The 443,389-nt window shown below is 65.8% G+C and carries 413 protein-coding genes and 11 pseudogenes (2 of these 424 only partly in view); 247 read left to right on the top strand and 177 right to left on the bottom strand.

Annotation, left to right across the window (positions count from 1 at the left end; genetic code table 11):
• The 14 genes from VAR608DRAFT_RS05855 to VAR608DRAFT_RS05790 all read left to right on the top strand — a co-directional run.
• Positions 1-412: the 3' portion of a WD40/YVTN/BNR-like repeat-containing protein gene (locus VAR608DRAFT_RS05855; RefSeq protein WP_197700481.1), read on the top strand. The gene continues 698 nt to the left of window position 1, outside the view; the window shows 412 of its 1,110 coding nt (coding positions 699-1,110); its start codon lies beyond the left edge, outside the window; its stop codon occupies positions 410-412.
• Entirely contained in the window at positions 409-2,811 is a 2,403-nt protein-coding gene (locus tag VAR608DRAFT_RS05850) for an efflux RND transporter permease subunit (protein ID WP_231973270.1), read from the top strand. The genes VAR608DRAFT_RS05855 and VAR608DRAFT_RS05850 overlap by 4 nt, the downstream gene beginning before the upstream one ends.
• A gap of 10 nt (positions 2,812-2,821) precedes the next feature.
• Positions 2,822-3,286, top strand: coding sequence for a VOC family protein (locus tag VAR608DRAFT_RS05845; protein ID WP_197700480.1), 465 nt, complete (start codon positions 2,822-2,824; stop codon positions 3,284-3,286).
• A gap of 38 nt (positions 3,287-3,324) precedes the next feature.
• The gene (gene hisD, locus VAR608DRAFT_RS05840) at positions 3,325-4,608 is read left to right on the top strand and encodes a histidinol dehydrogenase (protein WP_088953197.1); all 1,284 of its coding nucleotides are present in this window, start codon (positions 3,325-3,327) and stop codon (positions 4,606-4,608) included.
• 14 nt (positions 4,609-4,622) lie between these two features.
• The gene (locus VAR608DRAFT_RS05835) at positions 4,623-6,497 is read left to right on the top strand and encodes a phytoene desaturase family protein (protein ID WP_231973269.1); all 1,875 of its coding nucleotides are present in this window, start codon (positions 4,623-4,625) and stop codon (positions 6,495-6,497) included.
• On the top strand, positions 6,494-7,450 hold the full coding sequence (locus VAR608DRAFT_RS05830) for an NAD-dependent epimerase/dehydratase family protein (RefSeq protein WP_088953195.1): 957 nt from the start codon (positions 6,494-6,496) through the stop codon (positions 7,448-7,450). The genes VAR608DRAFT_RS05835 and VAR608DRAFT_RS05830 overlap by 4 nt, the downstream gene beginning before the upstream one ends.
• Before the next feature lie 29 nt (positions 7,451-7,479).
• Positions 7,480-8,406: a VOC family protein gene (locus tag VAR608DRAFT_RS05825; protein ID WP_088953194.1), complete on the top strand. Its 927-nt coding sequence runs from the start codon at positions 7,480-7,482 to the stop codon at positions 8,404-8,406.
• Positions 8,388-8,762, top strand: a complete 375-nt coding sequence (locus VAR608DRAFT_RS05820; protein ID WP_197700479.1) for a Rieske (2Fe-2S) protein — start codon at positions 8,388-8,390, stop codon at positions 8,760-8,762. The genes VAR608DRAFT_RS05825 and VAR608DRAFT_RS05820 overlap by 19 nt, the downstream gene beginning before the upstream one ends.
• Before the next feature lie 14 nt (positions 8,763-8,776).
• A complete protein-coding gene (locus tag VAR608DRAFT_RS05815) occupies positions 8,777-9,934 on the top strand; it encodes an alpha/beta hydrolase family protein (RefSeq protein ID WP_088953193.1) in 1,158 nt (385 codons plus the stop codon).
• A 13-nt stretch (positions 9,935-9,947) separates the two neighbouring features.
• The gene (locus VAR608DRAFT_RS05810) at positions 9,948-11,081 is read left to right on the top strand and encodes an FAD-dependent oxidoreductase (protein ID WP_088953192.1); all 1,134 of its coding nucleotides are present in this window, start codon (positions 9,948-9,950) and stop codon (positions 11,079-11,081) included.
• Between the two features lie 22 nt (positions 11,082-11,103).
• The gene (locus tag VAR608DRAFT_RS05805; protein ID WP_231973268.1) at positions 11,104-11,850 is read left to right on the top strand and encodes an SDR family NAD(P)-dependent oxidoreductase; all 747 of its coding nucleotides are present in this window, start codon (positions 11,104-11,106) and stop codon (positions 11,848-11,850) included.
• A gap of 20 nt (positions 11,851-11,870) precedes the next feature.
• Positions 11,871-12,887 (top strand): SMP-30/gluconolactonase/LRE family protein, encoded by a 1,017-nt coding sequence (locus VAR608DRAFT_RS05800; RefSeq protein WP_088953190.1) that lies wholly within the window; start codon positions 11,871-11,873, stop codon positions 12,885-12,887.
• A 156-nt stretch (positions 12,888-13,043) separates the two neighbouring features.
• Positions 13,044-14,288 carry an MFS transporter gene (locus tag VAR608DRAFT_RS05795; protein ID WP_088953189.1) on the top strand — a complete coding sequence of 415 codons (1,245 nt, stop codon included), beginning with the start codon at positions 13,044-13,046 and terminating at the stop codon, positions 14,286-14,288.
• A 3-nt stretch (positions 14,289-14,291) separates the two neighbouring features.
• The gene (locus tag VAR608DRAFT_RS05790) at positions 14,292-15,110 is read left to right on the top strand and encodes an SDR family NAD(P)-dependent oxidoreductase (RefSeq protein ID WP_231973267.1); all 819 of its coding nucleotides are present in this window, start codon (positions 14,292-14,294) and stop codon (positions 15,108-15,110) included.
• 39 nt (positions 15,111-15,149) lie between these two features.
• Here VAR608DRAFT_RS05790 and VAR608DRAFT_RS05785 read toward each other — a convergent pair whose 3' ends face one another.
• Positions 15,150-16,514, bottom strand: coding sequence for a M20/M25/M40 family metallo-hydrolase (locus tag VAR608DRAFT_RS05785; RefSeq protein WP_088958632.1), 1,365 nt, complete (start codon positions 16,512-16,514; stop codon positions 15,150-15,152).
• Between the two features lie 81 nt (positions 16,515-16,595).
• Here VAR608DRAFT_RS05785 and VAR608DRAFT_RS05780 point away from each other — a divergent pair, with 81 nt between their 5' ends.
• The 6 genes from VAR608DRAFT_RS05780 to VAR608DRAFT_RS05755 all read left to right on the top strand — a co-directional run bounded on the left by VAR608DRAFT_RS05780 (position 16,596) and on the right by VAR608DRAFT_RS05755 (position 25,671).
• Positions 16,596-17,543: a LysR substrate-binding domain-containing protein gene (locus tag VAR608DRAFT_RS05780; RefSeq protein ID WP_088953188.1), complete on the top strand. Its 948-nt coding sequence runs from the start codon at positions 16,596-16,598 to the stop codon at positions 17,541-17,543.
• A gap of 296 nt (positions 17,544-17,839) precedes the next feature.
• A complete protein-coding gene (locus VAR608DRAFT_RS05775) occupies positions 17,840-18,634 on the top strand; it encodes an alpha/beta fold hydrolase (protein WP_088953187.1) in 795 nt (264 codons plus the stop codon).
• Positions 18,635-18,672: 38 nt separating this feature from the next.
• Complete coding sequence (locus tag VAR608DRAFT_RS05770; protein WP_088953186.1) at positions 18,673-20,982, top strand: NADP-dependent malic enzyme; 2,310 nt, start codon at positions 18,673-18,675, stop codon at positions 20,980-20,982.
• Positions 20,983-21,002: 20 nt separating this feature from the next.
• Complete coding sequence (locus VAR608DRAFT_RS05765; protein WP_088953185.1) at positions 21,003-22,346, top strand: dicarboxylate/amino acid:cation symporter; 1,344 nt, start codon at positions 21,003-21,005, stop codon at positions 22,344-22,346.
• A gap of 30 nt (positions 22,347-22,376) precedes the next feature.
• Entirely contained in the window at positions 22,377-24,296 is a 1,920-nt protein-coding gene (locus tag VAR608DRAFT_RS05760; protein WP_231973266.1) for a sensor histidine kinase, read from the top strand.
• Positions 24,297-24,303: 7 nt separating this feature from the next.
• Positions 24,304-25,671, top strand: coding sequence for a sigma-54-dependent transcriptional regulator (locus VAR608DRAFT_RS05755; protein WP_088953184.1), 1,368 nt, complete (start codon positions 24,304-24,306; stop codon positions 25,669-25,671).
• 225 nt (positions 25,672-25,896) lie between these two features.
• Here the strand turns inward: VAR608DRAFT_RS05755 and VAR608DRAFT_RS05750 are convergent, their stop codons facing one another.
• A complete protein-coding gene (locus VAR608DRAFT_RS05750) occupies positions 25,897-26,361 on the bottom strand; it encodes an SRPBCC family protein (RefSeq protein WP_088953183.1) in 465 nt (154 codons plus the stop codon).
• Between the two features lie 107 nt (positions 26,362-26,468).
• Positions 26,469-27,296: a methyltransferase, TIGR04325 family gene (locus tag VAR608DRAFT_RS05745; RefSeq protein ID WP_088953182.1), complete on the bottom strand. Its 828-nt coding sequence runs from the start codon at positions 27,294-27,296 to the stop codon at positions 26,469-26,471.
• 84 nt (positions 27,297-27,380) lie between these two features.
• On the opposite strand from VAR608DRAFT_RS05745, the gene VAR608DRAFT_RS05740 reads away from it, so the two are divergent.
• A complete protein-coding gene (locus tag VAR608DRAFT_RS05740) occupies positions 27,381-28,097 on the top strand; it encodes a nitroreductase (protein WP_088953181.1) in 717 nt (238 codons plus the stop codon).
• Positions 28,098-28,112: 15 nt separating this feature from the next.
• Here VAR608DRAFT_RS05740 and VAR608DRAFT_RS05735 read toward each other — a convergent pair whose 3' ends face one another.
• From VAR608DRAFT_RS05735 to VAR608DRAFT_RS05700, 8 genes are all read right to left on the bottom strand, one after another.
• A complete protein-coding gene (locus tag VAR608DRAFT_RS05735; RefSeq protein WP_088958630.1) occupies positions 28,113-29,285 on the bottom strand; it encodes a thiolase family protein in 1,173 nt (390 codons plus the stop codon).
• A 2-nt stretch (positions 29,286-29,287) separates the two neighbouring features.
• A complete protein-coding gene (locus VAR608DRAFT_RS05730; protein ID WP_231973265.1) occupies positions 29,288-30,748 on the bottom strand; it encodes an AMP-binding protein in 1,461 nt (486 codons plus the stop codon).
• Positions 30,749-30,758: 10 nt separating this feature from the next.
• Positions 30,759-31,334, bottom strand: coding sequence for a biotin transporter BioY (locus VAR608DRAFT_RS05725; protein WP_088953180.1), 576 nt, complete (start codon positions 31,332-31,334; stop codon positions 30,759-30,761).
• Positions 31,335-31,363: 29 nt separating this feature from the next.
• A complete protein-coding gene (locus VAR608DRAFT_RS05720; protein WP_231973264.1) occupies positions 31,364-31,933 on the bottom strand; it encodes an energy-coupling factor transporter transmembrane component T family protein in 570 nt (189 codons plus the stop codon).
• Positions 31,934-31,950: 17 nt separating this feature from the next.
• Positions 31,951-32,715, bottom strand: coding sequence for an energy-coupling factor ABC transporter ATP-binding protein (locus VAR608DRAFT_RS05715; RefSeq protein WP_088953178.1), 765 nt, complete (start codon positions 32,713-32,715; stop codon positions 31,951-31,953).
• 5 nt (positions 32,716-32,720) lie between these two features.
• Positions 32,721-34,475: a chorismate-binding protein gene (locus VAR608DRAFT_RS05710; RefSeq protein WP_231973263.1), complete on the bottom strand. Its 1,755-nt coding sequence runs from the start codon at positions 34,473-34,475 to the stop codon at positions 32,721-32,723.
• Positions 34,476-34,699: 224 nt separating this feature from the next.
• Entirely contained in the window at positions 34,700-35,980 is a 1,281-nt protein-coding gene (locus tag VAR608DRAFT_RS05705; RefSeq protein ID WP_088953177.1) for a DUF3422 family protein, read from the bottom strand.
• Between the two features lie 92 nt (positions 35,981-36,072).
• Positions 36,073-36,390 carry a hypothetical protein gene (locus tag VAR608DRAFT_RS05700; RefSeq protein ID WP_157730666.1) on the bottom strand — a complete coding sequence of 106 codons (318 nt, stop codon included), beginning with the start codon at positions 36,388-36,390 and terminating at the stop codon, positions 36,073-36,075.
• Between the two features lie 272 nt (positions 36,391-36,662).
• On the opposite strand from VAR608DRAFT_RS05700, the gene VAR608DRAFT_RS05695 reads away from it, so the two are divergent.
• Positions 36,663-38,270: a methyl-accepting chemotaxis protein gene (locus VAR608DRAFT_RS05695; protein WP_088953175.1), complete on the top strand. Its 1,608-nt coding sequence runs from the start codon at positions 36,663-36,665 to the stop codon at positions 38,268-38,270.
• A gap of 45 nt (positions 38,271-38,315) precedes the next feature.
• Here VAR608DRAFT_RS05695 and VAR608DRAFT_RS05690 read toward each other — a convergent pair whose 3' ends face one another.
• Both VAR608DRAFT_RS05690 and VAR608DRAFT_RS05685 read right to left on the bottom strand, forming a co-directional pair.
• Positions 38,316-39,242, bottom strand: coding sequence for an amidohydrolase family protein (locus tag VAR608DRAFT_RS05690; protein WP_088953174.1), 927 nt, complete (start codon positions 39,240-39,242; stop codon positions 38,316-38,318).
• 44 nt (positions 39,243-39,286) lie between these two features.
• Entirely contained in the window at positions 39,287-40,264 is a 978-nt protein-coding gene (locus VAR608DRAFT_RS05685; protein WP_088953173.1) for a Bug family tripartite tricarboxylate transporter substrate binding protein, read from the bottom strand.
• Positions 40,265-40,356: 92 nt separating this feature from the next.
• On the opposite strand from VAR608DRAFT_RS05685, the gene VAR608DRAFT_RS05680 reads away from it, so the two are divergent.
• Positions 40,357-41,289, top strand: coding sequence for a LysR family transcriptional regulator (locus VAR608DRAFT_RS05680; protein ID WP_088953172.1), 933 nt, complete (start codon positions 40,357-40,359; stop codon positions 41,287-41,289).
• Positions 41,290-41,415: 126 nt separating this feature from the next.
• On the opposite strand, the gene prpF is transcribed toward VAR608DRAFT_RS05680, so the two are convergent.
• Positions 41,416-42,612 carry a 2-methylaconitate cis-trans isomerase PrpF gene (gene prpF / locus VAR608DRAFT_RS05675; RefSeq protein WP_088953171.1) on the bottom strand — a complete coding sequence of 399 codons (1,197 nt, stop codon included), beginning with the start codon at positions 42,610-42,612 and terminating at the stop codon, positions 41,416-41,418.
• Positions 42,609-43,676 carry a lactonase family protein gene (locus tag VAR608DRAFT_RS05670; RefSeq protein WP_157730664.1) on the bottom strand — a complete coding sequence of 356 codons (1,068 nt, stop codon included), beginning with the start codon at positions 43,674-43,676 and terminating at the stop codon, positions 42,609-42,611. The genes prpF and VAR608DRAFT_RS05670 overlap by 4 nt, the downstream gene beginning before the upstream one ends.
• A 108-nt stretch (positions 43,677-43,784) precedes the next feature.
• Between VAR608DRAFT_RS05670 and VAR608DRAFT_RS05665 the strand changes: the two genes are divergently transcribed.
• The 4 genes from VAR608DRAFT_RS05665 (at position 43,785) to acnA (ending at position 49,808) form a co-directional block, all read left to right on the top strand.
• Positions 43,785-44,768 (top strand): Bug family tripartite tricarboxylate transporter substrate binding protein, encoded by a 984-nt coding sequence (locus tag VAR608DRAFT_RS05665; RefSeq protein WP_088953169.1) that lies wholly within the window; start codon positions 43,785-43,787, stop codon positions 44,766-44,768.
• 47 nt (positions 44,769-44,815) lie between these two features.
• Positions 44,816-45,733, top strand: a complete 918-nt coding sequence (locus VAR608DRAFT_RS05660) for a GntR family transcriptional regulator (protein ID WP_231973262.1) — start codon at positions 44,816-44,818, stop codon at positions 45,731-45,733.
• 209 nt (positions 45,734-45,942) lie between these two features.
• A complete protein-coding gene (locus tag VAR608DRAFT_RS05655) occupies positions 45,943-46,941 on the top strand; it encodes a tripartite tricarboxylate transporter substrate binding protein (protein ID WP_088953167.1) in 999 nt (332 codons plus the stop codon).
• An 83-nt stretch (positions 46,942-47,024) separates the two neighbouring features.
• Complete coding sequence (acnA, locus tag VAR608DRAFT_RS05650) at positions 47,025-49,808, top strand: aconitate hydratase AcnA (protein WP_088953166.1); 2,784 nt, start codon at positions 47,025-47,027, stop codon at positions 49,806-49,808.
• A gap of 4 nt (positions 49,809-49,812) precedes the next feature.
• On the opposite strand, the gene VAR608DRAFT_RS05645 is transcribed toward acnA, so the two are convergent.
• Together VAR608DRAFT_RS05645 and ilvB are read right to left on the bottom strand one after the other, a co-directional pair.
• Entirely contained in the window at positions 49,813-51,612 is a 1,800-nt protein-coding gene (locus VAR608DRAFT_RS05645) for a sulfatase-like hydrolase/transferase (protein ID WP_197700478.1), read from the bottom strand.
• Positions 51,613-51,772: 160 nt separating this feature from the next.
• The gene (ilvB, locus tag VAR608DRAFT_RS05640; protein ID WP_088953165.1) at positions 51,773-53,554 is read right to left on the bottom strand and encodes a biosynthetic-type acetolactate synthase large subunit; all 1,782 of its coding nucleotides are present in this window, start codon (positions 53,552-53,554) and stop codon (positions 51,773-51,775) included.
• A gap of 121 nt (positions 53,555-53,675) precedes the next feature.
• On the opposite strand from ilvB, the gene VAR608DRAFT_RS05635 reads away from it, so the two are divergent.
• The 5 genes from VAR608DRAFT_RS05635 to VAR608DRAFT_RS05615 are packed head-to-tail and all read left to right on the top strand — an operon-like array spanning position 53,676 to position 60,505.
• The gene (locus tag VAR608DRAFT_RS05635; protein ID WP_088958625.1) at positions 53,676-54,113 is read left to right on the top strand and encodes an Lrp/AsnC family transcriptional regulator; all 438 of its coding nucleotides are present in this window, start codon (positions 53,676-53,678) and stop codon (positions 54,111-54,113) included.
• A gap of 38 nt (positions 54,114-54,151) precedes the next feature.
• Positions 54,152-54,790: a 2Fe-2S iron-sulfur cluster-binding protein gene (locus VAR608DRAFT_RS05630; RefSeq protein WP_088958626.1), complete on the top strand. Its 639-nt coding sequence runs from the start codon at positions 54,152-54,154 to the stop codon at positions 54,788-54,790.
• Positions 54,791-54,807: 17 nt separating this feature from the next.
• Positions 54,808-56,469 carry an FAD-binding protein gene (locus VAR608DRAFT_RS05625; protein ID WP_088953164.1) on the top strand — a complete coding sequence of 554 codons (1,662 nt, stop codon included), beginning with the start codon at positions 54,808-54,810 and terminating at the stop codon, positions 56,467-56,469.
• 19 nt (positions 56,470-56,488) lie between these two features.
• The gene (locus VAR608DRAFT_RS05620; protein WP_088953163.1) at positions 56,489-57,733 is read left to right on the top strand and encodes a complex I 51 kDa subunit family protein; all 1,245 of its coding nucleotides are present in this window, start codon (positions 56,489-56,491) and stop codon (positions 57,731-57,733) included.
• A gap of 39 nt (positions 57,734-57,772) precedes the next feature.
• Complete coding sequence (locus VAR608DRAFT_RS05615; RefSeq protein ID WP_088953162.1) at positions 57,773-60,505, top strand: HAD-IC family P-type ATPase; 2,733 nt, start codon at positions 57,773-57,775, stop codon at positions 60,503-60,505.
• 29 nt (positions 60,506-60,534) lie between these two features.
• Here VAR608DRAFT_RS05615 and VAR608DRAFT_RS05610 read toward each other — a convergent pair whose 3' ends face one another.
• The 3 genes from VAR608DRAFT_RS05610 to VAR608DRAFT_RS05600 form a co-directional block, all read right to left on the bottom strand.
• Positions 60,535-60,903 carry a nuclear transport factor 2 family protein gene (locus tag VAR608DRAFT_RS05610; protein WP_088953161.1) on the bottom strand — a complete coding sequence of 123 codons (369 nt, stop codon included), beginning with the start codon at positions 60,901-60,903 and terminating at the stop codon, positions 60,535-60,537.
• A 98-nt stretch (positions 60,904-61,001) separates the two neighbouring features.
• Positions 61,002-62,102, bottom strand: coding sequence for a GTPase (locus VAR608DRAFT_RS05605; RefSeq protein ID WP_231973261.1), 1,101 nt, complete (start codon positions 62,100-62,102; stop codon positions 61,002-61,004).
• Positions 62,083-64,845 (bottom strand): UPF0182 family membrane protein, encoded by a 2,763-nt coding sequence (locus tag VAR608DRAFT_RS05600; RefSeq protein WP_443082917.1) that lies wholly within the window; start codon positions 64,843-64,845, stop codon positions 62,083-62,085. Before VAR608DRAFT_RS05600 ends, VAR608DRAFT_RS05605 begins: the two co-directional genes overlap by 20 nt.
• Before the next feature lie 424 nt (positions 64,846-65,269).
• Here VAR608DRAFT_RS05600 and VAR608DRAFT_RS38460 point away from each other — a divergent pair, with 424 nt between their 5' ends.
• The gene (locus tag VAR608DRAFT_RS38460) at positions 65,270-65,587 is read left to right on the top strand and encodes an FmdB family zinc ribbon protein (protein WP_443082916.1); all 318 of its coding nucleotides are present in this window, start codon (positions 65,270-65,272) and stop codon (positions 65,585-65,587) included.
• Between the two features lie 83 nt (positions 65,588-65,670).
• Here VAR608DRAFT_RS38460 and VAR608DRAFT_RS05590 read toward each other — a convergent pair whose 3' ends face one another.
• Genes VAR608DRAFT_RS05590 through VAR608DRAFT_RS05565 form a run of 6 tightly spaced genes read right to left on the bottom strand, consistent with a single transcriptional unit; the run spans position 65,671 to position 70,417 of the window.
• Entirely contained in the window at positions 65,671-66,456 is a 786-nt protein-coding gene (locus tag VAR608DRAFT_RS05590; protein WP_088953157.1) for an enoyl-CoA hydratase/isomerase family protein, read from the bottom strand.
• A gap of 20 nt (positions 66,457-66,476) precedes the next feature.
• A complete protein-coding gene (locus VAR608DRAFT_RS05585; protein WP_088953156.1) occupies positions 66,477-67,520 on the bottom strand; it encodes a CaiB/BaiF CoA transferase family protein in 1,044 nt (347 codons plus the stop codon).
• Positions 67,517-68,668, bottom strand: coding sequence for an acyl-CoA dehydrogenase family protein (locus VAR608DRAFT_RS05580; protein ID WP_088958624.1), 1,152 nt, complete (start codon positions 68,666-68,668; stop codon positions 67,517-67,519). Before VAR608DRAFT_RS05580 ends, VAR608DRAFT_RS05585 begins: the two co-directional genes overlap by 4 nt.
• Before the next feature lie 15 nt (positions 68,669-68,683).
• Positions 68,684-69,514, bottom strand: a complete 831-nt coding sequence (locus VAR608DRAFT_RS05575) for an SDR family NAD(P)-dependent oxidoreductase (protein ID WP_088953155.1) — start codon at positions 69,512-69,514, stop codon at positions 68,684-68,686.
• Between the two features lie 35 nt (positions 69,515-69,549).
• The gene (locus tag VAR608DRAFT_RS05570; RefSeq protein WP_088953154.1) at positions 69,550-69,969 is read right to left on the bottom strand and encodes a MaoC family dehydratase; all 420 of its coding nucleotides are present in this window, start codon (positions 69,967-69,969) and stop codon (positions 69,550-69,552) included.
• Between the two features lie 7 nt (positions 69,970-69,976).
• Positions 69,977-70,417: a MaoC family dehydratase N-terminal domain-containing protein gene (locus VAR608DRAFT_RS05565; protein ID WP_088953153.1), complete on the bottom strand. Its 441-nt coding sequence runs from the start codon at positions 70,415-70,417 to the stop codon at positions 69,977-69,979.
• 402 nt (positions 70,418-70,819) lie between these two features.
• Between VAR608DRAFT_RS05565 and ltrA the strand changes: the two genes are divergently transcribed.
• A complete protein-coding gene (ltrA, locus tag VAR608DRAFT_RS05560; protein WP_231972940.1) occupies positions 70,820-72,328 on the top strand; it encodes a group II intron reverse transcriptase/maturase in 1,509 nt (502 codons plus the stop codon).
• Positions 72,329-72,388: 60 nt separating this feature from the next.
• Here the strand turns inward: ltrA and VAR608DRAFT_RS05555 are convergent, their stop codons facing one another.
• Together VAR608DRAFT_RS05555 and VAR608DRAFT_RS05550 are read right to left on the bottom strand one after the other, a co-directional pair.
• On the bottom strand, positions 72,389-73,573 hold the full coding sequence (locus VAR608DRAFT_RS05555; protein ID WP_088953152.1) for a lipid-transfer protein: 1,185 nt from the start codon (positions 73,571-73,573) through the stop codon (positions 72,389-72,391).
• 23 nt (positions 73,574-73,596) lie between these two features.
• Complete coding sequence (locus VAR608DRAFT_RS05550; RefSeq protein ID WP_088953151.1) at positions 73,597-75,156, bottom strand: long-chain-fatty-acid--CoA ligase; 1,560 nt, start codon at positions 75,154-75,156, stop codon at positions 73,597-73,599.
• 128 nt (positions 75,157-75,284) lie between these two features.
• Between VAR608DRAFT_RS05550 and VAR608DRAFT_RS05545 the strand changes: the two genes are divergently transcribed.
• Together VAR608DRAFT_RS05545 and VAR608DRAFT_RS05540 are read left to right on the top strand one after the other, a co-directional pair.
• On the top strand, positions 75,285-76,313 hold the full coding sequence (locus tag VAR608DRAFT_RS05545) for an AraC family transcriptional regulator (RefSeq protein ID WP_231973260.1): 1,029 nt from the start codon (positions 75,285-75,287) through the stop codon (positions 76,311-76,313).
• Between the two features lie 128 nt (positions 76,314-76,441).
• Positions 76,442-77,374 carry a nucleoside hydrolase gene (locus tag VAR608DRAFT_RS05540; RefSeq protein ID WP_088953150.1) on the top strand — a complete coding sequence of 311 codons (933 nt, stop codon included), beginning with the start codon at positions 76,442-76,444 and terminating at the stop codon, positions 77,372-77,374.
• An 18-nt stretch (positions 77,375-77,392) separates the two neighbouring features.
• Here the strand turns inward: VAR608DRAFT_RS05540 and VAR608DRAFT_RS05535 are convergent, their stop codons facing one another.
• A complete protein-coding gene (locus tag VAR608DRAFT_RS05535) occupies positions 77,393-78,328 on the bottom strand; it encodes a LysR family transcriptional regulator (protein WP_088953149.1) in 936 nt (311 codons plus the stop codon).
• Positions 78,329-78,452: 124 nt separating this feature from the next.
• Between VAR608DRAFT_RS05535 and VAR608DRAFT_RS05530 the strand changes: the two genes are divergently transcribed.
• The 8 genes from VAR608DRAFT_RS05530 to VAR608DRAFT_RS05495 all read left to right on the top strand — a co-directional run bounded on the left by VAR608DRAFT_RS05530 (position 78,453) and on the right by VAR608DRAFT_RS05495 (position 87,420).
• Entirely contained in the window at positions 78,453-79,403 is a 951-nt protein-coding gene (locus VAR608DRAFT_RS05530) for a Bug family tripartite tricarboxylate transporter substrate binding protein (protein ID WP_231973652.1), read from the top strand.
• Between the two features lie 4 nt (positions 79,404-79,407).
• Complete coding sequence (locus VAR608DRAFT_RS05525; RefSeq protein WP_088958622.1) at positions 79,408-80,454, top strand: 4-hydroxythreonine-4-phosphate dehydrogenase PdxA; 1,047 nt, start codon at positions 79,408-79,410, stop codon at positions 80,452-80,454.
• Between the two features lie 25 nt (positions 80,455-80,479).
• The gene (locus tag VAR608DRAFT_RS05520; protein ID WP_088953147.1) at positions 80,480-81,652 is read left to right on the top strand and encodes an L-rhamnonate dehydratase; all 1,173 of its coding nucleotides are present in this window, start codon (positions 80,480-80,482) and stop codon (positions 81,650-81,652) included.
• 43 nt (positions 81,653-81,695) lie between these two features.
• Complete coding sequence (locus VAR608DRAFT_RS05515; protein WP_088953146.1) at positions 81,696-82,625, top strand: dihydrodipicolinate synthase family protein; 930 nt, start codon at positions 81,696-81,698, stop codon at positions 82,623-82,625.
• Positions 82,626-82,648: 23 nt separating this feature from the next.
• On the top strand, positions 82,649-83,581 hold the full coding sequence (locus tag VAR608DRAFT_RS05510; protein ID WP_088953145.1) for a YncE family protein: 933 nt from the start codon (positions 82,649-82,651) through the stop codon (positions 83,579-83,581).
• Positions 83,582-83,646: 65 nt separating this feature from the next.
• Positions 83,647-84,939 carry an MFS transporter gene (locus VAR608DRAFT_RS05505; RefSeq protein ID WP_088953144.1) on the top strand — a complete coding sequence of 431 codons (1,293 nt, stop codon included), beginning with the start codon at positions 83,647-83,649 and terminating at the stop codon, positions 84,937-84,939.
• Between the two features lie 20 nt (positions 84,940-84,959).
• Positions 84,960-85,925, top strand: a complete 966-nt coding sequence (locus VAR608DRAFT_RS05500; protein WP_088958621.1) for an amidohydrolase family protein — start codon at positions 84,960-84,962, stop codon at positions 85,923-85,925.
• Positions 85,926-85,983: 58 nt separating this feature from the next.
• Positions 85,984-87,420 (top strand): aldehyde dehydrogenase family protein, encoded by a 1,437-nt coding sequence (locus VAR608DRAFT_RS05495; protein ID WP_088953143.1) that lies wholly within the window; start codon positions 85,984-85,986, stop codon positions 87,418-87,420.
• A gap of 65 nt (positions 87,421-87,485) precedes the next feature.
• Here the strand turns inward: VAR608DRAFT_RS05495 and VAR608DRAFT_RS05490 are convergent, their stop codons facing one another.
• The 12 genes from VAR608DRAFT_RS05490 to VAR608DRAFT_RS05435 all read right to left on the bottom strand — a co-directional run bounded on the left by VAR608DRAFT_RS05490 (position 87,486) and on the right by VAR608DRAFT_RS05435 (position 98,657).
• Positions 87,486-88,790: an FAD-dependent oxidoreductase gene (locus VAR608DRAFT_RS05490; protein ID WP_443082915.1), complete on the bottom strand. Its 1,305-nt coding sequence runs from the start codon at positions 88,788-88,790 to the stop codon at positions 87,486-87,488.
• Between the two features lie 11 nt (positions 88,791-88,801).
• The gene (locus VAR608DRAFT_RS05485) at positions 88,802-89,116 is read right to left on the bottom strand and encodes a (2Fe-2S)-binding protein (RefSeq protein ID WP_088953141.1); all 315 of its coding nucleotides are present in this window, start codon (positions 89,114-89,116) and stop codon (positions 88,802-88,804) included.
• 4 nt (positions 89,117-89,120) lie between these two features.
• On the bottom strand, positions 89,121-90,248 hold the full coding sequence (locus tag VAR608DRAFT_RS05480; protein ID WP_088953140.1) for an NAD(P)/FAD-dependent oxidoreductase: 1,128 nt from the start codon (positions 90,246-90,248) through the stop codon (positions 89,121-89,123).
• A 42-nt stretch (positions 90,249-90,290) separates the two neighbouring features.
• Positions 90,291-91,328 carry a proline racemase family protein gene (locus tag VAR608DRAFT_RS05475; protein ID WP_088958620.1) on the bottom strand — a complete coding sequence of 346 codons (1,038 nt, stop codon included), beginning with the start codon at positions 91,326-91,328 and terminating at the stop codon, positions 90,291-90,293.
• Positions 91,329-91,381: 53 nt separating this feature from the next.
• Complete coding sequence (locus VAR608DRAFT_RS05470) at positions 91,382-92,428, bottom strand: Ldh family oxidoreductase (protein WP_269458535.1); 1,047 nt, start codon at positions 92,426-92,428, stop codon at positions 91,382-91,384.
• Complete coding sequence (locus VAR608DRAFT_RS05465; protein WP_088953139.1) at positions 92,425-93,369, bottom strand: 4-hydroxyproline epimerase; 945 nt, start codon at positions 93,367-93,369, stop codon at positions 92,425-92,427. The genes VAR608DRAFT_RS05470 and VAR608DRAFT_RS05465 overlap by 4 nt, the downstream gene beginning before the upstream one ends.
• 11 nt (positions 93,370-93,380) lie before the next feature.
• On the bottom strand, positions 93,381-94,103 hold the full coding sequence (locus VAR608DRAFT_RS05460; protein WP_088953138.1) for an amino acid ABC transporter ATP-binding protein: 723 nt from the start codon (positions 94,101-94,103) through the stop codon (positions 93,381-93,383).
• Positions 94,096-94,743: an amino acid ABC transporter permease gene (locus VAR608DRAFT_RS05455; RefSeq protein WP_088953137.1), complete on the bottom strand. Its 648-nt coding sequence runs from the start codon at positions 94,741-94,743 to the stop codon at positions 94,096-94,098. Before VAR608DRAFT_RS05455 ends, VAR608DRAFT_RS05460 begins: the two co-directional genes overlap by 8 nt.
• A 7-nt stretch (positions 94,744-94,750) precedes the next feature.
• Positions 94,751-95,422 carry an amino acid ABC transporter permease gene (locus VAR608DRAFT_RS05450; RefSeq protein ID WP_088953136.1) on the bottom strand — a complete coding sequence of 224 codons (672 nt, stop codon included), beginning with the start codon at positions 95,420-95,422 and terminating at the stop codon, positions 94,751-94,753.
• A gap of 108 nt (positions 95,423-95,530) precedes the next feature.
• Positions 95,531-96,346 carry an ABC transporter substrate-binding protein gene (locus VAR608DRAFT_RS05445; protein ID WP_088953135.1) on the bottom strand — a complete coding sequence of 272 codons (816 nt, stop codon included), beginning with the start codon at positions 96,344-96,346 and terminating at the stop codon, positions 95,531-95,533.
• Between the two features lie 90 nt (positions 96,347-96,436).
• Entirely contained in the window at positions 96,437-97,351 is a 915-nt protein-coding gene (locus tag VAR608DRAFT_RS05440) for a dihydrodipicolinate synthase family protein (protein WP_088953134.1), read from the bottom strand.
• Between the two features lie 358 nt (positions 97,352-97,709).
• Positions 97,710-98,657, bottom strand: coding sequence for a LysR family transcriptional regulator (locus VAR608DRAFT_RS05435; protein ID WP_088953133.1), 948 nt, complete (start codon positions 98,655-98,657; stop codon positions 97,710-97,712).
• Positions 98,658-98,814: 157 nt separating this feature from the next.
• Between VAR608DRAFT_RS05435 and VAR608DRAFT_RS05430 the strand changes: the two genes are divergently transcribed.
• The 4 genes from VAR608DRAFT_RS05430 to VAR608DRAFT_RS05415 are packed head-to-tail and all read left to right on the top strand — an operon-like array spanning position 98,815 to position 102,164.
• Positions 98,815-99,813 carry an NAD(P)-dependent oxidoreductase gene (locus VAR608DRAFT_RS05430; protein WP_331713023.1) on the top strand — a complete coding sequence of 333 codons (999 nt, stop codon included), beginning with the start codon at positions 98,815-98,817 and terminating at the stop codon, positions 99,811-99,813.
• Positions 99,810-100,730 carry a VOC family protein gene (locus VAR608DRAFT_RS05425; RefSeq protein ID WP_088953131.1) on the top strand — a complete coding sequence of 307 codons (921 nt, stop codon included), beginning with the start codon at positions 99,810-99,812 and terminating at the stop codon, positions 100,728-100,730. The genes VAR608DRAFT_RS05430 and VAR608DRAFT_RS05425 overlap by 4 nt, the downstream gene beginning before the upstream one ends.
• 58 nt (positions 100,731-100,788) lie before the next feature.
• The gene (locus VAR608DRAFT_RS05420; protein WP_172843807.1) at positions 100,789-101,163 is read left to right on the top strand and encodes a YciI family protein; all 375 of its coding nucleotides are present in this window, start codon (positions 100,789-100,791) and stop codon (positions 101,161-101,163) included.
• A 38-nt stretch (positions 101,164-101,201) separates the two neighbouring features.
• Positions 101,202-102,164, top strand: coding sequence for a fumarylacetoacetate hydrolase family protein (locus VAR608DRAFT_RS05415; RefSeq protein ID WP_197700476.1), 963 nt, complete (start codon positions 101,202-101,204; stop codon positions 102,162-102,164).
• 31 nt (positions 102,165-102,195) lie between these two features.
• Here the strand turns inward: VAR608DRAFT_RS05415 and VAR608DRAFT_RS05410 are convergent, their stop codons facing one another.
• From VAR608DRAFT_RS05410 to VAR608DRAFT_RS05395, 4 genes are read right to left on the bottom strand one after another with little or no spacing between them, the layout of a single operon-like run.
• Positions 102,196-103,305 (bottom strand): substrate-binding domain-containing protein, encoded by a 1,110-nt coding sequence (locus VAR608DRAFT_RS05410; RefSeq protein ID WP_231973258.1) that lies wholly within the window; start codon positions 103,303-103,305, stop codon positions 102,196-102,198.
• Positions 103,306-103,337: 32 nt separating this feature from the next.
• Positions 103,338-104,444: an ABC transporter permease gene (locus VAR608DRAFT_RS05405; RefSeq protein ID WP_088953129.1), complete on the bottom strand. Its 1,107-nt coding sequence runs from the start codon at positions 104,442-104,444 to the stop codon at positions 103,338-103,340.
• Entirely contained in the window at positions 104,441-105,970 is a 1,530-nt protein-coding gene (locus VAR608DRAFT_RS05400) for a sugar ABC transporter ATP-binding protein (protein WP_088953128.1), read from the bottom strand. The genes VAR608DRAFT_RS05405 and VAR608DRAFT_RS05400 overlap by 4 nt, the downstream gene beginning before the upstream one ends.
• Positions 105,967-106,890: an SMP-30/gluconolactonase/LRE family protein gene (locus VAR608DRAFT_RS05395; protein ID WP_088953127.1), complete on the bottom strand. Its 924-nt coding sequence runs from the start codon at positions 106,888-106,890 to the stop codon at positions 105,967-105,969. Before VAR608DRAFT_RS05395 ends, VAR608DRAFT_RS05400 begins: the two co-directional genes overlap by 4 nt.
• A gap of 172 nt (positions 106,891-107,062) precedes the next feature.
• Here VAR608DRAFT_RS05395 and VAR608DRAFT_RS05390 point away from each other — a divergent pair, with 172 nt between their 5' ends.
• Complete coding sequence (locus VAR608DRAFT_RS05390; RefSeq protein WP_231973257.1) at positions 107,063-108,166, top strand: LacI family DNA-binding transcriptional regulator; 1,104 nt, start codon at positions 107,063-107,065, stop codon at positions 108,164-108,166.
• A gap of 38 nt (positions 108,167-108,204) precedes the next feature.
• Here the strand turns inward: VAR608DRAFT_RS05390 and VAR608DRAFT_RS05385 are convergent, their stop codons facing one another.
• The 3 genes from VAR608DRAFT_RS05385 to VAR608DRAFT_RS38220 form a co-directional block, all read right to left on the bottom strand.
• Positions 108,205-109,185, bottom strand: a complete 981-nt coding sequence (locus VAR608DRAFT_RS05385) for a Bug family tripartite tricarboxylate transporter substrate binding protein (RefSeq protein WP_088953125.1) — start codon at positions 109,183-109,185, stop codon at positions 108,205-108,207.
• A 40-nt stretch (positions 109,186-109,225) separates the two neighbouring features.
• Positions 109,226-110,275: an L-idonate 5-dehydrogenase gene (locus VAR608DRAFT_RS05380; protein ID WP_088958616.1), complete on the bottom strand. Its 1,050-nt coding sequence runs from the start codon at positions 110,273-110,275 to the stop codon at positions 109,226-109,228.
• A 75-nt stretch (positions 110,276-110,350) separates the two neighbouring features.
• The gene (locus VAR608DRAFT_RS38220) at positions 110,351-110,485 is read right to left on the bottom strand and encodes a hypothetical protein (RefSeq protein ID WP_269458534.1); all 135 of its coding nucleotides are present in this window, start codon (positions 110,483-110,485) and stop codon (positions 110,351-110,353) included.
• Positions 110,486-110,709: 224 nt separating this feature from the next.
• Here VAR608DRAFT_RS38220 and VAR608DRAFT_RS05375 point away from each other — a divergent pair.
• The 4 genes and pseudogenes from VAR608DRAFT_RS05375 to VAR608DRAFT_RS05365 form a co-directional block, all read left to right on the top strand.
• Positions 110,710-110,826 (top strand): annotated as a pseudogene (locus VAR608DRAFT_RS05375) (SDR family oxidoreductase); the annotation flags it as partial.
• Positions 110,780-111,010, top strand: a pseudogene (locus VAR608DRAFT_RS38355) (NAD(P)-binding domain-containing protein); the annotation flags it as partial. The pseudogenes VAR608DRAFT_RS05375 and VAR608DRAFT_RS38355, both read left to right, overlap by 47 nt.
• Before the next feature lie 74 nt (positions 111,011-111,084).
• Positions 111,085-111,345, top strand: a pseudogene (locus VAR608DRAFT_RS37820) (NAD-binding protein); the annotation flags it as partial.
• Positions 111,346-111,436: 91 nt separating this feature from the next.
• Entirely contained in the window at positions 111,437-111,772 is a 336-nt protein-coding gene (locus VAR608DRAFT_RS05365; RefSeq protein ID WP_088953124.1) for a hypothetical protein, read from the top strand.
• A 159-nt stretch (positions 111,773-111,931) separates the two neighbouring features.
• Here the strand turns inward: VAR608DRAFT_RS05365 and VAR608DRAFT_RS05360 are convergent, their stop codons facing one another.
• Both VAR608DRAFT_RS05360 and VAR608DRAFT_RS05355 read right to left on the bottom strand, forming a co-directional pair.
• Positions 111,932-112,504, bottom strand: a complete 573-nt coding sequence (locus VAR608DRAFT_RS05360; RefSeq protein ID WP_088953123.1) for a hypothetical protein — start codon at positions 112,502-112,504, stop codon at positions 111,932-111,934.
• On the bottom strand, positions 112,501-113,100 hold the full coding sequence (locus VAR608DRAFT_RS05355; RefSeq protein ID WP_157730662.1) for an RNA polymerase sigma factor: 600 nt from the start codon (positions 113,098-113,100) through the stop codon (positions 112,501-112,503). The genes VAR608DRAFT_RS05360 and VAR608DRAFT_RS05355 overlap by 4 nt, the downstream gene beginning before the upstream one ends.
• Before the next feature lie 108 nt (positions 113,101-113,208).
• On the opposite strand from VAR608DRAFT_RS05355, the gene VAR608DRAFT_RS05350 reads away from it, so the two are divergent.
• Entirely contained in the window at positions 113,209-113,937 is a 729-nt protein-coding gene (locus VAR608DRAFT_RS05350) for an MBL fold metallo-hydrolase (RefSeq protein WP_088953121.1), read from the top strand.
• Between the two features lie 15 nt (positions 113,938-113,952).
• On the opposite strand, the gene VAR608DRAFT_RS05345 is transcribed toward VAR608DRAFT_RS05350, so the two are convergent.
• The 3 genes from VAR608DRAFT_RS05345 to VAR608DRAFT_RS05335 all read right to left on the bottom strand — a co-directional run bounded on the left by VAR608DRAFT_RS05345 (position 113,953) and on the right by VAR608DRAFT_RS05335 (position 117,247).
• Complete coding sequence (locus tag VAR608DRAFT_RS05345) at positions 113,953-114,909, bottom strand: Bug family tripartite tricarboxylate transporter substrate binding protein (RefSeq protein ID WP_088953120.1); 957 nt, start codon at positions 114,907-114,909, stop codon at positions 113,953-113,955.
• Between the two features lie 126 nt (positions 114,910-115,035).
• On the bottom strand, positions 115,036-116,262 hold the full coding sequence (locus VAR608DRAFT_RS05340) for a CaiB/BaiF CoA transferase family protein (protein WP_088953119.1): 1,227 nt from the start codon (positions 116,260-116,262) through the stop codon (positions 115,036-115,038).
• A 73-nt stretch (positions 116,263-116,335) separates the two neighbouring features.
• Complete coding sequence (locus tag VAR608DRAFT_RS05335) at positions 116,336-117,247, bottom strand: LysR family transcriptional regulator (protein ID WP_088953118.1); 912 nt, start codon at positions 117,245-117,247, stop codon at positions 116,336-116,338.
• A gap of 161 nt (positions 117,248-117,408) precedes the next feature.
• On the opposite strand from VAR608DRAFT_RS05335, the gene VAR608DRAFT_RS05330 reads away from it, so the two are divergent.
• On the top strand, positions 117,409-118,563 hold the full coding sequence (locus VAR608DRAFT_RS05330; protein WP_088958615.1) for an acyl-CoA dehydrogenase family protein: 1,155 nt from the start codon (positions 117,409-117,411) through the stop codon (positions 118,561-118,563).
• Positions 118,564-118,571: 8 nt separating this feature from the next.
• Here the strand turns inward: VAR608DRAFT_RS05330 and VAR608DRAFT_RS05325 are convergent, their stop codons facing one another.
• Entirely contained in the window at positions 118,572-118,976 is a 405-nt protein-coding gene (locus VAR608DRAFT_RS05325; protein ID WP_088953117.1) for a VOC family protein, read from the bottom strand.
• Between the two features lie 141 nt (positions 118,977-119,117).
• On the opposite strand from VAR608DRAFT_RS05325, the gene VAR608DRAFT_RS05320 reads away from it, so the two are divergent.
• Positions 119,118-119,681, top strand: a complete 564-nt coding sequence (locus VAR608DRAFT_RS05320) for a BPSL1445 family SYLF domain-containing lipoprotein (RefSeq protein WP_088953116.1) — start codon at positions 119,118-119,120, stop codon at positions 119,679-119,681.
• A 56-nt stretch (positions 119,682-119,737) separates the two neighbouring features.
• Here VAR608DRAFT_RS05320 and bamE read toward each other — a convergent pair whose 3' ends face one another.
• The 5 genes from bamE to acpA all read right to left on the bottom strand — a co-directional run bounded on the left by bamE (position 119,738) and on the right by acpA (position 123,717).
• Complete coding sequence (gene bamE, locus VAR608DRAFT_RS05315; protein WP_088958614.1) at positions 119,738-120,334, bottom strand: outer membrane protein assembly factor BamE domain-containing protein; 597 nt, start codon at positions 120,332-120,334, stop codon at positions 119,738-119,740.
• A 56-nt stretch (positions 120,335-120,390) separates the two neighbouring features.
• Positions 120,391-120,816, bottom strand: a complete 426-nt coding sequence (locus tag VAR608DRAFT_RS05310; protein ID WP_231973256.1) for a TA system VapC family ribonuclease toxin — start codon at positions 120,814-120,816, stop codon at positions 120,391-120,393.
• Between the two features lie 8 nt (positions 120,817-120,824).
• Positions 120,825-121,058, bottom strand: a complete 234-nt coding sequence (locus tag VAR608DRAFT_RS05305) for a DUF6364 family protein (RefSeq protein ID WP_088953114.1) — start codon at positions 121,056-121,058, stop codon at positions 120,825-120,827.
• Positions 121,059-121,164: 106 nt separating this feature from the next.
• Positions 121,165-121,395: a hypothetical protein gene (locus VAR608DRAFT_RS05300; protein WP_088953113.1), complete on the bottom strand. Its 231-nt coding sequence runs from the start codon at positions 121,393-121,395 to the stop codon at positions 121,165-121,167.
• A 120-nt stretch (positions 121,396-121,515) separates the two neighbouring features.
• Positions 121,516-123,717 carry an acid phosphatase gene (gene acpA / locus VAR608DRAFT_RS05295; RefSeq protein ID WP_088953112.1) on the bottom strand — a complete coding sequence of 734 codons (2,202 nt, stop codon included), beginning with the start codon at positions 123,715-123,717 and terminating at the stop codon, positions 121,516-121,518.
• A 143-nt stretch (positions 123,718-123,860) separates the two neighbouring features.
• Between acpA and VAR608DRAFT_RS05290 the strand changes: the two genes are divergently transcribed.
• The gene (locus VAR608DRAFT_RS05290) at positions 123,861-125,168 is read left to right on the top strand and encodes a cytochrome-c peroxidase (protein WP_088953111.1); all 1,308 of its coding nucleotides are present in this window, start codon (positions 123,861-123,863) and stop codon (positions 125,166-125,168) included.
• Here the strand turns inward: VAR608DRAFT_RS05290 and VAR608DRAFT_RS05285 are convergent.
• Positions 125,138-125,932 (bottom strand): GntR family transcriptional regulator, encoded by a 795-nt coding sequence (locus tag VAR608DRAFT_RS05285; protein ID WP_088953110.1) that lies wholly within the window; start codon positions 125,930-125,932, stop codon positions 125,138-125,140. The two genes, VAR608DRAFT_RS05290 and VAR608DRAFT_RS05285, sit on opposite strands and share 31 nt — an antisense overlap.
• Before the next feature lie 216 nt (positions 125,933-126,148).
• On the opposite strand from VAR608DRAFT_RS05285, the gene dgoD reads away from it, so the two are divergent.
• The 8 genes from dgoD (at position 126,149) to VAR608DRAFT_RS05245 (ending at position 135,577) form a co-directional block, all read left to right on the top strand.
• Positions 126,149-127,297, top strand: coding sequence for a galactonate dehydratase (gene dgoD, locus VAR608DRAFT_RS05280; protein ID WP_088953109.1), 1,149 nt, complete (start codon positions 126,149-126,151; stop codon positions 127,295-127,297).
• 25 nt (positions 127,298-127,322) lie between these two features.
• On the top strand, positions 127,323-129,236 hold the full coding sequence (locus tag VAR608DRAFT_RS05275) for a TRAP transporter large permease (RefSeq protein WP_088953108.1): 1,914 nt from the start codon (positions 127,323-127,325) through the stop codon (positions 129,234-129,236).
• Between the two features lie 60 nt (positions 129,237-129,296).
• Positions 129,297-130,280, top strand: coding sequence for a TRAP transporter substrate-binding protein (locus VAR608DRAFT_RS05270; protein ID WP_088953107.1), 984 nt, complete (start codon positions 129,297-129,299; stop codon positions 130,278-130,280).
• A 20-nt stretch (positions 130,281-130,300) separates the two neighbouring features.
• Positions 130,301-131,338, top strand: a complete 1,038-nt coding sequence (locus tag VAR608DRAFT_RS05265) for an L-idonate 5-dehydrogenase (protein ID WP_088958613.1) — start codon at positions 130,301-130,303, stop codon at positions 131,336-131,338.
• Positions 131,339-131,350: 12 nt separating this feature from the next.
• A complete protein-coding gene (locus tag VAR608DRAFT_RS05260) occupies positions 131,351-132,598 on the top strand; it encodes an enolase C-terminal domain-like protein (RefSeq protein ID WP_088953106.1) in 1,248 nt (415 codons plus the stop codon).
• A 13-nt stretch (positions 132,599-132,611) separates the two neighbouring features.
• On the top strand, positions 132,612-133,379 hold the full coding sequence (locus tag VAR608DRAFT_RS05255; RefSeq protein ID WP_088953105.1) for an SDR family oxidoreductase: 768 nt from the start codon (positions 132,612-132,614) through the stop codon (positions 133,377-133,379).
• Between the two features lie 23 nt (positions 133,380-133,402).
• On the top strand, positions 133,403-134,371 hold the full coding sequence (locus tag VAR608DRAFT_RS05250; RefSeq protein WP_088953104.1) for a Bug family tripartite tricarboxylate transporter substrate binding protein: 969 nt from the start codon (positions 133,403-133,405) through the stop codon (positions 134,369-134,371).
• A gap of 171 nt (positions 134,372-134,542) precedes the next feature.
• Positions 134,543-135,577, top strand: coding sequence for a VWA domain-containing protein (locus tag VAR608DRAFT_RS05245; RefSeq protein WP_088953103.1), 1,035 nt, complete (start codon positions 134,543-134,545; stop codon positions 135,575-135,577).
• Positions 135,578-135,606: 29 nt separating this feature from the next.
• On the opposite strand, the gene VAR608DRAFT_RS05240 is transcribed toward VAR608DRAFT_RS05245, so the two are convergent.
• The gene (locus tag VAR608DRAFT_RS05240) at positions 135,607-136,257 is read right to left on the bottom strand and encodes a LysE/ArgO family amino acid transporter (protein WP_088953102.1); all 651 of its coding nucleotides are present in this window, start codon (positions 136,255-136,257) and stop codon (positions 135,607-135,609) included.
• A 74-nt stretch (positions 136,258-136,331) separates the two neighbouring features.
• On the opposite strand from VAR608DRAFT_RS05240, the gene VAR608DRAFT_RS05235 reads away from it, so the two are divergent.
• Positions 136,332-137,228: a LysR family transcriptional regulator ArgP gene (locus VAR608DRAFT_RS05235; protein WP_088953101.1), complete on the top strand. Its 897-nt coding sequence runs from the start codon at positions 136,332-136,334 to the stop codon at positions 137,226-137,228.
• 15 nt (positions 137,229-137,243) lie between these two features.
• On the opposite strand, the gene VAR608DRAFT_RS05230 is transcribed toward VAR608DRAFT_RS05235, so the two are convergent.
• Positions 137,244-138,167, bottom strand: coding sequence for a LysR family transcriptional regulator (locus tag VAR608DRAFT_RS05230; RefSeq protein ID WP_088953100.1), 924 nt, complete (start codon positions 138,165-138,167; stop codon positions 137,244-137,246).
• Between the two features lie 79 nt (positions 138,168-138,246).
• On the opposite strand from VAR608DRAFT_RS05230, the gene VAR608DRAFT_RS05225 reads away from it, so the two are divergent.
• Positions 138,247-139,299, top strand: a complete 1,053-nt coding sequence (locus VAR608DRAFT_RS05225; protein WP_088958612.1) for a Gfo/Idh/MocA family protein — start codon at positions 138,247-138,249, stop codon at positions 139,297-139,299.
• On the opposite strand, the gene VAR608DRAFT_RS05220 is transcribed toward VAR608DRAFT_RS05225, so the two are convergent.
• On the bottom strand, positions 139,280-140,677 hold the full coding sequence (locus VAR608DRAFT_RS05220; protein WP_088953099.1) for a hypothetical protein: 1,398 nt from the start codon (positions 140,675-140,677) through the stop codon (positions 139,280-139,282). The two genes, VAR608DRAFT_RS05225 and VAR608DRAFT_RS05220, sit on opposite strands and share 20 nt — an antisense overlap.
• A 53-nt stretch (positions 140,678-140,730) precedes the next feature.
• Between VAR608DRAFT_RS05220 and VAR608DRAFT_RS36775 the strand changes: the two genes are divergently transcribed.
• Positions 140,731-140,925: a hypothetical protein gene (locus tag VAR608DRAFT_RS36775; protein ID WP_157730660.1), complete on the top strand. Its 195-nt coding sequence runs from the start codon at positions 140,731-140,733 to the stop codon at positions 140,923-140,925.
• A gap of 12 nt (positions 140,926-140,937) precedes the next feature.
• Here VAR608DRAFT_RS36775 and VAR608DRAFT_RS05215 read toward each other — a convergent pair whose 3' ends face one another.
• Positions 140,938-141,420, bottom strand: coding sequence for an Lrp/AsnC family transcriptional regulator (locus VAR608DRAFT_RS05215; RefSeq protein WP_443082972.1), 483 nt, complete (start codon positions 141,418-141,420; stop codon positions 140,938-140,940).
• Between the two features lie 153 nt (positions 141,421-141,573).
• Between VAR608DRAFT_RS05215 and VAR608DRAFT_RS05210 the strand changes: the two genes are divergently transcribed.
• Both VAR608DRAFT_RS05210 and VAR608DRAFT_RS38455 read left to right on the top strand, forming a co-directional pair.
• Entirely contained in the window at positions 141,574-142,752 is a 1,179-nt protein-coding gene (locus VAR608DRAFT_RS05210) for a M20 aminoacylase family protein (RefSeq protein ID WP_088953097.1), read from the top strand.
• 1 nt (position 142,753) lies between these two features.
• On the top strand, positions 142,754-145,189 hold the full coding sequence (locus VAR608DRAFT_RS38455; protein WP_088953096.1) for a diaminopropionate ammonia-lyase: 2,436 nt from the start codon (positions 142,754-142,756) through the stop codon (positions 145,187-145,189).
• A 15-nt stretch (positions 145,190-145,204) separates the two neighbouring features.
• Here the strand turns inward: VAR608DRAFT_RS38455 and VAR608DRAFT_RS05200 are convergent, their stop codons facing one another.
• The 4 genes from VAR608DRAFT_RS05200 to VAR608DRAFT_RS05185 all read right to left on the bottom strand — a co-directional run bounded on the left by VAR608DRAFT_RS05200 (position 145,205) and on the right by VAR608DRAFT_RS05185 (position 148,757).
• The gene (locus VAR608DRAFT_RS05200) at positions 145,205-146,125 is read right to left on the bottom strand and encodes a DUF3883 domain-containing protein (protein WP_088953095.1); all 921 of its coding nucleotides are present in this window, start codon (positions 146,123-146,125) and stop codon (positions 145,205-145,207) included.
• Positions 146,126-146,186: 61 nt separating this feature from the next.
• A complete protein-coding gene (locus tag VAR608DRAFT_RS05195; RefSeq protein ID WP_088953094.1) occupies positions 146,187-146,963 on the bottom strand; it encodes an alpha/beta hydrolase family protein in 777 nt (258 codons plus the stop codon).
• Positions 146,947-148,083: a DUF3182 family protein gene (locus tag VAR608DRAFT_RS36770; protein WP_231973253.1), complete on the bottom strand. Its 1,137-nt coding sequence runs from the start codon at positions 148,081-148,083 to the stop codon at positions 146,947-146,949. The genes VAR608DRAFT_RS05195 and VAR608DRAFT_RS36770 overlap by 17 nt, the downstream gene beginning before the upstream one ends.
• A 329-nt stretch (positions 148,084-148,412) precedes the next feature.
• On the bottom strand, positions 148,413-148,757 hold the full coding sequence (locus VAR608DRAFT_RS05185; RefSeq protein ID WP_157730656.1) for a hypothetical protein: 345 nt from the start codon (positions 148,755-148,757) through the stop codon (positions 148,413-148,415).
• 182 nt (positions 148,758-148,939) lie between these two features.
• On the opposite strand from VAR608DRAFT_RS05185, the gene VAR608DRAFT_RS05180 reads away from it, so the two are divergent.
• From VAR608DRAFT_RS05180 to VAR608DRAFT_RS05170, 3 genes are all read left to right on the top strand, one after another.
• Positions 148,940-149,623 (top strand): redoxin domain-containing protein, encoded by a 684-nt coding sequence (locus VAR608DRAFT_RS05180; RefSeq protein ID WP_157730654.1) that lies wholly within the window; start codon positions 148,940-148,942, stop codon positions 149,621-149,623.
• A gap of 24 nt (positions 149,624-149,647) precedes the next feature.
• Positions 149,648-150,928, top strand: coding sequence for a chloride channel protein (locus VAR608DRAFT_RS05175; RefSeq protein WP_231973251.1), 1,281 nt, complete (start codon positions 149,648-149,650; stop codon positions 150,926-150,928).
• Positions 150,929-151,108: 180 nt separating this feature from the next.
• Entirely contained in the window at positions 151,109-152,794 is a 1,686-nt protein-coding gene (locus tag VAR608DRAFT_RS05170; protein WP_088953090.1) for a RecQ family ATP-dependent DNA helicase, read from the top strand.
• Between the two features lie 4 nt (positions 152,795-152,798).
• On the opposite strand, the gene VAR608DRAFT_RS05165 is transcribed toward VAR608DRAFT_RS05170, so the two are convergent.
• From VAR608DRAFT_RS05165 to VAR608DRAFT_RS05155, 3 genes are all read right to left on the bottom strand, one after another.
• Positions 152,799-154,223, bottom strand: coding sequence for a M20/M25/M40 family metallo-hydrolase (locus VAR608DRAFT_RS05165; RefSeq protein WP_088953089.1), 1,425 nt, complete (start codon positions 154,221-154,223; stop codon positions 152,799-152,801).
• An 87-nt stretch (positions 154,224-154,310) separates the two neighbouring features.
• Positions 154,311-154,841, bottom strand: coding sequence for a protein-tyrosine phosphatase family protein (locus VAR608DRAFT_RS05160; protein ID WP_088953088.1), 531 nt, complete (start codon positions 154,839-154,841; stop codon positions 154,311-154,313).
• Between the two features lie 79 nt (positions 154,842-154,920).
• Positions 154,921-155,454 carry a TraR/DksA family transcriptional regulator gene (locus VAR608DRAFT_RS05155; RefSeq protein WP_231973249.1) on the bottom strand — a complete coding sequence of 178 codons (534 nt, stop codon included), beginning with the start codon at positions 155,452-155,454 and terminating at the stop codon, positions 154,921-154,923.
• Between VAR608DRAFT_RS05155 and VAR608DRAFT_RS05150 the strand changes: the two genes are divergently transcribed.
• Positions 155,453-157,546, top strand: coding sequence for an NAD(+) synthase (locus VAR608DRAFT_RS05150; protein ID WP_088953086.1), 2,094 nt, complete (start codon positions 155,453-155,455; stop codon positions 157,544-157,546). The two genes, VAR608DRAFT_RS05155 and VAR608DRAFT_RS05150, sit on opposite strands and share 2 nt — an antisense overlap.
• A 20-nt stretch (positions 157,547-157,566) precedes the next feature.
• On the opposite strand, the gene VAR608DRAFT_RS05145 is transcribed toward VAR608DRAFT_RS05150, so the two are convergent.
• Positions 157,567-157,788: a hypothetical protein gene (locus VAR608DRAFT_RS05145; RefSeq protein ID WP_157730652.1), complete on the bottom strand. Its 222-nt coding sequence runs from the start codon at positions 157,786-157,788 to the stop codon at positions 157,567-157,569.
• A 188-nt stretch (positions 157,789-157,976) separates the two neighbouring features.
• Between VAR608DRAFT_RS05145 and VAR608DRAFT_RS05140 the strand changes: the two genes are divergently transcribed.
• Positions 157,977-159,047, top strand: coding sequence for a flavodoxin family protein (locus VAR608DRAFT_RS05140; RefSeq protein WP_088953084.1), 1,071 nt, complete (start codon positions 157,977-157,979; stop codon positions 159,045-159,047).
• Positions 159,048-159,416: 369 nt separating this feature from the next.
• Here VAR608DRAFT_RS05140 and VAR608DRAFT_RS05130 read toward each other — a convergent pair whose 3' ends face one another.
• Entirely contained in the window at positions 159,417-160,334 is a 918-nt protein-coding gene (locus VAR608DRAFT_RS05130) for a sodium/glutamate symporter (RefSeq protein WP_231973247.1), read from the bottom strand.
• Between the two features lie 173 nt (positions 160,335-160,507).
• Here VAR608DRAFT_RS05130 and VAR608DRAFT_RS05125 point away from each other — a divergent pair, with 173 nt between their 5' ends.
• Positions 160,508-160,744 (top strand): hypothetical protein, encoded by a 237-nt coding sequence (locus VAR608DRAFT_RS05125; protein WP_088953081.1) that lies wholly within the window; start codon positions 160,508-160,510, stop codon positions 160,742-160,744.
• A gap of 26 nt (positions 160,745-160,770) precedes the next feature.
• Here VAR608DRAFT_RS05125 and VAR608DRAFT_RS05120 read toward each other — a convergent pair whose 3' ends face one another.
• Positions 160,771-161,193: an ACT domain-containing protein gene (locus VAR608DRAFT_RS05120; RefSeq protein WP_088953080.1), complete on the bottom strand. Its 423-nt coding sequence runs from the start codon at positions 161,191-161,193 to the stop codon at positions 160,771-160,773.
• A gap of 257 nt (positions 161,194-161,450) precedes the next feature.
• Between VAR608DRAFT_RS05120 and acs the strand changes: the two genes are divergently transcribed.
• The gene (gene acs / locus VAR608DRAFT_RS05115; RefSeq protein ID WP_088953079.1) at positions 161,451-163,493 is read left to right on the top strand and encodes an acetate--CoA ligase; all 2,043 of its coding nucleotides are present in this window, start codon (positions 161,451-161,453) and stop codon (positions 163,491-163,493) included.
• Positions 163,494-163,529: 36 nt separating this feature from the next.
• Positions 163,530-163,922, top strand: coding sequence for a hypothetical protein (locus tag VAR608DRAFT_RS05110; protein ID WP_157730650.1), 393 nt, complete (start codon positions 163,530-163,532; stop codon positions 163,920-163,922).
• A 30-nt stretch (positions 163,923-163,952) separates the two neighbouring features.
• Here VAR608DRAFT_RS05110 and VAR608DRAFT_RS05105 read toward each other — a convergent pair whose 3' ends face one another.
• Positions 163,953-164,519, bottom strand: coding sequence for a dihydrofolate reductase family protein (locus tag VAR608DRAFT_RS05105; RefSeq protein ID WP_088953077.1), 567 nt, complete (start codon positions 164,517-164,519; stop codon positions 163,953-163,955).
• Between the two features lie 2,061 nt (positions 164,520-166,580).
• Between VAR608DRAFT_RS05105 and VAR608DRAFT_RS37565 the strand changes: the two genes are divergently transcribed.
• The 3 genes from VAR608DRAFT_RS37565 (at position 166,581) to cax (ending at position 169,352) form a co-directional block, all read left to right on the top strand.
• Positions 166,581-167,054, top strand: a complete 474-nt coding sequence (locus tag VAR608DRAFT_RS37565) for a hypothetical protein (protein WP_197700475.1) — start codon at positions 166,581-166,583, stop codon at positions 167,052-167,054.
• A gap of 55 nt (positions 167,055-167,109) precedes the next feature.
• Positions 167,110-167,850, top strand: coding sequence for a YSC84-related protein (locus VAR608DRAFT_RS05095; RefSeq protein WP_157730648.1), 741 nt, complete (start codon positions 167,110-167,112; stop codon positions 167,848-167,850).
• A 221-nt stretch (positions 167,851-168,071) separates the two neighbouring features.
• Positions 168,072-169,352, top strand: a complete 1,281-nt coding sequence (cax, locus tag VAR608DRAFT_RS05090) for a calcium/proton exchanger (protein WP_231973244.1) — start codon at positions 168,072-168,074, stop codon at positions 169,350-169,352.
• Between the two features lie 22 nt (positions 169,353-169,374).
• Here cax and VAR608DRAFT_RS05085 read toward each other — a convergent pair.
• Positions 169,375-169,584: pseudogene (locus tag VAR608DRAFT_RS05085) on the bottom strand (pyridoxal-phosphate dependent enzyme); the annotation flags it as partial.
• Positions 169,585-169,818: 234 nt separating this feature from the next.
• On the opposite strand from VAR608DRAFT_RS05085, the gene VAR608DRAFT_RS38450 reads away from it, so the two are divergent.
• Entirely contained in the window at positions 169,819-170,211 is a 393-nt protein-coding gene (locus tag VAR608DRAFT_RS38450; RefSeq protein WP_088953074.1) for a cupin domain-containing protein, read from the top strand.
• Positions 170,212-170,593: 382 nt separating this feature from the next.
• Here VAR608DRAFT_RS38450 and VAR608DRAFT_RS05075 read toward each other — a convergent pair whose 3' ends face one another.
• Both VAR608DRAFT_RS05075 and VAR608DRAFT_RS05070 read right to left on the bottom strand, forming a co-directional pair.
• A complete protein-coding gene (locus tag VAR608DRAFT_RS05075) occupies positions 170,594-171,478 on the bottom strand; it encodes a class I SAM-dependent methyltransferase (RefSeq protein WP_088953073.1) in 885 nt (294 codons plus the stop codon).
• 166 nt (positions 171,479-171,644) lie between these two features.
• On the bottom strand, positions 171,645-173,384 hold the full coding sequence (locus VAR608DRAFT_RS05070) for an IS1634 family transposase (protein WP_088953072.1): 1,740 nt from the start codon (positions 173,382-173,384) through the stop codon (positions 171,645-171,647).
• On the opposite strand from VAR608DRAFT_RS05070, the gene VAR608DRAFT_RS36760 reads away from it, so the two are divergent.
• Positions 173,377-173,580 (top strand): hypothetical protein, encoded by a 204-nt coding sequence (locus VAR608DRAFT_RS36760; protein WP_157730644.1) that lies wholly within the window; start codon positions 173,377-173,379, stop codon positions 173,578-173,580. The two genes, VAR608DRAFT_RS05070 and VAR608DRAFT_RS36760, sit on opposite strands and share 8 nt — an antisense overlap.
• Before the next feature lie 296 nt (positions 173,581-173,876).
• Here VAR608DRAFT_RS36760 and VAR608DRAFT_RS05065 read toward each other — a convergent pair whose 3' ends face one another.
• Together VAR608DRAFT_RS05065 and VAR608DRAFT_RS05060 are read right to left on the bottom strand one after the other, a co-directional pair.
• The gene (locus tag VAR608DRAFT_RS05065; protein ID WP_088953071.1) at positions 173,877-175,478 is read right to left on the bottom strand and encodes an AMP-binding protein; all 1,602 of its coding nucleotides are present in this window, start codon (positions 175,476-175,478) and stop codon (positions 173,877-173,879) included.
• 65 nt (positions 175,479-175,543) lie between these two features.
• Positions 175,544-175,747: an acyl-CoA dehydrogenase family protein gene (locus VAR608DRAFT_RS05060; RefSeq protein WP_088953070.1), complete on the bottom strand. Its 204-nt coding sequence runs from the start codon at positions 175,745-175,747 to the stop codon at positions 175,544-175,546.
• A gap of 141 nt (positions 175,748-175,888) precedes the next feature.
• Here VAR608DRAFT_RS05060 and VAR608DRAFT_RS05055 point away from each other — a divergent pair, with 141 nt between their 5' ends.
• Complete coding sequence (locus tag VAR608DRAFT_RS05055; RefSeq protein ID WP_088953069.1) at positions 175,889-176,689, top strand: alpha/beta fold hydrolase; 801 nt, start codon at positions 175,889-175,891, stop codon at positions 176,687-176,689.
• Between the two features lie 41 nt (positions 176,690-176,730).
• On the top strand, positions 176,731-178,338 hold the full coding sequence (locus VAR608DRAFT_RS05050) for a tannase/feruloyl esterase family alpha/beta hydrolase (RefSeq protein ID WP_088953068.1): 1,608 nt from the start codon (positions 176,731-176,733) through the stop codon (positions 178,336-178,338).
• Between the two features lie 22 nt (positions 178,339-178,360).
• Here the strand turns inward: VAR608DRAFT_RS05050 and VAR608DRAFT_RS05045 are convergent, their stop codons facing one another.
• The gene (locus tag VAR608DRAFT_RS05045; RefSeq protein WP_088953067.1) at positions 178,361-178,759 is read right to left on the bottom strand and encodes a hypothetical protein; all 399 of its coding nucleotides are present in this window, start codon (positions 178,757-178,759) and stop codon (positions 178,361-178,363) included.
• A gap of 60 nt (positions 178,760-178,819) precedes the next feature.
• Here VAR608DRAFT_RS05045 and VAR608DRAFT_RS05040 point away from each other — a divergent pair, with 60 nt between their 5' ends.
• Positions 178,820-179,818 carry a Bug family tripartite tricarboxylate transporter substrate binding protein gene (locus VAR608DRAFT_RS05040; protein ID WP_088953066.1) on the top strand — a complete coding sequence of 333 codons (999 nt, stop codon included), beginning with the start codon at positions 178,820-178,822 and terminating at the stop codon, positions 179,816-179,818.
• Between the two features lie 10 nt (positions 179,819-179,828).
• Here VAR608DRAFT_RS05040 and VAR608DRAFT_RS05035 read toward each other — a convergent pair whose 3' ends face one another.
• Positions 179,829-180,725 (bottom strand): LysR substrate-binding domain-containing protein, encoded by an 897-nt coding sequence (locus VAR608DRAFT_RS05035; protein WP_088953065.1) that lies wholly within the window; start codon positions 180,723-180,725, stop codon positions 179,829-179,831.
• 183 nt (positions 180,726-180,908) lie between these two features.
• Here VAR608DRAFT_RS05035 and VAR608DRAFT_RS05030 point away from each other — a divergent pair, with 183 nt between their 5' ends.
• The 9 genes from VAR608DRAFT_RS05030 (at position 180,909) to VAR608DRAFT_RS04990 (ending at position 189,284) form a co-directional block, all read left to right on the top strand.
• Positions 180,909-181,601, top strand: a complete 693-nt coding sequence (locus tag VAR608DRAFT_RS05030) for a substrate-binding domain-containing protein (protein ID WP_088953064.1) — start codon at positions 180,909-180,911, stop codon at positions 181,599-181,601.
• A 44-nt stretch (positions 181,602-181,645) separates the two neighbouring features.
• The gene (locus VAR608DRAFT_RS05025) at positions 181,646-183,022 is read left to right on the top strand and encodes an MFS transporter (RefSeq protein ID WP_088953063.1); all 1,377 of its coding nucleotides are present in this window, start codon (positions 181,646-181,648) and stop codon (positions 183,020-183,022) included.
• Between the two features lie 46 nt (positions 183,023-183,068).
• Positions 183,069-184,097, top strand: a complete 1,029-nt coding sequence (locus VAR608DRAFT_RS05020) for an amidohydrolase family protein (RefSeq protein ID WP_088953062.1) — start codon at positions 183,069-183,071, stop codon at positions 184,095-184,097.
• Positions 184,098-184,120: 23 nt separating this feature from the next.
• Positions 184,121-184,804, top strand: a complete 684-nt coding sequence (gene ligK, locus VAR608DRAFT_RS05015) for a 4-carboxy-4-hydroxy-2-oxoadipate aldolase/oxaloacetate decarboxylase (RefSeq protein WP_088953061.1) — start codon at positions 184,121-184,123, stop codon at positions 184,802-184,804.
• An 11-nt stretch (positions 184,805-184,815) separates the two neighbouring features.
• Complete coding sequence (locus VAR608DRAFT_RS05010) at positions 184,816-185,748, top strand: amidohydrolase family protein (RefSeq protein WP_088953060.1); 933 nt, start codon at positions 184,816-184,818, stop codon at positions 185,746-185,748.
• Positions 185,749-185,916: 168 nt separating this feature from the next.
• Positions 185,917-186,360 (top strand): protocatechuate 4,5-dioxygenase subunit alpha, encoded by a 444-nt coding sequence (gene ligA, locus VAR608DRAFT_RS05005; RefSeq protein WP_088953059.1) that lies wholly within the window; start codon positions 185,917-185,919, stop codon positions 186,358-186,360.
• An 89-nt stretch (positions 186,361-186,449) separates the two neighbouring features.
• A complete protein-coding gene (locus tag VAR608DRAFT_RS05000) occupies positions 186,450-187,316 on the top strand; it encodes a class III extradiol dioxygenase subunit beta (protein ID WP_088953058.1) in 867 nt (288 codons plus the stop codon).
• A gap of 1 nt (position 187,317) precedes the next feature.
• Entirely contained in the window at positions 187,318-188,277 is a 960-nt protein-coding gene (locus VAR608DRAFT_RS04995; protein WP_088953057.1) for a Gfo/Idh/MocA family oxidoreductase, read from the top strand.
• A gap of 5 nt (positions 188,278-188,282) precedes the next feature.
• Positions 188,283-189,284, top strand: a complete 1,002-nt coding sequence (locus VAR608DRAFT_RS04990; protein WP_088953056.1) for an aldo/keto reductase — start codon at positions 188,283-188,285, stop codon at positions 189,282-189,284.
• Positions 189,285-189,314: 30 nt separating this feature from the next.
• Here the strand turns inward: VAR608DRAFT_RS04990 and VAR608DRAFT_RS04985 are convergent, their stop codons facing one another.
• Positions 189,315-190,163: a class III extradiol dioxygenase family protein gene (locus VAR608DRAFT_RS04985; RefSeq protein WP_088953055.1), complete on the bottom strand. Its 849-nt coding sequence runs from the start codon at positions 190,161-190,163 to the stop codon at positions 189,315-189,317.
• Positions 190,164-190,186: 23 nt separating this feature from the next.
• Complete coding sequence (locus VAR608DRAFT_RS04980) at positions 190,187-190,528, bottom strand: protocatechuate 4,5-dioxygenase subunit alpha (protein WP_088953054.1); 342 nt, start codon at positions 190,526-190,528, stop codon at positions 190,187-190,189.
• Between the two features lie 70 nt (positions 190,529-190,598).
• Here VAR608DRAFT_RS04980 and VAR608DRAFT_RS04975 point away from each other — a divergent pair, with 70 nt between their 5' ends.
• Positions 190,599-191,519, top strand: coding sequence for a LysR family transcriptional regulator (locus tag VAR608DRAFT_RS04975; RefSeq protein ID WP_331713022.1), 921 nt, complete (start codon positions 190,599-190,601; stop codon positions 191,517-191,519).
• Between the two features lie 9 nt (positions 191,520-191,528).
• On the opposite strand, the gene VAR608DRAFT_RS04970 is transcribed toward VAR608DRAFT_RS04975, so the two are convergent.
• From VAR608DRAFT_RS04970 to VAR608DRAFT_RS04935, 8 genes are read right to left on the bottom strand one after another with little or no spacing between them, the layout of a single operon-like run.
• Positions 191,529-192,443 (bottom strand): LysR family transcriptional regulator, encoded by a 915-nt coding sequence (locus VAR608DRAFT_RS04970; protein ID WP_088953052.1) that lies wholly within the window; start codon positions 192,441-192,443, stop codon positions 191,529-191,531.
• A gap of 33 nt (positions 192,444-192,476) precedes the next feature.
• On the bottom strand, positions 192,477-192,815 hold the full coding sequence (locus VAR608DRAFT_RS04965; RefSeq protein ID WP_088953051.1) for a 4Fe-4S dicluster domain-containing protein: 339 nt from the start codon (positions 192,813-192,815) through the stop codon (positions 192,477-192,479).
• Between the two features lie 21 nt (positions 192,816-192,836).
• Positions 192,837-193,613 carry an enoyl-CoA hydratase-related protein gene (locus tag VAR608DRAFT_RS04960; protein ID WP_088953050.1) on the bottom strand — a complete coding sequence of 259 codons (777 nt, stop codon included), beginning with the start codon at positions 193,611-193,613 and terminating at the stop codon, positions 192,837-192,839.
• Positions 193,610-194,776 carry a CaiB/BaiF CoA transferase family protein gene (locus VAR608DRAFT_RS04955; RefSeq protein ID WP_088953049.1) on the bottom strand — a complete coding sequence of 389 codons (1,167 nt, stop codon included), beginning with the start codon at positions 194,774-194,776 and terminating at the stop codon, positions 193,610-193,612. The genes VAR608DRAFT_RS04960 and VAR608DRAFT_RS04955 overlap by 4 nt, the downstream gene beginning before the upstream one ends.
• On the bottom strand, positions 194,773-196,152 hold the full coding sequence (locus VAR608DRAFT_RS04950) for an FAD-dependent oxidoreductase (protein WP_088953048.1): 1,380 nt from the start codon (positions 196,150-196,152) through the stop codon (positions 194,773-194,775). The genes VAR608DRAFT_RS04955 and VAR608DRAFT_RS04950 overlap by 4 nt, the downstream gene beginning before the upstream one ends.
• Positions 196,153-196,212: 60 nt before the next feature.
• On the bottom strand, positions 196,213-197,061 hold the full coding sequence (locus VAR608DRAFT_RS04945) for an ABC transporter permease (protein WP_231973242.1): 849 nt from the start codon (positions 197,059-197,061) through the stop codon (positions 196,213-196,215).
• A gap of 10 nt (positions 197,062-197,071) precedes the next feature.
• The gene (locus VAR608DRAFT_RS04940) at positions 197,072-197,854 is read right to left on the bottom strand and encodes an ABC transporter ATP-binding protein (protein ID WP_088953047.1); all 783 of its coding nucleotides are present in this window, start codon (positions 197,852-197,854) and stop codon (positions 197,072-197,074) included.
• Positions 197,855-197,857: 3 nt separating this feature from the next.
• Positions 197,858-198,886 carry an ABC transporter substrate-binding protein gene (locus VAR608DRAFT_RS04935; protein ID WP_088953046.1) on the bottom strand — a complete coding sequence of 343 codons (1,029 nt, stop codon included), beginning with the start codon at positions 198,884-198,886 and terminating at the stop codon, positions 197,858-197,860.
• Positions 198,887-199,443: 557 nt separating this feature from the next.
• On the opposite strand from VAR608DRAFT_RS04935, the gene VAR608DRAFT_RS04930 reads away from it, so the two are divergent.
• The 8 genes from VAR608DRAFT_RS04930 to VAR608DRAFT_RS04900 all read left to right on the top strand — a co-directional run bounded on the left by VAR608DRAFT_RS04930 (position 199,444) and on the right by VAR608DRAFT_RS04900 (position 206,266).
• Positions 199,444-200,046, top strand: a complete 603-nt coding sequence (locus VAR608DRAFT_RS04930; RefSeq protein WP_088958608.1) for an FMN-dependent NADH-azoreductase — start codon at positions 199,444-199,446, stop codon at positions 200,044-200,046.
• Between the two features lie 105 nt (positions 200,047-200,151).
• Entirely contained in the window at positions 200,152-200,760 is a 609-nt protein-coding gene (locus VAR608DRAFT_RS04925) for an NADPH-dependent F420 reductase (RefSeq protein ID WP_088953045.1), read from the top strand.
• Between the two features lie 45 nt (positions 200,761-200,805).
• Complete coding sequence (locus tag VAR608DRAFT_RS04920; RefSeq protein WP_088953044.1) at positions 200,806-201,210, top strand: ester cyclase; 405 nt, start codon at positions 200,806-200,808, stop codon at positions 201,208-201,210.
• A gap of 100 nt (positions 201,211-201,310) precedes the next feature.
• Positions 201,311-202,039 carry a pirin family protein gene (locus tag VAR608DRAFT_RS04915; protein WP_088953043.1) on the top strand — a complete coding sequence of 243 codons (729 nt, stop codon included), beginning with the start codon at positions 201,311-201,313 and terminating at the stop codon, positions 202,037-202,039.
• Between the two features lie 90 nt (positions 202,040-202,129).
• Positions 202,130-202,264 (top strand): hypothetical protein, encoded by a 135-nt coding sequence (locus VAR608DRAFT_RS36755; protein ID WP_443082914.1) that lies wholly within the window; start codon positions 202,130-202,132, stop codon positions 202,262-202,264.
• A 90-nt stretch (positions 202,265-202,354) separates the two neighbouring features.
• Positions 202,355-203,095, top strand: a complete 741-nt coding sequence (locus VAR608DRAFT_RS04910) for an acetoacetate decarboxylase (protein ID WP_088953042.1) — start codon at positions 202,355-202,357, stop codon at positions 203,093-203,095.
• A gap of 49 nt (positions 203,096-203,144) precedes the next feature.
• Positions 203,145-203,930 carry a 3-hydroxybutyrate dehydrogenase gene (locus tag VAR608DRAFT_RS04905; protein ID WP_088953041.1) on the top strand — a complete coding sequence of 262 codons (786 nt, stop codon included), beginning with the start codon at positions 203,145-203,147 and terminating at the stop codon, positions 203,928-203,930.
• Positions 203,931-203,986: 56 nt separating this feature from the next.
• On the top strand, positions 203,987-206,266 hold the full coding sequence (locus VAR608DRAFT_RS04900; protein WP_088953040.1) for an FAD-dependent oxidoreductase: 2,280 nt from the start codon (positions 203,987-203,989) through the stop codon (positions 206,264-206,266).
• Here the strand turns inward: VAR608DRAFT_RS04900 and VAR608DRAFT_RS36750 are convergent.
• Both VAR608DRAFT_RS36750 and VAR608DRAFT_RS04895 read right to left on the bottom strand, forming a co-directional pair.
• Positions 206,266-206,343, bottom strand: a pseudogene (locus VAR608DRAFT_RS36750) (IS66 family transposase); the annotation flags it as partial. The gene VAR608DRAFT_RS04900 and the pseudogene VAR608DRAFT_RS36750 sit on opposite strands and share 1 nt — an antisense overlap.
• A 138-nt stretch (positions 206,344-206,481) precedes the next feature.
• A complete protein-coding gene (locus VAR608DRAFT_RS04895; RefSeq protein ID WP_088953034.1) occupies positions 206,482-207,156 on the bottom strand; it encodes a GntR family transcriptional regulator in 675 nt (224 codons plus the stop codon).
• A gap of 686 nt (positions 207,157-207,842) precedes the next feature.
• Here VAR608DRAFT_RS04895 and VAR608DRAFT_RS37800 point away from each other — a divergent pair.
• The 6 genes from VAR608DRAFT_RS37800 to VAR608DRAFT_RS04870 all read left to right on the top strand — a co-directional run bounded on the left by VAR608DRAFT_RS37800 (position 207,843) and on the right by VAR608DRAFT_RS04870 (position 214,032).
• Positions 207,843-208,055 carry a hypothetical protein gene (locus VAR608DRAFT_RS37800; RefSeq protein WP_157730642.1) on the top strand — a complete coding sequence of 71 codons (213 nt, stop codon included), beginning with the start codon at positions 207,843-207,845 and terminating at the stop codon, positions 208,053-208,055.
• Between the two features lie 16 nt (positions 208,056-208,071).
• On the top strand, positions 208,072-209,097 hold the full coding sequence (locus VAR608DRAFT_RS04890) for a Bug family tripartite tricarboxylate transporter substrate binding protein (RefSeq protein ID WP_231973238.1): 1,026 nt from the start codon (positions 208,072-208,074) through the stop codon (positions 209,095-209,097).
• Positions 209,094-210,494, top strand: coding sequence for an FAD-binding oxidoreductase (locus VAR608DRAFT_RS04885; RefSeq protein WP_088953039.1), 1,401 nt, complete (start codon positions 209,094-209,096; stop codon positions 210,492-210,494). Before VAR608DRAFT_RS04890 ends, VAR608DRAFT_RS04885 begins: the two co-directional genes overlap by 4 nt.
• Positions 210,495-210,537: 43 nt before the next feature.
• Entirely contained in the window at positions 210,538-211,626 is a 1,089-nt protein-coding gene (gene hppD / locus VAR608DRAFT_RS04880; RefSeq protein WP_088953038.1) for a 4-hydroxyphenylpyruvate dioxygenase, read from the top strand.
• A 180-nt stretch (positions 211,627-211,806) separates the two neighbouring features.
• Positions 211,807-213,276, top strand: a complete 1,470-nt coding sequence (locus tag VAR608DRAFT_RS04875) for an NCS1 family nucleobase:cation symporter-1 (RefSeq protein ID WP_088953037.1) — start codon at positions 211,807-211,809, stop codon at positions 213,274-213,276.
• Positions 213,277-213,333: 57 nt separating this feature from the next.
• Positions 213,334-214,032 carry a GntR family transcriptional regulator gene (locus VAR608DRAFT_RS04870; RefSeq protein WP_088953036.1) on the top strand — a complete coding sequence of 233 codons (699 nt, stop codon included), beginning with the start codon at positions 213,334-213,336 and terminating at the stop codon, positions 214,030-214,032.
• A 107-nt stretch (positions 214,033-214,139) separates the two neighbouring features.
• Here VAR608DRAFT_RS04870 and VAR608DRAFT_RS04865 read toward each other — a convergent pair whose 3' ends face one another.
• Both VAR608DRAFT_RS04865 and VAR608DRAFT_RS04860 read right to left on the bottom strand, forming a co-directional pair.
• Positions 214,140-215,066 (bottom strand): VOC family protein, encoded by a 927-nt coding sequence (locus VAR608DRAFT_RS04865; protein WP_088953035.1) that lies wholly within the window; start codon positions 215,064-215,066, stop codon positions 214,140-214,142.
• A gap of 467 nt (positions 215,067-215,533) precedes the next feature.
• Positions 215,534-216,208 carry a GntR family transcriptional regulator gene (locus tag VAR608DRAFT_RS04860; RefSeq protein ID WP_088953034.1) on the bottom strand — a complete coding sequence of 225 codons (675 nt, stop codon included), beginning with the start codon at positions 216,206-216,208 and terminating at the stop codon, positions 215,534-215,536.
• A gap of 172 nt (positions 216,209-216,380) precedes the next feature.
• Here VAR608DRAFT_RS04860 and VAR608DRAFT_RS04855 point away from each other — a divergent pair, with 172 nt between their 5' ends.
• The 5 genes and pseudogenes from VAR608DRAFT_RS04855 (at position 216,381) to VAR608DRAFT_RS04835 (ending at position 221,204) form a co-directional block, all read left to right on the top strand.
• Positions 216,381-217,250, top strand: coding sequence for a fumarylacetoacetate hydrolase family protein (locus tag VAR608DRAFT_RS04855; protein ID WP_088953033.1), 870 nt, complete (start codon positions 216,381-216,383; stop codon positions 217,248-217,250).
• 47 nt (positions 217,251-217,297) lie between these two features.
• Positions 217,298-217,468 (top strand): annotated as a pseudogene (locus VAR608DRAFT_RS04850) (3-keto-5-aminohexanoate cleavage protein); the annotation flags it as partial.
• A 31-nt stretch (positions 217,469-217,499) separates the two neighbouring features.
• Positions 217,500-218,294, top strand: coding sequence for an enoyl-CoA hydratase/isomerase family protein (locus VAR608DRAFT_RS04845; protein ID WP_088953031.1), 795 nt, complete (start codon positions 217,500-217,502; stop codon positions 218,292-218,294).
• A 49-nt stretch (positions 218,295-218,343) separates the two neighbouring features.
• Entirely contained in the window at positions 218,344-219,528 is a 1,185-nt protein-coding gene (locus VAR608DRAFT_RS04840) for an acetyl-CoA C-acyltransferase family protein (RefSeq protein ID WP_088953030.1), read from the top strand.
• 53 nt (positions 219,529-219,581) lie between these two features.
• On the top strand, positions 219,582-221,204 hold the full coding sequence (locus VAR608DRAFT_RS04835) for an FAD-dependent monooxygenase (protein ID WP_088958606.1): 1,623 nt from the start codon (positions 219,582-219,584) through the stop codon (positions 221,202-221,204).
• A gap of 108 nt (positions 221,205-221,312) precedes the next feature.
• Here the strand turns inward: VAR608DRAFT_RS04835 and VAR608DRAFT_RS04830 are convergent, their stop codons facing one another.
• The 9 genes from VAR608DRAFT_RS04830 to VAR608DRAFT_RS04790 all read right to left on the bottom strand — a co-directional run bounded on the left by VAR608DRAFT_RS04830 (position 221,313) and on the right by VAR608DRAFT_RS04790 (position 232,898).
• Positions 221,313-222,362 carry a Gfo/Idh/MocA family protein gene (locus VAR608DRAFT_RS04830; RefSeq protein ID WP_088953029.1) on the bottom strand — a complete coding sequence of 350 codons (1,050 nt, stop codon included), beginning with the start codon at positions 222,360-222,362 and terminating at the stop codon, positions 221,313-221,315.
• Between the two features lie 59 nt (positions 222,363-222,421).
• A complete protein-coding gene (locus VAR608DRAFT_RS04825) occupies positions 222,422-224,206 on the bottom strand; it encodes an IlvD/Edd family dehydratase (protein WP_088953028.1) in 1,785 nt (594 codons plus the stop codon).
• Complete coding sequence (locus VAR608DRAFT_RS04820) at positions 224,203-224,970, bottom strand: SDR family NAD(P)-dependent oxidoreductase (protein ID WP_088953027.1); 768 nt, start codon at positions 224,968-224,970, stop codon at positions 224,203-224,205. Before VAR608DRAFT_RS04820 ends, VAR608DRAFT_RS04825 begins: the two co-directional genes overlap by 4 nt.
• A 61-nt stretch (positions 224,971-225,031) precedes the next feature.
• A complete protein-coding gene (locus tag VAR608DRAFT_RS04815) occupies positions 225,032-226,240 on the bottom strand; it encodes a fumarylacetoacetate hydrolase family protein (RefSeq protein WP_088953026.1) in 1,209 nt (402 codons plus the stop codon).
• A 69-nt stretch (positions 226,241-226,309) separates the two neighbouring features.
• Positions 226,310-228,694 (bottom strand): beta-glucosidase family protein, encoded by a 2,385-nt coding sequence (locus tag VAR608DRAFT_RS04810; RefSeq protein WP_088953025.1) that lies wholly within the window; start codon positions 228,692-228,694, stop codon positions 226,310-226,312.
• A 28-nt stretch (positions 228,695-228,722) separates the two neighbouring features.
• Positions 228,723-229,850, bottom strand: coding sequence for an ABC transporter ATP-binding protein (locus VAR608DRAFT_RS04805; protein WP_088953024.1), 1,128 nt, complete (start codon positions 229,848-229,850; stop codon positions 228,723-228,725).
• Between the two features lie 5 nt (positions 229,851-229,855).
• Complete coding sequence (locus VAR608DRAFT_RS04800; protein WP_088953023.1) at positions 229,856-230,701, bottom strand: carbohydrate ABC transporter permease; 846 nt, start codon at positions 230,699-230,701, stop codon at positions 229,856-229,858.
• Between the two features lies 1 nt (position 230,702).
• Entirely contained in the window at positions 230,703-231,563 is an 861-nt protein-coding gene (locus tag VAR608DRAFT_RS04795; RefSeq protein WP_231973236.1) for a carbohydrate ABC transporter permease, read from the bottom strand.
• A 69-nt stretch (positions 231,564-231,632) separates the two neighbouring features.
• Positions 231,633-232,898 carry an extracellular solute-binding protein gene (locus tag VAR608DRAFT_RS04790; RefSeq protein WP_231973234.1) on the bottom strand — a complete coding sequence of 422 codons (1,266 nt, stop codon included), beginning with the start codon at positions 232,896-232,898 and terminating at the stop codon, positions 231,633-231,635.
• A gap of 188 nt (positions 232,899-233,086) precedes the next feature.
• Between VAR608DRAFT_RS04790 and VAR608DRAFT_RS04785 the strand changes: the two genes are divergently transcribed.
• From VAR608DRAFT_RS04785 to VAR608DRAFT_RS04770, 4 genes are all read left to right on the top strand, one after another.
• On the top strand, positions 233,087-234,376 hold the full coding sequence (locus VAR608DRAFT_RS04785) for a substrate-binding domain-containing protein (RefSeq protein WP_088953021.1): 1,290 nt from the start codon (positions 233,087-233,089) through the stop codon (positions 234,374-234,376).
• 357 nt (positions 234,377-234,733) lie between these two features.
• A complete protein-coding gene (locus VAR608DRAFT_RS04780; RefSeq protein WP_088953020.1) occupies positions 234,734-235,603 on the top strand; it encodes an SDR family NAD(P)-dependent oxidoreductase in 870 nt (289 codons plus the stop codon).
• A 100-nt stretch (positions 235,604-235,703) separates the two neighbouring features.
• Positions 235,704-236,927 (top strand): alpha-hydroxy-acid oxidizing protein, encoded by a 1,224-nt coding sequence (locus VAR608DRAFT_RS04775; protein ID WP_231973232.1) that lies wholly within the window; start codon positions 235,704-235,706, stop codon positions 236,925-236,927.
• Positions 236,928-237,117: 190 nt separating this feature from the next.
• The gene (locus tag VAR608DRAFT_RS04770; protein ID WP_088953019.1) at positions 237,118-238,014 is read left to right on the top strand and encodes a LysR family transcriptional regulator; all 897 of its coding nucleotides are present in this window, start codon (positions 237,118-237,120) and stop codon (positions 238,012-238,014) included.
• A 71-nt stretch (positions 238,015-238,085) separates the two neighbouring features.
• Here VAR608DRAFT_RS04770 and VAR608DRAFT_RS04765 read toward each other — a convergent pair whose 3' ends face one another.
• Positions 238,086-238,970 (bottom strand): LysR family transcriptional regulator, encoded by an 885-nt coding sequence (locus VAR608DRAFT_RS04765; RefSeq protein WP_088953018.1) that lies wholly within the window; start codon positions 238,968-238,970, stop codon positions 238,086-238,088.
• 162 nt (positions 238,971-239,132) lie between these two features.
• Here VAR608DRAFT_RS04765 and VAR608DRAFT_RS04760 point away from each other — a divergent pair, with 162 nt between their 5' ends.
• Complete coding sequence (locus tag VAR608DRAFT_RS04760) at positions 239,133-240,467, top strand: M20 metallopeptidase family protein (protein WP_088953017.1); 1,335 nt, start codon at positions 239,133-239,135, stop codon at positions 240,465-240,467.
• A 344-nt stretch (positions 240,468-240,811) separates the two neighbouring features.
• On the opposite strand, the gene VAR608DRAFT_RS37795 is transcribed toward VAR608DRAFT_RS04760, so the two are convergent.
• Together VAR608DRAFT_RS37795 and VAR608DRAFT_RS04750 are read right to left on the bottom strand one after the other, a co-directional pair.
• On the bottom strand, positions 240,812-241,435 hold the full coding sequence (locus tag VAR608DRAFT_RS37795) for an IS630 family transposase (protein ID WP_231973569.1): 624 nt from the start codon (positions 241,433-241,435) through the stop codon (positions 240,812-240,814).
• The gene (locus VAR608DRAFT_RS04750) at positions 241,353-241,877 is read right to left on the bottom strand and encodes a winged helix-turn-helix domain-containing protein (RefSeq protein WP_088953016.1); all 525 of its coding nucleotides are present in this window, start codon (positions 241,875-241,877) and stop codon (positions 241,353-241,355) included. The genes VAR608DRAFT_RS37795 and VAR608DRAFT_RS04750 overlap by 83 nt, the downstream gene beginning before the upstream one ends.
• An 88-nt stretch (positions 241,878-241,965) precedes the next feature.
• Between VAR608DRAFT_RS04750 and VAR608DRAFT_RS36740 the strand changes: the two genes are divergently transcribed.
• Positions 241,966-242,109, top strand: a complete 144-nt coding sequence (locus VAR608DRAFT_RS36740; protein ID WP_157730640.1) for a hypothetical protein — start codon at positions 241,966-241,968, stop codon at positions 242,107-242,109.
• Here the strand turns inward: VAR608DRAFT_RS36740 and VAR608DRAFT_RS04745 are convergent.
• Positions 242,096-242,806 (bottom strand): TetR/AcrR family transcriptional regulator, encoded by a 711-nt coding sequence (locus VAR608DRAFT_RS04745; RefSeq protein WP_088953015.1) that lies wholly within the window; start codon positions 242,804-242,806, stop codon positions 242,096-242,098. The two genes, VAR608DRAFT_RS36740 and VAR608DRAFT_RS04745, sit on opposite strands and share 14 nt — an antisense overlap.
• 407 nt (positions 242,807-243,213) lie before the next feature.
• Here VAR608DRAFT_RS04745 and VAR608DRAFT_RS38215 point away from each other — a divergent pair, with 407 nt between their 5' ends.
• Entirely contained in the window at positions 243,214-243,378 is a 165-nt protein-coding gene (locus VAR608DRAFT_RS38215; protein WP_157730636.1) for an FAD-dependent oxidoreductase, read from the top strand.
• A gap of 568 nt (positions 243,379-243,946) precedes the next feature.
• On the opposite strand, the gene VAR608DRAFT_RS04730 is transcribed toward VAR608DRAFT_RS38215, so the two are convergent.
• Both VAR608DRAFT_RS04730 and VAR608DRAFT_RS04725 read right to left on the bottom strand, forming a co-directional pair.
• Entirely contained in the window at positions 243,947-244,180 is a 234-nt protein-coding gene (locus VAR608DRAFT_RS04730; protein WP_088953012.1) for a hypothetical protein, read from the bottom strand.
• A 108-nt stretch (positions 244,181-244,288) separates the two neighbouring features.
• Positions 244,289-244,981 (bottom strand): isochorismatase family protein, encoded by a 693-nt coding sequence (locus VAR608DRAFT_RS04725; RefSeq protein ID WP_088953011.1) that lies wholly within the window; start codon positions 244,979-244,981, stop codon positions 244,289-244,291.
• Between the two features lie 306 nt (positions 244,982-245,287).
• Here VAR608DRAFT_RS04725 and VAR608DRAFT_RS04720 point away from each other — a divergent pair, with 306 nt between their 5' ends.
• The 10 genes and pseudogenes from VAR608DRAFT_RS04720 to VAR608DRAFT_RS04680 all read left to right on the top strand — a co-directional run bounded on the left by VAR608DRAFT_RS04720 (position 245,288) and on the right by VAR608DRAFT_RS04680 (position 253,569).
• Positions 245,288-246,106 (top strand): SDR family oxidoreductase, encoded by an 819-nt coding sequence (locus VAR608DRAFT_RS04720; protein WP_088953010.1) that lies wholly within the window; start codon positions 245,288-245,290, stop codon positions 246,104-246,106.
• 12 nt (positions 246,107-246,118) lie between these two features.
• Positions 246,119-246,766 (top strand): annotated as a pseudogene (locus tag VAR608DRAFT_RS04715) (AMP-binding protein); the annotation flags it as partial.
• A 157-nt stretch (positions 246,767-246,923) separates the two neighbouring features.
• Positions 246,924-247,421: pseudogene (locus VAR608DRAFT_RS38350) on the top strand (AMP-binding enzyme); the annotation flags it as partial.
• A 111-nt stretch (positions 247,422-247,532) separates the two neighbouring features.
• Positions 247,533-247,889 (top strand): DoxX family protein, encoded by a 357-nt coding sequence (locus tag VAR608DRAFT_RS04710; RefSeq protein WP_157730634.1) that lies wholly within the window; start codon positions 247,533-247,535, stop codon positions 247,887-247,889.
• Positions 247,886-248,746 (top strand): SDR family NAD(P)-dependent oxidoreductase, encoded by an 861-nt coding sequence (locus VAR608DRAFT_RS04705; protein ID WP_088953008.1) that lies wholly within the window; start codon positions 247,886-247,888, stop codon positions 248,744-248,746. The genes VAR608DRAFT_RS04710 and VAR608DRAFT_RS04705 overlap by 4 nt, the downstream gene beginning before the upstream one ends.
• A gap of 23 nt (positions 248,747-248,769) precedes the next feature.
• A complete protein-coding gene (locus tag VAR608DRAFT_RS04700; RefSeq protein WP_088958602.1) occupies positions 248,770-250,062 on the top strand; it encodes an aromatic ring-hydroxylating oxygenase subunit alpha in 1,293 nt (430 codons plus the stop codon).
• A 13-nt stretch (positions 250,063-250,075) separates the two neighbouring features.
• On the top strand, positions 250,076-250,606 hold the full coding sequence (locus tag VAR608DRAFT_RS04695) for an aromatic-ring-hydroxylating dioxygenase subunit beta (protein ID WP_088953007.1): 531 nt from the start codon (positions 250,076-250,078) through the stop codon (positions 250,604-250,606).
• Positions 250,539-251,546 (top strand): VOC family protein, encoded by a 1,008-nt coding sequence (locus VAR608DRAFT_RS04690; RefSeq protein ID WP_231973230.1) that lies wholly within the window; start codon positions 250,539-250,541, stop codon positions 251,544-251,546. The genes VAR608DRAFT_RS04695 and VAR608DRAFT_RS04690 overlap by 68 nt, the downstream gene beginning before the upstream one ends.
• A 13-nt stretch (positions 251,547-251,559) precedes the next feature.
• On the top strand, positions 251,560-252,522 hold the full coding sequence (locus VAR608DRAFT_RS04685; RefSeq protein WP_088953005.1) for a PDR/VanB family oxidoreductase: 963 nt from the start codon (positions 251,560-251,562) through the stop codon (positions 252,520-252,522).
• A gap of 18 nt (positions 252,523-252,540) precedes the next feature.
• A complete protein-coding gene (locus VAR608DRAFT_RS04680) occupies positions 252,541-253,569 on the top strand; it encodes an amidohydrolase family protein (protein WP_088953004.1) in 1,029 nt (342 codons plus the stop codon).
• A 44-nt stretch (positions 253,570-253,613) separates the two neighbouring features.
• On the opposite strand, the gene VAR608DRAFT_RS04675 is transcribed toward VAR608DRAFT_RS04680, so the two are convergent.
• The gene (locus tag VAR608DRAFT_RS04675) at positions 253,614-254,525 is read right to left on the bottom strand and encodes a LysR family transcriptional regulator (protein ID WP_088953003.1); all 912 of its coding nucleotides are present in this window, start codon (positions 254,523-254,525) and stop codon (positions 253,614-253,616) included.
• Positions 254,526-255,189: 664 nt separating this feature from the next.
• Here VAR608DRAFT_RS04675 and VAR608DRAFT_RS04670 point away from each other — a divergent pair.
• From VAR608DRAFT_RS04670 to VAR608DRAFT_RS04605, 14 genes are all read left to right on the top strand, one after another.
• On the top strand, positions 255,190-255,972 hold the full coding sequence (locus tag VAR608DRAFT_RS04670) for an alpha/beta fold hydrolase (RefSeq protein ID WP_088953002.1): 783 nt from the start codon (positions 255,190-255,192) through the stop codon (positions 255,970-255,972).
• Positions 255,972-257,114 carry an LLM class flavin-dependent oxidoreductase gene (locus VAR608DRAFT_RS04665; protein ID WP_088953001.1) on the top strand — a complete coding sequence of 381 codons (1,143 nt, stop codon included), beginning with the start codon at positions 255,972-255,974 and terminating at the stop codon, positions 257,112-257,114. The genes VAR608DRAFT_RS04670 and VAR608DRAFT_RS04665 overlap by 1 nt, the downstream gene beginning before the upstream one ends.
• Positions 257,115-257,122: 8 nt before the next feature.
• Entirely contained in the window at positions 257,123-258,382 is a 1,260-nt protein-coding gene (locus tag VAR608DRAFT_RS04660) for an MFS transporter (RefSeq protein ID WP_088953000.1), read from the top strand.
• Positions 258,383-258,673: 291 nt separating this feature from the next.
• Complete coding sequence (locus VAR608DRAFT_RS04655) at positions 258,674-259,618, top strand: fumarylacetoacetate hydrolase family protein (RefSeq protein WP_088952999.1); 945 nt, start codon at positions 258,674-258,676, stop codon at positions 259,616-259,618.
• 25 nt (positions 259,619-259,643) lie between these two features.
• Positions 259,644-260,150, top strand: coding sequence for a VOC family protein (locus tag VAR608DRAFT_RS04650; RefSeq protein ID WP_231973227.1), 507 nt, complete (start codon positions 259,644-259,646; stop codon positions 260,148-260,150).
• A 20-nt stretch (positions 260,151-260,170) separates the two neighbouring features.
• Positions 260,171-261,241 carry a CDP-6-deoxy-delta-3,4-glucoseen reductase gene (locus VAR608DRAFT_RS04645; protein ID WP_088952998.1) on the top strand — a complete coding sequence of 357 codons (1,071 nt, stop codon included), beginning with the start codon at positions 260,171-260,173 and terminating at the stop codon, positions 261,239-261,241.
• Positions 261,241-261,984 carry an SDR family NAD(P)-dependent oxidoreductase gene (locus tag VAR608DRAFT_RS04640; protein ID WP_088958600.1) on the top strand — a complete coding sequence of 248 codons (744 nt, stop codon included), beginning with the start codon at positions 261,241-261,243 and terminating at the stop codon, positions 261,982-261,984. Before VAR608DRAFT_RS04645 ends, VAR608DRAFT_RS04640 begins: the two co-directional genes overlap by 1 nt.
• A gap of 212 nt (positions 261,985-262,196) precedes the next feature.
• Positions 262,197-263,252, top strand: a complete 1,056-nt coding sequence (locus VAR608DRAFT_RS04635) for a WD40/YVTN/BNR-like repeat-containing protein (protein WP_231973225.1) — start codon at positions 262,197-262,199, stop codon at positions 263,250-263,252.
• A complete protein-coding gene (locus VAR608DRAFT_RS04630) occupies positions 263,249-265,657 on the top strand; it encodes an efflux RND transporter permease subunit (RefSeq protein ID WP_088952997.1) in 2,409 nt (802 codons plus the stop codon). Before VAR608DRAFT_RS04635 ends, VAR608DRAFT_RS04630 begins: the two co-directional genes overlap by 4 nt.
• Positions 265,658-265,688: 31 nt before the next feature.
• Entirely contained in the window at positions 265,689-266,144 is a 456-nt protein-coding gene (locus VAR608DRAFT_RS04625; RefSeq protein ID WP_088952996.1) for an SRPBCC family protein, read from the top strand.
• Between the two features lie 137 nt (positions 266,145-266,281).
• Complete coding sequence (locus VAR608DRAFT_RS04620; RefSeq protein ID WP_088952995.1) at positions 266,282-266,722, top strand: nuclear transport factor 2 family protein; 441 nt, start codon at positions 266,282-266,284, stop codon at positions 266,720-266,722.
• 85 nt (positions 266,723-266,807) lie between these two features.
• Positions 266,808-268,430 (top strand): DUF1302 domain-containing protein, encoded by a 1,623-nt coding sequence (locus VAR608DRAFT_RS04615; protein WP_331713040.1) that lies wholly within the window; start codon positions 266,808-266,810, stop codon positions 268,428-268,430.
• Positions 268,431-268,446: 16 nt separating this feature from the next.
• Positions 268,447-269,805, top strand: coding sequence for a DUF1329 domain-containing protein (locus tag VAR608DRAFT_RS04610; protein ID WP_088952994.1), 1,359 nt, complete (start codon positions 268,447-268,449; stop codon positions 269,803-269,805).
• 56 nt (positions 269,806-269,861) lie between these two features.
• Positions 269,862-270,620, top strand: coding sequence for an SDR family NAD(P)-dependent oxidoreductase (locus tag VAR608DRAFT_RS04605; protein WP_157730632.1), 759 nt, complete (start codon positions 269,862-269,864; stop codon positions 270,618-270,620).
• Positions 270,621-270,840: 220 nt separating this feature from the next.
• Here VAR608DRAFT_RS04605 and VAR608DRAFT_RS04600 read toward each other — a convergent pair whose 3' ends face one another.
• Entirely contained in the window at positions 270,841-271,512 is a 672-nt protein-coding gene (locus VAR608DRAFT_RS04600; protein ID WP_157730630.1) for a TetR/AcrR family transcriptional regulator, read from the bottom strand.
• A 163-nt stretch (positions 271,513-271,675) separates the two neighbouring features.
• Here VAR608DRAFT_RS04600 and VAR608DRAFT_RS04595 point away from each other — a divergent pair, with 163 nt between their 5' ends.
• Positions 271,676-272,272: an NADPH-dependent FMN reductase gene (locus VAR608DRAFT_RS04595; protein ID WP_088952991.1), complete on the top strand. Its 597-nt coding sequence runs from the start codon at positions 271,676-271,678 to the stop codon at positions 272,270-272,272.
• Positions 272,273-272,301: 29 nt separating this feature from the next.
• On the top strand, positions 272,302-273,084 hold the full coding sequence (locus VAR608DRAFT_RS04590; protein WP_088952990.1) for a cytochrome P450: 783 nt from the start codon (positions 272,302-272,304) through the stop codon (positions 273,082-273,084).
• Between the two features lie 11 nt (positions 273,085-273,095).
• On the opposite strand, the gene VAR608DRAFT_RS04585 is transcribed toward VAR608DRAFT_RS04590, so the two are convergent.
• Entirely contained in the window at positions 273,096-274,853 is a 1,758-nt protein-coding gene (locus VAR608DRAFT_RS04585; protein ID WP_157730628.1) for a hypothetical protein, read from the bottom strand.
• Between the two features lie 283 nt (positions 274,854-275,136).
• On the opposite strand from VAR608DRAFT_RS04585, the gene VAR608DRAFT_RS04580 reads away from it, so the two are divergent.
• The 10 genes from VAR608DRAFT_RS04580 (at position 275,137) to VAR608DRAFT_RS04530 (ending at position 283,921) form a co-directional block, all read left to right on the top strand.
• Positions 275,137-275,649 (top strand): cytochrome P450, encoded by a 513-nt coding sequence (locus VAR608DRAFT_RS04580; RefSeq protein WP_088952988.1) that lies wholly within the window; start codon positions 275,137-275,139, stop codon positions 275,647-275,649.
• A gap of 381 nt (positions 275,650-276,030) precedes the next feature.
• The gene (locus VAR608DRAFT_RS04570) at positions 276,031-276,354 is read left to right on the top strand and encodes a 2Fe-2S iron-sulfur cluster-binding protein (protein WP_088952986.1); all 324 of its coding nucleotides are present in this window, start codon (positions 276,031-276,033) and stop codon (positions 276,352-276,354) included.
• 5 nt (positions 276,355-276,359) lie between these two features.
• On the top strand, positions 276,360-277,235 hold the full coding sequence (locus VAR608DRAFT_RS04565; RefSeq protein WP_088952985.1) for an NAD(P)/FAD-dependent oxidoreductase: 876 nt from the start codon (positions 276,360-276,362) through the stop codon (positions 277,233-277,235).
• A 113-nt stretch (positions 277,236-277,348) separates the two neighbouring features.
• Positions 277,349-278,512: an ABC transporter substrate-binding protein gene (locus tag VAR608DRAFT_RS04560; RefSeq protein ID WP_088952984.1), complete on the top strand. Its 1,164-nt coding sequence runs from the start codon at positions 277,349-277,351 to the stop codon at positions 278,510-278,512.
• A 19-nt stretch (positions 278,513-278,531) separates the two neighbouring features.
• Positions 278,532-279,422, top strand: a complete 891-nt coding sequence (locus VAR608DRAFT_RS04555) for a branched-chain amino acid ABC transporter permease (protein ID WP_231973219.1) — start codon at positions 278,532-278,534, stop codon at positions 279,420-279,422.
• Positions 279,415-280,446, top strand: coding sequence for a branched-chain amino acid ABC transporter permease (locus tag VAR608DRAFT_RS04550; RefSeq protein WP_197700472.1), 1,032 nt, complete (start codon positions 279,415-279,417; stop codon positions 280,444-280,446). Before VAR608DRAFT_RS04555 ends, VAR608DRAFT_RS04550 begins: the two co-directional genes overlap by 8 nt.
• The gene (locus VAR608DRAFT_RS04545) at positions 280,443-281,186 is read left to right on the top strand and encodes an ABC transporter ATP-binding protein (RefSeq protein ID WP_088952982.1); all 744 of its coding nucleotides are present in this window, start codon (positions 280,443-280,445) and stop codon (positions 281,184-281,186) included. The genes VAR608DRAFT_RS04550 and VAR608DRAFT_RS04545 overlap by 4 nt, the downstream gene beginning before the upstream one ends.
• 1 nt (position 281,187) lies before the next feature.
• Positions 281,188-281,889, top strand: coding sequence for an ABC transporter ATP-binding protein (locus VAR608DRAFT_RS04540; RefSeq protein WP_088952981.1), 702 nt, complete (start codon positions 281,188-281,190; stop codon positions 281,887-281,889).
• 31 nt (positions 281,890-281,920) lie between these two features.
• Positions 281,921-282,688 carry an SDR family NAD(P)-dependent oxidoreductase gene (locus VAR608DRAFT_RS04535; protein WP_088952980.1) on the top strand — a complete coding sequence of 256 codons (768 nt, stop codon included), beginning with the start codon at positions 281,921-281,923 and terminating at the stop codon, positions 282,686-282,688.
• A 147-nt stretch (positions 282,689-282,835) separates the two neighbouring features.
• A complete protein-coding gene (locus VAR608DRAFT_RS04530; RefSeq protein ID WP_197700471.1) occupies positions 282,836-283,921 on the top strand; it encodes a cytochrome P450 in 1,086 nt (361 codons plus the stop codon).
• 84 nt (positions 283,922-284,005) lie between these two features.
• On the opposite strand, the gene VAR608DRAFT_RS04525 is transcribed toward VAR608DRAFT_RS04530, so the two are convergent.
• The gene (locus VAR608DRAFT_RS04525) at positions 284,006-284,872 is read right to left on the bottom strand and encodes a LysR family transcriptional regulator (RefSeq protein ID WP_088952978.1); all 867 of its coding nucleotides are present in this window, start codon (positions 284,870-284,872) and stop codon (positions 284,006-284,008) included.
• A gap of 320 nt (positions 284,873-285,192) precedes the next feature.
• Here VAR608DRAFT_RS04525 and VAR608DRAFT_RS04520 point away from each other — a divergent pair, with 320 nt between their 5' ends.
• From VAR608DRAFT_RS04520 to VAR608DRAFT_RS04510, 3 genes are all read left to right on the top strand, one after another.
• Positions 285,193-285,753, top strand: coding sequence for an SRPBCC family protein (locus VAR608DRAFT_RS04520; protein WP_088952977.1), 561 nt, complete (start codon positions 285,193-285,195; stop codon positions 285,751-285,753).
• A 285-nt stretch (positions 285,754-286,038) separates the two neighbouring features.
• Positions 286,039-286,695 carry an alpha/beta hydrolase family protein gene (locus VAR608DRAFT_RS04515; RefSeq protein WP_157730623.1) on the top strand — a complete coding sequence of 219 codons (657 nt, stop codon included), beginning with the start codon at positions 286,039-286,041 and terminating at the stop codon, positions 286,693-286,695.
• The gene (locus VAR608DRAFT_RS04510; RefSeq protein ID WP_088952976.1) at positions 286,692-287,666 is read left to right on the top strand and encodes a tripartite tricarboxylate transporter substrate binding protein; all 975 of its coding nucleotides are present in this window, start codon (positions 286,692-286,694) and stop codon (positions 287,664-287,666) included. The genes VAR608DRAFT_RS04515 and VAR608DRAFT_RS04510 overlap by 4 nt, the downstream gene beginning before the upstream one ends.
• Before the next feature lie 27 nt (positions 287,667-287,693).
• On the opposite strand, the gene VAR608DRAFT_RS04505 is transcribed toward VAR608DRAFT_RS04510, so the two are convergent.
• Positions 287,694-288,590 carry a LysR family transcriptional regulator gene (locus tag VAR608DRAFT_RS04505; protein WP_088952975.1) on the bottom strand — a complete coding sequence of 299 codons (897 nt, stop codon included), beginning with the start codon at positions 288,588-288,590 and terminating at the stop codon, positions 287,694-287,696.
• A 109-nt stretch (positions 288,591-288,699) separates the two neighbouring features.
• Here VAR608DRAFT_RS04505 and VAR608DRAFT_RS04500 point away from each other — a divergent pair, with 109 nt between their 5' ends.
• The 16 genes from VAR608DRAFT_RS04500 (at position 288,700) to VAR608DRAFT_RS04425 (ending at position 306,952) form a co-directional block, all read left to right on the top strand.
• Positions 288,700-289,089: a DoxX family protein gene (locus VAR608DRAFT_RS04500; RefSeq protein ID WP_088952974.1), complete on the top strand. Its 390-nt coding sequence runs from the start codon at positions 288,700-288,702 to the stop codon at positions 289,087-289,089.
• Positions 289,090-289,107: 18 nt separating this feature from the next.
• The gene (locus VAR608DRAFT_RS04495) at positions 289,108-289,713 is read left to right on the top strand and encodes an FMN-dependent NADH-azoreductase (RefSeq protein WP_088952973.1); all 606 of its coding nucleotides are present in this window, start codon (positions 289,108-289,110) and stop codon (positions 289,711-289,713) included.
• Positions 289,710-290,606: a pirin family protein gene (locus tag VAR608DRAFT_RS04490; RefSeq protein ID WP_088952972.1), complete on the top strand. Its 897-nt coding sequence runs from the start codon at positions 289,710-289,712 to the stop codon at positions 290,604-290,606. The genes VAR608DRAFT_RS04495 and VAR608DRAFT_RS04490 overlap by 4 nt, the downstream gene beginning before the upstream one ends.
• Positions 290,554-292,176, top strand: a complete 1,623-nt coding sequence (locus VAR608DRAFT_RS04485) for a fatty acyl-CoA synthetase (RefSeq protein ID WP_088952971.1) — start codon at positions 290,554-290,556, stop codon at positions 292,174-292,176. The genes VAR608DRAFT_RS04490 and VAR608DRAFT_RS04485 overlap by 53 nt, the downstream gene beginning before the upstream one ends.
• Positions 292,177-292,322: 146 nt before the next feature.
• Positions 292,323-293,180, top strand: a complete 858-nt coding sequence (locus VAR608DRAFT_RS04480; protein WP_331713020.1) for an SDR family NAD(P)-dependent oxidoreductase — start codon at positions 292,323-292,325, stop codon at positions 293,178-293,180.
• Positions 293,181-293,487: 307 nt separating this feature from the next.
• Positions 293,488-295,095 (top strand): FAD-dependent monooxygenase, encoded by a 1,608-nt coding sequence (locus VAR608DRAFT_RS04475; RefSeq protein WP_197700469.1) that lies wholly within the window; start codon positions 293,488-293,490, stop codon positions 295,093-295,095.
• A 14-nt stretch (positions 295,096-295,109) separates the two neighbouring features.
• Positions 295,110-296,189, top strand: coding sequence for a glyoxalase (locus VAR608DRAFT_RS04470; protein WP_088952915.1), 1,080 nt, complete (start codon positions 295,110-295,112; stop codon positions 296,187-296,189).
• Positions 296,190-296,207: 18 nt separating this feature from the next.
• The gene (locus tag VAR608DRAFT_RS04465; RefSeq protein WP_088952914.1) at positions 296,208-297,197 is read left to right on the top strand and encodes a fumarylacetoacetate hydrolase family protein; all 990 of its coding nucleotides are present in this window, start codon (positions 296,208-296,210) and stop codon (positions 297,195-297,197) included.
• Positions 297,198-297,219: 22 nt separating this feature from the next.
• The gene (locus VAR608DRAFT_RS04460) at positions 297,220-298,164 is read left to right on the top strand and encodes a LysR family transcriptional regulator (RefSeq protein WP_088952969.1); all 945 of its coding nucleotides are present in this window, start codon (positions 297,220-297,222) and stop codon (positions 298,162-298,164) included.
• A 123-nt stretch (positions 298,165-298,287) separates the two neighbouring features.
• The gene (locus VAR608DRAFT_RS04455; protein ID WP_088952968.1) at positions 298,288-298,995 is read left to right on the top strand and encodes a TetR/AcrR family transcriptional regulator; all 708 of its coding nucleotides are present in this window, start codon (positions 298,288-298,290) and stop codon (positions 298,993-298,995) included.
• A 37-nt stretch (positions 298,996-299,032) separates the two neighbouring features.
• Entirely contained in the window at positions 299,033-299,461 is a 429-nt protein-coding gene (locus VAR608DRAFT_RS04450) for a nuclear transport factor 2 family protein (protein ID WP_157730621.1), read from the top strand.
• A gap of 102 nt (positions 299,462-299,563) precedes the next feature.
• The gene (locus tag VAR608DRAFT_RS04445; protein WP_443082971.1) at positions 299,564-301,186 is read left to right on the top strand and encodes a DUF1302 domain-containing protein; all 1,623 of its coding nucleotides are present in this window, start codon (positions 299,564-299,566) and stop codon (positions 301,184-301,186) included.
• Between the two features lie 16 nt (positions 301,187-301,202).
• A complete protein-coding gene (locus VAR608DRAFT_RS04440) occupies positions 301,203-302,567 on the top strand; it encodes a DUF1329 domain-containing protein (protein WP_088952966.1) in 1,365 nt (454 codons plus the stop codon).
• A gap of 13 nt (positions 302,568-302,580) precedes the next feature.
• Positions 302,581-303,654, top strand: coding sequence for a WD40/YVTN/BNR-like repeat-containing protein (locus tag VAR608DRAFT_RS04435; protein WP_157730619.1), 1,074 nt, complete (start codon positions 302,581-302,583; stop codon positions 303,652-303,654).
• Positions 303,651-306,053 (top strand): efflux RND transporter permease subunit, encoded by a 2,403-nt coding sequence (locus VAR608DRAFT_RS04430; protein WP_088952964.1) that lies wholly within the window; start codon positions 303,651-303,653, stop codon positions 306,051-306,053. The genes VAR608DRAFT_RS04435 and VAR608DRAFT_RS04430 overlap by 4 nt, the downstream gene beginning before the upstream one ends.
• Positions 306,054-306,067: 14 nt before the next feature.
• On the top strand, positions 306,068-306,952 hold the full coding sequence (locus VAR608DRAFT_RS04425; RefSeq protein ID WP_088952963.1) for a 3-keto-5-aminohexanoate cleavage protein: 885 nt from the start codon (positions 306,068-306,070) through the stop codon (positions 306,950-306,952).
• Between the two features lie 186 nt (positions 306,953-307,138).
• Here the strand turns inward: VAR608DRAFT_RS04425 and VAR608DRAFT_RS04420 are convergent, their stop codons facing one another.
• Together VAR608DRAFT_RS04420 and VAR608DRAFT_RS36735 are read right to left on the bottom strand one after the other, a co-directional pair.
• Positions 307,139-308,122 (bottom strand): Bug family tripartite tricarboxylate transporter substrate binding protein, encoded by a 984-nt coding sequence (locus VAR608DRAFT_RS04420; protein WP_088952962.1) that lies wholly within the window; start codon positions 308,120-308,122, stop codon positions 307,139-307,141.
• A 46-nt stretch (positions 308,123-308,168) separates the two neighbouring features.
• Complete coding sequence (locus VAR608DRAFT_RS36735; protein WP_157730617.1) at positions 308,169-309,257, bottom strand: glyoxalase; 1,089 nt, start codon at positions 309,255-309,257, stop codon at positions 308,169-308,171.
• Between the two features lie 423 nt (positions 309,258-309,680).
• On the opposite strand from VAR608DRAFT_RS36735, the gene VAR608DRAFT_RS04405 reads away from it, so the two are divergent.
• The 4 genes from VAR608DRAFT_RS04405 to VAR608DRAFT_RS04390 are packed head-to-tail and all read left to right on the top strand — an operon-like array spanning position 309,681 to position 314,132.
• Positions 309,681-310,673, top strand: a complete 993-nt coding sequence (locus tag VAR608DRAFT_RS04405; protein ID WP_157730615.1) for a fumarylacetoacetate hydrolase family protein — start codon at positions 309,681-309,683, stop codon at positions 310,671-310,673.
• Between the two features lie 21 nt (positions 310,674-310,694).
• The gene (locus tag VAR608DRAFT_RS04400; protein ID WP_088952958.1) at positions 310,695-312,518 is read left to right on the top strand and encodes a feruloyl-CoA synthase; all 1,824 of its coding nucleotides are present in this window, start codon (positions 310,695-310,697) and stop codon (positions 312,516-312,518) included.
• The gene (locus VAR608DRAFT_RS04395; RefSeq protein ID WP_088952957.1) at positions 312,515-313,684 is read left to right on the top strand and encodes a thiolase domain-containing protein; all 1,170 of its coding nucleotides are present in this window, start codon (positions 312,515-312,517) and stop codon (positions 313,682-313,684) included. Before VAR608DRAFT_RS04400 ends, VAR608DRAFT_RS04395 begins: the two co-directional genes overlap by 4 nt.
• Before the next feature lie 4 nt (positions 313,685-313,688).
• Complete coding sequence (locus tag VAR608DRAFT_RS04390) at positions 313,689-314,132, top strand: Zn-ribbon domain-containing OB-fold protein (RefSeq protein WP_088952956.1); 444 nt, start codon at positions 313,689-313,691, stop codon at positions 314,130-314,132.
• 6 nt (positions 314,133-314,138) lie between these two features.
• On the opposite strand, the gene VAR608DRAFT_RS04385 is transcribed toward VAR608DRAFT_RS04390, so the two are convergent.
• Together VAR608DRAFT_RS04385 and pcaD are read right to left on the bottom strand one after the other, a co-directional pair.
• Complete coding sequence (locus VAR608DRAFT_RS04385; RefSeq protein ID WP_088952955.1) at positions 314,139-314,348, bottom strand: hypothetical protein; 210 nt, start codon at positions 314,346-314,348, stop codon at positions 314,139-314,141.
• A 71-nt stretch (positions 314,349-314,419) separates the two neighbouring features.
• Positions 314,420-315,271, bottom strand: coding sequence for a 3-oxoadipate enol-lactonase (gene pcaD, locus VAR608DRAFT_RS04380; protein ID WP_088952954.1), 852 nt, complete (start codon positions 315,269-315,271; stop codon positions 314,420-314,422).
• A 55-nt stretch (positions 315,272-315,326) separates the two neighbouring features.
• Here pcaD and VAR608DRAFT_RS04375 point away from each other — a divergent pair, with 55 nt between their 5' ends.
• The 4 genes from VAR608DRAFT_RS04375 (at position 315,327) to VAR608DRAFT_RS04360 (ending at position 320,433) form a co-directional block, all read left to right on the top strand.
• The gene (locus VAR608DRAFT_RS04375) at positions 315,327-316,535 is read left to right on the top strand and encodes an alpha/beta hydrolase family protein (RefSeq protein ID WP_157730613.1); all 1,209 of its coding nucleotides are present in this window, start codon (positions 315,327-315,329) and stop codon (positions 316,533-316,535) included.
• A gap of 40 nt (positions 316,536-316,575) precedes the next feature.
• Positions 316,576-317,673 (top strand): aromatic ring-hydroxylating dioxygenase subunit alpha, encoded by a 1,098-nt coding sequence (locus VAR608DRAFT_RS04370; RefSeq protein WP_088952952.1) that lies wholly within the window; start codon positions 316,576-316,578, stop codon positions 317,671-317,673.
• 103 nt (positions 317,674-317,776) lie between these two features.
• Complete coding sequence (locus VAR608DRAFT_RS04365; protein WP_088952951.1) at positions 317,777-318,709, top strand: LysR family transcriptional regulator; 933 nt, start codon at positions 317,777-317,779, stop codon at positions 318,707-318,709.
• 122 nt (positions 318,710-318,831) lie between these two features.
• Entirely contained in the window at positions 318,832-320,433 is a 1,602-nt protein-coding gene (locus VAR608DRAFT_RS04360) for a methyl-accepting chemotaxis protein (protein WP_088952950.1), read from the top strand.
• 96 nt (positions 320,434-320,529) lie between these two features.
• Here the strand turns inward: VAR608DRAFT_RS04360 and VAR608DRAFT_RS04355 are convergent, their stop codons facing one another.
• The 8 genes from VAR608DRAFT_RS04355 to VAR608DRAFT_RS04320 all read right to left on the bottom strand — a co-directional run bounded on the left by VAR608DRAFT_RS04355 (position 320,530) and on the right by VAR608DRAFT_RS04320 (position 329,063).
• Positions 320,530-321,546: a Bug family tripartite tricarboxylate transporter substrate binding protein gene (locus VAR608DRAFT_RS04355; RefSeq protein WP_088952949.1), complete on the bottom strand. Its 1,017-nt coding sequence runs from the start codon at positions 321,544-321,546 to the stop codon at positions 320,530-320,532.
• Positions 321,547-321,570: 24 nt separating this feature from the next.
• Complete coding sequence (locus VAR608DRAFT_RS04350; RefSeq protein ID WP_088952948.1) at positions 321,571-322,275, bottom strand: SRPBCC family protein; 705 nt, start codon at positions 322,273-322,275, stop codon at positions 321,571-321,573.
• A 7-nt stretch (positions 322,276-322,282) separates the two neighbouring features.
• Positions 322,283-323,017: an enoyl-CoA hydratase/isomerase family protein gene (locus VAR608DRAFT_RS04345; RefSeq protein WP_088952947.1), complete on the bottom strand. Its 735-nt coding sequence runs from the start codon at positions 323,015-323,017 to the stop codon at positions 322,283-322,285.
• A 29-nt stretch (positions 323,018-323,046) separates the two neighbouring features.
• Positions 323,047-323,871 (bottom strand): alpha/beta fold hydrolase, encoded by an 825-nt coding sequence (locus VAR608DRAFT_RS04340; protein ID WP_157730611.1) that lies wholly within the window; start codon positions 323,869-323,871, stop codon positions 323,047-323,049.
• On the bottom strand, positions 323,868-326,285 hold the full coding sequence (locus VAR608DRAFT_RS04335) for a xanthine dehydrogenase family protein molybdopterin-binding subunit (protein WP_088952945.1): 2,418 nt from the start codon (positions 326,283-326,285) through the stop codon (positions 323,868-323,870). Before VAR608DRAFT_RS04335 ends, VAR608DRAFT_RS04340 begins: the two co-directional genes overlap by 4 nt.
• Positions 326,278-326,802, bottom strand: coding sequence for a (2Fe-2S)-binding protein (locus tag VAR608DRAFT_RS04330; RefSeq protein WP_088952944.1), 525 nt, complete (start codon positions 326,800-326,802; stop codon positions 326,278-326,280). The genes VAR608DRAFT_RS04335 and VAR608DRAFT_RS04330 overlap by 8 nt, the downstream gene beginning before the upstream one ends.
• 20 nt (positions 326,803-326,822) lie before the next feature.
• Positions 326,823-327,776 (bottom strand): FAD binding domain-containing protein, encoded by a 954-nt coding sequence (locus VAR608DRAFT_RS04325; protein ID WP_172843805.1) that lies wholly within the window; start codon positions 327,774-327,776, stop codon positions 326,823-326,825.
• A 330-nt stretch (positions 327,777-328,106) separates the two neighbouring features.
• Complete coding sequence (locus tag VAR608DRAFT_RS04320) at positions 328,107-329,063, bottom strand: D-2-hydroxyacid dehydrogenase (RefSeq protein WP_088958594.1); 957 nt, start codon at positions 329,061-329,063, stop codon at positions 328,107-328,109.
• Positions 329,064-329,205: 142 nt separating this feature from the next.
• Here VAR608DRAFT_RS04320 and VAR608DRAFT_RS04315 point away from each other — a divergent pair, with 142 nt between their 5' ends.
• Complete coding sequence (locus VAR608DRAFT_RS04315; RefSeq protein ID WP_088952942.1) at positions 329,206-330,018, top strand: SDR family NAD(P)-dependent oxidoreductase; 813 nt, start codon at positions 329,206-329,208, stop codon at positions 330,016-330,018.
• A gap of 104 nt (positions 330,019-330,122) precedes the next feature.
• Here the strand turns inward: VAR608DRAFT_RS04315 and glcF are convergent, their stop codons facing one another.
• The 10 genes from glcF to VAR608DRAFT_RS04265 form a co-directional block, all read right to left on the bottom strand.
• Entirely contained in the window at positions 330,123-331,427 is a 1,305-nt protein-coding gene (gene glcF, locus VAR608DRAFT_RS04310; protein ID WP_088952941.1) for a glycolate oxidase subunit GlcF, read from the bottom strand.
• Entirely contained in the window at positions 331,427-332,569 is a 1,143-nt protein-coding gene (locus tag VAR608DRAFT_RS04305) for an FAD-binding protein (RefSeq protein ID WP_088952940.1), read from the bottom strand. Before VAR608DRAFT_RS04305 ends, glcF begins: the two co-directional genes overlap by 1 nt.
• A 4-nt stretch (positions 332,570-332,573) precedes the next feature.
• Entirely contained in the window at positions 332,574-334,055 is a 1,482-nt protein-coding gene (locus VAR608DRAFT_RS04300; protein WP_231973215.1) for an FAD-linked oxidase C-terminal domain-containing protein, read from the bottom strand.
• A gap of 18 nt (positions 334,056-334,073) precedes the next feature.
• Positions 334,074-334,616, bottom strand: coding sequence for a VOC family protein (locus VAR608DRAFT_RS04295; protein ID WP_088952938.1), 543 nt, complete (start codon positions 334,614-334,616; stop codon positions 334,074-334,076).
• The gene (locus VAR608DRAFT_RS04290; protein ID WP_088952937.1) at positions 334,613-335,560 is read right to left on the bottom strand and encodes a PDR/VanB family oxidoreductase; all 948 of its coding nucleotides are present in this window, start codon (positions 335,558-335,560) and stop codon (positions 334,613-334,615) included. Before VAR608DRAFT_RS04290 ends, VAR608DRAFT_RS04295 begins: the two co-directional genes overlap by 4 nt.
• A 10-nt stretch (positions 335,561-335,570) precedes the next feature.
• Positions 335,571-336,338 carry a CoxG family protein gene (locus VAR608DRAFT_RS04285; protein WP_088952936.1) on the bottom strand — a complete coding sequence of 256 codons (768 nt, stop codon included), beginning with the start codon at positions 336,336-336,338 and terminating at the stop codon, positions 335,571-335,573.
• Positions 336,339-336,388: 50 nt separating this feature from the next.
• Complete coding sequence (locus tag VAR608DRAFT_RS04280; RefSeq protein WP_088952935.1) at positions 336,389-337,438, bottom strand: alpha/beta hydrolase family protein; 1,050 nt, start codon at positions 337,436-337,438, stop codon at positions 336,389-336,391.
• Between the two features lie 97 nt (positions 337,439-337,535).
• Positions 337,536-338,678: an acyl-CoA dehydrogenase family protein gene (locus tag VAR608DRAFT_RS04275; RefSeq protein ID WP_088952934.1), complete on the bottom strand. Its 1,143-nt coding sequence runs from the start codon at positions 338,676-338,678 to the stop codon at positions 337,536-337,538.
• A 117-nt stretch (positions 338,679-338,795) separates the two neighbouring features.
• Positions 338,796-339,785: a tripartite tricarboxylate transporter substrate binding protein gene (locus tag VAR608DRAFT_RS04270; RefSeq protein WP_157730609.1), complete on the bottom strand. Its 990-nt coding sequence runs from the start codon at positions 339,783-339,785 to the stop codon at positions 338,796-338,798.
• Positions 339,786-339,792: 7 nt separating this feature from the next.
• Positions 339,793-340,614 (bottom strand): alpha/beta fold hydrolase, encoded by an 822-nt coding sequence (locus VAR608DRAFT_RS04265; RefSeq protein WP_157730607.1) that lies wholly within the window; start codon positions 340,612-340,614, stop codon positions 339,793-339,795.
• A gap of 328 nt (positions 340,615-340,942) precedes the next feature.
• Here VAR608DRAFT_RS04265 and VAR608DRAFT_RS04260 point away from each other — a divergent pair, with 328 nt between their 5' ends.
• From VAR608DRAFT_RS04260 to VAR608DRAFT_RS04225, 8 genes are all read left to right on the top strand, one after another.
• Positions 340,943-342,148 (top strand): cytochrome P450, encoded by a 1,206-nt coding sequence (locus VAR608DRAFT_RS04260; RefSeq protein WP_157730605.1) that lies wholly within the window; start codon positions 340,943-340,945, stop codon positions 342,146-342,148.
• A gap of 159 nt (positions 342,149-342,307) precedes the next feature.
• On the top strand, positions 342,308-344,653 hold the full coding sequence (locus VAR608DRAFT_RS04255; protein WP_088952930.1) for a xanthine dehydrogenase family protein molybdopterin-binding subunit: 2,346 nt from the start codon (positions 342,308-342,310) through the stop codon (positions 344,651-344,653).
• A complete protein-coding gene (locus VAR608DRAFT_RS04250) occupies positions 344,650-345,201 on the top strand; it encodes a (2Fe-2S)-binding protein (RefSeq protein WP_088952929.1) in 552 nt (183 codons plus the stop codon). Before VAR608DRAFT_RS04255 ends, VAR608DRAFT_RS04250 begins: the two co-directional genes overlap by 4 nt.
• Positions 345,202-345,209: 8 nt before the next feature.
• Positions 345,210-346,094, top strand: coding sequence for an FAD binding domain-containing protein (locus VAR608DRAFT_RS04245; protein WP_088952928.1), 885 nt, complete (start codon positions 345,210-345,212; stop codon positions 346,092-346,094).
• Positions 346,091-346,933, top strand: coding sequence for an SDR family oxidoreductase (locus VAR608DRAFT_RS04240; RefSeq protein ID WP_088952927.1), 843 nt, complete (start codon positions 346,091-346,093; stop codon positions 346,931-346,933). The genes VAR608DRAFT_RS04245 and VAR608DRAFT_RS04240 overlap by 4 nt, the downstream gene beginning before the upstream one ends.
• A 39-nt stretch (positions 346,934-346,972) precedes the next feature.
• A complete protein-coding gene (locus tag VAR608DRAFT_RS04235; protein WP_088952926.1) occupies positions 346,973-347,950 on the top strand; it encodes a Bug family tripartite tricarboxylate transporter substrate binding protein in 978 nt (325 codons plus the stop codon).
• A gap of 281 nt (positions 347,951-348,231) precedes the next feature.
• A complete protein-coding gene (locus VAR608DRAFT_RS04230) occupies positions 348,232-349,209 on the top strand; it encodes a Bug family tripartite tricarboxylate transporter substrate binding protein (protein WP_088952925.1) in 978 nt (325 codons plus the stop codon).
• 68 nt (positions 349,210-349,277) lie between these two features.
• Positions 349,278-350,744 carry an NAD-dependent succinate-semialdehyde dehydrogenase gene (locus tag VAR608DRAFT_RS04225; RefSeq protein ID WP_088952924.1) on the top strand — a complete coding sequence of 489 codons (1,467 nt, stop codon included), beginning with the start codon at positions 349,278-349,280 and terminating at the stop codon, positions 350,742-350,744.
• 6 nt (positions 350,745-350,750) lie between these two features.
• Here VAR608DRAFT_RS04225 and VAR608DRAFT_RS04220 read toward each other — a convergent pair whose 3' ends face one another.
• A complete protein-coding gene (locus VAR608DRAFT_RS04220) occupies positions 350,751-351,680 on the bottom strand; it encodes a LysR substrate-binding domain-containing protein (RefSeq protein WP_269458531.1) in 930 nt (309 codons plus the stop codon).
• 343 nt (positions 351,681-352,023) lie between these two features.
• On the opposite strand from VAR608DRAFT_RS04220, the gene VAR608DRAFT_RS04215 reads away from it, so the two are divergent.
• From VAR608DRAFT_RS04215 to VAR608DRAFT_RS04160, 12 genes are all read left to right on the top strand, one after another.
• Positions 352,024-354,342 (top strand): xanthine dehydrogenase family protein molybdopterin-binding subunit, encoded by a 2,319-nt coding sequence (locus tag VAR608DRAFT_RS04215; RefSeq protein WP_088952922.1) that lies wholly within the window; start codon positions 352,024-352,026, stop codon positions 354,340-354,342.
• Complete coding sequence (locus VAR608DRAFT_RS04210; RefSeq protein ID WP_172843802.1) at positions 354,339-354,854, top strand: (2Fe-2S)-binding protein; 516 nt, start codon at positions 354,339-354,341, stop codon at positions 354,852-354,854. Before VAR608DRAFT_RS04215 ends, VAR608DRAFT_RS04210 begins: the two co-directional genes overlap by 4 nt.
• A gap of 12 nt (positions 354,855-354,866) precedes the next feature.
• Positions 354,867-355,763, top strand: coding sequence for an FAD binding domain-containing protein (locus VAR608DRAFT_RS04205; protein WP_088952920.1), 897 nt, complete (start codon positions 354,867-354,869; stop codon positions 355,761-355,763).
• A complete protein-coding gene (locus VAR608DRAFT_RS04200; protein WP_157730601.1) occupies positions 355,763-356,749 on the top strand; it encodes a Bug family tripartite tricarboxylate transporter substrate binding protein in 987 nt (328 codons plus the stop codon). Before VAR608DRAFT_RS04205 ends, VAR608DRAFT_RS04200 begins: the two co-directional genes overlap by 1 nt.
• Before the next feature lie 8 nt (positions 356,750-356,757).
• Entirely contained in the window at positions 356,758-357,483 is a 726-nt protein-coding gene (locus VAR608DRAFT_RS04195) for an SDR family NAD(P)-dependent oxidoreductase (RefSeq protein WP_197700470.1), read from the top strand.
• A 115-nt stretch (positions 357,484-357,598) separates the two neighbouring features.
• Positions 357,599-358,681, top strand: a complete 1,083-nt coding sequence (locus VAR608DRAFT_RS04190; protein ID WP_088952917.1) for an alpha/beta hydrolase family protein — start codon at positions 357,599-357,601, stop codon at positions 358,679-358,681.
• Between the two features lie 53 nt (positions 358,682-358,734).
• On the top strand, positions 358,735-359,532 hold the full coding sequence (locus VAR608DRAFT_RS04185; RefSeq protein ID WP_088958593.1) for an alpha/beta fold hydrolase: 798 nt from the start codon (positions 358,735-358,737) through the stop codon (positions 359,530-359,532).
• Between the two features lie 22 nt (positions 359,533-359,554).
• Positions 359,555-360,241, top strand: a complete 687-nt coding sequence (locus VAR608DRAFT_RS04180; RefSeq protein ID WP_157730600.1) for a TetR/AcrR family transcriptional regulator — start codon at positions 359,555-359,557, stop codon at positions 360,239-360,241.
• A gap of 172 nt (positions 360,242-360,413) precedes the next feature.
• Positions 360,414-362,021 carry an FAD-dependent monooxygenase gene (locus VAR608DRAFT_RS04175; protein WP_197700469.1) on the top strand — a complete coding sequence of 536 codons (1,608 nt, stop codon included), beginning with the start codon at positions 360,414-360,416 and terminating at the stop codon, positions 362,019-362,021.
• A gap of 14 nt (positions 362,022-362,035) precedes the next feature.
• Entirely contained in the window at positions 362,036-363,115 is a 1,080-nt protein-coding gene (locus VAR608DRAFT_RS04170) for a glyoxalase (protein WP_088952915.1), read from the top strand.
• An 18-nt stretch (positions 363,116-363,133) separates the two neighbouring features.
• Entirely contained in the window at positions 363,134-364,123 is a 990-nt protein-coding gene (locus VAR608DRAFT_RS04165) for a fumarylacetoacetate hydrolase family protein (protein ID WP_088952914.1), read from the top strand.
• A gap of 107 nt (positions 364,124-364,230) precedes the next feature.
• A complete protein-coding gene (locus VAR608DRAFT_RS04160; protein WP_088952913.1) occupies positions 364,231-365,829 on the top strand; it encodes a phospholipase D-like domain-containing protein in 1,599 nt (532 codons plus the stop codon).
• A 6-nt stretch (positions 365,830-365,835) separates the two neighbouring features.
• Here the strand turns inward: VAR608DRAFT_RS04160 and VAR608DRAFT_RS36730 are convergent.
• The 6 genes and pseudogenes from VAR608DRAFT_RS36730 to VAR608DRAFT_RS04135 form a co-directional block, all read right to left on the bottom strand.
• A pseudogene (locus VAR608DRAFT_RS36730) lies at positions 365,836-365,955 on the bottom strand (acetyl-CoA C-acyltransferase); the annotation flags it as partial.
• A gap of 45 nt (positions 365,956-366,000) precedes the next feature.
• A complete protein-coding gene (locus VAR608DRAFT_RS04155; RefSeq protein WP_088952912.1) occupies positions 366,001-366,759 on the bottom strand; it encodes a 3-hydroxyacyl-CoA dehydrogenase in 759 nt (252 codons plus the stop codon).
• A 220-nt stretch (positions 366,760-366,979) separates the two neighbouring features.
• A complete protein-coding gene (locus VAR608DRAFT_RS04150; RefSeq protein ID WP_088952911.1) occupies positions 366,980-367,759 on the bottom strand; it encodes an enoyl-CoA hydratase in 780 nt (259 codons plus the stop codon).
• 279 nt (positions 367,760-368,038) lie between these two features.
• Positions 368,039-368,962: a hypothetical protein gene (locus VAR608DRAFT_RS04145; RefSeq protein WP_157730599.1), complete on the bottom strand. Its 924-nt coding sequence runs from the start codon at positions 368,960-368,962 to the stop codon at positions 368,039-368,041.
• 61 nt (positions 368,963-369,023) lie between these two features.
• Positions 369,024-370,445 carry an FAD-binding oxidoreductase gene (locus VAR608DRAFT_RS04140; RefSeq protein WP_088952909.1) on the bottom strand — a complete coding sequence of 474 codons (1,422 nt, stop codon included), beginning with the start codon at positions 370,443-370,445 and terminating at the stop codon, positions 369,024-369,026.
• Between the two features lie 93 nt (positions 370,446-370,538).
• Positions 370,539-371,966 (bottom strand): MBL fold metallo-hydrolase, encoded by a 1,428-nt coding sequence (locus tag VAR608DRAFT_RS04135; RefSeq protein WP_088952908.1) that lies wholly within the window; start codon positions 371,964-371,966, stop codon positions 370,539-370,541.
• A 147-nt stretch (positions 371,967-372,113) separates the two neighbouring features.
• Here VAR608DRAFT_RS04135 and VAR608DRAFT_RS04130 point away from each other — a divergent pair, with 147 nt between their 5' ends.
• The gene (locus VAR608DRAFT_RS04130; protein ID WP_088958591.1) at positions 372,114-373,052 is read left to right on the top strand and encodes a LysR family transcriptional regulator; all 939 of its coding nucleotides are present in this window, start codon (positions 372,114-372,116) and stop codon (positions 373,050-373,052) included.
• Positions 373,053-373,068: 16 nt separating this feature from the next.
• Here VAR608DRAFT_RS04130 and VAR608DRAFT_RS37390 read toward each other — a convergent pair whose 3' ends face one another.
• Positions 373,069-373,335: a hypothetical protein gene (locus tag VAR608DRAFT_RS37390; RefSeq protein ID WP_172843800.1), complete on the bottom strand. Its 267-nt coding sequence runs from the start codon at positions 373,333-373,335 to the stop codon at positions 373,069-373,071.
• Between the two features lie 118 nt (positions 373,336-373,453).
• Between VAR608DRAFT_RS37390 and VAR608DRAFT_RS04125 the strand changes: the two genes are divergently transcribed.
• Positions 373,454-374,074 (top strand): isochorismatase family protein, encoded by a 621-nt coding sequence (locus VAR608DRAFT_RS04125; RefSeq protein ID WP_157730598.1) that lies wholly within the window; start codon positions 373,454-373,456, stop codon positions 374,072-374,074.
• Positions 374,075-374,257: 183 nt separating this feature from the next.
• The gene (locus tag VAR608DRAFT_RS04120) at positions 374,258-374,716 is read left to right on the top strand and encodes a nuclear transport factor 2 family protein (RefSeq protein ID WP_088952906.1); all 459 of its coding nucleotides are present in this window, start codon (positions 374,258-374,260) and stop codon (positions 374,714-374,716) included.
• A 209-nt stretch (positions 374,717-374,925) separates the two neighbouring features.
• Here VAR608DRAFT_RS04120 and maiA read toward each other — a convergent pair whose 3' ends face one another.
• Genes maiA through VAR608DRAFT_RS04105 form a run of 3 tightly spaced genes read right to left on the bottom strand, consistent with a single transcriptional unit; the run spans position 374,926 to position 377,471 of the window.
• Positions 374,926-375,567 carry a maleylacetoacetate isomerase gene (gene maiA / locus VAR608DRAFT_RS04115; RefSeq protein ID WP_088952905.1) on the bottom strand — a complete coding sequence of 214 codons (642 nt, stop codon included), beginning with the start codon at positions 375,565-375,567 and terminating at the stop codon, positions 374,926-374,928.
• Positions 375,568-375,584: 17 nt separating this feature from the next.
• Complete coding sequence (locus tag VAR608DRAFT_RS04110; RefSeq protein WP_088952904.1) at positions 375,585-376,292, bottom strand: fumarylacetoacetate hydrolase family protein; 708 nt, start codon at positions 376,290-376,292, stop codon at positions 375,585-375,587.
• A 48-nt stretch (positions 376,293-376,340) separates the two neighbouring features.
• Entirely contained in the window at positions 376,341-377,471 is a 1,131-nt protein-coding gene (locus VAR608DRAFT_RS04105; protein ID WP_088952903.1) for a cupin domain-containing protein, read from the bottom strand.
• A gap of 366 nt (positions 377,472-377,837) precedes the next feature.
• Between VAR608DRAFT_RS04105 and VAR608DRAFT_RS04100 the strand changes: the two genes are divergently transcribed.
• A complete protein-coding gene (locus VAR608DRAFT_RS04100) occupies positions 377,838-378,314 on the top strand; it encodes a MarR family winged helix-turn-helix transcriptional regulator (protein WP_088952902.1) in 477 nt (158 codons plus the stop codon).
• A gap of 289 nt (positions 378,315-378,603) precedes the next feature.
• Here VAR608DRAFT_RS04100 and VAR608DRAFT_RS04095 read toward each other — a convergent pair whose 3' ends face one another.
• From VAR608DRAFT_RS04095 to VAR608DRAFT_RS04080, 4 genes are all read right to left on the bottom strand, one after another.
• The gene (locus VAR608DRAFT_RS04095; protein ID WP_088952901.1) at positions 378,604-378,837 is read right to left on the bottom strand and encodes a hypothetical protein; all 234 of its coding nucleotides are present in this window, start codon (positions 378,835-378,837) and stop codon (positions 378,604-378,606) included.
• 109 nt (positions 378,838-378,946) lie between these two features.
• Entirely contained in the window at positions 378,947-380,557 is a 1,611-nt protein-coding gene (locus VAR608DRAFT_RS04090) for a sulfatase-like hydrolase/transferase (protein ID WP_088952900.1), read from the bottom strand.
• A gap of 131 nt (positions 380,558-380,688) precedes the next feature.
• Complete coding sequence (locus tag VAR608DRAFT_RS04085; RefSeq protein ID WP_088952899.1) at positions 380,689-381,747, bottom strand: 3-keto-5-aminohexanoate cleavage protein; 1,059 nt, start codon at positions 381,745-381,747, stop codon at positions 380,689-380,691.
• 27 nt (positions 381,748-381,774) lie between these two features.
• Complete coding sequence (locus tag VAR608DRAFT_RS04080) at positions 381,775-382,686, bottom strand: TauD/TfdA dioxygenase family protein (RefSeq protein WP_231973209.1); 912 nt, start codon at positions 382,684-382,686, stop codon at positions 381,775-381,777.
• A gap of 698 nt (positions 382,687-383,384) precedes the next feature.
• Between VAR608DRAFT_RS04080 and VAR608DRAFT_RS04075 the strand changes: the two genes are divergently transcribed.
• Entirely contained in the window at positions 383,385-383,630 is a 246-nt protein-coding gene (locus VAR608DRAFT_RS04075; RefSeq protein ID WP_088952898.1) for a hypothetical protein, read from the top strand.
• A 24-nt stretch (positions 383,631-383,654) separates the two neighbouring features.
• Complete coding sequence (locus VAR608DRAFT_RS36725) at positions 383,655-383,936, top strand: hypothetical protein (RefSeq protein WP_157730597.1); 282 nt, start codon at positions 383,655-383,657, stop codon at positions 383,934-383,936.
• Positions 383,937-383,982: 46 nt separating this feature from the next.
• Here the strand turns inward: VAR608DRAFT_RS36725 and VAR608DRAFT_RS04070 are convergent, their stop codons facing one another.
• Positions 383,983-384,243 (bottom strand): hypothetical protein, encoded by a 261-nt coding sequence (locus VAR608DRAFT_RS04070; protein ID WP_088952897.1) that lies wholly within the window; start codon positions 384,241-384,243, stop codon positions 383,983-383,985.
• Positions 384,244-384,473: 230 nt separating this feature from the next.
• Between VAR608DRAFT_RS04070 and VAR608DRAFT_RS04065 the strand changes: the two genes are divergently transcribed.
• The 4 genes from VAR608DRAFT_RS04065 to VAR608DRAFT_RS04050 all read left to right on the top strand — a co-directional run bounded on the left by VAR608DRAFT_RS04065 (position 384,474) and on the right by VAR608DRAFT_RS04050 (position 388,550).
• Positions 384,474-384,731 (top strand): helix-turn-helix domain-containing protein, encoded by a 258-nt coding sequence (locus VAR608DRAFT_RS04065; protein ID WP_088952896.1) that lies wholly within the window; start codon positions 384,474-384,476, stop codon positions 384,729-384,731.
• Positions 384,732-384,812: 81 nt separating this feature from the next.
• Positions 384,813-386,051 carry a M16 family metallopeptidase gene (locus VAR608DRAFT_RS04060; RefSeq protein ID WP_231973645.1) on the top strand — a complete coding sequence of 413 codons (1,239 nt, stop codon included), beginning with the start codon at positions 384,813-384,815 and terminating at the stop codon, positions 386,049-386,051.
• A gap of 90 nt (positions 386,052-386,141) precedes the next feature.
• Complete coding sequence (locus VAR608DRAFT_RS04055) at positions 386,142-386,864, top strand: DUF6781 family protein (protein ID WP_157730596.1); 723 nt, start codon at positions 386,142-386,144, stop codon at positions 386,862-386,864.
• Between the two features lie 3 nt (positions 386,865-386,867).
• Positions 386,868-388,550 carry an ABC1 kinase family protein gene (locus VAR608DRAFT_RS04050; protein ID WP_197700468.1) on the top strand — a complete coding sequence of 561 codons (1,683 nt, stop codon included), beginning with the start codon at positions 386,868-386,870 and terminating at the stop codon, positions 388,548-388,550.
• A 124-nt stretch (positions 388,551-388,674) separates the two neighbouring features.
• Here the strand turns inward: VAR608DRAFT_RS04050 and VAR608DRAFT_RS04045 are convergent, their stop codons facing one another.
• The 4 genes from VAR608DRAFT_RS04045 to VAR608DRAFT_RS04030 all read right to left on the bottom strand — a co-directional run bounded on the left by VAR608DRAFT_RS04045 (position 388,675) and on the right by VAR608DRAFT_RS04030 (position 391,026).
• Positions 388,675-389,328 carry an enoyl-CoA hydratase-related protein gene (locus tag VAR608DRAFT_RS04045; protein ID WP_088952894.1) on the bottom strand — a complete coding sequence of 218 codons (654 nt, stop codon included), beginning with the start codon at positions 389,326-389,328 and terminating at the stop codon, positions 388,675-388,677.
• A gap of 31 nt (positions 389,329-389,359) precedes the next feature.
• On the bottom strand, positions 389,360-389,587 hold the full coding sequence (locus VAR608DRAFT_RS04040; RefSeq protein WP_088958587.1) for a hypothetical protein: 228 nt from the start codon (positions 389,585-389,587) through the stop codon (positions 389,360-389,362).
• Between the two features lie 57 nt (positions 389,588-389,644).
• Positions 389,645-390,016 carry a response regulator transcription factor gene (locus VAR608DRAFT_RS04035; protein ID WP_197700467.1) on the bottom strand — a complete coding sequence of 124 codons (372 nt, stop codon included), beginning with the start codon at positions 390,014-390,016 and terminating at the stop codon, positions 389,645-389,647.
• Positions 390,017-390,123: 107 nt separating this feature from the next.
• Complete coding sequence (locus VAR608DRAFT_RS04030) at positions 390,124-391,026, bottom strand: helix-turn-helix transcriptional regulator (RefSeq protein WP_088952893.1); 903 nt, start codon at positions 391,024-391,026, stop codon at positions 390,124-390,126.
• Positions 391,027-391,135: 109 nt separating this feature from the next.
• On the opposite strand from VAR608DRAFT_RS04030, the gene VAR608DRAFT_RS04025 reads away from it, so the two are divergent.
• Positions 391,136-392,041: an SDR family oxidoreductase gene (locus VAR608DRAFT_RS04025; protein ID WP_088952892.1), complete on the top strand. Its 906-nt coding sequence runs from the start codon at positions 391,136-391,138 to the stop codon at positions 392,039-392,041.
• On the opposite strand, the gene VAR608DRAFT_RS04020 is transcribed toward VAR608DRAFT_RS04025, so the two are convergent.
• The 4 genes from VAR608DRAFT_RS04020 to VAR608DRAFT_RS04005 form a co-directional block, all read right to left on the bottom strand.
• Positions 392,010-392,687, bottom strand: coding sequence for a methyltransferase family protein (locus VAR608DRAFT_RS04020; RefSeq protein ID WP_088952891.1), 678 nt, complete (start codon positions 392,685-392,687; stop codon positions 392,010-392,012). The genes VAR608DRAFT_RS04025 and VAR608DRAFT_RS04020 overlap by 32 nt on opposite strands.
• 32 nt (positions 392,688-392,719) lie before the next feature.
• Positions 392,720-392,932 (bottom strand): hypothetical protein, encoded by a 213-nt coding sequence (locus VAR608DRAFT_RS04015; protein WP_157730595.1) that lies wholly within the window; start codon positions 392,930-392,932, stop codon positions 392,720-392,722.
• A 108-nt stretch (positions 392,933-393,040) separates the two neighbouring features.
• Positions 393,041-393,427 (bottom strand): DUF2493 domain-containing protein, encoded by a 387-nt coding sequence (locus tag VAR608DRAFT_RS04010; RefSeq protein WP_088952889.1) that lies wholly within the window; start codon positions 393,425-393,427, stop codon positions 393,041-393,043.
• A gap of 174 nt (positions 393,428-393,601) precedes the next feature.
• A complete protein-coding gene (locus tag VAR608DRAFT_RS04005; protein WP_088952888.1) occupies positions 393,602-396,613 on the bottom strand; it encodes a transglycosylase domain-containing protein in 3,012 nt (1,003 codons plus the stop codon).
• 215 nt (positions 396,614-396,828) lie between these two features.
• Here VAR608DRAFT_RS04005 and VAR608DRAFT_RS04000 point away from each other — a divergent pair, with 215 nt between their 5' ends.
• The 5 genes and pseudogenes from VAR608DRAFT_RS04000 (at position 396,829) to VAR608DRAFT_RS03980 (ending at position 402,219) form a co-directional block, all read left to right on the top strand.
• The gene (locus tag VAR608DRAFT_RS04000; RefSeq protein ID WP_088952887.1) at positions 396,829-398,202 is read left to right on the top strand and encodes an ABC transporter substrate-binding protein; all 1,374 of its coding nucleotides are present in this window, start codon (positions 396,829-396,831) and stop codon (positions 398,200-398,202) included.
• Positions 398,203-398,215: 13 nt separating this feature from the next.
• Entirely contained in the window at positions 398,216-399,235 is a 1,020-nt protein-coding gene (locus VAR608DRAFT_RS03995; RefSeq protein WP_088952886.1) for an ABC transporter ATP-binding protein, read from the top strand.
• Position 399,236: 1 nt separating this feature from the next.
• Entirely contained in the window at positions 399,237-400,175 is a 939-nt protein-coding gene (locus VAR608DRAFT_RS03990; RefSeq protein WP_088952885.1) for a carbohydrate ABC transporter permease, read from the top strand.
• A 1-nt stretch (position 400,176) separates the two neighbouring features.
• Positions 400,177-401,031, top strand: coding sequence for a carbohydrate ABC transporter permease (locus tag VAR608DRAFT_RS03985; protein ID WP_088952884.1), 855 nt, complete (start codon positions 400,177-400,179; stop codon positions 401,029-401,031).
• Positions 401,032-401,577: 546 nt separating this feature from the next.
• Positions 401,578-402,219 (top strand): annotated as a pseudogene (locus tag VAR608DRAFT_RS03980) (glutathione S-transferase family protein).
• A gap of 51 nt (positions 402,220-402,270) precedes the next feature.
• Here the strand turns inward: VAR608DRAFT_RS03980 and VAR608DRAFT_RS03975 are convergent.
• The 3 genes from VAR608DRAFT_RS03975 to VAR608DRAFT_RS03965 are packed head-to-tail and all read right to left on the bottom strand — an operon-like array spanning position 402,271 to position 404,467.
• Positions 402,271-402,456, bottom strand: a complete 186-nt coding sequence (locus tag VAR608DRAFT_RS03975; protein ID WP_088952883.1) for a DUF2970 domain-containing protein — start codon at positions 402,454-402,456, stop codon at positions 402,271-402,273.
• Positions 402,457-402,491: 35 nt separating this feature from the next.
• A complete protein-coding gene (locus tag VAR608DRAFT_RS03970) occupies positions 402,492-403,766 on the bottom strand; it encodes a c-type cytochrome (protein WP_088952882.1) in 1,275 nt (424 codons plus the stop codon).
• The gene (locus VAR608DRAFT_RS03965; protein WP_231973207.1) at positions 403,763-404,467 is read right to left on the bottom strand and encodes a c-type cytochrome; all 705 of its coding nucleotides are present in this window, start codon (positions 404,465-404,467) and stop codon (positions 403,763-403,765) included. Before VAR608DRAFT_RS03965 ends, VAR608DRAFT_RS03970 begins: the two co-directional genes overlap by 4 nt.
• 245 nt (positions 404,468-404,712) lie before the next feature.
• On the opposite strand from VAR608DRAFT_RS03965, the gene VAR608DRAFT_RS03960 reads away from it, so the two are divergent.
• Genes VAR608DRAFT_RS03960 through cydX form a run of 3 tightly spaced genes read left to right on the top strand, consistent with a single transcriptional unit; the run spans position 404,713 to position 407,604 of the window.
• Positions 404,713-406,305: a cytochrome ubiquinol oxidase subunit I gene (locus tag VAR608DRAFT_RS03960; protein ID WP_088952880.1), complete on the top strand. Its 1,593-nt coding sequence runs from the start codon at positions 404,713-404,715 to the stop codon at positions 406,303-406,305.
• A 13-nt stretch (positions 406,306-406,318) separates the two neighbouring features.
• Positions 406,319-407,473 (top strand): cytochrome d ubiquinol oxidase subunit II, encoded by a 1,155-nt coding sequence (gene cydB, locus VAR608DRAFT_RS03955; RefSeq protein ID WP_088952879.1) that lies wholly within the window; start codon positions 406,319-406,321, stop codon positions 407,471-407,473.
• A 23-nt stretch (positions 407,474-407,496) separates the two neighbouring features.
• On the top strand, positions 407,497-407,604 hold the full coding sequence (cydX, locus tag VAR608DRAFT_RS03950) for a cytochrome bd-I oxidase subunit CydX (protein ID WP_088952878.1): 108 nt from the start codon (positions 407,497-407,499) through the stop codon (positions 407,602-407,604).
• Here the strand turns inward: cydX and VAR608DRAFT_RS03945 are convergent.
• A complete protein-coding gene (locus VAR608DRAFT_RS03945) occupies positions 407,601-409,028 on the bottom strand; it encodes an aminotransferase-like domain-containing protein (RefSeq protein WP_088952877.1) in 1,428 nt (475 codons plus the stop codon). The genes cydX and VAR608DRAFT_RS03945 overlap by 4 nt on opposite strands.
• 66 nt (positions 409,029-409,094) lie before the next feature.
• Here VAR608DRAFT_RS03945 and VAR608DRAFT_RS03940 point away from each other — a divergent pair, with 66 nt between their 5' ends.
• Positions 409,095-409,832 (top strand): acyl-CoA/acyl-ACP dehydrogenase, encoded by a 738-nt coding sequence (locus VAR608DRAFT_RS03940; RefSeq protein WP_088952876.1) that lies wholly within the window; start codon positions 409,095-409,097, stop codon positions 409,830-409,832.
• On the opposite strand, the gene VAR608DRAFT_RS03935 is transcribed toward VAR608DRAFT_RS03940, so the two are convergent.
• A complete protein-coding gene (locus VAR608DRAFT_RS03935) occupies positions 409,795-410,289 on the bottom strand; it encodes an Lrp/AsnC family transcriptional regulator (protein ID WP_088952875.1) in 495 nt (164 codons plus the stop codon). The genes VAR608DRAFT_RS03940 and VAR608DRAFT_RS03935 overlap by 38 nt on opposite strands.
• A gap of 150 nt (positions 410,290-410,439) precedes the next feature.
• On the opposite strand from VAR608DRAFT_RS03935, the gene VAR608DRAFT_RS03930 reads away from it, so the two are divergent.
• The 4 genes from VAR608DRAFT_RS03930 (at position 410,440) to VAR608DRAFT_RS03915 (ending at position 413,963) form a co-directional block, all read left to right on the top strand.
• Entirely contained in the window at positions 410,440-411,456 is a 1,017-nt protein-coding gene (locus tag VAR608DRAFT_RS03930) for a 1-aminocyclopropane-1-carboxylate deaminase (RefSeq protein ID WP_088952874.1), read from the top strand.
• An 81-nt stretch (positions 411,457-411,537) separates the two neighbouring features.
• Positions 411,538-412,527, top strand: a complete 990-nt coding sequence (locus tag VAR608DRAFT_RS03925) for a Bug family tripartite tricarboxylate transporter substrate binding protein (RefSeq protein WP_088952873.1) — start codon at positions 411,538-411,540, stop codon at positions 412,525-412,527.
• A gap of 115 nt (positions 412,528-412,642) precedes the next feature.
• Positions 412,643-412,984, top strand: a complete 342-nt coding sequence (locus VAR608DRAFT_RS03920; protein WP_157730594.1) for a c-type cytochrome — start codon at positions 412,643-412,645, stop codon at positions 412,982-412,984.
• A 58-nt stretch (positions 412,985-413,042) separates the two neighbouring features.
• Positions 413,043-413,963 (top strand): metallophosphoesterase, encoded by a 921-nt coding sequence (locus tag VAR608DRAFT_RS03915; RefSeq protein WP_231973205.1) that lies wholly within the window; start codon positions 413,043-413,045, stop codon positions 413,961-413,963.
• Between the two features lie 31 nt (positions 413,964-413,994).
• Here the strand turns inward: VAR608DRAFT_RS03915 and VAR608DRAFT_RS03910 are convergent, their stop codons facing one another.
• On the bottom strand, positions 413,995-414,483 hold the full coding sequence (locus tag VAR608DRAFT_RS03910) for an HPF/RaiA family ribosome-associated protein (RefSeq protein ID WP_157730593.1): 489 nt from the start codon (positions 414,481-414,483) through the stop codon (positions 413,995-413,997).
• Positions 414,484-414,543: 60 nt separating this feature from the next.
• Here VAR608DRAFT_RS03910 and VAR608DRAFT_RS03905 point away from each other — a divergent pair, with 60 nt between their 5' ends.
• The 7 genes from VAR608DRAFT_RS03905 (at position 414,544) to VAR608DRAFT_RS03875 (ending at position 421,379) form a co-directional block, all read left to right on the top strand.
• A complete protein-coding gene (locus VAR608DRAFT_RS03905) occupies positions 414,544-415,056 on the top strand; it encodes a universal stress protein (protein WP_088958584.1) in 513 nt (170 codons plus the stop codon).
• A gap of 215 nt (positions 415,057-415,271) precedes the next feature.
• Positions 415,272-416,597, top strand: a complete 1,326-nt coding sequence (locus VAR608DRAFT_RS03900) for an MFS transporter (protein WP_443082913.1) — start codon at positions 415,272-415,274, stop codon at positions 416,595-416,597.
• A gap of 22 nt (positions 416,598-416,619) precedes the next feature.
• Positions 416,620-417,402, top strand: a complete 783-nt coding sequence (locus tag VAR608DRAFT_RS03895) for a maleate cis-trans isomerase family protein (RefSeq protein WP_088952870.1) — start codon at positions 416,620-416,622, stop codon at positions 417,400-417,402.
• A complete protein-coding gene (hydA, locus tag VAR608DRAFT_RS03890; protein ID WP_088952869.1) occupies positions 417,399-418,838 on the top strand; it encodes a dihydropyrimidinase in 1,440 nt (479 codons plus the stop codon). Before VAR608DRAFT_RS03895 ends, hydA begins: the two co-directional genes overlap by 4 nt.
• Positions 418,835-419,590 carry an aspartate/glutamate racemase family protein gene (locus VAR608DRAFT_RS03885; protein ID WP_088952868.1) on the top strand — a complete coding sequence of 252 codons (756 nt, stop codon included), beginning with the start codon at positions 418,835-418,837 and terminating at the stop codon, positions 419,588-419,590. Before hydA ends, VAR608DRAFT_RS03885 begins: the two co-directional genes overlap by 4 nt.
• Positions 419,591-419,646: 56 nt before the next feature.
• Entirely contained in the window at positions 419,647-420,357 is a 711-nt protein-coding gene (locus VAR608DRAFT_RS03880; RefSeq protein ID WP_088952867.1) for a GntR family transcriptional regulator, read from the top strand.
• Between the two features lie 98 nt (positions 420,358-420,455).
• Positions 420,456-421,379, top strand: coding sequence for an alpha/beta fold hydrolase (locus VAR608DRAFT_RS03875; protein WP_197700466.1), 924 nt, complete (start codon positions 420,456-420,458; stop codon positions 421,377-421,379).
• Positions 421,380-421,498: 119 nt separating this feature from the next.
• On the opposite strand, the gene VAR608DRAFT_RS03870 is transcribed toward VAR608DRAFT_RS03875, so the two are convergent.
• From VAR608DRAFT_RS03870 to VAR608DRAFT_RS03845, 6 genes are all read right to left on the bottom strand, one after another.
• Positions 421,499-422,668: a PrsW family intramembrane metalloprotease gene (locus VAR608DRAFT_RS03870; RefSeq protein WP_088952866.1), complete on the bottom strand. Its 1,170-nt coding sequence runs from the start codon at positions 422,666-422,668 to the stop codon at positions 421,499-421,501.
• The gene (locus VAR608DRAFT_RS03865) at positions 422,665-423,231 is read right to left on the bottom strand and encodes a hypothetical protein (RefSeq protein ID WP_088952865.1); all 567 of its coding nucleotides are present in this window, start codon (positions 423,229-423,231) and stop codon (positions 422,665-422,667) included. Before VAR608DRAFT_RS03865 ends, VAR608DRAFT_RS03870 begins: the two co-directional genes overlap by 4 nt.
• A gap of 4 nt (positions 423,232-423,235) precedes the next feature.
• Positions 423,236-423,775 (bottom strand): hypothetical protein, encoded by a 540-nt coding sequence (locus VAR608DRAFT_RS03860; protein WP_088952864.1) that lies wholly within the window; start codon positions 423,773-423,775, stop codon positions 423,236-423,238.
• A 162-nt stretch (positions 423,776-423,937) separates the two neighbouring features.
• Complete coding sequence (locus tag VAR608DRAFT_RS03855; RefSeq protein ID WP_088952863.1) at positions 423,938-425,263, bottom strand: aspartate aminotransferase family protein; 1,326 nt, start codon at positions 425,261-425,263, stop codon at positions 423,938-423,940.
• Between the two features lie 22 nt (positions 425,264-425,285).
• Entirely contained in the window at positions 425,286-426,830 is a 1,545-nt protein-coding gene (locus VAR608DRAFT_RS03850; RefSeq protein WP_088952862.1) for an amidase, read from the bottom strand.
• Positions 426,831-426,835: 5 nt separating this feature from the next.
• Positions 426,836-427,825: a Bug family tripartite tricarboxylate transporter substrate binding protein gene (locus VAR608DRAFT_RS03845; RefSeq protein ID WP_088952861.1), complete on the bottom strand. Its 990-nt coding sequence runs from the start codon at positions 427,823-427,825 to the stop codon at positions 426,836-426,838.
• 122 nt (positions 427,826-427,947) lie between these two features.
• Here VAR608DRAFT_RS03845 and VAR608DRAFT_RS03840 point away from each other — a divergent pair, with 122 nt between their 5' ends.
• From VAR608DRAFT_RS03840 to VAR608DRAFT_RS03830, 3 genes are all read left to right on the top strand, one after another.
• The gene (locus VAR608DRAFT_RS03840; RefSeq protein WP_231973202.1) at positions 427,948-428,871 is read left to right on the top strand and encodes a LysR family transcriptional regulator; all 924 of its coding nucleotides are present in this window, start codon (positions 427,948-427,950) and stop codon (positions 428,869-428,871) included.
• Positions 428,872-428,978: 107 nt separating this feature from the next.
• Complete coding sequence (locus VAR608DRAFT_RS03835) at positions 428,979-429,332, top strand: RidA family protein (RefSeq protein ID WP_088952859.1); 354 nt, start codon at positions 428,979-428,981, stop codon at positions 429,330-429,332.
• 18 nt (positions 429,333-429,350) lie between these two features.
• Positions 429,351-430,586, top strand: coding sequence for an NAD(P)/FAD-dependent oxidoreductase (locus VAR608DRAFT_RS03830; RefSeq protein ID WP_088952858.1), 1,236 nt, complete (start codon positions 429,351-429,353; stop codon positions 430,584-430,586).
• A 51-nt stretch (positions 430,587-430,637) separates the two neighbouring features.
• On the opposite strand, the gene VAR608DRAFT_RS03825 is transcribed toward VAR608DRAFT_RS03830, so the two are convergent.
• Together VAR608DRAFT_RS03825 and VAR608DRAFT_RS03820 are read right to left on the bottom strand one after the other, a co-directional pair.
• Positions 430,638-431,603, bottom strand: coding sequence for an ABC transporter substrate-binding protein (locus tag VAR608DRAFT_RS03825; RefSeq protein ID WP_088952857.1), 966 nt, complete (start codon positions 431,601-431,603; stop codon positions 430,638-430,640).
• A 14-nt stretch (positions 431,604-431,617) separates the two neighbouring features.
• On the bottom strand, positions 431,618-432,721 hold the full coding sequence (locus VAR608DRAFT_RS03820) for an LLM class flavin-dependent oxidoreductase (RefSeq protein ID WP_088952856.1): 1,104 nt from the start codon (positions 432,719-432,721) through the stop codon (positions 431,618-431,620).
• Between the two features lie 186 nt (positions 432,722-432,907).
• Between VAR608DRAFT_RS03820 and VAR608DRAFT_RS03815 the strand changes: the two genes are divergently transcribed.
• The 6 genes and pseudogenes from VAR608DRAFT_RS03815 to VAR608DRAFT_RS03790 all read left to right on the top strand — a co-directional run bounded on the left by VAR608DRAFT_RS03815 (position 432,908) and on the right by VAR608DRAFT_RS03790 (position 441,706).
• Positions 432,908-433,504 carry a cysteine dioxygenase gene (locus VAR608DRAFT_RS03815; protein WP_088952855.1) on the top strand — a complete coding sequence of 199 codons (597 nt, stop codon included), beginning with the start codon at positions 432,908-432,910 and terminating at the stop codon, positions 433,502-433,504.
• Entirely contained in the window at positions 433,501-435,111 is a 1,611-nt protein-coding gene (locus VAR608DRAFT_RS03810; protein ID WP_088952854.1) for a rhodanese-related sulfurtransferase, read from the top strand. Before VAR608DRAFT_RS03815 ends, VAR608DRAFT_RS03810 begins: the two co-directional genes overlap by 4 nt.
• Positions 435,112-435,266: 155 nt before the next feature.
• Positions 435,267-436,728: pseudogene (locus VAR608DRAFT_RS03805) on the top strand (efflux transporter outer membrane subunit).
• Positions 436,729-436,747: 19 nt separating this feature from the next.
• Positions 436,748-437,821 (top strand): HlyD family secretion protein, encoded by a 1,074-nt coding sequence (locus VAR608DRAFT_RS03800; protein WP_088952853.1) that lies wholly within the window; start codon positions 436,748-436,750, stop codon positions 437,819-437,821.
• The gene (gene rbbA, locus VAR608DRAFT_RS03795; protein ID WP_088952852.1) at positions 437,818-440,568 is read left to right on the top strand and encodes a ribosome-associated ATPase/putative transporter RbbA; all 2,751 of its coding nucleotides are present in this window, start codon (positions 437,818-437,820) and stop codon (positions 440,566-440,568) included. Before VAR608DRAFT_RS03800 ends, rbbA begins: the two co-directional genes overlap by 4 nt.
• 10 nt (positions 440,569-440,578) lie before the next feature.
• Positions 440,579-441,706, top strand: coding sequence for an ABC transporter permease (locus VAR608DRAFT_RS03790; RefSeq protein ID WP_088952851.1), 1,128 nt, complete (start codon positions 440,579-440,581; stop codon positions 441,704-441,706).
• Between the two features lie 23 nt (positions 441,707-441,729).
• Here the strand turns inward: VAR608DRAFT_RS03790 and VAR608DRAFT_RS03785 are convergent, their stop codons facing one another.
• Entirely contained in the window at positions 441,730-442,305 is a 576-nt protein-coding gene (locus VAR608DRAFT_RS03785) for an NADPH-dependent FMN reductase (protein ID WP_088952850.1), read from the bottom strand.
• 170 nt (positions 442,306-442,475) lie between these two features.
• Here VAR608DRAFT_RS03785 and VAR608DRAFT_RS03780 point away from each other — a divergent pair, with 170 nt between their 5' ends.
• A protein-coding gene (locus VAR608DRAFT_RS03780; RefSeq protein ID WP_088952849.1) for a sigma-54-dependent Fis family transcriptional regulator crosses the window boundary here: on the top strand, positions 442,476-443,389 show its 5' portion. 742 nt of this gene lie beyond the right edge of the window; the window shows 914 of its 1,656 coding nt (coding positions 1-914); its start codon is at positions 442,476-442,478; its stop codon lies beyond the right edge, outside the window.

Raw genomic sequence — 443,389 nt, 5'->3', positions numbered from 1 at the left:
TCACTCCGCCGACGCCGGCGCCAGCTTCAGGCGTCTCGCGCTGCCCTACAGCGGCAGTTTCTTCACCGCCACGCTGGTGCCCGACGGCGGCGGCGCGGCCATCGTCGTCGCCGGCCTGCGTGGCAACGCATGGCGCAGCGCCGACCAGGGCGAGAGCTGGCAGCGCATTGCGGTGCCGATGCCGGTATCGCTGACCGCCGCCACGCTCGATGCCAAGGGCGCGCTGTATCTGGCCGACCAGGCCGGCCAGGTGATGGTCAGCCGGGATGCCGGCCGCACCCTGGCGCCGTTCGGCGAGTCACCGACACCGCAGGTGGGCGCGCTGCTCGCGCTCGACGGCGGAAGCCTGCTGGTGGCCGGTTGGCGCGGCGTCGGCCTGGCCGCGCCGAGCAAGAAAGGATTGGCATCGTGACCCCCGATTTGTCAGCTGGCCCGCAGGACGCCGGGCGTGGGTTCGACCCGCGATCGGGATCGCTGGTCGAACGCCTGCTGTTCAACCACCGCGGCATGGTGCTGATGGCTTGCGCATTGATCACGCTCCTGCTCGGATGGCAGGCCTCGCACCTGAGGTTCAACGCCAGCTACGAAAAGACCATCCCCGCGCACCACGCCTTCATCGCCAACTACCTGGCGCACCGCAGCGACCTGAAGGGACTGGGCAATGCGGTGCGCATCACGGTCGAGAATGCAGGCGGCACCCTGTACGAGCAGAAGTACCTCGACACCTTGCGTCGGCTGAACGACGCCGTGTTCCTGCTGCCCGGGGTCGACCGCGCCGGCATGAAGTCGCTCTGGACACCCAATACGCGTTGGGTCGGCGTCACCGAAGAAGGACTGGAGGGCGGCCCGGTCATTCCCGATACCTACGACGGCAAGGCCGAGAGCCTGCGCCAGCTCGAGGCCAACGTGCAGCGCTCGGGCGAGATCGGCCAGCTGGTCGCGCAGGACGGCCGCTCCAGCGTGATCTACGTGCCGCTGCTCGCCACCGATGCCACGGGCCAGCCGCTCGACTACGCGCGCTTCTCGGCCGCGCTGGAGGACCTGCGCAGTCAATACGAGCGCGAAGGCGTGCGACTGCACATCACCGGCTTCGCCAAGATCGTCGGTGACCTGATCGAAGGCCTGAACAAGGTCCTGCTGTTCTTCGCGGTGGCCATCGCGATCGCGGCGGCCATGGTCTTCGCCTACACGCGCTGCGTGCGCTCGACCTTGCTGGTGGTGGCGAGTTCGCTGGTGGCGGTGGTCTGGCAGCTCGGCGCGCTGCCGGCACTGGGCTACGCGCTGGACCCTTATTCGATGCTGGTGCCCTTCCTGGTGTTCGCCATCGGCATGAGCCATGGCGCGCAGAAGATGAACGGCATCATGCAGGACATCGGCCGTGGCGTGCCCAAGTGGGTCGCGGCCCGCTACACCTTCAGGCGTCTTTTCCTGGCCGGCCTGACGGCGCTCCTGGCCGATGCGGTGGGGTTCGCGGTCCTGCTGGCGATCGACATCCGCGTCATCCAGGAGCTGGCGGTGGCAGCCAGCATCGGCGTTGCGGCGCTGATCTTCACCAACCTGATCATGCTGCCGATCCTGCTGTCATTCACCGGCGTCAGCGCCACGGCCGCGGCGCGCAGCGTGCGCGGTGACGGAGCAGAGGGCGGCACCGCCCTGTGGCGGACGCTGCAGCGGTTCACCGAAAGGCGCTGGGCGATTCCCACCGTTGCGGTGGCGGTGCTGCTGGCCGGCCTGGGGGCGGTGATGAGCCAGCGGCTGGCCATCGGCGATCTCGACCCCGGCGCGCCGGAACTGCGCCCCCTGTCGCGCTACAACCGCGACGTGGCCTTCGTCAACGCCAGCTACGGGGCCAGCAGCGACGTGTTCGCGGTGATGGTGAAGACGCCCGATGGCGACTGCTCGGCCTATCGCACGCTGATGCGCGTCGATGCGCTGGAATGGCAATTGCGCCAGATCGAGGGCGTGGAGGCCACGCAGACGCTGGCCCAGCTCAATCGCTTCGTGCTGGCGGGACTGAACGAAGGCCAGCCCAGGTGGTTCGACCTGATCAAGAACCAGGGCATGCTCAACACGGTGACCGCCAACGCGCCGCGCGGGCTCTACAACGACACCTGCAATCTGCTCACCGTCTACGCCTTCCTGGGCGACCACAAGGCCGCCACGCTGACGCGCGTGGTCGATGCGGTCGCGGCCTTCGCGCGCGACAACGACGGCGACGGCGTCCAGTTCCAGCTCGCGGCCGGCAGCGCCGGCATCGAGGCGGCCACCAACATCGTGGTCAAGGAAGCCTGGACGCGCATGCTGTTGCTGGTCTACGCGGCGGTGGCGGTACTGGCCTTCATCACCTTCCGCTCGTGGCGCGCGGTGCTGGTTGCGGTGCTGCCGCTGATGCTGACCTCGGTGCTGGCCGAAGCCTTGATGGTGGCGCTGGGCATGGGCGTCAAGGTGGCCACGCTGCCGGTGATCGCACTCGGCGTCGGCATCGGCGTCGACTATGCGCTCTACATCGTCAGCGTCATGCTGGGCGCGCTGCGGCAAGGCGCGAGCGTGGGCGAGGCCTACCGCCGCGCACTGCAGTTCACCGGCCGGGTGGTGCTGCTGACCGGCCTGACGCTCGGCGTGGGCGTGGCCACCTGGGTCTTCTCGCCGATCAAGTTCCAGGCCGACATGGGACTGCTGCTGGCCTTCATGTTCCTGTGGAACATGCTGGGCGCGCTGGTGTTGTTGCCGGCGCTGGCCCACTGGCTGCTGCGCCCGCAAATCGCCACCACGCCCGAGTCGTCACCCGCCGTCGCGCCAGCACTGCCCTGAACCGTTCGCAATGACAGATCTTTTCAACCATCCCGGCGCCATCGGATCGCTGCGCCCGCATCACTTCGGCATCAGCGTGCCCGATCTGGACGCGGCCGTGGCCTGGTATGCGCGCATGCTTGGCTTCGAGCTCGAAGAGCAGCTGTTCATCGCCAAGATTCCGGCGCGCATCGCCTTCCTCAAGCGCGGTGACTTCCGCGTCGAGATCTTCGAGGTCGAGGGCGCCGCCGCGCTGCCCGAAGACCGGCGCGTGCCGAACCTGGATTTGAAGACGCATGGCAACAAGCACATGTGCTTCGAGGTGCCCGACGTGCCGGCGGCGGTGGCCGCGCTGCGCGCCGCGGGCGCCGACATCGCATTCGAACTCACGGTCGACGGCAATCCCACGGCGTTCGTGCGCGATTGCGCCGGCAACCTGATCGAGTTCCTGCAGCCTTTCGAATCGCGTCCGGCGCGCCCGGCGCGTCCGGCCTGAACGCGACGATCCCTTCTCATCCGAACCCAGAGCACCCCATGATCCACCACCTCAAGAAAGGCCAGGCCGCTTCGGTCAAGGCCGACATCAACACCCAGGTGCGCAGCACCGTCGAAGGCATCCTGGCCGACATCGAAGCCCGCGGCGACGCGGCGGTGCGCGAGTGGAGCACCCGGTTCGACAACTGGTCGCCCGCATCCTTCCGCCTGGGCCAGGCCGACATCGACGCCTGCATCGCCGCGCTGTCGCCGCAGGCGCTGGCCGACATCAAGTTCGCGCAAGCGCAGATCCGCCGCTTCGCGCAGATCCAGAAGAGCTCGATGCACGACGTCGAGATCGAGACCCTGCCGGGCGTGGTGCTGGGCCACCGCAACATTCCGGTGAACTCGGTCGGTTGCTACATCCCCGGCGGCAAGTACCCGCTGATCGCCTCGGCCCACATGAGCGTGCTGACCGCCAAGGTGGCCGGCGTGAAGCGCGTGATCGCCTGCGCGCCTCCGTTCGAGGGCAAGCCCTGCCCGGAAATCGTCGCCGCCATGCACCTGGCCGGCGCCGACGAGATCTACTGCGTGGGCGGTGTGCAGGCGGTGGCCGCGATGGCCATCGGCACCGAGAGCATCGCTGCCGTCGACATGATCGTCGGCCCCGGCAATGCCTATGTGGCCGAGGCCAAACGGCAGCTCTTCGGCCGCGTCGGCATCGACCTGTTCGCCGGGCCGACCGAAACCATGGTGATCTGCGACGACACGGTCGACGCCGAACTGGTGGCGGTCGACCTGCTGGGCCAGGCCGAGCACGGACCGACATCGCCGGCCTACTGCATCACCACCAGCAAGAAGATTGCGGCCGAATTGCCGGCTGCGATCGAGAACGTTCTCAGCCGACTGGACACGGCCCCGGTGGCCAGCGTGGCCTGGCGCGACTGGGGTGAACTGATCCTCTGCGACACCGACGAGGAAGCGTTGCAGGAAGCCGAGCGGCTGTGCTCGGAGCACGTGCAGGTGATGACGCGCGACCCCGACTGGTATCTGCAGCGCATGACCCGCTACGGCGCGTTGTTCCTGGGCCACCGCACGAACGTCTCGTACGGCGACAAGGTGATCGGCACCAACCACACGCTGCCCACGCAGGGCGCGGGCCGCTACACCGGCGGGCTGTGGGTCGGCAAGTTCATCAAGACCCACACCTACCAGCGCGTGCTGAGCGACGAGGCCAGCGTGATGGTCGGCGAGGTCTGCTCGCGCCTGTGCGCGCTGGAGCACCTGGCGGGCCACAAGGAACAGGCCGACATCCGGGTACGCCGGCTCGCAGCGACGGCCTGAGCGGAGGGGAGCGCATGTCTGCAATGAATGGCAACAGCTACGACATCGTCGCAATGGGTGCCGGCCACAACGGCCTGGTCGCCGCCGCTTACCTGGCCAAGGCCGGCAAGAAGGTGCTGGTGCTGGAGCGCAAGTCCTACCCGGGCGGCGGCGTGTCGACGCGCCAGCTCAACACGCCCGGCTACTGGCACGACGAGCACAGCAGCGTGCACATCATGATCCAGGGCAACCCGATGCTGCGCCAGGACGAGCTCGGCCTGATCGGTCAGCACGGGCTGAAGTACCACTACTCGCCGGTGCCGCACGCGACGATCTTCCCGGATCAGTCGGCGCTCTTCACCTACAAGGACATCGACAAGACCTGCGAGTGTTTCGCCAAGGTCTCGGCCAAGGACGCCGAGACCTATCGCGGCTTCGTCAAGACGAGCCAGCAGGTCCTGCAGATGTTCATGCCGGGCCTGTATGCGCCGCCGCCGCCGCTGGGCGAGCTCGTCGCGATGCTCGATCGCAGCGACGAAGGCCGGTTGATGCTGGACTACATGAACCGCGACTGCCTGGACCTGGTCAACCAGCTCTACGAGAGCGACAGGATCAAGATCCACCTGCTGCGCCTGGTGAGCGAGAACCTGCAGGCGCCGAGCGAGCTCGGCACCGGCATGGGCGTGCTGCTGATGCCCGGCATCATCCACACCTATGGCGTGTCGCAGCCCATCGGCGGCAGCGGCAAGCTCACGGAATCGCTGGTGCGCTGCATCGAGAGCCATGGCGGCGAGGTGCGCTGCAATGCCGAGGTCGCCAGGATTCTCACCCGCGGTGGCCGCGCCACGGGCGTCCAGCTTGCCGATGGCGAGCAGATCATGGCGCGCGACGCGGTCATCGGCGCGCTCCACCCGCATGTCATCCGCAAGTTCGTCGAGGGCGTGCCCGAGCCGGTGTTGGCGCGCGCCGAACGCGCCACGCTGGCGCCGTTTTCCATCATGGTCAGCCACTACGACCTGAAGGAGAACGTCAGGTACCACGCCGGCGAGGAGGTCGGCTACGCGACGATGCTCGAGTTCATGGCGACCGACCGCCTGGACGAGATGCTGGCCGACTTCGACGGCCTCAAGCGCGGCCTGATCACCGAACGGCGCCTGTGCGCGGGCGGCGACGAGAGCATCGGCGACAAGACCCGCGTGCCGGCGGGCGCCGGCATGTTCCACGGCATCACCTTCGCGCCCTACAGCGTCAAGGACGAGCGCTGGGCCGGCAGGCACTGGGACGAGTTCAAGGAAGAGATCGGCGACCTCTCGCTGGCGCACTACCGCAAGTTCGTTTCCAACCTCACTGATGACAACATCATCGCCCGCAGCATCGTCAGCCCGGTGGACCTGGAGCGGTCCAGCCCCAACAGCATGATGCGCGGCGACGTGCACGGCGTGGCGCCGTACTTCTATCAAAGCGCCGGGCACCGGCCGACACCCGATCTGGGCCAGTTCACCGTGCCCGGGGTCGAGCGCCTGTATCTCGCGGGCCCGTTCCAGCACCCGGGCGGCGGCGTCTACGGCGCCGGTCGCGCGACCGCGATCAGGATGTTCGAGCAGCTCGGCATGGATTTCGCAGCCGTGAGCGGTGGCGCGCGGCAGGACCTGGGCGTGCCGGCCACGGTGTCCGCGGCCCGGGCCAGCGGTGGCATGGTCTTGCGCGGCGCGGCCGATGAAGAGCTGATGAACGTCGAGTCGCTCACGCGCGTCGGCAACGAGCTGGTCGTCAAGGGCAAGAGCTTCGGCACCCTGCCGATGGAGGCGCGCCTGGATGCGGCTTCGGCGCGCGCCGGTCTGAAGATGCTGGGGCTGAAGCAGGCGGCTTTCCTGGCGACGCTGCCGTTCCGCAAGGGGGACCGGAAGTGAGCCATGTCGTCGTCACCGGATCCCAGGGCTTCGTCGGCCGGGCGCTGGTCGAGCGCCTGCTGCGGGACGGCCTGAACGGCACGCCGGTCACCCGGCTGTCGCTGGTCGACATCGCCTTCGACGCGGCGCATGCCGATGCGCGCGTGCGGCAGGTGGGCGGCAGCATCGCCGATGCAGGCGTGCGCGCGCGGCTTTATGCGACGCCGGTGGATGCCGTGTTCCATCTCGCCAGCATTCCCGGCGGTGCGGCCGAGAAGAACTATGCGCAGGGCCGCGCGATCAATCTCGACGCCACGCTCGGGCTGCTCGAAGATCTGCGCGGCCAGGCCGTCGCGGGCCGGCCGGCGCCGCGTTTCGTGTTCGCCAGCACGGTGGCCGTCCATGGCGAGCAGCTGCCGCCGCAGGTCGACGAACACACGCTGCCGGCCCCGGCCCTGAGCTACGGTGCGCACAAGCTGATGGGCGAGTACCTGGTGGCCGACGCTTCGCGCCTGGGCTGGGTAGAGGGCTGTTCGCTGCGCCTGCCCGGCGTGGTGGCGCGCCCCGGCGACGGCGCCGGCCTGATGTCGGCCTTCATGAGCCAGTTGTTCTGGAAGCTCGCTGCCGGCCAGCCGCTCACGGTGCCGGTCTCGCCCGGGGGCGTGGCCTGGTGGATCTCGGTCGGCGCCTGCGTGGACAACCTGCTGCATGCGGCCTGTGTCGACCCGCAGCGTTTCAATGCCCGCCGCAGCTACCAGATGCCCGTGCTGCGGCTGACGATCCAGCAAGTGGTGGACGCGCTCGCCGAGCGCTTCGGCGCCGACCGGCGTGCGCTGGTCAGCTACGCCCCCGACGCCTTCATCGAACGCCTGTTCGCCGCCTATCCACCCCTGTCGACGCCGCAGGCCGAAGCGCTCGGCCTGGCCCACGACGGCACGGTCCAGCAACTCATCACCCGGGCCATGGCCGACTGAGCGCCTGACCCACTGAAAGGAAACCAACCATGAACATCGTCGGACTCGACGCACTCGTCTTCGGTGTCGAAGACATGGCCGCCGGCAGGCAGTACCTGCTCGACTACGGCCTGAAGGAAACCGAGGCCTCGGCCGCGGGCGGCAACTACGAGGCGCTGGACGGCACGGCCGTGGTGCTGCGCCACGCCAGCGATCCCGGCCTCCCCAAGGCCAATGCGCCGTCGCCCAACCTGCGCGAGACGATCTACGGCGTGGCCGACGCCGCGACCCTGGCCGCGATCGCCGACAACCTGGGGCAGGACCGCGCGCTCGCGACCGACGCCGAAGGCACGATCCATACCGTCGACGACGGCGGCTATGCGATTGCGTTCCGCGTCACGCGCCGGCGCGCGATCGTCGCACCGCACATCGGCATCAACGTGCCGGGCCAGATGCCGGGCCGCGCACCCAACGTCTGCGCCGCCGACAAGGACGAAGTGATGCTGCCGCGTTCGCTGTCGCACGTCGTCTACTTCGTGCCCGACGTCGCCAAGGCTCAGGCCTTCTACGAGCAACGGCTCGGCTTTCGGGTGACCGACCGCTTCATCGGCCTCGGGCCCTTCATGCGCCCGGCCGGCACGCTGGATCACCACACCTTGTTCATGATCCAGAGCTTCAACGACCACATGGTCGGCATGAACCATTTCACCTTCCACCTCGGTTCGGCGCACGAGGTGCTGCATGCCGGCTGGCGCTTCGCGCAGAAGGGCTACAAGAGCTTCTGGGGCCCGGGCCGCCACGTCATGGGCAGCAACTACTTCTGGTACTTCAACAGCCCCTTCGGCGGCACCATGGAGTTCGACGCCGACATGGACCTGCACGACGACAGCTGGACGCCGCGCGCCATGCCGCCGGGCGCCGACAACTCGCAGATCTTCCTGTTCGAGCACCGCCCGAAATGGGCGCCTGGCGAGTGATGACGAAGATGCTGTGCCGCATTTCCGACCTGCCCGATGGCGGCGCGCGCGGCCTGCTGCGACAGGGCAACGACGACCAGGTGTTCGCCGTGCGGCAGGGCGACGAGGTCTTCGTCTGGCGCAACGACTGCCCGCACGACCACCGGCCGCTCGAGTACCGGCAGGACCAGTTCCTGTCGGGCGACGGACGGCACATCGTCTGCTACGCCCATTCGGCGCATTTCGATATCCGCAGCGGCCATTGCTTTGCCGGCCCCTGCGAGGGGAAGGCGCTGATCCCGGTGCCGACCCGCATCGACAACCTTGGCGTGGTGTGGATCGGCGACGCGCTGCCCACACCCTTCGATTCGATCTAGAGGCTGAGCTCACCATGTTCCAGTACTTTCCCTCCAACTACGTTTGGAGCCTGTCCACGATGATCGCCCTGACCCATGGCGGCAACATCGGCGAGGTGGACGCGATGTGCGCGCCCCTCCTCGAAGCGGCGCGCGCGGGCGACGACCCCGGCACGCTGGCCTTCTACGAGGCCTGGAAGGGCGGCGGCGACAAGTTGATCGCGCTCGCCGAGGCTGACCTCGCCAAGGGCCACAGGCTGTCGGCAGGCGAGAAGCTCGGCCGCGCCGCACTGTATTGCGGCATTGCCGAACGCATGCAGGCGCATGGTTTCGAGCAGCGCCTGGCGATGTACCAGCGCTCGCTGGTGCTGTTTGCCCAGGCTCGCGAGTTGGCGCGCGAGAACTGCGAGCGCGTCGAGATCCCGTACGGCGACGCACACCTGAGCGCCCTGTACGTGCGCGCCGAAAACGTGAGCGGCCCGGCCCCCATCGTCGTCGTGATGAACGGTCTCGACAGCACCAAGGAGATGCTGCAGAAAAGCGTCATGGGCACGATGCTCGCCCGCCGCGGCCTGTCGGCGCTCTTCGTGGACCAGCCCGGCACCGGCGAGGCCTTGCGCCTGCACGAGTTGCCGGCCGTGCCCGAGTCCGAGGTCTGGGCCTCCAGGGTCGTCGACTGGCTGGTCCAGCGGCCCGATGTCGATGCCATGCGCATCGGCGCCCTGGGCGTCTCGCTGGGCGGTTACTACTGCCCGCGCGCCGTCGCCTTCGAGCCGCGCTTCGCCTGCGGCGCCGTCTGGGGCGCCAACCACGACTGGCGCGAGGTTCAACGAGCGCGCCTGAAGCGCGAAGGCGAGAACCCGGTGCCGCACTACTGGAAGCACGTGCAATGGGTCTTCGGCGCCAGGGACATCGACGACTTCCTGGCCAAGGCCGAGGCCATGCATCTGAACGGCGTGCTGGATCGCATCCGGGTTCCCTTCCTCGTGACCCATGGCGAGAACGACCGGCAGATCCCGCTCAAGTACGCGCACCAGACCTACGAGCAACTGGTCAACAGCCCGCGGCGCGATCTGATGATCTTCACCGCCCGTGAAGGCGGCGTCGAACACAGCTCGCTGGACAACCCCCACAACGCCGGCAATCAGATCGCGGATTGGCTGGCCGAACAACTCGGCGGCAACGTCGCCTAAGGAAATTTGCGTCATGACACTGGTCAACAAGGTTCTGATCGTCGGCGGCGGCATTGGCGGCATGTGCGCCGCCATTCAACTGCGCAAGCACGGCGTCGCCGTCGATCTGGTCGAGCTCAATCCGGAATGGACGGTCTACGGCGCGGGCATCACCGTCAGCGGCCCGACCCTGCGTGCGCTGCGCACGGTGGGCGTGGTGGACGAGGTGCTCGCGCGCGGCGGCCACTGGTCCGCGATCGACATCTGCGCCGCCGATGGGACGGTGACGGCCACCGTGCCCGTTGCGCCTGCGGTGGGCGCAGAGGATCTGCCGCCGGCCGGCGGCATCATGCGGCCGGTGCTGGCCGACATCCTGAGCCGCGCCACGCGCCAGGCCGGCACGACCGTCCGCCTCGGCCTCACGTTCGAGTCGATTGCGCAGGACGAGCACGGCGTGGACGTCGTCTTCAGCGACGGCACGCGCGGCCGCTATGACCTGGTGATCGGCGCCGATGGCGTCAATTCGAAGGTCCGTGAAGCCGTGTTCCCGGGTGCCCCGATCCCGAAGTTCACCGGCCAGGGCTCCTGGCGCGCCGTGGTGCCGCGCACGCGGCAGAACTCCACCATCTACATGGGCCGGTCCACCAAGGCGGGCCTGAATCCGGTGAGCGAGACCGAGAGCTACCTGTTCGTGCTCGACCCGCGCGACGGCCTCGAGTTTCTTCCGGTTGATCGATGGCCCAGCCTGCTGGCCGAGTTGTTGTCCGAGTTCGGCGGTGCCATCGGCGAGATTCGCAGCGGCCTGCTCGACGGCAGCCTGCCGCAGCACCGCATCGTCTATCGCCCGCTGGCCGGCCTGATGTTGTCGGCGCCGTGGCATCGCGGCCGCGTCGTCCTGCTCGGTGACGCGGTCCATGCGACCACGCCGCACCTGGCCTCCGGCGCGGGCATCGCGGTCGAAGGCGCGGTGGTGCTGGCGGATGAGCTGGCGCGCTGCCACTTCCTCGAGGGAGCGCTGACTGCCTATGCGGGCCGCCGTTACGACCGGGCGCGACTGGTGGTCGGTAGCTCGATGCGAATGGGTGAGATCGAGCAGTCCGGCGGCTCGAAGGAAGAACACACCGAGGTCATGGTGCATGCGATGCGTGCACTGACCGCATCCATTTGACCCGCGACCAGGAATCATCGACATGAACCATTCAACGTCCGCGCGCGTGGCCTTGGTGACCGGCGCCGCCGGTGGCTTGGGCCAGGCCTTTGCATTGCGCTTGGCCGAGGCCGGTCACCGGCTGGTGTTGACCGACCGGCTGTCGTGTGCCGATATCGCGGGCAGGATCTGCGCGCAAGGCGGAGAGGCCATCGAGCTGGCCTGCGACCTGGCGGACCTGGCCGACGTGCAACGCTTTGCCGCCGCGGCGCCGGCGCAGGCCGGCCGGATCGACGTGCTGGTCAACAACGCGGCCTTCATGCCGATGCGTGCGCTGGCCGAGATCACGCCCGCGCTGTGGCGCCAGATCATGACGGTCAACGTCGATGCGCCGCTGTTCCTGGCACAGGCGCTGGCGCCGCAGATGGCCGCGCGCGGCTGGGGTCGCATCATCAACCTGGCGTCCAGCACCGTCTGGGGCCCGCCCCCGGGCATGTCGGCCTATGCCACCAGCAAGATGGCCGTGGTCGGCCTCACGCGCGCGCTGGCCTCGGAACTGGGCGGGCAGGGCATCACCGTGAACGCCATCTCGCCCGGACTCACTCGCCACGCCGGCAGTGCCGCGAACATTCCGGCCGAAGCCTTCGAGGGTGTGCGCGCGCGCCAGTTCATTCCGCGCACCGAACTGCCCGACGACCTGACCGGCGCGCTGGCCTTCCTCGCCAGCGACGCCGCCGGCTTCATCACCGGCCAGGTCCTGAACGTGGATGGCGGCGGCTTCGGATTCTGAACTCAAAGGAAACAAGTGAGATGAGCAAAGACAGCAACCCTCTCAAAGGTTGGCGGGTCGACCGATCGGCGATCCGCCACCTGGGTGTCGGCCTGCAGCGTCCCGAATGCATCCTGGCCGAGCGCGACGGCACGATCTGGACGGCCGACGCGCGCGGCGTGATGCGCATCGACGCCGATGGCGCACAGACCTTGGTCCGGCAGCGGGGCGTCGCGGACCGGTCGCTCACGGCCGAATCGGCCGTGCTGGGCGGCAGCCTGCCCAACGGCATCGCCTTCGACCGCGACGGCAACATCGTCATCGCCAACTTCGGCACCGACGCGATCGAGCTGATGACACGCGATGGCCAGTTGCGCACGCTCTATGACAGCGTCGACGGCCAGCCGCTGGGCAAGACCAACTTCGTGCTGTGCGACCGGCGCGGCCGGATCTGGTTCACCGTGACCACGCGCGAAGTGCCGTGGACGAAGTCGATCAACGCCAGGACCGCCGACGGCTATGTCGGCGTGATCGACGAGCGCGGCATCCGCATCGTGGCCGACGGCTTCGTCGGTACCAACGAGATCCGCTTCGACGCGAGCGAAGAATGGCTGTATGTCGTCGAAACCAATGCACGGCGGATATCGCGCTTGCGCGTGGACGACGATGCACGGGTGAGCGCGCGGGAAGTCTTCGGCCCGAGCGATCTCGGCGGCTTCCCGGACGGCTTCGCCTTCGACGCCTTCGGCAACCTGTGGATCACCCTGGTGCTCACGGAGCGCCTGGTCGCGCTCACGCCCGACGGCGAATTGCTGACCCTGCTCGACGACGGAAACCCGGCTGCGCTGGCCAGCTACGAGCAGCACTACGCCGACGGCACGGTGACGCCCGAACTGATGGGCGCCTGCCGGGGCACGCTGGCACCCATGATGGCCAGCCTGACCTTTGGCGGGCCGGATCTGCAAACGGTCTACCTGGGCAGCCTGATGGGTACCACGCTGCCCAGTTTCCGCTCGCCGGTGGCCGGACTGGCGATGTCACACTGGCGGCCTGGATGACCCCCACGTTTCCCCACTTCGTGTGGGTCACTGCCTCCCGAAGGGGGCCGCAGGCCGCCCCGTCCGTGCGAAGCGCGGACTTCGCCGCGCTGGCGGCCCGGCGCCGGCCCTAGCGGCACGCCTCGCAATACAAAACAACCAGACAAAGAGACAAACATGTTCGACTCTCCCGTTCCTTCCGATCCGGCCGCGACCCCAGCGAGCCGACCGGCGCCGCGCCCGATCCAGGCCTTCATCCTGCTGATCACCAGTGGCCTCACGGTGCTCGTCACGGCCATCCTCGGGCCGAGCCTGCCGGCCATGCAGGCGCACTTCGCCGATGTGCCCAGCGCCGACTTCCTGGTCCCGCTCACGATGACCGCGCCGATGCTCATGATGGCCGGCCTGAGCGTGTTCGCCGGCGAGTTGGCCGACCGCTTCGGCCGCAAGCGATTGCTGGTGGTCGCCACGCTGCTGTACGCGTTGGTGGGCACCGCGCCGCTCTACCTGCAGTCGCTGGGCGCGATCATCGCCAGTCGCTTCGCCCTGGGCATCATGGAAGCCGTGCTGATGACGGTCAGCACCACGATGATCGGCGACTACTACAGCGGCGCGAAGCGCGAGCGCTTCATGTCGCTGCAGACCACCGTGTCGGCATCGTCGGCGTTCCTGCTGAACATGGTGGGCGGCGTGGTCGCCGAGCACGGCTGGCGTGCGCCCTACGCGGTGTTCGCGCTGAGCCTGCTGCTGGCGCCGCTGATGGCGATCTACCTGTGGGAACCGCAAAGCCGCGCCAGCATGACCGCCGAGCAGGTCGCCGAAGACAGCCGTGGTTTTCGCCCGGGCCTGCTCGTCTTCACCTGCGTGCTGTCCTTCCTGAACGGCATCATGTTCCTGACCGTGCCGGTGCATTTCGGCTACCTGCATGGCGCCATCGGGGTGCAGTCTCCTTCTGCGATCGGCTTCGCCTATGGACTCAACAGCCTCGGGGTGATCGCAGGCACCCTGTTGTTCGGCTGGGTGCTGGCAGGGCGGCTGCGCGTGGCATTCCAGCTCGCGACTGGCGCGCTGGTGGCCGGCATCGGCTTCGTGCTGATGCAGTCCGCCGACAGCTACGCAGCCCTGACGGTCGCCGGCATGGTCAACGGCCTGGGTGCCGGCATCACGCTGCCGGCCCTGGTGACCTGGAACATGCGAGGACTGCCGGTCTCGCGCCGCGGCATGGGCACCGGTGCGTTCCAGTCGGGTTTCTTTCTCGGCCTGTTCGTCAACCCGATCGTGATCGTGGCGCTCGAAAAGGGCCTGGTCGTCCCGCGTGCCCAGGCCGTCGGCCTGGTCGGCTTCGTGCTGGTCGCGCTGGCCATCGTTGCGGCCATGGCGGGTGCGGCGCGGCGTCGACCGGCGCCACAATTCGGAGCTTGATCGATGACGATGCACGTGAACCCCTCCCCCAAGCCCGCACTGCCGGGCAGTCGCGGAACCCGGCTGGCCGGCAAGGTCGCCGTGGTCACCGGCATCGGCGCCGGCATCGGGCGCGGCTGTGCCCTTCTGTTCGCCCAGCAAGGGGCCCAGGTGATCGGCTGCGACATCGATGCGGCGGCCGCGCAGGCCACGCTGGACACTGCCGCGTCGCAGGGCCTGACGATGCACAGCCTACACCCGCTGGACCTGACGCAGCCCGAGCAGGTTCGCCGGTTGATGGCGCATGCGGCCAAGCTTTGCGGCGGCATCGACATCGTCGTCAACGCCGCCGCCTTCGGTGCTTTCCAGTGGCTGGAGCAAATGGATTACGAGAGCCAGTGGCGCAAGACGCTGACCGGCGAAGTCGACATCGTGTTCCTGGCGGCCCAGGCTGCCTGGCCGTATCTGAAAGCGCGCGGCGGCGGCTCGATGATCAACTTCGCGTCGGCCAACGCGCGCATGGCGTTGCCGCTGTCGCCGGCGCTCGCGCATTGCGCCGGCAAGGGAGCGGTGCTGGCCATGTCGCGCCAACTGGCCATGGAAGGCGGGGCGCACGGCATCCGCGTCAATACGATCTCGCCGGCGCTGGTCGAAACGGCGGCGACCCGCGAGCCGCTCGACAACATACCCGGCTTTCGCGAGCAGGCGCTGCAAAAGTTCATGCTCAAGCGGCTGGGCCAACCGGAAGACGTTGCCTGGTGCGCCGTCTTTCTGGCCTCCGACGAGTCGAGCTGGGTCACCGCGGCCGACTTCGCGATCGATGCCGGCGCCACCGCCTGGTAGACACCCGGTCGAAGACTGCGCGCCCGCTCGACGCCGCTGCTACATTGCCGCGGCGCGCGGCGGACGCTTTTGCAGCAGGGGCTCGCTCACGCCCTGCACGCCGACCAGTCCCAGCACCGTCAGCAGAGAGTTCTGCGCGCCTTTCCAGCCATCCGTCACGTCGATCCATTCGCCGAGCGCATGGAAACCGCCGGTCTTGCCGCCGCCGCCGATGATGATGGCCGGGATGCCGAGCGCCATCGGCACGTTGGCGTCCGTGCTCGCGCCGGAGAGCAGCGTCTTGTGGCCGAACACGCTGTTGGCGCGGACGGCGGCTTCCACGATCACCGAATCGGCCGCGGTTCGGCCACCGGGGCGATCGCCGATGAGCTTGTTCGTGACAGCCAGCGTGTTCACGTTCCAGCGCTTGTTCTCCTCGATCACGGCCTCGTCCACTGCGGCCAGGATCTTCTTCTCGGTTTCGAGCAGCGGCTCCATGGCATCCGAGCGGATGTCCACGGCCATGCGCGCATCCGGCGCGATGGTGTTGACCGAGGTGCCGCCCCCCACCGTGCCGACGGTGAAGGTCGTCTTGGGGAAGGTCGGCGTCTTGATGTCGGCGATCTTGGCGATCGCGCGGCCCATGCCGTGGATTGCACTCGGCACCTGGCCGAACGCCACGTAGCTGTGGCCGCCCGGGCTCTTGAAGGTGAATTCGTAGCGGCGGCTGCCGGTGCCCAGGATCAGCACGCTGCCGTCGGGTGCCGGCTCGAGCCCGACCATGCCGTCGATGTCGCGGTGCTCGGCAAAAATCTGCTTCATGCCTCGCAGATTGCCCAGCTCTTCTTCGCCGACGTTGCCCACGAAGAGCAGGTCGCCGACCGTCTGGACCTTGTTGTCGTTGAGCACCTTGAGCCACGAGAGCAGCACCGACAGGCCGCGCACATCGTCCGAGATGCCGGGTGCGTAGAGCTTGCCGTCGCGCTCCTTGACTTTGACATCGGTGCCGGCCGGAAACACGGTATCGAGGTGTGCCGAGATCAACAGCTTGGGTCCGTTGCCCGTGCCCTTGCGCAGGCCGACCACATTGCCTTCCGCGTCGATGTGCGCATCTGCGAGTCCGAGCGCCTTCATGCGCGCGAGGTAGGCCTCGGCGCGCTTCTGCTCCTTGAATGGCGGCGCCTCGATCTCCGTCAGCATCTTCAGGTCTTCCACCGAGCGCTCGTGGTCGGCCTTGACCGCGTCGAGCAGTTTCGCGATGGCAGGCGATCCCGTGAGCTGCGTGTAGGCCTGGTCGACCGCCGGCTTGACCTGCACCGGCGTCGGCGCCACCGCGTTGAAGCTCTGGGCCTGTGCGGCGCTGGCGGCCAGCAGCGCGACGGCCGAGGCGAGGTGGGCGAGTCGAGTACCGAGGATGCGGGACATGGTGCGATCAGTGAGTGTGGACGGCAGGTCGACATTCTTTCGCTTTGCGGCCTGCACCGCTCTCCTTTAATCTAGCGTGCTGTGAGCTTCTCTAACAGCGGCCGCCGCCACATCCCTACCACCCGCGCGCTGGTGGTGTTCGATGCCGTGGCGCGCCATCACGGCCTGAGCAAGGCGGCCGAGGCGCTGAGCCTCACGCACGGCGCCGTCAGCCAACAGTTGCGCCTGCTCGAAGACCAGCTCGGCGTGCAACTGGTGCAGCGCACTTCGCGCGGCTCCCGGCTCACCGAAGCCGGCCGGCGCTACCACGCCCAGATTTCGGGTGATCTGTTGCGGCTGGAGAACCACACCCTCGAAGCGATGGCACAGCGGCCCGACGGCGTGAGCCTGCTGGTGGGCGCGGTGCCGGTGCTGGCCGAGCGCTGGCTGATCCCGCGGCTGCCCGCATTCGCGCAGCGCGAGCCGAGCTGCAGCCTGCACCTGCAGGTGTTCCCGACGCAGATCTACATGCCCGAACCGGCCTTCGACGTCGCGGTGCAATACGACGATGCCGTGTGGCCTGGCGCCCTGGTGCTGCCCCTCATGCAGGAGCAATGCGTGGCCGTGTGCGCGCCGCAGGCCAGCGGCCGGCGCGCCATGGCACGCGGCGACTTCCGCGGCGCCACGCTGCTGCAACTGACCTCGCGACTCGGCGGGTGGGAAGAATGGTTCGCGCAGGCCGGCGTCGACCGTGTCCCGGTGAACACGGCGGCAGGGCACCGCTTCGACCTGTTCTCGATGCTGGTCGAGGCGGTGCGGGCCGATCTCGGTGTCGGGCTCGTACCGCGCTATTTCGCCTGGCGCGAGTTGCAGGCAGGCGACCTGGTGCTGGCCCATCCGCACGTGGGACACGGTCAGCGGGGCTACAGCGTCTTCGTGGCGCCGCACCGGGCGCAAGACCCGCTGGCGGCGGCGTTCACGGCTTGGCTCGCCGAGACGGCGGCGGCCGAGTCTTTTCCGGATGGTGGTGTTCCACGATCCAGGCCTTGAGCGCTGTCTCGAGCAAGGCCGTCTGCGCGTGACATCAGGGTTTTACCGAATCACCGGTCCGGGGATTCGGACGGGATTTGCGTTCCGAATCCGGATCATCGGCAGGCCCTGCCCGTCATCCTCATTTCATTCCTCGTGAAATCAATGACTTAGCGCGCTCCGGGCGCCTTGCGCCGCGTGGCACATCGATTGCTCAGCACCAGAGGCCCGGCTGCGTCGCCCGACGCGGATCTGGCCCAGGACACAGGAGACAAATCGATGAGCACCATGGGTGAGCTTGACCCCGCGCCGCACGCATGCCGCTAGAACTCGCTTTCGAGGTCGTGGGATCGGGGCCTCCGGTGGTGATCCTGCATGGCCTCTTCGGTGCCGGACGCAACTGGACCCACGTCGCGCAGTCGCTGGCTGCGAACTACCGCATCTACCTGCCCGACGCGCGCAACCACGGCGCCTCGCCGTGGGCCCCATCGATGTCGTACGCCGAGATGGCGCAGGACGCGCTGGCGCTCATCGAGCGGGAGCAACTGCAGCGGCCCTTCGTCGTCGGCCACAGCATGGGCGGCAAGACGGCGATGACGCTGGCGCTCTCGCACCCGCAAGCCGTCGGCGGCGTGGCCGTGATCGACATCGCCCCTGAAAGCTATGCGGGCCAGTTCTCCTCGTACATGTCGGCCATGCGCAACCTCGACATGGCCGGCGCGGCCGGCCGCCACGAGATCCGCCGGGCACTGGCCGAAAGCCTCTGCGCCGATGCGCCGGTGGACTTCCTGATGCAGAACCTGCGCCGGGAGCGCGACCGCTTCGACTGGCGGCTCAATCTGCTGGCGACGGGCCTGTGCATGCGCGATCTCTGCGACTTTCCAGCGTCGCTGCGCAATGCCCGCTACGACGGGCCGGCGCTCTTCATTGCCGGCGCGGAGTCCGACTACCTGCAGCCCGCATCCAAGCCCGGCATCCGGGCGTTGTTTCCCGGCGCCGAGTTCCAGCGCATTGCGGATGCCGGCCACTGGGTGCACGCGGACCAGCCGGACGCCCTCCTGGGCGGACTCAACGACTGGCTGTGCGCCGTCTGCGCGCTGGCCCAGAACTGATCGTGGCCATACCTCTACAGACATACGGAGATCGCATCGTGTCCGACAACCTGAGCGAAGCCGCTCTCGACTACCACCGCTTTCCCACGCCCGGCAAGATCTCGGTGAACCCGACCAAACCGATGGCCACGCAGCGCGATCTCGCGCTCGCCTATTCGCCCGGCGTGGCCGATGCCTGCATGGAGATCGCGCGCGACCCCGCCGAGGCCATGAACCTCACCTCGCGCGCCAACCTGGTGGCGGTCATCACCAACGGCACGGCCGTGCTGGGCCTGGGCAACATCGGCGCGCTGGCCGGCAAGCCGGTGATGGAAGGCAAGGGCTGCCTGTTCAAGAAGTTCGCCGGTATCGACGTGTTCGACATCGAGCTCGACGAGACCGACCCCGACGCGCTCATCGACACCATCGCGCGCATGGAGCCCACCTTCGGCGGCATCAACCTCGAGGACATCAAGGCGCCCGAGTGCTTCTACATCGAGAAGAAGCTGCGCGAGCGCATGAAGATCCCGGTCTTCCATGACGACCAGCACGGCACCGCCATCGTCGCTGCCGCCGCCATCCTCAACGCGCTGCAGCACGTGAAGAAGGACATCCGCGAAGTCAAGCTGGTGGCCTCGGGCGCCGGCGCGGCGGCACTGGCCTGCCTCGACCTGATCGTGAGCCTCGGCCTGCCGATGCACAACATCTACGTCGCGGACAGCGCGGGCGTGGTCTACACCGGCCGCAAGGAGCAGATGGACCCGAACAAGGCCCGCTATGCGCAGGAGACTTCGGCGCGCAAGCTGGCTGACGTGATCGGCGGCGCCGACATCTTCCTCGGCCTCTCGGCCGGCGGCGTGCTCAAGCCCGAGATGGTCAGGGAGATGGCGCGCGATCCGATCATTCTCGCGATGGCCAACCCGACGCCGGAGATCCTGCCGGAAGACGCGCTGGCCGCGCGCCCCGACGCCATCCTCGGCACCGGCCGTTCGGACTATCCGAACCAGGTCAACAACGTCCTGTGTTTCCCGTTCATCTTCCGCGGCGCGCTCGACGTCGGCGCCACCACCATCAACGAAGAGATGAAGCTCGCCGCCGTGCGCGCCATCGCGCAGCTCGCGCACGCCGAGATTCCCGACGTGGTGGCGCAAGCCTATGGCGCTCTCGGCCTGCGCTTCGGCCGCGACTACCTGATTCCCAAGCCCTTCGATCCGCGCCTGATCGAAGCCGTCGCGCCCGCGGTGGCCCAGGCGGCGGTCGACAGCGGCGTCGCGACGCGGCCGATCGCCGACATGAAGGCCTACCGCCAGCGGCTGTCGCAGTTCGTCTACCAGTCGGGCAGCAGCATGCAGCCGCTGTTCGCGGCCGCCAAGCAGTCGCCCAAGCGCGTGGTCTACGCCGAGGGCGAGGACGAGCGCGTGCTGCGCGCCGCGCAGGTGGTGGTGGACGAGTGCCTCGCGCGGCCGCTGCTGCTGGGCCGCCCCGAGGTGATCGCCGAGCGCATCTCGCAGTACGGCCTGCGCCTCGAGCTGGGCCGCGACTGCGAAACCGTCGACCCGCTCGACCCCGCCGTGCACGGCGACGCGGCCGAGGCCTACTACCAGCTCAAGCGCCGCGATGGCGTCTCCCGCGTGGTGGCGCAGACCGAGATGCGCAGCCGCGGCACGCTGCTGGCGGCGATGCTGGTGCGCCAGGGGCGCGCCGACGCCATGCTGTGCGGCACGCTCGGCGGCTACGGCGACCACCTGCGCCACGTGCGCGACGTGATCGGCCTGCGTCCCGGCACCAAGACCCTGGCCGCCATGCAGATGCTGATGCTGCCGGGCCGCCAGCTCTTCATCTGCGACACGCACGTCAACCGCGATCCCGATGCGGCGCAGGTCGCCGAGATCGCGCTGCTCGCCGCCGAAGAGGTGCGCCGCTTCGGCGTGACGCCGAGCGTCGCGCTGCTGTCGCACTCGAACTTCGGCGGCTCGGATGCGGCCTCGGCCGTGAAGATGCGCGAGGCGCTCGCGCTCATCAAGGCGCGCGATCCGCAGCTCGCGGTGGAAGGCGAGATGCGCGGCGACGCGGCGCTGTCCAAGTCGATCCTCGACCGCGAGTTCCCGGATTCGGCGCTGGAGGCCGAGGCCAACGTGCTCATCATGCCCAACGTCGACGCCGCCAACATCTCCTACAACCTGCTGCGCATGGCGGCCGGCAGCGGCATCACGGTGGGCGGCATCCTGCTGGGCGCGGCGCGCTCGGTGCACATCCTCACGCCCTCGTCCACCGTGCGGCGCATCGTCAACATGACGGCGCTGGCGGTGGTCGACGCCAACTCGCAGCGCGGCGCGGCCCTCGCGAGCCGCCACGCCGCCGGCGTCTGAAACCTTCCAGGAGTTCACCCATGGACCACCAACCCGTACCCAAGCCCTTCTACAAGTCCCTGTACTTCCAGGTCGTCACCGCGATCGTCATCGGCGTTCTGCTGGGTCACTTCTATCCACAGACCGGTGCGGCGATGAAGCCGCTGGGCGACGGCTTCATCAAGCTGATCAAGATGCTGATCGCACCGATCATCTTCTGCACCGTGGTGGTCGGCATCGCCGGCATGGAGGACATGAAGAAGGTCGGCAAGACCGGCGGCCTGGCGCTGCTGTACTTCGAGATCGTCAGCACCGTTGCGCTGATCGTGGGGCTGGTCATCATCAACATCGTGCGGCCGGGCGCCGGCATGAACGTCGACGTGAGCCAGCTCGACACCAAGGCGATCGCCGCCTACACGGCGCCGGGGCAGATGCAGGGCACGGTCGAGTTCCTGACGAACATCATCCCGAACACCGTGGTCGATGCCTTCGCCAAGGGCGAGATCCTGCAGGTGCTGCTCTTCGCCGTGCTGTTCGGCTTCGCGCTGCACAAGTTCGGCGGCCGCGGCACGCTGGTGTTCGACTTCATCGAGAAGTTCTCCCACGTGCTGTTCGTCATCGTCGGCTACATCATGAAGGTGGCACCGATCGGCGCTTTCGGGGCGATGGCCTTCACCATCGGCAAGTACGGCGTCGGCTCGCTGCTGCAGCTCGGCCAGCTGATGGCGACCTTCTACGCCACCTGCCTGGTCTTCATCTTCGTCGTCCTCGGCGGCATCGCACGGGCGCATGGCTTCAGCATCTGGAAGTTCATCAAGTACATCAAGGAGGAGCTCTTGATCGTGCTGGGCACCTCCTCGAGCGAATCGGTGCTGCCGCGCATGATGGCCAAGCTGGAGAACCTGGGCGCCAGGAAGTCGGTGGTCGGACTGGTCATCCCGACCGGCTATTCGTTCAACCTCGACGGCACCTCGATCTACCTGACGATGGCGGCCGTGTTCATCGCGCAGGCCACCAACACCAACATGACCCTGATGCAGCAGATCACCTTGCTGCTGGTGCTGCTGCTGACCTCCAAGGGCGCGGCCGGCGTGACCGGCAGCGGCTTCATCGTGCTCGCCGCCACCCTGTCGGCCGTCGGGCACGTGCCGGTGGCCGGCCTGGCGCTGATCCTGGGCATCGACCGCTTCATGTCGGAAGCCCGCGCGCTGACCAACCTGATCGGCAACGGCGTCGCCACCGTCGTGGTGGCCAAGTGGACCAGGGAGCTGGACGCCGAGCGCATGAAGCGCGTCCTGGACAACGAGACGCCCGCTCCGGCCGAAGCGCCCGAGGCGGTGCTGGGACAGGTCGAGACCCCCATGCCCGTGGCCCAGGCGCGCTGAACGTCGCTGTGCGTCGCCGGCGGCATGGGCGTGGCGCTGGCCAGTGGCGGGCCCGAGCGACCCGAGTCCGACACGCGCGCCACCGGGCAGTCACCGATGCGGCCCCACCCGACCTTGTGCAATAACGCGCTCATGATTTCATGGGAGCCGGCCCGGCGCTTCGATCTGCCTTTCGAGACTCGGAAAAAGCGCTGGCGCGGCCTGCCGCGCTGGTGCGGCGCGCTGGCGCTGGTGGCGCTGGCCGCCGTCGCCGGCCACCATCTGGCCATGCAGAGCGGCCTGGCCCGGCTGCGCGAGGCGGCCGAGCACCGGCTCGACATGCTCGCGACCGGGCTCGATGCCGACCTGGCCCGCTTCGAGTACCTGCCGGCGCTGCTGGAGATGACGCCCATCGTCCCGGCGCTGCTCGGCGCGCCTTCGGATCCGGGCTTGCGCGATGCGGTCAACCGCTACCTCGATGGCGTCAACGCCGCCGCGGGCTCGGAGATGCTATACGTGCTCGACGCCAGCGGCACTTCGCTGGCCGCCTCCGACTGGGACCGGCCCGGCACCACCATCGGCCAGGATCTGTCGTTCCGGCCTTACGTCATCGATGCGCTGCGGCAAGGCTGGGGCCGTTTCTACGGCATCGGCATCACCAGCGGCAAACCCGGCTACTACCTGTCGTACGCGCTGCGCCGCGACCAGCCGGCGCGCGGCGTGGTGGCCGTCAAGGTGAATCTCGAGGAGTCCGAGCGCGCCTGGCGCCTGCTGCCGGGCGACGTGGCGCTGTTCGACCAGCGCGGCGTGGTGATCCTGGCCACCCGCGAGGACCTGAAGTTCCGTCCGCTGCGGCCGCTGGAAGCATTGCAGCGCGCCGAGGTGCAGCGCTCGCGTCCCTATGGCGAGGCCGGCCTCGAGCCCTTGCAGTGGGCGCAGAAAGAGGCGCTGGCGCGCGACGTGCGGGTCGTCGTGCTCGACGGCGTGGATCAGCTCGCCTCGACGCGCACGCTGCGCGGGGCGCCCTGGCAGCTGGTGGTGCTCGACGACCTGGCGCCCGTGCGCCTGGGCGCGCGTTACGCGGCCATCACCGCGAGCCTGGCGATGGCGGTGCTGCTGCTGATCGCCGTCACGCTGTGGCAGCGCCGCCGCGCCGTGCGGCAGAAACTGGCCAACCAGGCCGCGCTGCAGGCGGCGCACGACAGCCTCGAATCGACGGTGGTCGCGCGCACCGCGCAGCTGCGTGCGGCCCAGGGCGAGCTGGTGCATGCCGGCAAGATGGCCGCGCTGGGCCAGATCTCGGCCGGCGTGGTGCACGAGCTGAACCAGCCGCTGACGGCCATGCGCGCGCTCTCGGAGAGCGCCACCATCCTGCTCGACCAGAGCCGCTTCGACGACGTGCGCGGCAACCTGCACCGCATCCGCGGCATGGTCGACCGCCTGGCGCGCCTGACCTCGCAGCTCAAGACCTTCGCCCACAAGAGCGAGCTGCAGCTCGCGCCGGTGGCGCTGGCGCAGGCCGCGGCCGATGCACGGCTCATCGTCGCCGAGGCCGCGAAGAAGAACGACATCGTGATCGAGGTCGACGTGCAGCCCGCCACCCTGAGCGTCATGGCCGAGGAGGCCGCGCTGGGCAGCGTGCTCGTCAACCTGATGCGCAACGCGATCGACGCCATGCAGGCCGCGCCCCGGCGCACGCTGCGGCTCGAGGCGATGCCGCGGGAGGGCGGCCGCGTGATCCTGCGCGTGAGCGACACCGGGCCCGGCATCCCGCCCGACATCCTGGCGCGCCTGTTCGAGCCCTTCGTCACCAGCAAGCCGGCGGGCACCGGGCTGGGCCTGGGCCTCGTGATCTCGGCACAATTGGTGCGGGCCATGGACGGCACGCTGCGTGCCGCCAACCTGCCGGACGGCGGCGCCTGCTTCGTCGTCGATCTGCCGGCCGCCATTCGAAACACCCCACAGGAGTGATCAACAAGTGAGCGAAGTCCCCGCCATCCGGGTGCTGCTGGTCGAGGACGACGAAGACGTCCGCCTCAGCACCACCCAGGTGCTGACCCTGGCCGGTTTCGAGGTCGAAGCCTTCGCGAGCGCGGAGCGTGCGCGCGCGCAGATCGGCTACAACGTGCCGGCCATCGTGATCAGCGACGTGCGTCTGCCGGGCCTGAGCGGCACCGAATGGCTGCGCGAACTGCGCGAGGCCGATGCGGAGCTGCCGGTCATCCTGGTGACCGGCCACGGCCACATCGCCATGGCGGTGCAGGCCATGCGCGAGGGCGCCTACGACTTCATCGAGAAGCCTTTCAGCTCCGAGCGGCTGGTGGCCATCGTGCGCCACGCGATCGAGCGCCGGCAGCTCACGCTGCAGGTGCGCGCGCTGCGCGATGCGCTGGAGAACTGGAACGGCATCCAGGCGGTGCTGATCGGCCGTTCGGCGCAGATGCAGCAGGTGCGCCGCGACGTGATGACTCTGGCCGAGACCTCGGCCGACGTGCTGATCTATGGCGAGACCGGTACCGGCAAGGAGCTCGTCGCCCGCTGCCTGCACGAGCACAGCGACCGTCGCCGCCGGCATTTCGTGCCGCTCAACTGCGGCGGCCTGCCCGAGGCGCTGGCCGAGAGCGAGCTGTTCGGCCACGAGGCCGGCGCCTTCACCAGCGCCAACCGCGTGCGCGTGGGCAAGTTCGAATACGCCGACGGCGGCACGCTTTTTCTCGACGAGATCGAGAGCATGCCGATGGCAGTGCAGATCAAGCTGCTGCGTGCACTGCAGGAGCGTTCGATCGAGCGCATCGGCTCCAACCGGGCCATTCCCTTCGACTGCCGCGTCGTGGCCGCGAGCAAGGAAGACCTCAAGGAGATGAGCGACCGGCAGAAGTTCAGGGCCGACCTGTACTACCGGCTCGGCGTCGCCTTCATCGAGCTGCCGCCGCTGCGCGAGCGGCGCGAAGACATCCCCTTGCTGTTCGAGCATTTCACGCTGCTGGCGGCCGTGCGCTACGGGCGCGTCGCGCCGATCCCGAGCGGCGCGCAGGTCGCCGACCTGATGGCCTACGCCTGGCCGGGCAACGTGCGCGAGCTGCGCAACGTGGCCGACCGCTTCGTGCTCGGCCTCTTGGGCGAGCGCCTGACGCAGGCGCGCGGCAACGCCGAAGGGGAGCCGGCCTTGCCGCGCGGACTGCCGCAGCAGGTCGAGTCCTTCGAGCGGGCGGTGATCGTCGAGACCCTGCGCAAGCACCGGGGGGACCAGCCGGCCACGGCCAGCGCACTGTCGATCGCGCGGCAGACCCTGCATGACAAGCTGCGCAAGCTGGGCATCACGGCGGACGAATTCAAGTCCCAGTGAGCGCTCAGGTGCTCACGCGGACGGCCGCGAAGACGAGCGATCCCAGCACCACGACGACCGCGGTGGCTACGGCCAGCCGGTTGGCGAACAGGCGACGCATCGCGACCTCCTAGCTTCTCGATCAATGCTTGAACGGGGCGGTTGTACCGCAGGCGCGGCCTGCTGAACAGACGGACGTTTTTTGTCGGCACCGCGAGCTTCGAGGGCGTATCGAGGCCAATGGGCTCAGGCCGCCTTCGGCTTGGCAAAGACGTCGAGGCCCTGTCCCGTTTCCAGCAGCGACTTCAGGCTGGAAAGAACCATCGGCCAGCCGTGCTGGATGCCCTTGTCCATCTCGCTGCCTGCCTCGAGTTCGTCGTGGGTGACCGTCAGCCGAACCATGTCTTCGTACGGCACGACCTCGAAGCTCACGCGGGTGTAGCTGTCCGGGTCGGCGGCCTGCGAGGGGCTCGTCCACGTGAAGACCAGGCGCGTCGGCGGCGAGACCTCCACCACCTTGCCGACCAGGTCGACCGTGCGCTCCTGGTTGGCGCGCACGTGCTCCCAGGTCGACCCGGGCTTCCAGTCGGAGACGTTCTCGTGGCCCCAGTAGCGCCGCGTGACCTCCGGTTTCATGATGGCCTCGAATACCTTTTCCGAGGTTGACCGGATGTAGGTCACGTAGACGAAGCGGGTCTGCTCTTTGCTCATGGTTGCTCTCCTTCGAGTTCCTTCTTCAGGTCTCCAGGATTTCGATCCTGGCTTGCGTCAGCGATCCGCTTGAGCACTTGAAGGATGCGGACCTGGGCAGAAGGGAATCACGACTCATCGGCAACGAAATAGAGGCCCGTGAAGCAAGGGAAGCTGCGCTCCGGATAGCCAGGCAGATAAAAGCTCCGCTCGTACACGGCCCACTGGTCCTTGAGAACATAGCCCTCGGCCAGGATGGATTCGACGAAGCGCACCCGATTGAAGATGTGCACGGGCGAGAAGCAGGATTCGCCAAGGTTCTGCGCACTCACGAAGTCGTCGCCATCGAAGAGCGGCAGCTTGTTGAGGAGGATGTGCCCCGGATGCCTGCTGCACGTGTGGAGCAGAACCGACAAGGAGGGAGGCGCCAGATATTGGAGGGCTCCCGCGGATATCCAGATGCTCGCGCCAGTACGAGAGACTGCCTCCAACAGGTCTGTGCAGAAGTCCAATGAAGTGGCTTCTCGTTCTGCCGCCAGGCGTCTTCCCACCCGTTCGACGGCGGGAACTTCCACGATGGTCCACCTGAGCTCCGGCGGATACCGAAGCCAGGGCCGGTATGCGTAGAAGTGAACGCCGACGGAGCCGCCTATATCCAGAATGCTCTTGGCGCCCGATCCGAAAGCCGAAGAGAGCCACCACAGCATGGGGTAGTCGTAAGCGAAGATCCTGTTGGTGCGGATGGTGACGTGTTCCTCGGTCAATGCCTCCTCGTCGAACCCCGGCGAGGGCGGCAGGTACTGTCGAGCCTCCTCGAATGAGGAATATGCGCCGAAGTAACACCCGAAACCAGCAGATGACAGGAATTGCTTTCGACGCCATCGCATCAGCAACCAGCGCGTGAGCGGGCCTTCGAGAAAGCTGCGAACAAGCTGCGTCATGGTCGAGTAGGACATGGGTGCCCTCTCATCGGAACGGGACCGATAGAGCTCTAGAACTCCGAGTTCAGGACCGCGAGGGAATTCCTGGAAAATCCGCGGATGACCACGAAGGACATGCACAGCTTGCGCGCCGACACCCCCGTCGCAGTGCAAGGCTGGTCGTCACTGGCCGATGGCCGCTGTTCGACCCGCCGCTTCACGGACCGGCCCGTGCCGGATGAGTGGATCCCGCAGATGCTGAAGGAGGCGCGGCGCGCGCCCAGCGGTGCGAACCTGCAACCGGGCGAGTTCATCCGCATCGAGGGGGCAGCGCGCCAGAGGCTCTCGGACCGGCTGGTGGAGACGTACCGGGGCGGTGCGCCTCAGAACGAGGACTACAGCTACTTTCCTGTTCCCATGCCGATGACGCTGCGCAGGCGCCAGGTGGCGGCAGCGCAGGCGCTCTATGGCGCCCTGGGTGCGGAGCGCGACGACCAGGAAGCGCGCCGCGCGCAGTTCGAACGCAACTTCCGCTTCTTCGATGCGCCGGTCGCGCTCGTGATCACCATCGACGCCCGCATGGGCAGCGGCTGCTACATGGACCTGGGCATGTGCCTCTACGGCTTCATGCTCGCGGCGGCGGCGCGTGGCTTGGGGAGTTGCGCCATCGGTGCACTCGCTTCCTACCCCCATGTCGTGCGCGACGTGCTGGGGCTCGATATAGGCCAGTCGATCGTCTGCGGTCTCTCGATCGGCTATGCCGACCCATCGGCCCCCGAGAACAAGGTGCGCACGGTGCGGCGCGACGTGTCGGAGTTCCTGCGCGTGGTGCGATAGCCAAGCTGGCCGCGGCTACGGTTTCTCGACCAACGCTGCTGAGCCGAGGCCGCCCGCAGCAGCAATGCATGCGAGACCGAGAGCGCCGGAATGGGCCTCGAGCGCCATGTCGGCGAGCAGCCGCACCAGGCTGACCGCGCCCGAGGCGCCGATGGGATGGCCACGCGCCAGGCCGCCGCCTCCACGGTTCAGCTGCTCGGGCGCGATGCCCAACTCATCTGCGAATGCGAGTGCCTGCACGGCAAAGGCCTCGTGCAGCTCCACGCCCCATAGCGCGGATGCCGCGAGCCTCTGACGGGCGAGCAAACCCTTTGCCGCACGCGCCGCAGCCAGCATCGGCATCTCCGGCGCGATGCCGACCGCGAGTGCGCCCCGCCAGCGCAGCAGGGCAGGCAAGCCAAGCGCAGTGGCTGCCTGGGGCGAGGCCATCAGGACAAACGCCGCGCCATCGGCCTGCGGTGCAATCGCGAGCCGGCTGACCGCCGTGGCACGCGGATCGACGTCCGAGGAGGCGCACTGATCCGAGACCGCCTCGACGGGCGTGCGCGCCGCGCGCTCATCGGTGAGCGCACGCGCATAGCTGTCATGCACGGCCGCGCCGATGGGAACGATTTCCGAGGCCATGCGCTCGCGCCAGGCCAGCGCCTTGGCATGACTGCGCACGGCGTACGCATCCTGCGCCGTTCGCGCGATGCACGCCTGCCCGGCGTAACGGGCCGCAGCCAGGAGCAGATCGGGGTCGCGCGCGGGGTCGGGCGCGAAGGCCGGCCGTTCATAGGGCAGCGCTGCCTCGTCGGGCGTGAGCGGGCGATGCTGCCGGATCGGCGAGCGGCTCCAGGCCTCGACCCCGCCGGCCACGACCACCTGCGCCTGCCCGGCGGCGATCAATCCGGCAGCCATCGAAACGGCATCGAGCCCGGAGCAGCACTGCGTGTCGACCGAGAAGGCCGCCGTGCACTCGGGCAATCCGGCGGCGAGCGCGACCATCCGCGCCGGATTGCCACCCGCGCCGAGCGCGTTGCCGCAGACCATCGCATCAACGGCCCGCGCATCGACGCCGCTGCGCGCCAGCAGCGCCTTCGCGACCGGTGCCGCGATCTCGTGCGCAGCCAGCTGCGCGAGCGCGCCGCCCCGGGGCACGACCGCGCTGCGGGCCCAACCCAGCAACACGGGCGCATCCGATGTCATGGTCATGAGAGCTGCCACGGCAGGACTTGCCAGTCCGCGGGCCCCTCCGGATGGGCAGCCAGCAGCCGTGCCAGTGCCGCATGGTCGGTCTTGCCGCTGGTCGTGCGCGGCCACTGGGCGCAAACGTAGACGCGGCGTGGCGTCTTGTACGGTTCCAGGCGTGCCTGGCACCACGAAGCCAGGGTGGCACGATCGACGGCCTCGGCCAACTCAACGACCGCGACCGCGCGCATGCCGCGCACGACGTCGGGCACGGCCTGGACCGAGGCCGCCACCACCGATGGATGGTCGGTCAGGATCTGCTCCACTTCTTCGGGGAACAGGTTCTTGCCCTGCACGACGAACATGCGCTGTCGACGCCCCGCCAGATGGAGGATGCCGTCGGCATCGAGGTGGCCCATGTCGCCCACCGAGAGCCAATCGCCGTCGCGCAGGATCGCGGGGGCCTCGGCCGATGCGGGCGTCACGTAGTCCGTGAAGAGCATCGGACTGCGCACATGGATCAGACCCGGGCGTGCACCGGATGCGGTCGAGTCCTCGCGCGCGGTGGCGAGCTGTTCGATGCGCAACTCCACGTTCGAAAACGGTCGCCCGACGGCCGTGGCCGGCAGGTCGGCCCGGCTGTCGGTCCAGGCAATGAAGCTGGTTTCGGAGGCGCCATAGAACTCGACGATGCGCGCGTTGGGAAACAGCGCCTGCAACTGCGGCGTACGCGCGCGAGGCCAGGGCGCGCCGCCGATCATCACCCCTTGCGTCTCCTCGATGGCGCGCGGGCCGTGACGATGGGCCTGCTCGAGCATCAGGATGAGCTGGCTGGGCACCGCGATGAGGCTCCTTGCATTGCCCTGCATCAGGCTGTCCAGTGCGGCGCCCGCGGAAAAGCGCGTCTGCAGGCGCACGCCGGCACCGGTCCACAAGCCCAGCAGCGCGCCGAACAGGAACAGCGAGTGCGAAAGCCGTCCCGGGGCGAGCAGGGTGGTGCGCGCCGCGGGGCCGAAGGCTTCGAGACAGGCTTCGAAGCTGCTCGTCCAGGAGCGATGGCTGCGCACGAAGCCCTTGGGCAGGCCGGTGCTGCCGGAGGTGAAGCCGACATAGAACGAGCCCGCAGCAAGCGTCGCGTCGCGCGCCGGCCCGGCGGTCGATGCCGTGCCCAGCAGCGCCATCACCTGGCGCCGCAGCGCCGGGGACCAGTCGGGATCTCCGACCGCGGCGGCATGGCCGGCAGCGAGGATCCCCAGGAAGCTGACCAGCTGCGCGCCCGGGGTGCCTGTGTCGTCGACCCACAGCGGCGCCGGTACGGATGAAGATGTAGATGCACCGCGCAGTGTTCTCGCCTGGGCGTCGACCTGGTCGGCCAGCGCCTCGAAGCTCAGGCTCAGCGAGCCGTCGTCGATGGCCGTTTCATTCGGTGTGCGCGCCGCCCAGTAGGCGATCGGCGCGTGCACCGTGTCGAACTTCGTCACCCGCCCGGCCTTACTCGGCCAGGCGCCAATGCGGCAGTCCGCGCACGACGGTCTGCACCACGGCAGCGCAGATCGCGCATTTGACGAGGTCGCCCGGGATGAACACCGCGCTGGCCAGCGCCGCTTGCTGGACGGAGAGCTTGGCGACCAGCGCCAGGCCGGCGATGCCGAAGGCATAGACGACGCCGATACCGCCGACGAGCGCCGCAACGAAGGCGCCCGCCAGCAGCGCGCGGCCCCGCAGGTGCGACAGGCGGCGCATCACGAAGCCGCAGACCGCGGCACCGAACGGCCATCCGATCAGGAACCCGGCGGACGGCGCAACGAACACGCCGAGGCCGCCACGACCCCCCGCAAGCAGCGGAAGGCCCAGCGCCACCATGAGCAGGAAGAGGCCCACGGCGAGAAAGCCGCGCCGGGCGCCGAGCAGGCAGCCGGCCATCATGACGCCCAGCGTCTGCAGGGTGATCGGAACCCCGAAAGGCAGATCGATCTTGGGGATCAGCCCCATCACCGCGATCAGCGCCGCGAAGAGCGCGACGTGGGCGAGCGAACGGGAGGAAGTGGTGGAAGGCGTTGGGTTCATGGTTGTCATTGGATGAATTGAAGTGGGTCTCAGTGGCCCAGCCGGGCGGCCAGTGCATCGGCGACGTGCTCGGCCGACTGCAGCGCACGCACCGTCAGGGGGGCGAGCAGCCGCAGCCCACCGGAGCGACCCGTACGGGCGCGATGCGCATCGTCAAGGCGTTGCCATCGGCCGTGGAAGACATCGACGAAACGCAGCACCAGGGCCAGTGCCAGCGCCAGGCGCCCGGTCGGCACACCGAGCAGCTGCAAGGGGCGAAGCAGGGCTTCGAGCACGTCGAGCAGGTCATCGAATCGGGTGGTGAGCGTCAGCATCGTCGCGAGCAGAATCGCGGTCATGAGGCGCAGGGCACTGGCGATACCGAGGCCGGGCGATCCGGCCCAGGCATGGAAGCCCGCGATCAGCGCCGCAGCGATCACCACGCCGCGCAGTCGGCCCGCGTGGCGCCAGGCGAGCGAGCCCAGCGACGCATAGCCCGCGATGGTCAGCGCGCAAGCGCCTGCGAGCCAGCGCAAGTCGGTCACGAGCAGCAGCGTGGTCCCGCAGAGGCACACCGCCAGCAACTTCAGGCTGGCTGGAACGCGATGCAGCCAGGTCATCTTTGCGCCGTACAGGCTCAGCACAACGACGGCTCCATTTCCGGTGTGCACGCGTCGGCGCGGCGCATCACGTCGGCACGGTAGGCCTCGCAGACTTCGCGGCCCGCTCCGTCAGCGCGCACCTGTCCGCGGTCGAGCCAGATCACCCGCTCGAAGTCGCGCACCTGCTCGAGCACGTGCGTCGAGAAGACCAGTTGCTGCGTGCTGGCCATGATCTGCCGCGAGAGCCGATGTTGGCTCGGCAGGTCGAGGCTGGCGAACGGCTCGTCGAGCAGCAGCGTGAGCGGGCGGCCGATCTGCAGCGCGAGCAGGCACACCTGTTGACGCTGTCCCTGGCTCAGCTCGGCGATGGCGCGGGTGCCCCAGTGCGCCAGCCCACGGTCCGCGAGGAAGGCGCGCGCTTCCTTGCGTGCCTCCTTGCGCGAAAGGTTCCGGGCGCTCAGGGTGAAGGCCAGCTCTTCCTCGACCGTGGGACAGATGACCTGGTCATCGGGGTTCTGGAACATCAGGCCGATCTTGCGCGGCAGTGCGGAGCGATCGGACCTCGCATCGTGGCCGTGCACCTTCACATGGCCGCGCTGAGGTTGGTCCAGGCCGGCGATCAAGCGCAGCAGGCTGCTCTTGCCGGCCCCGTTGTCGCCGATGATGCCGATGCGCGGCTCATCCAGGCTCAGCGTGAGGCCGTCGAACACGCGCTGGCCGCCGCGCTCGAGCACGACGGATTCGATCTGGATGCCCGTGGCGGAGGGCGTCCATGGTTCGGTAGATGAAGAGAAGAACATGTTGCCTAATTGAGCTCGAACTTCACGACGATCCAGCCGCGCAGGCTGTTGAGGAAAGCAATTTCCTCGGCGTGCGCCAGATCGTCGATGCGGATGATTTGCTCCTTCATTGTTCCGGCGGCGAGCGCCTGTGCGCGGCCGACGCCGGGCAGCAGGCCGCTGGCAAGCGGCGGCGTGATCCAGTGGCCCGCGATTTTCACGGCCACATTGCCGCGCGTGAATTCCGTGACCTCTCCGGCCTCGTTCCAGAGGAGCGTGTCGAACACACCTTCAGTAGGAGCGAAGGCATCATAGTGCGCGCGCCGCGTGGTCTTGTGGCGAACGAACTCGCCACCGGCCTCGCGCATGGGTTGGGGCGCCATGCGCACGAGTGCCGGTCCCGTGTGGTCGAGCATCGGGGCAGCCTCGGTCTCGAGACGACCATCGGCGTGCAGCAGCAGGCGCGCGCGGCGAACACCCCGCGGATGCTTCGACGACAGACCTTCGAGCGCACCGGCAACTTTCCCCAGCTCACAGGGATAACCGAAGTGCCAGGCACTGGCTGCGAGGCGCGTCAGATGAAACTCGGCATTGCGGGCCGCGCCGTCCTCGATCCGCAGTGTTTCCAGCAATGCGAACGGCTCGCTCGCTCGCCGGACGAAGGCTGCCTTGTGGCCCCACTCGGCCCATTCCCCATCAAAAGTCGCATCGATGGTGACGCCGCTGCCGATGCCGCAGCACACCTCGGTCCCGCCATCGAATTCGAGCGTTCGGATCGCCACATTGAACGTTGCCGCGCCCCCCGGACGCACGACGCCGACCGCGCCGCAATACACGCCACGCGCGTCGGGCTCCAGCTCGCGGATCGTGCGCATGGCCTGCACCTTGGGCGCCCCGGTGACCGAACCGCAGGGAAAGAGGGCGGCGAACACTTCGGCCAAGGTCGTGCCGGAGCGGGTCTTGGCAGTGACGTCGCTGGTCATGGACCACACCGTTGGCAGTGCCTCGACGTGGAACAGGCGCGGAACGGCAACGCTGTGCAGTTCGGCGATGCGTGAGAGGTCGTTGCGGATCAGGTCCACGATCATGACGTTCTCCGCACGTTCCTTGAGACTCGCGCGAAGCGCGGCCACGTTCGCCGCGTCTTCGTGCGCGCTGGCGCCGCGGGCGGCCGTGCCCTTCATGGGTCGCGAAAGGATGTTGCCGTCCGCACGCCAATCAAAAAAAAGCTCGGGCGAGACCGAGAGCACCTGCTCGGCACCGGTGTCGATGCAGGCCGCATAGGTGCCGGGCTGGAAGCGCTGCAGCGCCGCGAACAGGTCGTGCGGCGAGCCCGCGCGCAGCGTGCCGCGCATGCGGGCCGTGTGGTTGACTTGGTAGACCTCGCCCGCGGCGATGCGGCTGTGGATGCTGGCAATGGCCGCACGCGCTTCCTCGGCCTGCAATGGTGTGTGCCAGTCGAGCGAAACGGGACTCGAGTCCTGGACTGGCCATGGACGGGGCTCATCGAAGACGCCGAACCACGCAAGCGGGCCAGGACGTGGCGGGTGTGTCGCGAGCGCAGCATCGAACGCCGGCGCGGCCTCGTAGCGCACGAAGCCTGCGCACCAGCGGCCAGCTTTCGCATGCGCCTGGACCGCGTCGAGCACGCCGCGCACCTCATGAAGCGAATGGGCTGCGAGGACTTCAAGGGGTTGCGCGAATGCGGCGCGCAACGCGGGTGTGCCGGGGCCGGGCGAAACGAAGTCGATCGAGACGTGGACAGGCGACGGATGGGTCACGATTCGCTCACGACGATCCAGAGGTTGTGAGCCATCCTGGAATGAACAGAAAGATGATTTCGAATGGATCGCACCGCCATGCTCACGACGGCGCGCCGGAACAAAAGGCGCGATTCTGGCGGTGCAGCAGGTGAGGAAAAACGGCGGCCCCGTCACTTATGTGCCCGGCGTTTCCATGACGGGGCCACGTTCAAACTGGCGCCCAGCGCCCGCGCCCGATGGCCTCAATGCGAGAACATGCTCCGATGCAGCCGGCGCAGTGACCACCAGACCGATCCCGCAACCAGCGGAATCGCCAGGGCGGCCGTCGATTCCGCCGAGAGCGGCCAGCCGAGCTTCTGTCCGCCCTTGGCGAGATAGCTCACCAGCCCCACGATGTAATAGGTGATTGCCGCGACCGAGAGGCCTTCCACCGTGGCCTGCAGCTTCAACTGAAGGTCCTGCCGCCGATTGAGCGCCTCCAGCAATGCCTGGCTGTTCTGCTGCTGCTCGATTTCCACGCGCGTGCGCAGCAGGCTGCTCACGCGCGAGATGCGCCTGGACAGGGCGTCCTGCCGCCTCGTCGCCCACTCGCAGGTCTTTCGCGCAGGCGTCAGCCTGCGATCGATGAATTCGCCGATCGTCTGAAGGCCTTCAAGACGTGCTTCGCCGATCTGCACGATGCGCTGATCGAGCAGTTCGAAATACGCGCTGCTGGCCGAGAAGCGCGAGTGGGTCGCGGCGTACTGGCTCTCCACCTGGGCGGCCAGGCGTGTGAGCCGATCCAGCAATTGAGCCTCTTCCTGCCGTTCTGCGCGCTGGATGGCGTGGGCAAGCTCCGCGAGTTCGCTCTCGGCGCTTGCAAGCGCGACCCCCGTCTCTCGCGCGGTGGGAAGGCCCAGCATCGCCGCCATCCGGTAGGTCTCGATCTCCAGCAATCGCTGTACCAGCCGGCCGAGCCGCCGGTGGGGCAATTCGCCGGCGTAGAGCAGGAAGCGGGACGAGCCGTTCGGGTGGATCGCGAAATCCGTGAAGACCTGCGCCTGCTCACCGGCGACCGCCGAACCCACCAGCAACTCATCGTGGAGGGCGCGTTGCCGAAGCCGGTCGTCGCCGTTGCGCAGCCCCGGAAGCACCCAGAGGTCGAGGCTGCCGATGCACTGACCGGGCAGGCCGGCGAGCCATTCCCGGGGGGCGGCGTCCAGCGCACTGGCGAGATCCGCGGCGGCGAGTTGATCGCCCCGGATCCGCAGGGCGAAGGTCCAGGTAACGAATTCGGTGTGCATTTCCCACCGCAGTCGAAATGCGCCCAGGTCCGTGCGAACGTGCGTCACCTGCTCGTCGGGCGGAGCCACGTGGTGGTCGCGCAGCAGCTTGGCGAGGTGATGTCGGCTTGCTGCCCGCTGCGACGGGTCTGCAAGCATCACGATATGCGCAATCGCCAGCGGTGCCGCCATGGCTTCGGGCGGCCGGGCGTGGATCTCGTTGTGTAGGGCGATGCGGTCCGGGTGTTGGGGCGAATGCATTCTGCGGGTGTTGGTTCGGGCAGGCCATTATTGCCAAGGAACCCTCACTCGCTGATGACACTGCGGGCTCGCTGCACCGCGTGGCAGCCTGACTACGCAGGGTCGAAAGCGTCCTGATGCCGTTCGCGGAAGCGCTCGCGCAGGAGGGCGGTCGACCACCACAGTATCGCGAGATTGGCGCACAGGCCGAGGAAGACGACCAGGGCCGCGCGATCTGCGAAGCCTGCGCTCAGATCCAGGAGGAGCAGCGCGAGCGACCAGGGCAGGGCACACAGTATCGCCACGACCAAGAGGACGCTCTGCTCCGAGGGCTTCAATGCCGCAGCGACGAGTGGCACCGCGATGGCGGTGCCGGCGGCCGGAAGCCACCATGCATGGCGATACCAGAAGGGTGGCCGATTCGCGTTCATGCAGACCATTGTGCGAGGCACCGAGCGCTGTTGCATGTGGAATCCGACACGCAGACGAAAGAGATTGCTGACGCGTTGCGCGGCGCAGACGCAAGGCGGGCGCAGGGGCCTTGCCGCTCAGGCCATTCGGTCACCGGATCATTCGATCGATCGGGGTTTCCCCTAAATCCTCCCCGAAATCAGCCGATAGCCAGATAGCTCCGACCTGAATGCGCTTCAGGCGCACGAGGCGGGGCTGCTTCAAGCTTCGTTCAAGAAAAAGGAACAAGAAAATGAATCTCTCGAGTATGAAAATTGGCGCCCGATTGGGCGTGGGCTTCGGGCTGGTACTGTCGCTGATGGTGGCCCTGATCGTCGTCGGACTCGTTCGCTTCGCGAACATCGACGACATCAACGACAAGATCATCAGCCAGGACTGGGTCAAGGCGGAGGCTGCGCAGACCATCAATGCCAGGACCCGCGCCAATGCGCGGCGGACCATGGAACTGTTCGTCACGAGCGACAAGGATCAGGTGAACAGGATCCATCGACAGATCGACGCCAACAAGAAGGCCATCGACGGCGCGCTCGAAACACTCGACAAGCTGGTTGCCTCGCCGGAAGCGAGGGCCTTGCTTGCGAAGATCAAGGAATCCAGAGCGGCCTACGTGGCCTCCTTCAGCAAGGTCTCGCAGTTGCTCGGAGAGGAAAAACGCGATGAGGCCACCAGGATGGTGAATGGCGAAACGCTTCCAGCCCTGGATGTGCTCCAGCAACACATCGAGGCTCTTGCAGAGCATCAGAAAAAGCGGGTCGAGGCAAGTGGCGAGCTGGCAAAGCAAGACATCGAGTCGGCCCGCAATCTGATGATCGGGCTGGGTCTGGCGGCCGTATTGATCGGCATCGGCTTTGCATATGGCATCACGCGTTCGATCACGCGCCCCTTGCGTGAAGCGGTGCAAGTCGCACAGACGGTCGCCGCCGGCGACCTGAGCTCGCGAATCGATGTCGGGCGCGCCGACGAAACCGGCCAACTGCTGCAGGCCCTCAAGGTCATGAATGAAAGCCTGGCGAAGATCGTCGGCGAAGTGCGTGGCGGCACCGACACCATCGCCTCGGCGTCGAGCCAGATCGCCAGCGGCAACCAGGACCTGTCGTCGAGAACGGAAGAGCAGGCGAGCTCGCTGGAGCAGACCGCGGCGTCGATGGAAGAGCTGACTTCGACGGTCAAGCAGAACGCCGACAACGCCCGCCAGGCCAATCAGCTGGCGCAGTCCGCGTCCGAAGTGGCGCTCAGGGGCGGCGAGGTGGTCAGCCAGGTGGTGGACACCATGGCCTCGATCAATGCCTCGTCCAGGAAGATCGTCGACATCATCGGCGTCATCGACGGCATCGCGTTCCAGACCAACATCCTGGCGCTGAACGCCGCCGTCGAAGCCGCGAGAGCTGGAGAGCAGGGCCGCGGCTTCGCGGTGGTTGCCTCCGAAGTGCGCAGCCTCGCGCAGCGCTCGGCTGCCGCGGCGAAGGAAATCAAGACGCTGATCGATGACTCGGTGAGCAAGGTCGAAGCGGGTAGCGCGCTGGTGGGCGAAGCCGGCCAGACCATGGACGAGATCGTGGGCAGCGTCAAGCGCGTGACCGACATCATGGGCGAGATCACGGCGGCAAGCCAGGAGCAGACCTCGGGCATCGAGCAGATCAACCAGGCGATCACGCAGATGGATCAGGTGACACAGCAGAACGCCGCGCTGGTGGAAGAGGCGGCAGCGGCCGCCTCGTCGCTGCGGCAGCAGGCGGACGGCCTGGCGCAGGCGGTTGGCGTCTTCAAGCTGGACCGGCACGGCGAGGCGATGCGTGTCATCGATCGGGGACACATCAGCTCGATTACCGCTACCTCGTGAAGATCTCTGTTCCGCAGGCCACCTGGGGCGCGCGCGGGTTGGGCTTCAGACCGCCAAGCGACGGAAAACACGCTCGGCATTGCCTCGTTCGATCGCCATCCGAAGATCGGGGCCAAGCTCGAACTTGTCCAGCAGTCCGGCAAAGTGCAAGGAGCGCTCCTTGGGCGCATAGGGCCAATCGCTGCCGAAGAAGACGTGGCTCGGATCCGCGAACGCCAGCAAGGATGGCAGTGCATAGGGACTGCTGGCCAGGGCGGTGTCGAAGTAGAAGCGGCGCAGGTTCTCGATGCCCCGCGCCGAGTCGCCGTCCGGCGAACACATGCGCGCGATCCTTTCGGCTGCATAGGGAATGAAGCCGCCCCCATGCGACAGGATGATCTTCACGTTGGGATAGCGCTCCAGCCAAGCTCGCCTGGCCATGTTGATTCCGGCGCGAGTCGTGTCGAGCAGGAAGTCGGCGGCAAAGGGCGGTATGCCGGGTACCGCCGGCGCAGGCAGTTCGGAGGGATGAACAAAGACGACCGCCTTCCTTCGTTCCAGCTCCTCCATCAGCGGTTCGATCGATGCGTCTCCCAGGTAGACGCCCCGGACGTTCGTGAGAAGCACCACTCCATCCGCACCCAGTACATCCAAGGCATGGGCGGCTTCCGCCAAGGCGCCATCGACGTCGGGCAGCGTCAGGGTCGCAAAAAAGCCGAATCTGCCCGGATGCTGCCGAACAGCATCCGCCGCGAACTCGTTGACCAGGCGCGCCATGCTTCGGGCCGCTCCATCGTCGCCGAGATGCACGCCGGGCGTGGACACGGACAGGATGCCCGTCTCGATCCTTGCGCTTTCCATGAGATCCAGCGCACCCTCTGCGCTCCACTTCGGAATGGGAAGGCCGCCGGCGGTGACGCCCTGCTGGTCGAGCCAGGCGGCATAGGCTGGGGGAACGATGTGCTGGTGGGTGTCAATGCGACCTTTGGTCATGTTCGAGATCCTTACTAAGTGAGGTGGAGCGCTTCGCAATGGAGTCACTCCGGCGTCAAGCCGGCTTGCCTGACCGCGCGGGCCAGCTTGGCCTTTTCGGACTGGAGAAACTCACGAGCCTCCGTGGGCGAACCGCCGACCGGGTAGTTGGCGGTGTTCTGCAGCTTCTTGATCATGTCGGGCGACTTCAGCGCAGCGTTGACGGCCGCATTGATCTCCTGGATTCGCGCCTCTGGCGCGCCCTTGTTGGCGAACAGCATGAACCAGCCCGTCAGTTCCAGCCCCGGAACGGTGTCCCTGGCCAAGGGAAGTCCCTCCAGGCCTGGCAATGTTCTGTTGGCGGTGACGGCCAATGCGCGGATGCGGCCCGCCTTGACCATTGGCAACAAGGGTGCAATGCCGTCGACCGACATCGCCGTGTCGCCGGCAATGACCGACTGCAGGGCCTGACCGCTGGCATTCATGGCAACGTTGTTGAACTGGGTTCCCGTCATTTGTCCGAGCAGGACGCCCGCCAGATGAGGAATCGAGCCGCGGGCCGTGCTACCCAGTGCGACGCTGTCCGGTGCCGCCTTGGCCTGGGCGATGGCGTCGGCCAGCGACCTGGGGCCCTTGGCCGGGTTGGCGACAAACATCATCGGCGTGTCGGCAACGATGGCGATGGGTTCGAAGTCGGTGGCCAGGTCGAACTTCGCCGCGCGGTAGGTCAAGGGCGTCACCGTCGCGATCGCCGCGTGAACGAACAGGAGGGTGTTCGCACGAGCAGCGGGCGCGGACCTGGCTGCCATGACGGCGATGATGCCGCCCGCGCCGGGTTTGTTCTCGACGATGAAGGGCTGCCCGAGCCGCTGCTGCAGTTCGTCACTGAGCAATCGAGCCACGATGTCCGGCGCACTTCCGGCGGCGGCTGGCACGACCATGATCATGGGCGTGCCCGAGGCCGGGGCCTGGGCATGCCCCGCGCCGTGGAATGTCATCACGATGGCCGCGAGTGCCGCGGCCCGACCCATCAGCCTGAACATGGGCGTGTCTCCGTCTTGTAGATCTGGAGCGAAGCGTAGGCTGGAGGGGAGTTCCTGAATAGCGCAAATCGCGCAACTCTAAAATCCATGCCATGGATATCAGGGCGGTCGATCTGAACCTGCTCCCGGTGCTGGATGCGCTGCTGAGGCATCGCAGCGTGACCCTGGCTGCGCGCGAGCTGAACATGAGCCAGTCAGCGCTGAGTACGGCGTTGCGGCGGCTGCGCGAACTCCTGGGCGATGAACTGTTCGTCCGCACTGGACGGGGACTTCATCCCACGTCGCGAGCCAGCGCGTTGAGCGAGCCCGTGGCGGAGATCCTGGAGCGTGTGCGCGACCGCATCCTGCAAAGCTCGACCTTCGATCCGCAAACGGCGAGGAGCGAGTTTCGGATCGCGCATTCGGACGTCGGGGCCTACGTGCTGTGGCCCCGGGTCGTTCGCGCCGTCCGCACCACGGCTCCCGGTGTCCGGCTCGTACTGAAGACGCTGAAGCAGTCGGAAATCGGGCCCGCTCTGGCGGAGGGGCAGGTGGACCTGGCCATCGGCAGCTACCCGGACCTTCCCGATTCCCTGTTTCAGCAGCGTCTCTTCGATCGTGACTATGTTGCGCTGGTGGCCGGCGGTCATCCGCTGGCGCACAAGACGCTGACGCTGCGCAGCTTTGCCGCGACGCCGCAGATCGTCGTGCGGGCAGCGTCCGGCGTGCAGGATCGAATCGAAGCCTGTCTGGCCAGCCACGGGCTTGTCCGCGCCGAATGTGTCGAGCTCCCCTCGTACCTGATGATCCCGCCGCTGCTGGAGGCGGGCGACTTCCTGGCCGTCGTGCCGGGCCAGTTGGCGGACGCCTTCTCGCGGCATGGCAGTTTGGTGACGCTGGCGCTGCCGATCCCCGTGCCCGCGTCCGTGATCCGCATGCATTGGCACCGGCGTTTCAGCGAAGATGCCGGCAACAAGTGGCTGCGCGACCTGATCGCGCAGGAATTCGGTGCCAGGCCGGTCCAGCGGCGACGGAGCCCGCGTTAGAGCAGTCGGTCGACGTGCTGATGCGTGTGAAACGAGGAACCTTCGCGCACCAGGTAGCAGCCTTCCATGGGGACATAGGGCGCGGTGAACTGGATTGCCTGGGAACGCAAGGGGTCGATGGCAATCTCACTTCTCTGTGTTCCAGCGCGCCGGAACGAAGACCTGCCCCTCCATGAGGCGCCTCGCGCTGCGGCTCATGAGAGCCTTGGTGACCGCCCACGTGCCATCCTGCTCGCAAGCGTGTGCACCAACCCGCAGCGTGCCGGAGGGATGGCCGAAGCGGATTTCGTCGTGGCGGCCGCCACCGAGTACGCGCGAGACGAGCGTTCCCGGAATGGCCGCAGCCACCGCAATGGCGACGGCGCCTGTGCCGGTCATGGCATGGTGCAACTTGCCCATCGAGAAGATGCGCGCGCACAGGTCCATGTCTTCGGGACGGACCGCCTTGCCGCTTGACGCCGTATAGCCAATGGGCGCAGCCACAAATGCCAGCTTCGGCGTGTGGGGGCGCTTCTCGGTCGCTTCCGCGGCGCTGGATGCGAGGCCCATTGCCACGGTTGCGTTGGCGCGGATGGCTTCGGCCTTCATCAGGAGCTCGGCATCCATGTTGACTTCGGGCTGCAATTCCGAGCCGCCGAGGCCAAGCGTTGCCGCATCCACGAAGATGGTCGGATTGCCGGCATTGATGAGGGTGGCCTCGATGACGCCCACACCCGGCACGTCGACCTTGTCGATCATGTTGCCCGTTGGGAACATGGCGCCGCCCTCGCCATCTTCATCAGCGCCTGGGTCCAGGAATTCCAGCTTGATTTCAGCCGCAGGGAAGGTCACGCCGTCGAGCTCGAAATCGCCAGTCTCCTGGACCTGTCCATCTTGCATGGGGACATGAGCGACGATTCTTTTCTGGATATTGGCTTGCCAGATGCGAACGACGGCGACACCGTTCCCAGGCGCAGAGACGAGCCCGCGCTCGATGGCGAAGGGCCCGACCGCCGAGGTGAGATTGCCGCAGTTGCCGCTCCAGTCGACCACCGGAGATTCGATGGCGACAGCGCCGAAGAGATAGTCGACGTCGCAGTCCTCACGGGTGCTCGGGCCAACGATGACCACCTTGCTGGTACTCGAGGTTGCGCCACCCATGCCGTCGATTTGCTTCCCGTACGCGTCCGGGCTCCCGGTGACGCGCAGCATGAGGGCATCGCGTGCCGCACCAGGTTGGCGGGCGGCTTCCGGAAGGTCATCCGGCGTGAAGAAGACGCCCTTGCTGGTGCCGCCGCGCATATAGGTCGCGCGAATGCCAGTCTGGGAAGCTTGCTTGCTCATGGGTTTCCTTTCGATGGATGGGCGAACGCGACGCACACGGGGCTGCCGGTGGTGGCCAGCGGTTCGACAAGGGAGGGGCCCGTCACGCAGACGATGGAGTCGGCATCTTCGTTCGCGACGCAGAGGGCGTCGCTGTGGGGCAGGGCAGAGATGAATCGGGGGACGGCGCCCTGAACCCGGGTCCAGGTCGGAGACGACAGCGCACCGCCGGTGGGACTGACGTCATAGCGCACGATGCTGCCGTGGCCGCGATTGCTCACCAGCAGGTGGCGTTCGTCACGGGACAGGGTGATGCCTGCGCCCGTGTTCTCGCCGGTGAAGCAATCGGGGACCGTCGTTGTGCGAGCAAGAGGCTCCAGGCGACCGGTTGCCGCGTCGAATCGTGCCCGCAGGACCTGGCTGGAAAGTTCCAGAACCACCCAGGCAATGACGCCGTCTGCGCGGAAAGCCAGGTGGCGGGGGCCGCTCCCCGGTGCCACTTCGAGCGTCGTCGCCAACCGCAATTCTCCGGTCGACTCGTTGATTGCGACGGTATGGAGGGCGTCGGCGCCCTTGTCTGGTACCAGGAGCCATTGACCCGAAGGGTCCAGGACGACCTGGTGAGGATGGGCGCCGCGCTGTTGGGTCCTGTGAGGGCCTGCTTTGGCCGGGAGTTCGAGGAGATGCGCCTTCGGCCCCAGGGAGCCATCCTCTCGAATCGGCAGGCTCACGACGCTGCCCGAAGCATAGTTGGCGACCACGACCCAGTGCCTCCCCGCGCTCATCGCCAGGTGCACGGGATTGGTTCCGCCAGTCGATTGCGTCCCCAGCCGAACAGGGCGGCCATCGACGTCGATCTTGAAGCTGCTGACTTCAGCACCGTCGCCATGAACGCAGTGCAACGAACTGCGCTCTTCGTCGAGCAGCAGATAGGACGGGTTCTCGCCGGCGGGAACCGTCCGCCTGTGGATCCATCGGCCGGCGCTCGACACATCGAAAACCTCCAGCCCGCGCCCCCGCGCGCTTCGGAGTGCGGTGGTCCTGCAGCCGACGTATGCGCGGTACGCGACGTCGGGATGGTCCAAATGCGGGATTGTCTCCATGGTTTGACCTGTCGTTGATTTGAATTATATGATTAGATTAGACAATCTGTTCTTCGACGCCGCCCCTTCGATTTCCCAGGAGACAACTTCATGAGCCACATCTCTCGTCGCGCGCTGCTGTGGGCAGGCGCCTCTGTCCTGCCCCTTGGCTTTGCCGGTCGCAGCTTTTCCCAAGAGAAATTCCCAACCAAGCCGGTCACACTCGTCGTTCCCCAGCCCGCTGGAGGCGACGCCGACGTGGTGTGTCGCAGCATCCAGACCAGGATGCAGGAGGTGCTGGGTCAGGCGGTCATCATCGACAACCGCGCTGGCGCAGGCGGCAACATCGGTACGACCCTCGGCGCCAAGGCGGCTCCTGACGGTTACACCGTGACTTTCGTGAATCAAGGGACCATGTCCCTGAACCCGTGGCTTTATCCGAACCCCGGCTACAAGGTTGAGAGCTTCGCCCCCGTGACCTGGCTGACCTCCATCGACCTGGTCATCGTGGCGCACCCTTCCGTGCCGGCGAAAAATTTGAAGGAGTTCCTGGAGTTGGCCAAGAAGGAACCGGGGAAGTTCACATACGGGACGGCGGGCAATGGCAGCGCCAATCACATCGCCGGGGAAATGCTCAAGTCGATGGCCAAGGTGGACATCACCCACGTGCCTTACAAAGGTGGTGCGCCGGCCATCGTCGCGCTGCTGGGCGGCGAAATCAGCACCGTCGTGGCATTTCCGCTTGCCGCACTACCTCATATCAAGGCGGGCAAACTCAAGGCCCTCGCCGTCACCGGCAGGAAGCGCGCGAAGGCGCTGCCGAACGTGCCGACGGTGGACGAAAGCGGGGTCAGCGGCTATGAATTCGCGTCCTGGATGGGGCTGACGGTCCCGAAGGGCACCCCCGACGCGGTAGTTCAGAAAATCCATGCCGCGGCCTCTGCCGCTCTGAAGGAGAAGGATGTCGCCGAGAAGCTGTCTGCCGGCATGACCGAGCCCGTTGGTTCGGGACCCAAGGAGTTCGCAGAGCTCATTCGGCGCGAAAACGAGCGCTGGTCGAAGCTCATCAAGCAGTACGGGATGAAGATTGACTGACCCGCACTCGTTCGAACCGGTGGCCTAGACTACGAGGGATGTCTTCTGTGAATGAAGTGGCCTCCGCCCCGGAACTGACCTCCCTGCAGCAACGCGTTGCCCGGGAAATCGTCGCTTTGGCGCGCCGGGACAACCGTGTCGCAGGGGACCATCTCCCGGAGATTCAGCTCGCGCAGCATATCGGCACGTCCCGCTCGCCGATTCAGGTGGCCCTCAGGCACCTGGCGCATCTCGGCGTCCTGCAGCAGGACGCCAATCGCGGATTCTTTCTGAGCGTCGATGCCAAGGACTGGGACGTTTCGGTGTCCAGCCTCTTGGCCACGGACGACCCCCTGTACCTTCGGATCGCGGAGGACCGTCAGTCGGAAAACCTGCCCGACGAGGTCACGGAAGCCGAATTGATGCGTCGGTATGGGGTGGCGCGCAGCACCCTGCGGAAGGTTCTGTCCCGGATCTCCGAGGAGGGCTGGATCGAGCAAAGCATGGGGCACGGGTGGCGCTTCCTGTCCATGATCGATTCCCCGGACGCCTATGAGGAGAGCTACCTCTTCCGGCAGTCCATCGAGCCGGGAGCCATCCTGGGCCCGTCCTTCAATTTCGTGCCGGCCGAGCTCAAGCAGCTCCGGCGCGAGCAGCAGCGAATCGTGGACGGGGGATTCCAGACGATGACCCCCATCGAGCTCTTCGAGGCAAACAGCCACTTCCACGAGACGATTGCCGAGTGGGGGCACAACCGTTTCGTCCTGCAGTCGGTGCGGCGAATCAATCAACTGCGCCGGCTGGTGGAATACCGCCAGGCCACCAAGCGAGGCCCCCGACTTACCCAGGCGGCAGAGCACCTGGCCATCCTGGACGCCATCGAGCGGCAGGACTTCATGCAAGCCGCCAACTTGATGCGGGCCCATTTGAACGGCGCGCGCCGCGGCAAGCTGCTCGACCCCTCCGTCTTCTCTCAAGCGGCCTGAGCGGGCCGCACCCCCTGAACCTTTGACCGCGCGGGCTTCATTGCCCGCCGGACGTCTGCACGCGCGAGCGTCGCGAGCAACTCGTTACGTGCGATCAGGGCTTACCCTCGATTATGATTGCCTAATCTAATCAGAAAATACAGTTTAGGCGCTGACGGGGATTCCGCTGTTTCGCGCCGCCCCTGGACAAGCAGTGAAGGAAAACATTCATGCGAATCAACGAGACGAAGAAGCAGTCTTTCGGTGCGGTGCGACGCGCACTGCTCGCCGCCACGGTGGCCGGTGCGGCCTGCGCCCCGGCATGGGCCGAGGCGCCGTATCCGAATCGTCCCATCAAGCTGGTCGTCGCCTTCGCGCCGGGCGGTGGCTCTGACTTCATCGCGCGCCTGGTCTCGCTGAGGCTTGGTGAAAAGCTGGGCCAGCCGGTCATCGTCGAAAACCGCCCGGGTGCGGGAGGCAACCTGGGCGCAAGCACGGCACTCAAGTCGCCGGCGGACGGCTACACGCTGTTCCTGGCTGCCGCCAGCTACACCGTGAACCCCGCGCTCTACAAGCTCACGTTCGACCCCATCAAGGACATCACTCCCATCGCGCAGTTGGCTCGCGGTCCGTTCCTCATCGCGGTGAATCCGGAAGTGCCGGCCAAGAACCTCAAGGACTTGGTGGCCCTGGCCAAGAAAGAGCCGAACAAGCTGAGCTATGCATCGGCTGGTACCGGGAGCATCGTGCACATTGCGACCGAGTACTTTCTCGATGCAACGGGTGCACAAATCATGCATGTACCTTACAAGGGCACGGCCCCTGCATTGACCGACACCATTGCAGGGCAGACCCAGGTGGTCTTCGGCACGGTCGCTTCCACGCTGCCATTTGCCAAGGCCGACAAACTCCGGGTACTGGCGGTGACGACTCCCAGCCGCCTGGCTGCATTGCCGGACGTACCTACGACCGCAGAGGCTGGATTCCCCAACTATTCGGTGACGAACTGGCACGGAATCATCGGTCCCAAGGGCATCCCGCAGGACATCGTCGCCAAGCTCAACAAGGCCATCAACGAGTCGCTTCACGCTCCAGAGATGGCCAAGGGCATGTCGTCGGACGGCCTCACGCCCGCAGGTGGCACCCCGGCCGAGTTCGGCAAGTTGCTCGCGGACGAGACAGCGCGTTGGCAGGCGCTCGTCACCAAGCGGAGCATCAAGGTCGACTAGGAAACTGCTCAGGGCGCGCTCGGGGCCTTGCGAGCGCGCCACAACTGAACCGCTCAGCACCGTCTCCCCCTTTAAGAAATCAGATGAAAACCGAACCCCAGATCAAGCAGCTTCCCGTGGCCAACCGGACGGTGCGCTATGTCCCCATCGCTGACGTGAGCGGCGTGGACCAGCTTCCCTTCTCCCTGCGCATCCTGCTGGAGAACCTTCTGCGCCAAGCGGCGACTCGTGGCGTGGACACCCAGGCAGAAGTCGATGCGCTTCTCGGCCGCAAGGTCGGCGCAGGCCTGAGCTTCTACCCGACACGCGTGTACGGCCAGGACATCCTTGGACAGGTCATGCTGGTGGACATGGCCGGCATGCGCGACGCCGTGGCAGAAGCCGGGGGCGATGCGTCGAAGGTCGGACCGAAGGTCCCGGTCGACGTCATCATCGACCACTCGCTTCAGGTCGACAGCTGGGCGTCCCCGATTGCTCGCAAGGTCAACCTGCAACGTGAATACGAACGCAATGGCGAGCGCTTTGCATTCCTGCGGTGGTGCAGCAGCAGCTTCGAGGGTGTGCGGATCGTCCCCCCGGGCAAGGGCATCATGCACCAGATTCACCTCGAGTACATCGGCAAGGTCGTCTGGATCGACAAGGACGCACAAGGCGAACTCGCGATTCCTGATACCTGCGTTGGCACCGACAGCCACACGCCGATGATCAACGGCCTGGGTGTTCTGGGTTGGGGCGTCGGCGGCATCGAAGCCGAGGCCGTGATGGTTGGCAAGCCCGTTGCGCTCGCCCTGCCCGAGGTGGTCGGCATCGAAGTCAAGGGCCAGCTGCGCGAAGGCGTGCTCCCTACCGACCTGGTTCTGGCCATCACGCAGCGCATGCGCGCGCAGGGCGTGGTCGGCAAGTTCGTCGAGTTCTTCGGTAATGGCCTGGAAGCCCTGCCTCCAGGCGACCGCGGGATGATTGCCAACATGGCGCCGGAATACGGGGCCACGGCCGTCTACTTCCCGATTGACGAGCGCACGATGGACTATCTGCGCATGACGGGCCGCGATGAAGCTCAGGTCGAGCTCGTCGAGGCCTACGCCAAGGCGCAAAAGCTCTGGCGCAGCGCGGAGACGCCGGCACCGGTCTTCGACACCGTCGTGGCCATCGACCTCGATGAAATCCGCCCGTGCCTGGCTGGCCCCCGCAACCCCGAGGACCATCTGCCCCTGGAAACAGTGCCCAGCGCGTTCGTGAAGCACTACCAGGAGATTGCCGGTCGGCCTCTCGACGCCAAGCATGTCGCTCCCGTGAAGGGCGAGCAGTTCTCCCTGCATGACGGCGACGTGCTCATCGCAGCTATCACCAGTTGCACGAACACCGCCAACCCCGTGAACATGATGGCCGCCGGCCTGGTCGCGAAGAAGGCGGTCGCCCTGGGTTTGAAGACCAAGCCGTGGGTGAAGACCTCCCTGGTGCCGGGCAGCCATGTGACGGCTGCGGTTCTGGAGAAGGCTGGCCTCCAGCAGTCACTGGATGCGCTCGGCTTCCACGTCGCCGGCTTTGGCTGCACGACCTGCAACGGCGGCTCAGGCCCGTTGCCGGAGCCCGTGGTCGACGCCATCGAAGCCGAGAAGCTTGTCGGCACCGCAGTGCTCTCCGGCAACCGCAACTTCGAAGGCCGCATCCATCCCAACGTTCGCGCCGCCTACCTCGGGTCGCCGGCGCTGGTCGTGGTCTATGCGCTCACCGGAACGTTGTCGGTCGATGTGACCCAAGAGCCCATCGGAACGGGCAGCAATGGCCAGCCCGTGTACCTGCGCGACATCTGGCCGACTTCGGTCGAAATCGCCAAGGCGGTCGACGGTGCCTACGAGCCGGAAATCTTCCGCCAGAAGTACGCGGACCTGTTCGAAGGCGGCGAGCCTTGGGACGCCCTGGCTGGAGAGCGCAGCGAGCGCTTCCCGTGGAATGACGCCAGCACCTATGTGCGCCGTCCTCCGTACTTCGAGGCCCTCTCGCGCGAGGCTGCGCCGGTCCAGGACATCACTGGCATGCGGCCCCTGGTCATCCTCGGCGATTCCGTGACGACCGACCACATCTCTCCGTCGGGCGCCATCAGCCTCGGGACGCCCGCCGCAGACTTCCTCCTCGAGAAGGGCATCGAGCGGCGCGACTTCAACAACTACACGACCCGGCGCGGCAACCACGATGTGGCGGTCCGTGCGACCTTCGCCAACATCCGGTTGCGCAACCGCATCGTGCCTGGCGTCGAGGGAGGCGAGACGAAGCTGATGCCCGAAGGCAGGCAGATGCGCGTATTCGAGGCTGCGCAGGAATACCTTCGCCGCCAGGTGCCGCTCGCGGTCATCGCCGGCAGGAACTACGGCTGCGGATCCTCGCGCGATTGGGCTGCCAAGGGCATTGCGTTGCTCGGCGTCAAGGCCGTGATTGCCGAGAGCTTCGAGCGCATCCATCGAACCAACCTGGTCGGCATGGGCGTGCTACCGCTGCAATTCGAAGCAGGTACGACGGCGGAATCGCTGGGCCTGGATGGCAGCGAAACCATTGACGTCAGGGCGCTGGCCCGGCAGCTGAAGGTTTCCGGTCGCATCGAAGCCATCGTGCGACGCGCCGACGGTTCCGTGACGGCCGTTCCTCTCATCATCCGTCTCGACACCGAAGAGGACGTGGACTACTGGCGTCACGGCGGCATCCTGCCGCTGGTGTGGCGCGACTACGTCTGCGGAAAGTCGCAAGAGCATGTTTCGCATTCGGCGCAGCGCATGCAGCCGGAAGCGGGTGGCGGCCCTCTGCACGAACTGCCTGATGCCATGCCCGGCAGCGAAGTGCCGAGCGCCAGCCAGGGCGTCTCCCTGGGCTAACTCATCAGACGTCCTTGCTCGCGTCGGTCGCGACCCATCCTCCGTCCACGTTGGGCGGCAGCATCTGGCCGATGTCTTCGCCGACCTCGGCATCGATGAGCCGGTTGAGCTTGTCGTTCATCTTCGCCAGGAGCTCGGCGTTCTTGGCGCGGTCCAGCGCAAGGTTGTGCAGCTCGTGGCGATCGTGCTCGAGGTCGTACAGCTCCACGTCGTTGAGTGCGAACAGGGCGTCCAGCGTCTCGGGACGGTTGTGCTGCTTGGGCGAGAAGTAGCGGCTGAACTGGTAGCGGCCGTCGAAGACCGCGCGGATGGCGCCGCGCTTGCCCAGGTCCGCCTTGAGTGCGCCGTCCTTGACTGCGGCCTTGACCTTGTCCTTGCCCTCGGGCTGCATCATGAGGGCCACGGCCTTCTGCATGAAGTCGCCGTCGAGGTAGGCGAACATGTTGTAGCAATAGAGGGCACCGTCGCGCACCGCGCCCTGGGATGCGGTTTCGGGCCGCGCCAGCAGCGGCGAGAAATCCTTGCCCGGCAGGCTCCGCGTGATCTCCCCTTTCTTGTCGGCGCCTGCGTTCGTCAGATTCACGAGCGTCGGCGCGATGTCCACGTGCGAGGTGACCGCCTGGCATCGCTTGCCGCCCGCATGGGCCGGGTGCACGACGATCAGCGGCACGTTGTTCTGCTCCCGATAGGCCGTCGCCCCTTTGCCGTGCAGCCGGTGCGCGCCGTCGAGGTCGCCGTGATCGGCGGTGAAGACCACCACCGTGTTGGAGGCCAGGCCCAGCGCGTCGAGTTCGTCGAGCAGCGCCACGATGTTGCGGTCCACGTCGCGCAGGCAGTTGAGGTAGTAGTTGTGACGCCGCCGCCAGCGCCATTCCTCGTCGGCGATGTGACCCACGAGACCGTCGTGCGACTTGATGTAGTCGGCGTGCGCGCGCGGCCGCCCGGGGGCATCGAGCGCCTGCCCATGGCTCGCCGGCAGGTCGAAGCGCCATTGCTTCTCGTACAGCGGGTCCGCGGGTTCGGGCCGGATGTGGCCGATCATGTTGCTGGCCTGCACCTTCTCGCCGGGGCGATCGGTGTCGAGGAACATGATGTCGTGCGGATTCACCAGGTTCACGGCGAGGAACCACGGCTTGCCCTGTGCGCCCAGTTCCCGGCCCTTGCCGCGCAGCCAGCTCACGCCCATGGCGGAAATGATGCCGTCGTGCAGGTAGCCGCCCTGGTCGTGCGCAATGATGTCGCCGACGCCGAAGTAGTCGCTGAAGCCGTAGGCCTCCATTTCCTGCGTGAAGATCTTGGTCGGTGAGCCGAGCTCGTTGACCGTCTCGAACTCCTTGGTCAGGTGCCACTTGCCCTTGTAGGCGGTGTAGTAGCCCGCGTCGCGCAGCATGTGGCCGACGGTGCGGATGTCGGGCGAGAGACTGCCGATCCAGGGGAAGTTGGTGTTGTCGAACATCTTCGTCTGCTGGATGTGCCGCCCGGTGTAGAGCACCGAACGCGAAGACGTGCAGACGCAGGAGTTGATGCGGTGGTTCTCGAACAGCGTGCCCTTGCCCAGCAGGCGCTCATGGCCCGGAAGACGGTAGCCGCGCGGCAGTTCGCCGGGGCGGAAGAGGCGCTCCTGGTCGGTCAGGATGAAGAGGATGTTGTACGGCCCCGAAGGCTCGCTCGCCGCCCTGGAAGGCGCTCCCTTGGGGGAGGCCGCCTCGGCTGCACCCGCGGCCAGGAGCGACGACGCGGCGGCACCGAGGCCGACGGACTTGAGCAGGTCGCGACGGCTGATGTCGGTAGGTCCCATCTTCATGTCTCCTCATCCCGGGCGCCGTAGCGCGTTCGCTTCGAATGTTCGAAGTCGAACACGACTGTTGAATCCAGTCAACGGCTACTTGTCCGCGCGCGCGTGAGCTCGCGGCGACCAAGGGTTTGGAGAGGCAAATGTGAATCGGACCATGCCGCTCGCCTTTTCACGACTCCTTCTCTTCATGCCAGCGGTCCTTGGCCAGCATCACTTCGTGATGGCCGGCGCCCGCGGGAATCATCGGAAAGCAGTTCTCCTCCGGCGCGACCTGCACGTCGAGGAAGAAGGGTCCGTCGAAGGCCAGGCATTCGGCCAGTGCGTCGTCCAGCTCGCGCGGGTCCGCGACGCGGCGCGCACCCCAGCCGAAGGCCTTCGCCAGCGCCACGAAGTCGGGCAGCGCGGCGTTCCAGCTGTGCGAGAGCCGGTTGCCGTGGTTCAGTTCCTGCCACTGGCGCACCATGCCCATGTAGCCGTTGTTGCTGAGCACCAGCTTGACCGGCGCCCGGTGCTGCACGGCGGTCGAGAGCTCCTGGATGTTCATCAGTACCGAGGCGTCGCCGCTCACGCACACCACGAGCGCATCGGGATGCGCCACCTGCGCGCCGATCGCCGCGGGAAGGCCGTAGCCCATGGTGCCCGCGCCGCCCGAGGTCAGCCAGCGCCGCGGCCGTTCGAATCGAAGATGCTGGGCCGCCCACATCTGATGCTGGCCGACATCGGTGGAGACGATCGCGTCGCGCCCGTCGAGCCGCGACTGCAGCGCGGCCATGAGCTGCTGCGGCACGATCTGGTCCGGTCGTGTGGCGAAGTCCAGGCAGCGCTCGCCGCGCCAGCGCGCGATGCGCTGCCACCACGGCGCGAGCCGGTCGGGCGCGAGGCCTTGCAGCTCGGGAAAATCCAGCAGGCCGTCCAGTACCTGGCCGCAGTCGCCCACGATCGGCACATCGACGCGCACCGTCTTGTGGATGCTGCCGGGATCGATGTCGATGTGGATCTTGCGCGCGTGCGGGCAGAACTCATCGAGCTTGCCGGTGACCCGGTCGTCGAAGCGCGCGCCGACGTTGACGACGAGGTCCGCCTCATGCATCGCGAGATTCGCTTCGAGCGTGCCGTGCATGCCGAGCATGCCAAGCCACTGCGGATCGGAAGCAGGGAAAGCGCCGAGCCCCATCAGGGTGAGCGTGCAAGGCGCGCCCGTCGCGCGCACCAGTCGCGTGAAGGCGGCGCACGCGTCGGGGCCCGAGTTCACCAGTCCGCCGCCGCCGTAGAACACCGGGCGCCGGGCGGTCGAGATCAGGTCGGCAGCGCGTTGCAGGCTGCCTCGTGGCACGGCCGGCTGCGCTGGCTTGACACGTGCACGCTTCGCATCAGCGGTCGGCATTCCGTCGGCCTGGGCCAGCTGAACGTCCTTGGGCACGTCGAGGAGCACCGGACCGGGCCGCCCGCTCTTTGCGATGGCGAGCGCCTGGCGCACCGCCTGCGGGATCTGCCCGGGCTTTCGCGCCTGAAAGCTCCACTTGGTCACGGGACGCGACATGCCCAGCGCGTCGCTTTCCTGGAAGGCGTTGGTCCCGATCACGCTGGTTGCGACCTGCCCGCTGATGACCAGCACCGGCACCGAATCGCTCATGGCATCGAGCAGGCCGGTGATGGTGTTGCCGACGCCGGGACCGGAGGTCACGAGCACCACGCCGACCTTGCCCGTCGTGCGTGCATAGCCCTCGGCGGCATGCACGGCGGCCTGCTCGTGGCGAACCAGGATGTGGGTGAGGCGCGGTTCTCCATGCAGCGCGTCGTACAGCGGCAGTGCCGCGCCGCCGGGGTAGCCGAAGAGCGTGTCGACGCCGCATTCGACCAGCGTGTCCAGCAGCCGCTCGGCGCCGTTGCGCAGGACCGCGGGGGCTTCCTCATGGCCGGGCGAAGCCGGCGTTCTCGTGGCGATTTCCATGCCACGATTCTTCTGGGATTGCCGCAGAATGTGCTTCGGAAATTCGGCAAAAAAGGAGTATTCCTTGAAGATTCAAAGGAAGAATCAAAAATCTGGCGAAGAATTTTTCGACAAGATCGACATGGCCATCCTGCGCATCCTGCTGCAGGATTCGCGGCGCTCGCTGCAGGACATCGGCGCCGAGGTCGGGCTGTCGGCCACCAGCTGCTGGAGCCGCATCAAGCGCCTGGAAAGCGAGGGCGTGATCCGGCGCTACACGATCGACGTCGACCCTGCGAGCATCGGCTACCGGGATTCGGTGATCGTGCAACTCACGCTCGAGAGCCACACCGACGAGACGCTCTACGAGTTCGGGCGCGTGCTGGCCACCATCCCCGAGATCCTGGAGGCCTACCTGGTGTCGGGCGACTACGACTACTACATCCGCATCGCGGTGCGCGACACGCGCGACTACGAGCGCCTGCTGCGCGAGAAGCTCTACAAGATCCCGGGCATCCGCCACAGCAAGTCGCACTTCGTGCTGCGGGTGCTGAAGGAGGCCAGCGTACCGATCGACTGAGCCGCTTGCGCAGGCTTCGCTGTACCATCGACCGCCAGATGGTAAGCCTCGTCGTCGAAGGCCGGGCGATCTCGGCACCGGCCACCAGTTCGATCCTGCAGGCCTTCGTGCAGGCCGGGGAGACGCTCGTCGAGGGCGTCGGATGCATGGGCCAGGGGGTGTGCGGCTCGTGCCGCGTGATGGTCCGGCGCGTCGGCCAAGAGGAAGTGAAGACCGAGCTGGCCTGCGAGACGGTGGTCGAAGATGGCATGCAAGTCGCGTTCCTCGATTACCTCACGCCTTCCACCCGCCACGTCTACCGCATCGAAGACATCGTCGACAGCTGGCAGGCGCCGCGCAAGTTGTTCGAACTCTTCCCCGAGGCGCCGCACTGCCGCCACTGCGGCGGCTGCGACCGCGCATGCCCCAAGGGGCTGGAGGTGCAACGCGGCGTGAACCTCGCGGTGGCGGGCGAACTGGGCGCTTCCGGCCAGGTCTTCGATGAGTGCTTCATGTGCAACCTCTGCACCGTGGCGTGTCCCGAGCACATCCGACCGAACCACCTGGGCTTGTTCGTGCGGCGCATGATCGCCAGTCTCTCGCTGCGGCCTGCCGACCTCATGCGGCGGCTCGAGCAGATCGAGCGCGGCGAGATGGCGATCGACTTCGACGCGCCGGGCGCGCGGCCGCCACGCTGACCGGGGCGCGGCGGACCATGACGGCCTCGATACCCTACGAAGAAGCGCGCCAGCGTTATCGGTCGGTCATGTCGTCGGGCATGGCGCCCACGCTTCGCAGCGACGGGGCACCGATCGAACAACTGCTCGAGAACTGGCACCCCGACCATGGAACGAACGCGCGCGTGGCATTGACCGTCGGCGTCAACCGGGGCGATCCGTGCCAGCCCGAACTCGCGCGGCAGCTCGAGGCCAATTCGCTCGTCGATGACATCGACCTCGCCGGCGCACAACTGGTGATGACCGACGTGCTGGTGATCGGTGGTGGCGGCGGCGGTTGTGCCGCGGCGCTGACCGCCGCGAAGCAGGGTGCGAAGGTCATCCTCGCCACCAAGCTGCGCCTGGGCGACAGCAACACGGTCATGGCCGAGGGCGGCATCCAGGCCGCGGTGGGCGCGGACGACAGCCCGCAGCTTCACTTCGAGGACACCTTGCGCGCCGGCCACTTCTGCGCCGATCCCGAGCTGGTGGCGCAGATGGTGATGGATGGCCCGGACGTGATCCGCTGGCTCATCCAGCTCGGCATGTCGTTCGACCTCGAGGAGGGAGGCCCCTTCGGCGGCCGGTTGCTGCGCAGGAAGCCGGGTGGTGCGTCGGCGGCGCGCATCCACTCGTACCGCGACTACACCGGGCTCGAGATGATGCGGGTGTTGCGCGAGGCGGTGGACCTCGATCCCGGGATCGAGGTGTGGAACCGTTGCCCGACGGTGGAGCTGCTGTCCGACGAACACGGACGATGCGCCGGCGCGGTGATCTACAACCTCGAGTGGCGCAGCTTCGTCATGGTGCGGGCGCGGTCGGTGATCCTCGCGACGGGCGGGGCGGGCCGCTTGCACCTCAACCGCTTCCCGACTTCTAACCACTATGGGGCCACCGCCGACGGACTGGTGCTCGCCTACCGCATGGGTGCCCGGCTGCGCGAGCTCGATTCGTTCCAGTACCACCCGACCGGCATCGCCTATCCTCCGCACCTTGCGGGCGGACTGATCTCCGAAGCCGCGCGCTCCGCGGGGGCGAAGCTGATCAACGGAGAGGGGGAGCGCTTCATCGACGAACTCCAGGCCCGCGACGTGGTCGCCTCCGCCATCCTGCGTGAATGCGGCGAGGGCCGGGGCATCGAACGCGACGGCCAGGTCGGCGTCTTCCTCGACACGCCGACGCTCGAGCGGGAGAACCCGGGCATCCTGCAGCAGCGCCTCGTGACGCTGCGGCATCTCGCCCGCAAGTGCGGTCACGATCCGGCCGAGGAGCCCTTCCTCGTCTACCCGACGCTGCACTATCAGAACGGCGGCGTCGCGATCGACAGGCACGGCGCCACCGGCGTCGCGGGCCTCTACTGCGTGGGCGAGCTGAGCGGAGGCATCCACGGCCGCAACCGGCTGATGGGCAATGCGCTGCGCGACATCCTGAGCATGGGAAGGCGTGCCGGTGCGAAGGCGGCGGAGTCGGCGGGCAGCGTGATCACCGGGCGGGCCGGCATCGCACACGTCCATGCCTGGCAGCGCGAGCTGACCTTGGCGGGATTGCCGCTTCATGCCAGGTCGCCGCAACTCTTTCCCGACTATGCGCATTTCGACCTTCGCGCGGACGCGAGCATGCGGCCGAACGAGCGCGGACGCATGGTGGCTGGAGTCCGGTGAGCTGCCGAGGACGAAAGCGATGCACGAGCCGAACCAGGTGCTGCTGAGGGAAGACATCCTCGTCGGCGCCGACCTGCCTGCGTGGCTCGCGCGCGGCGGCGGCGAAGGCCTGGCCAAGGCCCTGCGCGAGCCCGCTGCGGTGATCCCGGAGATCGAGCAGGCCGACCTGCGGGGAATGGGCGGCGCGGGCTTTGCGACGCATCGCAAATGGTCGCCCGTGGCGGCTGCGGCAGACGGCGACAAGTACGTCGTCTGCAACGGAAACGAGGACGAGCCCGGCACCTTCAAGGACCGCTTCCTGCTCGAGCACACGCCGCACCAGGTCATCGAGGGTGCGCTGATCGCCGCGGTCGCCACGCGCGCCAACCACGTTGTCCTCTACGTGAATCCGCATCAGCCGCGCGCCCTTGCCGTGACGCGCGAAGCCGTGAGCCAGTGGCGCGGGCACGAGCACTTCGCGGCCATCGAGGCGTACCTCGGCAGGCCGCTGTCGCTCTCGGTGGTCCCGAGTTCGGGGCTCTACATCGGCGGCGAGGAAACGGCCGTGATCGCCACGGTCGAAGGGGGCTTTCCGTTCCCGCGCCGCAAGCCGCCCTTCCCGGCCCAAGCGGGCGTGCATGGGGCGCCCACCATCGTCAACAACACCGAGACGCTGGCGCACCTGCCGGGCATCCTGCGCCATGGCGCGTCCTGGTATCGAGGCCTGGGGCTCGGCGAGGCGTCGGGCACCAAGCTCTATTCGCTCTCGGGCGACGTGCTGCGGCCCGGGCTGTACGAATTGCCGATGGGAACCAGCCTTCACGAACTGGTCTTCGATCATGGCGCGGGCATGCTGCAGGGCAAGGAGTTCAAGGCGGTATTCACCGGCGGACCTTCGAACACGCTGCTCACGAGGCGCGATCTGGACGTGGCGCTCGATTTCGACTCGGTGCGCCAGAGGCGCTCGCGCCTTGGGACCGGCGCGATGATCGTGGTGTCCGAAGGCACGAGCATCGTGCGCAAGGTCGCGGAGTACGTGAACTTCTTCGCCCAGGGGTCATGCGGCCAGTGCCCGCCTTGCAAGGGCGGCACCTTTCAACTGGCCCGCGTGCTCAACCGCATCGACACCGGGCGCGGCGTTCGCAGCGACCTGGAGTCACTGGCGAACCTGTGCCGCCTGCTTCCCGGCAGCGGCCGTTGCGGGCTGATCGATGGCGCGGTCACGGTGGTGGAGAGTTCGCTGCATCACTTCATGGATGAATACGAGGCGCTGCTGATGGCTTAGCGTGGCGGCATCGGCGCAACGCAACCAGGAGGAACGACGATGGGTTCGACTGAGATTGCAGGCTCGGGAACCGCCCCTGTCTCGTGGCACGCGATGTCGGCCGAGGAGATCGGACCCCGTTTCGAGGTCGATCCGGCGCGAGGCCTCGACGCGGCGGAAGCCAGCCGGCGCCTCGGCACCTACGGGCCCAACCGGCTGCCTCGAGGCAAGAAGAAGGGTCCGCTGGCGCGCTTCCTGGCGCAGTTGAACAACGTCCTCATCTACGTCCTGCTCGGAGCCGGCTTCGTCAAGCTGATGCTGAGTTTCTGGCTCGATGCGTCCATCATCTTCGCGGTCGTCCTCCTGAACACGCTGCTGGGCTTCCTGCAGGAGGGACGCGCCGAGAAGGCGCTCGACTCGATCCGCAACATGCTCTCCGCGGAGGCGCGCGTGCTGCGCGAGGGGGCGGTCCGCCTCGTCCCTGCCGAAGAGCTCGTGCCCGGCGACATCGTCCTCCTGGAGTCGGGTGACAAGGTCCCGGCCGACCTGCGCCTCGTCGAGGTCAAGAACCTGCGCACCGAAGAAGCGGCGCTGACCGGCGAGTCCGTGCCGACCGAGAAGACCGTCGCGACCGTCGCCGCCAACGCAACGGTCGGCGACCGCGAGAACATGGCGTTCTCCGGCACGATGGTGGTCTCGGGCCGCGCCAGCGGCGTCGTGGTGGCCACCGGTGACAAGACGGAACTGGGGCGCATCAACCAGATGCTGGCCGAGGTCAGCACGCTCGAGACACCGCTGCTGCGCCAGATCAAGAAATTCGGCTACACGATCACGGCGTGCATCGGCGTCCTGAGCGTGCTTCTCTTTTCCTGGGGCCACTGGCTGGGGCACATGAGCTTCGTGCAGCTGTTCCAGGCCATCGTCGGCATCGCGGTCTCGCTCATCCCCGAAGGGCTGCCAGCACTCATCACCATCACGCTGGCCATCGGCGTCACGCGGATGGCGAGGCGCAACGCCATCATCCGGCGCCTGCCGGCGGTGGAGACGCTGGGATCGGTCTCGCGCATCTGCTCGGACAAGACCGGCACGCTGACCCTCATGGAGATGATGGTGACCTCCATCGTGACCGCGGATGGGCCTTATGTCGTGACGGGCAATGGCTACGCACCGGAAGGGCAGGTCATGCTGGAAGGTCAGCCCGTCGAGGCGCCGGCGGAAGTGCTCGGGCCGATGGGCCGGGTCTGCGTGCTGTGCAACGACGCGGAACTGGTCCAGGAGGACGGGAAATGGAAAGTGGAGGGCGATCCGACCGAAGGCGCACTCTTTCCGCTGGCCGCCAAGCTGGGGCTGGACCGGGCCGGCGAGAGCGCATCCGCACCGCGGGTCGACATGATTCCGTTCGAGTCGGAGCACAAGTTCATGGCGACGCTGAACCGCCGGGCGGACGGCGACATGCTGCTGGTCAAGGGCGCACCGGAAGTCATCCTCGAGCACTGCGACCGCCAGCAGACGAAGGCCGGTCCCGCGCCGCTCGATCGCGATCTCTTTGCGCGGGAGGGCGACCGGCTCGCCGCGCAGGGCGAGCGTCTGCTGGCGCTGGCCTGGCTGCCGGACCCGGGCCTCGCCGAGGGCCGCCTCGAAGCCAGCAACCTGCCCAGGAACCTCGTGCTGCTCGGCCTCGTGGGCCTGATGGACCCGCCGCGCGTGGAGGCCATCGACGCGGTGCGCGAATGCCACGCGGGCGGCATCCGCGTGACGATGATCACGGGGGACCACAAGATCACCGCGGCGGCCATCGCGGGCATGCTCGGCATCGGCGATGGCCGGACCGCCGTGACGGGCACCGAGATCGAGGCGATGAACGACGCCGCGCTGCAGGACTGCGTGCGCGACGTCGACGTCTTCGCCAGAGCCAGCCCGGAGCACAAGCTCAGGCTCGTGAAGGCCATCCAGGCCAATCGGCAGATCGTCGCCATGACGGGCGACGGGGTCAACGACGCGCCGGCGCTCAAGAAGGCCGACATCGGCATCGCGATGGGAATCAAGGGCACCGAGGTGACGAAGGAGGCGGCCGAGATGGTCCTGGCCGACGACAACTTCGCTTCCATCACGGCCGCCGTGAAGGAAGGACGCACGGTCTACAACAACATCGAGAAGGCCATGCTCTTCGCGTTGCCGACGAACGTCGCACAGGGGGCCGTGATCGCCATTGCGATCATCCTCGGCTTCACGCTGCCGATCACCGCGCCGCAGGTGCTGTGGGTCAACATGGTCACCTCGGTCGCGCTCGGGCTGACGATCTCCTTCGAACCCCACGAGGCCGATGTCATGGGCCGGCCGCCTCGGGCCGTGGAACGGCCCATCGTGACGCGCTTCGGCATCTGGCGCATCCTCTTCGTCGGCGCCGCACTGGTGCTCTACACGCTCTGGGCCTTCTTCTGGGTGAAGTCGCAGGGCGCCTCGGATCCGATGGCGCGCACGGCCGCGGTCAACGCGATCACGCTGGGCCAGGTGTTCTATCTGTTCAACAGCCGCTACCTGCTGGACTCGTCGCTGTCCCTGCGCGCGCACATGGACAACCCCTATGTCTGGTGGGGCGTGGCGGGCGTCGTGGTGCTGCAGCTCCTCCTGACCTATGCGCCGCCGCTGCAGGCCGTCTTCGATACCGAGGGCCTGCCCCTTCCGGTCTGGATCGGGCTGATCGGCGGCGCGATCCTGTTCTTCCTAGTCGTCGAGGCCGAGAAGCTCGTGGTTCGACGCAGGTTCGTCAAAGTTGCGGGACTTCTCGCCTGAGGATGAGCCCATGTCGCAGGTGTTCCGCCTCACCCGCGGATCTTCTTCTCGCCTCTCACCAACGTCAGCCGGGCAATCTTGTTGTCGACGACCTCATAAATCGCGATGGCCTCGTCCGTCCCGGCCTGACCCTGCAGGGTCAGTCGTCGTTGCTCGTGGTCGACCACGGTATTGCCCATCACGATTCGCCGAGCGACCGTGGCGTGCAAGCGCTCATCTGCAAAGACGTTTGAGTAAAGAGCTCGCATCTCCGAATGCCCTTTGGCAAGCAGCGTGCCCATCGCATGGTCGCGGACTTCAGCGTCTATCGAATACGTGGCCAGGAAAGCGTCCATGTCGCGGGCGTTGTACGTCTCCAACTGAACATCCACCAACTGCCCAGGGTCAGTCGCCGCCATCGTGTCCACCTTCCGTGTGCGCCAATGCGAGGCGCTGACCGCGATGATGTCAGAAGGGCCCGGACCTTGCCAGAGCAGGGGCCGAGCGCTGACACCGCTCACGCGTGCAGCTCGACGATATCGCCATCCGCGACGCAGTGGTCGTGCCCGACTTGCTGACCTTCGAACCCGGACTGGCCCCAGACGCGCGCGTAGCGCAGCGAGCGCGCCAGATCCTGATGGACCAGCCGCGCGACGTCGCCGACAGTGTCCCCGCGGCGAAGCGTAAAGGGCCGGTGCTTGTCGACGGGATGCCCCGGAGCCTTGGTGTAGACGCGCACGATGCCGAGGTTCTGGAACAGCCACGGGCCGATGTGCCCCAGGCCGTGACCCGTGATCGCCGAAACGGCGAACGCCGGCAAGCGCAAGCCCGACAGCTCGCGAAGCGCGAGGAGTTCCGCATCGAGGTCGGCCGTGCCCTCCGCCTTGTTTGCGAGCATCAAGGTCGGCAGCCGCAACGCGAAGGGGTCCTCGTCTGCGCTCGCCTCCTGACGCCCGGTCAGTGTCACGCGCTGCTGCCCCAGCACCGACTGGACGGCTTGCAGCTGCTCGAGGCACGAGGGCTCGCCGAGGTCCACGACCAGCAGCGCCGCGTCGGCTGTCTGCAAGGTGCTGACCAGCCATGGCACAGGATGCTCCGGGGCGATCGGCGGCAGGTCGATCAGCTGGAAGTGCACATCCTCGTGCGGCATCATCCCGGCTTCCGGGTATTGGGTCGTGAACGGATACGGGCCGACGTTCGCCGCCGAGCCGGTCAGCCGCGCGTGCAGCGCGGACTTGCCTGAGTTCGGCGGCCCGATCAGCGCGATCTGCGCCGCGCCTTCGGGACGGATCACCAGCGCCGGGCCGCCGTGCCCGCCGCCCTTCCTTGCACCTTCCAGCTGCTCGGCGAGTTCCTTGATGCGGGTCTTGATGTCTGCCTGCAGGTGTTCGGTGCCCTTGTGCTTGGGAATCGTGCGCAGCATCTCGCGCAGCCACTCCAGGCGCTCGCGCGGGTCGCGGCTCGTGCGGAATGCGGCTTCGGCCGCCTTGTAGTCGGGCGAAAGATTCGCGGGCACGATATGACCGTCCTTGCCTCTATTCTGTTCCTCGTGCAGCCCAACCCGGCGACAGGCGTTGCGCGTATTGCTGGCGGTCTCGCTATTTCCGTTCTTCGGCACGCGCAGTGCCGAGCGCCTCGAGGAGCGGCCGCAGTGCATCGAGTTCGACGCCGAAGCCGCTCCAGTCGCCCGCCTTCAGGCGCTCGATGGCGCGGTCATAGTGGGCCAGTGCCTCGCGGGCGCGGGCGTCCGCCGTGCCCTGGGGCTGCGCTGCCACCGGCGCAGCTTCCTTGAAGAGGGCACCCAGCGCCGCGCCCAAGGTCTCCTCCATCACCACGTGGTCGCCATAGGCCGCGATCACCCGTTTCAACTCGGGCAATTGGCCGGACTTCGCACGCAGGTAAAGCGGAGAGACATAGAGAACCGAGCTTTCGATGGGCACGACCTGGAGGTGGCCGCGGATGACGCGCGAACCCATCTGGTTCCACAGCGAGATCTGCTGGGAGATCTCTGTGTTCTGCTGGATGCGCGCCTCGATCTGGAACGGCCCGTAGACCAGCTTGTCCTTCGGGAAAGCGTAGACGACGAGTTTGCCGTAGTCCGGTGGATCGCAACGCGCCGCCAACCACGCGACCATGTTCTCGCGCCGGCTGGGCACCATCGGCAGCATGAGGACAAATTCGGCGTGCGGCTCGGCGGGCAGCCGTACGATCATGTAGTAGGGCGTCATCGGCATGCCGGGGGCGCTCCCCGCCTCGATGTCGGCCTGAATGCTCGGGAACTGCCAGAGATCCTCGCGGTTATAGAAGACCTCCGGCGCTTCCATGTGGTAGGCGCGATAGACCTTCGCCTGGACCAGGAACAGATCCTCAGGGTAGCGGATATGCTGCTGCAGGTCCTGCGGCATCGCGCCCAGCGGCCTGAACAGGCCCGGGAATATGCGCTGGTACGTCCGCGCGATGGGGTCTGCAGGATCGCTCAAATAGAAGTCGGCAGTCCCGTTGTACGCGTCGATCACCACCTTGACTGCGTTGCGGATGTAGTTGTCGCCCTCTTCGGTGCCCGGCTGTGAATATGGGTACCACCGGCTGGTGGTGTAGGCATCCTGGATCCAGTAGAGCCTTCCGCCGCTCGCGACGATGTAGGGGGCGTGGTCCAGGTTGAGGAACGGGGCGATTGTGCGAACGCGGTCCTGGATGTTGCGATGGAGGAGAACGCGGCTTGCGGGCGTGATGTAGCCGGTCACCAGGATGTTGGGATCGTCGAATTGCCATGCAAACAGGGCCCGTAGCGCCATGCTGCCGATGGCGACACCGTCGCGTCCGCGGTAGGTCGAATAGGCGTTCTGGTCGCCCTTGGGGTAGTCGAATTCGGGCACGCTGCCATTGACGATCACGTACCCCTTGCCGCCTTGGCCGAAATACAGGCGCGGCTCTTGGACGATCGGCCCCCGGTTGGAGACAGGCGGAATATCCTTCAGGTAAAGGGTCGGCAAGCCTTCAGCGGATTTTTCCGTGACTGGCGACATCACGATGCCATTGCCGTGCGTGAACAGGAGATGCAGGTTCACCCAGGTCTGGGCATTTGCCGGAAGCAAGGACGGCTCCAGTTCCCGAGCCGAAAGCATCACCTGCTGATAACCGGAATTGAGCCTGTAGCGGTCGATGTCCGTCGCGAGGAATTTGTAATAGGTCCTGATCTCCTGCAACTGCGCATAGGTATCCCGCAACGGCTGCAGATCCCACAGGCGGATGTTGTCGATGGTCGGGCGATTCGCCTGGAGCGTGGCGAGAGTCAGGTTTTGCTCGGCCGGGAACGGCTTGACCGCGATCTGCGTCAGGCCATAGGCGTCCCGCGTCATCGCAATGTTGTGGGCGATATACGGCGTCTCAAACAGCAGCTCGTTCGGTTTGACATAGAAGCGATGGAATAGCGCCGGGTAGATCAGGACGAGCACGAATGCGCTGCCGAACACGATCAGCGCCGAGGCCGCCGGAATTCGCCAGTCCCGCGAGCGCATGTTGGCGAACGACGCGACCGCCGCGGCGGCGGCAAGTCCAATGAGCGGCCACAGGACCGGCAGCCCCACGTGGACATCGGTATAGCTTGCGCCGACCACGACGCCGTTGTCACCGTAGAGCAACAGGAATCGGTCGAGCCAATAAGACCAGGCCAGCAGCAGGAAAAGCAAGCCGAGCAGCGCCGAACCGTGGGCGGCGGCCGCCGGAGAAAGCGCGCGCGGCGTCAGCTTGAACGTGATGTCGCCGCGCATCCCGTAAACCACGGCGGCGACGGCTGCGCTGCAGGCCAGGAGCAGCAGCAGCCAGTTCCGGAGCGCGAGATAGGCCGGCAGCGAGAAGAGGTAGAAGCCGATGTCCTTGCCAAAGATCGGATCGGTCTTGCCGAAGGGCACCTGCTCGAAGTAGCGAAGCGCGATGTCCCAGCTCGCTGACGCGCCGACGGCGATGAACAAGCCGAGCAGGACGGCCACACCGGCAATGGTTGCGCGCCAGGGAACATGCGCCCCGACTTCCCCGACCAGTTCGCTCAACACCTCCTGCCCGCCAGCCGGAAATGCCGGCACCACCTTCCAGGCGCTGGGCTGGCTCGCATAGCGGTGCGCCAGCCATCCTGATGCCCCTATCGCGCCCGCCGAAATAGCGAAGACTGCGACGAACACAAGCACCCGGGCGCTGAAGATCGTCCAGAAAACGCCGACATAGCCGAGCGAGGAAAACCACAGCCAGTCAATCAGTACGCCGGTGGCTCGGCCGACGACGAATAGAGCCACGATGACGGCCGCGACCGTGACCGAAATGCCTCTCAGGCGCGTGCCGGATCTCCTGGCGACCGCATCCATCATGCTCCTTTGCCGCGTCAACCACAGCCTGCTTTGGCTCGACCACGCTGCACTGCCGACCTGGCTGAAACCTGGCCGAACGGCTTGCCGGGCGACCCGCGATGGCCGCCCCGCCAGCAGCGCAAAGGTTCGTTGAATCCGCCCCGCAAAATAATTGTAGGAGGGGAATCAACAGGCAGCACGCCCGGCGCCGTACGACCAGGCAGACGGTACTGTCGCCGCATCGGCCGCATTAGGGCTTCGTCATAGCCGGCATCGCGCCGGCCAACCAGACTCGCTGCCTGCTCGGCGAGTGCCAGTGGACGATGACAGCACGATTCTTGTCCGTGCCTAAGTCGTGGCAACAATACTAGGACTGAAACGGGCCAAGACCCGACCTCCCGTTCGAGCTCAGAATTGAGCGTGGGTTGAGCAACCAGCAAGTCTGATGACGGCGGAATCCGGCCATTGGTTGGCCTTCCACCACGCTCCAAAAATAGGATTCCGGGGGTGGCGCCATCGTCGTACTATGAGACGTTCGGAGGGGCGCTTGCCTCGTAGGTGGAACCTCCGCATCCCGCTCGTAAAGTGGAGAAATGCCATGCCCACGTACCAGTATCGTTGCTCAAAGTGCGGCGAGGTTTTCGAGCGCAAAGAACACGTCGCTGAGCATGAGACTGCTCGCTTGCGTTGCCCGAAGTGCGCCAGTGAGGCCGTGCAGCATCGCCCGACGCAGTTCTTCGCGAAGACCTCTAAGAAGAGTTAGGTCAGCGGTGCGCGACGCTCGGCTGGTTTGCCGGTTGCCGCGCTGCAAGCTGATGGGCAGATTTGGGGGCCAGAAGCGGCCGCTCAGCTGAACTGCGCCGCCCTGCGTTCCGTGAACGCAAGCACACCTTCCCGCGCATTGGCGCCTTGGGCGCAGGCACGAAGCAACTCGTGCTCCAGTTCCAGATGCTCCGCCAGAGGCGCTCCCTGTGCTCCTTCACAAAGCCGCTTGATGCTGGCCAGCGAATCGGGCGAACCTCGGGCGAGCCTGTGCACCAGCGACTCGGCCGCGCGCTCCAGTTCATCCTGCGGATGCAGCGCGTCGACCGCGCCGCATGCCAGGCATTGCTGCGCGTCGATGGCCTCGCTGAGCATCAGCCACTGCCGTGCCCGCACCACGCCGACGCGGCGCGCCAGGAAGAAGGAGCTGCCCAGATCGGGCGACAGGCCGATGGCCGCATAGCCGGTACGCAGCTTGAGCGACGGCGTGGCCAGCACGAAGTCCGCGCACAGCGCAAGACCGACGCCTGCTCCGCCGATCGGCCCACCGACCGCAGCCACCACTGGCGCCGGGCCCGTCGCCAGGCGATGCAGCGCGGGATGCAGCGGCCCCAGGACCTCATCCACCAGCCCGGCGAGCCCGCTGCCGGCCTGGACGAACTCCTCGATGTCGCCGCCGGCGCAGAAAACGCGACCCTCGGCCGCCAGCAGGACGGCGCGCGGCTTGGCGTCGAGCACATCGCCGATGGCCCGGACCAGGGCCCGGCTGGCCGCACGCGAGATCGCATTGGCCCGCTCGGGCCGGCACAGGACGATGCGGCCGATGCGATCGGCAACGCTCCAGGAAATGCCATCCGACTGCTGTTGCATACAGCCTCCTTCTTTCGGTATCAGGTTTCGGACAAGGGAAGGAAACGCGGGGCAACTGCAACGTTGCAGTTGCCCGCCTCTGCCTCGCGGTAGATGCCGCGCGCCACGTTATGGGGGTGCCTGGCCGCCTCGGCCAAGCTCAGCACGGGCGCGAAGCACACGTCGCTGCCTTCGAGCAGGTCGCACCAGTACTTGCGAGGCTGGCTGGCGATCAGGGCGGCGATGCGCGCCTTCAAGGCGGGCCAGTGCCTGGTGTCGTACTGCGCGCCCGGGTCCACATCCTGCAGGCCGAGCTTGCGCAGGAGCAGCCCATAGAACTGCGGCTCCAGCGCACCCAGGGTGATGTATCCGCCATCCGCGCAGGCGTAGGTGTCGTAGAAGGGCGAATCGTGGAAGGGGCTCGGCCGCGGGCTGTCGATCTGCCCGGCCGAGCGTATCCACTGCACGAGCGAGCCCAGCATGGCCAGCACGTCGACGATGGCGCCGTCCACCACGCGGCCACGGCCGCTGCCGCGTGCGTCGACAAGCGCGCAGGCGATGCCGAAGGCGAGGCCCAGGGCGCCACTGGCGTCACCCACCACCGTCGGCGGAACAACAGGTGCCTGGCCGGGCCGCGCGGCCAGCGACAGGAGGCCGGTCAGCGCCACGTAGTTCAGGTCGTGTCCCGCCGCCTGCGCCAGCGGGCCGCTCTGGCCCCAGCCAGTCATGCGCCCGTAGACCAGCCGCGGGTTGCGCGCGGCGCAATCGGCCGGGCCCAGGCCCAGCCTCTCCATCACGCCGGGGCGGTTGCCTTCGATCAGCGCGTCGGCCTTCTCGATCAGGTCCAAGGCCCGGGCCACGTCGTCAGGCTGCTTGAGGTCCAGCGACAGCGGGGTCTTGCCGCGGCGCAAGGGGTTGCCGCCCGCGCCGCCCAGGCGCTCGCTCACCGCGCCCTTCTGCGGCCGGGTGACCACCGTCACCTGCGCGCCCATGTCGGCCAGCATCCGGCCGGCCAGCGGGCCGGGTCCGATGCCCTCGAACTCGACGATGCGGATTCCGGAGAGCGGGGCGTTGATCGTCGTCATGCGGCCAGCTTCCGCGCGATGAGTTCCTTCATGATCTCGTTCGCGCCGCCGTAGATGCGCTGCACGCGCGAATCGGCGTACAGGCGCGCGATCGGGTACTCGGTCATGTAGCCGTAGCCGCCAAAGAGCTGCAGGCACTCGTCCACGACCTTGCATTGCTGCTCGGTGCACCACCACTTCGCCATGTAGGCCGAGGTGTCGTCCAGGCTGCCGTCCAGCAGGCGCTGAACGCAATCGTTCACGAAGCTGCGCACCACATGGGCCACGGTGGCGCACTCGGCCAGCTTGAAGCGGGTGTTCTGGAAGTCGTAGAGGCTTTGGCCAAAGGCCTTGCGCTCTTGCGTGTATTCCAGCGTAAGTTCCACCGCGCGCTCGATCACCGCCGCTGCGGGTACGGCCAGCAGCATGCGCTCGTAGGGCAGCTGACCCATCAGCTGTGCGAAGCCGCGGCCTTCCTCGCCACCCAGCAGGTTCTCCGCCGGGATGCACACGTTCTCGAAGAAGAGCTCGGCCGTGTCGGAAGCATGCTGGCCCAGCTTCTCCAGCCGCCGGCCCACCCGGAAGCCGGCGAGCTTCCCGGTCTCCAGCACCACCAGCGAGACGCCGCGGCTGCCGGCCTCGCCGGTGCGCACCGCCACCACCAGCAGGTTGGCGGTGAAGCCGTTGGTGATGAAGGTCTTGCCGCCGTCGATCACGTAGCTATCGCCCTCGCGCCGGGCCCGGGTGCGCATGGCCTGCAGGTCCGAGCCGCAGCCCGGCTCGGTCATGGCGATGCCCGCCAGCAGCTCGCCGCTGGCGAGCCGGGGCAACCAGCGCTGCTTCTGCGCCTCGGTGCCGTAGTCGAGGATGTAGTGCGAGGCGATGGTGTGCACGGCAGTATTGGCCGGCACCTCGGCCTTGGCCAGCTCGTCCTGCACAACGCACTGGTAGGCCAGTGAAGCGCCCGCGCCGCCGTAGGCTTCATCGAGCTCGGGCAACAGGAAGCCCAACGCGCCGAACGGCCGCCAGACCTCGCGCGGGATGTAGCCCTGCCGGCGCCAGCCATCGAGCTGCGGCGCCATCTCGCCGGCGACGTAGCGCCGCACCTGCTCGCGGAAGGCTTCGATGTCATCGTCCATCCAGCGATGGCGGTAAAGGGGCGGAAGCATCGGCATGTCTCCCTCTCAGATGCCGGTCAGGCCGCCCGAGCACATCAGCGTCTGGCCGCTCACGTAGTCGGACTCGGGCAGGCACAGCAGGAACACTGCACCGGCGGCCTCCTCTGGCGTGCCGCCGCGGCCCAGGGGGATGCCCCGTTCCATCGCCGCCAGCAGGTCGGGATTCACGCCCACCTTGATCTCGCGGCCGTCGATGTTCGCCGTGCCTCCCTCGGCGGCGTTGCCCGTGAGGCGCGTCTTGATGAAGCCGTAGGCCACCGCGTTCACGGTGACGCCCAGGCGTCCCCATTCCTTGGCCAGCGTCTGCGTCATGCCCAGGATGCCAGCCTTGGCGGTCGAGTAGTTCACCTGGCCTGCGTTGCCGAAGAGGCCCGCCACCGAGGAGATGTTGACCACCTTGCGCACCGCGCGGCGGCCCGCCGCCTGGTCGGCCTTGGACAGGTCGCGGATCACCGGGTAGGCCGCGCGAAGAATGCGGAACGGCGCCGTGAGGTGGCAGTCGATCATGGCGTACCACTGCTCGTCGGTCATCTTCTGGATCACGTTGTCCCAGGTGTAGCCGGCGTTGTTGACGACGATGTCCAGGCCCTTGTATTCGCTCGCGGCCGTGCCGATGAAGCGCTCGGCGAAGTCCGGCGCCGACACGCTGCCGGCGCAGGCCACCGCTTGCCCGCCGGCCGCGCGGATCTCGGCGACGACCTCGTCCGCGGGGCCGGCGTCCAGGTCGTTGACGACCACGCGTGCGCCCTCGGATGCGAACTTGAGCGCGATGGAGCGGCCGATGCCGCGGCCCGAGCCGGTGACCAGGGCTACCTTGCCGTCGAGTCTTGGGGTCATGAAAGAAGTCTCCTCAGGTTTGACAATGAATGGACTCAGGGCAGCGCGACGATGGCCTCGCCGGCGATCTTGGTCTGCCCGTACTGGTTGGTGCTGCGGACTTCCACGCGCACGCGGCGCTCGCCGTCGGCTTCGAACTTCTCGATCACCCGGCCTTCGCAGCGCATCGCATTGCCGAGATGGGTGATGCCCTGAAAGCGCGCGTCGAAGCGGCGCAGGCGCGACTGCGGCGCCCAGCCGGTGATCAGGCGGCCCAGCCAGGCCATGCCCAGCATGCCTTGCGCGAACACGTCGGGCATGCCGGCGCGGCGGGCGAAGTCGGTGTCGATGTGGATCGGGTTGTGGTCGCCCGAGGCGCCGCCGAAAAGGGCCAGCGTGGCGCGGTCCACGGGGGGCAGTTCAAGCGCCGGCAGTGCATCGCCGGCCTGCACGAAATCGAAGGTGGGTGCGGTCATGGTGTTGTCAGTTCCTGCAGACGAGCACGGTGCGCATCTCGGCCACGAGTTCGCCGCGCTGGTTGGTGGCGCGCGAGCTCTTCACCACGAACTCGAGCGCGCCGTTCTTCTTGTCGTAGATGTCCTCGATGCGCGAGCGCACGGTGACCGTGTCGCCCACGCAGGCCGGGCGGTGGTAGGTGAAGCCCTGCTCGCCGTGCAGCAGCCGGGCCAGCGGGATCTTCAGCTCGTCCAGCATGCGGTCGGTGACGCCCGCATCCAGCTCGGCGGCGAAGAGGAAGGTAGGCGGCGCCGGCAGGTCCGGGTAGCCGGCATCGCGCGCCGCGGCCTCGTCGGTGTAGATGGGATCGGTCTCGCCGATGGCCTTGGCGAAGAAGCGCAGCCGGCTGCGCTCGATGGGCAACTCGCAGGCCGGCAGCTGGTGGCCGATCCATTTCTTGTCGATCATGTCCGTCTCCTGTGCGCCGGTCAAAACCGGCAAAGTGTTGTGAATGAAAGTTTCATACGTTGAAGGCTTAGCCAGCTACGGCGGCCCCGAGTCATGCGTGCACATCCGCGAGGGTGTGGGCGAAGCGTTGATAGGGGGACGAGCGGGCCGGGTATCGAGCCGCGTAATACATGCCCCGTGGCGACAGCTGCGGGTGGTCCGGGGTGCCGAGGCAGTAGGAGAATGCCGAAGGTCACACCGTCGCTGCCGCATTGGCGAGGCAGAGGCGGACCCCGCGCGGTCAAAGACCCCGAGCACGCACGCAAGCACTTTGTTCGGGAACCGGGAGATCCCGCGTCCTTCTGCGCAGCGCTGGGAAGCGCTGGCTGCAGAGCGCATCGTGAAGCCCAAGGGCGTACGACGATGAGCCACAGGCGCGGGAAGTCGGACTGCTGCGTAGTACCGAAGAAGCTGCCGAACAAGGCTGCGGGGGAAGCTCCTGCGGCGGCGGAGGTGGTGGAGGGAAGGCGGCAGGCCAAGGGAAATGCCATCGCGGCGCGCATGTCCCGCAGATCGGTGCGGGTCTATGACATGGGAACCGCGCTCGATGGCATACGACAGACGGCAAAGGGCCGTCGTGATGCGAGGTTCACGGGACTGCTGCATCACATCTACGCGGTCGAACGCCTGCGGGCGGCTTACCTCGCGCTCAAGCGCGACGCGGCCGCCGGGGTGGACGGCCAGACCTGGCAGACGTACGGACAGGACCTGGAGGGCAATCTCCTGGAGTTGTCCGAGCGGCTGGCCCGAGGGGGCTACCGGCCCCAGCCTGTGAAGAGGGTGTACATCGACAAGGCCGACGGCAGCAAGCGCCCGCTGGGCGTGCCGGCGCTGGAGGACAAGCTCGTCCAGCGTGCCACGGTCGAAGTGTTGAACGCCATCTACGAGCAGGACTTCCTCGGGTTCAGCTACGGCTTCAGGCCCGGGCGCAGCGCGCACAACGCGCTGGATGCCGTGGCGGTGGGTGTGGGCGCAAGGAAGGTGAACTGGATACTCGATGCGGACATCGCCAAGTTCTTCGACACGATCGAAAGGGACTGGCTGGTGAAGTTCATCGAACATCGCGTGGCTGACACGCGCGTGGTGCGGCTGATCAAGAAATGGCTGCACGCGGGCGTGCTGGAGGACGGCAGGCTCACGCAAGGTGAGTTGGGGACGGTTCAGGGCGGGAGCATCAGTCCGCTGCTGGCCAACATCTACCTGCACTATGCGTTGGACCTGTGGGTGAAGCAGTGGAGGGGGCGCCATGCCCGGGGTGACGTGATCGTCGTGCGCTACGCCGACGATTGGGTTGCGGGGTTCCAGTTCCGTGATGACGCCGAGCGCTTCCAGCGCGCGGTGGCCGAGCGGCTGGGCCAGTTCGGGTTGAAGCTGCATCCCGAGAAGACGCGGCTGATCGAGTTCGGGCGCTTCGCCCACGAGAACCGACGCCGCAAGGGACAAGGCAAGCCGCAGACCTTCGACTTCCTGGGGTTCACGCATTGCTGCGGGACGACCCGAAAGGGCAAGTTCATGGTCCTGCGACTCACCAGTGCCAAACGCCTGCGAGCCAAGCTGCAGGTGATCAAGCTCGAACTCAGAAGGCGCATGCACCAACCCATCCCGGAGCAGGGCCAGTACCTGCGGGCGGTGGTGACTGGGCATGCGCGCTACTTCGGCGTGCCGTGCAACGGCGCGCGGCTGAGGACATTCCGCCATCAGGTCGTCGGGCTGTGGCATCGCACGCTGTGCCGCCGCAGCCAGAGCCACGACCTGCCTTGGCGACGCATGTATCGCTTGATGGCGCACTGGCTGCCTGTCCCGAACATCTGCCACCCCTACCCGCACCAGCGTCTGATCGTCATGACCCAAGGCAGGAGCCGTATGCGGTAGCTCCGCACGTACGGATCTGTGGAGGGGGTGTTGGGTGACTGACATTCCTACTCTGACTTTTCAGACGCGCTCGTAGAGCGTCACCACGCAGGCGCCGCCCAGGCCCAGGTTGTGCTGCAGCGCAAGACGCGCACCCTGCACCTGCCGCGCCTGCGCCGTCCCGCGCAGCTGCTGGACCAGTTCGGTGCATTGCGCGAGGCCCGTGGCCCCCAGGGGATGGCCTTTGGACAGCAGGCCGCCCGAAGGGTTGGTGACCACCGCGCCGCCGTAGGTGTTGTCGCCGTCGAGCACGAACTTCTCGGCCCCGCCTTCCGGGCACAGGCCCAGCGATTCGTAGCTGATGAGTTCGTTGTGGGCGAAGCAGTCATGCAGCTCCACCACGTCGATGTCCTGCGGCCCGACGCCGGCCGACTCATAGACGCGGCGCGCGGCCTCCTTGGCCATGCTGAAGCCCACCACCTCGCGCATGTCGCGCGCCGCGAAGGTGGCCGGGCCGTCGGTGGTCATGGCTTGCGCCTTCACGCGCACGCTGCGGTCGAGGTTGTGCCTTTGCGCAAAGTCTTCCGAGCACACGATGGCGGCGGCCGCGCCGCAGGTGGGCGGACAGGCCATCAGGCGCGTCATGACGCCCGGCCACATCACCGGCGCGGCCATCACTTCGTCCTCGGTGATGATGCTGCGGAACAGCGCAACAGGGTTGTTGGCCGCATGCCGGCTGGCCTTGGCGCGGATGTTCGCGAAGGTGGACAGCTTCGTGCCGTACTGCTGCATGTGCGCCAGGCCGGCGCCGCCGAAATAGCGCAAGGCCAGCGGGATCTCGCCGTGGCCCACCAGTTCCTCCGTGGCCTGGTCGAAGCGGTCGAAGGGGCTGGGGCGATCGGCGAAGACCGCGCCCAGTGCGCCCGGGTTCATGTGTTCGAAGCCCAGGGCCAGCGCGCAGTCGACCGCGCCGCTTTGCACCGCCTGGCGCGCCAGGAAGAGCGCGCTCGAGCCGGTGGAGCAGTTGTTGTTGACGTTGACGATCGGGATGCCGCTCATGCCGACCTCGTACAGGGCACGCTGCCCCGCGGTGGAGTCGCCGTAGACATAGCCCACGTAGGCCTGCTGCACCCGCTCGTAGCCCAGGCCGGCATCGGCCAGGGCGATGCGCGCGGCCTGCGCGCCCATCTCGTTGTAGGGGGCGTGCTTGCCCGGCTTGGCGAAAGGGATCATCCCCACGCCGCTGATGTAGACGTTGCTGCTCATGTCGTTTCCTTGGTTGAATCGATTCAGTTCACCTGCCGGGACTGGCCTTCCCAGAAGGGCTTGCGCAGCTCGGTCTTGAGCACCTTGCCGGCGCCCGAAAGGGGAAGCGCGTCGCGGAACTCCACGCTGCGCGGGCACTTGTAGCTGGCGATGAGCGCCTTGCAGTGCAGGATGAGTTCCTCGGGCGTGGCGCACGCGCCGGGCTTGGCGACAACCACCGCATGCACCGCCTCGCCCCACTCCGTGCTCGGGATGCCGATCACCGCGCTGGCCGCCACCGCGGCGTGCTGGGCGAGCGCGTTCTCGACCTCGGCCGAGAAGACGTTCTCACCGCCGCTGATGATCATGTCCTTCATGCGGTCGACGATGAAGACGAAGCCGTCGTCGTCCATATACGCGCCGTCGCCGGTGTGCATCCAGCCATTGCGGATCGCCGCGGCCGTCTGCTCGGGCTTGTTCCAGTAGCCCTGCATCACGTTGGGCCCGCGCACCGCCACTTCGCCCACCGTGCCGCGCGGCACTTCGCGGTCCTCGGCATCGACGATGCGCACCTCGCAGCAGTAGCCGGCCCGGCCGGCGGCGCGCAGCTTGCCCTTGCTGCGGCCTTCGGGCGTGTGGGTCCAGGCCGGGTTGACGGTGGCCAGGGGCGACAGCTCGGTCATGCCGTAGGCCTGCACGAACTCGACGCCCGGCAGCGCGGCCATCGCGCGCTCCAGCACCGACTCGGAAATGGGCGAGGCGCCGTATACGATGGTCCTGAGCGAACCCAGGTCGCGCGGCTTCTTCATGGCCGGATGGTCCACCAGCATCTGGATCATGGTGGGCACCAGCAGCATGTGGGTGATGCGGTCGCGCTCGATGACGTCGAGCACGGCCTCCGGTGCGAAGGCCGGGATCACCGAGTGCGTATTGCCCTCCATCCAGTGCGGCAGCGCCAGGCCCATGTCGGCCAGGTGGAACATGGGGGCGGCATGCAGGTAGCTGCCGCCGTCGCTCGCCAGCCCTTCGGAATGCAGCGCCAGGCCGGAGCTGCACAGATTGGTGTGGCTGAGCATCACGCCCTTCGGAAAGCCGGTGGTGCCGCCGGTGTAGAAGATGCCCGCCAGGTCATCGCCGCGCCGCGCCGCGTCCGGCACCGGCTGCGCCGTGTCCAGCAGCGCCTCGTAGTTCAGCATGCCGGCAGGCGTCTCGCGTTCGCCGCAGTAGATCAGCTCGCGCAGCGTGGCGGCGTCCTTGCGGATGGCTTCGACCAGCGGACGGAAGGTGTCGTCCACCAGCAGGATGGTGGAGCCCGAGTCGTTCAGGGAGTACAGGATCTCCGGCCCCGACCAGCGGATGTTGCAGGGATTGAGCACGCCGCCGCCCCAGGGCACGGCCATCTGGTACTCGAGGTAGCGGTCGGAGTTGAGCGCCAGCATGGCGACGCGGTCGCCTTCCTTCATTCCGAGCTTCTGCAGCGCGCCCGCCAGGCGCGCGACGCGCTCGGCGAACTCGCGGAAGCTGCGGCTGCGGCTGCCGAAGCGCACCGCGATGCGATCGGGTTTCTGCTGAACTGCGCGGTGCAGCGCCTGGGTAAGGTACATGGTTGTCTCCGTTGTTCCCGCGACCATCGCGTGGCTGCTGTTGTCGAATGACGTCGATGCTAAGAACGCAGACGCACGACAACAATTGCACAACGCATCGATCGCATGGCAAATCACATCAATCGAACGTGCGCTCCAACCTGACGAAGAAGGCACCCATCACCATCCCCGCGGCGATGGTCCGCGGCATGCTCGCCGGCATCGAGGCGCGCGGCGAATCCGTCGAGTCCTACCTGCAGGCCGCCGGCATCCCGATGGAGCTGCTGGACCATCCCGGTGCGCGTGTGACGGCCGACCAGTACGTGCTGCTCTTTCGCCTGCTCATCGACCGGCGCCGCGACGAGTGCCTGGGCTTTCTGCTGCGGCCGCTCAAGCCCGGAAGCTTCGCGCTGATGGCGCACTCGGCGCTCGGGTCGCGAAATGTCGAGCAGGCGATCCGCCGCGTCGCCCGCACCTTCTCGCTGCTGCGCGACGACGCGACCCTGGAGCTGCGGATCGAGGGCGACTGCGCCGGCATGCTGCTGGGCTTCGACGAGGCCTCGGTGGTGCACCACGTGTTCCTGCACGAGCTGATGCTGCGCGTCTTCTGGCGCCTGGTTGCGTGGCTGGCCGGCGGGCGACTGCCGGCGCGGCACTTCGACTTCGCGTTCGCAGCGCCACCTCACGTGGACAGCTACAGCCAGGCCTTTCCGGCGCGCCTGGAGTTCGGCCGGGCGCATACCGCCATCTGGTTCGATTCGCGCTGGCTGCAGGTGGCGGTGCGCCGCGACGAGGACGCCCTGCGCGCCTTCCTGGCCGAAGCGCAGGCCAACATCATCATGCCGCGCCGCAACGACGAGCTGACCAGTTCGCGCGTGCGCGACCACCTGCGCCGCATGCAGCCCGGATGGCCCGACCTCTCGGCCGCGGCCGCGGCACTGCACATGTCGACGGCCACGCTGCAGCGCAAGCTGGCGCTGGAAGCCACCTCCTTCCAGGCGCTCAAGGACGAGTTGCGCCGCGACATCGCCATCGTCCGGCTCAACACCAGCGGCGTGCCGCTGGCCGAGCTTGCGCAGGAGCTGGGCTTCACCGACAGCGCGGCCTTCCAGCGCGCGTTCAAGGGCTGGACGGGCAGCGCGCCCGGTGCCTATCGCCAGGGCAAGAGGACGCTGTAGCGCGCTCCGAGCGTGCTGCAGGCTACCAGCCGTCGAGGCGGATCAAGTCCGCGGCTTTCTCGCCGGACGCTGCGGGACAATAGAGCACCCATCTTCCCAACTCCGCGCCTGAACGGAAACCCCAAGCCATGAAGCACGTCTGGATCGACACCGACATGGGCTTCGACGATCTTGCCGCCGTGCTCACGGTCATGCAGACGCCGCCCTGGCGCGTCGACGGCATGTCGCTCGTCGCCGGCAATGCGCCGCTCGACGTGGTGATCGACAACGCGCTGCGTTCCGCCGCGTTCTTCGGATGGGACTTCCCCGTCCACGCAGGCAGTGCGAAGCCGATCGCCAGCGAACTGGTCACGGCGCAGAACATCCTCGGCGCGGACGCCATGGTCTCGGCAGGTCGCAGCCTCCCGAAGACGCGCGCGGCGCTGGCGTCCAGCGATGCGGTGGCTGCGCTCGGCGGCTATCTGGCTTCCGCGCCGGAGCCGGCCACGCTGCTCGCGCTGGGCCCGCTCACCAATCTCGCGCTCGTGCTGCGCCAGCGCCCCGAGCTGGCCGCACGGATCGGTCGGCTCCTGTGGATGGGCGGCAGTGCCGGGCCGGGCAATCACACGGCGGCGGCGGAGTTCAATGCCGCGGTGGACCCGGAAGCGATCAACGTCGTGCTCGAGGCCGGCGTCTCGCTGCACATGGTCGGTCTCGATGCATGCCGGCAGGTGCGCGTGCATGCCAGCGATGCCGAGGCGCTGCGGGCGCTCGGCACCGACAAGGCGGAGGTGCTGGCCGACCTGCTGCTCGGCTACGTGCGCATCGCGAGCCCCGCGGGCGCGCTGCCGATGTCGCTCTATGACCCGACGGCCGCAGCGGTGCTGGTGGCGCCCGAGGGGATGAGTTTCAGGCCGGCGCATGTGGTGGCCGAATGCAAGGGCGAGCACACCCGCGGCATGACGGTGGTCGAGTGGCGGGTGCCGAAGCGCGCCCAGGCCAATGCAGAGGTGGCCAGCGTGGCCGACGAGCCCCTGCTGCGGCGCGTGGTGCTGGATGCGCTCGCGCGCGCGGCGGGTTAGGGGCACCAGCGGCCGAACCTATCGTTTTCTATGCAGCAGTTCCAGGAACTGTTCCGCCGGAACGCTGAGCGGCCGATCGCTGCGCACGATGCTGCCGTAGGTCGAGAGCTTGTGCCGGATCGGATAGTTCACGATGCTCAGCACGCCATGCTCGGCATCACGCTTGGCAACCGTCGCGGGAATCACGCCAATCATCCGCGACTTGCGGATGAGATTGATTGTCGTGAGGATCGAGCCGGTCTCGATCAGGCCGCGCGGCATCACTGCGTGATGCATCTGGAACTCATGCTCCATGACGTCGCGCATCGGACTGGGAGCCGGCTGCAGGATCCACGGGAAATCCAGCAGTTCTGCGAAGGCCACGCGTGGCTGCGCTGCCAGCGGGTGCTCGTTGCCGACAACCACGGCCAAGGATTCGTCGGCGATCGCCCGGAAGGTGCAGCTTGCCGCCTCTGGGCCGACGGGGCGGCCCACCACCACCTCGAGCACGCCTTCGTGCAACTGGGCCAGCAGCTTGTCGCTGGTGTCCACCGCGATTTCGATGGCCAGCAGCGGGTGGGCCGCCTTGAGTTCGGTGAGCGCATCCGTCAGCCGGCCCGGCGAGGCGGCCATGATGCTGCCGAGCGAGAACTTGCCGACGCTGCCGAGCTGGAAGTCGTGCAGCTCGCGGTTGAGCGCCTCCATGCTGCCGCGGATTCCCTTGAAGTAACCCATCACCCGTTCGCCGGCGGCGTTGAGCCGCAGACCGCGTCCGACGCGCTCGAACAGCGGCTGCCCCAGCGCGCTCTCGAGCTCATGGAGCATCTTGGTGGCAGCCGGCTGTGTCAGTCCGAGCTGGTCGGCGGCGGCGCGAAGGGTGCGCCGCTCCTCGACCGCGAGCATCAGCGCGACCTGCCGCATCCGGATGCGGTTGAGCAGCTGGGGGGTCGAGTCCTGCCTGTCGATGGAGCCCATGAATGATTACCTCAGGATATTGATCGATCAATAGCTTTCAGTTTACGGGTATCAATCGCCTGCCTACGATCCGTCTCACTGTGCACCTCACACAAGCACTGGAGACAAAGCGATGAAGAAGTTCATGACGGTCATGGCCGCGGGCGTGCTGGTGCTCGCCGCGAGCGCCGTGCAGGCCCAGACGTGGCCCACGCGCCCCCTCAGGATGTTGGTCGGCTCGGCGCCGGGCGGCGGCACCGACGCCATGGCCCGCGTGGTTGCCGATCGGCTCGGACCCTTGCTCAAGCAACCCGTCGTGGTGGAGAACCGGCCCGGCGTGTCGAACACGCTGGCGGCGGATGCCACGGCCAAGTCCACCGACGGCCACACGATGGTGATGGGCGTGGTCACGGCGCACGCGATCGCGCCGCATTTGCTCAAGCTCAACTACGACAACAACCGTGACCTGGTCCCGGTGGCCTTCGTCGGCGCGGTACCCAATGTGCTGGTGGTCAGCAACGGCGTGCCCGCCGACTCGGTGCAGGCGCTGGTCAAGCTGGCCAAGCGAGAGCCCGGCAAGCTGAACTACGCAACCAGCGGCGCCGGCAGCACGCAGCACATCGCGGCCGAGATGTTCAAGGAAGCGGCGGGCGTGGACATCGCGCACGTGCCCTACAAGGGAAGCGGACCGGCGCTGGTCGACCTGGTGGGGGGGCAGGTGCAGCTGAGCTTCGACACGCTGCCCGCGGTGATCGGCCAGATCAGGAGCGGCAAGCTGCGCGCGCTCGCCGTCACCTCCGCGCAGCGCAATCCGCAGCTGCCCGAGGTGCCGACGCTCGCCGAGGCTGGCGTACCCGGCGTCGAGATGAGCGCCTGGTACGGCATCTACATGCCCTCCGCGACGCCCAGGGCGGTGCAGGACAGGGTGCACGAGGCCGTGAACCAGGTGCTTGCGATGCCGGAAACCAGGACCCGCCTCGCAGCCATCGGCGCCGAGATCACGCCGATGACCCAGACGCAGTTCGTGCAATTCCAGGCCGCTGAATACAAGCGCTTTGGCGAAGTCATTCGCAAGAACCACATCCACATTGATTGACATGATGAACACACCTTCCTTGCCTGTTGTTGCGCTCACCCTCGGTGACCCCGCCGGCATCGGCGCCGAGCTGATCGCCAAGCTACTGACCAAGCCGGAAGCCAGCGCACTGGCCAACATCGTCCTGGTCGGCGACCGCTGGCTGTGGGACGAAGGACAGCGTCTCGCGAGCACGACTGTCGCGACCGATGAGGTTCAGTCGCTGGCCGAAGTGCGTGGACGCAGCGGCACCACTCGCCCCGCCTTCCTCGCTGTGCAGAGCATCGACCCGGCGCAGGTGCAGCGCGGCCAGGCCGCCGCGCCGGGCGGCCGGTCGGTGCTGCAGGTGCTGGACCAGTGCATGGATGCCACGCTGGCGGGCGAGGTCGACGCGATCTGCTTCGCGCCCCTCAACAAGCAAGCCATGAAGCTCGGCGGCATGGAGCACGAGGACGAGCTGCATCATTTCGCCCGGCACCTGGGCGTGACCGGCTACTTCTGCGAGTTCAACACGCTCGGCGAGCTCTGGACCTCGCGCATCTCCTCGCACGTGCCGCTGAAGGACGTGGCCAGCTACCTGAGCGTGGAGCGCATCGAGCAGGCGGCCGAGTTGATCTACCGCTCGCTGCTGGCCAACGGCGTGGCGCGGCCCAGGATTGCGGTCGCGGCATTCAATCCGCATGGAGGCGACGGCGGCCTGTGCGGGCGCGAGGAGGTCGACATCATCATCCCGGCCGTGCAGCGCCTGCAGGCGCGCGACTGGCCGACCGAGTCGCCATTTCACGGCCCGTTCCCGGCCGACACGATCTTCCTGAAGGCGCAGGCCGGCGACTACCAGGCGATCGTGACCATGTACCACGACCAGGGCCAGATCGCCATCAAGCTGCTGGGCTTCAGCCGCGGCGTCACGGTGCAGGGCGGGCTGCCGATCCCGATCACCACGCCGGCCCACGGCACGGCCTACGACATCGCGGGCCAGGGCAAGGCCAATGTCGACGCGACCTGGCAGGCCTTCCGCATCGCGAGCCGCATGGGCGCCGCGCACCGCCTCGCCACCCACGCACCCGCGTGAACCTCTCTCAACACCAAGGCAAACCATGAAGATCAAATCCGTCCGCGCCCGCGTTTTCCAGTGGAAGGGCAAGACCGTTCCGCCGCAGGGCAACTTCTGCTCCAACGCCATGGACCTGCTGTACGCCCCGCAGGAAACCATGAGCACCTTCCGCTTCCATTCGTGGACCGTGGTCGAGATCGAGACCGATGACGGCATCGTCGGCCTGGGCAACGTGGCGCTCGCGCCGGCCATCGCCAAGGCCATCATCGACCAGTACCTCGCACCGCTGGTGATCGGCCAGGACCCGTGGGACTACGAGTACCTGTGGCAGCGCATGTACCGCGCCACGCACGCCTGGGGCCGCAAGGGGGTGACCATGGCGGCGATCTCGGCGGTCGACCTCGCGATCTGGGACATCCTGGGCAAGTCGGTGAACAAGCCGGTGTTCAAGCTGCTCGGCGGCCGCACCAAGGAGAAGATTCCCTGCTACTACTCCAAGCTCTACCGCACCGACCTGAAGGAAATGCAGGCCGAGGCGCAGAAGTTCCTCGACCAGGGCTTCACCGCCTTCAAGATGCGCTTCGGCTATGGGCCGGCGCATCTGCAGAAGGGTGTTGCGGAGAACCTGAAGTCGGTCGAGGCGGTGCGCGAGGTCATCGGCTATGACAACGACCTCATGCTCGAGTGCTACATGGGATGGAACCTCGAGTACGCCAAGCGCATGCTGCCCAAGCTCGAGAAGTTCCAGCCGCGCTGGCTCGAGGAGCCGGTGATCGCCGACGACATCGACGGCTATGCCGAGCTGAACCAGCTGACCAGCATTCCGATCTCGGGCGGCGAGCACGAGTTCTCGCTCTATGGCTTCAAGCAGCTGCTGGACCGCAAGGCGGTGTCGGTCGTGCAGTACGACACCAACCGCGTCGGCGGGATCACGGCCGCGCACAAGATCAACGCGCTGTGCGAGGCCCACAGCGTTCCCGTGATTCCGCACGCGGGCCAGATGCACAACTACCACCTGACCATGAGCACGCTGGCCTCGCCGATGAGCGAGTACTTCCCGATGCACGACGTGGAAGTGGGCAACGAGCTCTTCTACTACATCTTCGACGGCGAGCCGGTGGCCGAGAACGGCTTCCTGCAGCTCGACGACAACAAGCCGGGTCTGGGCCTCAGCCTGAAGACCGAGTACCTCAAGGATTTCAACATCGTCGAATGACGAGTGGCCACGTCACCTGACGCGCCACCCTTTTCACACCACCATGACCACCACCCGCACGCCGCGCTTGCGCGGCATCTTCCCCGTGGCGCCCACCACCTTCAAGGAAACGGGCGAGCTCGACCTGGAGAGCCAGAAGCGCTGCATCGACTTCATGATCGACTCGGGCGTGGACGGCATCTGCATCCTCGCCAACTTCTCGGAGCAGTTCCTGATCGCCGACGACGAGCGCGAACTGCTCACGCGCACCGTGCTCGAGCATGTGGCCGGCCGCGTACCCGTCATCGTCACCACGACGCACACGAGCACCAAGGTCTGTGCCGAGCGCAGCCAACGCGCGCAGGCCATGGGCGCCGCGATGCTGATGGTGATGCCGCCCTACCACGGCGCGACCTTCCGCGTCGGCGCGAACCAGATCTACGAGTTCTTTGCGCGGCTGTCGGATGCGGTCGACATCCCGATCATGATCCAGGACGCGCCGGCGAGCGGCACCGTGCTCTCGGCTCCCTTCCTCGCGCGCATGGCCAAGGAGATCGAGCAGGTCTCCTACTTCAAGATCGAGACTCCCGGCGCCGCAAGCAAGCTGCGGGAGCTGATCCGCCTCGGCGGCGACGCGATCGAAGGGCCCTGGGACGGCGAGGAGGCCATCACCTTGCTCGCCGATCTCGATGCCGGCGCCACCGGCTCGATGACCGGCGGTGGTTTTGCCGATGGCATCCGACCCATCATCGAAGCGCACCGTGCGGGCGATCGCGACAAGGCCTTCGCGCTCTACCAGCGCTGGCTGCCGCTGATCAACCACGAGAACCGGCAGGCAGGCTTCCTCGCCGCCAAGGCGCTGATGAAGGAAGGCGGCGTGATCGCCTGCGATGCGCCGCGCCATCCGTGGCCGCCTTTGCATCCCGCAGTGCGCGAGGGACTGATCGACATCGCGCGCCGGCTCGATCCGCTGGTACTGCGCTGGGGCCGCTAGGCATCCACACATTGGAAAAGCACATGACATCCCCTCTCACGGCCGTACTCGTCGAGAAATTCGGCAACAGCTTCAGCGGCTACCACCTGGAGACCGGCGAACTGGCATTCCGGGCCCAGTTGCCGGCCTACCCCCACGAATTCGTCGTCGACCCGCGCGGCGCGCTCGCCTATGTCGGGCACTACGGCGTGCAAACCTTCGCCCACGAGGGCGCGGGCGGGCACGAGGTCTTCGTGGTTGACATCGCCCGCGGCGAGCACGTCGCCTCGCTCGACTGCGCGCCGCATGGCCGCATCCACGGCGTCCAGGTCGATCAGCACGGCCGCGTCTACGCGCTGAGCGAGCGCGACAACGTGCTGCTCGTGTTCGACAACCCGGCCAAGCGCCGCACGGCCACGGGCGTCGTGCCGTCAGGAGGCGTCAAGAGCCACTTGTTCGTGGTGAGCCGCGACGGCGAGAACGCCTACATCACCCACCTGAAATCACACACCGTCACGCGCGTGCGCCCGCACGAATCCGGGCAGCGTCCGCTGGCATCCAGCGTCGGTGGGCGCCCGGAGGGATGCTGCCTGAGCCGCGACGAGTCGATCCTGTATGTGGCCAGCCGCGACGATGCGACGCTTTCCATGCTGGATGCCCGGACGATGGAGGTGCTGAAGACCGTGCCGACCGGCGAGGATCCGACGCGCATCTACCTGTCGCGCGACAACCGGCTGTTCGTGACGAACTACGGTGAGCGCAGCATCGGCATCTACGACGCGCAGACCCTGCAGGAACTGCGTCGCGTGCCGACCGTGCACAAGCCGATCGCGCTCGCGTTCCATCCCTCGGCACCGCTCGCCTACATCCCTCTCAACGACGACAGCGTGGCCAAACTCGATCTGGAAACCCTGGCGCTGTCGCACGCCTTCGCTACCGGCAAGGAGCCGGACGGGCTCACGGTGCTGCCCGGCTGACACCCCAGAACCTCAAAGAACATCAACGCGCCGCTGGCAATCCGCGCGCGCTTCCTGGAGACATCATGACAACCTTCGAAACGGTCGGCACGGCCAGTGCCGCCCATGACATCGCCATTCCCCAGAAACGCTGGCTGCGCGTCATTCCGCCCATCCTGCTCGCCTGCATCATCTCCTACATGGACCGGGTGAACATCGCCTTCGGAATGCCGGGCGGCATGAGCGCAGATCTCGCCCTCAGCGCCAGCACGGTCGGCCTCGCCGGCGGCATCTTCTTCATCGGCTACCTGTTCCTGCAGATTCCCGGCGGCCGTCTGGCCGCGCTCGGCAGCGGCAAGCGCTTCATCGCCTGGTCGCTGGTCGCCTGGGCCGTGATTTCCATCCTGACCGGCCTGGTGACACAGACCTGGGAGCTGCTGACGCTGCGCTTCCTGCTCGGCGTTGCCGAAGGCGGCATGCTACCGGTCGTCCTGACGATGGTGGGCAACTGGTTCCCCGACAAGGAGCGCGGACGGGCCAACGCCATGGTCATCATGTTCGTGCCGCTCGCGGGCATGATCACCGCCCCCCTGTCCGGCCTGATCCTCGCGTCGCTCAGCTGGCACTGGCTCTTCTTCACGACCGGGGCGCTGTCGGCGCTGTTCCTGCTGATCTGGATTCCGTTCGCCAGTGACAGCCCGGAGACCGCCACCTGGCTGTCGGCCGAGGAGAAGAACTACATCCTCGCCGGCCTGCGCGCCGAACGCGCGGCGGCGCTTGGCAAGGAGGTCGTGTCCACGTCGTTCCACGCGGTCCTGCGCGACCCGCTCATCTGGCGCCTCATCGCGCTCAATTTCTTCTATCAGGCCGGTATTTATGGCTACACGCTCTGGCTGCCCACCATCCTGAAGAACCTCACGCATGGCGGCATGGGACAGGTCGGCATGCTCGCCATCCTGCCGTACATCGGCACGATGGCGGGCATGTGGTCGGTCTCGTATCTGTCGGACCGGACCGGCAAGCGTCGCTTGTTCGTTGTCGCGCCGCTGCTCGGGTTCGCGCTGAGCCTGTTCCTGTCCGTCCATTTCCAGGCGGATATCTGGGTGTCCTATGCGTTTCTGATCTGCAGCGGCTTTTTCCTGCAGGCTGCCGCAGGGGTGTTCTGGACCATTCCGCCCAAGCTGTGCAACCCTGAAGCGGCGGGCAGCGCCCGGGGCCTGATCAACGCGCTCGGCAACCTGGGCGGCTTCTGCGGCCCCTACGCGGTGGGCGTGCTGATTCAGCAGTACAGCGCCAACGTCGGGATCTACTGCCTGGCCGTTGCGCTTGCGATGGCGGCCGCGATCGCGGCGACGCTGCCGGCCCGCTGCGAGCGTTGATCCGCCGGGAGAGCGTCGGCATGCTGGATCGAGACGAAGAAGGTGTCGACATCGTCGATGCGCATCATCACCTTTGGGACCTGTCGCAAGGTCGCTTTCCGTGGCTGCAGGAAGACTACGATCCCCGGGCGTTCTTCCTCGGCGACTACCGCTCGATCTGCCGCGACTTCCTGCCCGGCGACTACCGGGCTGCCGCGCGGGGTTGCCGCGTCGTGGCGACGATCCACGTGGAAGCCGAGCGCGCCCGCGACGAGCAGGTCGCGGAGACAGCGTGGCTGCAGTCGATCCACGCGAAGCATGGTTTTCCGAATGCGATCGTCGCGCACGCGTGGTTCGACCGCCCGGATACCGAGGAGCGCCTGCTGCAGCACCTCGAATACCCGCTGCTGCGGGGCATCCGCAGCAAGCCGGTCACAGCGCCGGCGCCTACGCAGAGCGTGCGCGGCCAACCGGGCACGATGCAGGACGACGCTTGGCTGCGCGGCTTCTCCCTGCTCGCCCGGCACGGCCTGAGCTGGGATTTGCGGGTTCCCGCCTGGCACCTGCCGGAAGCCGCGGAAGTGGCGCGCATGTTCCCCGGCGTGCCCATCGTTCTCAACCACCACGGCTTCGCCTGGGATCGCAGCGACGAGGGCCTCGGACGCTGGCGCGGCTGGATGGAAATACTGGCGCGCGAACCCAACGTCCACGTCAAGCTCTCGGAGTTCGGGCTGCGCGATCAGACCTGGGACTGGAATGCGAATGCACGCATCGTGCGCGACACGCTCGCGATCTTCGGCTGGGAGCGCTGCATGTTCGCGAGCAACTTCCCCGTCGCGGGCCTGCGCATCGCCTATCCCGAACTGGTCAACGGAATGCTGCAGACCCTTTCCGCCGACCTCTCGCCGTCCCAGCGCCAGGCCGTCATGAGCGGCAACGCGCTGCGCTTCTACCGCATCGATCTCCCGCCGGGCATCGCGAACCTCGCGGGCGGCGATGAAGCCTGACCCGACCTCGGGCGCCGCTCTCCTGCACGGTCGGGCCCACTGAAACAAAGGACACACCATGCAACGACACGACAACCTCATCAACGGCGAATGGACCGCCGGCGCCAGCTACAGCGCGAACACCAACCCGAGCAAGCTCGCGGACGTGCTGGGCGAGTACGCCCAGGGCGATGCCGGCCAGGTCGATGCCGCGGTGGCGGCCGCGACGGCCGCGTTCCCGGCCTGGTCTACCGGCAGCGTGCAGGCGCGCTCGGAAGCGCTGGACAAGATCGGCAACGAAATCCTCGCGCGCAAGGAAGAGCTCGGCACGCTGCTCGCACGCGAAGAGGGCAAGACCAAGGCCGAAGGCATCGGCGAGGCCACGCGCGCCGGCCAGATCTTCAAGTTCTTCGCCGGCGAATGCCTGCGCCTTGCGGGCGAGGTGATTCCGTCGGTGCGCCCCGGCATCGGCATCGAGATCACGCGCGAGCCGGTCGGCGTCGTGGGCCTGATCACGCCGTGGAACTTCCCCATTGCGATCCCCGCCTGGAAGGTGGCCCCCGCGCTCGCCTTCGGCAACTGCGTGGTGCTCAAGCCCGCCGACCTCGTGCCGGGCTGCGCCTGGGCGCTGGCCGAGATCATCAGCCGCTCGGGCATTCCGGCCGGCGTCTTCAATCTCGTGATGGGCCGCGGCAGCGTGATCGGCAATGCGCTGGTCAAGCACCCGGGCATCCATGCGATCAGCTTCACCGGCTCGGTCGGCGTGGGCCGCGACATCGCGGTGCAGTGCGCGACCCTTGGCAAGAAGGTGCAGCTCGAGATGGGCGGCAAGAACCCGCAGGTGGTGCTCGACGACGCGGACCTGAACCAGGCCGTGGAGCTCAGCGTGCAAAGCGCCTTCTACTCGACCGGCCAGCGCTGCACCGCATCGAGCCGGCTGATCGTGACCGAAGGCATCTACCCGAAGTTCATCGAGGCGATGAAGGCGCGCATGGCCAGGATCAAGGTCGGCGATGCGCTCGCGCAGGGCACCGACATCGGCCCGGTCTCCAGCGGCAGCCAGCTGCAGCAGGACCTGGAATACGTCGAGATCGGCAAGAAGGAAGGCGCGACCCTGGCCGCGGGCGGCGAGCGGCTCAAGCTCGATACCGACGGCTTCTACATGTCGCCGGCGCTGTTCAGCGAATCGGTGGCCGCCATGCGCATCAACAAGGAAGAGATCTTCGGCCCGGTGGCCAGCGTCATCAAGGTGAAGAACTACGAGGAGGCGCTAGTGACCGCGAACGACACCGAGTTCGGCCTCTCGGCCGGCATCGCGACCACGAGCCTGAAGTACGCGACGCACTTCAAGCGCCACAGCCAGGCCGGCATGGTGATGGTGAACCTGCCCACGGCCGGCGTGGACTACCACGTGCCCTTCGGCGGCCGCAAGGGGTCGAGCTACGGTCCGCGCGAGCAGGGCCGCTATGCGCAGGAGTTCTTCACCATCGTGAAGACTGCCTACACGCTGGCCTGAGGTGTAGAAGGCAAAACGGCCATCGCGAATGCGATGGCCGTTTCCGTTTTGGCGCCGTTCCCGGGTCATCTGGGGGAACCCTCGCAGGCCGGACTGGGCCCATGTCCGCCAGATGCCGCCACAAGGGTCGAAATCCTGGTGGGAAGCAGTGGATAGTGCGAGGCCGACGGAACCCATCCAAAAAGGAATTCAGCGGCTGGACCGCAGACGCGGCCCTGGCAGGGGCCCATGCCACAGCGGCTCGAAAGCTTGGCGCTTCGCCAGTCAACGCAGTCAGCCACGCATGCGAGCGGTACGCGTTCGCAGCGGCAGAGGATCGTGTCCTTGGCAGGTACCGACCTCAACTCGGGGCGTAGCGCGAACGCCCGATTGATTTGGGAGGCGAATTCGTCCCAACCACGACGTCTCGCGGTCAGTTTGCTCGCCGCTGCGGCCTCGCCAACCGCAGCATGCCCGGCAATTGCGCCTTGCACCAAGGCACGCTCGCTGCCGCCAAAGCCCGTGCATTCCCCGGCGACGTAGATTCCCGGCTGGCTAGATTCCTGTTGCGCGTCGTGCAGAAGCGCCCTGCGGCCGGATCGATCCGTCGTCAGCGCGCACCCCAGCATTTGGCCGAGCTCGACATTCGGAACGAGGCCGAAACCGCAGGCAACCAGGTCGCACTCGAACTCCTCGGACCTCGGGCCCCGCTGGATCCGAACCCGCTTCACTGAGTGATCCCCATCGACTTCAACGATGTACGAATTGGTCCGATAGGTGGGCTCGAACAGCGCGACCGCCTGGATTGCCTTTGCTGGCCATCGGGCCAACGCCAGGCCAAACGAGGCGACAGACGATGCGCTCGCCTGCTCAGCGACCCGAAGTACTTTTGCGCCGGCGTCTCTTGCGCAGCGTGCGGCTGCCAGCAGAAGTGGGCCGCTGCCAGCGATCACTACACGTTTGCCTGACACGGGCAGTCCTTGCTTGATCAGCGCCTGTAGGCCGCCTGCGCCCGTCACACCGGGAAGTGTCCAGCCGGGAAAAGGAACGAACTGCTCTTTGGCTCCCGTGCAGAGGATCAGCTTCTTAAAGCGCACCTTGCGGATGTCTTCTGCTCCCTCCAGGAGTAGCACCCCCGGCTCAACTTCACCAACGACCCGCATGCCGACCAGAACCTGCACATTGATGTGGTGCAGCAGCGACTCGCGCAACGCTTGTGCCTGAGAGGTCAGGGCGGCGCCCGGTCCACTACGCCAAATCTGGCCCCCGATGGCGACGTTCTCATCGAGCAAGACAATCTTCGCGCCAGACGGTGCGGCAGCCAGTGCGGCGGCCATGCCCGCAGGACCAGCGCCGACAATCAGGACGTCGACCAGATAGTTCGCCAGCACTCCAGGACCTGTCATTCGAGATTCCCTTTCGGCGTCTCGACGGTCATCCCGTCCGTGCACGTCACTTGGCATGCGAGAAGCCGCTGGCCATCGATGGTGACGCGGCATTCCTGACAAATACCCATCCCGCAGAACGGCGCCCGCCGCTCGCGCTCCTCGGCTCCGCTGCCTTCGTGAATTCGATGAATCAACAATGCGGCCGCAACCGATGACCCGGCCGGCAGTTGCACCTGACGGCCATTGAGGGTGAGATGTACGGGCGGCACTGCCAACGCGGATGCAGGAATCTCTTTTGCCTTGGGCCAGAACAGGGACAGTGGCAACATAGCGTCAGTGCTCCACGTTTTCGGGCGCGAGTGCTACGGCCTGGCTGAACCGTTGCAGCCCGTATGCACGTTCGTCGAAGGGCCTGGGCTCCCCGAGCATCTGGGCGCGAAGAAGCCGTGCGGTAGCAGGAGCAGTGGTTACCCCCAACCCTTCATGTCCGACAGCGAGCCACGTCTTGGACTGCCCGGGATGTTTCCCAATGATCGGCAGGTTGTCAGGCGTCGTCGCCCTGAAGCCGGTCCAGGTCCGAACCACGTTCATTGCGCCGAGACCAGGCATGTAGCCAACGGCGTGACTGAGCATCCGCGCGACCATTTCAGGCTCGACTGCAGGATCCGTCGTGTCGAATTGACGTGATGACCCGATCAGCAGCTGTCCCGTCGGGCGGGGTTGAACGTTGAAGGCGACGGACGATCCAGAACTCAAATGTGCATTGGTGACGTAACCCAGTTCGATCAGCTGGTGCCTCACCGTGCCCGGATAACGGTCGGTTATCGCCAAGTGGCCCTTCTTGGGCCTGATCGGCAGGTCCGGGCAGAGTTGGGACGCCTGCAAACCGCCCGCCACGACGATCGCCTGAGCACTGAACCGCCTGCCGTCCGACGTAGTGACCGTGTCCCCGTCTATCGAAGTGACCTGGGCCACCGCGGCATGTATCGGCGGCCCGGCATCGCGCATCAGCCAGCGCACGACTGCGGGTGCGTATACGACGCTGTCGGAGCTCACCAGGAGGCCTCCAGCAAGTCCGCCGCGCAGGGCGGGCTCCTCCTTTGCCATGGCGCCCGGGGTCAGGAGCTCACACTCGATGCCGTTGGCTCTGAGTCGCCGCCCTTTCTCTTGTGCCGCGTCCAGTTCCGCAGCACTGGCGGCGACCCACAGCGTGCCGACCCGCGCATATGCGCAGGATGAATCCATGGCCGCCGCCCACTCGCGCCAGATGCGAGCCGACTCCCGACAAAGGACAAACTCCGCCGGGTTGTCGTCCATCGCAACGACATGGCCCATGCCGGCCCCGGTGGCGTTGGGAAAGCCGGCGTCCAGGACGGCGACCCGAAGCCCGGCATTTGCCATTTCGCGGGCGCACGAGGCGCCTACGATGCCCGAACCAATGATGATTACATCGCTATGCACAGTTCGCCATCCATCGGTGAGGTGCGACGAGGTCTCGAATGCTCAGGTCGTTGGGCTGAACCACGTATCGTTCAGCCGGTAGCCCTCGGGGAACGGATCCTCAGGATCTGCGCCGTAGTACGACAGCCCCGTCAACCAGGCACGGCCACTGATCATCGGAATGATGGCCGGGATGTTGCCGACATCGTCGGCACGTTCGAACTTGCAATGGAACTCGGTGTCCAGAATCGACTTGTGAACAAACGGTTCGCCCGCTTGAAGTTCCCCGCGGGCGTGCATGAGGGCCATCCGGGCTGAGCTGCCGGTGCCGCACGGGCTCCGATCCAGGCGTCCCGGCGAAACTACGACGGCATTCTTCGCGGTCTTTCCCTGGGCTGCAGTACTCAACGGCCCTGCAAACAGGGTCTGGTTGATGGTGTGGATCCTCGTATTCACTGGATGCACCGAAGGCAACTGCTCAGCGGCGGCCGCCTTGATGCGCTCACCGACTTCCACCAACTCACGCGCCTCGCTCCGGTCAAGGGAGAATCCTACGGAAGCTGCGTCGACGATCGCGTAGATCATGCCGCCGTAGGCGACGTCCAGCGTCAAGGTGCCCAGCCCCCCGACCTCGACCGGCCGGCTGCGATGCATGACGAATGACGGTACGTTCTTGAACGACACACGACGGCACTTGCCGCCCTCGCACTCGGCGCGCACATAGACCAGTCCTGCCGGTGTATCGACGCAGAGCTTGGTGATTGGCGCTTGCATGGCGACCATTCCCGTCTCGAGCACGGCGGTCACAGTGCAGATGAGATTCGAGCCCGACATCGGAGGGTAGTAGTCGGACTCGATCACGATCATGCCGAAGTCAGCTTCCGGCGAGATCGGCGGAGTGACCATGTTCACGGCCGCATTCACGCTGCCCCGGGGGTCTGATAGCAGCAGTCCGCGTACCCAGTCATGCCTTGCCTGGAAGGCCTCGAGACACTCGTACATGGAAGGTGCAGGCGGTGCGATCACACCTCCGGTGATGACTCGGCCAACCTCGCCTTCCGCGTGCGCACCGACAACCGTGATTGCGTTCTTGAGTTGCATGGCAATGGGTATGGAATTGATATGAAGTTCTGTCGATCTGCTGTCGCCGGCGATCACAACAGCGCCAGAAGGTCTCGATAGAGAGCAGCTGGAATCCGGATGCCTTCCACAAGGCTGCGTTCGCGGGCCGCGTAGCGGCGCTCGGAGGGGAGCCGCGCCCCTTGGTCAGTAATGGCGGAGAACAGGCGCTCCGCGCTCAAGTCATCCCGCGCTCCGCCCAGCACCTGCGGATCGAAAGCAAGAATGAGTTCGCCATGGAGCGGGGTCACGCCAGCTCCCCCATCGAACTCACGCGACTCGAGGCTGGTGAGATCGCCGATCAACGGCCCGGCGAGAAGCTCGATCATGGTCGCGAGGGCCGATCCTTTATGCCCTCCGAACGCGAGCATGACGCCGCCATCCAGCACCTCGTCCGCGCTTGTCGTCGCCTCTCCCGATGCATTGATTCCCCAACCGGCTGGTATGGGATCGCCCCGCCGGCGATGCAGTTCGATGTCGCCACGAGCAACCACGCTGGTGGCGAAGTCGAAGACATACGGCTGCTGCCCACCGCGGGGAAAGGCAAATGCGATCGGGTTTGTGCCGAACACGGGTGCACGGCCCCCTGCCGGTGCCACGCAGGAGTGGCTGGGCGTCATGGCCAGCGCAGCAACCCCATGCGCCGCCAGCGCTTCCACCTCCGGCCACAGCGCCGAGAAGTGGTAGCAGTTGTTGATGATGAGCGCTGCAACGCCGGTCTTGGCGACCTTCTCGATCAAATGAGGCGCGCCCATCTCGAAGGCCAGGGGAGAGAAGCCGCGATGCGCATCAACCACGACTACGGCCGCAGATCGTTGCTCGATCGTCGGAACTGCGCCGGGCGACACCTTCCCGTGCCGCATCGACTGTACGCAGGAGAGCAGGCGGTACATGCCGTGCGAGGCACACGCATCTCGCTGCCCCGCTACGATGACCCGCGTGACAGAGGCCGCATGCAATGCCGACAAACCGTTTTGGCTCAGCACGCGCAATGAGAGCGCTTCAGCTTCCGCCAATGTCAAGTTGACGTCTGCCTCTCCCACGGTCGCTTCGGCGGTCTTCTCGTTTGCGCGGGAGTTCACAGACGGATCCCCCAAGCGAAGGGATCGTCGCCTTCGATAAGCAGCGTCGACTCGGCGCTCAGATGGGCACGTCCGCGGATTGTCGGGACGATAGAGTCGCCATGAGGTGTGTAGCTCGCGACGAACCTGCTGCCGATGATGCTGGCTTGCGTCCAATCCTCGCCGGGTGCAAGCTTGCCGTCCGCGGCCAGGCAGGCGATCTTGGCGCTGGTTCCGGTGCCGCAGGGAGACCGGTCGTATGCACTGCCCGGGCACAAGACAAAGTTTCGGCTGTCAGCTCCGGCAGAGTCCGATGCGAACAGTTCGATGTGATCGATGGGTTGTCCATCGGAACCGGTCACGCCCTGCGCTGCCAGCGCATCGCGGACGCTGCAGCTGTACGTCGTCAGCGCCTTGAGGTTGTCGCTATCGACGCGCTGACCATGATCCGCCACGAGGAAGAACCAGTTGCCGCCCCAGGCGACATCGCCATGAATCACGCCGTGGCCCGGGACGCTGACACGCACCCGGTGCAGGTAGCGATAGGAGGGAACGTTCTGAACGCTGACCGAGCCGTCTTCGTGCAATGTGGCCGTCACGACACCGACGGTGGTCTCGATGCGATGGACGCCGGGCTTGATTCGACCAAGGTGCGCGAGCGAGGCAATCAGCCCGATCGTCCCATGGCCGCACATTCCCAAATAGCCCACATTGTTGAAGAAGATCACGCCGGCCGTGTTGGCAGGATCGACTGGCTCACGGAGCAGCGCCCCGACGATGACGTCACTGCCGCGTGGTTCCAGCAAAGCGGCGGCGCGCCAGTCGTCGAAGTCTCTCGCGAGCACTGCACATTGGTCCGCCATGGTGCCCTCGCCGAGATGGGGAAACCCACTGAGGACCAGACGCGTCGGTTCCCCGCCCGTGTGTGAGTCAAGCACGTCAATACGATGAACAACTGCCATGTCCGTTCCTTCTAGTGCGTCGACTTCAGGAAGTCGATCGTCTCCGGCTTCTGGGGATTGACGATCACCTGTTCGGGCGTGCCGATTTCGTGGATGACTCCGTTGCGGAAGAAGGCAACGCGATCCGAGACATCGCGCGCAAAGCGGATCTCGTGCGTCACGAGAATCATGGTCATGCCTTCTTCCGAGAGCATGCGCATGGTGTCCAGGACCTCGCCGACGAGTTGCGGATCGAGGGCCGAGGTCACCTCATCAAACAGCATGTATTGCGGTGACATCGCGAGCGCGCGCGCGATGGCCATTCGTTGCTGCTGGCCTCCGGAAAGCTTGGCCGGAAAGACGTTCATCTTCTCGCGCAGCCCGACGTGCGTGAGTTGCTTGACGGCGAGCTCCTCTGCTGCGCGCTTGTCTTTGCCCAGGACCTTGCGGGGGGCGAGCATCACGTTCTCCAATACGGTGAGGTGTGGGAACGCGTTCCACTGCTGAAAGACAATGCCGATTCGTTGACGCAGCTTGTTGAGGTCCGTGCCCTTGGCGTGCGTATCGACGCCGTCGACCCGGATGCTGCCCTTCTGGATGGGCTCCAGGCCGTTGATGCACATCAACAACGTCGACTTTCCCGAGCCCGAGCCGCCGATGATCGAAACCACCTCGCCTTTGTTCACGGTCATGCTGACGCCCTTGATGACCTCGAGTTGGCCGAAGGACTTATGGACGTTCTCGATCTCAATCATTTTCTTTCCACCTTTTCTCGACGGCCGCGCCGATTCTGGCGAAGCCCAAGCTCATGACGTAGTAGATGAGGCCGGTGATACAGAGGACGAGCAACGGCTCCTGGATCCGTGTCACGATCGTTTGCGACGCACGCAGGAGTTCGATGATCCCGATCCACAGCACCAGCGACGTGTCCTTCATGACGCCCAGCGTCAGGTTCACCCACCCTGGAAATGCCACACGAGTGGCGATCGGGAGCACGACAAACTGCGTCGCCTGGCGGTAAGTCAGGCCAAGCGATCGCGCAGCGCGGATGACGTTGCCAGGCACCGCGAGAACGCCGCTGCGGACGACTTCCGTGCAGTAGGCCGCGCAGTAGATCCCCAGCACGATGCACCCGACCGCGAATGCAGTCCACTCGAGGCCAACGATGCTCTTCAACGCGTTGAAGATCACGAACTGGATCAGGAGTGGGACGCTTCGGAACACGTCAAGTACCCAACTCAGGGGATAGGTCGCTCGCGGGAACGCGGCTCGCAGGAACCCGAGGAGGATGCCGGTGACTGTTCCGATGAACGTGGCCCACAAGGTCAGCTGCAGGGTGACCCAGGCACCTTGGAGCATGAAGAGCAGGTCGCCGATAGTGAAGCTGGTAGACATGGCGACCTCAGTACCTGAACAGTTTCCAGGCGAGCAGCCTGGTGACGAAGACGATCCCCTTTGCGATGAGGTAGTAGATCGCTGCGGCCACGGCAAAGAACTCGAAGGTGCGGAACGTCCTGACGTTCAAATCCTGGGTCACGCCGGTCAGGTCGTCGTTCAGACCGACGATCACGCCCAGCGAAGTCATCAACACCGCCCACACCATCTGATTGGTCATCGGGTAGAAGACGATGCGCAGTAGCTGAGGCACGACAACGAGCCTGTAGGCTTTGAACGCGCTCATGCCAAGGGAACGCGCGGCGCGGACTTGAGTGTGTGGCACGGCCTTCAGCCCGCCACGGAAGTTTTCTGCGAGATAGCCTGCGTTGTTGAATGTGATACCAGCGAGGAGTGCGGTCCACGAGCTGATCTGCAGATCGAACGAACCGAGGCCGAAATACAGCATGTAGATCTGAAACAGCGCCGGCGTGTTTCGGGCAACGGACACCCAAGCACCGGACACGCTTCGGAGCACGACATTCCGCGCGTCCCGCATCGCGGTCAGGGCAAGGGCAATCAGGACACCGAAGATCATCGAAAGAGCTGCGGTCTCGATCGTGACCCATGCTCCCGAGAGCATTGCTGGCAGTGCTTCGATGGCAACCCGCCATTGAAAGGTATAGTCAAAGTCAAGCATTCGCTCTCCCGTTGGCTGATTCGGACCATGGTGTCGTAGTCATTCCATGAATCCGATCCAGGCTATGGTGTGCGCGCAATCCCATGGAGGCTCGCGCGAATCCGTCATTCAGCGGTACACGCCAGGCACGGTCAGGTCAATCGGCTTGCCACCGACCCACTTTTGGTAGAGCTCCGCGTAGCGACCCGTGCGGACCTGTTGGTTGACGAATAGATTGAGGTAGTTCAGAAGTCCGTACTCGTTGCGCTTTGCAGCCAATGAGACATAGTCGATGACATACGGAGCGTTGCCGGCGATGCGAAGCCCCTTGAATTTGCCCGACTTGATGCTCGCCGACGCGACGGTCGAGGTCACGACCGTCGCATCGATGTGACCTTGGCTCACGGCGAGCAGCGTGTCCGCTTGGTTCTGATAGGCGCGGAATGTTCCCTTCGGCTGGTTCCAGGCTTTCACATCCTTTTCGAGAGCCAATGCTTCGAAGGTGCTCGACGTATTCCCTACCGGCCGACCTTTGAGGTCTTCGTAGGTCTTGATGTCGGTGTTGTCACGCGTCAGAACCACCATCTGGAAGGCAAAGTACGGGACTGTCATTCCTACGGTTTTCGCCCTCTCGAGGGTGTCCGAGGTCGAGCCGACGATCACATCCGCTCGATTCGACATCAATGCAGGAATCCGATCGGCGAAGGGTGTTTCGACAAATTCGGCTTTGACGCCAAGCGCTTTGGCCAAATCGGTGCAGTAGTCGACGTCGAAGCCGACCGGATTGTTGCTGGCGTCGCGTGATCCCATTGGCGGAAAGTCGAGAACCACTGCGCAACGCAGCTTGCCTGATTCGATGATGGAGTCGAGTTTGTCGGCATGTGCCTGCGATGCAAGAAGGCACAGGGCGCCGAGGAGGCTCAACGCATGGATCTTCAGTTTCATTTGGAACTCCTGATGACGAACGAACGGACAAAAGACTGGACGGGAAGGATCTTGAGGCGCCGCCTCCTGAACAAGGAGCGGCGGCGGGGTTTAGGCGATCGACTGATACTTCGTCGGGCGCGTCTCAAGGGCCTTCTTGACGATGCCCTCGACGTACGCACGCTCTTCGCCGATCAGCGGCAGGCGAGGGCGACGCATGTGCTCGGTGCCCACGCCCACGAGCTTGTCGATCAGCTTGAGGTTCTGGACCAGCTTGGTTGATACGTCCAGGTGCAGCATCGGCGTCATCCACTGATATAGCTTCAGAGCTTCGTTGAAGTTGCCGGCCTTCATCAGCTCGTAAAGAGCGACGGTTTCGCGAGGGAAGGCGCACCCCACGCCGGCCAGCAAGCCATCGCATCCGAGCGCCAGCCCTTCGTAGGCCAGATCGTCCACGCCCAGGAAGAGTTGATACCGATCGCCCAAGGCATTGCGCAGGTCCGTGATGCGGCGGATGTCGTCGGTGCTTTCCTTGATCGCAACGACCCATTCGCAGTCCGCCAGTTCTTCGAACTGCTGGACCATCAGGTCGACGCGGTATGCCACAGGGTTGTTGTAGACCATGATGGGTTTCTGTGCCGCTTCGGCCATCGCCCGAACGTTGAGCATTGCTTCACGAGCGTCAGCGACGTAAATGACGGACGGCATCACCATGAAGCCATCGACGCCAATCTTGTTGGCGCCTGCTATGTAGCGCAGCGCTTCGCGTGTGCTGGTTTCCGAGACGTTGGCAAGTACCGGAATACGGCCAGCGCTGGCGTCGATTGCGATCTTGGCAACTTCGAGTTTTTCCTCGAGGGTCAGGGTGCTGGCCTCCCCGAGCGAACCGCAGGTCACGAGGCCGTGGATGCCGTTGCGAATCTGGAAGTCGATGTGCCGGGCGGTGCCCTCGGCATCGATGCTCTCGTCCTCGTGGAACTTGGTCGTGATGGCCGGGAAGATGCCCTGCCAACGGGGGTTGTTCATGCAAATACTCCTTAGGGGTCAGTGAAGGTGAACTGGACTAGCGCGGTTTTAAATATATTAGGAACATATGAACAATATCTTGATAGGGTAAACCATAGGTTGTGGGCTAGCGCCTTTTCGGTCAGAGGACGGGTGAATGCGGCGGCTCGCTCAGCTCGCACGGTGTTGGTGCGCGCAGGAGGCTCGAGCGGTTGGTACGCTCAAGACAAGGAGTCAGTCGTGCTCCACGAGGTCCCGGACCCCCGGCTCACCGCCGAGAAGGCGCTCGCCGCCGTCATCCAGGAGAGGCAATGTGGGACTCCCCGAGAGAGGCCCGTTTAGCCAGAACGGGATTTCGGCAGCGCCGGCCGGAGGAACTTCAAACCGAGGCGGGCGGTCGCGGCGGGGTCAGCGCTGGAGCACTTCGCTTTCCAATCGAGGAGGCGCAGGTGTCGGCAATGAGCTCACGAAGCCACTTGTTCGCGGGGTCGCGGTGATAGCGATCGTGCCAGTAGAGCGCGACTTCGAACTCGGGGAGGGGGAGAGGATGGGGCTTGATCACCAGCGGGAAGTGAAGCGCGAGCCTCTCCGCGAGGATGGCGGGAACGGACCAAAGGAGGTCCGAGTCGATGATGAAATGCGGTGCCGAAAGGTACTGGGGTATGCGCAGCTTGATGCGTTGGCGCAGGCCCGCATCGATCAGGGCGCGTTCAAGACTCAGATGGCCGCTGCCGGAGTACTCGACGAGGAGGTGGTCGCTGCGACTGAAGAGGTCCTGGGTCAACTCTCCTTCGGCCAGCGGGTGGCCTACCCGCATGGCACAGACATAGTTCTGCATGAACAGGACGCGTCGATGAATTCCCGTTTCCAGTGACGGCAGGAAGCCCAGTGCCAGATCCACCTGGCCGTTGGCCATGCCGCTGAGCGTATCGGCGATGGGCCGGAACACCGTCCGAAGGTGGATGCCGGGCGCGATTCGTTCGAGCGCGGAGGACACCTGAGGCAGGCACACCACTTCGCCGATGTCGCGGGTGCGGATCGTGAACACCCGCCTGGCGCTCGCGGGATCGAACTTGACTCGCGCCTCGCGCGTCTTGCGAACCACGGCAAGGGCGTCGAGCAACTGGGGCGACAGCTCGCTGGCCAGCGGCGTCGGCTCCATCTTGCGACCGACCAGGGTGAACAGCGGGTCGTCGTATTCGGCGCGCAAGCGCTTGAGCGCACTGCTCACCGCTGCCTGCGTCAGCCCGAGCCGCTCTGCCGCAACGGTGACGGAGCGATCCCGCCAAAGCGCCTCAAACGCATAAAGGAGATTGAGGTCTTTCACTCGGGTGCCGATTTGGTTGCGCAGTCTGTGCCTGAATCGATTCAGTTTATAGAAGGCTCGCCTTCGATCATTCTGGATTACCCCAGGGCCCGGGGTCGGCGAACGTCGTGCAGGTCGAGGTCTCTCGCACGCACGAACATAAACGGCGTCTATATCCATGAATCACCGAATCGGTATGGATCAGGTGACGCCGGCCTCGCAGAATCGCCGCAAGATCAAGGAGACAAGCGTGGCCCAGGCTTCCCATGTCATCGGCATGATCGGCATCGGCCAGCTCGGGCTGCCGGTCGCCATCAACCTCATGCGCGCGGGTTTTCGCGTGGTGGGCTTTCGTCGCAACGACCGCGAGGCCTTCGTGGGCGCGGGCGGCGTCGCGCTGGACTCGCCGGCGGAGGTGGCCCGCCAGGCCGACGTGCTGCTCATGTGCCTGCCCGGCGAGAAGGCCCAGGCGGAGGCCCTGGAGGGGCCGCTCGGTGTGCTGGCAGCACTCTCGCCGGGCAAGGTCGTGATCGAGCTGGGCAGCTATCCGAGGGAGCACAAGGTGGCCCAGGCCCGGCGCATCGAATCGGCGGGGGCGCAGATGCTGGAGGCCGAGGTGAGCGGCTCGCCGCCGATGGTCGTCGAGCGCCGCGCTGCGCTCTATATCGGTGGCGACGAGGAGCTGTTCGAGCGCTGCAAGCCCGTCCTGGAGGCCATCACGGCCCATCACTTCCACCTGGGCGATATCGGCAGTGCCGTCGCCATGAAGCTCATTGCGAATGCGCTGGTGGCCATCCACACATTGGCCGCGGCCGAGGCGATGAACCTCGGTGCCAAGGCGGGCTTCAATCCGCACCGGGTCGCGGAAGTGATCCGGCAGGGCGCGGGCAATTCAGCCATGTTCACTGTCCGGGCGCCGATGATGGCAGCGCGCAGCTTTTCGCCGGCGCCGGGGCCGTTCTGCACGCTGGAGAAGTACCTGCGGATGGGGACGGATTTCGCCCGCGGGATGGGCTGCGCGACGCCGCTCTTCTCGGTCGCGGCACCGTACTTTCTTCGCGCCCTCGAAGGGGGCATGGGCGAGGAGGACATTTCGGCCGTGATCAAGCTGATCGAAGCCGATTCCATGCCGCAACAACCTCCCATGACGAACCGAGAACCAGGAGCAGGTCCATGATCCGCACTCTGCTGCACGTGGGCATGACAGTGCCCGACCTCGAGGTGGGCCGCGCCTTCTACGAGCTTTTCGGGCTGGAAACGCGTGCGGTCGCCAGCGATCTGGTGTTCCGCTGCGAAGGCCGCGCGCAGGACCAGCTGCGGCTGATGGAGGGCCGGCGCAAGAAGCTGTCCTACGTGTCGTTCGGCACGAACGAGGAGGGGATGAAGGCGCTGCCGGGCAGCCTGGAGCGCGCTGGTGTGCGCGTCGCGCACAGCCCGTTCGGCGACATCGACGGCCTGTGGTTCCAGGATCCGCACGGCGACTGGGTCAACGTGCAGTTGGCCGAGCCGGCCCCGTCGCTGGCGGGGCCAGCTGTGGAGATCAACGCGCCGGGCAACTACCGGCGCATCGGTCGGCGTGCCTGCGACCTGGCGTCCCTGCGCAAGCGGGCCAGGCCTCGGCGGCTGGGCCATCTCATCAAGTTCACGCCGGACGTGAACCGCTCGGTGGATTTCTACGGCCGGGTGCTGGGCATGAAGCTGTCCGATCGCGCCGGCGACGTCCTTGCATTCATGCGAGGCTGTGCCGGCGGCGACCACCATATGCTGGCCTTCGCCAAGAGCACGCACACGGGGCTGCATCACCTGAGCTTCGAGGTCGGCGACATCGACGAGATCGAGCTCGGCGCCCAGACCCTGCTGCGCGCCGGCTACAAGGATGGCTTCGGTCTTGGCCGGCACGTGGGCGGCTCCAACTACTTCCACTACATCCGCGACCCCTGGAACAGCCTGGCCGAGTACTTCTGGGACATCGACATCATCCCGGAAGACGACAGTGGCTGGACGCCGCTGGACGCGGCGCCGGAGGAGCTGACCGCAGTCTGGGCAGCCACCCCGCCGCCGCCCGATTTCGTCGTCAACTTCGAGGCGCCATGAGCTTCCGCCCGGCCGTTCCGACGGGGGCTCGCGCCGCGGTGCGGAGCACGTTTATCCAATGAGCACCGAGGCAGCGAGCGAGCTCTTGGCGGACATGCTGAACAAGCGCCTCTACGTGGCATTGCGCACGCCGCGCGACGCAGCGCGCATGGGCGAGCTGCTGGAGTCGCACCTGCGCTGGGCGGTCGCGGCCGAGCGGCGAGGTGAGCTGTTCGCCTCGGGCCCCTTCGTGGGCGAGGGCGCTGCACCGGGCTCGCTCGGAGGCTTGTCCGTCCTGCGCGCCGCGTCCGAAGAGGAAGCGCGGGCGATCCTCGCCGCCGACCCCTTTGTCGCAGAGGGCGCGGTTTCGATCGAGGTCCGCTGCTGGCTGCTGATGGAGGGCGGCTTCACCCTCAACGTCCACCTGTCCGATCAATCGTGCCGACTGCTTTGAAACCTGCTGCCCCACAACCTGCCATGAGGAATGAACCGATGCGTCGCGTGAAATACCAGCTCTTCACTTACCAGCAGGACGCCGTGGCTCGCACCGGAATCGCAGTAGGCGACCGCTGGTTCGACCTGGAGACGGCGGCGCGCCGTGCGCAGCAGTCCTCGATCGCCGAGGCTTCCATCGACGAGCTGCTGCAACACTGGGACGATTCGTGCCTCGTGCTGGCCCGGCTGGCGCTGCAACTCGCCGACGATCCGCAGCCCTTTGGACGGTGCGAGCTCAAACCTGCGGACCTGCAGCTGCTGGCGCCGCTCGCGCGGCCCGGGGCCATCTACGGCGCCGGCGCGAACTACCGCGATCACGTGGAGGCGATGGCCCGCGTGTCGGGTGCGAAGCTCGCGCTCGACCCCAAGAAGGAGGGCATTCCCCCGTGGCATTTCCTGAAGGCGGGTCGATCCACGCTGTCGGGTCATCGCGCCGACGTGCCGATCCCGGCGCGCACCGAGCGGCTGGATTGGGAAGCGGAACTGGCCGTGGTGATCGGTCGCCGGGCATCGGCCGTCAGCGTGGAGAACGCGCTCGATCATGTGGCGGGCTACATGTGCGCCAACGACCTCTCGGCGCGCGACTACCTGGTGCGCGCCGGCGTTGACGCCTCGTCGCCGTTTCGCTTCGACTGGATCGGCCACAAGTGCTTCAACGGATCATGCCCGCTGGGTCCCGTCTTCACCCCGGCCGAGTTCGTGGCCTCGCCGGAGAACCTGGCCATCAAGCTGTGGCTCAACGGCGAACTGCGCCAGGACTCCGACACCAGCAATCACCTCTACGGGGTGGCCGACCAGATCGCCTACCTGAGCGAACGCGTGGCGCTCGAGCCGGGTGACGTGATCCTGACCGGCACGCCGGCGGGCGTGGGCATGGAGAGCGGCACCTTCCTCAAGCGCGGCGACGTGATGCAGGTCTGGATCGAGGGCCTCGGCGAGCTCGAGACCCGAATCGTCTGAACACGCCATCAACAACACTGCACCCCGGGGATCACTTGCCCCAGATCCGCTTGTATTGGTCGCGGTAGCCGTTGCCCGGGTCGAAGATGTTCTTGTCGCCGCCGTCGGTTGCGACGTTGGCCGCGGTCACGACATGCGCCAGCGGCACGTACCCCGACCACGTTGCCTTCGCGAAAGCGCGGTTCATCTCGTCGATGACCTGCCAGCCTTGCATGTTCAGCGGCCCGGGCACGGTGGCGCTCTGGTAGTTCTTTGCGCGGATGCGCTGATAGGCAGCCTCGCTGCCGTCACCGGCCGAGACCGCACGGGGCATGTCGTCACCCTTCTTGCCCGCGGCTTTGAGCGAACTGCCCCAGAAGTCGAAGTACAGGTCGTTGATCGCCAGCGAATGCGTCCACTTCGAACCGAAGCGTTGCAACAGCGAGGTGGTCAGGCCCGGCATGCGGGTGGCGCTGTCGGCGATCGGGCTGTCCTCGAAGCTCAGCACCGTGCAGCCGCCGCACCGCTTGATCACCGCCTCCATGGCCTTGGCCTTGTAGATCGCGATCGAATACTGGCTGTCGGTGAAGATCACCACGCCGGCCTTGCCGTCGGAATCGGCAATCGCCCACAGCGCGGCCGCCTCGGAGATGTCGTCGGCGGTGACGGTGACGTTGGCGAACAGGCCGGCGGCCGCATCGGGACCGGGCTTCGGACCGGCGTTCCAGCCGACCAACGGAGTGCCCGCCTTGGCGGCATTGCCGAAGGCCACCTTCTGCTCGGTGGTGTCGAAGCCGCCGACGACGATGCCGTCGGGCTTGAGCGCCAGCGCCTGATTGAGCGCAGCGGTCCGGCCGCTGACGCTGCCCCGGCCATCGATCACGCGCACGTTCCAGCCGATGGCCTTGCCGGCTTCCTCCACGCCTTTGCTGACGCCCACGATGCCGCCGTTGTTCATGTCGGCGGCGACGAACACCACGGTCTTGTTGGCGGTGGCCTTCGGGCCTGTTGTGGGGCCGTCCCAGGCGCTCTTGGCGCCGGCCAGCTTTGCCACCTTGGCCTTTGCTTCGTCGACGAAGGCGTCAGCGGCAGCCGGGGCTGCGAAGACGACAAGACAAGCCGCGGCGAGCGCGGCCGGTGCGAACTTCAGGGGTCTGAACATCGAGGTCTCCTTCATGGGTGGCCTGGCACGGCCTAGTTGACATGTGATGGCGAAGGCGCAGGAGCCGCCGCAGACGGCGCGCCTTCGCCGAGCTGCCTCTGCGAGATGCGGCGGCGAATGGATGCGTTGCGGCGCTGTTGCGCATAACCGGCGATGCCGATCGAGATCAGCAGCGTCAGCCCGTTGAACAGCGGCTCCACGAAGAACGCGCCGCCGAACTGCTGGATGCCCGAGATGCCGATGGCCAGCACGGCCACGCCCACCAGCGTGCCCCAGACGTTGACCCGTCCTGGGCGGATCGTTGTGCTGCCCAGGAAGGCGCCGACAAGTGCCGGCAGCAGGAATTCCAGCCCCACGCTGGCCTGACCGATCTGCAGCCGCGAGGCCAGCAGCACTCCCGCAAATCCGCTGATCAGCCCGGAGGCAACGAAGGCGCCCATGACGTGCCGGCGCACCGAAAGGCCGTTGAGTTCGGCGGCCTTGGGATTGGCACCGATCACGTACAGCGCGCGCCCCAGCGGCATGAACTCGGTGACCGCCCACAACGCCAAGGCCACCGCCAACACGTAGAAGGCCGGCACCGGCAGGCCCAACAGGTCGGCCCCGGCCATCCCGACAAAGCCCGCTGGCAGCTCTCCTACCACCTGGCGGCCGCCGCTGTGCCACATCGCGACGGCGTACAGCACGGTGCCTGTGCCCAAGGTCGCGATGAAGCTGTCGATCTGGGCCAGTTCCACCAGCAGGCCGTTCAACATGCCGAACAGTGCCGCGCAGGCCAGCACGATCAGCACCGCCGCCGGCCAGGGCAAGCCAAAGCGGGTCTGCAGGCTGATCGCCAGGATGTGCCACAGCACGATGCCGTAGCCCACGGTCAGGTCGATCTTGCCGGTGATCATCGGGATCATCGCGGCCAGCGCGAGCAGCGCGATGATCGACTTGTCCGACAGGATCGCGCGCAGGTTGAACAGCGTTGGAAACGTGTCGGGCAACAGCACCGAGAACAGCAGCGCCAGCGCCACGGTCAGCACGACCAGGCCATAGCTGGGTATCGCACGCCCCAAGCGCTGGCCGAGGGTGGTGGCCGCGCCGTCGAGGCTGGCGTCCGGCTCAAGCGCGGTGGACTTGATGGATGAACTCATGCGGCTTCCCTTTCGTCGCCGGCCGATCCGGCGGACAGCGCCAGCAGGCGCGCGATGGTGATGTCTGCACCGTGCAACTCGGCGGCGATGCGGCCAGCGCGGAACACGAGGACGCGGGTGCACACCGTCGCTACTTCTTCATAGTCGGTGGACACGACCACCAGCCCGGCGCCCTCGGCCGCGCGTCGGCGCAGCAAGGCATAGATCTGTCGTTTGGCGCCCACGTCGACGCCGGCAGTGGGCTCCTCGAGCACCTGCACCGGCAGGGCCAGCGCCTCCCAGCGCGCCAGCACCACCTTCTGCTGGTTTCCACCCGAGAGCTGCTGGACGATCGCCTGGGGCGCCCGCGGGTTGATGTCGAAGCGTTCGGCCAGCGCCTCGGCCCGCTTCAGCTCGCGGCGGCGGCGACTGGCGTCCAGACCGCGCTCGCCATGCAGGCGCGGATTGGGAAACAGGTTCTCCTGCACGCTCATCGAGCCGGCCAGGTTCTGCTCCAGCCGCTCGCCGGCGGTGTAGCCGATGCCTGCGGCGATCGCCTGCGCAGGATTCTTCAGCTCGCATCGGCGACCGGCCGCCTCGAGCGTGCCGGTCACGAGCGGTTCGCAGCCGAAGAGCGCGCGGCCGATTGCGTCCTGACCGGCACCGCGCAGGCCCACCAGGCCGAGGATCTCGCCCGGGTGCAGCGCCAAGTCAACCGGCCCGGCGTTGCCGGCCACGGCGCCTTGCAACGCGAGCAGCGGCCTGGCGTCACCGCGTGGGATGGGCGCCGCAGCGCGCTCGTCGTCGGCCAGCGCCTGGCCGACGATCAGCTCGACCAGCCCAGCCTCGCTGGACTCGGCGGTGCGGCGCACGCCGACCAGCTTGCCGTCGCGCATCACCGCCGCGCGGTCGGACAACTGCATCACCTCGTCCAGACGGTGCGAGACGTAGATCATCCCTACGCCCTGGCGGCGCAAATCGCGCAGGACGTCAAACAGGCGGTTCACATCGGTCGCGGGCAGGCTCGCGCTGGGCTCGTCGAGCACCAGCAGACGGGCCTTCACTTCCAGCGCGCGGCCGATCGCCAGCAGCGACTTCTCGGCTCGGGTGAGCGAAAAGACCCGCCGGCCGGGGTCGATGTCGCATCCCACCCGCTCGAGCACGCGGCGCGCGATCGCATCGGCCGCACGCCAATCGACCAGACCATGCTTCCAGCCGAACAGGCGCGGATAGCCCATGCCGATGGCCACGTTCTCGGCGACCGTCATCCATTCCACCAGGCCCAGGTCCTGATGGATGAAAGCCACCGGCTGGCGCAGCGGATCACGGCTGCGCCAGTCCTCCTCAGGCTTTCCATCGACCAGCATCCTGCCTGCGTCGGCAGGGTAGATGCCAGCCAGCAGCTTGATCAAGGTGCTCTTGCCGGCGCCGTTCTCGCCCAGGAGCGCGAGCACTTCGCCGGCCTGGACTTCCAGCGTCACGTCGTCGACGGCCTGCGTGCCGCCGAAGCGCTTGCTGACTCCCTCGAAGCAGAGCAGCGGCGTCATGCGGTGGCTCCCCGGGTGTTGAGCACGACGCGGTATAGCGAAGTGCTGGCGCAGATGAACAGCTCGTTGCCACGCTCGCCGCCGAACACGAGGTTGCCCACCTTCTCGGGCACCGCGATGCGGCCGATGCGGGTGCCGTCGGGGTGGTAGACCTGGACGCTGTCGGCGCTGCTCGTGTAGACGAAGCCGTGGACGTCGACACGGAAGCCGTCTGCCAGGCCGGGCTCGACCAGAGCGAACACGCGCGGGTTGGCCAGGTCCTGCCCGTTGACGACGTCGAACGCCACGATGTGGTGGTGGCCCGAACCGTCGTCGCGCAGTGCCGCCGAGCTGTCGCTCACGTACAGCACCGATTCGTCGGGCGAGAAGGCCAGGCCGTTCGGCTCCTCCACAAAATCGCTCGCGATGCGCAGCGCGCCACTGGCCGGGTCGAAGCGGAAGACGTAGCAGCCGCCCAGCTCGCTGTCGGCCTTGTGACCTTCGCGATCGGAATGGATGCCGTACGGCGGATCCGAGAACCAGATCGAGCCGTCACGCTTGACGATGACGTCGTTGGGTGAGTTCAGGCGCCGGCCCTGGTACCTGTCCACCACCACCTCGTCGCCCACAGGGTGCCCGTGCGCATCGAAGCGCGTGCGTACCACGGCGCGCTGCCCGTGCGAACAGTGCAGCAGGCTACCGTCGGCCTCGCGGACATGGCCGTTGGTGAACTCCACCGCCTCGCGCCACACGCGCATGCCGCGGTCCGCGTGCCAGCACAACATGCGGTTGTTCGGAATGTCGCTCCACAGCAGCTCCGCCGTCTCGGACATCCACACCGGACCTTCGCTCCAGACGGCGCCCGTGCAGAGGCGTTGCAGTTGAGATGCGCCGCCGGCCACCGCGGAAAAACGCTCATCGAGGACAGCGACGGATGACATCGCAGCATTCTTGCGGTACATGCGTTACCGGTAACTAGTAAATACCCGCGGGCGTCTGCGCTCCCCGGGCTCTACTATCATTGCCGTCATCGATGCGATCAGCACCGCGCGATCCGGACCCGCGTCGAAACCGGTATCACTTCTTAGGCCAGCTCACGCTGGAGCGATCACGTTGACCGCACGCCAGAATTCCAAAAAGCCCGCCACGGTTCGCCTACCTGCCCGTGCAGTCGAACCGTCTCGCACGCCGGCCACCCAGGTCACGATGGCCGACGTAGCGGCTCGCCTGGGCGTCTCGAAGATGACGATCTCACGCGCCCTCAATCGTGAGGGCAGTAGCCGGCGCAGCACCAGCGAGGCGCTGAGGCAACGCATCCTGCGCACCTGCCAGGAGATGGGCTATGTGATCGACCATACCGCGCGGACTTTTTCGTCCAAGCGTTCGGGCGTCGTCGTGGCCCTGATACCGGCGCTGAACAACTCCAACTTCTCCGATACGGCGCATGGCCTGACCGCCGCGCTCGAGGGGAGCGGCCTTCAGGTGCTGCTCGGCTACACCGACTATGACAGCGCAACCGAGGAGCGACTGCTGCGTGCGATGCTCGGCCGCCGCCCCGAGGGCGTGGTGGTCACCGGCGGCACACATACGCCGGCGGCGCGAAAGCTGCTGGAGGCCGCCGGCATTCCGGTCGTTGAAACCTGGGACCTGCCGGCGCAGCCAATGGAGCATTGCGTGGGCTTCTCCAACGCCGAGGCGGAGGCGCAGCTGGTGCGCCAGCTGCACGCGCAGGGCTACCGGCGCATCGCCTTCCTCGGGGGCTTGCCGGCGAGCGATGCCCGCGGCGCTGACCGCCGCCGCGGCTTCGAGACAGCGATGCGCGATCTGGGGCTGGACGCGACGCGCCAGATCAGCGTCGGCGAGGCTCCGGTGGCGATGGAGCACGGGGCACAGGGCGTGGTGCAGTTGCTGGCGCGCTGGCCCGATACGGAATTGCTGGTGTGCGTGTCCGATCACCCGGCGTTCGGTGCGATGGCGGAATGTCAGCGCCGCGGCATCGATGTGCCGGGCAAGCTCGCCATTGCCGGCTTCGGCGGTTTCGAGGTGGGTGCGAGCTGCCACCCGCGACTGAGCACCGTGGCGATCGACTGCGCCGCCATTGGCAGCGCCGCCGGCGAACTGCTGTTGCGCGCCATCGCCGCCGCGCGGGACGGCCAGCGCCTCGCGCCGGAGACAATTCTGATCCCGTTCCGCGTCGAGCTGCGCGGCAGCACCTGAGCGCCGGCGCGCCGGAGTCGCCGGCCCTTGGCCTGGCTTCAGGACTTGCCGGTCAAGTTCAGCTTTGCGGCCAGCGCCTTGAAACTCTGGCTGTCGTTTTCCATGGTGGCGCGAAAGGCGGCGGCGTCGCCGTACGCCTCGCCCAGATTCAGCTTGTCCAGGGTCTGGCGATAGGCGGTTTCCTGCACTGCCTTCGCCACGGCCTGAGACAACTGCTGCAGCACTTCGGACGGGGTACCCCTGGGCGCGCACAGACCTCGCCAGGCACCCAGGCTCAGGTCGATGTTGCGCTCCTTCAGCGTCGGCACGTTCTCGAAGCCCTTGACGCGCTCGTCGGCCATCACTGCCAGCATCTTCAATTTGCCCGATTGCACCTGGGTGCTGACCTCCGCCGGGCTGACCGATACGGCGTCGATATGGCCCCCGCCCAATGCCAGCACGGCCGGCGCAGCGCCCTGAAAAGGAATGAGGTTGAACGAGGTGTTGGTGCGTGATTCCAGGGCCACCGACGCCATGTGCCAGATGGCACCGGGGCCGGAATTGCCGACGCGTACTTCGCCCGGGTGCTTGCGGGCATGGTCCAGGAATTCCTCCACTGTGTTCCACGGCGCATCGGCGCGCACGGTGACGGCGGCGGGATCAAAGTTCAAGCGCGCGATCGGCGCGAAGTTCTCGTAGGTGACCTTGCCGATGCCGATGTGCGGCAGGATCATCACATCCACCGTCAGCATGATCAGCTTGTAGCCATTTGGCGTAGCCGCGGCCACGTCCGCCATGCCGATGGAGCCACTCGCGCCTGCCCGGTTGACCACGGTCACGGGCTGAGCCAGGTACTTGCGCACCGACTCGGCCAGCGCGCGCGCCAGAACATCGGTCCCGCCGCCGGGGCCATAGGGCACGACCAGTTCGATCGGGCGGGTCGGCCAGGCCTCGGCGGCCCTTGCCGCGCCCAGCGGCAAAGCCGCGAATGCCGCCAGGGTCTTCAGCCCTGTGGCCAATAAGGTTCTGCGATCGGTCATGGGGGGCCTCCAATAGGACAGGGTAAAGATCAGGTTGGTGTCAAGCGCAAAAATCCAGCAGCACCTTCATCGCGCGCTTGCGGTCGCTGGCCAATTCGAAGGCTTCGCGCGCACGCGTGAGCGGGTAGGCGCCCGTGATCATCGGGCGCATGTCGATGCGGCCCTCGTTGATCAGGCGCACGGCAAGCGCGAACTCGGCATGGAAGCGAAAGCTGCCGAGCAGCGCCAGCTCCTTGGCGACGATCAGGTTCTGCGGCACCGAGATTTCACCGCCCAGACCCAGCTGCACCACGGTGCCGCGCGGACGCGTCGCCTCCAGGCCGGCGCGCAGCGCGCGCTCGTTGCCGCTGCATTCGAACATCACGTCGAAGCTGCCCTTGTCGGTGCTGAAGCGCTGTGTCCACTGCGGATCCTGCGCGACGTTGATCGTGGCGTGCGCACCCATCGCGCGGGCCACGGCCAGCGTCTCGTCCGTGAGGTCAACTGCCGTCACCTCTGCGGCGCCATGAATGCGCGCCGCCGCCACGGCCAGCGTGCCGATGGGCCCGCAGCCCGACACCAGCACGCGCTTGCCCAGCAGCGGCCCGGCACGCTGCACGCCATGCAGCGCCACCGAGAACGGTTCGGCCAGCGCGGCGTGCTGCAGCGGTACATGCGCGGCGACGGGCTCGCACTGCACGGCATCGCAGACCAGGAGGTTGCGGAAAGCGCCCTCGACATGCGGATCGCGCATCGCGCTGCCATAGAAGCGCATTTCCAGGCACTGGTTGGGCAGGCCCTCGAGGCAGTACTTGCAGGCGCCGCAGGGTCGGCTGGGATTCACCGCCACCTTGTCGCCGGCCTTCACGCGCGTGACGCCGGGCGCCACGGCGACCACGGTGCCGGCCACCTCGTGGCCCAGGATCATCGGGCGCTTGATGCGCACCGTGCCGAAGCCGCCGGCGTGGAAGTAGTGCAGGTCCGAGCCGCAGATGCCGCCGAATCCCACCTGCACCACCACCTGTCCGGGCCCCGGCTCGCCGGCATCCTGCTCGACCACGCGCAGGTCGTCGGGCGCGTTGATCACCAGGCAGGTGCAGCGCAGCCGCATCGCAACGCCTTCGTCCGAAGCTTCGACATTCATCAAGCTCATGCGCGTCTCCAATCGAGATTCAGAGGCGCCCGATCACCCGGCATCTGCGCCAAGTTCTCCGCGGGTGGCAATGGCGCGCACCTTCGGTGCGCAAGCCTCGAGCAGCGCCTCGCGATCCTTGGCCTCCCACAGCCTGTGCAGCGCATAGCTCGCCTCCAGCGGTTCCATGTCCCATGCTGGATAGGGGTCCACACATCAGGACGAGGGGCAGGGTGTCGGAGGACGAGGACATGGGGCGCGGCTCCTGTAAAGTGTGACCGGTAACTCTAACGAGAAACAAGAATTCGAATTCTGGGGTAAACGCTAGTGGGGCGAATGCGGCAATCAAATAAGCTACCGGTAACTATTTAGCCGCAGTCGCGCACCTGTGACAGTCAGCGGGACAGGCCGGCCGCTGGGGGGAGGTACATGAACTGGCCGGCGCCGTGATCTTCCTGGCCAGTGAAGCGTCGAGCTTCGTGAATGGCCACATCCTCTACGTCGACGGCGGCATCACGGCCGGGCTCTGATGTGGCACGTACCGCCCACGGAGCCTCGCCCATGAATGCATCGAATGACTCGTCCTCTTCCACGCGATCCTCTTTCCGCGTTGCGGTGGTCGGAGTGGGCATCATGGGCAACGCCATCGCGCGTCGTCTGCTAGCGTGTGCTCACGATGTGGCCATCTTCGATCTCGATCGCAGCAAGGTTGAGCCGCTGGCGGCGCTCGGCGCCCGGGCCGCGGCCAGCGCAGCAGAAGCTGCGCAAGGCGTTGCGTTCGGCAAGCCCTCAGCGGCGGGCGCGCCGACAGCCAGATCCTCGCCGAGTTCGGCCCCAAGATGGCGGCTCGCGACTTCACTCCCACCGGTCGCATCGACAACATGCTCAAGGACCTGGAGGCCGTGCAGGCCTTTTCCCAAGGCCAGCGATTGCCGCTTCCCTTGACCGCGCATGTGTCCGAACTGCACCGCGTCTTCGTTGCCGCGGGCATCGGCGCCGAAGACACGGTCGCCCTGATGAAGCAATTCGACGGCTACCGCACCGAGTGACACCCGTCCGCCCCCGCACTTTCCCTCTCGGCGCCTGGAGTCCACCGTCTTAAACACCTTAAACGCACCGCAGAGAGCTAAAGGAGAAACCATGATCACACGCTTTGCACTGTTCGAAGGACACGTCAACGAGGGTCAGACCGAGGCGTTTCGCGCCGCCGTTCTGGCCGAAATCCTGCCCAAGTGGAAAGCATTCCCCGGGGCCCTTGCCGTCCGGGTGTGTTTCGCGAACGAGCGCGACGAAGGTGCACCCGAGTTGCCGATGATTCTCGCGATCAGCTACCCGGACCGAGCATCCGTCGACAGGGCGCTTGCCAGCCCGGCACGAGCGGAGGCGAAGGCTGCGACGGAAGCGGTTCTGTCGCGCTTCTTCACCGGTCGCATTCACCATCACATCACGGAAGCGAATGACCATGTGCTCCGATGACGCTGATGCGCGCAATCAATCACCGACTACTTCGGTGGGCTCGCTGTTGCCGCACTCGTCTTCCTGGCCGTCGTCCTCGTCGAGCGCATGACGCGCGCCTGAGGCCGGTGGCCTGGCGGCCGGTGAACTGCACGAAGGCGAAAGCTTTCGGCGGTTCCGTCAGGCGCCGGCCCACGGACTGTGATTCAGCCGGTACTCGCCCAGCGTCCGCAGTTCGCCTTTCGCATGCGCGATCAGGCGCACCGTGAGCACATGCGCGGGCAGGCCGCGCACGATCGCGATCTTCGGCACCATCAGGACCTCGCCGGATGCGGGATCGAAGGGGATGTCGTCCGCGCGGTATTCGGCATCGTCCGCGAACGACAGGTGCAGCACCGCATCGATCCGTTCGACGTCCGCCAGCGGCGCCTCGAAGCGTGCGACCAGCACCTCGTCCTGCGGCGCGGCGCTGCAGTTGACGCTGCCGTTGTGCGCCAGGCGGTACTCGCGCATGTGCCGGCCCTCGTCGACGAGACGCTGCACAAAGGGCCCGCTCACGAAGGCATGCACCAGCCCGAGGTCGAAGGCCCGCCGCACCGCATCGCCGAGCGCGACGAGTTCGTCGAGCGTGCGGCCGCAGCGATCGCAGCCGAGCAGGTGCAGGTCGATCGCGTCTGTCTGCATCTCGTCCGTGTCGCCGAACCAGTAGGCGAGCAGGGTCTGCTCATCGAGGTGCGGGGCTTTCGCGCTCATGCCGAAGCCTCCCGGCCGCCCTCCACGCAGTGGCGCAACTGCGCGATGCCCCGGTGGCGGATCACCCGCACATTGCCGGCGGTAAGGCCCAGCTCGCCCGCCACCACCTCGGCGGGCTTCTCGTCGTAGAAGCTCATCAGAAGAACGCTGCGTTCGCGCTCGCGCAGCGAGTCGAGGCAGCGGGCGACGCGCTCATGATCGTGGCGCGGCGCGATCGAGATGTCCGCCAAGGCCAGCACCTCGCCGTGGCGCGCGAGCAGGCTTTCGCGGCGCGATTCCTTGCGCTGCATCGCGAGCACCAGCGTGCGGCAGCTTCCGAAGACGAAGGACACCACGCGCTCGGGCTCTCGCACGCGGCCGGTGCGCAGTTGATCGAGCGCGAGCAGCATCACTTGCTGCATCAGGTCGTCCGCCGCCGAGGCATCGCGCAGGTGGCGCAGGCCGTAGCGGCGCACGCGCGGGGCGAGCTGGCGGTAGAGGGCGGCTTCGGCCTCGATGTCGCGTGCCGCGCCCGCGCCGGCGATGCGCAGCGCGAGGATCACCTCGGCGTCGGAATCCCCGGACTCCGAGGCAATCGTTTGGGCGGCGTGTGGCATGGGGTTGAGCTTAGCGACGCGCCGACGGAATTTCCAGATGGCTGTAACGTCCGGCCGAGTCGCGACACAACCTGCCGTCATCCACTCACGCACCCAAGGAGCCCCCGCATGATCACCAACGCCGCCGCCGGCACCAATGTTCAGGAAATCGCCAACGGCATCTTTCGCATCAACACGCCGGTGCCGCTGCCCGGTGGCCAGCTCTTCAGCTTCAACCAGTACCTGGTGGTGGATGAGGAGCCGCTGCTCTTTCACACCGGGCCGCGCCAGCTCTTCCCGCTGGTGAGCGAGGCGATCGCGCGCGTGATGCCGATCGAGCGGCTGCGCTACATCGGCCTGTCGCATGTGGAAGCCGACGAGTGCGGTGCGATGAACCTGCTGCTGGCGGTCGCGCCGCAGGCGGTGCCGCTCTGCGGCCAGGTCGCGGCCATGGTCTCGATGACCGATCTGGCCGACCGTCCGCCGCGCGCGATGGCCGATGGCGAGGAACTCGACCTGGGCAGCCACACCATCCGCTGGTTCGACATGCCCCACGTGCCGCACGGCTGGGAATGCGGGCTGATGATGGACACCCGCACGGGCACGCTGTTCTGCGGCGACCTGTTCACGCAGGGCGGGCCGAGCGAGAAGGCGCTGACCGAGGCCGACATCTTCGGCCCGAGCGAGGCCTTCCGCCTGCAGATGGACTACTTCGCGCACGCGCCGCAGACGGCGGACCGGCTGGCCGCCTTGGCCGCGCAGTCACCGCGCGTGATGGCGGTGATGCACGGAAGCGCCTGGGAGGGCGATGGCGCCGCGCTGCTGCGGAATCTGTCGGAGGCCGTCTCGCCGCATTGACGGCAGCCGACGGGCTCAGTGCTGCTTGGGCAGGTTCAGGCTCTGCAGCACCGGCAGCCAGCGGTCGGATTCGGCCTTGACGAACTTCGCCAGTTCCTCCGGCGAGCTGCCGCGCGGCTCCATGCCGATCGTGCGGGCGCGGGCCACGAATTCAGGGTCGGCGATCACCTGGTTCACCGCCTTGTTGAGGCGGTCGATCGCTTCCCTGGGCGTGGCGGCCGGCACCGAGAACGAATACCAGAGCGTCGCCTCGAGGTCGTAGCCCTGTTCCTTGAAGGTCGGCGCGTCAGGCACCTGCGGCAGGCGCTTGGAGTCCATCACGCCGAGCACGCGCAGCTTGCCGGACTTGATGTAGGGCAGCGAGCCGGTGATGGAGGTGCCGTGGATGTCGATCTGCTCGCCCAGCAGCGCCTGCAGCGCGGGTGCGTCGCCGTTGAACGGAATGTGCGTGGCCGTGATGCCGACGTTCTTCTCGAACACCATCGGCGCGAGGTTGGTCAGGATGGCCGCGCCCGGAGAGCCGCGGTTGATCTTGCCCGGGTTCTTCTTCGCGTACTCGACCATCTCCTTGATGTTCTTGTACGGCAGGTCGCTGCGGCCCACGATGATGGCCGGCTGGTAGGCGATCTGCGTGACCGGCGCGAAGTCCTTCTGCGGGTCGTAGGGCAGCTTGTCGTAGAGCACGCTGTTGTTGGCCAGCGTGCCGAGCGACGAGACCAGCACGGTCTGGCCGTCCGGCTTGGAGCGGGCCACGTAGTCGGCGGCGATGATGCCGCTCGCGCCGGGCTTGTTGTCGATGATGACGTTCATGCCGTGCTTGTTGAGTTCCTGGGCCAGGATGCGGCAGTACTGGTCGGTGCCGCCGCCCGCGGCGAAGGGCACGACGATTCGGGTCACCGGCTGCTGGGCCAGCGCCGGGCCGATGGCGCAGGCCCCGACGGCGAGGCCCATGACGAATTTCCGCAAGCTCACTGTGTCTCCTTGTCTCTCTGGTCCGGTTCTCGGACTCGCTGAATCCAGTCTAGTTCGCGCGCCGGCGGTGAAATCTGCAAGGAGTGAAAAGATGCTTTCCGCCTCCTGCATATCCTGCACAAGGCTTCAGGCCGGAACCGGGCCCGTCGGGGCGCGCATGACCACGCCGGCCTCCTGCAGGGCGTCGATCTCGGCGTCGCCGTAGCCCGCCTCGCGCAGCACCTGCGCCGTGTGCGCCCCGAGCGCCGGGGCCGCGAGCGTCGCGCGGCGCGGGGTGTCGCACAGCTCGTAGGGCAGCCCGAAGCTGGTGTAGCCCGGCACGCTGCCGTTGGCCGCCACGTCCATGACCATGCCGCTGGCGCGGAAATCCTCGCTCGCGAGCGCGTCGGCATAGCTGCGCACCACGGCGACGACGATGCCGTTGCGGCTCAGCAGCTCCACGCATTCGGCGGTGTCGAGCCGGGCCAGCTTCTCGCCCACGGCGGCCTTCATCGCGGGCCGGTTGGCCACGCGCAGCTCGTTGCTTGCAAAGCGCGGATCGCTCGCCAGCGCCGGCGCCCCGATCGCGCCGCACAGCCGCACCCAGTGCGCCTGCACGTAGGCCGAGACCACGACCATGCCGTCCCGCGTGCGGAAGATGTCCGCGGCGGGCGCGGCCATCGGCTGGCCGTCGCCGCTGCGCTTCGGCTCGACGCCGCGCACGAAGTAGTCGCTCCAGTTGGGCATCTGCAGGTTGAGCGCCACTTCGAGCAGCGAGACGCGGATGGTCTCGCCGGCGCCGGTGCGCACGCGGCGGAAGAGGGCGGCGAGCACCGCCTGCGCCGCCACCTGCGTGCTCGCCACGTCGATGATGGTCGCGCCCACCTTCTGCGGCAGGCCGTCGGCTTCGCCGGTGACGGACATCAGGCCGCTCTCGGCCTGCGCCGCGATGTCGTAGCCGGGCCGGTCGCGCGACGGCGAGGCGGCCGGAAAGCCGGCGATCGACACATGGACGAGGCCCGGGTGCGCGGCCCGCAAGGCCTCCGCGCCCAGGCCCAGGGACTCGGCGGCGCCGGGCCGCAGGTTCTGCACCAGCACGTCGGCCCGCGCGACCAGGCGGCGCGCGATCTCCGCGCCGCGCGGCTGCCGCAGGTCGAGCGCGATCGATTTCTTGCTGCGGTTGTAGGCCCGCAGCATCGCCATGCCGAAAGGGCCGGTGGTGCGCGCCGCGTCGCCGTCGAGCGACTCGATCTTCACGACCTCGGCGCCCAGGTCGGCAAGCGCCATCGCGGTGCCGGGCCCGGCGATGTAGTTGCCGAGCTCGACGACGCGGATGCCCGCGAGGGGTGGGGGGAGTGCGGTGGGTTGGTCCATGGCCGGCACTCTAGGAGGCGTGCTCCCAGGCCGGGCGGCGGGAGCTGCAAAGCAGCTTTGCGGTCCGCGAGCGCTAGGCCGCCGTTTCGTCCCGCAGCGCCTCGGCCACGAAATCCACGAAGGCCCGCACCTTCAGCGGCAGTGCCGTGCTCTGCCGGAACACCGCGAAGATGCCATTGGAAAAGCCGCGCACCGCAAAGCGATAGTCCGGCAGCAGCCGCACCAGCGTTCCGTCCTGCAGGTTGCTGCGCACCGTCGGCTCCGACAGCAGCGCGATCCCCATGCCGCCGAGCGCGGCCAGCCGCAGCAGCTCGCCGTTGTTGGCGCTCAGCACGCCCTGGATGGGCAGTTCCTGCTGCTCGCCGTTCTCGTCGACGTATTTCCAGCTCGTCGCCTCGTGCTCGCGCCGGTAGGTGAGGCAGCGCACGTCCGGCAGGTCCTTCGGGTGCTTGATGCGCGAATAGGTCTTCACGAACGCCGGGCTGGCGACCAGCACCTCGTCGCTCGACAGCAGCCGCTTGATGACGAAGCCCGAGTCGTTCGATTCGCCGGTGCGGATGTCGACGTCGAAGTCGTGCTCGACGAGGTTGACCGGGTGCTCCGACAGCTCGATCTCCACCCGGATGTCCGGATAGCGCTGCGCGAAGCGCGGCAGGAGCGGCGCGACCACGCGCAGGCCGATGTGGGTGCGCGAATGCACCCGCAGCCGGCCTTCGGGTCGCTGGCGGGAATTGCGGGCCGCCTGTTCGGCCTCGGCCATGGCTTCGAGCACGCCTTCGGCCCGCTCCAGGAAGGCCTGCCCGGCCTCGGTCATCTTGAGGTTGCGGCTGGTGCGGTCGACCAGTTGCACGCCCAGCTCTTCTTCCAGCGCGCTGATGCGGCGCGAGATGGTGGCCGGCGACAGGCTGAGACTGCGGGCCGCGGCCGAGAGGCTGCCCTTCCTTTGCGTGGTCACGAAGATCCGAAGCGAATCGAGGGCCTTCATTTCGAAAGATGCAAAGAAGCTGTGCGCACGTTGATGATCCGCGGAGACCGCCGCTCTTACGATCGATCGAACTCAACCCCATTCGATCGGAAGCAACGGCAATGGATTTCGGAATCCTACCGGCTGCCGGCGAAGTGCGCGAAGGAAGGAAGCCGGGAAGCATGATCCGAGATGAGCAGAAATTCGATGCCTTGCTGGCGCAAGTGCGTGCCTTCGTGCGTGACGAGTGCCAGCCGCTCGAAGAGGAGATCGATCGCAGCGACGAGATCCCCGAACCGCTGGTGCAGCGCATGCGGCAGCTCGGCCTGTTCGGCCACAGCATCCCCGAAGCCTATGGCGGCGCGGGCCTCACGACCGAGGAACTGGCACGGGTGAACATCGAGGTGTCGCAGGCGGCGACCACCTTCCGCGCGCGCTTCGGCGGCAACACCGGCATCGCGTCGGAATCGCTGGTCGTCGACGGCACCCCCGACCATAAGGATCGCTACCTGCCGCGCATGGCGAGCGGCGAACTCACCGGCTGCTTCGCGCTCACCGAACCCGAGGCGGGGTCCGATGCCACCGCGCTGAAGACGCTTGCCGTGCGCGATGGCGACGACTACCTGATCAGCGGCAGGAAGTGCTTCATCACCAACGCGCCGATCGCGAACCTGTTCACCGTGTTCGCGCGCACCGATGCTGAGGGCAAGGGCGCGAACGGCATCACGGCGTTCCTGGTCGAGCGCGGAGCGCCGGGGCTTTCGACTTCCGATCCCTATCGCAAGATGGGCCAGCATGGATCGCCGGTCGGCGAGGTGCTGCTCGAAGGCGTGCGGATTCCGGCGTCATGCATCGTCGGCGGCGTGGAAGGGCAGGGCTTCCGCACCGCGATGAAGACGCTCAACAAGCAGCGCATCAATCTGGCCGCACTCTGCGTGGGACCGGCGATCCGCCTGGTGGACGAGATGGTGCGCCATGCACGCACGCGGCAGCAGTTCGGCCAGCCGATCGGCGAGTTCCAGCTCGTGCAGCAGTTCATCGCGGAGAGCAACACCGAAGTGCATGCGGCGCGTGCGCTGGTGCTCGAAACCGCGCGCAAGCGCGACGAGGGCGCGGACGTCACCATGGAAGCCTCCATGTGCAAGCTCTTCGCCTCCGAGATGTGCGGCCGCGTCGCCGACCGGGCGGTGCAGGTGTTCGGCGGCAGCGGCTACATCGCGGGCAACATCGCCGAGCGCTTCTTCCGCGATGTGCGCCTCTTCAGGCTCTACGAGGGCACGAGCCAGATCCACCTCGTCAACATCGCGAAGCGGACGATCGCGCAGGCGGCGCGCTGAGGCAGCGTCTACGCGCTGCCGCTGCTGCCGCTGCTGCCACTGCCATAGGGCCGCGTGAGCAGTTCCAGCACATGGCCGTCGGGGTCGTCCCAGTAGACGCCGCGGCCGCCGTCGTTGTGGTTGATGCGGCCCGCTTGCGCGTGGCGCGGATCGGCCCAGTACGAGAGGCTGCGCGCGCGGATGCGCCCGAAGATCAGGTCGAACTCCTCCTCGCTCACGAGGAAGGCGAAGTGCTGCACCGGGAACTCGCCGTCGTCGCGGATGTAGTCCAGCGTGACGCCGTTGTCGACGGTCACGCCCTGGAAGGGGCCGAAGGGCACCGGCGCGGCGCAGCCGAGGATCTCCGACAGGAAGGTGGCGGAGGCCAGCGGATCGCGGGCCGAAACGATGGTGTGGTTGAGCTGGATGGCCATGGCGCTCTCTGGATCGACCTCGCTGCGACAGCGTGATCGATGCATTGTGAACCGCCTGCGCCCGCATGGTGCGGCACGGCTTGAGTGATGCCCACCCGGCGCGCAAAATGGCCGTCCCGGTAACTCAAAGGAGAGAGAGTCATGAAGAAGCGTTCTTTCCTCGCGGGCGGCCTTCTGGCCGTGCTCACGACCGCGTGCACCACCTCCGGCACTTCGGGCGGTGACCCGGCGGCGCGGCGCAGCAGCATCGATTCCTCGGTGGACGCCGCACTGTCCAAGCTGTATGGGCAGGTGCAAGGCTCGCGTGAGTTGACCGGCAAGGCCAAGGGGGTGCTGGTGTTCCCGTCGGTGGTGTCGGCGGGGCTGGGCGTGGGCGGCTCGTACGGCCAGGGTGCGCTGCGCGTAGGCGGCCGGTCGGTCGGCTACTACAGCACCACGGCGGCATCGGTCGGCCTCTTGGCCGGCGCCGATTCCAAGGCGGTCTTCGTGCTCTTCATGACGCAGGAATCGCTCGACAAATTCCGCGCGAGCAGCGGCTGGACCGCCGGCGCCGATGCCTCGGTCACGATGCTGAAGGTCGGCGCCAACGCGGCCATCGATACTCAGACCGCGCAGCAGCCCATCATCGGCTTCGCCCTGAGCAATGCCGGGTTGATGGCGAACCTGAGCCTCGACGGCACCAAGATCAGCCGGCTCGAGCTCTGAGCTCTTCGCGGCTGTCCGTGCCCGGAAGCCGCAGGGCTTCCGGCGCGGCGCCACGTTCAACGCGGCAGGTACAGCACCTGCTCCATCACCGCCGGCGCGCCGGTCACCGACTTCACCTTGCCGGCGTCGTCGAACGCCACCTGGTACTCCGACCAGGAATCCGTCCAGTAGCGCCACACCTTGGCGTCCAGGCGCGGGTTCTCGCTGGTCATGGGCCAGCCCACGGCCATGGTCACCTGTTCGCGGGTCATGCCCTCGGCGATCTTCGCGTCGCGGATGGCTTCGCGGATCGCGGGCTCGAAGCTCGCGATGCGGACCTTGGGGTCTTCCTGGACGATGTAGCGCTCGGCGAACGGCGCCATCGGGATGTCGCGGCTGTAGTCGTTCTTCAGGCGCTGCACCTTGCCGCCGACCAGCGTGTAGACGAAGCGCATCTCGTAGCCCGTGACCTGCGCCGGCGTGCCGACCGGCACGAGGCTGGTGCCGGCTTCGCGGTAGTTGCCATCGCCCATCTGCGTGCCGTAGGTGTACATGTTGCAGCACAGGTAGCCCGCGATGAGGGGGCCCTGCGGCGGTTGGGGGCGTTGCGCATGCGCGAGGGAAAGAGGAAGCGCAAGCGCGCAAGCGGCGGCCAGGGCCAGACGACGGTGCATCGGGAACATTCTCCTTTGGTTGATCGAGCCGCCGAAGCGGGCGCGGCAGTTTAGGTCTAGGTGGCCTTCAGCAGGGTGAACTGGCTGCGGGCCAGCAAGCGTCTGAAATCCCGATCAAAGGTCACGAGGTGCTCGCCCTGCTGAATCACGGCGGCGGCCAGCCAGGCGTCGGGCAGGTCGTTTGCGGCCAGCGCGTTGTCGATGCAAAGCTTCCTGAGGATCGGCCACTCGTCTCCGAGCGTCGGCACGCTGACGCCCGGCATGCCCAGCAGCGCCTCGACGAACCCCACGGCTTCGGCCGTCGGGGTCGGATTCACAAAGATCTTCGGATGCGTGACCAGGCGCAGGAAGCTCGCAGCGGCCATGGGCTGCAGCGTGAGCGGAGCAGCCACGGGCGCCATCTCCACGGCCCTTACGAGCCAGCTGTGTGCCACCGCGTGGTGCGGGTGGTCGCTGCGCGAGGCGGCGACGAGCACGTTCACATCGGGTGTCATTCATCGGCGGCGTCGAGCATGGCCTTGTTGCTCAGCCCCGTGAGACCTGTGACCAGTCCTCCCTTGCCGCGATAGACGGGAACAGTGCGGGGCGCCACAGCACGTGGGCTCGCCTTCAGGCGCAATTGCAGGCCTTCCTCGATCAGCCGGGTCAGGCTGGTGTGCTGCTGCGCCGCCAAGGTCTTGGCCCGAGTCAGCAGTGCATCGTTGAGGTTGAGCGTCGTCTTCACGGAAAGATGATACAGATTTCTGTATGGAAGTTGTTGCGGACGATCGATTCTGGGAGTGCGACTGTAACGGCCGCGCAACCCCGGGGTAGGTATCCCCCACCGAAGCCTAGATCAACCCTCGCAACCGGCGCTGCGCGCGATCGAGCCCGACGACCAGGCGGTTCTCGATGCTTTCGGCTTCGGTGATCCGTTCGTCGAACCACTCGGCCTCGGTGCTTCCGACCTGCGACATCCTCTGCAGCATGGCGGCGATGAGCGCGTTGTGGTCCTTGATCAGCCCGTCCCAGAGTTCGATGTCCGCCTGGGCGCCTTGTATTTCCACGTAGCTGGCTGTCATCTCTGTCTCCTGTGCACGTGTGCATGGGAGCGTAGCACCGGGGGACCGCCTGCCCAAAGAAAAACGCCGGGGAGCGGCAAGGCCCCCCGGCGTTTTTTCTTGCGGACCGGCGCCCGCGGCTTACCTGGCGCTGAAGTCCAGTGCGGCCGTGAGGTCGCCCATCGGCTTGTTGCCGTTCTTGAGCAGCGCGGCGTCACGTTCCACGAGCCCCGGCAGCGGGGCCAGCGACCAGCGGTGCGTGATGAAGCGCAGCGTCGAGGCGGTGTCGTACTGGGTCTTGTCCACGAAGCCCTTCTTCGCATACGGCGAGATGATGATCGCCGGGATGCGGGTGCCGGGACCCCAGCGGTCGCCCTTCGGCACCGTCGCGTGGTCATAGAAGCCGCCGTTCTCGTCGTAGGTCACGACGATCAGCATGTTCTTCCACTGCGGGCTGGCCTGCAGCTTGGCGATCACGTCGGCGATGTGCGCATCGCCGTCGTTCACGTTGGCGTAGCCGGGGTGCTGGTTCAGGTTGCCCTGGGGCTTGTAGAAGCTCACCGCGGGCAGGGTGCCCGCCGCGGCGTCCTTGAGGAAATCGGCGTCGAAATCCTTCAGGTGTGCCGCGCGCGCCTCGGGATGCGCGACCGGGTCGAACTCCGCGTAGTAGTTGAACGGATGATGGTGGGCCTGGAAGTTCGGCACCTTGTTGTTGTAGACGACGCTGCGGTCGCTGCTGGCGGTGTTCCACGCGCCCGCGTACCAGGCCCAGCTCAGGCCCTTGGCATCGAGCCGGTCGCCGATCGTGTCGGCCGTCTGCGCCGGCAGCGTGGTGGCCTTGGCCGGGTCGGCGAACTTGGCCGTCGTGTCGCTGGCTGCCGGCGCGTTGCCGCTCGGCTGGTAGGGCGGCTGCATCGTGTTCACCGCGTGGAACACGCCCTGCGCGTCCTTGGGCGTGAGCGTGCTGTCGGTCTTGTAGACCGGTGCGCCGCTCAGCACCGAGGCCGGTGAGGTCGGCGCCGGCGTGAGGCGCACGAAGTTGCCGTCGGCATCGGTGTCGATGGCCGAGATCGAGGCCTTCGCGGGCGAGGTGTCGGCGTCCGCGTTCGGATAGGTCGGCGCACAGGCGCACACCAGGTACTGGTGGTTGAGGAACGAGCCGCCGAACGCGCCCATGAAGAAGTTGTCGGCCAGCGTGTACTGCTGGGCGATCTTCCACATCGTCATCTGGCTGCCGTCGTAGTAGCCCATGCTCAGGCCGCCGGCATCGGAGTAGGCCGCGAACTTGTCGTTCTTGCCGCCGTTGATCTGCATCTGGTTGTTGTAGAAGCGGTGCACCAGATCGCGCGTGATGACCGACTGGCCGATGACCGTGCCGGTGTTGTAGAAGCCCGCCGGATCGTCGATGCGGAACATCTTGTTGGGCATGCCCGTGGCCTGCGCCTGCGTCACGGTGACCGTCTGGCCGGCGGCCGTCACGCCCGACCACACTGGCGGCAGCACCGGCAGTGTGGAGCCGTCGAAGTCCTTCTGCGGCTCGGGGTTCGTGGTGCTCGACGACGGGTTCACGCCCGGGATGCCGTTGGCGCCGGGGTACAGGCCGTAGAGGTTGTCGAAGCCGCGGTTCTCGGCGTAGATGACGACCACGTTCTGGATCTTCTCGAGCACGAAGCGGTTGCGCAGCGCATCGATCACGCTGCCGCCGTCGCGTGCTTCGGCGACGGCCTCGGCGATGCGCTCGATGGCCTCGTCGATCTCGGTCTGCAGCGCGGTCTTGATGGCGGCATCGTCGATCTTGTTGTGATCGGCGAGCAGTTGCGCCTCGGTCACGCCCAGGCGCCTGGCCAGGGCGGCGCGCGCGGCGGCGAGGTCGCCGCCGTTGTCGTCCATCAGTGCGGCGAGCTCGGTCGTGATCGCACTGACCACGCCGTTCGCACCGGCCGGTGCGCGGAACACCAGCGGCTGCGTGACTGGGGTTTCGGTCTTGGAGTCCGGGTCGTAGCGCCTGGCGGAGGTGCCGATCTCGGCCACCACGGGACCCTGGCCGTTCAGTTTGAAGGCGCCGTTGTCGTCGGTGGTGCTGCTGACTTCGCCGCTGTCGCAGCGGCCGTTGTTGTTGGCGTCGATGCAGACCTTGGCATTGCGGTAGTAGCTGCCGGTCACCACGCCGGAGGTGGTGGGCGTGCTGCTGCTGGCCACCGAAAGCGATGAGCCCGAGCTGCCGCCGCCACAGGCGGCGACGATCGCCGTGGTGGCGATGGTGGCGATGGCGGCAGGCCACGGCCAGAGCCGGGCCAGCGGATGCAGCGCGTGGGGCGCGCGCGAGGAAGTCGAGGAGGTCATCGCAGGTGGAGTTGTTGGATGTTGATGAACGGGCCGGGAGGCCGGCGGCGCGATGTTCCCGTCTCTGCGTGACAGGGGCATTTCAGGTCACGTCACCGTTCTGTCATGCGCCGCGCCTAGCATCTGCGCCCTGATCGCCTTCGATGCCCCGCTTTCATCCGTCCTGGTTCTGCCGGCTCGCCTTCATGCTGCTGGCGGTGTTCGCGCTCGCGGCCTGCGAGCGGCCCGCGCCTGAAGCGGCAGCGCCGCGCCCGCCGGCCTATGTCGGCGCGACCTATGCGCCGGTCGCCGGCAGGCCGCAACCCAGTGCGGCGCAGCTGACGGCGCTGGGGCGGCGGATCTTCTTCGACCCCACGCTGTCCGCTTCGGGCACCCAGTCGTGCGCGAGCTGCCACGATCCGGGCCATGCCTACGGGCCGCCGAACGGACTCTCGGTGCAGCTGGGCGGCATCGACGGCGGCACGCAAGGGCCGCGCGCCGCGCCGTCGCTGCGCTACCTCGAAACGCTCACCGCCTTCTCCGAGCATCACCACGACAACGACGGCGACGACAGCATCGACGCCGGGCCGACGGGCGGCCGCATGTGGGACGGCCGCGCGGGCTCCGCGCACGAGCAGGCCGGCATGCCGCTCCTGTCGCCGGCCGAGATGGCGAACGCCTCGGAGGAGGACGTTGCGCGCAAGCTCGAACGTGCCGCGTACGCCGGCGAGATGCGCAGCGCCTTCGGCGACGACGTGTTCCGCGACCCCGCGGCCGCCTTCCGCGCGGCGGGCCTCGCGTTAGAGGTGTTCCAGCAGTCGCCCGCCGACTTCTATCCGTTCACGAGCAAGTACGACGCCATCCTGCGCGGCGAGCAGAAGTTCAGCCCCGCGGAGGAGCGCGGCTTGCGCCTCTTCCGCGCGGCGGACAAGGGCAACTGCGCCTCATGCCATATCGCCGACCGCACGCAGGACGGTGCGTTCCCGCTCTTCAGCGACTTCGGCATGATCGCCCTCGGCGTGCCGCGCCATCGCGGCCTGGCGGCGAATGCCGATCCGGCGTACCACGACCTCGGCCTGTGCGGCCCGATCCGCACCGACCTGAGGGATCGCCCCGAGTACTGCGGCCTGTTCCGCACTCCGAGCCTGCGCAACGTCGCGGTGCGCAAGGCCTTCTTCCACAACGGTGTGTTCCATTCGCTGGAGGAGGTGGTGCGCTTCTACGCACAGCGCGACACCGCGCCCGGGCGCTGGTACGGGCGCGACGCGAAGGGCAAGGTGCGGCCTTACGACGACCTGCCGGCGCGCTACCACGGGAACATCAACACCGATCCGCCCTTCGGCCAGGCGCGGGGCGGCAAGCCCGCGCTGACCGAGGCCGAGATCCGCGACGTGGTCGCCTTCCTGAAGACGCTGACGGATGCGGACCAGTCAACGGCGGTTCAAGGGCGGTCCAATGACAGCGCCAAGTAGCTTTCGTCGGTGTCCAGGCTGCAATCCAAGAGGCTCGGCGCCACGTCGCGCTCCAGGGTGTCGAACATCGTGTCGACGAAATCCATGAGGTGATCCGAGGCGGCGATGGCGTCGTCGACCTTGCCGTCCGCCACGGCGTCGATGACCGCGATGTGACCTTGCACCGTGCCTTGCAGGTCGGTGTGGCCCGGCGTGCGCATGTGGTAGATCCAGCCGATGCGCCGGAAGATCGTGTGCAGGGGACGCAGCGTGCCCTCGACGAAGGGCTCCTGTGCCGCCGCCAGGAACAGCTGGTCGATGTGCCGGTCGATCACGTTGAACTGTTCCACCGTCATGCTGGCGCCGTGCTCGACCAGCTGGCGCTTGATGTGCTGCATGCGGTTGCGCTGTGACGCGCCGGAGCGTTCGGTGGCCAGCCGGATCACGAAGCGCTCCATGTCGCGCCGCAGGCGCAGCAGCAGGCGGTCGCGAGTGAGGTCGATCGGCGTGATGCGCAGGCCGTGGCGCGGCGTGATCTGCACCAGGGTGTCGGCGGCCAGCCGGCTCACGGCCTGGTGCACGGGCGTGCGGCCGTAGCCGACCATGGCTTGCAACTCGTGCATGGCCAGGAAGCGGCCGGGCGCGAGCTGGCAAGTCACCAGCAGTTCCTCGATGCGCTCATAGGCCAACTGGGAAAGGTTCGCCTCGCTGCGGCGCGGCGCGGCCGGCGCGGCTGCGTCGACAGGGACGAGTTTCGGCCGGGGAGGCGAGGAGCGGCTTGCCATGGGATTCCTACGGATGCGTCACTGATATACCAACGAATATCGCTCGTATTGTCCATCTTTCATTTGGAGATTTGATGCAGGGAGAGCGACTCGACCGCTAGGGTATCCACTTATGAATATCGTGAAATATCACGATATTCTTTCGCCGTGGTTCAAGGTCGGCGTCGTGAAGAGGGCGCCCGGAGCCAACTCCTCCAACAACCAGAGACACCCTCGATGAAAGTCACCCGCCTGACCACCTACAGGCTCGCGCCGCGATGGATGTTCCTCAAGATCGATACCGACGAAGGCGTGTCCGGCTGGGGCGAGCCGGTCATCGAAGGGCGTGCACGCAGCGTGGAGGCTGCGGTGCACGAGCTGTCCGATTGCATCGTCGGGCAAGACCCGGCGCGCATCAACGACCTGTGGCAGACGATGTACCGCGGCGGCTTCTACCGCGGCGGGCCGATCCTCATGAGCGCCATCGCCGGCATCGACCAGGCCCTGTGGGACATCAAGGGCAAGGTGCTCGGCGTGCCGGTCTACCAACTGCTGGGCGGGCTGGTGCGCGACCGCATGAAGATGTACAGCTGGGTCGGCGGCGACCGTCCGGCGAACGTCGTCGCCGGCATCCGAAAGCTGCAGGAAGCCGGATTCGACACCTTCAAGCTCAACGGCTGCGAGAAGATGGGGCTCGTCGACAGCAGCAAGGCGGTGGACGCCGCCGTCAAGGTGGTTGCCGAGATCCGCGAGACCTTCGGCAACAGCATCGAGTTCGGGCTCGACTTCCACGGCCGCGTCGCGGCGCCGATGGCCGCGGTGCTCATCAAGGAACTGGAGCCGTTTCGCCCGCTCTTCATCGAGGAGCCGGTCCTGGCCGAACAGGCCGAGCAGTATCCGCGGCTTGCCGCGAAGACCTCCATCCCCCTCGCGGCGGGCGAGCGCATGTTCTCGCGTTTCGAGTTCAAGCGCGTGTTCGCCGCGGGCGGCATCTCCATCGCGCAGCCCGACTTGTCGCATGCGGGCGGCATCACCGAGTGCCACAAGATCGCCTCGATGGCGGAGGCACACGACATCGGCCTCGCGCCGCATTGTCCGCTCGGGCCCCTCGCGCTCGCATCCAGCCTGCATGTGGACTTCGTCTCGCGCAATGCCGTCCTGCAGGAGCAGAGCATGGGCATTCACTACAACGAGGGCGCCGAGCTCCTCGACTATGTGCTCAACAAGGAAGACTTCAGCTTCCATGACGGCCACATGCTGCCGCCGACCAAGCCGGGACTGGGTGTCGTGGTGAACGAAGAACTCGTCATCGAGCGCAGCAAGAGCGCGCCCGACTGGCGCAACCCGATCTGGCGCCACGAGGACGGCGCCATCGCCGAATGGTGAACACGGCCGAACGGAGACAAGGATCATGAGCATTCCCATCCAGGCCGGCATCCCGGCCGAAGACCTGCTCGGCGAAGGGCATACGCATCCTCCAGCGAGGAAGCAGCATGTCCTCGTGCAGTGGGTCGACAAGGGCCTGGAGGCCTTCGTCGGCATGGCGGTTCTCAGCGAGCTGATCATCCTTTTCGCGAACGTGCTCACTCGCAGCTTCTTCGACTTCACCATCCTCTGGGCCAACGAATTCGGCCACCTGGTGCTGGGCGTCGTTGCCTTCATCGGCGGTGCGCTCGCCTACAACCGCGACGAGCACATCGCGGTGCATGCGGTGATCGAGCGGCTGCCCAAGGCATGGCGTCCCGCGCTCGATTCCTTCATCGACTGGATGGTGGCCATCGGGTCGCTCTATATCGCCTACGTGTCGATCGAGGTCGTGCGCTCGCGCTCGGAAGAGCTCTCGACGGTGATGGAAATCTCGATGCGCTGGTTCGTGCTGCCGCTGACCGCCGGGCTGGTGCTGATGTCGTTCTTCGCGCTCTACCGCCTGACGCAACGCGCCAAGGCGTCGGTGCTCGCCGCGGGCATCGTGTTCGTCGTCGGGCTCGGTGCGCTGATCGGCATGAACGCCGTCTGGGGGCCGTTCGAGGAATCCTCCTTCGTCACCTGGCTCACGATCGCCTTCTTTGCGGTCTTCATGGCGCTCGGGCTGCCGGTGGGTTTCGTGCTGGCGACGGTCGCGACGATGTTCACCTTCTTCTCGGGTGGCGAATCGATGATCGCGATCCCCTCGACGATGCAGGCGGGCGTCTCGAACTTCGTGCTGCTGGCCATCCCGTTCTTCATGATGGCGGGCTACGTGATGACCGAGGGCGGGCTGAGCAGCCGCCTGTCGGACTTCGTCGTCTCGGTGGTCGGCCGGGTCCGTGGAGGACTGTTCCAGGTCATCGTGGTCAGCATGTACATCTTCTCCGGCATCTCCGGCTCGAAGGCCGCCGACGTGGCCGCGGTGGGCACCTCGCTCAAGAAGATGATCCGCGACAACGGCTACGACGAGCCCGAGTTCGCGGCCATCCTGTCGGCGGGCGCGGTGATGGGCGAGACCATCCCGCCCAGCCTGCCGATGCTGGTGCTCGGCTCGATCACCACCATCTCGATGGGCGCGCTGTTCATGGCCGGGCTGCTGCCGGCGCTGGTGCTGGCCTCGTGCCTGATGGCTGCGATCTACCTGAAGGCGCGCATCGGCAACAAGTACCCCGGCATCAAGACGCCGATGGCGGTCGTGCGCAGGAACACCCTGTTGGCCGCCCCGGCCCTGCTGGTGCCGGTGCTGCTGGTAGTGGGGATCGTGACCGGCCTGGCGACGCCCACCGAGATCTCGTCGGTGGCGGTGGTCTACGGGCTGGTGCTGTCGGTGGTGCTGTACCGCGAGCTGACGGTGCGCAAGTTCTGGCGCACGGTATCCGATACGGCGGTCAAGGGCGGGATGATCCTGTTCATCACCAGCACCGCGAGCTCCTTCGCCTACACGCTGACGGCCGCGGGCATCCCGACCGAGATCGCGGACCTCATGATCAAGGTGGCCGGGCACACGGGCTGGCTCTTCATGCTGGCCAGCCTGCTGATCCTGATCGTGATGGGCGCGCTGCTCGAGGGGCTGCCGGCGCTGCTCGTCTTCGCGCCGATCCTGATGCCGCTGGCGCCCAAGTTCGGCGTCTCGCCGGTGCAGTACGGGATCGTGCTGCTGATCGCCATGGGCATCGGCTGCTTCGCGCCGCTGATCGGCGTGGGCATGTACATCTCCTGCTCGGTCACGGGCACCAAGGTCGAGGCGGCCTCGCGCGCCATGGTGCCGTACGCGATCCTGCTGTTCATCGGGCTGCTGCTGGTCGCGTTCGTGCCCTGGTTCAGTCTTGTCCTGCCGCGTCTTTTCGGCATGGCCTGAGAACGGCCATTCCATACCTCACCCCACCCGTCAGAACTCTCCCATCCACAAGGATCTCCCATGAAAAAGCTGACCTCCGCACTCGTCTCGGTGGCCGTTGCCGCGCTCTTTTCCGGCAGCGCCGTCGCCGCCGACCAGAAATTCACCTTCAAGCTCAGCCACCAGATGGCGCCGGACCACACGCTCCAACTGGTCGCGCTCAAGTTCGCCGAACTGGTGAAGGAGAAGACGGGCGGCAACGTGACGGTGAAGGTGTTTCCCTCCGGCGCGCTCGGCGCCGAGAAGGACAACGCGGCCGGCCTGAAGTCGGGCCTGCTCGACATCGGCATCGTGGCCGTCGAGCAATACCCGTCCTTCGTGCCCGAGTCGGCCGTGCTGGTGCTGCCCTACCTCTACACCGACTACGAGCATGTCGATCGCGTGCTCAACAGCGACGTCGCCAAGGACGTGGCCACCATGATCCGCGAGAAGACCAACATCCGCGTGCTGACCTTCCTGCCGCTCGCCTTCCGCCAGATGTTCACCGTGGACAAGGAGGTCAAGACGGCCGCCGACCTCAAGGGCTTGAAGATGCGGGTGCCGGAGTCGCCGATCTACGTCGCCGCGTTCAAGCAGTTCGGCGCGGTGCCGACGCCGCTCGCATGGGGTGAGGTCTACGCGGCCTTGCAGACCGGCGTGGCCAAGGGCGTGGAGAACACGCCCGAGGCGATCCAGACCGCCTCGCTGCAAGAGGTCACCAAGTACATGAACGTGACCAACCACCTCGAGGGTCCGACCACGCTGTCGATGTCCGACCAGGCCTTCAGGAAGCTGCCGCCCGAGTACCAGAACGCGCTGGTGGCCGCCGCGGCCGAAGCAGAGAAATACGACCTGCAGCTCACCATCGCACGCGACAAGGAGGCACGCGAGAAGCTCAAGACCAAGCTGACCGTGGTGCAGCCCGACATCGCTTCGTTCAAGAACGCGATCAAGTACGACCAGATCGACCTGGTGAGCAGCGACAAGGGCAAGGAGCTGGTCAAGCGCGTCCTGGCCATCAAGTGAAGAACAGGAAGAACAAGGACATGGAAGCCCTCGTCATCCACGCTCCCGGCGACCTGCGCGTCGAGACCTATCCCACGGCCGAAGTCGGCGCCGGGCAGTTGCGCGTGCGCGTGCGCTGCGGCGGCATCTGCGGCTCGGACCTGCACTACTACCAGCACGGCGGCTTCGGCACCGTCCGGATCAACGAGCCGATGGTGCTGGGCCACGAGGTGGCCGGCGTGATCGACGAGGTCGGGCCCGGCGTCACGGCGTACAAGGCCGGTGACCGCGTGGCCATCAGCCCGAGCCGCCCCTGCGGCCTGTGCCGCTTCTGCCAGGAAGGCCTGCAGAACCACTGCCTGGAGATGCGCTACTACGGCAGCGCGATGCGCAACCCGCATGTGCAGGGCGCGTTCCGCCAGGAGATCGTGATCGAGGAATACCAGGCGCATCGCCTCGCGGATTCGCTCAGCGACGCCGAGGGTGCGATGGCCGAGCCCTTCTCGGTGGCGCTGCATGGCGTGCGAAGGGCAGGGGACCTGCTGGGCAAGAAGGTGCTGGTGACCGGCTGCGGGCCGATCGGCGCGCTGGCCGTCATCGCGGCGCGCCGCGCGGGCGCCGCGCACATCGTTGCCACCGACATCGGCGCGCATCCCCTGGGCAAGGCGCTCAAGGTGGGCGCGGACGAGGTCGTCAACGTGGCGGAGGACCCCAAGGGCCTCGCGCGCTTCGCCGTCGACAAGGGCCAGTTCGACGTGCTGTTCGAAGCCAGCGGCAATGCGGCTGCCTTGCGCAGCGCCTTCGATGTGCTGCGCCCGCGCGGCATCATCGTGCAGCTGGGCCTCGGCGGCGGCGAGATGACGCTGCCGATCAACACCATCGTCGCCAAGGAGTTCGATCTGCGCGGCGTGTTCCGCTTCCACCAGGAATTCGCGGTCGCGGTCGAACTGCTCAACAAGGGGCTGGTGGACGTCAAGCCATTGATCTCGGCCACGCTTTCCTACCGCGACTCGGCCCGCGCCTTCGCGCTGGCGGCGGATCGCTCGCAGGCCATGAAGGTCCTGCTGAACTTCGACTGAAAGCGCGACGACATGGCCACCCTCATCACCGACGTCAAGGTCATCCTTACCGCACCCGAGGGCATCAACCTCGTGGTCGTCAAGGTGGAGACCAACCAGCCGGGCCTGCATGGCCTCGGCTGCGCCACCTTTTCCTACCGCCATCTGGTCGTGCAATGCCTCGTCGAGGAATACCTCAAGCCCCTCCTGGTCGGCCGCGATGTCGGCGTCATCGAGGAGCTGTGGCAGCTGATGCACCAGAACGCCTACTGGCGCCACGGCCCGATCGAGAACAGCGCGATCTCCGGCGTCGACATGGCGCTGTGGGACATCAAGGGCAAGATGGCCGGCATGCCGCTCTACCAGCTCTTTGGCGGCAAGGTGCGCGAAGGCGTGCCGGTGTACCGCCATGCCGACGGACGCGACCTGGCGGAGCTCTGCGACAACATCCAGAAGTACCAGGCCCAGGGCATCACGCACATCCGCTGCCAGAACGGCGGCTACGGCGGCGGTGGCTTCGGCCCGGCGCCGAAGACGGCACCGCGGGGCGCGCCCGACGGCATCTACCTCGACAGCCGCGCCTACATGCGCAACACGCTCGAGCTCTTCGAAGGCATCCGCGCCAAGGTGGGCTTCGGCATCCAGCTGTGCCACGACGTGCACGAGCGGCTGAGTCCGGTCGATGCGATCCGCTTTGCCTGCGAGATGGAGAAGTTCGATCTGTTCTTTCTCGAGGACGCGATTCCGCTGGAGGAGGGCAAGTGGCTGCGCCAGCTGCGCGAGAAAACGCGCATCCCGCTGGCGCAGGGCGAGCTCTTCACCAACCCCTACGAGTGGAAGACGCTCATTGCCGAGCAGCTCATCGACTTCATCCGTGTCCACCTGAGCCAGATCGGCGGCGTCACGCCGGGGCGCAAGCTGCAACTGTTCGCGGAGCAGTACGGGGTGCGCACCGCGTGGCACGGGCCAGGCGACATGTCGCCGCTGGGCCATGCGGCCAACATCCACGTCGACCTCGCCGCACGCAATTTCGGCGTGCAGGAATGGTCCGGCATCGAGCCGCCGAATTTCGTGATCCAGGAACTCAAGGGGCCGCACGGCGCGCTGCTCGACGTGTTCCCGGGGCTGCCCGAGTTCCGCGCAGGCTACGTCTATGCCAACGACAGGCCCGGCCTCGGCGTCGACATCGACGAAGCCGAGGCGCGCAAGTACCCCTGCGAGAAGACCGTGACCACCTGGACGCAGACGCGCCTCGCGGACGGATCGCTGCAAACCCCCTGAACGGAACGACGACATGTCCACATCGCTCTTCAGCCTCGCGGGCAAGACCGCGCTGGTCACCGGCTCCTCGCGCGGGCTCGGCTTTTCCATCGCAGAGGGCTTGGCCGCCGCCGGCGCGCGGCTGCTGCTCAACGGCGTCGATGAAACGCGCCTGCAGGCCGCGGCCACCAAGCTGCGCGAGCGCGGCTATCAGGCCGACGCCTTTGCCTTCGACGTCTGCGACGAGGCGGCAGTCGTGTCTGCCTTCGAAAGCTTCGATGCTGAGGGCATCGAGGTCGACATCCTGGTCAACAACGCGGGGATCCAGTTCCGCAAGCCGATGATCGAACTCGCCACCGAGGACTGGCGCCGCGTGATCGAGACCAACCTGACGAGCGCCTTCGTGGTCGGCCGCGAAGCCGCCAAGCGCATGATCCCGCGCAAGCGCGGCAAGGTCATCAACATCGGATCGCTCACGAGCGAACTGGCGCGCGCGACGGTTGCGCCCTATACCGTGGCCAAGGGCGGCATCCGCATGCTGACGCGCGCGATGACGGCCGAATGGGCCGTGCACAACATCCAGGCCAACGCCATCGGCCCCGGCTACATGCTGACCGACATGAACCAGGCGTTGATCGACAACCCCGCTTTCGATGCGTGGGTCAAGGGCCGCACGCCGGCCGGGCGCTGGGGCAAGCCCGACGAACTCGTCGGCACGGCCATCTTCCTCGCATCCGATGCATCCAACTACGTGAGCGGCCAGATCATCTATGTCGATGGCGGCATGGCCTCGGTGCTCTGACATCCCCACTCAGGAGACATGACATGAAGAACCTTCGGACGCTTTGCATGGCCGCTGCATCGATGGCGGCGCAACTCCTGACGCCCGTCGCATCCCATGCGGCCGACTATCCGACGCGCCCGATCGAAATCATCGTGCCGTCCTCCGCTGGCGGCGGAACCGACATGATGGCGCGCGTGTTCGCCGAGAGCGCCAAGAAATACGTTCCGCAGCCCTTCATCGTGACCAACAAGGCAGGTGCCGGCGGCGGCATCGGCATGACGGAGGCGCAGCGTGCGACGCCCGACGGCTACAAGATCGGGGTGCTGATCTCCGAGCTTGCGATCATTCCCCACCTGAACATGACCAAGGTGACGACGGCCGACTTCATCCCGATCGCGCGGCTCAACGGCGACCCGGGCCTGATCGCGGTACGCGCCGACTCGCCCTACCAGAGCATCGACGACCTGCTGGCCGCGGCGCGCAAGCAGGAGGGCGGCGTGTCGATGGGCAATGCCGGTAGCGGCACGATCTGGCACCTGGCCGCTGCGGCGGTCGAGCAGAAGACGGGCGTCAAGTTCAATCACGTCCCGTTCCAGGGCGCGGCACCGAGCGTGCTGGCGCTTGTCGGCGGCCATGTGGATGCGATCACGGTCAGCCCGGCCGAGATCGGCCCCCACGTTGCCGGCGGCAAGGTGCGTGTGCTGGTCGCCATGGCCGACAAGCGCCTGCCGCCGCCCTACGACAAGGTCGTCACGTTCAGGGAAAAGGGTGTCGACCTCGTGCTCGGCACCTGGCGCGGCCTGGGTGTGCCGCTCAACACGCCGCCGGAGATCGTGAAGTACCTGCGCGACGCCACGCGCAAGACCGCGCAGGACCCGGCCTTCAGCGATGGCCTGGTGAAGGCCAACCTGCAGCCGGCCTACATGGAGGGCGACCAGTTCCAGGCCTTCATGAACAGCCAGGCAGCGTACTTCAAGACGCTGCTGGAGAGCGTCGATCTCAAGAAGTAGCCTCCGACCGCACGTCAGTAAGTCCGTGCTATCGCACTCGGCTCCCTGATTTGCCCCTCGTCCGGCGGTTGCGAATCGCGGGCTTCAGGGGCACGATATCGCGGCACTGCCGGAAGGGTCGACATCCCTGTCGTCGTCTGCGGCTCAGTGCGAAACCGCACGACGACGCCGATGTTCTTCCTCTGGCCTGACGTCCTCTGGGTGCTTGTGGTGCTTGCGCTGCTGCCGGCGGCCTACGTCTGGTTGCTGGGGCGCCGCAGCAGGGCGGCGCTGCAATACAGCAGCCTGAGCGTCGTCCGTGGCGCGGCGGGGCAGGCGTGGCGGCGGCATCTGCCACCGGCGCTGTTCCTGCTGGCGCTTGCGGGCTTGGTCTTCGCGGCGGCGCGTCCGGTTGCGCGCGTGCCGCTGCCGTGGATGCGGTCATCGATCATCCTGGCCATCGATGTGTCGCTCAGCATGCGCGTCAGCGACGTCAAGCCCACCCGCCTCGCGGCGGCGCAGGAGGCCGCGAAGTCGTTCCTGCGCGAGTTGCCGAAGAACATCGAAGTCGGCCTCGTGACCTTCGCCGGCAGCAGCCAGGTCGCGCAGCGCATGACGCTCGACCGCGAGGTGCTCATCGCGAGCATCGACGGTTTCCAGATGCAGATGGGCACCGCGATCGGAAACGCGATCGTGCTGTGCCTGGCCGAGTTGTTCCCGGAGCAGGGCATCGAGCTCGACGACCTCGACACGCCGAGCACGCGCTACGGACGCAGCCTGGACAAGAAGGAGAAGAAGGCGGTCAAGGAATTCACACCGGTGCCCCCGGGCTCGTACGGCTCCGCCGCGATCATCCTGCTGAGCGACGGCCGCCGCACCACCGGCGTCGATACGCTGGAAGCCGCGAAGATGGCCGCCGATCGCGGCGTGCGGATCTACGTGGTGGGGCTGGGGACGGCCGACGGCGACGTCGCCACGCCCGACGGCCTGGCGATCTACATGCAGCTCGACGAGACCACGTTGCGCGAAGTGGCGCGCATGACCGGCGGCGAATACCAGCACGCGGGCACCGCGGAGACGCTGCGCACCGTCTACCAGAACCTCGGCACGCGCGTGCAGGTGCTGACGCGCGAGACCGAGCTGTCCGGCGTGGTGACGCTGATCTCGGCCGTGCTGGCGATCGCGGCGGGCATGCTGTCGTTCATGTGGTTCGGGCGCGCCGGGTGAAGGCCGCTTAGGGCAGGGCGCGTTCCCCGTCAAACGCCGGTGAAGGCGCGACGCGCCAGCAGCGCGGCGAGCACGGTCATGGTCAGGCCCACGAGCCCGTCGAGCATCTGCCAGGCCCTCGGCCGCGCGAACCAGGGCGCCAGCCAGCGGGCGCCCCAGCCGAGCAGTCCGAACCAGCACAGGCTCGCCATGCTGGCGCCGGCCACGAACCAGGCGCGCAGCGCCACCGGCTGCTGGGCGCCGATGCTGCCCACCAGCAGCACGGTGTCGAGGTACACATGCGGGTTGAGCAGCGTGAAGGCGGCCGCTTGGGCGAGGACGGCGCCGCGTCCGAGGCCCGTCGGCCCCTCGGCGGCCCGCAGGCTGTGCGAGCGGCGCGCGCGCCGCAGCGCCTGCACGCCGTAGGCCGCGAGAAAGAGCGCGCCGGCCAGCGCGAGCGCGCGCGCCAGGCCGGGGCGGTCGCCGAGCGCCCGGGCCATGCCGAGCACACCCGCCGCGATCAGCACGCCATCCGCCAGCGCGCAGAACGACACGACGCTGCCCACGTGCTCGCGGCGAAGGCCCTGGCGCAGCACGAAGGCGTTCTGCGCGCCGATCGCGACGATGAGCCCGAGCGAGAGGGCGAGCCCCTGAATGAAGGCGGGGACGGCGAGGGAAGCATGGGCCAGCAGGGTCGACATGCGCCGAGCTTGCCTGCGCGATACGGTGAAGACAAACTATCTTTGCTAATCTGGCTTTAGGGAAACTAATTCGAATGCTCGACTATTCGGCGCTCTCCGCCCTGGCTGCCGTGATCCGCGAAGGCAGCTTCGAGCGTGCGGCACGCACGCTGCACGTCACGCCATCGGCGATCTCGCAACGCATCCGCCTGCTCGAGGAGCGTGTCGGCTGCGCGCTGGTCGTGCGCGGGCAGCCTTGCACGGCAACCGAGGCCGGGCGGCGCCTGTGCCGGCACGTGGACCGGGTCCGGCTGCTCGAACAGGAACTGGAGGGCGCGCTGCCGGCGCTCGCGCCCGAGGGCATCGCGCGGGTGCCGCTGCCCGTCGCGGTGAATGCCGACAGCCTCGCGACCTGGTTCGCACCGGCGGTGGCGGCGTTCGCGGCCGAGGCGCCGGTGCTGATGGAGATCGCGGTGGACGACCAGGACCACACCGCCGAGTGGCTGCGCAGCGGCGCGGTGCTCGCCGCCGTGACCGGCACCGCCCGACCGGCCGCGGGCTGCAGCAGCCGGCCGCTCGGCGTCATGCGCTATGTGGCGGCTGCCAGCCCGGCCTTCGTGGATCGCCATTTCGCGCGGGGTGTCGGGGCCCGCAGCCTGGCGCTCGCGCCGAGCCTGGTGTTCAACCGCAAGGACGAGCTGCAGGCCCGCTGGGCGCGGCGACTTTGCCATCGGCATGTCGAGCTGCCGCGGCACACGCTGCCGTCTTCCCACGCCTTCATCGCCGCGTCGCTGGCCGGCATGGGCTGGGGCCTGCATCCGCAGGCGCTGATCGCGCCCCAGCTTCGGGACGGCGCGCTCGTCGAGCTGGTGCAGGGCACGCCGCTGGACGTGCCCCTGCACTGGCAGCAGGCGCGCGCGGCGTCGGGCCTGCTCGACGGGCTGACCCGCCGGCTCGTGGCCGCCGCCCGGAAGGCGCTGCTGCCCGCCTGACGGGATGCCGGCCTATTACGGCAGTCTCGTGTCCAGCGCGAACTTGCCCTTGCTGAGGTGGCGCTTCATGAACTCGACGCAAACGCGGACCTTGGCCGAGTCCCGCGACCGGCTGCTGGTCATGGCCCACACGTCCGCAGGTTCGCGATAGTCCGGCAGCACCCGCACCAGCGTGCCGTCCTTCAGGTGCGCGGCAATGTCCCAGACCGACAGCAGCAGGATGCCGTTGCCGTCGATGCCCCAGTTGAGCACGACGTCGCTGTGGTTCGATCCGAAACGGCCGGTCACCTTCACGGTGTCCATGCCGCCCGGGCCTTGCAGGCGCCACACGCCGAAAGCCTGTTCGCGATCGCGGAAGACAAGGCACTCGTGCTGCGCCAGTTCCGCCAATGACCGGGGTTGACCGCAGCGCTCGATGTAGCTCGGCGCCGCGCAGAGGATGCGGCTGCCCAGGGCGATGCGGTGCGCGATCAGTTGCGGCTGAGTGGGCTCTCCGATGCGGATGTCGATGTCGTATCCCTCTTCGACCAGGTCGACGCGGCGGTCCAGCAGCTCGAGCCAGATGTCGAGCTTGGGGTAGCGCCGCTGCAGCAGCGACAGCACATGCGATACGTGATTGCGGCCGAGGCGCAAGCTGGTGCTGATCCGCAGTTGTCCGCTCGGCTCGCCCTTGGCGCTGCTGGCCAATTCCGACATGCTGCCGACGTCTTCCAGGACCTTGCGGGCCGCCGCATAGATGAGCTCGCCGTCTTCGCTGATGCGTACGCGCCGCGTGGTGCGGTGGAACAGGCGCACGCCGAGTTGCTTTTCAAGGACGCCGATGCGCTTGCTCACGAACGCCTGGGAGACGCCGAGTTCGGTCGCCGTTGCCACGAAGCTCGCGCGCTGCGCCACGGTGCAGAACACATGCAGGTCGTCGAGGTTCGGAAGATTGTGCACGTTGCGTGATTTATGAAACCATGATTGGTTTGATTATAAAAATCGGTGGAATAAGTAATCTTGCGCCATGCCTACACACATCCCAAGAGTCCGCATCGCCGTGGCCGGCGCCGGGTACATCGGCCAGGCGCACATGGGCGTCGCACTGCGCAGCGCAAGCTGCGCGCTCTCCGCCATCGTCGATCCGGCGCCGGCCGCCCAAGCCATCGCCAGTCGGGCGGGGGTGCCGCTCTACAGGTCGCTCGACGAACTCTTCGAAAGGGACCGCCCGGACGGCGTGATCCTCGCGACACCGAATCAATTGCATGTCGAACACGCGATGTGCTGCATTGCCGCAGGCATGCCGGCGTTGCTGGAAAAGCCGATCGCGCCCACCGTCAAGGAAGCGAAGGCGCTGGTTCGCGCCGTGGACGAGGCCCGGGCCAAGGTGCTGATCGGCCACCACCGCGCGCACAGTCCGATCATGGCGCGCGCCAGGCAGGTGATCGACGAAGGCCGCCTCGGGGCGCTGGTCGCCGTCGTGGGGAGCGCGTTGTTCTTCAAGCCCGACCAGTACTTCGCCGATGCACCATGGCGTCGCGAGCCGGGCGGCGGCCCGATCCTGCTGAACATGATCCACGAGGTGCACAACCTGCGCATGCTGTGCGGCGACATCGTTGCCGTGCAGGCGTTCTCGTCGAATGCGACGCGCCGCTTTCCGGTGGAAGACACGGTTGCCGTCAACCTGCGCTTCGCCAGCGGCGCGCTCGCAACCTTCATGCTCTCCGACACCGCCGCAAGCGCACGCAGCTGGGAGCAGACCTCACAGGAGAACAAGGCCTATGCGGCCTATCCGGACGAGGACTGCTACCTCATTGCCGGCACCTTCGGCTCGCTGTCGATTCCGACGATGCGGCTGAAGACCTACGGCGAGGCGGGCGAGCGCTCCTGGTGGAAGCCCTTCGACGTCAGCGTGTTCGAGATCGAGCGCGACGATCCGCTGGCGCGCCAGATCGAGCATTTCGTCCAGGTCATCCGCGGGGAAGCCATGCCGCTCGTCAGTGCCCGTGACGGACTTCAGAACCTGCTCGTCACCGAAGCCATCGTGGAGGCCGCGCGCAGCGGCTCGATCGTCAGAACTGCGCTCGCCTGATGAGTTCGACGGCGGCCCGCAGATCGCCCGTGTAGAGCATCGCATCGCGCGCGCGGCGGGCCGTGTCGTATTGATTCAGCGTCGCGCGCAGGCGTGTCTCGTGCGGCAGGGCGTCCCACACGGGCCGAAGGCCGGCGTGCGGCGGCGCGGCGCCGTCGGCGAGCGCGCAGGCGAAGACGAGACTGGCGGGCTCCGAGAGCAGCACGGCCTTGGCCGCCGCGCCGAGCAGCGTGGGGCGCGATTCGGTCGGCGCCGAGCAGAGGTAGATCACCGGCTCGGGCAGCGAGCGGCCGGGCGGATCGAGTGCCCGCAGCGAGCTTCCGCGCAGCCGTACCGCGCCATCGACCGAGGCGAAGGTGAAGGCCGCGCCGGCGTCGGCCTGCGCGAGGCGGGCGAGCCCGCGCAGCAGCCGCGGCATGTCGGACGTGACGGCGGCGGGCGCGGCCTTGACCTCGGCCAGCAGGACCACATCGCCGGGCCCGTCATCGGCGCTTCGCACGATGGCCACATCCCACTCCTCCTTGGAGCGGTCGCCACCGCCCGACAGTTCGCGCGGCGTGAGCAGGGTGCGCAGCACGCGGTACGAGCCGCGTGCTGAGCCGCCTTCCAGGTCGTTCAGGAAGGCGGTCACCTGTCTCAGCGCCTCCGCCGCCGCGTGCTCGGCCTGTGCGCCCTCGCGCGCCGCGGCGCGGCCCTGGTCCAGTGCGACCTCGCTGCCCGCCGGAGGCACGCGGCGCGCACGCAGCGCGCGGTAGCGCCGGACCGGTTCCAGCGCGCTCATCGCTTGCGCCCGGATTCGCCTGCGCAACGCGGGATGCACGGCGAGATCGTGCAGGCCGCTCTCGAGCCGCGACTCGTCGTCGCCGAGCGTCGCCAGAAGGGATTCGGCCCCGGCGGCCAGCGCGCGCCATTCGCCGCCCGCGGCCAGCGCATGCAGGCTCGACAAGGCATCACGCCGCGCGCCTTCCGGCCTGTCGCGCAGCTTGCCCGGATGCGCGAAGGCATCGACTGCGGCGCGCACCGTGCGCGCGTCGGCCGCCGCCACGCTCTCGATCTGCACCCAGTCGCGAACCTGCGCGTCGCGCGACTGCAGCACCTGCGCCTGGAAGACCGGGTCGCCGCCGTCCGGCGTCATGGCGCGCCGGATCAGCGCGGCCAGCGCGGCGGTGAAGGCATCGCCGAGCGCTGCCGGCGCGGGGACGCCCCGCTCCTCGGCGACGCGCGCGGCTTCGATGGCGAATGCGAGCGTAGCCTCGCTCCCTGCGGCAACGGCCGCTTCGAGACTCTCCGGCAGCGGCGGCGCCCGGTAGCGCCGCGGCACCGCGCGCAGCAGATCACGCAGCGCGGCCTGCGGTCCAGCGTTCGATGCCGGGAACATTTGCACGGAAGCCTCCTTCTCGGCAGCGCACGGGCCGCCGGAGTCGTCGAATTGTGCGCCGCGTACCATCCGCCGGACCCAGGAGTGCGGATGGCGGCCTCTACGGCGTGCTGTGCGGATTCAGCCTCGAGGCGCGCGACCATCTCGGCGCCCGCGACGTCAAGCGGATGGAAATGGCCGCCAATGCGGCGGCGCGGCTGATCGCCCAGGCCCGCGGCCTCGACGTCGAGCTGCCCGTGCCAGCCTGAACCAGGGCGCGTTCAGGCCGGCTCACCCGCAGGTGGCGGCAGCGGCACGCGGGTCTCGAACTTCGAGCAGTTCATCGCGAACATGCTCTTGAAGTTGCGCACGTTGTTGTTCGACGAGAAGGCCTCGCGCGTGAACGCGTGGTACTGCGCCATCGACTCCGCGTTGACGATGATGAGGAAGTCGAACTCGCCCGAGACCTCGTAGCAGGCCATCACGTCTTCCTCGGCGGCCATGCGTTTCTCGAACTGAGTGAGCAGGGCGGCATTCTGCTTGTCGAGCTCGACGGAAACGAACACGGTGAGCGGCCGCCCGACGAGCTGGCGATCCACGATCGCCACCTGCTTTCGCAGCACGCCCGATTCGCGCATCTGGGCGATGCGGCGCTGGCAGGTGGCGGGCGAACTCCCCACCTGGTCGGCCAGCGTGCGCACCGGCAGCGAGGCGTCGCGCTGCAGGAGGTCGAGCAGGGCGGTGTCGAGCGCATCGAGCGCCACCGGCTGACCGCTTTTGCCGATTCTTCGAGACATTCGATGCTCCTTGGGGCGACTGATGAGACAAAAAAATCACCAATGTGCCGAGAGGTGGTGAATTTCCTCGCGATGATGCCCCAAGAATCCTGTCCATCGCAAAGGCAGGAGCAGGCCATCATGGAAACCACGAACCACACCGCGCCCGAAGCCGACTGGGTACGCTGGCGCCATGACTTCCACCGCTTTCCGGAAACCGGCTTCGACGAGCAGCGCACCGCGGGCCGCGTCGCGCAGATCCTCGAGATGCTGGGGCTGGAAGTGCATCGTGGCATCGGCGGCACCGGCGTCGTCGCGAACCTGAAGGTCGGCACCGGCGCCGGCGTCATCGGCCTGCGCGCCGACATGGATGCCCTCGCGATGCACGAGACCGCGCAGGACCGTGCCTACGCCTCGGCGAACGCGGGCCGCATGCACGCCTGCGGCCACGACGGCCACATGGCGATGCTGCTCGGCGCCGCGCAGTTGCTGGCAGCCGGCCGCGACTTCGACGGCACCGTGCGCTTCATCTTCCAGCCGGCCGAGGAGCACGGCAAGGGCGCCGCCGCGATGCTGGCCGACGGCCTGCTCGCGCGCTTCCCGATGGACGAGATCTACGGCGCGCACAACATCCCCGGCATGCCGACCGGGCACTTCGCGACCCGCGTGGGCGGCATCATGGCGAGCGAGGACAACTTCGTGATCCGCATCACCGGCCGCGGCGGGCATGCGGCGCGGCCGCACATGGCGGTCGATCCGCTGGTCATTGGTGCGGAGATCGTTCTGGCGCTGCAGACCATCGTCGCGCGCTCGGTGGACCCGGGCCATCCGGCGGTGGTCTCGTGCACCGAGTTCATCACCGACGGCATCCGCAACGCGATCCCGACCGAGGTCGTGATCAAGGGCGACACGCGCAGCTATGCGCCGCAGGTGCATGCGCTGCTCGAGAAGCGCATGCGTGCCTTGTGCGAAGGCATCTGCCACGCGCATGGCGCCAGCTGTGTCGTCGACTACACGCACGAGTTCGCGCCCACGGTGAACTGGCCGCAGTGCGTCCCGGTCGCGGTCGAGGCCGCGCGCGCCGTCGCCGGCGCCGGGCGCGTCGACGGCAACGTGGCGCCGATGATGATTTCCGAGGACTTCGGCCGCTTCCTGCAAGACATCCCCGGCGCCTTCGTGTTCATCGGCAACGGCGACGGCGACAGCCCCGGCGCCGTGCCGCTGCACAACGCGCGCTACGACTTCAACGATTCGATCCTTCCCATCGGTGCGCGCTACTTCGCCGAGCTGGCGCGCATCCGGCTGCCACGTTCCGCCTGACATGTTCCTCTTCAATTCCCACGCCACCCGCCGTCCATACGAAACCGATCTGCAGGCTGTCCTGAATCTCGCCGAGGGGCATGCCAGCCGGCAGCGGCTCTCGACCTGGGACCGGCTCTCGCCCCATCCGACCCCCGCGTGGTCGCTGCCCGGCCTCGCGGCATCGCTTCGCATCGGCGGATTGACGCTCAAGGATGAATCGAAGCGCTCCAGCCTCGGCAGCTTCAAGGCGCTCGGTGCACCCAATGCCCTCATCCGGCTGGTGCTGCGCCGCTGGCCCGACCGTGCATGGCAAGCGGAGGACCTCTTTCGCGGAACGCACGCCGCGAAGCTGCGCGATTTCGTCGTCATCAGCGCCACCGACGGCAATCACGGCCGTGCCCTTGCGGCCGCCGCGCAGAGCATCGGCTGCCGCTGCGTGATCGTGCTGCACGCGCAGGTGAGCCGGGAGCGCGAGGACGCCATCGCCGCGTTCGGCGCCGAGATCGTCCGCATCACCGGCAACTACGACGAGTCGGTGGAAGAGGCCGCACGCCTCGCGCGCGTCAACGGATGGGAGGTGGTCTCCGACACCTCGTACGAAGGCTATGAGGAAGTGCCTCGCGACGTGATGCAAGGCTATGGCGTCGTCGCCGAAGAACTGCTCGAGACGGCGCCTTCCGACGCCTGCCCCTGGACGCACGTGATCCTGCAAGGCGGCGTGGGCGGACTGGCCGCCGGCATCGTGAGCCACTTCTGGGAACGTTATGGCGAACGACGCCCGCGCTTCATCGTCGCGGAGCCCGAGCAGGCGGACTGCCTGTATCAAAGCGCGCTGCAAGGCCGTCCGGCACGCGCGACCGGCAGCGTGGATTCGGTGATGGCCGGTCTCGCGTGCGGCGAGACATCGCCGCTCGCATGGCGCTTCCTGCAGCCCGCCGTCGATGTCTTCATGACGGTGTCGGACGCGCAGGCCGTGCAGGCGATGCGCGTGCTGGCTGGCGGATCGCACGGCGATGTGCCGGTGGTCGCCGGAGAGTCCGGCGTCGCCGGCCTGGCGGCGCTCCAACGCATCGCGCGTGACGAGGCCTGGCGCCAGCAGGCGGGCCTCACGGCGGATGCCCGCGTGCTCGTGATCAACACCGAAGGCGCCACCGCGCCGGCGGTGTATGAAAGCCTCGCCGGACGGTCGCACCACGAGGTGCTCGAAGCGCAGCAGCAGTGGCTGCGGCAACGCTCGATCGGCGAAGCGGCGCTCCTCTCGCGCATCGAGGCGCACGCGGCCATCGGCGCGATCGAAGGCGGCGGCGTCTGCCGCGTCGCGCTGACGGACGCCGATCGCCAGGGCCGCGACCAGCTCGCCCTGTGGATGCGTGAGCTGGGCCTCGACGTCTCCATCGACCGCATCGGCAACATCTTCGGCCTGCGGCGCGGCAAGACCGACCTGCCGCCGGTGATGACCGGCTCGCACATCGACACCGTCGCGACCGGCGGGCGCTACGACGGCAACTATGGCGTGATGGCGGGCCTCGAAGTGGTGCGCTGGCTCAACGAGCGCGGCATCGTCACGCAGCGCCCGCTCGTGGTCGCGGCCTTCACCAACGAGGAGGGCGTGCGCTTCCAGCCCGACATGATGGGCTCGCTGGTGCACGCCGGCGGCCTTGCGCTGCAGCAGGCGCTCGACACCCTCGGCACCGATGGCGCGCGGCTGGGCGACGAACTGGCGCGCATCGGCTACGCGGGCGACATGCCGTGCGGATCGATCGTGCCGCATGCCTTCGTGGAGCTGCACATCGAGCAGGGGCCGGTCATGGAAGCCGAAGGCGTGCAGATCGGCGCGGTCGAGAACCTGCAGGGCATCTCGTGGCAGGAATTCGCCATCACTGGCCAGTCCAACCATGCGGGCACGACGCCGATGCGGCTGCGGCGCGACGCCGGCTATTGCGCGGCCGCGATCTCGGTGTTCGTGCGCGAACTCGCGCTGCGCTTGGGCGCAAGCCAGGTCGCGACCGTGGGGGCGATCGACCTGCATCCGAACCTCATCAACGTGATCCCGGCGCGGGCGACGGCCAGCGTCGATCTGAGGAACACCGACGAGGCCACGCTGCAACGCGCCGAGCGGGAACTGGCGGTGTTCGTCGACAGGCTCGCCGACGAGCAGTCGGTGCGCATCGAGACGCGTCGCCTCGTGCGCTTCGAACCGGTGGCCTTCGACGAACGGCTGGTGCGGATCATCGAGCGGGCGTCGCAGACACGCGGCCATGCGACGCGGCGCATGACCTCCGGCGCCGGGCACGACGCGCAGATGATGGCCCGCGTGTGTCCCTCGGCGATGATCTTCGTGCCCAGCGCCGAGGGCATCAGCCACAACCCGCGCGAACACACCGCGCCGTCAGACCTGCTGCGGGGCGCGGATGTGTTGCTCGATGTGTTGCTGGCGCTGGCGGAAGAGGGCTGAGCCGCGCTACGACGGCTACGACGGCAGCAGCCCGGGCGCGCTGTCGACCTCGGAGCCCCGGTAGAGCTTGTGCTGCGCCGCCGGGCCGGGCGCGTCGCTGACCACCGCGAGGCGCCACGGATCGCCCGCCTTGGCGCAGGCGCGTTCCGCGCTCGTGAGCTGGAAGGCGGGCATGCCCGACTTCGTGCCCTTGACCGCGATCTTCAGCAGCGTCTTGCCCTTCTTGTCCGAGACCTCGATGTCCCAGCCCAGCCCCTGGGCCGTGACGTTCTCGGCCTTGTAGCCGTAGCCTGCGAAGTGCTTGGTCAAATGCTCCATCGCGGCCGCGTGCAGTTCTTCGGGCGATGCGGGGCCGGCGAGTGCGTCCGCTTCGGGCGCCGGCTCGGGCATGGCGGCGCGGGCGCGCGCGGCCTGCAGGTCGGCGTCGCCCGGCATCCAGCCGCGTGCGCCGCGCACCAGCAGCGCGATCTGCCGGTCTGCATCCCACTCGGCGATGTGCCATTCCTCGTCGTCCGGCACGCGGACCGACACCCGGGCCGACTTGTCGGACTCCATCTCGAGCACCGGCACCCGGTTGGTCTGCAGCACGACGCGCACGCCCCGGTCCGCGTCATGCGCGCGCTTGAGCAGGCCGAGCCGGTCCTTGGCGCGCTGCGCCTGCTGGGCGCTGCGGGCGCCGCCGCCGATGCGGACCTGCGGGTTCAGCGATTCGAGATAGAACCAGCGCCCGCCGGCGCCGACGTTCACGAGTTCCGCCCAGAGCGTGGCGATGACGTTGAGGTTGTCGCCGGTGGCCAGCCAGGCGAGGTCGGCGGCCTTTTCGCGCGCATCGAACACGCCCATCCTGGCGATGATTTCGACCGGCGTGCGCTTTTCGCCCATGAGGCGCTTTTCATTGATGACCCCGAGCACGGCGGGATCGACTTCCTTGTCCATTCGGCTTGATCTGACGAGTTGTGTTTGCGTCGAGTATGCCTCTTGCCGCACCGTGCCGGCACTAGGCCGGCACGCGCGGCACCGGCCGGATCTTGCCGCTCGCGGCCTTGGCGCCGAGCACCATCTCGGTCATCCAGCTCACGAGCTGGATGCCGTAGGCGTGCCGCATCTCGTCGGTGGACAGCGCATGGTCGGCGTCGGCGAGCACGCGGTAGGTGATGGAACGCACGTGCTTGAAGGCGTGGACGTAGTTCTCGATCACCTCGTGCGGCACCGTCTTGTCGACCTCGGACTCCACCACCAGCACGTCGCCGTGGAATTCCGCGCAGGCCCGCAGCGCGCGGTTGTCCTCGGAGCGGATCGCGGTGCGGCGGTAGGCGTTCAGGTCCTCGCGGTCGAGCTTGCCCTTGGGGACGTCCCAGTTCTCGTCGCGGTAGATCGCGGGGGCGCGCAGCGCGAGCCAGCGGATCGGCCGCAGCGTGCACGCGAGCGCCGCGAGATAGCCGCCGTAGCTGCTGCCGACGATCGCGATCGAGCTGTCGTCCACGGTCGGGTGGGCGGCGAGCGCGTCGTAGGCGGCGAGCACGTCCTGCAGGTTGTCCTCGCGCGTCACCGCGAGGCGCTGCGACTGGTGGCGCGCATGGCCGCGCAGGTCGATCGCGAGGCACACGCAGCCCAGGGCGGCGAGCTCGTGCGCGCGTGCGATGTATTGCGCCTGGCTGCCGTCCCACCCGTGCACCAGCAGCACGCCGGGGATGACGGGAGTGGGCGCGACCAGCGTGCCGTCGATGTGCTGGTCGGCCACGGGAATCTCGATGGTTCTAGTCAGGGTCGGCATCGGGGTGGATGAAGGCGTACTTGGCAATCGGTCCGATCTCCGGATCGTGACCATGGAAATAGACCGTCGCGCCCGGCGGTGGTGCCGTGCCGCCGTAGGCCTCGACGCACGAGGCGCGGACCACGAGGCGGTCCTTGCGCAGGCGGAAGGCCTCGAGCGCCGCGATCTCGGCGCCGGTCGCGCCGCCGATGCGCCAGGACTGCTCGAGCACGCCGCTGCACGGCTTGCCGCGCCGGTTCTCGCCCTGTGCCACGTCGTAGTTGATGCGCGAGGCGAAGAAGCCGGGGTAGCAATCGATCACCGCGGCGTGATAGAGCGACGCCTGCTCGACCGCGCGTCGCACGCCCGGGGCGAGCGGCTGCCGCAGCAGCGCGTCGAAGTCGCCGCGCACCATGTGCAGGTCCGTGCCGCCGTAGATGACGTGGTTGCGGTTGCTGCGCGTCGCGCGCTGCACGCCGTGGTAGCTGGCCACGAGGCTGTCGACCTGCACCTGGCCCACGCTGTGGATCACGGGGTCGATCAGGTTCTCCTCCAGCACCACGCCGTGGGTGCGCAGTTGCTCCGCGTCCAGGGCATCGACCCGGTGCGCGAGCGCGGCCGCATCGGCAATCACGCACTGGTCCTTGCCGCCGGCCGAGCGCGCGGGTTTCAGGCGCACTTCGCCGTCGGCGAGCAGCAGGCCCCCGGCCTGCAGCGCATCGGCGCGCGAGAAGGCGGAAAAGCCTTTCAGCGTGGCCCCCGCGACCGCCTCGCCGAAGCGCGCCACCCAGCCTTGCGGCCGCACGGCCTGCGGATGCACCAGCGGATGCGTGATGACCTTGGACGCGACGAACGGGTGCGGCACGACGCCGCCGAAGAGATCGTCCGGCCCGCGGATGCCGAGCGCGGCCGCCGTGTCGACGTGCAGCGTGTCGCTCGGTACGAAGTAGAACGCGCCGGCATGGCCGCCGCCGTGCAAAAGGGCGGCGTCGTATTCGCCCGCGAAATCGAAGCGCTTGAGCGCCGCGAGGCGCCGCGAGACCTCGGCGCGCGTGGCCCGTTCATGTTCGGTGCCGAACTGTCGGCCCTCGACGGTAAAGGAGAACACCCGGCCCCTGACCGCACTCGCGCGTTCGGCCATGGCCGGATCCTGGCGTCCTGCCGGGCGCGTGTCAGGCGGGGTGGCCCGGTGGGCGCGCCGAGGTAGTCGCGCACATCGCAGGGCCGGGTCCCGGCGTCGGCGACGGCGCGGCGCAGCGCTTCCTCCGTCACGCCGAGCTCATCCATCCAGTAGCGGACCTCGTCGTCCTCGGTCACCGTCACTTCCTCGTGAAGCCGCGTGGCAGCCTGTTTGTCTGGCATCTGAAACTCTCCTGGGGTGCGCGCAGGAAGCTACCGGGGCCAGCGCTCCGCGAATGTAGGAAGCGGCCCCGGGTGAAGTGTCGCGCTGTCCGGCGACTCAGCGGCGACTCAGGCGTCGCGCTCCTCGAGCCAGTGCGTCGCGAGGCCGAACAGGCGCTGTCCTTCGGCGACGGCCGACAGCAGCAGCAGCCGGTTGTATTCGGTGTCCGGATGCCAGAGGCCGCCGCTGCACGGCGTGCCGTCGTTGTTCGCGAGCAGGCCCTCGGCCCAGGCGACGCGAATCTCGCGCGCATGGAGGTAGGGCCGCACGGTCCAGTTCGGCGGATCGGCGGGCGGGAACATCCCGCCAGCCGTTCCCCGGCGGTCGTTGGGGCGGGCTTCGCAGGTCGTGGCTGACGATTTCATCGCGGTCAGCGCGCGCTCGAGCAGGGTCCGCGAATCTCTACGGGTCATCAGGCAGCTCCCTGTGACGTGAGGCTCGGTGGTGGGGTGGCGAAGTCGCAAAAGGTGAACGTTGCGGCGGCGGGCCGCGTGGCGACGTAGGAATCTTTCGCATGCCGGTGCGCGGGATCGTGCTATCTTTTCCCGCTCGTCACCGATCCGTCGAATGGCCTCAACTGCCTCGGAGGATTCTCATGGCTTTCCAACCCCTGGGGCCCGGCGACCCGGCGCCCGACTTCATCCTGCCGGCAGTCAACCGCGAAGGCGATGTCTCGCTCGCCGACTACCGTGGCAACGGGCCCGTGCTGGTGGCGCTGTTCCGCGGCCTGCATTGCCCCTTCTGCCGCCGCCAGATCGTCCACTTGTCCGCCACGCACGAGTCGCTCGCCGGCGAGGGTGTGGACACCCTCGCCATCGTCAACACGCCGCTCGAGCGTGCGCGCCAGTACTTCCAGTACCGGCCGACGCGAATCGTGCTTGCCGCCGACCCGGACGTGCGCACGCACCATGCCTTCGGACTGTTCGAGGCGCGGGTGCTTCCCGACGACGCCGATCCGGACGACGTCCATTGGCCGGAGACGACCACGATCGCCCGCTTCACCGAATTGACGACCTTGTCCCGACCGGAGGTGCCGCAGGTGATGAACGCCTTTGCCGCCATGGAGACCTTGAACCGGGAGGACGGCTTCGTGGCGACGGAAGTCGATCAACGCATCGCCCAGGCGCACGGCTTTCAGGGCTCGGGGCACTTCCTCATCGACGCCGGGGGGATCATTCGCTGGGCGTTCATCGAGGCCGCCCATCGGGAGGCAGACGTCTGCCAGTTCTTCAAGGATGACGAACTGATCGCCGCGGCCCACGCACTGCGTCGCCACTGACCGTTGCGACCGCGACCCCCGTACGTGCTCAGCCCAACGATTCAAACGATCAGGCTCTGGATCTGGGCGGGCATCGCGGGCGCACTGGGGGCCGCATCGACGATCGGGTTTCGCTGGCTGACGCAGCAGGTCGAGTGGCTCGCGACCGGGCACACCGGCGGGCTCGTCGAGACGGCCATGTCGCTGCCGGCCTGGCACCGGGCGCTGGTGTGCGCCGTCGGCGGGCTGCTGGCGGGGCTCGTGCTGCAGTGGGGTGGAAGATGGGCCGCGAAGGGCCCGCGCGGCGATCGCAACCTCGACTACATCGAGGCCGCACGCGCCGGCCGCGTGGACCTGAACGATCGCACGACCTTCACCCGCACGCTGTCGGCGTTGTTCTCGATCGGAACGGGCGCGTCGATCGGGCGGGAAGGCCCGATGGTCCAGCTCGCGGCCTGGGTGAGTTCATGGCTGGCGCGCTGGGTGGCCATCTCGCCCGAGCAGCGCAACACCATCATGGTCTGCGGCATCGCCTCGGGCATCGGGTCTGCCTACCATGCGCCGGTTGCCGGGGTGGTGTTCGTGCTCGAACTGGCGATCGGATTCTTCGCGCGCAGCACGGTCGCGCCGGTCCTGATCGCGTCCGCGACGGCCAGTTCGCTCATCTACTGGCTGATCGAGCCCACGCCCCTGTACGTCATGTCGGGCAAGGCCGTGGCGCCGACAGGCTTGGCCGTTGCGTTGTTGTCCGGCATCGTCTTCGGCGGCATTGGATGGGTCTGGCTCGGCCTGCTCGACAAGGCGCGCGATCTCTTTTCCCGGATCGGGTCGTTGCCGGTCCGCCTCGGCGTCGGCGGCGTGCTGGTGGGCCTGATCTCGGCGGCCGTTCCCCAGGTCTGGGGCAACGGCTACAGCGTGGTCTCGCAGGTGCTTCAGGGCGAGCACCTGTGGCAGTGGCTGGCGGTGGTCCTGGCGGCCAAGGTGGCGGCGACCGCGCTGAGTTCGGGCAGCGGTGCCATCGGCGGCGTGTTCACGCCTTCGCTGTTCGTCGGTGCGACCGCCGGCAGCGTGCTGGCGCAGATCGCGGCGACGTGGATGCCCGTCGCATGGGTCGGCGATCCGCGCGCGCTGGCGGTGGTGGGCATGGCCGCAGTGCTGGCCGCGGTGACCCATGCGCCCTTGATGGCCATCGTCATGGTGCTGGAGATGACGGACCAGTTCCAGCTCACGGTGCCGGTCATGCTCGCATGCGGGGTCGCGCACGCGATCAGCACGCAGTTCGGCGCCAAGCCGATCTACGGCAATCCCATCGAAGCCCGCCATTGACCCCGCCATCGGTCTGAAAGATGCGCTCTGCCGGATGGCGCGGAGTGTGTCGATCGTCCTACTAGGCGCCGCGCCGGACCGTCGTCAAATGGTCCATCCGCGTCCGCTCGGAGGCGCAAGCGAAAGGACGACGATGGCACAAGGCAGCGAACCGATTCCAAAGAGGAAGAAGGCATCCGAATGTCGCTCGAAGGCCGTCTGAAGCGCACGCTGCGGGATGCTTTCGGGCTCGAGACGCTGCGACCCGGGCAGCAGCAGGCGATCGAGCGCGTGCTCGGGGGCCGCGCCGTGCTCGCGGTCATGCCGACGGGCGCGGGAAAGTCGCTGTGCTATCAGCTTCCGGCGCTGATGCTGCCGGGTCGCACGGTGGTGATCTCGCCGCTCATCGCGCTCATGAAGGACCAGCAGGAAAAGCTCAGCGCCATCGGCGTGCACGCGGTGCAGTTCAACAGCCACGTGCCGGCCGACGAGATTCGTGCGGGCGAGGCGGCGCTCTGCGACGGCAGCGCGCGCATCGTCTTCACGACGCCGGAGCGGCTGGCGGATCCGGCATTCCTCGGGCTGCTGACGCAGCGGCGGACCTCGCTGCTGGTGGTCGACGAGGCGCACTGCATCTCGCAGTGGGGCCACGATTTCCGTCCCGCGTTCCTCGACATCGAGATGGCGCTGGAGAAGCTCGGCCGCCCGCCGGTGCTCGCGCTCACCGCGACCGCCAGCGAGGAGGTTGCCGCGGACATCATGAAGCGGCTCGGCATCCCGCAGGGCGGCTGGATCGACACCGGCACCTACCGGGCCAACCTGCACTACGCGGTGGAGCAGCTCGCGGACGAGGACGAGAAGCTGCGACGTGCGCTCGCGCTCGTGCGCAGCAGCCAAGGCAGCGGCATCGTCTACGCCGCGACCGTGAGGGCTGCCGAGGCGGTGCATGACGCGCTGCGCGACGCGGGCCAATCGGTGGGCCTCTATCACGGTCGTCGGGCGGCGGCGGACCGCCGGCAGGCGCAGGACGCCTTCATGGCCGGCGAAGTTCGCGTGATGGTGGCGACCAACGCCTTCGGCATGGGCATCGACAAGCCCGACATCCGCTTCGTGCTGCACTACCAGATGCCGCCCGCGCTGGATGCCTACTACCAGGAGTCCGGCCGCGCCGGCCGCGACGGTGCGCCGTCATCCTGCACGCTGCTCTACCTGCGGCGCGACAAGGCGGTGCAGCAGTTCTTTCTCGGCGGGCGCTATCCGGCGCAGGAGGAGTTCGAGGCCGTGTACCGCGCGCTGCAGGCGCGGCCTGGCGATGACGCGGGAATCACGCTCGCGCAGTTGCGCCAGGAGCTGCCGATCCCGCGCAACAAGCTGCGCGTCGCGCTGAGCCTGCTGCGCGGCAGCCGCATCCTGGCCACCCTGCCGGACGGAAGCATCCACCTGCAGCGCCGTGACATGACGTCCGAGGCGCTGCGTGCGCTCGCCACCGGCTACCGCGACAGGCGCGTGCAGGACCGCGAAGCGCTGGACCGCATGGTGTTCTACGCGGAGACGGGCCAGTGCCGCTGGCAGGTGCTGCTGGCCTACCTCGAAGGCGAGGCGCCGGCCGAGCGATGCGGCACCTGCGACAACTGCCGCCGCATCGCGCGCCACGAGGCGGCGCTCGCCGCCGCATCCGCGGCCCGCATCGAGCGCGCGCCGCTGCGACGCCCCGCGACGCGCCGCATGCGTGCCCCGGCCTTCGCGTTGCGCCAGCCGGTCAAGGTGAGGCGATACGGCGAAGGCCAGGTGGTGAGCGCCGATGCGGCGTCGATCACCGTCGAGTTTGCGGACGGAAGCCGGCGCTGCTTCTTGCCGGCCTACGTCGAGGCGCTCCGCCGCGCGTGAAGCGCTACTGCGCGAACTGCTTGACCATGCGGTACATGAACTCGCGGCCGTCATAAAGCCGCGGGATCGCCACGCGCTCGTCGAGGCCGTGCGCGCGCGCATCGCTGGGCTCCGAGAAGATGCCCGAGACGCCGTACATCGGGATGCCGATATTGCGCATGAAGCGGCTGTCGGTCGCGCCGGTACTCATCGTCGGCACCACCGGGATGCCGGGCCACATCTGCTGCGTGATCGAGTCCACCACCTGCATCACCTCGGGGCGCAGCGGGGAGGGGGGGCTCTTCAGCGGCGGATTGGTCTGCTCGACCTTCATGCGCGGCGTTTCGAGCAGCTTGCGCAGCGCGGCATCGACCTCGGCGGGATCGTCGTGCGGCAGGATGCGGCAGTTGACCGTGGCCTTCGCCGATTGCGGCAGCGCGTTCTCGGCATGGCCGGCCGTGACCTGCGTCGCCACGCAGGTGGTGCGCAGCGTCGCGTTGTAGAGCGCCGATTTCGACAGGCGGTCGGTGGCCGCTTCGTCGGGCTTGCCGGCGGCGACCGCGCGCATGTCCTCGGCCATCTGCCCGGTCTCGAACTGCGCGCTGCGCTCGAAGTACTTCTGCGTGACATCGGCGAGCTTCACCGGGAAGCGGTACTTGCCCAGGCGCTCCAGCGCGGTGCCGAGTTCGTAGACCGGATTGCCCGGCGTCGGCAGCGAGCTGTGGCCGCCGACGTCGCGCACCTCGAGCTTGTAGGTGGTGTACATCTTCTCGGCCACCTGCACGCGGTGCAGCACCGGCTTGCCGTTGTTGAGCTGGCCGCCGCCGCCTTCGTTGATGCCGAACTCGGCATCGAGCAGCGCGCGCTGGTTGTTCACCAGCCAGAAGGCGCCGTTGGTGGGCACGTCGCCGAGTTCCTCGTCGGCCGTGAGCGCGAGCACGATGTCGCGGTTCGGCTTGAAGCCCTCGCGCTTGAGCTGCGACAGGATCGAGACGAACGAGGCGGCCATCGCCTTGTCGTCGGACGAGCCGCGCGCGGTGAAGTAGCCGTCGTCTTCCTTGAGCTTGAAGGGGTCGGTCTTCCAGTCGGAGCGGCGCGCCTCGACCACGTCGATGTGGGCCAGCAGCAGCAGCGGCTTCTTCGCGCCCGTGCCCTTGTAGCGGACGACGAGGTTGCCCTTGTTCGGGTACGGCTCGAAGAGCTGGATCTCGTCGGCCTTGAAGCCTGCATCCAGCAGGTGCTTGCGCATCGCCTGCGCGGCCTCGGTGTTGTTGCCGCTCAGGTGCGTGGTGTTGATCTCGACCAGCTCCTTGTAGATGTCATGGAATCGCTGCTGCTCGGGCGTGAGCGGCGGCAGCGGCGCGGGTGCTGCCGCTGCGGTTTGGGCACCGGCCCAGGAAGCGGCGCAGAGCAGGGCGGCGGCGGCGCCAAGTCGTACCTTGTTGTTCATCTGTCTGAAGTCTCCTTGTTGATCGCTGAACACGGCCTTGCACCGTCCTGTCGGCACAGGCGCGGGGCAGTATAGGGTCGGTGGCGATCAGCCCCGCCGCGGCCGGGCGTAGGCGAGCGCGGTGAATTCGTCGAAGCTCGGCAGCGGCCAGTCGACGTCGCGCGTGAAGCGATAGCTGTCCAGCCACGCGCGCCAGCATTCGAACTGCGGCGGCGAAGGCGCCACCTGCGGGCGCTGCTTCTTCAAGAGCGCCAGCGCCTCGAGCGGCGGCAGGCCGCGATGCACGAGCAGGCACAGCGCGAGCGTGGCCGAGCGCCCGATGCCGTACTCGCAATGGACCAGCACGCGCCGGCCCGCGTCGAGGAACTCGTTGGCAAAGCGGATGCCGTATTCGAGGTCCGGCGTTTCCACCGCGCACATGTCCGCCGTCGGAAGATGCAGCAGCGTGATCCCGTGGCGGCGCATCACCACGGGATCGGGCACCGCCTCGCCGCGCAGGTCGATCACGGCGGCGACGCGATGCTCGCGCGCGAGCGCGTCCGCGCGTTCGAGCGGAAAACTGCCGCCGACCGCGAGTTGGTCCGTGATCCAGCTGAGGTTCGGCTGCCAGACGCTCATCTAGAAAACTCTATGCCGATTCGCCTCGGCCACGCGGCCGGCGTGGACAAACGCTGCCTGCATGCGGCGGCATTCGGGCTCAGGCATTTCCCGGCCGGTGATGCGCCTCGTAGAGGCGCTGGCAGGGCACGCAGCGCTCGCTGGAGGGCTGCACCTCCAGCCGCTCGCGAGGGATCTGCACGCCGCAGTCGATACACCGCCCGTAACTTCCGTTACGCATCCGCTCCCTGGCATCGGCGATCCGGCGCAGTTCGAGCGCATCGCGCAGCGCCTCGCCGTCACGCACGGCTTCGAGGGTCCGGGCTTCGGCCTGGTCGGCGGTGTCGCCGGCTTCCAGCGGCGGCAGGCGCACCGCTTCCTCCATCGCCTCGCTGTTGATGGATGCGAGTTCGGCCGCCAGCTCCGCCTCTCGCCGGTCGAGCTTCTTGCGCAACGAAGCCAGTTGCTTTTCGCTGAGCCCGGTCATGTCCTTCTCCTTGAGTTCGAATGCGCCATCTGGCCCGAAGCACGCGGGCGCCGCCTTCGGCGTGGTTCCCGTGCGGGGGTCAGTCCGCGCCGACAGAAAGTCCCGGATTCCGCCGACTCCTGCGCGTGCCTGCAAAATCCGGTCCATGACGACCCCGCTCGACTTCCATAACCCGTACCGCCACGGCTTCGCCCGCGTGGCGGTCGCGGTGCCGCGCAATCGCGTCGCCGATCCCGTGTTCAACGCCGCCGAGACGGTCCGGATGTACCGCGAAGCCGCGGCCAAGGGCGCGGTTCTGGTGGCGTTCCCGGAACTGGGGCTCTCGGCTTACACCTGTGACGATCTGTTCCACCAGGCGGCCTTGCTCGATGCCTGCGAGTTGGCGCTGCAGACGGTGGTCGAGGCCTCGCGCGACGCGAACGCGGTTGCGGTGGTGGGGCTGCCGCTGCGGCTCGATCACCGGCTCTTCAACTGCGCGGCCGCGGTGGCCGGCGGACGCGTGCTCGGGGTGTTCCCGAAGACCTATCTGCCGAACTACGGCGAGTTCTACGAGGCACGCCAGTTCGCTGCCGCCGATTCCGCGCTCGCGACCGAGATCGAGCTGTTCGGCCAGCGCGTGCCCTTCGGCACCGACCTGATGCTGCGGGTGCGCCAGTTGCCCCTCTTGAAGCTGCACGTCGAGATCTGCGAGGACGTGTGGGTGCCGATCCCGCCGTCGAGCCATGCGGCGCTCGCCGGGGCGACGGTGCTGGTCAACCTGTCGGCCTCGAACATCACGATCGGCAAGTCGGCCTACCGGCACCAGCTCGTGAGCCTGCATTCGGCGCGCTGCCTGGCGGCCTATCTCTATTCGTCGGCGGGCATCGGCGAATCGACCACCGATCTCGCCTGGGACGGGCAGGCGCTGATCTACGAGAGCGGCGAGATGCTGGCCGAGAGCGAGCGCTTCAGCAACGAGTCGCACATGATCTGCGCCGACGTGGACCTCGAGCACCTGTCGCGCGAGCGCATGCGGCAGAACTCCTTCGGCGTCTCGGCGCAGAAGCACCGTGCGGTGCTGCAGGCATGGCGCACCGTGGATTTCGATCTGGAGATCCCCCAGCCTGCGTCGCACGGGCTGCTGCGCAAGGTCGAGCGCTTTCCGTACGTGCCGGCCGACGCCGCGCATCGCGACGAGCGCTGCCATGAGGTGTTCAACATCCAGGTGCAGTCGCTGGTGCAGCGCATGGAGGCGGCGGGCATCAGGAAGCTCGTCATCGGCGTCTCGGGCGGGCTGGATTCGACGCATGCGCTGCTGGTGTGCGCGAAGGCGGTGGATCGCCTTCGCATCCCGCGCGCGAACATCCTCGGCTACACGATGCCGGGCTTCGCGACCAGCGAGCGCACGCTGGGGCAGGCGCATGCGCTGATGCGCGCGGTCGGCTGCACCGCGCAGGAGATCGACATCCGCCCGAGCTGCACGCAGATGCTGATCGACCTCGGCCATCCCTTCAAGGACGGCTTGCCGCAGTACGACATCACCTTCGAGAACGTGCAGGCGGGCGAGCGCACCAGCCATCTCTTCCGGCTCGCAAACCATCACGGCGGCATCGTGGTCGGCACCGGCGACCTCAGCGAGCTCGCACTCGGCTGGTGCACCTACGGCGTGGGCGACCACATGTCGCACTACAACGTGAATGCGAGCGTGCCCAAGACGCTCATCAAGCACCTGGTGCGCTGGGTGGCCGAGAAGAACGAGATCGGCGCGGAAGGCAGCCGCGTGCTCGAAGCCATCGTCGACACCGAAGTGAGCCCCGAACTGGTGCCGGCGACCGCCCCGGCAGGCTCGAAAACGCAGGCGCAGCCGGGCCAGCGCACCGAGGACACCATCGGCCCCTACGAGCTGCAGGACTTCCATCTCTACTACACGCTGCGCTTCGGCTTCAGGCCGACGAAGGTGGCCTACCTGGCCTACCAGGCCTGGCACGACCGCACGCTGGGCGCATGGCCCGACGCGCTGCAGGCCGAGCGCAACGCCTACGGGCTGGCCGAGATCCGGCGCCATCTCGGCACCTTCCTCTATCGCTTCTTCAAGACCAGCCAGTTCAAGCGCTCGTGCGTGCCGAACGCGCCGAAGGTCGGCTCCGGCGGCTCGCTCTCGCCGCGCGGCGACTGGCGCGCGCCGAGCGATTCGGAAGCGGCGGTGTGGATGGCCGATCTGGACGGCATCCCGCTCGAAGCGCCCCCGGCCAAGGGCTGACCGGCCGATCGCGTCCGGCCTCAGCTCGCAGGAAACTGCTCCGGCATCGGCTCGCCCTCGGCGGGCCGGGGCGGCGCCTGCTCGGCCTGCCTGCGCCGCCGCTCCTGGCCGAGCTCATCGATCATCCGTTCGCCTTCGGGATCGGGACCGTCCAGCGGCACCGACTCCTCGAAGGTCAGCTCCGGCTCTTCGTTGAGCTCGTCGGGGTTCAGCGGGGGCGGGCGGGTGTTGGTGGTGTTCATCGTGGTCTCCATCGAAAAGCCCGACGCTTGCATGCTGCCGCCTGCCGCAGGCAGGGTCAATGTCCGGAGCGGCTGTCGGCGGAATCCTGCGCCCGTCCGGGGAGCCCGGTGCATCGGGATGTTGGCCTACGCCGAATCGTGCCTTGTGGCCTGCGCGCATCGCGCCGAAGGCCGGCTAGCTTGGCGGCATGACCAGCGTGCGAAAGGGCCAGGCGCCCGACCGGATGTCGCGTGAAGCGTTTCATGTGCGCTTCGCGCAGCCGTTCTTCGATCCGGCCTTCGCCGCGGAGCGCGAGGCGCTCGACCGGCTCGAGGACATCGCATGGACGGCCTACAAGGAGGAGCGCAAGTCGCCCGTGACCCGCAAGGCCGGCGAAGGCTTCGCGGACCCCGAATACGAGCTGTCCGCTGAATGGCTCGACACCCGGGCGCGGCTGCGCAAGGCGCAGGACGCGTGGAGCGACGCGGCCACGCCATCGCGCGTGCTGCTCATCAATGCGTCGCCGCGCAACGACGGGACCTGCCCCGGCGAGATGTCGAAGACCTGGCGCATGCTGCAGCTCGCGAAGTCGCAGCTCGATGCGCCGGGCCTCGAGTGCGATGTGCTGGACCTGAGCCTGCTCGCCTCGGACTACGCGCGCAAGATCCACCCCTGCAAGGGCTGCGTCTCGACCGCGATGCCGCTGTGCCACTGGCCGTGCAACTGCTACCCCAACCATGCGCTGAACCAGACCGGCGACTGGATGAACGAGATCTACGAGCGCTGGGTCGCCGCGCACGGGATCATCCTGTTCACGCCCACGCACTGGTACCAGGCCGCGAGTCCGCTCAAGCTCATGATGGACCGGCTGGTCTGCGCCGACGGCGGCAACCCCGATCCGACCACCACCCATGGCAAGAACGCCGAGGAAGCCAAGGCGCTCGAAATGAGGGGATGGGACTATCCCAAGCATCTCGCGGGCCGCGTCTACGGGCTCGTGGTGCATGGAGACGTGGCCGGTGTCGAGGACCTGCGGCGCAACCTCGGCGACTGGCTGGACTGGATGGGTCTGGTCGATGCCGGCGTGCGCGCCAGGCTGGACCGCTACGTGGGCTACTACGCGCCGTACGCCACCAGCCACGAGGCGCTCGACGCCGACGCGCCGATGCAGGAGGAAGTACGCAATGTCGCGCGCGCGGTCGCGGATTCGGTGGCGCTGCTGCGCGCCGGAAAGCTCGAGACGCCGGGCCAGAAGCTCAGGCAGCCGCGGCCCAAGTGAAGCGAATTGCTTCAGTTGGTGTGCGCGCCATCTTCGCGTCACCGGCCCGGCGTAGACTGTCCGCATGCTCCTACGCAGCGTCGAGGCCTTTCGGGATGTCTTGCGAAGCGCCGGTGTCGAAGAGGCGCTCGCCTGGCTCAACTCGGGCGTGCCGCACCGGTTCAGTGCGATCTACCGCTTCGAGGGGGCGCTCCTGCGCAACGAGTTCCTCTTCGACAAGAAGGGCGCGGCGCCGCCCGCCTACCTGCTCGCCGTGCCGTTCGAAGTGAGCTTCTGCCAATTCGCGCTGCGCGACGGTTCGTTCCGCACCGACAACTCGGCCGTGGACGAGAGGCTGCGCGAGCATCCCTACCGGGGCGTCGTCGTGTCCTACCACAGCGTCCCCCTGATGACGCCGGACGGCGATGTGTGGGGCACGATCTCGCACTTCGACACCGAGGCGATCCACCTGGTCGATGAAGAGTTCGAGCTGCTCAAGGCGGCGGCACTGGAGCTCCCGGCGTTTCTCTGACGGTTCAGCGGATTCAGCGGGCCATGAGCCCGATCACGAAGGCGTTCACCAGGTCGATGAAGAAGCCGCAAACCAGCGGCACCATGATGAACGCCCGCGGCGCGGCGCAGCGCCATCAGCACGCTGTTGTAGTCGAGGCGGGCGCGCTCCTCGTCCTCGTAGTGCCCGCCGGGTGGGAGCACTGCCTCGGCCGACGACACGAGGCGGTAGCGGCGCAGCAGGAAGGCCGCGATGGGGCCGCCGACCGCGCAGGCCGCGATCAGCCCCGCCATGTTGCTGGCGAGGCCGAGGGTCTCGGCGTTGGCGATGCCGAGCTCGCGCGCGAAATGCGGCGCCCATGCGAGCGTGGTGCCCACGCCGCCGGTCAGCGCGATCGAGCCGGTCAGCAGGCCGGCGCGGTGATCGAGCCCGAACGCGCTCGCCATCGCCATGCCGACGAGGTTCTGCAGCACGATGAATCCGCTCGAAAGCGCCACCAGCACCACGAGCGGCCGGCCGCCCTGGCGCAGGGTCCGTACATCGGAGCCCAGGCCGATCGCCGCGAAGAAATACAGCAGCAGGTCGTCGCGCACGCCGAGCTGGAAATCGACCTTCAGCCCGATGCCGAGATACAGCGCGCTGACCACGGCGATGCAGACCAGCCCGCCCATGACCGCCTCCGGGATGCTGTAGCGCCGCAACAGTTCGAAGCCCCGGGTGCATGCCTTGCCGACGAAGAGCAGCAGGATCGCGATCGTGAAGCTGACGTAGCCGTCGAGGTGGAGATCGTGTTGCAAGGCGGTGTTCCGTTCGATGCGGGGACGAATGCCGCAGGAGCATAGCGGGGCGCCCGTGGAGCGGGACCTCGTCCTGCGCATCCATGGCATTTCGTCACGGAGGAAGCTCTTGGCCGCGCGGTCGTGTAGATTCTGGTCAATTGCTCCGAAAATTCCCGCTACTGGTCGAGCCCATGTCTGCCGTCCCCTCCCATGAAGAACTCGCGAGCCTCGGCGAAGAGGAACTGATTGCCTATGCCCAAGGCTGGCGCGCGCGTGCCTCGCGCGGCGACAAGTCGGCCTACGGCGTGGCGCACGCGCTGGAAGTCGAACTGCGCAGGCGACAGAGGACCAGCCAGCTCCAGGAACTCGCGATGAAGCCGCCGGAGCCGCCACGCCCCTGGTGGAAGCGCTGGGTCACCGGAAGCTGACGGTCCGCTGGTTCGGCGGGCCGGGATCAGGGCTGCTGGAGGATTTCCATTGCCTTGTTGGCATCGGCCAATGAGTCCAGTCCCACATAGGCAACGAACTGCTTGCCGATGACGGAGGCCGAGAACCCGCTGAGATTGATGCCACCATCTGCCAGCTTCTGCGTCAACGCCGCGGCAACTCCAGGCCGATCGGCGCCTATCAGCCGCACGCAGTGCAGACGCCGGGTGACATTGAAACCCACCAAGGCGGCGGCCCTGATCTCGGCGTCGCCCTGCAGTGGTGTAACGAACACGACCCCCTTGCCGGGCTCCTCCGGAGCTCTGCGCGCGATGATGAATTGCAGGTCCGCCCCGGCCTCGCGCAGGACCGTCAGCACCTGAGCCACGCCGCCGGGCTGGTCCGGAACGGATGCAGCCCAGACGTCCACGGATTCGACGAGAAGATCCATGGCAGATCTCCTTTCGGCAACACGAATACCCGGATGAGAATATAGATCGCGAGCGGTTCGCGAGCAAACGCGGACAGCCCCCTGCATTGGCCTGTGGGAGGATTTCGGACGCCCTGGTCTGGCAATGCACAGGGCCGAGGCCTAATATCCTTTGGCGAGCCATTCATCGAGGCGGTGCTTGCGCCGTTTCGGCCGCGGGAGACCTGGGTTCGGAGTTGCCCGCGGCGAAGTCTCGCGGCAACTGAGGAGTACGGGCTATGTCGAAAGACCCTTTGTCACCCCCAGCAGCAGACGTCTCGGAGGCCCAGATCGCCGTTCATTGGCGGGAAGAGGCACTGATCCCGCCGCCGAACCGCTTCATCGCGCAGGCCAATTTGACCGATGGGGCGATCTTCGAGCGCTTTGCCCCCGACCGCTTTCCCGAGTGCTACAAGGAGTTCGCGGACCTGCTTGACTGGTTCAAATACTGGGAGACGACACTCGATACCAGCCATCCCCCGTTCTGGCGCTGGTTCGTCGGGGGCCGGATCAACGCCTGTCACAACTGCCTGGACCGCCACCTCGTCCAGCACAAGAACAAGACAGCGATCCACTTCGTGCCCGAGCCGGAGAGCGAAGCGATTCAACACATCACGTACCAGGAGCTCTTCGTTCGCGTCAACGAACTGGCGGCCCTGTTGCGCGACTTCTGCGGCCTGAAGGCGGGCGACCGCGTGACCCTGCACATGCCGATGGTGGCGGAGCTGCCGATCACGATGCTCGCCTGCGCCCGGCTCGGTGTGATCCACTCCCAGGTGTTCAGCGGGTTCAGCGGCAAGGCCTGCGGCAGCCGCATCTCGGATTCCGAGAGCCGCGTGCTGATCACGATGGACGCGTATTACCGGGTCGGCCAGCTGCTCGATCACAAGGAGAAGGCCGATGTGGCGGTTCTCGCTGCAGAGCAGGACAAGCACCAGCTGGAAAAGGTGCTGATCTGGCAGCGTCATCCGGGCCGGTATTCGAGTCCCACGAAGCTCATCGGGGGGCGCGACTTCATCGTCAATGACCTGCTGCCGAAGTTCCGCGGCCAACGCGTCGACCCCGTGCCAATGCCGGCGGAGGCGCCGCTCTTCCTCATGTACACGAGCGGCACCACGGGGCGGCCCAAGGGCTGCCAACATTCCATCGGCGGCTACCTGGCCTATGTCACCTGGACCTCGAAGTACATCCAGGACATCCATCCCGAAGACGTGTACTGGTGCATGGCGGACATCGGCTGGATCACGGGTCACTCCTACATCGTCTACGGCCCGTTGGCCCTCGCCGCTTCGACCGTCGTGTACGAAGGGGTCCCTACCCATCCGGACGCCGGGCGTCCCTGGCGCATAGCCGAGACCCTCGACGTCAATATCTTCCACACCTCACCGACGGCCATACGCGCGCTGCGGCGCAGCGGGCCCGACGAGCCCGCGAAGTACCACTACCACTTCAAGCACATGACCACCGTGGGCGAGCCGATCGAACCCGAGGTCTGGAAGTGGTACCACGGTGTCGTCGGCAGGGGCGAAGCGGTGATCGTGGACACCTGGTGGCAAACCGAGAACGGCGGATTTCTTTGCAGCACCGTGCCCGGGATCCACCCGATGAAGCCTGGCAGCACCGGACCCGCCATCCCCGGCATTCATCCGGTGATCTACGACGACCAAGGCAATGAGCTGGCCAGCGGCTCGGGCAAGGCGGGCAACATCTGCATCCGCAACCCCTGGCCCGGCGCTTTTCAGACCATCTGGAAGGACCCGGAGCGCTATGTACGCCAGTATTACTCGCGCTTTTGCAGGGATCCCCAGAGCAAGGACTGGCGCGATTGGCCCTATATGGCCGGCGACGGCGCCGTACAGGCGGCGGACGGCTACTACCGCATCCTCGGGCGGATCGACGATGTGATCAATGTGGCCGGGCACCGGCTCGGCACGAAGGAACTTGAGTCGGCCGCGCTGCTGGTGCCCGAAGTGGTCGAGGCCGCAGTCGTTCCGGTCACCGACCAGGTCAAGGGCAAGGTGCCCGATCTCTATGTTTCACTGAAACCCGGCCTGGCGGCATCCGATGAGATCGCGAGCAAGGTGGTGGCGTCGGTGGTGTCCGAAATCGGCGCCATCGCGCGGCCGCGCCACGTCATCATGGTCCCGGACATGCCCAAGACGCGTTCAGGGAAGATCATGCGTCGTGTGCTTGCCGCGATCTCGAATGGCCAGGACGCTGGTGATGTCTCCACGCTTGCCAATCCGGAGGTCGTGGACACGATCAAGGGGCTGGTCAAGTAGGCCTGCTACGCCCGTGCGGGGCAATCGGGGCCTGATATGAATCAAAACGAGGCGCTCTTGGCCATGGCTGCGCTCGCGTTCTCCACGAACGAGGTCGCAGTTTCCGATGCCGAAGTCCAACGGCAGTTGGAAGGCATTGCCCGCGAACTGAGCCTCAGGTTGCCCCTGGGAAACGCAAGCGCGCTGATTGTCTCGGTCACCGCTGGACCCGGGCGGCGGCTTACCTACGGGGTGGCGTCGCACTTGCTCGCCAAGGAATGGACCGAGGAGCAGAAGGCCCACCATCGGGAGGTCAAGCGAAACCTCTATTGCTTCGACCGGGACATGAAGTTTTTCCGGGAACGAGGGGTGACTGTTGTCTTCTCCGTGGCTGACGAAGATGGAATCTGGATCGACGACGCCGCCACAGGGCCAAGCGATTGCAGATAGTGCGTGGCCGCGCATAGGGGCAGCTTCTGGCTACGAGGCCTTCTGGACATAGCGCAACACCACTGCCCCCGAGCCGAACTCCTGCCGACTCACCAGCTTCAGATCGACGAACTTCGACAGTCCCGCGAACAGTGTCGGCCCGTGGCCCACGAGCCTCGGGTGCACGATGAACTCGTATTCGTCGATCAGTCCAAGCTCTGCCAACGCCAGCGGGAGCTTCACGCCTCCCACGAACAGCCCTTTGCCCGGCTGCTGCTTGAGTTGCCGGACGGTACTCTCCAGATGTTCCCCGCGCACGAGCTCGGCGTTCCAGTCCACCTGCTCCAAGGTGCTTGAAACGACATACTTCCTGGCCGCGTCGATCGTCCGGGCGAACGGCTCCATCCAATCGGCCATCCAGTCGGGCCTTGCATGCGCTTGCGCCACCGGCCGCCACGCGGCCTCCATCATTTCGTAGGTGACCTTGCCAAATAGGATGGCATCGGCCCGCGAGAGGTTCTCGGCCGCGTGACGATGCAACTCCTCATCCGCGATCACGACACGATGATCGCAACATCCGTCCAATGTGACGTTGATGGAATACCGAAGGGCCCGCATTCGATGAGCGTGCCACGATCGAGGTTGGATTGGAAGTGGCGGGGCTCAATCGTCCGCTTCGGAATTCCCGCCTCTATGGACGGCTAGGGCAGACTTGGTCCGCTGGAATGATCAGGTATTGGGACGCGCCACCATAGCGACAGACCATCATCTGCTTCTTCTGAGTATTTCCAGTGGGTGCGTAAGTGCCGCCCCCGCTGGGGACGAGCGCAGGCCGGGCTTGATAGGTGTTTGCCTTTTGCTGGTAGGACTGCTGGCCACTCTGGATCGCGTTCTGTATCGCAGCGTCTTGAGGCGCGGCCTTTTGTGGGCTCACGGGGGCGCACCCTGCGAGCGCTGTCAAACAGAGCAATGCGAGGACTTTCATGATGACCCTCCTCCGAAACCCCGAGACTATTTTCAAGCGCTGGTACTGGGCCGACAACGACTTCGCACCATGTCCCAAGCAAAATAGGCCAAAAGTATCACTGACGCTCAGATTGGTAAATAAGTCGAACGCTCAATTTATTTCTCTTCGTTGTTCACATATGGTCACGCAGCCTGGTTGAGCGGCACTACGCCCCTGCACGTAGCGACACTCCGCCGGTTCAGCAGCCGGTCTTGGAGATAACTGGAAGAAGGAGCGGCCTGCGCACCCCGTTCGTACAGCGCCTCACCGAGCTGCACGCCTCGTACAAGCATATGAACAAGGGGAATCAAAGTGACCGACGTACTTGTCTCCACCGATCTCGAAGAGCTTCACCGCGCGAACCTGGGTTTTGATCGGCGCCCTCGCCGAGTGGTTTTGATGTAGCGCATCCCGCCGGTTGGATGTCGTCAGCAAAGGGGCCGGCCGACCACATAGCTCTCGCTGACTACATCCAGGAAAGCGGTCCGATCAGACCGCTGACTCATTCCTGGTACTCCACCCGCTCGCTGCCACGCTCATTGCCATGACGAAAATCTGCGAGACGTGCCACACCGCAAACCGGGACGGGGCCAAGTACTGCCGAGGGTGCGCAGCGCGCTTCAGCGGCATTCGAAACCCAGCCATCTCCTCGGATGGGCGCCTGCTCGAGGGAAAGGCGCCAAAAGCTGCAAGAACGCCGATACCCGAAGTCGAACTGCCTGCGCACGTGATCCCACCTGTGCGAGTGCGGGCGGTGACGACGAGCGAGTATTTCGTCGCACCGCACACAACCAGAAGGGGGAAGTTGACTGCGCGACTGGCTCTTCCTGCCGGACTCGATGTGAGCGTCGTACTGCTCCTGATCGGCGTTGTCCTGCTGAACGCGACGTTCGTGGGCTGGTACTGGCACCACAAGGCCAACAGGAGCTTGGCTGCGCCGCGCGAGGTACTACAGATCCGGCCTCTGCAGGCTCCGCTTTCGGCACCGGCAGAGAGCTCGCTGCTGACGTCAGCGCCGGCTGCAGGCGTTGCGACCACCGATCAGAATGTCGCGCCGACACCATCGCAGCAAGAGGCCGCGCTTGCAACGCAGGCCGATGCGTCTGCACTGGCTCAGCCGCAAGCGGCGGCATTCGAGGAACACCCGTCCGACACGCATGGTCCTTCAGATACCGAAGGAACGGCCGAGCCAAAGAGTTCCGACGCGCAGGTTTCCGGTGCTCGCACAGCACAAGCACTGGCGTCAGTGCGGGAGCGTCGCGCAAGCGCTATGCCCCACGACAGGAATCTGGCCTCGGCCGCGTCGGGCACAACCAGCCGAGGTCGTCAAGCGTCGGCCATGCCAGGCGTCGCATTGATCCGGCCGGCCATACAGCCGGAGCAGTCCGCTGTCGGCACGACCGCGACGGCAGCGAAGCAGACTGCACCGACGGAACGGGGCGCGGCAGCGGCTGCCAGCAACGGGGCACGCTGCGATCCGTACAACCCCTTTGGCGAAGCCATTTGCGTGAGCCCTCCTGTGCTGGGCACGCAAACGCCGAGTTCTCATGGCACCGTCGCACCGACCGGTCAATCCGCCGGTGGGATAGCCGTGTCCAACGGTACAACCACGTCAGGGGGTCTCGTAGTGGCGAACAGCCCAGCTGATCCGGGCGGCGGCGGATCTGGCGGAGGTGGTGGGGCCGGAGGTGGCGGGGCCGGAGGTGGCGGGGCCGGAGGTGGCGGGGCCGGAGGTGGCGGGGCCGGAGGTGGCGGGGCCGGCGGAGGTGGGGCCGGCGGAGGTGGGGCCGGCGGAGGTGGGGCCGGTGGAGGCGGGGCCGGTGCAGGTGGGGCCGGTGCAGGTGGGGCCGGTGCAGGTGGGTCCGGTGCAGGTGGGTCCGGTGCAGGTGGGTCCGGTGCAGGCGGGTCCGGTGCAGGCGGGGCTGCTGGAGGCGGGTCCGGTGCAGGCGGGGCTGCTGGAGGCGGGTCCGGTGCAGGTGGGTCCGGTGCAGGCGGGGCTGGTGGCGCCGGTGGTGGCGGAGCCGGCGCCGGATCTGGCGGCGGAGCGGGTGGCGGTGGACCTGGTGGCGGAGCGGGTGGCGTTGGGGGCGCACCTGGTGGAAACGGCCGATGAGGCAGCCAAGTCTTTTGTTTGTTGCCAGTGTTAGTCGCCGCCGCAATAAGCGACCACGACAGGAGCACCGCGTTTGCGCACGGGCCCAAGTGGACGATCGGTGCAACGCGATCGGCGAAGCCCGCGCTCAGGTCCAGTCGAACATGCAGGTGGATAGCAAAGATCACCGGATCGTGACAACATTCGGGAGCCTAATGGGTGGTGCCGATGCGCAAACAAAGCGGACGCCCTCGCACCTGGTCCTCAAGACACCAAAAAAGGAGAATGCTGTGGAACGTCGCAAGATTTTCATCATCGCTGCAGCGCTTACCTCGTTGCTGGCCAGCGGCGCGTACGCGAAGGACAAGGCCGCGGAGCGGACCGAGATCAAGGCAAAGGCCACGCAGGCGCTCCAGGACTTCTACAAGGCCGACGCCAAGATCAAGGACGCGGTGCACAAGGCCCCCGGCTACGCTGTGTTCACTACCTACGGCTTGAGCTTCGGCCTTGGCGGGGCTGGCGGAAAGGGCGTGGCGCACGACAGCAAGTCCAAGAAGGACACCTATATGAACATTGCGCAGGCAAGCGCAGGCCTGCAGGTCGGGGCATCCGATACACGCTATCTCTTCATCTTCAAGGACGCCAAGTCGCTCGCCGACTTCATCGACAAGGGATGGGATGCCTCTGCGGGGGCTGGCGCGGGCGCAGGCACCGGCAAGGATGAAGCGAACGTCAAGGCAGGCGCCGTCGCTTTCACGGGCGGCGAGGCCTATGTGCTGACGAAGGCAGGACTTCAGGCGGGAGTCGCCCTTGGAGGTTCGAAGGTCTGGAAGGACAAGGATCTGAACTAGGGCAAGAGGCGCGATCGTAGGTGGCGCGCCAAGCGCCGCCCTTGATGGATGCGTTTGATGTCGGGCATTCCGGATTGGACGTCCGGAACCGAGTGCACTTCGGTCTTCTGATGCCGTGCCTCCCAAAGACCGCTTTCGCAGCAACCCGCGACTCAGTTCGGCCACATTCTGTGCTGCGCGGGTCTGCGCGCGCAGCCGGCCTGTTCAAGCATCTGCGATTCTTGCGCGACCATCACCGGCGCATCGCGCGGGTGGCGCTCGCCGCCGACAGCCGGCTGGCCGAAATTGCGCCTCGACGGGCGGCTCACTTCGTGGCCGCCGACGTGCGCAAATTTGACTACGACGAACTCGCCCCGACCCACGCTGCGTTGGAACCCAAGAGACAGGAGTGCGGCATGTTCAACTGGCTCATGATCTTCGTTCCCATCTCCATCGCCATGGAGCATTTCTATCCGCATCAGCACTTGTTCGTGTTTCTGACGGCCTCCTTCGCCATCCTCCCGCTGGCCGGCTGGATGAGCCGCGCTACCGAACATCTGGCGGAGCGAATTGGTGAGGGCATCGGCGGCCTGCTCAACGCCACGTTTGGCAACGCGGCCGAACTGATCATCGCATTTGCCGCACTGCGGGCGGGCCTGCACGATGTCGTCAAGGCCTCCATTGCCGGCTCGATCATCGGCAACATCCTGCTGGTGCTGGGCGCGGCCATGTTTGCCGGCGGCCTGGGCCATTCGGAGCAGACCTACAACGCCGCAGGCACGCGCTCGCAGGCCACGCTGCTGACGCTGTCCGCCATCGCGCTGGTGCTGCCCGCCGCCTACAGCGCCGCGGTGGGCAGGGGCATCACGCAAGGGATGCCGGGGCTGTCCGCCGGCTTGGCGCACAACGTGGTGCTGTTGAGCGTGTCCATCGCCGTGGTGCTGCTCGCGGTCTACGGGCTGTTCCTGGTGTTCTCGTTGATTACGCACAAGGCGCTGTTCGTCGGCTCGGTCGCGCATGTAGCCGCGGGCGACACCCCGCCGCCGTGGTCGGTGCAGAAATCGCTGCTCATCCTGGCGGCGGCTACGGCCGCCATCGCCTGGGTCAGCGAAATACTCGTCGGCGCGATCGAGCCGACCGCGCACGAATTCGGCTTGAGCCGTGTCTTCGTCGGCGTTTTCGTCGTGGCCATTCTCGGCAACGCCGCCGAGCACGCCAGCGCCATCACCGCGGCGATGAAAAACCGAATGGACCTGTCGCTCGCCATTGCCATCGGTTCGAGCGTGCAGGTCGCGCTGTTCGTCGCTCCCGTGCTGGTGCTCGCGAGCCTGTGGGTGGGACCGGGGCCGATGGATCTGGTGTTTCCCAGCGGTCTGGTGGCGACGGTGTTGCTGTCGGTTCTCATTACTGGACAGGTCGCCGGCGATGGCCGCTCCGACTGGCTGCGCGGCGTGCTGCTGCTCGCCGTGTATCTGATTTTTGGTCTGGCGTTCTTCTTCGTGCCTGGCGTGCCCGGGCATTGAGCGTTGCCGCTCATTGCCGACACACCACGGTCGCCGGCGTGCCGAGCATGCGGCCCGCGTAGGCGACCGCGTAGCCGGCGTTTCCGCCAGATGATGAAACGAAGCGCCGTGCACCACGGGCTTTGTACATCTCACAGGCATGGCCAATGCCACGGGTCTTGAACGAGCCGCTGGGCTGCAGCAGTAGCTTTGTTCGGATGTTCCCGCTGTCGCGAAGTCCGGCGTCGGCCATCGCATGGTCAGCGTTGCTCGCAGGCGCGCCCATTGAGTGGCCGGCCAAGGCGACCAGGCACCCTCACCAAGACGGGCGCGATCGGGGTGTAGCGCCAAGGTGTCCCAGGGATGGTGTTGCGCCGCGGCTGGTGATCCGCAATCATTGCATGATGATCGCACCCGGTGCACTCGCCAGGCCGTTGCGAATGGAGCCGAGGCGCCATCACGATCTCTACTACTCGAGACACTAAAAATGAGCACTCCCGAGACTCGCGACTCTCAACTAGGCGGTGCATACACGTCCCCGAAGCACGAGGTGAGTTCGGTTCGGCTGCTGACCAGTGGACCGAAGGTTCAAGCACGCGAGTTCGTAGTCGAAGCCGGCCAGAGGATCAAGTGGCACTCTCACTCGAAGATCACTGATTGGTGTTTCTGCCTTGAAGGTGTAGTCGTTTTTGAGGCGGCGGACACGGAAAGCGGAACTTGTCGCGAGCAGTCGCTTCAAGCTGGTGAACACTGCGTGATCAAACCCGGCATCGTCCATCGCCTGCGTGCTGGGTCGACCGCCCTTTGCCGGTACCTACTGGTTCAGGCCGGGGACAAGTACGACTTCAACGAAGCCACGGACGCTTGGCTGCCGTCCTGACAACGACGTAGCGGCCGATCGCACCGCCGGCACACCGGTGTCGGTCATGACCGTGAACCGGCTCCTGTCACGAGTCGTGAAGCGGCACACTGTCCACCTGCGGCTGCCGAATTAGGGTTTCGATTCAAGGTCCGCAAGCGTCTCGATCTCTCTATCAAAGAACACGCCCTCCAGGGTTGGCGTTGTGTGTCGGCTTCCAGCCTGCGAGTCGCCCATCTTCGAAGACCACCTCTCCAACTTCCATCGTCGCGGGCCAGTACCACCAGTCCCTCGCAACGCTGTCCGCGAGCCCAGCAAATAGGTGCATCGAGCGCATCCTGGATTGAGTCCGAGATCACGGAGCTTCAGCCTGGCTACCCCAAAGGGAGCGACCGCTGCAACGTCAGGGCTTGACGAACTTGAGTACGAACTCATCCTTGGGTTGCGGCGGCTCCGGCGTGTTGCGGTCGCGCGGGTCAGACGGATTGCGCAGGAAGTAGCCTTCGGAGGCGAGCTTGAATCCAGCCTGCTCGACTTCCGCGCGCAGGAACGCTTCCTCGATTCGGTGAAGTGTTCCTGATTCGGAGATGCCCGTGCCGGGCCGCCCCGAATGGTCCGCGATCACATACATGCCGCCCGGCTTCAGTGCAGCGAACACCGCACGGTTCACCGCGGCGCGGTCGATCCCCAGGTGGCCGAAGTCGTGGTAGTTGAACATCAGCGTGACGAGGTCGAAGCAGTTCGATGCGCATCCTGGCGGCGCAGGATCCGCGAAGGGGCGCACGACGGCGACGATGTTCCCCGCGTTCGGATTCTTTGCGCGCTCCGCCAGCGCGACGGGCGACGGCCGCGGTCCACCGCCGGCGCGGGTCGGAGCACCCGCGAGCATGGCCATCGGCGGCGCGGCGCCTTCGGGCTGCGTCGGCCGGCTTTCCGGTGGACGCGGTGGGCTTTGTCCGTAAACGCGGCCGGTCGGGCCGACGGCGCGTGCGATCAACTCGGTGGTGTAGCCGCCGGCAGCGCTCAGGTCGAGGGCCGTCATGCCTGGACGCACGCCGATGAACATCAACATCTCATGCGGCTTGCGCCGCGCGTCGTTCACGCGGTCGGCATCGCTGCGGTCCGGGCTCGCGACGATCTCGGCAATGCGATCCGGCGACAGCACGGCCGCTTCGGGCGCATGTCGCCCCGGGGCCGTGCATGCGGCGAGCGCCAGCGTGACGCAGGCCGCGATGACCGCGCGGCCCAGTGATCGACGGGCTGCAATGATTTGGCAGCTAATGGGCATGTCTGGGCCTCGTTTTCTTTCATGGGTTGTGACTGGCGCGCTGCGTCGCATGGCGCGCTCGGAAGAGATGGTGGCTCTTCACGGCGCCGTTGTCTAATCCGAGCTTTGAAGACAGCCGCACGCAAGTCCATGATTCATCGAGACATTCTTGAAATGTGTGGGTGTGCTACTGGGAACAGACGGGGTTCACGCCGAGCAGCTTGAAGGCCTTGGCCTGGACTGGCGTGGGGCGCGTGGTGATGACGATCTTGGCGTTGGGGTTGAGGCTGGTGGAGGTGATGTTGTAGGCCACGGTGGCCAGGTCCTGCAGCAGCGTTCGAAAGCTGTGCAGGGGCGAGCCGTCGTCGCCTCGCTTGGTGGCGTCCTTGGCCTTGGCGTGTTCGCTGCGCAGCGCCTTGTTCACGGGTGAGGCGCGAGCGGCCTGGGCCTGCTCGATGAACTCGTCATCGAATAGCATGGGCTTGAGGCACTCGCGCATGTGCCACTCCACGTAGTAGGCCAGCATGCATAGCAAGACGTGGGCGCGCACGCGCTCGGTGTTGTAGTGAAAGACCGGGCGCACATGCAGGTCGATGGTCTTCATGCAGCGGAAGGCCCGCTCGACATGGGCCAGGCTCTTGTAGGCGGCGACTGCGGCGGGGCCATCGAGTTGTGTGGCGGCCAAGCTCGTGCGGATCACGTACAGGCCGTCCAGCGCGGCCTCGGCGGCAATGGCGTCGGTCTTGCGCGTCCACCTCAGCGCGGTGTCGGTGATGGTCAGCTCCAAGTGCTTGGCCATGTGGAAGCGCTCGATGACGCGCCCCACGCGCAGGGCGATGGCCTGTTCGCCGCGCAACGGGTTGCGCGCCCGTTGCGTGGCCGCGGCAATCTTGCCGAGATCGGCCTCGGTGGCGGCAAGCAACTCGCCGCGCTTGCGCGCACGCTCCTCGGCCAGTGCGGGGTTGCGACACACGATCAGCCGCTCGCCGGGGAAGTGCTCGCTCGTGAGCTCGATGAGGTTGCGCTGGTCGAACAGGGATGGCTGGAAGGGGCCCTGCTCGGCGGCCAGCAGCGCGATCTGCGGCGCGCGCAGGCTGCTGACCCAGTCCATGTCCTGGGGCTTGAGCACCTGCTCGATGCGTGCGCTGGTGAGCATGCCGCGATCGCCCACCCAGGCCAGGCGCTGGATGCCGAAGCGCTCCTTGAGCTTGGCCACCTGTGAGGCCACCGTGGCCGGGTCAGCCGTGTTGCCCTTGAACACCTCCACCGCGATCGGGCAGCCTTCGCTCGTGCACACCAGCCCGAAGACGATCTGCGGATCGTCACGCTTGCCGTCGCGTGAATGGCCCCGGGCGGCCAGCTCGCAGCAGTGTCCCGTCAGCCAGGTCGAGGTGAGGTCGTACAGCACCAGCGTGCTGCCCACCAGGTGCTTGCGCGCCAAGGCCCGCTCCAGGGTGGGCTGCGCCTCGTGCAGCCAGTCCAGGGCGCGGTACAGGTCATCGGCCTGGCATTGACCCACGCCCAGCACGCGGCCCAGCGAGCTGGTGGCGGTGTCGTCGTGCAGCATGCGATGCGTGGCGAGCTTGGAAGCGGGTCCCAGCACGCGTGCGCACAGCATGGCCAGCAGCACCGATCGCAACTGCTCGGGCGCGCTGGCAAACCACTTCTCGGCCCCACAGGCGCGCGCCGCGCCGAGCACGGCGGCCACATGGCCGTGGGGCAAGCTGCGCTCGATGGTCATGACCGCGTCGAGCGACTCGACGGCCACGCCGCCCTTGAGCAGGAGGCGAAAGTGCTCGACCAGTTGCGCATCCCAGTGCGACAGGTTGGCCAGGGTGCGCTTGACGATCTTGCCGCCTTCGCGATAGCCCTCGCGCAGCAGCACGGCGGGCGGGGAGTTGCGGTTGGGGACGGTCTCGATGTACATGCGTTACATGGTATTCAATGAAGCCGTATTTACAAGGAAAACATACACCATTTACATGGGAACACAATCGGCCCAAAAAAAGGCGCGAACCCGCGCCAATGCTCGCTCTGCCGAGCTTCAGTCTTCAAAGCTCGGTCTAATCCCGCGTGACGGCGGTGGCCTGCACGCCGAATTGAAGCTGACAAACCGCGGCTGACCTGGCGTTAGTACAAATGGAGTGCGATGGGCCACTCGTTGAGCGGACCGGTATTTGCGCTGGGCAAATGGACCAGGGTTGCCGACACTCGGGCATGCTCGGCGCATCGCATCGGAGTGTCCTGACTCGCGGCAAGCCTCGTCTGGAGCATGGCGGCGCCACGTTCACCATCTCGACCGTTCCGCACGGGCATCAGCTGCGTTCGCGGTAGTTGAGTGACAACTGCGGCTTCGCTCACCGTCGACTGTCGGCTTCCGCTCGAAGTAACTTTCCTGAGGCACTCGGCGCAACACGGGTCAAGGTTTCTCGGATGCATAGTGCGCTGTGTGCATGCGACGCAGAACGGCTTTCTGGATCTTGCCCGTGGCAGTCTTGGGCAGGCTGTCCACCACGATGAAAGATTTGGGGCACTTGAACGGACTCAACCTCGTTCGCAGGCGTTCCGACAGCGCCGCCTCGTCGATGGATCTGCCCTGGCGAGGCAAGACGACGGCAGTCACGGCTTCTGTCCAGCGCGCATGCGGCAGCCCGATCACCACGACTTCGGCGATGTCCGGATCGCATTCGTACAAGGCCTTTTCGACTTCGATCGAGGCGATGTTCTCGCCGCCGCTCTTGATCACGTCCTTGAATCGATCCTTGAACCAGAGAATCCCGTCCGGGTCGAAACAGCCTGCGTCGCCTGAATGAAACCAGCCATGGCGATATGCGGCGTCTGAGGCGTCCTGGTCACGGAGGTAGCCTGACAGGGCTTGCGGGCTGCGGTAGACGATTTCTCCCGACTCCCCGGGCGGCAGCAATCGGCCTTCCTCGTCCATGATGCCGACCTGAACGTTTGCGCCCGGTGTGCCCACGGCGCCGGGATGGCTGAGTTGATGCTCAGGTCGGAAGAAGGTGGCGACCGGACTCATTTCTGTCTGCCCGAACATCAGCGAGAAGCCGCAGTCGAAGGTCTCGATGGCGGCGCGCAGTTCATGGTCCGGCATGGGCGCCATCGCATAGACAGCCAGACGCAAACTGCTGGCGTCTCGCGGCCGCGCACGCTGCGCCTCGACCAGTGTTCGGTACATCATGGGCAGCCCAAAAAGTACTGTCAGTCGCTCGCGCTCGATCAGATCGAGCAAGCGATCGGCCTCGAACCCGGGCAGGATCACCAGCGCGCCTCCGGCGGCGATAGCCGGGGTGCAAATCGCATTGAGCTGCGCCGTATGGAACATCGGCATCATGGCCAGCACGCGGTCCTTGGCCGTCATCCCGGTGTCGATGGCGGTGCCCAGAGACTCCAGGTAGATCGCCAGATGACTGCCGACCACGCCTTTGGGAGCGGAGGTCGTGCCGCTCGTATACAGATACGACAGTGGTGCGCGATCTTCGATGGTCAGCATCGGCACGTGCGATGGCTGACCCTCGGCCAGCTGATCGAATGCCGTCCGGGGCAAATCAACCGGCCAACGCGGCACCTCCTGTTGCCCACCGATGGTGAACACCTCCCGCAGGGCTTGCTTGCGGTCCAGACCGGTCGCGAACTGGTCCAGCAGCGCACCAGCCACCACAGCCCCGCGTACACGGGCATGGTCGAGCACGTACGCCAGTTCGAGGTGCTTCCAGAAAAGGTTGATGGGCACACAGACCACGCCAATCTTGGCGCACGCGAAATAGGTCGCCAGGAATTCCGCACTGTTGCCCGACATCAGCGCCAGCGCATCACCGGGCACGAATCCGCGCGCGAGCAGGCCGTGCGCAATCTGGTTGGACCACGCCTCGAACGAGGCATAGTCGAAGCGCCTTTCACCATCGACAACGGCATCCTGGTGAGGCGTCCGGGCTGCGCTGCGCGTCAGCAAATCCCCCACATTCACGCGCCTCGCGAAGTCGGCGCCTGCACTGCTTTGCGTCATGTCTGTCTCCGACTTCGAACATTTTCCTGGCTTAGGGTTGAACGCAACTGGCCTTCCTTGACAAATCAACGCTTGAGCAGTTCGTCGCTGATGATGATCTTGCGAACCTCGGTCGTGCCGGCGCCGATCTCCAGCAGCTTGATGGCGCGATAGAGCCGGTTGACTTCGGACTCCCAGATGTAGCCCGCGCCGCCGTGGATCTGCACGGCCTCGTTCAGCACCTTGTTCATCGTCTCCGCGGCATACATGACCGACGCGGCGGTGATCATGTGGATGTCGCCGCGTCCGCCGCCGCCGATCTCCAGGTCGTTCGCCGCAGCAGTACGCGCAGATGGTGCGCGCCGACACCGAGCGCTGGGGCAACCTGGTGCGAAGCCTCAACCTCAAAGCCAACTGATCCGGTTCAAGCCATGCCATTTGCCGATTCGCGGGGGCGCCGCATCTACTACGAACGCCACGGCCAGGGACCGGCCGTGCTCTTCCTGCACGGGGCCGGCTCGAACGCCGCCACCTGGTGGCAGCAATTGCCGGTGTTCAGTCCGGAACACACCTGCCTGACGATGGACATCCGCTGCTTCGGCCGGTCGGTGGCGCCGCTCCATGAGTTCTCGCTGGAGAACTTCGCCGCCGACGCGATCGCGGTCCTCGACCAGGAGCGCATCGATCAGGTGCGCATCGTGGGCCAGTCGCTCGGCGGCATGATCGGGCTGAAGACGGCGCTCACGCATCCGCAACGTGTGACCGCATTCGTGGCTTGCGACAGTTCGCTCGCCATCGATCATCCGGTGCTGCTGGGCATCCTGGAGAAGCGCCAGATCAGCCAGCGCGCGGCCTCCATCGAGCAGCGTTCTCTGGGCCGCTGGTTCCTCGAGACACACCCGGACAAGGCGGCGCTCTATGCGCAGATCAATCACTTCAACCCGAGCACGCATTCGGTGGCCGCGGCGGATTGGGGCGCCACGCTGGCCTCGTTGATGCAGCCCGGGCGCGTCATTCCGATGGCGGCGTTGCAGGACGTTCGCTGCCCGACGCTTCTGCTGGTCGGCAGCGAGGACCCCATCGTTCCGGTGGCGGTCGTGAACGAATTGACCGGCTGGATCCTGGGCAGCGAAGTCGCGGTGGTCGCCGATGCCGGGCACTCGACCTACTTCGAGAAGCCGGTCGAGTTCAACCAGCACGTGCTGGATTTCCTGCGCCGTCGTGTCAAATAGACTTTCCCTGCCCTGAAAAATCACGAGAAGGAGACAAGACGATGATCAAGCGGAAGACTCTGACGGCGGCGCTGTGCCTGGCGTCAACAGGTCTCGCGGCGCATGCACAGAACGTCGGCAGCTTTCGGGACGCCGCAAAGGCCGCGGTGAACTACAGCAACCCGGTCGCCGCGTCGACGGGCGATTGCGCGCAGCTCGGACAACAGGTGGTGTCGGTCGAAGGAACGCGGCTCACGGTCCTGGCTTCGGAAGTCGTTGCGGCGGCCCAGGGCGTTCCCGACTTCTGCCGGATCGTCGCGATCCTCGATCCCGAGGTCCTGGTCGAAGTCGCGCTGCCCGTGCGCTGGAACGGCCGCCTGTACGTGCGTGGGAACGGCGGCTATGCGGGCGAGCGGATCGACGCACCCAACCGCGTGGCCTTGCGCGACGAGGCGCTCAAGCGCGGCTTCGTGGCCGCGCAGACCAATACCGGCCACGACGCCGTCGCCCAGCCGCTCGGCAGCTTCGCGCAGAACAATCTAGCGAAGCTGGTCGACTACAGCCACCGCGCGATCCACCTGACCGCCCAGGCGTCCAAGGACCTGGCAGCCGCGTTCTATGGACGCAAGCCCGCCAGGTCGTATTTCGACGGCTGCTCGACCGGCGGACGCCAGGGGCTGATTTCCGCACAGCGCTATCCCGCCGATTTCGACGGCATTGCCGCGGGTGCACCGGTGCTCAACTTCACCGGGACGATGTACGACTACGTGTCCTACGCGCCGCTGGTGAGCAAGGCGGGCTTCACATCCGCCCAGCTCGCGGAGATCGGCCGCGCCATCGTCGCCAAGTGCGATGCGGCGGACGGCCTGAAGGACGGCCTGATCACCGATCCACGCCAGTGCAGGATCAACCCCCGAACCGACCTGCAGGGTCTGAGCGAAGCGCAGATCGTGGCGCTGGAGACGGTGCACGCCGATATGCAGCACAAGGGAAGCACGGTGTTCCCGGCCTGGCCCTGGGGTTCCGAGGCACCGGATGCGAACGGCGTCAGCGGCTGGGCCGAATGGTTCGTCGCGATTCCGCCGCCGCCCCCGCCGCCGGGTTCGCGCCTCGCATCGGTCGGGCAGGCCCTGCCGCCCGGCGAAACCCGGCAGAGCGCCTATGCGCAGACCTTCCTGCGCTACTTCGCCGATCAGCCCGCGAGCCGCCCGGATGCGGACTGGCGCACCTTCAACCTCGACGAGGGCTATCGGGCGACGGGCTTCATCAGCCAGATGCTCGATGCGCGCAACCCGGACCTCAGCGCCTTCAAGGCGCGCGGCGGCAAGATGATCACCTACCACGGCTGGGCCGATCCCGCCCTCAATCCGATGATGAGCATCGGCTACTACGAGGCGGCCGGCCGTGCCACCGCGAAGCTCGACGACAGCTATCGCCTGTTCATGGCGCCCGGCATGCAGCACTGCGGCAACGGGAACGCACCCAACGTGCTCGACGCCGTGACCGCGGTCATCGATTGGGTCGAGGCGGGCCGGGCGCCGGGCCAGCTTCTGGCCGTTCAACAGGGCCCCGAGGGGTCGGAGCGAAGCCGGCCGCTGTGCCCCTATCCGCAGGTCGCGCAGTATGTCGGGGGCGACCCGAACCAGGCGGCGAGCTTCGCCTGCAAATGACGGAGCAGGTGCTGCGCCCTGCTCACTTAGGGCGCGCGTCCGGCACCACGATCAGATCTGCCATCAGCGGGCGGATGCGCTCGTCCTGGTAGTAGCCGCCGTACTCGGTGTAGCGCAGGAAGGCCGCGTCGCAGTCCTTGCAGCGCCACAGCGAACACTGGTTGTAAGGGTGCCAGCCGAGCGCAATGGGCGCCTCGGGGGACCAGAGGTGGGTCCCGTGCGGATGATGTTCGTCGAGCCGATCGGCCGTCTCCTCGGAGCGCAGTGACCCGACGCTGGACAGGTGGCCGGTCTGCGTGGCGCCCGAGACCGACTCCCATGCGGGCCGCCAGAGGGGAGCGCATGCGCTGCAGCGCTCGCGACGGGCCGCGCGGGCGGCAAAATCGCGCACTTCCGCTTCGGTGAGTGATTGCGAAGTCATGGGGCGGATTATTCGCCAGCCATCTTCCGATACGCTCCCACCATGAGACATCACCCATTCATGCCAATCGATCCTCTTCGCCGCCGCCTGCTCCAGGGTGCCGCCGCGGGCGCCTTGGGCGCCGTGGCCTTCGACATGCCTGCCTGGGCCGAGGCGGCCTTCCCCTCTCGCCCGTTGCGGCTGGTGGTGCCCAACGGGCCCGGCGGTGCGGCCGACCTGACGGCGCGCGCGGTCGGCCAGAAGCTGGCCGCTGCGCTGGGCAAGCCCGTGGTCATCGACAACCGCCCGAGCGCCGGCGGCGTGGTGGCCGGCGAAACGGTCGCGCGCGCCGCGCCGGATGGCCATACCCTGCTGCTGATCTCCAGCGGCACGGCGGTCAGCGCGGCCCTGTTCAAGCGCCTGCCGTTCGACACCCTCAAGGACTTCGCCCCGGTCTCTCAGATGGCGCGTTTCGACCTCGGCATCGCCGTCGCGCAGAACAGCCGTTTCAAGTCCCTGGCCGATCTGCTGGCCCATGCCCGTGCCAACCCCGGCAAGCTGAACATCGGCACGCCGCAGATCGGCACCACCCAGAACCTGGCGGCCGAGCTGTTCAAGCTCACGGCCGGCATCCAGGCACAGGTCGTTCCTTTCAATGGCACGCCGCCCGCGGTCACGGCCGTGATGGGTGGCGAAATCGACGCGGTGGTCGACATCCTGGGGCCGCTCTTGCCCCACCTGCAAGGCAAGGCGCTGCGGGCGCTCGCGGTGCTGGGCCGGGAGCGCGCTCCGGAGCTGCCGGAGGTGCCCGCCGTGCGCGAAAGCGGCGGTCCGCTGGCCGATTTCAACGTGACTTCCTGGAATGGACTGGCGGTGCCCGCAGGGACGCCGCCCGCGATCGTCGAGCGCCTGAGCCGCGAGGTGCAGGCCGCCGTGGCGCAGCCGGACGTGAAGAAGCAGTTGCAGGCCCTGAACCTGAGCGCGCAGGGCAGCAGTCCGGCACAGCTTCGTGCCCTGCTCGATGCCGACATCCAGCGTTGGAGCGAGGTCATCGCGAAGGCGGGGCTGCCCAAGCTCTGAGTGCGCGCCCTCAGCCTGCGCTCACCAGTTCCTTGAGCAGTTCGATCACGGCCTGCTGGGTCCGCGTGACGGGGCGGTTGGCGCTGGTGGCCAGCCAGGAGCGCACGCGCAGGGGAGGATCGCCGATGGACCGCACGGCGTAGGCCGAGGGCCGCACCGAGCTGGCCACCGCATGGCGCGTCAGGACGGCACTGCCCAGTCCCTCGGCCACCAGCTCCAGGATGGCCGGCACGCCATCGATTTCCAGCGCCACCCGCGGCAGGCGCCCGATGGTTGCCAGTTCCGACTCCACCTGCATTCGAATGGCGTTGGGCCGGCTCGGAATGACGAGCGGCAAATCGGCCAGCTGCGTCAGAAACACCGGAAGCGGCGGGTCCTCGGCCAGCCCGAGCGGACGCTGCTGCACCAGCACCAGTTCCTCCTCCATCAGCGGGCGCAGGTCCAGGCCGGCGGTGGGCTGTGCGTTGTAGATGACCGCGATATCGAGCCGGCCGGAGGCCAGCGACTCCTGCATGGCGATGCTCAGCGCCTCGGTGATCGACAGTTGCGCCTGCGGCAGCCGCTGGCGGAACGTGCGCATGAGCGGCACCGCGTAGGCGCGGGCGACGCTCGGCGGCAGGCCCAGCGCCACCCGGCCGGCCAGGCCGCCGCGCTCGACGGCCAGTTCCTCCTTGGCGCGCGCAAGTTGATGCAGGATGCCCCGCCCGTGCTCCAGCAGGAGGTTCCCGGCGTCGGTCAGCGTGACGCCGCGGCCGTTGCGCACCAGGAGGTTCTGGCGCAGTTCCACCTCCAGCGATCGGACCTGGCGAGAGAGGGCCGGTTGCGCCACGTCGAGCACCTGCGAGGCCCGCGTGAAGCTGCCGAGTTCGGCCACCCGCACGAAATATTCAAGCTGCTTGAGATCCACGACCGTTGCATTGATCCGTGACAAGAGATATCGCGAAAGCAGGAATCTTATCCAAAGATATGCCGATTTGCTCTAACTGATAGCGAGAGAAGCGGCTATTCAGAAGGCATTGCGCTTCCGACAATCCGGCTCATCTTTCCGCCGCTCACGGCCCGAGCGCGGCACCCATCAGGAGACAAGCAAATGGCCACTCCCTTGCGAGGCATCTCGTCCATGGCGACGCGCCAGCTTCTCGCCGAACTGGTCCAGGGTTGGCAGGCGCGCGGCGGCGAACCGGTCGCCATCGAATCGGTCGGCGGCGTCGACGCTGCCCGCCGCGTGCGGGGCGGCGAAGAATCTTTCGACGTCGTCTTCCTGGCCTCCGACGCCATCGACAAGCTGCTGGCCGCGGGTCGGGTCGTTGCGGGCAGCAAGCTCGACCTCGTGCATTCCGGCGTTGCGGTGGCGGTTCGCACCGGCACGCCGCATCCTGACCTGAGCTCCGAAGACGCGGTCCGGCAGGCCGTGCTGGCCGCGCCCACGATCGGCTATTCGACCGGTCCCAGCGGCGTCGCATTGCAGAAGCTCTTCGAGCGCTGGGGCATCGCGGAGCAGGTGCGCGAGCGCACGGTGCAGGCCCCGCCCGGCGTCCCGGTCGGCTCGCTGGTGGCCCAGGGCCAAGTCGCGCTCGGCTTCCAGCAGTTGAGCGAACTGATCAGCCTGCAAGGCATCGACGTGGTCGGCCCGTTGCCGGCGTCCATCCAGATCATCACCACCTTCTCGGGTGGCGTCGTGGCCGGCTCTTCGAATGCCGACGCCGTGCGCCGCCTGCTGACCTTCATGGCCTCGCCCGAAGCGGCCGAGGCCAAGCGGCGCCAGGGCATGGATCCGGCCTGAGCGCAGTTCTTCTTCGATGGATCCGACAACCAAAGGGAGACTCCATGACTGATCGTGTATCGCGGGCGAACGTCCAGACCCTGCTCAATGAAACCCCGTTCACCCCCTATCAATGGATGGTGTTCGGGCTGTGCTTCCTCATCGTGCTGCTCGACGGCTTCGATACGGCGGCCATCGGCTTCATCGCGCCGTCGCTGATCAGCGAGTGGGGCATCGACAAGAGCGCCCTCGGACCGGTCTTGAGCGCCGCCCTGTTCGGGCTGGCATTCGGCGCGTTGAGCGCGGGCCCGCTGGCCGACCGCTTCGGCCGCAAGAGCGTCCTCACCGTCGCGGTCGTGATCATGGGCGCGGCCTCCCTCGTGTCGGCCAGTTCCGGCTCGTTGACCTCGCTGACGTTCTGGCGTTTCATCACCGGTCTCGGCCTGGGCGCGGCAATGCCCAATGCGGTGACGCTGATGAACGAGTACTGCCCCGACAGCAAGCGCTCCTTCATCACCAACTGCATGTTCTGCGGCTTTCCGGTGGGCTCGGCCTTCGGCGGCTTCTTCGCGGCCTGGCTGATTCCCCATTTCGGCTGGCGCAGCCTGCTGATCCTCGGCGGCATCGTGCCCCTGCTGCTGGCGGTGCTGATGCTGGTGGCGCTGCCCGAGTCGGTGCGCTTCATGGTCGCTCGCCACTATCCGGCCGATCGCATCCGCAAGATCCTGTCGCGCATCACGCCGCGTGCCGCCGCCGCCGACAGCTTCACGCTGCACGAATTGCACGAGCCGGCACACGCAGCAGGCCAGGAAGGCCCCCAGGGCCTGCGGCTGATCTTCACCCCCAAGTTCATCGTCGGCACGCTGATGCTCTGGATCGCCTACTTCATGGGCCTCGTGATCGTCTACGGGCTGGTGAACTGGATGCCGGTGCTGTTCAAGGAAGCCGGTGTTCCGCCCGCCCAGGCGTCGGTGGTTGCGGCGCTGTTCCAGCTCGGCGGCGTGGGCGCCATCTTCTTCGGCCTGCTGATGGACCGCTGGAATGCCAACCTCATCATCGCGACGGGCTACTTCGTGACCTGCCTGGCCGTGGCGATGATCGGCCAGGTGCTCGGCGCCGGCGTGCCGACGCTCGTGGTGGCCGTGTTCCTGGCCGGCCTGGTGATGAATGCCGCGCAGTCGTCGATGCAGGCCCTGGCCGCCGAGTTCTATCCCACGTCGGGACGCGCCAGCGGCGTATCCTGGATGCTCGGCATCGGCCGCTTCGGTGGCATCGCCGGCTCCTTCCTGGTCGCGGAACTCTCGCGCCGTCACCTGGAGTTGCCGCAGGTCTTCCTGATCGTCGGCATCCCCGGCCTGATCGCGGCGGCGGCGCTGGTGATCAAGAACCGCGTGACCGGTCCGGCGGGCGGTGCTGCGATGCAGCGGGTCGTCGCCCACTGAGCGGCCAGACGAGGAACATTCACTCAAAGCAAACTGGAGTAGAAGCATGATCATCGACTGCCACGGCCACTACACGACGGCGCCGAAGGCGCTGGAGAACTGGCGCAACGCCCAGATCGCCGGCATCAAGGACCCGTCGGCCAAGCCCAATCCTGCCGACCTGAAGATCAGCGACGACGAGCTGCGCGAGTCGATCGAGCTGAACCAGCTGCGCCTGATGAAGGAGCGCGGCTCCGACCTGACCATCTTCAGCCCGCGCGCCAGCTTCATGGCGCACCACATCGGCGACTTCGAGGTCTCCAGCACCTGGGCCGCGATCTGCAACGAGCTGTGCTATCGCGTGAGCCAGCTGTTCCCGGACAACTTCATCGGCGCGGCCATGCTGCCGCAATCGCCGGGGGTCGATCCGAAGACCTGCATTCCCGAGCTGGAGAAATGCGTCAAGGAATACGGCTTCGTCGGTATCAATCTCAACCCGGACCCCTCGGGCGGCCACTGGAACAGCCCGCCGCTGACCGATCGCCACTGGTACCCGATCTACGAGAAGATGGTCGAGTACGACATCCCGGCCATGATCCACGTCAGCACGAGCTGCAACGCCTGCTTCCACACGACCGGCGCGCACTACCTGAACGCCGACACCACCGCGGTCATGCAGTGCATCCAGGGTGACCTGTTCAAGGATTTCCCGACGCTCAAGTTCGTCATTCCGCATGGCGGCGGCGCGGTGCCCTACCACTGGGGCCGTTTCCGCGGCCTGGCGCAGGAAATGAAGAAGCCGCTGCTCTCGGAGCACATCCTGAAGAACATCTTCTTCGACACCTGCGTCTACCACCAGCCCGGCATCGATCTGCTGACCAAGGTGATTCCGGTCGAGAACATCCTGTTCGCGAGCGAGATGATCGGCGCGGTGCGCGGCATCGATCCCGAAACCGGCCACTACTACGACGACACCAAGCGCTACGTTGCCGCCACCGCCAACCTCACGGACGAGCAGCGCTACATGGTGTTCGAGGGCAATGCGCGGCGCGTCTTCCCGCGTCTCGATGCTGCCCTGAAAGCCCAGGGCAAGTAATCCAGCAATCCAGGAGAACGAACATGTACGAACTCGGCGTCGTTTACCGCAACATCCAGCGCACCGACCGCGAAACGGCCGACGCGCTGGCCGCGCTCGGCTCGGCCACCGTGCACGAGGCCATGGGCCGGGTCGGCCTGCTCAAGCCCTACATGCGCCCGATCTACGCCGGCGCGCAGGTCTCGGGCACGGCCGTCACGGTCCTGCTGCATCCGGGCGACAACTGGATGATGCATGTGGTGGCCGAGCAGATCCAGCCGGGCGACATCGTCGTCGCCGCCATCACGGCCGAGTGCACCGACGGCTATTTCGGCGACCTGCTGGCCACGAGCTTCAAGGCACGCGGCGCACGGGCGCTGGTGATCGATGCCGGCGTGCGCGACGTCAAGACGCTCACCGAGATGCAGTTCCCGGTATGGAGCAAGGCGATCAGCAGCAAGGGCACCATCAAGGCCACCATCGGCTCGGTCAACATCCCCGTGGTGTGCGCCGGCATGCTCGTGACGCCGGGCGACGTGATCGTGGCCGACGACGACGGCGTGGTCTGCGTGCCGCGTGCCATGGCGGCCAAGACCCTGGAAGCCGCCCGCAAGCGCGAGGCCAACGAAGGCGAGAAGCGCGACAAGCTGGCCAGCGGCGTGCTGGGCCTCGACATGTACAAGATGCGCGAACCGCTGGCGGCCGCCGGCCTGAAATACATCGACTGAAGGACATCGACATGAGCAAGCCCACCACAGGCCCGTTCGAGAAGACCGCCGGCTGGCTGGACTGGTACGCCGGCCCGAGCAAGCCGAAGTTCCAGGTTCCGGCCGGCAGCGTCGATGCGCACTGCCACGTGTTCGGCCCGGGGGCCGAGTTCCCCTATGCCCCCGAGCGCAAGTACACACCCTGCGATGCCAGCAAGGCGCAGTTGTTCGCGCTGCGCGATCACCTGGGCTTCGCCCGCAACGTGATCGTGCAGGCCACCTGCCACGGTGCCGACAACCGGGCGCTGGTCGATGCGCTGCAGTCCTCCGACGGCAAGGCGCGCGGCGTCGCGACGGTCAAGCGCAGCGTCACGGACGACGAACTCCAGGCACTGCACGCCGCCGGCGTGCGCGGCGTGCGCTTCAACTTCGTCAAGCGCCTGGTGGACTTCACGCCCAAGGACGAACTGATGGAGATCGCCGGCCGCATCGCCAAGCTGGGCTGGCACGTGGTGATCTACTTCGAGGCGGTGGACCTGCCCGAGCTGTGGGACTTCTTCACCAGCCTGCCCACCACTGTGGTGGTGGACCACATGGGCCGCCCCGACGTGAGCAAGCCCATCGACGGCCCGGAGTTCGAGCTGTTCCTGAAGTTCATGCGCGAGCATCCGAACGTGTGGAGCAAGGTGAGCTGCCCCGAGCGGCTCTCGGTGTCCGGCCCGCCCGCACTCGATGGCGAGCAGGCGGCCTACCGCGACGTGGTGCCCTTCGCCCGCAAGGTGGTCGAGACCTTCCCCGACCGCGTGCTCTGGGGCACCGACTGGCCGCACCCGAACCTCAAGGGCCACATGCCGGACGACGGCCTGCTGGTGGACTTCATCCCGCACATCGCGCCGACGGCCGAGCTGCAGAAGAAGCTTTTGGTCGACAACCCGATGCGCCTGTACTGGCCCGAGGAAAAGTGAACACCCCCGACTCTCGCCCACTTCGTGTGGCTCGGATCCCCCCTCAAGGGGGCGCACCCGGCGGCCCGGCAAAGCCGGTTCCGCGGGTGCCCTGGACCGGGCTGCGCCGGTTTCAGGGACTGCGTGCGGCGTGTGGCGTGATGGATAACTGAGAAAGGAGAATTCTCCATGTCGCTCGACAAACCCTATCTCGACGTGCCCGGCACGATCATTTTCGACGCCGAACAGAGCCGCAAGGGCTACTGGCTCAACCAGTTCTGCATGAGCCTGATGAAGGCGGGGAACCGCGAGCGCTTCAAGACCGACGAACGCGCCTACCTCGACGAGTGGCCGATGACCGAGGAGCAGAAGCAGGCGGTGCTGGCGCGCGATCTCAACTGGTGCATGCGCACCGGCGGCAACATCTACTTCCTGGCGAAGATCGGCGCCACCGACGGCAAGAGCTTCCAGCAGATGGCCGGCAGCATGACCGGCATGACCGAGCAGGAATACCGCGACATGATGATCCACGGCGGTCGCTCGGTCGAAGGCAACCGCTACCTGGGCGAGAACGGCGATGCACAGCCGCAGAACCAGCCGCAAGGCGCCGCCCACCGCAAGAAGGAGGCTTGAACATGAGCCCCCACGCTCATCACTTCGTGTATTCGCTGCCCCCCGAGGGGGCGCAAGCCCCCTTCGAGGCGGCTCATCAGGAGGCTTGAATGGCCCGCATCACCGCATCCGTCTACACCTCGCACGTCCCCGCCATCGGCGCGGCCATGGACCTCCACAAGACGCAGGAGGACTACTGGAAGCCGCTGTTCGCCGGCTACGACTTCTCCAAGCAGTGGATGAAGGACAACAAGCCGGACGTCATCTTCCTGGTCTACAACGACCATGCGACCGCGTTCAGCCTGGACCTCATCCCGACCTTCGCGATCGGCACCGCCGCCGAGTACCAGCCGGCGGACGAAGGCTGGGGGCCGCGTCCCGTGCCCAAGGTCGTCGGCCACCCCGAGCTGGCCAGCCACATCGCGCAAAGCGTGATCCAGCAGGACTTCGACCTCACCATCGTGAACAAGATGGACGTGGACCACGGCCTGACGGTGCCGCTGTCGCTGATGTGCGGCGAGCAGGACCCCAAGGAAGGCGCCTGGCCCTGCCCGGTGATCCCCTTCGCGGTCAACGTGGTGCAGTACCCGGTCCCTTCGGGCCAGCGCTGCTTCAACCTCGGACAGGCGATCCGCAAGGCCGTCGAGAGCTATGACGACGACCTCAACGTCCACATCTGGGGCACCGGCGGCATGAGCCACCAGCTGCAGGGCGCGCGCGCCGGCCTCATCAACGCGGACTGGGACAACAGGTTCCTCGACCGCTTGATCGCCGAGCCGGCCGAGCTCGCCAAGGTGCCGCACATCGAATACGTGCGCGAAGCCGGCAGCGAGGGCATCGAGCTCGTGATGTGGCTCATCGCGCGCGGCGCCATGGCCGACGTGGCCGGCGGCAAGCCGCCGAAGGTCGCGCACCGCTTCTTCCACGTCCCGGCGTCCAACACGGCCGTCGGCCACCTCATCCTGGAGAACAACTGAAATGACCATCAAAGTAGCCCTGGCCGGTGCCGGCGCATTCGGCATCAAGCACCTCGACGGCATCAAGAACATTCCTGACGTCGAAGTCGTCTCGCTGATCAGCCGCGAACTGGAGAAGACCCGGGAGGTCGCCAACCAGTACGGCATCAAGCACGTCACGACCGAGCTGTCGGACAGCCTGGCGCTGAAGGAAGTCGACGCCGTCATCCTCTGCACGCCGACGCAGATGCATGCCGCGCAGGCCAAGGCCTGCCTGGAGGCCGGCAAGCACGTGCAGGTGGAGATCCCGCTGTGCGACGTGCTCAGGCAGGGCGAAGAAATCCTCGCGCTGCAGAAGAAGACCGGCAAGGTGGCGATGGTGGGGCACACCCGCCGCTTCAACCCCAGCCACCAGTACGTGCACAAGAAGATCCAGGCGGGCGAGTTCAACATCCAGCAGATGGATGTGCAGACCTACTTCTTCCGCCGCACCAACATGAACGCGCTGGGCCAGCCGCGCAGCTGGACCGACCACCTGCTGTGGCACCACGCCGCGCACACGGTGGACCTGTTCGCCTACCAGTGCGGCAGCCCGATCGTGAAGGCCAACGCGGTGCAGGGGCCGATCCATCCGGATCTCAAGATCGCGATGGACATGAGCATCCAGCTGCAGGCCGCCAACGGCGCGATCTGCACGCTGAGCCTCTCGTTCAACAACGACGGCCCGCTCGGCACCTTCTTCCGCTACATCGGCGACACCGCCACCTACATCGCGCGTTACGACGACCTGGTGCAATCGCACAGCAAGGGTGCCGAGACGCCGGTGGACGTGAGCCGTGTCGACGTCTCGATGAACGGCATCGAACTGCAGGACCGCGAGTTCTTCGCCGCCATCCGTGAAGGACGCGAACCCAACTCCAGCGTGGCCCAGGTGCTGCCCTGCTACCAGGTGCTGCACCAGCTGGAACAGCAGCTGAAATAAGCAGCATGCACACGCGAAGAATCGGGCCCTTCGAGGTCAGCGCGATCGGGCTGGGGTGCATGAACCTCAGCCACGCCTACGGTGCGCCCCCCTCGCCCGAGGAAGGCGAGCGCGTGCTGCTGGCCGCGCTGGATGCGGGGGAGACCTTGTTCGACACCGCCGCGCTGTACGGCTTCGGTGCCAATGAAGAGCTGGTCGGGCGGGTGCTCAAGCCGCACCGTGATCGCATCACGCTGTGCAGCAAAGGCGGCATGGCCGGTGTGAAGGGCGAAGACGGCGTCGTGCGCCGCGTGATCGATGGCCGCCCGGAAACCCTGCGCCGCAACTGCGAGGACAGCCTGCGCCGCCTGGGCACGGACGTGATCGATCTCTACTACCTGCACCGCTGGGACAAGAAGGTGCCCATCGAAGATTCGGTGGGCGCGCTGTCGAGGCTGGTGGAGGAGGGGAAGGTCCGTGCGCTCGGTCTTTCGGAAGTGTCGGCCGCGACCGTGCGTCGCGCCCATGCGGTCCATCCCGTCGCCGCCGTGCAGACGGAGTATTCGCTTTGGACGCGCAACGCCGAGATCGCGGTGCTGGCGGCATGCCGCGAGATCGGCGCCGCCTTCGTCGCGTTCAGCCCGCTGGCGCGGGCCTTCCTCACGGGCACGCTCACGGAGGTGGGCTCGCTGGACGCCAAGGACATCCGGCGCCCCATGCCGCGCTTCTCGCCGGAGAACTATGCGCGCAACCTGCAGCTGCTGCCTGCCTTCGAAGCCCTGGCGCGTGAAGCCGGCTGCACGCCGGGCCAGCTGGCCCTGGCCTGGCTGCTCCACCAGGGGTCGGACATCGTGCCCATTCCGGGCACCACCAGCGTCGCGCACCTGCTGGAGAACCTCGCGGCAGCCGACCTGGCCCTGGAGGCCTCGGTGCTCGCTCGCGCTGGAGCGCTGATCAACCAGGAGACCGTGACCGGCGAACGCTACGCGGCGCAGTCGTCGCAGGAAGTGGATACCGAGGTGTTCTGAATCGCCGCTGACCGGCGGCGCGGCGCGCCCTCAGACCTCGAGTGCCATCACGGCGGTGGCCGTGTTCGAAATCGGGATGTGGTAGTTGCTATGGACCTTGCGCACGGTGGGACCGGCCGCCGTGAGCGAGGCGCGCATCGCCAGCCACATCAGGAGCTCGACGCCCTGGGTGCCGGTCTTCTCCACCAGTTCGTGGATCGAGAACTGCGTCGCCCATTCCGGGTTGGTCAGCAGGCTGTCCATGAACTGCAGGTCGAAGCCCTTGTTGATGTGGCCCGCGCGGGTGCCGTCGAGCTGGTGCGACAGGCCGCCCGAGGCGAGCATCAGCACCCGTTGGTCCGACCCCCAGGCCGCCACCGCCTCGCCGACGGCCTTGCCCAGCGCATAGACGCGGCTCGCCTTGGGCAGCGGGAATTGCACGGTGTTGATGCACACGGGCACGATGCGCACCGGCCATCCGCCGCCGGCCTCGGGCCACAGCAGCTTCAGGGGCAGGGTGCAGGCATGGTCGATCAGCATCTCCTGGCAGCTCACGATGTCGAACTCGCGCTCCACCAGCGTGTTGATCAGCTGCCACGACAGGTCCGGGCAACCCTCCACCGCGGGCTGGGTGGGAATGCCCCATCCTTCGTCGGCCGAGACGTACTGGGCCGCGGCGCCCACGGCGAAGGTGGGCATCTTGTCGAGGAAGAAGTTCAGGCCGTGGTCGTTGTAGAACATCACCACCACGTCCGGCCGCGCCGTGGCCAGCCAGTCGTGGATGGGCGGAAATCCGCCGAAGAAGGGCTTCCAGTAGGGTTCGTTCTGCAGCCCCTTGTGAATCGCGCCGCCGATGGCGGGAATGTGCGAGGTGCCGATGCCGCCGATGATCCTGGCCATGATGTGTCTCCGGTGTTGGGGTGTTACTGCTGGGCCGCTGCGTTCAGCTTGGCCTGGAAGGCTTCCTTGCTCATGCCGGTCTGCTGCGCGCCGATGTCCTGCATGTCCAGCTTGAAGATGCCGGCGAACTTCGCCAGGTAGTAGGCGTTGCCGCCGGCCTCGATCAGCTGGAGCACGTTGCGCGCGCGGATCGCGGCGGCCTGCTGCTCGTTCAGGCCGAAGCGGCGCATGTACGCTTCCTCGTCGGCCAGGAAAGCCTTGCGATTGGCTTCCTCGTTGAATGAAAAGCACATCTTGTTGAGTGCGTAGCCCTTCTTCGCCTGGTTGCCGTCGAAGAGCGTGGTGCCGGGAATCGGTGCGTCCATGTCTGTCTCCTGATCGCTGAATGGCTCCAGTGTCGGACTTCGATTGCCACGGATAAATAGATCGTTCATCATGAAACGCATGAACAAGATCGATGAATACAACCTCGACGCCCGGCTGCTGCGCCTCTTGGTCGCGGTGGTGGAGGCGGGCTCGATCACGGGGGCCGCGGCGCAGCTCGGCGTCACGCAATCGGCGGTGAGCCATCTGCTCGGACGCCTGCGTTCCATCGCGGGCGATCCGCTGTTCGTGAAGTCGGGGCGCGGCATCGTGGCGACCGCGCGCGCCGCCGAGCTGGCGGCCCAGGCGCGCGGGCTGCTGGCCGGCATGGAGGTGTTCGCGCGCGGCGACCGCTTCGAGCCCGGCGAGTGGCGATGCACCTTCACCATCGCCGCCAACGACTTCCAGCGCGACGTGCTGCTGCCGCCGCTGGCCGCCCGGCTGCGCGCCCTGGCGCCCGGTGTCGCGCTGCGCATCATTCCCTCCGACGTGCCGACGCTGGAGATGTTGCGCGGTGGCGGCTGCGATCTCGTGGTCAGTCCCCGGCCGCCCGAAGGTGGCGACGTGATGCAAAAGCGCCTGTTCGAGGATCGATGGCGCGTCTACTACGACGCCACTGCGCGCGAGGCGCCGCAGGGCCGGCGCGACTACCTGGCGGCCGATCACGTGACCGTGGTCTACGAGCCGCGCCGCATGCTCGCGGTGGACGAGGCGCTGGCCGAGGCGGGCGTGCAGAGGCGCTTCGCGGTGACGGTGCCCGGCTTCGCCGGCCTGCCTGCGTTCCTGCGTGGCGGCCCCCTGCTGGCGACGGCGCCGGCCCGGCTGGGGCAGGGGCAGGGGCTGTTGCGCGAATTCGCGAGCGTCGCGCCGCCGGTTGCGTGTCCGGCGCTGCCGATGTACATGGTGTGGCACCGTCGCCACCACGAGGACCCGGCGCATCGCTGGATGCGTGCACAACTCGAGGCGGGGGTGCCGGCCCGGCCGAAAGGCTGAGCCCGCGTGTCAGAGCGTCGCGGCGATGGCCTCCAGCTGGGTCAGCCGCCGCGCCATGCGGCCGACGAAGTTCTGCGTGACGTGCGGCAGCACGCGCTGCGTGGGCACCACGATGCCCACCTTCAGTCCGTTCAGCGCCTCCAGCTCGAAGGGCCGCCAGAGCAGTTCCCCGCGCCTGAGCTCCTCGATGAAGGCGATCTTGGAGAAGCAGGAGATGCCCTTGCCGCCCATGATCAGGCGCTTGAGCAGGGGCGTGGAATTGCAGGTGGCGGCCGGTTCCATGTCGTCCCAGAAGCTCGCGAACTCGGGCGAGGACGCGGCGCTGATCACCGGATGCGAGCTCGAGCGCAGGAAGGGGAACTTCGCGCATTCCTTGAGCGACACGGTGTCGAACCGGGCCAGCGGGTGCCCCGGCGGCATCACGATGCCGATCGGCAGGTGTGCCTGGTTCATGGCCCGCACGCCGCCGGGCAGCCGCCCGAGGAAGGTCAGGCCGACGTCGGCCTGGCCGGCCATGACCATCTGGGCCACTTCCATCGGCTGGGTGGAGGTGATGGTGTAGGTCACGGCGGGAAAGAGCTGCAGGAACTCCTCCACCGCCGAGGGCAGCAGCTCCTCGAAGAAGGAATCCATGGCGGCCACCTTGACGTGGCCGGTGCGCTCGCCCTTGAGCGCATCGAGCTCGGTGCGCATCACCTGGAACTGGTGCAGCGTCTCCTGGGCGTGCTTGAGCAGCCGCTCGCCGGCCGGGTTCAGCCGGAGGCCGTTGGGCATGCGGTCGAACAGCTCGACCCCCAGCTCGTCCTCCAGCTTGTGGATCTGCCGGTTCACCGCGCTGGCCGCCACGTAGAGCCGCTCGGACGCCTTGCGCACCGAGCCGCAGGCGGCCACCTCGATGAAGTACTTGAGGACGCTGGCATGCATCAGCCGTCCCTCCCGTCCCGCTGCGTCTTCGTACTACGCGGTCGCTCCCACGGATGGCAGGGCCTTGGCAATGCCGGGGTGGTCGCAGGCGCTGCGCCGGCCGTCCGCGCCGCCGGGCGAGCCCAGGCCGCTGACCGCGTCGCCGAAGTACTCGCGGTTGATGGCCGTGAAGTGCGCGAGCCCGGGCGGCAGCCGGGACTCCTCGTAGATGGCCTGCACGGGACAGGCCGACACGCAAACGCCGCAGTCGATGCATTCATCCGGATGAATGTACAGAGTCCGGGCGCCTTCGTAGATGCAATCGACCGGGCAGCAGGGGACGCAGGCGCCGTCCTTGCAGTCGATGCAGGCGGTGGTGATGACGTGGGCCACGGCGTCGTCCCTTCGTGCCCCTTAGCGGCCCTGCCAGTGGGGCTTGCGCTTCTGCTGGAAGGCCCGCACGCCCTCGTCAGCGTCCTCCGACTGCAGTGCGGCCACCAGCGCGGGCAGGCGCATGCCGTGGGCCTGCGCGGGCGAGAGCTGCCCGGTCTGGCGCACCACCTGCTTGATGGCGCGCAGCGACAGCGGCGCACAGGCCAGGAGCTGCTGCACCCAGCGCTCGACCGCTGTGTCGAGTTCGGCGCGCGGCACGACCTCGTTGACGAGGCCCATGTCCAGCGCCTGGCGTGCCTTGACTCTCTGCCCGGTCAGCATCATGCCCATCGCCTGGCGGTAAGGGATCTGGCGCTGCAGCAGCAGCATGCCGCCGTCGAGCGGCAACCTGCCCACCAGCGGCTCGGGCAGGCCGAAGCTGGCTTCCTCGCAGGCCACCACGAGGTCGCAGCCGAGCACCATCTCGAAGCCGCCGCCGAGCGCGAAGCCGTTGACCCGTGCGATCACCGGCACATCGAGCGTCTCGCGCAGCGCGATGCCGCCGAAGCCGCCGGGGCGGCTCGCGGCCCAGTACTCGACGCCCTTCAGCTTGCTGGTGTTCTTCAGGTCGGCGCCGGCGCAGAAGGAGCGCTCGCCCGCGCCGGTCAGCACCACCACGCGGACGTCGTCGCGCCGCTCGATGTCGTCCCAGATGCGGATCAGCTCGGCCTCGGTCGGCAGGTCGACCGCGTTGAGCACCTCGGGCCGGTCGATGCTGACCCGCGCCACATGCTCCTTGACTTCGTAGAGGACACTCATTGCACCACCTCGCCCAGGGCCCGCGCTTCCTCCAGCACTTCGTCGGTGTGCTCGCCCAGCCGGGGCGGCGCACGGCGCAGGCCGGTGGCAGCGCCCGACATGAGGATCGGGCTCGCGATGAATCGCAGCGGACGACCGCTGGACGAGCCGCCGTCGATGATCATCTCGTTGTGCAGCGTCTGCGGGTCCACCAGCGCCTCGCGCATGTCGCGCACCGGCGCCGACAGCAGGTCCTGCTCCTCGAGACGGGCCAGCCAGTACTCGCGGGTGTGGGTGGCAAAGCGCTCGCGGAAGATCGCATGCAGCTCGGCCTTGTGCCTGAACTGCGCCTGCAGGTCGGCGAAGCGCGGGTCCAGCGACAGGTCCTCGATCTCCAGCGCGGCGCAGATGTCGCGCAGCGGGTTGGCCTTGAAGGCCCCCACCAGCACCAGCGCCCCGTTCTGCGTGTCGAACACACCCGACAGCGGCATCGCCGCCCAGTTCACCTCGGAGCCCTCCATCATGATCATCGCGGCCTCCTGCATCTGCATGGCCAGCATCGAGTTGTAGAGGGACACCGAGACCTTCTGCCCTTCGCCGCTGCGTTCGCGCTGCAGCAGCGCGAAGAGGATGCCCTGCACCATGTGCATGCCCGCGGTGTAGTCGGCCAATGCGGTGGGATAGATCGACACCGGCACCGAGGGATCGGCGCGGCGCGCCATCACGCCGGTCAGGGCCTGTGCGAGCACGTCCTGCCCACCCTTGTGCGCATAGGGGCCGCTCTCGCCGTAGCCCGTGCCCACCGCGTAGATGATGCGCGGGTTCAGGCGCTTGCAGTCCTCGTAGCCCAGGCCCAGGCGCTCCATCACGCCGGCGCGGAAGTTGTTGGTGACCACGTCCGCATCGGCGATCAGGGCCTTGACCAGCTCCACCTGCGCCGGATCGCGCAGATCGATCTCGCAGCTTCGCTTGTTGCGGTTCAGGCTGCAGAAGATCGGGTTGTCGCGCCCGGCCACCGGCGCGAAGGTGGAGCGGCTCAGGTCGCCGGCGCCCTTGCGCTCGATCTTGATCACGTCCGCGCCGTGGTCCGCCAGCATCTGCGTGCAGACCGGACCCATCATCACCTGGGTGAAGTCGATCACCCGGATGCCGGCCAGCGGCAGCGTCTTGGTGTCGTGTGTCATGCGGCCTCCGCGAAGGAACGGGCGATCTCGGGCACATCGGCATTCGGCCCCTTCTGGTCGCCGGGATCGGCGCCTTGCGCGCGCAGCGTGCGCTGCAGCCTGGCGATGTCGACGTGGCGCACCGCCACGCCGGCATCCAGCGCCAGCGCGGCGGCGGTGCCGGCGGCTTCGCCCATCGCCATGCACGGCGGGATCTCGCGCGAGATCTTCTGCGCCGCCGAGGTCGACGAGTAGTGCCGCCCCGCCACCAGCAGGTTCTCGACGCTGCGCGGCACCAGCGAGCGGTAGGGGTAGTAGTAGTCGCGGCCGCGCGCCACGCTGTCCTCGAAGCGCACGCGCTGCGTCACGTCGTCCTTGCTCATCACGTACTCGCCTTCGAGCAAGCGGGTCTGGCGCACGCCGGTCTGCGGCGCGAGGTCGATCAGGTAGCAGTCGGCGAAGCCGGGGAGCTTCGCGCGGATGAACTCGATCACCTTGTGGATGGTGGCTCGGCCCTGCACTTCGGCGCGCGTCAGGTCGGCCACCTTGAGGCCGTCCAGGCCCGCCATGTGCGGGCAGTTGCACCACACCACGCCCGGCAGCGGCGTCTTGAGCCACCAGCTGTCCCAGGCGCCGCCCAGGAGGTGCTTGACCTCGCGGTCGATCGCCTGGAAGGCGGCCGGCTCCTGGTGCTCGAAGCGCTCGGCCTCATCGGTGTCGACACCGCCGAGGCGGAACACCGTGGTCACGATGTAGGCGCCGCTGATGTGCGGCGCGCCGGCCGAGGCAGCCACGTCGAGGTCGCCGGTGGCATCGATCACCACCTTGCCGAGGATCGCCTCGCGCCCGCTCTTGCTTTCGCAGATCACGCCCTTGACCTGGCCGTCCTCCACCAGCGTGCGCGAGAACCAGGAATGCAGGCGCAGCTCGACGCCGGCCTGCAGCACCATCTCGAGCGAGGCGCGCTTGAAGGCGTCCGGGTCGAAGGCGGCCGCGAAGCAGATCGGGTGCGGCTTCTCCTTGCTGTGGAAGTCGAAGGTGCCCCAGCGCTTCCAGCGGCGCACCGATTCGGGCAGGCTCCCCCAGTCCTTCTGCTTCGGGTATTCGGCCAGGCCGCGCTCAGCCATGCGCTCGATCATCTCGAGGCAGATGCCGCGCACCGAGATCTCCTGCTGGTGGCTGTCCCACATGTCGTCCAGCACCAGCACCATGCCGCCGGAGGCCAGGCCGCCGAGGTGGTTGTAGCGCTCCAGCAGGGTCACGCTGGCGCCGTTGCGCGCAGCCGCCAGGGCGGCCGCCTGGCCGGCCGGGCCGCCGCCGACCACCACCACGTCCGATTCGGCTGCAACACGGACATCGTGCGCGCTCTCATGCATCCAATCGCCAATACGGCTCATCACTATCTCCTTGATTGATGGGGGAATGGAGCGGCGCGCAGTGCGCCGCGCTCCTTGGGTTCAGTGGCTGCTCTCGGGCTGCCAGCGGATGACGAGGCGCTCGGCCACGGTCACGAGCAGGAAGAAGAGGCCGGACAAGGTCGCGCTCATCACGATCGCGGCATAGAGCAGCGGCGAGTCGAAGTTGAAGGTGGCCTGGAGGATCATGGCGCCGATGCCCACGGTGGCGCCGACCCACTCGCCCACCACCGCTCCGATCACGCTCATCGAGGCCGCGATGCGCAGGGCCGAGAACAGGTAGGGCAGGGAGTTGAGCAGGCGCAGCCGGAAGAAGATCTCCGTCTTGCTCGCCGACAGCACGCGCATCAGCTCCATGGCCTGCGGGTTCACCGACTCCAGCCCGCGCACCATGTTCACCAGCGTCGGGAAGAAGCACACCAGCGCCGCGATGGTGATCTTGGGCTCCATGCCGTTGCCCATGATCAGCACCAGCACCGGCGCCTTCGCGACCAGCGGGATGGCGTTGAACATCAGCACCACCGGGAAGAAGATGTCCTGCAGCGTCTTGTTGTGCACGAAGGCCGTGGCGATCGCGATCGCGGCAAGATTGCCCAGGAGGAAGCCGCCGGCCGCCTCCAGGGCCGTGGGGATCAGGTTGTCGAGCAGCACCGCGCGCTTGGCGTAGAGCGTCTCGACCACCGCCCATGGCGATGGCGCGATGAAGGGCTTGACGTCGAAGGCGACGATCACCGCCCACCAGAGGGCAACGAGCCCGCCGATGCCCAGCGCGGGCAGGACGCGGCGTCGCCAGATCTTCCTGCGCCGCGCGGCGGCCCAGGCCGCGTACTCGGGATCGGGGACCATGGAGGCGCGCACCGTCACGGGTGTTTCGAGGGAACGGGTGGTCATGTCGGCGCCTTCAGCAGGTTTCCAGCACGCGGCGCAGGTGGCCGGTGAGCTGCACGAATTCGGGTGTCTCGCGGACGTCCAGGCTGCGGTCTTCCGGCAGGTTCACCGGCACGATCTCGCGCACCCGCCCGGGATTGGCGGCCAGCATCAGCACGCGCTGACCCAGGAAGGCCGCCTCGTGGATGCTGTGCGTGACGAAGAGGATGGTCACGCCGGTCTCCTTCCACACGCGGCGGATCTCCTCGTTGAGCCGGTCGCGCGTGATCTCGTCGAGCGCGCCGAAGGGCTCGTCCATGAGCAGGATCTTCGGATCGCTCGCGAGCGCCCGCGCGATCGAGACGCGCTGGCGCTGGCCGCCGGACATCTCGTGCGGCCAGGCGTTGGCGCGGTCCTTGAGGCCGACCAGCTCCAGCAGTTCCTTCGGCGACCGGCGGCCCTTGCGGCCGGCGCCGCCGCCGACCTGCAGCGGCAGTTCGACGTTCTGCAGGGCGGTGCGCCAGGGCAGCAGCGCCGCGTCCTGGAACACGAAGCCGATGTCGCGGCGTTCGCGCGCCTGCTGCGGCGTGGCGCCGAGCACGCTGACGCTGCCGCGGCTCGGCGCCTGCAGGTCGGCCACCACGCGCAGCAGGGTGGACTTGCCGCAGCCCGAAGGGCCGAGCAGCGTCAGGAACTCGCCCTGCGCGACCTCGAGGTCGAGCGACTTGATCGCGGTGACGTCGCGCCGCTCGGTGAAGAAGCGCATGCCGACATCGCGGCACGAGATCGCGGCGGCGTCGTTGAGCACGGCGGCCATGGCTCAGGCCTTCACGCGTGCGTCGGCCGTGCCCTTGAGCGCGCCGAGCCAGATGACATCGTCGACCTTGGGCGTGCGGGCCGTGAACTGGCCCAGGTCGGCGTAGGTCGAGATCTGCGACTGCCAGACCACCGGGTCCATCGTGCCCCAGCCCTGGGTCTGCGCGGGGCCGCCCAGCGCGTACTCGAGCATCACGTCGATGGCCGCCCGCTCGTCCTCGCGCTTGAGGTTGGGATATTCCTTGACCAGCAGGTCCACCGCCTGGTCGCGATTGGCCTTGGCATGCTGCCAGCCGCGCGAGGTGGCGCGGACGAAGGCCTCCAGCACCTTGGGCTGCGTCTCGATGGTCTTGGTGGTGGCGTAGTACGGCAGCGCGTAGAGCTGCACGCCGGCGTCCCACAGCGTGAGGTCGACGCGGTCCGGGCCCAGCGTCTTGAGTGCCGTGGTGCTGGTGAGCCAGCCTGTGACCACGTCGACCTGCCCGGTCAGGAGCGGCGCCATGTCCGAGCCGACGGTGACCACGGTCACGTCCTTCTCGGCGATCTTGTTCTTCGCGAGCAGCGCGCGCAGCAGGATGGCGGCAGTGGATGGAAGGCCCACCTTCTTGCCCACCAGGTCGGCCGGCTTGCGCACCGGGTTCTTGCCCAGCGAGAAGAAGGTGAAGGGATGCTTTTGCGCGCCGACCGCGAAGCACTTGATCGGCAGGCCCTGCGATACGGCGAGCATGACCGAGGGGCTGGACGATACCTGGCCGACCTCGTAGCGGCCGGAGGCGACGATCGCCACGCCGTCGATGTTGGGCCCGCCGGGCTGGATCGCGAACTCGATGCCCTCCTGCTCGTAGAAGCCCAGGCGTTTCGCCACGATCTCGCCGACCTGGTTGACGCTGGGGATCCAGCCGATCTGCATGTTGATGCGCGTCTTGCCCTCGGCCAGGGCATCGAGCGAGAGAAAGCCTCCGGCTGCCAGGCCGCCGGCGGCAAGCGAGGTCTTGAGCAGGCGGCGGCGTGCGGGGTCGCAAGAGTGGGTCATGACGGGGTTCCTGGTTGTGGATTCGGGTCGTCTGCCGTGTGGCGTGACCGAAATTTAGGAGGTGCAGGCGTTCTCGCAAAGCACCGTTTTTAGGGACGGGTGACCTAAAAATTAGTGCCGGTAGAAACCCGGTGTCGGAGGGGCGGCGCCGCCCTTGATTTACTAAAGATTCGGTCATTCCTCTCCTCTGAGAGGTCCCCGGATTTACTAAAAATTCGAGTTTTGGTCATTTTTGACAATGAAAACGCAGGCGATCTGGCCCGCCGACGATCCCGGCGGACCGGTGGGTCTCGCTGCCGCCCAGGCGTGATCTCGCTCGAATCACGGAGGCCGCCCATGAATGCAGACGCCAGGCTGACCGCGCTACTGGGGCGACGCTTATCCAAGAAGACCTGGGTTGGCGCGAACGCCTCGAGGTGGATTTCTGTCCCGCCCACTTCGCGAAGTAGCCGCCGTTCCGATTTTCGCGACACAGTTCTTCTCTCGGTGGTTCTATTCCACTGAATTCCGGAACGGTACTGTGTGGTCCGCAAATGATTGATTGTTTGGGACCCATCATGGAAAGAATTCTCGTCATTCACAGCAGTGTTCTAGGCGATGCGTCCGTCTCCAACGTCTTGGTCGAGGACGCTGTCCGTCGCTTGCTGGAGGCGAATCCTGGCGCAACTGTCGTTCATCGCGACTTGGGAGCCGCACCCATTCCACACCTCATCACCGCAAATGTGGCAGGCGTCCGGGGCGAGCCCATCACCGAGGTCGAACTGACTGCCCGGGCCTTGTCGGACGAACTGATTGCTGAGCTCCAGGCCGCCGATAGCGTCGTTATCGGCGCGCCGATGTACAACTTCAGCATCCCGACTGGCCTGCGGGCCTGGTTTGACTACGTTTTGCGCCCCGGTGTGACGTTTAGCTATTCGGAGGCCGGCCCCCGAGGCCTGCTGACTGGTAAACGCGTCATCGTCATCGAATCGCGTGGTGGTCTCTACTCCGAGGGACCTGCGAAGGCCATGGATTTTCAGGAACCCTATCTGCGCACCTTGCTGGGATTCATCGGCCTGACCGACGTGACTTTCATTCGTGCAGAGAAGATCGGCTTTGGTCCCGATGCTCGCGAAGCCGCTCTCGCGACGGCCAAGCAAGCGATCGCCGAGACAGCGTGACGCTATGACGATTTCCGGTGCCATTTGGAACGAGTCGGTAGGCAGTGCAAACCTTCCCCCTGTTCGAGATCTCGGCGACGGCTTCAAGATTCGAAGGGCTGAACCATGAAGTACGCCATCATTGGGGCCGGAAAGATCGGAAGCGCGCTCGCCCGTCGCTTCGTCGCCAGCGGGATCGAGGTGTTCGTTGCCAACACCAAGGGGCCCGGAAGCCTGGCCGGACTTGCCGGAGAACTAGGTGCCCTGATGAAGCCGGTGACTTCTGAAGAGGCTCTCCAGGCCGACGCTGTCATTCTGGCAATCCCGTTCGACGCGGTACCGGAAGCGGTCAAAGGCGTGGATTGGGGCGGCCGTATCGTGATCGACGCGACAAATGCAATCGACTTTCCGGCCTTCACGCCACGCGACCTCAAGGGTCGTTTGTCGACACAGATCGTCGCCGACGCTGTTCCGGGTGCGCGCGTGGTCAAGGCCTTCAACACGCTCTTGGCCACCCACCTTGGGGCCGATCCAGTGGTGCTCGGTGGCCGTCGTGTCCTGTTCGTATCTGGCGACGATGCGCCAGCCCGAAGGGCCGTCGTCGATCTCATCGAACACCTCGGTTTCGCCGCCGTGGATCTGGGAGCCCTGGCGGAGGGCGGCCGCGCGCAGCAGTTCGGCGGTGGTGTCGCAGCCAAGGAATTCGTTCTGCTCGATGATCGGCAGCTTCGGTGATTGCGATAGAAATCCAAAGATGACTTCGTAGCAGGAGTAGATGAAATGTCGTCAAAAGCTGAAGAAAACAAGGAACTTGTCAGACGGTTTTTTGCCGCCATCGAAGCTGCCGATTTCCAGGTCTTCGACCAGATCGTCGCAGAGAATTACAACGATCATCTGGCCGGCCAAACCCCAGGGCGTGAGGCTCTCAAGCAGTATTTCGCCGGGCTCCACGCCGCCTTTGCCGATTTGAAGCTACCGATCTCGGAGATCCTGGCCGAGGGAGACAAGGTCGCAGTCCTGAATGCGGTCCAGGGGGTGCACAAGGGTGAGTTCGCCGGCCTTCGTCCCACAGGTCGTCCAATTGACGCGATGGCTTTCCAGCTCTACAGAATTCAGGACGGAAGACTTGCGGAGCATTGGGAAGTCGCGGACTTCGCCACGCTCTTGCGGCAGCTCCAAGTTTGACCATGGATGTGGCGGGTGCCTGCATGACGAAGCTGGGTGGTCGCCTAGCTGCATCTTCAGCCCACTGGCGCGCTGGCTCGCGTATTCAGGACGGTGCACCATGATCGAGCACAGAACCCTTGCCGAGATCGGCGGCGTGGATATCGGCTGGCTGAAGGCGAAGCATCATTTCGCCATCGGCCAGTACGGCAATCCCACGCATAAGGCAGTTGGCCGTCTGTATGTCTGGAATGACGATGAGATCGCTCCGCGCGCGGGCTTCTCGCTGCACCCGCATGCCGATGTCGAGATCATCACCTACGTGCGTGAGGGCGTCATCACGCATGAAGATGACCTCGGCAACAAGGGCCGCACGAAGGCGGGCGACGTTCAGGTCATGAGCGCCGGAACCGGCATACGGCATTCCGAACGCAATGACGAGGAGACGCCGACGCGGATCTTCCAGATCTGGATCAAGCCGAACCAGGTTGGCAACCCACCCCGTTGGAGTACGCAGCCGTTTCCGAGGAGCGACCGCGCTGGGCGATTTGTTCCGCTCGCCAGCGGCTATGGCGCACCCGATGCGTTGCCGATCCGCGCGGACGCGGAGGTTTTTGGAGCGGTGCTTGCTGCAGGGGGCTCGATCAAGCTCGAACTCAAAGTCGGCCATGACGCCTATCTCGTGCCCGCGCTCGGATCGGTCCTCGTCAACGGGGTGCGCGTGGAGGCCCGCGAGGGTGTGGCGCTGCGGGACGAGCCATCGCTCGAGGTCGAGGCGCTGTGCGATGCCGAGATGGTTCTCGTTGTTGCTGCGAATTCCCCAACGAGAAGGCAACAGTCGGGGCTCTGATGCTCTTCGTCCCGATATCCGTCTCGCAGGCCTCGTCACCCGTCGGATGCGGCTGCAGCGTTGCTACCTGCGGAGCTGGAAATCGACGCGGTGTTCGTACTTGGCTCGGCCGTGCCGCATTCGTACCCGCTGCACGTCGGCTACTACTCGGTGCACACCTCCGCGCAGGCGCTGGAAGCCGGCGACCGGCGCACGGCATCGGGGACGATCCCAGTCTTCCGCTGACGCGTGGTACTGCCCGCCGGCCGCCACCAAGCGGCTCCGGCCGGCCGTGCCCCGCTGCCGTCCAGATTCTCAAGGAAAGGCCACCCTGTCATGAACCTCGATTCCGTCGTCTCCCGCGCATTTGCCATGCCGCTGACCAGTCCGGCGTTCCCGCTGGGACCGTACCGCTTCGTCGAGCGCGAGTATTTCATCATCACCTACCGCACCGATCCCGACCGGCTGCGCGAGGTGGTCCCGGAGCCGCTGACCCCCACGCAGCCACTGGTGCACTACGAGTTCATCCGGATGCCCGATTCGACGGGCTTTGGCGACTACACCGAGAGCGGCCAGGTGATCCCGGTCGAGTTCGAGGGGCAAGCCGGCAGCTACACGCTCGCCATGTATCTCGACAACCATCCGCCGATCGCCGGCGGCCGCGAACTATGGGGCTTCCCCAAGAAGCTGGCCAGCCCGACGCTGCACACGCACATCGACACCCTGGTGGGCACGCTGGACTACGGGCCGGTGCGGGTTGCGATGGGGACCATGGGTTACAAGCACAAGACGCTCGACGCCCAGGAGCAGGCCAGGATGCTGGCCAAGCCGAACTTCCTGCTCAAGATCATTCCGCACGTGAACGGCTCGCCGCGCATCTGCGAGCTGGTGCGCTACTACCTCAGCGACATCCGGATGCGCGGCGCGTGGAGCGGCCCGGCCTCGCTGCAGCTGGCGCCGCACGCGCTGGCGCCGGTCGCCGATCTGCCAGTCCTTGAGGTCGTCGAGGCACGGCATCTGGTCGCCGACCTCACCCTCGATCTGGGGGAGGTCGTTTACGACTACCTGGCGAAATGAGCCGCTGGCATTTTTCTTCTTTCCCCTTTTCTTCCACAGGAGGTGAATCATGAACAATCTGAATGGCAAGGTCGCCATCGTCACGGGCGCAGCGAGCGGCATCGGCAAGGAGATTGCCTTCACCTTGGCCAAGGCCGGCGCTACGGTCGCCATTGCCGACCTCGACCTGGCCCATGCGAACGCCGTGGCCGACGACATCGTGCGCCAGGGCGGCAAGGCGCTGGGCGTGGCGATGGATGTCACCAGCGAGGACGCCGTCAACGCGGGGGTGGACCGGGTCGCCGAGAAGTTCGGCACGATCGATATCCTGGTCTCCAACGCCGGCATCCAGATCGTCAATCCGATCGAGAGCTACGCGTTTGCCGATTGGAAGAAGATGCAGGCCATCCATCTGGACGGTGCGTTCCTGACCACCAAGGCCTCCCTCAAGCACATGTACAAGGACGATCGCGGCGGCGTCGTCATCTACATGGGGTCGGTGCATTCGCATGAAGCCTCGTCGCTCAAGTCCGCTTACGTGACGGCCAAGCACGGGCTGCTGGGCCTGGCCCGCGTGCTCGCCAAGGAAGGCGCCGCGCACAACGTGCGCTCGCACGTGGTCTGTCCGGGGTTCGTGAAGACCCCGCTCGTGGAAAAGCAGATCCCGGAGCAGGCGAAGGAACTGGGCATCAGCGAGGCCGAGGTGGTTCGCAACGTGATGCTGGGGCAGACGGTGGACGGCGTCTTCACCACCGTCGAGGACGTGGCGCAAACGGTGCTGTTCCTCTCCGCGTTCCCGAGCGCGGCACTGACGGGGCAGTCCTTCATCGTGAGCCACGGCTGGTTCATGCAATAACGAGCCGCCGGCATCAGCGGCCTTGGCCCGAATGCGGCATTACCCAGTGACACTGCATGGCATCCCAACAAATCGACTTCCTTCTGATCGGCGGCGGCCTGGCCAGTGCCCAGGCGGCGCAGACATTGCGCCAGGAAGGCTCCACGGGCTCGATCCTGATCCTCTCGGCCGAGTCGAGCCTGCCCTACCATCGGCCTTTCCTGTCCAAGGCGTACCTGATCGGCACGGCGGACGAAGCACGCATTCTGGTCCACCCGGATTCGTTCTATCGTGACCAGCGGATCGACGTGGCGCTGGAGACCCGGGCCGTGGCGGTTGATACCGCAGGGCAGTGGGTTGAGACATCGACCGGATCGCGGATCCACTACGGCAAGCTCCTGGTTGCGACCGGAACCTCCGCGCGGCGCCTGGGCGTGACGGGAGCCTCGCTCGGCGGAATTCACACGCTGAGGACGCGGGGCGATGCCGAAGCCATTCGACAGGCCGCCGCGAGCGCCAAGCGGGTGGTGATCGTGGGTGGCGGCTTCCTTGGCATGGAGGTCGCCGTCACGCTGCGCGAACTCGGCCTGGACGTCGCCGTCATCGAAACCGGAAGCCGGATCCTCAAGCATCTGGAATCGCCGCTGCTCTCGGACTTCGTCCAAAGCCGTGCAGAGCAGGACCGCGCAGTTTCGATCATGGTCAACCAATCGGTGGCCGCGTTCCGCGGAAGAGGCAAAGTCAACGAAGTGGAGCTTGCCAGCGGAGCCAAGATCCCTTGCGACATGGTCGTCGTGAGCATTGGCGTGGAACCGGCTACGCAGTTCCTCGAGGGCAGCGGTATCAAGCTCGAAGATGGCTTCGTCGCGGTCGACGAGCGGTTGCAGGCCAGCGTCCCGAACGTCTTTGCAGCGGGCGACGTGGCGAGCTTCCTCGACCCGGTGTTCTCGCGCCGACGACACGTCGAGCACTGGGACAACGCGATAAAGCAGGGACAGCTCGCCGCCCGCAACATGCTGGGGCGCAGGCGACGCTACGACACCGTCTCCTACTTTTTCTGCGAGGTTGGCGATATCGGTTTCAACGTCCTGGGCGACCCCACGGGCACTGACGAAAGCATCTGCCAGGGGGCGCTGGACGGGCGCTCGTTCTCCCTGATCTATCTGAGCCAGGACATCCCGCGCGCCGTGTTCACCCTTGGCCGCACGGCCGATGAGGTTCGCGCCGCCGAGAGCCTGATCCGCTATCGCACCAACCTGCGCAAGGAGAAACACCGACTGAAGGAGCCCGCCTTCGCGCTCAACACGCTGCCGATGCAGAACGTGCTGATCCTGCAAGGTGGAGGTGCACTGGGCGCCTTCGAGTGCGGCGTGGTCAAGGCGCTGGAGGAACGCCGAATCTTCCCCGACATCGTCGCCGGCATCTCGATCGGCGCCTTCAACGGCGCAATCGTCGCCAGCCACCCGGATCGTGCGACCGAGGCACTGGAATCGTTCTGGGCGGATCTCAAGGTCGCATCGCTGCCAGGCCTCACCGAGCAGGCGCGGCGTGCAGTCACGGCCGCGCAGATCATCGGATTCGGCGTTGAGAAGTTCTTCCGGCCGCGCTGGATCCCTTCATTCGACGCAGCATGGGATCCGCCGTGGAACTGGACCGGCCTCTACGACACCGCGCCCATGCGGCGGCTGCTGGAGAAGTACGTGGACTTCCCGGCGCTCAAGCACAGCCCGGTGCGCCTGCTCGTGAGTGCAGTCAACGTGCTGAACGCGGAGTTGGAGACCTTCGACAGCTATGTCGATGATTTCACCCCCGAGCACATCCTTGCCAGTGGCAGCCTGCCGCCCGGTTTCTCCTGGACCTATGTGGACGGCCAGCCGTACTGGGACGGCGGCGTCGTGAGCAATTCCCCGCTCGACTTGGTGATCGACCGCTGCGGGCCGGATGGCAAGCGCGTCTTCATGGTCGATCTGTTTTCCAATCAGAAGGAACTGCCGAGCAACATCACCGAGGTCCTGGCACGGCGCGACGAAGTCGTCTATGCCCAGCGCGTGCGCAGCGACCTGCGCATCCGTGAACAAGCCGACGCCTACCGCGCCCTGATCGCCAACCTGATGCAGGAGTTCGAGCCAGGGCAGCAGGACAAGATCAAGCGGATACCTCTCTATATCCAGCTCATGGGCAACGGCGTGGCCACGCAGGTCACCCGCTTCACTCGCAGGCCGCCGCCGAACGAACCGTCCTCGCGTGACTATGACTTTTCCGATGTCGCCATCCGCAGCAACCGAGAGCAAGGCTACACACTTGCTCAAGCCATCTTGGCATCGTGCGATCCGGCTGGAGGAGAAGGATCATCGTAAGCGCGCAGCGAACCCGCAAACAGCCAATTCGAACGATCCACAGCGATCGGCCGGATCTGGTTTTCCGCTCGGTTGTGTCAGCGCCTGCCAGTGCTTCAGTTCCGCGTCTTGCTGCGCTCCAGGGCTAGCCGCTTCTCTGCGCTCGCTTGTAACTCATCAAGCTGTTCGCGGAAGCCCTTGGGATCGACAGGGGATTTGCATCGTCTGGCAGGTGGCTAAGCGCGGGACGCTGCGAGCAGTATCTTGGTCGTGAGCTGCAGATGGTCGCGCATCAGTGCAACGGCACGATCGGCGTCGCGCGCCAGGACTGCCTCCATCAGTTCCCGATGCTCCTTGTCGACGTTGCGCTTGGTCTTGGCCAGCGACACGGAAAGGCGCCGGTAGCGCTGGGATTGCTGAAAGAGCTGCGTTCGCAAGCGCATGAGCCACGGGCTGTCACCTCCGCTGACCAGCGCCTCGTGGAAGTCGGCATGGCGCTGCAGCCACTCATCGCCCACATGTGCCGGGTGGCCGGGCGCGGCCTCGGGCGTTCTGGAAAGGCTGTGATACGCCGCCACAAGGTTGGACTCCCACCGCAGGCTGCCCACCTCGATCGCGCGGCGCAGGCACAACGCCTCGATCTCGATCCTTGTCCGATACAGGTCGCGCAGTTCGTCTTCGGAGATGGAGGCGACCCGAAAGCCGCGCTGCGGCTCGGCGACCACCAGCCCTTCCGAGGTAAGCCGTGACAGTGCCTCTCGCACGGCCCCAAGGCTGACGCCCAATGCCCCGCACAGCTCACTGATGTTCAGTCGCTCGTCGGGCTCGAGCCGGCAGGCCAGCAGATCGCCCTTCAAGCGTTCGTACGCGGACTGGGTCAGGCTGGATTTCGGCTGCGGGATGGCGGACATGGGGCAATCATAAACGGTGAATAGACCAGGCATTGAAGAGTGCATGATGGCAATATCAATACATTTATAGTTTAATAATATATTGGCTTGCGCCGGGACGCCGCGGCGGGGAGGCTGCAGTCACGCATCCGTTGACGGATGTGCAGCTTGACGCGCCCATACCAAACCCTCCGAAGTACCTGGCCATCGGTATGAACCATCTACGAGGCTCATATTGTTCTTGCGCGACCAGACCGGCATGTTGCGTGGCGCGGGGACTAGCTGCGGGCGGATATCGGAAAGCTCCCGTCGCGCGCAATCCGCCTGTAGGCTTATTGCATCGATCCGCGAACCAGACACGCGCAGACAGTCCATGAAAGATCCAACTACCGTGGGCGCTGTGACCAGTGCCGCCGCCCTTGTCGTGCTTTCGGTCTGGAAGTCTCGCCTACTGCGTTGGCTTGCTCTCTGCGCGGCTGCTGCGGCGCTCGCGTGGGCCCTTTGGAGCGAGGCATCTGTACTCACTCCTCGATCAATGTGGGCTGAGCGACATGGCAGGCAGCAATGAGTTGTAGTCAGTCAGGACAGGGGCCGGCCACCGCACCGAGAACCGGGCCACTCCCACACTACCCGGCTTGCGGGTCCGCACCGGACGGTTCGAAAAGCTGAGCTCAGCACACGTGGGGACGTCCCAAAAGGACAGCGCGGTGATGGCGCACGCCTCGGCCTTCAGTGACTTGCTGGAAGCCACGTCGATTGCAATGGCGCTGAGGGGGCGATGCAGGGCAACCAGCGCCGCTCGCGAGGAACACGAATATGAAGCTCGCCTTCAAAATAATCCAAGAAAAATCGCAATTCGTTCGTCCAGTCTTTTTCACAATGCCGGGGTCGCCGCATACATCGTGCGGGCCTTCGAGTAGTCAATCAGGAGACGAGATGTCAATCAAAAGCAGCTGGGAGAATTCCCTGCCGACGAGCTTCAGCATGCAGCGCCGCCTGTTCCTTCAAGCCGCTGCGGCCGCGGCCGCCATTCCGGCCGCAAGCGCCTTCGGGCAAGGCGCGCAGTTGGAGGTCGCAAAGTTCATCACTGGTTTCGCCGCGGGCGGAACCTCGGACACGTTGTGCCGACGTCTCGCCGCTCGCATGACCGGCAGCTATGCCAAGACTGTTGTGGTCGACAACCGGACGGGCGCCGGAGGGCAAATTGCTATCCAGGTGATCAAGACCTTGCCGGCAGACGGCTCGGCCATCCTTCAAACCCCGATGTCGATGCTCGGAATCTATCCGCACATCTACAAGAAGCTGCCGTATGACCCGTTGAAGGACCTCGCCCCCGTATCGCTTGGATGTGTCTTTGATTTTGGCTTCGCAGTCGGACCGGCCGTACCCAACTCCGTCAACACGGTCCCGGAGTTCCTGGCCTGGGTGAAGTCATCCAAGAACAATTCCTTCGGCTCCCCGGCGGCCGGTTCGGTGCCGCACTTCATCGGCGTGCTACTTGGACGTTCCGCTGGAGTCGACATGACCCATGTTCCTTACCGCGGAACTCAGACCGCGATTCTTGACTTGATCGGCGGACAGATCCCCGCCGTTTCCGGACCCGTCGGGGACTTCCTGCCTCACCTGGCGGCTGGAAAGTGCCGCTTGCTTGCAACGAGCGGATCCACTCGCAATCGCTTCGCTCCCACTGTAGCAACGTTCATGGAGCAGGGGCTCAAGGACATGGCATTCTCCGAGTGGTTTGGCCTGTTCCTGCCCGCCGGGGCGTCGCGGGAGGTCGTACAGCGTGCAAACGCGGCGCTGCGCCCAGCCCTGGCCAGCCCCGAAATCGTCGAAGGACTCGGCGTGATGGGATTGCAGGCCGCATCCTCGACGCCTGAAGAGCTGGCAGGTCGGTTGAAGGCAGACTACGAGCGTTGGGGCCCAATCGTCAAATCCATCGGGTTCACGGCAGAGTCATGAAACGCAATGACTTGATCGACGCCTTGGCAAAGGGCCTCGGTTCCGCATCAGTTCTTACGGGAGAACGGCTGGAGCTTCGCCAGACGCGGGACTGGAGCGATGCGGGCGCAGCCCAGCCGCTTGCGCTCTTGTTGCCGCGCACCACCGGGGAAGTGGCTGAAGCCCTGCGCATTTGCAGTGAGCACGGTTGTTCTGTAGCTGTCCAAGGCGGCCTCACGGGCCTTGCAGGTGGCGCGAATCCGCTGGACGGCGAGGTCGCCCTGTCCCTTAGCCGACTCGACCGCATCGAGGAAGTCGATGCAGTGGCAGGCATTGCCGTCGTACAGGCGGGGGTGACCCTGGAGCGCCTGCAGCAGGCCTGCGCCGAGCATGGCTGGACCTTTCCGCTTGACCTCGGCGCCCGCGGCTCCTGCCAAGTGGGCGGGAACGCCGCAACCAACGCCGGCGGCAATCGGGTGCTGCGCTATGGAATGATGCGCAACCTGATCCTCGGCCTCGAGGTGGTACTGGCGGATGGGACAGTTCTCACGATGCTGGACCGCGTCATCAAGAACAACGCTGGCTTCGACCTCAAGCAGCTGTTCATCGGAAGCGAAGGGTCCTTGGGGGTCATCACACGCCTCTCACTGATGCTGGCGCCCGAGCCAGCGCAGCGATGCACCGTGCTTTGCGGCATGCAGAGTTTCGACGACGCGCTTGAGTTGCTGAGAAGCTCAAAGTCCTCCCTGCAAGGTCTTAGCGCTTTCGAAGTCATGTGGGCCAGCTACTTCGATGCGAGCATGGAGGCTCAAGGCAAGACCTCTCCACTCGCTGCCCGCTACCCCGTTTACACGTTGGTGGAATCCGTAGCCGGTGCGGGAATGGCCGCAAATGAGTCGATGGAAGCGTTCCTGGAGCAGGCGATCGAATCCGGCCTGGTAGCCGACGCTGTGGTGGCCCAGACCGGAACTCAACAGGACGATCTTTGGGCCATCCGCGAGGGGGTGAGCGAACTCCTGGCTGTGGCCAAACCATGCGCCGCGTTCGATGTAAGTGTCGCGATTACTCGCATGGATGAACTTGTGCATCGGTTGGAAGACCAGCTGAAGCGCGAGTTTCCCGGCCAGAAGCACCTCTTCTTCGGACATCTTGGCGACGGCAACTTGCACCTGATCAGCGGTCCTTATCCGGATCCGAAACACTTGGAACGCGCCGAGGAGCTGGTTTATGGCTGCGTCGGCCTTTTCCAGGGCAGCATTTCAGCCGAGCACGGCATCGGTGTCGTAAAGCGTGACTTCTTGCATCACAGCAGGGCGCAAGCGGAGATTGACCTCATGCGCAGACTGAAAGTGATGCTGGATCCGCAGGGCACTTTGAATCCGGGACGCGTTTTTCCACTGAGCGCAGGTGTCGCCTGATCAGTGGGGCCAAGCATCCGTGCTCATAGAGAAAGAGAAATCCATGACCTATCAAGACAGCAATCCAATGGGCCTGTGCGGCTTCGAGTTCGTTGAGTTCGCTTCTCCTGTACCGAACGTACTGGAACCGCTATTCGAAAAGATGGGCTTCGCGAAGGTAGCGACGCACCGCTCGAAAGACGTTGCTCTGTATCGGCAAGGCGATATCAATTTCATCGTCAACCGGGAGCCGAACAGTCCTGCGGCCTATTTCTCCGCCGAGCACGGACCCTCCGCCTGCGGCTTGGCCTTCCGTGTGAAGGACTCGCACAAGGCGTACGCACGTGCTCTGGAACTGGGCGCCCAGCCCATGGAGATGGTGACCGGCCCAATGGAGCTCCGCCTGCCGGCCATCAAGGGCATCGGCGGCGCGCCGCTTTACCTGATTGACCGCTTCGAGGACGGCAAGTCCATCTACGACATTGATTTCGAGTGGCTGCCGGGGGTAGAGCGCCACCCCAAGGGCGTGGGCCTCAGAGTGGTCGATCACCTGACGCACAACGTCTATCGAGGCCGGATGTCCCACTGGGCAGAGTTCTATGAACGCCTGTTCAATTTCCGTGAGATCAAGTACTTCGACATCAAGGGCGAATACACGGGGCTGACCTCCAAGGCCATGACGGCGCCGGACGGCATGATCAGAATTCCGTTGAACGAGGAGGCTGGAAAAACGTCCGGCCAGATCGAGGAATTTCTTATGAAGTTCAGTGGTGAAGGCATCCAGCACGTCGCGCTGCTGACTGACAACTTGATCGAGACGGTGGACGCGCTGCAAATGGCGGGCGTACCCCTCATGACATCTCCGAACGACATCTACTATGAGATGCTCGAGGAGCGGTTGCCCGGGCACGAGCAGCCAGTGCCGGAGCTCCAGGCGCGAGGAATCCTGCTGGACGGGACGACTGCGGGAGGCTCCAAGCGCTTGTTGCTGCAGATCTTTTCAGAGACGTTACTAGGCCCCGTCTTCTTCGAATTCATACAGCGCAAGGGCGACGACGGCTTTGGAAACGGCAACTTCAAGGCTCTCTTCGAGTCCCTCGAGCGCGATCAGATTCGCCGGGGCGTACTCCAGGTCGACCATTCCGAACACTAGACGTCGGGCGAACTTGCTCGGCATGGAAGTCCCTGGATTCTTTCGCAGTAGCGCTTCTCCGACCCTGTCCCCGGGTTAACCCGGGCTTGATCGTCCACCGTTCTGTATACGATCCTTGCATACCAGCTTGAGTATCAAGCTCGGACTCTCGCAGCCGGCACTACGCCAAGGAGACACTCGATGGAAATCCGCAACCCGTCCCCAGGCCTCTATAACGAGGACTTGGCACCCGCGAAAGAGCGCAACTGGGGCGCGTTCAGCCTCTTCAACGTCTGGACCTCGGACGTGCACAGTCTTTGGGGCTACTACCTGGCGGCCAGCTTGTTCCTGCTGTGCGGCAGCTTCACCAACTTCCTCTTGGCCATCGGACTGAGTTCGCTGGTGATCTTCTTCCTGATGAACCTCATCGGCTATGCCGGCGAGAAGACTGGTGTGCCGTACCCGGTGCTGGCTCGGGCCTCGTTTGGCATATGGGGCGCCAACCTGGCTGCCATGGTGCGCGCAGTGGTGGCTTGCTTTTGGTACGGTGCTCAGACCGCGGCCGCTTCCGGCGCCGTAGTGGCATTGTTGGTGCGCAACGAGAGCATCCTGGAGTTTCACAAGACGGTGCACTTCCTCGGACACTCGGGGCTGGAAGTGATCTGCTACGTGATCATCTGGGCGTTGCAACTGCTGATCATTCAGAAGGGAATGGAGACCGTACGCAAGTTTCAGGATTGGGCCGGCCCTGCGGTCTGGGTGGCCATGTTGGTGCTGGCCATCGGCCTGTGCATCAAGGCCGGCGGCTTCAGCTTCGACCATGGCATTCCCATGTCTGTGCTGCTCGACAAGACGAAGGATGCCGGCGTCAGCGGTGAACCCGGTTCCTTCTGGGCGCTGATGGCGGTCGGCGCGACCTGGATCACCTACTTCGCGGCGCTGTACCTGAACTTCTGCGACTTCTCGCGCTACGCCAAGAACAAGGACGCGGTGAAGAAGGGCAACCTCTGGGGCCTGCCCGTCAATCTGGTTGCCTTTTCGTTGGTGGCAGGCGTCACTACCATCGCTGCCTACAAGGTGTACGGCGAGGTGCTACTGCACCCTGAACAGATCTCCGCCAAGTTCGACAGTTGGGTGCTTGCGCTGATCGCCGCGCTCACCTTCGCGGTGGCCACCCTGGGTATCAACGTTGTGGCGAACTTCGTCTCCGCGGCGTTCGACATCTCCAACGTCTTCCCCAGGACGATTGACTTCAAGAAGGGTGGCTACATTGCGGCCGCCATTGCGCTGGTGCTCTACCCCTTCGCGCCCTGGGAAGGAAATGCCGCGCACTTCGTCAACGCCATCGGTGCGACCATGGGTCCGTTGTTGGGCATCATCTTGGTTGACTACTATCTGGTGGCGAAGGGTCGCATCAATGTCGCAGCACTGTACGACGAGCACGGCGAGTACCGCTACGAGGGTGGCTGGAACCTCAATGCACTGGTGGCCGTGGGTGTTGGCAGCGTGTTTTCCACCTTCCTGCCCAACTTCACCAGCCTGTTGCCGTCTTGGTGGAATACCTATGGCTGGTTCATCGGTGTAGTGGTGGGCGGTCTCGTTTACCTGGCGATGGAGGCGCTTCGCCCGCGCGTCGTGGCGGCGCCGGCTGGCGTCTCAGTCAATGGCTAGCACCGATTTTCAAGATGATCGCGGAGCCCTTTCGCACGCCGCGATGCTGGAAGCCCGATGAGCGCCAACGCGACCATTGTCGATCGTGTGATGCGTTCCATCCTCGCGCGCAAGCTGCGCCCTGGCGAACGGCTTGGCGAGAAGGAACTGGCCGAGCTGTTCTGCGTCAGTCGCACACTGGTGCGCGAGGCGCTGCTGCAGCTTCAGGCCCGCGGGTTCGTCGAAGTGCGCCCGCGCCTTGGCTGGTACGTGGCGGAGCCTTCCTTCGAGGAGGCGCGCGAGACCTACGCAGCGCGCCGCGTCCTGGAGCCGGGCATGCTGCGCGACGCTGGCGTGCCACTGCAATCGGTCATCCGGGGGCTGCGCCAGCACGTGGCACAGGAACGAGCCGTCATCGCCAAGTCCAGCAATGCTGGCGAACGCAGCGTGCTACTGGCCGAGTTCCACGTCTGCCTGGCACAAGCGCTGGGCAACCGCCTCCTGACGCAGATGATGGAAGATCTCTCGGCCCGAACCACGTTGGTGTCGGCCCTGTACCAGTCTCAGACCGAGGCGCAGCACAGCAACGAAGACCATGCCGCCATCGTCGACGCCCTGGCCGAAGGTGACATGCTCGGCGCCGAGCGGCTGATGCGCGCGCACATAGACTCTCTGGCCAATCGGTTGGACGAAACCCTTGCCCATTCCGGCCGATCGAGCGATCGGCTGAAGGCGGCGCTGACGCCTCTGCGGGTAATGCACGGCGCAAAACGCTGAGGGAGGAAGTCTCCCGTGCTGGCCGTGGCGCATGCGCACTTGGTTCAGGCAATTGCGCAGGAAACACATGCCGCGGCTCCGGCGTTTTGAGAACTGGTGGCTCTCAATCAAGCCAAGAAGTCTTCGGGCAGTGGCGGCGACCATTGAGCCAGCCGCTCGGGGGCAAAGTGTTCGTGGCTGCGGAGGTAGTCCTCATTCACCAAGTCCCCATCGGTCCAGTGCTCGACCTTGAAGCCGAACGGATCGCGCCAGTAGTCGAAGACCTGGCTGCCGTGAATGTGACGCCCGATGCCCCAAGAGTGCCTGTATTGCTTATTGCGCAGGTGCTCGTTCCCGACCACGAGATCATCCCAGTCAAGGACTTCGAAAGCACTGTGGTCGAAGCCGCTCAGGGGGCTCTCCAGGAGTGCAATGGTGTGATGGTCCGAATAGCGCTTGCCGAGGCCAGCGTGCATGAAGGCCGCGACTGTGTGATCCGGCTCGCCGACGAAGTAGCTGTCAGAGATCTGGAAGCCGAGTAGTCGTGCGTAGAAGTCATAGCTGGTGTTGAAGCTCGGCACACGCAGAACCACATGACCGAGGCGCAGCACGTGAGAGGGTCCCGGGTCGAGCCGAACCGTGCGACCGCGCCGACCCCGAGACGGCCCGAAGTTGGTGGATAGAGGTGGCCGCGCGGGCAGTGGCCGCTGCTCCTCCGATCCCCAAAGTACGTCCACGCTGTAGCCGGCCGGGTCTGCGAAGGTGACCCGATACCCTCCGCCGGGTTCAGGGTTGTCCTCAACTCGGGCGCCGAGCTCGGCGGCGAGCTTGTGAAGGTCGTCCTTGTTCTGGGCCTTCAGCCCAAAGCCAAGGCAGGCGGGCGTCTCGCCCCGTTGGGTGACGTGGACGAACGATTGCACTCCGACGCCTCGCATGTAGAGCACGTCGTCCTTGCGCAATGCCGTCGTCAAGCCGAAGTCGGTGAGAAAGGTCTGCGCAAGGTCCAGGTCGGGCGCCTGGTAGCGCACGTAGGCAATGTCTTCAACGGCAATCATGGCTGACCTCCGGGATCGAATTGCTGTAGGGCGAGCCGCGCGGGGATGGCGGCGCGTTGCTGCCAGTTTGGTGTTGCGATCGCATGTTGTGTCTCCTATGACATTCTTGGCAACAGATCGCCGTCCGTTGATGTGCGTGGCTGTCTGTCTCGTCCTTGATCGCATCCGCTCCGATAGGAGCGCTGAGCGATGTTGTTGACTCAATATTATCTATTCGACATAGAAAAATATATTATGGTTTACGCGATGATGCTGCCTTCTTCGATGGGCGTTTGATTCAGGTGTGCAAATCGCGCGCGGGCCCCTCGCTCGTTCCCCACCGGGGCGCGGGACTGCTGCCGCGGCCGAATCGCTGGCAGATCGGCGAGGGAGGCTTGCCCATCGGCATGACCAGCCGCGTTGGACTGGACCAAGGCGGAAGTTCGTAACGCTGCCGCCCGCCCCGGGGGGGGCCGTCTGGCAGGTGGCTAAGCGCGGGACGCTGCGAGCAGTATCTTGGTCGTGAGCTGCAGATGGTCGCGCATCAGTGCAACGGCACGATCGGCGTCGCGCGCCAGGACTGCCTCCATCAGTTCCCGATGCTCCTTGTCGACGTTGCGCTTGGTCTTGGCCAGCGACACGGAAAGGCGCCGGTAGCGCTGGGATTGCTGAAAGAGCTGCGTTCGCAAGCGCATGAGCCACGGGCTGTCACCTCCGCTGACCAGCGCCTCGTGGAAGTCGGCATGGCGCTGCAGCCACTCATCGCCCACATGTGCCGGGTGGCCGGGCGCGGCCTCGGGCGTTCTGGAAAGGCTGTGATACGCCGCCACAAGGTTGGACTCCCACCGCAGGCTGCCCACCTCGATCGCGCGGCGCAGGCACAACGCCTCGATCTCGATCCTTGTCCGATACAGGTCGCGCAGTTCGTCTTCGGAGATGGAGGCGACCCGAAAGCCGCGCTGCGGCTCGGCGACCACCAGCCCTTCCGAGGTAAGCCGTGACAGTGCCTCTCGCACGGCCCCAAGGCTGACGCCCAATGCCCCGCACAGCTCACTGATGTTCAGTCGCTCGTCGGGCTCGAGCCGGCAGGCCAGCAGATCGCCCTTCAGGCGTTCGTACGCGGACTGGGTCAGGCTGGATTTCGGCTGCGGGATGGCGGACATGGGGCAATCATAGACAGAAAATAGACGGTGTCTTCACTAATTGATAATGGTATTCCCTATGTATTCTGACTAATAAAATATATTTATTATTCGAGGCGTCCGCAGGACGTGTCATGAGTCGGCACGGAACGTGCCGGGGCGCGCATCGCACCAAACCTATCAAGGGACCTTTATGAAGCTTGTCACCTTCCGCTGTCGCGGCGTTCAATCGATCGGAAAGCTCGTCGGCAACCAAGTCATCGACCTGCCGGCCAGTGATTCGCTCATTCCGCGGACCATGCTCGAGTTGCTGCAATCCGGCCCTGCCGTGATGGCCCGCGCCCGTGCGATCGTGCTGGAGGCTGCAGTCACGTATCCGTTGGCGGACGTGCAGCTTGACGCGCCCATACCAAACCCTTCGAAGTACTTGGCGATCGGCATGAACTATCGCAAACACGTCGAGGAGGCGCTGGCAGCCGGCATCAAGGTGCCTGACAGCCAAGTCTGGTTCAACAAGCAGGTGTCGTGTGTCACCGGGCCATTCGACCATGTGCATCTGCCGATTGCTTCCGACAAGCTCGACTACGAGGCCGAACTCGGCGTTGTGATCGGCCGTCGCTGCCGGCACGTGTCGGCGGCCGATGCTCCCGCCATGGTCGCGGGCTATCTGGTCTGCAACGATGTGTCCGTACGCGACTGGCAGATGCGCTCACCGACCATGATGCTCGGCAAGTCTTTCAACACCCATGGCCCCATCGGGCCATGGATCGTGACCGCCGATGAGATCGCAGATCCGCATGGCCTGAGCATGCGCATGCTGGTCAACGGCGAGCTACGACAGGAGGTCCGGACGGACGAGATGATCTACGACGTGTGGGATCAGATCGCGTATCTCTCCACGGTGATGACGCTTGAGCCGGGCGACGTGCTGGCCACGGGCACACCGTCAGGAGTCGGCGGTGCCATGAAGCCGCCCAAATTCCTCCGGGTGGGCGACGTGATGCGCGTTGAGATCGACGGCGTTGGGCACATCGAGAACGTGGTCGTAGCCGAGCCGACCTGAGTGCTCGCTGCAGACTTCGTTGAACCCGCAATCAAAGTAGTCCCCAGATGAGGAAAGTCATCATCACCTGCGCGGTGACCGGTTCGGTCCACCCGCCCAGCATGTTTCCCTGCCTTCCGGTGACACCGGAGGACATCGTCCGCGAGGCCATTGCGGCGGCCGAGGAGGGGGCCGCGATCCTTCACCCGTACGCACGTGATCCCGAGGACGGCCGACCGGGCGCTAGCACGTTCAACTTTACTGACGGCCATGAATAGCGACAACGATCTGGTATTGCTTTCGATCGACCAGGGGATTGCCCGGATCCGGTTCAACCGGCCTGGCGCCTTGAACGCGATCAATGCATCGCTGGCGCGGCAGTGGCGCGAGGCAGCGAGGCACGTCGGAACCCGCGCCGACGTGCGGGTTGTCGTGCTGGCCGGGGAGGGCAGGGCGTTCATGGCAGGCGGTGATCTTCAAGCCTTTCATGCCGACCCCTCCCGCGCCGGCGCGACGGCGCGGGACATCATCGACCCGCTGAACGATGGCCTGGCCGCGCTGGCGGAGGGCGATGCGCCCGTCATCGCCAGCGTGCACGGGGCTGTCGCCGGCGCTGGTATGAGCATCGCCCTCGGGGCGGACCTGGTCATAGCCTCCGAAGACGCGAAGTTCAACATGGCCTACGCGCTCATAGGGGCCAGCTTGGACGCTGGTGGGTCGTGGTTCCTTCCGCGGATCGTCGGATTGCAGCGGGCGATGGCCATTGCCTTGCTGTCGGAGCCCCTTTCGGCGGCAAAGGCGCTCGAGGAAGGGCTTGTTCACCGCGTCGCAGCGGCCGATCGGCTGGCTGCCGAGACCGACGTCCTGGCCAGGCGCCTGGCGGAGGGACCGACCGGCGCCTATGGACGTATCCGACGGCTGCTTCGTGAGGGCCTGCAAAGGAATCTTGCAGATCAACTGAGAGCCGAGCGCGACGCCTTCGTGCAGGGCGCCGGGATGCCGGAGTTTGGCGAAGGCGTCGACGCGTTCCTGAACAAGAGGGCACCGGTCTATCTCGGACGCTAGCTCCCAAACCGCCGCGCGGTTCGGAAACATCAATCAAAGGAGAGTACCAATGCTCACCAAGGACATTTACATCGTCGGCGCAGCGCGCACTGCGATCGGTACGTACGGGGGCGCGTTGAAGGATATCCCTCTGGCTCAACTCGCCGTGACCGTCGTGCGCGAGGCAATCAGGCGCAGCGCCGTGGAGGCGGACCGAGTCGGACACGTCGTGATGGGCAATGTCATCCCCACGGAGCCTGGCGACGCGTACCTTTCCCGGGTCGCTGCAGTCAATGCGGGGATCCCGGTCGAGGTGCCGGCATTCAACGTCAACCGTCTGTGCGGCTCCGGGCTCCAGGCCATCATATCGGCGGCGCAGTCGCTGCTGCTGGGTGAAGCCGAGGTGGCAGTAGGCGCGGGAGCAGAGTCGATGAGCCGGGGGCCTTACGTGCTTCCGAATATGCGCTGGGGCGCCCGCATGGGGGACGCGCAGGCGATCGACTACATGCTCGGCATTCTTCATGACCCCTTCCAGAAGATCCACATGGGGATCACCGCCGAGAACGTCGCCGCACGCGAAGGCATAACCCGCGACATGCAGGACGCACTTGCGCTGGAGAGCCAACGGCGCGCGGGTGTTGCCGTGGCCGAGGGGCGCTTCGGTTCACAAATAGTTCCCGTCGAGATCGCCACAAAGCGGGGAGTTCGCCTGTTCGACGTGGACGAGCATGTTCGCGCCGAGGTCACTTCGGAACAGTTGTCCAAGATGAAGCCCGCTTTCAAGCCAGATGGGACAGTGACGGCAGGCAATGCTTCCGGGCTGAACGATGGTGCAGGCGCAGTGGTGCTGGCCACCGCCGCGGCAACACGCTCAGCAGGGCTGAAGCCGCTGGCGCGCCTGGTGAGCTATGCCCACGCGGGGGTCGAGCCTGCTTTCATGGGCCTCGGCCCTGTGCCGGCAACGCGGCTGGCCCTGGAGAGGGCGGGGTTGCGCACCACCGACCTGGATGTCATCGAGTCCAACGAGGCCTTTGCGGCGCAGGCATGCGCTGTGACGCGAGCACTCGACCTTGACCCAGCCAAAGTCAATCCCAATGGCTCAGGCATTTCGTTGGGGCACCCGGTAGGCGCCACCGGTGCAATCATCACGATCAAGGCAGTCCATGAACTATGGAGAACTGGAGGTCGCTACGCGCTGGCGACCATGTGTATCGGTGGCGGCCAGGGCATTGCTGCCGTGTTCGAAAGGGCCTGATGCCCCCTGGGCAGCAATTGGCCGTTCAGGTTTGCAACGTTGAGGAGACAAACATGCTTCAAGTACCCGTAGTCATCGCCGGTGGTGGGCCCGTCGGATTGACCTTATCGCTGGAACTCGCGCGATATGGGATCGAGTCGCTGGTTGCCGAGCGAAATCCGACAACGACCAAGCATCCGAAGATGGACATCACCAACGGCCGCTCGATGGAGCTGTTCCGGCGAATCGGCATTGCGGACAAGCTTCGATCGGTCGGGGTTTCGGCGTCGAGCCCATTCACGGTCACTTGGATCACTGATTTCAACAGCGGTCACGAGCTTCACCGCTTCCACTACCTGTCAGCCGAGGACGAATTCTGGCGCCGACGTACCGTCAACGACGGCTCTCTCACGCTGGAGGCGCCCTTGCGGATCAGTCAGATCGTGGTCGAACCCGTTCTGAAGCAAAGTGCCGAGGCCTGCGACATGGTCGATGTGCGCTTTGGCTGGCGCCTGGAGTCGTTTGTCCAGGACGCGGATGGCGTGACCTCGGCGCTCAAGAACACGGCGACGGGCGAGAACATGTCCGTTCGATCGAAGTATCTGATCGGGTGCGATGGTGGGACCAGCACGGTACGCACCCAGCTCGGGATCGAGAATGACGGAACTGCCAACGTAGCCCGCCTCTACATGGTTCACTTCCGTTCCAAGGCACGTGATCTGCTGCATCGATTTGGCGTTGCTTGGCATTATCAGAATGGCAAGGGTTTGATCATCGCGCAGGACGACAAGGAGTACTGGACGCTTCACACGTTCCTGCCCCCGGGCATCGACGAGAGTCAACTCGACCCGCGTGCGATGGTCGAGCAGTGGGTCGGTTGCAAATTCGACTTCGAGGTACTGGTGGCGAACCCGTGGTCCGCGCACTACCTGGTTGCTCAGTCGTATCGGAACGGCCGGGTCATGTTGGCTGGGGACGCCTGCCATCAGTTCTGTCCCACCGGCGGCTACGGGATGAACACCGGCATTGCCGATGCTGCAAACCTGGGCTGGAAACTCGCGGCCATCTTGAAAGGTTGGGGCGGCGACACGTTGCTCGAGTCCTACGGAGTCGAACGCCAACCCATTGCGAAACTATCGTGGGCGACTTCCGAGTCCCACCTGGCCGTGCGCATGGCCATGATGCAGATTTACGATCAGGCGGGCGACCTCGGCGGAGACTCGCCCGAAGCGAGTGCCAAGCGTGTCGCGGTAGGCCGCCAGATTGCTGACCAAGGCAACGCAGAGAACGAGGGTTGGGGGACGGAGCACGGCTACTGCTACGCCACATCCCCGATCGTTGCGTCGGAGCCCGGCGCGCCGCCGCCTCTCGAGCCAACGGTCTACGTGCCGACAACGCGGCCGGGAAGTCGTCTGCCGCATGTCTTCCTCAGTGACGGGACGGCGGTCTACGATCACCTGGGCGAATGGTTCTCGTTGATCGTCCTGAACGGAAGCGACACGACGGCCATGGAGGATGCCGCTCGCGGGCTGGGCGTGCCGATGAAGGTCGTGCGCATTGACGCAGCGAACGTCAGAGCAATCTACGAAGCAGATATTGTTCTCGTGCGACCGGACCAGCACGTGGCGTGGCGCGGCGAAAAGCTGCCGACGGATCTCGGCAAGCTCCTGTCGCGCGTGGCCGGCCGACAAGGCTAGAGCGCTGTATCCAGGCGAGGTCGGGCGACGATGCGGCTTTGCCGGTTCGTCAACGTTCTCGCTTTCGAGGATGCCGCGGGCGTGAGTGATGGTGGTCGCAATACCGTTCTATGGCGCAGACCCTAGATCGACAGTGCGCATTTCTTTTGCACTTTGCGCCAGCGCCTCCAGCGTAGCCGCGTTGTCGAGGCTCGCTTCATTCGCCTGACCAATGGCCTTGTGGTCACGTTCTGCAATGAGCTTTGCGAAGGCCTCCACCGCGAAGCGGAAGCCGCTCCCACTTTCGTCAGAGCGGATATCCTCGAAGGGGCCTGCGCCGCGGCGTATGCGCATTTCGTTGGGGCGATAGCCAAACGGATCGTCGGCACTACCCGTGTGGTTCAGGTATTCGGTGGTGATTACGCCTTGCGTGCCTACGATGTGGGCCAGTCTATGGTTGGCCGCGTCCATCGCACATGTCAGCTGGGCCCGGGCTCCGCCAGCATAGTAGAGCGTCGCGGCGACGCTCATGTCAACGCCGGTCTCGCTCCATGAGGCCACCGCCTGGACGCTCTGCGGTGCAGAACCCATGAGCAGTCGGATGAGGCTCAGGGGGTAGCACCCCGCGTCGAGCAACGCGCCTCCACCAAGTTCTGGCTTCATCCTGATGTTGCCTTTTGGATCCGACAGCGTAAAACCAAAACTCGCCTGGATGGAGCGCACTGTTCCGATCGCGTCTTTGCGCACCAGATCGAGCAAGGCACTCGTATGCGGCTGGAAGTAATAGGGATACGCCTCCAGCAAGATGACTCCGTGTCGCTTTGCGGCGTCCAACATGGCTCGCGCATCCTTGAGGCTCAATGCCATCGGCTTTTCACATAGCACGTGCTTGCCCGCTTCGGCCGCCTTGATGGTCCATCCGGCATGCATGGTGTTGGGGAGTGGAATGTAGACCGCATCAATCTCGCTGTCACACAGCAGTGCCTCATAGCTGCCATGGTGGCGGTCGATGCCTTGGGCGGACGCAATGGCTCTCGCCCTATCTGCATTGCGGCTTGCGACGGCGTTGATGCTCGCCTGCTGGCTCGGGGCCACATCGCGGGCGAATTGCTTTGCGATGCTTGCGCAACCCAGGATCCCGATGCGCAACGGTGAAATGCTTTGTGAAGTGGTGCTCATTTCTTGGGCCTCAATAGTGAGTCTGCTCCGGTCATCGCTGGCTGGCGGACCGCAAGAGGTTAGTGGTTCTGTCGGGGCTGTGTTTGGGCCACGCCGCGGTACTTGACCGCCAGCTCCATGCACGCGCCCGACTCGAGTTGTCCGACGGTCGCGCGATAGACCTCCTGCCACGGCGTCTGGCTCGGCCGGATCGCCGGCAGCCCTTCGCTCTTGCGGCGCGCGATCTCCTCGTCGGACACCAGCGCGTTGCATTGCCCGGCGTTCAGGTCGATGCGGATGACATCGCCCGTGCGCAGCCACGCCAGCCCGCCGCCGATGGCGCTCTCGGGTGAGGCGTTGAGGATCGACGGACTGTCCGAGGTCCCCGACTGCCGCCCGTCTCCCAAGGTGGGAAGACTGGTGATCCCGCGCTTGAGCAGCGCATCCGGCGGCTGCATGTTCACGACCTCCGCGGACCCCGGCCAGCCGACGGGCCCTGCACCGCGTATCACGAGGATGCAGTTCTCGTCGATGGCGAGCGCGGGGTCGTTGATGCGTGCGTGATAGTCGTCGGAATCCTCGAAGACGATTGCCCGGCACTCGAATCGTCCCTCCGAACCCGGACGGCTCAGGTAGCGCTCGCGAAACTCCGCCGAGATCACGCTCGTCTTCAGGATCGCGAAGTCGAACAGGTTGCCGCTCAACACGAGGAAGCCGGCGCGATCCTTGAGGGGGTGCGCGAATTCGCGGATCACCTCGCGGTTCACGCTTTGCCGGCCTTGGAGGTTCTCTTCCATCGTCTTGCCGGTGACGGTGGGCCGCGCGCTGCGAAGCAAGCCCGTCTGCTGGAGTTCCCACATCACGGCCGGCACGCCGCCCGCGCGATGGAAGGCCTCGCCCAGGTACTTGCCGGCCGGTTGCATGTTCAGCAGCAGCGGCACATCGAAGCCGAACTCGGTCCAGTCGCTCGGACGCAAGTCCACGCCCGCATGACGCGCCATGGCCATGAGATGCGGCTGCGCGTTGGTGGAGCCGCCGATCGCGGCGTTGACGACGATCGCGTCGAGGAATGCGTCGCGCGTGAGGATCGACGAGGGCCGCCGGTCCTCGCAGGCCAGCTCGACGATGCGGCGACCGGTTTCGTAGGCGATCTGCCCGCGTTCCCGGTAGGGCGCGGGAATCGCGGCGCAGCCCGTCAACGACAGGCCCAGCGCCTCCGCGAGGGCGTTCATGGTCGAGGCCGTTCCCATGGTGTTGCAGTGCCCCACCGAAGGCGCCGACGCGGTGGCGATGTCCATGAACTTGGCTTCGTCGATCCGGCCCGCCGCGAGAAGCCGCCGGCTCTTCCAGATCGCGGCCCCGGAGCCGACGAGTTCGCCTTCGAACCAGCCGTCCAGCATCGGGCCGCCGGACAGCACGATGGCGGGGATGTCCACCGTCGCCGCCGCCATGACCTGCGAGGGCGTCGACTTGTCGCAGCCCGTCGTCAGCACGACGGCGTCGATCGGGTAGCCGTGCAGGATCTCGACCAGCGCCATGTAGGCCAGGTTGCGGTCGATGGCCGCGGTCGGCCGCCGGCAGTTCTCGAAGGTCGGGTGCACGGGGAATTCCATCGGAATGCCGCCGGCGTCGCGGATGCCGTCGCGCACGCGCTTCGCCAGTTCCAGATGGACGCGGTTGCACGGATTGAGGTCGCTTCCGGATTGCGCGATCCCGATGATGGGTTTGCCGGAGCGCAGTTCCGCCGGCGTGATGCCGTAGTTCATGAAGCGCTCCAGATAGAGCGCCGTCATGTCGATGTGGTCGGGGTTGGCGAACCAGTCCTGCGATCGGAACCGGCGGGCGGTGCGGGTGGCTTCGGTCATGCGCCGTACCAGCCTGCGTCCACGAAGTACTCGCGCCCGGAGCATCGGGCCGCATCGTCCGATGCGAGAAAGAGCGCCATCTCCGCGACATGCGCGGGATCGATGCGTTGCTGCAGGCACTGCGCGGCCACCACCTTCGCCTCGCTTTCGGGTGTTTGCCACAGCTGCATCTGGCGCGGCGTGCGCACCGCACCCGGAACGATGCAGTTGACGCGGATGTTGAACTTGCCCAGGTCACGCGCGAGGCCCCGGGTCAGCCCCTCGATTCCCGCCTTGGCGGTCATGTAGAGCGACAGCTCGGGCAGTGCGAGGTGCCAGGAGATCGAGCCAAGGTTCAGGATTACCCCTTGACCCATTGCCCGCATGCCGCCGGCAACGGCCTGTGCGCAAAAGAACTGGTGCCGCAGGTTGACGGCAATCCGAGCGTCCCAGTAGTGTGGCGTCACGCGATCGACTTCATGGCGATCGTCGTTTGCTGCATTGTTGACGAGGATATTCACCGGGCCGCCCGATGCCTCGATCGCGGCGAACGTGGCGTGAATCTCGCCGATGTCGGTCAGATCGCAGCGGTGAAAGACGGGTGGGTGCGCGACGTCACTGAGTCTCGATTCGAGAGATCGTGCGTCAGCCTCGGCGATGTCCAGAAAATGCACCTTGGCGTTCTGCCGAACGAACGACTCGACCATGGCTGCGCCGATGCCCGATCCTCCACCCGTGACGACGACTCGCCTGCCGGCGAGGCTCGGATAGATTGCAGACAACATCTATTGCTCCTTGTGCTTGGCTTCTTGCGCTGTTTGATTCAACTCAGGAGTCGTGGGGGGCTCAGGCCGACCGGGATCTTTCAGTCGATGAGGCTGAGATGCCGCGCGAGGCCAGATTCCGATAGAGTGCCCGGACGCCGAACGTCCACGGAGGAATCCGGTCGCAGCGCTGGACACGATTGATCAGCGAACCGAGCGACGGTGTGGAGATGGTCACGCGGTCGCCCAGCCGATGCGTGAACCCTTCCCCTGGAGCGCCTCTGTCCTTGATGGGGGAGAACATCGTGCCAAGGAAAAGCAGGAATCCGTCCGGGTACTGGTGATGGCTACCGCACGTCTGCGCCACCAGATCCTCAGGGTCGCGGCTGATCTCCGCCATGTGGCTGGTTCCTTCGAGCCTGAACCCGTCCTCGTCCCCTTCGATGACCAGACCGACAGTGGCTTGGCGGATTGTGTCGAGCGTGAAGTTCTCGTCGAACAGTCGTACGAAGGGGCCAATGGCGCACGAGCCATTGTTGTCTTTCGCCTTGCCCAGGAGGAGTGCGCTTCGGCCCTCGATGTCGCGAAGATTGACATCGTTGCCCAGCGTGGCGCCGACGATCTGCGAGCGGCTGTTGACGGCCAGCACGATCTCGGGCTCGGGGTTGTTCCACGACGAGCCGGGGTGCAATCCGACGTCCGCGCCGAATCCGACCGCCGACATGGGCTGCGCTTTGGTGAACACTTCGGCGTCGGGGCCGATGCCGACCTCCATGTACTGCGACCACGTGCCCTGGCGGATGAGCTCGCGCTTGAGCGCTTCCGCTTCGGGCGAGCCGGGCCGGATGGCCGAGAGGTCCGATCCGATCGTGCGCTGCATGTCGGACCGGATCTGCTCGGCGCTTCGTGCATCGCCGCCGGCCTGTTCCTCGATGACGCGCTCCAAGAGGCTCACGGCAAATGTGACGCCGCAAGCCTTGATCGCCTGAAGATCGCAGGGCGCCAATATCCTTTGGGCGCCGACTTCATTCGAACCGTGTGCGGCCCTGGCCAGCAAGTCGCCGACGTCGCCCAAGGGCTCGCCAGGGCAGGTCCGCACGAAGTCGAGAAGGTCATCCCGCTCCAGAAGATCACTCAGTGTCGGAGCCGCGGCGGTGATGTCCAATACCTGCCCTGCGCGGATCAGCACCACACAGGGGCCATTGACCGGAGCTTCACGCCAGATGCGGCCTACCAGCAAGGCGCGTGAAACGTCAACGGGGAGAAATGAAGGAACGGAAGTCTGTTGCATGTGGATACCTGCGACGAATTGACGTGTGTCGATAGATGGCGAGGCTGTGGACGCCCGCCTGGGCCCTGTTCACGCGGGACGCACCTCGCAATGGCTTTCCATCCGCCAGTCACGCGGGAGAGTACGCGTCGCCCCGGTCACCTCGATCTCGGCGCGTGCACGGATGTCGGCGCTCGAGGCACCGACCGCGAGATCGAACATGCCGGGCTCGACGACGCGTTGCCCGGACATGCCGGTGAAGCAAAGCATGTCGACCGGCACGCGGAACGTCACACGGGCAGCCTCGCCGCTGCCCAGTTCCAGGCGTTGAAACGCTTTCAGCTCCGACAGGGGACGCACCACGCTTGCCACCCGATCCCGCACATACAGCTGCGGTACTTCGACTCCGCGCCGGCTGCCCGTGTTCGCGACTTCGAAGCTGAGCACGATCTCGCCATCCATGGGCACACTTGCGCTCTCCACTTCGAGCTTGCGGTACTCGAAGTTCGTGTACGACATGCCGTGGCCAAACGGGTAGTGGCTGCCGAAGTGGAAGGCAATCGGCGTTCCACCGCTCTTGAGCTTGTGGTTGTAGCTGTACGGCATCGCGCCGGCGCTCAGGGGTACCGAGACCGTGAGTCGGCCCGAGGGCTCTGCCTGCCCGGCAAGGACTTGAGCGATCGCATTGCCCGCCTGCTGGCCGCCCGCAAAGGCCATCACATAGGCGGCAAGCCGCTCTTCCAGGCCGCCAAGGTTGTACGGTCGCCCGCTGGTCAAAACCACAACAGTCGGCGTTCCAGTGTCGACCACGGCTTGGAGAAGTTCTTGCTGTACGCCCGGAAGGTCCAGCGAGTCCGTGTCGGAGCCCTCGCCAATGGTGCCGGTCTGGAACAGGCCTGCGAGGTCGCCTAGGCATACGATCGCCACATCGGCCGCGCGGGCAGCTTGTACTGCGTCCGCGATCTCGTCGGTGCGGTGCGAGAGCGGTGATGCCGGCCGTACGGCTTCCTTCGTGACATCGCCCGGGAACACGGGCGCGCCCTTGCGGCGCACCTCGATGATCTGGCAACCTCGCGCGTATCGCACGCGCTCTTCTCCAAAGACCTCCTGCAGGGCCTGCAAGGGCGTCACGATGTGCCGGGTGTCCTCGGCCTGGTTGTGCAACACGACGTGGGCGGGATAGCTGTAGCCGCTGAGTTGGGCCAGTGGGTCCGCCGCAGTCGGCCCGATCACCGCAAGGCGCGGTTTCGCCGTGGGATCGAGTGGCAGTACTGCGCCGCGATTGTCGAGCACGGTGATCGACTGGCGTGCCGCCTCCAGCGCCGTGGCAATCGCGGCCGGTGTCCGCAGTGCTGGCGGTGTTGCACCGTCTTCGAACGTCTTCTCGAATAGCCCGAGCCGGAATTTCTCGGTCAGCACACGTGCGACGATTCGATCGATGGTCGCCATCGTGATCAGGCCGCGCTCAAGCGCTTGTGCGAGGTGTTGCGCGCAATCGTCGCTCGGCAGTTCGATGTCCAGGCCGGCATTGAAAGCCAGCGCGGCTGCTTCGGTCGCATCGGCGGCAACCCCATGGTGTTGGTACAGCAGGCTGGCGCCGACATAGTCGGCCACCACCAGGCCGTCGAAGCCCCACTGTTCGCGCAGCACTTCGGTCAGCAGGTGATGCGAAGCGTGCACCGGCTCGCCATCGATGTCGTGGTAGGCCGGCATCACCGAACCGGCGTTTGCCTGCTTGACCGCCATTTCGAACGGCAGCAGGAAAATGTCGTTCAGTTCGCGCCAGCCCACGTGCACCGGGGCGTGGTTGCGGCCGCCTTCGCTGAACGAATGGCCGACGTAGTGCTTCAGGGTCGCCAGCAGGTCGCGCTTGGGGCCTTGCAGCCCTCGCACATACCGCGTCGCCAAGACACCGACAAGGTACGGGTCCTCGCCGAAGGTCTCTTCGGTACGGCCCCAGCGCACGTCACGCGAAACATCAAGTACCGGCGCCAAGCCCTGCTGGCAGCCGAGTTCGCGGCATTCAAAGCCGATCTGTTCGCCCACCTTCTGAACGAGTTCCGGGTTCCAGGTAGCGCTCAGCCCCAGTGGCGACGGAAACAGGGTGCCATCGCGAGTCATCATCCCCGTCAGGCATTCCTCGTGCGACAACGCCGGGATGCCAAGTCGCGTCTCGTTGCGCAAGAAGCGCTGCAGCTTGTTGAGCGCGCGCAACCCGCTAGCGGCCTCGACGCTGCGCGTGCCGAGCGGCCGGGTGATCTGACCGAAGCCATTGGCCAGGCGCCGTTGCACCGACTCGGGGTCGCTGGCCCCGATGAATGCCTCACCGGGTCGCACGCGATGTTCGCCACTTTCGGCCAGGATCAGCCAGAAGGCGTGCATTTGAGCAATCTTTTCTTCCAGCGTCATGCGGCTGAGCAGGTCGCTGACCCGCTCGGAGACGGGTACGGATGGGTCTTTGTAAGGAGCGTTCATGAAAAAGGGGTTTCCAGGTGGTTGCAGATCAGTAGCCCAGGCGCGCGAGCGCGAAGCCGGCGGCGTCGAACAAGTGACAATCGGTGGAGGGGACCGTGAAGGATTCGTTGTCGCCCGGCCGCGCATTGCTGTGGCCGTTGACCTTGGCAATCAGGCTTTCACGATTGGCGCCCTCCAGATAGACGTAGCTGTATTCGCCGAAGTGTTCGACCTGTTGGACCCGCTTGGTAATCGACGCAACGCCGTCAGCGCGGCCGGCGGCCAGATGTTCGGGCCGGATCCCGAGCGTGACCCGGCTTCCTGGGGACGCTGAAGCGAAGCGCTGTGTGAGCCGAATGCACTCGCCGCCGCCGTCGAGTTGCAGCATGACGCGGTCTCCCTCCGACTCGAGCACCGTTGCCGGCAGGAAATTCATCTTCGGCGAGCCGAGGAAACCCGCGACGAACAGGTCGCGCGGACGATGGTAAAGGTCCATCGGCGAACCGATCTGCGCGACACTGCCGTGATCGAGCATGCCCTGGCCGGAGCGCAGCAGCACGATCTTGTCGGCGAGGGCCATCGCCTCTGTTTGGTCGTGCGTCACATAGACGGCGCTGGCGCGGTTGAACTCGCGGTGCAGCCGGGCGATCTCGGCACGCATGTGTACCCGCAGCGCGGCATCGAGATTCGACAGCGGCTCATCGAAAAGGAATACGTTGGGCTTGCGGACGATCGCGCGGCCGATGGCGACACGCTGGCGTTGCCCGCCGGACAGCGCCTTGGGCAAGCGCTCGAGCAGATGGCTGATCTGAAGAATCTTCGCAGCATCCTGCACGCGACGCTCGATCTCCTGCTTGTCGATCTTGGCCTGGCGCAAGCCGAACGCCATGTTTTCGAACAGGCTCATGTGCGGATACAGGGCGTAGTTCTGAAACACCATCGCCACCTCACGGTGCGCGGGTGGGACGTCATTCATGCGCACCCCGCCGATGGTCAGATCGCCTGCGGTGATTGTTTCGAGTCCGGCGATCATGCGCAGCAGCGTTGACTTGCCGCAGCCCGAAGGACCGAGAAATACGCAGAACTCGCCGGCGGCGATGTCCAGGTCGACGCCGCGGATGACCTGGGTGCCGCCGTCATAGGTCTTGTGGACTGAGCGAAGGGTAATTTGTGTCATGCGAATCAGCCTTTGAGAGAGCCGGCCATCATTCCTTTGACGATCCGCTCCTGGCCGAAGGCGTAGGCCACGATGAGTGGCAGCGAAGTCAGCGTCACCACCGCGAGCATCGCGGGGATGTTGGAGGAGAACTCGCCCTGGAAGTCCCACAGCGCCAGCGGCAGCGTGCGATTGCCCGGCGACGAAGTCAGCACGTACGCAAAGATGAACTCGTTCCAGAGATGGATGCCGTTGTAGATCGCCACCGTTGCGATTCCAGGTCCGGAAAGTGGCAGGAAGAGCTTGAAGAAGATCGTGAAGGGGCCGCAGCCGTCCAGTTCCGCGGCCTCTTCCAGCTCGCGTGGGATCTGGCGCATGAACTCCGCAAGAATGAACACAGACACCGGCAGACTGGTCGCCACGTAGGGACCAATCAGAGCGAACGGCGTGTCGTACAGGCCCAGGCCACGCGTCATCAGGTAGATCGGCACCAGCGTGATGTGCAGCGGCACGATCATGGCGGCGACGATCAAGCCGAACAGTGCCTTGTTGAAGCGGAACTTCAAGCGGGAGAGGGCGTAGGCGGCCATCGCCGCGACGATGACAATCAGCACGACCGAGACGCCCACGACAAACAGGCTGTTCCGCAAGTAGGTGAAGAACCCGCTTTGAAGCACTGCCACGTAGTGGCTCCAGTCGAGGTGGCTGGGCAGCGCCCACACTGGGCTGTCGAAGGTGTCCTGCTGCGATTTCAGGCTCGTGAAGACAACGAACGCGAGCGGCAGCAGCGTGACCGAGAGCCAGGCAAGGGCGAGCGCCCAGATGGCGCCGCGGGTCAGGGGCTTTGAATTTGTTGTGATGGCGCCGGACATGTCACACCTCCGTCTCGAAACGCTTCGTCAGCCGCATACCGAATCCGGCGATGAGCGTGACGACGAGGAACATTGCAGACGCCACCGTGCTGCCGTAGCCCAACTGGAACGACGAGAACACCGTGCGGTACATGTAGGTCGCCATCAGCTCTGACGCGCCTTCGGGACCACCGCCGGTCATCACGTAGATGAGGTCGAAATAGCGCAGCGAACCGATCACTGCCAGCATTGCCGCCGTGCGCACCGTGCCCTGAAGGTGCGGAAGCTTGATCTTCCAGAAGATGGTCGAATCAGTCGCGCCGTCGAGCGTGGCCGCCTCGCGCAACTCGGGCGGAAACGAGGCCAGCCCGGCAAGGAACAGGATCATGTAGAACGGAATGTTCTGCCAGCAGATGACCGCAGTTACAGCGGCGAGGGCAAGGCGCGTGTCACCCAGCCAGTCCTGCGCGAGTGCAGTCGCACCGATCGCGTTGAACACCGAGTTGATCGGCCCGAAATTGGGGTCGAATATGTTCTTGAAGATCACGCCCAGGGCGACACTCGAGAACAGCAGCGGCAGGAAGTACAGGATCTTCAGCGTGCGTGAGCCGCGGCCTGCCTTGTCGAGCAACAGGGCCAGGGCCATCGCAATCGGCAACTGGACCACCACCGACGCCAGCCCGAGCAGGAGGTTGTTGCCCAGCGCGTGCCAGAACAGCATGTCGCGAATCAGTGCGGCCCAGTTATCGAAACCGACAAGCACGCTGCCCTGGCCCAGCCCATTCCATTCAACCAACGACAGGTAGAAGCTGTCGGTCAAGGGGTAGATCAGGAACATCGCCAACAGTGCAATCGCTGGCGTCAGGAACAGGAAGGGCGCCACCCACTTGGGTGTGGGCCGCCGGCGGCTCGCCCACTGCGTCGGCGCCATCGTGGTTGGTGCGGCCATGACCTACTTCAGAACCTGCGCCGCCAGCGCTTCCATCTTCTGCGCAGCTTCTTCGGGTGTGATCGAAAGACCGAACATGGCCTGCACAGTGTCCTTGTGCAGTTCTGCCAGTTGCGGCGGCAGTTCCTGGTCATACCAGAGCTGCACGGCAGGCGCGTCGGCGACCAGCTTCATCACGCGCTGCATCGTCGGGTCTGTGATGGGCAGATCCTTCAGCGGCACCAGGCGGTTGTCTGCCAGACGCGCCTTGACGGACGCGTCATCGACCATGGTCGTGATCAGCTTGTATGCCGCGTCGGGCGTCTTGCAGGCGGTCGAGATGCTGTAGAAGTTGTTGCCGACGGAGCCGACGACATTGCCCTCTTGCCCCTTGCCTCCCGGGACAGTCGGGAACGGGAAGAAGTCCACCTTCTTCATGAACTCGGGGTTTTCGTTTCTGATGCTGGACGACTCCCAGGTGCCCATCAGCTCCATGGCGGCCTTGCCGGAGTAAAGCAGCCGCCGCGAGGCACCCACGTCATAGTCCAAGCCGTTGAAGCCTTGCGCAAAGGCCCCCGCTTTGACAAGTTCCTGCAGCCGCTTCCCAGCCTCCACGAACACCGGGTCGGCGAAGCTGCCGCCCGGGGCGCGGGCAATCGCCTTGCGGAACACGTCAGGGCCGCCGATGCGGTCCACCAGATACATGTAATACATCGAGCCGGGCCACTTGGCCTTGTTGGCCAGGGCAAAAGGCGCAACGTCCTTGGCCTTGAGTGCCTCGACGACTTTCAGCAGTTCGGGCCAGGTCCTTGGGGGCGTGAGGCCGAACTTTGCGAAGATCTCGGTGTTGTAGTAGATGACGACGCCTGCAGTGTTCTCGCCCGGCAGGCCGTAGGTCTTGCCCTGTGAAGTCGTGGCATCGAAGGCGGTGCGCAAGAAGCGTTCACGAAACCCCGCGTCCTTGGCCAGGTAAGGCGTCAGGTCCACGATCTGACCGGCCTTGACGTACTCGCGAAGTATCCCGCCGCCCCAGTTCATGAATACGCATGGCGGCTCGTTGGCGCCCATGGCGATCTTCAGCTTGGTCTTGTAGGCGTCGTTCGGGATCTGAGTGCGTTGCACTTTGAAATCGGGGTTTGCCTTTTCGAAGCGCGCCTGGGCCTCCTGTATGACCTTGATACCCGCTGGCTGGGTCTGAATGTCCCATTCCGTGAGGACCTTGGGCTCTTGGGCCAGGGCGCTCGTGGCGAGAGCGATTGCGGCTGCGGCGGATAGTGGCGAGGGTTTCACTGAGCGTCTCCTTTTGCGTGAGGTGGGCTGTCCAACGATGCGTATCGTTAGCGATAACGCTTCCATCGACCATAGGGCAAACCCTAGATAGAATCCCTATCCTCTCGGCACAGAACGGCATGCCGGCTCGTTCATGGAGCGCTATCTCTAACGTTATGATCAGCGACAGACGCAAGGTTACGTAAACGATGAAGCACCATCCCCCTACGTTGAAGCAGCTCGCAGCCGCCGCGGGTGTCTCTGTGATCACCGCGTCGAGGGCGCTGAACGGCCAGCCCGGCGTCTCTTCGGCGGTGCGCGATTCAATTCAGAAACTGGCAGCCGAAACTGGCTTCAGCTCTCGAAGAACTGCAAGCCAACAGGCGACGCTCCAAGAGCATTCCCCTCGGCTCCTGGATCCTCACGTTGAGGCGTCCCCGACCTTGGCGGCGTTGGCAGCGGCGACTGGCGTTTCGGCCATGACCGTGTCCCGCGCCCTGAACAATCGTCAAGGCGTGTCCAGCAGGACCCGCCAAGCGATCTTGAAGCAGGCTGCAGAGATGGGCTATGTGACCAATCGCGTGGCGCAAAAGCTTTCGTCGGGGCAGAGTGGGGTCATCGGAGTTCTTGCGACCCACTTGGACTCGCCGTTTATCAGCAGCCTCGTGACCGAGGTCGTTCGCGCGGCCACAGCAGTTGGCAACGAGGTCCTGATCTACACACTTGTTGATCACGACACCCGGCCTGCCGGCAGCGTGCTGCAATTGCTACAGCAGTTCACCGACGGTGTGGTGGTGTTGCTTCCCTACGGGCTGGGTTATGCGGAGGCCCTCACCCAAGGAAAGTTCCCGTTGATTTCAATCGACAGTCCGCGCGAGCATTCCGGATTACCCTCGATCGCTGCGGACAGCTATGGTGGTGCGCGCAGCGCCATGAAGCATCTGGCCGAGCTGGGACACAAGCGCATTGCGTTCGTCACGGGGGCGGAACAGCTCGAATCCGCGCAGGAGCGACGCCGAGCGTACGAGGATGCGGTTGCGGTCTTCGGACTGGAGCGCGATCAGTCGCTCGTGCTGCCCGGTGACTACTCTCTGGCCAGCGGACGCGCGGCGGGCGAGCGGCTGTTGAGATTGCAGCGTCGGCCGACTGCCGTCTTCGTTGCCAACGATCTCAGCGCATTTGGACTCATGGCCGTCCTGCAAGAAAGTGGCGTGAAGATCCCGGCGGACATGTCTGTCGTCGGCTTCGACGACCTGCCAGGCGCATCGCAGATCCATCCGGGGTTGACGACTATCCGCCAGCCGATGGCCGAGCTCGGGCGGGCGGCCGTCAACACGCTGCAGGCAATCGCAGCCGGCCTGCGGCCTGTAACGGACCATCTGACGCTGCCCACTGAGTTGGTGGTGCGCGGATCGACATGTGCTCCCCGGGGGCTGCCAGATCAGCATTGGACTTCTCGGGGCGTTGCGCGCAAGAAGGGTGTGAGGATCGCGCCCTGACGATCCTGTGCGAGAAGGTCCTGCTCGGTCTTAGCCACCTCAGGTACTGCGCCCGGGAGCGGTTCGGGCGTTCCACTTATTGCGACACAGCATGTTGCTCGGCGCCGCTATCGTGTCGGACTTCGAAATGGCATTGTGGCGCCCTGCAAAGAGCAGAGAGCACGAGCCACCGTTCGGCCTCGCTTCCTGGTAGTCGATCGGGACCAAGACGACTTCTTGCGAAGTTGCTGACATCGCCTATTTCTCCGGTTATTGACTACCAGGCTGCGTATGGGTCTCCCGGAGCCGACTCGGGCCAACTGATCGTCCGCGTCGCGGCAGCCTCCAAATGTCACTTCAACGCGAAGGAGAAACACCATGTCATTCCCATCCGAACGTTCAGGTCGCTCCGTCGCGATCACTGGAGCTGGCGGCGGTCTTGGCCGCGAGATCGCGCTCTGCCTTGCCGCCAAGGGCTACATCGTTTTCGGTACCGCCATGTCCGCCGCAGAGGTTCAAGCGCTGAAGCAAGCCTCCGATGGGCGCGTCAGCCTGACGGTCTGCGACATAACCAAGGAGCAAGCCGTGAGAGCCTGGGCGGGCGGCGTGTCCGATGCGCTTGGCGATGTCGGCCTCGATCTGCTGATCAACAACGCGGGCATCCTGACGCCGGGGCCTATCGAAGTTCTGCCGCTCGACGCCATCCGGCGTGAGTTCGATGTCAACGTGTTCGGGGCCCTGTCGGTGATGAACGCATTTCTGCCGGCCCTGAGGAAGGCCCATGGCCGCGTTGTGCAGGTCAGCACCTGGACAGCGAGCGTGCCGCTGCCGTTCAACGGACCATCGGGGGCATCGAAGGCTGCCATGGAGGTGTTTGCGGCGGTCTACCGCGCCGAACTGAAGAACTTCGGCATCGATGTCGTCGTCGCGGCGGCGGGCAACATGAAAACCGGCGGCCCGGCGAAGACCGCAGCGGCACTGGCCCGTGTCGCGGACGCAATGACACCTGACCAAAAAGCGTTGTACGGCCAAGCCTTTGGCACCTTCGCAGCCAAGCTCAACGATATGCAGAACAATGGGCTCGACGCCACCGCGGCCGCCATGCGCGTGATCGAACTGGCGGAGCAGGTGCCCGCGCCAAGTCGCGCGCCGGTGGGCAAGGACGCCGAGGAGATGCTCCGCGCCGTGCTGGAGAAATCAGACGCTGAACTGGATGCGCTTCGCCTCCAGATGGTCGGTCTCGACTGAGGCGCGCCTGCACTCGCCGGCGACGCGGCCCACTCGGCCCCATGGGTTCGCCGCACCTTGACTCTCCGACGTGCCAGGCCCGCATTGAGTCCTCACGCAAATGATTGAACAAGAAAAGGAAAAGAAGATGATCAACGATTCACGCCGCGGCTTTCTTAAATCGGCCGCAATCGGCTCCGCTCTTGTCGTTGGCGCCGAGATGTCGCCAATTGCCGCGGCCTTTGCCGACGAGATCCCGAAAGTCACCTATACCGGCGGGTACAAAGCAGGCACTGCCGTACAGGAACTGGAGCTGCTCGATCTCGTGGAGATCGAACAGAGGGCAGCCAAGGTCATTCCCAAGGGAGGATTTGGCTATATCGCCGGCGGCGCAGGCGATGAGTGGACGTTGCGCGAAAACCGGGCGGCCTTCGAGCGCAAGCAGATCACGCCTCGAGTCCTCACCGGGAAAGGAGCAGTCGACCTGCGCGCTGAAATCTTGGGGATTTCCATCGCTTCGCCCATCATCGTCTGTCCGATGGGCGGGCAAGGTTTGGCTCACGTCACCGCCGAAGCGGGCATGGCGATGGGCGCTGCCGCCGGGAACACCATCATGGCCCTCAGCACCGTCTCCACGCTTTCGATGGAGCAGGTTGCGGCGGCGGCCGGCGGACCCAAATGGTTTCAGCTCTACTTGCAGACAGACGACGGCGTGAACCGCGACCTTCTCAGAAGAGCCAAGGCAGCCGGCTACAAAGCCATCGTCTTGACGGTTGATTCAACAGCGACGGGCAACCGCGAAGCTGATGCTCGTAACAACTTCACCTTTCCTCTCCCGTTCGGAAATCTGGTGGGCAAGGGCTCTGGAGGGAACATCCATGCCCTGAATGCCAGCTTCGCTCAGAAGATCGATGCGAAGGCCATCGAGTTCGTGCTCACGGAGTCAGGACTTCCCGTGATCGTGAAAGGAATATCCAGTCCGGATGATGCGCTCCTTGCCATCCGCGCTGGCGCCTCGGCGATCCAAATCAGTAATCACGGCGGCAGGCAGTTGGACGGAAGCCCGGCAACCTTTACCGTTCTGCCCGCAGTGGCCAAAGCTGTCGATCGAAAGGTGCCGATCATCCTCGACAGCGGAATTCGGCGCGGTCAGGATGTGTTCAAGGCCCTGGCCTCGGGAGCAGACATCGTTGGCCTAGGCAGGCCGGCCTACTACGGGCTGGCGCTTGGCGGATGGAAAGGCGTGCATTCCGTTCTCAAGTTTCTGAATAGGGAGTTGAGCATGGTCATGCAGTTGGCCGGAGCCCAGACGGTGGAGGACATCAAACGCACGAACTTGGCATGACCGCCGGCGAGGTGAATGCTCTTCCATCCGGCATTGCAACAATCACATCGTTTCGCGGAGCGCATAGGGGCGCTCACCCTCAAGTGCGACTCGGAGGGTCACGTCGACATGGACGCGCTGTCTATGCCGATAGCAGGCTCGGCGAGATAGTACGTCGAGTGCGGTCCGCACGCGGGAATGAACCGTAGCCATGGACGGCTTGGACCTCATCAAGACCTTCCGCGAAGTCGCGCTGCGGCGCAGTTTTTCTCGTGCTGGCATCTCGCTCGGCATGTCGAAGGCCACCGTGAGCAAACACGTGGCCAAGCTCGAAGAGCGCAGCGGTGTGCGACTACTGCATCGCTCGACTCGCTCGCTGAGTCTGACGGAAGCCGGAAGAATACTGCTCGATCGCAGTACCGAGTTGGTGGAACTGGCAGAGAACACGCTGCACGAATTGCAGGCTCACGGTTCACAGCCTCGCGGGAGGCTTCGGATCAGTGCGCCTCACGGTCTGATCTCGGGTTGGATGTCGGATGTGATTGCAGGGTTTGTCGACTTGTACCCCGAGGTTTACATCACCCTCGTGTCCACAAACGAAAAAGTGAATCTGGTCGAAGAGGGCATTGACGTCCATCTCACGGGCGGTCGAATTGAGGACGTGAACCTGATTGTGCGGCGTCTGATTCAATACGAAATGGTTCTGTGTGCCTCGCGCGCGTATTGGGCGCGGTATGGCATGCCGCAAGTGCCCGACGAGCTGAGGAGCCACGGGATGCTCACGCTTTCTGCGATCGTGGATTCGCACTTGCACTTCGAGGTTGGCGGAACATCACGTCAAGTCGCAGTCCGCAGCCGAATGGAAGCCAATGACGCCATTGCGCTGATCGAACTGGCGCGCCGGGGGCTGGGTGTCGCGTATGTGCCTGAGCCCCTGGTTCAAACGCATCTTGAGAATGGCACCCTGGTGTCGGTTCTCCGGGAGTACGTTCCGAAGGATCAGTGGCTCTACGCAGCCTATTCCCAGCGACGTCACAACAGCGCAGCGATGCGCGCGCTGCTTGATTACGTGCAGAAGTCTGCAGCCTCTCTCAAAGAGGCCGCCTAGGCTTGCGCGGCTTTCAACACCAGGGCCCGGTGCAGGCAAGGAGTCAATCGCGACAATCGCACGGTCGACATTCATGGTGATTTGCTCTGCTTTGCCTGCTGCGCCGTCTGTCGAAGGCATTCAAGGAAATTTCGTGCCGCCGGCGTTGGTTGCGATGTGGCCGGCGAGCGCACTGTGACCTCTACTTGTGGCAGTGCTTCGGCCAGTCGCAAACGCACCAATCCACGAAACGTCACAGGATCCTGCACCATGGACGAGGCGACCACGGTCAATGCATCCGCGCGGCGCACCAACGACAGACCGAACTGAATCGACTGACAAACGACGATGTTGCGCGGTGCATCGAGGCCTGCTTTCTGCAGGGCCTCGATCCCGTACGCGGGAACCGCCCAAAGTGCCTGGTCCAGCCGCCGGATCGTGCGCACGCGTGCCAAAGGGTGGCCTGTGCGTGCAATGGCCGCCAGCGGAGCCTGCAACAGCACCTCACGTTCGAATCCATCCTGCGGGCTGGAGCCTTCCAACTCGCTGAGCACTGCCAAATCGTATCCCGACCCTGGGGCAACCAGCTCAGGGCCGGTGATCTCCACCAGTTCGACCGCCACGCCGGGGCAAACTCGTCGGAAAGCCTGCAGCGCATCGGGCAACAGTCGCGCAGCCGCCAGCGAGCTGAACGCCGCGCGCAGACGGCCGCCGCCATCGCGCAACTGGGCTATCTCGTTTTCGGTGCGTCGAACCTCGTCGAACAGCACGGCAGCTCGGCGGAGCAAGGCCTGGCCGACCTCCGTTGTCTCGACCCCGCGCGCGCTGCGCACGAACAAGGGCGCGCCGACGGCGCGCTCCAACTCTCGGATTGCGTAGGTCACGCCCGGCTGCGCCAACCCCGCGTCACGCGCTGCGGCGCGAATGCTCCCCGCCTCGGCGACGCGGCAGAAGATCTGCAGATGTCTCAGGTTCATCGAACGATAAGCTCTTGAAGGTGATCAGATATTTTGATCAGATGCGGAATGTTTGTGTCTTTTCTTTTATCCGAGCATGCACTACCGTCGGCGCACTCCTTGGCCGACGTCGCCCGTGCTGTGGCCGGCCTCCGGGGCCCTCAATCACCTCAGACACACCGCATGAAGCGTCTTCCCTCCCTCACCCTCCTGGCCATCGCCAGCCTCTTCACTTTGAATGCCCTCGCCCAAGGCGTCGCCGATGCTGGAGGCGACGCCTTGCAGCAGCGAGGCTTGGCGCTGGCCGATGCGACCGAGGCTCAAGTCATCGCATGGCGGCGGCACATCCACCAGAATCCCGAGCTCTCGTTCCAGGAAGTCCACACGGCGGCCTATGTGGCCGCCGCGCTGGCAAAAATGCGAGGTATCGAAGTCCAGACCGGCATCGCCAAGACCGGCATCAAGGCTGTGCTGCGCGGCGGCAGGCCCGGGCCGGTTGTGGCACTGCGAGCCGACATGGACGCACTGCCGGTCGAGGAGCACAACGACTTGCCGTTCAAGTCCACCACAAAGGGCAACTGGCTCGGCAAGGAAGTACCGGTTTCGCACGTCTGCGGCCACGACACCCACGTCGCGATGCTGTTGGGCGCAGCGCAGGCACTGTGGAACATGCGTGCCGAATTGCCGGGAACGGTGGTCTTCCTGTTCCAGCCTGCCGAGGAGCAGGGGCCGGGGCCAGTCGTCAGCGGAGCTCCGGCAATGGTTAAGGCCGGCGTGCTCGACAACCCGAAGGTGGACGTCGTAATGGGCCAGCACATCAATGCCAGCGGACCTCTTGGCATCGGCTACCGGCGCGGCAGTCTGATGGCCAGCGGGGACATGTTCAAGATCTCACTCAAGGGACAAGGCGGGCACGGGTCGTCGCCCTGGACCGCCAAGGACCCAACCATAGCCGCCGCCGAAACAGTTCTGGCGCTGCAGAACATCGCAAGCCATCGGATTGATCCATTGGACGGGCCGACAGTGGTTACCGTGGGCATGCTGCAAAGCGGCAATCGCGCAAATGTCCTGCCCGACACCGCCGAGATTGCCGGTACGGTGCGCTCGCTCTCGGCAAAAAACCAGAAGGTGGCGCACGAGAACATTCGCCTGAAGGCGCAGAAGATCGCTGAGCAGTACGGACTCACCGCGCAGGTGGATATCGACACCGGCTATGAGGTGCTGGTCAGCGATCCGGGTGCGACACAGGTGGTGATCAAGGCGCTGGAGGCGGCCGCCGGGCCCGACGCGCAGGCGAACGAGATTGGCCCGCGTATGGCATCGGAGGATTTCGGCTCATTCGGCAAGGACCGGCCGGTAGTCTTCTGGAACCTGAATGCCTCGCCCTTTGGAGACAAGGCAGGTGCGCCAAATCACTCTCCCGAATTCGTGATCGATGAAAGGGCCCTGCGCCTTGGCGTGCGGGCGCTGGTGGGCAGCACGCTGGCCTACATGAATGCGCGCCCGAAAGGCCAATGACGTCCTTGCGCTAAGCGCACGGTGCGCCGCAAGTAGCCCGGGGGGTGATGCAATCGAGCCCCCGAGTTGGCCGGGTTCTTGGAGCGCAAGGAGGGGGAACAGTTCGCCGTGGTGCGCGACTATGGCTTGTCGACGCTCGTCGACGATGCGGGGCGCATCGGTTTTCGTGAGCTTGTCTGATGCGACGTGAGTATTTGTCGATTGTCGGTCGAGCCGGCGTGCGGAACACTCGCTCGGTCAACGAGCGCTGATCCTCCACTGAACACGCAAATCGTCGGAAGCCAGGCCATCTCAACAGCGCCTCAGGATTTCGGGCCGCCCGACGGCTCCCGGCATGAATGATACTAAGTTGCGTTCAAAGATATAGAAGTTATCCAATCGAAACCGGTCATCGATCGGGTTCTCTCGTGATCTGATTCGAGCGCCACCAGCCCTGTCGTGAGGGCGCGTTCGACGGCGTCGAGGTTGGCGAAGACATGGTTGGCAAAGCAGTCCTCGCGAATCGCCTCCCACAGATGCTCGGCCGGGTTGAGTTCGGGGCTGTACGGAGGCAGGTAGATCAGTCGCATGTGATCCGGGACCGCGAGTTGACCTGCCAGATGCCAGCCCGCCTGGTCCATGACCATCACGATGAATTCCTCGACATGGCGCTGGGCGACCTCGGCCAGGAATAGCGACATGGTCTCGGCGTTCACCCAGGGCAGCACGAGGCTGTCCATCACGCCGTCGTGTGGGCTGACGGCACTGAAGGCATAGATGTACTTGCGCTCCAGGCGAGCGCCGACGACAGGTCGAATGCGGTGTGGCGCCCAGCAGCGACGCGGCGTGCCCAGCAATCCGAATCGCCCCTCGTCCTGGAACATCAGCCGCACCGCGCGACCTTGTTCAGCCTGGCGCACGACCTCTTGGCGTACCTGGCGGCGGAGTTTTTTTAAAGGCGGCCTGTGCCGCGACGTCCGCCTTGGGATGCCGGGGCCGGGGCACGACCTTGCGCCAGCCGTGACGGTCGAGCAGCCGATAGATCGTCGAGGGCGCCACCGCCTTGCCGAGTTGCTTCTGGTAGGCCTGCTGGATCTCAGCTACCGTCAACATCCCGCCTGCCTGTGCGCGTTCGACGAAGGGTGCCAGCAACTCCTGCTCCTGTTCGGCGCTCAAATGCTGGTGGTGTCTGCCACCGCGGCCTCGAAGATCGAAGATGGCATCACCTTCCTTGGCCCATCGAGAGTGCATCACATGCACGGTGGTGGTTGACCAACCCAGCAACTGTGCAATCTGCGCGGCCGAGCTGCCCAGCGTGGCCCTGATCAGCACGCACTGGATGCGCTGGTACTGCGCATGGCTGTCGGCTTGCTTGAGCCGTTCTGCCAAGCGCATCACGGTCGCCTTATCCCCAACGATCAGACTCTTCATCCACGACTCCTTGAAGTACGTGGACAGACATGATATCTAATCTATTGAACGCAAATTGGTATGAGACGTTCGTGACGGGACGAGCGTCATGCAGACCGCCGTCAATGCCTACAGGATCAAGGGTGATGGCGAACCCGGCGGCAAGGCGCCTGAGCAGTTTGCCCAATTCATCCGGTCAGAACAGATCCTGTATCTACAGGTGGTGAAGGCCGCCAACATCAAGGTTGACTGACGGCCTCGCGGTTTCTGCGTACGTGGTTTCGAACTTTTCGGACGATGCGCCTCGCTTCGGCTGGGGGAATCCCCTTCTGCAACAAGACGTGTAAGGCAATGTCGAAGGCTACGTCCAATGACGCGAGCTTGCCCTGCACGATGTCGCGGATCGCGCCAGCCATCATCCAGGAACCCAGCCGCCATTGCAGTTGGAGCTCGGCTTCGGTGGCCTTGATGGCGCCACCGCGAACGGCCTCTCGCAGGTTGGCCATGGCGAACTCCCGAATCTCGTCGTGCACCGCATCGACCAGCACGTCGTAGCGCTCGACCAGGGCGCGCCAGATGGGATCGGTCACGCCTTTCTCGATCACGGCGACGCAGGCGAACGCCACCAGGTCAAGTGGCTCGAAGGTGGTGCGATCGCCCCCTTGGATCGCCAGCTCTTCGGCAAACGCATTGATCAGACGCCGCACCACGGCGACCGTCAGCGCCTCCTTGGTGGGAAAGTAGTTGTAGAGGGTGCCTTGGACGACGTCGACCTCGACCGCGATGTCCTGCATGGTGGTAGCAACGATCCCCTTGGTCTGAAACACCTGTGTCGCGGCCTCCAGGATCAGATCTTCGGTCCGCTGGCGACGCCGCTCACGGCGGGTCGGTCCCCCCTCTTGCGCGGCGGCCTGTGAGTCAGGGGCAGGGAGTCTGGATCGGGTGGCCATCTGAAAGGTGAATTGGGTTCAGACACTGAGTGTACTTGCGAGGGTCTTCCCTAGGCTCGAGCTTGCTGAAGAACACACTGGACTACGCCGAGGATCTGCGCAGCGGCGATCGCCGCTCCTTGTCCAAGGGGGGCCGGCACGGACGTGCCCATTGGTCGGTTGCGATCCATATGACGACGCTTTTCTCGGCGACCCTTATCCCATGCAAGAGCGCCTGCGGGAGGCGCGCCCTGAGGTCTGGATTCCTCATACAGGGAGTGGAAGTGCAAAAATCGGAACACGGTCCTTCCATTTTGACCTTGCCGTGACACGACTTTAAATTTCCACATCGAGATGTCGCGGCGGAGGTCGAGATTCCGCTGACGGGCATCGAGGCGCATCGCATCTAATCTTTGGAAGGACAGGAAGTGGGCAAACAGGATCGAGTCATCGTGGTCGGGGCTGGCCCCGTGGGCCTTTTGACCGCACTCAAGCTTGCGAGGGCAGGCGTCGAGGTTCGTGTCATCGAAGCTCTGCCTTCGCTTCACCAGTCGCGACTTGACTGCGGGGGACGTGGCTGCATCCGGACCTGAAGTGCATGGTCCGGTGTGCTGCGCCCGCATACACCTCATCTGAAATATTCGATCATCAGTTCCGTGAGAGCGCGAATCTTTCTCGCGGGCTGTCGTCCCGCGGGTCGCACGATGAAGCTGCAGGAAGTGGACAGCGGCTCATCATCGGGCCGATACGGCGGGCGATCAGATTCGAGTCGCTCGAGTATCCGACGCGGATCGCACAGTCGAAGCCTTCTCCGACGATGTCGACGAAACAATCGCGGGCATCAGTGCTTGATTGCGGCAAGCACGATACCGGATCTCGTGAGAGTCCGCGTTCGGGCGCCCGTCGGCCTGCATCGGGTGCGGATTCGGTGGCTGCGGCTTCGACGTGCGTCACCCAGCCACGGGTGAGCTCATCACGAGGGCCGCCGATGCTGGCGCCGACGACCTCGAGGCGACGGTGGCCAGCGCGGTGCGTACGCAGCCTGGCTCGGCATAGAGCAAGGAATCGAATCGGGCTGCGAATTGCAGTGGCGAATCGACTGCCGGCGTAATGCTCATGTTGAACTCCTTTGAGCAAGTTTAGCGCGCCAGGCAGATATGCTTATCCGAACATCGGCGCGTCACGATTCAGGCCAAGGAGCTTGACACTGCAATGTCGGAGCAACTCAGAATCGCTCCGCAGCGCGCGCTGCAGGCACTCATCGATGTAGGCCCTGTCACTCTGCAACCGCGACAGATTGACCCACCAGCCAACGCCAGCCATGAGCCATTTGAAGTCGACCAGATTGAGGAAGCTGTCGTTCCTTTCCTTTTCCCTGGCGTATGTTGCATTCATGTGTTCAGTCTCCTTCACATCAAGCGCGGTCTCACGTTTCCGAGAAAGATAAGTACAGCCACTTCGAGTGCCCATCACTGGGGCCTGCAATGCCAATGAGGGCGAGGACTACTTGGAGAGCACCAATATGTCCGATTTGCCGGCTCGTTCGGAATCGACGCGCGGCAGACCCTGTCCCGTGAGGAGGCGGCCCATCACTCGCGCGATGATCCGGAGCTTGACAGACGTGTCCAATGCCCCGGGAATCAGGCTCAGAGCGTAGTCGCCAAGTTCGGTATCCCAGTTCTGCAGCAACTCTGCGACGATGCCCGCTGTGGATGTGATCTGGACGCCAGCGGCGGCAAGCCGCTGCAGCGCCATGTCGTCGCCGATCTTCGTTGCCGAGCCGCTTGCATCGGCAACGACCTGGACGTTGAAACCTTCCTCGATCGCGCTGATGGCCGGCGCGATCACGCAGACGTCGGTGGTCACGCCCGCCATGACCAGGTTGCGCTTGCCGGTCGCGCGGACCGCGTCGGCAAACGCCTTGGATTCCCAGGCGTTCACGATCCCGACGCGCAAGATGCGCTTGGCAAACGCCTCCGGCAAAGCCTTCTGGATGCCCTTCATGAGCGGACCTTGGACGTTGGTCTCCTGGCTCGTTGTAAGCACGACGGGGATTTCCGCGCGCGCGGCCAGTTTGGCCAGGAGCAGCGCGTTGCGTTTCAGCTGGCTGCGGTCGATCGACTGGATCCAGTCGAAGATGCCGACCTGATGGTCGATGAGAACGAACGCGGTGTCCTGGAGTTTGAACAGCTGCACGGTTTGAATCCTTCTAGATTAGATGAGTGAATCACCCAAGCGGATCGATCCACGATGCCCGCCTGTTGGACTCATTGTGTTCATGCATCCCCGAGCGCGTAAGTGGGTGGAATGGATTTCACTCGTCCACCGCTTGCAGCGGCGAGCCGGGCAGGGACTCGATCGCAGCCCGGTGACCACCGCGACCCTCGATTGCTCTACTGCATGGGGGAATGAAATCCGGTGAGATGGACTATTCGGCCCGGATCGATTCATCGATAAAGCCGGGCAGCGCATTCCGTGCCTGGCGCCGGCCCATCACACATCATGCAACTCAATCTGGACTTCAAGGATCGTCATGTCGTCGTATTCGGCGGCACGACAGGCATCAACTTCGGCATCGCCGAGGCGTTCGCTCGACAAGGCGCCAGGCTGACGGTCGTCAGTCGCAAGCCCGACAACGTGGACAAGGCGTGCGCCGCGCTGGCCCGACACGACGGCCCGGTGGGCGGCATTTGCGCCGATGTTCGCGACTTCGACGCCGTGGGCCTGGGACTGCAGTCCTGTGTCGACAAATTCGGCGAAATCGACGTTCTCGTATCGGGCGCCGCGGGCAACTTCCTGTGCGAGGCGAAAGACATGTCTTCTAACGGCTTCAAGGCGGTGGTCGACATCGATCTCATCGGCACGTTCAATGTCCTGCGCCAGGCGTTCCCCTATATGCGCAAGCCCGGAGGGATCGCAATCAACATCACGGCCCCGCAGTCCTCCATCCCGATGCGCTATCAAGCGCATGCCTGTGCCGCAAAGGCCGGCGTCGACCAGCTCACGCGCGTCCTGGCGCTCGAATGGGGGTCGTTCGGCCTGAGGGTCAATGCGATTTCGCCGGGGCCGATCGCGCAGACCGAAGGATTCAAGCGCTTGATCGCCGATGGCGAGCAGGAGGAAGCGCGCAGTGCCGAGACCGTGCCGCTGAAGCGGCTGGGCAACGTGGACGACATCGCCAATCTGGCGCTCTTCCTGGCTTCTCCTTATGCGAGCTATGTTTCCGGAGCCGTGGTGCCCTGCGACGGCGGCGGCGCGCTGGACAGTGTGAAGCCAATGCTGGAAGCGGCGGGGGTCCGCGCGATGCAGGCGAACAGCTGAAGTGGAGTGGAGATGAGCAGCCAGACCACCGAACTACTCTGGGCACCTTCCGAGGCGCGAAAGCGCAGCGCACATATCAGTGCCTATACCGCCTGGCTCGCGCAGGACACGGGTCTCGAGTTCGTGCGCTACGACGACCTCTGGCAGTGGTCGGTGGATCACCTCGAAGACTTCTGGGCTTCGATCTGGCGCTACTTCGATGTGGCGTCGACTCGACCTTACACACGCGTTCTGTCCCATGCTCGCATGCCCGGCGCACGCTGGTTCGAAGGCGCGCGAATCAATTTCGTCGACCAGGTGTTCCGGCACCGGGCGCTCACTGCCCCAGCCATTGTCTTCGAGAGCGAAGCCGCGGGCCAGGGCGAAATGAGCTGGGGTGAACTCGAGCAACAGGTTGCCGCGCTGGCCGAAACGCTGCGTGCCCTGGGTGACGATCCGGGTGATCGCGTTGCGGCCTATCTGCCCAACGTGCCTCAGGCCGTCGTTGCGTTTCTCGCGGTCGCTAGCATCGGCGCGATCTGGTCCGTTTGCGCGCCCGAGATGGGGCAGGTCAGCGTGCGCGATCTCTTCATCCAGATCGAACCCAAAGTGCTGATCGCGTGCGACGGCTATCGTTTCGGCGGCAAGGCTTTCGACCGGCGCGACGTGCTGCGTGAGGTGCTGGACAGCTTGCCCAGCGTCGAATCCGTGATCTGGGTGCCGCACCTTGACCGCGAGACAGATGCAGCTTCGATTTGCGGCGGTCGCAAGTGGCTCGCGTGGTCTGACGCAGTCGCGGGCGATGCACGCCTGAAGTGCGCAACCGGATTGGGGATACATCTGGCGCTTTCTAGACCGGAATCGGGTGAAGTCCTTCACCGGCAGCATCATCTACGGACGGTCGGATGCAACGATCAATCGCGGCGGCATTCGCATGGGGACTGCAGAGCTCTATCGCGCCGTTGAATCGATGCCAGAAGTCCTGGACAGCCTCGTTGTCGATCTGGAATACCTCGGACGCGAGTCGTACATGGCCTTGTTCGTCGTTCTGCGCGAAGGGACGGCGCTGACCGAGTCTCTGGAAGCAGACATGCGGCGATCGATCCGCGGAGCCTTGTCGGCGCGCCACGTGCCGGACGAGATCGTCCGTGTGCCCGCCGTCCCGCGCAACCTGACCGGCAAGAAGCTCGAGTTGCCGATGAAGAAGCTGCTGCTGGGGCAACCCATGGAGAAGGTCATCAAGCGCGACGCGGTGGCCAACCCGGAAGCGCTCGAATGGTTCATCGAGTTCGAGCGCAGCCTGAACGGGTCGAGGGTCGTGACAGTCCTTTCATAGGCCTTACTGAGTGGACGAGTGAAATCCGATTCGTCCGGCTAATCAGAAGGATGGGGGCGCACTAAGCTGACTGCGTTGGAGACAAGACAGCGTTGGATCGCGCATATGGGTATGAAGCAATCATCGACCAGATCAGATCGGATTCGCCTGGGCGCCAGCCTCTTCCTCGCGCTGACGTTTTGCGTCACCGGCTCCATGATGCTCTTGGGCGTGCCGGTGATGGTTGAACTGTTCGACCGGGTCGGAATAGGGCAGTGGTTCAGGTACGTCACAGGCGGTCTCGAGATCGTCGGGTCCGGCTTGCTGATGCGTGCAGCCACCAGATTGCTCGGTGCGTTGCTTCTCTTTTTCATCATGGGGGCCGCCATCGCCACGCACCTGTTCGTGATCGGCGGATATCCCGTCTCGGCGATCGTGTTGGGGGCGGCCTGTGGTTGGGTCTTCCTCGGAGAAAGGAAATTCGCATGAAATCATCACAGCAGCCCGCGGCGACCGCCGGCTTCCAGGTACAAACCCAAAGCCGACGTTTCGAGGGCCAGGTCGCCATCGTCACCGGAGCGGCGCAAGGGCTGGGGCGTGTGATCGCGCGTCGCCTCGCCGAGGAAGGGGCAACCGTCGTCGTTGCCGATATCCAGGGCGATCGCGCCGAGCGCACGGCGAAGCAGCTTTCACAGCAGACCGGTGCCGTCGTGATATCGCATGCCGGCGATCTGGGTGAAGCGGGCGTTGCCGAGCAACTGGCCGCCGACGTGCATGGCCGCTTCGGCCGCATCGATGCGCTCGTGAACAACGCCGCCGCGCTCATCCGGATGCGGCTGGTCGATTTTTCCGAAGCGTTACTGCAAGACGCCATCAAGTGGAATGTCTGGAACACGCTGCGTGCGTGCAAGGCAGTGTTGCCTTACATGACCGAGCAGCGATACGGGCGCATCGTGAACATCGGCGGGGAGGCGTGGCGCACCGGCCTTCCGTACCACACCGTGCTTGCAGGCGTCGGCAAGGGATCGATGGTCGGGCTGACCGCGACGCTCGCGGGCGAAACGCTTCGCGACGGCATCACCGTCAACTGCATTTCCCCCGGCGCGGTGGAGTCTGGCGCTGACGGTGATCCGGAACCGTTGCCGGCGGGCTTTCGCGATCCGACGTGGACACCGCCGGATGTGCTCGCCGAACTCATGAAGCTTGCGGGGAACCCGGCGATTGGCATCGGGCGCCCTGCGCATCCGACCGAGGTGGCCGCAGCGGTCGCGTTCTTTGCCTCGCGTGAAGCGTCTTTCGTCACCGGGCAGCACCTGGGCGTGAGCGGCGGCATGGCGATGCTTTGAAGAAATTCAACCTGGAGACACTGATGCAAGAACCCAATATCGAGCGGCTGGTCGACGACGACCGCGAGCGCGGAATATTCCGTGTCCATCGGACAGCATTCACCGACCCTTCCATCCTCGAGCGCGAGCACGCCGAGATTTTCGATCGCTGCTGGCTGTACGCGGGGCACGAGTCGGAACTGTCGAAGCCGGGCGACTACGTCACGCGCAAGGTGGGCGGCCGACCGTTGTTGCTGACGTGCGACCCGAACGGACAACGGCATGCCTTCATCAACAGTTGCACCCACCGCGGCAACGCCGTTTGCCGCGAGAAATCCGGCAATGCCCGCGTGTTCACCTGCTTCTACCATGCGTGGTCCTTCAATACCGAAGGCGCGCTCGTCGGGTTACCTGGCGAGGACGCGTACACCGCCGCCTTCGACAAGAAGCAGATGGGACTGAAATCCGTGCCGCGCTTCGAGAGCTATCGCGGCATGATGTTTGTCAGCTTCGATCCCGATACCGTCGACCTGCAGACGTACCTTGGCGGCGCGCGTGACTACATCGACGCGATGCTCGATTACGGCGGGGACGATGTCGAAGTCGTTCCGGGTGCCCAGTCGTACAGCATGCGCGCGAACTGGAAACTGCTGGTGGAAAACAGCGTCGATGCCTATCACTTGATGTCGACCCACCAGCGGTACTTCCGCAACTTCTTGCCCGACATCGGAATGGATCCGACCAAATGGATGGGGCCGGGCGCGATGAAGGCCACGCGCGGCATCGCGCTTCCGAATGGGCACGGCCTGGTGGAGAGCCCGGCGCTGCCCACGCCCGTGACGGTCAGTGCAGAAGCGGAACTCAACAGTATCCGCTCCAACCTCGACGAGAAGTTCGGCAAGGAGCGGGCGCACTGGATCGCGGACTACAGCCGGAACGTGTTCATCTATCCGAACCTGATACTGATCTCGATGTGGCGGACGGTGCGGACCTTCTATCCGGTCAGCCCTGATTTCATCGAGATCGACGCCTGGGCGCTCTTGCCGAAGAATGAATCGAAGGAACTGCGCCAGCGTCGCTTCGAGAACTTCATCTCCTTTCTCGGGCCAGCGGGTTTCGGAACCCCTGATGACGTCTCGGGCCTGGAGGGCTGTCAGCGCGGATTCGCCGCCCACAAGGAAGCCGAATGGTCGGACATATCGCGCGGCATGGGGCGAGAACCGCTCGCCACCGACGAATTGCAGATGCGGGCGTTCTGGCGCCGCTGGCACGCAATGATGCGCGGCATCACCGGCCCCACAAACTGTTCGGACAACCCTGTAGCCGCTGCCGCGTGACGAGGTGACGAATATGCCTGAACTCAATCAAGACGGCTCGCACGCAGTCCATGCCGCGCACGATCGTCCCATCACCGCTGACGAAGTCCAGCAGTTCCTGAACGAAGAGGCGGCCTTGCTCGACGAATGGAAGCTCGACGAGTGGATCAAGCTTCTGACGGACGACGCGCAGTACCTGGTGCCGCCGCTGGACAAACCCGACGCGGATCATCGTGAAGCCTTGTTTCTGGTTGCCGACAACCACGAAACGCTGCGCTCGCGCGTCGGCCAACTCATGGGTCGCAGCGTGTGGGCGGAAAACCCGCGGTCCCGCACCCGCCGGTTGGTGACCAATGTGCGCGTCCTCGAGACCGACGGCGATCAAGCGACCGTGACCGCCAACTTTGCGGTTTGGCGCTTCCAGTTCGAGCAGACGGATGTCTATGTCGGGCAGTACCGCCACGTTGTCGTACGCGGGCCGGCCGGGCTGCTGCTTCGTGAACGGCGCACGGTGCTCGACCTCGAGAGCCTACGGCCGCACGGAAAGCTCAGCTTCATCCTATGAATCTTCACGCAGAGAAAGCATCGTCATGATCCATTACCGCAAACTCGGCTATGTCGAGTTGAACGTCAGCAACCTGGCGCGTTCGCGCGAGTTCTACGAGCAGGTGGTCGGCTTGCAGCGGATCGGCACCCGCAAGGACGGCGCCGAAGTCTTCCGGTGCGACGCGGAGCCTTATTCGGTCGTCCTGCACGAACACGCGCCGGCGGGGTTTTGCCGCGTCGGATGGATGCTCGAGGACGAATTCCAGTTCGACATCCTGCACAGCCGCCTGCGCGAGAGAGGCGTTCCTTTCGAAGTCATCAGCGCGGCGGAGTGCGACGCGAGAAATCTCGGCCGCGCAACGCGAATGGTGGAACCGAATACGCAGGCGACGCTTGAGTTCTATGTCCCGGTGGATCGTCCGGACGAGTTCGCCTTCGACGTGTCGCATACGAACATCCAGCGCCTCGGGCACGTCGTGTTCAGCACGCCGCACCGGGCGGCGGCGAACGCATTCTTCCGCGACGTGCTCGACTTTCTCGACTCGGACAGCATCGGCGAAATGGCGACATTCATGCGTCCCGCAGGCAGCCCCTATCACCACGGTCTCGGCATCGGAGCCGGCGAACACCCGCGGTTCCACCATCTCAATTTCATGGTCGAGACGATCGACGACATCGGACGGGCCACGAACCGTTTCAAGAAGCACCAGGTGCCGATCGTGTACGGGCCCGGGCGGCATCCCGCCTCGCAAAGCGTGTTCCTGTATTTCCTGGACCCGGACGCCTTGACGCTCGAGTACAGCTTCGGGATGGAGGAGTTCGCCGACGTCGGCCCGCGCGCCGCCCGCGTATTGCCACCGCGACCGGAGTCCGTCGATGCATGGGGTTCCGTGCCCGACCCCCGCATGGGCGCTGTCGGCGAGATGAATGCCGCGACCGTCGCGTCAACTTCCTGCTGATCCAGATCTGCCAATGCAACAGCCGCTATTGATGATGCGCGTCACCCGCATCGTGGACGAGGGGCAAGACATCCGAAGCTTCGAACTGGCTGCGGAATGCGGCTCCGTACCCCCTTTCACGGCGGGCGCGCACATCGACCTGCACTTGAGCCCGGGGCTTGTCCGACAGTATTCGCTGTGCAACGGCCCGGAGCAGACCGGCACTTACACGATTGCGGTCAAGCGCGAGGCGCAGTCACGCGGTGGGTCAAGCGCCGTGCACGATCGCCTGAAGCTGGGCGACCCGATCGGCGTGACGGGGCCGCGCAACAATTTTCCGATCGCCGCGGATGCTCGCGAGCATCTGCTGCTCGCTGGGGGCATTGGCGTGACGCCGCTATTGAGCATGGCGCGACACCTTCGCGCTCGTGGCGAGCCGTTCCGTCTGGAATACTTCACACGCTCGCGGGAGCACACGGCCTTCGTCGATCTGCTGTCCGGCTCCGAACTCGCGCCCCACGTGTCGCTTCACCATGGCCTGGAGGCCGCGGAGATGACTGCGTACATGGCGGAACGGCTGGCGCGGCGTCCCGACGGCGGGCACGTTTATGCATGTGGACCTCGGCCCTTCATGCAGCTGGTGCAGGAACAGGCTGCACAAAGTTATCCGGCCGACGCGGTGCATTTGGAACACTTCCAGGCGGACCCGGCGCTCGAAACGGGACCGCGGGAGCGCTTCACCATCAGACTTGCGCGCAGTGGCGTAGAGATGGAGGTTTGCGAGAACCAGTCCATCGTCGATGTCCTCACGCGCCATGGTGTTCGCGTTGACGTGATGTGCGAGCAGGGCATTTGCGGGACATGCCTCACTGGTGTGTGCGACGGGGTGCCCGATCACCGGGACACCTTCCTCACCGACAAGGAGCGGGCCGCCAACGACAAGATGCTGTTGTGCTGTTCACGTGCCCGCAGCCCGGTTCTCGTTCTGGACCTGTAGCAAACCCCGGAGCCGCACTTGTACGCCGAGTCAAACGCCCGATGCCGTTGCATCGATGTCCATACCCACGTGGTTCCGCACGATTTCCCCCGCTACCTCGGTGCGAAGCTGGATGCGCCATGGCCATCGATGATCGATGCACATGCATGCCATCGGCACGTGATGGTGTCCGGGAAGATCTACCGGACCGTGTCTCATCATGCGTGGGATCCATCGCGACGCATCGCCGACATGGACACGGCTCATGTCGAGCGCCAGGTCCTCTCGCCGATGCCGGAGCTGCTGAGCTACTGGCTCGACGCTTCCGATGGTGCCACGATGACCCGCTATCTCAATGAAACGGTGGCATCGATGGCCTCGAATGCGCCGGATCGATTCGTCGGACTTGGCGCGGTGCCGTTGCAGGACGTCGACCGCGCCATTGCAGAACTCGGCCATGCCATGCATGTGCTCAAGCTGGCCGGCGTCGAGATCGGCGGCAACGTGAACGGGGTGCCGATCGGGGACCCGCGGTTCCGGCCGTTTTTCGAGGCCGCCGAAGAATGGGGTGCGGCCATCTTCGTTCATCCGCTTCGGCCGGCGGGCCTCGATCGCCTCGTCGGCCCCGCTGCGCTGGAACAGGTGCTGGCATTTCCGGGTGAAACCGGCTTGGCCGCGGCGTCGATGATCACGGGCGGGACGCTGGCCCGTCATCCCCGTCTGCGCATTGCTTTCAGCCACGGGGGTGGGTCCTTGCCGATCCTGCTTTCCCGCCTGCAGTACGCCTGGGACGCCTTCGAGCCACTACGGCAGGCGATCGAGTCGGCGCCGCGCGAGATGGCTCGCCGCATGTACTACGACCACCTGCTGTACGACGCCGCGGCGATCGTTTCGTTGATTCAAACGGTCGGACCGACACAAGTCATGGCCGGCTCGGACTATCCATTTGCGATCATGGACAAGGAACCGGGCGGGCGCATCGCGGCGCTGGATATCGGCGACGAGTGGAAATCACTTCTCTTCAGCGGGAACGCGCGACGCTGGCTCGGCCTCGACGAGGAGGCGTAGCAAGCATCGCGAGACAGGCGGCGCCTTGAACTGGCATTGGGCGGTCATCCGCCAGGCTGCTGCTGCAGCTCGGATGCCAGCTTGGCCGCGACAAACTCCATCAGCGTCTTGACGGCCAAGGACAAGTGCCGGCGGCTCGAATAGACGACCCATGCACCGCCCTGGTCGTGGTGGTATTCCGGCAGAATCCGCACCAGGCGCTGAGTGCCGAGATCTTCCCAGACAGCGGCGAACGGCAACAGCGCAATCCCGAGCCCCATCCTCGCGGCCAGCAACTGGCTGCGCGCCGTGCTCGAGCGCAGACGTCCTGAAACCGATACGTCGCAGGGACCGTCAGGTCCTTCGAGGCGCCAGCGCATCTGTTCGCCCATCGTCGGGACGCCAATGCATTGATGCTTTACCAGGTCATCCAGGGATTGCGGCATTCCAGCGCTGCTCAAATATGCGGGGCTTGCGACCAGGTACTGGAAGGAATTGCCCAATCGTCTGGCCACGAGGCTGGAGTCCTGCATCGGGCCAACCCGAAACGCAATGTCGATGGACTCGGCTATGAGATCGAGGCGCGCGTCGCTCAGCAGAAAGTCAAGATGGACCTGGGGATAGAGCTTGAGGAAGTGGGCGATGTCCTCGACTTTCAAATAGTCGAAGAAATCCGCTGGTGCTGTTACGCGAACGGTTCCCCGCGGCTCGAGGACTGAGTCGGACACTTCGAGGCGCGCGCGATCGATGTCGTCCAGGTTGGTGGCGCAGCGTTCATAGAACTGTTGACCGGCGCTGGTCAGGCTGAGTTTGCGGGTGGTACGTTGCAAAAGGCGCGTACCCATTTCCTCCTCGAGGTTCTGAACGCGCCGGCTGACCGTGTTGGGCGGCATTCCCAGCCGACGGCCCGCCTCCGCGAAACTGCCGGCCCGCACCGAGTGAACAAATATTAGAACGTTGTTGAGATCTATGCTCATTGGTCGCGATGTCTCCGTGTCTTGCCTGCTTCGACGCATTTGACCACTGAGGTCCCCGGGCAAGAAGAGGTGTTACCCCGGCAACTCGAAGTCTCGCATGTGCGGCAACTCCGGTAGGCCGAGGCACTTCTCGACGGAAGTACGCGCCGGATGCCGCTCATTGGTGCCGGGCCTATCCATCTGAATCAGGCAAATGGCGAGGTGTTGTTTCGCCGTTGCTGAGCCATCGTGGCGATCGTCTGCTTGGCGCACTGGAAAGCAACTCGTAGTCGTTTTCCGAAGGAAAACCATGCGTCCCATGTCCGGCGAGAGGTGCGACGGAGCGAATCGTCATAGAGACCGCCACGTCCGGCGTCGCCGGAGCAGCGTCCGGGACCCATGCAAAGCGCGAGGGCGCGTCGATGCTGGCCCAAGTGTTGGCTTCGACTCCAGACAAGCTGCTGGTGGTAGCCCGTCGCGGATCCGGCCGGCCCCCACCCGTAGCCAGGCCCCTATGCGAGCTTTTCTCACGCCACGTGATCAATGCTGCACCGCGCGCTGCGCATACGGGTTTGCACCGGTGTCATAAAGTGTATTGCAGCCAACAATTGAGTGACAGTCATATTATTAACGACTACTCATCTGTCATCGCGTCCGTCGCGATGACGCACAGCAAGGACCTCACATGACAGCTACAAGCAGCGACCTGATGGTCGACAACCTGAAGCTAAGGGTACAGCGCCAAGGGACCGACGGTCCCGTGGTTCTGTTTCTCCACGGCGCGGGCGGTCTCGCCGGTTTTCCTCCCTTTCTGCAGCAGATTGCGAAAGGCCGCCGACTGATCGCACCCGACCACCCGGGCTTCGGGCAATCCCAGGATGCCGACCTGATCCGCGACGTGCCGGACATGGCAATGTTCTACCTGGACCTGATCGAGCAGCTCGATCTCACCGACGTGCACGTCGTGGGGCACTCGCTGGGTGGCTGGATCGCGGCGGAGATGGCGGTGCGCAACAGCAGCCGTCTCAAGAGCCTCTCGCTGATCTCTCCCGCCGGCGTGCGGCTCAAGGGGCATCCCATGGGTGACATCTTCATCTGGTCGCCCGAGGAGGAAGTGCGAAACCTGTTCTGCGACCAGTCGATTGCCGAGCGCCAACTCGCGCAAGAGCTCTCGTCCGAGCAGATCGACGTAATGCTGCGCAACCGCTACACGTTCACCAAGTTGGCCTGGGAGCCCCGGGGCTTCAATCCTGCCCTGCAGAAGTGGCTGCACCGCGTGAAGGTGCCCACGCAGGTCATCTGGGGCAAGCAGGACAAGGTGCTGCCGCCGGCTCTCGCTGCGCACTGGGGCCGGCTCATTCCTCACGCCCGCGTCACCACGATCGAATCCTGCGGCCATCTTCCCTTGATCGAAAAGCCCGAAGAAACCGCGCAACTGGTCAACGCCCATCTGAACGAGGTCGCCTGATGAAAGTCATTTGCTTTTCTTTGATGCCGTATCGGCCGCTCGATCTCAAGGCGGCCCGGGAGCACCGATCCACATGGGTCGTCCTGCCTAACTCCTTTTACGACCCCGAAAAGGGCGCGGCGGAGTACGAGAGCTATATCGACATGCTGGCGTATGCCGAGGATCTGGGTTTCGACGGCATCGGCGTGAACGAGCACCACCAGACGGGGTACGGCCTGATGCCTGCGCCCAACCTGATCGCGAGTGCGCTGATCCAGCGGACCAAGCGCGTGAAGATCGCCATCCTCGGCCGGGCCCTGCCGCTCGTAAGCAACCCGCTGTACATCGCGGAAGAGCTGTCCATGCTGGACAACCTCTCGCGCGGCCGCCTCGTTTGCGGCTTCGTCCGCGGCATCGGCGCGGAATACCACGCGTCGGGCGTCAACCCCGCGTTTTCGCACGACCGGTTCCACGAAGCGCACGACCTGATCATCAAGGCGTGGACCGACCCGGGCCCGTTCAGCTGGGAAGGTGAGCAGTACAACTTCAACTACGTGAACATGTGGCCTCGCATCTACCAGAAGCCGCATCCCCCGATCTGGATTCCGTCGCAAGGCTCGCAGGAGACGATCGACTGGGCGGCGGATCCCAGCCGGCGCTATCCGTTCATGATCACCTTCGCCCCGCGTGATGCTGTGGTGAAGAACCTCACCGCCTATCGCGACAAGGCCCGGGAATACGGCTATGAGCCGACATCCTCGCAGTTCGGCTGGGCGGCTCCCGTGTACGTCGCTGACACGCTTGAGCGTGCGATGGCCGAAGCGCGGGAAGGCATCGAAACGATGTTCAACGACTTCCTGAGGATGCCCCAGCGCATGCTCATGCCGCCGGGCTACACGTCGCTCGCGTCGATGAAGCGCATGCTGTCCACGCGCGCCGGCCTGGGCTTTGCGCACATGACGCTGGAGACGCTCATGGAGCTGGGCACCGTCGTCGTCGGCACGCCGCAGATGGTCCGCGACCGCATCGACCAGATGCGCGAGAAGACCAATTTGGGCATCTTCATCCCCTTGCTGCAGACCGGCACGCTCAACAACGAGATGACCAGGCGAAACATGGAGCTGTTCGCCAGCGACGTGATGCCGCATCTGCAGGCGAGCTGAGGCCGTTCATGTCCATCGAGCACCCGAGCGCCCGTGTCGCGCAGGATACGGCGTGGCAGGTCCCCGTCGGCAGCGCCCTTGCGCTGGCTGTTGGCATCGGCCCCATCGGCTTGTTCACGTACGGCATCCTGATGGCGGCGCTATCCGTGCAGTTCGGGTGGAGCCGGGCGTCGCTCGGGACGGCGCTGGCGCTTTGCGCGTTCGCTTCGGCGATCGCGCAGCCGATCGTCGGCATCATGATGGACAAGTACGGCGCCCGGCGGCTGCTCGTCGGCTCGATTTGCCTGTATGCCGTCAACGTCGCTGCGCTCGGCCTGACCGAGAGCGTTCTGGCGTTCACGCTGCTCATGGGGTTGAGCGGTGTGACCGGCGCCGCCACCAGCCCGATCGGCTACATCAAATGCGTGGCGGGCCATTTCGACCGGCGACGCGGTCTCGCGATCGGCGTCGCGATGCTCGGTATCGGTGCCGGTTCGATCGTCATGCCGCAGTTGGCGCAGTGGCTGATCGGCGCGTTCGGCGTGCGCACGGCTTATCTGGGGCTCGCTCTTGCCGTCGTGCTCGTCGCGCTGCCTGCCGTGGCCTTCATGGTAGCGGACCCTCCGGCCACACCGCGCGGCCCCGACCTGTCGCAGGTCGCACCCGGCCTGACCCTGCGTGAGGCGCTCGCGCACCGCTCCTTCTGGTGTATCTGCGTTTCCGCGCTACTGGTCTCGACTGCGATCAATGGTGCGCTCGTGCACTCCGTGCCGTTGCTCGTCGATCGCGGTTGGGACGCCGCGACCGCCGCCAAGGCCTTCGCCGCCGCAGGAGCAGCAGGGCTGGTGAGCCGGTTGGTCGCGGGCTTCCTGATGGACCGCGTGTTCGCGCCGCTTGTCGCGACGGGCTTCCTCATCCTCGCCATGGTCGGCATCTATTTGCTGGCACGCGGAAATGCGGAAGTGATCGGCCTGGCGACGCTTGGCCTGGCCCTCGGCGCCGAGGTGGACCTGGTGGGGTATCTCGTGCCGCGCTACTTCGGCGTGAAACGCTTCGGGCAGATCTTCGGGGTGCTGTTCGCCATCGTTTCATTGGGTTCGGGACTCGGTCCCTTGCTGCTGGGTGTCGCGCATACCCGGTTCCACAACTACGAACTGGCCCTGATCGGATGCGGAACATCACTGGCAGTCTCGTGCCTGCTGCTGCTCCTGGTCGGGCCCTATGTCTACGCGCCGCCGGGCGTGCTGCGCGAAGCATCGGTCGCTCGTCGCGGCGGGAGCGCGGCGTGAACGAATCCAGCAATTCCCTCATTGCGCGGACGACAGAAGTCCCGTTGTGTCGCTACTCAATCGCTCGAGGCCAATCCATACTGAAAACACAAGATCAAAAAGGCGAGACGTTGTTCGCCGTCAATGGAGACAGTGCATCCGCAACTTCACCGCGGATGCATCCTGCAAGGCCGTCTCCGTGGCACGCGAGTTCGTCCTGCCTTCGAGAGGCTTCATCGACCGCGGCCGGCCTTTGGACCGGTCCCGGTTGGTCGGCCACAAACTTTTCACTTCTGATGGACTGAACACGCAATGCAAGGCAACTACAAACTGGTCACGTATTCGACCGACAAGAAATCTCCCCGCGCGGGAATCGTCGTGAATGAGCAGGTCTTCGACGCCGAGCCGGCAGTCGCTGATCGCAGCCCGACGGGCAGGGGATTTTCGGTGCAAGAGCTGCTCGAGAACTGGGCTATCCGAAGCCCCATGCTCTCCGAATATGCGGCGGCCATGGCGACTCGTCCGGTCGAGGGCGTACCTCTTGCCGGCGTGCAGCTCCACGCGCCGGTGCTGCCGGGTGCCATTTACTGCGCCGGGGCCAACTACCACGATCACGTCGAGGAAATGGTCAAGGCGCTCGAGCAGCCGTTGCCTCCGGACGTACGCGCCTTTTTCGGCTCGCCCTGGTTCTTCATCAAGCCCTCGCGCACCTGCGTCGTCGCGCCGCAAGGTACCACCGTGCGTCCCGTACAGGTCAAAGCTCTCGATTGGGAGGCTGAACTAGCTGTGGTGATCGGCAAGACGGCGCGCAGTGTGTCCGAGTCCGACGCGTTGCAGTACGTGGCCGGCTACACGATCGCCAATGACCTGTCGGCACGAGATCAACTCAAGCGCGCGAACATGCCTGCCGCCGCGCCGTTCCACTACGACTGGGTCTCTCACAAGGCCTTCGAAGGCTCATGCCCCCTGGGCCCGTGGATCACGCCGGTCGACCAGGTGGCAGACCCGCAGTCGCTCGGCATTCGCCTGCACGTCAATGGCGTGATCAAGCAGGACTCCAACACCAGCCAGATGATCTTCCCGCTCGCGGAACTGATCGCTTACATCTCGAAGACGATGACCCTGTACCCGGGAGACGTGATCCTGACCGGCACACCCGCTGGCGTGGGTGCCGCCAGACGCGAGTTCCTGGCGCCGGGAGACCACATGCGCGTGGAGATCGACGGCCTGGGCGTGCTGGAAAGCAGCATCTCGTAATCGCTTTGCGAAAAGGAAAAACACCATGAGCTACATCCGTGAACTCGTGCCGGACGCGCATGCCGATCCCAAGACCGAAGCATCGGTGGTCAAGCCGTACGCGATGACACACGGCACGCTGGAGTGCCGCAACATGGCCGTGTCGCGCAAGTTCTACGAGGAGTTCCTCGGCCTGGAAGTCGTGCAGCACTCGCCGGTTTCGATGGGGCTGCGCTGCGGTTTCAAGTTCCACATCGTTTGCGTCGAGGTGGGCGACGCAGTGCACAACATGAGCTACCTCACACACTGGGGGCTGGACGTGCGCTCGCGCGAGGAGGTGGATGCCGCCTACGCGGCGACGCAACAGCAACGCGGCAGGTGGGGCATCCAGAACATGACCGAGCCGGTCGACCAGCACGGGGTGTATTCGTTCTACCTGCAGGACCTGGACAACAACTGGTGGGAGGTGCAGTACTACAGCGCCGGCTACCAGCACGAGGACATGTTCGATTTCGGCGACCGCTACGAGTCGTCGCTCAAGCAGCGCGCCTAACGCGCATAGAACGAGACAACATGGCATCGACAGCCAGAACCATCACGTTGCGTCCAAGTGGCAACACCTTCGAGGTTGCGCCGGGCGAGCCGATCCTCGGCGCGGCCATCCACGCCGGATTGAACGTCCCGTACAGCTGCAAGAACGGTATCTGCCGCGGCTGTCGTGCACGAGTGCGCGACGGTGTGATCGACCACTGCGACACCAGCTTCGGCTACCTGAGCCAGCTGGAACGCGATGAGGGCTATGCGTTGCTGTGCCGCGCCCACGCCGAAACCGATTGCGAGATCGAGGTTGAGGAGCTGGACGAGCTGAACGGCATCAGGGCCCGCGTGGTGCCGTGCCGCGTGCTCGGCATGGACAAGCGCGCTCCGGACGTGATGGTGTTGCGGCTGCGCCTGCCGATGAACGAGAACATGCGCTTTCTCGCGGGCCAGTATGTCGACATCCTTATGTCTGATGGCCGCCGGCGCAGCTACTCGATCGCCAACGATCCCGGCATCGAAGGTGTCATCGAGATCGAGCTGCACGTGCGGCTTGTGCCAGGAGGTGCGTTCACAGAGCACGTCTTCAATTCGATGAAGGTGCGCGACCTCATCCGCTTCGAAGGTCCACTCGGATCCTTCCATCTTCGCGAGAGCAGTGACAAGCCCATTCTGATGCTGGCCAGCGGCACGGGCATCGCGCCGATCAAGGGGATGCTCGCACATGCGCTGCGCAAGCAGATTCATCGCAAGCGCAGCATCACGGTGTATTGGGGCGGGCGCACGCGCGCGGACCTGTACCTGCTCGATGAATTGACGGATCTGGCGCGGAGCAACCCGGGCTTGTCCTTCGTCCCTGTGCTGTCCGAGCCCACAGCCGCTTGCGGCTGGACCGGGCGCACCGGCTTCGTCCACAGCGCGCTGATGGAGGACTGCACCGCCTCGCTTGCGGGCTCGCAGGTCTATGCCTGTGGAGCCCCGGTCATGGTTGAGGCTGCCAGGAGCGACTTCGTCGAGACATGCGGACTTCCGGAAGACGAATTCTTCGCGGACTCGTTCATCTCGGAAGGCGATCGGGCACTCGCCACTGCAAAGGAAGCGTCATGATGCGCCGTCGCGTTGAGAAGGTCTGCCTCGTCACCGGCGGCAGCAACGGGATCGGCCAGGCACTGTGCGAACGGCTCGCTGGCGACGGAATGCGGATCGTCGTGTTCGACAGGCAGGAGGCGTCAACGACCCTGAAGCTCGTGGAACGCGCGGGCTCGAACGGCGCGTGGATTCCTTGCGACATCACCGATCCGGCCCAGGTCGAGGCAGGTGTGCTCGACGCCGTGAAGCGGTTCGGCCGCATCGACGTGCTGGTGCATTGCGCGGGCATCTACCCGATGCAGGCCTTCGAGGACATCTCGTTCGACGATTGGCGACGTGTGTTCTCGGTCAACCTGGATTCGCTCTTTCATCTGCTGAAGGCGGTGCTGCCGGGCATGAAGGCCCGCGGCTGGGGGCGCGTTGTAGGGATCGCCTCGAACACCTTCCATGCCGGCACACCGATGCTCAGTCACTACGTTGCCAGCAAAGGGGGGCTGATCGGATTGATCCGCTCGCTTGCGGCTGAACTCGGATCGCACGGCATCACCGCCAATGCGGTTGCGCCGACCCTGGTGCGCACGAATACCACCGAGCAAACGCTCCCGCCGGCCTACTTCGAGTTCGCCAGCCAGTTGCAGGCCATCAAGCGGACATCGATGCCTCAGGACTACACCGGCACGGTGTCGTTCCTGTGTTCGGACGACGCTTCATTCATGACGGGGCAGACGCTGCTCGTCGATGGAGGCGCTATGCGCGCTTGACCCGGCAGACGCGCCGGATCGAACGGGCCGGCACCACTTGAGACAGCAGACAAAACGATATCCAGGAGACACATGACGGCTTCACCTATCGCGTACGACGGGCGTCGACGCATCGTTGCCATGGTCGCGGGCGCAACTGCGCGGACATGAGTTCCATGAAGCGTCTGCGTCTTCCATGGGTGATGCGTTGCCTGTGCGCGTGCGCGCCGCTTTTGCTCGGCGCGGTGGCGACCGGGGTCCATGCGGCCGAAGGCATCGCCGGCGCGGCAGCGCCGGTCGGTGACGCACTGCAGCGCCCAGCGCTGATGGTGCGGCAACCCTCCGGGGTCGTCTTGCTCGCTGCCGCGCAGGCCGGCAGCCGCCTGATTGCGGTGGGCGAGCGCGGCGTGATCGCCGTTTCCGATGACGGGGCGGGAACCTGGCACCAGGCGCGGGTGCCGGTCAGCGTGACGTTGACAATGGTGCGTTTCGCCGATGAGCGTCATGGCGTGGCGGTCGGCCATGGAGGGACGGTCCTGACCACGGAGGACGCGGGCGACCACTGGACATTGCGCCTCGATGGCCGCCGCGTCGCGGAACTCGCCCTGCAGGCCGCCAAGGCGTCGGACGATGCCGCGCGAATCAAGGACGCCGAGCAGCTCGTGGCCGACGGTCCCGACAAGCCTTTCACGGACGTGCTGCTGTTCGACCCGCGCCGCATCCTGGTGGTCGGCGCCTATGGCCTTGCGTTCTACAGCGAGGATGGCGGCGCGAACTGGCAGCCGTGGATGAATCGCATCGACAATCCCCGCGGCCGACATCTGTACGCGCTGCGGCGCTCCGGGAGCGCATTGCTCATTGCTGGTGAGCAGGGCCTCCTGTTGCGATCGGACGACGGCGGGGGCAGCTTCCGGCGGCTCGAAAGTCCCTACAGCGGCAGCTTCTTCACTGCCGAGATGCCTTCACCGAACGAGATCATCGTGGCGGGATTGCGCGGCAATGTGTGGCGTTCCTCGGATGCGGGCGCGAATTGGTCAAAGCTCGATACACCTGCACCAGCATCCATCACAGCCTCGACGCTGCGATCCGACGGCACGCTGCTCCTGGCCAATCAGGCCGGCATGGTGCTCTCCGGCCGCGAAACGCTGGCGCCGCTGCCGCTGAAACCTCTGCCGCCTCTCAACGGCCTGCTCGCGCGCCAGGACGGCAGCCTCCTCGTTCTGAGCCCGCTGGGCGCAGCCCTGCAACCCGCCGGCGGCGCTGCAGCTTTCCCAGGAGTCTCCCAATGAGCAACACGATGGGTGCTGCCAACTTCGATCCGCGTTCGGGGTCGCTCGTCGAGCGCCTGCTGTTCAACAACCGGCTGTTGGTTGTGCTCCTGTGCCTCTTGGCCACGCTGTTCCTGGGCTGGAAGGCGACGAGGCTCGAGCTCAATGCCAGTTTCGAGAAGACCATCCCGGCCAATCATCCCTATATCCGCAACTACCTGCAGTATCAGCAGGAGCTGACGGGCCTGGGCAACGCCGTGCGCATCGCGGTCGAGAATCCGCGCGGCACGATCTACGACGCGCAGTACCTCGAGACGCTCAAGAACCTCTCGGATGAAGTGTTCCTGCTGCCCGGTGTGTCGCGCATGCATATGCGTTCCCTCTGGACGCCTGCCACGCGCTGGGTGGGCGTGACGGAGGAGGGCCTGGAAGGCGGTCCCGTCATCCCGGACCAATACGATGGTTCTGCGACGAGCCTGGAGAGGCTTCAGGCGAACATCGCGCGCTCCGGCGAGATCGGGCAGCTCGTGGCGCTGGATGCGAAGTCATCGGTGATCTATGTGCCACTGCTCGCGAGTGACGCCGACGGCAAAGCGCTGGACTATGCGCAGCTGGCCGGCAAGCTCGAGTCGCTGCGTGTGAAGTACGAGGCCCGGGGCGTGCGGATCCACATTACCGGCTTTGCGAAGATCGTGGGCGACCTGATCGATGGCGTGCAGGCGATGTTGATGTACTTCGCCCTCGCAGTGGCGATCGCCACGGTCATGGTCTTCTGGTACACGCGCTGCGTGCGTTCTACCCTGCTGGTCGTTGCCGCTTCTCTGGTCGCGGTCGTGTGGCAGCTCGGTGTGCTGTCAGCGCTGGGGTACGCGCTGGACCCGTACTCGATCCTTGTGCCCTTCCTGGTGTTTGCCATCGGCATGAGCCATGGGGCGCAGAAGATGAACGGCATCATGCAAGACGTCGGGCGCGGGACGCACAAGCTCCTGGCCGCGCGCCTCACGTTCCGCCGACTCTTTCTCGCGGGACTGACCGCGTTGCTCGCGGACGCCGTGGGCTTCGCGGTGCTGTTGATCGTGGACATCCAGGCGATCCGCGAGCTGGCGCTGGCTGCGTCGCTGGGCGTTGGTGTGTTGATCTTCACCAACCTGATCCTGCTGCCGATCCTCCTGAGCTACGCCGGCGTCAGCGCGAAGGCAGCCCGCCGGAGTCTGCGCGCCGAAAGCGCCGAGGCCGCGGGAGCATACAAGCATCCGCTGTGGGCCTGGCTGGTTCGCTTCACGCAGCGCCCCCATGCGACGGCTGCCGTGGTGCTCGCCGCGGTGCTGGGTGTCGCCGGCTTTGCGGTGAGCACACAGCTCAAGATCGGAGACCTGGATCCGGGCGCGCCCGAACTGCGGCCCGAGAGCCGATACAACCGCGACGTGGCGTTCATGAACACAGCGTACGGCGCGTCAAGCGACGTGCTGGCCGTGATGGTGAAGACGCCGGATGGGCGTTGCTCGCAGTACGACGCGCTCAACAAGGTCGATGCGCTCGAGTGGCAGTTGCGCCAGATCGACGGCGTGGAGAGCACCAACACCCTGGCACAGCTCAATCGCCGCATGCTCTCCGGCTTGAACGAGGGCAATCCCAAGTGGTACGAGTTCCTGCCCAACCAGGACATGCTCAACACCGTGACCGCCAATGCGCCGCGCGGGTTGTACAACGACGCATGCGGGCTGTTGACCGTGTACGTGTACCTGCGGGACCACAAGGCCGCAACGTTGACGCGCGTGGTGGACCACGTGGAAGCCTTTGCCCGCGCCAACGACACACAGGACGTGAAGTTCCAGCTCGCCGCGGGTTCGGCGGGTATTGAGGCCGCCACCAACATCGCTGTCAAGAAATCGTGGGCGCAGATGCTGTTGCTGGTCTACGGCGTGGTGGCCGTGCTTTGCTTCATCACCTTCCGTTCGTGGCGCGCCGTGCTCGTGGCGGTGCTGCCCCTGGTGTTGACGTCGTTCCTGGCCGAGGCTCTGATGGTCACGCTGGGCATGGGCGTGAAGGTGGCGACGCTGCCGGTCATTGCGTTGGGCGTTGGCATCGGTGTGGACTATGCGCTCTACATCCTCAGCGTGACGCTCGCGCAGATGCGCGAAGGCAAGGACCTTTCGGAGAGCTACTACCGCGCGTTGCTGTTCACCGGCAAGGTGGTGATGCTCACCGGCGTGACGCTGGCCAGCGGTGTCATCACCTGGGTGACCAGTCCCATCAAGTTCCAGGCCGACATGGGATTGCTGCTGGCGTTCATGTTCGTGTGGAACATGCTGGGCGCGCTGGTGCTGCTGCCCGCGCTGGCGCACTACCTCTTGAAACCAAAGGCCGCCGCCCCGGCGGTCCATCCATCCCGCTCGCAACCCCGGCCCGTCGGGGTCGGCGGGTAGCCCCTCAACTCTCAAACACAAGGAAAACACCATGTATACGTACGCCGGATCCGTCGAAGTGAACCCGCCTGCCATCGAGCAGAAGCTGACCCACCAGCAGCTGTGGAAGGCGCTGGAAATGAAGGCCGAAAACCCGGTCGGCTTCGTGCCTGGCATGGAGTCATGCAAGATCGTCGCGCGCTTCCAGAACGGGTTCCTCCGCGAGGCGATCCTGTTGGGCAAGCCGCTCCTCGAACGCATCACCTACACCGCGCCCATGGTCGTGCACTTCGAGCGCATCAACAGCGTCGGCTGGATCACCAACACCATCAGCGAATCCGAGCGCGGCCTGATGCTGACGTTCAGCTTCTCGGTCGAGCTTCCCGATGTGAAGCCGGGATCGCAGGAGGAAAAGGAACTCGGCGCGCAAATGGGCAAAGGCTACATGCTGGCCGTCGAGACGACGCTGAAAGAGGCGCGCCGGCGCGCGGGCCTGAATCTCATCTAAGCGATCTCGAAAGCGGCGGGTCCGCCCCCAGCGGATTCGCCGCTGTCGACAAGCGCTGGACGTTCAGCGGGCGCAAACACCTGCGGCGCGGACGCGAGTCCAGCCACCCGAGACTCATGACTACAAAGGAGACAGCCATGGCACATACGACTACAGAACAAGGCCTGATCGAGATCGCGAGGGAATACTTTCGACGCGTCGATGCAGGGCGGGGCGATCTGGTCGAGCTGTTCAACGATGACATCGAGGTCTACTTTCCCAAGTTCGGCGTGGTGAAGGGCAAGCAAGCGTTGTTCGAACTGGCTTCCGGGCTGTTCACCCGCATCGCCGAGCTCTCGCACGACCAGGATTCGATGCTGTGCGTTGCCAATGGCGACGACGTGGTCGTCGAAGGCCTGAGCCGAGGCAAGACAAAGAGCGGCGTCGAATGGGCGGGCGGCAAAACCCCGACCGGGCGCTTCTGCAACGTCTTTCACTTTCGCGGCGAAAAGATCGATCGCGTGCACATCCATCTGGACCCGGACTACGGCAGTGAAGACCGTGAGCGGTTCCTGTGGGGAATGGAAAGGTCCTGGTGATTCCGAACACCGTTATCGCCGCCTAGGCGGCTCTTGGAGGAGACAAATAGTGAGAGATACGAGGGGGCGTCCTTCGCGGACGCTTATGGGTGCGGGCGTGACGTTGATGCTTGGCGCGGTTTCAGCGGTGCAAGCCATGCCGATCGACACGGGCAATGAGGACCTCACGGTCAACTTCGACAACACGGTCAAGTACAGCGGCGCCTCGCGCGTGAAGAGCGCCATCCCTGCCTTGCTTGGCAATCCCAACACCGACGATGGCGATCGCAACTTCGGCAAGGGGCTGATCTCGAACCGCCTCGACTTGTTGTCCGAGTTCGACATGGTCTATGCCAAGCGCTACGGCCTTCGGCTGAGTGGCGCAGCCTGGTACGACAGCGTCTACAACCGCAGCAACGACAACCCCGGCTTCGCCGGCGGGGCTTTCCCGAACCAGATTTCGGTGCCGTACAACGAGTTCACCGATGCGACGCGAGATCTGCACGGCCGCAAGGCCGAAATGCTGGATGCCTTCGTGTTCGGGAGCTTCGACGTTGGTGACAAGACGGTCAGCATGCGCCTGGGACGCCACTCGCTGCTGTGGGGCGAGAGCCTGTTCCTCGGCAACAACGCCATCGCGGGCACGATGAGCCCGGTGGACGTGGTCAAACTGGCGTCGGTACCGAACACGCAATTCAAGGAGGCGATCCGGCCGGTGCCGCAGTGGTCGGGCAGCATCCAGCTGGCGTCGACGCTGTCGGTCGGGGCGTTCTATCAGTTCGGATGGCAGCCCTACAGACTGCCAGCAGTCGGCAGCTACTTCTCCGCGGTCGACATGCTGCCGGACGGCGGCGAGCAGCTGCTGCTCGGCCCCGGCCTGGCCGCACCGCGGTTTGGCGATCAGAAGCCCAAGGACAGCGGCCAGGGCGGGCTGCAGCTGCGCTTGCGGGCGGACGAGACCGACTACGGGCTGTACCTGGTGCGCTTCCACAGCAAGGTGCCGCAGATGGTGCTCATGCTCGGTCCCTCCCCATTCGGTCCTGTTCCGTTCGGCTATCGGCTGGCCTATCAGGAAGGCATCACTGCCTTCGGGGCCAGTGCTTCGCACACGTTCGGCGACCTGAACCTGGCCGCCGAAGCCTCCATCCGTCACAACCAGGATCTTGCAAGCAGCCGGGCGGTCGACGCCTCCGCGCTGGCGCCTGGCGTGATCGCGCCCACGAACAACAGCAACAACCCCGCCTATGCCGTTGGCAACACGGCGCACATGAATCTCAACGCCATCTGGACGCTGCCGCGAACGCCCCTGTTTGCCGAGGGCACGCTGATGGGCGAGCTGGGCTGGAACCGTGCCCTGTCGGTGACCAAGAATGCGGCGGCACTGGACCCGAACGCGACCCGCGATGCCTGGGGGCTGCGCATGCAGGTCGAACCGATGTACCGGCAGGTCGTCGGCGGCCTGGATCTGGGCGTGCCGATCGGCGTGGGATACAGCCCGAGGGGCTCGCGCTCGATGGCGCTGGGCCCGGCCGCCTGGACCCCGGACGGCGGTGGCGACGTCACCATCGGCCTGAACGGGACGTACCTCGATGTCTGGCGATTCAGCCTCGCTTACACGCACTACTTCGGCAGCGCTGGCAGTTTCATCAACTCGGCCGGCACCTATTCCTACGCGCAGGCCCTCAGGGATCGCGATTTCATCGCGTTCTCCCTGCGCCGCACTTTCTGAACACCAGGAGACATCGATGTATCACACCCTATCCAAGGTCGGCATCGCCGCGCTCGTGGGCCTTGCGGCCCTCTCTGCGCAGGCCGGAGTTTCCGCCGAGGAAGCTGCCAAGCTGAAGTCGGAGCTGACCCCCTTCGGTGCGGAGCGTGCCGGCAACAAGGACGACAGCATCCCGGCGTGGACCGGCGGAGTGGCGAAACCCGGTGAACTGACCGGCAGGCGACCGGACCCCTTCGCCGGGGAGAAACCACTGTTCTCCATCACCGCCAAGAACGCTGCGCAGTACGCCGACAAGCTGAACGAAGGCAATCAGGCGCTGTTCAAGAAGTACCCGGACACGTACCGGATCGACGTCTACAAGACCCAGCGCACGGCCGCGGCGCCGCAATGGGTCTACGACAATACGTTCCGCAACGCGAGCCAGGCGAGCACCGTTGAAAGCGACGGCGGCCCGATCCCCAAGGGAGCGTACGGCGGCATCCCGTTCCCGATCCCGAAGAACGGCGTCGAGATCATGTGGAACCACATCCTGCGTTGGCGCGGCGAAGCGGTGCACATGGACTACAAGGCCTACCAGTTGACCACCGACGGCCGCTGGATCATGGTGGTCGATGCCAGCAACGACATGGCCATGCCCTTCTATTTCAAGGAGGGCAACGCCGACAGCTATCAGGGGGAACACTGGCTCGTGCGCGCGGTCAACATCGGTCCGCCGATCCGCTCGGGCGAGGGCATCCTTGGCCGGATGCAGCTCGACGAGAGCAAGTCGCAGTCGTGGGTCTACCTCACAGGTCAGCGCCGCATCCGCAAGCTGCCGAATCCGTGTTGCGACACGCCGTCGCCGTTCTCCGCCGGAGTATCGACATTCGACGAGGTCGACGTCTTTTCGAACCGGATGGACAAGTTCAATTGGAAGCTGGTCGGCAAGCAGGAGATGTATATCCCGTACAACGGCAACAAGATCCAGAACGCCAAAAGCGATGCGGTGATCCTGGGCTCGGGCCGTCATCTCAACCCCGACGAACTTCGGTGGGAACTGCACCGCGTCTGGGTTGTCGAGGCAACGCTCAAGCCCGGGCAGCGCCACGTGTTGCCCAAATCGCGCTACTACCTCGACGAGGATACCTGGGAAGTCGTGCTCAGCGACCGTTGGGACGCCAACGGGCAGCTCGCGCGCACAGGCTTCGAGGTCATGCTGGCAATGCCGGACCTGCCCGGCACCGTAGGACTGCCGCAGGGCGTGTACGACCTGATCTCCGGCAGTGGATTTGTCCTGGGGCTGGACGCCGAGGTGAAGAGGCCGTACCAAGCGGTACCGCGCCAGAAGGACACGCTGTTCTCGCCCGACTCGCTGGCCGCTGAAGGCGTGCGCTGAGCAGGCCAGGGGGGGCGTTCCGGGCTGCATTCTCAAACTCAATGACTCAACATCTCATGAATGATCTGATTGGAAGAACAGCGCTTGTCACCGGAGCAGCGCAAGGGCTTGGCCGCGTGTACGTCGATGCGTTGCTCGCGCAAGGCGTGCGCGTCGCGGCCGCCGATATCAAACCGGTTGACCTTGACCGCTGGGCCGAGCAGGCGAAAGCCGGCGATGTGATCGGGCTTCAGCTGGATGTGGCGACTGAATCATCGGTGCAAAAGGCGATCAACGCCGCCGTCGAGCACTTCGGGAAGCTGGACATCCTGATCAACAACGCATCCATCGCCGTGGACCTGGATCGCAAGCCGCTTATCGAGATGGAGGCGGCGTCATGGGAGCGCGTCATGAACGTGAATGCCAAGGGTGCTTTCCTGTGCATGCGCGAGGCCGCGAAGGTGATGGTTGCGCAGCGCTACGGAAAGATCGTCAACGTCGCCTCCACCACGGTGCTGACGGGCGAACCCCGCATGCTGCATTACGTCGCATCCAAAGGCGCGGTCATCGGCATGACCCGCGTCGCCGCACGTGAGCTGGGTGAGCATGGGGTCACGGTCAACTGCATCGCCCCCGGACTGACCATGACCGATGCGATCAGGGCCACCGGTGCCTTTGGCGGCGAGGCCTACCAGGCCAAGATACGGCTTCGCTCCATTCCCCGTGAGCAGGTGGCCGACGATCTCTGCGGGGCCATGCTCTTCCTGTCGTCGGCCCAAAGCGATTTCATCACCGGCCAGACTCTCACAGTGGATGGCGGGGCTGTGATGTTGTGACCTGGAGGGACAGGCCGTGCCCGCCACGCCGCCCCAAGCCGTCGGGGTATTGAGCCGTGCATTCGCCGCCGCGGTGCGGCGGGACTTTGCGGACCATAGGGTCCAGGTGGCAGTGAGCGCGGCGCCTAGGCGCCGGAGGAGTTCCCGCACCTCATCCGGTCAGAGCACAAGCAGTACCTGCAGGTGGTGAAGGCGGCCAATCTCAAGGTCGAGTGACAACCTAGCGGCTCTTGCGGACGTGGTTGCGAACCTTGCGGATGATGCGCTTTGCTTCAGCCGAAGAGATCCCCTTCTGCAGCAGCACGTGAAAGGCGATGTCGAAAGACACGTCCAATGACGGGAGCCTGCTCTGGGCGATGTCGCGGATCGCCCCGGCGATCATCCAGGACCCGATGCGCCATTGCAGCAAGAGTTCGGCTTCCGTGGCCTTGATCGCTCCGCTGCGCATGGCGTCCCGCAGGTTGGCCATCGCGAAGTCGAGGATCTCGTCGTGCAGCGTGTCGACGAGGACGTCATGGCGATCGACCAGCGCCCGCCAGATGGGATCGGTCGCTCCCTTTTCGATCAATGCCGCGCACGCAAAAGCCACCAGTTCGAGCGGCTCGAAGTGATTGTGCTCGTCCCTTGGGGCCGACAACTCTTCGGCATATGCATTGATCAGGCGGCGCACCACGGCAACGGTCAGCGCCTCCTTGTTGGGGAAGTAGTTGTAGAGGGTGCCCTGGGCCACGTCGACCACGCCCGCGATGTCCTGCATGGTCGTGGTCACGATGCCCTTGGACTGGAAGACCCGCGTCGCGGCTTCAAGGATCAGGTCTTCGGTGCGCTGGCGGCGGCGTTCGCGGCGGGTCGGGCCCTCTTGTTTGGAGGCCTGCAAGTCAGGGGTGGACATCTTGGAGCCGGTCGCCATCTAAAGCATGAGTTAGGTTCACAGACTGAGCTGATTGTAATTCGAGGGATTTCCCTCATTTTTTGTAGTGACCATGAGTCATAAACTGACTCACATTCATAGTACAGAACCGCTAACAGAGATTGGCATTCGAAAGGAGCCTTCCATGGCACACCAATACGACGACCGCCCGCTCATCGTGGGCATCGGTGGCACCACCCGTGCGGGCTCTTCCTCCGAGCGCGCCTTGAGCATCAGTCTGCGCGCGGCCGAGGCCGAAGGTGCGAGCGTCGTGATGCTGTCGGGCACGGAGCTGGAAATGCCGATGTACGCACCCGAGCGCCCGGAGCGCAGCTCCAACGCGCAGCGCCTGCTTTCCCTTGTTTCCGGGTGTGACGGGTTGATCCTGTCGTCACCGTCTTATCACGGAGGCATCTCGGGCATGCTGAAGAATGCGCTGGACTACACGGAGGATCTGCGCAACGGCGATCGCTGCTACCTTTCCGACTGCCCGGTCGGTCTCATCGCCTGCGGAGCCGGCTGGCAAGGTGCTGCCACGGCGCTGTCGGCCCTTCGCTCCATCGTCCATGCGCTGCGCGGATGGCCCACTCCGCTCGGGGTGATGCTCAACAGCGCGGGCGGGTTGTTCGATGCGGATGGGAACTGTGTGGCTCCCAATGGGCAGGCGCAACTCGAAGCCGTCGGGCGGCAGGTGATGCAATTCGCCAGCGCGTGGAAGACCGCGCGATTGACCGCTGCTTGAGTTCGGTAGCTGCAACGAGAGAGGAAAGCATGACCGACCCGAAAGCCTTGGCCGCGGCCGAGCCCAGCCGCCGCGTGGATGCGCCGCCCACCGACGTGCCTGTCGTCGATTGCGACCCGTACGGCGACGCGTTCCTGATGGATCCCTATCCCGTGCATGAGCGCTTGCGCGAAGCCGGCCCGGTGGCATGGATTCCCGAATACGGCGTCTATGCCGTTGCGCGTTACGACGATGTGCGCAAGGTGCTCATGGACCACCACAGCTATATCTCCTCGGCGGGCAACGGCCTGGCCAATTTCAGGAAGGAGACCCCGTTCCGGCCGCTGGGTCCCCTGATCGAATCCGACCCGCCTGAGCACACTGCGGCGCGCAACGTGGTGTCCCGCGTCATGTCGCCCCGTGCGTTGAACCAGCTCAAGACGGACCTGGAAAACGACGCGGCGGCGCTGGTCGACCGATTCCTCGACATGGCGGCAGGCGCGCCCAGCATCGACGCGATGGCGACGCTTTGCTCGGTCTATCCGCTGAAAGTCTTTCCCGACGCTGTGGGCGTGGAATCGGCAGGGCGCGAGAACCTGCTGCCCTACGGTGATCTGGTGTTCAACTCGTTCGGGCCGCGCAACGAGCGGTTCCACAAGGCGTTCCTCCGCGTGCAACCGCTGCACGAGTGGGTGATGAAACATTGCGATCGCGATCGCCTGCGTCCCGGCGGCCTGGGTGACCAGATCTATCAGGGGGCCGATGCTGGCGAGATCACGCTAGCCTGGATTTCCACGCGGGGTAGTTGGGCTAACAGAGGGGCCTGTTGCTGAGCTCCACAAGGCTACGCCGACATGCGCAAGGAATGGCCGTTCCACCAGGGGATGGAAACCGGAGTATTGAGCAATCCGGAAGCGAGGATGATGGGCAAGTGGGCGCGGCGGTGGAAGTGGACCTGGACCTCGGAGTCGGTGACTGAGACGTCGGCGGGCGTGTCGATAAGGTCACGGAAGATGTGGCGAGCCTGGGCATCGGCGTAGCCGCGCATGCGACGCGCCAGCAGCCGGTACAGGCCACTGGCGATGACCAGCAGGGTCATGTCGAAGTCCACTTTCATTCCGACTGCCGAGGACAACGCATCCATGTGAAAGAAGCGAACGGCGTCGGACAGGGCGTTCTCGATGAGCATGCGCTGGGCGTAGCGGGTGAGCAGCTTGGCGTGAGAGGTGTCACGGTCGTTGGTCAGGAGGATCGTGGGCTGTTCGTGGCCGAGATCGACGACGAAGAGCTGACGCAAGGTGGCGCCGGCCAGGCTGATCGACTGCTCGAACACGCGAGGGTTCTTGAACTTGCGGGCGGGCACATCGAGACTGACCCGGCGCCAGGCCGAGGCGGGAAGATCGTCCACCTCCTGCAGCAGCGCCGCAGAGCGGCGACGCAGCGTCATGAAGGTGATGCCCATCTGGTCCAGGCGCGCCAGGTGGGCGTAGGTGGTCAGGCGCGAATCGAACACCAGATGCCGCGGGAGCTCACCGTGCTGACGCTTCCAGAACTCGATGAAGCGGAAGATTTCTTCGGCCTCCTCGCCCTTGCGCAGATCGGCATTGGAGTAGCAGAAGGCGCGACCGCTGGCGTCCTGCGCGAGGAAGGCCAGCACGCTGGGTTGCGCGCGACTGCGTGCGGACACGAAGTGGCGCTGGACCTGGGGATCGTCGCCGTAGTACGGCACCGAGTGGAAGTCGAGGTTGAACGAGCGGGCATCGAACAGATGCTCCTCGGTGACGGCGCGGTGCCAGGCCCCCAGCAGCGAGACGGTGCGCTCACGTTCGACGCGAGAGGAATACTCGCACAAGTAGCTCTTCTTGGGCACGACGTTCAGGCCGCAGAACAGGGCCAGGCCCGGATCGGTGACGAAGGCCATGACATGGCTCTTGCGCTCGATCGACCACAGCTTGAGCGCGAGTGCGCAGCGCAGTGCGTGAGACGAGGGGATCATCCTGGAGCCGGGCAGCTTGGCGCGCGCGGCGATCTCCTCGAACTGCAGGCGCACCAGATCGGGCAGGAAGAGGAGCAAGCCCCCGCAGCGCGTGGTGAACTGCGTGCCCGGGCGTAGCGCGAACTCGCGCACATCGGCCACGGCTTCGGCGATGGGCCCCAGCCGATCGAGTCGCTCGTCGTCGCCGCGCCGCGGCAGCGGCGCGAACCCCTCCTCGCGCAGCACCTCGCGCACGGCGGTGGGACTCAGGGGCGTGCCGTGCGCCTTGAGGGCCTGGCTGATCTCGTAGACCGAATGGTTCTGCTTGCGCAGGGCGACCGCCAAGTCGTGAGCCTTGGACTTGTGCGGCTGGGTGCGCGGACCATGGCTGGGAGAGGCGAAGAACTGCGGATCGGGATCGCGGCGGAACTGATGGCACAGCACACGGAAGGACCCTGGCGTGTAGCCGAAGGCGCGGGCGACTTCGTGGGAGGGGTGACCTTCGACGAAGAAGGCGCGAAGGGCTTCGTACTGTCGCTGGCGGGGATGGGAGGGCTCGGCGAAGAATCGTCGGATATCTGTTATGTCTTTAGGTACGCCTATACCCATAAAAGCATTGTTGTACATACATACAGCCATGTCAACAAGAATCTCCCCCGAACCAGTGAAGATCGCTCAAAAAGTCAAGCTGCATGCGGCTGGGCAGGTGATCTGCCCGTGGCTGGCGCGAGCCATGCACAAGCGCAGACGGCCCCGCATGGGGGCCGTCTGGCCTATGGGTGGGCGCGCACAAATTGCTAACGCTGGAGGGCTCCTGGCCACTCGGGCGCGCGAGCAAGAACTGGTCTGCCCTATCGAGCAGCGTTAGCCAAAAAGTGGTGCGTGGAAATCCAGGCTAGACGCGGCGAAGCTGCTGCTCAGGGCGTTCCTCAGCGCGGGGATCGACACGACAGTGTTTGGACTGGGCAACGTGTTGCACCTGCTGGCGCGTCATCCCGATGCCTACGATAAGCTGCGCGCCGATCCGGAGCTCCTGCGCGCCGCCATCGACGAAGCGATGCGTGTCGAGCCCGTGGCGCAGCAGGTCTTTCGCACGACGGCGCGCGAGACCGCCCTTGGCGGCGCCACGCTGGCGGATAACTACAAAGTCATGCTGCTGATCGGATCAAGCAACCGTGACCCTCGACAGTGGCCGAATGCCGATACCTTCGACATCGAACGTCGCCCCCGGGGGACGCTCACTTTCGGGGCGGGCATCCACGGATGCGTGGGCCAGGTCATCGCGCGCCTGGAGATTGAAGCGCTGCTGACCGTCTTGATGAAACGCGTCCGACGCTTCCATGTCGCTGGCACGCCCGAGCTGTATCTGAACAACACGTTGCGGGGTCTTGCGACCCTGCCGCTGGCCATCGAGACGGCCTGAGGCTCCTGGGGGCCTAAAGTCGTCGCAGGGGCTTGTCGACGCTCGTCGACGATGCGGGGCGCATCGGTTTTCGTGAGATTGTCTGATGCGACGTGAGTATTCGTCGATTGTCGGTCGAGCCGGCGTGCGAAACACTCGATCTGTCAACGATCGCCGATCCTCCATCGACCATGCATCTCACGGGTAGCCAAGCAAACTCGATGCCGGCTCAGGCCCTTTGGGCGACCGTGAAGGGCGCGACGGCCGTACCGCAGACGGCGGTCGTTTCGGACTTCTCGCCTCCGGTTGTGCAGTTGCCCGCCTGGGCGCGGCGGCTTCTCACAACAGGTGCCGCGGTCCGCGCGATCGCGCTGCTTCACTGATCAACGAATTGGAATACCGATGACGCGTATTGTGTTTGTTCAACTCGACGGCTCCCGGCATGAATGCGACGTTCGCGACGGGACGAGCATCATGCAGACGGCCGTCAACGCCGGGCTTGACGGGATCATCGCGGAATGCGGCGGTTCGGCGATGTGCGCGACGTGCCACGTGTACGTGGATCCTTTGCGGCTCGATGCGTTGCCGCCGCCCGATGCTGTAGAGGACGAAATGCTGGACTCCACGTTCGAGGCTCGCCGATCCAACAGCCGCCTTGCCTGCCAATTGGTCGTGAGGCCCGAAATGGATGGGCTCATGATTTCGCTGCCGCAGCGCCAAGCCTGAGAGTCATGGCGGACCCCATCGCTTCTTCGCTCGACTGTGTCGTCATCGCGGGTGCGGGCCATGCCGGTACCCAACTGGCAATCTGCCTTCGTCAAGAGGGATACGACGGACGGCTGCTCATCGGGCTGGAGTTTGCCGCGACCGCACTTTCGGCGGGGGTGAGCGTCGACGTCATTGATGTTGCAGATCGTCCGATGGCTCGGGCTGTTTCGCAGCCTACGTCCGCGGCGTTCGAGAAGAGCTTTGTTCAGGCGGGTGCGCAATTCCACTTTGGCTCGAACGTCGAGCGCCTGATGGGGGAGCGCGGAGCGGTCGTTGGCGTGCAGTTGAACGATGGTCGTTCGATCCAGGCTGACCTGGTCGTCTACGGCATCGGCGTTGTCCCCCGCACAGGCCTTGCTGCCTCTGCGGGACTGTCGGTCGGAGGGGGCATTCGGGTCGACGAAGCCCTGCGAACCAGCGACCCCGCAATCTACGCGATCGGGGATGCTGCGGAGTTTCCTTTCGACGAGGGCCACTGCCGGCTCGAATCCGTGCAGAACGCCACTGACCAAGCGCGTTGTGTCGCGGCGGCCCTGATGGGGCGGCCCGCACCATACAGCGCGGTCCCCTGGTTCTGGAGCAACCAGCTACTGCGCTTGCAGATCGCCGGGCTGGCGCGGGGCTGCGACCAGTACGTGACGATCGGCCCGGACCTCTCGCAGCAATTCTCGGTTCTGTGTTTCAGACGCGATGAACTCGTCGCCGTGGAATCCGTGGGCCGGCCCGCGGACCACATCGCCGCGCGAAAGATCCTTGCCGGAACGCGGCGCCCCACGCCGCTGGATGCCAGAAGGCCGGGCTTCGAGTTCAAAAGCTGGGCCGCAGGCATGCCGGCCTGATGTTGTGATCGCGGCTCACGCCCGGTGAGGATTCGTGAATTGTTTCCCCGCGGCGGCAGCTAAACAATGCGGAACGCATCAAGCAGCTCATTGCCTACAACGAGGAGACAAACATGTTGAAGATCGTCTGCGCGGCCACGGCATGGCTGGCACTGTTGTCCACGGCCTTGGCCCAGGAGCCCATCAAGGTTGGCATCGTCACGCCTTTGTCGGGGACGTACGCGGGCATCGGGCAGACCCTGCGCCGGGGATTCGAACTGGCCGCGCGTGAGATCAACGATTCCGGCGGCGCGATGGGGCGCAGGATCGAACTGCTCTTCGAGGATGAAGAAGCAAGCCCGCCGATCGCAGTGCAGAAGGCGGAGAAGCTGTTCCAGGTGTCACACGTGGATTTCCTCTCCGGCACCGTCCACTCGGGATCGAGCCTGGCGGTGGCGCAGGTCGCCGAGCGCAATGGCAAGCTGGCCTCCACCACCGTTTCCTATGCCGACTCGATCACCGGAGAACGCTGCTCGCCCGCGATGTTCCGCGTCAATGCCCGCGCTGAGCAGCAGTCGATCGCGCTGGCTTCGTGGGTCGCCAAGACCAAGCCGAAGGCTCGCGTTCTGTACATCGGGCCGGACTACGAGATGGGCCGCTCGAGCGTCGCGGCTTTCAAGAAACAGGCCGAGAAGAATGGCCTTGTCTCCGTCGGCGAGGTGTATGCGCCGCTCGACACCAAGGACTACACCCAGTTCTTCGGCCAGGTGCGTATCGGGCGACCCGAAGTGATCTACCTTGCAGTCGCAGGCAATGATACTGTGCGGCTGTTCTCGCAGATGCAAGAGTTCGGGCTGCTGAAGGGCGTGCTCGTGGTGGGCGCGGGCGGCACCCTCAATGAGACGAACCTGGGTGCCATCGGGGCTGCGGCCGAGGGCTTCGTGACGGGAACGGGCTACTCGCCCCAGCTGGATCTGCCGGAGAACAAGCGATTCGTCTCGGCTTATCGCGCCGCGTACAACTCGGAGCCGGACTCGTTTGCAGCAGACTCGTACGGCATGCTGTATGCCTACAAGATCGCAGTCGAGAAAGCAAAGTCGACCGAGACCGACAAGGTGCGCAGGGCGCTGCGCGGCCTGACGTGGAGCACGCCGCAGGGGGAGAAAACGATTCGTGCCGGCGATCACCAGGCGATCCAGGACATGTACATCGTTGCCGTGCGCAAGGGCCAGTTCGAAGTGATCGCAAAAATCGCCGGTCCCGACGCGATCGGTCCCAACGTCTGCACCCGCTTCTGAGATTCAGGGGAGAAGTCGTTTGAACGCGCTGGACTACCTTCAGTTCGTGTTGGCGCCTCAGTTGTTCAATGGCCTGACGCTCGGCGTCGCGGTCATCCTCGTGGCGCTGGGCCTCACGATCACGTTCGGACTGCTCGATGTGTTGAATATGAGCCACGGTGAGTTCTACGCGGTCGGCGCGTTCACCGCCGTGGCCCTCATGGCCGCGGGTCTCGGATTCTGGGTCGTGCTGTTCCTGGCGCCGTTGCTGATGTTTCCTGTCGCGATGCTGCTCGAGCGCGTGCTGATACGCCGCGTCTACGATCACGCGGAACGGCACATCACGACCTTGCTGGTGACCTTCGGCTTGTCGCTCGTGCTCGAGGACTTGCTCAAGCTCGCTTTCGGACCGAATCCGTACCGACCCGAGAACCCGTTGCCGGGGATGTTCGAGTTCGGCGGGTTGGTGCTGCCCTACTACCGGGTGTTCCTGGTGTGCGCGGGAAGCGCCGTGATCGCCGCGATCGCATGGCTGGTGTACCGCACGCGGCTGGGCGCCATGGTCCGCGCGGCGGCGTTCGATCGCCATATGGCCGCGTCACTCGGGGTGCCTGTCGGAATCGTGTTTTCGGGCACCTTCGCGTTCGGTGCCGCGCTCGCTGCGTTGGCGGGCGCAATCCTGGCGCCGGTGTACTCGGTCTTTCCCACCATGGGGCACGATTTCATCTTCCTCGCCTTCAGTGTGGTGATCGTAGGCGGGATGGGCTCGGTGGTTGGGGCGGTCATTGCCGGCCTGCTGTTGAGCCAAGTGCATGCGTTGAGCAGCCTCATCATCGCCCCTGTCTGGACAGAGGCCATCGTCTTTGGCGTGATGGTGGCCTTCCTCATGCTGCGGCCGAAGGGCCTCTATGGAGGGCTCGGCCGTGCTTGATCGTCAATCGCTTGCCTTGCGTGCGAGCCACCTGCTCACGGCCGGACTCTTCGGCGCGGCCGCACTGTTTGCGATGGCTGCGCATCTGCTGGGTGACACGTTCTACATCAGGCTCGCGACCGAGGCGTTTATCTTCGGAGGCTTGGCGTTGTCCGTCGATCTGCTGCTCGGGTGCACGGGGTTGTTGTCCCTCGGCCAGGCGATGTATTTCGGACTGGGCGCCTATGCATCGGCGCTCGTGCTCATGTCCAACGGGTCGTTCTGGGCCGCCGTGGGGGCTGGCGCCGGCGTGTGCCTGGTCAGCGGCACCGTCTTCGGCCTCGTCGCCTTGCGCGTACGGGGCGTGTACTTCGCCTTGATCACGTTCGCACTTGCGCTCGTGGTGGCCAAGCTGGTCTACAACACGCGCGCGCTGGGTGGCTCGGACGGTCTGATCGGTGTGCCGTTGGTGGAAATCCCGCTGGTGTTCGCGTCCACCTCAACCGGAAATGCGCCGGGATTCCTCCTGGTCGCGGCGCTTCTCATGCTCACACTCTATGTAGTCATTGCGCTCCTCCTGGGGACGCCGTTCGGACGCATGCTCGTTGCACTCCGGGCGAACGAGGGCCGAATCGCTTACCTCGGCTATTCGGTCTCGCGAGCGCGTATGGCGGTCTATGTGCTAGCCAGTGTGGTCGCCGGGGTTGCTGGCACCCTGTACCCGATGCTTCGAGGCTTTACATCGCCCGACCTGCTGTACTTCGGCACGTCCGGCAATGCTCTGATCGCAGTGATCGTGGGGGGCGTGGGCACGCTGACGGGGGCTTTCTGGGGAAGCGCGATCCTGGTGCTCCTGAAATCGATCGTTGGTTCCTATACGACCCATCATGTCATCGTCATCGGAACCGTGTTCATGCTCGTGGTGCTTTTCCTGCCTCACGGGATCCTGGCGCTGGCGCGTGATCGCCTTGTGCGTCGCCTCGGACGAGCGAGTGTGCATCGTCTTTCGCGCTTGCCGGTGCCCTCGACGGGGGAAGGCCAATGACGACGGCATTGCTGCAGGTGCGGGATCTGTGCCGCTCGTTCGGCGGGCTGCGCGCAGTCGACGGTGTGAGCTTCGATGTGGAAGCCAACCGCATCACGACCATCATCGGCCCGAACGGGGCCGGGAAGTCGAGCCTCTTCAATCTCATCAGCGGAGCCCTCACCCCCGATGAAGGTCGCGTCTATCTCGACGGCCGCGACATCACCGGCAAGCCGCCAAATCGACTGGCGCGCGCCGGAATGGCGCGCTCCTTCCAGATCACCAATCTGTTCAGCGAGCTGACGGTCGCGGAGAACGTCCGCCTTGCGGCGCAGGTGCTGGAACCGCGTCGCTTCATGATGAGGCCCGTGCAGCGCAGCCGCATGGCTGCGGGCGAGGTGGCGCGAATCCTCGAGCGGATGCAACTGCGCGACAAGGCGGACGAGCTCGCGGGCCACCTGTCGCACGGCGAGCAGCGCAGGCTGGAAATTGCCGTATGCCTGGCCTCACGACCACGGGTCTTGTTGCTTGACGAGCCTACGCAAGGCATGAGCCATGTCGATACGCAGGATACCGCGCAGCTTGTTCGCAGCTTGTCCGATGAAGTGACAGTGCTGCTCATCGAGCACGACATCGAGATGGTGATGACGTTGTCGGATCATGTCGTGGTGATGCACCAGGGCCGCAAGCTCGCCGAGGGCACACCTGCACAGGTTCGGTCGAATGAGGCCGTGCAGGCCGCGTACCTGGGGTATCACTGACATGCTGGAAGTCAGCGACCTGCACCTCCACTACGGCAGCAGCCATGTGCTCCACGGCATCGACATGCGTGTGGGCCACGGCGAGATCGTTACCTTGTTCGGCCGCAACGGCGCGGGAAAAACGAGCCTGCTGAAGGCGATCGCGGGCTGGGTGAAGCCTTCACGCGGAGAGATCCGTTTCCTCGGTGGCAGCCTTGCAGGCAGGCCACCCAACGAAGTCACGCACCGAGGGATCGGGTTCGTGCCGGAAGATCGCCGGATCTTTCCGGGACTGACCGTGCATGAGAATCTGGAACTCGGTCTCATGCAATTCGCCAGCGCAGCAGATGCGCGACAAGGCCTGGAGCGGATCTACACGCGGTTTCCGCGCCTGCGCGAGCGCCGGGAACAGACGGGCACGACTCTCTCGGGTGGCGAGCAGCAGATGCTGGCGATGGCGCGCGCAATGGTGCGGCCCCCGAAGCTGCTGCTGGTGGACGAGCCCAGCGAGGGCCTCGCGCCAATGATCGTCGACGAGGTCTTCGCCCTGATCCGGGAGTTGCGCCAGTCGGGCGCTTCCATTCTCCTCGTGGAACAGAACATGCGCGAGGCATTGGCGGTCTCCGACCGCTTCTATGCGATCGAGCGCGGCCGCATCGTGATGCACGGGGATGCAAGTAACGAGGATCACCGGCGCGAGCTTGCAGCGGCGATCGCTATCTAGTCTTTGTTCAAATCCACAAGAGAGGTCATTCATGCAATCTCCTTCGACCCGCCTGGCTGGCAAGGTGGCTATCGTCACCGGTGCAGCGCAAGGCATCGGGCGTACCTATGCACTCGGACTGGCGGCCGCGGGCGCGAAGATCTGCGCGTGCGACATTGCCGACACTGCCGAGACCGTTCGCCTTGTGCAGGCTGCCGGCGGCGAGGCGATCGGTGCGCGGGTGGACGTCACGAGCGACTCGGATCTCGACGCCGTCGTGACCAGGACGCTGGAGGCGTTCGGTCGCGTGGACGTCCTCGTCAACAACGCGGCTCTGTTTGCCAACCTGCGGATGCGCAACTTCACGGAGATCGATCCGGCGGAATGGGATCGTGTCATGGCGGTGAACGTGCGCGGCTGCTGGCAGGCCGCCAAGGCCGTCACACCCGCGATGGCGCGCTCAGGCGGAGGCAGCATCGTCAATATCGCCTCGGCCACCGCCTTCAAGGGATCGGCATTCCTTCTGCACTACGTTACCTCCAAGGGAGCGGTGCTGGCACTGACGAAGTCGCTCGCGCGCGAGGCGGCGGCTCACAATATCCGGGTGAACGCGGTCGCGCCCGGGCTGGTGCTCAGCGAACAGGTGGTAGAGCACGCCGACTGGCGCGAGGCAGCGACCGCGATCGTCGCGAGCCGTGCACTGAAGCGCGACTCGCAACCCGAGGACCTGATCGGGGCCGTGGTCTTTCTCGCCTCGGAGGAAAGCGCCTTCGTGACCGGGCAGACGCTGGTCGTCGATGGCGGATCGATCATGCATTGAGCCACCAGACGGCTCGGGAGATTTGCGATGAGCGAAGTGGAAGTGATGTCCAGCGACGCGGTCGATGTGGATGTGGATCCGTTCTCGGACGCATACATTCTTCATCCGTACCCCTTCCATGCGGTGCTGCGCGATGCGGGGCCCTTGGTGAAGCTGCCGCGCTGGAACGTCTGGTGCATGGCGCGATTCGACCAGGTTCGACGCGCCTTGATGGACCCGCAGACCTTCTGTTCGGGCGCCGGTGTGGGGATCAGCAACTCGAGGAAGGAAGCGCCGTGGCGTCCGCCCAGCATGCTCCTCGAGACCGATCCACCGGCGCACACGGCGAACCGGGCCGCAATCAGCAGGACCTTGTCGCCAGCGGCTATACGCAGCCTGCGCGAACGCTTCGAGTCCGAAGCACACCGCCTCGTGGACTCCTTGTTGGACCAGCCCACGGTCGACGTGGTGCGGGAGATGGCCGAGGCGTTCCCGCTCAAGGTGTTCGCAGACGCGATCGGAATCCGCCCGGACGGCCGCGATAACCTGGTGGCATACGGGAATATGGTCTTCAACGGCATGGGGCCGCGCAACGAACTGTGGCATGCCGCAATGGCCAACGCCGAGGCTGTCAGCAAGTGGGTGCTCGATGCCTGCCGCCGCGATTCGCTGGATCCGAACGGCCTGGGCATTCAGATCTACGCAAGTGTGGATTCTGGCGAGTTCACCGAGGAGCAGGCCGCACTCATGGTGCGCTCGTTCCTGTCGGCGGGCATCGACACGACCGCCCATGCGCTCGCCAGTGCGATGTGGCTTTTCGCCGAGCATCCCGCGCAGTGGCAGAAGCTGCGCGAGGAGCCAGCCCGCGTCAAGAACGCATTCGAGGAGATCCTTCGCTTCGAGTCACCGTTCCAGATGGTGTTCCGCACGACGACCCGCGACTGCGTGATCGATGGCGTTCGAATCCTCGCCGACGAGAAAGTCCTGCTGTCGCTCGGGGCTGCGAATCGGGACCCGAGGAAGTGGCCGGAGCCTGACCGGTTTGATGTGACGCGCGCCGTCACGGGGCATGTTGGCTTCGGCGCCGGTATTCACGGATGCGTCGGCCAGATGATCGCCCGCATGGAGGTGGAGGCGCTCCTCGCGGCACTGCTGGAAGAGATCTCGCGGATCGAGCTCGCCGACGAGCCGCTTCGGGTGCGTCACAACACGCTGCGCGGTTTCGAGAAATTGCGCGTGCGCCTCCGTCGCTGATTCGTGCGGCCCAGGGAGATAGTATCTGGAGGCTACCGATCTCTTGTAGCGCGTGATCCTCGCCTCCGGTCACTGGCATGCGACTCATCCGAAGTATTCGATCATCAGTTCAGTGACGGCGCGAACCTTTCGCGCGGGCTGGCGCCCCGCCGGCCGCACGACGAAGATGCCGGCTTCACGAAATGGATAGCGACTCATCACCCGGACCAGTGCGCCCGACGCCAGGGCTCCTTCGATCAGGAAGTCTGGTAGCGCGGCGATGCCAAGCCCCGCGATGGCGGCCGCTGTCAAAGCCGCTCCATTGTCGGCCTTGAAGCGACCCTGGGGATGAACAGCGATCATCTTGTCGCCATCGATGAGATGCCAGGTCTCGGTGCCCTGCAGGAGCGCCTGGTGCGACCGGAGTTCTTCAGGTGTTTCGGGTGCCCCATGCTCCCTGATGTAGTCGGGGCTGGCGACGAGCGCTCCTTTAATCGGTCCGATACGGCGCGCGATCAGATTCGAGTCGCTGAGGTATCCCACGCGAATCGCGCAGTCGAAGCCTTCTCCGATGATGTCGACAAAACGATCGCTGTAGTAAGTGTGCACATGCAGCAGCGGATGTCTGCGCGCCAGCTCCGCGAGCACTGGCGCCAGATGCGTGGGCCCGAAGGAGAGCGGTGCTGAGATCCGCAAATGGCCTCGCAGATTGCCCGCAGGCAGGATTGTTTCCCGCGCCACTTCGATCTCGGCGCAGACGCGCGCCGCGTGCTCGCGAAAGGTGACCCCCGCCTCAGTGAGGGCAGCGCCGCGTGTCGTCCTCGCGAGAAGCTGTGCACCCAGGTCAGCTTCCAGCCGGAGCAAGCGCCGGCTCACGATGGACTTCGAGATACCGAGCCGGCGAGCAGCCTGCGATACGCCGCCCGCGTCGGCGACCTCGACAAAGGTTTGCAGGTCCTCAATGTCTAGCATCGTTGTTCCCGTTTTTGCGGCACAGTTTCCCTCAAAGCGGCGGCATTGTCTGAATCCAGGTACGTGTCCCGGATATGGCGAGACTGTAAACAGGATGCGCTACGCGCTCAGCTGGAAGGGGCTGGGCGAGGGCACTTCCCACCGTCCTGATGACACGAAGATCGACTGCGCATCTTTGCCCGGGCTCGTGCATTTCCCGCCGGACTCGGCGACACCCGTTCGTGAGCTTGTCTGATGCGACGTGAGTATTCGTCGATTGTCGGTCGGGCCCCGCGTGCGGAACACTCGCTCCGTCTACGAAGCCGGTCCTCCCATCGTTCATGCAAATCACAGGCAGCCAGGCCATCTCGATGTCGCCGCAGGACGTCTGGGCGGCCCTGAACGACCCGGAGGTCCTCGGCTGTTGTGTGCCGGGCTGCGAGTCCGTCGAACGCGTGAGCGACGGCCGGTTCAAGTTGGTCATGGTTTCCTCGATCGGCCCGCTGCGAGCCCGTTTCGATGGAATGCTGCAGATGACGGAGATCCAACCGGCGCAATCATGCGTGCTGGTGTTCGAAGGTCAAGGCGGTGCCATTGGATTCGGGAAAGGGCGCGCCGAGGTGCGGTTGCTGGATCGGCAAGGTCACACCGAACTGCGCTATGCCGCAGAGGCCCAGGTGGGTGGCAAGCTGGCGCAAGTCGGCTCGCGGCTGATCGACAGCGTTGCGCGCAAGATGTCCGACGATTTCTTCAGGGCCTTTCGCGAGAAGGCGACGCCTCGGGCTGCCGTCGAAGCCGAGTCGCCGGTTGTCCCGGAACTCGTACCCATGGAGTTGCCCGCCTGGGCTTGGTGCGTCCTCTTTGCAGGTGCTGCAATCACTTTGCTGATGCTTATTCGCTAGCTTCAGCTGAGCATTCCGATGACGCGATCGCACTGTTAACCCGACCACTCCTGGCGGGATCAGCGCTCGCAACCTTGGTGCAACGCAAGAGTCCCGGTCGACGAGGGTGGCAGTGTTTCGCAGTCAGCGAACTGCAGCGGTCCCTGGTCCAGGACCATCTGATCGAGATCGCCCATCGCGATGCCGCGGCTGAATCGGGCCCATGCGCAAACGCTATTTCTGGATGGGCAGGGAATCGCGGATCATGACGCGCAGTTTTCGCAGTGAAATCAGGATGCCATTCGTGTGAAAGAAGAACAGCTCAAGGCTGACGGTGCCAACTCGCGCACGCCCAAGATGGTCGTGTCCAACGGCGTGGACCGCTTCCTGGCCGACGGGGTGCTGTACTTCGACGATGTCGCGGTGAAGGAGCAGATCAGCGTCCGCAAGCACCAGTCCTTCGAGAAGGCGGCGCCGCTTCTGGATCGGCCTGTCGAGACCGTCTTCTTCCCCTACAAGGACTACAAGTTCAAGGCGTATCTGAGGTTGCCGCGGGGCGTGGACAAGGCGCCCGTGGCGATCCTGATCGGGGGCCTGGACACCACCAAGGTCGACTATCGCAATGTCAGCGACATGTTGCTCGCCCGCGGTGTGGCGACGTTTGCCTTCGATGGTCCGGGCCAGGGCGAGACCGCGTTCTTCCTTCGCCTCACGCCGCATTTCGAGGAAACCGTCAGCGCCGCGATCGACTACCTTGAGAAGCGGCCCGAGATCGACGCGCAGCGCATCGGCATCGTGGGGCGCAGCCTGGGCGGCTATTTCGCGCCGAAGGCGGCGGCGGTGGACGATCGCGTGTCCGGGCCGGTGACGCGGATGATCTGGGACGACAGCGGGCACTGCAATCACGACAGGTCCCACTATGCGCGGCCCGCCATCGCGGACTTCATCGTATGCAATCTATGAGCCGGCTGGTCGCCAGGTGCATCGTCGGCGCGGCCGGAGTTGCCCTGGCGACGACGGCGGCCGTCGCGCAGAACTGGCCGGCGAAGCCCGTGCACGTCATCGTGCCTCTTACGGCGGGCAGTTCCGCTGACGTGATCGCGCGAAGGGTGGCGCAGCGCCTGTCCGAGCAACTCGGCCAGCCATTCATCGTCGAGAACAAGCCTGGCGCTGCCGGCACGATCGGCGTGGCGGCAGCGGCGCACGCCAAGCCGGACGGCTACACACTGCTGGTCCATTCGTCCTCGTACACGATCACGCCCATCACCTACCCAGGCGCGCCGTACGACACGCTGCGCGACTTGGCCGGGGTTACACCGCTGACCCTCCTGCCTCAGGCGGTGGTCGTGGCGCCCGGTCGCGGTATCGAGTCGCTGGGTGACCTGATCGCCCGAGGCAAGGCGAAGCCCGATGCCCTGACGTTCGGCTCGGCAGGCGTGGGTACGGCCACGCACCTCAGCGCCGAACGCTTCAGGGTGGCGGCGGGCATCGACGCATTGCATGTGCCGTTCAAGGGTGCGGAAGCCGTTTCCGAAGTGATAGCCGGCCGCATCGATTTCACCGTGTGCCCGTTGATCGTCTGCCTGCCCATGATCAAGGACAAACGCCTCGTGCCCCTGGCCATGAGCAGCGGTCAGCGCTCGGCGAGGCTGCCCGGCTTGCCAACGACACTCGAGCTTGGCGTACCCAACTCGAACTATGACTTCTGGGTTGGCCTGTTCGTGCCAGCGCAGACGCCGAGGGACATCGTCGCCAAGTTGCACAAGGAGACTGTGAAGGCTCTCGCAGACCCGGCTGTGAAGGAATCCCTGACCAATGTCGGGGCGGAGCAAAACCTGCTGGAACCCGCGGCTTTCGATCAGGCCATCGCGCGTGAGATCGCAAGCAACACGGGCCTGGTAAAGGCGGCCGGCATCCAGGTGAACCCGAAATAGGCCACACTGGCACACCGCGCCGGGACATTAACGCGTGACGGCCGGCAATGCCATGCGCGTGTCGCCAAAATACTCGATGAGGATGTCGGTCAGGACGCTCACCTTGCGTGAACGGAACGCACCCGGCGGGCGAACGACGTACATGCCGGCTTCCGGTGCGGCGTACTCGGTCAGGACGGTGACAAGCTTTCCCGCGGCAATATGGGGCTGCGTGAGGAAGTCGGGCAGCGCGGCGATGCCGATCCCGGCGAGGGCAGCGGCCAGGATGGCTTCGCCGTTGTCCGCATGGAAGCGGGAGCGGGGGCGAAATGGCGCGGCCTGGTCCCCATCTCTCAAGGGCCATACCTCGCCCTTTTTGGTCACGGTCTGGTGATCGGCCAGGTCTGCCAACGTGAGCGGCGTCCCGTGCGCCTCCAGGTACTCGGGACTCGCGACGAGCATTCCGCGGAACGCGCAGATCCGGCGTGCCAGCATGCTCGAGTCGGGCAGCAGGCCCAGGCGTATGCCACAGTCGAATCCTTCGCCGACGAGGTCGACGAAGCGGTCGCTGTACGAGGTATCGACGTTCAGCAGGGGATGACGTCTTGCAAGTTCGGCGAGCACGCGCGACAGCTGCGTCACGCCGAACGACAGCGGCGCCGCTACGCGCAAATAGCCCCGCAGCGGGCCTTCGGGCGAGAGCGCATCGCTTGCCGCCTCGAGTTCGCTGAGGACCCTTGCGGCGTGCTCGCGGAAGGTCGCGCCCGCTTCCGTCAATGCAGAGCCGCGTGTTGTGCGAGACAGCAGCTGCACGCCGAGCACTTCCTCCAATTGCGCCAGCCGGCGGCTCACGATCGATTTGGACTGCCCGAGCCGACGCGCCGCCTGCGCCACGCCGCCGGTATCGGCCACCTCAACGAACGTCCTCAGATCTTCCAGGTTCATGGTGTTCCTGTTCTCGTAACTCACTGAATGACATTTTGCGTCTAGTCGGCGGTTGCAGCGATCGGCACCATCACGGCTGATCATGAAAAAACTCTTGGAGATTCAACCCATGCGCGATGCCACGATCGCGGCCGGCGGCCGCGTACTTCTTGCCGTTCTGTTCCTCCTGAGCGGCCTGTCGAAACTCGGCGCCGCGGCCGCAACTACGGGCTACATCGCTTCGGCGGGTCTGCCGCTCCCGGGTGTCGCCTACGTGGTGACTCTGGCGGTCGAGGTCGGCGGTGGACTGCTGCTGCTGATCGGCTTCCGCACGCGGATCGTGGCCGCGGTGCTCGCGGCCTTTTGCGTCGCCGCCGCGATCTTCTTCCACCACAACTTCGCCGATCAGAACCAGATGATCCACTTCATCAAGAACTTCGCGATCGCCGGCGGGCTGCTGCAACTCGCCGCGGTCGGCGCCGGCCGAGTGAGCATCGACGCCCGCTTGAAGAACGCCTGAGCGAATCGGGGAAAGCTCATGAAGCTGCTTCACATCGACTCCAGCATCTCCGGGGCGCAATCCGCCAGCCGTCAACTGACCGCGGGCATCGTCTCTGCGTGGAAGAAGGCCAATCCGTCGGTCCAGGTTACCTATCACGATCTCGCCGCGGATCCGGTCGGACATCTCACCGGCGCCGAGTTCGCCGTGCTCCGCGGGGCGCAGCCGCAGGACGCCGTCAAGGAGGACGCCGACCGCAACGCGCGCCTGCTCGACGATTTCCTCGGCGCTGATGTGGTTGTCGTCGGCGCGCCGATGTACAACTTCTCTTTGCCGACGCAGTTGAAGGCGTGGCTCGATCGGCTCGCTGTGCCGGGCAGGACCTTCCGCTACTCCGATAACGGGGTCGAGGGGCTCGTCACGGGCAAGCGGGTGATCATCGCGTCCTCGCGCGGCGGCTTCTACAGCGAAGGCCATCCGGCTGCCTTTCTTGATCACCAGGAGAGCTATCTGAAGGGCATGTTCGGCTTCGTCGGCGTCAAGGAGATCGAGTTCGTTCGCGCCGAAGGACTCGGGATCAGCCCCGATGTTCGCAAGGCCGCCCTGGAGGCTGCAGCGGCGCAGATCGAGCAGCTGCCAGCATGAACTCTCACCGCGCAGTACCAAGGGCCATCGCGTACCGCACGCGCGGCCAGGGCCACGGGCCTATCGTGCGGCTGATGAGCCCGTCGGACCTCGGGCGAATCCTCAAGCCGTTTGTCTTCCTCGATATCTTCGAGATGGACGCCCAGACGTTGCGCGCCTTCGCCATGCCGGGGGCGGGCATGCCAATCCATCCGCATTCGGGGATCGCGACCGTCACGATCATCACTGAAGGCTGGTTGCGTTTCGAGGATCCTGCGAACGGCTCGGGGAGGATTGGCTATGGCGGCGTCGAGTGGATGCGTGCAAGCGGTGGTGTCTGGCACGGCAAGGAGATGACTGCAGGAGAGGGCGTGTCGCACGTGCAGGGCTTCCAGCTCTGGGTCGCGTTGCCGGCCGAACTCGAGAACGCCGAGCCCGAGAGCCGCTACATCGAGGCGAAGGACATGCGCAGCGCAGGCCCGGCGGTTGTCGTGGTCGGCTCGTACGAGGGAACATCGAGCCCGGTCCCTGCGCCGGACGGATACAACTACCTGCTGGTCACGCTGAAAGCCGGCGAGCGGTGGACCTACACGCCGCCGCCGGGCCATACGGTCGGCTGGTTGGCGGTCGCGAAAGGTGCCCTGCATGCGGGTGAAGCGGTCGATGCCGGCGAGATGGTGCTCTTCGAGCAGAGAGCCGATCCGATCGCGCTGCAGGCGGGTGTCGACGGGAGCGTCTTCGTCCTGGGTTCGGCGGTGCCGCACCCGTATCCGCTGCACCTGGGCATGTACTCGGTCCACACCTCGCGCGAGGCGCTGACGAGTGGCGAGCGCCGCATCGCCGAGTTGGGCCGCAAGCTCAATGAAGGTGGGGACCGACGCACGGCGGCGGGAACTGTGCCCGTGTTCCGGTAACTCCGTGGAATCCATCCGCCAACACTCCATCGGCGACGTCCTGCGCCGGACGGCCCAGCGCGCACCTGCCAAGGACGCGATCATCTGCGGCGACGTGCGCTGGACCTACGCCGAGTTCGACCGCATCTGCAACCGCGTCGCGCAGTCGCTGCTGGCGCGCGGCATCGTCCCGGGGGACCGTGTTGCGATCCTGTCGCGAAACTCGCACGCCTTCGCGGCGTTGCGGTTCGCGCTCGCCCGCATTGGGGCGATCCTCGTTCCCATCAACTTCATGCTCAACGCCGATGAGGTAGCTTACATCCTGCGCAGCTCCGGCGCGGAGACCCTCGCCGTGGGTCCAGGGTTGGAAGAACTCGGCCTGCAGGCGAGCCAACTAGAAACCAGTGTGCGCCGCACCTTCTGGGTGCCGGGCGAAGATGCCGCGGCCACTGCGCCTGAGGGCCTTGAGACCTTCGCCGACTTGGCAAGAGGCAGCGACGAACCGCTCTCGATCGTCGTCGACCCGCGTTCACCGGCGCAGATCATCTACACCAGCGGCACCGAATCGTTGCCAAAGGGCGCTGTCCTGAGCCACGAGGCGGTGCTGTGGGAGTATGTGAGCTGCGCCATCGAAGGCGAGATGTCCGAGAATGACACGCTGCTGCACGCCTTGCCGCTCTATCACTGCGCGCAGCTCGATTGCTTCCTCGGGCCGGCGGTCTACCTCGGTTGCACGAACATCATTACCGGCCTGCCGCGGCCGGACGTGATCCTGCCGTTGATCTCGCGTCATTCGATCAACTCGTTCTTCTGTCCGCCGACGGTGTGGATCAGCCTGCTGCGTTCGGATTTGTTCGACTCGACCGATCTTTCCTCGCTGCAAAAGGGCTACTACGGCGCCTCCATCATGCCGGTGGAGGTACTGATGGAAATGCAGCGTCGGCTGCCGAAGGTGCGGCTTTGGAACTACTACGGCCAGACGGAGATCGCGCCGCTCGCCGCGGTGCTCAAGCCCGGTGACCAGCTGCGCAAGGCGGGCTCCGCCGGACGGCCGGTGCTGAACGTGGAAACGCGGGTGGTCGACGACGCGATGCAGGATGTGAAGCCAGGCGAGATCGGCGAGATCGTGCATCGCTCGCCGCAGCTGCTGTCAGCCTACTTCAATGCGCCCGAGAAGACGGCGGAGGCTTTCGCCGGCGGCTGGTTCCACAGCGGCGACCTTGCGACCGTGGACGCCGAGGGCTACATCACCATCGTCGATCGCAAGAAAGACATGATCAAGACCGGGGGCGAGAACGTCGCCAGCCGCGAGGTGGAGGAGGCGATCTTCGCCATGTCGGAGGTTTCCGAAGTGGCGGTCGTGGGCATCCCGGACCCCAAGTGGGTCGAGGCGGTCGTGGCGGCGGTCGTCGTCAAGAGCGGCCATGTTCTCGACGGGAAGCGAGTCGTGGAGCACTGCCGACAGCAAATGGCCCACTTCAAGGTGCCCAAGCATGTCGTGTTCGTAGACAGCCTGCCCAAGAACCCCAGCGGCAAGCTGCTCAAGCGCGACCTGCGCCAGCGGTTCGAGAAGGAACTGGTCGGCCGTTGACGAAGCGGGGTGAGTCGCCCGCGTCGTCCTCGATGCGAAGCCTGAACATCGTCGGCGCTGCCTTGGCGCCTTGAGCCAAGCTTGTCATGTCAGGCAGAACCGTCGCTACATCACGCGATAGCAACGCTGCATCCCAGACATGAGTAATGAGAATTTCGCCGGCAGCCCAAGGGGTGCGTAAATTCACGCGCACGCCAAGCGACGCAGCGGCCCAGTCGGGGCCCCGCGGACGGCGAGGAGACAGTATGAAGCAGCTTGCGGGAAAGGTCGCCATCGTCACGGGAGGCGCACAGGGACTGGGCGCCGCCTTCGCGCGCGCGTTGGCGCAGGCCGGAGCCGCCGTCGCAATCGGCGACGTCGCCGACGCAAGTGGAATCGCTGCGGAGATCGTGGCAGCTGGCGGAGAAGCGAGGGCCGTGACGCTCGACGTCGCCGACCCCACATCGATCGGCGCAGCGGTCGATCATGTGAACGAGAGCTTTGGTCGCCTCGACATCCTGGTGAACAACGCGGGGATTGCTGCAGCGCTCACGGCCAAGGAATTCTTAGAGATCACCGAGGAGGAGTGGGACCGCATCCTGCGCGTGAACTTGCGCGGAGTGTTCTCCTGCATGAAGGCGGCCGTTCCCCTGATGCGCACCAGTGGAGGCGGGGCGATCGTCAACATCGCTTCTGCAACCGCGCTCAAGGGCGCTCCGGGGTACATGCACTACGTCGCCTCGAAGGGTGCCGTGCTGTCCATCACGCGTGCGGCCGCACGCGAGCTGGGCGGAGACAGGATCCGCGTCAATGCCATTGCACCCGGTTTCATCATGACCGAGGCCGTGCGCGACCATCCGAGTTATCGTGGCGCCGTACTGGACGCCATCATGGCGACGCGTGCGCTCAAGCGCGAAGCCGTGGCGCAGGACGTGGTCGGCACGATGATGTACCTCGCATCCCCGCAAAGCGCATTCGTCACCGGCCAGACGGTTGTCGTCGACGGTGGCACCGTGATGCTCTAGCTGTCCAGCCGCTCATTCCTCACGGCCGGTCTAACACGCGGCCAGCGCGCTGCTTTCCGGGAGACTCTGCGCTTCGCTGCGATCGACGCCACGCTCCTGTTTCGCTGAATCAGGCCTTGGTCTTCAGGTAGTCCAGGCGAGGCGTGCTGAGGGCAGGGTGTTGCGCGGGTTGCAACACAGTGCCTCGCAATTTAAAACTCCACATGTGTGGAGTTTTCGTTGACTGGCTTGCGGCGAGCGGGTACACCTGTGTCCTTGAGAAGCAGCAGCGCATTGCTGCGGCAAGAACGCACGAAGAAGGAGACACATGATCGAGGTACCAGTACTCGTTGTCGGGGCGGGTCCGGTGGGCCTGGCCACCGCCCTGGAGCTGCATGCGCGCGGAGTTCGCACGCTCGTTGTCGAGCGCAACGCGACGACGACGCGGCACCCGAAGATGGACGTCACCAATGGGCGCAGCATGGAGCACTTCCGGCGGCTGGGGGTGGCCGAGCGCATCCGCGACATCGCCGTGCCGCGCGAGAATGTCATGGACGTGTCGTGGGTGACGAAGCTTGGCGAGTGGGAGCTGGCCCGGTTCCGTTATCCCAACGTGCACGACGCGCGCAAGAACATTGCGGCGCGCAACGACGGCTCGATGCCGCTGGAGCCCAACATGCGGCTGAGCCAGGTCGTGCTGGAGCCCGCGCTGCATGAGGTGCTGCTCGAGCGCAAGGTCGACATCCGGTTTGGCTGGGCGTTCGAGAGCTTCGAGCAGGATGGCGACGGTGTCACTGCGGTGATCCGGGAGGTTTCCACTGGCAAGAGCGAGACCGTGCGCTGCCAGTTGCTCGCCGGCTGCGACGGCGGCAGCAGCAAGGTGCGAGAGCAGCTTGGCGGCATCCGCCTGGAGGGTCATTTCGCGATCATTCGCGCCTTCATGGTCCACTTCCGTACGCCGGCCAAGGACCTCATGCAGCGCTTCGGAGTGGCCTGGCATTACCAGGCGCCGGTGCACGGCACGATGATCGCGCAGGACGACCGGGAGACGTGGACGCTGCACAGTGCGATCCCGGAAGGGGTCGAGCCGAAAGACATCGATCCCAAGCGAACCGTCTACGACTGCCTTGGCATGGAGTTTCCGCTCGAGGTGCTGCAGGCCAATGCATGGACGCCCCACCTGGTGGTCGCCTCGGGTTATGGCAAGCAACGCGTGTGGCTCGCCGGCGATTCGGTTCACCAGTACATGCCCACGGGCGGCTACGGCATGAACACCGGCATCTGCGACGCCGTGGATCTGGGCTGGAAGTTCGCAGCGGTGCTGCAGGGCTGGGGGGGTCCCAAGCTGCTGGAGACGATCGAGACCGAACGCCGGCCGGTGGGGCTGCGCAATTGCGAAGCGGCCGGCGCGAACATGGACATCCGCCTGAAGATCATGCAGGCCTACACGCCGCAGATCCACGAGGATAGCGCGCAAGGCGCGGCCGCGCGGGCAGCCCTGGGCAAGCTGATCGTCGATCTGGGCAATGGCGAGAACGAGTCGCTCGGCATCGAGATCGGCTATCGCTACCGGGGCTCGCCGATCGTGTGCGCCGAGGACGACGAACCCGAGTGGCGCTTCCTGGACTACGTACCGAGTACCTGGCCGGGTGTGCGCGCGCCGCACGTGTTCCTCGAGGATGGGAGCGCCCTGTTCGACATGTTCGGGCCCGGGTTCACGCTGGTGCGCTTCACCGACGCGAGCGTGACTGCGCTGGCCGAGGCGGCGCAGCGCCGCGGCGTGCCGCTGAAGGTGCTCGACGTGCGCGACGCCAACGCAAGGCGCATCTACGAGCGCGACTTCGTGCTGGTGCGCCCCGACCAGCATGTCGCCTGGCGCGGCAACGCGATGCCTGACGATGCGCTGGCGGTCATCGACCGTGTGCGCGGTGCTTGAGTGAAGGAATTGAAATGAGCCAGCAACAGACACAACAGATGCAACCGGCCTTCAAGCGGCCGCAGCCCATCGTGCGCGCGGACGCCTTGGCACACGTCGTGTTCGAGCGCAAGGACGCAGCGAAGATGGAGCCGTTCCTGCAGGACTTCGGGCTCCTGCCCTGTGGTCCATCCGCGGGCAGCAAGAGCCGCTTCTACCGCTCGTATGGCCACCTGCCTTATGGCGTGGAGCTGATCCCTTCTGAGCGCGATGCCTTCGTCGGGTTCGGGCTCGTCGCGCGCAGCCGCTCCGATCTCGACAGACTCGCGGCGGCCGAGAACAAACCCATCGAAGCGGTCGAGGGACCGGGCGGCGGCGTGCGTGTGCGGCTGTTCGATCCTGCCGGATTCCGGGTCGACTTGATTCACGGCTTCGAGCCGGTGCAGCCCGTGGCGACGCGCGCTGCGATCACCCAGTTCAACTCGCCCGGCGTCAACAGGCGCATCAACGCCGGGGTTCGCACCGATGTGGCGCCGTCACCCGTGCTGCGCTTCGGCCACGTGGTGCTGCAGACGCCCCTGTTTGGTGAGACGCTGATGTGGTACATGAGCCGCTTCGGCCTGATCCCGACGGACATGCAGACGCTGCCCGACGGGACCCCGGCCCTCGCGTTCTGCAGGCTGGACCGGGGCAGCGATCCGGCCGACCACCACACCATTGCGCTGGTGGCCGGACCGGCGCCGAAGATGCTCCACGTGTCGACCGAGACGGTCGATCTGGACGCGATCGGCCAAGGACAGCAGTTCCTGTGGTCCAAGGGTTGGGAGCACTTCTGGGGCATGGGGCGGCACCTGCTGGGCAGCCAGTTCTACGACTACTGGAAGGATCCGGTGGGCGACGAGTGGGAGCACTACGCCGACGGCGACGTGATGACCGCCGACTACCCCACGGGCTTCCATCCCTTGACCCTGGGCGGCCTCTGGGCCTGGGGCCAGGACCTGCCGCAGTCAATGCGCCCGCCGATGCCGGCGCCCCCGGATGCGCCGCCTGTCGTGCGTGAGCTGATCCAGGCGCTGCGCGAACCCGCGCGTGCCTGGTGGCCCAAATTGGATTGAAGAGACAAGGACCTGAACATGTCATCGATGATCGTACGCTTCGACAGCGCCGCTGGCGCGCGCTGGGGGCTGCTGGTGTCCGAGGCGCCGACGCGGCCGCAGGACGAGATCCGCGTCGTGGAGATCGACACGACAGCGACCACCACGGGGCAACTGCTGAGCGCACTGGAAAATGGCTTGAAGCTGCCCTCGGGCGGCGAAGGCAAGAGCATGCCCGCCAAGTCCCTGCTCAGCCCCGTGACGACGGATGCAACGCTCGTGTGCCAGGGTGTGAACTACGCCACGCATGCGCAGGAGACCGGAGCGGTCAAGCGCAAGCGCAACCTGTTCTTCAACAAGGCCAGCTCTTCGCTCACGGGGCCCTACTCGGATATCGTGCGCCCCCCGGAAGTCGAACTCCTTGACTACGAGGTGGAGGTGGGCATCGTGCTGCGGCGCGACCTGAAGGCGGGCGATGTGGTCACACCCGAGCGGCTTGGCGAATTCATCAGCGCCGTCGTCCTGTGCAACGACATCTCGGCGCGAGACACCATGTTCGGGGCGCTGACCCTGCAGTGGTATCAGGGCAAGAGCTACCGCACCTTCTGCCCGACGGGGCCGGTGCTGTATTGGCTGGAGCCCGCCGAGGTGGCATCGACCTTCGACAAGCTCGAGTTCACGCTCAGCTACCAGGACTCGGTGCGCCAGTCGGCCAGCCCCTCGGAGATGATCCACAAGCCGGCGGACACCCTGACCCAGTTGGCCGCCATCATGGACCTGAAGGCCGGCGACATGATCCTCACGGGCACGCCCGGCGGGGTGCTGCTCGGGCACGGCTCGCCGGCGCGAATGCTCGAAATCATCACCCAGAACATGATGGATGACGACAAGCGCCGGGACGAATTCCGCGAGCACCTGAAATCGAAGGTGAGCTTCCTGCAGCCGGGCGATACCATGAGCCTGACGCTGCGCGACGGGCACGCCCAGCGAGCCCTGGGGGGCCAGTTCAGCCGCGTCGTCCAAGGGTGACGCCCGATCCGAGGCCCCAACGATGGATCTGCGGCAGATCATGTACTTCCTGCGCGTGTACGAGGAGCGCAACTTCACGCGTGCCGCCGACCGGGCCTTCGTCGTCCAGCCAGCGCTGAGCCGGCAGGTCGCCGCGCTCGAGGAGGAGATCGGCGCGCCACTGTTCGATCGGGGGCCGCGCGGCGTCACGCCGACGGCCATCGGCGTCAAGTTCCATGAACTGGTGCTGCCGCTTATCGGCAATCTGTCGGAGGTCAAGCAGCACATCACCGAACTGGCGCGAGCGGGCCCCGTCTCGGGCAAGCTGGTCTGCGGGTTCCCGCCGTCCTTCAGCCGCGCAGTGCTGGGCAAGGTGATCTGCAGGTTCGTCGACCGCTATCCCGAAGTCGAGCTGCAGGTCTCGGAGGGGTTCAGCGGGCACCTGACAGCACAGGTGCGCGGTGGCGAGCTCGACTTCGCGCTAGGCCTGGTCCCGACCGATCTGGGCAGCCTCACCACCGAATTCGAACACGACGAGAGCCTCGTGCTCATCTCCGGTGCTCCCGTCGCGGGGCCTTCGTTCACGCCATGCCGCCTCGAACTGCTCCAGAACCTCAAGCTGGTGATTCCCTCGGCGCAGAACCTGATCGGGCGCCAGTTGCAGTCGCTGATTGCCGAGGGAATCGTCAAACCAGCACGCCTGATGGTGATGGACGCCTTCAATGCCAGCTACGACATCGTGCGAACGTCCGACTGGTGCGTGGTGACGCCCGCCAGCGCGATCCTCTGCAATGAGGACCGGCATAGCCTGTTCATCTATCCCGTTTCTTCTCCGATCCTGCGCTACAGGCTGGGGCTCATCCGCGACAGGTCCAAGGCGCTGTCCACCGCTGGCTACGCCTTCGTCGAGATGCTGCAGGAGGCGTCCGAACTGATCCAGATCGAGTGGCGCCGGTTGCTCGAGGCGCACTCAGGCGCTGTGTCTTAGCGGCGGCGCGGGGATCAGTGGTCAACGCGCGAAGCCGTGCATGGCTGTCATACGCAATTGACATTTCTCCCTCTGGATCCCTTCGCTTAACTTCGTCGCCCAAGCACTATGAATGCTCTTCACATGAACTCCACAATCGCGGCATCGGCTGCTGGCCACGGACGCCACGCAGCCGCATCGCGTGCGCAGCGGCTCAGCCCGCAGCTGCGGACAAAGCAGTTGCTCGACGCGGCTCTTTCGTTGTTCGTGGAGAAGGGCTTCGCAGCCACTCGTACCGAAGAGATCGCCGCGCGGGTAGGTGTCTCCAAGGCAACGATATACGTGTACTTCCCCAGCAAGGAAGACGTGCTCAAAGCCCTGATCGCCCGCGAACTGTCGTCCGGAGCGGTCTCGGGCGCAAGGCTGCAGGCTGTGCGCGGCGAAAGCTGCGTCGGCCTGCTGCGCCGCCAACTGGCGACTTGGTGGTCGCTGCTCGCTGATACGGCCCTGGGCGGCATCTTCAAGCTGGTGATCACGGAAGTGCGCGTCTTTCCCGAGCTGATGGACTTCTGGCTTCGCGAGGTGCTCGAGCCCTGCCAGAAGTCCATCGGCAAGACAGTGCGCGAAGCCGTGCAGAGCGGGGAGTTCCGCCCGGCTGATCCCGACGTGGTGGTGCGCTCACTTGTCCTGCCGATGATCATGGGGTGCCTGCACCGTCACACCATTGGCGCATGCAGCGCGGCCGATCGCCTGCTGGGCGAACCGGACTTCTTTCCAAGCCATGTCGATTTCGTGCTGCAGGGTTTGGCACCATGCGCCAGTGCAGCGGCATCTTCTTCAGCGTGCGCGTAGGCGCCATCGACCGAGGACACCATCTATGGCACACACAGTGGCGGAACAAGCCCTGATCGAAACAGCGAAGGAATACCTCCGGCGCGTCGATGCCGGCCGGGGCGATGTCGCTGAACTCTGCACCGACGACGTCGAGGTCTACTTTCCAAAGTTCGGCATCGCGAAGGGCAAGCAAGCCCTGTTCGAACTGGGCTCTGGGCTGTTCACGCGCGTGAGCGAGATTTCGCACGACCAGCAGTCTTTGCTGTGTGTTGCCAATGGCGACGACGTGGTCGTCGAAGGTCTGAGCCGAGGCAAGACAAAGAGCGGCGTCGAATGGGTCGGAGGCAATACGCCGACCGGGCGCTTCTGCAACGTTTTTCACTTTCGCGAGGGAAGGATCGATCGCGTGCACATCCACCTGGACCCGGACTACGGCGGTGAGGACCGCGACCGATTCTTGTGGGGAACAGATAGATCCTGGTGAAAAAAAAGCTGCCGTGCCTGGGGCACGGCATTCGCCGCCACAGGCGGCTTCCAGAGGAGACAAATAGTGAGAGATACGAGGGGGCGTCCTTCGCGGACGCTTATGGGTGCGGGCGTGACGTTGATGCTTGGCGCGGTTTCAGCGGTGCAAGCCATGCCGATCGACACGGGCAATGAGGACCTCACGGTCAACTTCGACAACACGGTCAAGTACAGCGGCGCCTCGCGCGTGAAGAGCGCCATCCCTGCCTTGCTTGGCAATCCCAACACCGACGATGGCGATCGCAACTTCGGCAAGGGGCTGATCTCGAACCGCATGGACTTGTTGTCCGAGTTCGACATGGTCTATGCCAAGCGCTACGGCCTTCGGCTGAGTGGCGCAGCCTGGTACGACAGCGTCTACAACCGCAGCAACGACAACCCCGGCTTCGCCGGCGGGGCTTTCCCGAACCAGATTTCGGTGCCGTACAACGAGTTCACCGATGCGACGCGAGATCTGCACGGCCGCAAGGCCGAAATGCTGGATGCCTTCGTGTTCGGGAGCTTCGACGTTGGTGACAAGACGGTCAGCATGCGCCTGGGACGCCACTCGCTGCTGTGGGGCGAGAGCCTGTTCCTCGGCAACAACGCCATCGCGGGCACGATGAGCCCGGTGGACGTGGTCAAACTGGCGTCGGTACCGAACACGCAATTCAAGGAGGCGATCCGGCCGGTGCCGCAGTGGTCGGGCAGCATCCAGCTGGCGTCGACGCTGTCGGTCGGGGCGTTCTATCAGTTCGGATGGCAGCCCTACAGACTGCCAGCAGTCGGCAGCTACTTCTCCGCGGTCGACATGCTGCCGGACGGCGGCGAGCAGCTGCTGCTCGGCCCCGGCCTGGCCGCACCGCGGTTTGGCGATCAGAAGCCCAAGGACAGCGGCCAGGGCGGGCTGCAGCTGCGCTTGCGGGCGGACGAGACCGACTATGGGCTGTACCTGGTGCGCTTCCACAGCAAGGTGCCGCAGATGGTGCTCATGCTCGGTCCCTCGCCATTCGGCGCTGTTCCGTTCGGCTATCGGCTGGCCTATCAGGAAGGCATCACTGCCTTCGGGGCCAGTGCTTCGCGCACGTTCGGCGACCTGAACCTGGCCGCCGAAGCCTCCATCCGTCACAACCAGGATCTTGCAAGCAGCCGGGCGGTCGACGCCTCCGCGCTGGCGCCTGGCGTGATCGCGCCCACGAACAACAGCAACAACCCCGCCTATGCCGTTGGCAACACGGCGCACATGAATCTCAACGCCATCTGGACGCTGCCGCGAACGCCCCTGTTTGCCGAGGGCACGCTGATGGGCGAGCTGGGCTGGAACCGTGCCCTGTCGGTGACCAAGAATGCGGCGGCACTGGACCCGAACGCGACCCGCGATGCCTGGGGGCTGCGCATGCAGGTCGAACCGATGTACCGGCAGGTCGTCGGCGGCCTGGATCTGGGCGTGCCGATCGGCGTGGGATACAGCCCGAGGGGCTCGCGCTCGATGGCGCTGGGCCCGGCCGCCTGGACCCCGGACGGCGGTGGCGACGTCACCATCGGCCTGAACGGGACGTACCTCGATGTCTGGCGATTCAGCCTCGCTTACACGCACTACTTCGGCAGCGCTGGCAGTTTCATCAACTCGGCCGGCACCTATTCCTACGCGCAGGCCCTCAGGGATCGCGATTTCATCGCGTTCTCCCTGCGCCGCACTTTCTGAACACCAGGAGACATCGATGTATCACACCCTATCCAAGGTCGGCATCGCCGCGCTCGTGGGCCTTGCGGCCCTCTCTGCGCAGGCCGGAGTTTCCGCCGAGGAAGCTGCCAAGCTGAAGTCGGAGCTGACCCCCTTCGGTGCGGAGCGTGCCGGCAACAAGGACGACAGCATCCCGGCGTGGACCGGCGGAGTGGCGCAGAGTACTGCCCCCGCCAAGGGCCTGCGGCCCGATCCATTCGCCAGCGAGAAGCCGCTGTTCACGATCACCTCGAAGAACATGGCGCAGTACGCCGACAAGCTGTCCGAGGGCAGCAAGGCGATGCTGACGAAATACCCCGAGACGTTCCGGATGGATGTCTACCCGACCCATCGCACGTCTTCTGCGCCGCAGTGGGTGTACGAGAACACCCTGCGCAACGCCACCCAAGCGACGCTGGTCGACGGCCCTGCCGGTCCCCGGCCACAGGGTGCGTTCGGTGGCATTCCGTTCCCGATTCCCAAGAGCGGCCTGGAAGTGATGTGGAACCACATCCTGCGCTGGCGCGGCGAATCGGTGCGCTACGAATGGAAGGGCTACACCCTGACCACCGACGGGCGCTGGATCATGGCGGTAGAAGCCATCAACGAGCAGACCGAGCCGTACTACTACAAGGAAGACAGCGCAGCCACCCACAACGGCGCCTATTGGCTGGTCCGATCGGTCAACTCCGGGCCGCCGATCCGCGCCGGCGAAGGCATTCTCGCTCGCGAGGACATCGACCAGAGCAAGTCCCAGGCCTGGGTCTATCTGACTGGCCAGCGCCGCGTGCGCAAGCTGCCCAATGCCTGCTGCGACACGCCCACGCCCTTCTCGGCCGGTGTGATGACCTTCGACGAGGTCGAGGTTCATACCGGCCGCATGGACCGCTTCGAGTGGAAACTTCTCGGCAAGCGGGAGTTGCTCATCCCCTACAACAACAACAAGGCTCAAAGCGCTAAGGGCGGCGATGCGGAGGTTCTGGGAAGCGCACGCCATCTCAATCCCGATGTGGTGCGCTGGGAGTTGCACCGCGTCTGGGTCGTCGAGTCGACGCTCAAGCCGGGACAGCGCCATACGTCGCCGAAGTCGCGCTACTACGTCGACGAGGACAATTGGTTCGCGGCGCTCAGCGACCGCTGGGACGCGAACAACCAGCTCGCCCGCACCGGGTTCGGCTTCACCGAGGTGGTGCCCGAGCTTCCCGGCGCCATCGGCTGGACCATGGGGATCTACGACCTGGTCTCCGGCGCGGCCTACATCGCCGGCTTCACGGCTGACCAGAAGCTCTCGTATCGCCCTGTGGCGCGCCAGAAGGACGTGGTGTTCTCGCCCGACTCGCTCGCGGCCGAGGGCATCCGCTGACAGGGAGCTGCGCGTGACTCAATCGAGAGGTCGAATCCTGCGCTGGGCGTTCGGCGCGGCGACGTGGGCTGCTTGCCATGCCGCAATGGCGCTTGCACCAATCGATGTGCTGCAGCAACCCGCTGAGCGCGTCAGCGAGCTGCAGCGCGGTGTCTACCTGGCGGCGGCGCGAGCCGGTGAACGAGTTGTTGCCGTCGGTGAACGAGGATTGATCGCGCTGTCGGACGACGACGGCGGCCTCTGGCGCCAGGTGGTCTCGCCGGTCTCGGCGACGCTGACGGGAGTGCAGTTCGTCTCCGCGAAGGTGGGCTGGGTGGTCGGGCACTGGGGTGTGGTCCTCGGAACGCGCGACGGCGGTGAGACCTGGACACTGCTGCTCGACGGGCGTCGCGCCGCACAGGCAACGCTGGATGCGGCCAAGGCCGCCACGGATGGCAGTGCCGCATCGCAGAAGGCCCTCGTCGATGCGCAGCGCCTGATCGCGGACGGCCCGGACAAGCCCTTGCTCGACCTTCACTTCGTCGACGAACAGGTGGGCTTCGTCGTCGGCGCGTACAACCTCATTTTGCGAACGGAAGATGGCGGAAGGCACTGGGAGTCCATCGCCGGCCGCCTCGACAACCCCAAGGGCCTGCACCTCTACGCCATCGCGGCCGAAGGCGCGACGCTCTACATCGCGGGCGAGCAGGGCTTGCTGCTGCGATCCGATGACGATGGCGCGCACTTCCAGCGTCTGGCACTACCGTACGCCGGCAGTCTGTTCACCCTGCGGCCGCTTGGCCGGGAAGGCCTGGTGGTGGCGGGTCTGCGGGGCAACGCGCTCGTGTCCGAAGACCGTGGGCTGCGCTGGCGCGCCCTGACCGGCGCACCGCCGCTTTCGTTCATTGCGGCGTTCGGCGATACCGATGAAGTGCAGCTGGTCAATCAGGCCGGCCAGCGCTTCGCCGTCCGCGGCGATCGCCTCGTGCGGCTGGAGACACCGCCCTTGCCGCCAGTTTCCGGCGCGCTGCCATTGAGTTCCCACCAGTGGTTGATGCTCACGGTCCAAGGGATGGTGAGACGACCGGAGTCCGGAGCGCGGCCATGAACCCGGCTTCCACTGCAAGCCACGCGCCGTTCGACCCCGCCTCCGGAGGCCGCATCGAACGGATCCTGTTCAATCACCGCGGCGTGGTGTTGGTGCTGTGTGCGCTCGTCACCCTTGTTCTCGGCTGGCAGGCCACGAAGCTGCAGCTGAATGCGAGTTTCGAAAAAGCCATTCCCGGCTCGCATCCGTACATCGTCAACTTCCTGGCACACCAGCGGCAGTTGCATGGCCTGGGTAACGCGGTACGCATCGCCGTCGAAAACCCGGATGGCGATCTCTATGACCCGGCTTACCTCGAAACGCTGCGCCAGATCAACGATGAACTGTTCCTGATGCCAGGCGTCGACCGGGTTGGCCTGAAAAGCCTGTGGGCCCCCTCGACACGCTGGACCGGTGTGACCGAGGAGGGGTTGGAAGGCGGTCCGGTCATTCCTGACAACTACAACGGCAGCCCGGCCAGTCTCTCCGAGCTGCGGGCGAACGTCGCGCGCTCGGGCGAGATCGGGCAACTGGTGGCGCTGGATGGCCGTTCGACGGTGGTGTATGTGCCGCTTGCGGAGCGCGATGCGGAAGGCCGGCCGCTGGACTATGGGCAGTTCTCCGCGCGACTGGAGGGTCTGCGTGCCAAGTATGAGGAACGGGGCGTGCGCTTGCACATCACCGGCTTCGCGAAGCTGGTGGGCGACTTGATCGACGGCATCCGTACCGTGCTGGTCTTCTTTGCGCTCGCCGTTGCGATCACGGCTGCCGCGGTGTTCTGGTACACGCGCTGCGTGCGATCGACCCTTCTGGTGGTGGCCGCGTCGCTGATTGCGGTGGTTTGGCAGCTCGGCCTGATGTCCACGCTGGGTTATGCACTCGACCCGTACTCGATGCTGGTGCCGTTCCTGGTCTTCGCCATCGGCATGAGCCATGGTGCGCAGAAGATGAACGGGATCATGCAGGACATCGGACGCGGCGTGCACCAGTGGGTCGCCGCACGGTTCACGTTCCGCCGCCTGTTCCTCGCCGGCCTCACGGCGCTGGTGGCCGACGCGGTCGGCTTCGCGGTGCTGATGGTGATCGACATCCGGGTGATCCGAGAGCTCGCTGTCGCGGCAAGCCTGGGCGTCGCGGTCCTGATCTTCACGAATCTGATCCTGCTGCCCATCCTTCTGAGCTACACGGGTGTCAACCGTCGGGCCGCCGAGCGCAGCCTGCGCGCGGAAATGCAGGCACGGCAGGGCGGGGGCAAGCTCTGGTTGTGGGCTGTCCTGGATCGCTTCACGACCCACCGGTGGGCGCTCGCCGCGGTCGCCGCTGCTGCAGGGCTCGGCATGCTCGGCTATGCCGTCAGCACGCGATTGTCGATCGGAGACCTGGACCCCGGCGCACCCGAGCTGCGCGCCGACTCTCGCTACAACCGCGACGCGGCGTTCATGAACGCCGCCTATGGCGCCTCGAGCGACGTCTTCGCGGTGATGGTGAGCACCCCCGAAGGCGGTTGCTCGAAAATTGACACGGTGCTGAGGCTCGATCGGCTGGAATGGCAGTTGCGGCAGCTGCCGGGCGTCGAATCGACGAACTCGCTGGCGCTTCTGAACCGGCGGATGCTGATTGGCTTGAACGAGGGCCACCCCAAGTGGTACGAGGTGATCCCCAACCAGGACATGGCCAATACGATCACTGCCGGCGCCCCGCGGGGTCTGTACGACGACAGCTGCAGCCTGCTGACGATGTACGTGTACCTGCGTGATCACAAGGCCCAGACGCTGGCGCGCGTGGTTGATCACGTGGAGGCTTTCGCGAAGGAGAACGACAGCAACGATGCGCACTTCCTGCTGGCCGCCGGCACCGCGGGAATCGAGGCCGCGACGAACATCGTCGTGCACCGGGCGTGGCGACAGATGCTGTTTCTCGTCTACGGCGCCGTGATCGTGCTCTGCTTCATCACCTTCCGTTCGTGGCGGGCGGTGCTGGTCGCGGTTCTTCCGCTGACGTTGACATCGGTGTTGGCCGAGGCGCTGATGGTCGCGCTGGGGATGGGAGTCAAAGTCGCAACCTTGCCCGTGATTGCGCTCGGCGTGGGGATCGGCGTCGACTATGCGCTCTACATCCTCAGTGTCACGCTGACCGGGCTGCGCGCGGGCAGGTCGCTTTCGGATGCTTATCACGAAGCGCTGCTCTTCACCGGCAAGGTGGTGATGCTGACCGGGGTCACGCTCGCGGTCGGCGTGATCACATGGGTCGCCAGTCCGATCAAGTTCCAGGCCGACATGGGGCTGCTGCTCGCCTTCATGTTCCTCTGGAACATGCTCGGTGCGCTGGTCCTGCTGCCGGCCCTGGCCCATTTTCTCCTGCGGCCGGCACGTCTGGCCGAGCCGCATGGAATTCAGCAACCCGCCCGAGCACGGGCATGAATAGGAGCAAGACCATGCAAGAGAAGATTGTCCTGACCTGCGCACTGACCGGCGCGGGTCCGATATCGGAGAACCCGGCCCACCCCGTCACACCGCGTGAGATCGCGGAATCGGGTCTCGCCGCCGCCGAAGCCGGCGCCGCGATCCTGCACGTGCACATGCGCGATCCGAAGACGCGCGAGTACTCCGGCGAATGGGCCTTCTACGAAGAGGCCGTGGGACTTATCCGCGAAAAGAACTCTGATGTGATCCTGAACATCACCACCGGCCTCGGCGCCGCGTTCTACCCGGTCGACCCGCTGTGTCCCAGCGAAGCGGGTCCGGGCACCGGCATCTGGACGCCCGAGCAGCGGGTCGAGCATGTGCTCAAGCTCAAGCCCGAGATCTGCACCCTCGACCTCGTGACGGCCCACATCTTCGGGGGCTTCGTCATCAGCCACGAGAAGGCGCTGGCGCGCATGGCCGAACTCGTGCGCGCAGCCGGCGTGGTGCCCGAGATCGAGCTCTTCGATACCGGTGACGCTGTGCTCGCCAAGCACCTGATCGCCAAGGGCTCGCTCGATGGTCCGGGCATCTACTCGTTCGTCATGGGCCTGAACTTCGCGATGCATGCCGATCCCGAGACCATGACCTACGTGCGCAACCTGCTGCCGGCGGGCGCGCACTGGCAGGGCTTCGGCATCGGCCGCAACCAGTTCCCAATGGCCGCCCAGTCGGTCCTGCTCGGTGGCCATGTGCGCGTCGGCATGGAGGACAACGTCTTCATCTCCAGGGGCAAGTTTGCCAAGAGCAACGCCGAACTGGTCAGCAAGGCGAAGCGGATCGTCGAGGACCTCGGCCCCACGCTGGCGACACCGGCCGAGGCGCGTCAGATCGTGGGACTGAAAAAGGCCGCTTGAGCCAGCCGGCGACGCCGGCCTGGTGTGTTGACTGCTGGATGGCCACCGAGACTTCCTGGTCGTCCTGATCCAGTGGCAGACGGCTTGGCGGATCCCATCGCATGTGCGCGTGCGCATGGCACAAGGGATCCGCAGATTTCCTCCCCAGGCTCCGGAGCCTTTAGCGCTGCCTTTGCCGTCGGGATCTCACTCCAGCCGAACGTGATGCTCGGCAATGAGCCGCGTATTGAGTTCGTCATCCTCTTTCACCATCGCGCGAAATTCCTCGAGCGACTGCGGTGCCGGATCGACGAACGCGGCCTGAAACTTCGCCTGCAGTTCGGGCGCTCGCAGGGCTGAACGCAAGTCTTCGCCAAATCTGCCGATGATGTTCGCGGGCGTGCCCGAAGCAGCGAATACTCCGATCCACGACACGAATTCCAGCCCGGGGACGCCGACTTCGGCGAGCGTCGGAAGGTTGGGCGCGACGTGATAGCGCTTCGGACCCGTCACGGCGATCGGGACCACGGTGCCGGCCGAGATATGCTGCTGCGCGATGTCGAGGTTCGCGAGAAACATGTCGATCTCGCCGGAGAGAAGGGCCCGCATGCCCGGGGCGATGCCGGTGTAGTGCACGGGGACGATCTCGACGCCGAGGGCCTTGCCCATCTGCAGCGCCACAAGATGCCCGACGCTCCCGACGCCGAAGGTCGCGAAAGTGGCTCCGCCCGCTCTCTTGCGCATGAACGCCACCAACGATGGGAAGTCCCTGATCCCGGATTTGGCGTTGACGAGAAGCAGCAACTGGCCGACGCTGAGGTTGCCGACAGGGAGCAAATCCTTCAAGGGATCGAAGTTCAGCTTCAGGCCCAACTGCGGCAATTGGCGCGTCAGGCTGAACGTGACCAGAAAGGTATGGCCGTCCTTCGGCGCGCTCAGAAGGGAGTTCACGGCGATCACCGTATTTCCACCCGGCTTGTTCTCGACGAACGCGGAAGCGTTTCCGCCCCAGGTGCTGCCGAGTTGCTGCGCCACAGTGCGCGATACGAAGTCGGCCACAGCTCCGGGTGGCACAGGGACCAGGAGCCTGACCGGACGCTGCGGCCATGCGGGTTGCGCCCGAAGCCAGGATGTGCCACCGGCGATGGCGGCGGCTGCCGCACGAATTGCGACGCGACGGTTGATTCGCATGATTTGTCTCGCTTGTGTTTGATTTGGTTCTTACAGGCCGCTCAGATCAGTCCGCCTTTGGCCACCAGGGGCGGGCTGGCTCACGCATTGCGCGTGCCAGTTCGCGGTAGAGCGTCGGCGCTTCGAGGGGCGGCGCAGGCGGACGCATGGACATCGGCAGATCCTGGCCCCACGCCCAAAGTCCACCGAGCGTCATCGGGTGCAATCCGGTGGGATAGTCGGCCGTCATGACATCGCCGTCCGCGTAGTGTTCCCATTCGTCGCCGACCGGGTCACGCCAGTAATCGAAGAGCTGGCTGCCTAGCAGATGGCGCCCCATCCCCCAGAAGTGTTGCCAACCCTTGGACCAGAGGAACTGCTGGCCTTGACCGATGGCGTCGAGGTCAATCGTCTCGGTCGAGACATGGAGCATCTTTGGAGCGGGTCCGGTTGCGAGGGCGATGCTATGGTGATCAGCCGGCTCATCGCCACGGTCCAGACGGAAGAATCCGAGAACGGCGGTGCCGTCCGGAAGCGTCTGGAGATCCGTCGGAATCAGCCCCAGCCGGTGCATGTACCACGTTGCCGTCTGTCCCCAGTTCGGCGTGCGCAGCACGACGTGGCCCATGCGAAGCACCGGAGAGGGCGCCACCTCGCTGCGAACACCGGCGTTGACGCGCGGGGACGAGCCTGGCGAATTGGACTGCGTGAACGGAGATCGCGTCGGTGTTGTAACCGAAGGCTCGAAGCCATGAACCAGGTCGACACGGAAACCGTTGGGGTCGGCGAGTCGTACACGCCAGCCACCACCGGGACCTTCCACGGGTTCTATCGCGGCGTTCTCGGCCGCCGCGAGTTTCTCGAGGTCACCCCGACTGCGGGCGACGAATCCCATCCCGACGAAGGCATCCCGCTCGGAGGGGATGATCTCCACGCCGTAAGGCAGGCAGCCGCATGTACGGAAATAGCGGCTCTTGCCCGATGTGGAATTGCAGGGGAGAAGTCCGAAGTCCTGCAGGAACTGCCCCATCTTGGCGACGTCCTTGCGTTCGAAGACGACATGCGCAAAGCCGTCTGCCCGGATGATCGGGTCCCGGCGTTCGATGTCGAGATCGCCGGGGCGCGTCGGCTGTTCATTGTGTAAGGCGTTGCTCATTCGGTTTTCCTCAGGTGGGGTCCGTTGATGGGGTCATCGTCCAGGCTCAGCGCTCCACGTCATGCGACATGCTGGTCACGACGAACGAACACGAAGTCTCTTTCGTAGATTCGCCCCTGGGGGCCGTGCATCGAGGCATGGCGTGTTCTGCGCACTCGATCGAATTCAGTATAGGAAGGCGCAAGTGCCGCTGCGAATGTCTTTCGTGATGGCGACCATCACCGCGCGGCGATGACAGAGGCACTCGAGTCAACGACGCCTGCTGGCGATCACGCCGCGAAATGGTGACGATCGAAATTCAACATACACAGAGTGGCGTCGCGGTGGCTCAATCGATGTACCGAACAGCCTCATCTTCCTTCTTGGTGGATGCATGGCGCTTCGACCTTGGTCGGTCGATCCACTACTTTGAAGGGCAAGACGATGGCTTCGATGATCGTGCGTTTCGCTGGTGCCGCGGGTGCGCGCTGGGGTGTTCTCGTGTCGAGTGCGCCAACGCACCCTGACGATGAGATCGCGGTTCTTGAGATCCGGACGGATGCGGCCACGACTGGCGAGTTGATCGCCGCGCTCGAGAAGGGCCTGAAGCTGCCCGACTCCGGCGAGAGGCAGATCCTGCGCGCGGCCGCCTTGCTAAGCCCGGTCACGACGGATTCCACGCTCGTGTGCCAGGGGCTGAACTACCGTACCCATGTCGAGGAAACCGGCGTCGGCGAGCGAAAGAAGAACCTGCTCTTCGGCAAGGCCAGCGCGTCGCTCACCGGACCGTATGGGGACATCATCCGTCCCTCGGAAGTCGAACTCCTGGACTACGAGGCCGAGGTCGGCATCGTGCTTCGGCGCGATCTGAAATCGGGCGACGTCGTGGACGACAATACGCTGGGCGACTACGTCGCCGCGATCGTCCTGTGCAACGACATCTCCGCGCGCGACACGATGTTCGGTGCGTTGATGATGCAGTGGTACCAAGGCAAGAGCTACCGGACCTTCTGCCCGGCCGGCCCCGTGCTCTACTGGATGAAGCCGTCGGTGGTTTCCGAAACCCTCGAGGAAGTCGAGTTCTCGCTCAGCTACAAGGGGACGCAGCGGCAATCGGCCAAGATGTCGCACATGATCTACAAGCCGGCGGAGACACTCACCCAGCTGGCTCGCATGTTCGACATGAAGGCCGGTGACATGGTCCTGACCGGCACGCCGGGCGGCGTGCTGATAGGCCACGCGAGGCCGGGGCGCATGGGCGAGATCATCCGCACCCTCTTGTCCGATGACGTGAAGCGCACCGAGGAGCTGCGCAAGGAACTGAAGTCGACAGTGACGTACCTGCAGCCGGGGGAGACTCTCGAGTTGTCGCTTCGCGATGGCCGCGCACAGCGCGATCTGGGTGGGCAGTACTGCCGCATCGTCCAAGGCGAGTAAGGCATTCATCTCGGACGTGACATGGACAGGCTTGACCTCACCCTCGCTCGCCCCGCGCTCTCGCTCCACGCTCGAGCGGACGGCACGACGCTGCTGAGGAGCCGACAGCAACTCGGCCCGTATTCGCGCTGTGTGGGGGATTGGCTGGAGCATTGGGCCCGCGAGACGCCGGACGTTCCCTTCCTCTGCGAGAAAGCGGAGGAGGATGGGCAGTGGAGATGCATGTCCTACGCGGAGGTCCGGCGTGATGTGTGGGCCATTGGCGAGGCCTTGCTCGCACGCGGCCTGGGGCCGGACCGCCCGGTCGCGGCCCTGTCGGCCAACTGCGTCGCCATGGCCCTCATGATGTTGGGTGCGATGCATGCCGGCATCCCGTTTGCGCCAATCTCGCAGGCCTACGCGACCGTCGCGACCGATTTCGGCAAGTTGAGGCACGTGTTCGGACTGCTTGAGCCCGGCCTGCTATTCGTGTCCGATGACGCGATCCTCGTGCCGGCTCTGGCGCGAGCGGGGATTGGTGGCTTTGAAATCATTGCCGAGCACCCGCGGACGGCCGACGTCACGCGCTTCCATGAGTTGTGCGAGACAACACCCACGGACCAGGTGCGTCAGGCCTTTGCCGGCTTGGACGGCGACACGGTCGCGAAGATCCTGTTCACGTCGGGGTCGACCGGCACGCCGAAGGGGGTCGTGAACACGCACCGCATGATGTGTTCCAACCAGCAGGGCTTCGGGCAGCTGCTGCCTTTCGTTGCCGAAACGCGTCCGATCATCGTGGACTGGCTGCCGTGGAATCACACGGCCGGCGGCAACGGGGCGTTCAACAAGGTTCTGCGCAACGGCGGCAGCTTCTACATCGACGACGGAAAGCCCGTGCCGGGTCAGTTCCGAAAGACGATCGCCAATCTCATGTCGGTGCAATCCACCCATCACATGAACGTGCCGCGCGGCTGGGAGTATCTGCTGGCCGAATTCGAACGCGACATCGCGTTCCGGCAGCACTTCTTCTCGGAACTCGACTACATCGGATTCTCGGGCGCGGCCATGCCGCGTCACCACTACAACCGTCTGCTGGAGTTGGCCAGGGCAGTGCGGGGCAATCGCATCCTGTTCTGCGCCGGATACGGTGCAACGGAGACGGCACCCTCGGTCACGATGGTCCATTTTGCGAACTCGGAGCCGGCCAATATCGGGCTGCCGGTGCCGGGAATCGAGATCAAGCTGCTGCCCAATGGAGACAAAATGGAGTTGCGGGTACGCGGTCCCAACGTAATGCCAGGCTACTGGCGTCAGCCGGAGCTCACGCGGGATGCATTCGACGAGGAGGGCTTCTATCGCATCGGGGACGCCGTGAGGTTCCTCGATCCCACGCGGCCGGAGGCGGGTATGCTGTTTGACGGGCGGGTGCTCGAGGACTTCAAGCTCAGCTCAGCAACCTGGGTGAATGTGGCCGCGATCAGGGCGAGCGCGTTGGCCGCCGGCAACCCGCTCTTTCAGGACGTGGTCGTCACCGGGCACAACCGCGAAGCCATCGGCCTGCTCGTCGTTGTCAATGAAGCGGCCACCCGGGAGCGGTTCGAGATCGGCCCCTCCATCCCGTTCACCGAACTGGTCGCCATGCGGGAAGTGCGTGACTTCGTCAAGGAGGCACTGCAAGAACTGCTGGTCTCGTCCACCGGCAGTTCGAACCGGCCCTGCGGCGCGCTCATCCTCAGCCGCCCGCCGACCCTCGAGAACGGGGAACTCACGGACAAAGGCTCGGTGAGTCAGCGCGTGGTTCTCGCCAACCGCAAGGCGGAGGTGGATGACCTTTACAACCGGGCTCCAGCGGGCATCTTCATATGAGCATTCGCGAAAAGGCGTATATCGCCGGTGTCTTCGAGCATCCGACCCGCCGGGCGGACGGGATTTCAACTGCTCAGCTCCATGCCGAAGTGGCGCTCGGCGCGCTGGCCGATGCCGGGCTGTCGCTGAAGGACGTCGATGGATACTTCTGCGGCGCAGAAGCGCCGGGCCTGGGCGGCATGACCATGGCCGAGTACATCGGGTTGACGAACCTGCGGCACATCGACAGCACGGAGACTGGAGGGTCTTCCTATCTCCTGCATGTGGGCCATGCGGCGCAGGCCGTCGCCGCGGGGCACTGCAATGTCGCCCTGGTCACGCTGGCGGATCGGCCTGTTGCCGCAGCGGCGGGCGTCGGGTTGTCGGGCGTGGACTCGAGCCAGCGTCCCGACCTGCAATTCACATCCATGGTCCCGCGTGCGCCCGTGCACGCCTACGCAATGGTGGCCCGACGCCACATGCACGAATTCGGGACCACACCGGAACAGCTCGCATGGGTTCGCGTCGCCGCTTCCCACCACGCGCAGCACAATCCGCACGCGATTCGCCGCGAGGTTGTAAGCGTGGACGATGTGCTGGCGTCGCCCCTGGTTTCCGATCCGCTGAGGCGACTCGATTGCTGCGTCGTGAGCGATGGCGGCGGGGCGGTGGTGGTGAGTCGGCCCGAGATCGCCCGCGCGCTTGCACGGCCGCGCGTCAAGATCATCGGCGCAGGAAGCGGCGTGAAGCACTCCAACGGCGGCAAGATCGACCTGACTTATTCGGCCGCCGTCTGGTCAGGTCCCAAGGCGTTCGAGGAAGCCGGCGTCAAGCCGTCGGACATTTCTTATGCCTCGCTGTACGACAGCTTCACGATCACCGTCATCGTCCAGCTCGAGGACCTGGGTTTCTGCAAGAAGGGGGAGGGCGGCAAGTTCGTGATGGATGGGAACCTGATCTCCGGGATCGGCCGGCTGCCATTCAACACGGACGGTGGCGGCCTGTGCAACAACCATCCCGGCAACAAGGGCGGCATGACGAAAATCATCGAGGCTGTTCGACAGTGCCGCGGAGAAGCGCATCCCGCGGTACAGGTGAAGAACCACGAGATCGTGCTCGCGCACGGCACCGGCGGCTCGCTGGCGGGCTATCACGCGGCCGGCACTCTCATCCTTCAGGCGGAGTGACGCAATGCCTCACGACAAGAATCCGATCGAGCAGTCACCCGAAGTTGCGGAGTTCTGGCAGGCTGCGCGAGAGCGCCGTCTCCTTCTCAAGCGCTGCGGCGATTGCGGCGAACGCCATTTCTATCCGCGACCGTATTGCCCCTTCTGCGGCAGCGCGCGGACCTCGTGGGAGCAGAGTTCGGGTCGCGGCACCATCTACGCGTTCTCCCGTCCGCGCAAGCTGCCCCAGCCGCTGGCCATGGCCGTGATCGAGTTGCAGGAGGGCGTGCGACTGACGAGCGTGATCGTCGAGGCCGAGCTCGATCGCCTGGCGATCGGGCAGGAGGTCGAGGTGTACTGGCGCATGGGAGAGCCGGCGCCGGAGCTCGCGTTCACGACCATCGAAGCCCAGGAGGCGCGTGGCTACGCGACCCGGGCGATCGCCGAAGCGGCAGGGGTCGGCGGATGAATGGCGTCAGGTCGTTCGGACCCGGGGTATGTCGAGTTCGATCCCCACGAGTGCGCGGGCGAACAGGTAGTTGTTGCGCGCCCGCGCGCTCATGGCGTCCATGTTGACATGTCCTTCGGCGTCACAAGGAAAGGCCAAGCCCCGGCCAGGCTGCAGCAAAGACTCGAAGTAGAGTTCGTAGCAGACGATCACTTGCGAATTGATTGTCGAATTCATAGGACGCTCTTTGACGCAGCCCATCAGCGATACAGGGTGGTCAACTGGCTGCTTCGCAGCTTGGCAGGTCCCTACACGGCACTGGTCGACGCCTGGGAATGCGTGGTGACGAAATCCCGCAGAATTGCCGAGAAGGCAGAAGCTGCCTCGATCGGCGATACGTGTGCCGCATCGAGGGTGACCAGGTCGGAGCACGGGATCGCCTTTGCAATCTCCTCGCTGCGCTCCGGCGGGGTCGCCCGATCGTAGCGGCCCGCGATCACTCGAGCCGGTGAGGAGATCTGGTCGAGGTCGGACTCGAGACTGACCCCCGCCAGCGCTTCGCCGCAACCTGCATAGCCCTCAGGCGAAGTCCGCAAGATCATGGCTCGCACGCGCGAGATCGCCTCGTGGTTGCGCGAAGCCCAGTCCTTGGTGAACCAACGTGCCAGCGTCGCATCGACCAGCGGCTCCAAGCCGGAGCGGCGCGCCGTCGCACACCGCTCTTGCCAGATCTGGACGGGGAAGCTCGCCGCCGTGTTGGCCAGCACGAAGCCGTGAAAGCGGTTCGGATGATGGACGGCGAGCCACATTCCCGTGATGCCGCCCAGGGAGAGTCCGCAGAAAAACACCTTGCCGAGCTGGAGCGAATCCAGGATTCCGATGACGTCCTGTCCGAGTTCGGCGATCGAATACGGGCCCGCGGGCGCGCTGGAGTCGCCATGCCCGCGCTGGTCATAGCGCACGACATTCGCGTACTCCATGGCAGCAGCCAGCTGATCGTCCCACATGGACATGTCGGCGCCGATCGAGTTGCTGAAGACGATGGTGTCTCTGTCGGGAAGCAGCGATCCGCTCACGCGCAGCGACACGCCGGCTTCGGTCTCGATGTTCAGTGTGGTGTTCAAGGCGCTTCCAATTCGCTCAAGCTCGGACGTCACCATCGTAGGGCGACTGCGCACTTGCCATGATCATTCTTGGTGATCGCCGGAGATAGCAGTGCGCGATGAGCAGGCTTCGCAAATGAAGCCTGGGAAGGGACCTGCAAGCATCGCGCGCGGCAATGGCCACGGATCAAAAAAGACGATGCCGCGGCTTGCTTTCGTCAGGCCTAATTGCTCATCGCTATGCCATATCCGAGGAAGTGAAATGCAATATTTTGAGTATCCACCTGCGCGCCAGGTCCTTGACGACAGTGTCGATCGCTATCTCGCCGACGGAGTCCACTACCGCGATCTGCTGAAGATCCGGGAAAGGATCACCAGCTGGGACGATTGGCCGCATGCGTGGGCGCACTTTGCACGGGAAGCCGAGCAACGCGGCGACGCGCTACTGGGCGCCGGCCACAAGCTCACCGCCGCCGCGAACTTCGTGCGCTCGTCGATCTACTACCACTTCGCGCAGTACTTTCAGCACTATCACCCGGAGCTGAAGAGGGAGCTCCATGGGCACAAGAACCGGGTATTCATGCGCGGCGCGCACCTCCTGAACAGCCCGGTGCAAAGGGTGGTGTTCCCATTCCGCGGCATCCAGATTGCTGGACACTTGCGTCTCCCTGCGGGAGTTACCAATCCGCCTGTAGCAATCTGCGTGGGCGGCGCGGATACCACCAAGGAGGACTACTTCACGTTCACCGACCTGTGCATCGAGCGGGGGATCGCGACCTTCGCTTTCGATGGCCCGGGGCAAGGCGAGACCGCATTCGAGATGCTCCTGATCCAGGATTTCGAGGCGTGCATCGCTGCTGCGATCGACTACCTGGAGACCCGTGAAGAGATTGATGCGAACCGTATCGGCATCGTCGGGCGAAGCATGGGCGGCTACTTTGCGCCGAAGGCCGCTTCGGTGGAACCTCGCCTGAAGGCCCTGGCCTGCTGGGGAGTGATGTATGACCGTGAAGACATGCCGACCAAGACCGGCATCTACGCGGCGACCGGGCTGGCGATGAGCGGCACCGAGACGCTGGCGGAAGCCGTGGAGTTCTTCAAGTCGTGGACGCTGGAGGGGCACGTCCAGAACATCAAGTGCCCGGTCTTCGTGACGCACGGAGGGCTCGACAGCCTGCCGATCGAGAAGGCGAATCGTTTCGTCAGGGAGTTGGCGAATGGCGCCGAAGTGATGAACTGGGACGATTCGGGCCACTGCTGCCATGACCGCTCGCACATCATGCGCCCGGCCATCGCGGACTTCCTGAAGAAGCATCTTTAACCCAGGGCCACAGCCCCCCCCAAAAGAACAGGAGACAGACATGTACCCGCGCAATTTCTGGTATGTGGCCGCGATGCAGCATGAGGTGGCCGCCGGGCGACTCTTTGCGCGCACCATTCTGAACGAGCCTGTCGTTCTTTACCGTCGCAGCGACGGCTCTGTGACGGCTCTCCAGGACCGCTGCATCCATCGGAGAGTTTCGCTGTCGCTGGGCACGATCGTCGGTGACGAAGTGCAGTGCGGCTACCACGGCTTGAGGTTCGCCGCCGATGGGCAATGCACGTCCATTCCGAATCAGCAATCCATTCCGCCTCGCGCTTGCATCAGGTCCTACCCGGTTGTCGAGCGGGACGGCTTCATCTGGATCTGGCCCGGCGCTCCCGAACTGGCCCGCGAGAGCGAGGTACCGGACTTCTCGGACGTGTGTTCTTCGAGCGACTACGTGGGTCGGCCGGCGGAAGCGCTCCGCGTCGGGGCGCCGATGCTGTTCAACATCGAGAACGTTCTGGACCTTTCCCATGTCACCTTCGTCCATCAGAAGACCGTAGGGACGCCCGAGGTCGCAATGACCGCTCCAGAAGTGACGATCACCGACTCGTACGTGGAGATCGGCCGCGCATGGGACAAGATCACCGCCGCGCCGGTGTGGCGCAAGGTGCTGGGATGGGATGTGGTCAAGCGGACCCAGGTGCTGCGGTTCTGGCCCGGCGGCAACATCCGCTTGAACATGACTTTCGAACTTCCGGGGAACCAGGATCCTGCCCAGGTGTGTCGGGTCTCGGCAGTTGGGCCCTGCACGCCCGAAACGGAGCACTCGCACTTCAAGTTCTCGGCGATGTTCCGGAACTTTCAGAAGGACGATGACGAGGTCACCGGCTTCATCTTCGATGAGTTTCATCGGACCGTTCTCGAGGACAAGGTGCTGATCGAGGATCAGAGCGCGAACTGGCGGGCGGATAGCGTGGTGATGTCTGCCACGGGACCTTTCCACGGCGCCCCGATGATCCACATTGGAGTGGACCGCGCACCGCTCGCTGCGCGGCGCATACTCCAGAAGCTGGTGGCGAGCGAGGCCGAATCCGAAGCCTCGCCGCGCGCTGCTCGTGTCGTTCCCATTGCCAACCCGGCATGCGCGTGACGCCGGTTGGAGGAGGGCACACGCGGAACTCACGGTCTGGCATCATTCGAGCAGGAAGACATTCGCCTGGACCCCGGGCGCGCAATAGTGGCAAGTCCGGACGATGAACCTTCGCCAGCTCGAAATCTTTGTCGCCGTCGTGGAGGAAGGCTCGCTGACGCGGGCCTCGGAGCGGGTTCACATCGTGCAGCCCGCGCTCACGCAACACATCAAATCGCTCGAGCTGGACATTGGAGTTCCACTGCTTGTCCGGAACAACCGCGGCGTGCGACCCACGGAGGCAGGCCAGCGGCTTTTTGAGCGTGCGTCTGCGCTGCTTGCCCAGTTCAGGGATTTGCGCCAGTTCGTTCGTGGGGCGGGCTACGAGCCCGCGGGCGAGGTGCGGGTCGGTATCTCCACGACGCTGAGCGCCTTCATGAGTGCACGCCTGGTCACCCTTGTCGCGGAAACATACCCCGGCATCCGGGTGCACATCGTTGAGCCCATGGTGGGCGTGGTCAGTGACTGGCTCCAGAAGGGTCAAGTCGATTTTGCGCTGATGTATCGACCAAAGACCGTCAAGTCGCTTGAGCTCCTGGAGATCCTGTCCGAGCGCCTCGATTTGTGCGGTTCTCCTGAAAGCATGCGGCGCCTGCCGCCGGACGTCCCCCTGGGCCTGGGCGATGTTGCGCAACTGCCCCTGATCGTCCAGCACAAGGGTTACGGCGTACGCGATCAGCTGGACGACTTGGCAAAGCAGCATGGCTTGTTGCTCAAGGTGTCCGTCGAGATCGACGCGGTCGCTTCCATCAAGGCGCTTGCCCAGCAGGGTCTAGGCTTTTGCTTGCTGCCGCCGATGGCCACCGTGGATGAGCGAGCTCTGGGGAAGCTCGTGTCACGACCTATCGTCAAGCCGGAGCTGCGCCGCTCCATCTATCTGGCTCGGTTTCCCGGTACCGAGCTTTCTTCGGCAGCGGCGGCGGTCTTCCGGGCATGCGCGCAACTGATCACGACCATGGTCAATGAAGGCACCTGGGAAGCCCGGCTCGAAGCGTAAGTGATCGCCAGTCGGGTGCACGTAGGGACTGGGCCGAGTGCTGGACGGCTCTCAAGTTCCGGCGTGTCGCGCCGATAAACGCTTGGTCCGGCCTCATTCGATGGCCTCGAAGGAAGAAGAACATGCGTTGGTTTCAAGAACTTCGTGTCAGCGTCAAGCTGATCCTCGCCTTTCTGATGGTCGCGATGCTGGGTGCGCTGGTCAGCGCGATCGGCATCTTTCACATGGGCCGCCTCAACGCCTCGACCGAGCGGCTCTACAACCACGAGATACGCACCCTCCGGGCGGTACAGGCGGCCAACATCCAGCTCGCCTACGGCGGCCGAGCGCAAATGGGCCTGCTGTCGGCCTCCACGAAGGGCGAGCGAAATGCCGGCATCGCGGAGTTCAAGAAGGCCGGGGCAGACCTGGGCGCGTACATGGCCGAGATCAAGCCGGTGCTGCTCGCGAGCGAGGAGGGCACCAGGCTCTACCAGCAGTACGAGACGCTCATTCAGCGGGCGGGCAAGCGCTTGGGCGAATTTGTCGAGCTGATCTCCAGGCAGCCGCTGGACAGCTCGCAATTCGAAGGCCGTGTGGCCGAGGAGAGCGCGCAACTGCTCAACGAGATGCGCCCGGTGGAGGAGGTGATGGCGAAAATGGTGGCCTACGCCGACGGTAAGGCCAAGGCGAGCATGGAAGACGCGGAGAGTACTTACAAGACCTCTCGCCTGCTCATGCTGGGGGTGGCGCTGGTGAGCATGATCGTCAGCGTGGGCCTGGGCGGAGTCGTGGCCCGCCTGCTCTCGCGGCAGCTCGGCGGCGAGCCGGGTTATGCCGCCGAGGTGGTGGGCCGCATCGCCGGAGGCGATCTGACCGTCGGCGTGCAGGCAAGCTCGGCCCAAGACGGAAGCGTGCTGCATTCGATCAAGCAGATGCAGGCGCAGCTCACGGAGGTGGTGGTGCAGATCAAGCACTCGAGCGATGCGATTGCCACGGCGTCCGGCGAGATCGCTTCGGGCAACCACGACCTTTCATCGCGCACCGAACAGCAGGCGAGCTCGCTGGAGCAGACCGCAGCCTCGATGGAGGAGCTCACCAGCACCGTCAAGCAGAACGCGGACAACGCGCGCCAGGCCAACCTGCTCGCGCTCTCGGCCTCCGAAGTGGCGGTGAAGGGAGGTGATGTGGTGAGCCAGGTGGTGGAGACCATGGCTTCGATTCATGCTTCCTCCAAAAAGATCGTCGACATCATCGGCGTGATCGATGGCATCGCCTTCCAGACCAACATCCTGGCGCTCAATGCCGCAGTTGAAGCTGCGCGCGCAGGCGAGCAGGGCAGGGGCTTTGCGGTGGTGGCTTCGGAGGTGCGCAATCTCGCCCAGCGCTCCGCGGCCGCGGCCAAAGAGATCAAGGGCCTGATCGACGACTCGGTCGGCAAGGTCCATTCCGGCACCGCATTGGTCGGCGAAGCCGGAAAGACCATGGGAGAAATTGTGGGCAGCGTCAAGCGGGTGACCGACATCATCGGCGAGATCACCACCGCCAGCCACGAGCAGACGCAGGGTATCGAGCAGATCAACCAGGCCATCACGCAGATGGACCAGGTGGCGCAGCAGAACGCGGCACTGGTGGAAGAGGCGGCCGCCGCCACGCAGTCCATGCAGGAACAGGCGGACCGGCTGGCGCAAGCCGTGGGCGTGTTCAGGCTGGAGCGCGGCGAGGCGGGCGCCCTTTTGACCTAGCCCTCTTCGAGAGAACAGGCATCGTGTTGATCCAAAGCACAGGCATGCGTGGGCCTGGGCACGCTAGAACGCATGCTGAGGCGCGCTCCCATCTCACTAGTCGAGTCGGACCCCGCTGCGCCTGACTACCTCTCCCCAATGAGCGTACTCGCTGCCAATGAACGCGGCGGCTTCAGCCGTACTGGCGCTGAACCGCGGAATGACACCGATTTGCCGCATCCTGGCGTCAACCTCGGGCGTCTGCAGAGCCTTGTTCATCGCCGCAAATGTGTTTGACACCAAGTGCTTGTCGGTGCCGGCGGGGTAGAGAAGCATCAACCATGTGACGGCACTGAAGCCCTCGAAGCCCTGTTCAGCGATGGGGACCACGTTCGGCATCGTGCTCAGGCGCTTGGTGGTGCCGGTACCGAGAGCCTTGAGGCGGCCGGATTGAATGAACGGCTGCACAGCCGCAGCAGTCTCCAAAGCCAGGGACACCTGGCCCGCGACCACATCCGCAAGTCCCGGGCCGCTGCCCTTGTATGGCACATGCAGGATGTCTATGCCGGCGCGGGCCTTGAAATCTTCCATGGCCAGATGGGAGACCGTCCCGTTGCCGGAGGATGCGTTCGTCAACTTGCCGGGGTTCTCCTTGGCGTAGCGCACCAACTGCTCGATGGTGTTGAACGGCATCGATGGATGGCACACAAGCACGAACGGGAGATCGGCCAACAAGCCGACGGCTTCGAAATCCTTCAACGGATCATAGGGCACCGACTTGTACATGTGTGGATTGGTCGCTACAGCCGACATGTGCGCAAGCATCATGACGCTTCCGTCGGCGGGTGACCTCGCGAGCGCGCCCATCGCGAGGCTACCGCCGCGGCCCGGCCTGTTGTCGACGATGTAGTTGCCACCGGTCACCGCCGGCAGCTTGTCGGCGAGCAGCCGGGCAACGACGTCGGTGGCCTGTGCAGCAGGGAACCCGACGATGATCTTCACGACATGGGGGCCCTGTGGCCCCTGGGCCAACTGAGCCAACTGGGCCTGCGTTCCAGCGGCGGCGCCCATGCCGCCGGCGGCGAAGACGAGGGTGCGCCGTCTGATGCCGAGATGCTTCTTGTCTGTTTCCATCTCAAGCTTTGGAGAAGGCGCCGTTCAGCGTGCGAGCAGCGCGCCGGCCAGGGTGGCAATCGAGCCAATGACGGCGGAAACGGCCAGCCACCAACCAGGGACCATGACCACCATGGGGGTGCTTGCATCGGGTTGCGTTGCAGCGACAACTGCCGTCGTGGGGACGAAGGGAGCGCCTGCCGCTGCGTGCGCTATCGGCTGCTCTACGGAAGCGCCAACCGGCTGGGTGGCATGCTCCTTCACTATCGCCGCCACCGGTGCGGCGACAGCGTTCTTCGCCGCAGCTGGCACGCCGGCCAACTGCGCATTGAATGCCTTGAAGAAGTCATCGGCCATCTTGCGAGCGACGCTGTCGATAAGCCGGGATCCGACCTGTGCGAGCTTTCCTCCGACCTGCGCGTTGGCGACATAGGTGAGTTCGGTCTGCCCATTCGATTCAGTCAGCTTGACGGAGGAATTTCCCCTTCCGAAGCCGACAGCGCCACCCTGGCCCTCGAAGACCATCGTGCAGGATTCCGGCGCCTGAACATCGGACATCTTGAGCAGGCCCTTGAAGCGTGCGCGCAGGGGGCCGATCGCCGCAGACATGATCACCTTGAATTCCTCGTCGGAAGCACGCTCGACCGATTCACAGCCGGGCAGGCTCCTTTTGAGAATGTCAGGATCGTTCAGCGCATCCCAGACGCGCTGGCGCGGAGCTGCGATGGTTTGGGTTCCGGTGATATCCATGACCGCCTCAATGCGCGTTCTTCTTCATGGCGGCGGCCGTGTTGACCATGGAGTGCAGACTGCGTGCGTAGTCGATGGCGCCCTGCTCGTCCATGCGAGGCGCAACGCGCAGGTACTCCTTCAGGCCCAGGATCGCGGGACGCGGGCGAGACAGCAGCACGTCTACGAAGCGAGCCACCTCCGCGTCCAGCGTCGCGTCCGGGACCACCTGGCTCACGAGTCCATAGGCCAGTGCCCGCTGCGCGTCGATGAAGTCGGTGGAGTACGCCATCCATAGGATTGCGTTCCGGTTCATGCGGTCGTACACCGCCGACATCACCATCGTCGGCATGACGTTGTGACCGATCTCGGGAATGTTGAAGGTGGCGGTATCGCTGGCGAAACTGACATCGCAAAGGGAAGCGATGGCGGTGCCGAAGCCCATGCAGCGGCCTTTGATGACGCCGATGATCGGTACCTTCGCGCCCCGCATGGCCTGGTAGCTGCCGAAGATCCCGTCGTACTCGTCGCGACGGGTGTAGGCCTCGGAAGCGGGTGGCGTGGTGCCCGCATCGCGGATGCGGCCAGTGCAGAAGTCCGGGCCGGCGCTGCGAAGCAGGACGGCATCCGCGGTCTCATGTGCTTTTGCCAGCAATTGAGACAGTGCCGAGGCCATACTGTCCGAGACGCCGTTGTCTTCGGTGCGGTTGAGGGTCACAGACAGAAGGCGGTCCTGCTGCTCGATGATCAGATGCGGATGCATGAAGGTCTCCGTGGTGAGTTGCGAAGGGATTACTTGCGGACCTGCTCAAAGTGCCGTAGCAGCGCTGCGTTGAATGCAGCGGGCTGGTCGACATTGGGAAGATGTCCAGCGTTGGGGATCGTCTCGAGCGCTGAGCCGGCAATGCGCTGCTGCAGGTCCCGCATGGCATCGGGCAGCACACCATCGTTCGAGCCGACGATCAGGGTCACGGGCGTCGCAATGCCTGCCGCGTCCGCGAGGTACTCGAGACCCTGAATCGCTCGGGCGCAAGCGACGAATCCCTTGACTGAGGTGGTCGCAGCGATGCCCTGAAAGCGCTCAGCGATCTTGCGGTTCGCTGTCACGAATTCCTTGCCGAACCAGCGCTCAATCGTCGGCGCGGCAAGCGGCTCGCAGGTCCCGTGCCGCTCGGCAAGGGCGATGCGTTCGTCCCAGGGCGCGGCCACCGCCGGTGGCGCATCAGCCCGCGCATCGCACAGCACGAGGCTCAGGATTCGCGCGCCGTGATGGATGCCCAGCCCGAAGCCACTCATTCCGCCGAGGGAAAGTCCAACATAGTGCGCCCGAGCGATGCCCAGCGCATCCATCACCGCGACGGTGTCCGATGCGAGGCCGTCCATCGTGACTGCTTCCACCGTCGGTGTGGGCGAATCGCCGTGTCCGGTGGTATCGATACGCACCACGTACCACCCTTGAGCGGCAAGCAGCGCAGCCTGTTCACCCCACATGGAAGCGGACGAAAGAATGGAGTGGGTCATGACGACTGCCGGGTTCTCCGGGTTGCCCTGCAGGCGGACGGCCACCTCCCCGTGGTGGGCGCGCACGCGGCGCCGATGGATGTCGGTGCTGTTCATTGGGATTCTTTCACCCCCGCCGCGCGCAGCGCGCGCCATACGGCTTGTGGTGTCATGGGAAGTTCATTGATGTTTGCGCCCACTGGGTCGAGTGCGTCATTGATCGCGCTGGCGATCACGGCTGGGCCGCCGAGGTACCCGGCCTCCCCCGAGCCCTTCTGGCCGAAGGCTGTCAGCGGTGATGGCGTGCAGTGGTCGACGATGGTGATTGACGGCACCTCTTCCGCACTCGGCAGGAGATAGTCCATGAAGGTGCCCGACAGCAACTGCCCTTCTTCGGAGAAGGCGAACTTCTCCAGCAGTGCGGCGCCCAGGCCATGGGCGACGCCGCCATAGGTCATGCCATGGACCACGTCGGGGCTGATCATGACGCCGCAGTCGTGGCCGACCGCGTATCGATGCAGGTGCGTCTTGCCCGTCTGGGGGTCGATGCTCGCGAGCACCACGTGGGATTCGAAGGAATGGCAGGGGTACATCTGCACCCGCCCGTCTTCGGTTGGCATCTTTCCGCCCGTGGGTACTTCCCAGCAGAACTTCTCCTGCAGGCCGGGCTCCATGCCCTCGGGCAAGCAGTGGTACTTGCGGTGGGCGATCTCGACCAGTGCATCCCAGCGCATCCTGCGAGCAGGATCGTCCTTGAGAAAGACGTTGCCATCCTCGTAGCTCAATGCTCCCTTCGGTGCCTGCAGGTTGTGGGCCGCGATGGCGAGCAGCTTGTCCTTGAGAATCTTTGCGGCCCCGGCGGCTGCGCCCCCAAGCATGATGGCCATTCGACTGCCCACCGGGCTGTTCGAGGGAAGCGAGTTGAGCGAGTCCGCGTGCAGCACACGGATGCTGTCGGGTTCACGCTGCAGCACCTCGCCGACCACCGTCGACACCAGCGTCTCGTGCGCCTGCCCGGAGGTGGATGTGCCCATCAACGCAGTCACCGCACCGCTGAGGTCGATGCGGATGAGGCACGAATCCATCCAGGTCGTGGTTTCGTTCTTCGGATTGAACAGAGGCTCGAAGGCCGAGTTGCCGCCCGAAGGTTCCAGGCAGGTGGAGACGCCGATCCCGGCCAACAAGCCTTTGGCCCGCAGTGCCTCGCGTTGCCTGACCAACTCGTCATACGGCGCCGCAGCGAGCGCCTTGTCCATTACTGTTTCGTAGTCGCCCGAGTCGTAGTACGTGCCGCTCGGGATCAGGTAGGGGAAGGAATCCTTCTGGATGAGGTTTTTGCGTCGCAGTTCCACGCGGTCCATCCCGAGATGGCGCGCGACCCTGTCGATCCCCGTTTCGATGGCGTAGTTGGTCGGCGCCTGACCGAAGCCGCGCACTGCTTCCTGGGGCGTCTTGTTCGTCATCACCGAATAGGCGTCGTACTCGACGCTGGCGATCTTGTATGGCCCCACGATCGCGCCCACCGGCTTGCCAAGCTGCAGCGGGGAGCGTCCCGAGTACGCGCCGATGTCATCGATCGCGCGCATGCGCATCGACTGGATCGTTCCGTCGCTGTCGAATGCGAGCGTGACGTCGAAGATGCGATCCGGCCCCTGCATGTCGCCGCCACGCATGTTCTCCAGGCGGTCTTCCAGGAAGCGCACCGGACGGCCCAGCTTGCGGGCCAGGAAGCCCACCAGGATCGTGTGCTTGAGACCCCGCTTGACGCCGTAGCTTCCGCCCACATCGACGTCGTAGTGCACGCGAACGCCATTGCCCGGCAGGCGCAGGCATTTGGCCAGCAGGTCCGGATACTTGGGCATCTGGATCGAGGCCCAGACATCCAGGATCTGCGTGGCGTCGTTCCAGCTGCAGGTCGCGACAAAGGTCTCGATCGGCACGGTGGAGCTGCGTGCCCATCGCACCCGGTAGCTCAACTGGTGTTCGGCGGCAGCGAAGTGCTCGTCGACTCTGCCCCAGGTGAACTTGCGCTGCCAGATGATGTTGCCGCCATGTGCCGGGTGCACCTTGGGCGCATCTGGAGACATGGCAGCTTCGGGATCGACCACGTGCGGCGTCTGCGTGTACTCGACGCCGACCATCTCCGCGGCATCCTCCGCCAGCGCGCGAGACTCCGCGACAACGGCCACCACCCATTCGCCGGCATAGCGAACAACGCCGCGCGCCAACGGGTAGCGCGCGACCTTGGGCGCATCGACGCCCGGCAGCATCGGGTCGATGGCGTCGTTGAGCTCCTCGCCGGTCAGCACTGCGTGCACGCCCGGCATCGCCATCGCCACCGAAGCATCGATCGAGAGAATCCGGGCGCTCGCATACGGACTGGCCACGATGGCCACATGAAGCAGTCCCGGCGGGACAACATCGGCCGCATAGTGGCCGTTGCCCGTCACGAAGCGCCGGTGCTCGACGGCCCGGCGGTGTCGGCCGATGTACTTGAAGGCCTGGTAGGCGGGGTGCTTCGGATCAGCCATGCGAAGCCTCCGTGCCATTGCCTCGAGCATCCTTGACCTGGTAGCCGGGCGATGTGGCCAACTTCACCGCGTCGACGATCTGTTGATAGCCGGTGCAACGGCACAGGTTGCCGCCGATCGCGTCGCGGATCTGCGCCTCATCGGGCTGCGGTGTGCGCTCCACCAACGCATGGCAGGCGACCAGCATTCCGGGCGTGCAGTAGCCGCACTGCATCGCGTGGGTCTCGCAGAAGGCGTCCTGGATCTTGGACAGGCACCCGCGCTGCGGCGCCAGGCCTTCGACGGTGGTCACCGACAAGCCGTCGGCCTGCACGGCAAACATGCAGCAGGAACGCACGGGCTCGCCGTCGAGCAAGACGGAACAAGCACCGCAGATGCCATGCTCGCAACCGACGTGGGTTCCGGTGAGGCCAAGATGGTCGCGCAGGAAGTCCACCAGCGTGGTGCGCGGCTCGATGGAGCGCAGCTGGATCACTCCGTTGACCTTGATTTCAACCGTGACCAGGGAGGACGGCATAGTGATTCGGCTTTCTCGTCTCAGCGTTGAAATTCGGGAGAGGCGCGATGCGCCTGAGCGGCTTTGAGCAGGACGCGGGTGAGCATGACGACGCCCAGGTGCCGCCGGTAGTCGGCATTGGCGTGCAGGTCCGAGCCCGGTTCAGTCTGCTGCAGCGCGGCCTGAGAGATCTCCTCGGCCATTCCCGAGTCGATGCGATAGCCGACCAGTTGCTGTGCCAGCTCGGGAAAAGCGCGCGGCGTGCCATCCACGCCACCTACACCGAAGGCCGCACGCCGGCAGATGCCGTTCGCGTCCAACTCGAGCTGGCAGGCCGCAGAGGCCATGGCGAAATCGCCGTGACGCATCGAGGTCTCGTCAAAGGCGGTGAAAACACTGCCTTGCCATACCGGCCACTCGATCTCAACCAGGCATTCGGTTTCACCGGTCGCCGTGAACATGGGGCCGAGGAAGAACTCCTGCGCGGAAATCTGCCGCTCGCCATCGGCCTGGCTCTGAAGGCGCAGCGTCGCATCGAGGACCGTTGCAGCGAGCGGCAATTCGGCCGAGGGATCGGCGTGGACCAGGCTGCCCCCCACAGTCCCGCGATTGCGCGTCTGGATGTGACCCACCCATCGCAGAGCGTCCCGCACCAGAGGCAGCGCGTCGTGAAGTTCGGTCCCGTGTTCCACCGTCCGCTGGCGGATCGTTGCGCCCATGCGGACCCTGTCGGCGTCGATGCTCACTTGCTGCAATTCGGGCAGCCGATAGATGTCGAGAAGCACCGTGGGACGAGCAAGGCGCATCGCCATCATGGGCACCAGGCTCTGGCCTCCGGCGATTGCCTTGGCATCCATGCCGTATTGGCTTAGACAATCAAGCGCATGTTCGAGAGACTCCGCGCGGACGTAGTCGAAGGGGGCTGCTTTCATGAGTTCAACAACGGGGGGTCTTCTGTCATTTCGCGAAAAGTGCAGCTCCTGCGGTTCATTCAAGCGCCAGAAAATCTCATCCCTGTACGTCCACCGGCGTTGCTGCCCTCTCAGCTCTTCTCGATTCGCTGATGGAATTCTGTTTTCGGCCCTCCAGGCGAGCAATCGAACAAATCTGAGGAGGCGAGAGAAAATCTCATGGCTCGGCATGCTCGGCTGCCAAGAATTTTTTGGGGACCAGGATGAGCATGCCTTCCGAGACGGAACGCCCGGACGCTTCGGTGCCGACGCCGTTTCAGCGCCGCGCATCGGCGAGTTCCGCCTTGGATCGTCGAACGCGGCACAGAGAATCAGCGCTCGGCGGTGTCCGGGTCGCGCAGGCCTTCCTGTGCTTCAGGAGCCGACCACGTTCCTTGGCTCACCGCGTACAAAGGCCTCGATATTGTCGATGAGCTGATCGGCCAAACCCTGAATCGCCTGGTCGCTGGCCCATGCGACATGGGGCGTCAGAATGAAGTCCGGTCGACTATGCAACGCCATGAACGGATGGTCTCTTGGCGGCGGCTCGGTCGTGACCACGTCGAAGGCGGCACCGGACAACTGACCAGCTTCCAAGGCGGGTCCAACGGCAGCTTCGTCAACCAGCCCGCCTCTGGCGGTGTTGATCAGCAGAGGCCGTTTGCGCATCAGAGAGAACTCTGGGCTGCCGATCATGTTGCGAGTCTCCGGGGTGAGAGGGCAATGCAACGTAAGGATGTCCGATTCCGCGAGTGTCTTCTCGAATGGTGTGTAGAGCGTGCCCTGACCGGTATGGCCCTTGTACCCGGCGAAGAGCACGCGCATACCGAAGGCAGTGCCCAATCTTGCAACAGCTTGTCCAAGCACGCCATCGCCGATGACACCCAATGTGGAGCCTGCGAGATCACGGATCGGGTGATCGAAGAAGCAGAACTGCTCCGAGTCTTGCCAACGACCAGCTCGGACGGCGTCTCGGTAGGCGCAGATACTGCGACGCAACGCAAAAATCAGGGCAAACGTGTGTTCCGGCACGGTGTTTGCCGCGTAATTCCGAATGTTGCTCACGACGACATTTCGCTCTCGACATGTGGCGATATCGACGTTGTCGACACCAGTGGCGGCAATCGCCACGAGCTTGAGCTTTGATGCGCGCTCGAGGGCTGACCGATCGAGCTTCACCTTGTTCACGATGACGATATCCGCATCGGCTATGCGATCGGCTACATCGGCCGCAGACGTCTTCTCGAACAGCTGCAACGTGTGGGCAAACGTCAGACCTCGAAGTGAAGTCTGGGGCGAGAGTGTTGAGCGGTCTAGAAAAACAATCTTCATTCCAAGCCTTTTTTGGGCCAGCATGGCCTGTCGCCGCAATGCGTACCAATGCTGGTTGGGCATCCGCGGGATGCGCAAAAGCTATTTCTGGATGCGAGCCGCAGCCCGCATCATTGGCCGCGCTCTTACAAGGAACAGAAGAATGAACGGCAAGAAGGCTCTGATCACGGGCGCAACGGACGGGGTTGGACGTGTGGTTGCGGAGCGCCTAGGGGCCTTAGGCTGGCACGTCCTCGTACATGGGCGCGATGCGCATCGAGGTCGGGAAGTGGTGAAGGCCATCGCGGCTTCTGGCGGCTCAGCCCGTTTCTACCAAGCGGACCTTGCCTCGCTGTCGGCAGTTCGCGAACTCGCCCAGGCAGTGAGGTCCGAGTCACCGCAGCTGCAGTTGCTGGTCAACAACGCTGGGGTTGGATTCGGGCCTCCTGGCAAAGGGCGCGAGACAAGTGCCGACGGTTTCGAACTGCGCCTGGCGGTCAACTATCTTGCGCCCTTCCTGCTCACCAGGATGCTGCTTCCCAACCTGATTGCTGCGGCATCGGCGCGCGTGGTGAACGTGGCTTCTGTGGGCCAACGCGAGATGGATTTCGCTGACATGCAGTTCGAGTCCGGCTACTCGGGGCTCGAGGCCTACAGAAGGTCAAAACTTGCGCTCATCACGTTTACGGTCGATCTGGCGGCGGAGCTTGCCGCCACGGGCGTCACGGTGAATGCTGTCCACCCGGCCTCCTACATGGATACGGTGATGGTGAGGCAAACCGGCAGCGCGCCAAAGGCCACCGTGGGCGAAGGTGCCGACGCGATCCTGAACTTGGCCGTCTCGCCCGAGGTCGCTCATCGTACCGGTGAGTACTTCGATCGGCTGACGCCAAGCAGAGCCAAGGAACAGGCGTACGACAGGCGGGCCCAGCAGAGACTGAGAAGCTTGACGCTCGAACTCACTGGTCCACCTTGAGTCGATGAGTGAGCTTCGCGCTGTCGAACTGCTGCACTCGGGGTTGCATAGGCTGGTCAATAGCTTGAGCAGGGCGAGGGCGGGAGACAGTGGCGCGCTCCGGTCTATCCGATGTCGGAATGGTCCGCCAACCCTTGGGGCGCCGGCCCGCCCATCGCCCAATCGAGCAACTCGATCGTGTGTGCGATCGGGATGTCGGTCCTTAGGCCGATCTGGGTCATACATCCGACATTTCCGGCAGCGATCACGTCGGCGCCAAGCTGCTTCAGGTGCCCGACCTTGCGGTCGCCGAGCTGGCCTGCGATCTCGGGCTGCAGGATGTTGTAAGTGCCGGCCGAACCGCAGCACAGATGCGCCTCGGCCGGCGTTCGTACTTCATAGCCTGCATGAACCAGTAGGCGCTTGGGCGCTTCGGTCACTTTCTGGCCATGCTGGAGTGAACAGGCCGCGTGATATGCGACTGTCAGGCCGCGTCCGTTCCCGGCAGGCAGGCCGCATTCGATGAGGAACTCGCAGATGTCGCGGGCCATTGCGGAAACGCGTGCTGCCTTGCGGGCGTACTCGCGGTCGTTGCGCAGCAGGAAGCCATAGTCCTTGATCGTCGTGCAACAACCGGAGGCGGTCACGAGAATCGCCTCCAGGCCGTCATGCTCGACCAGAGGCCACCATGCGTCGATGTTGCGCCGGGCGGCCTCGAGCCCTGCATCGTCGCGCCCCATGTGGTGGACAAGTGCGCCGCAGCAGCCTTCGTCTGGGGCGAACACGACGTCATAGCCCGACCGGTTGAGCAGCCGGACTGCCGACGCTCGGGCCTCCGGCTTGAGTACCGGCTCGACACAGCCCTGGAGCAGCGCGACCCGTCCGAGGGCGCCTTCCACGACGGCATCGCGGGAGGAAGCCCTCGCCGGAGGAAGATTGGGTGCGAGGGTCAGCATCGACGCCAGCGGTCGCAGCGCCGGTATTTTCGCGAACAGATGCTTGGCTGGCCTGGCGAGCCGCGCGAGCCGCGCCGCAGCTCGGAAGCGGGCCGGATGCGGAAGAACTTCGGCAAGCAGCGACCTGACCAAGCGCTCAGTCCACGGCCGACGGTACCGCCCTTCGATGTAGGCGCGGGCATGATCGACCAGGTGCATGTAGTCCACGCCGGAGGGGCAGGTGGTCGTGCAGGACAGACAGGACAGGCAGCGATCGATGTGCTTGACGACCTCGGTGCTTGGTACACGCTCGCTTTCCAGCATGTCCTTGATCAGGTAGATGCGTCCTCGCGGTGAGTCGAGTTCGTCGCCGCGCAACACATAGGTCGGGCAGGTCGCGGTGCAGAAGCCGCAGTGGACGCACCTGCGAATGGCGGCCTCGGACGCCGCCATTGCCGGGTCGGCAAGCTGCTGTGCGCTGAATTCGGTGCGCATCAGAAGCGTCCTGTCTCGAAGACACCGGCGGGATCGAAGGCACGCCGCACTCGCTGCTCGAGCGCCTGGATGGCTGGCGCGGGGGGGTGGAGGGCCGGTACCCTGGCGCGGAGCTCTGCGGGCCCGCGCACCAGCGTGCAATGGCCGCCCGCTGCGGCGGCCTCCTCGCGGACACCTTCGATGGCCGTCGCGACCCAGGCCAGTCCGCCCGCCCAATCGAGCAGCCAATTTGCGCCCCGCTGCTCGAGCCTCCTGACGAGCGTGCCACCAGCCGCCGGCGGCACACTGATCCGCCAAAGGGGTACATCCAGCGGCAGTGGAGCAAGGGTGCGCAGGTCGGACCAGATTCCCTGCGCCTCTTCCTCACCAGGATCGTGAAGATGGCCGAATGCCGCGAGGTGCTTGGCGAGGCCTTTGCACCGGGCCGCCACAGACGCAGGAAAGCCCTGGATGCGGAACGCGGTGACGGATGTCGAGCCGGGTCGATGCGCGGCCGCCGCCACGTCCGCCTTCGACCCCATCGCCGCCGCCATCGCCGCCACCGCCTGCTCGGGATCGAGGCCGGTCAGGATCTGCGTCGCGTCCGCTCGAGGCGCCGGCAGCACCTTGAGCGTGAGTTCGGTGATCGCTGCCAAGCGTCCCCAGCTTCCCGCGATCAGCTTCGGGATGTCATAGCCGGTGACGTTCTTGACCACCTTGGCGCCGCCGACAAAGCACTCGCCGCGCCCGGAGACAGCACGTACTGCCAGAAGATGATCGCGCGCACTCCCTGAACTCACGCGTCGCGAGCCTGCAACGCCCGCCGCGACGATGCCGCCGATGGTTGCCTCGGACGGTGCGCGGCCAAACAGAGGACCATGGTCGAACGGCTCGAAGGGGAGCATCTGATTCTTGCTGGCGACCAAGGCTTCGATTTCGGCAAGCGGCGTGCCGGGACGCACGGTCAGCATCAGTTCAGGAGGATCGTAGTCGACGATGCCAGCGAATCGGCGCAAGTCGACGGTGCGCGCCTCGCCGATCGGGGCACCGATATCGCGCTTGCTGCCGCCCGAGCGGAGCGAAAGCCGTGTCCCTGAATGCGCCGCATCGGCCACCACATCGCATAGCTCGGCTTCTGTCGCCGGTCGAAGATCAAAGGGCATCGGCTCAAAAGCGGGGAATGTCGGGGAAGCGGCCTTGCCCCTTGTGAACGTGCATCCGGCCAAGCTCCGCGCAGCGATGCAGCGTAGGGAACATCTTTCCCGGATTGAGCAGCGAGCGCGGATCGAAGGCGCACTTGAGCCGCTGCTGATGCGCAAGATCGACTTCAGAAAACATCTCGGGCATCAGATCACGTTTCTCGACCCCGACTCCGTGCTCTCCGGTGAGCACGCCGCCCACCTCCACGCAGAGCCGCAGGATGTCGGCTCCGAATGCTTCGGCCTGCTCAAGTTGACCCGGCTGGTTTGCGTCGTAGAGGATCAGCGGATGGAGGTTGCCGTCACCCGCGTGGAACACGTTGACGACTGCCAACCCGTACCGGGTCGACAGCATTTGGATGCGCGCGAGCACTTGCGGCAGCCGTCGGCGGGGGATGGTTCCATCCATGCAGTAGTAGTCGGGAGCGATCTTGCCCACGCCGCCGAATGCCGCCTTGCGACCAGCCCAGATGGCGACCCGCTCGTCTTGGGTGCGCGAGATGCGCACCGACACGGCGGCGTTCGCACGCGCGATCCGCTCGACCTCTCCGATCAGCTCGGCGCATTCGACTTCCGGGCCGTCGAGTTCGACGATCAGAACCGCTTCGACATCGAGGGGGTAGCCGGCCTTCACGAAGGCTTCCGCGGCGTGGATCGCCGGTCGATCCATCATCTCCAGGCCGGCAGGAACGATGCCCGCTGCGATCACGTCGGCAACGCATTGAGCGGCATGCTCGACCGAGCCGAAGCCGATCAGCAGCGCGCGTGCCGCCTCCGGCTTCGGCAGGATGCGAACCGTCACTTCGGTCACGACCGCGAGCAAGCCCTCGGAGCCGACGATCACACCCAGCAAGTCGAGCCCACTGGGATCGAGCTGTCGTCCGCCAAGCCGCACAACCTCACCGTTCGTCATGACGAGCTCGACACCGAGCACGTTGTGGCTGGTGAGGCCGTACTTGAGGCAATGGACTCCGCCGGAGTTCTCGGCGACGTTGCCGCCGATGGAGCAGGCGATCTGGCTCGAGGGATCGGGCGCATAGTAGAAGCCGAGGTCTTCCACGGCGTATGTGACGGCCAGGTTGGTCACCCCCGGCTGGACGACCGCGACCCTGTTGGCGGGATCGATGTCCAGCACCCGATTGAACCTCGACATGACGAGCAGCACCGCGTCTGCAAGCGGCAACGCCCCTCCCGACAGCGAAGTGCCGGAGCCGCGCGGAACGACCTTCACGCCGTTGCTATCGCACCAGCGAAGGATGGCGGACACTTGCGCGGTGGACTCGGGCAGTACCGCCACCATCGGTGCCTGCCGGTAAGCCGTCAGCCCGTCGGATTCATAGGCGCGCAGCGCGTCGGGATGATCGATCACGCCCTCGCCCGGAACGAGGGCGCGCAGCGCCGCGACGACCTGCTCTCGGCGTTCCAGCACGGAGCGGTCCGCGTCCGGCATTCTCAGCGACATCCGGTCCTAGTCCCTTTTTGCATCCGGCCGGCCCGGAAGAGTGAATGGGTGGGGAAAGCAGTAGTCGGGCTCCGGTCTGCCCTTGAAGTCGGGCGAGCGTCGTAGGACCTCGAAGGTCGTCTTCAAGGAGTCCTCGGTCTGAAGGAATGCGAAGTCGGTGCCTTCCCAGCTTCCTTCCATCGCCGGTGGGAATCCTCGTGCCGTGGCCTCCGCGATGATCTGTTCGAAGCTCTGGTCTTGCGTGTCCACCAGGACGTGATGCACGCCGTCGCCGTTCCTGTCGAGAAATTCCCGGAACACCGAGGGCCCCTCCAATGGCTGCACGACTTCCCACATGAAGTCCTTGGTCCACGCCAAGGCGAGCTTCAGGCTGTAGTGCTGGGGCTTGCCACGAATCTTCGTGTTCGTGAGCTTCGGCGTCCAGACGGCCCAGGGCCCGATGCCGACCTGTTCGTGGAAACGCCGGATCGTCGCATCGAGATCTTCGACCGCCAGGCTGATCTGCCTGATATCCGTGATCCAAGGCGTCTGCTTGTTCATTGTGGTCATAGATCCAGCACGAGGAGGGGGGTTTTGGACCGTGAGCAGCACGGCAGGAACTGATCATTCGCGGCGCGTTCCTCCTCGGTGAGATAGACGTCACGATGATCGAGTTCGCCAGACAGCACGCGCGTCAGGCAACTGCCGCAGATTCCCTGTTCGCACGAGGTGGGAATCTGGATGCCGCAGGCCGACAGTGCCGCGGTGACGCTTTGTTCGGCGCCCACGTCGATCACCTGGCCGGTGCTGGCGACCTGGACCTGGAAGGCGCCGCGGGCCTCGGCGGATGCAGCCGGTGCTGTGAAATATTCGCGATGAACATTGGCCTCTTGCCAGCCCGCCGACTTGGCGGCGTTCAACACGGCTTCGATAAAACCGCCGGGTCCGCACACATAGACATGCGTGTTCGCAGACGGCGCGGACAGCACGGTCGCCAGATCGATGCGCTCGTCGGCCGGTGTATTGTCATGGTAGAGCCGGGCCAGGTGCAGGAAGTCCGGCTGCGCCAGCCTTTCGCGAAATGCCGTGCGCTGCGGCTCGCGGGTGCAGTAGTGCAGCTCAAACGATGCGCCGGCACGCGACAGGCGCTCGGCCATGCACAGGATCGGCGTCACACCGATGCCGCCGGCCAGCAGGATCGAGTGCTTAGCGTTCGCGTGCAGAGGGAAATGGTTCTTCGGTTCGCTGATCTCGAGAAGAGCGCCTTCGTGCAGCGCGTGCATGGCAATCGATCCGCCGCGGGAATTCGGGTCGCGCAGCACCCCGATTCGATAGCGGTGTGTCTCGTTCGGGTCGTTGCACAACGAATACTGGCGCACGAGGGCAGGACCCAGGTGCACGTCAATGTGGGCACCGGCAGAGAATGGCGTCAGGCGGGCGCCATCCACGGGCTCCAACTCGAATGCACAGATATCGAGGGCAACCTCGGTCTTGCTAGTGATCCTGACCTTCATCGGACGGTCCTCAATGGGTATCTCGGCTGACCGCGTTGCTGCGGCCGAGCAGATAGCCCACGGCGAGCACGATGAGCAGTTGCACCGCGGCGTTGAATTCGGCGGAAACAGGCACGGGCGCAGGAGCGCCGGTCATGGCTGTCGGTGCGCCAAGCGAGCTCCAGGTCAGCACGGCCGACACAATGGCCACGATGAGTGCGGCTGCCGCCATCCCGCGAGCGGATGCGGCGGCGGGGCGGGCCGGCATCGTTCTCGCCGGTTGCAAAGGGGGCGTTGCCGTCAGCTCTTTCGCAGCCGGCGCGGCCGCTTCCGGCGAGTTCGAGGGCTCGCCTTGCTGCCGGATCTCGACCTGCTTCGCCAGGTTCTTGAAGAAGACCGACGAAAGCGTCTTGGCCGTGGCGTCGACCAGGCGGCTTCCCAGTTGGGCCAGCTTGCCGCCAACCTGCGCAGAGAACGTATAGGACAGGACGGTTTCGGCGCCGTCCGCCATCAGCCTGACCGTCGCTTCGCCGCGCGCGTGGCCGGCAACGCCACCCTGGCCTTCGCCTGTGAGGCGATAGCCGTGCGGCGCATCCAGCTCGCTCAGGCGCACCGCGCAGTTGAATCGCGATGAGACGGGGCCGATGCGGATGGCGACCACGGCCGCCATGTCGGTCTCCGAGCGCGCCGTCAGTTCTTCGCAGCCCGGGATGCAGGCCTTGAGAACCGCGGGATTGTTCAACGCGCTCCAAACCACGTCACGGCTGGCCGGAATGCGCACTTCGCCGGTCATCTCCATCTTGGCTTTCCTTTCTATTTCAAAACCAGAATCCTGGTGACAGCCCTTGCTCAGATGTGCTGCGCAAGAAAATCACCGATCGCGGGCCGCACGATGTGCGACACGTCGTGGCAGCAATGGCCGCTGTCCACGAAAATCATGGGCCTTACGGTCTTGCCCTCGACAATGAGCTTCGCCGTGTCGTAGCGCGCACTCGCGCGGTCCTGCCCGCCATGGATCACGAGCGTGGGCACGTTGATGCGCTGCGTTCGGCCATGCAGGTTCAGGAACGAGAGGTAGTCCTCGGCCTGCTTGGGGCGGGCAGTGCCGATGATGAACTCGAGCGTGGCCCGCGTCGCCGGGCTTTGCTGGTCCATCGGCATCAGGTCGCAGACCGCTCCCCATACCACCAAGACCCTGATGCGACGGTCGACTGATGCCGCCTTCGGGACGAAGTAGCCGCCCATGCCGCGGCCGACAATGCCGATGCGCGCGATATCTACTTCGGCTCGCGTTTGCAGGTAATCGATGGCGGCGCTGACCGTGCGTTCGAAGTCGGGGATGGCCTTCATCTTGAAGACTGTTTCGCCTTGTCCGGGTCCATCGAAGGCGAAGGTAGCCATGCCGCGCTTGAGGCAGATGTCACTGACCGAGCGGTAATCCTCCTTGGTCGTGTCGAGCCCGCCAATGAGGATGACGACCGGCGGCTTCTCGAGGCTCTCGGGGATGCGCAGGTAGCCCTTGATGTCGATGCCGCGGAAGGGGAACGCAACGATCTCAGCCGGCGGATTCAGCAAGGGTGCGGCGCGGGCGAACGCGTCGGTCTTGGCCTGCTGCATCTGCTCCTTGCGCGCCGCGTCCTCGAAGTACTGGTACTGCGCGTAGTGGTAGTAGAGAGCAGCGCGGGAGAATTCGTCGGCGGCGGTCACGGCCGCGTCCTTGGCCAGCGCCTCGTCGCCGCGGCGTTCCGCTTGGGCCGCGTAGGCGCACCAGGCACGGGGCCACTCGGCCCAATCGCTGATTTCGTCGCGGATCTGGATGAGGTCGCGGTAGTGCACGCCGTCGGCGAGGAAGCGGTCGATGTCCCTGTCGATGGTGGATTGCGGTGTATCGGCAGCCATATCTTCGCGCTGATGTTCTCCCGCGCGCAGCCTGCTTGGAAGTAGCGTGTTCTCATGAGAGGCATGCGGTCAGGGCATCGCTGCGGATTGAAGTGGGTCAGAGCGAGCGGCCGATGACTTCCTTCATGATTTCGGAAGTGCCGGAGTAGATCCGCTGTACGCGTGCATCGCGCCAGAAGCGGGCGATCGGGTACTCGTTCATGTAGCCGGCGCCGCCGTGAAGCTGGAGCGCGTTGTCGCAGATCTCGAACTGCAGTTCCGAGTGGAACAGCTTGGCGGCGGAGGCCTGGGTCGCTGTCAGCTGCTTGTTGATATGGCGCTTGATCGCCCAGTCGATGTGCGCCCATCCCACCTGGAGCTTCGCGGCCATGTCGGCGAGCGTGAAGCGTGTGTTCTGGAAATCGAACACCGTCTTGCCAAAGGCCTTGCGTGCCTTGGTGAAGGCGACCGCTTCGTCGAAGGCGCGCTGCGCCGCGGCCTGGGCGATGATGGCGTTGCCCAGCCGCTCGGTGGGCAACTGGTTCATCAGATAGGCGAAGCCCCTGCCTTCCTCGCCCAGGAGGTTGGAGGCGGGCACGCGGACGTCGTTGAAGAACAGCTCGGTCGTGTCCCCGGCCTTCTGGCCGATCTTGTCCAGGTTGGGCCCGCGAACGAACCCCTGGCGGGTGGCCTCCACCAGCATGAGCGAGATGCCCTTCGCTCCCGCTCCGGGATCGGTCTTGACGGCCAGCAGCACCAAATCGGCCGTCTGTCCGTTGGTGATATAGGTCTTGGAGCCGTTGATGACGTACGAGTCAGCGTCGCGCACGGCTCTCGTCTTGATCGCGCCGAGATCGGAGCCGGCGTCGGGTTCTGTCATGGCGATCGCAGTGATTGCTTCGCCGCGGATCATCTTCGGAAGCCAGAATTGCTTTTGCGCCTCGGACCCGTAGTTCAGGAGGTACTCGGGGACGACATCGGAATGCACGACGGGGCCGGGCACCGATCCCCGGTAGAACATCTCCTCCAGCAATACGGCGTTGTAGCCGAAATCGAGCCCGAGGCCGCCGTACTGCTCGGGAACAGCCGGACACAGGAGACCGGCCTCGCCGCAGGCGAACCAGAAGGAGCGGTCCACGAGGCCCTGTTTTTCCCAGCGCGCCAGATTGGGTACGAACTCGCGATCGAGGAAGCGGCGAAGCTGGCCTCGAAACTGTTCGTGTTCTTCGCCGTAGGCGGTGCGCATGGAGGTGTTCAACATTGACTCTTGCTCAGGTCGGCTGGAGGGGCTTCGAAAAAGATCTGGCGATGGCCCATGTTCAGGTGGCGCCGCGAGACTGCCGGCGCGACCGCCAGCCCCTCGCGGGCGGGATGGCGGCTATTGCGGTTCGAGCTTGATCGCCTGGGCGATGCGCCGGTAGCGCGCCGTCTGATCGGCCAGCAGCTTGTCTGCGTCGGCCAGCGTCATCGGGCTGCTCGGTATTGCGCTGCTGGCTTCGACCTGGCTGCGGAATTCGGGATCGCGCAGCACTTCCGTCAACGCCGCATTCAGCCTCTGGGCGATCTCGGCGGGGACGCTCCGCGGCACGAACATGCCGCCCCAGATTTCGTACTCGAAGTCCTTCAGTCCGATGGCCTGCTCCATCGTCGGTACATCGGGAAGGCGCGTCATGCGTTGGCCGTCGGTCACTGCATAGGCGTGCAGCTTGCCCTGCGCGATCAGGTCGGCCAGGTTGCTGCCGCCCGGCGTCAGGAAGGCCAGGTCCACCTGGCCGCCCATCAAGTCCTGCAGCAAGGGAGCTGCGCCCTTGTAGGGCACATGCGTCATGCGCAGCTTCATGCGCGCGGCGAAGTCCTCGCCGACCAGATGGAACAGAGAGCCCACTCCGATGCTGCCGTAGTTGTACTGCCTGGCGCCGGGCTTGCGCATATCGCCCAGCAATTCGTCGAGCGTGCCCGTGGGGAGTTGCCTGGTGCCGACCAACGCGAGTGGCGCGCGCGACGCCAGCCCCAGCAGGCGCAGTTGCTCCGGCTTGTACTTCACGGCTGCGAGCGCCAGCGGCGCCAGAATCACGTCGCTTGGACTGCCCATCAGGAACTGGGAGCCGTCGGCTGGCTGGGACAGGAGCCTTTGAATGGCGATGGCGCCACTCGCACCCGCAACGTTCTCGACGATGACGGCCTGGCCCCCGAGCGCCTTGCTCAGGGCCGGTACGATTTGTCTTGCGGTGACGTCGGCCGGCCCGCCGGCCGCGTATGGCACGATGAAGGTCAGCGGCTTGGATGCAGCGGGCTGGGCGCGCGCGCCGAGAGCTGCCAGTGCGGGCAGTAGGCCCACCACGGTGCGGCGCCGGAGCAAGGGTTGCATCGCCATATCAGACCTTGACCTTGTCGCCCATGAGAGAGAGCGAGAAGTCGCGCAGGAGCGAGGCGAAACCGCCGGGGTCTTCCACGCAGGACATGTGCGCGGCATCGAGCGCTGCCATGGAGGCGTTCGGAATGGCTGCGACCAGTTCCTCGCCGCGGCTTGGGGGCGTGGAAGGGTCGTGCGTGCCGACGATGACGAGCGACGGGCAGCGGATCTGCGGCAGTGATGCGTTCAAGTCCGCGACCTCGAGGACGCGCGCGCACTCGGCGTACCCTCTCGGGTCGGTCGCATCGATCATGGAGGCAATGCGCTTGACTACCGGGTGGCCTGCCGTGCGGAATTCATCCTTGAACCAGCGCTGCAGGGTCGGCTCGACGATCGGTGCCATGCCTTCGGTCAAGGCGGTCGCGTACCGGTCCCGCCACATCTGTGCCGGGGGGTAACTCGCGGCAGTGTTGGCGAGCACGAGACCCGCCACCCGCTCCGCGGCGTGGACGCCGAGCCACATCGCTGTCAGCCCGCCCAGCGACAGGCCGCAGACGACGGCTCGCTTCACGCCCGCTGCGTCGAGAACGGCGAGCGCGTCCGTGCCGAGGGTGTCGATCCCCGCGGGGCGCTCGCCCAGAGTGGAGCCGCCGTGCCCCCGCGTGTCATAGCGGATGAGCCGCCAGCCGGGGAGGGCCGCGACCACCGCATCCCAGATCGTCCTGTCGGACGCAAGCGAATTGCTGAACAGGATTGCAGGCAACTGCGGCGAGTGCCGATCTTCGATGTCGCTGCACTCGAAGGCGATGGTTGCTCCATCGCCCAATCGGAACTGGCCTTTCACAGTACTTGTCTCCTTGAACGGCAGGCAGTTTAGGTTTGCGCTCGTCGCGAAAGGAATACTGTTTTGGCATGGGAGGCATAAGTGCCGCGACACCCTGCGATAGCAGCCCAGCATTCCAGCCATGTCAAATGAGAATTGGGTCTGGTCATTGAACAGATGGCCAAATGCGGCAGTGCCAATCGAGCTCCCGCAGCTTGGCTTCGGCGCCTCATGGCGGCGCGCGCTTAGGCGCGAGGCCGTGGCCCCGGCTCGGGGCGGGCGCCTGGATCTGCATCCGGTGTCCGGTGCTGCAGGGACCCCGAAACGGCCTTCTCACAGGAACCCACCCATGACAACAGTCACTGCTGAACAACCCCTCGGCGATGTCGATGTTTGCGACATCGATCCCTACAGCGAGGAGTCCTTGCGCAATCCTCTTGCGTATGCGTCGCGGATCCGCGAGGCCGGACGCGCGGTGTGGATACCGCGCTACGAGATGTGGGCGATCGGTCGGTTCGACCACGTCAAGGCGGCCCTGGAGAACTGGCAGGTCTTTGTTTCCGGCTTCGGTACTGCGTTGAATGACTGGCGCAACAAGAAGCTGTGGCGTCCTCCGAGCCTGCTGCTGGACACGGACCCGCCGGACCATGAACGGTACCGCGCCGCCCTGTCGCCGGCGGTGGCCTCGTTCAGGGCTCGCCGTCCCGAACTGGAGACACGCGCTGCCGAACTCGTTGAGCGGCTGGTTGCCCTGGGCCGCTTCGATGCGGTGACGGATCTTGCCGAGCCGTTCATCACCCGGGTGTTCGGCGATGCCGTCGGACTCCCGGAGGAAGGCCGCGAGCACCTTCTTCCATACGGAGAGCTGGCGTTCAACTCCTTCGGGCCGGAGAACTGGCTGGTCGAGAAGGCGCGACACAAGGGCGGTCCGGCGGTGGAGTGGGTCACACAGGCGTGCAGGCGCAGCTCGCTGAAGCCCGGTGGAATGGGTGCGATGGCGTTCCAGGCCGTCGATGCGGGAAAGATCGGTGAGGAGGAAGCGGAGAGGCTGGTCCGCTCGTTCCTCACGGCGGGCCTCGACACGACGATCAATTCCATATCGGCCACCCTGCGCCACCTCAGCGAATCGCCCGAGGACTGGGCCAGGCTCCACGCCGATCCCGCCCTGGCGCGGGCGGCGTTCGAGGAGACGCTGCGCTTCGAGTCACCGGCCACCATCCTCTATCGCTGCATCGAGGCGGACATCGAGTTCGCCGGCGTGCAGATGAAGAAGGGCGGCAAGCTCATGTTGTCCGTGATCGGGGCGAACCACGACCCGAATCAATTCAGCGAGCCCGGACGATACGACATGAGTCGCCGCACGCCCTCAGTGGGCTTTGGCTGGGGCATTCACACCTGCATCGGCCAGATGATCGCCCGCACGGAAGGCGAAATCCTGCTCAGCGCGATGGCCAAGCGCATCGCGCAGCTCAAGCCGGCAGGAGAAGCCGTGCGGCGCCTCAATAACACGGTGCGGGGTTTTGGGAGCGTACCGCTGTCGGTGATTGCGCGGTAGGGTGGGGCAGATCGATGCCAGCCAGTGCTATGCCCAGAATCGATCAACGTGGCATCGCTGCTCCTTGCCGAATCGTGCATGGCTGGCATAGCAAACCATCATTTCTCGGCCGCCGTCTCTTCACTTAACGTCCCCCCATAGCAATTTGAAGGTGGTGCGATGATTGGAGAGACGGTACGCCGCAAGGAAGATGCCCGCTTCCTCACTGGCCAGGGTCGGTATGTCGAGGACATTCAGTTCCCCGATCTTCTCTACCTTGGTTTCGTTCGCAGCCCGCATGGCCACGCAAACGTCCGCGGCATCGACGCGTCCGCGGCGCTTGCTGTTCCGGGCGTCGTGGGAGTGTATTGGGGCAATTCGTTGCCGGGGTTCGAGGCCACCCTGCCGGGCCTGTTCGGCACCGCGAGCGCGGGTCCCTCCTATGTGGACAAGGTGGAAATGCCACCGCATCCCGTGTTTCCGACGCACATCACCTACGTCGGCGAGCAGGTGGCCGTGGTCGTCGCCGAGTCCCCGTACGCGGCCGCGGATGGCGTGGACGCCGTTCAGGTCGAGTACGAGGTGCTGGCGGCGCTGACGGACTGGAACCGAGCGATGGAGCCGGATGCTCCGCCCATCCATGCAGGGTATTCGAACCGCGTCGCGCACCTGAAGCACAGCATCGGCGAGGTCGATGCCGAGTTGGCCAATGCCGACATGATCCTTGAGCGGCGCTTTGATACCGCCAGTCTCAAGGCCGTCGCCATTGAGGGGCGGGGCATTGCCGCACGCTGGGACGAGAACTCGGGCTCGATGGAGGTGTGGTCCACCACGCAGATGCACTACAGCACGCGCGACAAGCTCGCCCAGGTGCTGGGCATCACGCCGGATCAGGTGCGCGTCATTGCGCGCGACATCGGCGGAGGCTTCGGGCTGAAGGGCGCCTTCTATCCCGAGGACATCGTTGCGCCGGTGCTGGCCCGTCATCTGAAGCGACCGGTGCGTTGGACGGAGACCCGCCTGGAGCACATGCTCACCTCGAACCATTCGGGGCGGCAGACGCACGATATCAAGGTGGCCTTCGATCGCGACGGGCGGATCCGAGCCATGGATCTCGTGATCTACAAGGAGGTCGGCTCGTATTGTCACTTCGAGATGATGCTGGCGACCAACACCGTGAACCATCTGCCGACGCACTACAAGATCCCGGCGCTGCGCGTGGAGGGCTGGGGTATCTTGACGAACACGCCCAGCGCCAGCCCGTATCGCGGTGCCGGCCGCGTGGAGGCGGTCTTCACGATGGATCGAGTCTTGGACGCCATTGCGCGCGAAACGGGGCTCGACCCGGTCGAGGTGCGTCGCCGGAACATCGTGCGCCGCGAGGACATGCCTTATCGCAGCGGCCTGATCTACCGCGACGGTGTGCCGGTGTGCTACGACAACCTGGATTTCGAGCGCCTGCTCGAAGCCGCCCTCGAAAAGGGGGACTACGCAGGCTGGCGCAGGCGCCAGGCAGACGCCAAGGCCCAAGGCCGGCGCATTGGCATCGGCATCGGCAGCTATGTCGAGGCCGGCGGCATCGGGCCTTGCGAAGGCGCGACCATCACCATCCACGGCAACGGTCGCATCGCCGTGAAGATCGGCGTCAACTCGCAGGGCCAGAGCCACGAGACCACGCAGGCGCAGATCTGCGCGCAGGCGCTCGACGCCGACTATGACCAGATCGATGTGCTTGGAGGCGACACCAAGGTGCAGCGCATCGGCTTCGGCACGGGCGCCAGCCGCGTTGCCATCAATACGGGCAACGCCGTCCACATGGCGAGCCTGGCGCTGCGGGCCAAGGTCGTGACCATGGCGGCGAAGCTGCTCAAGTGCGAGGAAAGCGAGATCGAGATCTCGCGCGGCAGGATTGGCGTCCGCGGCGGCCGGCCCGACGTCATGGGTCTGGGTGAGCTGGCCATGGCGTGCATGCGGCATCCGTACATGGCGGCCCTTGGGGGCGCGGGGCTGGAGGCCACCGAGTTCTTCTACCCGGCCACCGTGGTGTGGTCGAGCGGGGTCAACCTCGCAGTCGTCGAGCTCGACGCCGACACGGGCCGTGTCGAGGTCCTCAAATACGTGTTCGTCCACGACAGCGGGGAGCCGCTGCACCCGCAAGTGGTGGAAGGCCAACTGTCGGGAGGCTTCGCGCAGGGCTTCGGCATGGCCATGGGTGAGGGGGTGGTCTACGCCGCAGACGGACAGCTGCTCTCGGCGTCGCTCCTGGATTACTACGTTCCCCGCGCGACCGATGTCCCGGACGTGGATTACGTCCACTTCAGCTTTCCTACGCCCGACAACCCCCTGGGGGTCAAATCCGTCGGAGAAAGCGGGCCGAACGCTCCGCCGGCAGCCCTGGCCGCGGCGATTGAGGACGCCCTCGGCGGCGCAATCGAGATTTCGAGCCTGCCGGTGCGTTGGAGCGACATCCTGGGCGCGATCCGCAAGAGCCCGGTGCGCCAACCCGAGGCCCTGGAGACTGCATGAGCACACACAAGATTAACTTGAGCATCAACGGCGAGCGCCGTGCTTGCACCGTCGAGTCACGGACGCTGCTGGTTCATCTGCTGCGCAACCAGCTGCGGCTCACTGGGACGCACGTCGGCTGCGACACGACGCAGTGCGGCGCCTGCACGATCAACATCGACGGCCAGGCGGTGAAATCCTGCACCGTCCTGGCGGTGCAGGCGCAGGGATGCGAGATCGTCACCATCGAGGGGATGGCTCGGGACGGCAAGCTGCATCCGATCCAGGAGGCTTTCAGCGTGGAGCATGGCCTGCAGTGCGGCTTCTGCACCCCGGGGATGGTGATGAGCGTGAGGCAGCTCCTCGCACGCTATCCCGACGCGACGGATGAAGAGATCCGTCACCAGCTCGAGGGAAACATCTGCCGTTGCACTGGGTACCACAACATCGTCAAGGCGGTGAAGCGGGCAGGGGAGCAAATGCGGTCGAGCGCCGCGGAGCGTGTCGTGCCCAGGCCTGAGGGCGCCTGTCCGACGGATCTCCACCAGCGCCGCTGCGGCGCAGTCTAGGGGAACCGATGTATCCCGCTTCCTTCGACTATCACCGTCCGGCCGAGATCGCCGAGGCCCTCGAGCTGCTGGACAAGCATGGCGACGACGCCCGCGTTCTTGCGGGGGGCTTCTCCCTGATCCCGGCGATGAAGCTGCGCATGGTGCAGCCTGCCCACCTGATCGACATCGGTGGAATCGAGATGCTCAAAGGCATCCGCAGGGAAGACGACACCCTGTCCATCGGCGCGCTGACCACGCACTGGGAGATCGAGTCGTCTTCCATGATCGCCGAATGGTTTCCCGCGCTGGGCCGCGCCGCCGGCGTGATTGCCGATGCCCAGGTGCGCAACCGCGGAACCATCGGCGGATCGCTGTCCTATTCCGATCCGAACGCCGACTATCCGGCCCACATCCTGGCCCTCGATGCCAAGATGGTGACGATGAGCCTGCGCGGAGGCCGGATCATCGATGCCGCGGATTGGCAGCAGGGACTGCTCTCCACTGCGCTGGAGCCAGGCGAGATCCTCATCGACATCCGTTTGCCCAAGCCAGCCCCGCGCACCGGCGCGACCTACATCAAGGTGCCGCATCCCGCTTCGCGTTTCGCGGTGATCGGCGTGGCGACCAGCGTGTCGGCGGACGCCAGCGGGCGTGCGCGAAGCCTGCGCATCGGCGTGACCGGTACCAGCACGACGGCGCGGCGCGCGCAGGCGATGGAACGGGTGCTCGAAGGCAGCTCCCTGACGCCCAGCGCAGTCGAGGAAGCCAGCGCGCAGGCGGCCGAGGGGCTCGAGTTCAATGACGACATGCTTCTTTCCGCCGAGGATCGCGCCCACCTTTGCCGCGTCACGGCGCGCCAGGCGGTTCTGAACGCCTGGTCGCAGGTCCTTCAGCAGGCGGTGCCAGCATGAGGGACCTGCGCGGGAAGGTTGTGCTCATCACCGGTGGCGCGAGCGGCATTGGCCAAGGCATGGCCCGCGCGTTCGCGCAGGCCGGCGCGCGGGTCGCGATTGCCGATGTGGACGAGGCCGGCGGCAGGGAGATGGTCCGGGTGCTGGGCCGCGCATCGTTCGAGGCCATGTTCGTTGCGTTGGATGTGACGGATCGCGCGGCTTGGCGCCGCGCCGTCGGTGAGGTCGAGGGACGCTGGGGCCGCGTGGACATCCTTTGCAACAACGCGGGCGCGAGCGCGTTGGGATTTCCGATTTCCAGCCTGTCGCCGGAAGTATGGGATCGAACCCTGCAGCTCAATCTGAGCTCCGTCTACAACGGGGTCGTGGCCGTCGTCGACGGCATGCGTGCACGTGGATGCGGTCATATCGTGAACACCGCTTCCGTGGCGGGACTGATGGGGGACCTGCCGAATGCCGGCGCCTACACCGCGACCAAATTCGGCGTCGTCGGACTGTCGGAGACGCTCGCCGCCGAATTGGCGCCGTCCGGCATCGGCGTGACGATCGTGTGCCCCGGTGCCGTGCGGACTTCCTTGTGGAAAACCTCGCGACCTGCGCTGGGCTTGTCGCCGCGGGAAGACCCGAACGAGGCAGCCGGCGCACCGTCCGCTTCGGAGGAGGCGATGGATCCGTATCGGCTCGGATGCCTGGTCCGCAAGGCGGTGCAGGACGAGCAGCTGTATGTGATCTCCCATCCGGAATATGACGCCCGCATCGCGGCGCGCTTTCGCGCGATTCGCGAGGGTTCGACATGGACGCAGGACGCCGTGCGCAGCGAGGCGCCGGGGATCCCCTGACGCCGCCCGCGTCGCAAAACGAGACAAACGGAGACAAACATGAAATCGCGTCGAACGATCATCGGCGGGCTGCTCGTTGCCGCCCTCTGCGCGCCCATCCTGGCAGGCCAGCAAGCGCGTGCGGCGGAGTTGCCTGGGCAGATCACCATCGTCGTTCCCTATCCGGCTGGGGGCGCGACCGACCTGCTTGCACGCGGTGTGGGCCAGAAGCTGTCGGAGAACTTGAATATCAATGTGCTGGTCGACAACCGGCCCGGTGGCAGCGCTCAGATCGCGGCGAACGCCGTCAAACAAGGCCCGGCCGACGGATCGGTGCTCTTCATGGGCGAGATCGGGTCCTTCGCGATGAATCAGACCCTCTACTCGAAGCTGAGCTACGACGTCCGTAAGGACTTCACGGCTGTAGGGCGCGTGGCCATCGCACCCTCATTGCTTATCGTGCCGGCCTCGAGCCCGTTCAATACCTTGCCCGAGTTCATCAAGGCCGCACGCGAGAAGAGTTTCAACATCGCCTCCCAGGGCCTGGGTTCGGGTGGCCATATCTTCATCGAGCTCTTCAGGCGAGAAGCGCAACTGAAGCTGAATCATGTCCCTTACCGGGGCTCGGCGCCGGCAGTCATAGACCTGGTTGGCGCACAGGTCGATATCCTGCTCGATCCCATTCTTAGCAGTGCCCCCTTCGTCAAGGACGGCAAAGCGAAGATCCTGGCGGTCGGATCTGACCATCGCGTGGCGATGTTTCCGCAAGTGCCCACCCTGAAAGAGGCGGGCTATGCCGAGTCGAACGTGGACTCCTGGTATGGACTGGTTGCAAAGGCCGGAACGCCGCGTGCCACGCTCCAGCGCCTGAGCGACGAAGTCGGCAAGGCGGTCCGGTCACCCGATGTTGCCAAGAGGTTCACTGACCAGGGCATCGAAATGGCACCCATGAACGCGACGGAGTTCCAGGCCTTCATCGACTCGGAGGTCGCGCGCTGGGGGAAGGTGATCAAGCAGGCATCCATCAGTCTGGACTGACCCTGCGCAGTTGCTGGCCGACGGAGGCAGGAGCGCAATGTTTTCTGATGCGCCGTGACTATTCCTGCGTTGCTCGCGCGCAGACGGCTGCCGATACTTCCATTCGCGCGTATCCAGCAGGAGAAACAACGAAGGGCGTCGGTCGATACCGAACGACTGCTGGGCGCGCCATCGGCGGGTGGTTTGTGGCCAGGGGCCGGGGAGGCCGCGAGATTGGCGCCGGCACGATCAATGTTGTCGGTGAAGAGGCATGAAACCCGTAGTTGGGGGGAAGGGCAAATATGAATACACGTCGATTCGTCGCTGCATGTCTGGCGCTCGCAACCATTGGCTCGCCGCTGCTGGCTGATGCCCAGACCCTGCCGCCGGAGTTGCCGCAGCAAGTCACGATTGTCGTGCCCTATCCGGCCGGAGGTTCCACCGACGTGCTTGCACGCGGAATCGGCCAGAAGCTGTCGGAGAACCTCAAGATCAGGGTCATCGTCGACAACAGGCCTGGAGGAAGCGCGCAGATCGCGGCGCATGTGGTCAAGCAGGGACCGACAGACGGCTCCATGCTCTTCATGGGCGAGATCGGTTCGTTTGCGATGAACAAGGCGCTCTATTCGAAGCTGAACTACGACATCCAGAAGGATTTCGTGCCCGTGGCGCGAGTGGCCACAGCACCCACATTGCTGGTCGTGCCGGCAAGCAGCCCCTTCAATTCGCTGCCGGAATTCGTCAATGGCGCTCGGCAGAGGGTTGTCAACGCCGCATCGCAAGGGACGGGCTCAGGTGGGCACCTCTTCATCGAGATCTTCCAGCGGGAGGCCGGGGTGAAGCTCAACCACGTCCCATACCGCGGCTCGGCGCCGGCGTTAACCGATCTGGTCGGTGGACAGGTGGATGTCTTGCTTGATCCGGCTGCAAGCAGTGGAAATTTTGTCAAGGACGGCAAGCTCAAGGTGCTCGCGGTCGGCGGTGGCCAACGCGTGTCTGTGTTTCCGCAGGCTCCTACGCTGAAAGAGGCGGGCTATGGCGGCTCGAATCTCGGCACATGGTTCGGGATCGTCGCCAAGGCCGGCACACCTCGAGCGACCGTTCAACGTCTGAGCGACGAGATTGTCAGGGCTGCGCAATCTCCGGATCTCGCTAAAAGATACGCCGAGCAGTGGATCGACATGGCGCCCATGAACGCGGGCGAGTTCCAGCGCTTTCTGGACTCGGAGGTTGCGCGCTGGGGCAAGGTGATTCAGGAAGCATCCATCAAGCTGGATTGATGGGGCCGCCCCGGGCAGGAATCTGCCTTGACCCAATAACTCCGAATCTGCAAGAAAGGAGGAACTGAGTGAACCTCAATGACAAGGCGCTGCTGCGCCACCTCAACCTGATCGGCGGCGAATGGTGTGCCGCCTCGTCGGGCGAACAGCACCCCGTGCTCGACCCGTCGAGCGCTGCGGAACTGGCGAGCGTGCCCGCATCCGACGGCACGGATGCCAATCGTGCGATCGAGTCCGCGAAGGACGCGTTCAAGGCCTGGGCTGCACTGACCGCAAAGGACCGCGCCGCGGTCCTCAAGCGTTGGCACGTGCTGATCCTGCAGCATCGCGAGGATCTCGGCCTGATCCTCTCGAGGGAGCAGGGCAAGCCGCTGCAGGAAGCGATCGGAGAAGTCGTCTATGGTGCCCAGTTCGTGGAATGGTTTGCCGAGGAGGGCAAGCGCGTCTACGGCGACGTCATCCCGGCGCACAGCCGCGACCGTCGGCTGGTCGTGGTCAAGGAGCCGGTCGGCGTCGCTGCCCTGATCACACCATGGAATCTCCCAAGCGCGATGGTCACCCGCAAGGTCGCTCCTGCGCTCGCGGCGGGCTGCACCGTGGTGTTGAAACCGTCCGAGGACACGCCGCTGTCGGCGCTTGCACTCGGCGAGCTCGCGTTGCGCGCGGGGGTTCCACCGGGGGTCTTCAACATCGTGACGACCGCAACACCCGCGCCGGTGGGGGAGGCATTCACCTCTCATCCGGCGGTGCGCAAGCTTTCATTCACCGGCTCAACCCGCGTGGGCAAGCTTCTGATGGCGCAGTGTGCGGGCACCGTGAAGAAGGTCTCTCTCGAGCTCGGAGGCAACGCAGCCTTCATCGTGTTCGACGACGCCGATCTCGACGCCGCGCTGGCCGGCCTGATGGCTGTGAAGTTCCGCAACGCCGGTCAGATCTGTATCAGCGCGAACAGGATCTTCGTGCAGGCGGGCATCTACGACCGGTTCTGCGCGATGGTGACCGAGGCCGTGGCGAACCTCAGGGTGGGCGACCCGCTGGCACCGGCAACGCAGCAGGGCCCGCTGATCAACCGTGCGGCCTTGGACAAGGTGAAGGCACTTGTCGAGGAAGCCACGGCGGCTGGCGCGCGGGTCGCCACCGGTGGAGGAGGACACGAACTCGGCGGGCTCTACTACCGGCCGACGGTTCTCACTGGCGTCACATCCCAGATGCGGATGAGCCAGGAAGAGATCTTCGGACCCGTGGCACCGCTGCAGCGCTTTGTCGACGAGGCCGAAGTCATCGCCCAGGCCAACGACACCCCGTACGGCCTCGCGGGCTACTTCTACTCTCGGGATGTGGGCCGCGCGTGGCGCGTGGCCGAGGCGCTGGAAGTCGGAATGGTCGGTGTCAATGAAGGCACGCTCTCGACCGAACTCGCACCGTTCGGTGGGATCAAGGAATCCGGGTTCGGACGGGAAGGCTCGAAGTACGGCATCGAAGACTACGTGGAGACGAAATTCATCTGCTTCGGCGGTATCGCCGCGAAGGCCTAGATGGATTCAAAGCTCCCAGCCCTGGGACCTTGCCCACTCGTCGATCGAGCGCTCCGTGGCGGCGCCTTCACTCTGAAGCCATTCGCAGAACTGGGTGACTGCCGGGTACGCTTCGGAGGATTCGGAGTAGCTCGCGTAGTAGTTGCGGCGTTTCACGCCCAGGGCTCCGAAGGGTGCGCACAGCTTGCCTGCGATGATGTCATCGAGCACCAGGAAGAGCGGCACGAGGACCAGGCCGAGGCCTTCGCACGCCGCCTGCAGGGCGAAGTACATCTGCTCGAACTTCAGGGATTGCTTCGGCTGCACGTCGGGGGCGCCTGCCGTTTGCAGCCATTCGCTCCAGGCATAAGGTTCAGTGGCGTAGCTGATGACCGTGTGTCGTGCTATGTCCTGCGGCGCACGCAACTGGCCGTCTTCCGCCAAGTCGGGATGGCAGATCGGCAGGATGTACTCGCACATGAATCGAACCGAGCCGCAGTCGCCGGGTGGCTCGTGTGCGCCGCGGATCGCGACGTCGTACAAATTCGATTGAAAATTGGGTCTTTCCAGCGAGGTCATCATGCGGATCTCCGCGTCCGGCCGGCGCCTCTGGAATCCGGACATCCGTGCGATCAGCCATCGCATCGTGAACGTGGGCGGCGCGCTCACCCGCAAACTTCTCGGTGCGGCCTGCTCGAGGACGTACATCGAGGCAAGCGCCAGCCGATCCAGCGCGGCCGTGACCTCGGGAAGATAGCTGCGGCCGGCGTCCGTCAAGGTCAACTTCGAAGAAGCTCGACGAAACAGCGGCCGGCCGAACCATTCCTCCAGCAGCGCAACCTGCCTGCTGACTGCGCCGTGCGTGACGTTGAGTTCCTCCGCCGCCCTGGTAAAGCTCTCGTACTTGGCAGCGACTTCGAACGCGCGCACGGCATTCAATGGTGGGAGTCTCCTCATCATTGTTCCGAATTGTGGGAAGGGTCTCCTGTCCGGTCGAGTGACTATATCTCACGCTCAATGAGAATATTTCCGTTGCCTGAACGTGCCCCGCTCATCATGATGCCGACGCATGAAAACGGCCCCGTTCAACTACGTTCGCGCCGAGAGCGAATCTCTGGCGCTGGAACTGCTCCGCGAACATGGGGCGATGTCAGGCTGCTCGCGGGCGGGCAAAGTCTCGTGCCCATGATGGAGATGCGGCTCGCGCGGCCGGGACTGTTCGTCGGGATCCCCATCAACGACGCTCTGGCCCACCGCCAAGAGTCAGGTGATCCGCTCGCGGATCATTGGAGTCGGTTCGATGTTCGGTGACTCGGTTCTCAGACAGGAGGATCGCCGGTTGGTGACCGGTGCAGGCTTGTACGTCGAGGACACACAGTGGCCTGGAATGGGCTACGTGACGTTCGTGCGCAGCGAGCACGCCCACGCGAGGATCAAACGCATCGATGCGACGGCCGCGCGCGAGTGCCTCGGCGTGGTCGAGGTGGTGACCCCGGACAGTTGGCCCGAGCTCGACCAGATCCTGCCGGCCGGCGTGAATCCACCCGGTGCGCAGTTGCCGTACGGGACGACTTTCGAGCCGGCTGCGCAGCGGCTCCTTTCCTTCGACGTCGCGCACATTGGCGAGCCCATTGCGATGGTCGTTTCGTACGATCCCTACCTGGGAGTCGATGCGGCCGCGCTGGTCGAGATCGAGTACGAGGACCTGCCGGTCGCCACCTGGGAGAGCGTGCAGCAGCCGGGCGGGCCCGAGGCCCATGCTGGTCATTCGAACATCGTTGGAAGAATGGCGCACGAGGCGGGCGAAGTCGACAAGGCATTGGCTCGCGCCGAACACGTCATCGACATGGAGCTCGAGTTCCAGAGTCTCAAGTCGATGGCGATCGAGTGCCGCGGGTGCGCTGCGAACTGGGATGCCGTCACGCGAACGCTCAGCGTGAGGTCCACGAATCAGACGCCCTACATGCTGCGCTCCGCGATTGCGCGAATGCTCGCGCTGCGAGAGGAGCAAGTGCGGGTGCAAAGCCAGGATGTCGGCGGCAGCTTCGGGCTCAAGGGACGAACCACGCCGGAGGAGATCCTCATATGCATGGCGAGCATGAAGTTGGCGCTGCCGCTTCGTTGGGCGGAAACGCGCCTGGAGCACATGCTGGCGGCCAACCACAACGGGCGGCAGAAGCATTGGTTGAAGGTCGGGTTCTCGAGCGACGGTCTCATCCGCGCGCTTGATCTGCGGCTGATCAAGGAGGTCGGCGCGCACAACCACTTCAACATGATGTTGCCGTCCAACACCGTGAATCACCTCACGACGCACTACAAGGTGCCGGCCATCCGTCTCCATGCCGAGGCGCTCTCGACCAACACCTCGCCCTGCAGCCCCTACCGTGGCGCCGGGCGTGTGGAGGCGACGTTCACGATGGACAGGGTGCTCGATGCGATCGCGCGGCGCATCGACGTGGATCCGTTGGTGGTGAGGCAGAGAAATCTGGTTTCGGTGGACGATCTGCCGTATCGCAATGGATTGATCTACCGCGACAACCATCCCGTCGAGTACCGGGACACGGATTTCGGCCGTCTCCTTGAGGTCGCTTCTCAGCGGCTCGACTACTGGGGCTGGCGCGAGAAGCAGAAGGCGCTGAAGGCTGAGGGTCGCATGGTCGGCATCGGGATTTCGAGCTACGTCGAAGGTGGCGGCATCGGACCTTGCGAATCGGCAGAGGTCAAGGTCGAACAGGACGGCAGCGTCACGGTTCTCATCGGCGTGAATACGCAGGGACAAAGCCATGAGACCACGATTGCGCAAGTGTGTGCGGACGCTCTCGACCTCCCGATGCACCGCGTTCGCGTGCGCAACGGGGATACGGATCTACTCCCGATGAGCTTCGGTGCCAATGCCAGCCGCACGGCTGTCAATGTGGGGAATGCGGCACACCTGGCGTGTGAAAGCCTGCTCGAGAAGGTGAAGACCCTTGCGGCCGGGATCCTCGGCGTTTCGGCCACCGACATCGACTACATGCAGGGTGTGGCTCTGGTCCGCGGCACCGAACGATCCATCACGCTTGCGCAGCTCGGTGCGGCGGCCCTTCGCCATCCGGTGATGAGAGAGATCGGAGGCGGTGCACTTTCGGCGTTCGCCACCTTCTATCCCAGGACCGTGACCTGGTCGGCCGGTGTCAACATGGCGGTGGTCGAGATCGACCGCGACACGGGGCGTCCCATCGTTCTGAAGTACGTCTTCGCGCACGATTGCGGATTGCCAATCAATCCGGCCGTGGTCGATGGGCAGATTCACGGGGGCTTCGCCCAAGGTCTCGGGATCGCGCTGGGCGAGCAGCACTTGTACGACTCGCAAGGCCAGGTGCTGACGGGCTCGTTGATGAACTACTACGTCCCGCGCGCAGCCGATGTTCCCCGGATAGAGATCGAACACCAGTCCTTCCCGAGCCAGGAGAACCCGCTTGGCATCAAGGGCACCGGCGAAAGCGGCCCGAACGCACCGCCAGCGGTCTTCGCAGCTGCGGTCGAGGACGCGCTCGACGCGGCAATCGTCATCAACCAGCTGCCGATCTCATGGGATGCGGTGCTGCGGGTTCTGGCCGAACGCGAGGAAGCGAAGTGAGCAAGGACCATCTAGTAACCGTCGAACTGCGCGTGAACGAAAAGGATGAAAGTGTCGTGGTGGAACCGCGCCAACTGCTCGTTCATCTGCTGCGCGAGAAGCTGGCCTTGACCGGCACTCATGTCGGCTGCGACACGACACAGTGCGGCGCCTGCACGGTTCTGCTGGACGGTCGAGCGGTGAAGTCCTGCACGGTGCTCGCTGTCCGGGCCCAAGGCGCTTCGGTGACGACCATTGAAGGTCTGGCGCGGGGTGGCGACTTGCATCCCATTCAGCAGGCGTTCTGCGATCACCATGGATTGCAGTGCGGCTTCTGCACGCCGGGCTTCATCATGTCGACAGTTCAGCTCTTGGCTCGCTATCCCATGCCGACCGAGGAGCAGATCCATCATCAGCTGGATGGAAACATCTGCCGGTGCACCGGTTACCGAGGCATCCTGAACGCCGTCACGGCCGCCGCCAAAGCGATGGCCGACGGCAGCGATGCCGCGCGTGGGACAACTTCCAACTGAGCGGCCGAATCCATGTACCCGGCTCCATTTGCCTACCACCAGCCGCGAACGCTGGAGGAAGTCCTCGCCTTGCTCGGGAAACTCGAGGGCGACGTGAAGCTGGTGGCGGGAGGGCAGTCGCTCCTTCCCACCATGAAGCTGCGCATGAGCCAGCCGGATCACCTCGTCGACCTTTCCGGTGTGGCCAGCTTGCGGACGGTCGAGCGCTCGTCCCAGGGCGTTGCCGTGGGTGCGATGGCGACGCACTACGAGGTCGAGGCATCCGCTCTTCTCAGGCAGCTTGTTCCAGCGCTTCCCATGATCGCGTCCGGGATCGCCGATGCCCAGGTGCGCAACCTTGGAACCCTCGGCGGATCGCTGGCAAACGCCGATCCGGCCGCCGACTACCCGGCCGCGGTGCTTGCGCTGGATGCGGTGATTGAAGTGGCGGGGCCGCGCGGCTCGCGGTCGATCCCGGCGCTCGAATGGGCGACGGGGCTCATGTCGACATCTTGCGCGCCGGACGAGATCATCGTCCGCGTGCACTTCCCGGCCGCCGGCGAACGCGAGGGCGCCGCATACGTGAAGGTCCCGCATCCCGCTTCGCGATTTGCGGTGGTCGGCGTGGCGGCCCGCTTGAAGATGGCCGCGGGCGGCGAATGCACGCTTGTGCGTCTTTCGACGACGGGCGTCGCGCATTGCGCTCTGCGGGCCCATGCCGCCGAACAGGTGTTGCTGGGCCGAATGTTGGATGACGCGGTCCTCGCGAAAGCCGCGGCGGTACTGGCGGCCGAGGTGCCCGTCGTGGAGGACGGATTGCTCGGCGAAACCGCCAAGCGGCAACTCTGCCGCATGAGCGCGAGAAAGGCGCTTCGCCTCGCATCGGCGGCAGCCAGAGAGGCAATGCAATGTGCTGGAGGAGACAAATAATGAAAGACATCGCATCAGAGCGACGCACCCTGCTCAAAGCCGCCGTTGCGAGCGGCATTGCCTTCGCGTCGCCCTTGACCCGCTCGGAGGCTGCCTATCCGAATCGGCCCATTCGAGTTGTATTCTCGCTTCCTCCCGGAGGCTCGGGAGACGCGATCGCGCGCTTGATAAGCGATGGCCTGTCTCGAGCGTTGGGCGTCTCGGTTTTCGTCGACAACCGACCCGGCGGCAACGGGACGATCGCAGTGAACAATGTGATGCAGTCGCCGGCGGACGGCTACACCTACCTGCTGACGTCGACCAACATGGTGCTGACGCCGCTGCTGCGCAAGTCCAACTACGACCCGTACAAGGACTTCTTGCCCGTGAGCGAGTGCGCTCGCCAGCCGCTCGTGTTCTCGGTTCATTCGAAGGTCGGCGTGTCCACGCTCGCAGATTTCATCCGAAATGCGAAAGCCAATCCCGGCAAATACAGCCTGGGATCATTCGGTGTTGGATCTGTGGCACATCTTTATGGTGAACTCTTGCAGGAAGCCTCCGGTATCGAACTGCTGCATGTGCCCTTCAAGGGCGAGGCAGAAGCGATGCGGGCCCTGGTCGGCGGAGAGATCGACAGCGTGTTCTTCGGCCCCTCTGCGGTCAAGCCGCAGGCCGACAAGGGCGTCCTGCACATGCTGGCGGTCGTGGGGCAAGAGCGGCTGAGCGTGATCCCCGAAGTCGCGACCTTTCCGCAACTGGGTTATCCGAGCATCAACCTGGTCGGCATGCACGCGCTCTATGCCCGGGCCGGAACGCCGTCGGCATTCGTGCAGCGCATCATGGCCGAGGTCGGGAAGGTGATCGCAACGCCTGAGATGAGTGCACGGATCCGCGACCTGGGCGCCATCCCCGTAGGCGGAACGGGCGAGCAGTTGCTGAGCGAGATGAAGAAGCACACGCAGCGCTGGTCGGTCCTGATCAAGCAGAAGAACATCCATCTGGAATGACACACGCCATGCTCCACTCCCGCCGCATTCTCGTGACCGGAGGCTCTTCCGGAATTGGCGCCGCGACAGCGCGGCTCGCGCTCGAGCAGGGCGCGATCGTGCACGTGCTGGACCTCCACGCGCCAACTTTTGCGCACGCGAACCTCTCGTGGAGCCTGGCCGATCTCTCCGACGCGGCGGCAGTAGCGCGTGCGGTGGAGAGCTTTACCGAGCGATCGGAACCCATCGACGGCCTGGCGAACGTCGCGGGCATCAGCGAGAAGACCGGCGCCCTGGGTGCCAGCGACAGCGGTCTTTGGCGCAAGGTCCTGGACGTGAACACCATGGGTGCACTGCGAGTGACCGAGGCCGCGCTCCCTGCATTGAAGAGAGCGCGGGACGCCAGCATCGTGAACGTTTCGTCGGCGATCGGCCTGCGGCCCTACGCGGGAACGGGTGCGTATGCCGCCTCAAAGAGTGCCCTGGTCGCTCTCACACGAGTGTGGGCAATGGAGCTTGCTCCGGCCATCCGGGTGAACGCCGTGTGCCCCGGGGCCATCGACACTCCGCTGCTCAACTCGTCCGCATCCAGGCAGGATGGGGTGCGGCCGTCGTTTACCGGGGACAACGCCGCGTTGAAACGTATCGGCCAGCCGGAGGAGGTGGCGAACGCGATCCTGTTCCTGCTGGGGCCGCAGGCTTCCTACATCACGGGCACCGCACTGGCTGTCGATGGTGGCAGGGCCTTCCACTAGCAAGCATCCGCGATGCCGCGGCTTGATCGAGCCCATGCGCAAACGCTATTTCTGGATGAGCAGGGAATCGCGGATCATGCTGCGCAGTTCGCAGTGAAATCAGGATGCCATTCGTATGAAAGAAGAACAGCTCAAGGCTGACGGTGCCGACTCGCGCACGCCCAAGATGGTCGTGTCCAACGGCGTGGACCGCTTCCTGGCCGACGGGGTGCACTACCGCGACCTCATCACGATCGGCGAGCAGCTCACGGATTGGGCCAGTTGGCCCGTCGTGTGGAGCCGCTTCGCCGACCAGGCGGAGGCCAGGGGTGACGTGCAGCTCGTTGAAGGCCACTCGCTGTCGGCGGGCGACGAATTCTTCCGCGCAGCCCTGTATCGCCACTACGCGCAGTACCTGTACTTCGACGATGTCGCGGTGAAGGAGCAGATCAGCATTCGCAAGCACCAGTCCTTCGAGAAGGCGGCGCCGCTTCTGGATCGGCCTGTCGAGACCGTCTTCTTCCCCTACAAGGACTACAAGTTCAAGGCGTATCTGAGGTTGCCGCGGGGCGTGGACAAGGCGCCCGTGGCGATCCTGATCGGGGGCCTGGACACCACCAAGGTCGACTATCGCAATGTCAGCGACATGTTGCTCGCCCGCGGTGTGGCGACGTTTGCCTTCGATGGTCCGGGCCAGGGCGAGACCGCGTTCTTCCTTCGCCTCACGCCGCATTTCGAGGAAACCGTCAGCGCCGCGATCGACTACCTTGAGAAGCGGCCCGAGATCGACGCGCAGCGCATCGGCATCGTGGGGCGCAGCCTGGGCGGCTATTTCGCGCCGAAGGCGGCGGCGGTGGACGATCGCCTCAAGGCGCTGGTCGCATGGGCCGGGATGTGGAGGCTGGAGCCGATGGCCAGCTACGACGAAGCGAATCGGCGGGGCCTGATGTTCCTCGGGGACTCGCATACCGTGGAGGAGGCCGACGAGTTCTACCGGTTCATGGACCTGGAAGGCCACGCCCAGAAGATCAAGTGCCCGACTCTGGTGATGCACGGCGGACTGGACCAGGCGATGCCCGTGCGCAACGCCCATCAGCTGGCCGATGCCGTGTCCGGGCCGGTGACGCGGATGATCTGGGACGACAGCGGGCACTGCAATCACGACAGGTCCCACTATGCGCGGCCCGCCATCGCGGACTTCATCGCCCGCAATCTATGAGCTCGTATGAGCCGCGCACGCGGCGTTTTCACTTGCCCGGCCGCGGGGGCGAAATGGCAGCGCTCGACTTCGGCCCCGCTGACCGGCCGGTCGATCTCGTGTTCTCGCATGCGAACGGGCTGAACGCGCGAACCTATCGCAGCGTTCTGGCGCCGCTGGCGTCGGACATTCGGATCCTGGCGCTGGACCTGCGCGGGCACGGCGCTTCCACACTTCCCGCGGACCCGGACAACTGGACCCGGTGGGCTGGCTATGCCGAGGACTTGCTGGCCCTTCTCGACGTGGCTGCGGACCAGCCGGTCGTGCTGGGGGGCCATTCGATTGGGGCGACCACCAGCCTGATTGCTGCTGTACGAGACCCGGCGCGCGTGCGTTCGCTCGTCCTCTTCGAGCCGGTGCTGCTGCCGCAGGAGTTGCGGGCGGCGCCGCTGTGGGACGATCCGATGGTGAAGGGCACCTTGCGCAGGCGGGAGGCGTTCCCGGACCGTGCGGCGGCAATGGCGTCCTATCGCGGCCGTGGTGCTTTCGCCACCTGGAGCGAAGAGCAACTCGCCGACTATGCCGCCGCGGGCTTTCGCGATACGCCGGCCGACGAGGTGTCGCTGGCCTGTCGGCCCCAGTGGGAAGTCCTGATGTACGCGTACCAAGAGTATGAGCCTGCCGAGCTGTTTGGTGGGCTGAGCCGTCCCACCCGCATCTTCGCGTCGGAGCAGGGATCCACCGTTGGGGCCGAAGCGCGCGCCTTGGCGCCCCGAGCGGAGATCGTGCCGGGAACGACCCATTTCCTGCCGCTGGAGCGGCCGCTTTTGGTTCGCGAAGCACTGCAGGCGGCGGTGAGGGAGAGCGGTTAGACCCGGCGGCGGAAGTACCATCGTGCGGTTTGCCATTTCAACGCACATGTCCAAGTCAGACACCAAGGCAGCCGCAACCACACGGAGGGCGGGAAGCCGTAGACGGCCGCAGAAGCGCGCGATCGAAACACGTCGTGCCATTCTCGACGCAGCGCTGAGCGAGTTTGCCGAGCGGGGCTTCGAGGGGGCGAGCGTGCGACGCATCGGCGAGCGCGCGAGTCTCGAGTACACGCTCATCACCTACCACTTCAAGAACAAAGCGGCGCTCTGGCGCGCGGTGGCGACGGAGGCTTTCGCGCAGATGGGTGCCATCTGGCAGGCGGCGGCCGAGGCGCAACCGCAGCAGCAGTCGGCGGCCGACGCGGTGCGGCTGGAAGTGAAGGCCTTCCTGCAGTTCACGGTCGAGCACAGGGAGTTCCACCACTTCATGCTGCAGGAGAACCATGCGCCCAGTCCGCGGTTGCGGTGGATTGTCAGGAACATTCTGTCGAAGGCGAGGGAGCGGATCGTCCCGAAGATCCGCCAGGCGCAAGCCGACGGCGACATGCTGGCGGGCGACCCGGACCTCATCTACTACATGCTGATCGGCATGGTGTCGGTGCCCTCGTCGCTGCAAGGCGAGATGCGCGCGACGATGAAGTTCTCTCTCGACAATCCCGCGGCGGTCGCCGAGTACTGGCGTGTGATCGAACGTTCGGTCTTCAGGTAGTCCGGTCAAGGCTGCTGTCTGGGTGTTGCGCGGGTTGCAACACAGTGCCTCGCAATTTAAAACTCCACATGTGTGGAGTTTTCGTTGACTGGCTTGCGGCGAGCGGGTACACCTGTGTCCTTGAGAAGCAGCAGCGCATTGCTGCGGCAAGAACGCACGAAGAAGGAGACACATGATCGAGGTACCAGTACTCGTTGTCGGGGCGGGTCCGGTGGGCCTGGCCACCGCCCTGGAGCTGCATGCGCGCGGAGTTCGCACGCTCGTTGTCGAGCGCAACGCGACGACGACGCGGCACCCGAAGATGGACGTCACCAATGGGCGCAGCATGGAGCACTTCCGGCGGCTGGGGGTGGCCGAGCGCATCCGCGACATCGCCGTGCCGCGCGAGAATGTCATGGACGTGTCGTGGGTGACGAAGCTTGGCGAGTGGGAGCTGGCCCGGTTCCGTTATCCCAACGTGCACGACGCGCGCAAGAACATTGCGGCGCGCAACGACGGCTCGATGCCGCTGGAGCCCAACATGCGGCTGAGCCAGGTCGTGCTGGAGCCCGCGCTGCATGAGGTGCTGCTCGAGCGCAAGGTCGACATCCGGTTTGGCTGGGCGTTCGAGAGCTTCGAGCAGGATGGCGACGGTGTCACTGCGGTGATCCGGGAGGTTTCCACTGGCAAGAGCGAGACCGTGCGCTGCCAGTTGCTCGCCGGCTGCGACGGCGGCAGCAGCAAGGTGCGAGAGCAGCTTGGCGGCATCCGCCTGGAGGGTCATTTCGCGATCATTCGCGCCTTCATGGTCCACTTCCGTACGCCGGCCAAGGACCTCATGCAGCGCTTCGGAGTGGCCTGGCATTACCAGGCGCCGGTGCACGGCACGATGATCGCGCAGGACGACCGGGAGACGTGGACGCTGCACAGTGCGATCCCGGAAGGGGTCGAGCCGAAAGACATCGATCCCAAGCGAACCGTCTACGACTGCCTTGGCATGGAGTTTCCGCTCGAGGTGCTGCAGGCCAATGCATGGACGCCCCACCTGGTGGTCGCCTCGGGTTATGGCAAGCAACGCGTGTGGCTCGCCGGCGATTCGGTTCACCAGTACATGCCCACGGGCGGCTACGGCATGAACACCGGCATCTGCGACGCCGTGGATCTGGGCTGGAAGTTCGCAGCGGTGCTGCAGGGCTGGGGGGGTCCCAAGCTGCTGGAGACGATCGAGACCGAACGCCGGCCGGTGGGGCTGCGCAATTGCGAAGCGGCCGGCGCGAACATGGACATCCGCCTGAAGATCATGCAGGCCTACACGCCGCAGATCCACGAGGATAGCGCGCAAGGCGCGGCCGCGCGGGCAGCCCTGGGCAAGCTGATCGTCGATCTGGGCAATGGCGAGAACGAGTCGCTCGGCATCGAGATCGGCTATCGCTACCGGGGCTCGCCGATCGTGTGCGCCGAGGACGACGAACCCGAGTGGCGCTTCCTGGACTACGTACCGAGTACCTGGCCGGGTGTGCGCGCGCCGCACGTGTTCCTCGAGGATGGGAGCGCCCTGTTCGACATGTTCGGGCCCGGGTTCACGCTGGTGCGCTTCACCGACGCGAGCGTGACTGCGCTGGCCGAGGCGGCGCAGCGCCGCGGCGTGCCGCTGAAGGTGCTCGACGTGCGCGACGCCAACGCAAGGCGCATCTACGAGCGCGACTTCGTGCTGGTGCGCCCCGACCAGCATGTCGCCTGGCGCGGCAACGCGATGCCTGACGATGCGCTGGCGGTCATCGACCGTGTGCGCGGTGCTTGAGTGAAGGAATTGAAATGAGCCAGCAACAGACACAACAGATGCAACCGGCCTTCAAGCGGCCGCAGCCCATCGTGCGCGCGGACGCCTTGGCACACGTCGTGTTCGAGCGCAAGGACGCAGCGAAGATGGAGCCGTTCCTGCAGGACTTCGGGCTCCTGCCCTGTGGTCCATCCGCGGGCAGCAAGAGCCGCTTCTACCGCTCGTATGGCCACCTGCCTTATGGCGTGGAGCTGATCCCTTCTGAGCGCGATGCCTTCGTCGGGTTCGGGCTCGTCGCGCGCAGCCGCTCCGATCTCGACAGACTCGCGGCGGCCGAGAACAAACCCATCGAAGCGGTCGAGGGACCGGGCGGCGGCGTGCGTGTGCGGCTGTTCGATCCTGCCGGATTCCGGGTCGACTTGATTCACGGCTTCGAGCCGGTGCAGCCCGTGGCGACGCGCGCTGCGATCACCCAGTTCAACTCGCCCGGCGTCAACAGGCGCATCAACGCCGGGGTTCGCACCGATGTGGCGCCGTCACCCGTGCTGCGCTTCGGCCACGTGGTGCTGCAGACGCCCCTGTTTGGTGAGACGCTGATGTGGTACATGAGCCGCTTCGGCCTGATCCCGACGGACATGCAGACGCTGCCCGACGGGACCCCGGCCCTCGCGTTCTGCAGGCTGGACCGGGGCAGCGATCCGGCCGACCACCACACCATTGCGCTGGTGGCCGGACCGGCGCCGAAGATGCTCCACGTGTCGACCGAGACGGTCGATCTGGACGCGATCGGCCAAGGACAGCAGTTCCTGTGGTCCAAGGGTTGGGAGCACTTCTGGGGCATGGGGCGGCACCTGCTGGGCAGCCAGTTCTACGACTACTGGAAGGATCCGGTGGGCGACGAGTGGGAGCACTACGCCGACGGCGACGTGATGACCGCCGACTACCCCACGGGCTTCCATCCCTTGACCCTGGGCGGCCTCTGGGCCTGGGGCCAGGACCTGCCGCAGTCAATGCGCCCGCCGATGCCGGCGCCCCCGGATGCGCCGCCTGTCGTGCGTGAGCTGATCCAGGCGCTGCGCGAACCCGCGCGTGCCTGGTGGCCCAAATTGGATTGAAGAGACAAGGACCTGAACATGTCATCGATGATCGTACGCTTCGACAGCGCCGCTGGCGCGCGCTGGGGGCTGCTGGTGTCCGAGGCGCCGACGCGGCCGCAGGACGAGATCCGCGTCGTGGAGATCGACACGACAGCGACCACCACGGGGCAACTGCTGAGCGCACTGGAAAATGGCTTGAAGCTGCCCTCGGGCGGCGAAGGCAAGAGCATGCCCGCCAAGTCCCTGCTCAGCCCCGTGACGACGGATGCAACGCTCGTGTGCCAGGGTGTGAACTACGCCACGCATGCGCAGGAGACCGGAGCGGTCAAGCGCAAGCGCAACCTGTTCTTCAACAAGGCCAGCTCTTCGCTCACGGGGCCCTACTCGGATATCGTGCGCCCCCCGGAAGTCGAACTCCTTGACTATGAGGTGGAGGTGGGCATCGTGCTGCGGCGCGACCTGAAGGCGGGCGATGTGGTCACACCCGAGCGGCTTGGCGAATTCATCTCCGCCGTCGTCCTGTGCAACGACATCTCGGCGCGAGACACCATGTTCGGGGCGCTGACCCTGCAGTGGTATCAGGGCAAGAGCTACCGCACCTTCTGCCCGACGGGGCCGGTGCTGTATTGGCTGGAGCCCGCCGAGGTGGCATCGACCTTCGACAAGCTCGAGTTCACGCTCAGCTACCAGGACTCGGTGCGCCAGTCGGCCAGCCCCTCGGAGATGATCCACAAGCCGGCGGACACCCTGACCCAGTTGGCCGCCATCATGGACCTGAAGGCCGGCGACATGATCCTCACGGGCACGCCCGGCGGGGTGCTGCTCGGGCACGGCTCGCCGGCGCGAATGCTGGAAATCATCACCCAGAACATGATGGATGACGACAAGCGCCGGGACGAATTCCGCGAGCACCTGAAATCGAAGGTGAGCTTCCTGCAGCCGGGCGATACCATGAGCCTGACGCTGCGCGACGGGCACGCCCAGCGAGCCCTGGGGGGCCAGTTCAGCCGCGTCGTCCAAGGGTGACGCCCGATCCGAGGCCCCAACGATGGATCTGCGGCAGATCATGTACTTCAGGCGGCACAGGGAGTTGACGCAGCAGGCGGGTGCCAGGATCCAGTGACAACCTCAGCATGTGCCGGCCCATCCGCCTATTGCTCCTTGCTTGCACCGTCGTTGCCACACTCGCGCTCGCAGGCTGCGCCACGCTGCCTGACGAGGGACCGCGCAGCTACACCACGTCGATGCCGGCACAAGACGCTGCAACGCCGTTGGACCGCATTGCACACGCCTCGCTGGCCGGGGCCGAGCCGGGCGCCAGCGGCTTTCGTTTCCTGCTCGGTCCTGGAGGCCTGGATGTCCGGCTCGCCTTGCTGCGCAGCGCAAAGCGTTCGCTTGACTTGCAGTACTACCACCTGCACAACGATTCCACGGGGCGGCTGGTGCTGCGCGAATTGCGCAATGCGGCCCAACGCGGCGTGCGGGTTCGCCTCTTGCTGGACGACCTGTACACGGACGGTCTCGAGCCGTTGCTCGATGGGTTGGGCACCTACGCCAACGTCGAGATACGCCTCTTCAATCCCTTCCCCACGCGCGGCAGCGTGCCAAGTCGCTTTGCTGCCGCGCTGCTGGATTTTTCGCGGCTTAACCACCGCATGCACAACAAGCTGTTCATAGCAGACAGCGTGCTGGCGGTTACCGGCGGGCGTAACCTGGGTGACGAATACTTCATGCGCAACGCCGAGTCGAACTTCTTCGACTACGACGTACTGGTCGCAGGCCCGGTGGTGCCCCAAATGGCCAGCCTTTTCGATGAGTACTGGAACGCCGAGCAGGTGCGCACCGCCGCCTCGGTGCTACGGCCAACCCAGGCGCCCGAACTCTTGCGCCGCGACTTCGAGGCGCGCGTGGATGGTGCCGATACTCCCGAGCCGACGCCCTATCGCGGGCTGGACCGCCTGGGGCGCGCGCCGGTGGTCGACGAGTTGATGGCCGGCCGGGTGCAGATGACCTACGGCAGCGCCCAGGCTTTCGCTGACTCGCCGGCCAAGGCCTGGGGCGAACTGGAAATCGGCCGCCTGCCCAGCGGCGCGCTGCTGGACAGCAGTCGCCTTCTGCTGACGACCGAGTTCCGAAGCGCGCGTCGCGAAGTCTGGTTGTCTTCACCCTACCTCGTGCCCGGTCCCGAAGCACTGGAAGGCACGCGCACCAATGTTCGGCGCGGCGTGCGCATCCGCCTCATTACCAACTCGCTGGCCGCCACCGACGAGCCGGTGGTGCATACTGGTTACCGTCGCTACCGCGACAACATGCTGCGCGCCGGCGTCGAAATCTTCGAACTGCATCCGAGCCTGGGGCAGCGCCTGCTGTTGCCCGGGGAGGTCGCGAATGCGCCGCTGCGCCTGCACACTAAGGCGGCCGTGATCGACAGAGAGCGCATGTTCATCGGCTCGGTGAACTTCGATCCGCGTTCCGAGGCGCTCAACACCGAGTTCGGCGTGCTCATCCGCAGCCCCGAACTGGCCGCAGAGGCGCTGGGCCTGATGGAGCTACTGCAGCGCGGGGCTTCCTACGAGGTGCGGCTGAAGAAAGGCACGCAGCGTGATCTCGAGTGGGTGTGGACGGACGAGCGCGACGGCACGAAGGTGATCGACACCGAACCCGGTGCCGACCTGTGGACCCGAATGAAGCTTTACATCCAGTCGTTCGTGATTCCGGAGTCGCTGCTGTAGGTCGCCAATGGCGGCCTTGACCGCGGTGGTGGCGAGTTGGGTATTGGGAACATCCTTGAGCGCACCCCCGAAGGTACCGATCGCGGTTCGCGCAGTGCCCACCACCAAAATGTCGCGCGAATTCATCTGTGCTCGTTTGGAGGTTTGTAACCTCATCGAGAGGACGGCGGGCTATTTCGGGGGCAGTCGAATGGCTCCATCCAGCCGGATCACCTCGCCGTTGAGCATGTCGTTCTCGATGATGTGGCGGGCGAGCTTCGCGTAGTCCTCGGGCGTGCCCAGGCGCGAGGGGAAGGGCACGCTGGCCGCGAGCGCGTCCTGTACTTCCTGGGGCATGCCGAACAGCATCGGCGTGCCGAAGATGCCCGGAGCGATCGTCATGTTGCGGATGCCGCTGCGCGCCAGATCTCGCGCGATCGGCAAGGTCATGCCGACGACGCCGCCCTTCGATGCGCTGTAGGCGGCCTGGCCGATCTGGCCGTCGTAGGCGGCGACGGAGGCGGTGGAGATCAGCACGCCGCGCTCGCCGGTCGATTCGGGCTCGTTCCTGCTCATCGCGTCGGCGGCCAGGCGGATCATGTTGAAGCTGCCCACGAGGTTGACCGTGACCGTCTTGCTGAAGACCGCCAGGCCGTGCGCCCCGTTCTTGCCGACGGTCTTCTCGGCGGGCGCGATGCCGGCGCAATTGACGAGGCCCACCAGCTTGCCCAGCTTGAGGGCGGCGGCGACGGCGGCCTGGCCGTCCGCTTCCTGGCTCACGTCGCATTTGACGAAGACGCCGCCGATCTCCTTGGCGACCGCCTCGCCCTTGTCGGCCTGCATGTCGGCGATGACCACCTTGCCGCCGTTGGCCGCCAGCATCCGCGCCGTGCCCTCGCCGAGCCCCGAGGCGCCGCCGGTGACGATAAATACTTTGCCTTCAATCTTCATGTTTCCGCTCCATTCGTTTCAGTTGTTCGATCGGCAGACCATCACGCATCCGACCATTGCGCATTCGCACTTCGATGGGGCATCGCCGCAGATACCCGTGATCGCTTCCGAGCGTCAGCAATTTGCCCAGATGCGTTTGGTGGCGTCGCCCGACGATCTCGACCTCCCTCGGCCTGCTGAGACCGGGAGCCCATGCTCGCCGCGGGATTCCGCAGCGAGGTCAAGCGTTTTTGAAGTCCGGCGCCCGCTTGGTCAGGAAGGCGTCCATGCCTTCCTTCTGGTCGGCGGTCGCGAACAGCGAGTGGAAGAGGCGCCGCTCGAACATCACACCGTCCGCGAGGCCGCTTTCGAAGGCCCGGTTGACCGATTCCTTGGCCGCCATCACCGAGAGCTGCGAGTAGCCGGCAATCACGAGCGCGGCGCCCAGGGTTTCTTCCATCAGCTTGTCCAGCGGCACGACGCGGCTCACCAGCCCGGCGCGCTCGGCTTCGGCGGCGTCCATCATGCGGGCGGTGAGGACCATGTCCATCGCCTTGGACTTGCCGACCGCGCGCGGCAGGCGCTGCGTGCCGCCGGCGCCGGGGATGACGCCGATCTTGATCTCGGGCTGGCCGAACTTCGCGTTGTCGGCCGCGATGATGAAGTCGCACATCATCGCCAGCTCGCAGCCGCCGCCGAGCGCGAAGCCCGCGACCGCGGCGATCACCGGCTTGCGGATGGAGCGGATGGTTTCCCAGTTGCGGGTGATGAAGTCGCCCTTGTACGCGTCGAGAAAGGTGTACTTGGCCATGGCCGCGATGTCGGCGCCGGCGGCAAAGGCCTTTTCGCTGCCGGTGACGATGATGCAGCCGATGGCGTCGTCGGCGTCGAAGGCCTTCAGCGCCTGGCCCAGTTCGGTCATGAGCTGGTCGTTCAGTGCGTTGAGCGCCTTGGGGCGGTTGAGCGTGATGACGCCGACTTTCTCGGCTTCGACCCGTACTTCGATGGTTTCGTAGCTCATCTTTTCTGATTTACTCTGTGGATCGCTCGTGGTCACTCAAGACCAAAAAGAAACCGCCGAGAGTAGTTGCGGCTCCGGTGGGAATCAAGAAGCAGGAATGCACGGCCCGTTTGCAGAATTCCACAGCTCAGACACAAGGCGAGGGGCACTTGAGCAGAGCATGCGCGCTGGCGGACATCTCCGGCCACACGGAGCAGCGGCGAGGTGAGCGCGCCGCGATCCAAGATTTCGAGGCGCAGATGCGAAAGACCGCTAAGGAGCTGACGAAGGAGCGTCAGCCTATCGCGGCCGACCTGGCTCGACGGCTACCGACTCACTACGTTTGGCTGGCGGCGGAAACCAGACTGCGGTGGTGGGCAACTGGATCTTCGTGGGACTGACTGCTCCTCCGAACGTGGCCACGACTGGAGCTGCCTGGTCTTCGTCTGCGCCGTCGTCCTCGTGGAGCTCCGAGAGCGTGCACTTCGCGACACCACGCCTGTCCGTCTTTGCGATGCAAAACAAGTGCAAGCCGCGCGCAAACGTGACTTGCGAATCGGCAACGGGTCGGCCGGCTATTGATGCGCGCACCGCGACTTCGACTGGCAGCGATGGCTTGCGCAGCGGAGAAACATCGACGACTTCCCACGAAACGGCATTCGCTGTCGCCGAGGCAGCTTCGCTGCGCACGACGCAATTGCGCGCGCGGGCAATTGCCGCGAGGATTGCAGCTTGTGTGCGCGAGCCGGTGCGCGGCGCTTGCTGCGCTCCGATATCGAACCTGAAATCCTGGACCGGATCCTTCTGCAAGATGAACTGGTACAGGCGCTCGAGCACATGCAGGTCCCATGAATCGCCGCCTCGGTCTGCACCTGCGGGAAGCCAAGTCGCGCGCGTACCGTCCGGTCCGCTGGCGATGAGTCCTGCGGCTCGCCGAGGCTGGTCATCCTGCGCGGGCACCAGCGCGAGAAACGTGTTGGCCCCGGTCGTCCATTCGGCACTCCGCAAGTCCGCGGCCGGCTGTGTCACCAGCGACGAATTGGCGGGAAGCTGCGTCAGCTTGTCGACCGGCACGTCGACCGGCATCGGGTGGGCGACAGTTCCTGAATGGGCGGACGGCGTGCAGCCGTCCTGCTTCGCCGCAGCCGCAGCAGGCAGGGCGACGGCAGACGTAACCGATGCGATCACGATGGACGCGAAGCCGCTCGAGAGAAGCCGGAACATCATGTCTCCTTTGGTTGGGCGATTCTGTGCCGGTTTTCCTGGGTAATGTTGGGAAAGTGGCTCACGCGAATACCCGGTCGCGATTGAGAATGCGGTGCGGGTCCAGCATGGCTTTGAGCTGCCGCATCAACGCCACTTCCTCTTGGCTGCGGCTGTGGTGGAGAAAGGGACGCTTGATGGTCCCGACGCCGTGTTCGGCCGAGATGCTTCCGTCGAAACGTCCCACCGCCTCGTACACGAGGCTCTCCGCGTGCTCGAGGTCCGAATCGGACGCGAACGGGCCGCTGATCAGGTGCAGGTTGCCGTCGCCCAGATGCCCGAAGAAAAGGTGTTGCTGCTGCGGGAACAGCGCGCCCAGCCTGGATCGCAGGTCGTCGACGAGGTCGTCCATTCGAGGCGTTGCGACGCTCACGTCGAAGGCAGCGCATGGCTTGCAGAGCGACAGCAGCTCGCTGACACCTTCGCGATAGGACCAGAGCTGCTGGGCCTGCGCGACGGACTGGGCGACGATGGCATCCTGGACGATCTCGCGCTCCATCGCGTTCTCGAGGAACGCTTCCATCGCGCCGGTGCCGAGCTCGAGGGAGGCCGCGAAAGTTTCGATCAGCACGTACAGCGGGCGCTGCTCCCGGAAGGGGGACGTCTTCCCAAGCGCAGCAAGGCTCGCGTCGAAGAAGTCGCGCCACATCAGCTCGAATGCCGAGAGACCGGGCAAGCGCGCTTTCGCTTCGCGCAGCAGCGATAGGGCCGCATCGAAACTTCCCACCGCGCAAAGCACCGTCATCTGCGAGGATGGTTTCGGCACTAGTGCGAGCGACAGGCGCGTGATCACGCCGAGGCTGCCTTCGGTCCCGATGAACAACTGCTTGAGGTCGAACCCGGCGTTGTTCTTGATGACGCGATCGAGCATCGTCAGCAGCGTGCCGTCGGGTAGTGCCGCTTCGAGCCCCAGCACGAGGTTGCGCATCATCCCGTACCGCAGGACCCGGTTGCCGCCTGCGTTCGTTGCGGCGTTTCCTCCTAGCTGGCAGCTGCCGCGAGCACCGAGGTCCAGGGGGAACAACCATCCGCGTTCCGCGACGGCATCCTGCAGCTTCTCGAGGGTGACGCCGGCCTGGACGAGTGCCGTTCCACCGACCGGGTCTAAGTCCTCGATCGCATCCATGCGCGACAGCGACAGCGCGATCTCCCCTTCCTGGGGATTGGCGCCGCCGGCCAATCCGGTGAGTCCGCCTTGAACCACGAGGCGCGCGCGATGCGCGTTGCACACGCGCAGTGCGCCTGCCACTTGTTCAGGTGTGCGCGGTAACAGGACGGCGATGGGCAATCGCGCCTCGGCCTCGCTCCAGTCCGCAGTCGTGCGTTCTTCGATCGCCGCGCCTGTCAGGACCGAAGAAGAACCGAGGACCTCTCGAAGCTCCTGCAGGAGTTGTTCCGAAATTTGAGAGGCGCGTACGGTCGGTGCACGCTCTTGAGTGGTCATGATGGATGCTCCCTGGATTGCCGAAGCCGGACGCAATGCGGCCGGCTTCGGACAGGTCGGCAGATTCGAGCCCGGGCGCAGCGCGGGCGGTATTTACTTCACTTGTGCGGTGGTGGCGGACGCAAGCTCGACTGTGCCGTCGGAGAGCGTACCTTCTGCAAATTCGGCGGTCACCGAGGTCGCTGTGCTCGGGAACGTACAGCCGGCCACACCCTTTGCGTTCGTGTATGAGGTGCAGGTCTCGCCAGCCGGCTGCGCGGTGAAGTTGACGTGGCCGTTCTGCACGAATCCGAACGGATCGGTGACCACGGCGGTAGCTTGCATCATCCCGGGAGAGTTAGTCGCTTGCGTCACTTGTACAGCTGTCGTGATCCATCCGGGAATCTTGGCGGTCGCGTCGAGTTGCGCCACCTTCGCCGCCGCGCACTCGCGCAGAATGGACAGCGAGCGCAGCGCGAGCGCATTGCCGATGAGGAACGGGTTCGCCGACGAGTACGACTGCGGATTCGCCTTCAATGCGTCAAGCTTCGCCAGCGATCCGTCTACGAAGGGGTGCGTGTGAATCGTGCCGTCAATCTTCTGGGCAGCGGAGAGGCGGTACAGCCGCTCGCTTCCGTCGAGGTACTGTTGGGCCAGCGAGATCGTGCCGGGCATGCCCGTGCCGCCCCAGAACGCCAAGTGATATGTCTTGCCATTCAGCTTTGCGGGCACGACGCCGGAGAACGTCCCGACGGTGTGGCCGGGTGTGGACAGCAGCGTCATCGACAAGCCGCCGAAATCCTTGGCCTGTGGCTGCAGGTTGCTGGAATCCAGCTGCGTCACGGTGAACGGTGGTGTTGCCTTTGCTCCGACACTCGCGTCCGCACTGCCCAAGTAGATGGGGATTCCGTACGTTTGCTGCAGGTAACCCGCGCCGCCGTAGTGATCACCATGCCCGTGCGTCGGCATCGCGCCCTCGAGCTGGCTCGCGCTCGACCCCATGGCCAAGAGGCCGGGCTCGGTGATGCTTTGGGCCTCACCGGTGTTGTTCAGCGTATCGATGAGGAATGACTTCCCGTTGTCGGCCTTGAACGCATACTGCAGGACCCACCGCGGGCCGAAGGACCACATGTTGTCGAACATCTGCGTCGGCGGAACAATGTTGTGGTCCGACAGTTCTGGGGGGAAGCTCGTGTGCTCAGCGGTGTAGCACCACTGAGTGCGAAGCGCGGCGGGGTCGTACTGCGCTGCTGTGCCGGGCGCAGGCGCTGCGTCCGCCGCCGGCTTGGTCCCAGCGTTGGCAGTGGCCAGCGCCAAGTGTTTGTCGTATTCAGTCGCGCTCTTCGGCGGGGAAGTGAACCCCGTCGAGGAGTCCGGCACCACGCCCAATGGCCCGGTGGCCGCCGCGAGCGTGGGTATGGCTCCTACGGTTGTGTATGGGCCGCCGCCGCCGCCGCCGCAGGCAGCGAGCACCGCAGCCGCAAGGGCTGAGGCGACCGAGGCGCCAAAGGCGCGGTGTGAGGGTGTGTTAAGCCTGAACATTTTGTCTCCTGGAAATACGAGGCAGGTTCGCGCGATTCATGGATCGCCGAAGCGATTTTTGGCCCGATCGAACCGGGTAGTCGCGACATTTCCTGAGGCACTTTGAAGCTTGTCTGTACAATGGATCGACGTGCCATCGGATCGCACATGCACTTCACCCTCCGCCAGATCGAAGCTTTCATCGCCGTCGCGGACACCGGGAGCTTTACGCGCGCCGCAGACCATCTGCATCTCACGCCGTCGGCGGTCAGCCAACTCATCATCGAGATCGAAGGCGTCCTCGGGTACAAGCTCTTCGACCGCAGCACGCGCAAGGTTGTGCTGTCACCGGCGGGCCGCGCCTTCATGCCCGCTGCACAGGCGCTCAGCAAGCACGTCGATCTGGCACGGACGATGGCCCTGGACATCCGGAATCAGGCCGCGGGGGTGGTGCGTGTTGCCGCACCGATGGTGGTGGCGAGCGTGATGCTTCCGCGCATCATCGCCAGCTATAAGACCCTTCGGCCGAAAGTGACCGTTCGACTCATCGATTCGCCGGTCGAGGCACTCGTCGACAAGGTCGCGTCGCGGCAAGTCGATCTCGCGGTGGGCCCCGACCGCCCAATCGGGCCGGAGGTTGAGCGCGTCTTGCTCTATCCCAGCCCCTGGGTGGTTTGGTGCGCGCCAAAGCATTTGTTCGCGCGCATGCCCACGGTGACCTGGGCAGACCTCGGCAAAGCGGAACTCGTTGCAGCCGGGCGGGACCATGAGATCCATCTCTCGGGAATGATGCGTAACGTGCCGGACAACGCGCGCGTGGTACCGGTGCAGGTCGTCGACAATGTCTCGACGGCGCTGGCCCTTGCGGCGACCGAGATCTACTACACGATCTCGCCTGCATACGTGCAGCCCCTTGCCGTGCAGCTCGGCCTGGTCATGCGGCAGATCGAAAATCCGGTCCTGCTGCGCGAGATGTCACTGTTTCGTCCGGCCGACCGATCACTGTCACCCGCCGCGACCGGATTCGCGGCTCACATCGAAGCGGCGCTCAAGGACAAGCCGGCGGCCCCGCAGGAAGCGAAGACGCGGACGCGCAGCGTGCGATAGTACTGCGACTTGGGGGTCACGCGTTCACGAAGGAGGACCGCGGCGCCAGCGATGCCTCTCGCCAGCTGCGGAATTCCAGGAAGTTGAACAGGCGCTGGTAGAACCCATCCAACGCCGCCCAATTCTGCTGACTCGCTACCGTGCGTAGCGACTCTTTCCGACGCTCTTTGAAGCGTTGCTGGACAATCCCCGGATGCGGCCCCTGCACATGAGCTCGCCATGATCCCTGCGGCGCGCCGGAGCGGTCCCTGTGGTGCTGCTGCAGGATGCGTCTTCGATCCACGGGTGTTCCGCTCTGCGCGACACAGCATGTCGTCGTCTGGTCCTACCGCAACTTGAGCAGGAAATCTAGAGTACTTGGAACGGCACCAGTCGAGGTGTCTGTCACTTGGAGATGTGAGATGAGCCTTTCTCGTGGCGTCTGGGCCCTTGAGGACGTAGCCCTGGTCCTGATCGACTATCAAAAGGAAATGTTCGAGAACGTCAGGTCCGAGACCAGCGCGGACCTGATTGATCTCAACGTCCGCTTCCTGATCAAGGCGGCCAAGAGTTTTGACGTCCCGGTCGTGCTGAGCACCGTGGGAGTCAAGATGGGCGTGAACGGCCCGACGCGCGCATCGATTCGGGACGAACTGCCTGGCCATGCAGTGATCGACCGAAGCTCGATGGACGCGTGGGAAGACGCAGGATTCAGAGCGGCGATCGAGAAGACCGGCAAGAAGCGTCTGATCTTCGGTGCTCTGTACACGGAAATCTGCCTGGCATTCCCCGTGGTGGATGCATTGCGAGATGGCTTTGAAGCCATGTTCGTCGTCGATGCGGTTGGGGGGATGTCCCAGCTTGCGCATCGGACCGCAATTGAACGGTTGACCGCAGCTGGCGCAATCCCGAATACGTCATTGGCCCTGGTCACTGAGTTATTCCGCGATTGGAAGTCGCCTGTCTCCGACAAGGCTCGCGACGTCATCAAGTGGTATCTGCCCGAAGTACAGAAGCTCGCGGCTGTGGCCGCTGGAGCCTGAGTCCGGCACTTGAGGACGCGTGAGCAATTCCTCGCGCCGGATCCTGTGCCGGTGGGATCGGACTCAGGAGAAATGCTCCGGATCCCCCAAGAGAAATCCGACAGAGACCTGGATGCGTTCCGGCTTCAAGTCGTCGGTATGGGCAAAGGCCGACCAATTCACATATGGCGAAAGGATCCCCGCATGATCGTGCTCGTTGACACCAATGACCACCGCGCCGTCCGCAACAAGGACAACGTTCTCGCCCTCTACGATCTGATGATCAATCAGAAGAAATCGCAGGAGGCAAGCGCCAAATTAGTGAGCCCAGAATATGTCCAGCACAATCCGTTGATCCCAGACGGCTCGGATGCGCTGGGCAAATACTTCGGCCAGGTCACACGCGAGCGTGCCGGTGCTCGCGTTGTCGTCCATCGCATCATCGCTGTCGGCGAGTACGTGTGGGCGCACGTCAACTTTCTGAATCTGTTCAATGACGATCCCTCCGACACAGGAGTTGCGGGGGTCGACATCTACCGAATGGATGCGGATGGCAAGGCTGTGGAGCATTGGGACGTCCTGCAAATGGTTGGCAATCCAAAGAACTCTGCCCCTTGGATTGCACTGGACATTCCGCGTGTCAACCAAAACGGCATGTTCTGAAAGGCGTTATCCGTTTGTCGGTCGGTGAGCAGGTATGGGCGAAACCGTCTACTGCCACGATGAGGAAGCAAAGCAGAAGTATGACAGTCTGCGTGCGTGAGATCCGGTGACCGTTGATGAATTGCTGGACGTCAATGGTGCGGGTCATGGTGATTGGGTCCTGGCTGGGCGGTCGCATGTGCGCACGCCCAACTCGGAGTGCCGGAGATTCAGCGGGCGTCCGACTGCGCGGCGGGCGCCGCCTGCGCGAAGGCGGGCAAGCGAGAACAGGTGGCGTCGACCGCGCTGATCAGCGGCCAACGGGTCATGTCGACACCAAAGCGGCGCGCACTTTCGACTTGAGGAACCAGATAGACGTCGGCGAGCGAAGGCGCCCCGCCGAAGCAGAAATCGCCACGAGCCGTGTCCTGCCGCAGTAGCACTTCGATGGCGTCGAAGCCCGTCGTGATCCAGGTGGCGCACCAGGCGTTGACGGCTGCCTCATCCGCACCCATGTTCTTGCGCAAGTACTGCAGGATGCGGCGGTTGTTGATGGGGTGGATATCGCAGCCCACCATGGCGGCCAGCGCGCGGACTTGTGCGCGCGCCTCAGGTCCTTCAGGCAGCAGTGCTGGGGTAGGGTAGCGTTCCTCGAGCCACTCGATGATGGCTGGCGATTGGATCAGAGTGCTACCGTCGTCCAGAGTCAGTGCGGGCACGAGACCTTGAGGATTGATGACCCTGTACTCGGCCTGGGCCTGTTCGTCTACGCGCAAATCTATGGCGCGATAGGCAGGCTTTAGTCCCTTGAGGTTCAGCGCAATGCGCAAACGGTGCGAGGTGCCGCTTCGAAAGAAGCTGTATAGCTCCATGGCTTTGTTCTTCTCGATCAGGAGCGTTCGCCGACGGTCAGCGCGATCTCGCCGACGCCCTCGATGCGTCCGGTGATACGGTCGCCAGGCGAAACGGCGCCCACGCCTTCGGGCGTACCGGTGTAGATCAGGTCGCCCGGCTGCAGGTGGTAGAAGAGAGACAGGTCGGCAAGGATCTCTCGGAGGTTCCAAATTAGCTTGTTCAGATCCGACTGCTGCTTGACCTGGCCATTGACCGACAGTTCGATGGCACCGGCATCGAGCACCTGCCCCTGCATGGGCACGATCTCGCTGGCGACGGACGATTGTTCGACGTCCTTGCCCAGATCCCAGGGCCGGCCCTTATCGCGCGCCACCAGTTGAAGATCGCGCCGCGTCATATCCAGACCGCAGGCGTAACCGTAGATGTACTCGTGAGCACGGTCGGCGGCAATCCGGAAGCCTTCCTTGCCGATGGCGACTAGCAACTCCATCTCGAAGTGATAGTTGCTGGTTTCAGGAGGATAGGCCACGGTGGCGCCGGAGGGCGTCAGCGTGGAGGGATCCTTCGTGAAGTAGAAGGGGCGCTCGACGCTCTTGTCCACCGGACGGCCCATCTCAACTGCATGGGCATGGTAGTTGCGCCCGACGAAGAACAGTCGATGGATAGGCAGGCGCTTCTCGCTGCCTCGCACGGGCAGGGAATAAACCGGGGAAGGTGTCCAGAGATATGAGGGTTGGTTCATGAAGATTTCTGTCAAAAAGAAGATGGGGTGACGTTCGGTTGGCATCGGTCACTCGGCATCGATCTGCACGCGATGTTGGTGGAGCGCCTCGAAGATGGGCGCATCGCTAAAGCGGAATAGGTCGAGCGCGGCATCGTCGTCGCATCGAGCCTGGAAGGACACCCAGGAGGGCACGACGAGCATATCGCCGCGCTGCACACGCCATTCCTTGCTACCCACGCTGACCTTGCCGGTGCCCTCGAAAATCTGATAGACGGAGGAGCCGACTTCGCGCCAGCTCCGGGTCGTGCTGCCCGCGCGCACGCGGTGCATCTCGCAGCGGATGGTGGGCAATACGTCGCGCCCTGTGCCTGGGTGGGTAAAGCGAACGGCAGCATGACCGGGACTGATCACGCCGACGTGGCCTTCTTCCTCCAGCGCGAGCTGGTCGCTCAATGCGCGGTCAGTGTCTTCCCACCGGTACGCCAGGAGGGGCGTGCCGGGCGTGTCGGCCGGCTGAGACAACGGACGCAAGCCCGGATGACCCCATAGGCGCTCGGAGCGCGAGCGGTCGGGCGTGGTTTGCTCGGCTGCGGTAATTTCATCCCGGCCATGTTCAAAGAACTGCGACTCCGTGTAGTACGAGAAGGGAATGTCCAATCCATCGATCCACGCCATCGGCTCCGTCGCGGCGTTGTGATGGGCGTGCCAGTTCCACCCAGCCTGTGGGAGGAAGTCACCGCGAGACATCCGTACCGGATCGCCGCCGACCACCGTCCATACACCTTCGCCTTCAACGATGAATCGGAAGGCATGTTGCGTATGCCGGTGCTCGGGCGCGTGCTCGCCAGGCATCAAGTACTGGATTGCAGCCCACAGCGTCGGCGTGGCGTAGGGCCTGCCGCCCAGCGCCGGATTCGCCAAGGCAATGGCGCGACGCTCGCCACCACGGCCCACGGGCACGATGTGACCCGCTTCGCTGGCCAACTGTTTCAGTCGATCCCAGCGCCAAAGATGGGCCTCCGCCTTGCTGCGCGGGTGGGGTGGCATCAGGCCACCGATCTCGGTCCACAGAGGAACCAGCAGTTCCTGCTCAAAGCCGCGATACAGCTCCTCCAGCGCGGCTGTGGGCTCCGGTTGGTTGGGTGCGGACGTCGCCTGAAGGCGCACGGGCGATGGGGGCAGATCGATCGGGTTCATGTAAATCCTTGCTCTGGGTCAGCACCACCGTCGGCTCGGTCTGGGCAGGCGGATGCCCGGGGAGAGTGCACGGCCCAGGTGTTCGCGAGAGGGGCTTGGGCTTGCGCGTCCGAGGCGGCGACGCGCCGCCAAATGGATTTGGATCAAATAGACAGTATACTTATGAAAAGTGTACTTATCAAAATACTATGATTTATCAGGGTTTACCCGGGTGAAATCCGAGGGAGCAAAAGCCTTCCGGCTATGATTTCGCTTCGATCCCCTTGGGCAGCGCCTCGTGATGGGAGGCGTCTTGCCCGCCGACGGCCTTCGCGATACCGGCGCTGCAGCATGTGCCTGGAAGTGCGTGCCGTCAGAAAGCCCGCCATGGACTTCAGGCCCGCAGAGCTAGAGAACTTTCCCGGCTATTTCATTCGACGCTTGCAGCAGATCGCGGTGGCTGTCTTCATGGAGGAAGCTCAGCCTTGGGGCGTGACACCGGTGCAGTTCGCGGCGCTGTCGGCCGTGATTCGACAGCCCGGTGTTGATCAACGCTCCCTGGCTCGTCTCATTGGTTTTGATTTTTCGACGACCGGAAGCGTGATCGACAGACTACAGGCACGGGGACTCGTGGAACGACGCGGGAGCCCGAAGGACCGTCGTGTCCGATTGCTCTACGCGACGTCAGAAGGGGAGCGTTTGCTGAAAGACGCGGAACCCGCAGTGCTGAGGGCCCAGAAACGGATGCTTGATCCGCTACCCGAGGACCGCCGTGCCCAATTCATGGAGATGCTCACGTTCTTGATTCACGAGAACAATGAGTTGGCACGTGCTCCCGGCCCTATTGTTGCGCGGGAGGAGTAGTCGTCGTCGTGGACTCCTGACCCGAGAGAATCAGGTTGGTTTCGGTCTGAGTCCGACTAACGACGGACCTTAAGGACCCGACGTCGTGCGGCGGCCGACTTGCGCTGGATCTCGGGTTTCTGCTTCGCAAGGTGATTTTTCGAACCTGCGTCAGTGCGCTTGCCTTGTTCTCGATTTCGGTCGCAGCGCTCGCGCAAGGCTTTGCGAGCCGGCCCGTCACGATCGTGGTCCCGTTCGTGGCAGGCAGTCCGACGGATGTCGTCGCCCGCGCGTTCGCGACCGATTTCGATCAGAGGACGCGGCGCCGACGGCGGCGCAGGCAACGACAGCGCTCAATGGTGGCCGCGGGCATCTGGGCCGCCGGCATCTGGGGCGCCGGTGATGACTCGACGGAAGCAAACGTGGCTTTGAGGTTCGCGATCATGGCCGCGTTGTGCGGCTTGGTGCGGAGCACCTCACGAAGATACGCCATGGAGACGTACACCTCCCCGTGTTCACCTGTCGCGAAGCGCGCATCGATCATTTTCCGGATCGTGGCGCGTCTCACATATCGCCTGCGGGCATCTGGTCAAAAATGACCGTATCTTTAGTAAGTCTACGGCGCGACGATTGGTCGTTCTCCGGCCCCGTGCCTATTGCCGCTCGGGGTGTACTTGGCGCAGTTGGTCGCCATTTATCTTCTCGCCGAGACGTCGCGTTACCCACCGGGTTCTATCAGCAGCCGGTGACATCGCTCCGAGATCGACAGCCACTCGCCGGTCGTCGACATACGTGATGGCCGCGGAACCGAGCAGGGTGGGCACAAGGTCGGCATGCATCACCTTGGCTTCATGGTTGACGCGGAGCCGTTCCCAGCGCGCCGAGTTGCCGGCGCGCCATTCATCGCTCGCCCACATGACGGCCGGGACGGTCGTGTCCCAGCGCGTCGGATCTTTCAGCGCGTGCTGAAAAAGCTTTCGTCCGTCGTCAAGCAGGTTCTCGCCATGGTCAGCCGTGTACATCACGAAGGACGAGTCGCGCGCCTGCGCTGCCTCCGAGATCACGGCATCGACGAATCGGAGGGATTCGGCTGCGGCGTTGTCGTAGGCGCGGATGAAATCCGGCAGCGTGGAATCATCCGGGAGTTCGGAAAGCTTCGAGCAGTCGGCCTGGAAAGCAGCTGTTGCGGGGTCATAGCGATCGCAGTACGAAAAGTGTGCGCCGTAGGCATGCACCACGATCAATTTCTTGGGCGCGTTCTGCGCGAGCACCAATCTGAGCGATGGCAGAAGGCTTTCTCGATCGGTCCTCTTTATCGTCACGAACATTTCGGTATTCGCGTCAGGCCACGCAATGCCTCTTTCCTGGACGGCAAGCCAATAGGTGTGAAATCCAGCTTCCTCGAAAGCCTTCATGAATGTTGCGTCCTTGCTGACCCGAAACGCACCGCCAGGCATTTCGCGCGATACGAGCAGAGGGACCGACGTATGCGTGCTGCTGGATCCGGACGTCACATCGCAATAGATGATCGCGTCTTGATGGCTGATGCCGACCTGCTTTTGGCCGCCGCATGCACCGAGCCGGTCGGCACGCAGTGTTTCCCCGATGATGAGGATGTATGTCTCGTTCTGCGGGTGAAGTCCCGGCACCCGCGAGGCGCCCCAACTCGCGGACGCCGACCGAGGGTTGACGGCCGCATAGGGCGACGCCGTCGAGATGAAGTCGTCACGGCCGATCGCAGAAGCCACGGCGACGGAAATCACATTCAGCGGCCACGCGCGCAGCACAGTGTCATGAAAGACGGCGCCGCATGTGACTGCGGCGACACTGATTGTCGCGAGGGTAGCCGAAGGCCACTTCCCGCGCGCCGTCCGGGTTGACGGCGTGCGAAACACCACCCAGATCGGCGCGGCAAGCAGGACCGCGGTCAGGGCTATCCACTGGGCATGAGGCTGAATTTCTGGCCACGCTTCGTCTGGGTCCGGCCGAATCAAGGCCGCCTCGAGAAGGTTGACATCGCGTAGAAGATCGGCTCCCACGGCCAGGACGCCGAACAGCGCCGGGACGTAGGTGAGCACCAGGAATACTCGAAGCCCCAGGATCGCCCGAAGCAAGCCAAAGAACACTGCGGTTGCGGCAAAGAGGTAGGCGGCCCCAATATCCCAGACGTGCGTGGATGAAAAGATCGTCAGGGCTGGGATCAGCAGGATGGCGCCCCAGACATAGTCGATCAAACTGACGACGCGGTGCTGTCTGTATGCCATTGGCACAGATGCTACGCGCGCCTCCTGTGGATCGCTATGCTCCCCCGTGAACCTCTACGCAGATCACGGCATTCTGGCCAAGTTACCTGCGACTGATCGCTACAGCACGCCGCCACGCTTCAGATTTGCGATCAGGCCGCTTTGCGCAGGAAGCCCTGATTGCCCCCGTTCCGGTTGGGCGCAAAACCGTTGGCCTGCAACGACTCGTCCGCCGTGTCGTAGAACACGCCGATCTTGCTGATCTCGCGTGCCTGCTGGGCGGTTGCGATGGGGCGTCCGAACTCGCGCGAGATGCGCACCAACTGCTCGATCTGCGAAACGGTGCTCGCCTTGGCGGTGCGCGATTGGTTCCACAGGCCGTCTTCGGTGCCGCAGCGCACGTGCAGGCCCATTGAGATGCCCCACATGTTCACCGGCAGCACGTTGCGCACGTGGCTTTCCACCGTCAGCACCGCGCCATCGGGCACCTCGCGCACGAAGTTGGCCAGGCTGTAGATGCTGGGCTTGTCCATACCGCCACCAATCGCCACCCAGTTCATGACCAGCGGGCCCTTGTAGATGCCACGGCGCATCAGGCGCTCGACCGACTCGAAGCTGTTGATGTTGTAGCACTGGAAGGCACTCTGGATGCCGGCTGCAGAGAGGCGGCGCACATGCTCTTCCACCCAGCCAGGCTGCGCGGGGACCGTCATCTCCTTGTAGGCGTTGAAGATGGCGGGATTCTCGCGTGAGGTCCCTGCGAAATCAGCCAGCTCGGCCTGCTCGGTCACATTCATCTGCGAGGTGTTCACCGTCACGGTGACCTGGTCGGGCTTGGGCTCGAGTTCTGCCAGCATGTGGCGGGTGTCGTCGCTCAACCACTTGGCGGCTTCGCCTTCCGATTCCGGCGCGAAACTGATCGAGCCGCCCACCTGGATGATCATTTCCGGCACTGCCTTGCGCACGCCGGCGATCAGTTCGTTGAACTTCGACAGGCGCTTGCTGCCTTTGCCGTCGAGTTCGCGCACGTGCAGATGCAGCACGGTGGCGCCAGCGTTGTAGCAGTCCAGTGCCTTCTGGACCTGCTGCTCCATCGTGACGGGGATGTCTTCGGGAAAGTCGCTGGGCAACCAGCCGGGCGCATAGGGCGCGGCCGTGATGATCAGGGGTTGCTGGTTTTCGGGGAACAAGTGTCCATCGAGAAAGTTCATGATGCGCTCCGTATTGAAAGGCTTTGGTCAGTAAGGGACCTCACCCACGATGCCGGCGCGTTCCATCTTGCGCGGGGCAGGCCAGTAGTCGTTCAGGGCATAGTGCTGGGTGCTTCGGTTGTCCCAGACGGCAATGTCACCGGGCTGCCACGACCAGCGCACCTGGTATTCGGGGATGCTGGCGCGGCTGATCAGGTAGTTCAGCAGCAAGGCGGCGCCGGGTGCCTTGTCGATGCCATGGCGCACGTTCTCCGGCGTGTTGTAGTTGACGAAGTGGGTGGTGAACCCGGCGCCGACGAACAGCAATTTCTCGCCGGTTTCGGGGTGGATGCGCACCACCGGATGCTCGGCCGGCGGGTTCTCCCGGCCCAGCTTGGCGCGCGCCTCCGGCGTCATGACCGCGCCGAAGGAGTGTTCGATGCTGGCCTTGGCGCGCAGGCCGGCGATCTTCTGCTTGATTTCCTGGGGCAACTCTTCGTAAGCCTTCACCATGTTCACCCAGATGGTGTCGCCGCCGATTTCCGGGCACTCGATGCAGCGCAGTACCGCACCCATGGCCGGGTTCGGACGCCACAGGCCATCGCAGTGATAGGTGTTTTCGTAGCTGTGCCGGTTGTCGCTGCGGTAGATGCGTACCAGGCCCGGATGGTCGGGGTCGCTGCCTACCACGGGGTGGTCCTCCAGCTTGCCGAAGCAGCGCGCAAACGCCACGTGCTCGTCGCGCGTGATGTCCTGCCCGCGAAAGAACAGCACCCTATGCTTGAGCAGCGCAGCCTTGATCTCGTCGAATTGCGCCGGATCGCGCGACACCTGTCCGAGATGCACTTCCGAAATCTGAGCGCTTCGATCCCGAGCAAGGGGCTTGTCGGCCCAGGCCCAGACATTGCAGGCGAGCGCCCAGCCCAGCAGCCCCATGCACAGGCGTGCAATCAGGCTCATTGTTTGTCTCCGGTAATCCGCAAGCTGCGGTCACTGGAGTATCCAAAATGCCGCCCAACGCCGTTTGCTTGCTTGGGACATCTGTTTGCTTAGTTGGGACAGGGCACGCTCTTCGCCAAGGCAGCGCGCAGCGCCAACATCGGGGCCGCTTTGCGATTTCGGCGCAAAAGTCGCGCGTCGCAAGTCGTCGGGAACAACGGGCCGCTGCGGCCCGTTTCCGTACGAGACCGCTTGCGCGCCGTCGACGCCAGCCAAGCGGTCGGATGACGTTCCACTTCGATCGAACGGGGGAGCGCAAGGGGCCCGGCGGCGAACCTGCCGCCGGGCCGGGACTCCCGTTCATGCTGCGTTTGCCTGCGAGAGGCTGCGATTGCCTACGTGAGAGGCGCACCGGAAGACCCAGCTCCACTTTACGCCGTGTCGGACGTTGCTGCGGGCGCTGCATGTATCCAGGTGAATCTGCTGTTGCCAGACAACGTTTTTCCGATCGAACCGCGCCGTGGCCAGCGCGGGGCTGGGCGCATTGGGGTTGCCTGGACGGGCGTGAGCCCCCCGGCTCGGACTGCCGCGGCGCTCGGGCGTCTCGCAACGTGAGCCACCGGCGCCTTTGAGGAGAAACCCGAAGCGACAAGGGGGCTTGGAGTGAAGTTCAATGCCAACTACCGACAAACTGACCCGACGCGAGAGAGGAGAGAACGATGTTGGCCAATAGACTGCTCCGGATCATCTGGCCGGCCTTCCTGGCCGCTTGCATTCTCGAGTTGATGGTGTTCGCGTTCGTGGACCCGATGGACTCTGCGCCTGGCTGGTCGCGCCAGGCCGTCTACACGATTGCCTTCTTCACCTTCTGGGTGGTCAGCGCGGGCACCTGTTTCCTCGCAACCCTCCTGCACCCCACTCCTGATGAGGCCAAGCGCGCGAACGAAGGCCGCCTGGTCGTGTAGATGTGACCCGCGCCCAGAGACGGTTTGTCGTTCCTGGTGACGCCGGCCGCGCGCTCTCTTTTCGACGACCTGACGATCAAGCCGCAGAACGCCTTTGACAAAGGGCTGTTCAGGCGACGGCGCGAGGGCAAGCTTGGGGCTGGAGCGTCGTTCCCACGGGCCTGGGTCCGCGGCAGGCTCCCTTGGGGCGGGGTCGCCCTGTTGCGTCCCGATCGATGCGTCTTCGCCGAGGGAACCCTCACAGCGACGCCGGAACTGGTTCGAACGGCGCTCGGGATCGTGCAGGGAGCCGATACCTGTTCGTAGCAAGTACCGACCGGAGGGGCGCTACGAGCGGCCCTGAAGGGCACGTTCAGGAGCCGGCGCGTTCGTGGCGGTCGGCGGCCGCGAAGAGGTCGTCCGAGAAACCGCGGTCGGTGTGGGCGAAGGTCCACGCCCAATCGCGTACTGCGTCGGCTTCTGCTTTGCGCGTCAGCGGCGCGGCGGGCGCCGACAGCTTCCACCCGGTAAACAGGCGCAGAAGCCATGCCAGCACGTGGCGGGAGAGCGCATTGGCAAAGGACGAGGCGCGGGGCTCCTCCATGGAGTGGCCGTCGGCAAAGGTGGTCGACATCGGGGGTGTACCTTCAGGGGCTGTGATAGTGTCGCTCATTATAAGGGTTAACCCTAGGTTTTGCCTTTCCCCGTGAAGGGAGAAGTTGCCTCAGCGCGCCCAGGCAGCGCTTGCACATGCGCTCGATCAGGCCGGGCGCGGACCTGTGATCGACGACATGGCGCTGTCGGCCATGAACTGCCGCCGGATCACAGTACCGATCAGGCCGCGGGCGCAGCGACAATGCACCCATGACTCAAGGCAAGCGCATCTCGGCAGACATCGGCGACGACGCCTTGCATGCAATCCGAGAGCTGGGGGCAGCGGCCAAGCTGGGCCGATTGGCGGCAGGCGAAGGCCAGACCACCGCGGCCGCGCGCCTGGGCGTGCATGTCCAAACCATCGGCCGCATTGAATCGGGTGAACCCGGTGTCGCCATCGGGCACGTGCTGGGCCTCCTCGCGCTCTACGGCATCGGCGTCAGGCTGCAGCAGCCGGAAGGCCGCTGAGCCATGGTCCGGATGCAGTCGGTGCGCACCACTGCGGTCCTCCACACGCTTCCAAACGGAGTGAGGCTGCTCGCCGTTCCAATGCCTCACGTGCAGAGCGCCAGTGTGGGCGTGTTCCTGCGTGTCGGCTCCCGCGACGAGACGGCGGTCACTAACGGCATCGGCCATGTCCTGGAGCACATGGCATTCAAGGGGACCACCACCCGCTCCGTGCAGGCCATCAACCTGGATGCGGAGCGGCTGGGCGCGGATGTCAACGCGTTCACTGGCAAGGACAGCACCGGCTACTTCATGACCGGCCTGGGCCGGCACGCGCAGCAGCTGCTGCGCATGACGTCCGACATCGTTTTGAACAGCACATTTCCCGACAGTGAATTGCACCGCGAGCTGGAAGTGATTCGCCAGGAGGCCATCGAGTACGAGGAGGATCCGGAGGATTGCTCCAGCGAATTGCTCGACCGCGCGATCTGGGGCGACGACCCGATGGGCATGCCTGTGATCGGCACCGTCGGCAACATTGAAGGCTTTGCACGGCAAGACCTCGTCCGCCACGTGCAGTCCCACTACGTCGCGGAAAAGGCAGTCGTCGCTGCGGCCGGGAACTTCGACGTCGAAGCCTGGGTGGCGCTCGCCGGGGAACTATTTGCAGCGATGCCCCAGTCGGCCGACCTACCCGTGTCGCGACAGCCGGCGCCCGCGAAGTACGTGGGTCTCGCCATGGCCCGGCGCTTCACGCAGGTGTCGCAAGTGTTTTTGAACATTGCCTACCCGCTTGCGCCCGTGCGCGAGGAAGAGATGTCGCAGCAGCGCTGGCGCCTTGTGGCTTCGCTGGCGGCCAACCTGTTTGGAGGCGGGATGTCGGCGCCCCTGGTCGACACCGTCCGGGAGCAGCTCGGCCTGGCCTACACGGCCCATTCCACGATGGACAGCGGGGACGTCTGGGCCAACTTCGTGATGCATGCGGTCACTACCCCCAACAAGCTGGACGCGCTGGTGACGGCGACGGGCGACCTGCTGCGTGCGCAGGCCACCACCATCGATCCGGTGCACCTGGAGCGGGCGAAGAACCAGCTGACCGTGTCCCGGGTGCGCGCCGGAGAGCGGACCTACGCAACGATGGAGCAGGCCGTCGAAGAGCTCTTCGCCAGCGGGACCGTGACGCCGATGGCTGAAGCGATTGCGATGATCGATGACATCGGAGCGGAAGAAGTGCGTGCGGTCTTCGAGCGGATGCTGGCCAACCCCCCGGCGCTGGCGATTACCGGCAAGGGCGCCAGCGCGCGAACCGCCCGGCAGCTGGCGGCGCGCCTGGCTGCCTGACTCCGTCAGCGGGTCGGACGCGTCAAAGCCCGAAGGGCAGGGCGTCGGCCGCCCAAAACAGCAGCACCCCTCAATCCAGGGTCGGGTGCGATGGCCTGTCATCAACAAGCACCGAATTGGTCTATCCTGACTCCCCATCGTTTCACAGGAGGGCGCGAAATGACCGATCCCACAGATCCGGCGGGGAGCGCTGCCTCCGCGCCGGCTGAAGCGCAGGCCGACGAACTGGCGATCCGCGAGCGGGTGCGCGAACTGACCACGCAGATGCTGGCGGGCGGTCGCCTCGACACCGAGGGCGTCAAGGAAGTCGTGCGGACGATGAGCGGCGGCGTGTCGAAGCCGCCGCTCGAGGGTCCACAGGCACGCGAGGCGTTCGCGGAGGCGATCCGCGGCCTTGACGAGGCGCTGCACGCTTCATCGCTGGCGACCCACGCGGCACTGCAGGCGCTGGTGGCGCGCGGCAAGGAGTTTTCGGACAATGATTTGAAGAATGCGTTCGCGGCCCTGCAGATACTGCAACAGGACTACGTCGCGGTCGCCAACCGGATTGCCGATGCCACCACCGGCAACCTGCGCCGTGAACTCGTCGATCTCTCGCTGCATGCGCAGCGCGTCGGCGCCGATGCCAGCGTGCGCTTCGCACAGGTGATGAGCGAATTTGCCAATCGCATCGGCTCGTATCGCGCGGGGTCGGTGCCCGGGATCGACTCCGTGCGCCAATACGGCGCCAACATGACGCTGCTCACCAGCGGGCTGCTCGCCGGATTTGCAGACGCGCTGCGCCAGCAGTCAGAAATCAAGAAAGCGAAGTAGGTCGTGCGCGAGGCCAGTGCGGTGCGGGACCTGCCGCGCCTCCACGAGATCAGCCTGGTATTGATCCGCCACGGACTCGGCGATCTCGTTCGGCGACTGGGCGTTGCCTCGCTCCTGGAGCGCGCTGGCGAAATACTCCATTGGGGCCAGGTTACGCACAGTGCGCAACTCGAGCCGCAACAGCGACTGCGCCTCGCTCTCGAAGAGCTCGGCCCTACCTTCATCAAGCTGGGGCAGATGCTTTCGCTGCGCGAGGATCTGCTTCCACCGAGTTGGACAACGGAACTCGCACGCCTGCGCAGCAACGCGGCGCCGGTGCCGTTCGAACACATCCTGCAGGTGATCGAGCGGTCGCTCGGCACGCCGCACGCGCAAGCCTTCGTCGATCTCGAACGGGAACCGACGGGGTCCGCCTCCATCGCGCAAGTACATCGCGCGCGATTGCACGACGGCCGCGCAGTCGTGTTGAAGGTCCGCCGCCCCGGCATCGAAGCCAAGGTAGAGGCCGACCTGCGGCTGCTGTCGCATCTCGCGCAGTTCGTCGAAAAGGAGGTACCCGAGGTGCGCCGCTACCAGCCGGTGCACATCGTCGAAGAGTTTCGGCGCTCGACAATGCGCGAGCTGGATCTTGCCACCGAGGCGCACAACATCGAGCGCTTTGAACGCAACTTCCGGGGCGAGCCACACGTCCTGATCCCGCACGTCTTCCCTCAGTGGACCAGCGAAGTGATGAACGTGCAGGAGCACATCGACGGCATCAGCGCCGAGGACCCGGCTGCGGTGGAACGTGCCGGACTCGATCTCAAGTTGCTCGCAGAGCGCGGCGTCGACAACGTGCTCAAGATGATTCTCGAGGATGGCTTCTTCCAGGCCGATCCGCACCCCGGCAACGTGATCTACCTGCCGGGCAATCGCATCGCGATGATCGACTTCGGCATGACCGGCAGGCTGTCGCTTGGGCGCCGTAATCAGATCATGAATTTGCTTGCCGGGATCACGCGCCGCGACAGCGAGCCCATGGTCGACGTGCTGCTCGATTGGGCCGGTGCAGAGGCGGTCGATGAAGAGGGGCTCGCCGCCGACGTCGACGAACTCGTGGCCGACTACGGCGACCTGCCGGTCAAAGACATGCGCATCGGCGAATTGATCGGTCGAATCACGGCGATGCTGCGGACGCACGGCATCGTGCTGCCGTCCGACCTCACGCTGATGTTCAAGGCGCTGATCACACTGGAAGGGTCCGGACGAAAATACGATCCGGAGTTTGTGCTCGCCGACCGGCTCAAGCCTTATGTCGAGCGCGCGCTCGCCGCGCGCTACGCGCCGGCGGAGTTGGGGCGCCGTGGTGGCGCCGGCATCGGCCAGTTTCTCGATCTGATGCGAGCCATGCCGCGCGACCTTGCGCGGCTGCTCAAGGATGCGCGCCGCGGGCGCCTGCGAATGGATGTCGATCTGAAGCGGCTCGACATCTTCGTGGGCAAGCTCGACCGTACGATCAACCGCATCACGATCGGCATCATGACCGCCTCGGTCGTCATCGGCTCATCGATCGTGATGACGGTCACCTCCGGTCCGCAAGTCTTCGGCATTCCGATCTTCACGGTGCTTGGCTCGTTTGGCTATCTGCTCGCGTTCGTGAACAGCGTGTGGGTCGTGCTGTCGATCTGGCGTACGCGGTCGCACTGAGCGCGGCCAGGCACTTGGGGCGAGCTTGGCAGGTCGCTTTGACCGGCGCGATGAATCTATCTCCATGAGATCGGCGGCGCCTACGATTCCGAGTCCCTTCAAGTGTTGCCGAAGCCTGGCGGGGTCACTGCGCCCTGGGTCGTGGCATGCCAGCGATGGCGCGGGCAATCGGCGTGTTCAGCCCCATTGCGAGGATCGCTTCCGCACGGGGGATGAGCTGGTCTGCATCGACGATCTCGTTGACGAGGCCGTTCCGGTACGCTTCTGTCGCGTCGATCGTGTCCGCCGTGAGAATGAGCTGCAGCGCACGGCCCTTGCCGACGAGACGCAGGAGGCGCTGCGTCCCTCCGAAACCGCGCACGAAGAGCTTCGCTTCCGGCCCGCCGAATCTCGCATGTGTCGTTGCGAGACGCACGGTGCAAGCCATCGCCAGTTCGCACCCTTCGCCCGATGCGAAGCCATTCACGGCTGCAATCACCGGCTTGCCGAGGCCCTCGATCAGATCGAAGGCGTGCCGGTGTCTGCGCGTGAAGGCCTGCGCATCGATGGCGGATGTCGACGCGATCTCGGCGATGTCGGCCCCGGTGACGAAGGCCTTGTCGCCCGCGCCGGTCACGATCACGCCACGCACTACGGGGTCCTCTCGCGCGTCCCCCATCACCGACACCAGCTCGTCGAGCGCCGTCTGGTTCAGCGCGTTCATCGACTGCGGGCGGTTGATGGTGACGTAGGCGATGCCCGCCCTCTTTTCATAGAGGAGGTTCAGCAGCGGTTGCATCTGGGTCTTCCGGCCGCGCTGCTCTTTGCCTTCAGATCCGCACCTGGCAGAAGGCCTGCACGCTGGGCCACCCGTAGTCGCGGCCCAACAGCGCGCGTGCAAGAAGGTAGTTGTTCAGCGCGCGCGCGCTCAACCTGTCCATCTGCACCAAACCGCTGGCATCGCAGGGAAACGACAGGTCGCGGCCCGTGCCGCTGAGAGAGGGAAAGCGCAGCTCGAAGGCGGACGGTGCAGCGGACGAGTGGGGGGCGGCATGCATGGCGGAGGCCTCGTCGTTCATTTCAATGAAAAGTCCCAGGAAGTTGTCTCGTTCGCCTCACGCAGCCTGCAGGGCCATCTCGACGCAGGCGAGGAGGTCTTCGGCACTGAAGGGCTTTGCCAGAAAGCAGATCACGCCCGCCTTCAGGGCGTGCGCGCGCGCCCCTTCGTCGGGGTAGGCGGTGATGAGGATCGTCGGAATCGGAGTGCCAGCGGCGTCCAGGTGGCGGTGCAGCTCGAGCCCGGTCATCCCCGGCATTCGCATGTCGGCGACCAGGCACTTGATGGCGCATGTGTCCTTCGATAGCAGGAAGCGCTCGGCGGACCGGAAGGTGGCGGCGGACAAGCCGGCAGATTCGAGCAGGTCTTTCGTGGTGTCTCGAACCGATTCATCGTCATCGACGATCGCTATGGTCGGCAGGTCGCGCACTGGTGTCTCCTTGCAGCTCTTCTTGAGCCTGGACGCCAGACTAGGCCGATCGCGCGCCAAAGACCATTGGACGAGCGATGCGCGCTCTACGACTTTGGTTTAGACGCCTAGCGCTCTGGAGTGGACAGGCGCGCGGGCCGCGTCGTGCTGCCCTTCTTCGCTCGCAGCTGCTTGCGATCGCGCACCGATTGCTCGTCGATCAACTTCCTGATCCTGGCTGCGACGTCGTCGTTCGCCGGGTTGTAGACGAGCAGGGCCAGGTCGGTGCGTCCATCGACGATGAAGGTGGAGTACTCGAGCGCGAGCAGGCCGGCTGTGGGATGCCTGATCTGCTTGATGCCCTCACCGGACTGCTGCACCGCCTTGTCGCGCCACATCCGGGCAAAGTCCGCACTGGCGGCGCACAGCTCGTCGGCGAGAGACTGCATGTCTTCACTGGCGCCGGCTCTTGCGGCATCCGCCCGGAACACGGCGACGATGAGCCGGGCCGTGGCCTCCCACTCCACCTGGGCCGCTCGTGCCTCGGGATCGAGAAACATGCGGCGAAGAACGTTGCGCTCACGAATCGGCAAGTTGCCGAAGTCCGCAATCACGACGGAGGTCGCGCGATTCCAGGCAACGACATCCCATGTGGCATTCCTGACCATCGCCGGCACAGGCCCGAAGGCATCGAGTACGCGTTGCAGCCGCGGCGTGATGCCGTCGGTCGGCCGGTAGCGGATCTCCGGCGCGCGGCCGAGGCCGAGGATGAACGCATGTTCCCGCTCCACATCCGTGAGCATCAGCGCTTCGCAGATCCGGTGGAGAACTTCCGCCGACGCCGCCCCGCCGCGCCCCTGTTCCAGCCACGTGTACCAGGTCGCACTGATGTGCGCGCGTTGCGCGACCTCTTCTCTGCGCAGGCCGGGAGTTCGTCGCCGAGCAGTCGACAAGCCGAGGGCGACCGGATCCAGTCGTGTTCGCCGGTTGCGGAGATAAGCCCCCAGCGAGGTGATATCGGCAGCGGTCATGACAGCTCCCAGCAGAGGTTGCCTGGTACTTCTTATACCAGGATAACGTCACGCATTTACCACGATAAGCGTTCTGGTGACAGTACAGCCTTTCAACGAGGAAATCACCATGAACGTTTTCGTCACAGGCGCGTCCGGATGGGTTGGCTCAGTCGTCGTCAAGGAGCTGCTCGATGCCGGACATCAAGTCGCGGGTCTTGTCCGTTCCGAGGACGGTGCAACCAAGCTCGCCGCAATGGGAGGCCGCGTCGTTCGGGGAACCCTTGACGACCTGCCAACCCTGACCCGGGCCGCCGAGGCAGCGGACGCCGTGATCCACACCGCGTTCAACCACGACTTCTCGAAATTCGCACAGAACGCCCAGCAGGACCGCCGGGCCATCCGGGCACTCGCGAACGGCCTGCGGGGAACCGGACGGCGGCTCATCGTCACGTCCGGTGCGGTCCTGGTGAGGCCGGGACAATTGGCCACGGAGGACATGCCCCAAGAGGACCTGTCTCACCCGCGCAGGTCCGAGGTCGAAGCGCGCGCCGTGGAGGAACTCGGCGTGCGCGTGTCGGCAGTTCGATTGGCACCGACTGTTCACGGCTTCGGCGATCAGGGATTCATCCCGATCCTTATCGACACGGCGCGGCGCACTGGCGTGTCGGCCTACGTCGGCGACGGCAGCAATCGATGGCCTGCCGTGCATCGCCTGGACGCGGGCCGTCTCTATCGCCTGATCCTGGAGGCTGGCGACACTCAGTTCGCCTACCACGGCGTTGCCGAGGAGGGGATCGCGTTGAAGGAGATCGCCGAGATCATCGGCCGTCGACTTGGCCTGCCGGTTCAATCCCGAGGCGCCGAGCACTTCGGATGGTTCGCGCCGATCGCGGCCGGCGATTTTCCGACCTCAAACGCGCGTACTCGCGAAGCCCTGCAATGGATGCCAAGCCAACCGGGGTTGCTGGCCGATTTGGACAGTCCCGCATACTTTCGCACCCTCACCACGCCAGCGGAACGAGCCGGTATTTGACTCGCCGCATATAGTCGGTGTAGCCGGGGAGATCCCGAGCAAGGATTCTCTCTTCGTCGAGAAGACGCCAAAGCAACACCGGGAGGAGTGGGGCCAGGAGCGCGATTGACCACCACGAGCCGAGGGCAAGCGGCATCCCCACGAACAGCCAGACGGCCGCGGCGTACATCGGATGGCGAATGTACGCATACGGGCCGCCATCGATGACTTTCTGCCCGGCCTCCACGCGGATATTCGATGCGGCCCAACTGTTTGTCCTGACGACCCAGAAGATCGCGAGAAACGAGAAAACGATGATCGCGTTGCCGACGACGGAGACCCATGCCGGCACCCGCGAGAGACCGAGGCGGTAGTCGAGTATGGGAAGAACGACGGATGCAAAGAAGGCGACGAAAACGAGAGAGACGATGATCTTCTGCGACCGTTCCTGTTCATGCCACGGCCCCGCCTTCATGCGCCGCTCGAGCAAGGGTTTGTCGTAGATCGCGAGATAGATCGTAAAGGCCAGCGTTGAAGCGAAGAATACGGCCAAGAATGTCCAGCCCTGCCAATACTCCCACGTGCCGGCCGACCCAAAGACAAGGGCGATGAAGAAGAGCAGCCCCAAAACGCTTTGAACCAGGGCCTGACGGTAAAGAGGAATCACCACACAAAGGCAGGACCATCGGACAGGACACCTTACATCCCCGGCCTGACGATTCCGAGCATCAGGTCCGTATTGAGCTTTGCGAGTTCCTGAACCAGGGACCACTGCCTTGTCATCAACTCCGCGAACTGCGGGCTGGCCGGATTGGCCATCCCGGAGAGCGCAAGCTTTGCCGTTTCCTGTGCAATGTTCTGCTGCTCAGCAAGGAGGTTTCTGACGCTTGCGTTGTATTCGTCCAATGTCATGCGGAGGCTCCAAAACCGGGCAAAGCGCCCAAGTAGCATCTTAGGCTTCCTGCGGCAGGTCGCGAACCGGGCCGCCCTCGGCCTTGGTACCAAATGCCTAAGTGCTTATCAAAATTCAAGTGAGGAAGCCGTCCCTGCCTCTCCCGCGGACCGCCAGGTCTTCAGTACCGGCACGAGCGCTGCCGCAGCGATCGTGACCATGTGCGCGGTCCCGCGACCACCCTTGAACGCAACCACGAGCTCCGGACGACCCTCGCGCAGCATCTGAGAGTTTCTGATGGGCACAGCACGGTGCTCATAGCGATCCCAGTTTGCGCGGTACGTGGCAACTTCAATACCTCGTGCGATGGCCCATCGGCGTGCGAGGCTGTCTGCACCCGTGGCACCGCCTTCGATCAGGAGCGTGACCGGTCGGCGTGCATGAATGCTGTCGAGGACATTCACGATGAATGTCCAGTCGTCGTAGTGGCGTCCGCCACAGACAAGTACCCTCATGCTGTCATCTCAGGCGGTCCATGAAGAACGCCCAGGTCCGCATCCAGGCATTCGCGGTCACGGCCTTGCGGTGGTCTTTTCATGCTTTCTGCTTAAAGATGGAATTGCCAAAAAGCAAACCCCGCCGAAGCGGGGTTGGGATTTGCACTGACTGGCGCCTTGCTGATGATAGCCTCAATGTCCGCGGTCAGCCCCTGCGCACCCTCCGCGCTGGAGCACGGGCAGCAGCTGCGGCCCCAGTGACTTCAGCAACTGGGTCGGCAGCGCGCTCGTGAACCGATAGCGGGCGGCATAGGGTTCGTGCACGTAGGCCATGATGGTCCCGAAGTAGCGATCGCCGATCATGAAGACGAAAGTGGCCGAGCGGTCGATCTTGCGCTCCGAGATCACCCGCCCGCCGCGGCCGATGCGTTCGTAGCGGTGGTCGCCGGTGCCGGTCTTGCCGCCGATCTCGATCACGCGGCCGTTCGCGTCCTTGAGCGCACCCTGGAGCCGCCCGGCGGTGCCGCCGTGCACCACTTCTACGAGGGCGCTGCGTACCGTCGCAGCCACCTCGACGGACAACGCCCGCTCGACTCTCGTGTTGCGCGGCTCGAGCCGGGTCTCGTAGGGCGTATCGCGCGCGAAGTGCAATGCGTCGACCCGTTGCGTCGGCCACCGCAGGCCGTCGTTGACGATGATGCCCATCAACTCAGCCAACGCGGCCGGCCTGTCGCCCGACGCGCCGATCGCGCTCGCGTAGGAAGGCGTGAGCAATGCGAACGGGTAACCCAGCCGCTGCCATGAACGATGGATCTGCGCGAACGCGTCGAGCTCGAGCAGTTCGCGCACGCGCCTGTCCTGTGCGCCCTTGTGGCGCGTCTTGAAGAGCCAGGCGTAGACCTCCTGGCGTTCGCGCGCGCTGGCGTCCAGCACCTCGGTGAGCGACGCTTCGGGGTGACGCCGCAGGTAACCGACCAGCCAGAGCTCGAGCGGATGCACGCGCGCCACGTAGCCGCGGTCCGCGAGCGACAAGCCGGCGTAGGTGTTGTGCAGCGCCTGCAGTGCCCGCGGCGAGGCAGCGCCGCGGCCGGTTTGCCGCATCAGCAGCGCGTCGAGCTGCGCCTCGCTGGCCTCGGGCTCGATCGTGAACAGCACGCTCGCCAGGGGCGGCGCCGACGGCCTCACGCCGCGCAGCAGCAGCGCCTCGGCGCCCGCGGCGGACTGGCCCTGGTACTTGCGATAGAAGCGCGCGAGGTAGGCCGAGCCTTCGCGGTCGGCAAAGCGCGCGAGCATTTCGCGCCGGCCCGGGTCAGTGGGATCCTGCAGCATGCGCTCGGCATCCGATTCGCCGCCGAACATCCGGTGGCGCACCAGGTCGCGCATCAGGCGGATGAACACCAGGTTGACCGAGTGCTTGAAGCCCTCTCGCACCGTCATCGAGCTGCCGCCGTGGGAGCGATCGAAGTTCTCGAACTGGTGCATGCCGCCGCCGGTGAAGAAGGCCTCCGACGGGCTCGCCGAGTATCGGCGCTCCATGGCTGCCTCGAGCATCGGCGCGAGGCTGCGGTCCTTGGCGCGCAGCAGGTACTGCCGCGCCCAGACGCCCAGCGGATCGCGCGGGCTCAGCGCCAGCGCCGACAGCTCGGTGGAGCTCAGATCGGCCCAGCGCGCGTGCAGCTCGGCGACCAGCTCCAGGTAGCTCACCAGGGTGCGCAGCTTGGCCGTCGAGCCCAGGTCCAGCCGCGCGCCCTGGTTGACGTCGAAAGGCTGGTCGATGCTGTCGGCCTGGACACGCAGAAGGTTCGCCCGTGCGCCGCGCTCGAACAGCGTGAAGCTGTAGACCAAGGGGGCGGGGTCCGCGCCGGGGTCGAGCATGTGGAAGCCGACCAGTCCCGCCGCCTTCGCCGCGGCGGGCGTGCGCAGGCCGGAGAGAATTCGCGTCGCGAGCGCCTGCGCCTCGCCGTCGAGGCTGGTTTCCGCCTCGAGGTCGAGACGCTCGAGGTCGTACGCGCGCGGCACGTCGAGCAGGGTGGAGATGTGGGTCCGCAGCGCGTTCGCAGCCTTGCGTTCGACGAAGTCGGTCCTCGGCGCCGGCGGCAGTTCGGGCTGCAGGCGCAGGGGCAGCGGCAATGCCGCATCGCGCAGCGAAGGCGATATCACGCCGGCCTCGGCCATCAGCCGCAGGTAGCTGTCGGTCAGCCGCGTCAGGCCCGTGCCGTCGCCGAGCAGATGCTGCGACGGGCGGCGCTGAGCGATCATCAGCGACAGCGCCTGCTTGAAGGCTTCGGCCTGAAGCCGAAGCGCTTCTTCCGTGGGCGTGGCGCCTTCGTCGTGGTCGGCGAGCAGGTGGTTGACTTCGCCGAAGTCGCGGCCATACCAGGCCCACAGGCCGTCGCCCAGGCCGTGCACTTCGCCGATGCCGGGGCGCGCGGCCAGGGGCACCGTATCGAGGTAGTCGACGACGATCTGGCGGCGCCGCGCCAGCGTGTCCTCGCCGTCCTGGTAGGCGCGTAGCGAGGCCGATGCCATCTGGCGCAGCTTCTCGCCGACCGACGCGGTGCGGCCGTGAGGGGAGTGGCGGTACTTCTCGATCTGGGTCGCCAGCGTGCTGCCGCCCGTGGCCGTCAGGCTCGGGTCGACGGCGCGGAGCGCCTGTTCGAGCGCGGCCTTCGCGAAGCGCTCCGGATCGATCGCAGGATTGCGCTGCGGTGGCTGCGCGTCCAGCAGGCGGCGGTCCTCGACGAACAGCAGTGCGCTCACCAGCAGCGGCGGCACCTCCTCGAAGCGCTCGTACACGCGCGCCGGCACGCGCGTTTGCAGCAGCGTTGCATCGCGGCAGTCGCGCACGGTCAGGCCTGCCTGGTTCTTCTCCCGGTAGGGGATGAAAAGCCTGTGCTCCTGCAGTTCGATCAGCCGCGGCGACATGCGGGCCTGGCGGGTGATCGCGAAGCCCAGGGGCTCCAGGCGCTCGATGTAGCCAGGCAGCTGGTCGTAGCCCAGCCGCTGGTCGTAGGGCCCGGTGTGGGGGAAGCGGATGGCATCGCTGGCCCCGGCGTCGACGCTGAAGCGGGCACCGCCGGCGAGGTCGCGCCACAGGGCCGATTGCAGCCGGGAAGTCTTCAATTCGTCCACCGTGAATGCGGCAAGCACCCCCACGACGGCGAGTCCACCGCCGATCCAGAAAGCCTTTTTGAACCAGGTCATGCTCTGCCTCGCACACAGCCCGCACCGTTGGGTTCGCCGATGACGATGATGCGCTTTCCGCAGCAACTTGGCTTGCGGTGAGCCTGGGAAACTTCGCCAAGCCGGGGCGATCAAACCAAGTCGAATGCCGGCCGGGATACAAGTCCCTCTTCGCGCGCAGGGCGCGATTCGGCGGCGCGTCTCGTCGGCGGTTCAATCGCCCCCGGGAGACCGTCATGCCAGCCGTCGAAGAATCCCGTGCCCCTGGTCCGGACGCGCACAAAGGCGCGAGCCGCCGCCGCTTTATCGAGGCGGCCGGCGCCGTTGGCGCCGCCACGGTGCTGGCGCCCCTGATTGCATCGCGGCGGGCGTCCGCTGCGCCCAAGAAGTCCCTGAAGATATTGCAGTGGAACCATTTCGTGCCCGGCTATGACAAGTGGTTCGACGCCACCTACGTCAAGGAATGGGGCGCGAAGAACGACACCGAAGTGATCGTCGATCACGTCGGCATCCCCGCCCTGGCGACGCGTGCGGCGGCGGAGGTGTCGGCGCAGAAGGGCCACGACCTGTTCATGTTCCTGTCGCCGCCGCCGGCCTACGAGGAGCAGGTCATCGACCATCGCGAGCTCTACGAGGAATGCACGCGCAAGCACGGCAAGCCGGTGGACCTGGCGATACGCAGCACCTACAACCCGAAGACGAAGAAGTACTTCGCCTTTTCCGACAGCTACGTCCCCGACCCGATCAACTATCGCAAGGATCTGTGGGACGACGTCGGCATGACGCCCGACACCTGGGACGACATCCGCGTGGGCGGTCGCAAGATCAAAGAGAGGCACAACATCCCGCTCGGCATCGGCCTCTCGGCCGAACTCGACACGGCGATGGCGATGCGCGCCATCCTGTTCTCCTTCGGTGGTTCGGAACAGGACGAGCGCGGCGACATCGTGCTCAACTCCAGGAACACGCTCGAGGCGGTGAAGTTCGTACGCGCCATGTACCAGGAGGCGATGACGCCTGAAGTCATGGCATGGGACCCGTCATCGAACAACCGTGCCATGCTGGCCGGGCAGATTTCCGTGGCGCTCAACGCCATTTCCATTACGCGCGAGGGTGAGAACAAGAGCATTCCGGGCACCGACAACATCTGGCTGGCCAAGGCCGCCGCCGGCCCGGTGCGGCGCATCGGCCTCGAACACGTGATGGATTGCTATGCGATCTGGAAATTCGCCGACAACGTCGAAGGCGCGATGAAGTTCCTCGTCGACTACATCGACAATTTCCACAGCGCCTTCATGGCGAGCGAGTTCTACAACTTTCCATGCTTCAGCTCAACGGTGCCGGACCTGCAGAAGCTGATCGCCAACGACAGCAAGGCCAAGCCCGCCAACAAGTACAGGGTGCTCGGCGACGTGCTCGACTGGGCGACCAATGTCGGCTACCCGGGCTACGCCAATGCCGCGATCGACGAGATCTTCAACACCTGGGTGCTCAACACGATGTTTGCAAAGGCCGCGAGCGGCGCCGATACGCCCGAAAACGCCATCAAGCAGGCAGAGGCGCAGTGCAAGCGGATTGTCGAGAAGTGGCGCGGCAAGGGCCTCGTCTAGGCGATGGGCCGCCATGGCCACGGTCGAGACGCGCGAACTGCGCAAGCGCTTTGACGGCGTGGCCGCCGTCGACGGCATCGACCTGCCGGTGCGCGAGGGCGAGTTCCTGGTGCTGCTCGGCCCGTCCGGCTGCGGCAAGACCACGCTGCTGAGGATGATCGCGGGGCTCGAAACCCCATCCACCGGCGATGTGCTGATCGACGGCCGCGTCGTCACGCCCCTGCCGCCGCGCGACCGCAACATCGCCATGGTGTTCCAGAGCTATGCGCTCTACCCGCACCTCAGCGTGGCGAGCAATATCGCATTCCCCCTCGAGGCACGCGGCATGCGCGGCGCGGCGGTGCAAGAGCGCGTGAAGCAAGCGGCAGCCATGTTCGGCATCGAGCGCCTGCTCAAGCGCAAGCCGCGCCAGCTTTCGGGCGGCGAGCGCCAACGCGTCGCCTTGGCGCGCGCCATGGTGCGCGAGCCGGTGGTCTTCCTGCTCGACGAGCCGCTCTCCAACCTCGACGCCCAGCTGCGCAGCGCGGCGCGCGACGAGCTGCAGCAGTTCCAGCGGCGCTTGGGCACCACCACCATCTATGTGACCCACGACCAGATCGAGGCCATGGGGCTCGGCGACCGCATCGCGGTGCTCGATCACGGCCGCATCCACCAGCTCGGCACACCGCTGGAGATCTATGGCGATCCGGCCGACACCTTCGTCGCCACCTTCATCGGCTCGCCGCCGATGAATCTGGTCGAGACAGGCGAGACCATTACCGGCTTCCGCCCCGAACAGCTTCTGCCGGCCGAGGCGCAGCCGCAAGGCGAGACCAGGATCGCGTTCGGTCTCGACGTCAGCCGCGTCGAATACCTGGGCGCCGATAGCCTGGTCTACGGCACCCTGGCGCCGCCCTGGCCGCCGAGCCGTGTCATCGCCCGCTTGCCGGTCGGGCGTGACCTGACGATGACCGCCGGCGAGCGCCGGGAATTCTTCGTGCGCGAGCGCGACCTGCGCCGCTTCGATCGCGCCAGCGGCCGACAGGTGACCTGAGATGCGCGTGGAGGCCTTGCACCATCCGACCACGGCCGCCGCCCGCCGCGGACCGGCGCTGCTCGACGACGAGCATTGGCTGGGACGCCTGCTGCTGGCGCCGGCCATCCTCTACATCGCGCTGCTGGTCGGTTTCCCCTTCCTGGTCGGCCTCTATTACAGCGTCAGCGACGCCACGGTCGGCACGCGCGTGCTGCACTTCGTCGGTCTCGAGAACTTTCGCCTCGCCCTTGCGAGCGAGACCTTCTGGCAGTCGCTGCGGAACGCCGTGGCGTTCACCCTGATCTCGCAAGTGCTGGTCGTCGTGCTCGGCAAGGTCCTGGCCATGGCGCTGTACCGCGACTTCCGCGGCAAGTGGCTGGTGCGCTTCCTGATCCTGCTGCCGTGGGTGGCGCCGATTTCGCTCGGCAGCATCGGATGGCTGTGGATCTTCGACCCGGTCTACAGCATCATCAACTGGACAGCCAGAGCCCTTGGCCTGCTGGGGATGAACGTCTGGCCGATCTGGTTGGGCCAGCCGGACCTGGCGATGGCCTCCGTGATCATGGTCAACGTCTGGCGCCTGCTGCCCCTGGCGACGGTGATCATTCTCGCCGGGCTCTCCTCGATCCCGCAGGACATCCATGACGCTGCGGCAATGGACGGTGCAGGATTCTGGCGCCACCTGTTCCGCATCAACATCCCTCTCGTCATGCCGATCATGCTGGTGGCATTGCTGTTCGGCATCGTGTTCACCTTCACGGACATGATCGTGATCTACGTGCTGACGCGTGGCGGCCCTTACGACACGACCCAGGTGATCGCCAGCATGGCCTTCTTCACCGGCATCCAGGGCGGCGACCTGGCCGGCGGCGCCGCAATCGCGCTGTTCCTGTTCCCGGTCCTCGTGGCGGTGGCGATCCTGTTCCTGACGCTGGCGCGGCGCGCGGAGGTGGCTTGAAATGTCCGGCCGCACCGCCGCCGTCAGACGCTGGGCCGCGCGGACCGGCCATTTCGGCCTGCTCGCCGCCTTCGTCGCCTTCTGCGCCTTCCCGTTCTACTGGATGCTGATCACCACCTTCAAGCAGACCAACGATCTCATAGCCACCGCCAACAATCCCTTCCTGTTCAACCGACCACCGACGCTCGAGCACCTGCGCGTCCTGATCGTCGATACCCAATTCGTTGGCTGGATGGCCAATACGGCGCTGGTCGGCATCTCGGTGGTCATCATCACGCTGCTGCTCGCCGTTCCCGCCGGCTATGCGCTGGCGCGCTTGAGCGGGCGCTGGGGTCACCAGTTGGCGATCGGCATCTTCCTGACTTACCTGATCCCGCCGACCATCCTGTTCATTCCCTTCTCGCGCATCGTTGCCGCTTTGGGGCTGCAGGATTCGCTATGGTCCCTGGTGCTCGTCTATCCGAGCTTCACGGTGCCGTTCTGCACCTGGCTGCTCATGGGCTTCTTCAAGGCCGTTCCGCGCGACATCGAAGAGGCGGCCATGATCGACGGCTGCTCCCGGTTCGGCGCCTTCCTCAAGGTGGCGGTGCCGCTGTGTTCGGCCGGCATTCTGACGGCAGTGATCTTTGCCTTCACCCTGGTGTTGCAGGAGTTCGTCTATGCGCTGACCTTCATCACCACCTCGTCGCAATACACGGTGAGCGTGGGCGTGCCAACCTTCCTCGTGCGCGGCGACGTCTATTTCTGGGGCTCGCTGATGGGGGCTTGCCTGATCGTCAGCATCCCTACCGCTCTGCTGTTCAACCTCTTCGTCGATCGATTCGTGGCAGGGTTCACCGTGGGTGCAATCAAATAGCGGAATGGCAAAGGCAAGTGGACGTTCAGGAAGTACTACTACGAGCCGCAATTCAAGGGTGGTAGCCGCGGCTTCGACAGTCCGATGGGACCTCCAGGCGACTTGCACCCGCACGCCCCTCGTCCGTCTAACGCGGTGACCCCTCGGCGGAGCGAGGCACCGCTGCGCTGTCGTCAGGCCCCGCGGAGTCAATGGTCTCAGGCCGCAGGGCAGCTGGTTCCTTGTCGCGCTCTGGGGTGCTGGGGCGCGCGGCGCTCTGGGCATTGGCTGCTGTCGAAGGGCTGGGATGTGCCTGCACGGCCGGCCCCGCCGACGGTGCGCTGGACGCTGCTGCAGGCTTAGTGATTTCGGCCGGCACTGCGGGCGACAAGGGCGCTGGCATTTCAGGCCGCGGTTGTGCCCATGCCGAGATGCCAGAGATAGCGAAGAGCGCCAGGCATCGGGCTGCGATGGCGCACGCCCGTGGCGGATGCCCCAACTTTCCGTCGTTCACCCACCGGTGTGCACACACTGGATCTGGATAAGATGCCCCCGAAGACGCTCACGATGACAATCACCATCACCGCATTTGAACGGTCGCCCGACGGGGGCGAGGGTCTGGCGTGAGATACGCGCGTCCGCTGGGCACTGGAGGAGGCCGGCCTACCCTACGAGGTGCGCCTGGTGTCCTTCCGCGCGATGAAGGAAGCCGGGCATCTTGCGCTGCACCCCTTCGGCCAGATCCCCACCTACGAGGAAGGCGACCTCGCGCTGTTCGAGACCGGCTCCATCGTGCTGCACATCGCCGAACGCCACCCGGGCCTGTTCCCCGCCGATGCCAACGCAAGGGCGCGCGCCATCACGTGGATGTTCGCGGCGCTCAATACGATCGAGCCTCCGATCCTCGAACTCGTCATCGTCAAGTTGGTGGAAGGCGAAAGGCCGTGGAAGGCTGAGCGCCTGCCCCTCGTCGAGGACCGGGTGCGCACCCGACTGAACCAGTTGGCCACCCGTCTGGGCGACAGTGACTGGCTGGACGGCGGCTTCAGCGCGGGCGACCTGCTGATGGTGTCAGTGCTGCTTCGGCTGAGACCGTCCGGCTTGCTGAACGAGTTTCCAAGGCTGGCCGCCTATGTCGCTCGCGGCGAAGCGCGGCCGGCCTACCAGCGGGCGTTCGCCGCGCAACTGGCGATCAACGCTGCCCCTTAACCGGCGGGGTGATGGCCTGCGCGGGCTGGGGCGCGCAGGCCCGGCAGCCGGTCAGCCAGCGGCCAGCCGGGCGAGTGCGAGGAGGCCGCCGATCAAGCCGAGAACGAGGACCAGGGCGAGTACGAGGATGATCCAGAGGCTGTCCCCGTCGACGCGCTGGTCGGCGTCTGCGCGGCGACCGCCCAGCCCGATGGCGGCCCACAGGACGGCCTGGAGTGATCTGCGGAATCGGGACATGTACTTCTCCTTGGCTTGAATGACGGGGCTGCCTGCTAACGCTGCATGGCGTCGCGCAGCGACACCTCCGCGGCGCTGTTGCCCCAACTGCTGCGCACGAAGGTGAGCACGGCGGCGATCTCCGCGTCGTCCAGCGCATGGCCGAAGGGCGGCATGCCGTAGGGGCGCGGGTTGCCTTCGGTGGCCGGCGCGTAGCCGCCTCGGCGGACCACCTGAACCAGGTTGGCGGGGTTGCCAAGGTTCACCGCGCGGTTGCCGGCCAGCGGCGGAAAGACGCCGGACTCGCCTTCGCCGCGATCGCCATGGCACCAGGCGCACTGCTGCGCGTAGATCTTCTCGCCGCGCACCATGAGCGATTCGTTGCGGCGAGGCGCGGGCACCGGGGCCGGCGCGGGCCGCTGCGGCAGCGCCTGCAGGTAGGTCGCGATCGAATGCAGGTCGGCATCGCTCAGGTGCTGTGTGCTGCCATACACCACCTCGGACATCGGACCGAGCACGGCGCCGTGTTCGCTGCGCCCGGTCTTGAGGAGCGCGACGACATCGGACGGCGACCAGCCCGCGACACCGGCCTCCGTGGCTGCATCGAGGGCCGGCGCGTACCAGTTCTTGCCGGGCAGCATGCCGCCGGCCAGGCCGCGCGCGGCGTCGGTCGCGCCCAGCGTGTTGCGGCTGCCGTGGCAGGCGATGCAATGGCCCAGGCCGCCGACGAGATAGGCGCCGCGGTTCCATTCGGCGGATTGCTGCGGCTGGCTTTCGAAGCGGCCGGGCCGGAAGAACAGGGCGCGCCACAGCGCGAGCGCTGCCTGTGTGTCGTAGGGGAAGCGCAGCGTATTCGGCGCGTTCGCCTGCAACACGGGCGGCAAGGTACGCAGCCACGCGTAGAGCGCATCCGAATCCTCGCGCGTGATCTGCGTGAAGCTGGTGTACGGAAAGGCCGGGTACAGCAGCCGGCCATCGCGCGAGCGACCGTTGTGCATCGCGCGCCAGAAGTCGCCGGCGCTCCACCGGCCGATGCCGGTCTGCGGCTCGGGCGTGAGGTTGGTGGCGTAGATGGTGCCGAAGGGCGTCTCGATGCCGCGCCCGCCCGCGTAGCTCGCACCGCCGCGCGGGGTGTGGCAGCCGGCGCAGTTGCCGGCCATGGCGAGATAGCGGCCGCGTTCGATCTGGCCGGCCGTGGCCACGAAGGACCTTGCGTCGTTGTCGACCGGCTCCTCGCCGTGCCGGTTGAGCGCCGCCACCCCACCCGCCAACACCGCCAGCAGCAGCGCGAGCGCGAGGAGCGAGCGCAGCAGAAGCCTGCGCGCGCTCATCGGTGCGCCTCCTTCGCGCTGCAGGCGACCGGCAGCGCGCGCGGCAGCGAGGCCGCCGGCCTGGCGCCTGTGGGCACCGGCTGGGCCGCGAGCCACCCCGCGACGGCGCGGATGTCCTCGTTGTTCAGCTTGCGGCCCACTTCGGCCATGCAGTCGGGCGGCAGGGCGCGCCGGTCGCCGGTGACCCAGGCGCCCAGTTGCGAGGCGATGTAGAGGCGCGGCAGGCCCAGCAGACCGGGGATCTGCGACAGCACGCCCGCGAGCGCATCGCCGTGGCAGCGCACGCATGCGGGAATGCCGCGCGCCTCGTCGCCGCCAAAGACCAGGGCCTTGCCTCGTGCGAGCTGGGCGTCGGGCAGGTCCGACGGGGTGGGCGGCGGGTAGGGCAATTCGAGCGCTGCGAAGTACCCGGCCATTTCGCGCAGATAGGCATCCGACAGGTTCGCGAGCAGGTGGTTCATCTCGGCCTGCTGGCGGCGGCCATCGCGGAAGCTGCGCAACTGCTCGTAGAGATAAGCGGCCGGCTTGCCCGCCAGCCGCGGAAAGTAGTCCGAGTGCGCAGCCTGCCCCTCGCGGCCGTGGCAGGTCGTGCAGGCCGCCATGCGGCGCGTCATTTCATCGGCTGCCGACGCGGATTGCAGGAACGAGCAGCAGGCCACGAAGGCGAACACGAACCACCAGCGGATTTGACTTGGATGCATCATCGGTGCACCGATTGTTGCTGTTCAAGTCCGATTCGACCGTATCAGATCGGCCCGCTTGCGAGCCGGAAGTGCACCGCATGCGATTCGAGGTTCGCGGATCTTCCGAACGATCCGATTCATCTGATCCGGTTGCAAATAACGAATTCTGGACAGGCCGGATCAGCCGGGGTTGCGGGACCATCCTTTGCAGCGCAGCGGGCCACGCATTCCCCCGCGCATACCGAAGCAAAGAAAAACCCATCATGGATCTGGACATCGTCGCGCTGTCTCGTCTGCAGTTCGCAGTGACGGCGCTCTATCACTTTCTTTTCGTGCCGCTGACCATCGGCTTGTCGGTGCTCATCGCGATCATGGAGACGGTCTACGTGATGACCGGCCGCGTCATTTGGCGCGACATGACGAAGTTCTGGGGCACGCTTTTCGGCATCAACTTCGCGATGGGCGTGGCCACCGGCATCGTCATGGAGTTCCAGTTCGGCATGAACTGGAGCTACTACAGCCACTACGTGGGCGACGTCTTCGGCGCGCCGCTGGCCATCGAGGGGCTGATGGCCTTCTTCATGGAGGCGACCTTCGTTGGCCTGTTCTTCTTCGGGTGGGACAAGCTGTCCAAGGTCAAGCATCTGTTCGTTACCTGGTGCGTCGCGATCGCGACCAACTTCTCGGCCCTGTGGATCCTGATCGCCAACGGCTGGATGCAGAACCCGGTGGGCGCCGCCTTCAATCCGCAGACGATGCGCATGGAGGTGACGGACTTCTTCGCCGTGCTCACCAATCCGGTGGCACAGGCCAAGTTCGTGCATACGGTGTCGGCGGGCTATGTCGTCGCGGCGATCTTCGTGCTGGGGGTATCGGCGTGGTATGCGCTCAAGGGCCGTCACCTGCAGCTGGCGAAGCGTTCGATGACTGTCGCGGCCTCGTTCGGCCTGGCCTCGGCGCTGTCGGTGGTGGTGCTGGGCGACGAGAGCGGCTACCTCTCGACCGAGCACCAGAAGATGAAGCTGGCCGCCATCGAGGCGATGTGGAAGACCGAGCCCGCGCCGGCTGCCTTCACCGCCTTCGGATTCCCGGACCAGGAAGCGCGCGAGACGCACTACGCGGTTCACATCCCGTGGGCCATGGGCCTGATCGGCACGCGCTCGTTGAATACGGAGATTTCGGGCATCGACGATCTGGTGCACCGCGCGGAGCTCAACATCCGCGTCGGCATCTCCGCCTACGACGCGCTGCAGAAGATCCGCGAGGCGGGAAGCACTGCTGCAGTACCCGAATCGGCGAAGACGATCTTCGAAGCAAACGGCCATGCGCTCGGCTACGCGCTCTTGCTCAAGCGCTATGTGGACGATCCCCGCAAGGCGACGGCGGACCAGATCGCGCAGGCCGCGCAGGACACCATCCCACCGGTCTGGCCGCTGTACTGGAGCTTCCGCGTCATGGTGGGCCTCGGCATGTTCTTCATCGCGCTCAGCGCGACCTTCTTCGTGCTCTCGGCGCGCCGCAGGCTCGATGCGCATCCGTGGCTGCTCAAGGTGGCGGTGGTCGCCATCCCGCTGCCGTGGATTGCGGCCGAGTGCGGCTGGTTCGTCGCCGAGTTCGGACGCCAGCCCTGGGTGATCGAAGGCGTGCTGCCCACGGCCGCGGCCGTGTCGAGCCTGGGCGCACGCACCGTGCTGACGACCATCGCGGGATTCGTTGCGCTCTACAGCGTGCTGCTGGTCATCGAGATGAAGCTGATGCTCAAGGCCATCCGCCAGGGTCCGTCGCCGGCCTCGCCGGAGCGTGTTGCGCGCCCGCCGGCACAGATTGCTCCGGAACTTTCAACTGTCACTGTGTGACGAGGACGCGGTCATGATTCTTCACGAACTCCTTTCCTACGAGACCCTGCGTCTGACCTGGTGGGCACTGCTGGGCGTGCTGCTGATCGGGTTTGCGGTGACGGATGGCTTCGACCTGGGCGCCGCCGCGCTGCTGCCATGGGTCGCGAGAACCGATCTGGAACGGCGCGTGGTCATCAACAGCGTCGGCCCGGTGTGGGAGGGCAACCAGGTCTGGCTGATCGTGGGTGGCGGCGCGATCTTCGCCGCCTGGCCGCCGCTGTATGCGGTGTCCTTCTCGGGCTTCTATTTCGCGATGTTCGCCGCGCTGGTTCCGCTGATCCTTCGACCGGTGGCATTCAAGTTCCGCAGCAAGCGCGCGGACGCGGCCTGGCGCAGCCGTTGGGATGCCGTCCTGTGCCTGGCCGGCGTGGTCCCTGCGCTGATCTTCGGCATCGCCATGGGCAATGTGCTGCAGGGCGTGCCCTTCCGATTCGCCGGCGACATGCGCATCTTCTACGAGGGCACGTTCTTCGGCTTGCTCAACCCTTATGCGCTGCTTGCCGGGCTGGTGTCGCTGTCGATGCTGCTGATGCATGGCGCAAGCTGGTTGCAACTCAAGGCCGAGGGCGCGGTGGCCGAGCGAGCGCGCCGATTCGGCGTCGTTGCCGCGCTGGCGACCGCCGTGCTGTATGCGCTGGCCGGCCTGATGCTGACCCGCTTCGTGCAGGGCTACCAGATCACCAGCGAGGTGGCGGCGGGCGGGCCTTCCAATCCGCTGCTCAAGACGGTGGCGCAGGCGCCGGGCGCGTGGCTCGCCAACTATGCGGCGCACCCCTCGTTGTGGCTGGTGCCCGCTCTGGGCGTGGCCGGTCCGCTGTTGGCTGCAGGGGCCATCGCCGCACGCCGCGCGCTGGCGGCACTGCTGGCGAGCGGCGTGTCGATCGCCGGCATCATCGCGAGCGTGGGCGTGTCGATGTTCCCCTTCCTGCTGCCCTCGTCGCTGGATGCGCGCGCCAGCCTCACCGCGTGGGATGCATCGTCGAGCCATCTCACGCTGTTCGTCATGCTGGTGGTCACGGCCATCTTCCTGCCGCTCATCATCGGCTACACCAGCTGGGTCTACGCCGTGCTGAGCGGCAAGGTCGACCAGAGGGCCATCGAGGAAGGCAAGGGGCACGCCTACTGACGGCGGCTCCAGGAGCAAAAGCAATGTGGTACTTCGCCTGGTTGTTGGGTTTGCCGTTGGCCGCGACTTTCGCGGTCCTCAATGCAATGTGGTTCGAGCTGATGGACGACGCAGGCGACGAACGCGGCTAGCGCATGGCGCTGGCCAGCTGGCCCAGCGTGCGGATCGCGGGGTCGACCCGGGCATCGCCCGGGTGGCCGACGTTCAGGCGCAGGTGGTGGGTGAATCGTCGATCGGCCGAGAACAGCACACCCGGCGCGGTGCTGATGCCGACCGACATCGCCCGGTGATGCAGTTCGAGCGCATCGATGTCGCCCGGCAGTTCCAGCCAGAGGAAATAGCCTCCCGCGGCCAGCGTGACGCGCGTGCCTGCCGGAAAGTAGCGCTCGATCAGGCGCCGGGCGCGCTGCTGTTCGGCGCTGAGCGCGGCGCGCAACTGGCGCAGGTGGCGGTCGTAGCTGCCTTGGGCGAGGTAGTCGGCAATCGCGAGCTGGGGCGGGATCGATGTGGCCAGCGACGTCATCATCTTCAGCCGAAGCACCTGCTGCGCATAGCGCCCCGCGGCAGCCCAGCCCACGCGATAGCCCGGCGCGAGGCATTTGGAGAACGAGGCGCAATGCAGGACATGCCCGGCCTGGTCGAACGCCTTGGCAGGCGGAGGGCGCCGCACGTCCGCGTACAGCTCGCCGTAGACGTCATCCTCGATCAGCGGAACACCCTTGCTTGCCAACAGTTCGACAAGCGCCCGTTTGGCGGGCGTAGGCATGAGCGAGCCCAGCGGATTCTGGAGGTTGGGCATGAACCAGCAGGCCGCCACCTCATGCTGATCCAGCAGGCGCTGCAGGTCGCCGAGCACCACGCCTTCCCTGGGGTCCGTGGCGACCTCGACAGCGCGAAGCCCCAGGCGTTCGAGCGCCTGCAGGCTCGCGTAGAACGTGGGCGATTCCACCACCACGATGTCGCCCGGCCGCGTGACGGCCTGCAGGCAAAGGTTGAGGGCCTCCATGGCACCGTTGGTGATCACCAGCTCGTCGGCAGCAAGCGGGACACCTTGCAGCGCGTAGCGCCGGCGCAGCGCCTGCCGCAGACCTTCGTCGCCCACGGTCAGTGCCGTGGTGATCTGCTCGGGCCGGATCCTGCGCATGGCCCGCGCGCCCGCCCGGGTGAGTTCGTCCAGCGGGAAGAGGTGCGGGGCGGGGAAGGCGGAGCCGAGCGGAACGACCTTCGGATCGCGCGTCGACTCCAGGATCTCGAAGGCCAGCGCGCTGACGGCGACCTCGGTGGCTTCCGGCCTGGGGACCGCGGCCAGCGGCGTCGCGCGCAAGGGTCGCTTCTGCGCGCGGACGTAGTAGCCGGAGCGTGGTCTGGCCTCGATGACCCCGCGCGCCTCCAGAAGCCCATAGGCCTGGAAGACGGTCGATGGACTCACGCCGCGGCGCTGACAGGTATCCCGTACCGACGGCAGCCGGTCGCCCGCCTTGAGCAGTCCTTCGCGGATCGCCTGGGACATGTCGTGCGCCAGCTGTTCGTAGCGTGTGGGAGCGTCGTCAGCCATCTGATCCGGTCGATGATCTGGAAAACTGGATCTTAGCGATCACTACCGTCCGCGCATGATCGGTCCATGACACCATCACGCAAGGCACTCATTTCCACCGCCGCCCCGGTCAACGAGAAGAAGGCCGTCGTCGCCGCGGGGCTCGAGGCATTGCGCCTGGTCGTCGAATCCGGCTTGCTGCGATGCGCCGTGCCCGAGTCGCTCGGTGGCGACGGCGGATCGCTGGGCGTGCTGTCGCAGGGCGCGACGGAACTGGCCGAACGCAGCAAGGCGGCGGCATGGATCCTCTGGGCCCAGCGCACGACGATCGAGGCGCTGGTTCATTCGCCCAACATCGGCTTGCGAGAGTACCTGCTGCCGCAACTGCTCGAAGGCGAGCGTGCCGGCACGTTGCCCCTGACTCTGGGCGAGCGCGCAATCCTGGCGGAAGAGGCGGGCAACGCGTATCGCCTCTACGGTCACCTGGAGCACGTTCCCAATCTGCAATGGCTCGGCTTCACCCTGCTGGCGCCGATCCAGCGCCCCGACAGGTCCATCGCGTGGGTCGCGCTGCGCAGCGAGGAGGACGGCCTGCGAGCCGGCATCGACCACGCGGGGGATTTCTGGTGGGGCAGCCGGACGGCACCCGTGACGCTGGAAGGTGCATTCTTCCGGATGGATGAATGGGTGAATGAGGCTGAACTGATCGACGCCATCGATCCGGTCCTGAAGGCCTTGAGCCTCTCGGTCGGGGAGATCGGGCCGGAAGCTGCCGCTCGCGCCAGGACTAGATCGGGATCTGCGTCGTCGAAAGCACCTGCTTGAGCACCATGAACGAGCGGATCTGCCGCACGCCTGGCAGGTAGAGCAACTGCTGCGCGTGCAGTTGGTTGAAGCTGGCGCCGTCCTTCGTGCGGATCAGCATGAAGTAGTCGAACTCGCCCGTCACGACGTGGCACTCCATGCAGCCCGAGACCTTCTGGGCCGCCTTTTCGAAGTTGGCGAAGGACTCGGGTGTCGAGCGGTCGAGCACGACGCCGACCAGGACCAGCATGCCTGCGTCGAGCGGCGCCGGGTCGAGCAATGCCACGATGCCCCGGATCAGGCCCGCGGTCCTGAGGCGTTCCACGCGTCGCAGGCAGGCAGCGGGGCTCAGGTTGACCTTGCGGGCCAGCGCGACGTTGGACACCGAGGCGTCGCGCTGCAGCGCGCGAAGAATCGCGCGATCGGTCCGATCGAGGTCGGTGGCAACGGCCGGTTCGGTTCTCTTCTTGCTACGCATTTTTGTTGTTCAAAACAGATTGAATAAGCAATGATTCAACGATTGCGGAGGATCTGGATGGTCGAGCTTGCATCAACACATCGAAAGTCGCAACCACGTTGATGCGACGATTGCCTACGATGGCTTCTCGCCACAGCAAGGAGCCATCGAATGAATCTCAAGAAGTTTCCCCGTCATCCATTGACATTCGGCCCGACGCCGATCCAGCCCCTGAAGCGCCTGAGCGCCCACCTGGGCGGCAAGGTCGAGCTGTATGCCAAGCGCGAGGACTGCAACAGCGGCCTCGCCTTCGGCGGCAACAAGACCCGCAAGCTCGAGTACCTGATCCCCGAGGCGATCGAGGGCGGCTACGACACGCTGGTGTCCATCGGCGGCATCCAGTCCAACCAGACCCGACAGGTGGCCGCCGTGGCAGCCCATCTGGGCATGAAGTGCGTGCTCGTGCAGGAGAACTGGGTCAACTACTCCGACGCCGTGTACGACCGCGTGGGCAACATCGAGATGAGCCGCATCATGGGTGCGGACGTACGCCTGGACGCGGCGGGATTCGACATCGGCATCCGCCCGAGCTGGGAGCAGGCCATGGACGATGTGCGCCGTGCCGGCGGCAAGCCCTTCCCCGTGCCGGCGGGCTGTTCCGAACACCCGCTCGGCGGCCTGGGCTTCGTCGGCTTCGCCGAGGAGGTGCGCCAGCAGGAGCAGGAACTGGGCTTCAAGTTCGACTACATCGTGGTGTGCTCGGTCACGGGCAGCACGCAGGCCGGCATGGTCGTGGGCTTCGCGGCCGACGGACGGGCCGACCGCGTGATCGGCATCGACGCCTCGGCCAAGCCCGAGCAGACGCATGCGCAGATCCTGCGCATCGCGCAGAACACCGCCCGGCTCGTGGAGCTGGACCGCGACATCGGCGCGCGGGACGTGGTGCTCGACACGCGCTATGGCGGCCCCGAGTACGGCCTGCCCAACGAGGGCACGCTGGAGGCCATCCGCCTGTGCGCTCGCCAGGAGGGCATGCTCACCGACCCCGTGTACGAAGGCAAGTCCATGCACGGAATGATCGACAAGGTGCGCCGGGGCGAATTCCCCGCGGGATCACGCGTGCTGTATGCGCACCTCGGAGGGGTGCCGGCGTTGAACGCCTACAGCTTTCTGTTTCGCAACGGCTGAAACCGGATCGCGACAAGAAGAGATGGCGCAGCTGAACCAGCTGTTGTCCCTGGCCTTGATCTGACCTCGAGGAGCCCCGAGATGACGAAGTACATGCCGCGCAGGCACGCATGCGCCGCCTTGGTGGCGGCGGTGGCCGGAATGGGGACATGGCCCATGGCACAGGCCCAGGGCTATCCCTCCAGGCCTGTGCAACTGGTCGTCCCCTTTCCTCCGGGAGGCGCGGTCGACATCGTCGGGCGGCTGGTCGGCAAGAAACTGGGCGACCGGCTGGGCCAGCCGGTCGTGGTCGAGAACAAGGGCGGAGCCGGCACCGTCGTCGGTGCGGCATTCGTCGCCAAGGCGCCGGCCGACGGCTACACGCTGCTGATCAGCTCGGGATCCACCTTCACCGTCAATCCCGCGCTCAACGCCAGGCTGCCCTACGATCCGCAGAAGAGCTACGAGCCCATCGGCATGGTGGCGCGTGTGCCGCTGATCCTGCTTGCCAACCGCGACGTGCCGGTGGACGACCTGAAACAGCTGGTCGACGCGGTGCGCCGCGAGCCGGAGAAGTACAGCTACGGCTCATTCGGCAGCGGCACCACGGGCCACTTCGCAGGCGAACTCGTGTGGAAGGCCGTTGGCGTCAAGCTGACGCACGTACCCTACAAGGGGAGCGCCCCGGCCATGACCGATCTGATCGGCGGCCAGATCCCGTTCACGATCGATACCGTGGCAGCTGCGCTGCCGCACCTCAAGGCGGGCAAGGTCAAGGCCATCGCGGTCACCGGCGCCACGCGTGCCACGCAGCTGCCGGCCGTGCCGACGGTGGCGGAAAGCGGGTATGCCGGCTTCTCCGCCGATTCCTGGCTCGCGCTCTTTGCGCCGCGCGGCCTGCCGGCCGATGCAAGGACCAACCTGCAGAAGGCACTCGCCGAGACCCTGACGGACGCCGAAATCCGCGACAAGCTGATCGCCAGCGGGCTGCAACCCGCCTGGGAGCCCGCCGCCGCCGTGGCGGCACGGATCGAAGACGAATTGCCGCGCATGCGCGCCATTGCGCAGCAGGCGAACATCCGGGCAGAGTGACCATGGAGCGGCCCCAGGGGGCGTCGCTTCCCGGCTCGGAGGACCGGCTGTTGCGCTACGTCAAACAGGTCGCGCGGTCGCTGCGCGATGCTGGACTTCCCTGGAGGTACGCGCCATGAAATTCCTGCCAACTTCGCCATTGGCGGCTTGGGTCCTGTTGACGATGATCGCTTTGCCCAATGCGCCTGCAGCGGCACAGTCGCGTGGGGAGCTGCTCTACACCACCCACTGCATTGCCTGCCATACGACCCAGGTCCATTGGCGCGACCGCCGGCTGGCAACGGACTGGAACAGCCTTCGCGCACAGGTCACGCGCTGGCAGGGGGTCGGATCGCTCTCCTGGAGTGACGAGGACATCGGCGCGGTGACGCAGTACCTCAACGAGCGCTACTATGGTTTCAAGTCGTCCGGCGGAGCTCCGGTGGTGCTGAGATCCGTGCAGGGCGAAGGCCATTGACGAAGCGCGACACCGCGCTTCGCATGAGATGGATGCGAAGTCGGAGTTGGCTGGAAGGATGGGCGAGGGCGCGCTCAGGCAGCGCCTCGCCATGGAGAAGGAGCAGGACATCCATCGCTACCGGCACGTGGAGGATTTCCTGCGCCCGGAACATCTGCCCGCCGCAGGCCGGCTGATCCATCGCCTGCTTACGGCCGTGGGTCTGCGCGCGCGGGGGCGCCGCAACGCGCGCCGGATCCGGGTCGGGCGCAACGAGGTGCATCTGGCCCGCCTGCCGGCCGCCTTCGAGGGCTGCACGCTGCTGCACCTGAGCGACCTGCATCTGGATGTGGGAAGGCACTACGTGGATGCGCTGGTGGCCACGGTCAGCGGCCTTGTCTGCGACGCCTGCGTGCTCACGGGCGACTATCGGTTCGGGATCCAGGGCTCATGTGCGCCGGCGCTCGCGGCGCTCGGGCGGCTCGTTCCGGTGCTGCCGCAGCCGGTGTTCGCCGTGCTGGGCAATCACGACGGCATCGCGCTCGTCGCGGGACTCGAGCAGCTCGGGGTTCGGGTGCTGATGAACGAGTGCTCGGCGCTCGATCGCCGCGGGGCGAAGCTGCACATCGCCGGCATCGACGATGCCCACTACTTCCGAACGCATGACGTCGCCCGGGCGGCGAACGGGCTGGCGCCGGATGCGTGCGCGATCCTCCTTTCGCATACGCCGGAGCCCTATCGCATCGCCGCGGCACACGGCTTCGACCTGATGCTCTGCGGCCATACGCACGGTGGCCAGATTTGTCTGCCCGGCGGCATCCCCGTGCTGACGGACTGCGCCGCGCCCCGCCGGCTGGCCCGGGGAGCTTGGCGCTTTGGGCGCATGCAGGGCTATACGTCGGTGGGTTGCGGCTGCTCGATCATCGATGCGCGCTTTCACTGCCCGCCCGAAGTGACGGTCCACGTGCTGCATCGCGCTGCGCCTGGCAGCGATCCGTAGGGCGGCCTCGCAAGGCAGCCGGGCCGGCGCTTCACTCGCCGACGGCATCCTCGCCGTCGCGGTGCGCGACCGCGGCGTGGTGTTTGACCTCGCCGCGGCGGATCTGCTGCCCGTCCTCCAGCCTGCGCCGGATGGCATCGAAGGCATCTCGCAGTGCGATGTGGGCGTCCTCCTCGTGCGCGTGCGAAACGGTGAGCTCCCGGCCCGGCAGCGTGACGGCGACCCGGGCGGAGAAGAATCCGCCCGGTTGCCCGTGTCGCGATTCCTTGGAGAGGGTCACGCGGCATCCCATGAGGTCGGCGAAGTGCCGCTCGAGCTGCGACACGCGGGAGCGAACGAACTCTTCGGCTGCTTGCGAGCGCGGGATGCCGTCGAACTGGATGATGGGAGGCGGGTTCATGTGTGTTTCCGAATGCATGTGCATACGATCGCGCATCCGGGCTGCCCGAAGTTTGCGCTGGCGCAAGTCTTTGCTCACGACCCGCAACGGATCGCCCCGGGGGCGCTTGCGCTGCGTCAAGGCCGGCCTGCCCAGGGGCGCGAATACTGGAGGCATCTCTATCCCTCTGAAGGAGATGCCATGTACCAGCGAATCCTCGTTCCCGTCGATGGCAGTGCGACTTCGAATTGCGGCCTGGAGGAGGCCATCCGCGTCGCGAAGCTGACCCACGGGCACCTTCGGTTGTTCCATGTCATCGACGACCTGTCGTTCGCGCTGGCCCTCGGCAGCGACTCGGGCCTGTCGAACGACCTGCTGCGGTCGCTGCGCGGCGAAGCCACCCGGATCCTCGACGCGGCGCAGGCGACCGCGCGGGCGGCGGGCATCGAAGCCGAGGTGCGCCTGTGCGACGCCTTCCCCGGTCCCGTGCAGGACAAGGTCGCGGCGGAGGCACGCGACTGGGGCGCCGAGCTGATCGTCCTGGGAACGCACGGACGGCGCGGCGCGAAGCGGCTGATGCTGGGCAGCGGTGCCGAACGCATCCTGCGCGTCGCGCCCGTTCCGGTCCTGCTGGTCCGTGCGCCGGACGAGGAGGATGCCGCCGCCGAACTGCTGCGGGCCAGCGCGTCCGCCCTCGCCGCGGCCGGCGAGTGAGCCCGCCGGCGCGGCCGGTAGGTGTTTTCACTAGATGTCGACTAAATTGTCAACAATGATGTTGACGTAAATTTCGACAACGCCTAAATTTCGCCTCACCAGCCCGGGTGGGGCTTTGGCCATTCCGGCCCGACCCGTAGCTGCAAGCTCGCCAGCGGTCCGGAACCCTCGTTTCCGGCGGCCGGCGCCCGGTGCCCCCGCAAGGAGACAAATCGATGCAACCCACCATGACGGCCGGCGCGACTGCGACCGCCGCAGCACCCGACACCGCCTTCCAGCCCTCGAAGGTGCGCTGGAAGATCTTCCTGATGATGTTGTTCCTGATCTCGATCAACTACATCGACCGCGCCTCGCTGTCCGTGGCCATGCCGCTGATCGCCAAAGAGTTCGACATCGGGCCGGCCCTCCAGGGCCTGCTCCTCAGTGCCTTCTTCTGGACCTATGCGTTCATGCAGATCCCGGGCGGCATGCTGGCCGACCGCTTCGGCCCGCGCGTGGTGATTGCCGGCGCGACGCTCGGCTGGGGCTTCTTCCAGGCCATCGCCGCGGCCTGCACCGGCTGGGTTCCGCTGTTGCTGACGCGCCTGGGCCTGGGCGCGGCCGAGGCGCCGATCTATCCGGCGGGCGGCAAGCTCAACGGCATCTGGATGACGCAGAACGAGCGCGGCCGCGGCGCGACCCTGCTCGACGGCGGTGCGCCGCTGGGCGCCGCGCTGGGCGCGATCCTGATCTCGGGCCTGATCGCCATGCTCGGCTCGTGGCGCCTCTCCTTCGTCATCGCGGGCGTCGGCACGGTTGTCGCGGGCCTCTTCGCATGGAGCTACATCCGCAACCATCCGCGCGAGCATCCCGGCGTGAACGAGGCCGAGGCGAAATACATCGAGGCCAGCCATGCCCAGGACGCCGCCAGCGAGCCGGAGGGCGCCAGCGGCCGCCTGCTCGACTTCCTGCGCTTCCGCTCGGTCTGGGGCATGTTCTTCGGCTGGATGTGCTTCAACGCACTGTTCTACGGCCTGCTCACCTGGATGCCCAACTACCTTTCGAAGGTCCACGGCTTCGACATCAAGCAGATGGGCGGCGCGGTGTTCATCATGTTCTTCTCGGGCTTCGTCGGCGAGATGTTCGGCGGCTGGCTGGCCGACAAGTGGAAGGCCGCCGGTGCCTCGACCTCCAAGGTGCTGCGCACGCTCTTCGGCATCGCCTCGGTGGTCGCGACCCTCGCGATCTACACGGTCTCGCAGATCACGAGCCCGGTCGCCGTGGTCGTGCTGCTCTCCGTCACGCTGTTCTTCCTGCGCTGGTGCGGCCTGTTCTGGTGCGTGCCTTCGATCCTCGGCCGCAGGGCGCATGTCGGCTTCCTCGGCGGCACGATGAACCTCGGCGGCAACGTCGCGGGCATCGGCGTGCCGATCGTGGTCGGACTGATCGTGCAGGCGACCGGTTCCTACTTCATGGCGCTGATGCTCTTCGCCGCGGCCGGTGCTGGTCTCTTCGTCTGCTCCACGCTGCTCATCGACTACAGCAGGAAGCTCCCCGTCTAGTCCACTTCTCGAGATCCGCGAAATGTCCCAGCAAAAACGCATCGGCGTCTTGACGCCGTCCTCCAACACGGCGCTCGAGCCCTTGACCAGCGCGATGGTCGCCGGCGTGCCGGGCGTGACTGCGCACTTTTCGCGCTTCCGCGTCACCGAGATCTCGATGGGCGACAAGTCGCAGAACCAGTTCGACGAGCGCCCGATCCTCGATGCGGCCCGGCTCCTGGCCGACGCGAAGGTCGACGTCATCTGCTGGAGCGGCACCTCCGCGAGCTGGCTCGGCTTCGAGCGCGACCGGGCGCTGTGCGCGCGCATCACCGAGGCGACCGGCATTCCGGCGACCACCTCGGTGCTGGCCCTCAACGAGCTGCTGGCCGCGCAGGGCGCGCGCACGCTGGGGCTGGTCTCGCCCTACGTGGAGGACGTGCAGCGGCGCATCGTCGCCAACTATGCGGCGCAGGACGTCGAGTGCATCGCCGAATGCCATCTCGACCTGACCGTGAACTTCTCGTTCGCCGAGGTCGATGCGGACACGCTGCGCAAGATGATCCGCGAGGTCGCGCAGCACAAGCCCGACGCGATCACCGTGATGTGCACCAACCTGCACGGTGCGCCGCTGGCGGGCGAACTGGAGCGCGAACTCGGCATTCCGATCTACGACTCGGTGGCCACCGTGGTGTGGAAGGCCATGAAGATCACCGGTATCGACACCCGCAAGGTCAAGGGCTGGGGAGGGCTCTTCGCAATGAGCGCCGCCCGGCCGCCCGAAGGCGCTCGCACCGCAGTGCGAAGCACGGAGGTTTCCCAATGATCACCGCAACGACCTTCGACCTCGTCGTGCGCAATGCGCGCGTCGCCACCGCGAGCGACACCTTCGACGCCGACATCGGCATCACCGCAGGCCGCATCGTGCAACTCGGGCTGGGCCTGCCGGCGGGCCGGCGCGAGATCGATGCCGCCGGGGCGTTCGTCACGCCGGGCGGCGTCGATGCGCACTGCCACCTCGACCAGCCGATGGAAGCGCCGGTGCGCATGGCCGACGATTTCGACACCGGCACCCGCGCCGCCGCCTGCGGCGGCACGACCACGGTGATCCCCTTCGCGGCACAGCAGAAGGGCCAGTCGCTGCGCGCCGCGGTGCGCGACTACCACGAGCGCGCCGAAGGCCGCGCGCATGTCGACCATGCCTTTCACCTGATCGTCAGCGACCCTACCGAGGACGTGCTGAAGAACGAGCTGCCGCAGTTGATCGCCGAGGGCTACACCTCGTTCAAGATCTACATGACCTACGACGATCTGAAGCTGAACGACGGCCAGATCCTGGATGTGCTCGCGGTCGCGCGCGAGCATGACGCGATGGCGATGATCCACGCCGAGAACGCCGACTGCATCGAATGGCTCACGCGCCGCCTCGAAGCCAGCGGACGCACCGCGCCGCGCTTCCATGCGCATGCCCGGCCGATGCTGGTCGAGCGCGAGGCCACGCACCGCGCGATCGCGCTGTCCGAACTCGTCGACGTGCCGATCATGATCGTGCACGTCTCCGGCAAGGAAGCCGTCGAGCAGATCCGCTGGGCGCGCTCGCACGGCCTGAACGTGTTCGCGGAAACCTGCCCGCAATACCTCTTCCTCACCGCCGAGGACCTCGGCATCGACGACAGCTACGGCGGCGCGCGCTGCGTCTGCAGCCCGCCGCCGCGCAACAAGGACAACCAGCAGGTGATCTGGAACGGGCTGGCCGACGGCCTGTTCACGGTCTTCTCGTCCGACCATGCGCCGTTCCGCTACGACGCGCCCGAAGGCAAGAAGCCGGGCGGCGAGGAAGTCGCGTTCCGCCACATCCCCAACGGCATCCCGGGCATCGAGACGCGCCTGCCGCTCTTGTTCTCGCATGGCGTGCAGGGCGGGCGCATCACGATCAACCGCTTCGTCGAACTCACCTCGACCAATCCGGCGAAGGCCTACGGCCTGCATCCGCGCAAGGGAACCATCGCGATCGGCGCCGACGCCGACCTCGTGGTCTGGAGCGCGACGCCGCGACAGGTGCGCAACGCCGACCTGCACCATGCGGTCGACTACACGCCCTACGAAGGCATCGAGGTGAAGGCCTGGCCCGCGCTCACGCTGGCACGCGGCGAAGTGGTGTGGGACGGCAAGACATTCCACCCGCGCGCCGGGCGCGGGCAATTCCTGCGCCGGGGAAGACCCACCTTGCTGCCGGCGCCCCAACAGCGAGGCACGCCATGAAGATCCTGCTGATCAATCCGAACACCTCCCACAGCGTTTCCGATCTCATCGAAGCCGAGGCGCGCCGCGCCGCCGCGCCGGGCACGGAAGTCAGCGTGCTCACCGCGCCGTTCGGCGTCGCCTACATCGAGACGCGCTTCGAATCGCTGATCGGCGCCTATGCCGCCGCCACGCTCGCCGCCGAGCACTGCGACCAGCACGATGCGATCGTGGTCGCGGCCTTCGGCGACCCGGGCATCGACGGCCTGCGCGAAGTGCTGGACATCCCGGTGGTCGGCCTCACCGAGGCCGCGCTGATGAGCGCCTGCCTGCTCGGCAAGCGCTTCTCGATCGTGGCGATCTCGCACCGCATCACCGCGTGGTACCGCGAATGCGTGGCCGCCAACGGGCTTGGTGACCGGCTCGCGAGCATCCGCAACCTGGACGACCCGCTGAAGGACATCGGGCGCGTGCAGGAAGACCACACCGCGCGCCTCGAGGCGCTGTGCCTGTCGGCCGTGCAGGACGACGGCGCCGACGTGATCATCATCGCGGGCGCACCGCTCGCGGGCCTTGCAAGATCGATCCGGGACCGCATCCCGGTGCCGGTGGTCGACGGCGTGTCGAGCGCCGTGTGTCATGCAGAGACGCTGGTATCGCTCGGGACGCTGCCCGCGCGGCAGGGCAGCTTCGCACCGCCGCCGGTCAAGCCGAACCATGGCCTGCCCGAGAGCATCGCGCGCCTGCTGGCCCGGGACCGCTCCTCGCGATGAGGCCTTCTGGCGACGGCTTCGCCTGCCGCGTGCGCCGTCGCTAAGATCGAAGCGCAATGTCAAAGAAACCCAATCCAACCGCAGAGACAAGCAACACGGGCCGCGAGCAGGGCGTCGACGCCATTGCCGAGAAGATCTCGACGGCCATCCTCGAACACCGGTTGGCGCCGGGCACCAAGCTCGGCGAAGACCGGCTGGCCACCATCTTCAACACCAACCGCGCCAAGATCCGCGAGGTGCTGGCCCGCCTCGCGCACGAGCAGATCGTCGAGCTGGTGCCGCAGCGCGGCGCGCATGTGGCCAAGCCGACCATCGAACAGGCGCGTGACGTCTTCGAGGCGCGCCGCCTGATCGAGCCCGGCGTGCTGCGCCGGCTGATCGGCACGATCGACGACTTCAAGATGCAGCGCCTGCGCCGGCACCTCGAGCTCGAAGCCGATGCGCGCCAGCGCGGCGACGCGCGCGCCGTGGTGCGCCTGTCGGGCGAGTTCCATCAGCTTCTGGCCGAGCTGGCCGGCAACTCGGCGCTGGCGCGCACCATGCGCGAGCTGTCGACGCTGACCTGCCTCATCATCTCGCTCTACGACGCGCCCACGGCCACCAGCTGCCGGGCCGATGAGCATGAAGAGATCGTCGAAGCCATCAAGCGCAAGGACGCGCGCAAGGCCGAGGCGCTCATGCTGCATCACCTGGATCACATCCAGGAGAGCCTCAAGCTCGAGGCGGGCAGCGACGAGGTCGATCTCGAAAGCATCCTCGGCGAGTAGGCGTTCGTCCCATCCGTTCCCTGGATCGCGGGCTTCTCGAAAAGAGCGCCAGCCCCCAGAATGCCGGGGGCGTTGAAATCCAAACTGGAGGGACCCGCATGCTCAGCAGACTCAAGCGCGCACTCGCTCTCGGCCTGATGGCCCTGGCCATGGCGCTGCCCGCCCACGCACAACCCGCGCCGTATCCCCCGAACTTCAAGCGGCAACAGATCCAGCTCGAAGACGTCGCGATGCACGTTCGCATTGGCGGCAGCGGCCCGGCCGTGGTGCTCATCCACGGCTTCGGCGACACGGGGGACATGTGGGCACCGCTTGCCGCGGCGCTGGCCAAGGACCACCTTGTCGTCGTTCCGGACTTGCGCGGCATGGGTCTTTCGTCCAAGCCCGCCGGCGGCTACGAAAAGAAGAACCAGGCGGCCGACATCCGCGCTGTCCTGGACAAGCTGGGGATCGACAAGGCCGACATCGTGGGGCACGACATCGGCACGATGGTGGCGTATGCCTATGCGGCCCGCTACCCGGACAAGACCACCCGGCTCGTCGTGATGGATGCCCCGGTTCCGGGGATTCCGCCATGGGATCAGATCGTCCGGTCGCCGGCGCTCTGGCACTTCGACTTCGGCGGCAAGGACGCATTGCGTCTGGTGAAGGGACGGGAGCGGATCTACCTGGATCGCTTCTGGAACGATTTCGCCGCGGACCCGGCGAAGGTCAACGAGGGAACGCGCGCGCACTATGCGCGGCTCTACGCCGCGCCCGGCGCGATGCAGGCGTCCTTCGCCCAGTTCCAGTCGATTCGCAAGGACGTGGATGACAACGCCGAATCCATGAAGACCAAACTGCCCATGCCGGTGCTTGCCATCGGCGGCGAGAAATCGTTCGGCGCCATGGAGGCGGTGGTGATGCGCAACGCGGCCACCAATGTGACGGAACTGGTGGTCCCCGGTTCCGGCCACTGGCTGATGGAGGAGGCGCCTTCCGCAACGATCAAGGCGGTGAAGCAGTTCCTCGCCTTGCAGTGAAGCAGGGGCCGCCGAACCGCGCTGGGACGCTGTGCCAGGAGCAGGCTCCATGCGATCAGCTTTCGGGCAGTGCGGTGCATCCGGTTTTCCTCCGTGGCTTCGCCGTGGTCACCAGCGACTCAGGCCGCGATGGCCGGCTGCGTGATCGTATCGAGCTTGGCCCTGAGGCGGCGGATGGCCCGCTCGTGCCGCGCGGTGCGCGGACCCCGGCCGTACATGCCGGCCTTGAGCACCAGCCGCAACTGTTCGCGCTGCAGGCGCGCCTTGAGACGGCCGGCCCGGCGGCCGTAGGTACGGCCCATGTCGCGCCGCACGCGCCAGCGCTCCAGCGGCGATCCGAGGCGCAGCCATTCGTCATCGCGCAGCAACTCGCGCTCGGGCACGAGCGAGGCGGCCAGCGTGTGCAGATAGGCGCCGGTCTCGCGGGTGGCCGCGTGCCAGATCAGCGCCACCGCGAACAGCACGGGCAGGCCCTTGGCCAGCAAAAGCAGCGCCAGGCCCGCGAAGTCATCGCTGAACCAGTCCTCCATCCAGGGTGAGTTCCAGACGAAGTGCATGGCCCATGCGAGCGCAAAGCACAGCAATGCCATGCCGATGCGCGCGGCGCGCGTGCGTTCAGGACGCAGCAGAAACAAGGCCAGCCCGTAGGAGGCCACCGCGGTGTAGGCCGCATGCGTCCACAGGCCACTGAGCACACCGCGCGTGAGCAGGTCCCAGAGGACCGGCTGGACCTGGCTTTCCGTCGGGAAGTTGATGGCCGAGCGCACGGTGTAGTTCAGGTTCTCCACCACCTGGAAGCCCAGTCCCGCCATGGCGCCGACGACGAGCACGGACACGTCGGTGCGGAACTGGCTGCGCGCGGTCAGAACAAGCAGGATCACGCCGACCAGCTTGAGGAATTCCTCGGTGATCGGACCGGCCAGCGCCGGGCCCCAGACGGCCACGAATTCCGGCGAGACGAGCTTGGCGGCCAGGCTCTGGATGGCGCTGTTGGCAGGCAGCGCGAGATGCGCAGCGCCCAGGCCGCCCCAGGCAAAAGCCAGGACATAGGCTGCGGGCGGATGCTGGTCGAGCAGGTCCAACGCGCGAAACATCGCCACGAAACCCAGCGTGTAGAGCGTCCATGCAAAGAGGCCCAGCAGCGCCGCCACGGGAACGACGCGAAAGCCGAGGCCCAACAACTGCCCGATGGAGAACAGGCCGTTGAGCAGCAGCACCGCCAGCAGCCAGAAGGCCGCGCGCGTCGGCTGGAAGAAGGGGTCGATGCCGGCGAGGTCGGGCTGGTTCACGGGGCCTCGAGGTCCATGGAGGCGAGCATGCGCCGGGCCTCGTCCAGGGCCTGCGCAGCGCTCGCCGCATCCTGGTTCGGGCCGTAGAAGTCCACCTGCACCACCGTGGCCCGGCCCGGATCCACCATCAGCCAGAAACGTCCGCTGAGCTTGGGACCGTAGTAGGCGAAGGTCGTGCCCTGAAGCCCCCAGTCGGTGAGGACGTCCGAAACGTCGCCCTCAACGTGCAGGTGCTGCCCGCGCTCGATCAGGCGCTGCTGGCGCTCGAGCGGACCCTCGGGTCCGCCCAGCCAGCGCGAAGTCCGGACCGAGAAGGTGTGGCCGTTCTTGAACAGCACGAGCGTCTGGCCCGGCCGCGAGCGCGACACGTTCATCAGCCATCCTTCGGCGGGAACGAAGCGCGCCTGTCCCGCGATCACGGCCTCGCCTTCGGGCAGCAGGCGGGTGCCGGGGGTGAGGCGGTCCCACAGCTTCAGCCCGCCCACGTAGACCGTGATCGCGAGCAGGATGGCCAGCGTCGCGGGCCAGGTGCGATAGGCGGCGCGAGGGACGGACGCGGGCATGCGGCTAGCCCGCCAGCCAGCGGGTTCCGGACGGATGCGAACCCGGCTTGAGGCTGGGCTCTTCCTGATCGTCGTCCCCGCTGCCGTCTTCCTGGCCGCAGGCATTCGCGAGCGGCCCGGGGCACTCGGTGCGGAACTGCAGATAGCCGAGCAGGCTGCCGGCCACCGTCAGCCCGACGAACAGAAGCCACGCTGCGGCCGAGGCCCATCTGCGCGTGCGCCAGCGGCGGCCGAATTGCCTGGGCCACCGATCGCCATCGGCGCGCACCTGGGGCTCCAGTGCTTCAAGGGAGCGCCCGAGGGCCGAGAGGTGCCTGCCGATGGCCAGCGCCTTCAGGCCGCCGAACACCGCGACCGCAACCGGGACTGCCCACACCAGTCCGGCAAAGCCCACCAGCGACTGTGAATTGGTCGCCACCCAGGCGAAGACGATGGCCGCGCCGATGATGCACCCGCGTTCGAGCGAGGCGAGCTCGGCCATGCAGGCCGTGGCTTCGTGGTGGAGCGCTGCGTACTCGTCCTTCGGCAGCGTGGGGTCGGTCATGGGGTTCCTCCGGGTGTGCGAAATGGTGCTGGAGGCTGGATTGTCGTGGACCGCCCTTCAACTTTCGCCGCGGCTGCCGATAACCCGCTCTGGATCCACATTGATCGCAGAGACCATGGCCTTGCTGGCCTCATCGACACCCGGGCCTGAACCCGGGCGTGATCACCCCGTACGGCGAGCCAGCAGGTGGCCGTGGCGCTCGAGGAATTCGGCGACGGCTTGCTCGAAGCGGGCGATGGCGTCGCCCTGCAGCGGCAGCGACAACACGATGAAGCCTCGCGGCGAGGCATAGATGCCGCGCGCCAGCAGATGGAAGAAGAACAGCTGCCGCAGGCGCGCGTCGACCGCCGCGAGGTCCTCGGGCCGCAGGATCTCGCCGCTTGCGAAGTGCGCGTTCATCACGGAGCCCACGCCCGTGAACTGCAGCGCGACGCCGGCCTCGGCGCCAAGCGCGTTGAGGCGCTCGCGCAGGCCCGCTCCGCGCGCCGCGAGTGCGTCGGCGGCGGCCGGCGTGAACAGGCGCGTCAGGCCGGCATGGCCCGCCGCCATCGTGACCACGTTGTTGTTGAAGGTGCCCGAATGCGCCAGCGGCCCGCTGCGCGGGTCGAACAGCGCCATGATGTCCGCACGGCCGCCGAAGGCGCCGAACGGCATGCCGCCGCCGATGTACTTGCCCAGCGTGCACAGGTCCGGCGTGATGCCATGGAGCGCGGCCAGCCCGTGCCCGGCGAGGCGCGAGGTCATCACCTCGTCGATCACCAGCAGGGCGCCGGCTTCGCGGGTCAGCGAACGCAGCGCCTGCAGGAATCCGGGCCCGCCCGGAATGCATCCGCTGGCGCCGAGCATGGGCTCGACCAGCACCGCGGCGATCTGCTGCCCCTCGCGCGCGAAGGTCTCGCGCAGGCTCGCCTCGTCGTTGTAGGGCAGGACCAGGAAGTCGAACGGCACGGTGGTCGGCGCGGGCTCTGCACCGAAGCCGAGCACGCCGCCGTGGTAGCCGCCCGAGAACACGACGATCCGCGAACGCCCGGTGAAGCGCAGCGCCGCGGTGATCGCCATCAGGTTGGCCTCGGTGCCCGAATTCGTGAAGCGCACGCGCTCGATCTGCGGAAAGCGTTCGCAGATCAGCTGCGCCAGCCGGCCCTCGCGCAGGTTGTGGCCCGTCAGGTTGATGCCGCCCTCCATGGCCTCGGCCACGGCTTCCCGGATCTCGGGTGCCGAGTGGCCATAGACGCCGGCGGTGTACTCGGCGATGAAGTCGTCATAGCGATGCCCGTCCAGGTCCCACAGGAAGGCGCCTTCGCCGCGCGCCATCGTGAGCGGAAAGGGCGCGTAGAAGAGCACCGAGCGGCTGTTCGCGCCCGGCATGAACTGCGCGTGGGCCTCGAAGCGCTCGCGGCTGGCGGGGTTGCCGGCGACGAAGCGCTCCTTCAGTTCGGCGAGGGCCTGGTCGAGGTCGGGACGGGCGGGGGTGGGGACGGCAGCCATGGTTTTCGGAGCTTGGTGATATCTAGACGACCGAGCTGGCCTCGGCACGGGCAGGGCCCGCCTCGCGCCAGTTCGCCGGCGGCGGCGCGGTGACGATCGAGTCCAGCGCCGGCTGCGGCATCCGCAGGGCCGCCAGATCGGGGCGCGGACGGCGCAGCGCCGGGTCGGCGGCAAAAGCCTGTTCCATCGCCAGCGCGGCCGACAGCACCTGCAGGTCGCCCCGGAACGGCCCCACGATCTGAAGCCCGAAGGGCATGCCCTTGGCGTCGGTGCCGCAGGGCAGCGAGAGCGCCGGATGGGTGGTGAGCGTCGTCACGTAGGTCAGCGCCAGCCAGCGGTAGTAGTTGGCCTGCGGCTTGCCCTCGACGACGCGCGCGTAGGGCTCGGTCCACGGGAAGGGCGAGACCGGCGTGGTCGGTGCCAGCACCAGGTCGTAGTCGGCGAAGATGGCCTGGAAGCGCCCGAGGATGCGGGTCTGCTCGGCCTGGGCCCAGGCGCTGTCGAGCAGGCTCATGCGGGCCCCCATTTCGTAGTTGGCGCGCGGGTTCTCGCCGAGGCTGGCGGGGTCCTTCTCGTAGGCCTCGCGCGTGCCGGCCACGAAGGCCTCGGCGCGCAGCACGTCGAAGCAGCGGTGCACCTCGCCGAGATCGAGGCGCAGCTCGTCGCAGCGCGCGAACAGGTGCCGCATCGCGGCGATCCGGGCGGCAAAGGTGGCGCGGATGTCGGGGTCGACGTCGCAGCAGCCGAAGTCGGCGCTGTAGGCGACGCGCAGCCGCCCCAGCTCGGCCGCCGGCGGCGCGAGGAAGGCCAGCGGATCCAGCGCATGGCTCAGCGGGTCGCCCGCATGCATGCCGGCCGTGGCCGCGAGTTGCAGGCAGGCATCCGCGACCGTGCGGCCCATCGGGCCGACCACCGAGATCGGGGTCCAGCCCAGCAGCTTGCGCACGCTGGGCACCACGCCGGGCGATGGGCGGAAACCGACCACGCCGCACTTCGAGGCCGGGATGCGCAGCGAGCCGCCGGTGTCCGAGCCGGTGCACACGGGCAGCATGTCGCAGGCCAGCGCGGCCGCCGAACCGCCGGAGGAGCCGCCGGCATTCAGGTTGGGATCGAAGGGGTTGCCGGTGGCTCCCCACACCGGGTTGCGGGAGTTCGCGCCCGCGCCCATCTCGGGCACGTTGGTCTTGCCGGCGACGATGCCGCCGGCGCGGCGCAGGCGCGCCACGAGCTCGATGTCGTGCTCCGGCACGTGGGCGCGGAAGGCGGGCGAGCCGAAGGTGGTCAGCAGGCCGGCGGTGGGCTCCAGGTCCTTCACGCCCACGGGAAGCCCGTGCAGCAGGCCGAGCGCCTCGCCCTGCAGCACCGCCTTCTCGGCCGCGCGGGCCTCGGCGCGCGCGCGCTCGAAGCAGGTCGCGGTCACGGCGTTGACATAGGGGTTCACCGCCTCGATGCGCTCGATGCACGCCTGCAGCAGTTCGACCGGCGAGACCTCGCGGGTCGCGATCATCCGGCGCAGCGCGACGGCGCTGTGCTCGACCAGGGCGGTGGTGCGTGGTGCTTGGTTCATGCGGCTCATTCCGGCTGGATGTTGGCGCGCGCCGCGACCGCACGCATCAGCGGCAGTTCGGCTTCGAGCTGGGCAGCGGCCTTCGCCGAGTCGACGAAGCTGGCCTCCACGCCCTGTTCGGCGAAGCCCTTGCGCACGCCGGGGTCGGCGACGGTGTCGGCCAGTGCCTTTTCGAGCTTGGCGTGCACCGCGGGCGGCAGGCCGCGCGGCGCCGCCACCATGCCCCAGCTGTCGAGCACCGCGTCCGGATAGCCCGATTCCGCAAAGGTGGGCACCGAAGGCAGCAGCGGCGAGCGCTTGGCCGTCGTGATCGCGATCGCCTTGACCTTGCCGCCCTTGATCTGCGGCAACGCGGCGGTCACCGTGTCGAACGAGAACGGCACCTGCCCGCCGATCAGGTCGGTCATGGCCGGGGCGCTGCCCTTGTACGGCACGTGCATGAGCCGGATGCCCATGGCCTGCAGCGCCATCTCGGCGGCGAAGTGCGAGCTCGTGCCGGCGCCGAAGGAGGCATAGCTGTACTTGTCGGGTGCAGCCTTGGCGAGCGCCACCAGCTCCTTCAGGTTGTTCACGGGCACCTTGGGGTTGGCCAGCAGCACCAGCCCGACCCGGCTGAAGATGCCGATCGGCTCGAAGCTCTTGATCGGGTCGTAGGGCAGCGACTTGCGGATCGCCGGGTTGAGCGTATAGGTGGAGGCCGAGCTCATCAGCAGCGTGTAGCCGTCGGGCTTGGCGTTGGCGACGTAGGCGGCACCGATGGCGGTGCCGGCGCCGGGCTTGTTGTCGACGATCACGGTCTGGCCGAGCTTCTCGCTCATCTTCTGGGCCAGCAGCCGGGTCTGGACGTCGCCGCCGCCGCCCGGCGGGAACGGCACGACGATCGTGATCGGCCGCGAGGGGTAGCTGTCTTCGGCCAGGGCGGCAGCGTGGAGTCCGAGGGCGCCGAAGACGCCGAGGGCGGCGAGCCCGAAAGTGCGCAGGAACGGGGTGTGCATGGCGGCGGTGAGGTGAGGGTTGCGGGGACGAGGCCTCATCGTAGGAAGGTGAGCCCTTCGCAGCAACAGGAATGATTTGAATGTTTAGTTGCGATAATCGCAATTCACGTAAGGGTCAACCCGTGGTCAAGAACATCAACCGGCGCGTCCTGCAGGACACGGCATTGCGCCACTTCCTGGAGGTCGTGCGCACCGGGTCCGTCACCGCCGCGGCCGAGCGCCTGAGCGTCGCGCCGTCGGCCGTCAGCCGCCACATCGCGCACCTGGAAAGCGAACTGGACACCCTGCTGTTCGAGCGCCGGGCGCGCGGCATGGTGCCCAACGCGGCCGGGGAACTGCTGGCCGCGCACGCCAAGCGCGCCTGGCAGGACATCGAGCGCGTGACCGACGACATCCAGGCGCTGCGCGGCCTGCAGACCGGCATCGTGCGGATCGCGAGCACCGAGGGCTTCGCCTCCGAGTTCCTGCCGACCCTGATCGCCGAGTTCCAGCGCGAGTACGCCGGCATCCGCTTCGCACTGAACGTTCACATGCAGGCCGAGATTCCGCATCTGGTTCGCGACGGGGACGTCGACATCGGCGTCACGCTCAGCACCACCTCGGAGCGCCAGATCAACGTCGAGCTGCGGCATCCGGCGCCGATCCTGGCGATCATGGCCAAGGACCATCCGCTCGCCTCGCGACGGCAGCTGGCGCTGGCGCAACTGGTCGGCTATCCGATTGCGATGCCGGGGCCTTACTCGACGCTGCGCCAGCTGTTCGACATCAGCTGCAGCCGCCAGGGCCTGCAGTGCGAGCCCGCGCTCCTCTCCAACCGCCTCGACGCCTCGATCTCGTTCGCCGCAGCCGGCGGCGGCATCGCGCTCAGCGGCGAAGCCGCGCTGCGCAACCGCCTGAAAACGGGCAATCTGGTTGCGGTGCCGCTGCGCGACCGCGAGATGAACGAGCGCCACTTCGAAATCCAGACCATGGCCGGGCGCACCTTGCCCGGCGCCTGCCGCGCCTTCCTCGATCACCTGCGGGAGGCGGTGCGCAGGGAAGGGTAGCGCGCCGCTAGTAGATTGCGAAAAGCGCAATGCAAGCTTCAATTTATTGCCAACCAAAGACGCCGGCAGCGTTCACAATCGGCGGGCCATCACAAAAGAACCCATCCATGAGCCAAGCACCCGCGCTTCCCTTCTCGAAGATCCGCCTCGCCAAGGGCCTGGCCTTCCTGTCGGGCGAGATGCCTTTTGCCGACGACGGCCGCATTCCCGACGGCATCGAGGCGCAGACCGCGCTGGTGCTGCGGCGCATCGGCAGCACGCTGGCCACGGTGGGCCTGGGCCTCGACGACGTGGTGCAGGTGGCGGTGCATCTGGTCGATGGCGCCGATTTCGCGGCCTTCAATGCCGAGTACCGCAAGCATTTCCGCGACCCGCTTCCGGTGCGCACCACCGTGGTCGCGAGCCTGCTGGCGCCCGGCGCCCGTCTCGAGGTGACGGTCACGGCGGCCGGGCGCGACTGATCGGGAAGGGGCGCACGCATGCCTGCCGACGTTCTCGTCCTTGGCGCCGGCATGGTCGGCACCTGCACCGCCTTGCAGCTCGCGCGGCGCGGATACGCCGTCGCGCTGGTGGACCGCCGGGCACCCGGGCGGGAGACCTCCTACGGCAACGCCGGCATCATCCAGCGCGAGGCGGTCGAGCCCTATGCCTTTCCGCGCGAATGGTCGGCGGTCTTCGACGTCGCGTTCAAGCGCGGCATCGATGTCAACTACCACTTCAGTGCGCTGCCCGAGGTGCTGCCGCGGCTGGCGCGCTACTGGCATGCGTCGGCGCCCGCGCGCTACGCGCCGATCGCGCTGGCCTACAGCCGCCTGATCGCGCATTGCCTGACCGAGCACGAGGTGCTGATGGCGGAATCGGGCGCGCACGACCTCGTGCGCAAGGAAGGCTATCTCAATGTCTTTCGCACACCGGCCGCGATGCAGGAGGCCGCCGCGCGCGCGGCAAGGCTGGCCAAGGAGTACGGCGTGCGGCATGCGCTCCTCGACGGTGAGGCTTTGGCCAGGGCTGAGCCGGGCTTGCGCCAGCGCCTGGCCGGTGCGCTGCACTGGCTCGATCCCTGGTCCGTGAGCGACCCGGGCGCGCTGGTGGCGCGCTATGCAAAGCGCTTCGAGGCGCTGGGCGGCCAACTGGTGGAGGCCGATGCGGCCAGCTTGCGGCCCGTCGGCGGCGGATGGGAGGTCCGGATGGCCGGCGGACCGCTCTCTGCGCGCCACGCGGTCGTGGCGCTCGGCCCCTGGGCGGATGCGCTGATCGCGCCGCTCGGCTATCGGCTGCCCCTGTTCGTCAAGCGGGGCTATCACCGCCACTACCGCGGCGGTCCGGGCCTCAACCTGCCGATGCTCGATGCCGAGCGCGGCCTGGTGCTCGCGCCCATGGCGCAAGGCATCCGCATCACGACCGGTGCGGAGTTCGCCCGCATCGGCGCGCCGGCCACGCCGGTCCAGCTCGCCAAGGCGGAAGCCGCGGCGCGCGAGATCCTCGATCTTCCGAGCCCGGTCGAGGCCGAGCCCTGGGTCGGCAACCGACCCTGCACCGCGGACATGAAGCCGGTGATCGGCCCGGCGCCGAACCACCCGGGCCTCTGGTTCAACTTCGGCCATGCGCACCAGGGCTTCACGCTGGGTCCGGCCAGCGGCCGCCTGATGGCGGACATGATCGAGGGCAGGGCGCCCTTCATCGATCCGACGCCCTATTCGGCGAGCCGCTTCTGAGCGCTCGGAGAAGCCCGCATCGGGTCGTGTGCTCTGCGCAGGCCGGCAAGCTCAGCCGCCGATCGAGAAGCCGGGATCGAAGGTCGGCCGCACGTCGAGCGCCTGCCTGATGAGCCCCACCTGGTGATAGAAGTCCGCCGTGCGCTGCTGGTCGGCGATGACCTGGGCGTCGATCGGCACCCACTTCTGCTGCCGGCGCTCGAACTGCAGCCTGGCGGCTTCGGGCGGGATGCCGATGATCTTCGCGAGCGTGGCCGAATACGCATCGACGTTCCGCAACGACCTGCTCTGGGCCTTCACCACCCTTTGCAGGAAGTCCTGCAGCAGCGGCCGCTTGGCGGCGATCGCCGCATCGGTGGCCGCCAGGTAGCTCAGGCCCGGCAGCAGGTCGCGCCCGCTCACGAGTACGCGCGCGTGCTGGCTCGTTTCGGCGAGCGCGGTGTAGGGCTCCCAGGTGGCCCATGCATCGACCGAACCCTGCGTGAGCGCGAGCTTGGCATCGGCAGGTGCGAGGAAGCGCAGGGTCACGTCCTCCGGCTTCAGGCCGGCGGTCGTGATCGCCTTCAGCGTGACGTAGTGGCCGATCGAGCCGCGGTTGGTCGCGATGCTCTTGCCCTTGAGGTCCGCCGCGGTCTTGAGCGGCGAATCGGGCCGCACGAGCACCGCGGTGCCGTACGAATCGGACCGGTTCGCGCCGATCGCCTTCACGCGCGTGCCCGCGGCGAGTGCGAAGATCAGCGGTGCATCGCCGATCGGGCCCGAATCCACCGCGCCCGCGTTCAGCGCCTCGGCCAGCGGCGCGGCAGCGGGAAACTCCGACCATTGGATGTCGTAGCCGAGGCCTTCGAGGCCGCCCGCTGCTTCGAGCAATGCGCGCAAGCCGCCCTTCTGGTCGCCGGCCTTGAGCAGCGGGCGGGATTGCGCGTGCAGCAGGGCGGAAGGCAGGGCCAGCGTGGCAGCGCCTGCGAGCGTGTGGCCGATGAAATGGCGGCGCGAAAACGAAGTGTGGGCGTCCATGTTCTTGCAGGTCCTCAGGCGGCCTTGCGGCGTGCGGCGATGCGCTCCGCGACGAGCGCGCGTGTGCGCGGGATCAATTCGCGGCCATAGTCGGTCGCGTCTTCGAGCGGATCGAAGCCGCGGATCAGGAAGGTGGTGACGCCGAGCTCGTGGTAGTCGAGCAGCGCATCGGCCACCTGCTCGGGCGTGCCCACCAGCGCGGTGCTGTTCGAACGGCCGCCGATCTCCTGCGCGACCGCGGTCCACAGGCGCTTGTCGAGGCGCGTGCCCTTGTCGGCGGCGGCGAGCAGGCGCCTGGCGCCTTCGCTCTGCTGCGGGCCGCCGCGACCGAAGCCCTGCACCACGCGCAGGCGGCGCGTCTCGGCGAGGATGCCGTCGGCGCGCGCCCAGGCCTTCTCCTCGGTCTCGGCGAGGATCGGACGGAACGACACCGAGAAGCGCACGCTGCGGCCGTGCCTGGCAGCTTCGGCGCGCACGCGGCCGGTGAGCTCGCGCGCCTGGTCGAGCGATTCGCCCCAGAGCGCATACACATCGGCGTGCTTGCCAGCGACCGGAATCGCGGCTTCCGATGCGCCGCCGAAATACACGGGCACATGCGGGCGGCCGTTCAGCTGCTGCAACGGCTTCACTTCGGAGAACGCATCCTTGAAGCGGTAGTGCGCGCCTTCATGGTCGAAGGGCTTCTCGGCCGTCCAGACCTTGCGCAGCACGTCGAGGTACTCGTCGGTGCGCGCATAGCGCTGGTCGTGATCGAGCCAGTCGCCGTCGCGCCTCTGCTCGTCGTCGGAGCCGCCCGAGATGTAGTGCACCGCGAGCCGCCCGCCGCTGTACTGGTCGAGCGATGCGAACTGGCGCGCGGCCAGCGTGGGCGCGACGAAGCCCGGCCGGTGCGCCAGCATGAAGTGGATTCGCTCGGTCACCGAGGCCGCGTAGGCCACGGTCAACGTCGCGTCGGGGCTGGTGGAGTGGTGCGGCACCAGGATGCGATCGAACCCGGCCTGCTCGTGCGCCTGTGCGAAGGCGCGCACGTAGTCGCGGTCGATCGCGGGGCCGCGCGCCGGATGGATTTCGGAGACCTTCTGGGTCTGGATCATGCCGATGAATTCGATGTCGCTCATGCTGTCGGGTCCTTGCGTGGAGAGGGGCGGGGCCGTGACCGTAAGGCGCGAGCGGGTTCGGGAGAAGTCAGGAATTCGAGTTTGGATATGCGCCTTCCGTCGTTCGCGGCGCCCGGGCCGGCCGCTAAGGTGCATGCCCATGAATTCCTCGGATGTCGCCATTCCGCTCGACGCGGCCAAGGCCCGATGAGCATCGCCGCGCTGCGCGAATTCGTCATCGCATTCGGCCATCTGCTCGACACCCGACCGCAAGAAGCGGAGATCCTCGACCAGGGTGGCGCTCTTCTGCGCCGGCTCGTCGCTCGCGACGACTGGCTGCCGGACGCCTTCGCCAAGGCGCATCCGGAGCGCTACCAGCAGTTCCTGCTGCATGCCGATTCCACCGAGCGCTTCTCGGTGGTGAGCTTCGTCTGGGGGCCGGGACAGGCCACGCCGGTGCACGACCACACCGTATGGGGTCTCATCGGCATGCTGCGCGGCGCGGAGTACAGCCAGGCTTATCGCAAGCGCGATGCGGTGCTGCAGCCGCATGGGCGGCCGGTGCGCCTGGCACCGGGGGATGTGGAGGCGGTGTCACCCACGGTGGGCGATGTGCATCGCGTGTACAACGCCTTCGACGATCGCGACTCGATCAGCATCCACGTCTATGGCGCCAACATCGGCGCCGTCAGAAGGCACACTTACCCGGCCGACGGCGCACGCAAGCCTTTCGCCTCCGGCTATTCCAACACGCAACTGCCCAATCTGTGGGACCGATCCGCCGAGCTTCGCCGAACAACATGACCATCCGATTCCCGACCCTCTCGTTCGCCGCCGTACGTGCGGAACTGCTCGCGCGCAGGGAGATCGCGCTGCTCGACGTGCGCGAGGAAGACCCGTTCGCGCAGGCGCATCCGCTGTGGGCTGCGAACCTGCCGCTGTCGAAGCTGGAGCTCGAAGCCTGGCGGCGCATCCCGCGCCGCGACACGCTCATCGTGCTTTACGGCGACCATGCGGGCAGCGACCTTGCGCCGATTGCCGCGCAAAGACTCGCGGAGCTCGGCTATACGCGCGTGCATGTGCTCGAAGGCGGGCTCGATGGCTGGCGCGAAGCGGGGGGCGAGCTGTTCCGCGACGTCAACGTGCCGAGCAAGGCCTTCGGTGAACTGGTCGAGCACGAGCGGCACACGCCGTCGCTGTCGGCCCAGGAGGTCAAGGCGCTGATCGATGCGAAGGCCGATGTGGTCGTGCTGGACGCGCGCCGCTTCGACGAATACCAGACCATGAGCATCCCGACCGCGACCAGCGTGCCCGGCGCCGAACTGGTGCTGCGCGTGCGGGCGCTCGCGCCCGATCCGGCCACGCAGGTGATCGTCAACTGCGCGGGGCGCACGCGCAGCATCATCGGCACGCAGTCGCTCGTGAACGCGGGCATTCCGAACCCGGTGGCGGCGCTGCGCAACGGCACCATCGGCTGGAAGCTCGCGGGTCAGGCGCTCGACCACGAGGCATCGCGGCGCGCGCCCGAGGCGGGGGAGGCGAATCGCGCCGTGGCCCGCGCGAGTGCGCAGGAGGTTGCGCAGCGTGCCGGCGTCAAGTGCATCGCGCTCGATGCGATCGAGTCGCTCGAAGCGCCGGACCGCACGGTCTATCGATTCGACGTGCGCACGCCCGAGGAATACGAAGCCGGGCACCTGCCGCACTTTGCGAGCGCGCCGGGCGGGCAACTGGTGCAGGAGACCGACCACCAGGCGCCGGTGTGCGGCGCGCGCATCGTGCTCGCGGACGACGATGGCGTGCGGGCGCCGATGACTGCGTCGTGGCTCGCGCAGATGGGCTGGGAGGTGTACGTGGTGGAAGACCACCCCACGTCCGCGCGCCAGGTTCGCGGCGCGGCGGCGCCCGTGCATCCCGATGCGCCGGTGGTGGATGAAGTGTCGGTGACCGAACTGGCGAGGCACCTGCGTGAGTCGCCCGGGACCACGGCGGTGATCGACGTGACGGCCGGCGTCAACCACGCACGGCGGCACATCCCCGGCGCCTGGTTCGCGATCCGCGCGCAGCTGGCGCAGGCGATCGAAGCGATCCAGCCCGCGCGACGCTATGTGTTGACCTGCGGCAGCAGCCTGCTCGCGCGCTTCGCCGCGAAAGATCTGCGCAGCCTGCTGAAAGCGCGTGGCAGCGAGGCCGAAGTCTCGGTCTTGGCGGGCGGCAATGCCGCATGGTTCGCGGCCGGCGAGCCGGAGGAAAGCGGCTGGAAGAATGTCGCGACCCCGGCGACCGACCGCTACCGGCGCCCCTACGAAGGCACGGACGCGCCGGCCGAGGCGATGCAGGCCTACCTCGACTGGGAGTTCGGGCTGGTCGCGCAACTGGCGGCGGACGGGACGCACCACTTCCATGTGATCTAGCTTCGCGCCGAAGATCGAGCGAAGGTTGTCGGTGCGCAAACGTCCCTTCGTGATCGTTTTGCCCCTGTCCTTTTCGATGCGACACTCTGGTTCGAACGCAGACCGAGAACCGCATCTCAAGAGGAGGATCGTTGCAATCCAGTGTTGCTTCATTCATGCCATGGCGATGGATCGAGAAATCGAGAAGGCGTGGCTGGCTGCTGGCGATGCTGGTTGCCTGTTGCACAGGGTGTTCGCTCAATCCTGCGTTCGAACGGCCGCCGCTTCCGGTGGCGCCGAGCTACCCCGTCGATGCACCGATTCCTCCGGCCGCCGAGGTGAATGCGCCAGGCCTGGACTGGCAGGACTATTTCACCGATCCCGGCCTGCGGGCCCTCATCGTCGATGCACTGGACGGCAACCGTGACCTGCGCATCGCCGTGCTGCGGGTGCAGGAGGCGCGATCGCTGTACGGCATTGCGCGTTCGGAGCGCTTCCCCACCGTGGGTCTGGGCGCCAGTGGCAGCCGCAGCCGGACGCCGGCCGATCTGAGCCTCACCGGTCGACCGGTCACGGCCGGCCAGTACCAGGCGGGCCTCGGCATCTCCGCATGGGAACTGGATTTCTGGGGCCGCATCGGCAGCCTGGAGCAGGCCGCACTCGAAAGCTACCTGGCGACGGACGAAGCGCGCCGCGCGGTCGAGCTCTCGATCGTCACGCAGGTGGCGGACATCTACTTCCAGTTGCGTGAACTGGACGAGCGCGTGCTGCTGACGGACCGGACCATCGACACTCGCAACGAGAGCCTGCGGATATTCACCCGTCGCTTTCAAGTGGGATCGACCTCGCGCTTCGACCTCGAGCAGGTGCAGGCGCTGGCATCGCAGGCGCAGACGCTGGGCGCGCAACTGGACCAGTCGCGGGCCGAGACGCTGCACGCGCTCACGCGCCTGGTCGGGAAGCCCCTCGTGATTCCGCCCGCGACGACCCCGTTCGATGACCATGCGGTCGTGGCGCCGTTGCACCCCGGCCTGCCTTCGGACCTCCTGGCGGATCGGCCGGACATCATGGCGGCCGAGCACCAGTTGCGCGCCGCGGACGCGAACATCGGCGCCGCGCGCGCCGCCTTCTTCCCGCGCATCACGCTCACCGCGAACGCCGGCACGGCCAGCGCGGAGCTGAACGGCCTGTTCAAGGGCGGCAGCGGCGCGTGGTCGTTCGCGCCCGCGCTGGATCTGCCGATCTTCGATGCCGGCCGGCGCCAGGCGAACCTGGATCTCGCGAAGACGCGCCGCGAGATCGCCGTCAGCGACTACGAGCGCACGATCCAGAACGCGTTCCGCGATGTGTCGGATGCCCTGGCCGCGCAGGAGGCGCTCGAGCGCCAGGTGCTGACGCAGACCACCGCCCTGGCGGCGCAGAGCGAACGTGCACGCCTGGCCAAGCTGCGCTACGACAACGGCTCCTCGGCCTTCCTGGAGGTGCTGGACGCGCAGCGGGACCTGCTCGCTTCCGAGCAGGACCTGGTGCAGCGACGGCGCGCCTGGCTCTCGTCGCGCAGCGCTGTACAGCGCGCTCGGCGGCGGCAGCCGGGCCCTGCCGGCCGTGTCCGAGCCGGAGGAAAAGACGCGCCGATGAACCCCCACCGTGGCACCCCATGAATGCATCGCTCAAGAAGAAACTGCTTCCCATCGTCGCCATCGTCGCGCTGCTCGCAATCGCCTATGTGGGCTGGACGCGGTTCTCGCCCTCCGGACCGGGCGCCGGCTTCGTCAGCGGCAACGGTCGCATCGAAGCCACCGAGATCGACATCGCCACCAAGCTCGGCGGCCGCCTGCAGGACGTGCTGGTGGGCGAGGGCGACTTCGTGCGTGCGGGACAGGTGCTGGCGCACGTGCAGGCGGACGTGCTGAAGGCCCAGCGCGACGAGGCGGCGGCCCAGAGCCAGCAGGCGGTCAACGTCGCGCAGAGCGCCCGCGCGCAGGTCGTGGCACGCCAGAGCGACAAGCAGGCCGCGCAGGCCGTCGTGGCACAGCGCGAGGCGGAGCTCGATGCCGCGCGGCGCCGGCTTGCCCGCTCGGAGACGCTGTCGCGCGAAGGCGCCTCCTCGGTACAGGAGCTCGATGACGACCGGGCGCGGATGCGCGGGGCGGAAGCAGCGCTGAACGCCAGCCGTGCGCAGGTGGCCGCGGCCCAGGCCGCCATCGACGCGGCCAAGGCCCAGGTGGTGGGCGCCGAGTCGGCGGTGACGGCCAGCCAGGCGACCGTGGCCCGCATCGATGCGGACATCGACGACAGCACCCTCACCGCGCCGCGCGACGGCCGCGTTCAGTTCCGGGTCGCCAACCCGGGCGAGGTGCTGGGCGCCGGCGGCAGGGTGCTGAACCTGGTCGACCTGTCCGACGTCTTCATGACCTTCTTCGTGCCGGCGACGGTGGCGGGCCGCATCGGCCTCGGCAGCGAGGTGCGCCTCGTGCTGGACGCGGCGCCCGGCTACGTGGTCCCGGCGCGCGTCTCCTTCGTGTCGGCCACCGCCCAGTTCACGCCCAAGACCGTGGAGACCGCCAACGAGCGCGAGAAGCTCATGTTCAGGGTGCGGGCGCAGATCGATCGCGAGCTGCTCCTGCGTCATCTCAAGCAGGTCAAGACGGGCGTTCCCGGCGTGGCGTGGATCCGGCTCGATGCGTCCGAACCCTGGCCGGCGTCGCTCGACAGCAAGGTCGTGCAATGACACAGGGACCGGCAACGCCGGTCGTGCGCCTGGACGACGTCTCCTACCTTTACGGGAAGGTCCAGGCGCTGGCGAATGTGTCGCTGGACATTCCGGCCGGCCGCATGGTGGGGCTGATCGGCCCCGACGGCGTGGGCAAGTCGACGCTGCTGTCGCTGGTGTCGGGGGCCCGTGCCGTGCAGCAGGGGAGCGTCGAGGCACTGGGCGGCGACATGGCCGGGCGCCGCCATCGCGAGCGCGTGTGCATGCGCATCGCGTACATGCCGCAGGGCCTGGGGAAGAATCTCTACCCGACTCTCTCGGTCGAGGAGAACCTGCAGTTCTTCGGCCAGCTGTTCGGCCACGACGCCGGCGAACGGCGGCGCCGCATCGAAGATCTCACGCGCCGCACCGGCCTGTTCTCGTTCCTCGAGCGGCCCGCGGGCAAGCTCTCGGGCGGCATGAAGCAGAAGCTCGGCCTGTGCTGCGCCCTGATCCACGATCCGGACCTGCTGGTCCTGGACGAGCCGACCACCGGCGTCGATCCGGTCGCGCGCAACCAGTTCTGGGAACTGATCGCCGACATCCGCCAGACCCGGCCGGGCATGAGCGTGATCGTCGCGACGGCCTACATGGACGAAGCCCAGCGCTTCGACTGGCTGGTCGCGATGGACGAAGGGCGCGTGCTGGCCACGGGCACGCCGGCCGAGCTGCTCGAGCGCACCGGCAGTGCGAATCTGGAAGCGGCCTTCGTGGCGCTGCTGCCGGCGGAAAAGCGCCGCGGGCATCGGGCGCTGGTCATCCCGCCGCTGCCGGCTTCCGAAGAGGAGGACATCGCGATCGAGGCGCGCGACCTGACCATGCGCTTCGGCGACTTCGTGGCAGTGGACCATGTGAGCTTCCGGATCCGGCGCGGCGAGATCTTCGGCTTCCTGGGCTCCAACGGCTGCGGCAAGTCCACCACCATGAAGATGCTCACCGGGCTGCTCCCGGCCAGCGAAGGGACCGCATGGCTGTTCGGCCACGAGGTCGATCCGCGCGACATCGCCACCCGGCGGCGGGTGGGCTACATGTCGCAGGCCTTCTCGCTGTATGCCGAGCTCACGGTGCGCCAGAACCTGGTGCTGCATGCGCGGCTGTTCGGCGTCCCGGAGGGCGAGGTGCCAGCCAGGGCGCAGGCCATGGCCGGCCGCTTCGGGCTCGGCGAGCTCATGGACAGCCTGCCGGACGCGCTGCCGCTGGGTGTGCGCCAGCGGCTGTCGCTGGCGGTCGCGATGGTGCACGGCCCCGAATTGCTGATCCTGGACGAGCCCACCTCGGGCGTCGATCCCGTGGCGCGCGACCGGTTCTGGGAACTGCTGGTGGAGCTGTCGCGGCGCGATCGCGTCACGATCTTCATCTCGACCCACTTCATGAACGAGGCCGAGCGCTGCGACCGCATGTCGCTCATGCACGCAGGCCGCGTGCTGGTCAGCGACACGCCCGCCGCGCTGGTCCGGCAGCGCGGCGTTGAGACCCTCGAAGCGGCCTTCATCGCCTACCTGGAAGAAGCCGGTGCGCGCGGCGACATGCCCGAAGCCGCGGGGGCCGGCATGGGCGCCGGCGCCTCGCCCGGCGCGCACCCGCCTGCGCCGGGCCGCCGCTTCAGCCTGGCGCGCGCCTGGAGCTACACCGTGCGCGAGTCGCTCGAGTTGCGGCGCGACCCGGTGCGCGCCACGCTGGCGCTTGTCGGCAGCCTGCTGCTGATGTTCATCATGGGCTTCGGCATCAACATGGACGTCCAGGACCTGAGCTTCGCCATCCTCGACTACGACCAGAGCCAGATGAGCCAGGGCTACGAGCTCAATCTTTCGGGATCGCGCTACTTCGTCGAGCACGACGCGATCTCGGACGAGGCCGAACTGGACCGGCGCATGCGCAGCGGCGAGCTGTCGCTGGCGCTGGTCATTCCGCCGGCCTTCGGGCGCGATGTCCTGCACGGGCGATCGGTCCAGATCGGCGCCTACATCGATGGCGCGATGCCTTCGCGCGCGGAAACCGTCTCGGGCTACGTGCAGGGCATGCACCAGGGCTGGCTGGCCGAACTGGTGCAGCGCCGCATCGGCCAGGCCGCGGCGGGCGCCGCGGCCAGCGTCGAGACCCGCTTTCGCTACAACCCCGACGTGCAGAGCCTGCCCGCCATGGTGCCGGCCGTCATTCCGATGCTGCTCATGATGCTGCCTGCCATGCTCACCGCGCTGTCGGTGGTGCGCGAAAAGGAACTCGGGTCGATCCTGAACCTGTACGTGACGCCGGTGACCCGCAGCGAGTTCCTTTTCGGCAAGCAGCTTCCCTACATCGGCCTGGCACTCTTGAACTTCCTGCTCATGACCCTCATGGCGGTCACGATCTTCGGCGTGCCGGTCAAGGGGAGCTTTCCGGCGCTGCTGCTCGCCGCCGTGCTCTACGCCGTCTGTGCCACCGGCATCGGCCTCTTGGCCTCCACCTTCACGCGCAGCCAGGTGGCGGCGCTGTTCTTCACGATGATCGGCACGATGATCCCGGTCGTGCAGTACGCCGGCATGACCGAGCCGGTCAGTTCGCTGGAAGGCGCCGGCGCCTTCGTCGGCCGCATCTATCCGGCCAGCCACTTCATGACCATCAGCCGCGGCGTGTTCAACAAGGGCCTGGGATTCGCCGACCTGCACGGCTCCTTCTGGCCGCTGGCCGTGGCGATTCCCGTCATCCTCGCTGCAGCCGTGCTGATGCTGCGCAAGCAGGAGCGCTGAAGGTCCTGCCATGCGCGCTCATCTGGCCAACATCTATCGCCTCGGCGTCAAGGAACTGTGGACCCTGTGGCGCGACCCGATGATGCTGCTGCTCGTCGTCTTCCTCTTCACGGTATCGATCCACACCTCGGCCACCTCGATGCCCGAGACGCTCAACAAGGCGCCCATCGCGATCGTGGACGAGGACCACTCGCCGCTGTCGCAGCGCATCATCGATGCCTTCTTTCCGCCGCAGTTCCTCGTGCCCGTGCTGACATCGCGCGAGCGCGTCGATCGGGGGCTGGATGCGGGCAACTTCACCTTCGCCCTGACCATCCCACCCAATTTCCAGCGCGATGTGCTGGCCGGACGCCAGCCGGACATCCAGCTCAACGTGGATGCGACGCGCATGACCCAGGCCTTCTCGGGCAGCGGCTACATCCAGCAGATCGTCCTGGGCGAAGTCGCCAGCTTCGTCCAGCGCTACCGCGGCAGCGCCGCCCCGCCGGTCGAGCTGGCGCTGCGCGCGCGCTTCAATCCGACCCTCAACCAGGGCTGGTTCGGCTCGCTGATGTCGATCATCAACAACGTGACCATGCTGTCGATCCTGCTGACGGGCGCCGCGTTGATCCGCGAGCGCGAGCACGGGACCATCGAGCACCTGCTGGTCATGCCGGTCACCCCGGCCGAGATCATGCTGTCCAAGGTCTGGTCGATGGGCCTCGTGGTCCTGGTCGCCGCGACCTTCTCGCTCGTCTTCATCGTGCAGGGCCTGCTGAAGGTGCACATCGAAGGGTCGATCGCGTTGTTCGTCGCGGCCGCGGCGCTGCATCTCTTCGCAACCACGTCGATGGGCATCTTCATGGCCACGGTCACCCGCTCGATGCCGCAATTCGCCATGTTGCTGATCCTGGTCCTGCTTCCCTTGCAGATGCTGTCGGGCGGCACCACGCCGCGCGAAAGCATGCCCGAATTCGTGCAGCAGATCATGCTGGTCGCGCCGACCACCCACTTTGTCGCGGCCGCGCAGGCGATCTTGTATCGCGGCGCCGGGCTGGCCGTCGTCTGGCCGCAGCTGCTCTCGCTGGTGGCGATCGGCAGCGTGCTGTTCGCCCTCTCGCTGCGACGCTTCCGCAAGACGATCAGCCAGATGGCGTGACGTCAGTCACGCCCGGCGCGTCCTCAGGCGGCGGCCGACATGCGGGCGACTTCGTCGATCCAGGTCGCAAAGGCCTGCATCTGCAGGTGCACGAAGCGGCCCGTGTCCTCGTCGGTGCATTGGCCGTCCGCGGCGAACTTGGCGGCGGCGTTGCCGATGAACACCTCGGGCTTCGCAAGGACCATCGCATTCATGAACAGCAGCACCTTGCGCAGGTCGTACTGCACGCGCGCCCCGCCCAGCGGCCCCGCGGAAGCGGACAGCAGGGCCACCGGCTTGCGGGCCAGGGGCTGGTCCGCACCGCGCGAGATCCAGTCGAGCAGGTTCTTGAGCATGCCCGGCACGGAGAAGTTGTATTCGGGCGTCACGATCAGCACGCCGTCGGCCTGGGCGATGCGTGCCCGGATGTCGGAAACATGAGCGGGAAAGCCCTCGGCCAGCAGGTCGGCGTCGAAGGGCGGCACGCTTCGCCACTCGAGGATGTCCAGCTCCACGTTCGAAGGCAGCTTGGAGGCCGCCAGCTTGAGCGCCATGGTGTTGAAGGAGTCCTTGCGCAGGCTTCCGCTGATGCCGATCACGCGTTTCTTTGCACTGTTCATTTGATTGAGGTCCAGGGGGTTCGAAATCCGCCGATGCAGGCGGGCAGGCCCTGAAGTGTGCCTGCAAGCCGCGTTCGATGGGGCCGAAACGCCGGATCGCGCCCTGGTGCTAGCATTTCCCGCGGGTGCGCTCTGTTGCGGCGCCTCCATCATCATTCCAAGGAGACAACGTGGGAGAACTGCTTTCTCTCCTGCGCTTCAGTGCCGGGTCCGGCCATATCTGGCTCGACGAGCAGCGCATGCTGCTGATGCACGCGCGCTCATTCGCCGAACTGCGCAAGGAGTTGCTCGACTCGCTGGGCGTCGAGCGTGCGCGCGGGCTGCTGGTCCGCCTGGGTTTCGCGTCCGGCCAGCGGGACGGCGAACTCGCCGTGAAGGAGCGCCGCGCCGGCATGCGCACCGAGGACGCCTTCATGCTCGGTCCCCGCCTGCATTCCATCGAAGGCATCGTGAGCGTCGAGAAGGTGCACATCGACATGGACCTCGCGACCAAGCACTTCTACGGCGAATTCCTCTGGGAGAACTCCTGGGAGTGCGAAGCGCATGTGGCGGAGTTCGGCTACGGCGAGGACCCGCAATGCTGGTCGCAGATCGGCTATGCCTCGGGCTACACCAGCGCCTTCATGGGCCGGCTGATCGTCTTCAAGGAGATCGAGTGCACGAGCATGGGCGACAGCCGCTGCCGCATCATCGGCCAGCCGGCGGAGGCCTGGCAGGACGAGCACTATCTCGACTACTTCCGCCAGCACCACGTGGCGCAGAAGCTGATCGAATTCAACCTCGGGCTGGAGCATGTGCGCAGCCTGCAGCCGCGGCGCGAGTACGACCAGAAGCTGGTCGGCGTCTCGCCCGGCTTCCGGGCCGCCTTCGACCTGCTGCGCAGCGCCGCCGACAGCGCGATCACCGTGCTGCTGCTCGGCGAGACCGGCGTCGGCAAGGAAATCTTCGCACGCTGGCTGCACGACAACGGACCGCGTGCGCGGCAGCCCTTCATCGCGGTCAACTGCGCGGCCATCCCGGCCGAGCTGATCGAGGCCGAGCTGTTCGGCGTCGAGAAGGGCGCCTACACCGGCGCGCACCATGC

Source organism: Variovorax sp. HW608 (assembly GCF_900090195.1).
Classification (GTDB): domain Bacteria; phylum Pseudomonadota; class Gammaproteobacteria; order Burkholderiales; family Burkholderiaceae_C; genus Variovorax.
This window is presented reverse-complemented; position numbering and strand designations above follow the sequence as displayed.

What these genes read in the sequence shown, in the direction of transcription:
- VAR608DRAFT_RS05510 (WP_088953145.1), top strand. Translation starts at nt 82,649, where the DNA reads ATGACATCCCCTCTCACGGCCGTACTCGTCGAGAAATTCGGCAACAGC.
- VAR608DRAFT_RS04855 (WP_088953033.1), top strand. Translation starts at nt 216,381, where the DNA reads ATGAAGCTTGTCACCTTCCGCTGTCGCGGCGTTCAATCGATCGGAAAG.
- VAR608DRAFT_RS04400 (WP_088952958.1), top strand. Translation starts at nt 310,695, where the DNA reads ATGGACAGGCTTGACCTCACCCTCGCTCGCCCCGCGCTCTCGCTCCAC.
- VAR608DRAFT_RS05570 (WP_088953154.1), bottom strand. Translation starts at nt 69,969, where the DNA reads ATGACCGCACCCACCTTCGATTTCGTGCAGGCCGGCGATGCACTGCCG.
- VAR608DRAFT_RS04500 (WP_088952974.1), top strand. Translation starts at nt 288,700, where the DNA reads ATGCGCGATGCCACGATCGCGGCCGGCGGCCGCGTACTTCTTGCCGTT.
- VAR608DRAFT_RS04420 (WP_088952962.1), bottom strand. Translation starts at nt 308,122, where the DNA reads ATGCGAATCAACCGTCGCGTCGCAATTCGTGCGGCAGCCGCCGCCATC.
- VAR608DRAFT_RS36760 (WP_157730644.1), top strand. Translation starts at nt 173,377, where the DNA reads ATGTACATGCGTTACATGGTATTCAATGAAGCCGTATTTACAAGGAAA.
- ligK (WP_088953061.1), top strand. Translation starts at nt 184,121, where the DNA reads ATGTACGAACTCGGCGTCGTTTACCGCAACATCCAGCGCACCGACCGC.
- VAR608DRAFT_RS03985 (WP_088952884.1), top strand. Translation starts at nt 400,177, where the DNA reads ATGTCCGGCCGCACCGCCGCCGTCAGACGCTGGGCCGCGCGGACCGGC.
- VAR608DRAFT_RS05395 (WP_088953127.1), bottom strand. Translation starts at nt 106,890, where the DNA reads ATGTCATCCGTCGCTGTCCTCGATGAGCGTTTTTCCGCGGTGGCCGGC.
- VAR608DRAFT_RS03925 (WP_088952873.1), top strand. Translation starts at nt 411,538, where the DNA reads ATGACGAAGTACATGCCGCGCAGGCACGCATGCGCCGCCTTGGTGGCG.
- VAR608DRAFT_RS04095 (WP_088952901.1), bottom strand. Translation starts at nt 378,837, where the DNA reads ATGATCGATGCGCGCTTCGCGACAGGTGAACACGGGGAGGTGTACGTC.
- VAR608DRAFT_RS05695 (WP_088953175.1), top strand. Translation starts at nt 36,663, where the DNA reads ATGAATCTCTCGAGTATGAAAATTGGCGCCCGATTGGGCGTGGGCTTC.
- VAR608DRAFT_RS04290 (WP_088952937.1), bottom strand. Translation starts at nt 335,560, where the DNA reads ATGAAGGTCAGGATCACTAGCAAGACCGAGGTTGCCCTCGATATCTGT.
- VAR608DRAFT_RS05010 (WP_088953060.1), top strand. Translation starts at nt 184,816, where the DNA reads ATGAGCAAGCCCACCACAGGCCCGTTCGAGAAGACCGCCGGCTGGCTG.
- VAR608DRAFT_RS04685 (WP_088953005.1), top strand. Translation starts at nt 251,560, where the DNA reads ATGCAACAGCCGCTATTGATGATGCGCGTCACCCGCATCGTGGACGAG.
- VAR608DRAFT_RS05460 (WP_088953138.1), bottom strand. Translation starts at nt 94,103, where the DNA reads ATGATTGAGATCGAGAACGTCCATAAGTCCTTCGGCCAACTCGAGGTC.
- VAR608DRAFT_RS05800 (WP_088953190.1), top strand. Translation starts at nt 11,871, where the DNA reads ATGAGCAAAGACAGCAACCCTCTCAAAGGTTGGCGGGTCGACCGATCG.
- VAR608DRAFT_RS38220 (WP_269458534.1), bottom strand. Translation starts at nt 110,485, where the DNA reads ATGGAACCGCTGGAGGCGAGCTATGCGCTGCACAGGCTGTGGGAGGCC.
- VAR608DRAFT_RS03900 (WP_443082913.1), top strand. Translation starts at nt 415,272, where the DNA reads ATGCAACCCACCATGACGGCCGGCGCGACTGCGACCGCCGCAGCACCC.
- VAR608DRAFT_RS04195 (WP_197700470.1), top strand. Translation starts at nt 356,758, where the DNA reads ATGCTCCACTCCCGCCGCATTCTCGTGACCGGAGGCTCTTCCGGAATT.
- VAR608DRAFT_RS04015 (WP_157730595.1), bottom strand. Translation starts at nt 392,932, where the DNA reads ATGACATTGGACGAATACAACGCAAGCGTCAGAAACCTCCTTGCTGAG.
- VAR608DRAFT_RS04085 (WP_088952899.1), bottom strand. Translation starts at nt 381,747, where the DNA reads ATGAACTTTCTCGATGGACACTTGTTCCCCGAAAACCAGCAACCCCTG.
- VAR608DRAFT_RS04805 (WP_088953024.1), bottom strand. Translation starts at nt 229,850, where the DNA reads ATGACACAAATTACCCTTCGCTCAGTCCACAAGACCTATGACGGCGGC.
- VAR608DRAFT_RS05025 (WP_088953063.1), top strand. Translation starts at nt 181,646, where the DNA reads ATGACTGATCGTGTATCGCGGGCGAACGTCCAGACCCTGCTCAATGAA.
- VAR608DRAFT_RS05125 (WP_088953081.1), top strand. Translation starts at nt 160,508, where the DNA reads ATGTCTGCCGTCCCCTCCCATGAAGAACTCGCGAGCCTCGGCGAAGAG.
- rbbA (WP_088952852.1), top strand. Translation starts at nt 437,818, where the DNA reads ATGACACAGGGACCGGCAACGCCGGTCGTGCGCCTGGACGACGTCTCC.
- VAR608DRAFT_RS05110 (WP_157730650.1), top strand. Translation starts at nt 163,530, where the DNA reads ATGAATCAAAACGAGGCGCTCTTGGCCATGGCTGCGCTCGCGTTCTCC.
- VAR608DRAFT_RS04135 (WP_088952908.1), bottom strand. Translation starts at nt 371,966, where the DNA reads ATGTTCAGGCTTAACACACCCTCACACCGCGCCTTTGGCGCCTCGGTC.
- VAR608DRAFT_RS05590 (WP_088953157.1), bottom strand. Translation starts at nt 66,456, where the DNA reads ATGCAACAGCAGTCGGATGGCATTTCCTGGAGCGTTGCCGATCGCATC.
- VAR608DRAFT_RS04960 (WP_088953050.1), bottom strand. Translation starts at nt 193,613, where the DNA reads ATGAGTGTCCTCTACGAAGTCAAGGAGCATGTGGCGCGGGTCAGCATC.
- VAR608DRAFT_RS05465 (WP_088953139.1), bottom strand. Translation starts at nt 93,369, where the DNA reads ATGGCAGTTGTTCATCGTATTGACGTGCTTGACTCACACACGGGCGGG.
- VAR608DRAFT_RS05645 (WP_197700478.1), bottom strand. Translation starts at nt 51,612, where the DNA reads ATGAAGATGGGACCTACCGACATCAGCCGTCGCGACCTGCTCAAGTCC.
- VAR608DRAFT_RS36735 (WP_157730617.1), bottom strand. Translation starts at nt 309,257, where the DNA reads ATGAGCAACGCCTTACACAATGAACAGCCGACGCGCCCCGGCGATCTC.
- VAR608DRAFT_RS05400 (WP_088953128.1), bottom strand. Translation starts at nt 105,970, where the DNA reads ATGACGCCGCTGCTCTGCTTCGAGGGAGTCAGCAAGCGCTTCGGCGGC.
- VAR608DRAFT_RS05260 (WP_088953106.1), top strand. Translation starts at nt 131,351, where the DNA reads ATGGCCACCCTCATCACCGACGTCAAGGTCATCCTTACCGCACCCGAG.
- VAR608DRAFT_RS05630 (WP_088958626.1), top strand. Translation starts at nt 54,152, where the DNA reads ATGGTAAGCCTCGTCGTCGAAGGCCGGGCGATCTCGGCACCGGCCACC.
- VAR608DRAFT_RS04890 (WP_231973238.1), top strand. Translation starts at nt 208,072, where the DNA reads ATGTCAATCAAAAGCAGCTGGGAGAATTCCCTGCCGACGAGCTTCAGC.
- VAR608DRAFT_RS04590 (WP_088952990.1), top strand. Translation starts at nt 272,302, where the DNA reads ATGACCGACCCGAAAGCCTTGGCCGCGGCCGAGCCCAGCCGCCGCGTG.
- VAR608DRAFT_RS04370 (WP_088952952.1), top strand. Translation starts at nt 316,576, where the DNA reads ATGTACCCGCGCAATTTCTGGTATGTGGCCGCGATGCAGCATGAGGTG.
- VAR608DRAFT_RS04155 (WP_088952912.1), bottom strand. Translation starts at nt 366,759, where the DNA reads ATGAAGATTGAAGGCAAAGTATTTATCGTCACCGGCGGCGCCTCGGGG.
- VAR608DRAFT_RS05255 (WP_088953105.1), top strand. Translation starts at nt 132,612, where the DNA reads ATGTCCACATCGCTCTTCAGCCTCGCGGGCAAGACCGCGCTGGTCACC.
- VAR608DRAFT_RS05610 (WP_088953161.1), bottom strand. Translation starts at nt 60,903, where the DNA reads ATGGCGGCGACTGACCCTGGGCAGTTGGTGGATGTTCAGTTGGAGACG.
- VAR608DRAFT_RS05030 (WP_088953064.1), top strand. Translation starts at nt 180,909, where the DNA reads ATGGCCACTCCCTTGCGAGGCATCTCGTCCATGGCGACGCGCCAGCTT.
- VAR608DRAFT_RS03785 (WP_088952850.1), bottom strand. Translation starts at nt 442,305, where the DNA reads ATGAACAGTGCAAAGAAACGCGTGATCGGCATCAGCGGAAGCCTGCGC.
- VAR608DRAFT_RS04065 (WP_088952896.1), top strand. Translation starts at nt 384,474, where the DNA reads ATGACTCAAGGCAAGCGCATCTCGGCAGACATCGGCGACGACGCCTTG.
- VAR608DRAFT_RS04250 (WP_088952929.1), top strand. Translation starts at nt 344,650, where the DNA reads ATGAGCACACACAAGATTAACTTGAGCATCAACGGCGAGCGCCGTGCT.
- VAR608DRAFT_RS04280 (WP_088952935.1), bottom strand. Translation starts at nt 337,438, where the DNA reads ATGGCTGCCGATACACCGCAATCCACCATCGACAGGGACATCGACCGC.
- VAR608DRAFT_RS05285 (WP_088953110.1), bottom strand. Translation starts at nt 125,932, where the DNA reads ATGGCAAGCCGCTCCTCGCCTCCCCGGCCGAAACTCGTCCCTGTCGAC.
- VAR608DRAFT_RS04215 (WP_088952922.1), top strand. Translation starts at nt 352,024, where the DNA reads ATGTTCGGTGACTCGGTTCTCAGACAGGAGGATCGCCGGTTGGTGACC.
- VAR608DRAFT_RS04865 (WP_088953035.1), bottom strand. Translation starts at nt 215,066, where the DNA reads ATGATTGCCGTTGAAGACATTGCCTACGTGCGCTACCAGGCGCCCGAC.
- VAR608DRAFT_RS04660 (WP_088953000.1), top strand. Translation starts at nt 257,123, where the DNA reads ATGTCCATCGAGCACCCGAGCGCCCGTGTCGCGCAGGATACGGCGTGG.
- VAR608DRAFT_RS04785 (WP_088953021.1), top strand. Translation starts at nt 233,087, where the DNA reads ATGAAGCACCATCCCCCTACGTTGAAGCAGCTCGCAGCCGCCGCGGGT.
- VAR608DRAFT_RS05275 (WP_088953108.1), top strand. Translation starts at nt 127,323, where the DNA reads ATGAGCATTCCCATCCAGGCCGGCATCCCGGCCGAAGACCTGCTCGGC.
- VAR608DRAFT_RS04010 (WP_088952889.1), bottom strand. Translation starts at nt 393,427, where the DNA reads ATGAGGGTACTTGTCTGTGGCGGACGCCACTACGACGACTGGACATTC.
- VAR608DRAFT_RS05160 (WP_088953088.1), bottom strand. Translation starts at nt 154,841, where the DNA reads ATGAGCGTCTGGCAGCCGAACCTCAGCTGGATCACGGACCAACTCGCG.
- VAR608DRAFT_RS05045 (WP_088953067.1), bottom strand. Translation starts at nt 178,759, where the DNA reads ATGACTTCGCAATCACTCACCGAAGCGGAAGTGCGCGATTTTGCCGCC.
- VAR608DRAFT_RS05565 (WP_088953153.1), bottom strand. Translation starts at nt 70,417, where the DNA reads ATGATCGACAAGAAATGGATCGGCCACCAGCTGCCGGCCTGCGAGTTG.
- VAR608DRAFT_RS04255 (WP_088952930.1), top strand. Translation starts at nt 342,308, where the DNA reads ATGATTGGAGAGACGGTACGCCGCAAGGAAGATGCCCGCTTCCTCACT.
- VAR608DRAFT_RS05240 (WP_088953102.1), bottom strand. Translation starts at nt 136,257, where the DNA reads ATGTCGACCCTGCTGGCCCATGCTTCCCTCGCCGTCCCCGCCTTCATT.
- VAR608DRAFT_RS05575 (WP_088953155.1), bottom strand. Translation starts at nt 69,514, where the DNA reads ATGACCCCAAGACTCGACGGCAAGGTAGCCCTGGTCACCGGCTCGGGC.
- VAR608DRAFT_RS05725 (WP_088953180.1), bottom strand. Translation starts at nt 31,334, where the DNA reads ATGAACCCAACGCCTTCCACCACTTCCTCCCGTTCGCTCGCCCACGTC.
- VAR608DRAFT_RS04075 (WP_088952898.1), top strand. Translation starts at nt 383,385, where the DNA reads ATGTTGGCCAATAGACTGCTCCGGATCATCTGGCCGGCCTTCCTGGCC.
- VAR608DRAFT_RS05330 (WP_088958615.1), top strand. Translation starts at nt 117,409, where the DNA reads ATGATCCGAGATGAGCAGAAATTCGATGCCTTGCTGGCGCAAGTGCGT.
- VAR608DRAFT_RS04260 (WP_157730605.1), top strand. Translation starts at nt 340,943, where the DNA reads ATGACAACAGTCACTGCTGAACAACCCCTCGGCGATGTCGATGTTTGC.
- VAR608DRAFT_RS04160 (WP_088952913.1), top strand. Translation starts at nt 364,231, where the DNA reads ATGTGCCGGCCCATCCGCCTATTGCTCCTTGCTTGCACCGTCGTTGCC.
- VAR608DRAFT_RS04120 (WP_088952906.1), top strand. Translation starts at nt 374,258, where the DNA reads ATGATCGTGCTCGTTGACACCAATGACCACCGCGCCGTCCGCAACAAG.
- VAR608DRAFT_RS03885 (WP_088952868.1), top strand. Translation starts at nt 418,835, where the DNA reads ATGAAGATCCTGCTGATCAATCCGAACACCTCCCACAGCGTTTCCGAT.
- VAR608DRAFT_RS04485 (WP_088952971.1), top strand. Translation starts at nt 290,554, where the DNA reads ATGAAGGTGGGGACCGACGCACGGCGGCGGGAACTGTGCCCGTGTTCC.
- VAR608DRAFT_RS04220 (WP_269458531.1), bottom strand. Translation starts at nt 351,680, where the DNA reads ATGAGGAGACTCCCACCATTGAATGCCGTGCGCGCGTTCGAAGTCGCT.
- VAR608DRAFT_RS05265 (WP_088958613.1), top strand. Translation starts at nt 130,301, where the DNA reads ATGGAAGCCCTCGTCATCCACGCTCCCGGCGACCTGCGCGTCGAGACC.
- VAR608DRAFT_RS05290 (WP_088953111.1), top strand. Translation starts at nt 123,861, where the DNA reads ATGCCCCGCTTTCATCCGTCCTGGTTCTGCCGGCTCGCCTTCATGCTG.
- VAR608DRAFT_RS05705 (WP_088953177.1), bottom strand. Translation starts at nt 35,980, where the DNA reads ATGCATTCGCCCCAACACCCGGACCGCATCGCCCTACACAACGAGATC.
- VAR608DRAFT_RS04655 (WP_088952999.1), top strand. Translation starts at nt 258,674, where the DNA reads ATGCAAGGCAACTACAAACTGGTCACGTATTCGACCGACAAGAAATCT.
- VAR608DRAFT_RS03820 (WP_088952856.1), bottom strand. Translation starts at nt 432,721, where the DNA reads ATGAGCGACATCGAATTCATCGGCATGATCCAGACCCAGAAGGTCTCC.
- VAR608DRAFT_RS04565 (WP_088952985.1), top strand. Translation starts at nt 276,360, where the DNA reads ATGGCGGACCCCATCGCTTCTTCGCTCGACTGTGTCGTCATCGCGGGT.
- VAR608DRAFT_RS04175 (WP_197700469.1), top strand. Translation starts at nt 360,414, where the DNA reads ATGATCGAGGTACCAGTACTCGTTGTCGGGGCGGGTCCGGTGGGCCTG.
- VAR608DRAFT_RS05170 (WP_088953090.1), top strand. Translation starts at nt 151,109, where the DNA reads ATGTCGCTCGAAGGCCGTCTGAAGCGCACGCTGCGGGATGCTTTCGGG.
- VAR608DRAFT_RS04840 (WP_088953030.1), top strand. Translation starts at nt 218,344, where the DNA reads ATGCTCACCAAGGACATTTACATCGTCGGCGCAGCGCGCACTGCGATC.
- VAR608DRAFT_RS05790 (WP_231973267.1), top strand. Translation starts at nt 14,292, where the DNA reads ATGACGATGCACGTGAACCCCTCCCCCAAGCCCGCACTGCCGGGCAGT.
- VAR608DRAFT_RS05700 (WP_157730666.1), bottom strand. Translation starts at nt 36,390, where the DNA reads ATGAACGCGAATCGGCCACCCTTCTGGTATCGCCATGCATGGTGGCTT.
- VAR608DRAFT_RS05505 (WP_088953144.1), top strand. Translation starts at nt 83,647, where the DNA reads ATGACAACCTTCGAAACGGTCGGCACGGCCAGTGCCGCCCATGACATC.
- VAR608DRAFT_RS04885 (WP_088953039.1), top strand. Translation starts at nt 209,094, where the DNA reads ATGAAACGCAATGACTTGATCGACGCCTTGGCAAAGGGCCTCGGTTCC.
- VAR608DRAFT_RS04905 (WP_088953041.1), top strand. Translation starts at nt 203,145, where the DNA reads ATGAACAATCTGAATGGCAAGGTCGCCATCGTCACGGGCGCAGCGAGC.
- prpF (WP_088953171.1), bottom strand. Translation starts at nt 42,612, where the DNA reads ATGAGCAAGCAAGCTTCCCAGACTGGCATTCGCGCGACCTATATGCGC.
- VAR608DRAFT_RS05380 (WP_088958616.1), bottom strand. Translation starts at nt 110,275, where the DNA reads ATGCGGCTGCGCTGCACCTGCCTGGTGATCAACGCGCCCGACGACCTG.
- VAR608DRAFT_RS04295 (WP_088952938.1), bottom strand. Translation starts at nt 334,616, where the DNA reads ATGACCACAATGAACAAGCAGACGCCTTGGATCACGGATATCAGGCAG.
- VAR608DRAFT_RS04245 (WP_088952928.1), top strand. Translation starts at nt 345,210, where the DNA reads ATGTATCCCGCTTCCTTCGACTATCACCGTCCGGCCGAGATCGCCGAG.
- VAR608DRAFT_RS03930 (WP_088952874.1), top strand. Translation starts at nt 410,440, where the DNA reads ATGAATCTCAAGAAGTTTCCCCGTCATCCATTGACATTCGGCCCGACG.
- VAR608DRAFT_RS05365 (WP_088953124.1), top strand. Translation starts at nt 111,437, where the DNA reads ATGATCACACGCTTTGCACTGTTCGAAGGACACGTCAACGAGGGTCAG.
- VAR608DRAFT_RS04705 (WP_088953008.1), top strand. Translation starts at nt 247,886, where the DNA reads ATGAAATCATCACAGCAGCCCGCGGCGACCGCCGGCTTCCAGGTACAA.
- VAR608DRAFT_RS38460 (WP_443082916.1), top strand. Translation starts at nt 65,270, where the DNA reads ATGACGGCGGAATCCGGCCATTGGTTGGCCTTCCACCACGCTCCAAAA.
- VAR608DRAFT_RS04845 (WP_088953031.1), top strand. Translation starts at nt 217,500, where the DNA reads ATGAATAGCGACAACGATCTGGTATTGCTTTCGATCGACCAGGGGATT.
- VAR608DRAFT_RS04430 (WP_088952964.1), top strand. Translation starts at nt 303,651, where the DNA reads ATGAACCCGGCTTCCACTGCAAGCCACGCGCCGTTCGACCCCGCCTCC.
- VAR608DRAFT_RS05845 (WP_197700480.1), top strand. Translation starts at nt 2,822, where the DNA reads ATGACAGATCTTTTCAACCATCCCGGCGCCATCGGATCGCTGCGCCCG.
- VAR608DRAFT_RS04150 (WP_088952911.1), bottom strand. Translation starts at nt 367,759, where the DNA reads ATGAGCTACGAAACCATCGAAGTACGGGTCGAAGCCGAGAAAGTCGGC.
- VAR608DRAFT_RS05820 (WP_197700479.1), top strand. Translation starts at nt 8,388, where the DNA reads ATGGGCGCCTGGCGAGTGATGACGAAGATGCTGTGCCGCATTTCCGAC.
- VAR608DRAFT_RS04730 (WP_088953012.1), bottom strand. Translation starts at nt 244,180, where the DNA reads ATGAATGCAACATACGCCAGGGAAAAGGAAAGGAACGACAGCTTCCTC.
- VAR608DRAFT_RS03970 (WP_088952882.1), bottom strand. Translation starts at nt 403,766, where the DNA reads ATGAGCGCGCGCAGGCTTCTGCTGCGCTCGCTCCTCGCGCTCGCGCTG.
- VAR608DRAFT_RS04025 (WP_088952892.1), top strand. Translation starts at nt 391,136, where the DNA reads ATGAACGTTTTCGTCACAGGCGCGTCCGGATGGGTTGGCTCAGTCGTC.
- VAR608DRAFT_RS04535 (WP_088952980.1), top strand. Translation starts at nt 281,921, where the DNA reads ATGCAATCTCCTTCGACCCGCCTGGCTGGCAAGGTGGCTATCGTCACC.
- VAR608DRAFT_RS05540 (WP_088953150.1), top strand. Translation starts at nt 76,442, where the DNA reads ATGAAGCACGTCTGGATCGACACCGACATGGGCTTCGACGATCTTGCC.
- VAR608DRAFT_RS04205 (WP_088952920.1), top strand. Translation starts at nt 354,867, where the DNA reads ATGTACCCGGCTCCATTTGCCTACCACCAGCCGCGAACGCTGGAGGAA.
- bamE (WP_088958614.1), bottom strand. Translation starts at nt 120,334, where the DNA reads ATGCACCGTCGTCTGGCCCTGGCCGCCGCTTGCGCGCTTGCGCTTCCT.
- VAR608DRAFT_RS05320 (WP_088953116.1), top strand. Translation starts at nt 119,118, where the DNA reads ATGAAGAAGCGTTCTTTCCTCGCGGGCGGCCTTCTGGCCGTGCTCACG.
- VAR608DRAFT_RS04870 (WP_088953036.1), top strand. Translation starts at nt 213,334, where the DNA reads ATGAGCGCCAACGCGACCATTGTCGATCGTGTGATGCGTTCCATCCTC.
- VAR608DRAFT_RS04480 (WP_331713020.1), top strand. Translation starts at nt 292,323, where the DNA reads ATGAGAATTTCGCCGGCAGCCCAAGGGGTGCGTAAATTCACGCGCACG.
- VAR608DRAFT_RS03815 (WP_088952855.1), top strand. Translation starts at nt 432,908, where the DNA reads ATGAGCATCGCCGCGCTGCGCGAATTCGTCATCGCATTCGGCCATCTG.
- VAR608DRAFT_RS05580 (WP_088958624.1), bottom strand. Translation starts at nt 68,668, where the DNA reads ATGCTTCCGCCCCTTTACCGCCATCGCTGGATGGACGATGACATCGAA.
- VAR608DRAFT_RS05750 (WP_088953183.1), bottom strand. Translation starts at nt 26,361, where the DNA reads ATGAGCAAAGAGCAGACCCGCTTCGTCTACGTGACCTACATCCGGTCA.
- ilvB (WP_088953165.1), bottom strand. Translation starts at nt 53,554, where the DNA reads ATGGAAATCGCCACGAGAACGCCGGCTTCGCCCGGCCATGAGGAAGCC.
- VAR608DRAFT_RS05735 (WP_088958630.1), bottom strand. Translation starts at nt 29,285, where the DNA reads ATGACATCGGATGCGCCCGTGTTGCTGGGTTGGGCCCGCAGCGCGGTC.
- pcaD (WP_088952954.1), bottom strand. Translation starts at nt 315,271, where the DNA reads ATGGTGACGTCCGAGCTTGAGCGAATTGGAAGCGCCTTGAACACCACA.
- VAR608DRAFT_RS04510 (WP_088952976.1), top strand. Translation starts at nt 286,692, where the DNA reads ATGAGCCGGCTGGTCGCCAGGTGCATCGTCGGCGCGGCCGGAGTTGCC.
- VAR608DRAFT_RS04365 (WP_088952951.1), top strand. Translation starts at nt 317,777, where the DNA reads ATGAACCTTCGCCAGCTCGAAATCTTTGTCGCCGTCGTGGAGGAAGGC.
- VAR608DRAFT_RS05795 (WP_088953189.1), top strand. Translation starts at nt 13,044, where the DNA reads ATGTTCGACTCTCCCGTTCCTTCCGATCCGGCCGCGACCCCAGCGAGC.
- VAR608DRAFT_RS05200 (WP_088953095.1), bottom strand. Translation starts at nt 146,125, where the DNA reads ATGGACAAGGAAGTCGATCCCGCCGTGCTCGGGGTCATCAATGAAAAG.
- VAR608DRAFT_RS04765 (WP_088953018.1), bottom strand. Translation starts at nt 238,970, where the DNA reads ATGAACCTGAGACATCTGCAGATCTTCTGCCGCGTCGCCGAGGCGGGG.
- VAR608DRAFT_RS04345 (WP_088952947.1), bottom strand. Translation starts at nt 323,017, where the DNA reads ATGCATCCGCATCTGATCATCGAGCAGCAGGACCGCCTTCTGTCTGTG.
- VAR608DRAFT_RS04520 (WP_088952977.1), top strand. Translation starts at nt 285,193, where the DNA reads ATGCAAATCACAGGCAGCCAGGCCATCTCGATGTCGCCGCAGGACGTC.
- VAR608DRAFT_RS04320 (WP_088958594.1), bottom strand. Translation starts at nt 329,063, where the DNA reads ATGAAGATTGTTTTTCTAGACCGCTCAACACTCTCGCCCCAGACTTCA.
- VAR608DRAFT_RS04005 (WP_088952888.1), bottom strand. Translation starts at nt 396,613, where the DNA reads ATGACCTGGTTCAAAAAGGCTTTCTGGATCGGCGGTGGACTCGCCGTC.
- VAR608DRAFT_RS03800 (WP_088952853.1), top strand. Translation starts at nt 436,748, where the DNA reads ATGAATGCATCGCTCAAGAAGAAACTGCTTCCCATCGTCGCCATCGTC.
- VAR608DRAFT_RS04140 (WP_088952909.1), bottom strand. Translation starts at nt 370,445, where the DNA reads ATGACCACTCAAGAGCGTGCACCGACCGTACGCGCCTCTCAAATTTCG.
- VAR608DRAFT_RS05105 (WP_088953077.1), bottom strand. Translation starts at nt 164,519, where the DNA reads ATGCGGGCCCTTCGGTATTCCATCAACGTCACATTGGACGGATGTTGC.
- VAR608DRAFT_RS05485 (WP_088953141.1), bottom strand. Translation starts at nt 89,116, where the DNA reads ATGTTGCCACTGTCCCTGTTCTGGCCCAAGGCAAAAGAGATTCCTGCA.
- VAR608DRAFT_RS05745 (WP_088953182.1), bottom strand. Translation starts at nt 27,296, where the DNA reads ATGTCCTACTCGACCATGACGCAGCTTGTTCGCAGCTTTCTCGAAGGC.
- VAR608DRAFT_RS04145 (WP_157730599.1), bottom strand. Translation starts at nt 368,962, where the DNA reads ATGTTCCGGCTTCTCTCGAGCGGCTTCGCGTCCATCGTGATCGCATCG.
- VAR608DRAFT_RS03875 (WP_197700466.1), top strand. Translation starts at nt 420,456, where the DNA reads ATGCTCAGCAGACTCAAGCGCGCACTCGCTCTCGGCCTGATGGCCCTG.
- VAR608DRAFT_RS05720 (WP_231973264.1), bottom strand. Translation starts at nt 31,933, where the DNA reads ATGACCTGGCTGCATCGCGTTCCAGCCAGCCTGAAGTTGCTGGCGGTG.
- VAR608DRAFT_RS05620 (WP_088953163.1), top strand. Translation starts at nt 56,489, where the DNA reads ATGCACGAGCCGAACCAGGTGCTGCTGAGGGAAGACATCCTCGTCGGC.
- hydA (WP_088952869.1), top strand. Translation starts at nt 417,399, where the DNA reads ATGATCACCGCAACGACCTTCGACCTCGTCGTGCGCAATGCGCGCGTC.
- VAR608DRAFT_RS04925 (WP_088953045.1), top strand. Translation starts at nt 200,152, where the DNA reads ATGAAGTACGCCATCATTGGGGCCGGAAAGATCGGAAGCGCGCTCGCC.
- VAR608DRAFT_RS04920 (WP_088953044.1), top strand. Translation starts at nt 200,806, where the DNA reads ATGTCGTCAAAAGCTGAAGAAAACAAGGAACTTGTCAGACGGTTTTTT.
- VAR608DRAFT_RS03845 (WP_088952861.1), bottom strand. Translation starts at nt 427,825, where the DNA reads ATGCACACCCCGTTCCTGCGCACTTTCGGGCTCGCCGCCCTCGGCGTC.
- VAR608DRAFT_RS05075 (WP_088953073.1), bottom strand. Translation starts at nt 171,478, where the DNA reads ATGCCCATTAGCTGCCAAATCATTGCAGCCCGTCGATCACTGGGCCGC.
- VAR608DRAFT_RS05335 (WP_088953118.1), bottom strand. Translation starts at nt 117,247, where the DNA reads ATGAAGGCCCTCGATTCGCTTCGGATCTTCGTGACCACGCAAAGGAAG.
- acnA (WP_088953166.1), top strand. Translation starts at nt 47,025, where the DNA reads ATGAAAACCGAACCCCAGATCAAGCAGCTTCCCGTGGCCAACCGGACG.
- VAR608DRAFT_RS04935 (WP_088953046.1), bottom strand. Translation starts at nt 198,886, where the DNA reads ATGACCCACTCTTGCGACCCCGCACGCCGCCGCCTGCTCAAGACCTCG.
- VAR608DRAFT_RS04625 (WP_088952996.1), top strand. Translation starts at nt 265,689, where the DNA reads ATGTATACGTACGCCGGATCCGTCGAAGTGAACCCGCCTGCCATCGAG.
- VAR608DRAFT_RS04950 (WP_088953048.1), bottom strand. Translation starts at nt 196,152, where the DNA reads ATGAGCCGTATTGGCGATTGGATGCATGAGAGCGCGCACGATGTCCGT.
- VAR608DRAFT_RS04770 (WP_088953019.1), top strand. Translation starts at nt 237,118, where the DNA reads ATGGACGGCTTGGACCTCATCAAGACCTTCCGCGAAGTCGCGCTGCGG.
- VAR608DRAFT_RS04940 (WP_088953047.1), bottom strand. Translation starts at nt 197,854, where the DNA reads ATGGCCGCCGTGCTCAACGACGCCGCCGCGATCTCGTGCCGCGATGTC.
- glcF (WP_088952941.1), bottom strand. Translation starts at nt 331,427, where the DNA reads ATGCGCACCGAATTCAGCGCACAGCAGCTTGCCGACCCGGCAATGGCG.
- VAR608DRAFT_RS04170 (WP_088952915.1), top strand. Translation starts at nt 362,036, where the DNA reads ATGAGCCAGCAACAGACACAACAGATGCAACCGGCCTTCAAGCGGCCG.
- maiA (WP_088952905.1), bottom strand. Translation starts at nt 375,567, where the DNA reads ATGGAGCTATACAGCTTCTTTCGAAGCGGCACCTCGCACCGTTTGCGC.
- VAR608DRAFT_RS04665 (WP_088953001.1), top strand. Translation starts at nt 255,972, where the DNA reads ATGAAAGTCATTTGCTTTTCTTTGATGCCGTATCGGCCGCTCGATCTC.
- VAR608DRAFT_RS04700 (WP_088958602.1), top strand. Translation starts at nt 248,770, where the DNA reads ATGCAAGAACCCAATATCGAGCGGCTGGTCGACGACGACCGCGAGCGC.
- VAR608DRAFT_RS05150 (WP_088953086.1), top strand. Translation starts at nt 155,453, where the DNA reads ATGACGACCCCGCTCGACTTCCATAACCCGTACCGCCACGGCTTCGCC.
- VAR608DRAFT_RS05425 (WP_088953131.1), top strand. Translation starts at nt 99,810, where the DNA reads ATGATCCGCACTCTGCTGCACGTGGGCATGACAGTGCCCGACCTCGAG.
- VAR608DRAFT_RS04930 (WP_088958608.1), top strand. Translation starts at nt 199,444, where the DNA reads ATGGAAAGAATTCTCGTCATTCACAGCAGTGTTCTAGGCGATGCGTCC.
- VAR608DRAFT_RS04820 (WP_088953027.1), bottom strand. Translation starts at nt 224,970, where the DNA reads ATGTTGTCTGCAATCTATCCGAGCCTCGCCGGCAGGCGAGTCGTCGTC.
- VAR608DRAFT_RS04525 (WP_088952978.1), bottom strand. Translation starts at nt 284,872, where the DNA reads ATGCTAGACATTGAGGACCTGCAAACCTTTGTCGAGGTCGCCGACGCG.
- VAR608DRAFT_RS05120 (WP_088953080.1), bottom strand. Translation starts at nt 161,193, where the DNA reads ATGGATCTTCTCGTCGAATCCGTGGACGTCTGGGCTGCATCCGTTCCG.
- VAR608DRAFT_RS04060 (WP_231973645.1), top strand. Translation starts at nt 384,813, where the DNA reads ATGCCTCACGTGCAGAGCGCCAGTGTGGGCGTGTTCCTGCGTGTCGGC.
- VAR608DRAFT_RS05180 (WP_157730654.1), top strand. Translation starts at nt 148,940, where the DNA reads ATGGCTTTCCAACCCCTGGGGCCCGGCGACCCGGCGCCCGACTTCATC.
- cydB (WP_088952879.1), top strand. Translation starts at nt 406,319, where the DNA reads ATGATTCTTCACGAACTCCTTTCCTACGAGACCCTGCGTCTGACCTGG.
- VAR608DRAFT_RS05455 (WP_088953137.1), bottom strand. Translation starts at nt 94,743, where the DNA reads ATGTCTACCAGCTTCACTATCGGCGACCTGCTCTTCATGCTCCAAGGT.
- VAR608DRAFT_RS04750 (WP_088953016.1), bottom strand. Translation starts at nt 241,877, where the DNA reads ATGAAGAGTCTGATCGTTGGGGATAAGGCGACCGTGATGCGCTTGGCA.
- VAR608DRAFT_RS05550 (WP_088953151.1), bottom strand. Translation starts at nt 75,156, where the DNA reads ATGTACCTTACCCAGGCGCTGCACCGCGCAGTTCAGCAGAAACCCGAT.
- VAR608DRAFT_RS04545 (WP_088952982.1), top strand. Translation starts at nt 280,443, where the DNA reads ATGACGACGGCATTGCTGCAGGTGCGGGATCTGTGCCGCTCGTTCGGC.
- VAR608DRAFT_RS04495 (WP_088952973.1), top strand. Translation starts at nt 289,108, where the DNA reads ATGAAGCTGCTTCACATCGACTCCAGCATCTCCGGGGCGCAATCCGCC.
- VAR608DRAFT_RS05835 (WP_231973269.1), top strand. Translation starts at nt 4,623, where the DNA reads ATGTCTGCAATGAATGGCAACAGCTACGACATCGTCGCAATGGGTGCC.
- acs (WP_088953079.1), top strand. Translation starts at nt 161,451, where the DNA reads ATGTCGAAAGACCCTTTGTCACCCCCAGCAGCAGACGTCTCGGAGGCC.
- VAR608DRAFT_RS05065 (WP_088953071.1), bottom strand. Translation starts at nt 175,478, where the DNA reads ATGACGCAAAGCAGTGCAGGCGCCGACTTCGCGAGGCGCGTGAATGTG.
- VAR608DRAFT_RS03810 (WP_088952854.1), top strand. Translation starts at nt 433,501, where the DNA reads ATGACCATCCGATTCCCGACCCTCTCGTTCGCCGCCGTACGTGCGGAA.
- VAR608DRAFT_RS03825 (WP_088952857.1), bottom strand. Translation starts at nt 431,603, where the DNA reads ATGGACGCCCACACTTCGTTTTCGCGCCGCCATTTCATCGGCCACACG.
- VAR608DRAFT_RS04560 (WP_088952984.1), top strand. Translation starts at nt 277,349, where the DNA reads ATGTTGAAGATCGTCTGCGCGGCCACGGCATGGCTGGCACTGTTGTCC.
- VAR608DRAFT_RS05530 (WP_231973652.1), top strand. Translation starts at nt 78,453, where the DNA reads ATGACGGTCATGGCCGCGGGCGTGCTGGTGCTCGCCGCGAGCGCCGTG.
- VAR608DRAFT_RS04970 (WP_088953052.1), bottom strand. Translation starts at nt 192,443, where the DNA reads ATGCATGCCAGCGTCCTCAAGTACTTCATCGAGGTGGCCGCCTGCGGC.
- VAR608DRAFT_RS04975 (WP_331713022.1), top strand. Translation starts at nt 190,599, where the DNA reads ATGAAACGCATGAACAAGATCGATGAATACAACCTCGACGCCCGGCTG.
- VAR608DRAFT_RS05775 (WP_088953187.1), top strand. Translation starts at nt 17,840, where the DNA reads ATGCCGCTAGAACTCGCTTTCGAGGTCGTGGGATCGGGGCCTCCGGTG.
- VAR608DRAFT_RS03920 (WP_157730594.1), top strand. Translation starts at nt 412,643, where the DNA reads ATGAAATTCCTGCCAACTTCGCCATTGGCGGCTTGGGTCCTGTTGACG.
- VAR608DRAFT_RS04055 (WP_157730596.1), top strand. Translation starts at nt 386,142, where the DNA reads ATGGCCTGTCATCAACAAGCACCGAATTGGTCTATCCTGACTCCCCAT.
- VAR608DRAFT_RS04995 (WP_088953057.1), top strand. Translation starts at nt 187,318, where the DNA reads ATGACCATCAAAGTAGCCCTGGCCGGTGCCGGCGCATTCGGCATCAAG.
- VAR608DRAFT_RS03995 (WP_088952886.1), top strand. Translation starts at nt 398,216, where the DNA reads ATGGCCACGGTCGAGACGCGCGAACTGCGCAAGCGCTTTGACGGCGTG.
- VAR608DRAFT_RS05325 (WP_088953117.1), bottom strand. Translation starts at nt 118,976, where the DNA reads ATGGCCATCCAGCTCAACCACACCATCGTTTCGGCCCGCGATCCGCTG.
- VAR608DRAFT_RS04760 (WP_088953017.1), top strand. Translation starts at nt 239,133, where the DNA reads ATGAAGCGTCTTCCCTCCCTCACCCTCCTGGCCATCGCCAGCCTCTTC.
- VAR608DRAFT_RS04955 (WP_088953049.1), bottom strand. Translation starts at nt 194,776, where the DNA reads ATGACACACGACACCAAGACGCTGCCGCTGGCCGGCATCCGGGTGATC.
- VAR608DRAFT_RS04440 (WP_088952966.1), top strand. Translation starts at nt 301,203, where the DNA reads ATGTATCACACCCTATCCAAGGTCGGCATCGCCGCGCTCGTGGGCCTT.
- VAR608DRAFT_RS05740 (WP_088953181.1), top strand. Translation starts at nt 27,381, where the DNA reads ATGACCACGAAGGACATGCACAGCTTGCGCGCCGACACCCCCGTCGCA.
- VAR608DRAFT_RS05245 (WP_088953103.1), top strand. Translation starts at nt 134,543, where the DNA reads ATGTTCTTCCTCTGGCCTGACGTCCTCTGGGTGCTTGTGGTGCTTGCG.
- VAR608DRAFT_RS04945 (WP_231973242.1), bottom strand. Translation starts at nt 197,061, where the DNA reads ATGACCACCCGTTCCCTCGAAACACCCGTGACGGTGCGCGCCTCCATG.
- VAR608DRAFT_RS05810 (WP_088953192.1), top strand. Translation starts at nt 9,948, where the DNA reads ATGACACTGGTCAACAAGGTTCTGATCGTCGGCGGCGGCATTGGCGGC.
- VAR608DRAFT_RS04650 (WP_231973227.1), top strand. Translation starts at nt 259,644, where the DNA reads ATGAGCTACATCCGTGAACTCGTGCCGGACGCGCATGCCGATCCCAAG.
- VAR608DRAFT_RS05020 (WP_088953062.1), top strand. Translation starts at nt 183,069, where the DNA reads ATGATCATCGACTGCCACGGCCACTACACGACGGCGCCGAAGGCGCTG.
- VAR608DRAFT_RS05195 (WP_088953094.1), bottom strand. Translation starts at nt 146,963, where the DNA reads ATGCCGACCCTGACTAGAACCATCGAGATTCCCGTGGCCGACCAGCAC.
- VAR608DRAFT_RS04490 (WP_088952972.1), top strand. Translation starts at nt 289,710, where the DNA reads ATGAACTCTCACCGCGCAGTACCAAGGGCCATCGCGTACCGCACGCGC.
- VAR608DRAFT_RS04465 (WP_088952914.1), top strand. Translation starts at nt 296,208, where the DNA reads ATGTCATCGATGATCGTACGCTTCGACAGCGCCGCTGGCGCGCGCTGG.
- VAR608DRAFT_RS05600 (WP_443082917.1), bottom strand. Translation starts at nt 64,845, where the DNA reads ATGATGGATGCGGTCGCCAGGAGATCCGGCACGCGCCTGAGAGGCATT.
- VAR608DRAFT_RS04335 (WP_088952945.1), bottom strand. Translation starts at nt 326,285, where the DNA reads ATGGCTGATCCGAAGCACCCCGCCTACCAGGCCTTCAAGTACATCGGC.
- VAR608DRAFT_RS04305 (WP_088952940.1), bottom strand. Translation starts at nt 332,569, where the DNA reads ATGCCCTTTGATCTTCGACCGGCGACAGAAGCCGAGCTATGCGATGTG.
- VAR608DRAFT_RS04360 (WP_088952950.1), top strand. Translation starts at nt 318,832, where the DNA reads ATGCGTTGGTTTCAAGAACTTCGTGTCAGCGTCAAGCTGATCCTCGCC.
- VAR608DRAFT_RS04895 (WP_088953034.1), bottom strand. Translation starts at nt 207,156, where the DNA reads ATGTCCGCCATCCCGCAGCCGAAATCCAGCCTGACCCAGTCCGCGTAC.
- VAR608DRAFT_RS03960 (WP_088952880.1), top strand. Translation starts at nt 404,713, where the DNA reads ATGGATCTGGACATCGTCGCGCTGTCTCGTCTGCAGTTCGCAGTGACG.
- VAR608DRAFT_RS05440 (WP_088953134.1), bottom strand. Translation starts at nt 97,351, where the DNA reads ATGAACAACCCCCGTTGGCAGGGCATCTTCCCGGCCATCACGACCAAG.
- VAR608DRAFT_RS05825 (WP_088953194.1), top strand. Translation starts at nt 7,480, where the DNA reads ATGAACATCGTCGGACTCGACGCACTCGTCTTCGGTGTCGAAGACATG.
- VAR608DRAFT_RS03905 (WP_088958584.1), top strand. Translation starts at nt 414,544, where the DNA reads ATGTACCAGCGAATCCTCGTTCCCGTCGATGGCAGTGCGACTTCGAAT.
- VAR608DRAFT_RS04460 (WP_088952969.1), top strand. Translation starts at nt 297,220, where the DNA reads ATGGATCTGCGGCAGATCATGTACTTCCTGCGCGTGTACGAGGAGCGC.
- acpA (WP_088953112.1), bottom strand. Translation starts at nt 123,717, where the DNA reads ATGACCTCCTCGACTTCCTCGCGCGCGCCCCACGCGCTGCATCCGCTG.
- VAR608DRAFT_RS04405 (WP_157730615.1), top strand. Translation starts at nt 309,681, where the DNA reads ATGGCTTCGATGATCGTGCGTTTCGCTGGTGCCGCGGGTGCGCGCTGG.
- VAR608DRAFT_RS04045 (WP_088952894.1), bottom strand. Translation starts at nt 389,328, where the DNA reads ATGCAACCGCTGCTGAACCTCCTCTATGAAAAGAGGGCGGGCATCGCC.
- VAR608DRAFT_RS05235 (WP_088953101.1), top strand. Translation starts at nt 136,332, where the DNA reads ATGCTCGACTATTCGGCGCTCTCCGCCCTGGCTGCCGTGATCCGCGAA.
- VAR608DRAFT_RS04185 (WP_088958593.1), top strand. Translation starts at nt 358,735, where the DNA reads ATGGCAGCGCTCGACTTCGGCCCCGCTGACCGGCCGGTCGATCTCGTG.
- VAR608DRAFT_RS04350 (WP_088952948.1), bottom strand. Translation starts at nt 322,275, where the DNA reads ATGGATATCACCGGAACCCAAACCATCGCAGCTCCGCGCCAGCGCGTC.
- VAR608DRAFT_RS05355 (WP_157730662.1), bottom strand. Translation starts at nt 113,100, where the DNA reads ATGCCACACGCCGCCCAAACGATTGCCTCGGAGTCCGGGGATTCCGAC.
- VAR608DRAFT_RS03915 (WP_231973205.1), top strand. Translation starts at nt 413,043, where the DNA reads ATGGGCGAGGGCGCGCTCAGGCAGCGCCTCGCCATGGAGAAGGAGCAG.
- VAR608DRAFT_RS04475 (WP_197700469.1), top strand. Translation starts at nt 293,488, where the DNA reads ATGATCGAGGTACCAGTACTCGTTGTCGGGGCGGGTCCGGTGGGCCTG.
- VAR608DRAFT_RS03835 (WP_088952859.1), top strand. Translation starts at nt 428,979, where the DNA reads ATGAGCCAAGCACCCGCGCTTCCCTTCTCGAAGATCCGCCTCGCCAAG.
- VAR608DRAFT_RS04875 (WP_088953037.1), top strand. Translation starts at nt 211,807, where the DNA reads ATGGAAATCCGCAACCCGTCCCCAGGCCTCTATAACGAGGACTTGGCA.
- VAR608DRAFT_RS05385 (WP_088953125.1), bottom strand. Translation starts at nt 109,185, where the DNA reads ATGACCGATCGCAGAACCTTATTGGCCACAGGGCTGAAGACCCTGGCG.
- VAR608DRAFT_RS05000 (WP_088953058.1), top strand. Translation starts at nt 186,450, where the DNA reads ATGGCCCGCATCACCGCATCCGTCTACACCTCGCACGTCCCCGCCATC.
- cydX (WP_088952878.1), top strand. Translation starts at nt 407,497, where the DNA reads ATGTGGTACTTCGCCTGGTTGTTGGGTTTGCCGTTGGCCGCGACTTTC.
- VAR608DRAFT_RS04675 (WP_088953003.1), bottom strand. Translation starts at nt 254,525, where the DNA reads ATGAGCATAGATCTCAACAACGTTCTAATATTTGTTCACTCGGTGCGG.
- VAR608DRAFT_RS04830 (WP_088953029.1), bottom strand. Translation starts at nt 222,362, where the DNA reads ATGAGCACCACTTCACAAAGCATTTCACCGTTGCGCATCGGGATCCTG.
- VAR608DRAFT_RS05350 (WP_088953121.1), top strand. Translation starts at nt 113,209, where the DNA reads ATGATCACCAACGCCGCCGCCGGCACCAATGTTCAGGAAATCGCCAAC.
- VAR608DRAFT_RS05360 (WP_088953123.1), bottom strand. Translation starts at nt 112,504, where the DNA reads ATGAGCGCGAAAGCCCCGCACCTCGATGAGCAGACCCTGCTCGCCTAC.
- VAR608DRAFT_RS05040 (WP_088953066.1), top strand. Translation starts at nt 178,820, where the DNA reads ATGCCAATCGATCCTCTTCGCCGCCGCCTGCTCCAGGGTGCCGCCGCG.
- VAR608DRAFT_RS04815 (WP_088953026.1), bottom strand. Translation starts at nt 226,240, where the DNA reads ATGCAACAGACTTCCGTTCCTTCATTTCTCCCCGTTGACGTTTCACGC.
- VAR608DRAFT_RS03935 (WP_088952875.1), bottom strand. Translation starts at nt 410,289, where the DNA reads ATGCGTAGCAAGAAGAGAACCGAACCGGCCGTTGCCACCGACCTCGAT.
- VAR608DRAFT_RS04235 (WP_088952926.1), top strand. Translation starts at nt 346,973, where the DNA reads ATGAAATCGCGTCGAACGATCATCGGCGGGCTGCTCGTTGCCGCCCTC.
- VAR608DRAFT_RS04355 (WP_088952949.1), bottom strand. Translation starts at nt 321,546, where the DNA reads ATGGAAACAGACAAGAAGCATCTCGGCATCAGACGGCGCACCCTCGTC.
- VAR608DRAFT_RS36770 (WP_231973253.1), bottom strand. Translation starts at nt 148,083, where the DNA reads ATGGCCGAACGCGCGAGTGCGGTCAGGGGCCGGGTGTTCTCCTTTACC.
- VAR608DRAFT_RS04605 (WP_157730632.1), top strand. Translation starts at nt 269,862, where the DNA reads ATGAATGATCTGATTGGAAGAACAGCGCTTGTCACCGGAGCAGCGCAA.
- VAR608DRAFT_RS05585 (WP_088953156.1), bottom strand. Translation starts at nt 67,520, where the DNA reads ATGACGACGATCAACGCCCCGCTCTCCGGAATCCGCATCGTCGAGTTC.
- VAR608DRAFT_RS04710 (WP_157730634.1), top strand. Translation starts at nt 247,533, where the DNA reads ATGAAGCAATCATCGACCAGATCAGATCGGATTCGCCTGGGCGCCAGC.
- VAR608DRAFT_RS05625 (WP_088953164.1), top strand. Translation starts at nt 54,808, where the DNA reads ATGACGGCCTCGATACCCTACGAAGAAGCGCGCCAGCGTTATCGGTCG.
- VAR608DRAFT_RS05685 (WP_088953173.1), bottom strand. Translation starts at nt 40,264, where the DNA reads ATGTTCAGGCTGATGGGTCGGGCCGCGGCACTCGCGGCCATCGTGATG.
- VAR608DRAFT_RS05765 (WP_088953185.1), top strand. Translation starts at nt 21,003, where the DNA reads ATGGACCACCAACCCGTACCCAAGCCCTTCTACAAGTCCCTGTACTTC.
- VAR608DRAFT_RS05520 (WP_088953147.1), top strand. Translation starts at nt 80,480, where the DNA reads ATGAAGATCAAATCCGTCCGCGCCCGCGTTTTCCAGTGGAAGGGCAAG.
- VAR608DRAFT_RS04775 (WP_231973232.1), top strand. Translation starts at nt 235,704, where the DNA reads ATGATTGAACAAGAAAAGGAAAAGAAGATGATCAACGATTCACGCCGC.
- VAR608DRAFT_RS05060 (WP_088953070.1), bottom strand. Translation starts at nt 175,747, where the DNA reads ATGATCACCGCCGCGTCGGTCATGTATGCCGCGGAGACGATGAACAAG.
- VAR608DRAFT_RS04800 (WP_088953023.1), bottom strand. Translation starts at nt 230,701, where the DNA reads ATGTCCGGCGCCATCACAACAAATTCAAAGCCCCTGACCCGCGGCGCC.
- VAR608DRAFT_RS03790 (WP_088952851.1), top strand. Translation starts at nt 440,579, where the DNA reads ATGCGCGCTCATCTGGCCAACATCTATCGCCTCGGCGTCAAGGAACTG.
- VAR608DRAFT_RS05680 (WP_088953172.1), top strand. Translation starts at nt 40,357, where the DNA reads ATGGATATCAGGGCGGTCGATCTGAACCTGCTCCCGGTGCTGGATGCG.
- VAR608DRAFT_RS05635 (WP_088958625.1), top strand. Translation starts at nt 53,676, where the DNA reads ATGGCCATCCTGCGCATCCTGCTGCAGGATTCGCGGCGCTCGCTGCAG.
- VAR608DRAFT_RS04505 (WP_088952975.1), bottom strand. Translation starts at nt 288,590, where the DNA reads ATGAACCTGGAAGATCTGAGGACGTTCGTTGAGGTGGCCGATACCGGC.
- VAR608DRAFT_RS05415 (WP_197700476.1), top strand. Translation starts at nt 101,202, where the DNA reads ATGCGTCGCGTGAAATACCAGCTCTTCACTTACCAGCAGGACGCCGTG.
- VAR608DRAFT_RS05270 (WP_088953107.1), top strand. Translation starts at nt 129,297, where the DNA reads ATGAAAAAGCTGACCTCCGCACTCGTCTCGGTGGCCGTTGCCGCGCTC.
- VAR608DRAFT_RS04080 (WP_231973209.1), bottom strand. Translation starts at nt 382,686, where the DNA reads ATGAGCCTGATTGCACGCCTGTGCATGGGGCTGCTGGGCTGGGCGCTC.
- VAR608DRAFT_RS04835 (WP_088958606.1), top strand. Translation starts at nt 219,582, where the DNA reads ATGCTTCAAGTACCCGTAGTCATCGCCGGTGGTGGGCCCGTCGGATTG.
- VAR608DRAFT_RS04810 (WP_088953025.1), bottom strand. Translation starts at nt 228,694, where the DNA reads ATGAACGCTCCTTACAAAGACCCATCCGTACCCGTCTCCGAGCGGGTC.
- VAR608DRAFT_RS05475 (WP_088958620.1), bottom strand. Translation starts at nt 91,328, where the DNA reads ATGCAACTCAAGAACGCAATCACGGTTGTCGGTGCGCACGCGGAAGGC.
- VAR608DRAFT_RS03990 (WP_088952885.1), top strand. Translation starts at nt 399,237, where the DNA reads ATGCGCGTGGAGGCCTTGCACCATCCGACCACGGCCGCCGCCCGCCGC.
- VAR608DRAFT_RS04330 (WP_088952944.1), bottom strand. Translation starts at nt 326,802, where the DNA reads ATGCCGTCCTCCCTGGTCACGGTTGAAATCAAGGTCAACGGAGTGATC.
- VAR608DRAFT_RS05430 (WP_331713023.1), top strand. Translation starts at nt 98,815, where the DNA reads ATGAATCACCGAATCGGTATGGATCAGGTGACGCCGGCCTCGCAGAAT.
- VAR608DRAFT_RS04200 (WP_157730601.1), top strand. Translation starts at nt 355,763, where the DNA reads ATGAAAGACATCGCATCAGAGCGACGCACCCTGCTCAAAGCCGCCGTT.
- VAR608DRAFT_RS04595 (WP_088952991.1), top strand. Translation starts at nt 271,676, where the DNA reads ATGGCACACCAATACGACGACCGCCCGCTCATCGTGGGCATCGGTGGC.
- VAR608DRAFT_RS04240 (WP_088952927.1), top strand. Translation starts at nt 346,091, where the DNA reads ATGAGGGACCTGCGCGGGAAGGTTGTGCTCATCACCGGTGGCGCGAGC.
- VAR608DRAFT_RS04190 (WP_088952917.1), top strand. Translation starts at nt 357,599, where the DNA reads ATGAAAGAAGAACAGCTCAAGGCTGACGGTGCCGACTCGCGCACGCCC.
- VAR608DRAFT_RS05140 (WP_088953084.1), top strand. Translation starts at nt 157,977, where the DNA reads ATGACCAGCGTGCGAAAGGGCCAGGCGCCCGACCGGATGTCGCGTGAA.
- VAR608DRAFT_RS04540 (WP_088952981.1), top strand. Translation starts at nt 281,188, where the DNA reads ATGCTGGAAGTCAGCGACCTGCACCTCCACTACGGCAGCAGCCATGTG.
- VAR608DRAFT_RS04390 (WP_088952956.1), top strand. Translation starts at nt 313,689, where the DNA reads ATGCCTCACGACAAGAATCCGATCGAGCAGTCACCCGAAGTTGCGGAG.
- VAR608DRAFT_RS03880 (WP_088952867.1), top strand. Translation starts at nt 419,647, where the DNA reads ATGTCAAAGAAACCCAATCCAACCGCAGAGACAAGCAACACGGGCCGC.
- VAR608DRAFT_RS05535 (WP_088953149.1), bottom strand. Translation starts at nt 78,328, where the DNA reads ATGGGCTCCATCGACAGGCAGGACTCGACCCCCCAGCTGCTCAACCGC.
- VAR608DRAFT_RS04670 (WP_088953002.1), top strand. Translation starts at nt 255,190, where the DNA reads ATGACAGCTACAAGCAGCGACCTGATGGTCGACAACCTGAAGCTAAGG.
- VAR608DRAFT_RS04640 (WP_088958600.1), top strand. Translation starts at nt 261,241, where the DNA reads ATGCGCCGTCGCGTTGAGAAGGTCTGCCTCGTCACCGGCGGCAGCAAC.
- VAR608DRAFT_RS38455 (WP_088953096.1), top strand. Translation starts at nt 142,754, where the DNA reads ATGTTCCTCTTCAATTCCCACGCCACCCGCCGTCCATACGAAACCGAT.
- VAR608DRAFT_RS04110 (WP_088952904.1), bottom strand. Translation starts at nt 376,292, where the DNA reads ATGAACCAACCCTCATATCTCTGGACACCTTCCCCGGTTTATTCCCTG.
- VAR608DRAFT_RS05250 (WP_088953104.1), top strand. Translation starts at nt 133,403, where the DNA reads ATGAAGAACCTTCGGACGCTTTGCATGGCCGCTGCATCGATGGCGGCG.
- VAR608DRAFT_RS04860 (WP_088953034.1), bottom strand. Translation starts at nt 216,208, where the DNA reads ATGTCCGCCATCCCGCAGCCGAAATCCAGCCTGACCCAGTCCGCGTAC.
- VAR608DRAFT_RS04425 (WP_088952963.1), top strand. Translation starts at nt 306,068, where the DNA reads ATGCAAGAGAAGATTGTCCTGACCTGCGCACTGACCGGCGCGGGTCCG.
- VAR608DRAFT_RS04900 (WP_088953040.1), top strand. Translation starts at nt 203,987, where the DNA reads ATGGCATCCCAACAAATCGACTTCCTTCTGATCGGCGGCGGCCTGGCC.
- VAR608DRAFT_RS04130 (WP_088958591.1), top strand. Translation starts at nt 372,114, where the DNA reads ATGCACTTCACCCTCCGCCAGATCGAAGCTTTCATCGCCGTCGCGGAC.
- VAR608DRAFT_RS05185 (WP_157730656.1), bottom strand. Translation starts at nt 148,757, where the DNA reads ATGACCCGTAGAGATTCGCGGACCCTGCTCGAGCGCGCGCTGACCGCG.
- VAR608DRAFT_RS05145 (WP_157730652.1), bottom strand. Translation starts at nt 157,788, where the DNA reads ATGAACACCACCAACACCCGCCCGCCCCCGCTGAACCCCGACGAGCTC.
- VAR608DRAFT_RS04275 (WP_088952934.1), bottom strand. Translation starts at nt 338,678, where the DNA reads ATGTTGAACACCTCCATGCGCACCGCCTACGGCGAAGAACACGAACAG.
- VAR608DRAFT_RS05210 (WP_088953097.1), top strand. Translation starts at nt 141,574, where the DNA reads ATGGAAACCACGAACCACACCGCGCCCGAAGCCGACTGGGTACGCTGG.
- VAR608DRAFT_RS03945 (WP_088952877.1), bottom strand. Translation starts at nt 409,028, where the DNA reads ATGGCTGACGACGCTCCCACACGCTACGAACAGCTGGCGCACGACATG.
- VAR608DRAFT_RS05155 (WP_231973249.1), bottom strand. Translation starts at nt 155,454, where the DNA reads ATGGACCGGATTTTGCAGGCACGCGCAGGAGTCGGCGGAATCCGGGAC.
- VAR608DRAFT_RS04105 (WP_088952903.1), bottom strand. Translation starts at nt 377,471, where the DNA reads ATGAACCCGATCGATCTGCCCCCATCGCCCGTGCGCCTTCAGGCGACG.
- VAR608DRAFT_RS05690 (WP_088953174.1), bottom strand. Translation starts at nt 39,242, where the DNA reads ATGACCAAAGGTCGCATTGACACCCACCAGCACATCGTTCCCCCAGCC.
- VAR608DRAFT_RS03855 (WP_088952863.1), bottom strand. Translation starts at nt 425,263, where the DNA reads ATGGCTGCCGTCCCCACCCCCGCCCGTCCCGACCTCGACCAGGCCCTC.
- VAR608DRAFT_RS04285 (WP_088952936.1), bottom strand. Translation starts at nt 336,338, where the DNA reads ATGGAGATGACCGGCGAAGTGCGCATTCCGGCCAGCCGTGACGTGGTT.
- VAR608DRAFT_RS05165 (WP_088953089.1), bottom strand. Translation starts at nt 154,223, where the DNA reads ATGAACAACAAGGTACGACTTGGCGCCGCCGCCGCCCTGCTCTGCGCC.
- VAR608DRAFT_RS04630 (WP_088952997.1), top strand. Translation starts at nt 263,249, where the DNA reads ATGAGCAACACGATGGGTGCTGCCAACTTCGATCCGCGTTCGGGGTCG.
- VAR608DRAFT_RS05410 (WP_231973258.1), bottom strand. Translation starts at nt 103,305, where the DNA reads ATGTTCAGACCCCTGAAGTTCGCACCGGCCGCGCTCGCCGCGGCTTGT.
- VAR608DRAFT_RS04040 (WP_088958587.1), bottom strand. Translation starts at nt 389,587, where the DNA reads ATGCATGCCGCCCCCCACTCGTCCGCTGCACCGTCCGCCTTCGAGCTG.
- VAR608DRAFT_RS03860 (WP_088952864.1), bottom strand. Translation starts at nt 423,775, where the DNA reads ATGACCGACCCCACGCTGCCGAAGGACGAGTACGCAGCGCTCCACCAC.
- VAR608DRAFT_RS04090 (WP_088952900.1), bottom strand. Translation starts at nt 380,557, where the DNA reads ATGGCATACAGACAGCACCGCGTCGTCAGTTTGATCGACTATGTCTGG.
- VAR608DRAFT_RS05495 (WP_088953143.1), top strand. Translation starts at nt 85,984, where the DNA reads ATGCAACGACACGACAACCTCATCAACGGCGAATGGACCGCCGGCGCC.
- VAR608DRAFT_RS05515 (WP_088953146.1), top strand. Translation starts at nt 81,696, where the DNA reads ATGACCACCACCCGCACGCCGCGCTTGCGCGGCATCTTCCCCGTGGCG.
- VAR608DRAFT_RS05055 (WP_088953069.1), top strand. Translation starts at nt 175,889, where the DNA reads ATGCCATTTGCCGATTCGCGGGGGCGCCGCATCTACTACGAACGCCAC.
- VAR608DRAFT_RS04270 (WP_157730609.1), bottom strand. Translation starts at nt 339,785, where the DNA reads ATGCAACCCTTGCTCCGGCGCCGCACCGTGGTGGGCCTACTGCCCGCA.
- VAR608DRAFT_RS04985 (WP_088953055.1), bottom strand. Translation starts at nt 190,163, where the DNA reads ATGGCCAGGATCATCGGCGGCATCGGCACCTCGCACATTCCCGCCATC.
- VAR608DRAFT_RS04570 (WP_088952986.1), top strand. Translation starts at nt 276,031, where the DNA reads ATGACGCGTATTGTGTTTGTTCAACTCGACGGCTCCCGGCATGAATGC.
- ltrA (WP_231972940.1), top strand. Translation starts at nt 70,820, where the DNA reads ATGAGCCACAGGCGCGGGAAGTCGGACTGCTGCGTAGTACCGAAGAAG.
- VAR608DRAFT_RS04600 (WP_157730630.1), bottom strand. Translation starts at nt 271,512, where the DNA reads ATGTCCACCCCTGACTTGCAGGCCTCCAAACAAGAGGGCCCGACCCGC.
- VAR608DRAFT_RS04585 (WP_157730628.1), bottom strand. Translation starts at nt 274,853, where the DNA reads ATGTACAACAATGCTTTTATGGGTATAGGCGTACCTAAAGACATAACA.
- VAR608DRAFT_RS04825 (WP_088953028.1), bottom strand. Translation starts at nt 224,206, where the DNA reads ATGACCGAAGCCACCCGCACCGCCCGCCGGTTCCGATCGCAGGACTGG.
- VAR608DRAFT_RS04315 (WP_088952942.1), top strand. Translation starts at nt 329,206, where the DNA reads ATGAACGGCAAGAAGGCTCTGATCACGGGCGCAACGGACGGGGTTGGA.
- VAR608DRAFT_RS03940 (WP_088952876.1), top strand. Translation starts at nt 409,095, where the DNA reads ATGACACCATCACGCAAGGCACTCATTTCCACCGCCGCCCCGGTCAAC.
- VAR608DRAFT_RS04100 (WP_088952902.1), top strand. Translation starts at nt 377,838, where the DNA reads ATGGACTTCAGGCCCGCAGAGCTAGAGAACTTTCCCGGCTATTTCATT.
- VAR608DRAFT_RS04980 (WP_088953054.1), bottom strand. Translation starts at nt 190,528, where the DNA reads ATGGACGCACCGATTCCCGGCACCACGCTCTTCGACGGCAACCAGGCG.
- VAR608DRAFT_RS04030 (WP_088952893.1), bottom strand. Translation starts at nt 391,026, where the DNA reads ATGACCGCTGCCGATATCACCTCGCTGGGGGCTTATCTCCGCAACCGG.
- VAR608DRAFT_RS05555 (WP_088953152.1), bottom strand. Translation starts at nt 73,573, where the DNA reads ATGAGCAGCAACGTCTACATCAGCGGCGTGGGGATGATCCCTTTCGCC.
- VAR608DRAFT_RS04990 (WP_088953056.1), top strand. Translation starts at nt 188,283, where the DNA reads ATGCACACGCGAAGAATCGGGCCCTTCGAGGTCAGCGCGATCGGGCTG.
- VAR608DRAFT_RS04300 (WP_231973215.1), bottom strand. Translation starts at nt 334,055, where the DNA reads ATGCCGGACGCGGACCGCTCCGTGCTGGAACGCCGAGAGCAGGTCGTC.
- VAR608DRAFT_RS05445 (WP_088953135.1), bottom strand. Translation starts at nt 96,346, where the DNA reads ATGAAACTGAAGATCCATGCGTTGAGCCTCCTCGGCGCCCTGTGCCTT.
- VAR608DRAFT_RS05500 (WP_088958621.1), top strand. Translation starts at nt 84,960, where the DNA reads ATGCTGGATCGAGACGAAGAAGGTGTCGACATCGTCGATGCGCATCAT.
- VAR608DRAFT_RS03865 (WP_088952865.1), bottom strand. Translation starts at nt 423,231, where the DNA reads ATGCCCGCGTCCGTCCCTCGCGCCGCCTATCGCACCTGGCCCGCGACG.
- VAR608DRAFT_RS05615 (WP_088953162.1), top strand. Translation starts at nt 57,773, where the DNA reads ATGGGTTCGACTGAGATTGCAGGCTCGGGAACCGCCCCTGTCTCGTGG.
- VAR608DRAFT_RS05300 (WP_088953113.1), bottom strand. Translation starts at nt 121,395, where the DNA reads ATGACAGCCAGCTACGTGGAAATACAAGGCGCCCAGGCGGACATCGAA.
- VAR608DRAFT_RS04395 (WP_088952957.1), top strand. Translation starts at nt 312,515, where the DNA reads ATGAGCATTCGCGAAAAGGCGTATATCGCCGGTGTCTTCGAGCATCCG.
- VAR608DRAFT_RS04910 (WP_088953042.1), top strand. Translation starts at nt 202,355, where the DNA reads ATGAACCTCGATTCCGTCGTCTCCCGCGCATTTGCCATGCCGCTGACC.
- VAR608DRAFT_RS05050 (WP_088953068.1), top strand. Translation starts at nt 176,731, where the DNA reads ATGATCAAGCGGAAGACTCTGACGGCGGCGCTGTGCCTGGCGTCAACA.
- VAR608DRAFT_RS05420 (WP_172843807.1), top strand. Translation starts at nt 100,789, where the DNA reads ATGAGCACCGAGGCAGCGAGCGAGCTCTTGGCGGACATGCTGAACAAG.
- VAR608DRAFT_RS03850 (WP_088952862.1), bottom strand. Translation starts at nt 426,830, where the DNA reads ATGAACCAAGCACCACGCACCACCGCCCTGGTCGAGCACAGCGCCGTC.
- VAR608DRAFT_RS04125 (WP_157730598.1), top strand. Translation starts at nt 373,454, where the DNA reads ATGAGCCTTTCTCGTGGCGTCTGGGCCCTTGAGGACGTAGCCCTGGTC.
- VAR608DRAFT_RS05220 (WP_088953099.1), bottom strand. Translation starts at nt 140,677, where the DNA reads ATGTTCCCGGCATCGAACGCTGGACCGCAGGCCGCGCTGCGTGATCTG.
- VAR608DRAFT_RS04610 (WP_088952994.1), top strand. Translation starts at nt 268,447, where the DNA reads ATGTATCACACCCTATCCAAGGTCGGCATCGCCGCGCTCGTGGGCCTT.
- VAR608DRAFT_RS05405 (WP_088953129.1), bottom strand. Translation starts at nt 104,444, where the DNA reads ATGAGTTCATCCATCAAGTCCACCGCGCTTGAGCCGGACGCCAGCCTC.
- VAR608DRAFT_RS04745 (WP_088953015.1), bottom strand. Translation starts at nt 242,806, where the DNA reads ATGGCCACCCGATCCAGACTCCCTGCCCCTGACTCACAGGCCGCCGCG.
- VAR608DRAFT_RS38450 (WP_088953074.1), top strand. Translation starts at nt 169,819, where the DNA reads ATGAGCACTCCCGAGACTCGCGACTCTCAACTAGGCGGTGCATACACG.
- VAR608DRAFT_RS05070 (WP_088953072.1), bottom strand. Translation starts at nt 173,384, where the DNA reads ATGTACATCGAGACCGTCCCCAACCGCAACTCCCCGCCCGCCGTGCTG.
- VAR608DRAFT_RS05785 (WP_088958632.1), bottom strand. Translation starts at nt 16,514, where the DNA reads ATGTCCCGCATCCTCGGTACTCGACTCGCCCACCTCGCCTCGGCCGTC.
- VAR608DRAFT_RS04915 (WP_088953043.1), top strand. Translation starts at nt 201,311, where the DNA reads ATGATCGAGCACAGAACCCTTGCCGAGATCGGCGGCGTGGATATCGGC.
- VAR608DRAFT_RS05525 (WP_088958622.1), top strand. Translation starts at nt 79,408, where the DNA reads ATGAACACACCTTCCTTGCCTGTTGTTGCGCTCACCCTCGGTGACCCC.
- VAR608DRAFT_RS05450 (WP_088953136.1), bottom strand. Translation starts at nt 95,422, where the DNA reads ATGCTTGACTTTGACTATACCTTTCAATGGCGGGTTGCCATCGAAGCA.
- VAR608DRAFT_RS05805 (WP_231973268.1), top strand. Translation starts at nt 11,104, where the DNA reads ATGAACCATTCAACGTCCGCGCGCGTGGCCTTGGTGACCGGCGCCGCC.
- VAR608DRAFT_RS04695 (WP_088953007.1), top strand. Translation starts at nt 250,076, where the DNA reads ATGCCTGAACTCAATCAAGACGGCTCGCACGCAGTCCATGCCGCGCAC.
- VAR608DRAFT_RS04165 (WP_088952914.1), top strand. Translation starts at nt 363,134, where the DNA reads ATGTCATCGATGATCGTACGCTTCGACAGCGCCGCTGGCGCGCGCTGG.
- hisD (WP_088953197.1), top strand. Translation starts at nt 3,325, where the DNA reads ATGATCCACCACCTCAAGAAAGGCCAGGCCGCTTCGGTCAAGGCCGAC.
- VAR608DRAFT_RS04385 (WP_088952955.1), bottom strand. Translation starts at nt 314,348, where the DNA reads ATGAATTCGACAATCAATTCGCAAGTGATCGTCTGCTACGAACTCTAC.
- ligA (WP_088953059.1), top strand. Translation starts at nt 185,917, where the DNA reads ATGTCGCTCGACAAACCCTATCTCGACGTGCCCGGCACGATCATTTTC.
- VAR608DRAFT_RS04780 (WP_088953020.1), top strand. Translation starts at nt 234,734, where the DNA reads ATGTCATTCCCATCCGAACGTTCAGGTCGCTCCGTCGCGATCACTGGA.
- VAR608DRAFT_RS05715 (WP_088953178.1), bottom strand. Translation starts at nt 32,715, where the DNA reads ATGTTCTTCTCTTCATCTACCGAACCATGGACGCCCTCCGCCACGGGC.
- VAR608DRAFT_RS04470 (WP_088952915.1), top strand. Translation starts at nt 295,110, where the DNA reads ATGAGCCAGCAACAGACACAACAGATGCAACCGGCCTTCAAGCGGCCG.
- VAR608DRAFT_RS04620 (WP_088952995.1), top strand. Translation starts at nt 266,282, where the DNA reads ATGGCACATACGACTACAGAACAAGGCCTGATCGAGATCGCGAGGGAA.
- VAR608DRAFT_RS05655 (WP_088953167.1), top strand. Translation starts at nt 45,943, where the DNA reads ATGCGAATCAACGAGACGAAGAAGCAGTCTTTCGGTGCGGTGCGACGC.
- VAR608DRAFT_RS05815 (WP_088953193.1), top strand. Translation starts at nt 8,777, where the DNA reads ATGTTCCAGTACTTTCCCTCCAACTACGTTTGGAGCCTGTCCACGATG.
- VAR608DRAFT_RS04230 (WP_088952925.1), top strand. Translation starts at nt 348,232, where the DNA reads ATGAATACACGTCGATTCGTCGCTGCATGTCTGGCGCTCGCAACCATT.
- VAR608DRAFT_RS03965 (WP_231973207.1), bottom strand. Translation starts at nt 404,467, where the DNA reads ATGCATCCAAGTCAAATCCGCTGGTGGTTCGTGTTCGCCTTCGTGGCC.
- VAR608DRAFT_RS04720 (WP_088953010.1), top strand. Translation starts at nt 245,288, where the DNA reads ATGCAACTCAATCTGGACTTCAAGGATCGTCATGTCGTCGTATTCGGC.
- VAR608DRAFT_RS04340 (WP_157730611.1), bottom strand. Translation starts at nt 323,871, where the DNA reads ATGAACAGCACCGACATCCATCGGCGCCGCGTGCGCGCCCACCACGGG.
- VAR608DRAFT_RS04445 (WP_443082971.1), top strand. Translation starts at nt 299,564, where the DNA reads ATGGGTGCGGGCGTGACGTTGATGCTTGGCGCGGTTTCAGCGGTGCAA.
- VAR608DRAFT_RS36740 (WP_157730640.1), top strand. Translation starts at nt 241,966, where the DNA reads ATGCAGACCGCCGTCAATGCCTACAGGATCAAGGGTGATGGCGAACCC.
- VAR608DRAFT_RS04615 (WP_331713040.1), top strand. Translation starts at nt 266,808, where the DNA reads ATGGGTGCGGGCGTGACGTTGATGCTTGGCGCGGTTTCAGCGGTGCAA.
- VAR608DRAFT_RS03895 (WP_088952870.1), top strand. Translation starts at nt 416,620, where the DNA reads ATGTCCCAGCAAAAACGCATCGGCGTCTTGACGCCGTCCTCCAACACG.
- VAR608DRAFT_RS05340 (WP_088953119.1), bottom strand. Translation starts at nt 116,262, where the DNA reads ATGGACCAACCCACCGCACTCCCCCCACCCCTCGCGGGCATCCGCGTC.
- hppD (WP_088953038.1), top strand. Translation starts at nt 210,538, where the DNA reads ATGACCTATCAAGACAGCAATCCAATGGGCCTGTGCGGCTTCGAGTTC.
- VAR608DRAFT_RS04455 (WP_088952968.1), top strand. Translation starts at nt 298,288, where the DNA reads ATGAACTCCACAATCGCGGCATCGGCTGCTGGCCACGGACGCCACGCA.
- dgoD (WP_088953109.1), top strand. Translation starts at nt 126,149, where the DNA reads ATGAAAGTCACCCGCCTGACCACCTACAGGCTCGCGCCGCGATGGATG.
- VAR608DRAFT_RS04645 (WP_088952998.1), top strand. Translation starts at nt 260,171, where the DNA reads ATGGCATCGACAGCCAGAACCATCACGTTGCGTCCAAGTGGCAACACC.
- VAR608DRAFT_RS05665 (WP_088953169.1), top strand. Translation starts at nt 43,785, where the DNA reads ATGAGCCACATCTCTCGTCGCGCGCTGCTGTGGGCAGGCGCCTCTGTC.
- VAR608DRAFT_RS03975 (WP_088952883.1), bottom strand. Translation starts at nt 402,456, where the DNA reads ATGTCCCGATTCCGCAGATCACTCCAGGCCGTCCTGTGGGCCGCCATC.
- VAR608DRAFT_RS03830 (WP_088952858.1), top strand. Translation starts at nt 429,351, where the DNA reads ATGCCTGCCGACGTTCTCGTCCTTGGCGCCGGCATGGTCGGCACCTGC.
- VAR608DRAFT_RS04070 (WP_088952897.1), bottom strand. Translation starts at nt 384,243, where the DNA reads ATGTCGACCACCTTTGCCGACGGCCACTCCATGGAGGAGCCCCGCGCC.
- VAR608DRAFT_RS04000 (WP_088952887.1), top strand. Translation starts at nt 396,829, where the DNA reads ATGCCAGCCGTCGAAGAATCCCGTGCCCCTGGTCCGGACGCGCACAAA.